The following is a 413,393-nucleotide window of genomic DNA, read 5'->3' as shown; positions in this document are numbered from 1 at the left end:
ACGCCCGGTTACATTCCGAACCCGGAAGCTAAGCCTTTCAGCGCCGATGGTACTGCAGGGGGGACCCTGTGGGAGAGTAGGACGCCGCCGAACAACCCGCCCTTTTAGCTCAGTCGGTAGAGCGTCTCCATGGTAAGGAGAAGGTCAACGGTTCGATTCCGTTAAAGGGCTCTGACTTGAAAAAGGCCCCCGCCTCATGGCGGGGGCCTTTTTTGCGTTCTGGTCTGACCTGCGGCGCGACAGCCCATGAGGTCGTGCGGGAGGGCACGGCCGCTGCCTGGGTGCACGGGCGGGAGGACGGGGCAGCCGCTCTTTACCGGCGTCCCGCTCGCCCGGAAGGGGAAGGGCTCAGGAACCCTCGCGCTGCTGGGGGACCCGGAAGGCGAGGATCGCCATGTCGTCCGAGGCCGGTTCGGCGGCGAAGCGCTCGACCGCGCGCAGGACCCGGGAGGCAACGGCGCCCGCCGTGAGGCCGGTGCAGGTGGTGAGGACCTCGGCGAGGCCGTCGTCACCGAGCATCCGGGTGCCCTCACGGCGTTCGGTGACGCCGTCCGTGACGCAGAGCAGGACGTCACCCGGTTCCAGCGTCAGGGTCTGCTCGTAGAGATCGAGGTCGTCGATCACGCCGAGCAGCGGCTGCGGCTCCGCCGCCGCGGTGACCTCGCCGTCCGGGCGCAGGCGCAGCGGCAGGGGGTGGCCCGCGCAGACGACCTTCATCAGGGCGCCGCCGTCGGGCTGGGGGTGGAGTTCCCCGTAGAGGAGGGTGAGGAAGCGGCTCCGTGCGCCCTCGTCGAGGATGGCCGCGTTGAGCCGCTCCAGCACCGCGGGCCCGCCGAGGCCTTCGCGGGCCAGGAGGCGCAGGGCGTGGCGGGCGAGGCCGGTCACCGCCGCCGCCTCGGGGCCCGTACCGCAGACGTCTCCGATGGCGAAGCCGTACGCGCCGTCGCGGATCGGGAAGACGTCGTAGAAGTCGCCGCCCACCTCGTTGCCCTCGCCGGCGGCGCGGTAGATCACCTCGACCTCCATGCCGGGGATGGCAGGGGAGCCGGGCGGCAGCAGGCTGCGCTGGAGGGAACGGCTGATGGCGGTGCGCTCGGAGTAGAGGCGGGCGTTGTCGAGGGCGAGGGCGGCCCTGCGGGAGAGGTCGTCGGCGAGTTCGAGGATCTCCTGGCGGAAGTGCTCCCCGGTGGGCTTGCCGAGGGTCAGCATGCCGATCACCCGGTTGCGGGCGAGGAGCGGCAGGACGACGGTCTCTCCGCCGACGGCGGCGGTCGCCGCAGGCCAGGGGCGGGCACCGGCCTCACGGACCGGCTCGGGCGGGCTGACGCGGGAGAGCAGCGCCTTCAGGCCGTCGATGCGCTCCTCGTCCTCGTGCAGGACGTAGGCGAGGTACGGGTCCGAGGCCGGATCGGCGATGGTGTAGACGGCGCACCAGGTGGCGAGCGTCGGGACGGTCATCTGGGCCATGAGGGCCAGGGTCTGGTCCCGGTCGAGGGTGCCGGCGAGCAGGTCGGAGGCCTCGACGAGGAAGGAGAGCGAGCCGCGGCGCAGCCGTTCCAGCTCGCCGAGGCGGGCGGACTCGACGGCGAGGGCGATGCGGTCGGCGGCGAATTGGAGGCGCAGGGCCTCTTCGTTGGTGTACCGGCCGGGGCCCTCCGCCGCGACGCCGAGGGAGCCGGTGAGGCGGCCCTCGACCTTGAGGGGGACGGTGACGACGGAGCGCATGCCGGTGGACTCCAGCAGCGGTACGGCTCCGGGCACCACGGCGAGGTCGTCGTGGACGGCGGGCAGGCGGGCCGAGCCGTAGCGGCTCGTGCCGGCCTCGACGGGGACGCGGGCGAAGCGCTGGCGGGTGGAGGGCAGGCCCGTGGTGGCGCGCACCTCGAGCTCGGTCTCGTCGTCCGTGGCCAGCAGCAGGAAGGCGGCGTCGGCGTCGAGCATGTCACGGGCCCGTTCGACGGTGCGCTGGAGCAGTCCGTCGAGGTCGTCGGGGGCCGGGGAGCCGATGAAGACCTCGAAGGGGTCGGCGGGGCGGGGGTCGCCGTGCTGGCCGTCGGAGGAGGGGACGCGTACGGGGGTCTGGAGCAGGGCGCGCTCGTCGTCGTGCACGAGGAGGCAGACGATGGAGGGCTCGCCGTGGGCGTCGCGGACCCGCAGGTGGGAGGCGTAGACGGGGATGACACGGCCGTCGGCGCCGCGGATGCCGTAGCTGCCCTCCCAGCGGGACAGGCGCAGGGCCTCGGCGACGCCGGTGCCGGTGCCGGGGGTCTGGGGCCAGGCGGCGATCTCGGCGAGGGGACGGCCGACGGCCTTCTCGGCGGGGTAGCCGAAGATGTGCTCGGCGTCCTCGTTCCAGGCGGAGATGGCGTCGGTGGCGTCGATCTGGAGCACGGCGACGCGGACCCGGCTGTCGGTCAGGGGCAGGAACTGGTCCGGTACGACGGGGCCCGCGGAGCGGGTACCGACCGGCCGGTCCGGGAGGTCGAGGCGGAACCACACGTGTTTGTGGGTGGCGGTGTACTCGACGCCCCAGCGGGTGGCCAGGGCGGCGCACAGCATCAGCCCGCGGCCGCTCTCGCGGTCGGGATCGGCGTACGGGCGCTCGCCGGGGTGCCGCAGCGGCAGCTCGCGCTCGGGGTAGCGGTCGCCGACCTCGACGCGTACGCCGCCCTCGGCGCGCAGGCACAGGACCTCGGCCCTGGTTCCGGCGTGGACCACGGCATTGGTCACGAGCTCGCTGGTCAGCACGACCGCGTCGTCGACGATGTCCGCGAAGCCCCAGCCCTGCAGGGTGTCGCGCACGAACGCGCGGGCGGCGGCGACCGACCGCCCTTGAGGGTCGAAACTGGCAGCCGCCCGTGCCGTGATCACAAGTCTCCTTCGACGCGGTGGGACATCGGATGCCAGGTTACTTACCTTCGCGGGTGCCAGGAGCCGTCGTACGGGATTCCACCCGGAGGGTGCGGCGGGTGTGCGATGGTGCCGAAGTGTTATCGCCGGGTTCGGCCAGGGTGAAACACTGGGCAGGCTTGGAGAGCCGGCTCTTGGACGGTCGGCGTCCGGTGGAACAGCGGTCGACCCTTTCGGGAGGGACACGGTGGAGTCTGGCGCAGCGGTGCGGCGTACGGGAACGCGCCCCAAGGGGGGACGGGCCCGGCGGAACGGGACGACGGAAGTCGATACCGCCGCTCTGAACCGCCTGCTCACGGCCCTGGTGTCGATGCGGGACGGGAATTTCCGCAAGCGGCTGACGGTGTCCGGCGAGGGCGTGATGGCGGAGATCGCCGCCGTCTACAACGAGGTCGCCGACCGCAATCTGCACTTGACCGGGGAGCTGTCCCGGGTCCGGCGGACGGTGGGCCGCGAGGGCAAGCTGAGCGAGCGGCTGGAGACGGGGGCCTGCGAGGGCTCCTGGGCGGCCGCGATCGACGCGTCGAACCAGCTGGTGGACGATCTGGCCCGGCCGGTGTCCGAAGTGGGCCGGGTGCTGTCGGCGGTGGCCGAGGGTGACCTGGACCAGCGGATGGACCTGCGGACGCAGACGTCGGACGGGGTGGGGCATCCGCTGCGCGGAGAGTTCCTGAAGGTCGGGCGTACGGTCAACAACCTGGTCGACCAGCTGTCGGCGTTCACCGACGAGGTGACGCGGGTGGCGCTGGAGGTCGGTACGGAGGGCAAGCTGGGCGGTCAGGCCCAGGTGCGGGGGATGTCCGGTTCCTGGAAGGACCTGACCGACTCCGTCAACACGATGGCGTACCGGCTCACCGCGCAGGTGCGTGACATCGCCCTCGTGACGACGGCGGTCGCCAAGGGCGATTTGTCGCGCAAGGTCACGGTGCACGTGGCCGGCGAGATGCTCCAGCTGAAGAACACCGTGAACACCATGGTGGACCAGCTGTCCTCGTTCTCCTCCGAGGTGACGCGGGTCGCCCGGGAGGTGGGTACGGAGGGCGAGCTGGGCGGCCAGGCGAAGGTGCCCGGGGTCGCCGGCGTGTGGAAGGACCTGACGGACTCCGTCAACACGATGGCGGGGAACCTGACCGCGCAGGTGCGGGGGATCGCGCAGGTGACGACGGCCGTCGCGAACGGCGACCTGTCGCAGAAGGTGCGGGTCAGCGCGCGCGGCGAGGTCGCGCAGCTGGCCGAAACGATCAATCAGATGACGGAGACCCTGCGGACCTTCGCGGACGAGGTCACGCGCGTGGCCAGTGAGGTCGGCGCGAAGGGCCTCCTCGGCGGGCAGGCGCAGGTGCCGGGGGCGGCCGGCACGTGGAAGGACCTCACCGACTCGGTGAACACGGTCTTCCGCAACCTCACCACGCAGGTGCGGGACATCGCCCAGGTGACGACCGCCGTGGCCAACGGCGACCTGTCGCAGAAGGTCACGGTCGACGTGGCCGGGGAGATGCTGGAGTTGAAGAACACCGTCAACACGATGGTGGACCAGCTCCAGTCGTTCGGTGCCGAAGTGACGCGCGTGGCCCGAGAGGTCGGCGTCGAGGGTGAGCTGGGCGGGCAGGCGCAGGTGCCGGGCGCGGCCGGGACCTGGAAGGACCTCACCGACTCGGTGAACACCGCCTTCCGCAACCTCACCGGACAGGTGCGCAACATCGCCCAGGTGACCACGGCGGTCGCCAACGGCGACCTGTCCCAGAAGGTCACGGTGGACGTCTCGGGCGAGATGCTCCAGCTGAAGAACACCGTGAACACGATGGTGGACCAGCTGTCCTCCTTCGCCGACCAGGTCACGCGGATGGCGCGGGACGTGGGCACGGAGGGCAGGCTCGGCGGCCAGGCCCGGGTCGAGGGGGTCTCCGGCACCTGGAAGGAGCTCACCGACTCGGTCAACTTCATGGCCGGGAACCTGACCTCGCAGGTGCGCCAGATCGCCCAGGTGACGACGGCGGTGGCGCGCGGCGACCTGTCGCAGAAGATCGACGTGGACGCCCGGGGCGAGATCCTGGAGCTGAAGAACACCATCAACACGATGGTCGACCAGCTCTCCGCCTTCGCGGAGCAGGTGACCCGGGTGGCCCGGGACGTGGGTACGGAGGGGCGCCTGGGCGGCCAGGCGCAGGTGCCCGGCGTGGCCGGGGTGTGGCGTGACCTGACGGACTCCGTCAACGGCATGGCCGGGAACCTGACCTCGCAGGTCCGCAACATCGCGCAGGTCGCGACGGCGGTGGCGCGCGGCGACCTGTCACAGAAGATCGACGTGGACGCCCGGGGCGAGATCCTGGAGCTGAAGAACACCCTGAACACGATGGTCGACCAGCTGTCGAACTTCGCCGAGCAGGTGACGCGGGTGGCCCGCGAGGTGGGCACCGAGGGCATCCTGGGCGGTCAGGCCGAGGTCAAGGGCGTCTCGGGCACCTGGAAGGACCTCACCCAGTCCGTCAACTTCATGGCGAACAACCTGACCTCGCAGGTGCGCAACATCGCCGAGGTGACCACCGCCGTCGCCATGGGCGACCTCTCCAAGAAGATCACGGTCGACGCCAAGGGCGAGATCCTGGAGCTGGTCACCACGGTCAACACGATGGTGGACCAGCTGTCGTCGTTCGCGGAGCAGGTGACGCGGGTGGCGCGCGAGGTGGGTACCGAGGGCATCCTCGGCGGCCAGGCGCGGGTGCGCGGCGTCACCGGCATCTGGAAGGACCTCAGCGACAACGTCAACACCATGGCCGGGAACCTGACGGCGCAGGTGCGCGGGATCGCGCAGGTGTCGGCGGCCGTCGCCAACGGCGATCTGACCAAGAAGGTCACCGTCGAGGCGCGCGGCGAGGTCGCGCAGCTCGCGGACACCGTCAACACGATGGTGAAGACCCTGTCCTCCTTCGCGGACGAGGTCACGCGGGTGGCGCGTGAGGTGGGTACGGAGGGCCGCCTGGGCGGCCAGGCGCACGTCCCCGGGGTCTCCGGGACGTGGAAGGACCTCACCGACTCGGTGAACTTCATGGCGTCCAACCTCACCGGGCAGGTGCGGCAGATCGCCATGGTCACGACCGCCATCGCCAAGGGCGACATGACCAAGAAGATCGACATCGATGCCCGGGGGGAGATCCTGGAGCTGAAGACGACCATCAACACGATGGTCGACCAGCTGTCCTCCTTCGCCGACCAGGTGACGCGGGTGGCGCGCGAGGTGGGTACCGAGGGCATCCTCGGCGGCCAGGCGCGGGTGCGGGACGTGGACGGCACCTGGCGGGACCTCACCGAGTCCGTGAACGAGATGGCCGGCAACCTCACCCGGCAGGTGCGCGCGATCGCGGCCGTGGCCACCGCGGTCACCCGGGGCGACCTGAGCCTGAAGGTCGACGTGGACGCGGCGGGCGAGATCCAGGTGCTCCAGGACAACATCAACACGATGATCGTGAACCTGCGCGACACCACCCTGGCCAACAAGGAGCAGGACTGGCTCAAGGGCAATCTCGCCCGGATCTCGGCCCTGATGCAGGGCCGCCGGGACCTGGACGACGTGGCCTCGCTGATCATGAGCGAGCTGACTCCGGTGGTCTCCGCGCAGCACGGGGCGTTCTTCCTCGCCGTACCGGCGGGCGGGACCAGCGAGATCGGGACGGACGGCGGCGCGGAGGGCTCGTACGAGCTGCGGATGCGCGGGAGTTACGCGTACGCGGGCGCCCAGATGCCCATCTCCTTCCGTCCGGGCGAGGGACTGATCGGCACGGTCGCCGAGGAGAAGCGGACGATCCTCGTCGAGAACACCCCGCCCGGCTACCTGAAGATCTCCTCGGGGCTGGGCGAGGCGCCGCCGGCGCACGTGATCGTGCTGCCGGTGCTGTTCGAGGGGAAGGTGCTCGGCGTCATCGAGCTGGCGTCGTTCACGGGGTTCACGCAGATCCAGAAGGACTTCCTGAGCCAGATCGCCGAGATGATCGGTACGAGCGTCAACACCATCTCCGTGAACTCCAAGACGGAGATGCTGCTCAAGCAGTCGCAGGAGATGACCGAGCAGCTGCGCGAGCGCTCCGACGAACTGGAGAACCGGCAGAAGGCCCTCCAGGCCGCCAACGCGGAACTGGAGGAGAAGGCCGAGCTGCTGGCCCAGCAGAACCGGGACATCGAGGTGAAGAACACCGAGATCGAGGAGGCCCGGCAGGTGCTGGAGGAGCGGGCCGAGCAGCTGGCGGTCTCGATGCGGTACAAGAGCGAGTTCCTCGCGAACATGTCGCACGAGCTGCGCACCCCGCTCAACTCGCTGCTGATCCTGGCGAAGCTGCTCGCCGACAACGCGGACGAGAACCTCTCGCCGAAGCAGGTGGAGTTCGCGGAGACCATCCACGGCGCGGGCTCGGACCTGCTCCAGCTGATCAACGACATCCTCGACCTGTCGAAGGTCGAGGCGGGGAAGATGGACGTCTCGCCGACGCGGATCGCGCTGGTCCAGCTCGTGGACTACGTGGAGGCCACGTTCCGGCCGCTGACCGCGGAGAAGGGACTGGACTTCTCGGTACGGGTCTCCCCGGAGCTGCCCGCGACGCTGCACACCGACGAGCAGCGGCTGCTCCAGGTGTTGCGCAACCTGCTGTCGAACGCGGTGAAGTTCACCGACAACGGGGCGGTGGAGCTGGTGATCCGGCCCGCCGGGTCGGACGTGCCGACGGCCATCCGGGAGCAGCTGCTGGAGGCGGGGTCGCTGCGCGACGCGGACGCCGACCTGATCGCCTTCTCCGTGACCGACACGGGGATCGGGATCGCGGCGAGCAAGATGCTGGTGATCTTCGAGGCGTTCAAGCAGGCCGACGGCACCACCAGCCGCAAGTACGGCGGTACGGGCCTGGGGCTGTCGATCAGCCGGGAGATCGCCCGGCTGCTGGGCGGGGAGATCCACGCGGCCAGCGAGCCCGGGCGGGGGTCGACCTTCACGCTGTACCTGCCGCTGCACCCGAGCGAGCTGCCGCCGCAGGGGTACGCCCCGCCGACGCCCGGCGGGGCGCGCGGGGAGTACCGCAGGGCGGCGGAGGAGGAGCCGTTCGCCGCGCAGCCGCTGCCGGCGGCTCTGCCGGCGCCGCTGGGCGCGGCTCAGCCGCAGCAGGCGCTGCCGGTGGCGGAGGCGGCCGCTCCGGGTTCGTCGGCGCTGTTCCGGCGCAGGCGCAAGCCGCTGACGGGCCCGGCGCCGCGCACCGAGGTGCCGGGGCAGCCCGAGGGTGCCGCCTGGGACGTGGAGGAGCCGCTGCCGGTGGCGCCCCGTACGTACGACTTCCACGGTGAGCGGGTGCTGATCGTGGACGACGACGTGCGGAACGTCTTCGCGCTGACGAGCGTGCTGGAGCAGCACGGGCTGGCGGTGCTGTACGCGGAGAACGGCCGGGAGGGCATCGAGGTCCTGGAGCAGCACGACGACGTGGCGGTGGTGCTGATGGACATCATGATGCCGGAGATGGACGGGTACGCGACGACCTCGGCGATCCGGCGGATGCCGCAGTTCGCGGGGCTGCCGATCATCGCGCTGACGGCCAAGGCGATGAAGGGGGACCGGGAGAAGGCCATCGACTCCGGGGCTTCCGACTACGTCACGAAGCCGGTCGAGCCCGACTACCTGCTGACGGTCATGGAACAGCACATGCGCGGAAACTGATCGGAGTGCGGGGCGCGGGGGGAGGCCGGGAGGGGAACCTTTGGGCCTCTCCTCACGTTTCCGCTACGTGCACAGTGACATCTTGGTGACAGGGTGTGGCGATCTCGGGACTGGGGCTACGATGACCGGCACAAGGACGGACGGCGCAAGGATGCCGTCCTCTGGGGCGGGGCCCGGCGCGCACGCCGGCGCCAGGAGCCGGGGAGGCCCCATGCCGGGGCGAGGAGGACAGGGCATGGTGCAGAAGGCCAAGATCCTCCTGGTCGACGACCGGCCGGAGAATCTGCTGGCGCTGGAGGCCATCCTCTCCGCGCTCGATCAGACACTGGTCCGGGCGTCGTCGGGGGAGGAAGCGCTCAAAGCGCTGCTGACGGACGATTTCGCGGTCATCCTGCTGGATGTCCAGATGCCGGGCATGGACGGGTTCGAAACGGCCGCGCACATCAAGCGGCGCGAACGGACCCGGGACATCCCGATCATCTTCCTCACCGCGATCAACCACGGTCCGCACCACACCTTCCGCGGTTACGCGGCGGGGGCGGTGGACTACATCTCCAAGCCGTTCGACCCGTGGGTGCTGCGCGCCAAGGTGTCCGTGTTCGTGGAGCTCTACACCAAGAACTGCCAGCTGCGGGAGCAGGCGGCCCTGCTCCGTCTCCAGCTGGAGGGCGGCGGCACGAACGGCGACGGCGGCAGGGAGACGGCCGGGCTGCTGGCCGAGCTCTCCGCGCGGCTGGCGGCGGTCGAGGAACAGGCCGAGGCGCTGACCAAGCAGCTCGGCGAGGATTCGGCGGACGCCGGGGTGGTGGCGACGGCCGCCCACCTGGAGCGGAAGCTGACCGGGCTGCGGCGGGCGCTGGACGCGCTGGAGCCCGGAGCCAGTGGCGGAGCGGCGGTCCTGCCCGCGCAGGGCTGAGGCGCCGGGCCGCCCGCCGCCGCCCCGCCGCCCGGTGGTGAAACGGCCCGCCGGAAAGCCCCGCTGGGTGTCCGTCAGTTCTGTCGCGGAGTCAGAGCGCCCGCGGGCGGGGCGACACGAACGGGTGAAGGGGTGGGCACGCGTGTCCACCGGCGTGCGCCCGGGTAACCTCGGGCCCATGGCCTCACGTACGTCCGGCAAGGGTTCCCAGAGCACGGCGGGCACCGCGAAGGGCCGCACCGGCCGTACGACGGAGCCGGCCAAGAAGGCGGCCCCGCGTAAGCCCCCCGCGAAGAAGGCCGCCGCGGCCAGGCGTCCCCCGGCGAAGAAGGCCGCCGCCAAGCCGGCGCCGACGCCGACCGGGGGAGTGGTGCGGCTGGTCCGCTGGTGCTGGCTCGCGGTCGCGCACGCGGTCGGCGGGCTCTTCCGCGGGCTCGGCCGGGGGGCCAGGAACCTGGATCCGGCCCACCGCAAGGACGGGGTGGCGCTGCTGCTGCTCGCCCTCGCGCTGATCGTCGCCGCCGGAACCTGGTCGAGTCCGAGCGGGCCCGTCGGTGACCTGGTCACGATGCTGGTCACCGGAGCCTTCGGGCGGCTGGACCTGCTGGTGCCGATCCTGCTGGGGGTCATGGCGGTACGCCTCATCCGCCACCCCGAGCAGACCGACGCCAACGGGCGCATCGGGATCGGCCTGTCCGCCCTCGTCATCGGCGTCCTCGGGCTGGTCCACATCGCCTGCGGGGCGCCCGGCCGGGACGAGGGCACCACCGCCATGCAGAACGCGGGCGGGCTGATCGGCTGGGGTGCCTCCAAGCCGCTGATCTTCACCATGGGGGCGCCGCTGGCCGTGCCCATGCTGGTGCTGCTGACGGTCTTCGGGCTGCTGGTGGTCACCGCCACCCCCGTCGCCGCGATCCCGCAGCGGCTGCGCCGCCTGGGGATCCGGCTGGGGGTCGTCCAGCCCAACGAGTACGACGAGGGGTACGGGGAGCACGAGGCCGCCGGGCGGCCCGACCGGCAGGACCGCCATGACCCGGGACAGTGGCAGGCCCGCGCCGGCGGCACCGGTGGCGGGGTGGACGAGGCCGAGGAAGCGGCCCTGGCGCGGCGGCGCCGGCCCCGGCGGAGCGCCGCGCGGCCGGGCGAGCGGGAGCCGGACGCCGTCGACGTGGCCGCGGCGGCCGCGGCCGCGCTCGACGGGGTGGTCTACGGAGGGCTGCCGCCGAACCCGCTGGTCGCCGATCTCACCCAGGGCATCGCCGCCCGGGGGGAGGGGGCGGAGGTCACCGCTCCGGTGCCGCCCGCCCGGGAGGAGCGGCCCGTCCCCGCTTCCGCTCCCGCCGCGGCTGCGGCTGCGGCTCCGGCGGACGACTCCGACTCGCCGCACGAGCGCACCGCGGCGGCGTCCGGGACGCTGGCGGTGCCGGACCTGACGAAGACGCCGCCGGCGGCCCAGCCGCTGCCGCCGCGCGCCGAACAGCTCCAGCTGCGCGGGGACATCACGTACGCGCTGCCCTCGCTGGACCTGCTGGAGAAGGGCGGGCCCGGCAAGACCCGCAGCGCCGCCAACGACACGGTGGTGGCCGCGCTGACGAACGTGTTCACCGAGTTCAAGGTGGACGCGCAGGTGACCGGCTTCACCCGGGGCCCGACGGTCACGCGCTACGAGGTGACGCTCGGCGCCGCGGTGAAGGTCGAGCGGATCACGGCGCTGGCGAAGAACATCGCCTACGCCGTGGCCTCCCCGGACGTACGGATCATCAGCCCGATCCCGGGCAAGTCGGCCGTGGGCATCGAGATCCCGAACACCGACCGCGAGATGGTCAACCTGGGCGACGTCCTGCGGCTCGCGGACGCCGCGGAGGACGACCACCCCATGCTGGTCGCGCTCGGCAAGGACGTCGAGGGCGGCTACGTGATGGCCAACCTCGCGAAGATGCCGCACGTGCTGGTCGCGGGCGCCACCGGCTCCGGCAAGTCCTCCTGCATCAACTGCCTGATCACCTCGATCATGGTGCGGGCCACCCCGGAGGACGTCCGGATGGTCCTGGTCGACCCGAAGCGGGTGGAGCTGACGGCGTACGAGGGCATCCCGCACCTGATCACGCCGATCATCACCAACCCCAAGCGGGCCGCGGAGGCCCTCCAGTGGGTCGTGCGCGAGATGGACCTGCGCTACGACGACCTGGCCGCCTTCGGCTACCGGCACATCGACGACTTCAACCAGGCCATCCGGGACGGCAAGATCAAGCTGCCGCCGGGCAGCGAGCGGGAGCTCAGCCCCTACCCGTACCTGCTGGTGATCGTCGACGAGCTCGCGGACCTGATGATGGTGGCCCCGCGCGACGTAGAGGACTCGATCGTCCGCATCACCCAGCTGGCCCGTGCGGCGGGCATCCACCTGGTGCTCGCCACCCAGCGGCCCTCGGTGGACGTGGTGACCGGTCTGATCAAGGCGAACGTGCCCTCGCGGCTGGCCTTCGCGACCTCCTCCCTCGCGGACAGCCGGGTCATCCTGGACCAGCCCGGCGCGGAGAAGCTGATCGGCAAGGGTGACGGACTGTTCCTGCCGATGGGCGCGAACAAGCCGGTCCGCCTCCAGGGCGCCTTCGTCACCGAGGACGAGATCGCCGGGATCGTCCAGCACTGCAAGGACCAGATGGCGCCCGTCTTCCGGGACGACGTCACGGTGGGGCAGAAGCAGAAGAAGGAGATCGACGAGGAGATCGGCGACGACCTGGACCTGCTGTGCCAGGCGGCGGAGCTGGTGGTCTCCACCCAGTTCGGCTCCACCTCGATGCTCCAGCGCAAGCTGCGGGTGGGCTTCGCCAAGGCGGGGCGGCTCATGGACCTGATGGAGTCCCGGGGGGTCGTCGGGCCGAGCGAGGGTTCCAAGGCGCGCGACGTGCTGGTCAAGCCCGACGAGCTCGACGGGGTGCTCGCCGTCATCCGCGGCGAGGAGGCCCCGTAGGACACCGGGAGTCGCAGGGGGCTTCCCGAGCCCCCCGGGGACCCCGCTGTCGGGGGGCTCGTGGGCGGTCCGGTAGAACGGGGGTCCGGCCGTCTCACCCGACCGAATGGGATCGTGGCCGTATCGTCACCGGATCCGACGGCAACCGTTTCCCCTGGGCGTGCGTCAAGTTGAGGGAGGCACAGGCGGCCGGTTTCCGTCGCCATTCGGATGGCGTAGGAAGGGGCCCCTCCGGTTGCCCCACCCTTTCGTCACCCCCCTAGACTGGACATCCAGCAGGTGGCTACACGCTCGAAAGGCGCCCTTGTGTCCATCGGCAAATCCAACTCCCCCGAAGAAGAGCGGACTTCGGCCGACGTCCGGTCCGAGGACCGGTCCGAGGACCGCATCGTCGAGCGCTCCGTCGAAGAGCCGTCCATCGGGACGGCCCTGAAGAAGGCCCGGATCGCCGCCGGGCTCACCGTCGACGAGGTCAGTTCCACCACCCGCGTGCGCATCCCGATCGTGCACGCGATCGAGGAGGACGACTTCACGCGGTGCGGCGGCGACGTGTACGCCCGCGGCCACATCCGTACGCTCGCCCGCGCCGTCCACCTCGATCCGGTACCCCTGGTCGACAGGTACGACGCGGCCCACGGCGGCCGGCCGGCACCCACCCCCGCCGCGCCCATGTTCGAAGCCGAGCGGATCCGCCCCGAGCGGCAGCGGCCCAACTGGACCGCCGCCATGGTCGCCGCCATCGTCGCGGTCATCGGCTTCGTGGGCTTCACCGCCTTCGGCGGCGGCGACGAGTCGGCCAAGCGGCCGCTGGCGGAAGGTTCCGCCTCCCCGAAGCCCGCGCCCAAGCAGTCCGCGGGCAAGCAGCCGGCCGCCCCGACCCCCCAGGCCACCACGCCCAAGCCGGAGGACAGCGCCATCGCCGTCGCTCCGAAGGGCGTCGTCACCGTCGTCCTGACGGCCGACGTCGGCGAGAGCTGGATCTCCGCGAAGGACAGCACCGGCCGGCTCCTCTTCGACGGCACCCTCACGCAGGGCGAGTCGAAGACCTTCACGGACAAGGAGTCCGTCGACCTCGTCCTCGGTGACGCCGGAGCCGTCAAGCTGTTCGTGAACGGCAAGGAGATCAAGGAGAGGTTCGAGTCGGGTCAGGTCGAACGTCTCACCTACACCAAGGACGATCCGCGCCAGGGGCAGGCCCAGGCGGGCTGACCAGCACGGAAGGCGAAATTCCAGATCCCCGGGATCCCGCGCGGCGGCCGCCGCCGGCCCCGGGGATCTTGTCGTGGGGGGACGTGGGCGGGGGTCGGCGCCGGGACGAAGTAGTCTTGAGTCCATGCCCGAACGCCGTACCGTCGCCCTTGTCACTCTTGGCTGCGCCCGTAACGAGGTGGACTCGGAGGAGCTCGCAGGCCGCTTGGCGGCGGATGGCTGGGAGCTCGTCGAGGACGCCGCCGACGCGGACGTAGCCGTCGTCAACACCTGCGGCTTCGTCGAAGCCGCCAAGAAGGACTCCGTAGACGCCCTGCTGGAAGCCAACGATCTCAAGGATCACGGCAAGACCCAGGCCGTCGTCGCCGTCGGCTGCATGGCCGAGCGCTACGGCAAGGAACTCGCCGAAGCGCTTCCCGAGGCCGACGGAGTCCTCGGCTTCGACGACTACGCCGACATCTCCAACCGTCTCCAGACCATCCTCAGCGGTGGCAGCGTCGAGGCGCACACCCCGCGCGACCGGCGCCAGCTGCTGCCGATCAGCCCGGCCGAGCGCCAGAGCGCCGACGTGGCGCTGCCCGGCCACGCGCAGGCGGCCCCCGAGGAGCCCGCGCCGGCCCCCGCCGACCTGCCGGACGGGCTCGCGCCCGCCTCCGGGCCGCGCGCGCCGCTGCGCCGCCGCCTGGACAAGAGCCCGGTCGCCTCCGTGAAGCTCGCCTCCGGCTGTGACCGCCGCTGTTCCTTCTGCGCCATTCCGTCCTTCCGCGGCTCCTTCATCTCGCGCCGCCCCAGCGATGTGCTGGGCGAGACGCGCTGGCTCGCGGAGCAGGGCGTCAAGGAGATCATGCTGGTCTCCGAGAACAACACCTCGTACGGCAAGGACCTGGGCGACATCCGCCTGCTGGAGACCCTGCTGCCCGAGCTGGCCGCCGTCGACGGCATCGAGCGCGTCCGCGTCAGCTACCTCCAGCCCGCCGAGATGCGGCCCGGACTGATCGACGTCCTCACCTCGACCCCCAAGGTCGTGCCGTACTTCGACCTGTCCTTCCAGCACTCGGCCCCCGACGTGCTGCGCGCCATGCGCCGCTTCGGCGACACCGACCGCTTCCTGGAGCTGCTGGACACCATCCGTTCCAAGGCCCCGCAGGCCGGCGTGCGGTCCAACTTCATCGTCGGCTTCCCCGGTGAGAAGGAGTCGGACTTCGCCGAGCTGGAGCGTTTCCTCACGCACGCGCGGCTCGACGCCATCGGCGTCTTCGGCTACTCCGACGAGGACGGCACCGAGGCCGCCGGCTACGACGGCAAGCTGGACGAGGACACCATCGCCGAGCGGCTCGCGCACATGCAGCGGCTCGCCGAGGAGCTGACCTCGCAGCGCGCGGAGGAGCGGATCGGCGAGACCCTCGAGGTGCTCGTGGAGACGGTCGTCCCGCTCGACGAGGCGGAGGACGGCGAGGGCGCCTACGGGCGTGCCGCGCACCAGGCCCCCGAGACCGACGGGCAGGTCGTCTTCACCGACGGCGCGGGCCTGGTCCCCGGGCGCATCGTCACCGCCAAGGTGGTCGGGACCCTGGGCGTCGACCTCGTCGCCGAGCCCCTGGGCGTGGAACTCGAGGAGGCGGCCGGATGACCGGAGTCCCGGCATCGGCGGCGGGCGGGACCGGCCGTCGGCCCACGCCCGGCACGAAGCTCGGGACTGCGGCCGTCAACCAGGCCAGCCTGTGGAACATCGCCAACATCCTGACGATGATCCGGCTCGTCCTCGTGCCGGGATTCGTCCTGCTGCTGCTCGCCGACGGGGGCTACGACCCCGTCTGGCGGGTGCTGGCCTGGGCGGCCTTCGCCGTCGCCATGATCACGGACATCTTCGACGGGCACCTGGCGAGGACGTACAACCTGGTCACGGACTTCGGGAAGATCGCCGACCCCATCGCCGACAAGGCGATCATGGGGTCGGCGCTCGTGTGTCTCTCGTGGCTGGGTGAGCTGCCCTGGTGGGTGACCGGGGTGATCCTCGGGCGCGAGCTCGGCATCACGCTCATGCGGTTCTGGGTGATCCGGTACGGGGTGATCCCGGCGAGCCGGGGCGGCAAGCTGAAGACCCTGGCCCAGGGCACGGCGGTGGGCATGTACGTCCTCGCGCTGACCGGGCCGCTCGCGACCCTGCGGTTCTGGGTGATGGCCGTCGCCGTGGTGCTGACCGTCGTCACCGGTTTGGATTACATCCGGCAGGCCGTGGTGCTGCGCCGGGCGGGTCTGGCGGCGGAGCGGACCGCGAAGTGACACACGGGGCGGGGGAGGCGCCGGAGGCCGCGGAACCGGCGGAAGGCGCCGGGGGAGCGGCGGCGGTGGCCGAAGACGTGCTGCGGCTGCTTGCGGAGAGTGACCAGACCCTGGCGGTCGCGGAGTCGCTGACCGGCGGGATGGTGGCTTCGGCGCTGACGGCGGTGCCGGGGGCCTCGCGCGCCTTCCGCGGCTCGGTGACGGCGTACGCCACGGAACTGAAGCACCGCGTCCTCGGGGTGGACGCGGAGCTGCTCGCGGCCGAAGGCGCGGTGAACGCGCAGGTCGCGGAGGAGATGGCCGCCGGAGTGCGGCGGGTGCTGGGTGCCTCGTGGGGGATCGCGACGACCGGAGTGGCCGGACCCGACCCCCAGGACGGGCAGCCGGTGGGCACCGTTTTCATCGCCGTGGCGGGCCCGGCGGGCAGGAAAACGGTCCGGCTGCGGTTGAACGGCTCCCGTGCGGAAATCCGTAGGGAGAGCGCACGGACAGTGCTCGAACTCCTCTCGAGCGAACTCCGCGAGAATCCGCGGGGGCAGGATACGGAACAGAACGGGGGGATTTGATGTTTGCAGCCCTGAGTGAACACGACATCGCTCCCCGCACGGCCGCGGCGCGAGGCGGTACGGTGGGGCGTGAAGGTTACGGCTACACGGTCAGAGGAGGGAGCCACCGATGATTCTGCTCCGTCGCCTGCTGGGTGACGTGCTGCGTCGGCAGCGCCAGCGCCAGGGCCGTACTCTGCGCGAAGTCTCCTCGTCCGCCCGAGTTTCGCTCGGCTATCTCTCCGAGGTGGAGCGGGGGCAGAAGGAGGCATCCTCCGAGCTGCTCTCCGCGATCTGCGACGCGCTGGACGTACGGATGTCCGAGCTGATGCGCGAAGTCAGTGACGAGCTGTCGCTGGCGGAGCTTGCGCAGTCGGCCGCCGCAAGCGAACCGGTGTCGGCACCGGTGCGCCCGATGCTCAATTCGGTCTCCGTGGCCTCGGTCACGGGCGGGCCGGAGCGGGTGACCATCAAGGCACCCGTGGAAGCGGTGAACGTCGTAGCCGCTTGAGCGTGCCGTTGGTACGTGTGCGTGGCGGGAGCCCCGGATGGTGCGTCGAGCACCGGCCGGGGCTCTTTGCCGTTCCGGGGGTGCGCGGGTCCCCGGAGCCCTTGGGAGTCCTTGCGGGGCTGCGGGCGGGCGTTCTGGGTGCGGGCGGGGGGAGGGTGCGGGAGGATGGGCCCGTCGGGGAACTGCCCCCTGGGAGGTGGCCGTGCGGCGGTTGCTGCGCATACCTGTCCCGGTGCTCCTCGCCCTGGTGGTGGCGGCGCTGTGGTGGTGGGCCGTACTGAGGCTCGCGCTGTCGCCGGCCGAGGCGGGCCCGGTGGAGGGCGCGATGGCGGTCGGGGGCTGGGGCCTGGGGCTGCTGCCGGTGCACTGCGTGCCCGCACCCGTGCGCGGGGCCGGCCGGGCGCGGTCCGGGGCGGGCGCTACCAGGGCATCGACACCCCGCCGTTCGGGCGCAGGATCTGGCCCGTCATGAAGGACGAGGCGTCGCAGGCGAGGTAGAGCACGGCCTGGGCGACGTCCTCCGGTTCCCCGACCCGGCGCAGCGGCGAGATGCGGGCCATGGCGGTCTCGGTCCGCCGCTGCGCCTCGGGGCCGTGGCGGCCGGTCATGGGGGTGCGGATCCAGCCCGGGGCGACGGCGTTGACGCGGATCCCGTGCGGGCCGCATTCGGTGGCCAGAGTCCGGGTCAGCTGCACCACGGCGGCCTTGGCGGCGCTGTAGCAGAGCAGGCCCGGCCGGGCGGCGTCCACGGCGCCGGAGGCCATGGTGACGACCGACCCGGGGCGGCCGGCGGAGATCATGGCGCGGACGGCCTCCTGGCAGGTGCGCAGCACTCCCTTGAAGTTGACGTCCAGGATCCGGTCGAGGTCCTCGTCGGTGGTCTCCAGGACGCTGCTGGTGTGCATGACCCCGGCGATGGCGGCGACGACGTCGAGCGGCCCGGCGGCGGCGACGGCGGTGCGCAGGGCGGCCCGGTCGGTCACGTCGAGGGGGTGGACGGTGGCGGCGCCCCCGTCCTCGGAGATCAGGGAGGCGGTCCCGGTGAGGCCCCGCTCGTCGCGGTCGGCGCAGTGGACGGCGGCTCCGGCCCGGGCGAGGAGGAGGGCGGTGGCGCGGCCTATGCCGCTGGCGGCTCCCGTGACGAGCGCGGTGCGGCCGGTGAGGTCGTACGGGTCGGTCGGTGTGGGCATGCCAGGACGGTACGAGCGTATCTGACGGACCGTCAACGGCCGGGGCGCTCCGGAACCGGTCCGCTCTGGCAGCCCGGGCACCAGTACGTGGGCCGGCCGTCCTGCGGGGCCTCGCGCACCGGGGTGCCGCAGCGCAGGCAGGGGCGGCGGGCGCGTCCGTAGACGAAGAGCTCCCGGCCGGGGCGGCGGATGCCGGTGGTGTTGCGGGAGCCTCCGTGGCCGGCGTTGGCCGCCAGGAGGCGCTGGGCGGCGGCCGCGATGCGGGGGAGGGTGGTTTCGGGGTCGGGGAGCGCGCCTACCGGGGTCCAGGGCGTGACCTGGGCCAGGAAGCAGAGCTCGCACTTGTAGATGTTGCCGATGCCCGCCAGGTTGCGCTGGTCGAGCAGGGCCTCGCCGAGGGGGCGGCCGGGGTCCGCGAGGAGGTTGGCGGCGGCCCGGGTTCGGTCCCAGTCGGGGCCGAGCAGGTCGGGGCCCAGGTGGCCCACGGCACGGGCCTCGTCGGCGGTGCGCAGCAGTTCCAGTACGGGGAGCCGGTAGCCGACCGCGGTGGCGTCGGCGGTGGCCAGTACGGCCCGGATCTCGAAGGCGGGTCCGCCGCGCCACTTCTCGCCGGGGCCGAAGAGGTTCCAGGTGCCGTCCATCCCGAGGTGGCTGTGGAGGGTGAGGCCGCCTTCGAGGCGGGCGAGGAGGTGCTTGCCCCGCGGGGTGACGCCGAGGGTGGTGCGCCCGGTGAGGTCGGCGGTGGCGAAGCGGGGCACGCGCAGGTCGGCGTGGGTGAGGGGCTTGCCCGCGAGGGCGGCGTGCAGACGGGCCGCCGCGCGGTGGACGCTGTCTCCTTCGGGCATGGGGCCATTGTCGGGCCTGGGAACGCGCGGAACCCCCCGGGCGGGGTCGCCGCGCGGGGGGTCCGGGCATCAGGAGGCGGGAGGGCCCGGTGGGCCGCCCGTCACTTCCAGGTGAGGCTCTTCTGCGGCGGGCTGCTCAGGTTGTTGTACGGGTTGCCCCAGTACTCGGCGCCGGAGACCTTGGCCGCGGCCGGCGCCAGGGCGATCACGCAGTTGGTCTGCGACTGGCCGTTGGTGAAGCCCTTCGGCAGCGAGTTGTCCTTGCACTTGTCGAACTTGCCGATGACCGAGACGCCCTGCGCCTCGCTGCCGTCGCCGAGCAGGCCCTTGATGTGGCCGACCGAGGAGTACGAGAGGTCCGTCGTGCCGGTGTTCTTGACCGTGTAGCGGATGTAGTAGGGCACCAGGCCCTTGGCCTTGTCGCCGAGCTTGAGCGGCTCCAGGTCGGCCGGGTCGCCCTGCTCGATCGAGGCGACGGTGAGGGCGAGCTGGCCGCCCTTGTTGCTGCCGTAGCTGAACGGCACGGTGGCCGTCTCGCCGATCTTGAAGGTCTGGCCGGACTTCGCCACGGCGCCGCCGCCGGAACCGCCCGGGGCCGGTGAAGCGCTCGCCGAGCCGTCGTAACCGGCCGCCGGGGAGCTGGGCGCCGCCGGGGCGCTCGGCTGGGCCGACGAGCCGGCGGACGGTGCGGCCGGAGCCGCCGGGATCTCCTCGTCGCCGTCCTGGCAGCCGGTCAGGACGAGGGCTCCGGCCACGGCGAGGCCGGCCGCGGCGAGGGTGCTTCTGCGCATGGTGTTGGTGCTCACTGTCTGGTCCCCCATGGATGCGCACCGCCGAGCGCGGTGCCTGTGAGCACCCTTGATAAGCCACGGATAAGCGGCTGGGCCAGCTCAGAGGCCCTTGCGGAGCGGCTGGCAGCCGTTTCGTGACATGCCCAAGACATACGTGTCCGGGCCGAGACCGGACCGCCGCCTCAGCTGCGCAGCCGCAGCCCCCTCGGGGTGGCGTGGAAACCGGCCGCCTCCAGGGCCGGGCCCAGCGGGGAGGTCAGCGCCGCCGCCGCGTTGATCCGCTCCACCGTCAGCGCCGGCAGGGTGCCCGCGCGCGAGCCCGCGACCAGCGCCTCCGTGGCCGCCGCCAGCCGCGGATCCCCGGGATCCGGCCACGCCAGCAGAGTCTTGCCGCCGCGCTCCAGGTACAGGGTCAGCTCGCCGTCGACCAGGACCACCAGGGACCCCGCCTTGCGGCCCGGCTTGTGCGTGGCGCCCGCCGGAGGCTCGGGCCACGGCAGGGCCGCCCCGTACGCGTTCGCCGGATCGGCGGCGGCCAGCACCACCGCCGCCAGCGGGGGAGGGTTCTTCTCGGCCGCGCGGAGCCGGTCCACCGCGCCGTCCATCGCGAACTGGGCCGCGCCCAGCCCCTCCACCACGTACCCCCGGCGGGCCTGGCCGCTGTCCTCGAACGCCGACAGCACCCGGTAGACCGCGCTGAAGCCGCCCTCGACGCCCTCCGCCGCCACGGCCCCCCGGGTCACCACCCCGTGCCGGTCCAGCAGCGTGCGCGCCAGGGCGTGGGCACGGTGGGTCGGGTCCGGGGCCGGCGCGGGCAGCAGGGACCAGCGGCCCGAGACCGTGGGCGGGCCCGTACGGGACACCGTGGCGCCCAGGCTGCCGTACCGGCCGCGCGGCACCGTACGCCGGGCCCGGTGCGCGGTCGCCCCCGCCGTGCGGCCCGAGCCCAGCAGGGAACGCAGGGGGGCCAGGGTGTCGTTCGTCAGCCGGCCCGACCAGGCCAGGTCCCAGAGCACCTCGGACAGCTCCAGGTCGGAGGCCTCCGGGTGGCGGGCGCGGACCGACTGGGTGATCTGGCGGAAGAACAGGCCGTACCCGCCCGAGAGGCTCTCCAGCACCGCCTGGTGCAGCGGCCCCAGCTCCAGCGGATGCGGCTCGGGGAGCAGCAGCGGAGCGGACTCCGCCAGGTACAGGGAGACCCAGCCGTCCTTGCCCGGCAGGGCCCCCGCACCCGCCCACACCACCTCCCCGGTGGTGGTCAGCTCGTCCAGCAGCGTCGGCGAATACCCCGCCACCCGCGAGGGCAGGACCAGCCGCTCCAGCGCCGAGGCCGGCACCGGTGCCCCCTGGAGCTGCTCCACGGCCCGGGCCAGGCCGTCGATCCCGCGCAGGGCCCCGCCCAGGTGCTGCCACTGGGGCAGGAACGTGGCCAGGGAGGCCGGCGGGACCGGCTCCAGCTCATGGCGCAGCGCGGCCAGCGAACGCCGCCGCAGCCTGCGCAGCACCGTCGCGTCGCACCACTCCTGGCCGATGCCCGCCGGATGGAACTCGCCCTGGACCACCCGGCCCGCCGCGGCGAGCCGGTGCAGGGCGCCCTCGGTCACCGCCGCGCCCAGGCCCAGCCGGGCGGCCACCGCGGCCGTGGTGAAGGGCCCGTGGGTGCGCGCGTACCGGGCCAGGAGATCGCCCAGCGGATCCTTGACGGGCTCGGTGAAGGCCTCCGGCACCCCGACCGGCAGGGCCGTGCCCAGCGCGTCCCGCAGCCGGCCCGCGTCCTCGATCGCCGCCCAGTGCTCCGCGCCGCCGATCCGCACCCGGATGGCCCGCCGGGCCGCCTCCAGCGCCCGTGGCCAGGCGGGCTCCGCCCCGCGCGCGGCCAGCTCGGCATCCGTCAGCGGGCCCAGCAGCCGCAGCAGGTCCGCCACCGACTCGGCGTCCTTGGCGCGCCGGTCCTCCGTCAGCCACTGGAGCTCCCGCTCCAGCTCCTCCAGGACCTCCGCGTCGAGCAGCTCCCGCAGCTCCGCCTGGCCCAGCAGCTCCGCCAGCAGCCGCGAGTCCAGCGAGAGCGCCGCCGCCCGCCGCTCGGCCAGCGGCGAGTCGCCCTCGTACAGGAACTGGGCGACGTAACCGAACAGGAGCGAGCGGGCGAACGGCGAGGGCTCGGGAGTGGTGACCTCGACCAGGCGGACCCGGCGGGCCTCGATGTCCCCCATCAGTTCGGCCAGGCCCGGTACGTCGAACACGTCCTGGAGGCATTCGCGTACGGCTTCCAGCACGATCGGGAAGGAGCCGAACTCCGAGGCCACCTGGAGCAGTTGGGAGGCGCGCTGGCGCTGCTGCCACAGCGGGGTGCGCTTGCCGGGACTGCGGCGGGGCAGCAGCAGGGCACGCGCCGCGCACTCGCGGAACCGGGAGGCGAACAGGGCCGAGCCGCCCACCTGTTCGGTGACGATCCCGGAGACCTCGGCCCGGTCGAAGGTGACGTCGGCCGCGCCCAGCGGGGCCTGTTCGTCATCGAACTCGAAGGGCGCCGGCCGGGCCGGGTCGTGGTCCAGCAGGTCCATGGAGAGCAGGTCGGCATCGGGCAGGCGCAGCACGATCCCGTCGTCGGCGTGCATCACTTGGGCGTCCATGCCGTACTTCTCCGCGAGGCGGGCACCCAGCGCCAGCGCCCACGGGGCGTGCACCTGGGCGCCGAAGGGGGAGTGGACGACGACCCGCCAGTCGCCGAGCTCGTCCCGGAACCGTTCCACCAGGATGGTCCGGTCGTCCGGCACGTGCCCGCAGGCCTCCCGCTGCTCCGCCAGGTACGCCAGCACATTGCCCGCGGCCCAGCCGTCCAGGCCGGCCGCCAGCAGCCGCAGCCGGGCGTCCTCGTCGGAGAGCGCGCCGAGCTCCCGCAGGAACGCGCCCACCGCACGCCCCAGTTCGAGGGGCCGGCCCAGCTGGTCGCCCTTCCAGAACGGCAGCCGGCCCGGCACCCCGGGGGCGGGCGTGACCAGGACCCGGTCGCGGGTGATGTCCTCGATCCGCCAGGAGGTGGTGCCCAGGGTGAACACGTCGCCCACGCGGGACTCGTAGACCATCTCCTCGTCCAGCTCGCCGACCCGGCCCCCGCCCTTCTTCGGGTCGGCGCCCGCGAGGAACACCCCGAACAGGCCCCGGTCCGGGATCGTGCCGCCGGAGGTCACCGCGAGGCGCTGCGCGCCGGGCCGGCCGGTGATCGTCCCCGCCACCCGGTCCCACACCACCCGGGGCCTCAGCTCCGCGAACGCGTCCGAGGGATAACGGCCCGCCAGCATGTCCAGCACCGACGTGAACGCCGACTCGGGCAGCGCCGCGAAGGGCGCCGCCCGCCGCACCAGCGCGAGCAGCTCGTCCAGCTGCCAGGTGTCCATCGCGGTCATCGCCACCAGCTGCTGGGCGAGCACGTCCAGCGGGTTGGAGGGGATCCGCAGCGACTCGATCGCCCCGGTCCGCATCCGCTCGGTCACCACGGCGGCCTGGACCAGGTCGCCCCGGTACTTCGGGAAGACCACACCGGTGGAGACCGCGCCCACCTGGTGCCCGGCGCGGCCCACGCGCTGGAGCCCCGACGCCACCGACGGCGGCGACTCCACCTGCACCACCAGGTCCACGGCGCCCATGTCGATGCCCAGCTCCAGGCTGGAGGTGGCCACCACGGCGGGCAGCCGCCCCGCCTTCAGGTCCTCCTCGACCAGCGCACGCTGCTCCTTGGACACCGAACCGTGGTGGGCGCGGGCCAGCAGCGGAGGGGCACCCAGGGCCGCACCCGACTGGGCCATGACCTCGGCCGGGGGCGGCGCACCCTCGGCGAGTGGCGTGCCCGTCGCGCGCTCGTGGGCGATCTCGTTGAGCCGGTTGCACAGGCGCTCCGCGAGACGGCGCGAGTTGGCGAACACGATCGTCGAGCGGTGGGCCTGCACCAGGTCCGCGATCCGCTCCTCCACATGGGGCCAGATCGACGGCTTGTCGCCGCCCTCCCGGCCCTCGGTCGCCGGGGAGCCCCCCAGCTCCCCCATGTCCTCGACCGGGACGACCACCGACAGGTCGAACTCCTTCGTGGACGGCGGCTGCACGATCTCCACCCTGCCCCGCGGCGCGAGGTAACGGGCCACCTCCTCCACGGGCCGGACCGTCGCCGACAGCCCGATCCGGCGGGCCGGACGGGGCAGCAGCTCGTCCAGCCGCTCCAGGGACAGCGCCAGGTGGGCGCCGCGCTTGGTCCCGGCGACCGCGTGCACCTCGTCCAGGATCACCGTCTCCACCCCCGCCAGCGCCTCCCGCGCCGCCGAGGTCAGCATCAGGAACAGCGACTCCGGAGTGGTGATCAGGATGTCCGGCGGCCGGGTCGCCAGCGCCCGTCGCTCGGCGGCCGGGGTGTCCCCCGAGCGGATCCCCACCCGGATGTCCGGCTCCGGCAGGCCGAGGCGGGCCGACTCCTGCCGGATCCCCGTCAGCGGGCTGCGCAGATTGCGCTCCACGTCGACCGCCAGGGCCTTCAGCGGGGACACGTACAGCACCCGGCAGCGCTTGCGCGCCTCGGCGGGAGGCGGCTGCGAGGCGAGCCGGTCCAGGGCGGCGAGGAAGGCGGCCAGGGTCTTGCCGGAACCGGTCGGCGCCACGACCAGGACGTCCGAACCCTCCCCGATGGCCCGCCACGCGCCCTCCTGGGCGGCCGTGGGCGTACGGAAGGCCCCCGTGAACCACGAGCGGGTCGCGGGGGAGAACGAGTCGAGCGCAGCGCCTGCCATGCCCCCATCGTGCACCCCGCCACTGACAGGGCGGCCGACCTGGGCAAACGCGCCGCCGGAGCGGCGCGCAGAATGAGGGCATGGGGACGGACGGCGGACGCGGGGAATGGGCACGGCACTGGCGGTACGAGGAACTGCCCGGGCTGGACCTGCTGCGCGCCCACTACGTACGCCACACCTTCCCGCGCCACGCCCACGAGGGCTACGTCATCGCCGCCGTCACCGGCGGCGTCGAGGAGATCGGTCTGCCCGGCGGCACCGTACGGGCCGGGCCGGGCAGCGTCGTGCTGATCAACCCGGAGGTCGCGCACACCGCCCGCGCCGGGGTCCCCGAGGGCTGGGCGTACGCCACCCTCTACGCCCCCCGGGACCTGATCGCCGAGGTCGCCGCCGAGATCGCCACCCCGCGCGGCACCCCCGGCTTCACCGCCGACACGGTCGCCGACGCGCAGGGCGCGCGGGCCGTCAGCGAGGTGCACCGGGCCGCCGAGGCGGGGAACGCGCTGGCCGCCGACACCCTGCTGCGGGGCGTGGTGGCCCGGATGCTCAGCCGGTACGCCGGCCCGCTGCCCGCCCGCACGGTCCGCGGCGCGGGCGCCGCCGACGCCGAACGGGCCCGGGCCGTACTGGAGGAGCGGATGGCGGGGCCGCCCTCGCTGGAGCAGCTCGCGGCCGGGCTCGGGACCAGCCCCTTCGCCCTGCTGCGCGCCTTCCGGGAGCGGTACGGGATGCCCCCGCACACCTGGCTGACCGACGCCCGGGTCCGCAGGGCGCGCCGGCTGCTCGACGCGGGGGTCCCGCCCGCGGAGGCGGCCGTCACCGTCGGCTTCACCGACCAGCCGCACCTGAACCGGCACTTCACCCGGATCGTCGGCGTCCCGCCGGGCGCCTACCGGCGGGAGCGGGCCGGTTAGGCCCCCGCCCCACGGCAACGGCAACGGCAACGGGGGCACCGCGCCGCCGCCGGGGCCGGGCCGGCGCGCGCAAGAACGTACAAGACCCGCCCGCACCGCCCCGCGTACGTTCGCGGCGTGGGAGAACAACGAATGGTGATGCGGGAGGCCCCCCGGGGGGCCCTCGACGGCAGGCCGCGCGCCGCCGTCGTGCGGGATTCGCTCGGGGTCGGCGTGGCCGTCGGGCTGTCGGGGTTCGCGTTCGGGGTGACGGCGGCCGGGGCCGGGATCAGCGTGCTCCAGGCCTGTGTGCTGAGCCTGCTCGTCTTCACCGGCGCCTCGCAGTTCGCGCTGGTCGGAGCCCTCGCGGCGGGCGGGAACCCGTTCACCGCCGCCGCCGGGGCCTTCTTCCTCGGCACCCGCAACGCCTTCTACGGGCTGCGGCTGTCCCAGCTGCTCGCGCTGCCGAGGGCCGTACGGCCCCTCGCCGCGCACTGGGTGATCGACGAGACCACCGCCGTGGCCCTGGCACAGCCCGACCGCCGGTCGGCCCGGCTCGGCTTCACCGTGACCGGGCTCGCCCTGTACCTGCTGTGGAACCTCACCACCCTGCTGGGCGCGCTCGGCGCCGAGGCCATCGGGGACACCGCCGCGTGGGGGCTGGACGCCGCCGGACCCGCCGTGTTCCTCGCCCTGCTCGCGCCGATGCTGAAGAGCGCCACCGAGCGTGCCGTCGCCGCCCTCGCCCTGGTGCTGGGGCTGGGCTTCCTGCCGGTGCTGCCCGCCGGAGTGCCCGTACTGATCGCCGCGCTGGCCGCGCCCGCGGTGCTGTGGCTGAAGGGCTGCCGATCGCCGAAGGGAGGGCACTCGTGAACGTCTGGATCGCCATCGGGCTCACCGTCGCCGGATGCTACGCCGTCAAGCTCGCCGGACTGCTCGTGCCCGCGGGCGCCCTGGAGCGGCCCGTCGTACGGAGGCTCTCCGCCCTGCTGCCCGTCGCGCTGCTCGCCGCGCTCACCGCCCAGCAGACCTTCAGCATCGGCCACACGCTGGTCCTCGACGCCCGGGCCGCCGGGCTCGCCGCCGCCGGGGCAGCGCTGCTGCTGCGGGCCCCGTTCCTGGTGGTCGTCGGCGCGGCGGTCGTGGTCACCGCGGGCGTCCGGGCCCTGGGAGGCTGACCCCGCCGGCCTCGTCGGGAGCCTCCGGCGGCCGCCCGTACGCCCGCAGCGTCAGCAGGGCCTCCAGGGTCGCGATCGGCCGCCGCTCCAGCGAGCTGCCCGGCGCCCAGGCCCGGCGGCGGACCGGCCAGCCTCCGTCGGGCTGCTGCTCCGCCGCGAGGAAGTCCAGCGAGCGCCGCATCTCCTCGTCGGTGAACCAGCCCCGGGCCAGCGACTCCGGCCGCCGCGCGTAGTCGTACGGGAACAGCTGCTCGCCCGGTGCCCCGCCGGGCACGGCCGGGTACTCCGCGCGCCGGTCCGGTTCGAGCACCACCAGCCGCCGCTCGCGCACCAGCCGGCCCAGCCGGTCGGCGGCCGCCGCGGCGCGGGCCCGGTCGGGGGCGCCGTCGAGGAAGGCCACCGCGCCGCGGACCTCGTACGGGTGAGGGCGGCGCAGCGTCTCGACCCGCTCCCAGCAGAAGTCCGTGGCCCGGAAGAGCCAGGCGTGCCAGATCCGGTTGCGGTGCAGCACCCCGACGACGGGGCCCGTGGTCAGCAGCGACCCCGGCGGGTCGTCGCACACCGGGTGGTAAGGGGCGGCCGGATAGTCGCGCGGGCCCGGGACGACCAGCGGGAGCGCGCCCTCCGGGGTCGATACCCGGGTCAGGTGGCGGCAGAGCCGCTCGACGCGCTGCCCGGCGCACCGGCCGAGGGCGTCGAGGATCCGCAGGGCGTACGCGGTGTGCAGGGGCTGGCTCAGCGGGCCGCGCAGGTCGGGGTCGAGCGCGTGCCCGTAGCCCCCGTCCTCGCCGAGGTAGGAGCCGAGCGCGGCGTCCACCGCGTCGGGATCCCCGCCGAGGAAGTGGAACGCGAACCGCCGCTGCTCCAGCACCCGGGCCGTCAGCCAGACGAACCGCTCGGCGCGGGCCAGCGGGGTGGACGCGGCGGGAGGGGTGGAGGGGGCCGAGGGGGCGGCCGGGCCCGGTGGGGCCGGCGCGGAAGCTTCGTCTCCAGGCATGCGTGACACCGTAGGGCGCGCGCACCGGGGCGCAGGGGGCAACGGGGCCGGTGCACTCTCCGGGGCGGGATACTGGAGGCATGCGGTTGACGATTTTCTGGGAGCGGATGGCCGAGCACTTCGGCGCGGCCTACGCGGATTCCTTCGCGCGGGACCACGTGATGGCCGAACTGGGCGGACGCACCGTCCACCAGGCGCTGGACGCCGGCTGGGAGGCCAAGGACGTGTGGCGCGCGGTGTGTTCCGCGATGGACGTGCCGGCCTCGCTGCGCTGACGCGCCGCCCGGTCCGCCCCCGCGCGGGGGGCCGGGGCCCGCGCGGGACCGACGGGCGCGCACGGCGGGCCGGATGGCTTCGTGGTCAGGGCCGACGGTGGGACAGACTGGACGCGTGGCAGCGAAAGACGAGACGACCGGCCGGCCCGAAGCCCCGCAGGACGCGGGGCTTCGGGCCGGCCCCGCGGCCCCGGCGGGGCCGCCCTTCCCGGGGCGCGGCGACGCGGACGGCGGCCCCGGGAACCCTCCGCCCGGTACGGCCCCGACGGCCGGGGCGGGCGACGGGGCCGGGGACCCACCCGGCACCGCCGTGGCGGGCGCGGACGCGGACGCGCGGATGCCGCGCTGGCTGCCGCGCGCCGTGGTCCTCGTACTGGCCCTCGTCGCCTGCTTCCAGCTCGGCAGCTGGGCCTTCCACCAGCTGACCGGGCTGCTCGTCAACATCCTGATCGCGTTCTTCCTCGCGCTCGCGATCGAACCGGCCGTGGCCAGGATGGCGGCCCGCGGCATGCGCCGCGGGCTCGCCACCTTCCTGGTGTTCCTGGCCGTCTTCGCCTTCGCCGCCGGATTCCTCGCGCTGCTCGGCTCCATGCTCGCCGGGCAGATCATCGAGATGGTCGAGGGCTTCCCGCGCTACCTCGACTCGGTGATCGACTCGATCAACCGGACCTTCCGCACCGAACTGTCCCGGCTGGAGATCCAGGACAGCCTGCTGCGTTCCGAATGGCTCCGGAAGTACGTGCAGAACAGCGCCAGCGGGGTGCTCGACGTGTCCGCCACCGTGCTGGGCGGGCTCTTCAGGCTGCTGACGGTCTTCCTGTTCTCCTTCTACTTCGCCGCCGACGGGCCCCGGCTGCGGCGCGCGCTGTGCTCCGTACTGCCGCCCGCCAAGCAGCGCGAGGTGCTGCGCGCCTGGGAGATCGCCGTGGTGAAGACGGGCGGCTACCTGTACTCGCGCGGACTGATGGCGCTGGTCTCCGGCATCGCGCACTACGTGCTCTTCGCGGTGCTCGACGTGCCGTACGCGCCCGCGCTCGCCGTGTGGGTGGGGCTGGTCTCCCAGTTCATCCCCACCATCGGCACCTATCTGGCGGGCGCGCTGCCGATGCTGATCGCCTTCGCCGTCAATCCGTGGTTCGCCCTGTACGTCCTCGGGTTCGTGGTGGTCTACCAGCAGTTCGAGAACTACGTGCTCCAGCCGAAGCTGACCTCCAAGACGGTGGACATCCACCCCGCCGTGGCCTTCGGGTCGGTCATCGCGGGCACCGCCCTGCTGGGGGCGGTCGGGGCGCTCGTCGCGATCCCGGCCGTCGCCACCCTGCAGGCCTTCCTCGGCGCGTACGTGAAGCGGTACGAGCTGACGGGCGCGGCGTCCGGCGGGGCTACTTCTCTCCGTCGCCGCCGAGTACGGCTGCGAGGACTTCGGTGACGGTCGCCTCGGCGGCGGCCTTGTCCAGGCCGGCGCCGCTGAGCGGGCCTTCGCCGTTCTCCAGCTCCAGGAGCGCGAGCAGGACGTGCTCGGTGCCGACGTAGCCGTGGCCCAGGCGCAGGGCCTCGCGGAAGGTGAGCTCCAGGGCCTTCTTGGCGTTCGCGTCGAAGGGGACGAGCTCGGGGACGTCCTGCTCCGCCGGGGGGAGCGAGGCGGTCGCGGCGGCGCGCAGGGCTTCCGGGGTGACGCCGCGGGAGGTGAGGACGTGGCCGGCCAGGCCTTCGGGTTCGGCGAGCAGCCCGAGCAGCAGGTGCTCGGTGCGGATCTCGGTGTTGCCGGCGGCGCGGGCCTCGTTCTGTGCGGACATGACGACGTTGCGGGCGCGGGGGGTGAAGCGGCCGAAGCCCGCGTTCGGGTCGAGGCCCGGGTCGCCGTCCTTGTCCGCCTTGGGGACGAAGCGCTTCTGCGCGGCCTGGCGGGTGACGCCCATGCTGCGGCCGATGTCGGTCCAGGAGGCGCCGGAGCGGCGAGCCTGGTCGACGAAGTGGCCGATGAGGTGGTCGGCCACGTCGCCGAGGTGTTCGGCGGCGACGACGGCGTCGCTGAGCTGGTCGAGGGTGTCGGAGTGGACCTTCTTGATGGCCTCGATCAGGTCGTCGAGGCGTACCGGGTTGGTCATGCGAACGGGTTCCACCGAAGGGTTCGTCATGGTGCAACCCTAGGTTGACAGTGGGGGAGTGTCAACCAGAGGTTGTCACTCCGGCGGCGCGCGGAGGTGTGGCCGGAACGCGTGGGGCCGACGTATAGGGCTGCGATGTGAGGGGTGCGTAGATCTGGCGCCCATGAGCGTGGACACGAGTGACACCCGTACGGGCCGGGCCGCGAAGGCGCCCGGTCGCCCCCGTCCGGCCCTCCCGAGCTCGCTGGCGGGACGGGCCCCCGCGCCCGCGGCGCCCGCCCGGGTCACCGCCCTGCACAGCGGCGGGGTCGCGGCGGCCGCACTGCTGGCGCTCGTCGGCATCGGGGCGGTCCTGCGAGAGCCGGTGCTGATCCCGCCGATCGCGGCGAGCGCGGCGATCGTCTACGGGGTACCCGCGCTGCCGCTGGCGCAGCCGCGCAGTGTCGTCGCCGGGCACCTGCTGTGCGCGGCGGTGGGCTACCTGGGGCTGGCCCTGCTGGGGGACGCGCCGTGGGTGGCGGCGCTGGCGGCCGGGCTGGCGGTGGGGGTCATGACCCTGGCCCGGACCCCGCATTCGCCGGCGGTGGCGACCACCGTGGTGGTGGTGCTCCAGGCGCCGGATCCGGTGGTGTTCGTACCGCTGCTCGCGGGGGCGGCGATGCTGCTGGTGCTGGCCGGGATGGCGGCCTCGCGCGCGCGGCGGGGGGCGGTGCGGTACCCCGTGTACTGGTGGTGAGCGGGGCGGGGGCGGAGGGGGCTGGGACGGGTCCCCTCCGCGGTGCCGGACCGTCAGGCGTCAGGCGGCAGGCGGCAGGCGGCGGGCCGGCCCTGACCCGTGAGCAGGCCCGTCCGTCGGGGGCACCGCAGAGTGCCGGCCGTTCCGGTGGATCCGGACCTCAACGGGGAAGGCCCTCTTGTGAGTTGCGGTCCTCGGGTTTGAGAATGCGCATGACAACCGAAGGATCTTCGGTCGCATCCGTCACCTGAGGGGACCCCCACATGAACAAGCCTCTCGCCGCCGTCGCGCTCTCCTTACTCCTGACCGGAGTGGCAGCGGCCCCGGCCATGGCCTCGGCCACCGACACCGCGCCCGCCGTCGCGGTCACCTACGCGGGCACGGTCGCGCTCAGCAACTGCTCCGGCTCCGTCGTCCGCGCCCCCGGCTCCCGGCCCGACGACCCCGCGCTCGTCCTGTCCAACGGCCACTGCCTGGAAACGGGCTTCCCGGCGCCCGGCGAGGTCCTCGTGAACCGGGCGTCCAGCCGTACGTTCTCCCTGCTCAACGCCGCCGGCTCGAAGGTCGCGACGCTGCGCGCCAGCAAGATCGCGTACGGGACGATGACGGACACGGACGTCTCGCTCTACCAGCTGACCAAGACGTACGCGCAGATCCAGAGCCAGTACGGGATCGGCGCGCTCACCCTCAACGACGCCCACCCGGTGCAGGGTTCGTCCATCAAGGTCGTCTCCGGCTACTGGAAGCGCACCTACAGCTGCGACGTCGACGGGTTCGCGTACCGCCTCAAGGAGGGCGCCTGGACCTGGAAGGACTCGGTCCGCTACACCTCGTCCTGCAACACCATCGGCGGCACCTCGGGCTCCCCGGTCATCGACACGACCACCGGCAAGGTCGTCGCCGTCAACAACACGGGCAACGAGGACGGCCAGCGCTGCACGGACAACAACCCGTGCGAGGTGGACGAGAGCGGCAACGTCACGGTCCGCCAGGGCATCAACTACGCCCAGCAGACCTACACCCTCGTCCCCTGCATCGGCCCCGGCAACCAGATCGACCTGAACCGCCCCGGCTGCGCCGTCCCGAAGCCGTAACCCCACCCGGCACCCGTCCCCCGAGCCCCGGCCGCCCCACGGCGCCGGGGCTCGGTCCGTGCCGGGGCGCGGGCGCCCCGGTCCGCGACGCGATGCGGCACGCACGGCCGGGGTGGGCGACCGGAGCGCTATGGTGACGCGCGGTGGCCGGTCGGAACGCTCAGTCACCCCGCACCGCCGGCCGGGGTGGGGCGTGGCCGGCTTGACAGGGAAATCGAACATCCATTCTGATGGGTTATCCACAGCCCGGACGGGCGTGGGAGCGCATTGTCAGTGGCAGGCGTTAGCGTCAATGGCGTGAAGCGATCGACTCAAGCAAACCGGGTGGAACCCATGGCAGGCACCGACCGCGAGAAGGCTCTCGACGCCGCGCTCGCACAGATTGAACGGCAATTCGGCAAGGGTGCGGTCATGCGCCTCGGCGACAAGCCGAACGACCCCATCGAGGTCATCCCCACCGGGTCGACCGCGCTGGACATCGCCCTCGGCGTCGGCGGTCTGCCGCGCGGCCGTGTGGTCGAGATCTACGGCCCGGAGTCCTCCGGTAAGACGACCCTGACCCTGCACGCCGTGGCCAACGCGCAGAAGGCCGGCGGCACCGTGGCCTTCGTGGACGCCGAGCACGCGCTCGACCCCGAGTACGCCCGGGCCCTGGGCGTGGACACCGACAACCTCATCCTGTCGCAGCCGGACACCGGTGAGCAGGCGCTCGAGATCGTCGACATGCTGGTCCGCTCCGGCGCGCTCGACCTGATCGTCATCGACTCCGTCGCGGCGCTCGTACCGCGCGCGGAGATCGAGGGCGAGATGGGCGACTCCCACGTGGGCCTCCAGGCCCGCCTGATGAGCCAGGCGCTCCGCAAGATCACCGGTGCGCTGAACCAGTCCAAGACCACCGCGATCTTCATCAACCAGCTCCGCGAGAAGATCGGCGTGATGTTCGGCTCGCCGGAGACCACGACCGGTGGCCGCGCGCTGAAGTTCTACGCCTCCGTGCGCATCGACATCCGCCGCATCGAGACCCTGAAGGACGGTACGGAGGCGGTCGGCAACCGCACCCGCTGCAAGGTCGTCAAGAACAAGGTCGCGCCCCCCTTCAAGCAGGCCGAGTTCGACATCCTCTACGGCCAGGGCATCAGCCGCGAGGGCGGCCTGATCGACATGGGCGTGGAGCACGGCTTCATCCGCAAGGCCGGCGCCTGGTACACGTACGAGGGTGACCAGCTGGGCCAGGGCAAGGAGAACGCCCGCAACTTCCTGAAGGACAACCCCGACCTCGCCAACGAGATCGAGCGGAAGATCAAGGAGAAGCTCGGCGTGGGGGTCCGCAAGGACAGCGAGACCGTCGAGCCCGCCGCCGCGCCGGCGGCCGACGCCGCCGTGCCCGCCCCGGCGTCGAAGGCCAAGCCGGCGGCCAAGGCCGCCGTGGCCAAGAGCTGACCGTGCGGGAAGAGCAGGAGAGGGGCGGCAGGGCGAGGGGTGGCCGTGAGGGCCGCCAGGAACTGCCGCCCCAGAGTCCCGAGGAGCAGGCGCGGGCGATCTGCCTGCGCCTGCTCACCGGGATGCCGCGCACCCGGCGGCAGCTCGAGGAGGCCCTGGCGAAACGGGGCATCCCCGAGGAGGTGTCGCAGGAGGTCCTCTCCCGGTACGAGGAAGTGGGCCTGATCGACGACGCCGCCTTCGCCGGGGCCTGGGTGGAATCCCGGCACCGCGGCCGGGGCCTGGCCCGGCGGGCGCTCGCGCAGGAGCTGCGGACCAAGGGGGTGCACACCACCCTCGTCCAGGAAGCGCTGGAGCAGCTCGACTCCGAGCAGGAGGAGCGGACCGCCCGGGAACTCGTCGAGCGCAAGCTCCGCGGCACCAGGGGGCTGGAGCGGGACAAGCGGCTCCGGCGCCTCGCCGGGATGCTCGCCCGCAAGGGGTACCCGGAGGGCATGGCCCTGCGGGTGGTCCGGCGCGCGCTGGAGGCCGAGGCCGAGCGCGGGGACGCCGACGAGCCGGAGTACCCCGGGCACTGAGCCCTGGTCCGGCGGCGGGCGCCGGGGCGGCGGACCGGGGGTGGGGGTAGCCCCCCGGCGAGGACGCCGGGGCGCTCCAGTGCCGGGAAACCGGCGCGCGGCCAGAGTTGACCGCATGATGCTGCGTTACGCCCTTCAGACCCTCCGGGACCGCAAGGCCGGCTTCCTCGGAGCCTTCGTCGCGCTCCTGTGCGCGGCGGCCCTGATCACCGCCTGCGGCACCCTCCTGGAGACCGGACTCCGCGGCCGGATCGCCCCCGAGCGCTACGCGGGCACCCCGGTGGTCGTCTCCGCCGACCAGAACGTCCACCAGACGACGGTCAAGGAGAAGAAGGGCAAGACCAAGACGAAGCACAAGGCCAAGCCCGTCGCCGAGCGGGCCTGGCTCCCGGCCTCCACCGTGGAGACCGTACGTTCCGTCCCGGGCGTCGAGCAGGCCGTGCCCGAGCTGACCTTCCAGGCCGTCCCGATCGTCGACGCGCCCGGCGGCACGGCGAAGCCCTCGTACGGACACGCCTGGACCTCCGCCGTCCTCACCCCCTTCACCCTCGCCGAAGGCCACGCCCCCCGCGGCGGTGACGAGGTCGTCGTCGACCGCGCACTGGCCGCCCGGGCGGGACTCGGCGCCGGAGCCCGGCTGACCGTACAGGCCACCGGCGAGCCCAAGACGTACACCGTCAGCGGCATCGCCCGGACCGCCCACGGCGGCCCCGGACGGCAGACCTCGCTGTTCTTCGGCGACGCCGAGGCCGAGCGGCTCGCCGCCCGCGCCGGACAGGTCAGCGCCATCGGCGTGCTGCCCCGGCCCGGAGTGGACGCCGCGGCGCTCGCCGGCCGCGTCGCGAAGGCCCTGGCCGGCACCCCTCAGGGCGCCACCGCACAGGTGGCCGCCGGCGACGACCGCGGTCCGGTCGAGTTCCTCGACGCCGCCGGAGCGCGGATCAAGCTGGTCTCCATGGGCGGGGCCATGGGCGGCACCTCGCTGCTCGTCGCGATCCTCGTGGTCGTCGGCACCTTCGCCCTCTCCGTGCAGCAGCGCTACCGCGAACTGGCCCTGCTGCGCGCCATCGCCGCCAGCCCCAAGCAGCTGCGCCGCATGATCGGCCGCGAAGCGCTGCTCGTCGGCCTGGCCGCCGGAATCACCGGCTCCGTCGCCGGACTGCCCCTGGCCGCCTGGCTGCACGGCCGCTTCGTCGCCACCGGCGTGGTCCCGGCCACCCTGGAGCGCACCGCCGGGATCTTCCCGATGTTCGCCGCCGTCGGAGCGAGCCTGCTCGGAGCCTGGGCCGCCGCGCGCATCACCGGGCGGCGGATCGCCCGGATCCGCCCCGCCGAGGCGCTGGCCGAAGCCGCCGTCGAGCGCGGACGCCCCGCCTGGATCCGGATCGCGGCCGGACTGCTCCTGCTGGCCGGCGGGGCGGTGCTGGTCGTCGTCCTCGGCTCACTGCGCACCGAGCCGGCCTCCACCCCGGTGACCTTCCTCGCCGTGGTCGTGCTGGCCGGCGCGGTGTCGCTGCTCGGCCCGCTGCTGGTCCGGCTCGCGACCGCGCTGCTCGCCGGACCGCTGCGGCTGGCCGGTCCCGGCGGCCGCCTGGCCGCCGCGAACCTGCGCGGCAACGCCACCCGCATGGCCTCCGCCGTCACCCCGCTCACCCTGCTGATCGGCATGACCTGCACCGTGCTCTTCGTCACCCCGACCCTCGGCGACGCGGCCCGCGCCCAGGCCCGCGACGGGATCCGGGCCCAGTGGGTCCTCACCCCGCAGGGCCCCGGAGTGAGCGCCGGCGCCGCCGAGCGGATCCGCCGTACGCCGGGCGTCACGGCGGCCACCGAGATCGTGCACACCTCGGTACGGGTCGGCCTGACCAAGTACGCGGCCCAGGGCGTCACCCCGGCCGGCCTCACCCGCACCTGGGACCCGCAGGTCACCCGGGGCAGCCTGGACGGCTTCGGCCCGGGCGGCGTCGCCGTCAGCGAACTCGCCGCCGACCAGCTGGGGCTGAAGCCCGGCAGCCCGCTGAAGCTGACCCTGGGCGACGGGACCCCGGTGACGCTGGCGGTGGCCGCCGTGTACGCGCGGGGGCTGGGCTTCGGAGACCTGACGCTGCCGCACGGCCTGCTCGCCGCGCACGTCGACAACCCCCTCGCCACCGCCGTGCTCGTCGCGGCCGAACCGGCCGTCGGACGGGAACAGCTGGCCGCCCCGGGCGTGTCGGTGCTGTCCGCGTCCGAGGCCGACGCGGCGAGGGCGCAGCGGCAGGCCGCCGGAGCCGAGATCAGCCTGCTGGCCATGGGCCTGGTGCTGGCCTTCACCGCCATCGCGGTGGTCAACACCCTGGCGATGTCCACCGCCGAGCGGTTCCGGGAGTTCGCGATGCTGCGCCTGGCCGGGGCGAAGCGGCGGCAGGTACTGCGGATGCTCCGTACGGAGACCCTGGCCGTCCTGCTGATCGGAGCGGTGCTGGGATCGGGGATCTCCCTGGCCGTACTGACCGCGTTCAGCGTGGGCATGACGGGGTCCGCGGCGCCGGCGGTGCTGCCGCTGGTGTACGCGGTGGTGGTCGGCGCGGCCGCGCTGCTGGCACTGACCGCCACCGCCCTCCCGGGCCGGGCCGCGCTCCGGCGCCGCCCGGTGGAGGTGGCCACCTCCAAGGCGTAGCCGGGGCCCGGTCGCGGCCTGCCCCTCCCTCGCCGGACGGAACCGGCGCAGGAGGGGCAGGGGCACGTCAGGAAGGGGCGGTGGTGGGCAAGCCGGCGGCGCGCCACGCCTGGAAGCCGCCCGTGAGGTCCGTCGCGCGGCGCAGGCCCAGCCCGTGGAGGGAAGCGGCGGCCAGCGAGGACGCGTAGCCCTCGTTGCAGACCACCACCACCCGCAGGTCGTGGGAGTCGGCCTGCGGCAGGCGGTGGGAACCCTGGGGGTCGAGGCGCCACTCCAGCTCGTTGCGCTCCACGACCACCGCGCCCGGGATCAGCCCGTCCCGCTCGCGCAGCGCCTGGTAGCGGATGTCCACCAGCAGGGCGTCACCGGCCCGCCATGCCTCGTAGGCCTCCCGCGGGCCGAGGCGGGTGTACGTCGCGCGGACCCGCTCCAGCAGCTCGTCGACGCCGGGTGGCGGCACGGCGGCGCTCACTGCCAGTCCGCCGGGCGCTCGACGTGCTCCAGGCGCAGCACCGGACCGCTGCGGCCGTACCGGCGGATCAGCGGCAGCGGCGGATAGTAGGCGTGGACGGAGACCGCGTGCTCCGAGGGCGACTCGTTGAGCACCTCGTGGACGTGGTGCTCTCCGAAGGCCCGCCCGCTGACCGCGCCGAGGCTGCGGCTGCGGTCCACACCGGGGGACAGCTCCAGGCTCCGCCAGCCCTCCGAGGGCAGACGCACCGCCAGGGAGCGCTCGGTGAGCCGCCCCCGCGCGGTGGCGAACGCGCCCCGGGACTCGGCGTGGTCGTGCCAGCCGGTGCCGGTGCCCGGCGGCCAGCCGATCAGCCAGGCCTCACTGCCGCCCGGCCCGTCGAGCCGGATCCAGGTCCGGCCCTCCGGGTCGAGGGGGAGCGAGCCGACGATCGCGGGGTCGGCGGCGGTGCGCAGGGCGAAGTCGAGCAGTTCCGCCGCCGTCGGGGCCGCGGAGCGGGCAGGGGCGTGCGTGGGCAGGGGCGAAGGCATGGGTGGTGACCGTCCTGGGGTTCGCGAAGGTGCGCGCGCCGGCCGGCAGGGCACGGGGGCGCGCGGAGGGCAGGCGAATCAGCAGGAGGGGCGACACACGCAGCCCGCGTAGCGGAGCAGGTCCATATGGACCCTCCGCCACAGGCGTACGTCGTTGCCGGTCATGGCGGCGAGTGAACCACGCGCCCCCGCGACCGGTCAATCGATCACAGGGGCGGGTGTGGCGGGAGCGCCCGCCGGGGCTCCCGCCCGGACGGCGTCGGCCGCCTCGTACAGCTCGGCCGGCCGGACCCCCGCGAAGGTGGCCGCCAGGTGCCCGTCGGGCCGTACCAGCAGCACGGTGTGGGCCGGAGCCCCCGGGTAGCCGTCGGCGACCAGCAGGTCGGCCGGGACCGGCAGGGCGCTCACCGCCGCCGCGAGACGGGGCATCACCCCGGCGCCCAGCCAGTGCCGCCGGTCCCACACCCCGGTGCCCGGGGCGACCAGCAGCACCAGCAGCCGGCCCCGCCCCAGCAGGTCGCGCAGCGGGACGGTGGCTCCGTCGGGCGCGGTCACCGGTACGTTCGCCACCGGCCCGCCCGGCTCCGTCGCCGTCGGGACCTCCCGGACGGCCACGGGCGGGGCGTACACGGGCTGCGCGCCCAGCGGCCCCCGTCCCAGGTGCCCGTCCGTCAGCAGGGCCTCGGCGGACCGCCCGGTCCCCGGCAGCAGGGTGCGCAGCCCGCCACCGCCGCGCAGTACGGGCACGGCCTGGTCGGCGGCGCGCAGCCGGGCGGCCACCGCGGTGCGCCGTTCGCCCTCGTAGCTGTCGAGCAGGGCCTCGGAGGCCCCCTGGTGCCAGGCCAGGGCCAGTTTCCAGGCGAGGTTCTCCGCGTCGCGCAGCCCCTCCTCGACGCCCTGGGTGCCGACCGCGCCCAGCAGGTGGGCGGCGTCCCCGACGAGGAAGGCCCGGCCGTCGCGCCAGCGCAGGGCGAGGCGGTGGTGGAGCGTGTGCACCCCGGTGTCGATGAGGTCGTACGGAGGAGTCGTGCCGCCGCACCACAGGGCCAGCGTGTTCCGGATGAGGGTGACGAGGGCGTCCGGGGTGACGAGCTCCCCGCGCGCGGGCAGCAGCCAGTCGAGCCGCCACACCCCGTCGGGCAGCGGCCGGGCGGTGATCTCCTCCGGCCCGGACGGCGGGCTGCGGTGCAGCAACGCTTCGCCCGGCCAGGGCAGTTCGGCGCGCAGGGCGGCCACGGCGTGCCGCTCGACGGCGGTCCGGCCCGGGAAGCGGATGCCGAGCAGCTTGCGCACCGTGGAGCGGGCCCCGTCGCAGCCGACGAGGTGGCTGCCGCGCCACCAGGTGGTCTCGGCACCCCGGGTGCGCGCGGTGACCCCGTGGCCGTCCTGCTCGACGGAGTCCAGCTTGGCGCCGGTGACCAGCTGGACCAGGGGGTGCGCCGTGGCGGCGTCGCGCAGGCCGCGCACGAGGGCGTGCTGCGGCAGGTGCAGGGGGGCGCCCGGGCCCTGGAAGGTGATCCGGCGGGACTCCTGACGCCGCCTGATGGTGCGCCAGCCCGCGTACGGCGCGCCCTCGTCGCGCAGGGTCGTACAGCCCAGCCGGTGGGCCATGGCCGCGGTGTCGGCGTGCAGGACGACGCTGCGGGCGGGCCGGGGCTCCTCCTTGCCGGGCCCCTCGTCGAGCAGGACGCTGGGCACGCCGTGGCCGGCGAGGGCGAGGGACAGGGACAGCCCGACGGGCCCCGCGCCGACGACGATCACCGGGTCCATGATGCGGCTCCCGATGTCCGGTATGTGATCACAGAACGTATGCAACCCACTGGAAGTTCCGGCGTCAAGTGACACCGGGGGGCTGGAGTCGGTGAGGGGCCCGGCCGTCCGGAGGAATGCGGGAGCGAGGTGTCGGGTCCGAGTGGCCGTCGGTACCGAACAGGCGTGTGGTGTGGCGGATGTCATCCGCCACACCACACGCCTCGAAATCTCCTGACGGGTTGCCGCTCCGTTCCCGAGGAGCGGCAACTCAACGCCCCGTAAGGGCAGCCCTGGTCAGGGCGCCTTGCCCACGCCGGGCGCGCCGCCCGCGTCGACCTCGGCCACGTCGGCCTCGACCACGGCTCCGGTGCCCTTCTTCGACTGCCGCAGTCGCCTCTCCATCTGGGAGGCCAGGGTGGTCAGGGCGAAGTTCACCGCGATGTAGATCACCGCGATGACGATCATGGTCGCGATGGTGTTGCTGTAGTTGGCGGAGATCTGGCGGTTCATCGACATCAGGTCGGCGAAGCCGAGGACCGCGCCGCCGAGCGCCGTGTCCTTGAGGATCACCACGAGCTGGCTGACCAGGGCCGGCAGCATCGCCGTGACGGCCTGCGGGATGAGCACGTGGACCATGGTCTGGCCCTTGCGCATGCCGATGGCCTTGGCCGCGTCCGTCTGACCGCGCGGGAGGGACAGGATTCCGGCCCGGACGATCTCGGCGATGACCGAGGCGTTGTACAGGACGAGACCGGTGACCACCGCGTACAGCGGGCGCAGGTCCGAGCTGACGGTGCCGAGCAGCACGTACAGGGCGGAACTGAAGATCATCAGCATCAGTACCGGGATGGCGCGGAAGAACTCCACGACCGTGCCCACCGGGATGCGCACCCACGCGTGGTCCGAAAGCCTGGCGATGCCGAAGAGCGCGCCGAGCGGCAGCGCGATCACCATGGCGATCAGACCGGCCTTGAGGGTCTCACCGAGGCCCGGCAGCAGGAACGTCGTCCAGATCTGGCTGTCGTTGACGAACGGAGTCCACTTGTCGGCCTCGAGCTGGTTCTTCTCGGCCATGCGGTCGAGGATCCACCACAGGGCCAGCCCGACGAGCACCGCGAAGACGCCGGTGTAGATCCAGTTGCGGACCTTGGCCTTGGGGCCGGGGGTGTCGTACAGAACGGAGCTCATCGCTTGACCGCCACTCGCTTGGCCACCCAGCCCAGCAGCAGGCCGGTGGGCAGGGTCAGCAGGACGAAGCCGAGAGCGAAGACCGCGAAGACCGCGAAGAGCGCCTGCGCCTCGTTCTCCAGCATTTCCTTCATCAGCAGGGCCGCCTCGGCCACGCCGATGGTCGCCGCCACCGTGGTGTTCTTGGTGAGGGCGATCAGTACGTTCGTGAGCGGTGCGACGACCGCCCGGAAGGCCTGGGGGAGCACGATCAGGGTGAGCACCTGGAAGAAGCTCAGCCCCAGCGCGCGGGCCGCCTCGGCCTGGCCGACCGGCACGGTGTTGATGCCCGAGCGCAGCGCCTCGCAGACGAAGGTGCCGGTGTAGGCGATGAGGCCCAGGACCGCCAGACGGAAGCCGACCTCCTTGGAGGTCCCGCCGGCGAGGGTGATGCCCAAGGTCTGGTCCAGGCCCAGCGAACAGCCGAGGATCAGCAAGGTCAGCGGCGTGTTGCGGACGGTGTTGACGTACGCCGTCCCGAAGCTCCGCATCAGCGGGACGGGACTGACCCGCATCCCGGCCAGCATCAGGCCCCAGATCAGGGAACCTATAGCCGAGTAGAGGGTGAGCTGTACCGTCACCCAGAAGGCTCCGAGCACGTCGTACTGCCCGGAATTAAGAAAGTCGAACACGTTGCCCTGCGCTCTCCCCAGGATGGTCGGTGAGGCGAGCCGCCGCCCGCGGCGGGCGGGCGGCGGCTCCCCTCACCGATGGATCAGCTGCCTTCGGTGATCTGCGGGGCCGGATCGGCCTTGTAGCCGGCGGGGCCGAGGTTCGCGTCCACCGCCTTCTGCCAGGAGCCGTCCTCGACCATCTTCCTGAGCGCGGCGTTCACCTTGGACTGGAGGTCCTTGTCGCCCTTCTTCAGGCCGATGCCGTACGGCTCGTCGCTGAGCTTCAGGCCGGCCAGCTTGAACTTGCCCTTGTTCTTCTCCTGCGCGGCGTAGCCGGCCAGGATCGAGCCGTCCGTGGTGAGCGCGTCCACGGCCTTGTTCTCCAGGCCGGTCAGGCACTCGGAGTAGCCCGGGTATTCCTTCAGGTCGGCCTCGGGGGCCAGCTTGGTCTTGACGTTCTGCGCGGAAGTGGAGCCGGCGACCGAGCACAGCTTCTTGCTGTTCAGGTCCTCGGCCTTGGTGATCGAGGTCTCGTCGGCGCGGACCAGCAGGTCCTGGTGGGCGAGGAAGTACGGGCCCGCGAAGTCGACCTTCGCCTTGCGCTTCTCGTTGATCGTGTAGGTGGCGACCACGAGCTTGACGTCACCGTTCGAGATCAGGTTCTCGCGCTCGGCGCTGACGGCCTGCTTGAACTGGATCTGGTCCGGCTGGTAGCCGAGCTCCTTGGCCACGTACGTGGCGACGTCGACGTCGAAGCCCTCGAACTTGCCGTCCGGGGTCTTCAGGCCGAGGCCCGGCTGGTCGAACTTGATGCCGATGACGATCTTGTCCGACTTGGTGCCGCCGGAGGCGCCCGCGTCGCTCGCGGTGTCCTTGCTTCCGCCGCCACAGGCGGTCGCCGTCAGGGCGAGAACGGCGGCCGTGGCCACGGCCGCGCCGGCCTTCAGAACCTTCATGGTGAACTTCCCTCGGGTGAGACGTTGTTGAACGACGAGCTGGACACGTCGTGGGCGACGGCGACTGCCGTCGGTCGGATCACTACCAGACGCGGGCGTCAGTGGTGCAGGATCTTCGACAGGAAGTCCTTGGCGCGGTCGCTCCGCGGGTTGCTGAAGAACTGCTCCGGAGTGGCCTCTTCGACGATCTTCCCGTCCGCCATGAAGACGACCCGGTCGGCCGCCGAACGGGCGAAGCCCATCTCGTGCGTGACGACCACCATCGTCATGCCCTCGCGGGCGAGCTGCTGCATGACCTCCAGCACCTCGTTGATCATCTCCGGGTCCAGCGCCGAGGTGGGCTCGTCGAAGAGCATCACCTTCGGGTCCATCGCCAGCGCCCGGGCGATCGCCACGCGCTGCTGCTGACCACCGGACAGCTGCGCCGGGTACTTGTCGGCCTGTGCGCCGACACCCACCCGGTCCAGCAGCGCCTTCGCCTTCTCCAGGGCCGTCGCCTGGTCCGCCTTGCGGACCTTGAGCTGACCCAGCATCACGTTCTGCAGCACCGTCTTGTGCGCGAACAGGTTGAAGGACTGGAAGACCATGCCCACGTCGGCGCGCAGCCGGGCCAGTTCCCTGCCCTCCGCCGGAAGCGGCTTCCCGTCCAGCGTGATGCTGCCCGAGTCGATCGTCTCCAGCCGGTTGATGGTCCGGCACAGCGTCGACTTGCCCGAGCCCGAGGGCCCGATCACCACGACGACCTCACCGCGGGCAATGCTCAGATCGATGTCCTGAAGCACGTGCAGCGCGCCGAAGTGCTTGTTGACGTTGCTCAGTACGACCAGGCCGTCCGCGGCACCGGCCGCATCCTGCACGTCCTTGGTCACTGATACTCCGCTCATCGGCTTCTTGCTCCGTCCTCCGTCGGTTGGGAGGACAGTAGTGACGAGGCGCGCACACCGTCACCACATCTGAGGGAGAATTGAGCATAACGAAACGGACTCGCATCGATACGCTCCGTACGCTGTACCCACGAAGGACGCGATGTACTCGTACCGGGTGCATAACGGAAGACTCGCCGGACCGGAACCCTCTTGACGTGGGACTCTCCCATGGGCGTGGATGCATGGTGACCATGTGTACGGAAGCTGAAGCGGAAGAAGCGGGAAGGGGGACCCCATGAGGCTGCTGCTCGTCGAGGACGACGACCACGTCGCCGCCGCCCTGTCCGCGATCCTCGCCCGGCACGGCTTCCAGGTGACCCACGCCCGCAACGGCGAGGAGGCCCTCCAGGCGCTCCTGCCGGCCGGGGCCAAGCCCTTCGGCGTGGTCCTCCTCGACCTGGGTCTGCCCGACCAGGACGGCTACGAGGTCTGCGGCAAGATCCGCAAGCGCACCTCCGTCCCGGTCATCATGGTGACCGCCCGCGGTGACGTGCGCTCGCGCATCCACGGCCTGAACATGGGCGCCGACGACTACGTGGTCAAGCCGTACGACACCGGGGAGCTCCTCGCCCGCATCCACGCCGTCGCCCGGCGCACCGGCGGCCCCGAGGAGGCCTCCGCCACCCCCGAGAGCGCCCCCGGCACGGTCCGCCTCGGCACGGTCGCCGTCGAGCTGCCCACCCGCCGCGTCACCGTGAACGGGACCGACGTACCGCTGACCCGCAAGGAGTTCGACCTGCTGGCCCTGCTCGCGCAGCGGCCCGGCGTGGTCTTCCGCCGCGAGCAGATCATCAGCGAGGTGTGGCGCACCAGCTGGGAGGGCACCGGCCGCACCCTCGAGGTGCACGTCGCCTCGCTGCGCTCCAAGCTGGGCATGCCCGCGCTCATCGAGACCGTCCGCGGGGTGGGCTACCGGCTCGTCACCCCGGCCGCGCCCTAGCGGTCCGCCGTGCGCACCCGGCTCCTCCCGCTCCTGGTCGTCCTGATGGCGGGCGTGCTGATCGCGCTCGGCCTGCCGCTCGCCGTCAGCCTGGCCGCCGCCCAGCAGCAGCGGGTGGTCGTCGACCGGATCGACGACAGCGCCCGCTTCGCCGCCCTCGCCCAGTTCGTCATCGACGCCGAGGGGTCCGGGGCCACCGGCGCCCAGGAGCGCCGCGAGACGCTCCAGCTCGAACTCGCCCGCTACCAGGAGCTGTACCGCATCCGCGTCGGCATCTTCTACCGCGACGACAACGCCATGGCCCGCGCCCCCGGCTGGTGGCAGCTGCCCGAGTCCGGGGAGGGCCGGCTGGCCTTCAAGGAGGCCCTCGCCGGGCGGCGCAGCCACGACCCCGGCCAGGTCTGGCCCTGGCAGACCAGCGGCAAACTCCTCGTCATCTCCCCGGTCGTCCTCGACGGTGACGTGGTCGCCGTCGTCGCCACCGAGTCCCCCACCGACCAGATGCGCGCCCGGATCCTGCGCGGCTGGCTGATCATCGCCGCCGGGCTGGCCGCCGCCATGCTCGTCGCCTTCGGCGCCGCCCTCCGCCTGACCAGCTGGGTGCTCAAGCCCGTACGGATCCTGGACGCGGCCGCCCACGGCATCGCCACCGGACGGATGAACTCCCGCGTCGCCGCCGCGAGCGGCCCGCCGGAACTCAGACGCCTGGCGCGATCGTTCAACGAGATGGCGGACAACGTCGAAGAGGTACTGGAGCAGCAGCGGGCGTTCGTCGCGGACGCCTCCCACCAGCTGCGCAATCCGCTCGCCGCACTGCTCCTGCGCATCGAGCTCCTCGCCCTCGAACTCCCCGAGGGCAACGAGGAGATCGCCTCCGTGCGCACCGAGGGCAAACGCCTCGCCCAGGTCCTCGACGACCTGCTGGACCTGGCCCTCGCCGAGCACGCCTCCGCCGAGATCAGCCTCACCGACATCGGCGGGCTCGCCGCCGAGCGGGTCGCGGCCTGGCGGCCCTACGCCGAGGAGAAGGGCGTACGGCTCACCGAGACGGGACCCTCCGCCGTCACCGGCTGGGCCGACCCCATCGCCCTGTCCAGCGCGCTCGACGCCGTCATCGACAACGCCCTGAAGTTCACCCCCGCCGGGGAGGAGGTCGAGGTGTCCGTCTCCGCCGAGGGGCGCAGCGCGCTCGTCGTCGTCGCCGACCGGGGGCCCGGCCTGACCGAGGAGGAACTGCAGCGCGTCGGCGACCGCTTCTGGCGCAGTGGCCGCCACCAGAACGTGAAGGGCTCCGGGCTGGGCCTGTCCATCTCCCGCGCCCTGCTCGCCTCGGGCGGCGGATCCCTCTCCTACGAGACGAACCCGCCGCACGGGCTGCGCGTGACGGTCGCCGTCCCGCGCACCGACCCCCACGGCGCCTAGAGGCCCCGGGGCTCCTACAGCCAGGGCAGCACGGTGCGGGCCGGTGCGGACACGGCGTACGTCTCGTCCACCGCCCGCAGCTCGAAGACGGCCGCCGGCTCCCCGCCCGCCCGGCCGACGGAGGGCAGGTGGAGGGCGGCCGCGCAGGTGCCGGCCAGGAAGCGGCGGGTGCCGTCGGGGAGGAGGCGGTGGAGCTCGTACTGCCGGACGGGCCCGGCCGCCCGGTCCCAGCGCAGGCGGAGCTCGGCACGCCCGTCGCCCTGCCGGGCCACGGCCTCCACCCTCAGGTGGGCGGGCGGGGCCGGCCGCCGCCGCGCGGTGGTGTCGCGTACCGTCAGGGCCCCGAGCCGCCAGGACACCGGGGTCTTCCCGGGCGCGGTGATCCGTACGGCGAGGGCGTACGCGGTCCTCCCGGCCAGGCGCGCGAGGGGCACGCGGGAGCTCCGCCAGCCCTGGCCCGTCCCCGCCGTCCCGGCGGCCAGCCAGGTGTACGGCACGGGCGCCCCCGGCCCGGACGGCTCTCGGACGGCGACCCCGAGCTCGACCGCCACCGGTCCCGCACCGCTCGAGTGGACCAGCTCCGCGACGGCCGAGCCGGTGAGCGGCAGCCGCGTCGCGTGCAGGCCGACGGCGGCCGGCGCGGTCAGCGGGCCCGCCACCAGCAGGCTGGAACCCCCGCGCCAGGCGTCCGCGAAGTCCAGGGTCACCGAGGGCCGCGCCCCGGCGGTGTCCACCACCCAGCGCCGTCCCGGAAGGCGGTCCTGGAGCGCGAGGTGGTTCCAGGGCTCCTCGGAGGTGACCGCGCCCTCCTCGTACCAGCGCAGCCCGTGGCCGGTGTTGAAGGAGCAGCCGAAGGGGAGCCCGGCGACGGTGGAGCGGTCCGCGGCGAAGGTGGCCGGGGCCCGCCAGCCGGATTCCGGCGCGGGCCGGGCCGGGTCCAGGGACTCGCCCGTCCAGAACCGGTCGTCGGCGCGGTGGAAGGCGCCCGGGGAGCGGTCCGTGAGGTGGTTGCGGGTCCACTCCGGCCGGTACAGGCCGAGGCTGACCACATGGCTCCGGTCGCGGGGGACGATCGCGTCCCAACGGACTTCGGAGTCCCAGCCGTTGGACTCCACGTCGACCGCCGCCCACAGCTCGTACCGGCTGCGGCCGAGCCGGCCGGCGCGGACGCCGGACTCGGCGAGCGCGCGCGGCGTCCAGCGGAAGTCCACGAACATCGTGTCCGCGACCCGGCCCGACCGGTCCTCGAAGAACTCCTCGTTCAGGGCGTTGAGCGCGCCCTGCCAGCCGACCCTGCCGGTGCTGTTCATGGCGTCGTACCAGGTGATGCGCAGCCCGTGCGGCGCGCCCGCCGCCCGCAGCGCCCGCAGGAACTCCCGCATCCGGGTGGCGAGGGCGCTGTCGCCGCCGTCCGTCTCGGCGTTGACGAACCAGCCGTCGAAGCCGTACGCCCGCGCCACCCGCACCAGCTGCTCCGCCATCGGGAACCGGCCGTCCGCCTCCCGCCGCACCAGGTCCCGCGTCCACTGGAGGTCGCCGCCGTAGGGGACGGGCGGCAGGAAGACGTTGCCCAGCACCCGGACGCCGTTGCGGTGGGCGGCGTCGACGACGGGCGCGTTCGGGGCCAGCACGATGCCCTCGCCGGCGGAGCCGCCCCAGAACACCAGTTCGTCGAGGTAGGCCCAGTGCGTCAGCGCGTAGGAGTCGGCGGTCGCCGAACCCTGGGAGGGGTTGCGGGACGTCGGCCCGAACGAGACCAGTGCCGAGATCCGCGCCTGGCCGGCCCGGGCGCCGCGGTGCGCCGGCACCGGGGTGAAGCGCGGGGCGAGCGGCACGGTCGCGGTGTTGTGGGCCAGGTCCGGGTCCGACTCCGGGGTCCAGCCGCTGAGCGAGCGCCACACGACGCCCGGCTCGGGGGTGCCGGGGGGCAGGGAGTCCGGGAACCAGTAGGAGGCGTACGGGGCCAGGCCCGGCGCGGCGCTGTCCGGTGCGGCGCTGCCCGAGGCGGCGTTCTCCCGTACGGCCGGGGCGGCCGACGCCGGGGCGGGCGCCCCGAGGAGCACCGCTCCGGCGCCGGTGGCGCTCGCGGCCAGGACGGCGCGTCTGGTCGGCGGTAAGGGGGCGGTGGCACCGGACTCGGACATGGGAGCTCCTCACGGGACGGCTCGGGCGGGGGCGGGGAGGGATCTGGTGACGGGTCCGGGGCGGAGACCGGGGTGGGGGCAGGGGGCAGGGGTTGGGGCTGGGGTCCGCGTCGGGAGTCCTCAGGCGTCCGCGACGCGCACCGTTTCGGTGATGCCCCGGGCCTCGAGGTGGGCCGGGTCCGCCGCGCGGTCCGCGAGGACCACCGCCGGGCGCAGGCCCCGGGCCGTCAGCGCCGCCCAGGCCTCGAAGAACGTGCCGCCCGGCGCGCAGGCCGCCCGGCCCGGCGCCTCGTCCAGGACGAGCGCGGTGGAGCGTACCGCCGGCCGGTGCCCGCGGCCCCGCCACGCTCCGGCGATCTCGGCCACGGCGGCCCCGGCGGGCTTGGTACGGCGGTCGTTGGTGAGCAGGCCGAGGCCGTACTCGAGCTCCGGGAAGTCCGCGAGCTCCCGGGACACGTCGTGCGAGCACCACCAGGTCACCCCCCACAGCCCGGGGCAGTCCAGGGCCGCCGCCAGCGTGGCCCGGGTGAACCGCGCGGCGTGCTCCGGCGGGACCAGCGGCGCGGGCGCCCCGACCTCCTGGAGCCACACCGGGCGCAGCGGGTCCGCGGCCCAGGCCTTCGACAGCTCGATCAGGTACGCGGCATGGTGCTCGGTCGCCGTGCCGGTGCGGCCGTGCAGCTGCGCGGTGCCGTTGAACACCCACGAGTGCACGACGGTGGCCGCGCCGAGCCGGGCCGCCTGGGCCGGGGTGAAGGGGTGCCCGTCCTGGTACCAGGCCGCGTCGTACGCGGCGTGCACGTGCGGCCGCCCCGGTGCTCCCCGCTCGCAGGCGGCGAGCATCCGCTCCAGCCACCGGCCGGCCTGCTCGGGGGTGATGAGGTCGGGGTCGGGGTGCGGGGGGCCGGAGAACTGGTTGACCTCGTTGCCCACCGTCATGCCGAGGAAGTTCGGCCGGTCCGCGAGGGCGGCGGCCAGCGTGCGCAGGTACTCCTCCTGAGCCGCGACCACCTCCGGATCGGTGAAGATGTTCCGCCGGTGCCAGGTCCGGGTCCACGCGGGCAGGAAGTCGAAGCTCGACAGGTGCCCCTGCAAGCCGTCCACGGCGACGTCGAGCCCGCGGGCGGCGGCCGCGTCGGCGAGGGCGACGAGCTGCTCGACGGCACGCGGCCGGATCAGCGTGCGGTTGGGCTGGAAGAGCGGCCACAGCGGGAACACGCGTACGTGGTCCAGGCCGAGGGCGGCGATCGAGTCGAGGTCGGCCCCGGCCTCGCCGGGGTCGAAGTCCAGCCAGTGGTGGAACCAGCCGCGTGCCGGGGTGTAGTTGGCGCCGAAGCGCAGGGTGCGGGGGGAGGCGCGGTGCATGGAGGGTCCCGGAGTTTTGGGGAATGCGCCGGACGCCCCCAACCTGCCGGGGCGCGCGGGACGGAGTCAACAGCGCCTTCGCGGCCGGGCGGCCTGATTTCGACGGGGCGCCGCTAAGGCGCTTAAGGCGGGCCGCCGCTTATGCGCTCAAGGCGGGGCGGCGGAAGGGCTGTGGTCGGGCCGTGGAAGCCCCGGGCCCCTGCGGTCATGCGGTTCCGGGGATTCCCTCCCGCGCCTCGCCGGTAAGACCCGCGGGAATGCCGGCCGTGGAAGCGCCCCGCGAACAGGCGATGATTGTGCATCAAAATACCGCGCCTGTATGGCAGTTGCCGTGGGCGGCCGCGCCTTTGCAAGGGGCGGACCTTCCGGGGCGGGATCGCGTACGGTCCGCCCATCGAAGTCCACGTCACCGAGGGATGAGGCAGGCATGGCCCGCAGACCCACCATCAAGGACATCGCCCACCGGGCCGGAGTGTCCGAGACCGCCGTGTCCTTCGCCCTCAACGGCAGGCCGGGCGTCTCCGAGGACACCCGCTCCCGGGTCCGCCGGGTCGCCGAGGAACTGGGCTGGCAACCCCACCACGCCGCCCGCGCCCTGTCCGGCGAGCGCTGCGGCGCCATCGGGCTGGTCCTGGCCCGGCCCGCGCACACCCTCGGCGTCGAGTCGTTCTTCCTCCAGCTCGTCTCCGGCATACAGGAAGTGCTCTCGGCCGGCCGGACGGCCCTGCTCTTCCAGGTGGTGGAGGACATCGACGCCGAATGCGCGGTCCACCGCCGCTGGTGGGCCGAACGGCGCGTGGACGGCGTCCTCGTCGTCGACCCCCGTACGCGGGACCCGCGCCCGGAACTCCTGGCCGGGCTGGGGCTGCCGGCCGTGTTCGTCGGCGGAACGGGCGAACCGGTGCCGGCCCGGCCGGCGCGGGCCGGGTCCGCGGAGTCGCCGGAGCCGTCGCCTTCGCCGTCGCCGGAGCCGTCCCCGGCGCCGCCGCCGCTGTCGTCCGTATGGGCCGACGACACCCGCGCCATGGCCGCGGTACTCGAGCACCTCCACGGCCTCGGGCACCGCCGGATCGCGCACATCGCCGGCCTGCCCGGCCTCGCCCATACGGCCCGCCGCATCGCCTCGCTGCGCGACGGGGCCCGCCGGCTCGGGCTGCCCGGCGGCCAGGTGCGTTCGGTGACCACCGACTACTCCGACTCCGAGGGCGCCGCCGCCACCCGCCGGGTCCTCGCCGAGCCGGAGCCGCCCACGGCCCTGGTCTACGACAACGACGTGATGGCGGTGGCCGGCAGGGCGGTTGCCGCCGAGCTGGGCATCCCCGTACCGGACCGCCTCTCCATCGTCGCCTGGGACGACTCGGCGCTGTGCCGGGTGACCCACCCCCGGCTGACCGCGCTGGTCCGCGACACCGCCGGATTCGGCCGGCTCGCGGCCGAGGAGCTCCTCGCCCTCCTCGCCGGAGGCCCGCCCCGGGCCCGGGAGAGCGAGCTGCCCAGGCTGGAGCCCCGGGAGAGTACGGCTCCGCCGCCGGCCGCATACTGAAATCCGACCCCTTCGCAGGAGCGCCCCGTGACCACCCCCACCTCAGCCCTCTCCATGCCGCGCGCGGTCGCGGCGGCCGCCGTCGCCGGCCCGACCGTCGCGATCGACATCGGCGGTACGAAGATCGCCGGGGCGCTGGTCCACCCCGACGGCGCGATGACCGCGGTCACCCGGCGGCCGACCCCGCGCGGGACGGACGCCGAGGGGGTGATGGCGGCGGTCGCGGAGGTCGTCGCCGAACTGGCGCGGGCCCCCCTGTGGGCGCGGGCCGTCCGCTGCGGCATCGGGAGCGCGGGCCCGGTGGACACCTCGCGGGGCACCGTGAGCCCGGTCAACATCGGGGCCTGGCGCGATTTCCCCGTCCAGGAGCGGGTCGCCGCCGAGCTGAGCGCGCGGGGGGCCCGGATCCCGGCCGTCCTGGCCGGCGACGGCGTGGCCATGACGGCCGCCGAGCACTGGCTGGGCGCCGCCCGGGGACACGCCAACGCCCTGTGCATGGTGGTCTCCACCGGGGTCGGGGGCGGCCTGATCCTGAACAACCAGCTCCACCCCGGACCCACGGGCAACGCTGGTCACATCGGCCACATCAGCGTCGCGTTCGACGGCGAGCGGTGCGCCTGCGGAGGCCACGGCTGCGTGGAATCCCTCGCCTCCGGGACCGCCATCGCCCGCTGGGCCCTCGCCCAGGGCTGGACCGGCCCCGACCCCACGGCGGCGGGCGTCGCCGCCTCCGCGGCGGCCGGCGATCCGGTGGCGCTGGCCGCCTTCGACCGGGCCGGGCGGGCCCTGGCCGCGGCCATCGCGGCCACCGCCACCCTCGTCGAGACCGACATCGCGGTCATCGGCGGCGGGGTCGCCGCCAGCGGGGACACCCTCTTCGCGCCGATCCGGCGGCACCTGGCCTCGTACGCGGCCCTGTCCTTCGTCCGGGACCTCCAGGTCGTCCCCGCCACCCTCGGCACCCACGCCGGACTGATCGGCGCGGCCGCCGCCGCGATGATGCTGCTGCCTACGGCTTGACCGAGCGGTAGTACCGCCCGGCGCCCTCGTGCAGGTCGAGCGGGTCCGTGTAGATCGCCGTACGCAGGTCCACCAGCTGCGCGGCGTGCACCTGGTGCCCGATCCGGTCGCGGCTCAGGATCACCGTCCGGGTGAACCGCTCCGTCAGCTCCGCACCGGTGTCCTCCCGGGTGACCAGCAGGTTCGGCACGGCCAGCGTGGCCACCGCCGAGGTGTTGCGGGCCCGGGCGTACGCGTCCTGGGGCATCACCGCCGCGCGGTAGTACCGGGCCGGGCTGCCGGTGTCCTGGAGCTGCTCGACCAGGTCGCCCAGCTGCACGAGCCGGATGTCGAAGCGCTCCGACAGCTCGCGCACGGCGTTGGTCGGGAGTCCGCCCGACCAGAAGAAGGCGTCGATCCGCCCCGCCTCGAGCTCGGCGGGCATGGTGTCGATGCCGATCCCGACGGCGGTCACGTCCTTCTTCGGGTTGAGCTTGGCCGCCGTCAGCAGCCGTTCCGACACCAGCCGGACCCCGGAGCCGTCCTGGCCGACCGCGACCCTCTTGCCCCGCAGGTCACGGGCCGACTGCACCGGCGAACCCGCCGGCACCACCAGCTGGACGTAGTCGTCGTAGAGCCGCGCGCAGCCGCGCAGCCGGTCGGCGCCCGGCTTCCCGTCCGCCCGGTACTTGGCGACCGCGTCCGCCGTGGCCACCGTGAAGTCCGCCTGCCCGGCGGCCACCCGCTGGAGGTTCTGCTGCGACCCCTCGCTGGTCTGCAGCCGGACCTTCACCGCGGGCATGTCCTGCCCGAGGGCCTCCTCCAGCAGCAGCCCGTAACGGTGGTAGACGCCGTTGCGCACCCCCGTGCTGAAGGTCAGCTCGCCCTTGAGCTCCGGTTCCCAGAAGGGCCTGGGCCACCACAGCAGCCCGCCGAGCACGACCAGCACGGCGACGAGGCCCAGCAGGAGGCGGCGCCGGCTGATGCGGGGAGGTACGAGGGGCATGCCGGGATCCTCGCACCCCCTCCGCCGTCCTGTCACGGCCGACCGGGCGACGTCGGCCCGGGTCGGCGCCGCGGGCCCCGGGTCCGCCCCGGCGCCGTCGCCGCCGGCGTGGCCGACGCGGCGGCTCCGGCCGGCCCGCACCGGCGTGGGTGCCCGCTACAGGGGCGTCCCCCCCGGGCCCGGGCCGGCCAAGCCGTACCCCGGCGGCTCCGGCCGGCCCGCACCGCCGCCGATGCCGGCTCCCGGGGCGGCTCGCGCCCCTACCCCCGGCCGGCCCGCGCCGCCGCGGGTGCCGGCTCCGAGGTCAGCCCCGGCCCGCGGCGGCCGGCAGGGCGGTGCGCAGGCGGGCCAGGAGGCGGCGGGCCGCCGGGCCGGACGGGCCGTCCGTGCGCCAGGCCAGCGCGACCCGGCCGCTCAGTTCCGGGTCGCTGAGCCGCAGCGCCCGCACCCCGGGGCCGGCCGCCGATTCCGCTCCGCGGGGGACCACCGCCACCCCGAGCCCCCTCGCGGCCAGCCGGGCCAGCACCGTCGGCGCGGCCGCCTCGAAGTCCACACGGGCGGTGAAACCGGCCTCCGCGCAGGCCCGTTCCAGCACCCCGCGCAGCCCCGTCCCGGGCGGCAGGGCGATCAGTGCCCGCCCCCGCAGCTCCGCCAGGGCGACGCGGCCGTCGACGGCGGACCGTACGAGGGGGTCGTCGGCCCGGACCACCGCGACGAGCGGCTCGTCCAGCACCGCCCGCGCCGTTATCCCCGGCGGCGGCTCCCCGGCCAGCCCGACCACCGCCAGGTCCAGTTCCCCGCGCCGCAGCGCCCCCAGCATCCGCTCCGAGGTGTCCTCGGTGAGCGAGATCTCCACCTGGGGGTGCGCTTCGTGGAAGTCGCCCAGCAGTCCCACCACGTCGAAGGCGTCCACCGCCGCCGAGGCCGCCCCCGGGATGAGGCCCAGCGCCACGCGTCCCCGCAGGAGCCCCGAGAACTCGTCGGCCGTCCGCCGGATCCCCTCCACCGCTGCCAGCGCGGCCCGCGCGTAGGCCAGTACCGCAACGCCCGCCTCCGTCGGAGTGACCCGCCTCCCCGAGCGGTCCAGCAGCCGCTGCCCCAGCTCCCGCTCCAGCTGCTTGACCTGCGCGCTCACCCCGGGCTGGGACACGTGCAGCCGCTCCGCGGCGCGGGTGAAGCCGCCCTCGTCCGCCACCGCCACGAAGTACCGCAGCTGAGCCAGTTCCATAACCGCGCATTCTAGAGCGGCCAGAAACCAAGCCCACGACTTATGGCCGCATGCCCGGCGGGGCCGGATCGGCCCACCGCCACCACAGCGCCGCCGGAGGGCATCGCCCGCGGGGGCCGGAGGGCTCTCCGGTACCGCCTACCCTTGTTGCATGACCAGCAGCGGCGACCGGAGCACGGCAGTGGTGGACCCCAAGGGAACTTACGAGGTGCGCACCTACGGGTGCCAGATGAACGTGCACGACTCCGAGCGGCTCTCCGGTCTGCTGGAGGACGCGGGCTACGTCCGCGCGCCCGAGGGTTCCGACGGTGACGCCGACGTCGTCGTCTTCAACACCTGCGCCGTCCGCGAGAACGCCGACAACAAGCTGTACGGCAACCTCGGCCGGCTCGCCCCGATGAAGACGAAGCGCCCCGGCATGCAGATCGCCGTCGGCGGCTGCCTCGCCCAGAAGGACCGCGACACCATCGTCAAGAAGGCCCCCTGGGTCGACGTGGTCTTCGGTACGCACAACATCGGCAAGCTGCCCGTCCTCCTGGAGCGCGCCCGCGTCCAGGAGGAGGCCCAGATCGAGATCGCCGAGTCGCTGGAGGCCTTCCCCTCCACGCTCCCGACCCGCCGCGAGTCCGCGTACGCCGCCTGGGTCTCGATCTCCGTCGGCTGCAACAACACCTGCACCTTCTGCATCGTTCCGGCGCTGCGCGGCAAGGAGGAGGACCGCCGTCCCGGCGACATCCTCGCCGAGGTGGAGGCCCTGGTCGCCGAGGGCGTCTCCGAGATCACCCTGCTCGGCCAGAACGTCAACGCCTACGGCTCCGACCTGGGCGACCGCGAGGCCTTCTCCAAGCTGCTGCGCGCCTGCGGCCGGATCGAGGGGCTGGAGCGGGTCCGCTTCACCTCCCCGCACCCGCGCGACTTCACCGACGACGTGATCGCCGCCATGGCCGAGACCCCGAACGTGATGCCGCAGCTCCACATGCCGCTGCAGTCGGGTTCGGACCCGATCCTCAAGGCGATGCGCCGGTCGTACCGGCAGGAGCGATTCCTCGGCATCATCGAGAAGGTCCGCGCCGCGATCCCGCACGCCGCGATCTCCACCGACATCATCGTGGGCTTCCCCGGCGAGACGGAGGAGGACTTCCAGCAGACGATGCACGTCGTGCGCGAGGCCCGCTTCGCCAACGCCTTCACCTTCCAGTACTCCAAGCGTCCCGGGACCCCCGCCGCCGACATGGAGGGGCAGATCCCCAAGGAGGTCGTCCAGGACCGCTACATGCGCCTGGTCGCCCTCCAGGAGGAGATCTCCTGGGAGGAGAACAAGAAGCAGGTCGGCCGCACGCTCGAGGTGATGGTCGCCGAGGGCGAGGGCCGCAAGGACGGCGCCACCGCCCGCCTGTCCGGCCGCGCCCCCGACAACCGCCTGGTGCACTTCACCAAGCCCGACGAGGACGTCCGCCCCGGCGACGTGGTGACCGTGGAGATCACCTACGCCGCCCCGCACCACCTGCTCGCCGAGGGCCCGACGCGGGCGGTGCGCCGCACCCGCGCCGGCGACGCCTGGGAGAAGCGCAACGCGGCCCCGGCCCAGCCGGCGGGCGTCATGCTGGGCATCCCGGCCATCGGCGTCCCGGCCCCGCTGCCGGTGGCCACCTCGGGCTGCGCGATCGACTGACCACGCGCCACCGGGGACGGCTAGGCTGCGGATCATGCTCGTAGCCGCCGCCGTCTGCCTCGCCCCGCCGCTCCTCGTGCCGGAGGTCGCCGCGGGCGCCGCCGCCGAACTCGACGCCGCCCGCACCGCCTGCTCCGACGCGCTGGCCGTGCTCGCCGCCGCGCGGCCCGACCTGCTCGTCGTGGTCGGAGCCGCCGGGGCCGACTCCGCGGGGGCCTACCCCCCGGGATCCCGGGGCGGCTTCCGCGGCTTCGGCGTCGACACGGAGGTCCGGCTCGGGGACCGTCCCGAGGGCCCTCCCGGGGACGACGGGGCCGGGCGCCCGCTTCCCGCCCCACTGGCCGTCGGTGCCTGGCTGCTGGGCCGCGCCCGCTGGGGCGCCGCCCCCGTCGAGGGGCTCGCGGTGGACGGGACGCTGGCCACCGGGGACTGCCTGCGGGCCGGCCGGGAGACCGCCGCGCGGGCCGGACGGGTCGCGCTGCTCGTCATGGGCGACGGCAGCGCCTGCCGGACCCTGAAGGCGCCCGGCTACCTGGACGAGCGGGCCGCCGCCTTCGACGCCGCCGCCGGGCGCGCCCTGGGCGCCGCCGACACCGCCGCGCTCGCCGCGCTGGACCCCGCGCTCGCCGCCGAGCTGCTGGCGGCCGGCCGCGCGCCCTGGCAGGTGCTCGCGGGGGCCGCGGCCGGCGCGGGCCTGGACGGCCGGCTGCTGTACGAGGACGCCCCCTACGGGGTCGGCTACTTCGTGGCCGCCTGGTCCTAGCCGGGCCAGGAGGTTTCCGTACGCGCGTACGACGGAGGGGCGCGGGATCAGCCGATCCCGCGCCCCTCGCGGTACCGCGTCAGGAGGCGGCCGGCGGCGTCGGCCCGCCGGGGGTGTCCTTGTGCGCGATCTTGCCCAGGGCGTCCTTCGCCTTGTCCGCGCCGGTCGTGATCCTGGCGCTGTACTTGCCGTGGGTCTTGGAGTCCACGACCCTGGCGACCTTGTCCAGGCCCTCGCCGATCTTGCCCTCGTGCTGCTGCGCGAGGTCACCGACCTTCTCCTTCGCGGGAGCGAGTTTGGCCTTCAGATTGTCCATGAACCCCATGGGGCACCTTCCAGTGGCGTGACTAGGTACGGGCGCCCTCGCCGGACTCGCTGTCCGCGGCAGCCTCCGCCGACTGCTGCTTGGGGATCTCCACGGCCTCCGCCGCGGGGGCCCCGGCCACCGCAGTCCCGGTTTCCTCGGCCTTCCCGGCCTCCTCGGCCGGCTCGGTCTCCGCCTCCAGCGCCTCCGCCGTTCCGGCCTCGGTGGCGGCCTGATCGGCCACTACCTCTTCCTTGCGGCGAAAAATCCGGTCAAAAACGCCCATGTCTACTCCCATAACGTTACTCGTGCGGGTGAAGTTCCGCCCTGGCCGGACCGGCCTCCACCAGATGCGCGCCAGGCGCACGCCGGGCCGGAACCTCTTCAGGGCAACGACCCCGCCCGCACCTCGTCACCTCACCCGATCGGGTACATGCCGCGGGGTTTGCGAGACTGTTCCGGTGAGCAACGCAGCCCCCGCCCCGCGGGTCATCGCCGTCGTCGGACCCACCGCGGCCGGAAAGTCCGACCTGGGCGTCGCCCTGGCCCGCCACTTCGACGGCGAGGTCGTCAACGCCGACTCCATGCAGCTGTACCGGGGGATGGACATCGGCACCGCCAAGCTGACGCCCGAGGAACGCGGCGGCGTCCCGCACCACCTCCTCGACGTCTGGGACGTCACCGAGACCGCCAGCGTCGCCGAGTACCAGCGCCTGGCCCGCGCGGAGATCGACGCGCTGCTCGCCCAGGGCCGCACCCCCGTCCTCGTCGGCGGATCCGGCCTGTACGTGCGCGGCGCGCTCGACGCCATGGAGTTCCCCGGCACCGACCCCGAGGTAAGGGCCCGCCTGGAGGCGGAGGCCACCCTGCGCGGCCCCGGCGCCCTCCACGCCCGCCTCGCCGCCGCCGACCCGGCGGCGGCCGCCGCGATCCTGCCCAGCAACACCCGCCGCATCGTCCGGGCCCTCGAGGTCATCGAGATCACCGGCAAGCCCTTCACCGCCAACCTGCCCGGCCACGAATCCGTCTACGACACCGTCCAGATCGGCGTCGACGTGGCCCGCCCCGAGCTCGACGAGCGGATCGCGCTGCGCGTGGACCGCATGTGGGAGGCCGGACTGGTCGACGAGGTCCGGGCCCTGGAGGCCCGGGGACTGCGCGAGGGCGTCACCGCCTCCCGCGCGCTGGGCTACCAGCAGGTACTGGCCGCCCTCGCCGGGGAGTGCACCGAGGACGAGGCGAGGGCCGAGACCGTACGCGCCACCAAGCGCTTCGCCCGCCGCCAGGACTCCTGGTTCCGCCGTGATCCCCGCGTGCACTGGCTCAGCGGAGCCGCCGCCGACCGGGCGGAACTCCCCGGGCTCGCGCAGTCGTTGGTCGAACGAGCGGTCACAGCCTGATCACGTGATTGCATCGGGAAGCCCCGTGTGCCCGTCGCGGGCCCGGGTCCGTGCCATCATCAAACTTCTGAACAGTGGCGTACGAAGTCCGAGTGGGGAGGGCGCGTGGCTATGGAGGCCGGCCCTCGTGACACGGGGCGGGACGACACCGGGCGGGAAGCGGACCCGATGCTCCGCGGCGGGTCCGGCGAGCCGGGCGCGTCCGCCGGCACCGGCGTACCGGACGCCCCGGCGGGCTCCGGCGGACCCGGCACCCCGGTCGGCGCCGACTCCGCCACCGATGGTCTCGGCCTGCCCGCCGAACCGGCCCGTCTGAGCCCCGACGGCCCCGACGCCCCGGAGCCGGGCACGGAGGCGGCCGGCCCCGCCTTCGAGGTCGAGCTGCGACCGCAGCGCCGCCTGCGCATCTGGCAGATCGCCCCCATCGTGATGCTGGCCGCCGCCGGCTCCCTGATGTTCGCCTTCCCCCTCGCCTTCGAGTTCGGGGACGGCGGAGCCGTCGTCGCCATGCTCGGCTTCCTCATCAGCTGCTGCGCGGGCGGCTGGGGCATGATGGCCGCGCGCCGCGTCGGCTACACCTGGCCCGGGCTGCCGCCTCGCGGCAGCGGCCGCCGCCCCGACTGGCGCATGGCCGCGCTGTACGCGCTGGTCGCACTGGCCGTCGTAGCACTCGCCGTGTACCGGGTGGCCCGGCTGCGCTGACCGGCGCGGACCGGCGGCGTCACCCCACCGGCGACGGCCCGGCCGCATGCCGGTACCGCAGGCCGCGGCGGTGACCCGCTCGGTACCATGGGCGCGTGACGCACACCAGCCTCCCCTTCCTCAAGGGCCACGGGACCGAGAACGACTTCGTGATCGTCCCGGACCCGGACAACGCCATCGAGCTGCCCGCCACCGCCGTCGCCGCCCTGTGCGACCGCCGGGCCGGCATCGGGGCCGACGGTGTGCTGCACGTGGTGCGCTCCGCCGCCCACCCCGAGGCCGCGCACATGGCCGGCGAGGCCGAGTGGTTCATGGACTACCGCAACAGCGACGGCTCCATCGCCGAGATGTGCGGCAACGGCGTCCGCGTCTTCGCCCGCTACCTCCAGCACGCCGGCCACGTCGAGCCGGGCGACCTCGCCATCGCCACCCGCGGCGGCGTCAAGCGGGTCCACCTCGACAAGACCGGCGACGTCACCGTCTCCATGGGCCGCGCGCTGCTCCCCGAGGGCGAGGTCACCGTCTCCGTCGGCGAACGCTCCTGGCCGGCGCGCAACGTGAACATGGGGAACCCGCACGCCGTCGCGTTCGTTGAAAGCCTCGACCACGCCGGCACGCTGTACAGCCCCCCGCCGTTCAGCCCCGCCTCCGCCTACCCCACCGGGGTCAACGTCGAGTTCGTCGTCGACCGCGGCCCCCGGCACGTCGCCATGCGCGTCCACGAGCGCGGCTCCGGCGAGACCCGCTCCTGCGGCACCGGCGCCTGCGCCGTCGCCGTGGCCGCCATCCGGCGCGACGGAGCCGACCCCGCCGAGACCGGCCGGCCCGTCTCGTACACCGTCGACCTCCCCGGCGGCACCCTCGTCATCACCGAACACCCCGACGGCAGCGTCGACATGACTGGACCGGCCGTCATCGTGGCCTCCGGCGAGTTCGAAGCGGCCTGGCTGACGGAAACGGCCTTCGCCTGAAGATTCCCTCTCATGGGTGATCCGTTTCACGCTGAGCAAGAGGTGGACTGCGCCACGTGGTGGGGTCGGTAACATCAGGCACCGGCCCTGAGGGCTCACCCCATGCCCGCCACCGCCGGTCGAAGCCGCCGGAGGTGCCCATGAGTGCAGAGGCCACGAACCCAGAAGCACACGCCGAGATCCGCCCTGAGCCGCGCAGACGAGGCCGGAGCCGGCTCGATCTGCGCCGCCTGGGCCGCGCGGCCCTGCTCGGACCCACGTCCCGCGACCGCCTGCCGGACGCCATCGGGCACGTAGCAGAAGCCCACCGCGCCCACCATCCGGACGCCGACCTGTCCATCCTGCGGAAGGCCTATGTGCTCGCCGAGCACTCCCACCGCGGCCAGATGCGCAAGAGCGGCGAGCCCTACATCACACACCCCCTCGCCGTCACCCTCATCCTCGCCGAACTCGGCGCCGAGACCACCACCCTGACGGCCTCCCTCCTCCACGACACCGTCGAGGACACCGATGTGACCCTCGAACAGGTCCGGGCCGAGTTCGGCGACGAGGTCTGCTTCATCGTCGACGGCGTCACCAAGGTCGAGAAGATCGACTACGGGGCCGCCGCCGAACCGGAGACCTTCCGCAAGATGCTCGTGGCCACCGGCAACGACGTCCGCGTGATGTCCATCAAACTCGCCGACCGGCTCCACAACATGCGCACCCTCGGCGTGATGCGCCCCGAGAAACAGGCACGCATCGCCAAAGTCACCCGCGACGTCCTGATCCCCCTCGCCGAACGCCTCGGCGTCCAGGCCCTCAAGACCGAGCTGGAAGACCTCGTCTTCGCCATCCTCCACCCCGACGAGTACGAGAACACCCGCGCCCTCATCGCCGCCCACGCCGGCGAGGACGACCCCCTCGCCGCCATCGCCGAATCCGTACGCACCGTCCTGCGCGACGCCGGCATCGCCGCCGAGGTCCAGGTACGGCCGCGGCACTTCGTCTCCGTCCACCGCATCTCCCGGCAGCGCGGCGAACTGCGCGGCTCCGACCTCGGCCGCATCCTCGTCCTCGTCGCCGAGAACGCCGACTGCTACGGGGTGCTCGGCGAACTCCACACCTGCTTCACCCCGGTGGTCTCGGAGTTCAAGGACTTCATCGCCGTCCCGAAGTTCAACCTCTACCAGTCACTGCACACCGCCGTCGCCGTCCCCGAGGGGTACGTCGCCGAAGTCATCGTCCGCACCCGCCAGATGCACCGCGTCGCCGAAGCCGGCGTCATCGCCCTCGGCAACCCCTACGCCACCGGTGGCGAGGCCGCCGACTGCGACGAGGAACGCGTCGACCCCACCCGCCCCGGCTGGCTCTCCCGGCTCCTCGACTGGCAGCAGTCCGCACCCGACCCCGACACCTTCTGGAGCGTGCTGCGCGCCGAACTGGCCCAGGACCGGGAGATCACCGTCTTCCGCGCCGACGGGGGCACGCTGGGCCTGCCCGCCGGGGCCAGCTGTATCGACGCCGCCTACGCGCAGCACGGCGAGGCGGCCCACGGCTGTATCGGCGCCCGCGTCAACGGGCGCCTCACCTCACTCTCCTCGCCGCTCTCCGACGGCGACACCGTCCAGCTGCTCCTCGCGCAGGACGCCTCCTCCGGGCCCGCCCCCGACTGGCTGGAGCACGCCAGGACCCCGGCCGCCCGGATCGCCATCAGCAGCTGGCTCCAGGCCCACCCCGACGGCCCCGGACCCGCCACCGCCGCGCCCCGCGCGCCGCTGTCGGTGCCCGGGCTGCGCGGCGGCGGGGGCAACGCCGTCGCCGACCTGCCCGACGCGCACGTCCGCCTCGCCGGATGCTGCACCCCCGTACCGCCCGACGCGGTCGCCGGGTTCGTCGTACGCGGCGGCGCCGTCACGGTCCACCGCGTCCACTGCCCGGCCGTGGCCCAGATGCGCGCCCTGGGCCGCACCTCGGTCGCCGTGCACTGGCGGGCCACCGCGGACTGCCGGGTCACGCTGAACGCCGAATCGTTCGGGCGCCCGCACCTTTTGGCCGACCTGACCGAGGCCATCGCCCGGCTGGGGGTCGAGGTGGTCTCCGCCACCGTGGAACCGCCCGTGGAACAGCGGGTCCGGCACAGCTACACGCTGCAACTGCCCGACGCGGCGGTACTGCCCGCGCTGATGCGGGCGATGCGGGACGTGCCCGGCGTGTACGACGTGAGCCGGGTGTAGGGCCCGCTCGGCGGGAGGAGAGGGGAGGGGCGGGGGCCCAGGGGGCTGGGGAAGGCTTCGGGGGAAGACCGGGGGAGGAGCGGGGGCGTCGGGGGTTCGGGGGGCGTGGGGGGCGTAGGCGTACCGGGGCGCGTCAGGGGTGGTTCCCGCCCTCGGTGGGGGCTCGTGGAGACGTACGTGCGCGGGAAGTGCCGCACAAGGGTGTACGCAGTCCTGTGCCCGGCTCCGGCGCCTCGTTCGGGTGGAGTCGTCGCGCGCCGCTCGCGGGCCCGCGACACGCGCTGGTAAGCGGTGGTGGATGCAGCTCACCTCCCCGCGCCTGCGCGCCTCCCTGCTCGCCGCGGCCTCCCTCACCCTCGTCGCCGCCGTGCTGCCCCCGCCGAAACCGCTGGGCATCGGCGACCGGCTCTTCCCCGAGCTGGGCAACCCCGGCTACGACGTCCTCTCCTACGACCTGTCCTTCACGTACGAGGACAACCGCAGCCCCCTCGACGCGATCACCGCCATCGAAGCCCGCACCCTGGAACCGCTGGAGCGGATCAACCTCGACTTCACGCACGGAACCGTCTCCTCCGCCGAGGTCAACGGCCAGCCCGCGCGCTTCGAGTCCGCCGGGGAGGACCTCGTACTGACCCCCGCGCACCCGGTCCCGGCGAGCGCCCCGCTGCGCATCACCGTCCGGCACACCAGCGACCCGCGCGGCAGGGCCTCCGACGGGGGGTGGGTCACCACCGAGGACGGCCTCGCCATGGCCAACCAGGCGGACGCCGCCCACCGGGTCTTCCCCTGCAACGACCACCCCGCGGACAAGGCCTACTACACCTTCCGGATCACCGCCCCGCACGGCTACACGGCCGTCGCCAACGGGCTGCCCGGCGCCCTCCCCGCCGCCCGCGCGGGCGGCGCCACCGAGTGGACGTACAGGACCGTGCACCCGATGGCCACCGAGCTGGCCCAGGTCTCCGTCGGCCGCTCCGCCGTCGTCCACCGCACCGGACCGCACGGCCTGCCGCTGCGCGACGTGGTGCCCGCCGCGGACCGCGAGCGGCTGGAGCCCTGGCTGGCGAAGACCGCCGGGCAGGTGGCGTGGATGGAGGAGCGCGTGGGCCGCTACCCCTTCGAGAACTACGGGGTGCTCATCGCCCGGGCGAAGACCGGCTTCGAGCTGGAGACCCAGACGCTCTCGCTCTTCGAGCACGGCCTGTTCGCAGGGGAGGCGGCCGGCTACCCGGAGTGGTACGTGGAGTCCATCATGGTCCACGAGCTCGCCCACCAGTGGTTCGGCGACAGCGTGACCCCGCGCACCTGGTCCGACCTGTGGCTCAACGAGGGGCACGCCACCTGGTACGAGGCCCTGTACGCCGACGGGCTCGGCAAGTACCCCCTGGAGCGGCGGATGCGCGAGGCCTACCAGCGCTCCGACCAGTGGCGGGCCCAGGGCGGCCCCCCGGCCGCCCCGAAGGCGGCCCCGCCCGGCGAGAAGATCGGCCTCTTCCGCCCCGTCGTCTACGACGGGGCCGCGCTGATCCTCTACGCCCTGCGCCAGGAGATCGGCGCCGCGGCCTTCGACCGGGTCGAGCGGCGCTGGGTGGCGGAGCACAAGGACGGGATCGCGGGCACGGATGACTTCGTACGGCTGGCCTCGCAGGAGGCCGGACGCGACCTCACGGCCTTCCTGCGGCCGTGGCTGTACGGGGAGACCACCCCGGCGATGCCCGGACACCCGGAGTGGGGCGGCCCGGCGTCCTCCAAGGCCGCACCGGCGTCCCCCAAGGCCGCCCCCGCCTCCTCCCCGGCCGCACCGGCCGGGGCCGCGGGGAAGCCGTAGCGGCGGGAAAAACGGTATGACGGGCGGGGAACGGGCATGACACCATCGACGAGTCCGACCGGGAACCCGGCGGAATCCCGCTCCGGGAACCGCCGCGGGGAATCACCGGGCCGGACCACGCGTTGGAAGTGACAGTGTTATGTCACGCACAGCGGTACCTTTGGCCCTGGCTGAACCGGCCGGGCGCCGGAACCGGCCGGCGCGACACCATCGAATCGACGTAAGGATCCAATGACCTCCTCTTCTTCCCCTTCCCAGGACCCGCGGGACGCGCAGAACGTGCGGGACTCGCAGAGCTTCACCGAGAGCCTTCGGGCCGATGCCCTGATGGAAGAGGACGTCGCCTGGAGCTACGAGATCGACGGCGAGCGGGACGGCGACCAGTTCGACCGCTCCGAGCGCGCGGCCCTGCGCCGCGTGGCCGGTCTCTCGACCGAACTCGAGGACGTCACCGAGGTCGAGTACCGCCAGCTCCGCCTGGAGCGCGTGGTCCTCGTCGGTGTCTGGACCTCCGGCACGGTCAGCGACGCCGAGAACTCCCTCGCGGAGCTCGCGGCCCTCGCCGAGACGGCGGGCGCCCTCGTACTCGACGGTGTGATGCAGCGGCGCGACAAGCCCGACCCGGCCACCTTCATCGGTTCCGGCAAGGCCCGCGAGCTGCGCGACATCGTGCTCGAGAGCGGGGCCGACACCGTCGTCTGCGACGGCGAGCTCAGCCCCGGCCAGCTCATCGCGCTCGAGGACGTGGTCAAGGTCAAGGTCGTCGACCGGACCGCCCTCATCCTCGACATCTTCGCCCAGCACGCCAAGTCCCGAGAGGGCAAGGCGCAGGTCGCACTCGCGCAGATGCAGTACATGCTGCCGCGACTGCGCGGCTGGGGTCAGTCGCTCTCCCGGCAGATGGGTGGCGGCGGCGGTGGCGGCATGGCCACCCGAGGCCCCGGTGAGACCAAGATCGAAACCGACCGGCGCCGCATCCGCGAGAAGATGGCGAAGATGCGCCGGGAGATCGCCGAGATGAAGACCGGCCGGGACATCAAGCGGCAGGAACGCCGCCGCAACAAGGTCCCCTCGGTCGCCATCGCCGGCTACACCAACGCGGGCAAGTCCTCGCTCCTCAACCGCCTCACGGGCGCGGGCGTACTGGTGGAGAACGCACTGTTCGCCACCCTCGACCCGACCGTGCGCCGGGCCGAAACCCCCTCCGGCCGCGTCTACACCCTGGCCGACACCGTGGGCTTCGTCCGGCACCTGCCCCACCACCTCGTCGAGGCGTTCCGCTCCACGATGGAGGAGGTCGGCGACTCCGACCTCATCCTGCACATCGTGGACGGCTCGCACCCGGCACCGGAGGAGCAGCTGGCGGCGGTGCGCGAGGTCATCCGCGAGGTCGGCGCGGTCGACGTGCCCGAGATCGTGGTGATCAACAAGGCGGACGCCGCCGACCCGCTCGTCCTCCAGCGGCTGCTGCGCATCGAGCGGCACTCCATCGCCGTCTCGGCCCGCACCGGCCAGGGCATCGAGGAACTCCTCGCGCTCATCGACGCCGAGCTGCCCAGGCCGGCGGTCGAGGTGGAGGCACTCGTGCCGTACACCCGCGGCGCGCTGGTCGCCCGGGCGCACGCCGAGGGCGAGGTGATCTCCGAGGAACACACCCCGGAGGGGACCCTGCTCAAGGCGCGGGTCCACGCGGAACTGGCGGCGGAACTGACGCCGTACGTGCCCGCCAAGCAGTAAGGGCACGACACGCCCGCAATGACGGAGGGCCCCCGCACGAGCGGGGGCCCTCCGTCATGTGCGGACGGGGTCCGCTCCGCTCCGCGCGGGCTCCTACTTGAACTTGGCGCTCACCGCGTCGTAGATGCCCTTGGCCTCCGGGCCCAGCTTCGGACCGGCCAGCCAGCCGGCCTTGGCCGGACCGATCGAGGTGTTCGACACCAGCGCCGGCTTGCCGTCGGCACCCGTCGCGACCCAGCCGCCCCCGGAGGAACCGCCCGTCATCGTGCAGCCGATGCGGTACATCACCGGGTCCGCCTGCCGCAGCGCCAGCCGGCCCGGCTTGTCCGCGCACTGGAACGCCTTCTGCCCGTCGAACGGAGCCGCCGCCGGGTAGCCCGTCGCCGTCACGCCCGCGATCTTCCCCACCGCCGGCGCGTTGAACTCCACCGGCAGCGCCGTACCGACCGTCTCCTCCAGCGACTTGCCGCCGCCCTTCTCCGGCGTCACGTGCAGCACCGCGAAGTCGTACGGGGCACCCGCGCCACCCGTCGGACCGCCGGTCGCGATCCACTGGTCCGAGGTCTGCGCCCAGTCGCTCCACCACACGCCGTACGGGGCCACCTGCTCGCGCGGCGCGCCCTTGAGCGCCGCCGCCGGCTTGCCCGCGTTGTTGTAGGAGGGGACGAAGGCGATGTTGCGGTACCAGCCGCCGGCCTTGCCCGCGTGCACGCAATGGCCCGCCGTCCAGACCATGTTGGACTTGCCCGGGCGGGCCGGGTCCTTCACCACGGTCGCCGAGCAGACCATCGAGCCCTCGGGACCGTCGAAGAAGACCTTGCCGGACGCCGGAACGCTCGTGTGGTACGGCGCGGCGGCCGGCTTGGCGGCCACCGGAGCCGGGGTCGGGTCGGTGACGCCCTGGTCCTTGCCGGCGTCCGGGTCGACGGACGGGCGCTGCGGCTGCTCCGCGTCACGCATCCGGTCCGGATCCCAGAGACCGTCGATGATCGGGTTGACGTAGTCGCCCGCCTCGCGGAGCCAGTCCTCCTTCTTCCAGTTCTTCCACGCGCCCCCCTTCCACTTCTCCAGGTCGAAGCCGTGCTGCTTGAGCTTGTCCTTGAGCTCGTCCGGGATCTTGAGCCCGTCCGCCGTGCCGGACGGCAGGCTCGCAGCCACGGTCGGCTTGGCGTCGGAGCCGGCCTCACCGTCGCCGGGTCCGCAGGCCGAGGCGGTCAGCGCGAGCGCGGCCGCACTGAGGAGCGCGGTGACCGGTCGGTTCGGTCGCATGTCGTGAGTCCCCCTGGAGTTTCGAGGTGTTGAGACGGAGTCGATCGAGGTGGATCGCAGACCCCCCACTATGCCGCCGAGGCCTAGGACGGCGGTCCCCGGGTCGGTGGTTCCTGCCGCGACGCCGTGGCGTCAGGCGTCGGGCGTCGGGGCCGCAAGGATCTTCGGGCGGACCGTGATCCGAAGCCGTCATCGTCGTTGGTACGTACGGGGGATGGTGCAGCAGCGCGCGTGTTCGACGCGCGATCCGAAGACCAGCCTGCGGGAGGACCGACAGTCGTGGCCGTGACCGAGCCGACCGCAGCCGCGGCACAGATGCCCCCGCAGGCCTCAACCGCCCCTGCACCGCCGACCCCCGCGCCCGTGGCGACGCGGGCCGCGCGGCAGGTGCCGGCGCAGGGTGGGAGGGGATCCGCCTCGGCGGAGGGCATCCTGCGCAGGCAGTCGCTGCGGGAGTCCGCCGCCCGGACCTACGCCCGTTCCCTGCCCATCGTCCCCGTGCGCGCCCGGGGGCTGACGATCGAGGGCGCGGACGGGCGGCGCTACCTCGACTGCCTCTCCGGCGCGGGGACCCTCGCCCTCGGCCACAACCACCCCGTCGTCCTCGAAGCCATCCGGGGAGTCCTCGACTCGGGGGCTCCGCTGCACGTCCTCGACCTGGCCACCCCGGTCAAGGACGCCTTCACCACCGAGCTCTTCGAGAACCTTCCGCCCGCTCTGGCCGCCGACGCCCGCGTCCAGTTCTGCGGGCCCGCCGGGACCGACGCCGTCGAAGCCGCCCTGAAACTGGTCCGCTCGGCCACCGGACGCACCGGGCTGCTCACCTTCACCGGCGCGTACCACGGTATGACCGCCGGGGCGCTGGAGGCGTCGGGCGGTGCCGGCGACGTACGGGTGACCCGGCTGCCCTACCCGCAGGACCACCGCTGCCCGTTCGGGGTCGGCGGGGCCGAGGGCGCGCGGCTCGGCGCCCGCTGGACCGAGAGCCTGCTCGACGACCCCAAGGGCGGGGTACCGGCGCCCGCCGCCATGATCGTCGAGCCCGTGCAGGGCGAGGGCGGGGTCCACCCGGCCCCCGACGCCTGGCTGCGCAGGATGCGGGAGATCACCGCCGCCCGGGGCATCCCGCTGATCGCGGACGAGGTGCAGACCGGGGTGGGCCGTACCGGCGCCTTCTGGGGCGTCGACCACGCCGGGGTGGTCCCCGACGTGATGGTCCTGTCCAAGGCGATCGGCGGCAGCCTGCCCCTGGCCGTGATCGTCTACCGGGCCGAACTGGACGTCTGGGCCCCGGGAGCCCACGCCGGAACGTTCCGCGGGAACCAGCTCGCCATGGCCGCGGGCACCGCGACCCTCGCTTACGTCCGCCGCAACGGGCTGGCCGAGCGTGCGGCCGTCCTGGGCGAGCGGATGCTGACGGCCCTGCGCGGCCTGGCGGCGGACCAGCCCTGCATCGGCGACGTCCGGGGCCGCGGCCTGATGATCGGCGTCGAACTCGTCGACCCCGAAACCGGCGCCGCCGCACCCGCCCTCGCCGCCGCCGTTCGGGAGGAGTGCCTCGGCCGCGGCCTGATCGTCGAACTCGGGGGCCGCCACTCCAGCGTCGTCCGTCTGCTGCCGCCGCTGACCCTGACCGACGAACAGGCAGCAGCCGTCCTGGACCGGCTGGCCGACTCCATCCCCGCCGCCGCCCGCCGGCCCCACTGACCGTACGCGAAGGACCCCCGATGCCCGACCCCTCCACCACCCCCCGCCCCGCCCCCCTCCCGCCGGCCTCGACCGCGCCGCCGAGCGACCCGACCCCCGGCTCCCTCCCGCCCACTCCGGCCGCGGCGGCGGGCGGCGCGGCCCTCTCGGCCCCCGGCCCGACCGCCACTCCCTCGGCCGCCGGCACGCTCCCGCCCGGCTCGGCGAACCCGGCTGCGGCGGGTGGCCCGGCCCCCTCGGCCCCCGGCCTCGCCCCGGCTCCCACCCCCCTCCCGCCGACCCCGGCTGCGGTGCCGGGCGGCGCGGCCCCCGGCACGCTCCCGTCGGGCTCGACGCACCCGGCTACGGCATCTCCGGCTGCGGAGCGGCAGCCGGCCGATCCCGGACGGTCCCGGGCCGGAGCGGTGCCCGCGTCCTCGCCCGGACTCCAGGCGGCGCAGGCCACACCCGCCCCCTCGGCCCCCGCCCCCCTCCCGCCCACCCCGGTCCACCCGGCAGAGGCGGGCCTGCCGCCTGCCCCCGGCCCGGCGCAGGCGGCCTACGCTGTCGGCGCCCCCGCAGCCGCGGCTGCTCCGGGCCACCCGGCGCCCGGCCCCGTTCACCATCCCGCTCCGGCTCAGGCGGCACCGCCCGACCACCCCGGCCCTACCCCGGCGCAGCCCCTGGCCGCCCCCGGCCACACCGGCCCGGCGGCCGCGCCCCGCCCGGCGCAGCCCGAGGCGCCCGCCGCCACGCAGGCGCCGACGGGCCCCCACCCGGACTCCGCACCGCCCCAGCGGCCGGCGGCACCCCCGGCGGCGGAGCCGGAGCCGGCCGACCCCGGACGGCACCGGGCCGGAGCGGTGCCCGCGCCCTCACCCGGACTCCAGGCGGCGCCGGCCACCCCCGCCCACCCCCCGGCGGGCACCGTGCCCCGGCAGAAGGACGGCACCCTCCGCCCCCGTGTGGGCGGCCCCGGACCCGCCGGCCCCGACCCGGCGGCGCTGCCCGACCTGCTGGACCACCCCGACCCGGCCACGGCCGCCGAATCCGCGACGGTGGAGAACCTGCTGCGATGCTGGGTACGCGAGAGCGGCATCGGCCGCCCCGACGGGCCCGTCGGAACCCTGCTCCGCATCCCCCTCCCCGCGTCCGCGGCCGCCCTGCTCGTGCCCGTCCGGTACTGGTCCCCGACGGGCTGGCACCGCTTCGGCCCCGCCCGCCTCGAAGGCGCCCCGGCCCACGCCCCGGCCGTGGACGCCGTCACCCTCGCCGCCCTGCTCGCCCGGCAGGGCGACGGCCGCAGCGGCACCGACCTCGTCGGCCGGGTCGCCGACTCGGTCCGCCGCACCGCCGAGTTCATCGCCGACCGGCGCCGGCGCCCCACCGGCCCGGCCCCCGTCGCGGGGCACCTCTTCCTCTCCGCCGAACAGTCCCTCCTCCTCGGCCACCCCCTCCAACCGGACCCCAAGAGCCGCGAAGGACTCTCCGAAACCGAAGTACGCCTCTACTCACCCGAACTCCACGGCTCCTTCCCCCTGCACTGGATCGCGGTCGCGCCCGAGGCCCTCGCCACCGACTCCTCATGGACCGAACGCGGCCGCCCGGTCTCCGCCGCCCAGCTCCTCACGCGGCTCGCCCCCGGACTCCCGCTGCCCCCCGGCGCCACCGCCCTTCCCCTGCACCCCTGGCAGGCCCGCGACCTCCTCCACCGCCCCGCCGTCACCGCCCTCCGCGACGCGGGACTCATCACCGACCTGGGCCCGCACGGCGCCCCCTGGTACCCCACTTCCTCCGTCCGCACCGTCCACCGCCCCGGCGCCCCGGCGATGCTCAAGCTCTCCCTCGGCCTGCGCATCACCAATAGCCGCCGCGAGAACCTCCGCAAGGAACTCCACCGCGGCGTCGAAGTCCACCGGCTGCTGCGCACCGGCCTCGCCGAGCAGTGGCAGACCGCCCACCCCGGCTTCGACATCGTGCGCGACCCCGCCTGGGTCGCCGTCGACGCCCTGGACGGCACCCCCGTCCGGGGATTCGACGCCGTACTGCGCCACAACCCCTTCCACTCCGACGACGACGCCGTCTGCGTCGCCGCACTGACCTCCCCGCGCCCATGGCCCGGCCGGACTACGATGCGCTCCCGCCTCGCCGACACCCTCTCCCGGCTCGCCCTCACCACCGGCCGCCCCGTCTCCGCCGTCGCCACCGAGTGGTTCCTGCGCTACCTCGACCACGTCGTCCTGCCGGTCCTCGCCTTCGACGCACTCGCCGGCATCGCCCTCGAAGCGCACCAGCAGAACACCCTGGTCCTCCTCGACCGGGCGGGCTGGCCCATCGGCGGCCGCTTCCGCGACAACCAGGGCTACTACTTCCGCGACTCCCGGCGCGCCGAACTGGAACGACGCCTCCCCGGCATCGGCGGCGCCAGCGACACCTTCGTCCCGGACGCCGTCGCCGACGAACGCTTCGCCTACTACCTCGGCATCAACAACGTGATCGGCCTCATCGGCGCCTTCGGATCCCAACGGCTCGCCGACGAGCGCGTGCTCCTCGCCGCCTTCCGCCGCTTCCTCGGCAAGGCCTCCCGTCTCGGACCGGTCCCCGCGCAGCTGCTCGACTCACCCACCCTCCGCTGCAAGGCGAACCTGCTCACCCGCCTGGGCGGCCTCGACGAGCTCGTGGGCCCCGTCGACAGCCAGTCCGTCTACGTCACCATGACCAACCCCCTCCACGACTGACGCGCTCCCACCCACACCGAGAAGAGCCCCCATGCCTCCCACGGACACCACGACGAGCACCCTCGGCGGCCCCGCCTCCCACGAGGTCACCGCGCACCGCTTCACCGTCGGACTGCTGCCGCTGCTCGCCGAGGCGGACCTCCTCGAATCACCAGCGTGCTGGGGCGTGGCCGCGACACCGGCCGGAGCCTTCCGCCTCGAACCCGTACGGCCGGGCCGGGACCTGGAACTGCTCACCGGGTGGATGAACGACCCCGAGGTGGCCGCCTACTGGGAGCTGAGCGGATCCGCCGCCGTGACCGCGTCGCACCTGCGCGCCCAGCTCGACGGCGACGGCCACAGCATTCCCTGCCTCGGCCTCCTCGACGGCAGCCCCATGAGCTACTGGGAGATCTACCGGGCCGACCTGGACCCGGTTTCCTTCTACTACCCGGCGCTCTCCCACGACACGGGTATCCACCTGCTCATCGGAGACGGCACGAACCGGGGCAGGGGCCTGGGCACCATGCTGCTGCGCGCGGTCACCGAGCTCGTCTTCGACAACCGCCCCCGCTGCACACGCGTCATCGCGGAACCGGACATTCGCAACACCCCCTCCGTTTCAGCCTTCATGAACGCCGGTTTCCGCTATTCCACGGAAATCGACCTCCCCGAGAAGCGAGCCGCCCTGATGATCCGTGAGCGGGCGCTGCGCAATCTGCTCTGATCGGCGCCCCGGTCATACGGTCATACGTCCTCCCGGATATCGGGCTCATCCTGCTCATGCCCTTTGTCCAGGCTCAGTTCGCGTCTTCGGTTTTCACAGCTCTCATCTCCAGAACTTCACGGCCCGCAGCAAGGTTCCCGATATTCGAGGAGTCCCGTGCCGAATTTCCCCGCAGCCCCCGGCTCCTTCGAAGACGACGTTCCCCCCTCGCCACAACATCCGTGCACGCCGCCCGCACTCAACCGGCCCACCTGGGACCTCGCGGCGCGCCGGCTACTGGCCAAGATGCTCGGCGAGTTCGCGTACGAGGAGATCATCAGCCCCGTCCCGGCCCCCTCGACGGCCGGTGACGCCTGGACCCTCACCCTCGACGACGGCAGCGGCCTGGGCTTTCGCGCCCGCCGCCGCGCGTATGGAAGCTGGCACGTCCGCCCGGACACGATCACGCTGACGCCGCCGGGCCCCGCGGCGGAGCCCCCGCTCGCGTTCGGGGACCCGTACGGCTTCCTCGTCCGGGCCCGCACCCTGCTGCGGCTCGACGGGCCGACCCTCGGCCACCTGATCCACGAGCTCAGTTCCATCCTCGCCGCCGACGCCCGGCTCGACCACCACGCGCTCACCGCGGACGTCCTCGCCGACCTGGACTACGCGGCGCTCGAAGGCCACCAGACCGGCCACCCCTGGCTCGTCCTCAACAAGGGCCGGGTCGGATGGTCCGCCTCGGACGCCGCCGCCTGGGCCCCCGAGGCGCGCACCCGGCAGCGGCTGCCGTGGCTCGCGGCCCACACCTCCCTGGCGGAGTACCGGGGCACCGCCGGACTCGAGGATCCGGCGCGGCTCTACGCGGCCGAGCTGGACCCGGTCACCCGGGCGGCGTTCGACCGGATCCTGCGCGACCGGGGCCTCGACCCGCTCCGCTACCTCTACCTGCCCGTCCACCCCTGGCAGTGGGACGAGGTCGTCCTCCCCCTCTTCGCCCCCGACCTCGCCTCCGGCGCCCTGGTGCCGCTCCCCGCCGACCCCGACGACAGGATCCCGCAGCAGTCGATCCGCACCTTCCTCAACCTCACCCGCCCCGACCGTCACAGCGTCAAACTCCCGCTGTCGGTCTTCAACACCACCGTCTGGCGCGGCCTGCCCAGCGACCTCAGCCTGGCCGCGCCCGCCGTGACCGCCTGGATCCACTCGATCCGCGACTCCGACGCCTTCCTGCGCGACGAATGCCGGGTCGTCCTGCTCGGCGAGGTCGCCTCGGTCACCGTCCGCCACCCCGTGTACGACCGGCTCCCCGAGGTCCCCTACCAGTACAAGGAGCTCCTCGGAGCGATCTGGCGCGAGCCGCTGGCCGGCCGGCTCGACCCGGGAGAGCGGGCCCGCACCCTTGCCTGCCTCCTCCACGTCGATCCGCGCGGCCGCTCCTTCACCGCCGAGCTCGTCGCCCGCTCGGGCCTCACCCCCGAAGCCTGGCTGCGCCGGCTCTTCGCCGCCCTGCTGCCGCCGCTGCTGCACTTCCTCTACCGCTACGGCACCGTGTTCTCCCCGCACGGCGAGAACACCGTCGTGATCTTCGACGAACAGGACGTCCCGGTCCGCCTCGCGGTCAAGGACTTCGTGGACGACGTCGCCATCAGCGGTACGCCCCTGCCGGAGCACGCGTCCATGCCCGACGAGGTCCGGGCGGCGCTGCTCACGGAGCCGCCCGGCTTCCTCACCCAGTTCATCCACTCCGGACTGTTCGTCGGCGTCTTCCGCTACCTGTCCGCCCTGTGCGAGGACCGGCTCGACGTGCCCGAGATCCGGTTCTGGGCCCTCGTGCGGGCGGAGGTCCTCCGCTACCAGGACCGATTCCCCGAGGACAAGGACCGCCACCGCCTCTTCGACCTGCTGACGGAACGGATCGACCGGCTCTGCCTCAACCGCAACCGGCTCCACGCGGACGGCTACCGCGACCGGCCGGACCGCCCGGGCGCCGTCGTCCACGGAACCGTCCCCAACCCCCTGCACGGACCCTGAAGAGTGATCGATGCGGTCGCTGTCGGTGGCGCCCCGTAGGGTTGGCAGTGCTATGACGAAGCCCTCCCTCCCCGACCTGCTGCACGCCGCCGTCTCCGCCGTCGGCGGTACGGAGCGGCCCGGCCAGGTGGCCATGGCCGAAGCCGTCGCCGAAGCGATCGACGACAACTCCCACCGGCTGATCCAGGCCGGCACCGGCACCGGCAAGTCCCTCGGCTACCTGGTGCCGGCCCTCGCGCACGGCGAGCGCGTGGTCGTCGCCACGGCGACGCTCGCCCTCCAGCGCCAGCTCGTCGAGCGCGACCTGCCGCGCACGGTCGAGGCGCTGCATCCGCAGCTGCGCCGACGGCCCCAGTTCGCCATGCTCAAGGGCCGGTCGAACTACCTGTGCCTGCACCGCCTGCACGAGGGGGCTCCGCAGGACGAGGAGGAGGGCCTCTTCGACCAGTTCGAGGCGGCCACCGCGACCAGCAAGCTGGGCAAGGACCTGCTGCGCCTGCGCGACTGGGCGGACGAGACCGAGACGGGCGACCGCGACGACCTCACCCCCGGCGTCTCCGACAAGGCCTGGAGCCAGATCTCCGTCTCCTCCCGCGAGTGCCTGGGCGCCACGAAGTGCGCGTACGGTGCGGAGTGCTTCGCGGAAGCGGCCCGGGAGCGCGCCAAGCTCGCGGACGTGGTCGTCACCAACCACGCGCTGCTCGCCATCGACGCCATCGAGGGCGCCCCCGTGCTGCCGCAGCACGAGGTGCTGATCGTGGACGAGGCGCACGAGCTGGTGTCCCGCGTCACCGGCGTCGCCACCGGCGAACTCACCCCCGGCCAGGTCAACCGGGCCGTGAAGCGGGCCGCGAAGCTGGTCGACGAGAAGACCGCGGACGCCCTGCAGACCGCTTCGGAAGCCTTCGAGCGGGTGATGGAGCTGGCGCTGCCCGGTCGCCTGGAGGAGATTCCCGAAGACCTCGGCTATGCGCTGATGTCCCTGCGTGACTCCGCACGCAACGTGATCTCCGCGATCGGCGCCACCCGCGACAAGTCCGTCCACGACGAGGACGCCGTCCGCAAGCAGGCCCTCGCCGCCGTGGAGAACGTCCACACCGTGGCGGAGCGGATCACGAACGGCTCCGAGTACGACGTCGTCTGGTACGAGCGCCACGACCGTTTCGGCGCCACCCTCCGGGTCGCCCCGCTCTCGGTGTCCGGGCTGCTCCGCGAGAAGCTCTTCGAGGACCGCTCGGTGGTCCTCACCTCCGCCACCCTCAAGCTGGGCGGCGACTTCAACGGGGTCGCGGCCTCGCTCGGCCTCTCCCCGGAAGGCGTCGAGGGCGACGGGGTGCCGGTGTGGCGGGGGCTGGACGTCGGGTCCCCGTTCGACTACCCCAAGCAGGGCATCCTCTACGTCGCGAAGCACCTGGCGACGCCGGGCCGCGAGGGCACCCGCGGCGACATGATGGACGAGCTGGCGGAGCTGATCGAGGCGGCGGGAGGCCGCACCCTGGGCCTGTTCTCGTCCATGCGCGGCGCCAAGGCGGCCGCGGAGGAACTGCGCGGACGGCTCGACAACCCGATCCTGCTCCAGGGCGAGGAGACGCTGGGCGAGCTGATCAAGACCTTCGCGGCGGACTCGCGGACCTGCCTCTTCGGGACGCTCTCGCTGTGGCAGGGCGTGGACGTGCCCGGCCCCAGCTGCCAGCTGGTGATCATGGACAGGATTCCCTTCCCCCGCCCCGACGACCCGCTGATGAGCGCGCGGCAGAAGTCGGTGGAGGAGAACGGCGGGAACGGCTTCATGGCGGTCGCCGCCACGCACGCCGCCCTGCTCATGGCCCAGGGCGCGGGCCGGCTCGTACGGGCCTCCGGCGACCGGGGCGTCGTCGCCGTCCTGGACCCCCGCCTGGCCACGGCCCGGTACGGGAGCTTCCTGCGGGCCTCGCTGCCCGACTTCTGGTACACCACGGACCGCAACCAGGTCCGCCGCTCCCTGGCCGCCATCGACGCGAGCGCGAAGGCCGACGGCAAGTAGGGCCGCAGGGGCCGCGGCCCACGGCGCCGTGACGGCCCACGAGGAGGGCGCCGGCGCCGGGGAGCGCGTGCCCCGGGCATGCAACAGCTCCGGGACCGGCGCAGTGGGTCCCGGAGCTGGCTGAGGGGCGACGGGTCGGACTCAGACCCGGCGCAGTACGGCGACGACCTTGCCGAGGATGGTGGCCTCGTCGCCGGGGATCGGCTGGTAGGCGGAGTTGTGCGGGAGCAGCCACACGTGACCGTCCTCCCGCTTGAAGCGCTTGACGGTGGCCTCGCCGTCCAGCATCGCGGCGACGATGTCGCCGTTCTCCGCGACGGGCTGACGACGGACGGTGACCCAGTCGCCGTCGCAGATCGCGGCCTCGATCATCGAATCGCCGACGACCTTGAGGACGAACAGTTCGCCGTCGCCGACGAGCTGGCGGGGGAGCGGGAACACGTCCTCGACGGATTCCTCGGCCAGGATCGGGCCACCGGCGGCGATCCGGCCCACCAGGGGAACGTAGGAGGCCGCGGGCTTGCCGGTGGTGTCCGTGGGCTGCGAGCTGGGCTGGTCGGAGCCGCGCACCTCGTAGGCGCGGGGCCGGTGCGGGTCACGCCGCAGGAAGCCCTTGCGCTCCAGGGCCATCAGCTGGTGTGCCACGGAGGAGGTGCTGGAGAGGCCGACCGCCTGGCCGATCTCGCGCATCGACGGCGGGTAGCCGCGACGCTGCACCGAGTCCCGGATGACCTCGATCACCCTCCGCTGCCGGTCCGTGAGTCCGGAGCTGTCGGCGCGGATGCCTGGAGGCCGCCCTGGCAGGGAGCGCGCGGGGCGTACGGCCTCCGCCTCCTGGTTCTGACTTGCGTCATTCATGGCATGCACCGGCTCGAGTCGGCTCTGGGAGCGGTTCTGGGCAGTGATGGTGGCACTGTCTGCGGTGGTGGTCACGTCGTCGGCCCCTCTCGAAATGTTCTCCCTAGCTGGACAACGGTAGTTGCTTTCGAAAGGTTGCGCCAAACACACGTTCGAGTGAAAAATCGCGGATCGTCCACCTGGGTTAGATCGGCGGGTGTATGGGTGACCGGACCTGTGGATCGGGGCTGCTCACCGGCGTGGGTGACCGGTCCGGAGGCCGGCCGGGAGGGGTGTGGCCGGCCGGTCGGGCCGAACGCGGGTTCGGCTCCGCGTCCGCTCCTTACGGTACCCTTCCCGGTTGGATCGGCTGCGCCCGGGCGGGGCCCGGCGGTGTGCCCATTGTGGCACCGGGAGCCCCCGTATCCGGCCGTCGGGCACCGCGACACGCGGAGTGGGGTAAATCCGGCCCAACCCAAGATCTAGTGGTTGGATGGGCGCGGCCACCCAGAAGTTGTGGTCCCCGGTCCGCTGAGGCCCCCGGGATCGCATATGCTTGTGGCTGCTTCACGAGCCCCCGGCGGAGACTCGCTCTCCGTCGTCGACGGGCTCCGTGGGGTGATTCGATCGTGCCAAGAGGAGGGTGAGGGAACCATGCACTGCCCCTTCTGTAGGCACCCCGACAGCCGCGTCGTCGACAGCCGCACCACCGACGACGGAACGTCGATCCGCCGGCGCCGTCAGTGCCCCGACTGCTCCCGTCGCTTCACGACGGTGGAGACGGCCTCGCTGATGGTGATCAAGCGCAGCGGGGTCACCGAACCCTTCAGCCGTACCAAGGTCATCTCCGGCGTGCGCAAGGCGTGCCAGGGACGGCCGGTCACCGAGGACGCCCTCGCCAAGCTCGGCCAGCGGGTCGAGGAGGCGGTGCGCGCCACCGGGAGCGCCGAGCTGACCACCCACGACGTGGGTCTGGCCATACTCGGCCCGTTGCAGGAGCTCGACCTCGTCGCGTACCTGCGGTTCGCATCCGTTTACAGAGCGTTCGACACCCTTGAAGACTTCGAGACCGCCATCGCGGAACTCCGCGAGCCGCGGCCTCACCCCCATGAGTGCGAGCCCGGAGGGACCCCCCCGGTCGTCCCCGTGCCCGCCTCCGCCGCCGACTGACCGCTCGGCCGCAGCGCAGCGCGGTCCGGCCCGTCGGCACGGCGAGATTCGTAGATAGAAGACACACAGCACTGTGCCGCGGAATATCGCTGGCACTTTAGGGCGTTTTTGCCCGCATATGGGAGGCAGGCGGCATGACAGAGACGGCGAGCAGCTCGGCACGTGGTTCCCGCGCCAAGGGGACCAAGGCCGCCAAGGGCGGCCTGCGGATCGAGCGCATCCACACCACCCCCGGCGTGCACCCCTACGACGAGGTGAACTGGGAGCTCCGTGACGTCGTCATGACGAACTGGCGCGACGGCTCGGTCAACTTCGAGCAGCGCGGCGTCGAGTTCCCCGACTTCTGGTCGGTGAACGCGGTCAACATCGTCACCAGCAAGTACTTCCGCGGGGCCGTCGGCACCCCGCAGCGCGAGACCGGTCTGAAGCAGCTCATCGACCGCATCGTGAAGACGTACACGAAGGCCGGCGAGGACTACGACTACTTCGCGTCCCCCGCCGACGCGGAGATCTTCGAGCACGAGCTGACCTACGCCCTCCTGCACCAGATCTTCAGCTTCAACTCGCCGGTGTGGTTCAACGTCGGCACGCCCCAGCCGCAGCAGGTCTCCGCCTGCTTCATCCTGGCCGTCGACGACTCCATGGAGTCGATCCTCGACTGGTACAAGGAAGAGGGCATGATCTTCAAGGGCGGCTCCGGCGCCGGCCTGAACCTCTCCCGCATCCGCTCCTCCAAGGAGCTCCTCTCCTCCGGCGGCAACGCCTCCGGCCCGGTCTCCTTCATGCGAGGCGCCGACGCCTCCGCCGGAACGATCAAGTCGGGCGGCGCCACCCGCCGCGCGGCCAAGATGGTCGTCCTGGACGTGGACCACCCGGACGTCGAGGACTTCATCGCCACCAAGGTGAAGGAGGAGGAGAAGATCCGCGCCCTGCGCGACGCGGGCTTCGACATGGACCTGGGCGGCGACGACATCACGTCCGTCCAGTACCAGAACGCCAACAACTCCGTCCGAGTGAACGACGAGTTCATGACGGCCGTCGAGAACGGCACCAAGTTCGGCCTGCGCGCCCGCATGACCGGCGAGGTCATCGAGGAGGTCGACGCCAAGGCGCTCTTCCGCAAGCTGGCCGAGGCCGCCTGGGCCTGCGCCGACCCGGGCATCCAGTACGACGGTGTGATCAACAACTGGCACACCTGCCCCGAGTCCGGCCGCATCACCGCCTCGAACCCGTGCAGCGAGTACATGCACCTGGACAACACGTCCTGCAACCTCGCCTCGCTCAACCTGATGAAGTTCCTGAACGACGACGGCAAGGGCAACCAGTCCTTCGACGCCGAGCGCTTCGCCAAGGTCGTCGAGCTCGTCATCACCGCGATGGACATCTCCATCTGCTTCGCCGACTTCCCGACCCAGAAGATCGGCGAGAACACCCGCGCCTTCCGCCAGCTCGGCATCGGCTACGCCAACCTCGGCGCCCTGCTGATGGCGACCGGCCACGCCTACGACTCGGACGGCGGCCGCACCCTCGCCGCGTCGATCACCTCGCTGATGACCGGTACCGCGTACAAGCGCTCCGCCGAGCTGGCCGCCATCGTCGGCCCGTACGACGGCTACGCCCGCAACGCCGACTCGCACAAGCGCGTCATGAAGCAGCACGCCGACGCCAACGCCGTCGCGCCGCGCACCGAGGACCTGGACAACGCGATCTGGGCCGCGGCGACCGAGGCCTGGCAGGACGTCCTGCGCCTGGGCGAGAAGAACGGCTTCCGCAACGCCCAGGCCTCCGTCCTCGCGCCGACCGGCACCATCGGTCTCGCGATGTCCTGCGACACCACCGGTGTCGAGCCGGACCTGGCCCTGGTCAAGTTCAAGAAGCTCGTCGGCGGCGGCTCGATGCAGATCGTCAACGGCACCGTGCCGCAGGCCCTGCGCCGCCTCGGCTACGCGGAAGAGCAGATCGAGGTGATCGTCTCCCACATCGCCGAGCACGGCAATGTCGTCGACGCGCCCGCCCTCAAGCCCGAGCACTACGAGGTCTTCGACTGCGCCATGGGCGAGCGTTCCATCTCCCCGATGGGCCACGTCCGCATGATGGCCGCGATCCAGCCCTGGATCTCCGGCGCGATCTCGAAGACGGTCAACATGCCGGAGTCGGCGACCGTCGAGGAGATCGAGGAGATCTACTTCGAGGCGTGGAAGCTGGGCGTCAAGGCGCTCGCGATCTACCGCGACAACTGCAAGGTCGGCCAGCCCCTCTCCGCCAAGAAGAAGGAGGAGGAGAAGGCCGAGATCACCGAGAAGGCCGAGGAGACCATCCGCACGGCGGTCGAGAAGGTCATCGAGTACCGCCCGGTCCGCAAGCGCCTCCCCAAGGGCCGTCCCGGGATCACCACCTCCTTCACGGTCGGTGGCGCCGAGGGCTACATGACCGCGAACTCCTACCCGGACGACGGTCTGGGCGAGGTCTTCCTGAAGATGTCGAAGCAGGGTTCCACCCTCGCGGGCATGATGGACGCCTTCTCGATCGCCGTCTCCGTCGGTCTGCAGTACGGCGTCCCGCTGGAGACGTACGTCGCGAAGTTCACGAACATGCGCTTCGAGCCGGCCGGTATGACGGACGACCCGGACGTGCGCATGGCCCAGTCCATCGTCGACTACATCTTCCGTCGCGTGGCCCTGGACTTCCTGCCCTTCGAGACCCGCTCGGCGCTCGGCATCCACTCCGCCGAGGAGCGCCAGCGCCACCTCGACACCGGCTCCTACGAGCCGCTCGAGGACGAGGAGCTCGACACCGAGTCCCTCGCCCAGTCGGCGCCGCTCGCGTCGGTCCCGACCGCTTCCGCCCCGAAGCCGGCCGCGACCGTCCCGGTCCCGGCCCCCAAGACGGCGCACAGCAACGCCGAACTGGTCGAGATGCAGCTCGGCGTCTCCGCCGACGCCCCGCTCTGCTTCTCCTGCGGTACGAAGATGCAGCGCGCCGGCTCCTGCTACATCTGCGAGGGCTGCGGTTCCACCAGCGGCTGCAGCTGAAGAAGCGCGGAATCGGTTCCGGTTCCGTGATCGGACACCCCCGCCCAGGTCGTTGACCCGCGGGTGAGAGAGGGAGCCGCCCCCCGGGCGGCTCCCTCTCCGCCGTTCCCGGCCCGCGGCGACGACGGCAGCGGCGTGGCCGGCACCGTCAGTGCGGGATCGCGCGGGAAGGACGGGTGACCAGGTCCTCGCGGAACTCCGCGATCCTGGAGTGGACCTGGCGCATCAGGTGGGTGTCCTCGATGCGGTCCAGGTAGAGGCAGCGGTCGGCCAGCCCGCGCAGCTCGAAGGCGAAGCACAGGGACATCAGCGGGTTCACGAAGAGCTCGCTGCCCCGGGTGCGTTCGGTGAACCGCACGTCGCCGAAGGAGCCGCGCACGGCCGCCGCGATCGAACCCGCCACGATGCTCGGACGGTCCGGCGTGTGGTCCTGGGCGTGCGCCACCGCGTCCAGGAAGAGCGCGCCCTCCCGCGTGGCCCGGGGTATCGAGAACGCGCCGAGGTAGGCCCCGTCCCGCTCCAGCGCCGCGATGTTCTCCAGGACCAGGGCGTGGCTGACCCCGTGGTACGCGTCCACCCCGAAGCCGACCGACACCACGAGCCGTTCCGGTACGTCGTCCAGCGCGGCCAGCGCCGCCACGCTGGTCAGGTCCTCCTCGGGCGTCCCCAGGCCGGCCTCGTCGCCCCGCATCAGGATGTCGGTGCCCCCGTCGATCAGCACCACCGCGTCGATCCGGTGGAGGTCGATCAGCGCCCGGTAGGCGGCGCGCAGCGGCTGCACCCCGACCTGGGGGAAGGCGTACACCGTCGAGGGATAACGGTGCAGCCGGAGCCACCGCGCGAGGGTCCGTTCCGGGAAGTAGGCCAGGTGGGGCGCGGACTCCGGGGTGACGGCGGCCAGGTCGGGAGCCGTCCAGTCCTCGGCGGGCAGGCCGGCCAGGGTGCTGAAGGAGAGGTTGGCCAGGTGCACTTCCTTGCCCTGGTGCAGCAGCGAGAGCGCGATGGGCAGGCCCGAGTAGATGTCGAAGCCACCTCCGGCGCCGGCGACGAGGATCCGCCGCGCCGTGGCGAGACGGTCGAAGAGGGGGTTGGTGTGCAGGGCGGTCATGGTGATCATTGTGCGGGGCCCGGGTCTGCGCGGGCACGGGGATTTCGGCGGGGGAGCGGGGAGCCATGTGGAGCGGGGACGAACTGGACCTGGACGCGTACCTGGAGCGGATCGGGCTCGGGGCGGGGACGGGGCGGGCGGCGCGGGAACTCCGGCCGGACCTCGAGACGTTGTACGAGGTACACCGGGCCCACACCGCCGCCATCCCCTTCGAGAGCCTGGACGTCCTGCTCGGCCGCCCCGTCGCGCTGGAGGTCGAGGCCATCGAGGACAAGCTCGTACGCGCCCGCAGGGGTGGCTACTGCTACGAGCAGAACTCGCTGCTGGCCGCCGCCCTGGAGAGGATCGGCTACGAGGTCTCCGGGCGCGGCGCCCGCAACCGCACCCGGGGCGATTCCGTCCCGGCGGTGACGCACGCGATGCTCGTCGTCACCGTCGAGGGCGAACCGTGGCTCTGCGACGCCGGGTTCGGCTACATGGGCCCGCGCGAGCCCGTCCCGCTCGCGCGGCCCGGCAGGGAGGTTCGCCAGGGCCCGTGGGCGTACGCCGTCCACGAGGAGGAGGACGGCGTCCTCGTGCTCCGCACCCGCCGCGGTGAGGAGTGGCGCGACCTGTACGCCTTCTCCCCGCAGCGGTACCACCCCGTCGACTACGTCGTGCTGAACCATTACAGCTCCACCCACCCCCGCTCCGCCTTCCTGGGCAAGACCCTCGTGCAGCTCCCGGGCGACACCGTGCGCACGACGCTCGTGGACCACGAGCTCATGCGTCTGCACCCCGACGGGCGGACCGAGCGGGAGGCCGTGGGCTCCGATCGTCTGCTCGCTCTCCTCGGCCGGGAGTTCGGGCTTCGGCTGCCCGAGCGGGATGCGGCGGAACTGGTACGGATCCACCGCTCCGGGGACTGACCGGGGCCGCGCCCGGCCCGTACGATGGCGCGGTGCTGGTCAAGTGGATTCGCTGCACGGTGACGGACCGACGCGGGTTCGAGCGCGGGCAGCGCAAGTGGGCGGGGCTGCCCGGCGAACCCGGTTTCCGGGGGCAGGGCGGCGGCTGGAGCAGAGGCCGGCAGGGGGTCGCGCATGTCTTCGCGTTCTGGGAGAGCCGGTCCTTCTACGACTCCTTCATGGCCCGCTCGCACGACAGACTGGCGGCCTCGCAGAACGGCACCTACACCGACGCGAGGGTCACGCTCTTCGACCACCGCTTCGACGTGAAGACGGGCTTCGAGCCGCGCTTCAGCGACGCCGACGTGGTCCGCGTCGCCCACACCCGGGTACGGGAAGGGCGCGTGGACCACTTCGCGCTGATGCAGGAGAAGGTGTGGAACCCGGCCATGGCGGGATCGCCTGGCATGATCCGGGGCCTGTTCGGGGAGGCGCCCGGCCGGGAGTTCCTGGTGCTGTCGATGTGGCGGGCGGCGGCGGAACACGGCAAGTACCGGCAGGAGAGGGTGGAGCGGCTGTCGCTGCGCGCCCAGACCGAAGCGGACGTCGAAGCGCTCACCGGGGACGTGGTCGACCTCGAATCCAGCTGGACGGTATGACCGTAGGACAACCGTCATCCCCGTCCGGCGTGCCCGGGTCACCCCCGCCCCGGAGGCCGAATAGGGTCGGGGGATGGTTCGACCACGGCGCATCGTCCTTGTCCGGCACGGGGAATCGGAGGGAAACGTCGATGACACGGTGTACGAGCGGGAGCCCGACCACGCGCTGCGGCTGACCCGAGCCGGCCGCGAGCAGGCCGCGGCGGCGGGGGCGCGGCTGCGCGAGCTCTTCGGGGAGGAGACCATCAGCGCGTACGTCTCCCCCTACCGCCGGACCCTGCAGACCTTTCGCGAGCTGCGGCTGGACCCGGCGCGGGTACGCATGCGCGAGGAGCCCCGGCTGCGCGAGCAGGACTGGGGGAACTGGCAGGACCGCGACGACGTCAAGCTCCAGAAGGCGTACCGGGACGCGTACGGCCACTTCTTCTACCGCTTCGCGCAGGGCGAGTCGGGCGCCGACGTCTACGACCGCGTCGGCTCCTTCCTGGAGAGCCTCTACCGCAGCTTCGAGGCACCGGACCATCCCGAGAACGTCCTGCTGGTCACCCACGGGCTGACCATGCGGCTCTTCTGCATGCGCTGGTTCCACTGGTCGGTGGCCGAGTTCGAAGCCCTCTCGAACCCGGGCAACGGAGAATTCCGCGTCCTGCAGCTCGGACCCGACGGCCGGTACCGGCTGGACCGCCCGTTTGAGCGGTGGACCACACCCGAGCCTTATGACCTGGACGGCTAAAGTGACGCGCGATGACCGCTGACTCCACTCCCGAGACGCGCTACGCACGCGCCATGTCCAGCCTCCGAGGGCTGGCGCTGGGGGACGCCCTGGGCTCCCAGTACTTCGTTCCCGTCAACTATCCGCTGCTCAAGCGGCGCGAGCTGCCCGCCGGCAGCGAGCCGTGGCAGTGGACCGACGACACCGAGATGGCCTGCTCGGTGGTGGCCGTGCTGGCCAGGCACGGGCGCATCGACCAGGACGCGCTGGCTGCCTCCTTCGCCGGCCACCACGACTTCGACCGCGGTTACGGGCCCGCCGTGAACCGGATGCTGCGCCTCGTCCGGGAGGGTGAGGACTGGCGCACGCTGGCCGCCGAGCTCTTCAACGGGCAGGGCTCCTGGGGCAACGGCGCCGCCATGCGGATCGCCCCGCTCGGGGCCTGGTACGCGGACGACCCCGAGCAGGCCACGCACCAGGCGGAGATCTCCGCCTACACCACCCACCAGCACCGCGAGGCGGTGTGCGGGGCGATGGCGGTCGCCGCCGCGGCCGCGCTGGCGGCGTCCCCGGCCGGCGTGCCGACCGCCGAGGACCTGCTGGACGGGGTGATCGCGCTCGTGCCGCGCAGTGCCGTGGGCGCGGGGGTGCGCAGGGCGCGGGACATGCTGGACTACGGCGACGCGACCACGGTGGCCGCGGTACTGGGCTGCGGGCGGCGCACGAGCGCCCACGACACGGTGCCCTTCGCGCTGTGGTCGGCGGCCCGGGCGCTGGACGACTACGAGCGGGCGTTCTGGACCACCGCCCAGGTGGGCGGCGACGTCGACACCACCTGCGCGATCGTCGGCGGGGTGCTGGGAGGGCGCGGGGACGCGGTGCTGCCGCAGGCGTGGCTGGACCGGACCGAGGCCCTCCCGGCGTGGCTGCCGGCCCTGCCCGGGTGACGCTCCCCGGCCCGTGAGCCGCCCCGCGGCTCGCGCTGCGCGCGGTTCTTCGCGAATGCGATCACGTGCAGGGCGGCCCGTTCCGCGAGGTGGTCCGGAACGGGCCGGGCGGGGCGGCGCCAGAGGTGATCCGTGAGCTGTTCAACGCGGAATCATGCCAGGGACGTGCGTTCCGACGCCAGGGGCGCCATGCTCACCAAGGTGAGTGCGGTGATGCTCAGGGACCGCGCCAGGGTGTGCGGGAGCGAAGGACCCGACGCCGAGATCGCGGAGGCGGGCCGGCGGGCCAGCGGGCCAGCGGTGCCGGTGCTCCGCGCGCGAACCGCGGCCGAGCTCCGCGGCCGCCTCCGTACGGGCTCGGCGACACCCGCGCACGAGCCCGCGCGGGCAGCTCGCGAAGCCGGCGGAGGAGCCCGGGGCGCAGCCGGGTACGCGCGCCACGCCGACCCGCGGACGCCCCCGGACACCGCTTGCCCCGGGCCGGGGTGTGCAGGCGGCGCGGGGCGGCGTAACCTTGCTGGCGCCATGCCGTACGAAGCACCCACCCACACCGTCGAGCGCTCCCTCCGTGCAACCACCGGCGCCAGGGTCATCGCCGGGGTCGACGAGGTCGGACGAGGGGCCTGGGCCGGCCCCGTCACCGTCTGCGCGGCGATCACCGGCCTGCGCCGGCCGCCCGAGGGCCTCACCGACTCCAAACTGCTCACCCCGAAGCGGCGCGACGTGCTGCTCGAGGTCCTGGAGGACTGGGTCACCGCACACGCCCTCGGCCACGCCTCCCCGGAAGAGATCGACGAACTCGGCATGACGGCGGCCCTGCGGCTCGCGGCGGTGCGCGCGCTGGAGGCGCTCCCGGTCCGGCCCGACGCGGTGATACTCGACGGCAAGCACGACTACCTCGGCCCGCCCTGGCGGGTCCGTACGGTCATCAAGGGCGACCAGTCCTGCGTCGCCGTGGCCGCGGCCTCGGTGATCGCCAAGGTCCGGCGCGACCGGATGATGGCCGAACTCGGCGTACCGGGCGACGGAATCGAGGACTTCGCCTTCGCCGCCAACGCCGGCTACCCCTCGCCCGTGCACCGGGCCGCATTGGAGGTGCGCGGGCCCACCGCGTACCACCGGCTCTCGTGGTCCTACCTCGACGCGCTGCCCCAGTGGCGGCACTTGAAGAAGGTGCGCCGCAGCGAGGAAGCGATGGAACTGGAAAACGGAGGCCAACTCGGCTTCGATTTCTGATCGCACCCACGTGCCACCGACCGGTACGTTTCGTACCGGTGTTTGATAGATATCAACTCCCGCCTCTCACCCCCGCCATCGAGGAGCCTCAGATTCACGAGAGTGCCCAGGGTCCCCGCGTCACGCCGGCCGCGAGCCGCACCGCGCAGACCCCCCGCCCTGTACCTGGTCCGCGTCCCGTAGCCGTTCCCCGGCCCGGGCGCCCCGGTCCCTCTCCCGCGGCGGCGAGCCCCGCGGGTGTCGCCCCCCGGCCCGGTCCGCCCGCGCCGCGCGCGGCACAGGCCACCCCCGGACCCGTTCCCGCAGCCTCCGCCGCGCCGTCCGTCTCGGCGGCGGTTCCGCAGGTCCAGCTGATCCCGGCCTCCGCCGAGGGTGCGCTGGACGCGGCCGAGGAGGCCGTGGACCTGCTGCTCGACACCGGGCGCGCGCCCGGCGAGATCCTGGTGATCACCACCGGCGACCCGCACCCGTGGGCCGCCCACGAGCTGTCCTTCGGCGAGGCCTCCTACTGGGCCCAGCACGACGCCGGGGACGACGTCTTCTACGCGGACGCGGCGCACGTGCAGCGCGCCTCCGGCCGCCCCGTCGTGGTCTTCGCGGCCAACGGCGGACCGGCCGGGGCGACTTCCACCGCGCTGCCGGTGGCGCTCGCCCGGGCGGGTGCGCTGCTGATCGTGTGCGGCGACGTCGCGCAGATCAACTCCGTGCTGAGCGCGAGCGTCTGACGCTCCGTATCCCGTACGGGCGAGGGGCGGGGCGGGCCGCGGGCCGGCCCCGCTGAAGGCCGCCCCCGGCCGGCCGGTGCCGGCGGTGCCGACGGTTTCCGGGGCGCCGCCGCGCCGGAGCCCGCCGGCGCGGGCCTCAGCGCGCGGCGGTCCGGCGCAGGGCCTCCGCGGCGCCGCCCACGGTGCTCAGGGTGAGCGGTGCGGGATCGGTGGTCACGGAGCCCAGCGGCTCCGGACGCGAGTCCGAGCCGGGCCGCCGCCCGCCCCGGCCGTCCCCCAGCACCTGCCAGCCGCCGCGGGTCAGCGTGATGTACGCGCCGCAGCGCAGCCCGTGCAGCGTGCAGGCGTCACGCAGCCCCCACATCCAGGCGCCGTCCTCCTCGGTCCAGCGCTCGTCACCCTCACGGCAGTACATCAGCACCGCCGTCCGGACCGGGGTCCGTCGCCGCAGGTCGTGCGGGATGATCCGGCGCAGCCGCGAGAGCAGCGCGTTGCGGTACTCCCAGCCGTCCGCCGAAACGGACTTCTGCACGAACGAGGCGCTCGCGACGAGCTCTTCCTCGGGGCCCAGCACGGCAATGACGGCCGTGGCCGGAACCGGGCTGTGGCGGGAGTGCAGCCCGCTGACCACCTCGCGCGGATTGCGCAGCAGGGGAACCCCCGCCGCCGTCCACTCGGAGGGCTCGAGCAGTCTGCCGTGCCGGCTCGTGCCACCGGCCGCCGCTGCCAGTGACGTGGTCGAGGACGGGGCGAATCCGAAGGTCACGGTCCTCCCTTCGGGTACACGCCCGCGTACGGGCACGGCTGAGGTGTGGGCGCGCCGCGGCGCGGCCCAGGAGAGTGCCGACGAGCCGAGCGGGAGCACTCCGATTCTCGCGCGGCCCGCGAGGATGGGGCAATGAGCATTTGCGGCCGCGGACCGGAATTCGCCGGTATGCCGCTCATATCCTTGCCCCGCCACACCGGAGATGACGCATTCCGCTACGGCTGGAGGGCGAGCACCAGCGGAAACACCCCTTCGACCCCTGCCCGCCGCAGCAGCCGGGCGGCCACCGCGAGGGTCCATCCGCTCTCCGCGCGATCGTCGACGAGGAGCACCGGACCCTGGACCCCGGCAAGGCTGGCCGCCAGGGCTGGCGGGACGGTCAACGCCTGGTGGAGCGCCCGGACCCGCTGGGCGCTGTTCGAGGACGGCAGCCCGAACTCCGGTGCCTGATCCGTGTATTCCAGGGATCCCAGCAGCGGGAGCCGCCCCACCTCGGCGATGCGCGCGGCCAGGGAACCGACCAGCTGGGGGCGGCTGCGCGAAGGCAGCGCCACCACGCCCACGGGCCGGGCCGGGGCGTCGGCCGCCCCCGAGGCCCAACCGCCGGGCCCCCGGGCCCAGTCGGCGAGCACGGCCACCACGGCCTGTACGACATCGTCCGGAACGGGCTGATCGGCCGCCTGCGGGGCCAGCATGGGGCGCAGCCGGTTGCCCCAGCCGATGTCGGACAGCCTGCCCAGGGCGCGGCCGGTAGAGGACTGCTCCCCGGCCGGGATCCGCCCCTTGAGGTCCACGCCCACCGCCGCGAGGCCGGTCGGCCACATCCTGCGCGGTTCCAGTTCCACGCCGGGACGGCCCAGTTCGCCCCGGGCGGTGTCCAGCGCGGCACCGGAGACCTCCGCTGTGAAGCGGGCGCCGGCACAGTTGTCGCAGCGGCCGCAGGGAACGGCCTCCTCGTCGTCGAGCTGGCGGCGCAGGAACTCCATCCGGCACGCGGTGGTCGCCACGTAGTCCCGCATCGCCTGCTGCTCCGCGGCCCGCTGCCTGGCCACCCAGGCGTAGCGCTCGGCGTCGTAGGCCCAGGGCTCACCGGTGGCGGTCCAGCCGCCCTTGACGCGGTGGACGGCGCCGTCGACGTCGAGCACCTTGAGCATCGTCTCCAGCCGGGTGCGGCGCAGGTCGACCAGCGGCTCCAGAGCGGGCAGTGACAGCGGACGGCCCGCCTGCGCCAGCACGTCCAGGGTGCGGCGGACCTGCTCCTCCGGAGGGAAGGCCACCGACGCGAAGTACTGCCAGATCGCCTCGTCCTCCCGGCCCGGCAGCAGCAGGACCTCGGCGTGCTCGACACCGCGGCCCGCGCGGCCGACCTGCTGGTAGTAGGCGATGGGGGAGGAGGGCGAGCCCAGGTGCACCACGAAGCCCAGATCGGGCTTGTCGAAGCCCATCCCCAGGGCGGACGTCGCCACCAGGGCCTTGACCCGGTTGGCCTGGAGGTCGCTCTCCGCCTGCTCGCGGTCGGCGTTCTCGGTCTTGCCGGTGTACGAGGAGACCGTGTGCCCGCGGTGGCGCAGGTAGGCGGTGACCTCCTCGGCGGCGGCCACCGTCAGGGTGTAGACGATTCCGGAACCCGGCAGCTCGGCCAGGTGGTCGGCGAGCCAGGCCAGCCGGTGGGCCGCGTCGGGCAGCGTCAGGACGGCCAGGCTCAGGCTCTCGCGGTCCAGCGGGCCGCGCAGCACCAGCGCGTCCGTGCCGGCGCCGGTACCCAGCTGCTCCGCGACGTCGGCCGTCACCCGGGCGTTGGCGGTCGCGGTCGTCGCCAGCACGGGAACGCCCGGCGGGAGATCGGCGAGCATCGTGCGCAGCCGGCGGTAGTCGGGACGGAAGTCGTGGCCCCAGTCGGAGATGCAGTGCGCCTCGTCGACCACGAGCAGCCCCGTGGCCGCCGCCAGCTTGGGGAGCACCTGGTCGCGGAAGTCGGGATTGTTGAGCCGCTCCGGGCTGACCAGCAGGACGTCGACCTCGCCCGCCGCCACCTCGGCCTGGATGCCCTCCCACTCCTCGGGGTTGGCGGAGTTGATGGTGCGCGCGTGGATACCGGCCCGGGCGGCGGCCTCGACCTGATTGCGCATCAGCGCGAGCAGCGGGGAGACGATGACCGTCGGACCGGCTCCGGCGGCCCGCAGCAGGGAGGTGGCCACGAAGTAGACCGCGGACTTGCCCCAGCCCGTGCGCTGCACGACCAGGGCCCGCCGCTTGTGCGCGACGAGGGCCTCGATCGCCCGCCACTGGTCCTCGCGCAGCCGTGCGGTGCCCGTGGGGTCGCCCACGAGGCGGGCGAGTACGGAATCGGCCGAGGACCTCAGGTCTGCGTTCATGCCCCCATGCAACCCGATGCCTCTGACATCGCGCCAATGCGGCCCCGCACCTGTGGATGTTCAAGACCGGACGAGTTATCCACAGGGGTTTCCGGTCCGGGCCGGGCACGGGACCGTCGACGCATGACGACGAACAGCGAATCACCCAGCCCGTCCGGACGGCCCTCCCTCAGTCCTTCCGGAGCCCCCTCCGAATCCCAGATCACCCTGCGCAGCCCGGCGGAACTGGCCGACGCGCTGCCCTACATGCTCGGCTTCCACCCCACCGACTCCCTCGTCATGGTCACCGTGCACGGCGAGAACGGACGCTTCGGCGGCCGGCTCCGCGTGGGCATCCCCCTCGCCCCCGCGGAATGGGAGGACACCGCCCGGCAGGTCGCCGAATGCCTGATCCGCGGCAGCGAACGGCGCGGCGACAAGCCCGACGGCATCGTGGTCTTCCTCTGCCAGGACCCCAGGGACGGCGAGAGCGGGCAGCGGGTCATGACCCGGCTGCGGCCGCTCGCCCAGCGGCTGCGGATCGCCTGCGGCGCCCTCGACGTACCGGTCCTGGAGGCCCTGTGCCTCTCCGCCGGCCGCTACTGGTCCTACACCTGCGGCGACGACGGATGCTGCCCGGCCGAGGGAAACCCGCTGGCCCCGCCCGGCACCTCGGTGATGGCCGCCGCGGCCACCTTCGCGGGGCTCCAGGTCCGGGGCTCCCTCAAGGAAATCGAAAGCCGGCTGACCCCGCTCGGCGGGACCTGGGCCGTCGAGCAGGAGGAAGCCCTGGAGCGGGCCGCCACCGCCCTCGTGCCGAGGATCCTCGACGGGGCGACCAGGGAGGAGGTCGGCGCGGAGACCCTCGCCCTGGCCCGGACCCTGATGCGGCGCCTGACCCTCGCACCGCCCGTGGAGGGCGGCCCCCGCGCCGACGACTGGGACGACGCGCTGCTCGGCCACGACGAGGCCGCCGCCGTGATCCTCGGGCTCCAGGACCGGGAGATCCGCGACATCGCCGCCGAGTGGATGGAGGACGAGGAGGCCGCCCCCGCCCTGAGGCTGTGGCGGGCCCTCGCCCGGCGCTGCGTCGGGGCCTACGGGGAACACGCGGCCGCCCCGCTGACCCTGGCCGGCTGGGTCTCGTGGTCCACCGGTGACGAGCCGACCGCCCGGATCGCCTTCGGGCTGGCCCTGCGCGCCGACGCCGAGTACCGCTTCGCCCAGCTGCTCCACCACGCCTGCAACGAGGGCATCGACCCCGAGGGCCTGCGGGAGTGCCTGCGCGAGGAGCGCAGGCGCCGCGAACCGGGCCGCAGGAGGCGGGCCGCGGCCACCCGCCCGCCCGGCCGCCGCACCGGGCGGCACCGCCGCGCCTCCCGCCGCCCCGAGGGGAGCGGGCAGTGAGCCCCCGCCAGGTCCGTGCGGGGGCCCGACGGCGGCCGGCCGGCACGGCCCCGCCCCGGAATCGCCCCGCCAGGCGCGCGCAGCCGCCACCCGGGCCCGTGACCAGGGTGGGGGTGGGGACGTTCAGGTGGAGGGTGGTGGGGGCCCGGCCGCGCCGCCGCCCCGCAGAACCGGCCGGAGCGCAGACAAGGCGGCACATGGCTCCCTCCGTACCCCGCAGCGGCCCGCCCGGGCCCCCTCCCACTCCGGCGCCCCGTCCACCCGAACCGGCGCCCGGCCACCCGCCGGAGCGCTCGGCCGGTCTCCCGCCGGGGGCCGTCGGGTCGGCGTGGCAGCCCTCGGGGCAGCCGTCCGGCGCGGGCGCGGGCCCGCTCGGGCAGGGGCGAGACGGCGGAGCCGGGTTGCCCGGACAGGCGTCTGCTGGTGGCGGTGGCGGCGGTGCCGCCGGGCGCAGGGCCGAGTTGCCTCCGGTGCACGGGGCGGTCGTCTGCGTCGCCGCCCCCTGCCTGGCCATCTCGCCCGAGCACGGCCAGCTGACCGGGCGGGGCACCGACGGGATCTACCGCTCCGGGCGCCGGCTGCTGTCCCGCTGCGTGCTGCGCGTCGCCGGGCGGGACCCGGTCGCCCTCCACGGCCGCAGCCTCGGCGCCGACCGGGCCGCCTTCACCGCCACCGTCCGCACCGGAGTCGAACCCGGACCGGACCCCGACATCGGGGTGGAACGGGTCCGCCACGCCGACGGCACCGAGCGCATCACCGTGCGCAGCTTCGCCGCCCGCCCCCTGCGCCTGCCCGTCGAGGTCTCCCTCGGCACCGACCTGGCCGACCTGGCCGCGGTGGCCGCGGGGCGCGCCGGGCCGGAGCTTCCCGCCGCGGTGCACGCGGCGGGACTGCGGTGGGGCAGCGGGGACGCCGTGGCCGTCACCACCGCCGAACCGGCCCCCGACGACGCCCTCGCCTCGGCCGGGCTCCTGCGCTGGGAACTCGAACTGGGCCCCGGCGAATCCCGCACCATCGAGCTGCGGACCACCCCCGACCGGCTCACGCGGGTCCCCGCAGGGCAGGTGGCGAACCCGCTGGCCGCAGCCCGCGCCGAGGGGGACGACCCGAGGGCCGACGCCTGGTTCCGCACCAGCGTCGAGGACCTCCGGGCCCTGCTCCTGCGGGACCCCGCGGCACCCGGCGACGCCTTCGCCGCGGCAGGAGTGCCGTGGCGGCTCGGGCTCGCCCCGGCGGAGTCGCTGTGGGCCGCGCGGATGGCACTGCCGCTCGGCACCGGACTGGCGGCCGCCACGCTGCGGACGCTGGCCCGCGCCCAGACCGGGGGACGGGGCCCGGACGCGGGGAAGATCCCGGGTCCCTTGCGGGCCGCCGGGCCGCAGCTGCCGCCCGGGTGCACCGGGACCGAAGCCACCCTCGGCTTTCCGGCGGTGCTCGCGGAGGCCCGGCGCTGGGGCCTGCCCGAGGAGGACGTGGCCCGGCTGCTGCCCGTCGCGGAGCGCTGCCTGGACTGGCTGCGCGGGGCGCTCGGGGAGGACGGCTTCCTGGCCGATCCCGATCCGGGGCCGCGGCGCTGCGAGACCCAGGCCCACGCCCATCGGGCCGCGCTCCTCGGCGCCGATCTGCTGGACGGGTGCGGGCGCGGCGGAGCGGGGGAGTGGCGGGAGTGGGCGGCCGCGCTGCGGGAGCGGTTCCGGGACCGGTTCTGGATCGACGGCCCGGACGGGGGCCGCCCCGCCGCCGCCCTGCACCCCGACGGCCGGCCGCTGCCCCGGCTCACCGGAGCCGCCGCGCACCTGCTGGACCCGGGCCTGCTCGGCGGGGGCCGGCTCGCCCCCGGGCTGCTGGACGTCGTCCGTACCGAACAGCTCGCCCGGCTGCTCGGAGCCCCCGCCATGGACTCGGGGTGGGGGCTGCGGAGCATGGCCACCAGGGAGCCGGGGCACAACCCCTTCGGCCACCGGTCCGGAGCGGTCCGGGCGCACGAGAGCGCCCTCGCGGTGGCCGGGCTGGCCCAGGCGGGCTTCGAGAAGGAGACCGCCGGGCTGCTGCGGGGCCTGCTCGACGCGGCCGAGGCCTTCGGATACCGGCTGCCGGAGATGTACGCCGCCGAGCAGCGCACGGCGGGCAGTGCCCCGTTGCCGCATCCCGCGGCCTGCCGGCCGGCCGCGGTGGCCGCCGCCGCCGGGATCCACGCGCTCACCGCCCTCGCCGGCATCCGCCCCGACGCCCCGGCGGGCACCGTCGCCGTGGCCCCCCGGGCGGGCGCCCCGCTCGGCGCCCTGCGCCTCTCCGGCCTGCGGGTGGCGGGGGAGGCCTTCACCGTCCGGGTCAGCCGCCTCGGCGTCGGCATGGTGGAGGAGGCCGCCGATGGCCTGCAACTGGGAGGCTGAGACGAAGGCCGGGAGGCGGTCCCGCGCGGTGGGGAGGATCCGGTCCGCGCTCCGGATCACCGCCCTCGGGATCACCAAAGGACTGTTTATCGTCAAGCAGACGACTATGATCGCGGCATGTCTCCCTACGACCCGTCGGCCTTTCCGCCCTTCGCCGTCACCGTCGACCTGGTCGTGCTCACCGTGCGGCGCCACGCGCTCTGCGCGCTGGTCGTCCGACGGGGTGAGCAGCCGTTCCAAGGGCGCTGGGCGCTGCCCGGCGGCTTCGTGCGCGGGGACGAGGACCTGGCCGGTGCCGCGGCCAGGGAACTCTCCGAGGAGACCGGGCTGTGCGCGCACGACCCGGCCGCACCCGGCATGGGCAACGGCGCGCACCTCGAGCAGCTCGCCACCTACGGGGACCCGCAGCGCGACCCCCGGATGCGGGTGGTCAGCGTGGCGCACCTGGTCCTCGCCCCCGACCTGCCCGCCCCGAGGGCCGGCGGCGACGCCAACAGCGCCCGCTGGGCTCCCGTCGACGAACTCCTGGAAGGCCCGGACCGGGCCTCCGCCGGGCTCGCCTTCGACCACGCCACGATCCTCGCCGACGGCGTCGAGCGGGCCCGCTCGAAGATCGAGTACTCCTCCCTGGCCACCGCCTTCTGCCCGCCCGAGTTCACCGTGGGTGAGCTGCGGAGGGTGTACGAGGCCGTGTGGGGCGTGGCGCTCGACCCGCGCAACTTCCACCGCAAGGTCACCGGGACCCCCGGGTTCCTGGTGCCCGCCGGGGGGACGACGACCCGTCAGGGCGGACGGCCCGCCCAGCTCTTCAGGGCCGGCGGCGCGACCTTGCTCAACCCGCCCATGCTGCGCCCCGAGGTCTGACCAGCCGGAGCCGCGCCGACGGCGCCCTCCGCCGTCCGGGGGCCTGCCTGCGGCCATATCTGCACGGACCCGGGGCGGTTGCGCACAAAATCGGACATATCGCGTTATCTTGCTTGCGGTACCCACGCTGCCGCAGAGCGGTCTCACACCCCGCGAGAGAAGCGATGCTCCAGGCCATCGGACTTACCAGCACACCCCGTCGAGATCTCCCGCCCCTCGTGGACGACCTCACCTTCGAGGCCCGCCCGGGGTGCGTGACCGCCCTGCTCGGAGAGCCGGGTTCGGGCAAGACCACCGCACTGCGGCTCATGCTCGAACTCGAACCGGGCCGCGGCGTCACCTACTTCCGCGGCCGCCCGCTGCACCGGATCCCGCATCCGGCCCGTGAGGTCGGGGTCCTCCTCGGCGACGTCCCCGGACACCCGTCGCGGACGGTCCGCGGTCAGCTGCGGATGCTCTGCGCCGCCGTCGGCGTCCCGGCCTCCCGGGCCGACACCATGATGGAGGTCGTCGGCATCGGCGGCCTGCGCGACCAGCGGCTCGGCTCCCTCTCGGCCGGCATGGACCGCCGGGTCGGGCTGGCCGCGGCCATGCTCGCCGATCCCTGCACCCTGATCCTCGACGAGCCCACGGCGGGGCTGGCCCCCCGGGACCGGGCCTGGCTGTACGGCCTGCTGCGCGGCCACGCCTCCCTGGGCGGAGCCGTGCTCTTCACCACGGGCGACGCGAAGGAGGCCGCCCGCAGCGCGGACCGGGTCGTCTCCATCGCCGCGGGCCGGCTCGTCGCCGACCAGGACGCCGCGGACTTCGCGCGCACCAGGCTGCGGCCCCGCGTCGCCGTGCGCACCCCGCACGCCGCCCGGCTGGCCGACGTACTGGGCCGGGAGGCCAGGGCCGCGCACCGGGTGGTCGAGATCGTCGAGGAGAGCGGCAGCCGGCTCTCGGTGTACGGGAGCAACTGCGCCGAGGTGGGCGAGGCCGCGTTCCGTCACGGCGTACTGGTCCACCAGCTCGCCGACGAGACCGGCGACACCGGAGCGCCCGTCCCGCCCGTGCCGCAGGCCCGCACCGGAGCCGGCTCCGGCGCCCGGGTGGAAGCCCGCGCGGAGGCACGGGTGGAAGCCGCCGCCCAGGTCCGCACCGGACCGGGCGTTGCCGGGGCCGGCGGTGGCGCGGGCCTCCACCGCGAACCCGGCGCCGCCGGTGCGGGCCCCGCCGGAGGGGCCCGCACCGAACCGCCCGCCGAAACCCCGCCCGCACCCGGCCCCGCCGCCCCCGCCCACGCGTCCGCCGGGCGTGCGCGGGCCCTCGCCGGGCACGCCCGGCACGCCCGCTCCGACCGTCCCGCGCGCCCGGCCCCGCCGGTGCGCCGAGTGGGCGGCCCGCTGCGACCGCTGCGCTACGAGCTGCGCCGCGTCTTCGGCACCGCCACCCCCTTCCTCACGGCCGCCCTGGTCGTCGCCGTCTCCGCCGCCACCGCCCTCGTGCTGGCCCGCACCGGCCACACCCCGCTCCACCGGATCCTCGCCGCCTGGCCGCGGCCGTTCCCGCTGCCCCCGGCCGCGCTCGGCGCCGGACTGCTGGGCGCCCTGGCCTTCGGCGAGGAGTACCGCTACCCCGCCCTCGCGGCCGACCGCGGCACCGTGCCGCGCCGCTTGGGGCTGCTCACGGCCAAGCTCGGGGTGTGCGCCGCCCTCGCCCTCCTGCTGGGAGCCCTCGTGGTCACCGCCGACGCCGCGGCGCTGCGCCTCGTCTTCGGCGCGGCACCGCTGCGGGTACCGGCCGACTGGCCCGCCGCCGCAGCGAGTTGGGCCGGGCTGCTGGTCGGCTGCGCCTGGGCCGGGGTGCTCGCCTCCGGGGCCTTCCGGTCCTCCCTCGCGGGCATGGCCGCCGTGATCGCCGTACCGGTGGCGGTCGTGCCGCTGGTGCGCAGAGCCCTGGAGGGGCAGTCCGCGTACCCGGCGGGCGGGGTGGCCTCCCGGCTGCGGGCCCTGGCCTCCGCACCCTGGCCCGCGGAGGCGGACCGCTTCGTGCTGGGGGCCCTTCGGGTGATGGCCCAACCCGTCGGCACGGCGCTGGTGTTGTCGCTGATGGTCCTGTTGTGCGCCTATGGGTTCACAGGACTGCGCGCACGAGTCCGTTGGTGATCGTTGTGATGCGGGAGGCGACTGCCGGGTGACCGGTGAAGACCGCTTCGCACGAAGTCACGCGAAGCGGACCGCAACTCCCCGCAAAAGGTCCGGTTCCTTACGATAAGTCGTCAATTGCGTAGGTGGCACCGATCACCCTTTCGTGTGCTTTTCACCAAAGACCTCAAGGGTCATGGAGGCACGGCCGACAAAGGATTCGTGAGTACCCTTGCGCACACCATGATGACCGCCGCCCGCCATGCCGACACCGGCCTCGCCGGCCCGGGCGATCTCGACCGCTACCCCTACGCGGAGGCCGCCGGCTCCGACCGGGTGGGGCCACCCCACTGGGACGGCGGCGACGTCGAGTTGAGCCGCGTCGGCCGCCGCGCGGCCGGCAGCCGCGGCCGCGGGCTCCACGGCCAACTCGTCCAGCAGCTCGGCCAGATGATCGTCTCCGGCGACCTCGGCGCGGACCGGCCCCTGGTGCCCGAGGAGATCGGCCAGCGCTTCGAGGTCTCCCGCACCGTCGTCCGCGAATCACTGCGCGTCCTGGAGGCCAAGGGCCTCGTCAGCGCCCGGCCCAACGTGGGCACCCGGGTCCGGCCGGTCGCCGACTGGAACCTCCTCGACCCCGACATCATCGAGTGGCGCGCCTTCGGTCCCCAGCGCGACGACCAGCGCCGCGAGCTCAACGAGCTCCGCTGGACGATCGAGCCGCTGGCCGCCCGCCTCGCCGCCGGCCACGACCGCCCCGACGTCCAGCAGCGCCTCTCCGACATGGTCGAGATCATGGGCCACGCCCTCGGGCAGGGAGACGCGATCACCTTCGCGCGCGCCGACAACGAGTTCCACTCGCTCCTGATCCAGATCGCGGGCAACCGCATGCTGGAGCACCTCTCGGGCATCGTCTCCGCCGCCCTCCAGGTCTCCGGCAACCCCGTCACCTCCTGCGACCGCCCCAGCGAAACCTGCGTGGCGCACCACGCGCGCATGGTCGAGGCCCTGGCCTCCGGCGACAGCGTGGGTGCGGAGAACGCCATGCGCCAGCTCCTGACGGTGCACCCGGAGGTAGAGCGCGTGGTCCCCGCACCGCGCGAGCACTGACGCTCCGACGCACGGGGGCGTGGGAGCGCACCACCGGTCGCCGGGTCCTTCGGGCCCGGCGACATCGGCGTGCGGGCCTCCCCGCGCGGCGGCCCCCGGCCGGGCCGTACGGCCGCGCGACCGGCACGGGTGCGTACGCCGTGTGACGCAAGCCACGGAGAGGCGCACTCGGGACACGAAGATTGGGCGTAACGCTCCGCGACGTCACGCGATGAACTAAGAGGTGATGGCCGACGGAGGGAAGACAGCAGCCCTTGGGGATGCTGTGCAGCTCCCCGGCCCCTGCCCGCGCCCCCGGCCCATCCCCAGTCGGTGGTCGTCGGCTCCGGTCCAGCACCACGCCGGGGTCGGAAGCCGTTCCCATCGTTCCGAGAGGTTGTTCGTGTCGGCCAGCACATCCCGTACGCTCCCGCCGGAGATCGCCGATTCCGAGTCTGTGATGGCGCTCATCGAGCGGGGCAAGGCCGAGGGGCAGATCGCCGGCGATGACGTGCGTCGGGCCTTCGAGGCTGACCAGATTCCAGCGACCCAGTGGAAGAATGTTCTGCGCAGCCTCAACCAGATCCTCGAGGAAGAGGGTGTGACGCTGATGGTCAGTGCCGCGGAGTCGCCCAAGCGCACCCCCCGCAAGAGCGTCGCGGCGAAGACTCCCGCGAAGCGGACGACGACGAAGACCGTCGCGGCCAAGACGGCGGCCGCCCCGGCAGCGGCCGACGCCGTCGCGGAGCCGGGGACGACGGACCCCGGCACCGCCGACGCGCTCGCCGGGGAGCCCGCGCCCGAGCCCGCCGCGAAGAAGACGGCGGCGAAGAAGACCGCCGCCAAGAAGGCCACCGCCAAGAAGACCGCCGCGAAGAAGACGGCGGCGAAGAAGACGGCCGCCAAGAAGACCGCCGACGAGGGCGAAGAGGAGGCCCTGGAAGAGGGCCCCGAGGCCGTGAAGGCGGAGGCAGAGGAAGAGGACGAGGGCGGCGAGAACAAGGGCTTCGTCATCTCCGACGACGAGGACGACGCCCCCGCCCAGCAGGTCGTCGTGGCCGGTGCCACCGCCGACCCCGTCAAGGACTACCTCAAGCAGATCGGCAAGGTCCCCCTCCTCAACGCCGAGCAGGAGGTCGAGCTCGCCAAGCGGATCGAGGCGGGCCTGTTCGCCGAGGACAAGCTGGCGAACTCCGACAAGCTGGCCCCCAAGCTCAAGCGCGAGCTGGAGATCATCGCCGAGGACGGCCGCCGCGCCAAGAACCACCTGCTGGAGGCCAACCTCCGCCTCGTCGTCTCCCTGGCCAAGCGCTACACCGGCCGCGGCATGCTCTTCCTCGACCTGATCCAGGAAGGCAACCTGGGCCTCATCCGCGCGGTCGAGAAGTTCGACTACACCAAGGGCTACAAGTTCTCCACGTACGCCACCTGGTGGATCCGGCAGGCGATCACCCGCGCCATGGCCGACCAGGCCCGCACCATCCGCATCCCGGTGCACATGGTCGAAGTGATCAACAAGCTCGCCCGCGTGCAGCGCCAGATGCTCCAGGACCTGGGCCGCGAGCCCACCCCGGAGGAGCTCGCCAAGGAACTCGACATGACCCCCGAGAAGGTCATCGAGGTCCAGAAGTACGGCCGTGAGCCGATCTCCCTGCACACCCCGCTCGGCGAGGACGGCGACAGCGAGTTCGGTGACCTCATCGAGGACTCCGAGGCGGTCGTCCCGGCCGACGCCGTGAGCTTCACGCTCCTGCAGGAGCAGCTCCACTCGGTCCTCGACACGCTGAGCGAGCGCGAGGCCGGCGTGGTCTCGATGCGCTTCGGACTGACCGACGGGCAGCCCAAGACCCTCGACGAGATCGGCAAGGTCTACGGGGTCACCCGCGAGCGCATCCGCCAGATCGAGTCGAAGACGATGTCGAAGCTGCGCCACCCTTCGCGTTCGCAGGTGCTGCGCGACTACCTGGACTGAGCCGGGCCGGGGGCCGCGGGCGGGCGCGGCCCCGGGCTAGGCCGGGTCCCGAGCTGCCCTCGAGCGGGCTTCGGCGTGCCCTCGACAGCTCCGGCGGGCCTCCGGCACCGCCCCGGGCAGCAGGTGCGCATGTTCCCGGGTCATCCCACTCTGGGTGTATTCGAGCACACTCAGAGTCAGGAGGCCTCATGCGTCGTCCCTTCGCCCGTGTCCTGGTGGGCGCCCTGACCCTCGTGGCGGGAGCGGCCGCGGCGCCGCTGGCCCAGGCGCCCAGGGTGGCCGCGGACAGCATCGTCATAGGCGGGAGCCCGGTGCGGGTCGCCGACAGTCCGTGGGTGGTGGCCCTCGCCAGCCGTGACCGGTTCGGGGGTATCCGCGACGGGCAGTTCTGCGGGGGTGTCGTCGTGGCACCCACCACGGTGGTGACGGCGGCGCACTGCCTGGGCCGGCAGGTGCTGGGCGGGCCCGTCGAATCCGTCACCGACTTCCGCGTGATCACCGGGCGTACGGAGCTCCGCGCGCCCGAGGGCCGCGAGATCGCGGTACTGGGGGCCCGGGTGAACCCGGCCTACGACCCCGGGACCAACGCCGGGGACCTGGCCGTCCTGGAGCTGGCCGAAGCGGTGCCGGCGGACCACGTCCTCCCCATGGCCGGCGCCGGCCACCCCGCCTACGGAGCGGGCACCGAGGCGGCCGTGTACGGGTGGGGAGACACCAGCGGCTTCGGCGACTACGCGTACGGCCTGCGGGCGGCGCGGGTCACGGTACTGGCGGACGACGTCTGCCGCCGGGCGTACCCGGGGGACTCGGACGGGCGCTACCAGGAGGACTCCATGGTGTGCGCGGGCGACCGCTCCGGCGGGAAGGACGCCTGCCAGGGTGACAGCGGCGGGCCGCTGGTGGCCCAGGGGCGGCTCATCGGGCTGGTGTCCTGGGGCCGGGGCTGCGGGCGCGCGGACAGTCCGGGGGTGTACACCCGGATCGCCCCGTTGGTCGGCTTCGTGAGCGGCCCGCAGGGGGACGTACGGCCGCGCGAGCTCTGAGGACACCGCCCGTGGCCGCGGAGGGGCTCCAGGTGGTCCGTACGGCCCGTGAAGGGGTACGCGGGCCGGAAGCGGCGGGGTCCGGGCGGCCCCGGACATGAGGACGGGCGGCCATCCCTGGGTCTCAGAGATGCCGCCCGTCGACCGGCCTGGCCGGTCCTGGCTCGTCGGATGCGAGGTTCAGGCTTGTGTCAGCGGTCCTCGTCGGCCGCGCTGGCGGCGGCCGGAGCGGGCGTAAGCCGCTCGGTCTCATCCTGTATTTCCGCGGCGATCTTCTTGAGTTCCGGCTCGAACTTACGCCCGTGGTGGGCGCAGAAGAGCAGTTCACCACCGCTCAGGAGGACGACGCGCAGATATGCCTGGGCGCCGCAACGGTCGCATCGGTCAGCGGCCGTCAGCGGGGTCGCGGGTGTCAGAACAGTAGTCACGTCGCCTCTTCTCTAGCTCGACGAGCTGTCGTACCAGGGTCAACATCCAACCAGGCCGAAAACGTTCCCGCTCGCGGCTTTTCCTCGAAACTTCCTTCCGAAGCTGGCCGGCTGCTGCCGGTTGGCGGCGAAGGAGCCGTATTGCGTTGCTTTACGGTTTCGCGTTGTCAGTCGTTCGCTTGTAGCAGTTCTCGTCCTCCCGGCGTGAGTGCCGGTTGTGCATGAGGACGTGCCCGAACCCTAAATGGTTCATGCGTCGAAGGGAACGTGATGTTTGCTTCACCCCCACGGGGGATCGAACATCCGTGCGGATCTGCACTACGCTGTGGGAGCCACGAGGGTGGCGTTGCATCGGCTCTACCAGGCCTCGGTACCCTTCGAGCGGCGACCGAGCCATCCCTGCGCCCGACCGGGCCAGAAAAGAAATTCAGCGAGGAGCGAACTGCGTGACCGCCGACACGTCCGTGCCTTCCAGCGCGCTGCTGTCCGGAGCAGACCGGGACGGCTCCAACTACACCGCGCGGCACCTGCTCGTCCTCGAAGGCCTCGAGGCCGTCCGCAAGCGCCCCGGTATGTATATCGGCTCCACCGACAGCCGAGGCCTGATGCACTGCCTCTGGGAGATCATCGACAATTCCGTCGACGAGGCCCTGGGCGGCTACTGCGACCACATCGAGGTGATCCTCCACGACGACGCCTCCGTCGAGGTCCGCGACAACGGCCGCGGCATCCCGGTCGACGTAGAGCCCAAGACCGGCCTGTCCGGGGTCGAGGTCGTCATGACCAAGCTGCACGCCGGCGGCAAGTTCGGCGGGGGATCGTACGCGGCCTCCGGCGGTCTGCACGGCGTCGGCGCCTCCGTGGTCAACGCCCTGTCGTCCCGCCTGGACGTCGAGGTCGACCGGGGCAGCTCCACCCACGCCATCAGCTTCCGCCGCGGCGTCCCCGGCGTCTTCGCGGACCAGGACCCCGACAGCGCCTTCGACCCCGCGAGCGGGCTGCGCAAGGTCAAGCGGATCCCCAAGGGCAGGACGGGCACCCGGGTCCGCTACTGGGCCGACCGCCAGATCTTCCTCAAGGACGCCCGGCTCTCCCTGGAGACCCTTTACCAGCGCGCCCGCCAGACCGCCTTCCTCGTGCCTGGCCTGACCATCCTCGTCCGCGACGAGCGGGGCCTCGACGGCGCGGGCAAGACCGAGGAGACCTTCCGCTTCGACGGGGGCATCAGCGAGTTCTGCGACTACCTCGCCCCGGACAAGGCCGTCTGCGACGTCCTGCGCCTGACCGGCTCGGGCACCTTCAAGGAGACCGTCCCGGTCCTCGACGACCGCGGCCACATGACCCCCACCGAGGTCACCCGCGAGCTCGGCGTGGACATCGCCCTGCGCTGGGGCACGGGGTACGAGACCGGCGTCAAGTCCTTCGTGAACATCATCGCCACCCCCAAGGGCGGCACCCATGTCTCCGGATTCGAGCGCTCGGTCACCAAGACGGTGAACGAGGTGCTGCGCTCCGCGAAGCTGCTGCGCGTCGCCGAGGACGACGTGGTCAAGGACGACGCCATGGAGGGCATGACGGCGGTCGTCACCGTCCGGCTCGCCGAGCCGCAGTTCGAGGGCCAGACCAAGGAGGTGCTCGGCACCTCCGCGGCCACCCGGATCGTGGCCGCCGTCGTCGCCAAGGAGCTCAAGGCCTTCCTGACCTCCACCAAGCGCGACGACAAGCAGCAGGCCCGCGCCGTGATGGAGAAGATCGTCGCGGCCGCCCGGACCAGGATCGCGGCCCGCCAGCACAAGGAGGCGCAGCGCCGCAAGACCGCGCTGGAGTCCTCCTCGCTGCCCGCCAAGCTGGCCGACTGCCGCAGCGACGACGTGGAGCGCAGCGAGCTCTTCATCGTCGAGGGCGATTCCGCGCTCGGTACGGCCAAGCTCGCGCGGAACTCCGAGTTCCAGGCGCTGCTGCCGATCCGGGGCAAGATCCTCAACGTCCAGAAGTCCTCGGTCTCGGACATGCTCAAGAACGCCGAGTGCGGAGCGATCATCCAGGTCATAGGAGCCGGCTCCGGCCGCACCTTCGACATCGACGCCGCCCGCTACGGGAAGATCGTCCTCCTCGTCGACGCCGACGTGGACGGCGCGCACATCCGATGCCTGCTGCTCACGCTCTTCCAGCGGTACATGCGCCCGATGGTCGAGGCGGGCCGGGTCTTCGCGGCCGTGCCGCCGCTGCACCGGATCGAGCTCGTCCAGCCCAAGAAGGGCCAGGACAAGTACGTCTACACGTATTCGGACAACGAGCTGCGCCAGACCCTGCTGGAGTACCAGCGCAAGAACATCCGGTACAAGGACGCCATCCAGCGCTACAAGGGCCTCGGCGAGATGGACGCGGACCAGCTGGCGGAGACCACCATGGACCCCCGCCACCGCACCCTGCGGCGCATCAACATCGGCGACCTGGACTCCGCCGAGCAGGTCTTCGACCTGCTCATGGGCAATGAGGTGGCCCCGCGCAAGGAGTTCATCACCGGCTCCGCGGCGACCTTGGACCGCTCGCGCATCGACGCCTGACCCGCGCGCGGTACCGGCCGGTGGCGGCCGGTACCGCGGATGCGGAAACTTCGTTCCGGCACACCGGTGCCGCTCGCTCCATCACCTGAAGGGGTGAAGAGCGCCGGTACATCAGTCCGGAAACCGACCAACCGGCACATCCTTGTGGGCACGCGGCCAATGCGGCAGCGGACAAGGAGAGTTCGGTGGACAAGCACGAAGGCCGTGATGCCGGAACGGTCCGGCTGGACGACCCCTGGTACGACGCGCTGGCCGTGGGCTGGGGCGAGGGATCGGACACGGTCCCGGCCCAGGTCGCCCCGCCTCCCGGAGGCCGGGCCGGGCCCGGCGCGTCCGACATCTACCTGGAAGTGCAGCGCAGCGCCGCCTTCCAGGAGGTCCGCGGCCGCTACCGCGGGTTCGTCGTCCCCGCGACCGCCGGCTTCTTCCTCTGGTACGTCGCCTACGTGGTCGCCGCCACCGCGGCACCCGGGTTCATGGCCCGGCCCGTGGCCGGCGCGGTCAACGTGGCCCTGCTGGCCGGCCTCGGACAGTTCCTCAGCACCTTCCTGCTGACCTGGGCCTACGCCCGGCACGCGCGGCTGCGCCGCGACCGGGCGGCGCTCGACCTGCGCTGGACCGTCTTCGAGCAGGAACGCGTACAGGAACGCGCACAGGGACGGGGCCAGGAGCGCGCACAGGGACGGGCGCCCGCCCGCGAGCAGCAGCACGGGCAGCCGCGGACGGCGACCGGCCCCGGGGAGGACGCGTGACCACCGAGCACCAGACGCTCGCGCTGATCCTCTTCAGCGCCTTCATCGCGGTCACCCTCGGCATCACGACCTGGGTCAGCCGCAACCGGCACGGTTCGGCCGAGGAGTTCTACGCGGGCGGGCGGCTCTTCTCACCGCTGGAGAACGGTTTCGCCATCGCCGGCGACTACATGTCGGCCGCCTCCTTCCTCGGGATCTCCGGGCTGATCGCCCTCTTCGGCTACGACGGCCTGCTCTACTCCGTCGGCTTCCTCGTCGCCTGGCTGGTGGTCCTGTTCCTGGTCGCCGAACTGGTCCGCAACTGCGGGCGGTTCACCCTCGCCGACGTGGTCGCCGCGCGGATGAGCGAGCGGCCCGTCCGGATCGCCGCCGGAACCTCCTCGGTGGTCGTCTCGGTGCTGTACCTGGTCGCGCAGATGGTCGGGGCGGGCACCCTGGTGGGCCTGCTGCTCTCGGACGCGGGCCCCGCCGCCCGGACCCTCACCGTGATCGGCGTGGGCGCGCTGATGGTGGTCTACGTGACCTTCGGCGGGATGCGTGCCACCACCTGGATCCAGATCGTCAAGGCGGTGCTGCTGATGGGCGGGGCCCTCGCCCTGACCGTGCTCGTCCTGCTCCGCTTCCACGGGAACGTCGACCAGCTCCTGACCGGCGCCGCGGAGCGCAGCGGGCACGGGGCCCGCTTCCTGAGTCCCGGCCTGAAGTACGGAGGGGACTGGACCGCCCGGATCGACTTCATGAGCCTCGGTCTCGCCCTGGTCCTGGGCACCGCCGGGCTGCCCCACATCCTGTCGCGCTTCTACACCGTGCCGACCGCGCGGGCCGCCCGCCGGTCGGTGGTGTGGGCGATCGCGCTGATCGGCGGCTTCTACCTGATGACCGTCGTCCTCGGATTCGGGGCGGCCGCGCTGGTGGGCCCCGACGAGGTGCGGGCCTCGAACGCCTCCGGGAACACGGCCGTACCGCTGCTGGCGGCCTTCCTCGGCGGGGGCGCCGAGTCCACCGGGGGCGCGGTCCTGTTCGCGATCGTGTCGGCCATCGCCTTCGCGACCATCCTCGCCGTGGTCGCCGGGATCACCCTGGCCTCGTCGGCCTCCGTCGCGCACGATCTGTACGCCTCCCTCAGGCGCCGCCACGCCAGGCAGCGCAGCGAGGTGGCCGTGGCCCGGGTCGCGGCCGTGGGGATCGGGGCGGTGGCCATCGCCCTGGGGCTGCTGGCGCAGGACCTGAACGTGGCCTTCCTGGTGGGGCTGGCCTTCGCCGTGGCGGCCTCCGCCAACCTGCCGGTGCTGCTGTACTCGCTGTTCTGGCGGGGCTTCACCACACGGGGGGCGGTCTGGTCGGTGTACGGCGGGCTGGTTCCGGCGGTGCTGCTGGTCGTCCTGTCACCCGTCGTCTCCGGGAGCCCCGAGTCCCTCTTCCCGGGGGTGGACTTCCAGTACTTCCCGCTGCAGAACCCGGGGATCGTCTCGATCCCGCTCGGTTTCCTGGCCGGCTGGCTGGGCACCGTCACCTCGGCGGAGGAGGCGGACGAGCGCAAGCACGCCGAGACGGAGGTCCGCTCCCTGACCGGGGCCGGTGCGGTGTGAGCCGCCCGGTTCCTAAGCGGTGTCCGACGGGCGCCAGGCGTAGCGGTGTTCGGGGCGGCCGGTCTCGCCGTAGCGCAGGGCCAGGGTGACGCGGCCGGCGCGGTCCAGCAGCTTCAGGTAGCGCTGCGCGGTCTGCCGGCTGACGCCGGCGCGGTCGGCGATCTGCTGGGTGGACAGGGGGCCTTCGGCGGCGCGCAGCACCTGGCGGACCAGCTCCGCGGTGGTGGGGGAGTGGCCCTTGGGCAGCTCGTTCGGGGTGTCGGCCGCGGCGAGGGCGCCGAAGATCCGGTCGACCTCCGCCTGTTCGGCCTCGCCGCCGCCGGAGAGGGAGCGGCGCAGGGAGGCGTAGGCCTCCAGCTTGGCGCGCAGGCCGGCGTAGGTGAACGGCTTGACCAGGTACTGGAGGGCGCCGAGCCGCATGGCCGCCTGGACGGTGGCCAGGTCCCGGGCGGCCGTGACCATGATCACGTCGGTGTGGTGGCCCAGCTGGCGCAGGCGGCGCACCAGGTCGAGGCCGTTCCCGTCCGGGAGGTAGTGGTCGAGGAGGACCAGGTCCACCGGGCGGGCGGTGAGGAAGCCGAGGGCCTCGGCCGCCGAATGGACCTCGCCGGACACCTGGAATCCGGGAACCTTCGCCACGTACGCCGCGTTGATCCTGGCAACACGCATGTCGTCGTCGACGACCAATACGTGGATCGGGGTCTCGTTCATCGCAGGGCCTCCGGGAGTACGACGGAGAACTCCGCCCCTCCGTCCGCTGCTTCACCGGCCCGGGCGCTGCCGCCCTGCCGCTCCGCGAGGCGGCGTACGAGGGCCAGACCCAGCCCGCGCTCGCGGTGGGCCTTGGGCTGCTTGGTCGACCAGCCCTCGGTGAAGACGTCCTCGCGCCGGCCGGCGGGGATCCCGGGACCGCTGTCGCGCACCCGCAGGACGGCGGTGCGTCCCTCCGCGCGGATGTCGACCTCGACCAGGGGCGAGGCCGAGCCGGCGGCCGCGTCCATGGCGTTGTCCACGAGATTGCCGAGGATCGTGACGAGGCCGCCCGGGTCCACCAGGCGGTCGGGGAGGAGGGCGGCCGGGGAGAGGCGCAGCGTGACGCCGCGCTCGGCGGCGACGGTGGCCTTGCCCACCAGCAGGGCGGCGAGCAGGGGGTCGTGGACCTTCTCGGTGACCTGCTCGGCCGTGGTCCGGTGCACGCCGACGACCTCGGTGACGAAGGCGACGGCTTCCTCGTGCAGTTCCAGTTCGAGCAGGCCGAGCAGGGTGTGGAGACGGTTGGCGTGCTCGTGGTCCTGTGCGCGCAGGGCGTCGATGAGGCCTTTGGTGGAGTCCAGTTCGCGGCCCAGGCGCTCCACCTCGGTGCGGTCGCGGAGGGTGGCGACGGCTCCGCCGTCCGCGGTGGGCATGCGGTTGGCGACCAGGACCCGCGGGCCCTGGACGGTCAGCAGGTCACGGCCGGTGACCCGGCCGGTCAGGACGTCGCTGGTGCGGCCCGTGCCCAGCACCTCGTCCAGGGGCCGGCCGGCGAGGGTGTCCGCGCTGTCCTCGGGGAGTCCCAGCAGCCGGGCGGCCTCGTCGTTGACGAGGCGGACCCGGCCGTCCGGATCGAGGGCGATCACCCCTTCTCGGATGGAGTGCAGCATGGCCTCGCGCTCTGCGAGGAGGCCCGCGATATCGGAGAAGGCCAGGTCGCGGGTCTGCCGCTGGATCCGGCGCGAGAGCAGGTAGGCGGCCAGCGCACCGGCGGCCAGGGCGCCGCCCGCATGGGCGAGCAGTCCGGGGATGGCACCGAGCAGCCGGTCGCGGACGCTGTCGTAGGCGATGCCGACGGAGACGGCGCCGACGACCTCCCCGTCGGCGGCGACCAGGGGGACCTTGCCCCGGGCGGAGCGGCCCAGGGTGCCCTCGTCGATCTCCATCACCTCGTGGCCCGCGAGGGCGTCGCCGGGGTCGGTGGAAACGGGCCGTCCGATGCGGTCGGGGCTCGGGTGCGAGCGGCGGATGCCGTCGAGGTCGATGACGACGACGTACTCGGCCCCGGTCGCCCGGCGAATCCGCTCGGCGGCGGACTGCACGGGGCTGTCCGCGGAGGGCCGCGACCGCAGGAGGTCGGCGGCCAGGGACGGGTCCGCCGCCGCGCTCTGGGCGATGGCCAGGGCCCGCCGCATCGCCTGGTCGTCCAGCTGGCCGCTCAGCGGGGCCAGGAAGAGACCGGTCGCCAGGACGGCGACGCCCGCCGCGATCGCCAGCTGCGTCAGCAGGATCTGTGAGACGGCCCGTCTGGGCAGCCCGAGGCGCCGAGAGCCCGTGGGGAGGAACCGCATGACTAGCACCGTAGGCGGGCAGGAGAGGAAGCGGAATTTCCCCCGTCTATGAGAAGGCCCACCCGCAGGCGGTGCGTCGCGACCGCCCGGCCGGGCCCGGCCGGCCGGATGGCGGCCGTTCCGGACGGCGCCCTGGGGGCGCGGCGGGTATCAGGGCAGCGGGCGGGGAGGCCGGGGGCCCGTGTAGTGGCCGCTCGGGCGCATGCGCAGGGGGCGTTCCTGGTACTCCTCCAGCGCGTGCGCGATCCAGCCCGACGTCCGGGCGACCGCGAAGACCGTCTCGCCCGCCTCGGCGGTCATCCCGCAGGACACCGTCAGTACCGCCAGCGCCAGGTCCACATTGGCGTGCAGCCCGTGCCGGGCCGTCACCGCCGCCACGTCACGTGCCGCGCCGAGTGCCGGGGCGGCCTGCGGGAGCGCCTCCAGGCGCGCGAACAGGGCGCGGGCCCTCGGGTCCTCGCCCCGGTAGAGCCGGTGGCCGAGCCCGGGCACCCGGCGACCCGCGCGCAGGTGCTCCGCCACCACCGGCGCGGCACCGCCCCGCTCCAGCACCTCCGCCAGCATCCGGTGCGCGAGCCGCCCGGCCGCCCCGTGCAGGGGACCCTCCAGCGCGCCGAGCCCGGCCGAGACGACCGCGTACGGATGGGCCCGCGCCGAGGCGGCCACCCGTACCGCCAGGGTGGAGGCGGCCAGGTCGTGGTCGGCCAGCAGGGCCAGGGCCAGGTCCAGGGTGCCGACTGCCGCGGGGTCCGGCTCCCGCCCGGTCAGGCGGGGCCACAGGGCCCGGGCGAGCGGCCCGTCGGCGTCCCCGCCGGCCTCCCGGGGTGACGGCCCGGGCAGGGCGCCGACCAGCGTCGGGATCAGGCAGCGCGCGGAGCCCAGTACCGCCTCCTCGGACAGGTCGAAGCGCAGCGGGTCCACCACCGCCGCGGCGGCGACCGCGACCCGCAGCCGGTCGAGGGGCCCGCTGTGCTCGGGCAGCGCGGCCACCGCCCGCCGGGCGGCGGCGAGCGCCTCCGGGGGAGCGGTGAACCGGGCGCCCCGCGGCAGGGCGCCCGTCCAGAGCCATTCGGCGACCTCCTCGAAGGCGTACGCGGAGGCCAGTTCCACGGCGTCGACGCCCCGGAAGAAGTACCGGTCGTCCTCGATGAGGGTGAGCGAGGTGCGCACGGAGAGCTCCCCGGCGGGGACCGCGGCCTCCCGCCGGCTGCGCCTCGCCAGGGCCTCCACCTCACGGGCGTCGAAGGTGCTGCCCCGCCCGACCGCGTCGCGGCGGCTGCCGAGCTGGCCGCGGCTGACGTACGCGTACACGGTCGCGGGCTTCACCCCGAGGAGCTGCGCGGCCTCGCGGGTGGTCAGCCGTCTCTCGGTACCGGTCTCGCGGGGCCGGTCGTCGCCGTGGTCGTCGCTCATGACACACAGCCTACATATATTGATTCAATCAATATTGACATCGATTGAGTCAAGGACGGATGGTCGATCCATGAACACCACCGTCGAAGTACCCCGCGGTCTCGCGGGAGTCGTGGTCACCGAGACCCAGCTCGGTGACGTCCGGGGCCGTGAGGGCTTCTACCACTACCGCCAGTACTCGGCCGTCGAACTCGCCGCGAGCCGCACCTTCGAGGACGTGTGGCACCTGATGTTCCGCGGCACGCTCCCCGCGGACCTCGCCGAGCGGGACGCCTTCGCCGCCGAGACCGCCACGCTGCGGCACCTGCCCGTCGAGGTGCGGGACGCCCTCCCGGCCCTCGCCCGTGCCACCGCCCCCTCCGGGCCGCTCTCCGGACTGCGCACCGCGCTCTCGCTGCTCGGCGCCCGCTCCGGCTTCCGGCCGGTCTACGACCTCGACCCCGGCCGCCGGGCCGCCGACGCCCTCGCCGCCTGCGCCGCCGTGCCCACCCTGCTCACCGCCCTGCACCGGCTGGGCCGGGGCCTGGAGCCGGTCGGACCGCGCGACGACCTCCCGTACGCCGCCAACTACCTGTGGATGCTGACCGGCACGGAACCCGACCCGGTCCGCGCCCGCGCCGTCGAGCGGTACCTGATCTCCACCGTCGACCACGGCTTCAACGCCTCCACCTTCACCGCCCGCGTCATCGCCTCCACCGGTGCCGACGTCGCGGCCTGCCTCACCGGGGCGATCGGCGCGCTCTCCGGCCCCCTGCACGGCGGCGCGCCGAGCCGGGCCCTGGACACCCTGGACGCCATCGGCACGGTGGAGCGCATCGGCCCCTGGATCCGGGAGCGGGTGCTGGCCGGGGACCGGATCATGGGCTTCGGCCACCCCGTGTACCGCACCGAGGACCCGCGTTCGCGGATGCTGCGGGAGATCGCCCGGCAGTTCGGCGGGCCGCTCGTGGACTTCGCCGTCGAGGTCGAGCGGCAGGTGGAGGAGATCCTCGCCGAGCTCAAGCCGGGCCGTGAGCTGCACACCAACGTGGAGTTCTACGCGGGCGTGGTCATGGAGCTGTGCGGGCTGCCGCGCGAGATGTTCACCCCGACCTTCTGCGCGGCGAGGGTGATCGGCTGGAGCGCCAACCTCCTGGAGCAGGCCGCCGACTCGAAGATCATCCGCCCGGCCGCGCACTACACCGGCCCGACCCCGCCGCAGCCGGTACCCGTGCCCGCCTGAGGCCGGCCCCGGCTGGCTACGATCGTCCGGATGAACAGCGTCCAGCCCATTCCCGTCGTGGTCCTCGCCGGATTCCTCGGTTCCGGCAAGACCACCGTCCTCAACCACCTCCTCGCCAACCGGGGCGGCACCCGGATCGGCGTCGTCGTCAACGACTTCGGCTCGATCGAGATCGACGCGATGTCGGTGGCCGGACAGGTCGGCGACTCGATGGTCTCCCTCGGCGGCGGCTGCCTGTGCTGTGCGGTCGACGGCAGCGAACTGGACGCGTACCTGGACAAGCTCGCCGCGCCCGTCCACCGGATCGACGTGATCGTCATCGAGGCCAGCGGGCTCGCCGAGCCCCAGGAGATGATCCGGATGCTGATCGCCAACGAGAACCCGGCGATCCGCTACGGCGGTCTGGTGCAGGTCGTCGACGCGGCGGAGTTCGACCGGACCCGGGCCGCGCACCCCGAGACCGATCGTCACCTCGCCGTCGCCGACCTGGTGGTGCTCAACAAGACCGACCGGGTGGACCCCGCCGAACGTTCCCGGATCGAGGGGGAACTCGCCGCGCTCTGCGCCCCGGGGACGCCCGTGGTCGGCGCCGACCACGGGCGCATCGACCCGGAGATGCTGTTCGACCGCCGCCCCTGGGCCGAGACGCGCGGGCAGCTCTCCTTCGAGGACCTGATCGCGGAGGCGGCCCAGGACCACGACGGGGGCGCCCACGCCGGGCACGCGCACGCCCGCTACGAGGGCGTCGAGTTCACCTCCGACCAGGCCCTCTCCCCGCGCCGGCTCATCGACTTCCTCGACCGGCGCCCGGCCGGCCTCTACCGGATCAAGGGGTTCGTCTGGTTCGGCGTGCCCGGCCACGAGGAACGGTACGAGGTCCACGCGGTCGGCCGCTTCCTGCGGTTCGGCCCCGGCCCCTGGGGACGGGGGGAACCGCGCCGCACGCAGCTCGTCCTGATCGGCGCCGGCATCGACGGGCCGGGCCTGCTGCGCGAGCTGGAGGCCTGCCGCGAACCGGCCCCGCACGAGGTCCGCCCCGAGAGCATGTGGGCGGTCCTGCGCTACGTCCCCCGGCCGGCGCCGGCCGAGCCCTCGGACCCCTTCGCGCCGGAGGACGCCCATGGGCCGGAGGATACGCTCGGCTCCGAGGGCCCGCTCGCGCCGGACTTCGCACAGGAGCCGTGAGCCCAGGCCTCAGGCCCGGCGCTCAGGCCACCTCGACGCCGTACTCCCGCAGCAGGTCCGCGAGGCCGCCCCGGTAGCCCTTGCCGCCGATGACGAACTTCCAGTCGCCGTTGGGGCGGCGCCGGAAGGAGCCCAGCACCAGGGCCGTCTCGCCCGCCCGGCCGTCGGAGACCTCCAGCCGGTCGATCTCCGCACCCGTCGCGTCCAGCAGCCGGATCCGGGCGTCGGTGAAGCCGGCCAGGTCGGCGTCCGGATTCACCTGGGGGTCGACCGCGGCGACCAGGACCAGTCGGTCGGCGCGCGGCGGGAGGGCGTCGAAGCCGACCTCGACGGCCGCCTTGTCCGGGGCGGAGTGCGGGCGCGAGCGCACCGAACCGTCCGGGGTCCCGGGGTTGTTGAAGAAGACGAAGTGGTCCTCGCTCAGCACCCGGCCGCCCTCGCAGACCAGCGCGCACACGTCCAGTGCCACGCCGCCCGACCAGGTCATGCCCAGCAGGTTGCGGTCGGCGGGGACGGGAGGCAGCTCGGCCCCGGCGGCCGGCCCGGCCGCGGTGGGCGTGGCGGCCGGGCCTCCGGCGCCGGCCTCCGGCGAGGAACCGGCGCTCCGCTGCGCCGGGACGGAGCCGCCGCCGAGGCGCCCCCGCAGGCCGTACCGGTGCAGCAGCTCCACCAGGTCCGCGCCGGGAACCAACTCCAGCGGCTTGCCGTTGGCAAAGGTGTACGACCCGGGTCCGAAGGACGAGGTGGTGACCAGCACCCCCTTGTTCGCCCCCGCGTCCTGGACCGTGCCGTACAGGTCCCGTACCGCCGTCGGCGGCACGGTGTTGCGGTAGCGCTTGACCTGCACCACGATCCGCCCGCCCCGGATCGGGGCCGGGTCCAGCGCCTCGACGTCCACACCGCCGTCGCCGGACCGCTGTGTGGTCACCGCCTCCATGCCCATCGCCCGGAAGAGTTCGGCGACCAGGTTCTCGAAGGCGATCGGGTCCATCTGGAAGAGGTCGGGTTCCTCCTCGCCGCCCCCGGTGTGCCCGCCGTGGCTGACGACGCCCCCGCCGACCTCGTCCGGCCGGCGGCCCGCCCGGACGGCCGTCAGCTGGTCCGGCCGCGCCGACAGCTGCCCCCGCAGCCCCTCGGTCAGGCAGTCCACCGCGCTCACCTGCTCCAGCCGCAGCCCGGAGAAGGCCGTACGCGCCGCCTGCACGGCCGCCAGTACGATCTGGGCCTCCCGGCCCGTCACCGGATCGTGGTCGTCCACGAAGCCGTTGACCACCACCGAGTCCAGGGCGCCGAACTCGTCCGCCGCGTACAGCTCGCGCGGTACCAGCAGCAGGCACTGGGCGAGCACGTCCCGGTACAGCGCCCGGCGCTGCGTGGCCGGACGGGCCGTCTCCCTGTCCTGGTCCGTGCTCGGCACGTACCGCACGGACTTCACCTCCGGCACCACCTCGTACCGGGGCAGCTCCCAGTCCAGTACGAGCTGGCGCGCCGCGGGGTCGTACGCCGCCGACACCTGGCGGGGCAGCTCGCCGGGCCAGGCGGTCGAGGCGTACAGGGCCGCGGAGAAGTACTCCACCACCGCGTCGGGCTCTCCCGCGCGCAGGGCGCCGGCCAGATCGGTGAGGCCGTCGTTGTGCCGGCGGATACCGTCGAGCTGCTCCGCCGCCCACCGGTCGTACTGCTCCCGGTACGCCGCCAGCCGGCGCAGGCGGTCCTGTTCGGCGGCGTGCGCGGCCTGCCAGGCCCGCGTGTACCGGTCGTGGGCCTCCCGCTCCGCCTGGGCCCGGCCGCGCGAGCCGAGGGTCCAGCCGCCGCCCTGCTGCTGGAACTGCGCCAGCTGCGGCATGGGCACGGGGTGCGCGAGGGCACCGGGGTCGAAGGGCTGGAGCTGCTCGGCCCGCACCAGGGAGGCCATCCGGAACGCCGGTGCCCGGCAGCCCGAGGCCAGCAGCCCCCGCAGCACCTCCACCCGCGCGTCCAACTGCTCGGTACGACGCCGCGCCTCGGCCTCGCGGTGCTGCCGGTAGGCGGCCTGCTGCTCGCGCCGGTCCCGGGCCGCCTCACGCTCGTACGCCCGCTGCCGGCGCTCCGCCTCGCGCATCTGGATCAGCTGCGTCTGCTGCTGCTGTCGCTGGGCCTCGGCCCAGACCCCGATCATCCCGCTGGACCGACGACTCATCGGCTCTGCTCTCCCCCCACCCGCGTGTACCGGGAAAACAGTAGTGGGCGGGAGGGGCGGGCGGCCCGGCGAACGCCGACGTCCACCCGCTCCGCCCGCCCCTGTCACACGGCTACAGCGCGGCCCCCGCCAGCGACCCGACGTCGGCCGGAAGCGCCGTCCCCGAGCCGTCGCGTCGCGGGTCCGGGGCCGGCAGGGCGGCCGGGGAGCCGTTCTTCGAGGCCGCCCGGACCGGGGCGTTGCCCGCCCAGGCCAGCGTCAGCGTGTCCTCGCCCTTCAGGAACCGCTGGCAGCGCACGCCGCCGGTGGCCCGGCCCTTGCGCGGGTACTGGTCGAAGGGGGTCACCTTGCCGGAGCGCACCGAGTCGTCCAGCGTGCCGTGCGAGCCCGCCACGGTGAACACCAGGGCGTCCCGGGCCGGGTCCACCGCCGAGAAGTGGATCACCTTGGCGTTCTCCGAGAGCTTGATGCCCGCCATACCGCCCGCCGGGCGGCCCTGGGGGCGCACCTGGCCCGCCGGGTAGCGCAGCAGCTGGGCGTCGTCGGTGATGAAGACCAGGTCCTCCTCACCCGTGCGCAGCTCGACCGCGCCGACGACGCGGTCGCCCTCCTTGAGGGTGATCACCTCCAGCTCGTCCTTGTTCGCCGGGTAGTCGGGCACGACCCGCTTGACCACGCCCTGTTCGGTGCCCAGGGCCAGGCCCTGCGAGGACTCGTCGAGCGAGAGCAGGCAGACCACCGTCTCGTCGGCCTCCAGCCCGGAGAGGAACTCCGCGACCGGGGCGCCGCCCGCCAGGTTCGGCGCGGCGTGCGTGTCCGGCAGCTGCGGCAGGTCGATCACCGAGAGCCGCAGCAGCCGCCCGTACGAGGTGACCACGCCCACCTCGGCCCGGGCGGTCGCCGCGACCTGCGACACGATCACGTCGTGCTTGGCCCGGGGCCCGCCCTCCTGCTCGGGAAGCGGCTCGCCCGTCACGGTGCGCGCCAGCAGGCCCGTCGAGGACAGCAGCACCCGGCACGGGTCGTCCGCGACCTCCAGCGGAACCGTGCCGACCGCCGTGGCCGCCGACTCCAGCAGGACCGTACGGCGCTCGGTGCCGAACTTCTTCGCCACCGCTGCCAGTTCGCTGGAGACCAGCTTGCGCAGCTCGCTGTCGGACTCCAGGATCCCGGTCAGCTCGTCGATCTCGCCGGTCAGCCGGTCGCGCTCGGACTCCAGCTCGATCCGGTCGAACTTGGTGAGCCGGCGCAGCGGGGTGTCCAGGATGTACTGGGTCTGGATCTCGCTGAGCGAGAACCGCTCCATCAGCCGGGCCTTGGCCTGCGCCGAGTTCTCGCTGTCCCGGATGAGCCGGATGACCTCGTCGATGTCGATGAGCGCGACCAGCAGGCCCTCGACCAGGTGCAGGCGGTCGCGGCGCTTGGTGCGGCGGAACTCGCTGCGCCGCCGGACGACCTCGAAGCGGTGGTCGAGGTAGACCTCGAGCAGCTCCTTGAGGCCGAGCGTCAGCGGCTGGCCGTCCACCAGCGCCACGTTGTTGATGCCGAAGGACTCCTCCATCGGCGTCAGCTTGTAGAGCTGCTCCAGCACCGCCTCCGGGTGGAAGCCGTTCTTGATCTCGATGACCAGGCGCAGGCCGTGCGAGCGGTCCGTGAGGTCCTTGACGTCGGCGATCCCCTGGAGCTTCTTCGAGCCGACCAGGTCCTTGATCTTCGCGATGACCTTCTCGGGGCCCACGCTGAAGGGCAGTTCGGTGACGACCAGGCCCTTGCGGCGCGCCGTCACGTTCTCCACGGCCACCGTCGCGCGGATCTTGAACGTGCCGCGGCCGTTCTCGTACGCGTCCTTGATCCCGGACAGTCCCACGATCCGGCCGCCCGTGGGCAGGTCCGGGCCCGGCACGAAGCGCATGAGCGCCTCCAGGTCCGCCTGCGGGTGGCGGATCAGGTGGCGGGCGGCCGCGATGACCTCGCCCAGATTGTGCGGGGGCATGTTCGTGGCCATGCCGACCGCGATCCCGGACGCGCCGTTGACCAGCAGGTTCGGGTAGGCGGCGGGCAGCGCGACGGGCTCGCGCTCCTGACCGTCATAGTTGGCGGTGAAGTCGACCGTGTCCTCGTCGATCGACTCCGTCATCAGCGACGTGGCGTCGGCCATCCGGCACTCGGTGTAACGCATCGCGGCCGGCGGGTCGTCGTTTCCGAGCGAGCCGAAGTTGCCGTGGCCGTCGACCAGCGGCAGCCGCATCGAGAAGGGCTGGGCCATGCGCACGAGGGCGTCGTAGATCGACGCGTCGCCGTGCGGGTGCAGCTTGCCCATCACCTCGCCGACGACGCGGGCGCACTTCACGTACCCCCGGTCGGGCCGCAGGCCCATCTCGTTCATCTGGTAGACGATGCGCCGGTGCACCGGCTTCATCCCGTCCCGCGCGTCCGGCAGGGCGCGGGAGTAGATCACGGAGTAGGCGTACTCAAGGAAGGAGCCCTGCATCTCATCGACGACGTCGATGTCGAGGATCCTCTCCTCGAAGTCCTCCGGCGGCGGGGTCTTCGTGCTGCGGCGGGCCATCGCTGCGCGGCTCCTTAACCAAGGTTCGGGTGTACTGGGTGGATCTGGCGGGGTTGACGCGGACCATTGTGGCCCGACGCACCGACAACGCGGACTCCGACCCCGGGGGTCCCCCCTTACGGAGTCGGGGGAGTGACCCGGGAACTTCTCCGGCCGTCGGTGCGCTTGCATACAGTGGCAGGTCTGACAGAAATCTCTGCATCGCGATCGAAGGGACCACATGCCCATGGGTCACACGGCCACAGCTCAGGCCGGCTCCGGCAGCCTGACAGCGACCGAGCACCGGCTGGCCAACGGCCTGCGCGTGGTGCTGTCCGAGGACCACCTCACTCCGGTCGCCGCCGTCTGCCTCTGGTACGACGTCGGCTCGCGCCATGAAGTCAAGGGGCGGACCGGTCTGGCTCACCTCTTCGAGCACCTGATGTTCCAGGGTTCGGCGAGCGTACCGGGCAACGGCCACTTCGAGCTCGTCCAGGGCGCCGGCGGCTCCCTGAACGGCACCACCAGCTTCGAGCGCACCAATTACTTCGAGACGATGCCGGCGCACCAGCTGGAACTCGCCCTGTGGCTGGAGGCGGACCGCATGGGCTCGCTGCTGGCCGCCCTGGACGAGGAGTCCATGGAGAACCAGCGCGACGTCGTCAAGAACGAGCGCCGCCAGCGCTACGACAACGTTCCGTACGGCACCGCGTTCGAGAAGCTGACCGCCCTCGCCTACCCGGAGGGCCACCCGTACCACCACACCCCGATCGGCTCGATGGCCGACCTGGACGCCGCCTCCCTGGAGGACGCGCGCGACTTCTTCCGTACGTACTACGCGCCCAACAACGCCGTGCTGTCGGTCGTGGGCGACATCGACCCCGAGCGGACCCTCGCCTGGATCGAGAAGTACTTCGGCACCATCCCGGCGCACGACGGCAAGCAGCCGCCGCGCGACGGCACGCTCCCCGAGATCATGGGCGGGCAGCTGCGCGAGGAGATCGTCGAGGAGGTCCCGGCGCGCGCGCTGATGGCCGCCTACCGCCTGCCGCACGACGGCACCCGCGAGTGCGACGCCGCCGACGTGGCACTGACCGTGCTGGGCGGCGGCGAGTCCTCCCGCCTGCACAACCGCCTGGTACGCCGCGACCAGACGGCCGTCGCGGCCGGCTTCGGCATGCTGCGCCTGGCCGGCGCGCCCTCGCTGGGCTGGCTGGACGTCAAGACCTCCAGCGGCGTCGAGGTGCCCGCCATCGAGGCGGCCGTGGACGAGGAGCTCGCGCGGTTCGCCGCCGAGGGCCCGACGGCCGAGGAGATGGAGCGGGCGCAGGCGCAGCTGGAGCGCGAGTGGCTGGACCGGCTGAGCACGGTGGCCGGACGGGCCGACGAACTGTGCCGCTTCGCGGTGCTGTTCGGCGACCCGCAGCTGGCCCTGACCGCCGTCCAGCGGGTGCTGGACGTCACCGCCGAGGAGGTGCAGGCCGTGGCCGCGGCCCGGCTGCGCCCCGACAACCGCGCGGTACTGGTCTACGAGCCGCTGGCCGGCGCCGAGGCCCACGAGACCGAGCAGCACGACGAGAACGAGGGGGCGGAGCAGTGAGCGACACCGCAGCCGTCACGATGACCTTCCACCCGCGGCCGCAGGCCGGCGAGGCGAAGCCGTGGGCCTTCCCGGCCCCCGAGCGTTCCACGCTCCCCAACGGCCTGACCCTGCTGCGCTGCCACCGCCCCGGCCAGCAGGTGGTGGCGGTCGAGGTCAACCTCGCGGCCCCACTGGACGCCGAGCCCGAGGGTCTCGACGGGGTGGCCACCATCATGGCCCGCGCCCTGTCGGAGGGCACAGACAAGCACTCCGCCGAGGAGTTCGCCGCCGAGCTGGAGCGCTGCGGCGCCACGCTCGACGCCCACGCCGACCACCCCGGCCTGCGGGTCTCCCTGGAGGTCCCGGCCTCCCGGCTGCCCAAGGCGCTCGCGCTGCTCGCCGAGGCCCTGAGCGCGCCCGCCTTCGCCGACAGCGAGGTCGACCGACTGGTGCGCAACCGGCTCGACGAGATCCCGCACGAGCTGGCCAACCCGCAGCGCCGCGCCGCCAAGGAGCTCTCCAAGGAGCTGTTCCCCGCGACGCTGCGCATGTCCCGCCCGCGCCAGGGCACCGAGGAGACGGTCGCGCGGATCGACGCCGGGGCCGTACGCGCCTTCTACGAGGCGCACGTACGCCCCTCCACCACCACCGCGGTGGTGGTCGGCGACCTGACCGGCATCGACCTGGACGCCCTGCTGGCGGACACCCTGGGTACGTGGACGGGCGACACGGCCGCGCCCCGCCCCGTCCCGCCGGTGACGGCCGACGACCGGGGCCGCGTGGTCATCGTGGACCGGCCGGGTGCCGTCCAGACGCAGTTGCTGATCGGCCGGATCGGCCCGGACCGGCACGACATCGTCTGGGCCCCGCAGGTGCTCGGCACCTACTGCCTCGGCGGCACCCTCACCTCCCGCCTGGACAAGGTGCTGCGCGAGGAGAAGGGCTACACGTACGGCGTGCGGGCCTTCGGGCAGGTCCTGCGTTCGACCGCCGACGGCAAGGGCGCCTCGATGCTCGCCATCAGCGGTTCGGTGGACACCCCCAACACGGGTCCCGCGCTGGAGGACCTCTGGAAGGTGCTGCGCACCCTCGCGGAGGGCGGACTGACCGACGCCGAGCGGGACGTGGCGGTGCAGAACCTGGTGGGCGTGGCCCCGCTGAAGTTCGAGACGGCCGCTTCGGTCGCCGGCACGCTCGCCGACCAGGTGGAGCAGGAGCTGCCGGACGACTACCAGGCGCGGCTGTACGCGCGGCTGGCCGAAACCGGTACGGCGGAAGCCACTTCGGCCGTGGTGAGCGCCTTCCCGGTGGACCGTCTGGTCACCATCCTGGTGGGCGACGCCGCGCAGATCGAGGAGCCCGTCCTGGCCCTCGGGATCGGCGAGGTCACCGTCGTCTCCAACTGAGCGGCGCACCGTCTGAGACGGGCCGGCAACCGGCCCCGTTTCCAGGGGGCTTCGGCGGAACATCCGCCGAAGCCCCCTTTGTCCGTTTGGTGGAGTGGCTGCGTGTATGCGGTGTGGCGTACGCAACAAAAGCGCTCGTCTGTTTGGCGATTGACTGACGATCCGCCTAGCGTCGGCCGTGCTGTTCGTCAGTTCGTACCCGCCGCACCCGCGGCACCGGACAGCGATCGCCGAGTCCCCGTCAGGCGCGAGCCTGGGGAGCCGGGGACCCACATGCGTCCCTGGGGTGAATCGGACCCCCTCGCAAGAGGAGGCCCGTAGGAGACCTTCCTGCTCCGAACCCGTCAGCTAACCCGGTAGGCGAGAGGGAAGGAAAGGATCACCCCCTTCATGGCGTTTGGCAGTCGTGCCGCCGGTTCTGGTAAGCACCGTGGTTCCAGCCGTCTGAGCCGCAAGACCGCCGGCTACGCCGGCATCGCCGCCCTCGCCACCACGGGCGTGGTCGGCACCCTGGCCGCTCCGGCCTTCGCGGCGGACAACAGCGGCGCTCCGTCCATGGAGGACACCGGTCAGAACTCGATCGTCGTCGCCGACGGTCTCCAGGACGACATCGAGGTCCAGGCCGAGTCCCAGCAGCGTGCCGCCGAGGCCGTCGCCGCCCAGGCGCAGGCCGAGGCCGAGGCGAAGCAGCGGGCCGCCGAGGCCAAGCGTGCCGCCGAGGCCGCCGAGGCCAAGGCCAAGGCCGAGCGTGAGGCCGCCGAGGCCAAGGCCAAGGAGGAGGAGCGCAAGCGCTCCAACGCCTTCGTGGCCCCGGTCAGCGCCTCCGTCACCACCCAGTACGGCGCGGGCGGCGGCATGTGGTCCTCCGGCAGCCACACGGGCATCGACTTCGCCGTCGGCCAGGGCACCTCCGTGCACGCCGTTGGCGCGGGCACCGTCGTCGAGGCCGGCTGGGGTGGCGCGTACGGCAACAACGTCGTCATCCGCCACAACGACGGCACCTACACCCAGTACGGGCACATGTCCTCGCTGAACGTCTCCGTCGGCGAGCAGGTCGGCGCCGGAACGGTCATCGGCCTGTCGGGCAACACCGGCAACTCCAGCGGCGCGCACCTGCACTTCGAGGCCCGCACGGGCGCCTCGTACGGCTCGGACATCAACCCGCTGACGTACCTGCGCAACCGCGGCGTCGGCATCTGACCCTCAGTACGCGTCACGTTTCACGTTTCACGCTTCAACGAAGAAGGCCCCGGCTCCCAGAGCCGGGGCCTTCTTCGTTCCGGATTTCCGTACTTTCCTCGGAAAATATCGCGTGTTGCAATAGAGTCGCAGCACGGCCACGATAAACCGAACCGAAACCCAGCGGAGGTCCGGCCTTGCGTATTCCGGCGCACGCGGTGTGCACAGCGATTCGCGACGATATCGTCTCCGGATTCTTCGGGCCGGGCGGCCGGCTGACCGAGGAGGTGCTCGCCCGCCGCTACGGGGTCTCGCGCGTCCCGGTCCGCGAGGCGCTGCGGACCCTGGAGTCCGAGGGCTTCGTCGTCACCCGGAGGCACGCCGGAGCCTGTGTGGCCGAGCCGACCGAGCAGGAGGCCGCCGACCTGCTGGAGCTGCGGATGCTGCTGGAGCCGCTCGCCGCCTCCCGGGCCGCCCGCCGGCGCACCGACGGCCACCTGAAGGTGCTGCGGGGGCTGGTCAGGCTGGGCCGGGAGAGGGCCGGACGGGCCCAGGGGGAGGACCTGCGCGCCCTGGGGAGCTGGTTCCACGAGACGCTGGCCCAGGCCTCGGCCAGCCCGGGGCTGATCGCCCTGCTGACGCAGACCCGGCACAAGATTGCCTGGATGTACGTGGTGCAGGCCCCCGCGCAGCCCGTGGAGTGCTGGGCGGAGCACGGCGCGATCGTGGACGCGGTCGCGCGCGGGGACGCGGAGCGGGCCAGGGCCCTGACCGCGCTGCACGCGCAGCGGGCGGCCGAGGCGCACCGGCCGAGGGTGAGGAATCCGCAACCTGCCGTAAACACGGCGAGCGCTCCGCATTAACACGTCTCGTATACAACGGAGGAATATCCGAGCGGGCCGGGTTTCCCTCGATTTCCCGTCCGGCATTACCGTGCCCTGCTCCGGTTCCCCTGCGCGGAATTCGGAATTTACCGGAGGTGCAGAAAGGGCCCCTGCTCTTCCGCCGTCCCGCTCTTCCGTCCGCCCGTCGCCCGTCGCCCGTCGTCCGGGCGGCGCCGGAAAGCGCGGAAGCCGCGGTCCCCGGGGTGGTGGGTGGGGACCGCGGCTTCCGGCGTACCGGACCCGAAGGGGTCAGACGGTCTCGGGGAGCTCCTCGAGACCCTCGGCGACCAGCTTCGCGAGGCGGTCGAGCGCGACGTCAGCGCCCTCGGCGTCGGAAGCCAGGACGATCTCCTCGCCGCCCTGGGCGCCCAGGCCCAGGACCGCCAGCATCGACGCGGCGTTGACGGGGTCGCCGCCCGCCTTCGCGATGGTCACCGGGACGCCGGAGGCGGTCGTCGCCCGGACGAAGATCGAGGCGGGACGAGCGTGCAGGCCCTCGGCCCAACCGACGTTGACGCGGCGCTCTGCCATGGTGATGCCCTTCAGGTTCTTGCGGTTGTCTAGACCAGTCTCTCACGCCGTCCGGAATGCTCGGGCCCGCCCTTCGGCCCGGATCCACCGCCGTTCGACCCTCCCCAGCTTGCACTGGTTCGCCCCGGTCTGCCGCATTCGCCGCGCCCTCGCCAAACGGCCCGCCCACCGCACCCGTACACCAGCCCGGGCCGCCCCTTAAGGTGACCCCATGACCACCGCGTCGGACCCCTCGTACCCGGCCCACTGGGAAGCGGACGTCGTGCTGCGCGACGGCGGCACCGCCCGGATCCGCCCCATCACCACCGAGGACGCGGGCCGCCTGGTCAGCTTCTACGAGCAGGTCTCGGACGAGTCGAAGTACTACCGCTTCTTCGCCCCCTACCCCCGCCTCTCGGACCGCGACGTCCGCCGCTTCACGCACCACGACTACGTGGACCGGGTCGGCCTGGCCGCGACCATCGGCGGGGAGTTCATCGGCACCGTCCGCTTCGACCGCATCGGCCCCGACGGACGGCCCGCCTCCGCCCCCGCGGACGAGGCCGAGGTCGCCTTCCTCGTCCAGGACGCCCACCAGGGCCGCGGGGTCGCCTCCGCCCTCCTGGAGCACATCGGCGCGGTGGCCCGGGAGCGGGGCATCCGCCGGTTCGCGGCCGAGGTGCTCCCCGCCAACACCAAAATGATCAAGGTGTTCACGGACGTCGGCTACCAGCAGAAGCGCAGCTTCGAGGACGGCTCCGTCCACCTCACCCTCGACCTCGAACCCACCGCCGAGTCCCTCGCCGTCCAGCGCGCCCGCGAACAGCGCGCCGAGGCCCGCTCCGTGCAGCGGCTCCTCGCCCCCGGCTCCGTCGCGGTGATCGGAGTCAGCCGCTCCGGCGCGGGCGTGGGCGCCACCGCCCTGCGCAACCTGCGCGACGGCGGCTTCCGCGGACACCTCTACGCCGTCAACGAAGCCCGCGCCCCCGGTATGGAGGGGGACCTCCTGGAAGGCGTACGCGCCTACCGCGGCCTCGCCGACATCGGAGCCCCCGTCGACCTCGCCGTGATCGCCGTCCCCGCCGCACGCGTCCCCGACGCCGTCGCCGCCTGCGGGGAGCACGGGGTGCAGGGGCTGGTGGTCCTGTCCGCCGGGTACGGCGAGAGCGGCCCGGCCGGACTCGCCCGCCAGCGAGAACTGGTGCGGCAGGTCCGCTCGTACGGGATGCGCCTCATCGGGCCCAACGCCTTCGGGGTGATCAACACGGCCCCGGAGGTGGAGCTGAACGCCTCGCTCGCCCCGGTCCCCGCCGGCGCGCGCGGCAGGATCGGCCTGTTCACCCAGTCCGGAGCCATCGGCATCGCCCTGCTGTCGGCCCTGCTGCGGCGCGGAGAGGGACTGTCGTCCTTCGTGTCGGCCGGGAACCGGGCCGACGTCTCCGGTAACGACATCCTCCAGTACTGGTACGAGGACGAGGCCACCGACGTGGCCCTCATGTACCTGGAGACCCTCGGCAACCCCCGCAAGTTCACCCGCCTCGCCCGCCGCACGGCCGCCGCCAAGCCGGTGGTCGTCGCCCGCGGCGGCCGCCACACCCCCGCCGGACACGTCGTCCCCGGCACCCGGCTCCCCGAGGCCACCGTCTCCGAGCTGCTCCGCCAGGCCGGCGTCATCCGCGTCGACACCGTCACCGAGCTGGTCGACGTCGGCCTGCTGCTGGCCGGCCAGCCCCTGCCGGCCGGACCCAGGGTGGCGATCCTCGGCAACTCCGAGTCCCTCGGCGTGCTCACCTACGACGCCTGTCTGACCGAGGGGCTGCGCCCGCTGCCCCCGCTGGACCTGACGACCGCCGCCGGTCCCGCCGACTTCCGTACGGCCCTGTGCGCCGCCCTCGCCTCCGAGGACTGCGACGCCGTCGTCGTCACCGCCATCCCGTCCGTGAGCGACCGCGAGCTGGCCGACGACCTCGCGCGGGCACTGCGGCAGGCCGTCGCCGAGGTCCCGGGCAAGCCCGTGGCCGTCGTGCACGTGGAACTCGGCGACCTCGTCGAAGCCCTGTCCGCCGCCGGCGACACGTCCCGCGCCGAGCCCCCCGCGGCGCCGTTCCCGCCCGCCGTGCCCGCGGCCGGCGAGCCGGCGGTCGGGGGTCCCGCGGCCGCCGGCGACGGGCCCGGCGGTGACGAACCCGGACTCGAAGGCGCCGGCCGCATCCCCGCCTACCCCGCCGCCGAGCGCGCCGTGAAGGCCGTCGCCGAAGCCGTGCGGTACGCCCGCTGGCGCCGGGACAACGCCCGGACCGGGCAGGTCCCCGAGTACGAGGACATCGACGAGGCCGGCGCCGCCGCCCGGCTCGCCACCTTGCTGGCCGGCGTCGAAGAGGGGACCGCGCTGACCCTGGACGAGGACGGCGCCCGCGAGCTGCTCGGCCGCTACGGCATCCGGGTCCTGCCCACCCTCCCCGCCCCCAGCCCCGACGCCGCCGTCCGCGCGGCCCGGGTCCTCGGCTACCCGGTCGCCCTCAAGACCACCGCCCCGCACCTGCGCCACCGCGCCGACCTGGGCGGCGTACGCCTCGACCTCACCACCGAGGCCGAGCTCAGGCGCTCGTACGAGGAGCTCACCGACGCCCTCGGCAAGCCGGCCGAGCTCCAGCCCGTGGTGCAGACGATGGCTCCGCGCGGGGTGGACACCGTCGTCCGCGCCACCGTCGACCCCGCCGCCGGAGCCGTCCTGTCCTTCGGGCTCGCCGGAGTCGCCTCCGAGCTGCTCGGCGACACCGGGCACGGCCTGATCCCCGCCACCGACCGGGACGCGGCCGCCCTGATCCGCTCCATCCGCACCGCGCCGCTGCTCTTCGGCTGGCGCGGCAGCGACCCCGTCGACACCCCCGCCCTGGAGGAACTGCTGCTGCGGCTGTCCCGGCTGGTGGACGACCACCCCGAGGTCACCGGGGTCTCGCTGGAGCCGGTCGTCGTGGCCACCGAGGGGCTCTCCGTGCTCAGCGCCACCGTCCGCGTGGCCCACCCGCCCGCGCGGACCGACCTCGGGCCCCGCACCCTGCCGAGCTACTGAGCGCACGGCAGGCAGGGGCAGCCCGTAGGGGCCTTAGGATGGACCTCATGGCGAAATCCGGTACGACGACCCAGGGGCTGCGCGCGGCCATCGAGCGCAGCGGCTACTACCCGGCCCTCGTGGCCGAGGCGGTGGAGGCCGCCGTGGGCGGCGAGCCGATCTCGTCGTACCTGGTCCACCAGGAGACCACCTTCGACTCCAACGAGGTGCGCCGGCACGTCACCGTGCTGGTCCTGACCGGCAACCGGTTCATCGTCAGCCACACCGACGAGCAGGCCGCCGACGCCGGGTCGCCGTCCCCGTACGCGACCACCTCCACCGAGTCGGTCAAGCTCTCCAGCATCTCCTCCGTGGTGCTCAGCCGCGTCGTGGCCAACCCGGAGTCGTACACGCCCGGCCAGCTGCCCCGCGAGGTCGTCCTGACCATCGGCTGGGGCGCGGTCTCGCGCATCGACCTGGAGCCCGCCGCCTGCGGCGACCCGAACTGCGACTCCGATCACGGCTACACCGGCAACTCCACCGCCGACGACCTCAGCCTGCGCGTCAGCGAGGCCGGCGACGGCCCCGAGACGGTCCGCCAGGCGCTGGTCTTCGCGCAGGCGCTCAGCGAGGCGACGGCGGCGACCTCCGGTCCCGCCCGCTGATGTCGTACTCCGTGCCCTCGAACTGGCAGGACGAACCGGAACTGCTCGACCTCGCGGGCGCCCCGGTCCCGCAGTACGGCTCCGGCTCCCTCGCCGACCTGCTGCCCACCCTCGCCTCCGGCCAGGGCGTACCCGGCCTCACCGCCGGGATCACCGAGCTGGCCCCGGCCGACCGGAACTGCGTGTTCCTGGTCGACGGCATGGGCTGGGAGCAGATCAGGGCGCACCCGGGCGAGGCCCCGTTCCTCACCTCCCTGCTCGCGAGCTCGCGCGGCGGCACGGGCCTGCCGATCACGTCCGGTTTCCCGGCGACGACCGCCACCTCCCTGGCCTCCGTCGGCACCGGCCTGCCGCCCGCCCGGCACGGCCTGCCCGGCTACGCCGTGCGCAACCCGGCCTCCGGCCAGCTGATGAACCAGCTCCGCTGGCAGCCCTGGACCCCGCCCAAGGCCTGGCAGCCGTACCCGACCGTCTTCCAGCTCGCGGACGCGGCCGGGGTGCACACCGCGCAGGTGTCCGCGCCGCACTTCCAGACCACCCCGCTCACCCAGGTCGCGCTCAGCGGCGGCACCTTCCACGGCCGGATGACCGGCGAGGAACGCATGGACCTCGCGGCGATCCAGCTCGCGGAGGGCGAGCGCTCGCTCGTGTACACGTACTTCAGCGAACTCGACGGGGCCGGCCACCGGCACGGCGTCGACTCCGACGCCTGGCGCGGCCAGCTCATGTACGTCGACCGGCTCGTGCAGCGCCTCGCGGAGCAGCTGCCGCCGCGCTCCGCCCTGTACGTCACCTCGGACCACGGCATGGTCGACGTCCCCTTCGACGAGGACTCCCGGATCGACTTCGACGAGGACTGGGAGCTGGGCGCGGGCGTGGCCCTGCTCGGCGGCGAGGGCCGGGCCCGGCACGTCTACGCGGTGCCGGGCGCGGAGGCCGACGTACTGACCGTGTGGCGCGAGGTGCTCGGGGACCGCTTCTGGGTCGCGAGCCGCGAAGAGGCCCTGGAACTGGGCTGGTTCGGGACGCCGGGCGAATGCGACGAGCGGGTCCTCGGGCGGATCGGCGACGTGATCGCCGCGGCCCAGGCCGACGCCGCGATCACCGCCTCCCGCAACGAGCCCAACGAGTCGGCGCTCACCGGCATGCACGGCTCCATGACCCCGGCCGAGCAGCTGGTCCCGCTGCTCGAAGTCCGCACCTGACCGACCCTGTTCGTCCTTCTCCCGCGCTGACCCGAAAGGTCCCGTACTTCCCATGCCCGAGCTGGTGTTCTTCTCCGGAACGATGGACTGCGGAAAGAGCACGCTGGCGCTCCAGATCGCCCACAACCGCGACGCTCGCGGTCTGCAGGGCGTGATCTTCACCCGGGACGACCGGGCGGGGGAGGGCAAGCTGTCCTCCCGCCTGGGACTGGTGACGGAGGCGGTGGAGGCGCCGGAGGGCATGGACCTGTACGCGTACGTGGTCGCCCAGCTCTCCAAGGGCGGCAAGGCGGACTACGTGATCGTGGACGAGGCCCAGTTCCTCGCGCCCGAGCAGATCGACCAGTTGGCGCGCATCGTGGACGACCTCGGCATGGACGTCTTCGCCTTCGGCATCACGACGGACTTCCGGACGAAGCTCTTTCCCGGCTCCCAGCGCCTGATCGAGCTGGCGGACCGCCTGGAGCAGCTCCAGGTCGAGGCCCTGTGCTGGTGCGGCGCCCGCGCCACGCACAACGCCCGGACGGTGGGCGGGGAGATGGTGGTCGAGGGCGCCCAGGTGGTGGTCGGGGACGTGAACCGCCCGGCGGAGGAGATCGGCTACGAGGTCCTCTGCCGCCGTCACCACCGCAGGCGCATGACCTCGGCCGCGGCCCACGCCGGCGCCCTCTCCCCGGACGTCCTCCCGGTCAACCACGCTTGAGAGGGCGGGCCCGAACGCGGCGGGCGCGGGGGAGACGCCGTCGACTTGGGTCAGCCCGCCCGCACCTGGCGGGTACACGCGGCGGGCAACCAGGGCCGGAACCGGGCACGGTGACGGGAAGTAGTCTAAAAAAGTATCCCAGTTCGGCCGTCCCGCCAGCCACACTGATCCCATGACCCGTCGCGACTTCGACGAACTGCCGGGCCCTGATCGGCAACCACAGGCAGTTCAGCCGGGCTACGGCTCGGCCTACCCGACGCCACGGCCCGGATCGGGGCCCGCGCCGGGCAATCCCTACGCGCAACCGCCGGTGCAGGCGGCGGACTTCGTACGCCCGCCCCGCCGCGGTCCGCGGGGCAGGACCGGCGTGCTGGTGGCGGCCCTGGCCGCGGCCCTGCTAGCCCTCGGCGGCGGCTCGTACATCCTCCTGCGCGACGGCTCCGGTGATGCCGGGGACGGCGCCGCCGCCCCCGCCGCTCCCGCCGCGTCCGCGTCCGTGGACCAGGGAGACGGGCAGGGTCCCGGCGGCCCCCCGTTCGTCTTCGACCCCAACGCCGGGATTCAGCCGGGCGAGGGCCGGGTCTGGCTGGTTTCGAACCGGACCGAACTGGCCGGCTCCGGTGCCTCGCAGCACGGCCCCTGGCGCGTGGGGGACGCCGTGATCAAGGCGATGTACAAGGAGGTCACCGCCTACACCGCGACCGACGGCAAGGAGAAGTGGAGGCTTCCCCTCGCCACGCCGCTGTGCGGGATCCCGGAGAGTCCCGCCCCGAACGGGAAGATCGTCGTCGGGGTCCGGGAGAAGGACAGTGCGACCTCCCAGTGCACCCACCTCCAGCAGGTCGACCTCGCCACGGGCCAGGCGGGCTGGAAGGTGGAGATACCGAAGGAGAAGATCTCCGACCAGGCTCCGGAGTTGCGGCTGGCCATCTCAGGGGACACCGTCGCGGTGGCGCGTGCCGCGGTCGTGAGCGGTTTCTCGGTCACCGACGGGCACAAACTCTTCGGTACGCCGAGCAGCGGCTGCGTCCCCACGACGGTCGGCGGCGGCGCCGCCAGGCTGTTGCTCGTACGCGACTGCTTCGGCCAGAGCTCGGCCGACCGGCAGTCGGTGATCGAGGAGATCGACCCGGCGACTGGCGCTGCCAAGTGGAGCCACCAGTACGCGAAGGGCTCGAACCTCGGCCAGATCCTGTCCGTTGACCCGCTCGTCGTCAGCACCTACAACACGCAGGAGAAGGTCTGGAACATCACGGCCTTCGCCGCCGACGGCAAGGTCCGCTCGCAGACCAATGCCGCCTTCGGGGTCAGCAAGCGGTGCAACGGCTGGGGCAGCGGCAGCGGCGACCTGCACGACTGCAACGCGGCGGTGGCCGACGCGGACACCCTCTACATCGCGGGCGGCACACCCGACGCCAAGTACCCGCTGCACGTCGACAAGCCCGACGAGGTGATCGCGGTCGACCTCAACACCGGCCAGGTGAAGTGGCGCACGACGGGCCCCGACGGCCGCGTCATGTTCCCGCTGGCCATCGAGGAGGGGAAGGTCGTCGTCTACGTGGACACGGACAAGGGCCTGTCCGCGGCGATGGCGGCCATCCCGACGGGCGGAGGCCGGCCCCAGATATTCCTGCAGAGCCCGAAGAACGCCAAGGGGCCCGAATCCGCCTTCTACATCTCCAGCGTCCGGCTGGCCTGGGTCGAGGGACGCGTCTTCCTGCTCAACGGGTCCGTACGCAGCCCGGAGCCGAAGAAGGTGGACCACTCCCTGCTGTCCTTCGGGAAGTAGGTCGCGGGACCCCGGCGGGAAGGGTGGCCGGATCCGCGCCCTCCCCGCCCCCGAAGCGTGACGAGCGGCGGCCACCGCCCTATTGTTGCGCGCCATGTGGCCAGGACAGCAGACGCCCGATGGGGACCAGAGCAGGCAGAACCCGGGGCAGAACCCTTACCGGCAGCCGGTTCCCGGACAGCAGGGCGCCCAGACCGGCCCCTACGGACCCGGCGTATTCGGCCAACCTTGGCAGGGCGCCCCGCCCGGTACGCACCAGCAGCACCCGTCCGGCGCGCCGACTCCGCCTCCCGGACCGGCGCCGCGTTCCGCGCCCCGGCGTAAGGCCGCCGTGGCGATATCGGTGACGGTGGCTGCGGGGGTGGCCGTCGCGGTGACCGCCGCGGTCCTCTTCCGGGACGGCGACAGGGCGGACGGCGCCGGGGGGCCGGCTTCCTCCGCACCCGCCTCCGGTTCCCCGTCCGGCTCCGTGTCCCCGGGCGCCCCGGGCACCGTGAAGCCGACGGTCAAGGGCTGGAAGGTCGTGGTGAATCCGGCGCACGGCACCGCCTTCGACGTACCGCCGGACTGGGAGGTCCTGGAGCCGCAGATCTTCAGCGGCTTCACGGACGACAAGGACCCCGACAAGCCGGTGATCGGGCACACCGCGCCCGCCTTCTTCAAGAAGAAGTGGTGCAGTCTGGATGCCAACGGCGACGGCTACGTCAACGACATCGCGCTCGCGTCCACCGGTACCAAGGGCGCCGACGGCGCGAAGACCACCGACGAGGTCGCCGAGAAGACGGCGACGGCCTGGGCGTACTCCGCGTTCGCATCCCCGGACAAGGAGGTCGTCAAGTGGGACAAGCCGGTGGCGTACACAACCAAGGCCGGGATCAAGGGGAGTTACGTGAAGGCCCGCACCGAGGGCGCCAAGAAGGACCACAAGTGCGCGGGGGACGGCTGGGCGATCGCCTTCGGCTTCAAGAACTCCAAGGGCGACTTCGTCGCCTGGGACTTCTACGGCCGGTCGGGCGTCCAGGGGGCCGTCCGCGACGACCTGGTCATGCGCATCCTCAGCACGGTCCGCCTCTCCGGCGACCCGGTCCCGGACCCCCTCCGCAAAGAGACCTCCCCTCCGCCTCCGTGAGCCTGGAGGCAACCCCGGCGCTGGACCCCTCCGCACGTGTGGTGGAGTGCCTGTCGCGGGCACGGCAAGGTCGACTACGTGGTCGCGGAGTGCTGGATGTGGTCCGCCGGCAGGAGATGGCGGACCTGGCGCTGGGGAGCCGGGGCTGCTGACGGCTCATCGACCAGCGACTTCAAGCCTGCGGACGCTCACTGTCCGGAGGAGGGCATCTCGCAGAGTCACGGGCGGACCGGACGCGGATGTCCTACCGTGGGCGGCGCGTGCCGATGTGGGCCGTGCAGCGCCGAAAGCCGTGGGACGGGGGACGTGTAGTGCCGATCGGATTCGTCGATCGCGTGGAGCACATGGAGGAACTGCGCGCGGTCCTGGCCGGGCTCACGGAGGGCCGGGGCGGTCAGGCGGTCGTCTTCGACGGCGTGTCGGGAATAGGCAAGTCCGCGCTGCTGAGGGCGTTCGAGGCCGAGGCGGTCGTGTCGCCGGGCCCCGCGAGGTGCCGCATCGTGTCCGCCAGGTGTCAGCCCGGCATCGGGCCGGACCTGATGTACGGGCCGGTGCTCGATCTGCTCCTCCGGCTCGGTGAGGACCAGGAGCCCCGGCGGCGCGGTGTCTTCAGGAGGATGCTCGGCGCCACCGGGCAGGGGATGGTCCGCTCGGCGCCGGAGGTGCTGTCGGCGATCGTTCCCGGGCTCGGCGCGGTGTTCACGCTGGGCCGGGAGATCACCGAGGCTTCGCTTGACTCCGGATCGATGCCCTTCGACAGCCTGTTGCCCTTCCGGCACGCGGCGGCGCTCAGGATCGTCGACGGTCTGCTGGAGGTGGTCAGGCAGGGCCCGCCCACCGCGCTCGTGATCGACGACGTCCAGCACATCGACGAGAGCAGCCAGTTCGTCCTCGACCAGCTGATGCGCAGACTGCCGCAGGAGCAGCTCGCCATCGTGCTCGGTCACACCAGTGATGGAGCGTACGCGGACGGCCGGGAGTCCAAGGTCGAGGCGCTGCTGCACCGCTGGGCCACCGAAGGGCTGTTGCGCCGCAGGACGATGAGGGGGCTGCCGCAGGACGCGATCGCCGAACTCGTCGCACAGCGGCATCCGGCGGCTCCGCCCGCCCTCTCTCACCGGCTGGCGGAGCTGACGGGCGGCCATGCCATCTTCGTGACGCTCTGCCTGGACGAGTGGAGCCCCGACCACGGGGCCCATGTGGCCCTGCCGCCCACCCTGGCGCGGGTGGTGGAGGAGCGGCTGCGCACGCTGACCGAGCAGGACCGTGTCCTGCTCGCCACCGGCGCCGCCCAAGGAGAGGTGTTCCTGTCCGGCACGGTCGCGGCGGTCACGGGTGTGGCGCACGACGTGGTGATGGAGCGGCTCCGGCTGATCGCGCGCGACCACCGCCTGATCGTCCCCGAGGCGCCTCCCGCGTGGGCGCGCTGGGAAGCGGCGGACTGCTACCGCTTCGAGCACCGCGCGCTGTGGAAGGTCGTCTACGGACAGCAGAGCGCCGAGCAGATGCGCTCGCGGCACGCACGGATCGCGGTGGCGCTCGGCCAGACGGGGCCGGAGACCACGTCGATGGAGCGGCGGCTGGAGATCGCGCGCCATCTGAGGGAGGGCGGCCCCGCCTGTCTCGCGGCGTCGGCCGACGCCCATTTGGCACTCGCGCGCGACGCGGCCACGGAAGGGCTGTCCTTCGCCGAGGCCGAGCGGCACTGTGAAGAGGTGATCAGGGCCACCCGGGAGCTGCCCGCGGCCGCCGAGGGCCGGGACCGGCGCTTCGTACAGGCGGTCGAGCTGCTGCTCTCGCTGACCGAGGTGCGCTGGCGCGGGCAGAGCCGGCCCGCGGGCGGACCGGACATCGACGGTCTGGCGGCTGAGGCGGAGGAGGCGGCGGCCCGGTGCGGGGAGCCGGAACTGGCCGTCCGCGCGACGCTGCTGCGCGGCAAGACACTGCTCGCCACGCAGGGACTCGGCCCCTCACTGGTGAAGCTGGCCGCGGCCGTGGAGCTGGCCGAGGAGCACGGGGACCCCGTCGCCCTCTTCGTCGCCCGTGTCGAGTACGGCCGCCAGGTCTCCAAGCGCAGGCTGGCCGACGGCCTGGCACAGCTCCGGGAAGCGGAACGCATGTACGCCTCGGACCCGCGCCTGGGCGGCAGCGGTGAGCCGGTCCTGCAGCACGCCCGCAACCTGGGGGAGATGCAGCTCGGGATCACCCTCTTCGACAGCGGGCACCTGACCGAGGCGCTGACGAGGCTCACCCGGTGTGTCGCGCGATTGCGCGACGAGCCGTTGCGGGCGGAGCTGCCCATGGCGCTCAACTACCTCGCTCAGGTGCACGTGGGCCTCGGCGACTACGGGAAGGCGGAGGAGACCCTGCGAGAAGCCCTCGATTTCGAGGCGGACCGTGGCGGTGACAGCGCCTGGCACGCGTACAACGCGGCGCTCCTGGCCCGTATCGTCTCGCAGCGTTCCGAGAACCCGGACGAGAGCCGCCGGCTGATCACCGAGGCCTGGGCGGAAACCGAGCGGACGTGGCTGGCCAATCTGGTCCCCATCGTGCGGAACCTCTACGCGGAAGTGCTGCTCGACCACGCGGGCGAGTACGGGGAGGAGCTCGACGGCGCGGAACGGCTGGCGGTCGCCACGTGTGTCGAGACGCGGCGCAGCGGCATGGTGCGCAGCGAGATCGCCGCGCACTCGCTGCGCAGCCGGATCCTGGTGCGCAAGGGCGACGTGGAGGGAGCCGAGCAGCACGCGCGGGAGGCCCTGCGCATCCTGGACGAGGTCGGGGACATGCCCGCCCTGCGGACGGAGGAGGTCCTCTACCACTCGGCGCTCGTCCTCGCGGCACGCGGATCCGAGGACGAGGCGCGGACACTGCTCGGCCGTGCACGCGGCGAGGTCCTGCGCAAGGCTAACCTGATCACCGATCAGGTGATGCGGGAACGCTTCCTGGCAGGCGTACCGCTCAACCGTGCCATTCTCGGAGACGGCGAGGCCGGTCGGTGACGCGCGAAGCACTCATGCCGGTGGAAGCACTTATGCCGGTGGGCTTTCGGATCCCCGAGCTCGCGGCGGTGAAGGTCTCCGAGACCCCCAAGACCTGGGCCGAGTACCGGCCCCGGTGACGCCCGGCGCGCGTCCCGGGCCGGCTTCCGCCGTCAGAAGCGGCCAGGGGAGGCCGGGCCGACGATGCTGAACACGGCGCCGTCGCGGTCCCGCAGGGTGCGTTCGTCGGGGTAGGCGGCGGAGTCCCCGGCGGGGACGGTGCTGCCGCCCAGCTCGGTGGCCGCCTCCACGGCGGCGTCGAGGTCGGGGACCCGGAAGTGGACGCGCCAGCGCGGCCTCAGGTGCGGGTCGGGGGCCTCCGCGAGCGTTCCGCCGTGCAGCCGGGCCACGGTCCGGCCCGCGCGGCGGAGCAGGATGCGGTCGTCCTCCTCGACGTAGGCGACCTCGCAGCAGTTCCCGTGGTCGCAGGCCCACTCCAGGACCTCGCCGTAGAAGATGGCCGCGTCGAAGGCGTTCCTGGTGTGCAGTTCCAGCCAGGCCGGCGCCGCGTCGCCGCCCATACCCCAGTCGGGGATGGCCTCGCCCTGCCAGATGCCGAAGACCGCCCCGTCGCGGTCGGAGGCGAGCGCCGCCCGGCCGGTGCCGAAGGACAGGGGGCCGACGGCCACCGTTCCGCTGCGCTCCCGGATGCGTGCCGCCGTGACGTCCGCGTCGTCCACCGCGAAGTACGGGGTCCAGGCGACGGGAATGCTGAGGGTGGGGGGCAGGGCGCCGAGACCGGCCACCGGGACCCCGGTGGCGAAGCCGACGGTGAAGGCCTCGCCGAGGTGGGCGGGCCCGAATTCCCATCCGAGGACCGCGCTGTAGAACTCCTTCGCCGCACCGAGGTCGCGGGCCATGAGGCTGACCCAGCAGGGTGCGCCGAACGTTTCGTGACTCGATGTCGACACGGTGAACCCCATCCGCCGGTGCGCCCCCGGAAGCCCTTCCACAGTACTCGCGGGCGGCTTCCCGGGGCGTCGCGTAGCCGTGCGGGCGCGCTCCGTCAGGTCGGGGCACGCCCGCCACATCCTCGTACCGGGCCGCGGCGGACCCACGGCGACACGCCGTCACGCCTCCGGGGCGAGGCCGTCGGCCACCAGGCCGGCCAGGACCGCCCGGCCCAGGGTGTCGACCGCGGAGCGGGGGCGGACCATCACCGTGAACTCCTTCACCCGGCCCGCGTCGTCGAACTGGAGCAGGTCGATGCCGTGGATCTGCTTGCCCTCCACCAGCGCCCGGAAGGGCAGGATCACCGACGGGGCCTCCTCGCCGTCCGTGCAGGTCTCGGCCGAGCCCTCCAGCCGCCCCAGGTAGCGCAGGTCGTCGAAGGTGCGCAGCAGGACGCCGAAGAGGCCCAGCACGGCGGCCTTGCCCTCGAACGGTTTGAACTTCACCGGGCTGTAGAACCGGATGTCCTCCGCGAACAGGTCGTCCAGCGCGGTGAGGTCGCGCTTCTCCACGGCGGCGCGGAAGCGTTCGGCGGTTTCCATGGCCCCTCCTCCGATCGGTGATTACTCAACGAGGCGAGTAGTCATATTCTTGAGTATGGTGCCGGTAGGGGCACCGAAAGGGAAGAGGGATACCGGCCATGGCCTTGCGGCACGCGGTACTGGCGGCACTGCTCGACGGCGAGTACAGCGGCTACCAGCTGGCGAAGGCGTTCGACATCAGCGTCGCGAACTTCTGGCACGCCCTGCCCCAGCAGCTCTACGCCGAACTGGCGCGGCTGGAGGCGGACGGGCTGGTCGCGGGCCGGGAGGTGGTGCAGGAGTCCCGGCCCAACAAGCGGCTGTTCCGCGTCACCGACGCCGGGCGGGCCGAGCTGGAGCGGTTCGCCGGGGCCCCCTCCAAGCCCTCCTCGATCCGCGACGACCTCCTGGTGAAGGTCCAGAGCGCCGACCGCATCGGCACCGCCCCGGTCATCGAGCAGCTGGAGCAGCGGGCCACCGCCGCCGAGGCCAAGATCGAGCTGCTGCGCACGCTGCTGCGCACCATGCGCGGCGGGATGGACGAGGACGCGTACCTGCTCCGGGGAGAGCGGATCGGCGGGTACCTGACGTGCCTGCGGGGGGTGGCCTTCGAGGAGGGCCACCGGGACTGGTGCCTGCGTACGGCGGACGTGCTCAGGCGGAGGGAGGGGATCAACCGTGCGGAGGACTGAGTACCTGCGCTACGTCGCCCTGGGCGACAGCCAGACCGAGGGGCTCGGGGACGGTGACGACACCACGGGCCTGCGGGGCTTCGCCGACCGGCTCGCCGGGCACCTCGCGGCAGCCGCTCCCGGGCTGCTGTACGCGAACCTCGCGGTCCGGGGCCGGCTCGCCGGGCAGGTCCGCGCGGAACAGCTCGCGCCCGCCCTCGCGCTGCGGCCGGACGTCGCCACCGTCGTCGCCGGGGTCAACGACCTGCTCCGGCCGCGCTTCGACGCCGCGGAGGTGGCCGGGGAGCTGGAGGAGGTGTTCGCCGCGCTGACGGCCGCCGGCGCCCGGGTGGCCACCGTGACCTTCCCGGACGTGGCGCGCATAGCACCCCTGGCCAGGCCGCTGGGCCCCAGGGTGACCCAGCTCAACACCCGCATCCGCGCCGCCGCCGGCCGCCACGGGGTGGTGGTCGCCGAGACCGGCCGGGCGGCCGTCGCCACCGATCCGCGCCTGTGGACCGTCGACCGGCTCCACGCCAGCCCCCTCGGCCACGCCCGTATCGCCGCCGCCCTCGCCGAGGCCCTGGAGCTGCCCGGCAGCGGCGGGGCCTGGAAGGAGCCGCTGCCGCCCCGGCCGCCCCGCTCCGGCGCCCGGGCCGTCGCCGCCGAGGCGGCCTGGGTAGCCGGGTTCCTCGGCCCCTGGCTGGGCCGCCGGCTGCGCGGCACCTCCTCCGGCGACGGCCGCGGCGCGAAGCGCCCGCAGCTGCTGCCCGTCAGGACCGCCTAGGGAGCAGCCGTCCGCACCAGGGCGAAGACAGCCCCCTCCGGGTCCGCGACCATGGCCAGCCTGCCCGTGATCCGGTCCCGCGGCGGTGCGACGACGCGGCCGCCCAGCTCGGTCACCCGGGCGGCGGCCGCGTCGGGGTCGGCCACCTCGAAGTACGTCATCCAGTGCGGCCCCCGGTCGTGCGGAAGCGCGCGGCCGACCCCGTGGACGGCGGCGACCGGACGGCCGCCCAGGCGCAGCGTCAGGTAGTCGAAGTCGGCCGAGAGGTCCGGGTGCCGCTCGGCGTCGTGGCCGAAGACGTGCTCGTAGAACTTGCCGACCGTCGAGGTGTCCTGGGTGACCAGCTCGTTCCACACGGGGGTGCCGGGCGCCCCCGCCCGCCGGGTCCCGGGGAGCCCGTCGGTCTGCCAGATCCCGAAGATCGCGCCCAGCGGGTCGGAGCAGATCGCCATCCGTCCCGCGGCCCCGGCGTCCAGCGGGCCCACCGCCACCGTGCCGCCGCAGGACCGGATGGACTCGGCGGTGCAGTCGGCGTCGTCCGTGGCGAAGTACGTCGTCCACGCCACCGGAAGATGGCGGTCCGGCGGCATCTCGCCGATCCCGGCGACCTCCTCGCCGTCGAGGAAGGCCCGGACGCACGGGCCGAACTGGGTGGGGCCGGGCTCGTACTCCCAGCCGAACAGGTCGGCGTAGAAGTGCTCCGTGCTCCCGAGGCCGTGCACCATCAGACTCACCCAGCACGGTGTGCCGGATGTGCGCCGCGAAGCTCCCGATGCCTCCGTCATGTCAGCCGTCTCCTGCCGTCGTGTCCCTGGTCCCCGCAGATGCTTCCACTCCGCGGCATCCGGCGCGCCCCGACCGGCCGCACGACCGGGGCCCGGAACAGAGATGACCGAATCACTGCGGCCCGTCGGTGTCCGGCTTGTTACACGGGTTCGAGGACCGGGAGGAAGATGGGCCCATGACTGCGATTCTCTCGGCCTCCGAACTGAAGAGCGAGCTGGCCGCGCCCCGGCCGCCGGTGCTCCTGGACGTCCGCTGGCAGCTGGGCGGCCCCGACCAGCGTCCCGCCTACGAAGCAGGGCACATCCCCGGTGCCGTCTACGTCGACCTCGACCGCGAACTGGCAGGTCCGCCGGGGGCGGGCGGCCGCCACCCGCTCCCGGACCCGGAGGACTTCGGCGCCGCGATGCGCCGGGTCGGCGTACGCGCCGACGCGCCGGTGGTCGTGTACGACGGCGGTCTGGGCTGGGCGGCCGCCCGCGCCTGGTGGCTGCTGCGCTGGACGGGGCACCCGAACGTGCGCGTGCTTGACGGGGGCCTGGCCGCGTGGACGGCGGTCGGCGGTGCCCTGACCGCCGAGGCGGTGACACCGGCCGAGGGCGATTTCAAGCCAACCCCGGGGGCGTTCGGACTGCTGGAGGCCGACGACGCGGCCACGCTGGCCCGCACGGGCCTGCTGCTGGACGCCCGTGCGGGGGAGCGCTACCGCGGCGAGGTCGAGCCGATCGACCGGGTCGGCGGGCACATTCCGGGCGCGGTGTCGGCCCCGACCACGGAGAACGTCGGCCCGGACGGCCGGTTCCTGCCGGCCGGGGAGCTCCGCGCCCGGTTCGCGGCGCTCGGCGTGGCGGGGGACACCGCGGTCGGCGTGTACTGCGGTTCGGGGGTTTCCGGGGCGCACGAGGTCCTCGCGCTGGAGGTGGCCGGCATCGCGGCGAGCCTGTACGCGGGCAGCTGGTCGCAGTGGTCCTGGGACCCGGCGCGGCCCGTGGCCACCGGCCCCAACCCCTGACGGTTCCGCGGCCGGTGACGCCCCCGCGGGGGTGCCACCGGCCGGGCTACTCCTGCTTCTTGCGCCGGGTCCCGAAGACGATCTCGTCCCAGCTGGGCACGGCCGCCCGGCGCCCCGGCCGGACCCCGTCGGCCTCGGCCTGCCGGTCGGTGGTGCCGGTCAGCCGCTCGCGGTGGCCCGCCACCGTGCGCGGCATCAGCACGTCCGCGTACGCCGCACCGGCGCCGGCGGACGCCGCCGCGGCGGGCGGCTCCTCGGCCTCCGGCTCCTCGGCGGACGTCTCCGCACGGTCCGGGACCACCAGGTCGCCCCGGAAGCTCGGGACCGCCTCCAGCAGGCTGGTCAGGGTGTCCCGTTCCTCCTCGGGCTCCGGCGCGGGCGGCGGGGAGGGCCGGTTCTCGGGCCGTTCCAGCTGCCGGTCGAGCGCGCGGTCCAGCGGCCGGTCGCGAGGCAGCCGGGCGATCCTCGGCACGAAGGGGAAGCTCGGCTCCGGGGTGGAGGGCAGGTCGTCGGCCTCGCCGATCAGGGAGCGGGCCTCGTCGTCCACCGCCACGACGAGCCGGCGCGGCGGGTCGTACGACCAGCTCGCCGAGTGCGGTTCGCCCGCCACCCGGTAGACCAGCAGCACCTCCCAGGTGCCGTCGTCGCGGCGCCAGGAGTCCCACAGGACGGAGTCCTTGTCGGCCCCGCGCAGCGTGAGGCGCTCCTGCACGGCCTCGCCGAGCTGCGGGCCGGTGTTCTCGCCGGGGCGGCGTACGGGGGTCTTGCGGGCCCGCTCGGCCATGAAGGCGCGCTCGGCCAGTACCGGACCCTCGAAGCGGCGTACCCGGTCGACCGGGATGCCCGCGAGCTGCGCGACCTCCTCCGCGGAGGCACCGGCCCGTATGCGGGCCTGGATGTCGCGGGGGCGGAGGTGGCTCTCCACCTCGATCTCGATCTGGTTCAGGCGCGCGCGGTCATTGCGCACGGCAGCCCGCAGCCGCTCGTCGATCGGAAGCGTGTACTCCGTGCTGTCCGCAGCCTTGAGCACCAGTCGTGTTCCGTCATTCGAGACGGCCACGACACGCAGTTCGGGCATGGGGACCTCCCGGGTGGTGCCTGCCGACGTCACGTGCGTCGCTGCTTCCGCTAGTCGAGTGTGGCCTGCCCGGGTGCAGCCTGCCACAACCTTGCCGAGTTAAACCGGCGTGTCGGGCATGCGCCCTTGATCGACGTTATGGCACGGTTACCTGTTGGGCACGCACAGTGACCGAGTGGTTACTGTGCGCAGCAGGAGCCCGTGCGATACCGCGGCATCACCGGTCTTGAGCGCCGCTTCTCCATCAGCCGGCCCCCTCTCCCGGGTCCGGACATCCGCGAGGAAGGACGGCCCCAGGGCTCGCCACAGTACTCCATTCGGGCCACCCGGGTGGACCGCCGCGCCGCCGAACTTGTCCCGGGCGGCGGGAGCCGGCCTGCCCGGAATCGGTTCCGCGGCCGGGTCCACCTGCGGACGCGGTCGTTTTCGGGTGTCCCGCTTCACACGATCCGCATGAACGGAACGGACCGCTTCGCTCGGGGCGCCGAGGAGCGGTCCCCCCGGCGCCCCCTGAGCGGGGGTCAGTCCCCGAGGACCCGCCTCAGGTAGTCGTTGCCGAACAGCCGGTCCGGGTCCAGCCGGTCCCGCAGCGCGGTGAACTCGGCGAAGCGCGGGTAGGCCGCGGCGAGGTACTCCGCGTCCCGGGTGTGCACCTTGCCCCAGTGCGGCCGTCCCCCGTGGGCGGTGAAGATCCGCTCGGCGGCGGTGAAGTAGGCCTGGTACGGGGTGCCCCGGTACATGTGCACCGCGATGTACGCCGTGTCCCGCCCGGACGCGGTGGACAGCGCGATGTCGTCCGCCGGGGCCGTGCGCACCTCCACCGGGAAGCTGATCCGCAGCGGGGAGCGTTCGACCATCGCCTTGAGCTCCCGCAGCGCCTCCACCGCCCGCTCGCGCGGAAGTGCGTACTCCATCTCCACGAACCGCACCCGGCGCGGGCTGGTGAACACCTTGTACGGGATGTCCGTGTAGGTCCGCGCCGACAGGGCGCGGCTGGCGACGCGGGCGATCGAGGGGATCGTCGCCGGGACGGCGCGGCCCAGGGAGTTGACGGCCTGGAAGAGGCCGTTGGAGAGCAGCTCGTCCTCGATCCAGGCGCTGACCGCACCGGGCGGGGCGGCGGGGCCCTGGCTGCGGTTGTTGCGCTTGGTGTTGCAGTTGCCGGTGTGCGGGAACCAGTAGAACTCGAAGTGCTCGTTCTCCGCGACGTGCTGGTCGAACTCGGAGGCCACCCGCTCGAAGCGCATGGGCTCCTCACGGGCGGTCAGGAGGAAGAGCGGCTCCACCGCGAAGGTGAGCGAGGTGACGATGCCCAGGGCGCCGATGCCGATCCGGGCCGCGGCGAAGACCTCGGGGTTCTCCTTCTCGGAGCAGGCCATCAGCCGGCCGTCCGCCGTCACCAGCTCCAGCGCGCGGATCTGGGCGGCGATGGAGGCCGAGTCACGGCCGGTGCCGTGGGTGCCGGTGCTGGTGGCGCCGGAGACGGTCTGCTCCATGATGTCGCCCATATTGGTGAGCGAGAGGCCCTGCCGGGCCAGGTCCCGGTTCAGGTCCTTGAGGGCGGTGCCCGCCGCCACGGTGACGGTGCCGGCCGCCCGGTCGACCGACAGGATCCCGTTGAGCGCCTGCGGCCGTACGAGCACCCCGTCGGTCGCGGCCGCCGCGGTGAAGGAGTGGCCGGTGCCGACCGCCTTCACCCGCAGCCCCTCCCCGGCGGCCCGGCGGACCGCCTCCTGGAGCTCGCCGACCGAGGCCGGAGTCACCACGCGCGCGGGCGTGGAGCGGACGTTGCCCGCCCAGTTACGCCACGCGGCCGGTGCGTTCTTCGCTGCTGCTGTCCCCGACGTCGCCATCGCTGACTGGCTCCTCCCCTTGCGCCGGCCTCGTCAGCCGGCGGTATCCCGCGAACGCAACCGCCGCCGCGGCCACTCCCGAGGAGATCGAGACCACGAACCCGCGCTGGGCTCCGGCCGCGTCGATCACCAGACCGGTCGCCGAGGAGCCGACCGCCACCCCGACCGCCAGGCCGGTGCTGATCCAGGTCATGCCCTCGGTGAGCTTCGCGCGTGGTACGTGCGCTTCGATCAGGGCCATCGTGGTGATCATCGTGGGAGCGATGGCGAGGCCCGAGACGAAGAGCGCCACGGCCAGAAACGGAAGGTTCCCGGCCAGTAGGAGGGGGATCATACTCACGGCCATCGCACAGATGCCCAGTACCCAACGGCGTTCGGCCTTGCCCTTGAGGTGGAGCAGGCCGAAGACGATTCCGGCGATACAGGACCCCGCCGCCCAGATCGCCAGGATGAAGCTGGCGGACGACTTGCTGCCCTGCTCGTCGGCGAAGGCCAGCGTGGACACGTCGATGGACCCGAAGATCGCGCCCGTCGCCACGAAGGTGGCCGTCAGCACCTGCAGTCCCGGGGACCGCAGGGCCGAGGCGCGTCCGGTGTCCGGGGCGCGCGGATGCGGGGCCGGTTCCGTGGAGCGCTGCGCGGTGAGCAGCCAGACGCCGACGAGCAGGCAGCCGGCCGCGATCACCGGTCCGGCCTCGGGGAACCAGGTGGTGGACAGGCCGATGGCGAGGATCGGACCGAAGATGAAGCAGACCTCGTCGATCACGGACTCGAATGAGTACGCGGTGTGCAGGTCGCGCGGGGAGTCGCGGTAGAGCTCGGTCCACCGGGCCCGGACCATCGAGCCGACGCTCGGTACGCAGCCGGCGACGGCGGCGCACACGAAGAGCGTCCAGTCGGGCAGGCCGTACGCCGCCGCCAGCACCAGTCCGGTGACGGCGGCGACGGAGACCGCGGTCGCGGGGCGCAGCACCCGGCGCTGCCCGTACTGGTCCACCAGCCGGGAGACCAGGGGGCCGACGAAGGCGGCGGCGAGGGCCAGGGTGCCGGTGAGGGCGCTGGCCATGGCGTAGCGGCCGGTCATCTCCGAGATCATCGTGAGGATGCCGACGCCCACCATGGATATCGGCAGGCGGCCTATGAGGCCGGCGGCGCTGAACCCCTTGGTGCCGGGGGCCGCGAAGATCGCGCGGTAGGGACTGGGCAAGGTCGCTCCGTAAGGGACGTCATCGGCCCATACAGGTTAGGACCGCCGGCAAGGCGCCCGCATGGGGAAAAATCAGCGCTTCGGCTTAGGGTTACCTTACCTACGCCGCGTCCGGGATGCGGACCGGCCGGTTCTCCCCGGCGGAACCCGGGTGGCAGGATTCGAGGCATGTCAGACCAGCTCCGTGCACCCGCCGCGCCGGTGGCCGAAGGCCTCGCCGCCCCCTACGACGCCCTGCTGCTGCTCTCCTTCGGCGGCCCCGAGGGACCCGACGACGTCGTGCCGTTCCTGGAGAACGTCACGCGCGGCCGCGGCATCCCGCGCGAGCGGCTCAAGGAGGTCGGGCAGCACTACTTCGGCTTCGGCGGGGTCAGCCCGATCAACGCGCAGAACCGCGAACTGCTGGACGCCCTGCGCAAGGACTTCGCCGAGCACGGACTGGACCTGCCCGTCTACTGGGGCAACCGGAACTGGGCCCCGTACCTGACCGACGTGATGCGGGAGATGGTCCGCGACGGGCGCCGCCGCATCGCCGTCCTCGCCACCAGCGCCTACGCCTCCTACTCGGGCTGCCGCCAGTACCGCGAGAACCTCGCTGACGCGCTCGCCACCCTGGCGGAAGAGGGCCTGGAGCTGCCGCGCGTGGACAAGCTGCGGCACTACTTCAACCACCCCGGCTTCGTGGAGCCCATGATCGACGGGGTGCTGGCCTCGCTCGCGGCCCTGCCCGCTGAGGTCCGGGACGGGGCGCACCTGGCCTTCACCACCCACTCCATCCCGAACGCCGCGGCCGACACCTCCGGCCCGGTCGAGGACCACACCGAGGACGGCGGGGGCGGGGCCTACGTCAAGCAGCACCTCGACGTGGCCCGCGTCATCGCGGACGCCGTCGCGGTCGAGACGGGCACCGCGCACCCCTGGCGGCTCGTCTACCAGTCCCGCAGCGGCGCCCCGCACATCCCCTGGCTGGAGCCGGACATCTGCGACCACCTGGAGGCCCTGCACGCCGAGGGCGCGCCCGCCGTGGTCATGGTCCCGATCGGCTTCGTCTCCGACCACATGGAGGTCCTGTACGACCTCGACACCGAGGCCACGGCCAAGGCCGCCGAGCTGGCCCTGCCGGCCCGGCGCTCCGCGACCGTCGGCGCCGACCCCCGCTTCGCCGCAGCGGTACGGGAGCTGGTGCTGGAGCGCGCGGCCCGCGAGCGCGGGGAGCGCCCGCAGGAGTGCTGGGTGGGCACCCTGGGCCAGAGCCACGACCTGTGCGCGGTGGGCTGCTGCCCGGCCCGCGCGCCCCGGCCGGCGGCCGCCGGCGCGGACAGCCCGTACGCGTAGGGGGAGAGCATGATCCCGGAAGAGCTGAAGACCGAACTGCTGGACGTGGCCCTGGAGGCCGCCCGTCGGGCCGGGGAGCTGCTGCGCGACGGCCGGCCGGCCGATCTGGCGGTGGCCGCGACCAAGAGCAGCCCGATCGACGTGGTGACCGAGATGGACATCGCCGCCGAGAAGCTGATCACAGGCGTCCTCGCCGAACGGCGGCCCGCGGACGGGCTGCTGGGCGAGGAGGGCGCCGACAGCCCCGGCACGAGCGGGGTGCGCTGGATCGTCGACCCGCTGGACGGCACCGTCAACTACCTCTACGGGCTCCCGAGCTGGGGCGTGTCCATCGCGGCCGAGTACCGGGGCGAGACGGTGGTCGGCGTCGTGGCGGCGCCGATGCGCGGGGAGACGTACCACGCGGTGCTGGGCGGTGGGGCCTGGTCGGGCACCGCCCCGCTGGCCTGCCGGCCGGCGGCGCCCCTGGACCAGGCGCTGATCGGCACCGGCTTCGCGTACGTCCAGACGCGGCGGGCCCACCAGGCCGAGGTGGCCGCGCGGATCATCCCGCTGGTGCGGGACATCCGGCGCGGCGGTTCGGCGGCGCTCGACCTGTGCGACGTCGCGGCCGGACGCCTCGACGGCTACTGGGAGCGCGGGCTGAACCCCTGGGACCTCGCGGCGGGCGAACTGATCGCCCGTGAGGCGGGCGCGCGGACCGGCGGGCGGGCTTCGGAACCGGCCTCCGGGGAACTGGCGCTGGCAGCCTCCCCGGCGGTCTTCGCGTCGCTCCAGCCGCTGCTGGAGGAAGCCGGAGCCTGGCACGACTGAGGTCACCCCCGGAGCCGGCCCGGCACGACCGGGGGCACAGCGGCAGCACCGGGCCCCGGCCGCCGAGAGGCGGCCGGGGCCCGGTGGGTGCGCCGTGAGCCCGGAGGTGGCTTCGGGTCAGGCGGCCGAGACCGGCACGCCGTGTTCCGCGGCGAGCCGCTGGAGGTCTTCCAGTTCGGCCTGCTCCACATCCGCGAGGTAGTCGTCGCCCGTCTCACGGGCCTTGCTGAGGTCCGACTGCGTGGCCTTGATGCGCTGCAGGAGACCCGCGGTGAATGCGTCCATGGTGGGTGCGCCCCCTCTGCGTGGGTCGGCGGCGGGAGAGCGCGAAGCAGTCCGCCGCGTCAGGGTGTGGTTGGGGTGTGCTCTCGTCCTCCCCGGCACCCTGGGCGCAGAAACCTCGTGAGGCGAGGGAATCCTCACTTCCGCCCCGTGCACCCGCCTCCGGAGGGCCCCAGGGGCGCCTTACAGCCGGTTTACGGCCGAAACCGGCAGGATGGAGGCGCAACAGACGTGTGCCCGGTGGGGCTCGAAGGAAGGAAACGACGTGCGCGTACTCGTCGTCGAGGACGAGCAGCTGCTCGCCGATGCGGTGGCCACGGGCCTGCGCCGGGAGGCCATGGCCGTGGACGTCGTGTACGACGGCGCCGCGGCGCTGGAGCGCGTCGGGGTGAACGACTACGACGTGGTCGTGCTCGACCGGGACCTTCCGCTGGTGCACGGCGACGACGTCTGCCGGAAGATCATCGAGCTCGGCATGCCCACCCGCGTGCTCATGCTCACCGCCTCCGGTGACGTCAGCGACCGCGTCCAGGGCCTGGAGCTGGGGGCCGACGACTACCTGCCCAAGCCCTTCGCCTTCACCGAGCTGACCGCCCGCGTGCGCGCCCTCGGGCGGCGCACCACCGTCGCGCTGCCGCCCGTACTGGAGCGGGCCGGCATCAAGCTGGACCCGAACCGCCGCGAGGTGTTCCGTGAGGGCCGCGAGGTGCAGCTGGCGCCGAAGGAGTTCGCGGTGCTGGAGGTGCTCATGCGCAGCGAGGGGACCGTGGTCTCCGCCGAGCAGCTGCTGGAGAAGGCCTGGGACGAGAACACGGACCCGTTCACCAACGTGGTCCGGGTGACCGTCATGACCCTGCGCCGCAAGCTCGGGGAGCCGCCCGTCATCGTGACGGTGCCCGGTTCCGGATACCGGATCTGACCCGGTGGCCTCGACCCCGTCACCGCCCCCGGCGCCACCGAAACCGACCTGGGACCCCGGCGAGCCCGAGGGTCCTTTCCCTTGGCTGAGGCCGACCATCCGGATAAGGCTGACGCTGCTGTACGGCGGCATGTTCCTGATCGCCGGGATCCTGCTGCTGTCGATCATCTACCTGCTGGCCGCCCAGGCCCTGAGGGAGGGCAACGCGCTCCCCTTCAAGATCGTCGGCGGCCAGAAGGTCGAGGTGTCCAGCACCACCTGCTCCGGCGTGGGCATCGACCAGTCGATCGACCAGTTCAACGCCGCGATCGCGCAGTGCATCCTCGAGCAGCGCAGGCACGCCCTGGACGACCTGCTCAGCCGGTCCCTGATGGCCCTGCTGGGCCTCAGCGTCATCGCCTTCGCCTTCGGCTACGCGATGGCCGGCCGGGTGCTCTCGCCGCTGGGCAAGGTCACCCGTACCGCCCGCCGGGTGGTGGGGTCCGACCTGACCCGCCGGATCGAGCTGGACGGGCCGGACGACGAGCTGAAGGAGCTCGCCGACACCTTCGACGAGATGCTCGACCGCCTGGAGCGGGCCTTCACGGCCCAGCAGCGCTTCGTGGCCAACGCCTCGCACGAGCTGCGGACCCCGCTGGCGATCAACCGGACGCTGCTGGAGGTCCACCTCTCGGATCCCGGAGCCCCGGTGGAGCTCCAGCAGCTGGGCAAGACGCTGCTGGCCACCAACGAGCGCAGCGAGCAGCTGGTCGAGGGCCTCCTGCTGCTGGCGCGCAGCGAGAACCAGATCGTGGAGCGCAAGCCGGTCGACCTCGCCGAGGTCGCCTCGCGCGCCCTCGACCAGGCCCGCGGCGAGGCGATCGCCAAGGGCGTGGAGATCCGCGGTCACCGGGCGCTGGCCGTGGTGCAGGGCAACGGCGTGCTGCTGGAGCGGATCGCCCTGAACCTGGTGCAGAACGCCGTCCGGTACAACGTGCCGGACGGCTGGGTGGAGGTCACGACCGAGGCCCAGCCCGGCCAGGCGGTGCTCGTCGTCTCGAACACGGGTCCCGTTGTTCCCGCGTACGAGGTGGACAGCCTCTTCGAGCCCTTCAGACGGCTGCGTACGGAACGAACGGGCAGTGACAAGGGTGTGGGCCTCGGTCTGTCGATCGCGCGCTCCGTGGCGCGCGCACACGGCGGCCGCATCCACGCGACCCCCCGCGAGGGCGGTGGCCTGGTGATGCGTGTCACGTTGCCCCTTTGAACCACCCGGGTTCTGTTCGCCCTGGGCGCAACGGAACGGCGGCCTCCACGGGGCGGTTCCTGTGTGATCGATCACAGTGCCGAGTGTCGGGTCATGCGCGTTGTGTGACCCCAAGCTGGCCGGAAAGCCCGGGAAGTCCGGGTTTCCGGCCCCCCGGATGGCGGGAAATACACGGGGTGGCGTTCGTGCAGGACGGCCCCCCGACCGTGTACGGTCCCGCTCGACATCCCGGCCACGGAGTCCTTCGGGTGCGCGGCCGGGTGTCGATTGAGTAACAGACCTTGATGTGAGGCAAAATCTCCGCCTCAGGTCGGGCACAAGTCCGGCCTCTCGCGCGTTACGTGCGCTGAGACACCGCTAAATCCCAGAGGGGGAGAGCGAAAAAATGGCAACGGACTACGACACTCCGCGCAAGACCGACGACGACGTCGACAACGACAGCATCGAAGAACTCAAGGCCCGGCGCAGTGACAAGGTCACGTCGAGCGTCGACATCGAGGACTTCGACGGCGCCGAGAGCCTGGAGCTCCCGGGGGCCGACCTCTCCAACGAGGAGCTGGCCGTCCGGGTGCTGCCCAAGCAGGCCGACGAGTTCACCTGCATGAGCTGCTTCCTGGTGCACCACCGCAGCCAGCTGGCGCGCGAGAAGAACGGCCAGCCGATCTGCCGCGACTGCGACTGAGGACGGCCGTGACCGGCTCGACGCCCTTCCGGAAGCGACGCTTCCGGAAATCTGGCGATCCGGAGGCGCAGGCGCGCGCGGTGACCACGGGCCCGGAAACGGGTTCCGCGGACGCCGGCGGCCGGGCCCCCGGGACGACTGCGGTGCCGTCCGGCACCGCCGCGGCGGTGCCGTCGGCCGCAGTGGCGGACGAGGAGTCCCGGGGCAGGCCCGGGACGCGTCGGATGCAAGCCGTCAAGAACGGTGTGCGCAAGGGCGGCGAGAGCGCGAAGGCCGCCGCCCTGTACATCACCGACCTGATCATCGAGAACGCCCCGCGCGTTCCGGTGCGGGACCTCGCCGCCCTGCGGGCGCATTTCCCGGACCTCGGTCCCGAGGAGCTGGCCGACAAGCTGGTCGCCGGGGCCGCCAACGCGACCTCCACCGTGGGCGCGGGCATCGGCGCCGCGGCCATGCTGCCCGTCCCGCCCGCGATGCCGGCGGAGCTGGCCGCGGAGATCACCGGGGTCGCGGCGATCGAGCTGAAGCTCATCGCCGAGCTGCACGAGGTCTACGGGCAGCGCCCGCCGGGCGGCCTGAAGGACCGCAGCCTCGCCTACCTGACCTCCTGGACCCAGGAGCGCGGGATCGACCTGACCAAGCCGACCACGCTGAACGCGGCGCTCGGCGGGCAGATGAAGCGCGAACTGCGCCAGCAGATCATGAAGCGGATGATCCGCAACCTGCCGAACCTCATGCCGTTCATGGTCGGCGCGGCCGTCGGAGCCGTTATGAACCGCCGGGACACCAGGAAACTCGCCGAGAAGGTCCGTGGGGACCTCCGCGCCCGCGCCGTGCCCTGGGACGCCCTCCCCGCCCTGCCGCCCCTGGAGCGCCCCTCCGGGACCCTTCCCGAGGCCACCAGGGCCGCACTCGAGGGCCGCCGCCCGGACCCCGAGGGCTGAGCCGCACCGCCCCGGCCCGGTCAGGCGGCCGCGGCTGCGGTCTTCGCCGCGCGTACGGCCGCCGCGAGGGCCCGGGGCTCGCGCGTGGAGAGGTACACGTACGGCGTCGGGTCCGCCGGGTCGGTGACCTCGATCCGGACTGCCGTGGGGACGTAGCCGCGCAGCAGCATGAAGGCCCGGGTGTCGGCCTTGTACGTGCGCCAGGCGCGGGCCTCCTCGCCCTCCAGCACCTCGGGCTCGCCCAGGGCCGTCACCGGGATCCGGGCGTCGCCGGCGGCGAGGGCGCCGTTCACCACGCGCACGCGCGCGGAACCGTACGAGCTCACCAGCATCCCCGCCGCCGCGCCGCCGCCGACCAGGCCCGCCAGCGACGGCAGGGCGCCGAGCGGCAGGAGCATCAGCGCGCACGCCAGACCGGTCAGCGCGGCGATGGCCCACCAGGAGCGGGGGGCGGAGAGGCGTTCGTCGTGGTGCGCGGGAGAGAGCTGCATGGGACCAAGCCTCCCACGGGGCGACCGGTGGGTAGCCGCGCGGGTAAGGTCAGCGGCTGTGAGTGGACGAGACACAGCGTTGACACCTCCGGCCGATGCCTCCGCACCGGTCCGGCACCCCGATGCCCCCGCGCCCGGGGAGCTCCTCGGCGCGCACTACGCCCACTGCTTCGGCTGCGGCGGGGGCCAGCCGCACGGGCTCCATCTGGAGGCCCGCGCGGGTGAGGGCGTGCGCGTCTCCGCCGAGTTCACCGTCAAGCCCGCCCACCAGGGCGCACCCGGTCTCGCCCACGGCGGCGTACTGGCCACCGCGCTCGACGAGACGCTGGGCTCCCTGAACTGGCTGCTGCGCGTCATAGCGGTGACCGGCCGGCTGGAGACCGACTTCGTACGGCCCGTGCCCGTGGGCACCGTGCTGTACCTGGAGGCCGAGGTCACCGCCGTCGCCGGCCGGAAGATCTACTCCACGGCCGTGGGGCGGATAGGCGGGGCGGACGGCCCCGTCGCCGTCCGCGCCGACGCGCTCTTCATCGAGGTGAAGGTCGACCACTTCATCGACAACGGTCGGCCCGAGGAGATCCGGGCGGCGATGTCCGACCCGGACCAGGTCAGGCGCGCACGCGCCTTCGAGGTGAACCCCTGATGTCCCAGAACAACCGCGCACCCCGTCATGAGGTCGACGTGCTGATCCGCCGCGTCGACCCGGAGGTGCCCCTTCCCGCCTACGGACACCCCGGCGACGCCGGCTGCGACCTGGTGACCACCGTGGCCGCCGAGCTGGAGCCGGGGGAGCGGGCCGTACTGCCCACGGGCGTCTCCATCGCCCTGCCCGACGGGTACGCGGCCTTCGTGCACCCGCGCTCGGGCCTGGCAGCTCGCTGCGGGCTCGCGCTCGTGAATGCCCCGGGGACGGTGGATGCCGGGTACCGTGGGGAGATCAAGGTGATCGTGGTCAATCTCGACCCGCGCGAGAGCGTCCGGTTCGAGCGCTTCGACCGCATTGCCCAGCTGGTTGTCCAGCGGGTCGAGAAGGTGCGCTTCCACGAGGTGGCGGAGCTTCCCGGCTCGGCCCGGGCCGACGGGGGGTTCGGCTCCACCGGCGGTCATGCGGCCGTGGCCGGATCCGGGGCTGGTCAGCAGCAGGGTGGGAATGGCTACGCTTCGGTCGTATCCGACCGGGAAGGACAGTGACGTGTTCGGACGTCGCAAGAAGAACGACTCCGCCAAGGACGGCGGCGCGGCCGAGCAGGTCGTGAACGGCGTGGCTGCCGACGAGGGGAACGGCGACGAGTCCGCCGCCCCGCGCAGGCTCAACCTGCCCCCGGCCCCGCGGCCCGACGGCCCGTGGGACGTCTCCGAGGTGCCCGGCAACCCGGCGGACGGCCGGGTCGACCTGGGCGGCATCCTCGTACCCGGTGTCGAGGGCATGGAGCTGCGCGTCGAGGTCGCGGGTGACGCGATCGTGGCCGCCACCGTCGTCCTGAACGACAGCGCCGTGCAGCTGCAGGCCTTCGCCGCCCCCAAGAAGGAGGGCATCTGGGGCGAGGTCCGCGACGAGATCGCCTCGGGCATCACGCAGCAGGGCGGCATCATCGACGAGGTCGACGGCCCGCTGGGCTGGGAGCTGCGCGCGCAGGTCCCCGTACCGCTGCCCGACGGCCAGACCGGCGCCCAGCTCGTGCGTTTCGTCGGCGTCGACGGCCCGCGCTGGTTCCTGCGCGGCGTCATCTCCGGCCAGGGCGCGGTGCGCCCCGAGTCGGCCGGGGTGCTGGAACAGATCTTCCGGGAGACCGTCGTCGTCCGCGGCGACGGCCCGATGGCCCCGCGCGACCCGATCGTCCTGAAGCTGCCGAACGACGCCCAGATGGTGCCGGACGGCGTGCAGACGGCCGAGGAGCAGGACGGTTCGCGCTTCTCCGGCGGCATGGGCCAGCTGGAGCGCGGCCCGGAGATCACCGAGGTCCGCTGACCCCGGTCCCGGACCAGGGCGTTTTCCGGCCCGCGGGCCCCGTTCCCCCAGGGGGCGGGGTCCGCGGGCCTTCGCGTGCCCGTGACCCGCGGGGCCGCGTCAGGAACGCGTCAGAGATGTCCGGCGGACGCCCTTTCGGTACGTGAACAGCGGGAACGTCCCCGAGAATGAGCGCATGGCACGCGGCAGACTCAGGATCCACCTCGGTGCGGCGCCCGGTGTGGGCAAGACGTACGCCATGCTCGCGGAAGGCCACCGCCGGGTCGAGCGGGGCACGGACTGCGTCGTCGGCTTCGTCGAGCACCACGGGCGGCCGCGCACCGAGGCGATGCTGCACGGGCTCGAACAGGTGCCCAGGCGGGAGCTGTCCCACCGGGGAGCGGCCTTCACCGAGATGGACGTGGACGCGGTGCTCGCCCGCCGTCCCGCCGTGGCCCTGGTGGACGAGCTCGCGCACACCAACGTCCCCGGCTCGCGCAATGGGAAGCGCTGGCAGGACGTGGAGGAACTGCTGCGCGCCGGGATCGACGTGGTGACCACCGTCAACATCCAGCACCTGGAATCCCTCGGGGACGTGGTGGAGACGATCACCGGGGTGCGCCAGCGCGAGACCGTGCCGGACGAGGTGGTGCGGCGGGCCGACCAGATCGAGCTGGTCGACATGTCCCCGCAGGCGCTGCGCCGGCGGATGGCGCACGGCAACATCTACCAGCCGGACAAGGTCGACGCGGCCCTCTCCAACTACTTCCGGCCGGGCAACCTCACCGCGCTGCGCGAGCTGGCCCTGCTGTGGGTCGCCGACCGGACCGACGAGCACCTCCAGCGGTACCGGGGCGAGCACGGGATCCGTTCGACCTGGCAGGCCCGCGAGCGGATCGTGGTGGGCCTCACCGGGGGGCCCGAGGGCCGTACGCTCATCCGCCGGGCCGCACGGATCGCCGCCAAGGGCTCCGGCAGCGAGGTCCTCGCCGTCTACATCGCCCGCAGCGACGGGCTGACCTCGGCCTCGCCCAAGGAACTCACGGTGCAGCGGACCCTGGTCGAGGACCTTGGAGGAACGTTTCACCATGTGATCGGCGACAACGTCCCCGAGGCGCTCCTCGCCTTCGCCCGCGGAGTCAACGCCACCCAGATCGTGCTGGGCTCCAGCCGGCGCAAGCCCTGGCAGTACGTCCTGGGGCCCGGGGTGGGCGCCACCGTGGCCCGCGACTCGGGGCCCGACCTCGACGTGCACATCGTCACCCACGAGGAGGTGGCCCGCGGGCGGGGCCTGCCCGTGGCCCGCTCGGCGGCCCGGCTCGGGCGGCCGCGGATCGTGGCCGGCTGGGTGGCCGGCGTGGTCCTCCCCGCACTGCTCTGCGCCCTGCTGACCAACATCGACGCCGATCCCGGCCTCGCCAACGACATGCTCCTCTTCCTGGCGCTCACGGTCGCGGCCGCGCTGCTGGGCGGCCTGTGGCCGGCGCTGGCCTCGGCGGCCTTCGGCTCCCTGCTGCTGAACTACTTCTTCGCCCCGCCCCTGCACCGGTTCACCGTCTCCGACCCCAAGAACATCACGGCCATCGCGGTGTTCTTCGGCGTCGCCGTCTCGGTGGCCTCGGTGGTGGACCTCGCCGCCCGGCGCACGCACCAGGCCGCGCGGCTGCGGGCCGAGTCCGAGATCCTGTCCACCCTCGCCGGGAGCGTGCTGCGCGGCGAGACCGCCCTCGACGCGCTGCTGGAGCGGGTGCGCGAGACCTTCGCGATGGAGTCGGTGGCCCTGCTGGAACGGGCCGGCGAGGTGGAGCCCTGGACCCCGGCCGGCAGCGTCGGCCCCTGCCCGGCGGCCCGGCCCGAGGACGCCGACGTCGACATGCCGATCGGCGACCACATGGCCCTCGCCCTGTCCGGGCGGGTGCTGCCCGCCGAGGACCGCCGGGTGCTCGGCGCCTTCGCCGCCCAGGCGGCCGTGGTGCTGGACCGCCAGCGGCTCGTCGGGGAGGCCGAGGGGGCCCGGCGGCTGGCGGAGGGCAACCGGATCCGGACCGCGCTGCTCGCCGCCGTCAGCCACGACCTGCGTACGCCCCTGGCGTCCATCAAGGCCTCCGTCAGCTCCCTGCGCTCCGACGACGTGGACTGGTCCGAGGAGGACCGCGCCGAGCTGCTGGCCGGCATCGAGGGGGGCGCCGACCGGCTCCACCACCTGGTGGGCAACCTGCTGGACATGTCCCGGCTCCAGACCGGCACCGTGACACCCCTGATCCGGGAGGTCGACCTCGACGAGGTGGTCCCGATGGCACTGGGCGGCGTACCGGAGGACAGCGTGCTGCTCGACGTGCCGGAGACCCTGCCCATGGTGGCGGTGGACCCGGGGCTGCTGGAGCGGAGCGTGGCCAACGTGGTGGAGAACGCCGTCAAGTACAGCCCCCCGGGCCGGCGGGTCCTGGTCGCCGCCAGCTTCCTCGGCGACCGGGTCGAGCTCCGCGTCGTCGACCGCGGCCCCGGGGTCCCCGACGAGGCCAAGGACCGCATATTCGCCCCGTTCCAGCGCCACGGGGACGCCCCGCGCGGCGCCGGCGTGGGCCTGGGGCTCGCGGTCGCCCGGGGCTTCGCCGAGGCCATGGACGGCACCCTCGCCGCCGAGGACACCCCCGGCGGCGGACTCACGATGGTGCTCACCCTGCGCGCGGTGCCGCGCGGCGGCCCGCCCGCCCCGGCCGGAACCGGGGACGTGCCCCGCGGGGCACGTCCCGCCGCGCAGGAACCGACCGGAGCCGGGGACCTCCCCGGCCGACAGAAAGCAGGTCCCCGATGACCCGGGTGCTCGTGGTGGACGACGAACCGCAGATCGTCCGGGCCCTCGCCATCAACCTCAAGGCGCGCAAGTACGAGGTCGACGCGGCCGCCGACGGGGCCGGCGCCCTGGAGCTCGCGGCCGCCCGCCACCCCGACGTGGTCGTCCTCGACCTCGGCCTGCCCGACATGGACGGGGTCGAGGTGATCAAGGGGCTGCGCGGCTGGACGCGGGTGCCGATCCTGGTGCTCTCCGCCCGGCACAGCTCCGACGAGAAGGTCGAGGCCCTCGACGCCGGAGCCGACGACTACGTCACCAAGCCCTTCGGCATGGACGAGCTGCTGGCCCGGCTGCGCGCCGCCGTCCGCCGGGCCGAGCCGTCCCCCGGGACGGGCGGGGACGAGGTGGTCGTCGCGACCGAGGGCTTCACGGTGGACCTCGCCGCCAAGAAGGCGGTGCGCGAGGGGCGCGACGTACGCCTCACCCCCACCGAGTGGCACCTGCTGGAAGTGCTCGTGCGCAACCGCGGGAAGCTCGTCAGCCAGAAGCAGCTCCTCCAGGAGGTCTGGGGGCCCACCTACGGGACGGAGACCAACTACCTGCGGGTCTACATGGCCCAGCTGCGCCGCAAGCTGGAGGCGGACCCCTCCCGCCCGCGGCACTTCGTCACCGAACCGGGCATGGGGTACCGCTTCGAGGAATAGCGCGGGGCTTCGAGACGCGGCGGGGGCGCCGGTAGGCTTCCCGTATGAGTGCTGAACCGCGTCCCGAGAAGCCCGCGAAACCGGCCAGGCCGGCGGGCCGGTTCCGCCGGATGATAGAGCGGCTCTCCACCTCCCAGGAGGAGCTGCATTCGGCGGAACTGCAGGAGGACGCAGAAGCCGCGGGGTGCACGCGGATCTGCGACTGCCACGACCGCCAGATAGTGAAGGTGACCGGCACGCTGCGCACGGTCACCCTCCGCCCGCGCGCGGGCGTCCCCGCCCTGGAGGCCGAACTGTTCGACGGCTCGGCCGCGCTGGACGTGGTCTGGCTCGGGCGTCGCTCGATCGTGGGAATCGAGCCCGGCCGGCGCATGATCGCCTCGGGCCGGATCTCGATGAGCCACGGCCGCCGGGTGCTCTTCAACCCGAAGTACGAACTCCGACCGCTCGGACAGGAGCACTGACCGGTGACGTCACTCGACAAACCGACCACGCCGGACCCGGGCGCCGTGCCCTCCGACGACCAGAAGGCGGTCACCCAGGCCGCGCTCTTCGACGCCTTCGGCGGCGTCCGCGGCACCGTGGAGACGATGCTCCCCGGCCTGCTCTTCGTGATGATCTACACGATCAACAAGGACGTGAAGATGTCCGCCATCGCGGCGGGCGTCGTCGCGGTGCTGCTGGTCGTCGTCCGGCTGCTGCGCAAGGACACCGTCAAGCACGCCTTCAGCGGTGTCTTCGGCGTGGGCGTCGGCGTGGCCTTCGCCCTCTTCACGGGCAGCGCCAAGGGCTTCTACCTGCCCGGCATGATCTACGGGGTCGGCCTGGGCCTGGCGTTCACGGTCTCGGCGCTGGTGGGGTTCCCGCTGCTGGGGGTGATCCTGGGGCCGGTCTTCAAGGAGAACCTCTCCTGGCGCACCCGCAACCCCGGGCGCAAGAAGGCGTACACCAAGGCCAGCCTGGCCTGGGGACTCATCTTCCTGGCGAAGTACGCGATCCTCTTCCCGCTGTACTGGTGGGGTGACGAGACGCAGCTGGGCTGGGTGCTGATCGCGCTGAAGCTCCCGCCCATGGTGCTGGCCGTGTACTTCACCTGGGTCTTCCTGGCGAAGGCGCCGCCGCCGATCGACGTGATCGCCGAGTACGAGGCCGAGGAGCTGGCCGCCCGGCAGAAGCGGGCCTGAGCCGCGGCACGCGGGAGGGGCGGGGCGGCCATCCGGTCACCCCGCCCCTCCCGCGTGCGCCTCTGCCGTCCGGGCCCGGGCGGCAGAGGGTCTCCTACACGCTCAGTGCCGGGCCTGGAGGAGGTCCTCCAGCTGCTCCTCGCGGGCCTGCGCGGCCACGAAGAGGAGCTCGTCGCCCGGCTCCAGGGTCTCCTCGCCGTGCGGGGTGAGCACGCGGTTGCCGCGGATGATGGTGACCAGAGAGGTGTCCTCGGGCCAGCTGATCTCGCTGATCTGGGTGCCCGCGACCGAGGAGTCGGGCGGCAGGGTCAGCTCCACGAGGTTGGCGTCGCCGTGGCTGAAGCGCAGCAGCCGCACCAGGTCGCCGACGCTGACGGCTTCCTCGACCAGGGCCGACATCAGACGCGGCGTGGAGACGGCGACGTCGACGCCCCAGGACTCGTTGAAGAGCCACTCGTTCTTCGGGTTGTTCACGCGGGCCACCACGCGCGGGACCCCGTACTCGGTCTTCGCGAGCAGGGACACGACCAGGTTGACCTTGTCGTCGCCCGTCGCGGCGATGACCACGTTGCAGCGCTGCAGCGCCGCCTCGTCGAGCGAGGTGATCTCGCAGGCGTCGGCGAGCAGCCACTCCGCCTGCGGCACCCGCTCCACCGAGATGGCGGTCGGCGCCTTGTCCACGAGGAGCACCTCGTGGCCGTTCTCCAGCAGCTCTCCCGCGATGGAGCGGCCCACGGCCCCGGCTCCGGCGATCGCGACCCTCATGCGTGTGCCTCCTCGGGACCCTCGGCGAAGGCCGCCTCGACCTTGTCGATCTCGTCCGTGCGCATCATCACGTGGACGAGGTCGCCCTCCTGGAGGACGGTCTGCGAGGTCGGCAGCGTGGCCTCGCCCAGGCGGGTGAGGAACGCCACGCGGACGCCGGTCTCGTCCTGCAGCTTGCTGACCTTGTGCCCGATCCATGCCGGGGAGGTGTGCACCTCGGCGAGCTGCACGCCGCCGCTCGGGTCGCGCCACAGCGGCTCCGCGCCCGAGGGGAGCAGCCGGCGCAGCATCTGGTCGGCGGTCCACCGTACGGTCGCGACGGTGGGGATGCCGAGACGCTGGTACACCTCGGCGCGCTTGGGGTCGTAGATGCGGGCGGCGACGTTCTCCACACCGAACATCTCGCGGGCGACGCGCGCGGCGATGATGTTGGAATTGTCACCACTGCTGACGGCGGCGAAGGCGCCCGCCTCCTCGATCCCGGCCTCGCGGAGCGTGTCCTGATCGAAGCCGACACCGGTGACGCGGCGGCCGCCGAAGGAGGCCCCGAGCCGGCGGAATGCGGTGGGGTCCTGGTCGACCACGGCGACCGTATGACCCTGCTGTTCCAGGGTCTGCGCGAGGGCGGAGCCCACTCTTCCGCAGCCCATAATGACGATGTGCACGGCCGTCCTTCCGGCTGACAGCGGCTCGCTGGTTTCCAGCCTCATTGCATGCTCTGGCTAATCAGGGTCTCAGACCATGGCCCAAGCTACACACGGGCGGTCACCAGTGTGACCATTTGGGGTCCGACAGGTGCTTCATTGGCGGCGCATTGGTGCGGATCGGGGGCAGGGGGTTCGTCAGCCACATTTCGAACGCTTACGATCCTCTGCGTGTCCAAACTGACCGACGTGCCCAAACGGATCCTGATCGGCCGGGCGCTGCGCAGCGACCGCCTCGGGGAGACGCTCCTCCCCAAGCGGATCGCCCTTCCCGTGTTCGCATCCGACCCCCTCTCCTCGGTGGCATATGCCCCCGGCGAGGTGCTGCTGGTCCTGTCCATCGCGGGTGTGTCGGCGTACCACTTCAGCCCCTGGATCGCGCTCGCGGTCGTCGTGCTGATGTTCACGGTGGTCGCCTCCTACCGGCAGAACGTCCACGCCTACCCCAGCGGCGGCGGCGACTACGAGGTGGCCAACACCAACCTCGGACCCGCGGCGGGCCTCACCGTGGCGAGCGCCCTGCTCGTCGACTACGTCCTCACCGTCGCCGTATCCATTTCCTCCGGCGTGGAGAATCTCGGCTCCGCCGTCCATTTCGTCATCGAGCACAAGGTGCTCTCGGCGATCGTCATGATTCTGCTGCTCACGCTGATGAATCTGCGCGGTGTGAAGGAATCCGGGAAGCTCTTCGCCATCCCGACGTACGTGTTCGTCGGCGCCGTGTTCGCGATGATCGCCTGGGGCGTGTGGCGCGGCCTCGTGCAGGGCGAGACGATGGAGGCCCCGACCGCCGGCCTGGAGATCAAGGCCGAGCACCAGGGGCTGGCCGGATTCGCGCTGGTCTTCCTGCTGCTGCGGGCCTTCTCCTCGGGCTGTGCCGCCCTGACCGGTGTCGAGGCGATCAGCAACGGCGTACCCGCCTTCCGCAAGCCCAAGAGCAAGAACGCCGCCGCCACCCTCGCCCTCATGGGCGCCCTGGCCGTCACCATGTTCTGCGGGATCATCGGCCTGGCCATGGTCACCGGCGTGAAGATGGCCGAGGCCCCCGCGACCAACCTGCTGGACAACGGCGTACCGGTCGGCGACGGATTCGTCCAGCACCCGGTGATCTCCCAGGTCGCCGAGGCCGTCTTCGGCAGCGGAAGCTTCCTCTTCATCCTGCTCGCCGCGGCCACCGCGCTCGTCCTGTTCCTGGCCGCGAACACCGCCTACAACGGCTTCCCGCTGCTCGGCTCGATCCTCGCCCAGGACCGCTACCTGCCGCGCCAGCTGCACACCCGTGGCGACCGGCTCGCCTTCTCCAACGGCATCGTGCTGCTCGCCGGCGCCGCCATACTGCTGGTGTGGCTCTATGACGCCGACTCCACCAAGCTGATCCAGCTCTACATCGTCGGCGTGTTCGTCTCCTTCACGCTGAGCCAGATCGGCATGGTCCGGCACTGGAACCGCCACCTGAAGAACGAGCGCGACCAGGCCGCCCGCCGCCGGATGATCCGCTCGCGGGCGATCAACACCTTCGGCGCCTTCTTCACCGGCATGGTGCTGGTCGTCGTCCTCGCCACCAAGTTCACCCACGGGGCCTGGGTCGCCCTGCTGGGCATGCTGATCTTCTACGGCACCATGACCGCGATCCGGAAGCACTACGACCGGGTCTCCGCCGAGATCGCCGCCGACGACGGCCCCAGCGACGACAGCGTGCGCCCCTCCCGGGTCCACTCGATCGTCCTGGTCTCCAAGGTCCACAAGCCGACCCTGCGCGCCCTGGCCTTCGCCAAGCTGACCCGCTCGGACACCCTGGAGGCGCTCAGCATCAGCGTCGACCCGACCGAGACCAAGGCCCTGCGGGCCGAGTGGGAGCGGCGCGGGATCAACGTCCCGCTGAAGATCCTCGACTCGCCCTACCGCGAGATCACCCGCCCGGTGGTCGAGTACGTCAAGGGGCTGCGCAGCGAGAACCCGCGCGACGCGGTCAGCGTCTACATCCCCGAGTACGTCGTCGGGCGCTGGTACGAGCACCTGCTGCACAACCAGAGCGCGCTGCGGCTCAAGGGCCGGCTGCTGTTCACGCCCGGTGTGATGGTCACCTCGGTGCCCTACCAGCTGGAGTCCTCGGAGCTCGCCAAGCGGCGGGCGAAGAAGCGCCAGGAGTGGAACGCCCCGGGCGCGGTGCGCCGAGGCCCGGTCGACACCCCGAGGCCGCGTCCGAAGGAACCGGCGAAGTAGCGTCGGAGCGGCGGCGGAGCGGCTGCGTCGGAGCGGTCGCGAAGCCGGTGGTGAAGTGGCCGCGATGGCGCCGCGGACCGGTGGCGGACCGGTGGCGAACGGCCGGAGGAGATCCACGTAAACTGGTGGGTCGGTCCTCCGGCCGTTTCCTTTCTTCGATCCACTTCCTTGGAGCCTCCTCACCATGACCGAGCAGAACGAGAAGCAGTCACTGGTCGGGGAGGAGTACGAGGTCGAGGTCGGCCCCGTCGCGCACGGCGGCCACTGCATCGCCCGTACGGCGGACGGCCGCGTCCTGTTCGTCCGCCACACCCTGCCCGGCGAGAAGGTCGTCGCCCGTGTGACGGAGGGCGAGGCGGACTCCCGCTTCCTCCGCGCCGACGCGGTCAAGGTCCTGACCGCCTCCAAGGACCGGGTCGAGGCCCCCTGCCCGTACGCCGGCCCCGGCAAGTGCGGCGGCTGCGACTGGCAGCACGCCAAGCCGGGCGCCCAGCGCCGGCTCAAGGGCGAGGTCGTCGCCGAGCAGCTGAAGCGGCTCGCCGGGCTCACCCCCGAGGAGGCCGGCTGGGACGGCACCGTCATGCCCGCCGAGGGCGACAAGCTGCCGGCCGGCCAGGTGCCGCAGTGGCGCACCCGCGTCCAGTACGCGATCGACGAGACCGGCCGGGCCGGCCTGCGCAAGCACCGCTCGCACGACATCGAGCCGGTCGACCACTGCATGATCGCCGCCGTGGGCGTCTCGGAACTCGGCATCGAGAAGCAGGACTGGCCCCAGATGGCCACCGTCGAGGCCATCGCCGCCTCCGGCTCGAACGACCGCCAGGTCGTGCTCACCCCCCGCCCCGGCGGCCGCCTCCCGCTCGTCGAGCTGGACAAGCCGGTCTCCGTCCTGCGCGTGGAGGAGAAGGACGGCGGGGTGCACCGCGTCCACGGCCGCCCCTTCGTCCGCGAGCGCGCGGACGGCCGTACGTACCGCGTCGGCATGGGCGGCTTCTGGCAGGTCCACCCCCAGGCCGCCGACACCCTGATCAAGGCCGTCATGCAGGGCCTGATGCCGCGCAAGGGCGAGATGGCCCTCGACCTCTACTGCGGCGTCGGCATCTTCGCGGGCGCGCTCGCGGAGCGCCTCGGCGAGACGGGGGCCGTCCTCGGCATCGAGTCGGGCAAGCGCGCGGTGGAGGACGCCCGCCACAACCTGGCGGACTTCCCCCGGGTCCGCATCGAACAGGGCAAGGTCGACACGGCCCTCCCGAAGACCGGCATCACCGAATGCGACCTGGTCGTCCTGGACCCGCCCCGCGCGGGCGCGGGCAAGCAGACGGTCCGCCACATCGCGAGCCTCTCGGCCCGCCGCATCGCCTACGTGGCCTGCGACCCGGCGGCCCTGGCACGCGACCTGGGCTACTTCCGCGAAGCGGGCTACAAGGTCCGCACGCTGCGCGCCTTCGACCTCTTCCCGATGACGCACCACGTGGAGTGCGTGGCGATCCTGGAGCCGGCGAAGTAACAGGCGTTGACCTGGGGATCTGCAGTCCTGGCATCTCGCTCGACCTGTTTTCCGCTATCCAGCAGGTCGAGCGAGCGAGTGCTTGCTAGACGTGGGGTGACCTGCACGCTTATTGGGAAGTGGCGCTCCAGCCGGTGGCAGTGACCGCGTGGCCATGGGGATCTCGACGCTCAGGTGACGCTCTTCCTGGCTAAGTGTCAGTCGAAAGCGGGTGCCTGGGGTTCGTCGAGGTGCCTCGCGATCCGGCGACGTCCGATCCGGCGTATTCCTCAAGCAGCCGAGCCTTAGGGTCGTCATCCGCTGGCACTTGCACGGTCAGCCGACAGCTTTCCCATTCAAGGGGGTGCCGGGATTTCGGTTGCAGAACTTGCCGGGACCAGTGATGTGGCGGTGAGCGGGCGCGGCCTCGCGCCGGGCCCAGCAGCGGAAGTGGTCGTTCACCTGGAGGGAGACTGAAACTATGCGTTTCCCGCCCAAGTGGGTCGGCGCGTAGCTACAGTGCCTGCTGTGCGTGGTGAATCGACGGAGTCATCCGTGAACATGCCGGATGGCGGGCTCGTCCGCAGGGTAAAGGCACTGGCCTGCACTGCGCCACTTCAGGCTCTGGAGGACAACAAGGGCAGCCTGGGGCGCGTCGACGCACGCCCGTACCACATGGTGGAGCTTGCCCTGCACACCATTGACCAGGTCGCGATGGCCATGGACTTCGACAGAGGGGCGGAGCACGCCAAGGTCATCGAACAGGTCAGCCACTTTGCTGCTGTCCAGGTACCGGAGCAGCGGGGGCACGAGCATCGAGCCGTAGCCGAGTGGGTGCTCCACAAACTCATCAACATCGGCACCCTCGACCGAGGGTTCACCTGGACGTACGGACGGTTGGATGGCGAAGGTGCCTACAGCCGCTACGACTTCGACTTCAAACTGCTCGTGGAGCACTCGACCTCCGACGGGCAGGTGTACTTACGGGTTACAGATGAAGCCATCAACGTTCTGGTGGGTGCGCTTGACACGGATGTGGAGTCAGCGCAGGTAGCCGCCGAGTACAAGCTTGAACACCTCATCACCCGCGGCCGGTTGGAAGACGCGAAACTCGCTGCGGAGCAGGCAAGATACCGGACCGTTCAGTACGGGGAGTACCTGCGGCAGTACCTGGACGCGACCCGGCGGGATGTGCGGACAGTCGACTGGGAACAGCAGGTGCCCACCCTGCTGGAGGAGGCACTGGAGCACATCGAGGCGAGGTACCGGCACGAGAGCGCCATCCTGACCAACATCACCGAACACCGTGACGGGGCGCGTGATGCGCGGAAGAAGCAGCAAGCAGCTGGGCTTGTTGACATTGTTCGGGACTGCATCCACCGGCACATGCAGCTGCAGACCAGATTGCAGGGCGCCGGAGCGCTGTTCCGGGAGGAGCAGGACCGTCAGCAATTCTCCGGTCCTCCCCAACGTGCGGCGGTCGATGTCTTCAACCAGCTGCTGGTGCCGCTCCTTGGTATGCCTGTCGGTGCCGCCATGGCGCCGGTGACCGACTTCTTCCGATTCGGCGTGGCGCCTGCACCGCCAGCGGTGACCTCCTTGAACACACTTGTGGGTCGACTGCTGACCGTGCGTTCGGATGACAGTGTGTACGCCGGAGCCGTGCCCGTAGCCGATGTGAGACGAGACGGGGACACCCCGCGGTTCAGCGAAGCGGACCAGCGCATCGCGGGGAAGCTCTTTGACCTGGCGGTGGACCAGACCCGGCCTTTGAGCACCCTGCTGCGCGAGGCGCGTAGTTACGGACCGATGGTCGAGCGGCTTGTGTTGCACGATGCCGTACACGCGTTCAGTCCCGCTCTCAGTGAAGCGATGCTCCGCGGCGACAACAGTGTGTTGATCGCGGTTCCGGTGGTCGGTGAACTCGACGGACCTTCGGTGGGTGGCGATGAACTTCTGGTCTCCCGGGTGCGCTTGGAGGCGCCGGGGGACGAGTGGGACGACGACGGTTCGCGAGACGAGGAGTTTGACGAGTGACGTCGGCCATCACGATGGATGACGCCGAGGACGCCGCAAAGCTCATCGCCTTCGGCATGCGTCCGCGGCAGCGGCCCGCCAAAGATCGGGCCTACCGGGACCTGGTGGTCCGGTACCGAACCGAGAGCGACTTCCAGGGCTTGGTGGAACGTACGGCTCGGGGCCTCGGGCTCAAGATTCTAGGTGCCACCGAGGACATCGGTATGGCCTTGGCGGCGCTGCCGAACTCGGTTTTCGAGACGAAGATCGAGGACTACGTGCGGGTTGCCAGACAGCGTGGCGAGGGGGAGAGACTGCTGCACGGCATCATTCATCTCGCGGTTGCTGCCCTGGCGTTTCCGCGCCCTGACGATCTGGCCAACGATGGTTACACGGGGCGTGTCAGCGCCGAAGCCGTCGACACGGCCGTACGCGACACTTGCGACCGGCTGCGTGAGAAGGCCGCTGCCTCGGAGGCCGGCGGGGACACCCCCGCCGACTCGCCTGAGCTGGAGAAGGTGTGGACCGCGTACGCCCGTCGGCCTGAAGCGGCATTGACCAAGGACGGCAGGCTGGCGATGAATTCGACGAAGGGCATGATTGCCAGAGCCCTTAACTTCCTCACCGAGCAGGGGTTTCTGGCGGTCGTGGGTGCGGGACAGGACGGCTGGTACCGGACGACGCCGCGCTACCAACTTCAGGTCCGTGAACTGGCGGCGACCAGCGCGTTCGAGGAACTGCTTGCTCTCGGAGTCGTACCGATGTCCTCACATGGCACCTTGCGGGCGGCCCCGCAGAACGCCTTGGATCGGACCACGGACAGAGCGACACTGGATGCGGCGGACGAGGGACTGTTCCATGTATGAGCTGTCCCGCGTCCTGCTGCGAGGTGTAGGGCCACAGGCCGCTCGATACGAGAATGTCCTGCTCGACTTCAGCGGGGTCGGCGCCCCAGTGGACAATAGTCGGCAGGGGAACATCTTCGACGAAGAAGAGCCACCACGCCGTGCCTCGCCGGCGAGTGTGCTTTTCCTGGAGAACGGCGGGGGCAAGTCGGTACTGATCAAGCTCATATTCTCCGTTGTGCTCCCTGGGCGCCGAAACGCCGTGGGCACCCGCAACCCTCACGCGTTGGAAGGCTTCGTACGACGCGGAGATGTGGCGCACGTTGTCTTGGAATGGACCCATGCAGCCAGCGGCAAGCGGCTGGTAACCGGAAAGGTGAGCCAGTGGAAGGACCGTCGGACATCCGACGAGTCCGATCTGGTCGAGCGCTGGTACCACTTCCGCCCGGGACACACGCTCGACCTGGAGACCCTTCCGGTCGAGGAGAACGGCAACTACCTCGGCCTCGCCGAGTACTGCGAGCGGCTCAGGCTCGCCGACATCGAAGAACCCGCACTCGGTTATCGCAACTTCCAGCTCCATGGAGAGTGGACGGATCGGCTCATGGCCTTGGGCCTAGATCCTGAGCTTTTCCGTTACCAGCGGGCGATGAACAACGACGAGGGCGAGGCGGCCGACGCCTTCTCACTCGGCAGCGACCAGGCGTTCGTCAATTTCCTCCTTAGTGCCGTACTGCCGCTCCAGCCGGCCCGAGACCTCGCCGAGGTGCTGGGCACGTACGCCGACAAACTAGCGGACCGCGGCCTCATGGAACTGGAGAAGACGTTCGTCGAGGAAGTCCTGGCGGTATTGGCGCCCCTGGGCGCGGCCCGAGAGATGCGAACCGCTGCCGATGCGAAACAGATGGGCACGCGGCTGGCCTTGGACCATTTCATCCATCAGATCCGGGGGCGTGCAACGCAGGAGAAGCAGGCGCTCGCGGACCGGGACCAGGCTGTCGTACAGCTGGAGGATGAGGTCCGCAGGGCGCAGGACAGATACCAGCACACCGTCACTGTCGCCGCCGAACTATCCAGACTGCTCGCTAAATTGAAGCTGGAGGCGGCAGAACGGAACCATAGCGCGGCTCAGCAGGAGTGGGAGAAGGCCGGAGCGATCGAGAAGGGTTGGCAGGCCGTCCCTGCTGTGCTCCGGGACATGGAAGCCGTGGCCGTCGCCCAGCGGCTACGGACACGTATCACCGTATCGGAGGTAGCGGCCCGACCCGCGCTCGCCACTCGCAACGAGGCCTCGCGTGTGCTGTCGCAAGCGTTGCGCAGCATGGTGAGCAACTTGACAGATGAGGCGGACCGACTCGGAGAGCACGCAACTGTGTGCGACGGGGAAGCCCAAAGCGCCCAGCGAGAACACGACTCGGCTGTCGCGGCGGCAGCGGAGGAGGAAGCGAAGGCTGGCCTCCTGGATGGCCGTGTCACCGAGGTGCGGGAGGAGATCGCGGCCGCGGTGCGGGAGGGGCTGGTGCCCGACGGGTTGACGGTTACGGATGCCGCTGCCCAGGCCCAGTCCACAGCCACCGCTCACCGTGAGCGAGTAGTCGAAGGCGAGCGAAGGGTGGAGCGTCTGGAGCGTGAGTACCAGCACGCAGAAGAGGAGCACGAGACAGCTCGCAGCCAACTGGCCGGAGCCGACCACGCACACGACATCGCGCGCCGCGAGCAGCAGGCCGCCGCCGAGTCCATGCGACGGCTTGCCGAGGATCTCCAGTACGCAGGTCTCTACGGCGGTGAGGCGGGTGAACTCGACATCGAGGCAGCAGGGCTCGCGGACCGATTGGCTCGGACGCAGCGGGATGCCGAGACCGCTCGAATCGACGTCCGCATCGCCATGGCGGCCGACGAGCGCGCACTCACCGCATTGGAGACGAATGACCTGCTGCCTTCGTCGCTTGAGGCAGTGCGAATCTGTGATCTGTTGCACGAGCGGCGGGTCCCCGCCTGCACGGGGTGGGAGTACCTAGCCTCCATCCCCGATGTGGAGCGCCGCGCAGAACTCGCCCGGCGCCATCCCCAGTTGGTAACGGGTGTGCTCTGCAACGATGCCGACGAGCTCGAGCTCGCCGCTGAGATCATCGGATCCGAGGGTGTCATGGTGACCGGCTTCCTCGCTCTGGGAACGACGACCGCGCTCCATGAGGAGGGCGGTCTGGCCCTGGGATCCTCCTTTGTCGTACGGTCCCACCCTGCGCTGTATGACGAGCGTGCCGGTCAATCGGAACGTCTCGAGCTGACAGTCCGACGGGATGACCACCAGCGGCAACTGGTGGAACTGGACGAGACGCTACGCACCCATGGGCTGTTTGCGGCCCGGCTCGCGCAGTGGCGGGATACATACCCACCGGGGCGCCTCGCCGCGCTGCACGACGCGATGGTGACCGCAGAGGAGAAGGTCCTTTCCGCCCGTGGGATGGCAGCGGCCGCGAAGGACCTCAGGGAGGGAGTGGCCCAGCAGTTGCGGGCCGCACGCGGCGAGCTTTTCGATCTGAAGGAAGACCAGTCGCGTCTGGACCGCCGTGTCGAAGTGCTACGGGCGCTGGTCCGTTCGACGGCACGCATCGCGGGCTGGCAAGGTGAAGCGCTGCACATGCGTGGTGCGGCCCGCGAACACCGACAGATCGCAGCCGATGCCCGCGTCAGGGCCGAGATTGCCCGACAGGCCGCGGCCGACGCCCGGCGCACCGTCGACGTGCTGTGGGGCACGGTAGCCCGTACCGAGGAGGAACTGGCTGCTCTGCCCATCCGGGAATTCGAATCCGACGCGACCGAGCAGCTCACTATGCCGGAACAGCCGATGGAAGTGCTGCGCCGCCTCTATCGCGCGGCCGCCGATGAATACGACCGAGTGGCGGTGGGCGCAAGTCTCAAGGCTGACCTTGACCAAGCCGAACGGGAGGAACGGGCCGCCGGGAAAGCGCTGGCCTCTTTCAGTGAGTGCGAGCGAGTTATGGCGCGGGAACTGCTCCAGGGCTCCGACGGGGTGGACACCGCCGCTTTGAATGCCGGCCGAGCACGCGCTCAGCGACAAGTGGTTTCCGCGCGTGCCCAACTGGACGCGTTGTACGAGGTCGTGGTGCGGTGCCGGACCACGCTGCATGCAATCAGCGAAGCCCCCTCCGACGCGGGACCCGTCGATCTGTCGCCGTTCGGGCCACCGCGTGATGCCGCACATGGCGAACGACTTGTTGCGGCGGCGGAGCATGCACGGGATGAAGGCGCTGCGCTCGTCGGCGAGCTGCGACATCTTCTGGAGAAGCTGGTACAGGAGCAGGCTGATGCGCGACAGACGGCGCGGTCTTTCAAGACTCTGGTCGATCTCTTCGGGGATCCCTCCGAGAGGCAGGGCGAGCTGTTCGGGACGATCCCGGCATTTGAAGGTGATGCGGCCACCGCTCGTGAGCGTCACGACCTGTTCCTCGCTGAGCATCACAAGGCCCAACGAGCCGCGGCAGAGGCGGAGGCGCACGAGCGCACGCTCGCCGATCGACTCGCTGCACTTGCGGCGGACTCCCGGTTCGAGGAACTGCAGTCTCCAAGCCGCCGCGTCATGCTCAGCACGCCGCGGGACGAACTGCCCGTTCGTGCCGGGACATGGGCGACGGACCTACGGCCCCGATTGCGGACGCTGGAAATCGACCTCGATTCAATCGGCCGGCACCGTAAGCAGATCGTGCTTCAGTTCGTCCAGCAAGTCCGAGACGCGCTCCGTACCCTGAAGCGCGCGCAGAGACTGTCCCAACTGCCGGAAGGACTCGGCAGCTGGTCTGGTCAGCAGTTCTTGCAAATCGGATTTCCTGAGGTCACCGACGAGGTTCTCGCGGAACTGTTGGGCCGGGTCGTCGAGGACGCCGCGGTGGAAGGACAATCCCGCCGGGGGAACAGGGATGCCCGCCAACTTGTTTTGAAGGGCGTTGAGGCCGCGGTCGCGCCCAAAGGCTTCCGCGTGACCGTGCTCAAGCCGGACATCGGGCTTGCCGTGGAGCGGGTCCGGGTGGCGCAGACCAAGGACATCTTCTCCGGGGGACAGATCCTCACGGCCGCCATTGTTCTGTACTGCACGATGGCCGCGCTCCGAGCCAACGATCGGGGACAGGTGCGCCGCCAGTACTCCGGGGTGCTCTTCCTGGACAACCCGATCGGTCGGGCCTCAGCCCTCTATCTGCTCCGCCTCCAGCAAGCGGTGGCCAAGGCGCTCGGGGTCCAGCTGATCTACACCACAGGCCTGTACGACAAGGCTGCCTTGGACGTCTTCCCTCTCGTCATCAGGATGCGAAACGACGCTGACCTCAGGGCACGGCGGCGGTACCTCTCGGTGGCGGACCGGTCCCTGGGCCGGCAGATCGCCTCCCTCCGGGACGGAGCGGGGGGCGATATCACAGCCGTCCGCTATTTCCAGCGTCCGACCAACGAAGCGGCGGTCGAGTGAAGCCGGGATTGGAGCGCTTGTCCGAAGAGCTGCTGGAGAGCCTGTATCGGTGGGCCGAGTCGAGAAGGTGGAACGGCTATCAAGCGAAGCAGGTCCGAGGGCCGGAGCTGCTCGAAGCTCTTCGAACCGCCTATCGGGCAGGGCCTGACAGCGACCCGGAGGAGGAGATACTCCGCCGGTGTCTGGCTCTCCTCGCCTCCTCCGGACGCGTCCAGCTCATGCGCGAGAAGGCGGGCGAGCCGCCGGGGGTCCACCTGCTACCCGTACGCGCGGCGCCGGAATCCAAAGGGAGGCGACGGACGCTTCATCACCCCTCACTCCATGCGCTGATCAAGGAACAGCGGAAGGCCACCCCTAGGCAGGAGGTGGCTTACACGGCCATCAGTAACTGGCTGCACGCGTTGCGTGGTCCGGTGCTGAAGGTGCCGTTGCGGGAACGTGCCCTGGAGATTTTTGGGAAGCGTGAGTACTTCGCGGAGTTCCCGGAGCCCGAGAAGTGCCTGGACCATAAGGGGTTTGGTGGTCCATTGTTCGAGAAGCGTGCTGACTTCTATAAGTTGATCTGGGCCTTTCCGACCGACCCGCCTCTTCTCAACGCCCGTTTCTCCAAATTCAGTCCGGGCGATCAGAGTACGTCGCTGAGCAGCGGTGACATCCTGCTCGTCGTCGAGAACTCGGCCACGTACACGTCGCTCGTACGTCGGCTGCGCGAGCTTGAGCACCAGCACAGCATTGGCTGTGTGGCTTGGGGAGTCGGCCGCTCCTTCACAGCCTCGGTGCGCAGCATCACGACCCACCATGGCGCCGCAGGACACGCCAGAGCGCGATTCAGCGAGATCCGCTACTTCGGCGACCTCGATGTCAGCGGTCTGGAGATCCCACTCAAGGCGAGGGAAGCAGCCATCGGCCTGGGCATGCAGCTGGTTCCCACGCGCGTGCTCTACCGGGACCTGATCACGGAGGGCGTTCCTCTCCCAGGCAAGGAGCGCAGTCGTACGCGTGAGGAGGCGGAGACCTTGGTGAATTGGCTAGGCGAAAGCCATCACTTCGAACCGGTAGTTGACGTTCTTGTGAAGGGGGAGCGATGGGCGCAGGAAGGCGTGGGGCTGCGTCATCTGAGCTCCACAGACGACTGGCTGGCGGACATGCAATGACTGTGGGGAGCCCGAGTGAGCAATGAGACGGCCGCGCCCCGGGCACGTATTTCTGAGCCGGGGAGGGGGCCGGGGCGCGCACTGGGCGTTGTACCGCCGCGCAACCCGCGCTTCTGGGGACGACAACACCACTTGGCGGTGCTAGACCGGCGCGTGGACCAGGCTCCTTGGGGGACAACTGTCCTCGTCGGCCCGTTCGGTGTCGGCAAGAGCCACATCGCCGCTGAATGGGCGCACCTCAACGCCTCACGGTTCGGATCCGTGCACTGGATCAGCGCCTGGAACGGCAGGATGGCCCGTGAGGAACCGGAGGCGGAGACAGAGAGCGCCCCGAATGCCAACAAGAAGCCCGCACTGGTGGTGCTCGACGGCCTGCGCAGCTGGGCCGACTATGACCGATTTCAGAGAGGCGATACAGCCGGGCATGTACTGATTACGTCCTCCAGTCCGGCGGCCGAGTGGGCTGGGTGGGCGGAGGTTGTGCCTGTCGGCCCCTGGGACAGGCAGGAGGCGATCGACTATCTCCGTACGAACATCGGCTCGCTCGGCACCGAGGATGCCGGGCGAATCGCGGCCGCCCTCGGCAACCTCCCCTTGGCGCTCGCCTACGCGGAGGCGTGGCTTAAGCGCGGCTGCACAGTGGATGGTTTTCTGAAAGCGCTGCGTGACCACCCGCGGGCCGTCCTCGGTGGAGCCGGCCCTGACCACTACCCCGGATCGCTCATCGCCAATATCGAAGAGGCGCGCAGCTCCCTGGCGTCTTTGGACCGATGGACGGTCCGCCTGCTGGACGCGGCGGCCTTGCTCGGCCCCACCCCCCTGCCGGCCCGCTCCATCAGGACGTGCCCGTTGTACCGTCCCGACGATGACACGCTCAGTACGGAGATCGCTCTTCACCCAGCCGAGCTGAGCAAGGCATTTCCCGTCCTGGGAAAGTGCGGCCTGAGCACGTTTGATGACGCTCTTCTGCTTGTCAGCCCGGTGTACTGCACGATCGTGCGCGGGCTCCTTGCACAGGAAGAGAAGCGCCAAGCTGCCCGCTGGGCCGATGTACTGCTGGTGGCCTTGGACCCTCGTGACTCTGTTCCGGACCGCGCGAGGGAGCGATGGCAGCTCGTGCTGCCTTCCTTCCTCGCCTGCCATCCCCACGAGGTCGTCACTCGTGAGGCCTTGACCGTGATGGCCGCGGCGTACGACCACATGTCCGATCTGGGACGCTGGCAGGCGGTCCTGGCGCGGGGCGAGGTGCTGTACCGGCGCGGGGTAGAGCTGTTTACTCAGGATGATGCGGCTGTGCTGGGCGTTGGTGATGTCCTCCTGCGCGCATACACGTCCGCGCACCGTCATGCCGATGCGGTGAAACTGGGGGCGGTGCTGCGGGAGTGCCGCATCTCGGTGCGGGGACCCATGGGGATCGACGCGTTGAGGTGCACCTCGGCCGTGGTCATCCCGCTGGGAAGCTGCGGACACGTCGTGGACGCTCTGGAGCTTGCTCAGGAGACTCTCATGGCACAGACCACCCAGCTCGGTGCCGATCACCGGGACACCTTGCTTACGAAGAGCCGTCGTGCCGTTGTCGAACGTATCGCGGGGCGTTGGCGGGACGCTGTGGCGACGGGCGAAGAGGTGCTCGAAGCCCAGCAGCACGTCCTGGGGCGGGTGCATTCTGACGTCCTTTCCACCGCCCACGAACTGGCCTGCGCCTACCACGAGTCAGGAGTGCACACTAGAGATGCACTTGATCTCTTCGCCGAGACACTTCTCTTGCAAGAGGGAGTGTTCGGTGAAGACCACCCCGCTACGGCTCGCACGGCGGCGGGCTTGGAACTGGTGCACTTCGAGGCGTACGGGACATTCCAGAGTATCGAGCGCTCCTGGGCCGTGTTGGAACGACTCAGGCAGGAGTTCGGAGTAGGGGACAAGGATGTGTACCGGCTCACGCAGGCTTGCCAGGTGATGGGAATGAGCGTGTGAAGGAACCCCCGCCGAAACGGGGCGCACCGTGGAGTGGCTTGCCCAGGTCGTATGAGGTGATCCCGGACTAGGCCACATACAGCGGCAGCTCCACGACACCCTGGGTCAGGCCCGTGCAGCTCGTCCGGTGACTCCGGCAGCCAGGGGTGGAACTTCTTCCGGTGCCGCGCGAGGTCCGCGTTTTTTGCAGTCGGCCGTCACACCACTCTGGAACCTGCCTCCGCGACCGGGCCTTCCGCCGGACGCCCTCCGCGTGCAGATCCGGCGTGACGCGCACGCCGTGAGCAGGAGGCAGCGCCGCCATCCTGCCTGGCTCGACGCCCCGTTCGCCGACGCCGCCCAACTCACCGCACTGGCCTCCGTGTTGGCGGAACTGGGCGGACTGGGCCCGTTGCGGCCGGTCACCGGCCCCGACCGCCCCGCTTCACATCAGGCGGCTTCCCTGGCACAGGCCCGGACAAGCGGGAACGGCCTCGGCATACGGGTTGCCGTGCCCAGGGAGTGGGACGGCGCCGCCGCCCTCGCCGTACGCGGTCTCCTGGCACAGGCGGATCCGGCCGTCGAGACGGACCTCCTGCTCGACCTGGGCGCCGTCCTGGCCGACCGGGCTGAGGCCGCGAAGGAGGCCCTGCGCGCCCTCGACGCCCTGATGCCGCTGACGGCGTGGCGCACCGCCGCCGTCCTCAGCGGCGCGTTCCCAGAGGTGACCGCCGGCAAGCTGGAGCACGGCCTGCGCGCCGAACCCCGGGCGGACTGGCACGCCTGGCGCGAGCTGTCGGACAGCAACCGCGGGTACGTGTCCTGGTTGAGCTACGGCGACTACGGCATCCAGCCCGTCCGGGCCCTCGCCCGCGAGGCGTCCGCCGGTCGCGGCGGCCCGCCCTGGGGAACGCTCCGCTACACCACCGAGGAGTCGTTCGTCCTCGCCAAGGTCCTCGCCCGCGGCGAGGATCGCACCACGGTCAACCGGGCGGCAGCCCGGCAGCTCACCGAGCTGCCGGAATTCCGGGGCGCGGCGGCCGGCGCGGGGGAGAGCTGGCTGCGGGACTGCCGGGACGGGCGGGGTGCGTCCGGGACGGGCAACGCGACGGTCTGGCTCCGTGTGGGAAACGTCCAGCACATGTCGTACGTCGTCCGCTGCCTGCGCACATGACCCGGGCTTACCGCCCCCGTCCGTGCGGGAGCGGTCAGGCGAAGAGCGGATCCAGCATCGCCTCCCCCGCCGGCACCCGCCAGGCCGGCAGCCGCACCGTCCGGGCCACTGGCGCGGGTTTCGCCCCCCGCCCGCCGGACGGCAGCCCGATCAGCAGGTCACCGCGCGCCTGGACGAGCCGCAGATGGCGGGCGGGATCCTGCTCGGGCAGGGGGCCCGTGTCGATGAGCACCGCCGTGTTCTCCCCGTCCACCGTGAACAGCAGGTCCACCGTGTGCCCGCCGATCACCGCCGCGCGTTCCAGGTCGGTGATGCCGCGGGTACCGAGATACTCCTGGAGCCGGTCGGCGAGCTCCTCGCGGAATCCGGGCGCCGCCGGGGGACCGGCGACCGTGTCCTGGTCTGCGGAGGCCCCCGCGCGCAGCACGGTCGAGCGTTCCGCGAGCAGGGAGGGCAGCCCCGCCTGCCCCTGCCAGAAGCGATGGCTCCCCACCGTGATCAGCTGCGACTTGGCCCGGGTGACCGCGACGTTCCAGAGGTTGACCTGGCTCGCCACCCAGTGCGTCGTCTTCGGCGGGGTGTTGTCCGTGGCCACCGGGCTCAGGACCATGACGTCGCGCTGACCGCCCTGGAAGGCGTGCACCGTACCGACCCGGACCCGGTCGTCACCGGCCCACACCGGGGCCAGCGCCTCCTTCTGCGCGCGGAAGGGCGTCACCACCCCGACCGTGGCGTCCTCGGGCAGCCGTGCCAGCAGCTCGTCCACCGTCCGCCGCACCTGGTCCGCCTCGGCCCGGTTGCGCCAGGACCGGCCGCCGCTGCCGGCCGCGGACTCGCCGTACGGCACGTCCACCCAGCCGAGCACCGGAGGCGGATCGGCCGCCCCCGCCGGATCGACCGGCGGGACCTGCCTGCGGACATCGGTGAGGACCTGCAACTGGCCCGCGTAGCAGTAGCCGTTGACCACGTCCGCGATCTGCGGATGGCACCGGTAGTGCTCGTCGAGCAGCAGCGCCGCCTCACCGTGCTGCGCCGCCGCGTGGTACGAGGCGTACACGTGGTAGGCCAGCCGGTGGTCCTCCAACTGCGCGGCGGTCAGGCCGGCCCGCACTCGGGCCTGCCGCTCCTGCTCCGGGCTGATCCCGGGAATGTGGCCGAGCTGCATGGGGTCGCCGATGACCAGCGCCCGCTTCGCCCGGAACAGCAGTGGCAGCACCGAGGGGATCGAGCACTGGCTCGCCTCGTCGATCACCACGAGGTCGAAGAGCTTCGGGGCGAGTTCGAGCTGGCGCACCGAGTGCGTACTGATGGCCCAGGCCCTCAGGTGCGCCATCAGATTGCGCTGGCTCTTCTGGAATCCCGAGCGCCGACGCAGCGCCTGGAGCCGCTGGTTCATCAGGGACCGGCCCCGCGCCATGCCCTCGGCCGCCACGGCCTGCGCCAGCTCCCCCGACACCGCGGAGGACGCCGCGGCGCTGTCCAGCCGGGCCTGCTTCAGCGCCTCTTCGTCCCAGGCCAGATGCGCCGGTACGAGCTCCCGCAGGGCCCGCTCCACCGCCACGGCCTCCGCGAGGCCGAGCAGCAGCTCGGGCGGGGCAGGGCGCTCCGCGGCCCAGGACGGCCACGAAGCCTCGGATCCGCCGCCGGACGAACCCGCGAGGGCTGTGAGGGCCCGCCCGCGGCGCCACCTGCCGAAGGTCAGCCATCCGGCTCCGGCGGCCCTCCGGGCGCGCTCCTCCCAGCGGGCGAGCGCGGCCGGCTCCTCCGCCGACCAGGCGCCCTCCAGCAGCCGGACGGGCAGCGCGAGCCCGTCCGCCCGCCGGGCCCGCTCGCGGACCAGCTCCAGCAGGCGCGCCTCCTCGCCGATCCGCCCTGCCGCCTCCGCCCGGAGCGCAGCCGTACGCGCGTGACGGTTGCGCAGCTCACCGGCCACGGTCGCGGCACCCCGGGCCGGGGCCGCTGCCGGCCGGGCCAGCAGTCCGGCCAGCTTCTCGGCCTCCCGTTCCCGGGCTTCCACGTTCCCGGTCCGCATGAGCAGGCCGGGCGAGATCTCGTCGCAGCGCTCGGCCACCACGTTGACGGCCTCGTTGTTCGTGGACGCGACCAGTACGGACTGCCCGGCGGCGACGGCGGTCGCGACCACCGCCGTGACCACCTCGCTCTTGCCGGTACCGGGCGGGCCGGTCGCGACGGTGAGCCGGCGGGTCATCGCCGAGGAGATCACCTGCTCCTGGCTCTCGTTGCACGGGCCGGGGGAAACCACCCTCACGGCCGCCCCGTCACGATCCGTCCCGTCACCGCGGTCGCCGCCACCGGTCAGGAGGGCTTCCAGCGCGGTACCCGCCATCTGTCCGGGACGCGTGGACATCTGGAGCAGGTTGTCGACCAGGCCCTCGGTCGCGACCCGCTCCATGCCGGAAGGCGCGAGCAGCACGGCGGCGTTGTGGGCGCCGGGCCGCAGCGAGTCCATCACGGACCGCTCGCTGAGCGAGGACAGGTCGAGGGGCTCCAGCTCCGGAACGCCGAGCTCGGTCAGGAGCTCCCGTACCGCCTTGACCATCTGGCTGCCGTTGCCCTCCTGCCAGCTCGGCTGCCAGCGGGCCAGCAGCTCGCCGGCCTCGTCGTCGGACAGCAGCTCGGTGATCACGCCGGTGTGCAGGGACGGGACCCCGCTCGGACGCAGCAGGTCGCGGCCGTTCTCGTCCGGGGTCAGCTCCATCGGCTGGACCAGCAGCGGCGCGATCCGCACCGCGGCCCGCCGGCGGCCGTCCCCGCCGCGTTCGGGAAGGGTGATCGCGGGATACCCGTACCAGAACTCCTGGAGCCCGGCCCCGTCGGCTTGCGCACCCGTGCTCTTCGGCTCGGGCAGCTGCCCGGGGGCGGGGAAGGAGTGCCCGAGCCCGGACTGGATCGACTCCGGGCCCTGGCCCAGCAGGAAGTACGCGCGGCCCCGGCCGCTGTCGCGGTCGGGCAGCATGCCGGACGCCACCTGGGCGCCGAGGCAGTGCGCGTAGTACCGCAGGAGCCGCTGCGGGTCGACGCCCTCTCCGGCGTCCTGGGCGACCAGCTGCCGCGCCTTCAGCAGGGCGGGGGAGACCGCGGACCGGGCGGCGGCCCGGTCCGCGTCGCGCGGCGCGTCGGGAAGACGGACCGGACGGGCGACCGAGCGGGCGAAGGGCAGTGAACGGGTGGCCCGGATCGTGGACTTGGTCGGACGCTGTTCTTCGGGGACGCCCTTGATCACCATTTGTGCGGTCAGGTACTCGAAGAGGTCGTCCGGGGTGATCCAGCCGCCCTCCTTGATCCGCCCGCTCCGCAGGCCTTCCACGATCTCCCCGGTGAACCGGGAGGTACCGAGGGAAGACCCCTTCGGCGCCATGGCGGACGCGGCCTGGAGAGCGTCGGAGGCGGTGATGAAGTACACGCCGGTCGGGCGCAGCAGCGTACTGGGCGCGGGCCGGTCACCGGTGTCCGTGTCCCCGCCGCCCTTGGCTGTCCACCCCTGCACGACGGACCCGCTGGAGCAGCAGTCCAGCAGCACCAGCTTGGACGCGGCCCGGCAGGACGTGAGCATCCGCTCCAGGAACTCGGCCGGGACGGCCGTGCCCGGCAGGTCGTCCGGGTCGGCGTCCCGGGTCAGGAAGTACAGCTGCCCGTCGGCCTCGCAGAACTGGCCGTGTCCGCTGAAGTAGAGCAGCGCCGTCTCGCTGGACTGCCGGTCCTCCAGGAACTGCTCGACGGCGTACAGCATTTCGGCGCGGGTCGGCTCGGCGACCATCGCGCAGTCGTTGTACATGCCGATCTCGGTGCTCTCCAGCACCGCCCGCATGTAGTGCAGGTCGGCCCGGACGGGCGGCAGGTCGTGGTAGTGCTCGCTGTCGTACGTGGATACGCCGATGAGCATGGCGTACCGGTCGTTGCCGCTCACTGCGCGCCCGGCCCCGCCTCGCCGCCGTCCGCGGCCTCGTCACGGGTGTCGGACGCACCGTCGGCGAGGAACCTGTCGATCAGCTCGCTGTCGGCCCGGGCCTCCTTGCCGGACACGCTCAGCGTCGCACCGTCCGCCCGGGTGATGACGATGGTCCGCTGGGGTACGCGGGCCAGCCAGACCTGGATGCTCGCCGCGACGAGGGAGCCCCCGCTGAAGACCAGCCCGACCAGGTCCGTGACCGGGCCACCCTTGTCGGACTCGTCCTCGGGCCGAGGGCGCGGGATGTCGAGCGCGGCCCGCGGATCGGCCTCGGCGAGGGCGGCGAGCAGCTCGCGCGCTTCGCGCCGGGCGCGCAGCGGGTCCTCGTCGACGATGGCGATGCGGTGGCCGGCGGCGGCCGGGTCAGTGGTGGTACTCACGTTCTTCGTCCCCCTGCGTCTTCCCCGTGCGGCTGACACACGGACGGGCGAGCGTACCGAAGACGCCTGGCAGTGAACTCGCCAGTTTCCGGAAAATGCCTGGTCATTGGCCTGAAACCGCCAGCCAGCTCCACCCATCTGGTGCCACCGGGGTACCCCGACGTGCGGTGTCGCCGCCCGGCCGGATTCCGTGTCAGGTCGCGAGGAACCGACTCGGTGCCCCGTGTCAGGAGACACGCGGTTCTTCGCGGGCGCGGCTTTCCGTTCCGCCTGCTCCAGGCGGTAGACCACGTCGAGCGGGGAGTCGACCGCAGGCACAGGGGGAGGCATGTCGTCATGCGACCGGGGCAACGATCGGAGACGGAGAATCCAGCCGCTTCCTGCGCCCTCTCGGAGTCCGGCAGAGGTGTTCAGGGGCCATGGCGGTGATCGCTCCGAGCCGTCCGGCGGCCGTTTTCAGCCGAGTGCCTTCGTCACTGTCTGCGATCACGGCTGATGCGCGAGAATGGCCGGCGATGACCGCCACCATCAGCACCCCGCAGCCTCGACCGGACGGGTACGGGCCCTTCGCCCATCTCACCGTCCAGAACACGGCTCTGTACCGTCACGTGATGCGGGTGTTCGTCACGGCCAAGGAGCGGTTCGCGGTGCACCTGCGGCCCGAGGACGTGCACGCCGCCCTGCCGGGCGAGGTGCGGACCGCCGACCTGGATGCCGTGGTGAAGGCGCTGGACAGTCTCGTCGGCTGGGGGAATCTGCGCGCCGATCCCGATACCGCGCGGGTCACCGCCGTCGAGGACTTCTACCGGAAGCGGTTCATCTACCAGCTCACCCGCGCCGGAGAGGCCGCCGAGGAAGCCCTCGGCGTCTACGACGAAGCGCTCGGGCGGCGTGGCGCCCTGCAAGCCGTCGCCCTGCACGACATCGTCACCCAGCTGCGGGCCCTGCTCGTGCTGGCAGCCGAGGAACGGCCGGATCAGGCCAAAACCCACCTGGCGCTTGACACGCTGGCGAGCCGGTTCACCGCTCTTGCCGACAACGCCCGCGCCTTCATGGGGTCCCTGCAACGGACCATCGACCTCCACGACGTCGAGGAAGAAGTCTTCCTCGCCTACAAGGACCGGCTCATCCAGTACCTGGAGAGGTTCATCCAGGACCTGATCACCCTCGGCGGGCGCATCGCCCGGCTCATCCTGGAACTGGAGGAGGGCGGCGGCATCGGGCCGCTGCTGCGGGCTGCCGCACGGCGTGAGGCCGCCGACGCGTCGCCGGAGGAGGCGGGGCAGGCGGAGCGGGAGGCGTACGAGCGGTGGGCGGGGCGCTGGTCCGGGCTCGCCGCGTGGTTCATCAGCCGGGACGGCCGGGAGTCGCAGGCCCGGCTGCTGCGCGGGCGGGCCCTCGGCGCGATCCCGCAGCTCCTGGCCGTCGTACGGTCGCTGAACGAGCGCAGGGCCGGCCGCTCCGACCGGTCCGCCGACTTCCGTACCCTCGCCCGGTGGTTCGCCGAGGCCCCCGACGACGACTCCCGGCACCGGCTGTGGCGCACCGCCTTCGGGCTCTACCCCGCGCGGCACCTCACCGTCGACGCCGAGACCCTGGCCGCCCGCACGGCCCGTCCGGTTCCCGCCGCGACGCCGTGGTCGGAGGCCGAGCCGCTGCGGATCAGCCCCCAGCTGCGCCGTACGGGCAGTTACGAGCGGCGTGGCAAGCCCCGCAAGGTCGAGGACCGGGAGGAGCCGCGCCGCAGGCTCGCCGAGGTGGCCGCCAAGCAGGCCGCCGAGACCGCGGCGGCCCGCGCCCGGCTCGTCACCGGCGGGATCACCCGGCTCTCGGGGCTCGGCGAACTGGATCCCGTGTCCTTCGGGCTCTTCCTCCAGCTGCTGGGCGACGCGCTGGCCACCTGGCGGCCGGGCATGCGGCACACCGTGGCGACCAGCAACGACGGCTCCATGGAGATCCGGCTCAGCGCGCTCGCCGACGGCGGAACCGCGGAGATACGGACCCCTGAGGGTGTCTTCCGCGGTCCCGACCACCTCATCGAGATCCTCGACCTGACGGACGGAGGCGGCGACCGATGAGCACTCCGCTCGCAGAGGTGCTCGACGGACAGCACGCCGCAGACCTCCGCAAGGCGGCCCGCGCCCTGCTCAAGCAGCCCCTCCTGCTCGCCCGCGGCCGGTACGCCGACGAGTTCCGCCTCGTCCGCCGGCACGCCTCCGAGCTCCGCGAATGGTTCGACCGCAACACCGGCTGGGCCCTCCAGACGGATGCCGAGGCCGCCCGCCTGCGCAAGATCCCCGGCGTCCTCACCGACCCCACCCACCCCGCGCGCGAGGCCACCCGCGCCGCCACCCCCTTCACCCGCCGACGCTACGTGCTGCTGTGCCTGGCGCTGGCCGCCCTCGAACGCGGCGAGGGGCAGATCGCCCTCGGCCGCCTCGCCGACCAGGTCGTCCTCGACGCCGCCGACCCCCACCTCGCCCGGGCGGGCATCCAGTTCACCCTGGACCGCCGCGACGAGCGGCTCGACCTCGCCGCCGTCGTACGGCTCCTGCTCAGCCTCGGAGTGCTGCGACGCGTCGCCGGTGACGAGGAGGCGTACGTCAGCGGAGCCGGCGATGTTCTCTACGACGTGGAACGCAGGGTGCTGGCGGGCCTGCTCGCGGCCCGCCGCGGCCCCTCCACCGTGCACGCCGAGACCTTCGGGGACAGGCTGGCCGAACTCGTCGCCGAAACCGCCCTGGACAGCGACGAACTGCGCTTCCGCGCGATGCGGCGCTCGCTGACGCGCAGACTGTTGGACGATCCGGTGCTCTACTACGACGAGCTGAGCGACGCCGAACTCGGTTATCTCACCCGGCAGCGAGGCTTTCTCACCTCCCGCATCACCGAGCTGACCGGACTCGTTCCCGAGGTGCGGGCCGAGGGCATCGCCATGGTGGACCCGGACGACGATCTCACCGACGTCCGGATGCCCGAGCAGGGAACCCACGGCCATGTCACGCTGCTGCTCGCCGAGCACCTGGCCGCGGCGGGAGGCCCGGTCACCGCCGATCAGCTGGCGCTCCGGGTCCGGGAACTCGCCGCCGAGCACGGCGGGTTCTGGGCCAAGTCCGCGCGGGAGCCGGGCATGGAGGCCGAACTCGTCGAGCAGGCCGTCGCCCGGCTCGCCGCCCTCGGCCTGGTCTCCCGCACCGCCCACGGCGTGGCGCCGCGTCCCGCCCTCGCCCGGTACGCGGTCGGCGCGACCGTACTCCTTGAACCGGGCACCGCACGTATGCCCGCGCAGCGAAAGGCCCGCACGCCGTGACCCGCCTCCCCGACCCGCTGCGCTCCCGCTGGCAGCCCCTGCGCATCGGACTCGTCGACCTCTTCCACTACGACGTGGAGGAATTCCACTTCCGGGACGGGCGCCTGCTCCTGCGCGGGAACAACGGCACCGGCAAGTCCAAGGTGCTCGCCCTGACCCTGCCGTTCCTCCTCGACGGGGACCTCGGCTCCCGCCGCGTAGAACCCGACGGCGACCCGGGCAAGAGGATGGAGTGGAACCTCCTCCTCGGCGGCGAGCACCCGCACTCCGAGCGGCTCGGCTACACCTGGATCGAGTTCGGCAGGCTCGACGAGGTCAGCGGCGAAAGGCACTTCCGTACGCTGCTCTGCGGGCTCAAGGCCGTCAGCGGGCGGGGCATCGCCCGGCACTGGTACGCGCTCACCCGCCAGCGTGTCGCCCACGGCCCGGAGGCATCCGCCGAGGGGTCCCTCAGCCTGCTCGACGCCACGGGCACCGCTCTGTCCCGGGACCGGCTCGCGGAGGCCGTCGCCGGGCACGGCATGGTGTACGACCAGGCCAAGACTTACCGCAGGGCCGTCGACGAGGCCCTCTTCGCACTGGGCGAGCAGCGTTACGGCGCCCTGGTCGACCTGCTCATCCAGCTCCGCCAGCCCCAGCTGTCCAAGCGCCCCAACGAGGCCGCACTCTCCCGCGCCCTCACCGAGGCCCTGCCGCCGATGGATCAGGCGGTCATCGCCGATGTGGCCGAGGCCTTCCGCTCTCTGGACGAGGAGAAGGAGGAACTGGCCGCCGCGTCCGCCGCCGAACGGGCCGCCTCCGCCTTCCTGGAGCACTACCGGCGCTACGCCCGTATCGCCACCCGTAGGCGCGCCCGCCTCCCGCGCGGTGAACATTCCCGCTACGAGCACCTCCAGCGGGACCTCGCCGAAGCGCAGGCCCAGCAGACCCGGGCCGAGGAGGAGCGGGCGGAGGCAGAGCAGCGGATCGCCGCTCTGGAAGAGACCCAAGCACGTCTGCGGGCCCAGGACAGCGCCCTGCGCGAGGGCCCCGAGATGCGCAACGCCCGGGAGCTGGAACAGGCGGCGACAGCGGTCGAGCGGACCGCCCACGCCCTGGTCCGGGCCCGCGACGACCGGGATCAGGCCGCAGGTCTGCACACCCGGGCGCTCGGGCGGCTCGGCGCCGCCGAGAACCGGCTGGACGCTGCCGGCCGGCGGGCCGAGGAGACCCTCCGCCAGGCGCAGGAGGTGGCCGGCGCCGCGCGGATCGACCTGCCCGCGGACGACCGGCTGCCCGAGCCCGAACTGCGGCGCGCGGCCCAAGAGTCGACGGACCGCGGCCAGCGCGTGCTCGCCCACGCGGAGGGCCTCTTGGCGGAGGCCGAGCACGCGGTCGAGGGGCGGCGCCGGGCCGCCGTCCGGCTCGACGAGGCGGACACCGACCTGGACCAGACGACGGCGGCACTCGGCCGGGCGGAGGAGGCCGCGGCCCGCGCCGGGCAGGCCCTGCTGGACGACGTACGGGAACACGCACGCACCTGGACCGAACTGGCCTGTCCCGACCCGGCGGGCCTGCTCGACGAGCTCCAGGAGTGGACGCGGCACCTCGACGGGCCCTACCCGGCCCGCGTACACGCGGCGCGCGCCCACAGCGCAGCCTCGGTGCGGCTGGCCGACCGGGCGGCCGGAGCCGCACGCCGGACATCGGAGCTGACGGAGCGCACCGGCCGGGTCCGCGCGGAGCTGACCGCGCTGGAGGCAGGCGGCCGCCGCACCCCCCAGCCCCCGCCCACCCGCACGCCGGGCCTGCGCGAGCAGCTTCCGGGGGCCCCGCTGTGGCGGCTGGTGGACTTCGACGGCGGCCTCCCGGACCGGGAGCGCGCCGGGCTGGAGGCGGCACTGGAAGCGTCCGGGCTGCTCGACGCCTGGATCCTGCCCGACGGCTCGGCCCTGACCGCGGACGGGCACGACGTACTCCTCTCCCCGGCGGCCGGCCCGGTGGCGGGGCCCTCGCTCGGCGGGCTGCTGCGCCCGGCCGTGGACGGCGGCGACGTGCGGGCCTCGGCGGTGGGCGAGGACACGGTGGTGCGGCTGCTCGCCGCCATCGGTGCGGGAGGGGACAGCGGGGCCGCCACCTGGGCGGCGACCGACGGGCGGTTCCGGGTCGGTGCGCTCACCGGCCGCTGGGCCAAGCCCGCCGCCGAATACGTCGGCGAGGGCGCCCGGGAGGCGGCCCGGCGGGCCCGTATCGCGGACCTGAGCGCCGAACTCGACTGGCTTCAGGAGGAGTTGGACGCCACCCTGGCGGATGCGGAGGAGGTGGCCGCGCGTCGCCGTACCCTCGACGGTGAGCTGGCCGCCGTACCCGACGAGAGCCCCCTCACCCGCGCGCATGCCCAGGTGACGGCCGCCGCCGAGGCGGTACGCAGGACCCGGCTGCGGCGCGAGGAACGCGCCGTCGACCTCACCGAGGCGGCCGGGCGGGCAGAGCGGGCCGTGGCCGACCTCGCCGGGACGACGGCCGAACTGGGCCTGCCCGCCGACCGGGAAGGCCTGACCGCCGTACGCCGGGCGCACGGCTCCCTCGCCGTGGCCCTGGCCGCCCTCTGGCCGGCGCTGCGTGAACGCGCCGAGGCGACCCGCCAGGCCGAGGAGGAACGCGCCGAGGCCGTACGGGCGGGCGAGCGGACCGCCGAACTCGCCCTGAGGGCCGAAGAAGCCGGGCGGGAGGCGGCGGCGGCGGACGAGCGGCACACCACACTGCGCTCCACCGTCGGCGCGGCCGTAGCCGAACTTCAGCAACGGCTCACCGAAACGGCCGAAGCCCTGCGCGCCTGCGAGGCCGACCAGAAGGCCACCCGGCAGCGCCATGCCGAGGCCGACCGGGAGGCGAGCAAGGCCGAAGGCCACATCGAGCGGCTCGGGAAGAACCTCGCGGAAGCGGCGCGGACGCGCGCCGAAGCCATCGCGGGGCTGCAACGGTTCACCACCACCGGACTGATCGCGGTCGCCCTGCCCGACCTCCAGGTGCCCGGCGCCGGCGACGGCCCCTGGGCGGCAACGCCCGCCATCGCGCTGGCCCGTGCCATCGAAGCGGGTCTGTCGTCGGCCGATGACTCGGACGGTGCGTGGGAGCGCGTACAGCGCCGTCTGAGCGAGGAACTCAAGACCCTCCAGGACACACTGTCCCGGCACGGCCACACCGCCTCCGCCCGCATGGTGGAGGACGGCATGGTCGTCGACATCGTCTACCAGGGCCGCGAACGGGCCGTCCCCGAACTCGCCGAGGCGCTCGCCGCCGAAGTCGGTGAGCTGACCCGCATCCTGTCCGCCCACGAACGGGAGATCCTCGAAACCCACCTGATCACCGAGGTCGCGGGCACCCTCCAGGAGCTCATCGGGGCCGCCGAGCGTCAGGTGCGTGACATGAACGCCGAGCTGGAGGACCGCCCCACCTCCACGGGCATGAAACTGCGGCTCGTCTGGCGGGCGTCCCGCAAGGCGCCCTCCGGACTCGCCCAGGCCCGAGAGCGCCTGCGCCAGTCCGCCGACGCCTGGACGGCGGAGGACCGTGCCGCCGTCGGCGAGTTCCTCCAGGCCCAGATCGCCCGGCAGCAGACCGACGACACCTCCGGCAGCTGGCTCGAATACCTCACAGCCGCGCTCGACTACCGGTCCTGGCACGAATTCGGAGTCGAGCGGCACCAGCACGGCCGCTGGGTCCCGGCCACCGGCCCGGCCTCGGGCGGCGAGCGAGTCCTCGCCGTGTCCGTGCCGCTGTTCGCCGCGGCCTCCTCGCACTACGCGAGCGCGGGCAGTCCGTACGCGCCCCGCCTGGTCACCCTCGACGAGGCGTTCGCGGGCGTCGACGACGACTCGCGGGCCAAGTGCCTGGGTCTCCTCCAGGCCTTCGACCTGGACGTCGTCATGACCAGCGAGCGCGAATGGGCCTGCTATCCCCAAGTCCCCGGCATCGCCATCGCCCAGCTGTCACGGATCGACGAGGTGGCGGCGGTACTCGTCACCCGCTGGGAATGGGACGGCACGCGGCGATTCCGCCGCGAGGACCCGGTGCGGCCGCCGGATCTCGTGGACGCGGCGGCGGAGGCGTCCGGGCCGGAGCCGCTGTGGAGCTGACGCCGGCCGCCGCGCCCGTCGACCACGCCAGGCTGCGCCGCCTGCTGGGAGACCCCGGCCTGTCATGGTTGGTCGACCGTGCGCGCCGGCGCCTGGAGCGGGAACAGCCTCTCACCGGTCCGGTTTCCCTCGGCGCGCCCACCGCGTCCCAGAGGGCGTCGGCCGAGCGGCTCCTTGGCCGCTCTCCCGGCAGCGGGCGTTCCCTGAGCGTCCGGCTCGACGAGGTGGACGCCGTCCTGCGCCGCAGCGGTATCAGCCCCGGCGGCCTGGCCCCGGCGGTGGTGGTCCTCACCGGGCCGATCGTCCTCCTCGGCCCGGCCCGTGAGGCGCGGGAGCGGGCCTGGCAGGAGGCGTACGCCCCGATCGACGCGCTCGCGGACCGGGTTCCGGCGCTCGCCGCCTGGGCGGCCCGGCTCCGGGGCGACGGCCTCGTACGGCGCCTCGCCGGCAGTCCCGCCGCAGCGCGTGCCCTCCTCGGCCAGGCCGCCGTCGCCCTCGGCTCCCTTCCCGTGGACCCGCCCTCGTCGCTCCCCGCCTTCGCGGCCCGGCGGCTCGGCAGTGCCCACGCCCTGGACGACGGCGCACCGTTGGCGACGATCACCCTGTCGGGCATCCGGGCGCTGACGGGATTCCCCGACGGGACGGGTGCCGCATGGCGTCGGGAGGCGTGGGCGTCGGCGGGTCTCCTGCGCGACGAGTTGTCCTCGACGGTCCTCACCCTGAACCTGAGGGGCACGCCCGCGCTGGACTGGATGGCCGACGCGGGCGAACCGTCCGTGCTGACCCTGCGTCAGCTGATCCGCAGGCCGCCCGCCCCGCCCGCCCCGCCCGCCCCGGCCGTTCGGATTTGCGAGAACCCGGCGGTACTCGCTGCGGCCGCTGAAGCGTACGGCCCGCACTCCGCGCCACTGGTGTGTCTGCAGGGGCAGCCGTCCGCTGCCGCTCTCGTCCTCCTGCGCCACCTGCACGAAGGCGGGGCGGCGCTCCACTACCACGGAGACTTCGACTGGGGCGGCCTGCGCATCGCCTCGGCCCTGCTGCGCCGCGTTCCGTGGCGGCCGTGGCGTTACACGGCAGCCGACTACCGCGCCGCAGCGATGGCGGGTCCTGACCGCCTGCCGCCACTCGCCGGACCGCCGGCCGAGGCTCCCTGGGAACCGGCTCTGCGGGAGGCCCTCTTGGAGCTGGGAGTCCGCGTCGAGGAGGAGACGGTACTCGACGTGCTGCTCTCCGACCTCGCGTGAGGGCAGTGGGGCCGAGAACGCCCGCGGGCGGCGGACGCCGACCTGGGGTCGGGGTACGCCGCCTCGGGGCGGACCGGCTCGGGGTTACCTCGGGTCGCGGTTGAACTTTGACGTCGACCAGCGGTAGCCGAGCACCGTGAGGGCCAGGCACCAGGCGAGGGCGAGCCAGCCGTTGTTGCCGATCTCGCTGCCGAGCAGCAGTCCGCGCAGGGTTTCGATGGCCGGGGTGAACGGCTGGTACTCGGCGACCGGCTGGAACCAGCCCGGCATGGCGTCGACCGGGACGAAGGCGCTGGACAGGAGGGGCAGGAGGATCATCGGCAGGGCGTTGTTGCTGGCGGCCTCGGCGTTCGGGCTGATCAGACCCATGCCGACCGCGATCCAGGTGAGGGCCAGGGCGAAGGCGGCGAGCAGCCCGAACGCCGCGAGCCACTCCAGGGCGGTGGCGTCGGTGGACCGGAAGCCGATGGCCGCGGCGACGGCGCCGACGAGGACCACGCTCGCGATCGCTTGCAGCACGCTGCCGACGACGTGTCCGACGAGCACCGAGCCGCGGTGGATCGCCATGGTGCGGAAGCGGGCGATGATGCCCTCGGTCATGTCGTTGGAGACGGACACCGCTGTCCCCACCACGGTGCCGCCGATGGTCATCAGCAGGATGCCGGGGACGAGGTACGCGATGTACTCGGAGCGGTCCGCGCCGCCGCCGCCGATGCCCGCACTCATGACGTCGCCGAAGACGTAGACGAAGAGCAGCAGCAGCATGACCGGTGTGAGCAGCAGGTTCAGCGTCAGGGACGGGTAGCGCCGGGCGTGCAGGAGGTTGCGGCGCAGCATGGTGGACGAGTCGCGCACGGCGAGGGAGAGGGAGCTCATCGGCCGGATTCCTTCGGCTGGTCGGGAACGCGGGTGCCGCCGGTCAGGGCGAAGAACACGTCGTCGAGGTCGGGGGTGTGCACGGTCAGTTCGTCGGCCTCGACGCCGGCCGCGTCCAGCCAGTCGAGGATGGAGCGCAGCTCGCGCTGGCTGCCGCCGCTGGGGATCTGCAGGGCGAGGGATTCGTCGTCCGGAGTGGCTCCCCGCAGGGCGAGGGCGGCGGACCGGTACGCGGCCGGGTCGGTGAAGCGCAGGCGGACGTGCCCGCCGGGGACGAGCCGCTTGAGCTCCTCGGCGGTGCCCTCGGCGGCGATCTTCCCGTCGTTGAGGACCGCGATGCGGTCGGCGAGTTCGTCCGCCTCCTCCAGGTACTGCGTGGTGAGGAAGACGGTGACGCCGCCGTTGACGAGTTCGCGGATGATGCGCCACATGTTGTGGCGGGAGCGCGGGTCGAGGCCGGTGGTCGGCTCGTCGAGGAAGATGATCCTGGGCCCGCCGACCAGCGTCATGGCGATGTCCAGGCGGCGCTTCATGCCGCCGGAGTAGGTGGAGGCGGGCTTCTTGGCGGCGTCGGTGAGGTCGAAGCGCTCCAGCAGCTCGGCGGCGAGGCGCTTGCCCTCGCCGCGGGAGAGGTGGTGCAGGTCCGCCATGAGGAGCATGTTCTCCTCGCCGGTGATCAGCCCGTCGACGGCGGAGAACTGCCCGGTGACGCCGATCGCCGCGCGTACCGCCTGCGGGTCGGTGGCCAGGTCGTGGCCGGCGATGCGGATGTCGCCGGAGCCGGCGCCGGGGGAGACGAGGGTGGAGAGGATCTTGACGGCCGTGGTCTTGCCGGCGCCGTTCGGGCCGAGCAGGGCGAAGACGGTGCCTGCCGGGATGTGGAGGTCGATCCCGTCGAGGACGAGCTTGTCGCCGTAGGACTTTCGCAGGTTCGAGGCCCGGACGGCGGCGGGCGGCTCCTGGCCGTGGTGTCGATTAGTCGTGGACATGACAGAACTCGGCATGTGGTCCTCCCTTTCGGAGGCTGGAGTGACGGGGGACGGGCCGGTGCTCAGCCCCGGGCGCGCACGATGTCGACGTTGCCGTGCCGGGTGCGGACGAGGACCCTGACGGTGTCCTCGGCCTCTCCCGGGGCCTGCGACGCGGTGAGCGCGTTGCGCACCTGGCCGACGCCCGCGTTGATGTCGAGCCAGGCCGCCGTACCCTCGCGGACGCCGACCTCGACGGCGCCGTACGAGGTCTCCAGCTGGACGGTGCCACGGGCCACGTCCCCCACGCGCAGGGTGCCGTGGGCGGTGGTCGCGGTGACCGAGTCCTCGGCGCGCTGGATCGCGATGTCGCCGTTCGCGCCGCTCACCCGCAGCTCCCCGGTCGCGGCGCCCACGGTCGTGGTGCCGTGCGAGTTCTTCAGGACCGCGGGGCCGTCGAGCAGGCCGATGCGCAGACTGCCGGAGCTGGTGGTGATCTCGGCCGCGCCCTCGACCCGGTCCACGGTGATCGAGCCGTGCGACGCGGTCAGGTGGAGCGGGCCGGTCGCGTCGAGGCGGACGTCGCCGGACGAGGTCTTCACGCGGACCTCGCCGAGCCGGCCCTCGCCGAGCACCTGGGTCCAGGCGCCGGTCATGTCGATGTCCGAGCCCGTGGGCAGTGCGACCGTCACGTCGACGATGCCGGTGCGGCCGAACATGTTCGACTTGGGCGTCCTGACGGTCAGTGCGCCGCCGGCGTACGTGACCTCCGTCTGGGCGGCCGTCCGCACGTCCAGGTCCTTCTTCGGGTCGCGGGGCCGTACGTCGACGACGGTGTCGGGGCGGTCGTCGCCGGCCGTGAACTGGATGGAACCGGCCTCCACGCGTGCGGTGACCGAGATCGGTTCGGGAGTGTCGAAAGAAGGCATGGCTGTCCCGTCCTCTTGGGTCTTCGGGTCGTCCCCACTGGTGGGACGTGGTGTGGGTGAAGTCGTGCGGGTGGGGAGGGGGGCGAAGTCAGCGCACCCAGCCCGTGAAGTTCTGTCCGATGGTCCGGGCCTTCTCCGCCGGCCTGGGCTGGGCGCCGCCGCCACCTCCGCCGACCGCGGTCGACACGGCCCGGACCAGCCACGCGTTGACCGACAGGCCCTCGCGGCTCGCGGCCTCCTCGGCGCGCGCCTTGAGGTGGGCCGGCAGGCGCAGGTTGACGCGGGCGGTGCCGCCCTCGTCGCCGTCGGCCGGGGCCTCGGCCCTGAACGCTTCGACGGGCGCGGCCGGCTCCGCGGGGGCGCCGCGGTCGGCGGGCGGCAGCGACACCACGAAGTCGGGGTTCAGCCCGCGCAGCCGTACGTCGACCGATCCGGGGGCGATGTCACGGGTGATCTCGTCCATCGCGGCGGAGAGCACGTGGAGCATGGTCAGCCGGGTCGCCGACTCCAGGGGAGCGGTGAGCCGCTCGGCCAGCTCGCGGGCGTCTTCGCCGCCGGCTTCGGCGGCCACCGCGAGCTCGCGGCGAAGGGTGTCGACATACGGCGTGAGGTCCATGACGTCATCATGGCATCACTTTGGTGCCACGCGCAAGCCTTGGTGGTGCCATAGGGCGATGCGGGCGCGAGGGGGTCGCTCTGACCTGCGGAAATGTATGTCTGATGTGCTGAGCGGTGGTGGTGTCACGCGAGCCGGGGCCTGCGGGATGGCGTTGTGTGGCGCCGGGTGGTGCCAAATGGTGCCACCTGGTGCCATGGGTCGGCGCGGCCAGGACGCCGTCAGCGCCGCTACCCCGAGACCCGGAACCGGAGCCGGCAGATCACCGCATCGGTGTCCCGGCGTACGGCGTGGGCGAGGACCGCGCCCCGCTGGTTCTGCAGGAGCCGCTGCCAGAGGCGGGCGGGTTCGGTCTCCGGGATGAGGACGGTGACCTGGGTGCCGGGCCGGGACCGGGAGAGGGCGTTGACGTATGCGGACACCGGCCTGCCCAGCGAGCGGGTCGGGGAGGCGATGTCGATGAGCTCGACGCCGGGGTTCCACAGCTCCCAGTCACGCCGCAGCGCTTCGGCCGCGGCCCGGTCCTCGGACGCCGGGTGCGTGACCGTGACGGCGCGTACCTCGTCGCCGAGGGAGCGGGCGGCGGTGAGCGCCTGACAGGTCAGTCGGGACAGGCCCGAGACCGGAACGACGACCAGCGAGCGCGTGCGGCGCGGCGGCTGCGGGATGCGTCCGATTTCCAGGCGGGCGCCGATGCCGTCGTAGGCGCGGCGGACCCGCCCCATGGCCCACACCAGCAACGGCAGCGCGAGGACGATCAGCCAGGCGCCCTCGGTGAATTTGGTGGCGGTCACCACGACCGCGGAAACGCCGGTCAGCAGCGCGCCGAAGCCGTTGAGCGCGGCCTTCGTCCCCCACCCCCGCGGCTGCTCCGCGTACCAGTGCCGCACCATGCCCACCTGGCAGATGGTGAAGCCGGCGAACACGCCGATGGCGAACAGCGGGACCAGGGCGTTGGTGTCGCCGCCGGACAGGACCAGCAGGACGGCGGAGACGAGCGCCAGCCAGACCACACCGTGCCGGTGGACCTGCCGGTCCGCCTTCAGCGCGAAGACGTGCGGCAGGTGGTTGTCACGGGCCAGCAGGCTCATCAGCACCGGGAGCCCGCCGAAGGAGGTGTTCGCGGCGAGCGCCAGCAGCGTCATGGTGGCGAACTGGACGACGTAGAAAGCGGCGTTGTGGCCGAAGGAGGCGTCCGCCAGCTGGGCCAGGACGGTGACCCCCTCGACCGGCTGGAGGTGGAAGCGGCCGATCAGCACCGACAGGCCGATCAGCATGACGCCGAGCAGGGCGCCCAGGGCCACCTCGGTGCGCTGGGCGCGGCGGACGGCCGGGGCGCGGAAGGAGGGCACGGCGTTCGCGACCGCCTCGACGCCCGTGAGGGCGGAGCAGCCGGCGGCGAACGCCTTCAGGAGCAGCAGGGCGCCAACGGCGGTGGCGCCCTCGCCGAGCGCGCCGGCGTGCCCGGCGGCGGACGCGGTGCTGACCGGGGCGTCCCGGAACAGTCCCGCGGCGATCATCGTCAGGACGGCGCCGACGAACAGGGCGGTGGGCACCAGGAACGCCTTGGCGGAGTCCACGACCCCACGCAGGTTCACGGCCGTGACCAGGGCCAGGACGCACAGGCAGATCCACACCCGCTCGCCGTACAGCTCGGGGAAGGCCGAGGTCAGCGCGGCGACACCGGCGGTGACGGAGACGGCCACGTTGAGCACGTAGTCGAGGATCAGCGACGCCGCCGCCACGAGGCTCGTCCGCCGCCCGAGGTGCCGCTTGGCGACGGCGTAGGAGCCGCCGCCGTCCGGGAAGGCCGCGATGACCTGGCGGTACGAGGCCACCAGTACGGCCAGCAGGGCCGCGAGGGCCACGGTGACGGGCAGGGTGAGGCCCAGGCCGTGGGCTCCGGCCGCGGCCAGGACCAGCACGACCGACTCCGGGCCGTAGGCCACCGAGGCCATGGCGTCCAGGGACAGCCCGGCCAGGCCTTGGGTGGCGGTGAGGCGGTGCCGGTCGGCGGCCTGTCCGCCGGTATCGGGGGGCTCCGCCGCGGTGTCGCCCGCCGCGTCGGGCTCGTGGGTGTGCGTGGCCATGGTGCCGTTCCTCCGAGTGGACGAAGTGAGGACAGCGTCCATGCGGCGCCCCCGGGCCACCAGCGCCCTTGACGGCCTCCATGCGCGTACGGGGCGACTGTTCACGCGCTCCATACGCGAGGCCCGTCCTCAGGGCGTCCGGGAGGTGGTCAGGGCCTGGGTGAGGCGGGCGGAGTCGGTGCGCTGGCGGGGGGTCAGTGTGGCGTAGAGGGGTGCCCGCATCTCGTCGGTGCGCCGCTCGGCGTGCCGCATGAGGGGGGAGCTGGTCCGCGGTCGCGGCGGGAGGGCGCTGCAGGCCGTAGCGGGTTGCCCGTTCGACGCCAGGTTGACGACCGCGGCCGTACGGGCGCTCAGCCCGGACAGGCGCACCGCCGCCAGGTGGCAGGCGCCGCGGTGTTCCCGCAGGACGTGTACGCGCCGCGCGGCAGCGCCCGCCGGGTCGTCGGCGGGGCAGGGCCGCGCGCGCCAGCCGCTGTGTCAGGTGGTTGAAGTGCTCCACGCCGACGTCGGCCGGGGTGTGGGCGCGGCCCCGCGTCCGGACGGCCTCGTCGTCACCGCGGCGGACGGGGCGGGCGAAGGGCCCGTCGCCCTGCGGGAGCCGGCCACGCACGATCTGGCCGTCCCGCCGCCGTCCACGGACTGCGGGCAGGCCATCCCGGGCGCCTGCCGACAGGCCGTTTTCACGCCCACGCCCACGCCCCGCTACGCGACCGCGGACATCGCCGCCCAGCCGGCCCTGGCGCGGGCCGGGCTCGCCACCGCGCTCGTCCCCCGGACGGCCATTGACCCGTCCGCGCCCGGTATCCGCGCGGTGGCCGTCGCGGACGTCCCGATCCTGCGCCTCCTGTTCGCCGCAACGCGTCGCACGGGGACCGCGAACCCGACGACCACGGCCGTCGTCTTCGCGCTCCGGACCGCCGCGCGAGAGGTCCGTGCCGCCCGTCTGTCGGCCGACTGATGTGACGTCACGAGCCGTCTGGGCCAGGCTGGTTGGCGGTGCGACGTCGCGGTTCCCCGGAGCCGGCACCGGTCGCGGGGGAGTCGGCGGGGTGGCGGCGGGGTGGCCTTGAGGGGGTGTGAACGGGACCTTCCCGTTCCCCTAGTTTGGCTGGATGTCGCCCCCACGGCATCCGGTCACAGGAGGCCGTGATTCCGATTGATTCCGGCCAATCGCGAGATGATCAATCAGCTTTCGGTCATGGTGCCCCGGCAGTCACACGCCTTGTGTCCTGACCCTTTTCTGTCAGCGGCAGACAGGTAGGGTGATCACGCCGCCGGGCCCGGCGGTGACGGGGGGAGAGACATTGGGCGAGCCACTCAGATTCGGAATTCTCGGACCACTCATGGTGATGGCGGGAGAACGGACGGTTCAGGTAGGAGGTGCCCGGCAACGCACGATTCTGGCCCTTCTGCTCCTGAGTCCAGGGCGAATCGTTCCGGTTGACACCCTCGTGGACGTGGTCTGGAACGGTCGTCCGCCAGCCACCGCCCGGACCCAGGTCGCCATCGTGATCGCGGCCCTGCGCAAGGCCATCAAGAGCGAGGGTGTGGCCGAGGACGTCATCGTCACGTCGCACCCCGGTTACCTGCTGCGCCTCGACGGCCACGTGCTCGACACCGTCACCTTCACCGAGCTCGTCGCCGAGGCCGAGAAGGCGGTACGGACCCACCGCCCGGCCGACGCGGCGCGCTGCTACGCCGAGGCGCTCGCGCTGTGGCGCGGACCCGCGCTCGCCGGGGTCACCGGTCAGCTCGTCGAGGACGAGGCGGCCCGCTGGGAAGAGGTGCGGATCAACGCCTACGAGGCGATGACGGGCGTGCTGCTGGAACTGGGGCGCCATCAGCTGCTGCTGCCCGAACTGGCCGCCGCCGTAAGGGAACACCCGCTGCGCGAACGCACCCGGTACCACCTGATCCTCGCCCAGTACCGTTCCGGACGGCGGGCCGAGGCGATGGAGAGCTTCCGCGAGGCGCGCCGCCAGTTCATCGACGAGCTCGGCATGGACCCCGGCCCCGAACTCCAGGAGCTGCACGACGCGATCCTGCGGGACGACCCGTCGCTGGCCTTCGAGTCGCTGGATGCTGCGGCCGACGCCGCCGACGCCTTAGCCGCACGCGGGCGCGTCGTTCCCTCCGAACTGCCGCCCGACGTACCGGGGTTCGCTGGACGGGGCGCCGAATTCACCGCTCTTGACTCGCTGGTGGACGGCCAGGGCGAGGGCAGCCGCGCATCCACCGTCGGGCTGATCACCGGCGTCGCGGGAGTGGGCAAGACCGGCCTCGCGGTCCGCTGGGCGCACCGTGTTACCGAACAGTACCCGGACGGGCGGCTCTTCGCGGACCTCCGCGGCTATGACGAGCACCACGCACCGACCACCGCCGGGGACATACTGAGCCGCTTCCTGCGCTCGCTCGGCGTGGACAGCGACGACGTGCCCAACGGCCTGGAGGACCGGATCGCGCTCTACCGCAGCGTGCTCGCGGAACGCCGGGTTCTGATCGTGCTGGACAACGTGCGCACCTTCGCGCAGATCCGCCCGCTGCTGCCCGGCAGCGGCGGCAGCACCGTGCTCGTCACCAGCCGGGAGCAGCTGGAGCAGCTGGTGACCTGGCCGCAGCGGGGCCGCGTGCACCTGGGCGTGCTGCCCGAGGGCGACGCGGTCGAGCTGCTCGGCCGGATCGTCGGCGAGGGCCGGATACAGGCCGCTCCCGAGGACGCCGCGCGCCTGGTCGAGCTGTGCGACCGGCTGCCGCTGGCGCTGCGCATCGCCGCGGCCCGGCTGGCGTCGAAGCCGCACTGGACGGTGCGCCACCTGGTGACCCGGCTCAGCGACGGGCGCCGCCGGCTGGACGAGCTCAGCCAGGGCGAGTCCCAGGTCCGGGCCAGCTTCGAGCTGAGCTACCGGTACCTGCACAAGGACGCGGCCCGGCTGTACCGGCTCCTCGGGCTGCTCGGCGTACCCGACTTCACCGCGTGGGTGGGTGCCGCGCTGCTGGACGGGGACGTCCTGGACGCGGAGCGGCTGATAGAGCACCTGGTGGACGCGCAGTTCCTGGAGGTCGTCGGCGTCGACGCCACCGGACAGCTGCGCTACCGCTTCCAGAACCTGATGCGGCTGTACGCGGAGGAGCTGGCCCGGGAGGAGGAGAGCGAGGAGGAGCGGCTGGCGGCGTGCGACCGGGTGTTCCGGACGTGCCTGACCATCGCGGAAGAGGCGCACCGGCGCGAAAGGGGCAGCGGCGGCATCGCGGACTGCGAGACGCCGCGCCGGGAGATCGACTCCGTGCTGCTGGAGGAGCTGCTGGTGGCTCCGCTGGAGTGGTTCGAGGCCGAACGGCTCTCCCTGGTCACCGTCGTCGAGCAGACGGCCGCCCTGGGCATGGACGACCTGGCGTGGGGCCTGGTCATCGCCATGGAGGTGCTCTTCTCGTCGCGCAACTACCTGGAGGACTGGCGCCATTGCAGCGAACACGCCCTCCGGGCGGCGCGCGGCGCGGGCAACCTGCGCGGACAGGCGGCCATGGAGCGCAAGCTGGGCCTGGTCGAACTGCGGCTCCGCAGACTGGCCGAGTCGACCGCGCGGCAGGAGGCCGCGCTCGCGCTCTACACGGAGGCCGGCGACTCGCTCGGGCGCGCGCTGGTGCTGAGCGGCCTCGCGTTCATCGACCGGATCCGGGGAGAACTCGATCAGGGCATGGAGCGGCTGCGGGAGGCACTGCCCGTGTTCCGGGAGGCGGGCGACCGGTACTCCGAGGCGTACGCGTTGCAGAACATGGCGCAGTTCGCCCTCGACCAGGGGCGGCCCGAGGCCGCCGCCGATCTCAGCCGCGAGGCGCTGAGCGTGTGCGAGAGCAGCAAGGGCGACGAGCACGGCCTCGCGCTGGCCGTGCACCGCCTCGCCAGCGCGCACCTCGCACTGGGGCAGCTGGAGGAGGCCGAGGGAGAATTCACCCGGGTCGTGGAGATCGTGCGCGGGAGGTCCGATCTGCTCGGCCTCGCCCACGCGCTCCTGGGACTCGCCGAGACCCGGCTCCAGACCGGCGCCGCGGAGGCGGCCGAGCGGACCTTCCTGGAGGCCCTGGACGCGGCCCGGCGGACCCGGAGCCCGATGATCGAGGGCCAGATCAGGCTCGCGCTGGGCCGGGCGTACGGCGAGCGGGGCGACGGCGACGCGGGCCGGGCGCACCTCGCCGAATCGCTCGCCATCTTCCAGCGCATCGGCTCCCCGCCCTGGGAGGGGAAGGCGGCCGCCGCTCTGGAACGGCTGCGGGAGGTGTCGCGGAAGGCGTAACCGGTCAATAACCCGGCGATAAAGCGGCTCCCTAGCGTCATCGCAGACGAGAAAACTGCCGAGCTGTGGAGTCTGCGATGTCACGTACGACCGGCGCGCCCTCTTTCGCCGTGATCCCCGGCGCCCAGGTGCACGAAGTCCTGGACGGCCGTGCGCCCGAGGTGGTCGGATTGATCGAATCCGCATATCGGGTGCACGGCGAGGGCGGCACGGTCAATCCGCCGTCCTATTTCCTGCGTTTTCCCGACCGGCCCACGTCGCGGATCATCGCGCTGCCGGCTTCGATCGGGGGAGCGGCCCCGGTCGACGGAGTGAAGTGGATTTCCAGCTTCCCCGAAAATGTGGCGGCCGGAATTCCGCGTGCCTCCGCCGTGCTGATCCTCAACGATCCCGAGACCGGATATCCGCTCGCCTGCCTGGAATCCTCGATCATCAGCGCGGCCCGCACCGCCGCCTCCGCCGCGCTGGCGGCCGACCGGCTCAGCCCGGCGGGCCGCCGGCCGCGCCGGATCGGCTTCTTCGGCGTCGGCCTGATCGCCCGCTTCATCCACCAGTACCTGGCGGGCACGGGCTGGGAGTTCGACGAGATCGGCGTGCACGACCTGTCCGCCGAGCACGCCGACGGCTTCGCCGGCTACCTGACCCGCTCCGGGGAGCAGGGCCCCGTCACCGTCCACGACAGCGCCGAGAAGCTGATCCGCGGCAGCGACCTGGTGGTCTTCGCGACCGTCGCCGGCACCCCGCACGTGACCGAGCCCGACTGGTTCGGCCACAACCCGCTGGTGCTGCACGTCTCGCTGCGCGACCTGTCGCCCGAGGTGATCCTCTCCGGCTTCAACGTCGTCGACGACATCGAGCACTGCCTCAAGGCGGACACCTCCCCCCACCTGGCCGAACAGCTCACCGGCAGCCGCGGCTTCGTCGACGGCACCCTCTACGACGTGCTGTCCGGACAGCTTCCCGTCCCCGAGGACAAGCCCGTCTTCTTCTCGCCCTTCGGGCTGGGCGTCCTCGACCTCGCGGTCGGCCGGCACGTCTACGACGCCCTGTGCGAGCGCGGTGACCTGTCGGTCGTGGAGGACTTCTTCCACGAGATGCGCCGCTACGGCTGAGCCCCGTACCCCCCCACCTTGGCGCCGTCCGCACGGCGCGAACCGGCCGTCCGCACGGCCCCGAGCCATCCGAGGAAAGTGATTCAGTGACCACACTGCTCGACACCGCCACTCGGGCGCCGGCCGCACCCGGCCGGCGCCCCCTCCCCGTCCGGGTCGAGGAGACCGTCCTGGACCCGCACCCCCCGATCGAGCTGTACGAGGCCCTGCGGGCGCGGTTCGGGGAGGACGTGTTCCTCCTGGAGTCGCTGGAGAGCCCCGAGTTCGACGGGAACTCCGCCGTCGTCGGCTTCGGCCGCCTCGCCGAGCTGCGCATCCGCGCCGGGCGGATCTCCGCCGCCGGCGTGCCGGCCGTACTGGCCGAGCTGTCCCGCGTCGCCGACGGACTGGGTCTGGCCGCCGGCCCCGGCGGCGACCGGATCTTCGAACGCCCCGGCCAGGTGTGGGACGTCCTGCGGGCGGTGCAGGCCCGCTTCGACGTCGACAGCCCCCGCCCCGAGTACGCCTTCGGCTTCCTCGCCACCATCGGCTACGGCGCCGCCTGGTACATGGAGGACCTGCCCGTCCGGGAGCACACCGACGAGGGGGCGCCCGACCTGGTCCTGACCCTGTTCCAGGACACCGTCTGGTACGACCTGGACGCCGGCACGGCCGTCCGCCTCGCGGCCCGCAGCGAGGCCTTCGGCCCGGACGGCGGCCCCGCCGCCCGTACCGACCTGGCCGGCATCGTCGAGCGGCTGACCGCCGGGATGGCCGAGCCCGCAGGGCGCGTCCCGGCCGCCCCCGCGCCCCGCGCCGTCCGCGACAGCACCGACGAGGGAGCCTTCCTCGCCAACGTGGAACGCTGCCTGCGGCACATCGGCGTCGGCGACATCTACCAGATCCAGATCGGCCACCGCATCGAGGTCGACACGGACCTGACCCCGCTCGACGTCTACCGGCGGCTGCGCGGACGCAACCCGTCCCCGTACATGTACCTCGTCCCCCGGGACGGCTCCACGCTGATCGGCGCCAGCCCCGAGGTGCTCTTCCGCACCGAGGGCGACCGCATCGTGATGCGCCCCATCGCCGGCACCACCCCGCGCAGCGGCGACCCCGCCGTGGACGGGCCGCGCGTCGAGGCCCTGCTCGCCAGCGAGAAGGAGCAGGCCGAGCACGTGATGCTGGTCGACCTGTGCCGCAACGACATCGGCCGGGTCTGCCTGCCCACCACACTCGAAGCCACCCAGCTGATGACGGTCGAGACCTTCAGCCACGTCTTCCACCTGGTCTCCACCGTCGAGGGGAGCCTCGCCCCCGGTGAGGACACCTGGTCCTCGCTGGCCGCGACCTTCCCGGCCGGGACGGTCACCGGCGCCCCCAAGATCCGCGCCATGGAGATCATCTCCGAACTGGAGTGCGAACCGCGCGACATGTACGCCGGTGCCGTCGGCCTGGTCGACCTGCGCGGCTGGTCCCGCCTCGCACTGTGCATCCGTACGGTCACCCACGACGGAACGGCCTACTCCACCCAGAGCTGCGCCGGCATCGTCGCCGACTCCTCGCCCGCCGCCGAGTGGCGCGAGACCCTGCACAAGATGGGAGCGGCCTACTGGGCGCTCACCGGTGAGGAGCTGCTTCCGTGAAGGTCCTGCTCGTCGACGCCTACGACAGCTTCACCCACATCATCGACCAGTACCTGCGCACCCTCGGCGCGGACACCGAGGTCGTCCGCTCCCGCACGGAGAGCCCCGACGCGCTCGCCGCCCGGCTGCCGGACGCGGTGGTCCTCGGCCCCGGGCCGGGCCACCCCGCCGAGTCGGGGCACGTCGAGCTGGTGCACCGCTTCGCCGGACGGGTGCCCCTGCTGGGCATCTGCCTGGGCCACCAGGCCATCGGCCTGGCGTACGGGGGCCGCGTACAGGTGGCCGAACGGCTCAAGCACGGCAAGACCAGCGAGGTCGCCCACGACGGAGCCGGCGTCTTCGCGGGGCTCGGCGCGACCATGACCGCCACCCGCTACCACTCCCTGATCGTCGCCGAACCCATGCCGCAGGAGCTGCTCGCCACCGCGCACGCCGTCGACGACGGCTACGTGATGGGCCTGCGCCACCGCACCCTCGCCGTGGAAGGGGTGCAGTTCCACCCCGAGTCCATCACCACGGTCGGCGGCATGCGCCTCCTGCGCAACTTCCTCACCACCGCACGGACCCGGCCCGCGGACACCCTCGCCGGGTGACGAAGGAGCAACGAAGGAGCGATCTCGTGGAACACGTGGATTCCTGGCGGGCCCGGCCCGCAGCACAACAGCCCGGATGGCCCGACCCCGCCGCGCTGGCGGAGGTACGGGCACGACTGCGCGACACCGTCCCGCTCGTGGTCGCCGCCGAGTGCGAGCAGCTCAAGTACCGGCTCGGCGCCGTCGCCCGGGGCGAGGCCTTCCTGCTCCAGGGCGGGGACTGCGCCGAGACCTTCGCGGACGTCCGCGAGGACTCGGTGCGCCGCAAGGTGCAGACCCTGCTCCAGATGGCGCTCGTCCTCCAGTACGCCGCCTCCGTGCCGGTCGTCAAGATCGGCCGGATGGCGGGCCAGTACGCCAAACCCCGCTCCAAGCCCACCGAGACCCGCGGCGGGCTGACCCTGCCCGCCTACCGGGGCGACGCCGTCAACGGCTTCCCCTTCGAGGAGGCCGAACGCACCCCCGATCCGGACCGCCTGCTGCGGATGCACCAGGCCGCTTCCGGCACGCTGAACCTCGTACGGGCCTTCACCACCGGCGGCTACGCCGACCTGCGCCAGGCGCACGCCTGGAACCAGGACTTCGTGGCCCGCTCGCCCGTCGGGGAGCGCTACACGGCGCTCGCCACCCAGATCGACCAGGCCCTCAACTTCATGCGGGCCTGCGGGGCGGACGAACGCATCCAGCACGCCGTGGAGTTCTACGTCAGCCACGAGGGCCTGCTGCTGGAGTACGAGGAACCGCTGGTCCGCGAGGACCCGGCGACCGGCCGGCTCTACGCGACCAGCGGGCACATGCTCTGGATCGGGGAACGCACCCGGGACCTGGACGGCGCGCACGTGGAGTTCTTCTCGCGGATCGCCAACCCGGTCGCGGTCAAACTCGGCCCCACCACGGAATCCGACACGGTGCTGCGGCTGATCGACCGGCTCGACCCGGAGCGCGAGCCGGGCCGGCTCACCTTCGTCGTCCGGATGGGCGCCGGACAGGTCCGCGACCGGCTGCCCGAGCTGGTGGAGAAGACGGCCGCGGAGGGCGCGCCCGTGGCCTGGGTGAGCGATCCCATGCACGGCAACACCTTCGAGGCGCCGTCCGGCCTCAAGACCCGCCGCTTCGACGACATCGTCGACGAGGTGAAGGGCTTCTTCGAGGTCCACCGCGAGCTCGGGACGCATCCCGGCGGCGTGCACCTGGAATTCACCGGGGGCGACGTCACCGAATGCGTGGGCGGCGGTGAGGAAGTGAGCCTCGACGGACTGAGCGAGCGCTACGAGTCCACCTGCGACCCGCGCCTGAACCGCACCCAGTCGCTGGACTTGGCATTCCTGGTCGCCGAGATGTACCGGGAACGCTGAATTCCGCTTATCGCCGTTATCGCCGGGCGCCCCCGAGGGCGCCCCGATGGCCGCTCAAGCGGCCCGCGAGCGGAGGTCAAGAGGGGTCCCAAGGGTTTTTTATCGCCCTAGGGGCCCCTCCTGACCTGCGGGTATATCGTCCTTATCGGAATGGCGCGGCCCCGGAAGACGGAGCGATATCAGCTCGAAGCCGCTCCTTCCTAGTGTTCTTCTCACCGGAACAAAGCGAAGCTCAAGCGGTACTCAACGGGGAGAAGGACAGAGATGCAGAACACGTGGCGCACCCAGGTCAAGCGCATCGCCGTCGCGATCATCGCGGCGGTGGCGATCGCGGGCGGGGTGCAGATCGCGAACGAGGGAGCCGCGGGCGGCGGCAGCAGCGTGACGGCCGACGCCACCACCCCGCAGGCCCCGGCCTCGGCCCAGACGCCGTCGCCGTCCTTCTCCAAGGACATCGACGAGTGGGGCTGAGCCGCCACATCCGACGACCCCGAGGGGGAACCAAGTGACCACCGCCAGACCAGAACCCGGCCGCGGGGCGCGCAGCTGGCCCGCCCTGCTGGAAGCCCTGCTCGCCGGCCGTGACCTGGCCCCCGCCGACACGGCCTGGGCCATGGACCGGGTGATGAGCGGCGAGGCCACCGACGCGCAGCTCGCCGGCTTCCTCGTCGCCCTGCGCGGCAAGGGGGAGACGGTCGGCGAACTGGAGGGCCTGGTGCGGGCCATGCTCCACCACGCGGTGCCCCTCGACGTCCCCGGCGCCACGGTCGACGTGGTCGGTACGGGCGGCGACGGGGCCCGTACGGTCAACATCTCGACCATGTCCGCGATCGTCGCGGCCGGCGCCGGCGCCCGCATCGTCAAGCACGGCAACAGGGCGTCGAGTTCGGCCTCGGGATCCGCGGACGTGCTGGAGGCCCTGGGCGTGCGGCTGCGCCTGGAACCGGCGAGGGTGGCCGCCCTCGTGGACGAAGCGGGGATCACCTTCTGCTTCGCCCCGGACTTCCACCCGTCCATGCGGCACGCCGCCGCCGTCCGCAGGCAGCTGGCGATCCCCACCGTCTTCAACGCGCTCGGGCCGCTGACCAACCCGGCCCGTCCGACCGCCCAGGCGGTCGGCGTGGCCGACGCGCGGCTGCTGCCGCTGATCGCGGGCGTACTGGCCCGCCGGGGCGCCGGCGCCCTGGTGTTCCGCGGGGACGACGGCCTCGACGAACTCAGCGTCACCACCACGTCCACCGTGCTGAGCGTCGAGGGGGGAAGGGTCCGGGAGGAATCCTTCGACCCCCGCGACGCGGGCATCGCGCCCGCCCCGGTCGACGCGCTGCGCGGCGGGGACGCCGGGCACAACGCGGCCGTGGCCCGGCGGCTGTTCGCCGGCGGGGAGCGCGGGCCGGTCCGTGACGCGGTGCTGCTCTCGGCGGCCGCCGCGCTCGCCGCGGCCGAGCCGTCCAGGGGCCGTACGGTCACCGAGCGGCTGCGCGAGGGGGTCGCCGCGGCGGCCGCCTCCCTGGACACGGGGGCCGCGGAGGCGGTCCTGGAGCGCTGGGTGCGGGCGGCTGCCGGACACGCCGAGGCACCGCTCGCCGCCGCCGGGCGGTGAGCGGTACGCACGGTACGGAGCGCGGACGCGCCGCGGTGCGGCCGGGCCGGTCCCCGGGAGGGGGACGGCCCGGCCGCACCGGCGGCGGTCACGGGTCCGGGATCACAGGACGGCCGCCTTCGCCGGCAGCCGTACCGGCTCGTGGACCAGCGGCCCCTCGGCCCCGTCGTCGGCCTCCTTGCCCCGGGGTACGCCCCGTCGGATCCAGGACAGCGCCGGCGAGGTGATCGCCGTGGTGAGCAGGGCCATGAGCACCAGCATCGTGAACAGCTCCGGCCCGATCACCCCGAGCTCCAGGCCCAGGTTCAGCACCACCAGCTCGGTCAGGCCGCGGCAGTTCATCAGCGCCCCGATCGACATGGCGTCCCGCCAGGACTGGCCGGTGGCGCGGGCGGCCGTGGTGCTGCCGCCCCACTTGCCGAGGAAGGCGACGACCATGACGGCCAGGACCCACAGCCACATCATCGGATCGGCGGCGAGCAGCCCGACATCGGTCTTCAGGCCCGTGTTGACGAAGAACAGGGGCAGCAGGATCGGGATGGTGAAGGCCCGCAGCCGCGCCGCGCACAGCTCGATCACCCGCGAGCCGCGCGGGGTGATCACCCCGAAGACGAAGGCGCCGAACAGGGCGTGCACGCCGATCTTGTCGGTGGTGAAGGCGGACAGGCACAGCCCGCTGAAGAGCACCACCAGGACCACGGAGTCCACCGTGCGGGCCGCCCGTACGGCCCACTTGGCGAGCAGCGGCCGGACGGCGTAGATCATGAAGGCCAGGAACAGGGCCGCCAGGGCCGCCGTGGTGGCCGCCTCGACCGGGGAACTGCTGGTGCTGACGGCGACGACCGCGGCGAGCAGGCACCAGGCGGTGACGTCGTCCACGGCCGCGCAGGCCATGGCCAGGGCGCCGATCCGGGTGTTGTAGAGCCCCCGGTCGGTCAGGATCCGGGCGAGCACGGGGAAGGCCGTGATGCTCATGGACACGGCGATGAACAGGACGAACGCGAGCTCGCTGACCCCCTTCGGCGCCATCGTGTCGTACATCAGCAGGGCCAGCCCCGAACCGAGGAGCAGGGGGAGCGCGATGCTCGCCTGGCTGACGGCGATGGCCGTACGGCTGTGCCCGCGCAGGGCCGAGAGGTTCAGTTCCAGGCCCACCAGGAACATGAACGCCAGCAGACCGATGTTTCCGAACGCCCCGGTGAACGGCAGGACCGTCCCGGGGAACAGCCATGTCTGGGCGTCGGGCCACAGCCAGCCGAGCAGCGAGGGACCCAGCAGGATGCCCACGGCGATCTCACCGACCACCGGCGGCTGACCCAGGCGGCGGAAGAGCATCGCGCCGGCCTTGCACGCGAGGATGACGGCGGGGATCGCTATCAGCAGATCGGGCAGCGGGTCACGGGCGGACACGGGCGGTTCCCTCCGCGGCCGAAGGGGCGACGCGCGGGGCGGGCACCGCCGGCGGGGGCGGCGCCGCGGCGGGTGGGCCCGGGACGGCGGTGGCGTCGGTCCAGCGCGCGTACCGGCGCTTCCCGTACAGCAGGGGCTCCTCCTCCTCGCGCAGCGTGACGCGGCTGATCCGGACGAACACGGCGGTGTGGTCGCCGAACTCGGCGGTCTGGGTGACCTCCCCGTCGGCGATGGCGTGCGAGGCCTCCGCGAGGTGCGGGCCGCCGGCCCCCAGCGGCAGCCGCCACTCGACGCGCTCGAAGCGGCCCGGGGAACCCGAGGCGAACAGGTCCGACACCGGGCGCGCGTTCTCGTGGAGCAGGTTGACCGCCACGTGCCCCGTCTCCAGGACGGCCTGCACGGTCGGGCTCTCGGTGCGCAGGCACAGCACCACCGTGGGCGGGGAGAGGGCGACGCTGGCGAGGGAGCTGCACGTCATGCCGCGCGGCTCGGAATCCGTACCGATCGTGGTGATCACCGAGACGCCGGAGGGGAAGGCCGACATCAGGGGCCTGATGTCGGCTTCGGCGGCGCCGTCGGACACGGCGGCGCGGGCGGCGGGGGACGGCTGCGAGGTGGCTGTCATGAGTGGTGACTCTCCTGGGGGCTGGGCCCGGGCCGGGCCTGGGGCCGGCGCAGGGGGTGCGGCGCGGGCCCGGAAGCCGGGGGGAGGAGCCGGCTCCGGGCCTGCGCACCGGAAGGGAGGGGACGCGTACTAGCCGTGCAGCTTGCGCAGGTAGTCGTACGTGCTGGGGAGGGTGTCGAGGAGGTGGTCCTGCTCCTGCTTGACCTTGCCGAACATGGCCTCGGCGCCGGCCACGGAATCGGGCTTGTGCGCGAGGATCGGCAGCGGGGCGTCCGGCTCCAGGCCGAGGCCGGCGAAGACGCAGTAGTAGCTGCCGTTGGTCCAGAAGTTACGGAACTCCGCCTCGAAGTTGCCGTAGTACGTGGACTCGTCCGCGATCGGCGAATTGATCGGCAGGCCGGCCTTGTAGGCGGAGATCTTCTCCTGGATGTTCTGGGGGAGCGTCAGCTCCTTGTTGGCCCGCCAGAACGGCGTGTCGTTGCGCGGCGCGTAGTAGAAGTGCGCCTGGATGAAGTCGCGGGTGTCGTCGAACATCACCTCGATCTCGCGGTTGAAGCTGTTCGCCAGTTCCGGGTTGAAGGTGCGGTCCGGGAAGTGCTTGGCGAGCTGGTAGATGGCCGCGGTGATGAAGTAGATGCCGGTCGATTCCAGCGGCTCCAGGAAGGCGGAGGAGAGACCGATGCTCACCACGTTGTTCACCCAGGCGCGGCGGTTGCGGCCGACCCGGAACTTCACGTGGTTGAACTTCGTCGTCTCCGGGTCCAGGCCCCACAGGGCGCTGAATTCCTTGGTCGCCTCCTCCTTCGTCGTGAACTTGCTGGAATAGACGTAGCCGGAGCCGAAACGGCCCAGCATCGGTATCTTCCAGGTCCAGCCGGAGGACATCGCGATGGCGGAGGTGTACGGCTCGATGCCGTTCGCCTCGTCGTCGTGCGGCACCGCGGTGGCGACGGCGCTGTCGCACAGCAGGTGGTCGCTCATGTCGATGAACGGCTCCGCCATGGCCTGGTTGATGAGCAGGCCGCGGAAGCCGGAGCAGTCCACGAACAGGTCGGCGTCCAGCACCCGGCCGCCCTTGGTGTGCAGGGCCTTGACGAACCCGCGCTCGTCCTTCTCGGCGTGCGTCATCTCGTCCTGGACGTGGTTGACGCCCTGCTTGCCGGTGGCGAAGCGGCGCAGGAAGTCGGCGACCAGGGCGGCGTCGAAGTGCCAGGCGTAGCGGGTTGACGGGGTGCCGTCGAGCCACTTCGGGGACTTCTTCGCGTCCATCACCGGGGGTTCGCGGAAGCACGCGTAGTCGAACGGCTCCTCGGTCTGGCCCTCCAGCTTCCGCTTGGCCCAGTAGTGCGACATCGGGACGTTGTCGCTGTCGGGCAGGATGCCGAACGGGTGGTAGAAGTGGTCCGGGCCGCCGTTCTCCAGCTCGCGGGCGTCGGGCTGGCCCTGGCCGCCGGTACGCCAGTTCACGAACCGCACCGCCATCTTGAAGCTGGCGTTGCACTCCCGCATCCACTCCTCCTCGGCGATGCCGAGGTAGTCGAAGAGGACCTTGTGGAGGTTGGGGACGGTGGCCTCGCCGACACCGATCCGCGGAATCGCCGGCGCCTCCAGGACGGTGATGTCCACGGTGCCCTGGAGCGCCTTCCCGAGATAGGCGGCGGTCATCCAGCCGGCGGTACCGCCGCCCAGGATGACGACTTTCTGAATGCGCGAGTCGGTGCCGGTCATGTAGGGACTCTCTCTTCCGTCTGCATGGGGAGTTCCGTTGTGCGATGGGAAGAGATTCCGGCCGCCGACTATGCGCCACCTATAACCGGTCGTATGGCATCGGTATAGCGGATTGGCCGAATCTCGGTCCCGTTGTATCCGCACCCCGCAACTCCCAGCAGAGGATGGCTGCATCAGATGCCGTACGACGAAGGGACGAAGGGAATCCTCTCAACTGTGGGAGGAACGCCGCTCATCGAACTGGAGCGTTTGCTGCCGGGCCTCGGCTCGCGGGTGTTCGCCAAGGTGGAGCGGTTCAATCCCGGAGGAAGTATCAAGGACCGCTCGGCACTCTCCATGGTGCTGGCGCGCATCAGGTCGGGGGAACTCGTCCCCGGCAAATCCACGGTGGTCGAGTCGAGTTCGGGCAATCTCGCGATCGGGCTCGCCCAGATCTGCGGCTATTTCGGCCTGCGCTTCATCTGCGTGGTGGACGCCCGCACGACCCGGCAGAACGTGGCGATCCTGCGCGCCTACGGGGCCGAGGTCGAGATCGTCGTCGACCCCGACCCGGCCACCGGCGAGCTGCTGCCCGCCCGGCTGCGACGCGTCGCCGACCTGGTCGCCGGGATCCCCGACGCCTACTGGCCCGACCAGTACTCCAACCCGCTCAACCCGATCGCCCACCAGACCACGATGCGCGAGATCGCCGAGGCCCTCGACGGCCGCGTCGACCAGCTCATCGTGGCCGCGGGCACCAGCGGAACCCTGGGCGGCTGCGCCGAGTACATCCGCCGGCACGGCATGAACACCACCGTCAACGCGGTCGACGCGATCGGCAGCGTGCTCTTCGCCCCGCCCGAGCGCGTCACCCGGCTGATCCCGGGCCACGGCGCCTCGGTCGTGCCCCGGCTGCTGCGCCCCTCGGACGCGGACCGGGTGATCCACGTCGGCGACCTCGACTGCGTCGTGGGCTGCCGCCGGCTCGTCCGCCACGAGGCGGTCCTCGCCGGAGGCTCCTCGGGGGCCGTGGTGGCCGCCCTGGAGCGGATCGCCCCGGACATCATCCCGGGCTCCAACGTGGTGCTCGTCCTGCCCGACGGCGGCGACCGCTACCTGGAGACGATCTACGACGACGCCTGGGTACACCGCCAGTTCGGCGAGGTCTCGCACCTGTGGAAGGACCCGCGGCCCGCGGTCACCCCCCACCTCGTGGATATAGGCCACCGATAGCGGCCGCTCCCACCATCGATCCATCGCCCCCCTCGCACGATCCCCACCCAACGGAGGAATTCGGATGACCACCCAGATCCCCACCCTCGACGCCGAGCGCAAGGAGCAGATCAAGGAGATCGTCTGCGACATCCTCGAGCTCGACCTCGACGAGGTGACCGAGACCAGCCTCTTCAAGGAGGAGCACGACGCCGACTCCCTGCGCACCATCGAGATCCTCGCCTCGCTGGAGCGGGTCTTCGGCATCACGCTGGAGCAGGCCGAGCTCAGCCGCATGGTCAACCTCGTCGGCGTGTACGCCGTGATCGCGGAGGCCGAGGGCAAGTGACCACCGAGACGGCCGCGACGGGGCGGCGACCCGCCGCCCGGCACCGGGTGGTGATCACGGGTCTCGGTGTCGTGACGAGCATCGGCACGGGCGTCGACGCCTTCGCCGAGGGCCTGCGGGCCGGACGCAGCGGGGCGAAGCCCATCAGCGCGTTCGACACCACCGGCTTCGCCCATTCCAACGCGTGCGAGATCACCGACTTCGAGCCGGAGGCCTGGCTGCGCGAGCTGCCGGCCGACGAGCTCGGCCGGGCCGCCCAGTTCGCGGTCGCCGGGGCCCGCATGGCGGTGGCCGACGGCGGGCTCACCGAGGCCGACGTCCGGGCCAGGCGCTCCCTGGTCTCCGTCGGCACCACCGACGGCGAGTCCCGCGACCTGGACCACCTCACCGGGCTCCAGGTCGCCCACGGAGAGGACACCCTCGACCCGGTGGCCGCCCGGCGCGTCTGGCCGGGCCGGCTCTCCGCCGGCATCGTCCGCGAACTGGGCCTGGAGGACGTCGAGACGGTCACCGTCCCGACCGCCTGCGCCGCCGGGAACTACGCCGTCGGCTACGGCTACGACGCCATCAGCTCCGGCGACGTGGAAATGGCCCTGTGCGGCGGGGCCGACGCCCTGTGCCGCAAGACCTTCACCGGCTTCTACCGGCTCGGCACCATCGCCCCCGACGTGTGCCGGCCCTTCGACGCCGACCGGCAGGGCATCCTCACCGGCGAGGGCGCCGGCATCCTGCTCATGGAGTCCCTGGAATCCGCCCTCGCCCGCGGCGCGCGGATCTACGCCGAGGTGCTCGGGTACGGGCTGTCGTGCGACGCCAGCCACCCGGTCGCCCCCGACCGGGACTCGATCGCCCGCTGCATCACCGCCGCGCACGCCAACGCCGGGATCACCCCCGGCGACGTGGACTTCATCTCCGCGCACGGCACGGGCACCAAGGCCAACGACGTCACCGAGGTCGGAGCGATCCGCCAGGTGTTCGGCGAGGACCTGCCCCGCACCGTCTCCATCAAGTCGATGATCGGCCACACCATGGGCGCCGCCAGCGCCCTGGCCTCGGCGGCCTGCGCCCTCGCCCTGCGCGAGGGGTTCATCCCGCCGACCATCAACCACCGCACCACGGACCCCGAGTGCGGCGTGGACTGCGTACCGAACGAGGCGGTCGAGGCCGACCTCAAGGTCGTGCAGAACAACGGACTCGCCTTCGGCGGCAACAACGCCGTACTGGTCCTCGGCCACTGGGAAGACGAGAGGAGCGCCGTCGCATGAGCACGGCAGCGGAAACCCGCGAGCGGCAGCTCGTCATCTCCGGCTGGGCGGTGACCTCCCCGTACGGGCTGGGCCGGCAGGCCTTCGCAGGCGGCCTCCTCGCGCGGACGGCGGCCACCGCCCCCGTCGACACCGCGACGTGGCCCGTCCCGTACGAGGACGCGGGCCTGATCCCCGGCTTCGACATCAAGGAGGTGCTCGGCCGCAAGGGCACCCGTTCCATGGACCGCGCCACCGGGATCGCCGTCGTCACCGTCGGGGAGCTCCTGGAGGACTTCGGGCGGGGCCTGGCCGCCGACCCGGAGAAGACCGGACTGGTCCTCGGCACCTCCGGCAGCGTCCAGTCCATCATGGACTTCACCAAGGACGCCCTGACGGGGGACAAGCCCTACCTCGTCGACCCGGCCCGGTTCCCGAACACGGTGATGAACTGCCCGACCGGCCAGAGCGCCATCCGGCACACCCTCAAGGGCCCCAACGTCACCGTCTCCGGCGGCTCCGCCACGGGCCTGCTCGCCCTGAACTACGCCTCCCGGCTGCTGCGCGGCGGCCACGCCAACGCGCTGCTGGCCGGGGCGGCCGAGGAGTTCTCCGTCCAGCGGGCCCGGCTGGAGCGGGTCGCCGACCACGGCGGGGCCCAGCCCGATCCGCTCGGCGAGGGCGCCGCGCTGTTCCTGCTGGAGAGCGGGGCCGCCGCCCGCGACGGGGGCCGCCAGGTGCTCGCCACCGTGCTCGGCTCGCGCTTCCGGGCCTTCCCGGAGAGCGGGCGGGCCGGCTCCGCGCTGGCCCGCTGCGTGGCGGAGGTGCTCGCCGACGCGGGCTCCGCCCCCGAGGACGTCGCCCTGGTGGCGCCGGGCACCCCGCCCGGGCTGCTCGGCAAGCAGGAGGAGTCGGCGCTCGAGGCCGTCGCCGGCGAGCGGATCACCGTGCGCGAGCTGGTCGGCGACGCCACAGCCGCGTCGGCCGCCTTCCAGCTGGCCGCCGTCCTCGCCCACGCCGGCGCCGAACCCGCCCTGGTCGACCGGCTCGCCCTGGTCACCGCCATCGACCGGGACGGCACCGTCGGAGCCACCCTGCTGCGGCTCGGCTGAACCCGCCGGGGGCGCACCCCGAAGCCCCCGGCCCCCCGCACCCACACGCACCCGCGTCCCGAAGAGAAAGGCATCTATCCATGTCCGAGACACCGAGGCCGGTAGCCCTCGTCACCGGCGGCTCCCGCGGCATCGGCCGGGCCGTGGTGGAGATCCTGGCGCGGGACGGCCACGACGTGGCGTTCTGCTACCAGTCCAACGAAGAGGCCGCCCGGCTCGCCGCGAAGTCCGCCGAGGCGCTGGGGGCGCGGGTGCTCGCACGCCAGGTGGACGTCACGGACCGCGACCGGGTCCGGGCCTTCACCGCGGAGGCCGAGGCGGAGCTCGGCCCGGTGGAGGTGCTGGTCACCGCCGCCGGCATCGTCCGCGACGGCCACCTGGCGATGATGAAGGACGAGGACTGGGACGCGGTGGTCCGCACCAACCTCGACGGCACCTTCAACTTCGCCAAGGCGCTGGCCTTCCCGATGATGAAGCGCCGGCGCGGCACCATCATCACCCTGTCCTCGGTCGCCGCGGCCGGCAACGCCACCCAGAGCAACTACTCGGCCACCAAGGCCGGGATCATCGGCTTCACCAAGGCCCTGGCCAAGGAATCCGGCCGCAGCGGCCTGCGGGCCAACGCAGTGGCCCCCGGCTTCATCTCCACCGACATGGTCGGCGGCCTGTCCGAGAAGCACGCGAAGGAGATGACGGCCCGCATCCCGCTGGGCCGCTTCGGGGAGCCGCACGAGGTCGCCGAGCTGGTGTCCTTCCTCGCCTCCGACCGCGCCTCCTACATCACCGGACAGGTCTTCCACATCGACGGCGGTCTGGTCGTCTGACCCGCCCGACCACCGGGACCAGCCTGATTCACAGAGGAGTTCGACATGGCCGGCCGTGCCGCCAAACCGCCCCGGTTCTACTTCAACCTGCGCAGCCCCTACAACTTCTTCGCCCTGCACGACATCGAGCGCCGGCACCCCGGGCTCCTCGACCGGGTCGAATGGCGCCCCTTCTGGGAGCCGGACGAGACCAGCGCCCGGCTGCTGGACGAGGCGGGCGGGCAGTTCCCGTACACGCCGATGAGCCGGGCCAAGCAGTTCTACATCCTGCGCGACGTACGCCGGCTCGCCGCCGACCGGGGCCTGCCGCTGACCTGGCCGGCCGACCGCACCCCCTGGTGGGAGCCGGCGCACCTGACCTGGTTCCTCGCGGACGACGCGGGCCTGGGCCGGGAGTGGGTGGCGCGCGCCGGGCGGGCCCGCTGGCTGGAGGGCCGCGACATCTGCGATCCGGCGACCGTCGTCGAACTGGCCGCGGAGACCGGCCTGGACGCGGCCGCGGTGGCCGCCGCCACCGAGGACGCCGGGCTGCGCGCCCGCGGGGCGGCCGCGCTGATGGACGTGCACCGCGACGGGGTCTTCGGGGTCCCGTACCTCATCCACGGCAGCGAGCCGTACTGGGGCCTGGACCGGGTGGACGCCTTCGCCGCCTCCTTCACGGAGGCCGCCGCCGGGACGTCCGCCGCCCCGGCCGCTCCCGCCGAGAAGGAGCTCGCGGCCGTCGGAGCCGGCCGCACCACGGACATGAGCCACGCGGGAGGCTGCGGATGAGCGCCACCACCGTGGAGGCACTGCCGCTGACCGCGATCCAGCAGTCGATGTGGACGGCCTACCGGGTCTCGCCCGAGGCCTCCGCCTACAACATCGTCATGCCGCTGCGGCTGCGCGGCCGCGTCGACCCCGCCGCCATGGACGCCGCCGTCACCGCCGTCGGCGCCCGCCAGGAACTGCTGCGCTCGGTCTTCACCGAGAGCGCCGCCGGGGTGCGCCGCACCGTCAGCGAACGGCCCCTGGTCCGCATGGAGTTCCAGGACCTCGACGGAGCCGACGAGGCCGCGCTGCACCGCGCCGCCGAGGAGGCCGGGGCCCGCCCCTTCCGGCTGGAGTCCGGAGCCTTCCGGGTGGTGCTGCTGCGCCGCTCCGACGAGGACTGGGCCCTGGTCACCTCCGCCCACCACATCGTCAGCGACTTCACCTCCCGCTGGCTGCTCGTCCGCGACGTCCTCGACGCCTACGCGGGCCTCGCGGCCGGCACCGAGCCCGCCTGGCGGCCCGTCCCCGGCTCGTACGCCGGACACGCGGCCGAGGAGCTGCGCTACACCGCCTCCGAGGCGGGGCAGCGGGCCGCCGCGCTGTGGCACGAGTCGGTGGCCGGCGCCGCCGCCGCCGAACTGCCCCTGGACCGGCCCCGGCCCGCCCTGCGCTCGTACCGGGGCGCAACAGTCGTACGCGAACTCCCCGAGGACACCGCGGGCGCCCTGCCCGGCGCGGCCTCGGCCGCCGGGGTCACGCCCTTCGCGTACCTGCTCTCCGTCTTCCAGGCCCTCACCCACCGCTGGACCGGCCAGGACGCCTTCGTCCTCGGCGTCCCGGCCACCAGCCGGATGGGCCGCGCCATGCGCGACGTCATCGGCTGCTTCCTCAACACCATGCCGGTCCGGGCCGACTTCGACGAGCGCTCCACCTTCCGCAGCGCGGCCGCCCAGGCCGGCGAACGGGTCATGCGCGGCGTGGTCAACGTCCGCTACCCCTGCGCCCTGGCCTTCCCCCGCGCCACGGTCTTCCGCACCGCGCTGTTCCTGGTCCAGATGGACCGCATGGAGCCGCCGGTCCCCAACGTGCCGCCCGGCGCGAGCGAGGGACCGTCCGTCCCGTACGCGGGCCTGGACATCGCCCTGATCGACGTCCCGCAGCAGGAAGGACAGCTGGACCTGCTGCTGCGCATCGAGCAGACCCCCGACGGGATCACGGCCGTCTTCTCGTACGACACGGACGTGCTGGACCGCGAGACGGTCGAGCGGTTCGCCGACGGCTACGAGCGGATGCTCGCGGCCGCCGTCAAGGACCCGGACACCCCCGTCGCCGACGTGGAACTGGCCGGCGCGAGCGAACTGGAGGCCCTGCTGGCCCTGGGCACCGCCGCCGGCGGCGGCCTCGACGGCTTCGGCGGCTTCGACGAGTTCGAGTCCTTCGAGAACGCCTGGGAGCACCGGTGAGCCCGAAGACCGCCGTCATCGGCGCCGGACTGGGCGGGCTGACCGCCGCCGCCGCGCTCCACGCCCGAGGCCTGGACGTCACCGTCTACGAGCGCGGCACCGCCCTGCGCGAGCAGGGCGTCGGCATGCACCTGGGCCCCAACGGCACCCGGCTGCTGGAGCGCCTGGGACTCGGCCCGCGCCTGGCCGAACTGGCCGTCCGCCCCGAGGCCCTGGAGGTCCGGGCCTTCCACAACGGCGCCCAGGTGGCCGTACAGGAGATGGGCGAGGCCTGGGAGCGGCAGTTCCGCGCCCCCTACCTCACCGTCCACCGCGGCGACCTGCACCGGATGCTGGCCGCCCTGGTGCCGGCGGAACGGGTGCGCACCGGCAAGGAACTGGTCCGGTACGAGGAGCGCCCCGACGGGGTGCTGCTGGAGTTCGCGGACGGCACCACCGACCGGGCCGACGTACTGGTGGGAGCCGACGGGGTGCACTCGACGGTGCGCCGCGCGCTCGCCGGCGACGACGCCCCCGTGTACTCCGGCAACAGCGCCCTGCGCGGACTGGTCGACGCCGCGGACGTGCCCGCGCTCGACCCCGCCCGGATGTACATGTTCGCCGGCCCCGGGGCGCGGGTGCTGTGCTACCCGGTGTCCGGGGGCCGGCAGTTCACCTACGTGGTGGTGGTGCCGGCGCCCGAGGGCGACGCCGAGTCCTGGACCAGCGCCGGCGACCGCACCGACCTGGACGCCGTACTGGCCGGCTGGGCACCGCAGGTCCGCCAACTGGCCGCCGCGGCGGGCGAGGTGCGCCGCTGGGCCCTGTACGACCGGGCGCCGCTGGAACGCTGGAGCACCGCCCGCACCACCCTGCTCGGCGACGCCGCGCACCCGATGCTCCCGCACCACGGCCAGGGCGCCAACCAGGCCGTCGAGGACGCCGTCGCCCTCGCCGTCTGCCTCGCGGAGGCGGACGCGGACGCGCGGGCCGTCAGCGCCGCCCTGGAGCGCTACGAAGCGGCCCGCCGCCCCCACACCACCCGGGTGCAGCTCGGCTCCCGCGAGGGCGGCAAGCCGCAGGGCAAGCCGGACGGGGACGTCAGGGGCGCGGCCGCCGACGTCAGCTGGATCCTCGACCACGACGCGGAGGCAGCCCTGCGCACCCCGGCGAGCAGCCGGGCGGCCTGAACCCGCCCGCCCCGCCCCACGGGCCCCCGACGCCATCCGGCGCCGGGGGCCCGTCCGCGTTCCGGCACGTATATGCGCCCGATAGGGCATCGATAGCGCCCTCTTCAAGGATGGCCGCATCTGATCACGCGAAGGGAAAAGCGATGAGCGAACAGCAGAACGCACCCCGGCACGACGGGCAGTCCGACACCCGCTACCGCGTCGTCCTCAACGACGAGGAGCAGTACTCGATCTGGTGGGCCGGCCGCGAACTCCCCGCCGGATGGAAGGCCGAGGGCACCGAGGGCACCCGCGAGGAATGCCTCGCCCGGATCAGCGAGGTGTGGACCGACCTGCGCCCCGCCAGCCTGCGCCGCCGGATGTCCGCCGCCTCCGCGGTCTGACCGCACCAGGTCCGGGCCCGTCCGGTCCGCCAAGGCCTCGGGCACGGCCGACGCCACCCGATCCCGATGAAGGAGAGAACGTGAACGACCGTACGCAGTCGGGATCCACCCCCGGCCGTCTGCTGCTGCCCGCCCTGTTCAGGGCCCAGGCCGCCCGCACCCCCGAGGCCCCCGCCGTCCTCGGCGCCGACGGAGCCGTCGTCGACTACGCCGGCCTGGACCGGCTCGCCGGCCGCTACGCCGCGGCCCTGCGCGCCGGGGGAGTGGCCCCCGGCGACTTCGTCGGCGTCTGCCTGCCGCGCGGCCCCGAGCTGATCGCCGCGCTGCTCGGCGTCTGGTTCGCCGGGGCCGCGTACGTCCCGCTCGACCCGCACTACCCCGAGGCCAGGCTCGCCCTGGTACTGGAGGACGCCGGCGCGGCCGTCGTCCTCGCCGGACACGGCACCGCCGCCCGGCTGCCCGCCGGCACCACCGTCCTGGACGTCGCCGACGCGCCGGAGCACGTACCGGCCGGGGAGGCCGCCGCCTTCCCGCTCGCCCCCGACACCGCCGGGCCCGCGTACATCCTGCACACCTCCGGCTCCACCGGCCGCCCCAAGGGCGTCGTGGTCCCGCACGGCGGCATCGCCAACCGGGTGCGCTGGCTGGCCCACCGCCACAAGCTGGGCCCCGCCGACCGCTTCCTGCTCAAGACCACCATCGGCTTCGACGCCGCCGGCCTGGAACTCTTCTCCCCGCTGATCAGCGGGGGAGCCGTCGCCGTCGCCCCCGAGGACGCCGAGCGCGACCCCGCCGCCCTGCTGCGTGCCGTCGCCGAGCACGGGGTCACCGTCCTCCAGGGCGTGCCCTCCGTGTACCGGCGCCTGGCCGAGCAGTCCGGATGGGAGGACGCCGGCGCCCTGCGGCTGATCTTCAGCGCGGGCGAGCCGCTGCACGCCGAACTCTGCCGGGCGCTCGCCGAGCTGGCGCCGCGCGCCGAGATCTGGAACACGTACGGCCCCACCGAGGCCTCCGTCGACGTCACCGAGCACCGCTGGGACCCCGCCCAGCAGACCGGCGCCGTCCCCATCGGCCGGCCCATCGCCCACATGCGGGCCCTCGTCCTGGACCCCGCCGGCCGGCCCGTCCCCGTCGGCGTCCCCGGCGAACTGCACGCCGGCGGCCTCGGCCTCGCCCTCGGCTACCAGGGCCGCCCCGACCAGACCGCCGAGCGCTTCGTGCCCGACCCGTACGGCCCGCCCGGCGAACGGCTCTACCGCACCGGCGACCGCGTCCGCTGGCTGGCCGACGGCACCCTGGAGTACCTGGGCCGCCTCGACCACCAGGTCAAGGTCAACGGCGTCCGCATCGAGACCGGCGAGGTCGAGGCCGCCCTCGCCGCCCACCCCTGGGTACGCGCGGCCGTCGCCGCCGCCGTCCCCGACGGCTCCGGCGGACACCGGCTCGTCGCCTGGGTCCAGTCCCGGGGCGAGCGGCTGCGCCCCGAGGAACTGCGCACCTTCCTGCGCCGCTCCCTGCCCGACCCGCTGGTCCCGTCCGTCTACGTGCCCGTCGCCGAGTTCACGCTCACCGCCAACGGCAAGATCGACCGCTCCGCGCTGCCCGAGCCGGCCTCCGCGGCCGCCTCCGCCGCCGAGGGCGCGCACGTCCCCGTGCGCACCCCCGCCGAGCGGGTCGTCGCCGAGCAGTGGTCCGCACTCCTCGGGATCCCCGCCGAGCAGATCGGCGCCACCAACGACTTCTTCCAGCTCGGCGGCGCCTCCCTGCTCCTCAGCAGGCTCGCCGAGGCCCTGTCGGCCGCCGCCGGCACCCGCGTCCCGCTGCGCGCCCTGTTCACCGCCACCACCGTGGAGGCCCAGGCCGCCCTGCTCGCCGACGCCCCGGCCCTGACCGCCGCCGGGCCCGAGGCCGACGAGACCGTCCGGCCCGTGCCGCGCCCCGACGGGGGCCTGCCCCTGTCGCCCGGCCAGCAGGGCATGTGGCTGATGGACCGGATGCGGCCCGGCAGCGCCGAGTGGAACGCGCCCGTCTTCATCACCCTGCCGCCCGCCTACGCCGACGACACCGTCACCGCCGCCCTGACCGCACTCGCCGAACGCCACGAGATCCTGCGCACCCGCTACGTGCTGCGCGGCGCCGAGCCCGTCCAGATCGCCGACGCCGACGCCCGCGTCGAGCTGCGCACCACCCGCGCCGAGACCGCCGAGGCCCGGGCCGCCCTGATCGAGGACGAGTTCACCCGCCCCTTCGACCTGGAGAACGGCCCCGTCTGGCGTGCGCTCAGCCTGCGCGGCACGGACTCCCTGCACCTCGTGCTGTCCCTCCACCACATCGCCTGCGACGGCTGGTCCTCCGTCGTCCTCGAACGGGACCTGCTGGCCCTCGCCGAGGCCGCGCACCACGGCACCGCCGCCGTCCTCCCCCCGCTGCCCGTGCAGTACGCCGACCACGCCGCCCACCAGCGGCGCCGGCTGGCCGGGTCCGCCGCCGACGGGGAACTCGCCCACTGGAAGCGGGCCCTGGACGGCATCCTGCCCGTCGACCTGCCCGCCGACCGGCCCCGGCCCGCCGTCCGCGACGGCCTCGGCGCCGCCCACGTGTTCACCGTCCCCGCCGGGCTGGCCGAGCGGGCCGCCGCCCTCGGGCGCGGCCACGGCGCCACCCTCCAGCAGACCCTGCTGACCGTGTTCGGGACCCTGGTGGCCCGGCTCACCGGGCAGTGGGACGTGCCGGTGGGGGTGCCCGTCGCCGGACGCGAGCGGCCCGAGGTCGCCGACGTCGTCGGCTTCTTCCTCAACACCCTGGTGATGCGCTGCGACGCCCCCGCCGACGCCACCTTCACCGAGGCGCTGGTCCGGGTGCGCGACACCGCCCGCGCCGCCTTCGCCCACCAGGACCTGCCCTTCGACCGGCTCGTCGGCGAGCTGGACGAGGCCCGCGACCCCGGCCGCACCCCGCTCTACCAGGTCATGTTCGACCTGCACGAGGAGGGCCGCACCGGCACCGCCACCGCCGAGGACGACCTCGCCGCCTTCCGCGGCGCCTGGCGCTCCGCCCGGACCGACCTCACCTTCGTCGTGCAGCGGCAGGCCGACGGCTCCCTGCTCGGCATGGTCGAGTACGCCACCTCCCTCTTCGACGCCGTCACCGTCGAACGGTTCGCGGCCGGCTGGGTCCGGCTCCTGGAGTCCGTCACCGCCGACCCCGGGGTCCGCCTCGGCCGGGCCGACCTGCTCCCGGCCGCCCTGCGCGCGGAGATCCTGGCGCTCGGCCCCGGCGCCCCGGAGCCCGGCGCGGAGCGGGCCGGCGAGGACGCCGTGCACACCGCGATCGCGGCCGTCGCCCGCCGCTCCCCGGACGGGACCGCCGTCGTCTGCGGCGGCGAGAGCTGGAGCTACGCCCGGCTGGAGCGCCGCGCCGAGGCCTTCGGGCAGCGGCTGCGGGAGCTGGGCGCCGGCCCCGAGAGCACCGTCGCCGTCATGCTCGGCCGCACCCCCGACCTGATCGCCGCCCACCTCGGCATCTGGAAGGCCGGCGCCGCTTACGTACCGCTCGACCCGGCGGCCCCCGACGAGCGCCTCGCCTACGTCCTGCGGGACGCCGGCGCCACCCTGCTGGTCTCCGACCTGGCCGGCGCCACCCGGCTGCGCGGCCACCACGACGGGCCCTGGCTGGCGGTGGACACCGACGAACGCCTCGCCGCCCTGGGCTCCGTCGGGCCCGGCGGAGCCGCCGCGGCCGGCGACCCCGCGTCCGCCGCCGGCGGCCCCGGCACGGGGAGGCGTACCGAGGGCCCGGGCGAGCACCTGACCGAGGGCATGCTGTCCTGGCCCGCCACCCCGCCGGAGCCCCCGGCCGATCCCGCCCGGCTGGCGTACGTCATGTACACCTCCGGCTCCACCGGCCGCCCCAAGGGCGTCGCCGTCGAGCACCGCACCCTGCTGGCCATGCTCCGCGCCTCGCAGGCCCACCTGGACTTCGGCCAGGGCCCCGACGACGCCTGGCTCGCCCTGGCCCAGCCCACCTTCGACATCTCCTGCACCGAACTGCTGATGCCGCTCGTCGCCGGCGGCCGGGTCGTCCTGGCCCGGGAACGCGACCTCGCCGACCACGCCGCGCAGCTGCGGCTCATGGAGGAGCACGGCGTCAGCCACCTCCAGGTCGCCCCGCCGCACTGGCAGATGCTCATCGACGCGGGGCTCGGCCGGCGCCCGCTCGTCGGCCAGACCGGCGGCGAGCCCTGCCCGCCCGCCCTGGCCCGGGAGCTGTCGAGGCGCCTGCTGCGGTTCGTCAACGAGTACGGGCTCACCGAGACCACCATCGCCGCCACCCGCTGGGACGCCCACGACACCGCCACCGCCGTCCCCGTCGGCCGCGCCTACCCGCACGTCACCGCCCGCGTCCTCGACGAGTACCTGGAGCCCGTCCCGTACGGCACCACCGGCGAACTCTGCGTCGGCGGAACCGGACTGGCCCGCGGCTACCACGGCCGGCCCGGCCTGACCGCCGCCTCCTTCGTCCCCGACCCGTACGGAGCCCCCGGCGCCCGCCTCTACCGCACCGGAGACCGGGCCCGGATGGCGGCCGACGGCACCATCGAGTTCGCCGGCCGCTCCGACGGCCAGGCCAAGATCCGCGGCCGCCGCGTGGAGACCGGAGAGGTGCAGGGCGTCCTCGCCGAGCACCCCGGCGTCTCCCAGTGCGCCGTTGTCGTGCACGGCACCGGCTCCACCGCCGCCCTCGTCGGCTACTGGGTCCCCAGGGGCGCCAACCCGCCCGCGGACTCCGCGCTCCTCGACCACTGCGCCCGCCGCCTGCCGGACTACATGGTCCCCGCGCTGCTGGTACCCGTACCGCGGATCCCGCTCACCCGGCACAACAAGGTCGACACCGCGGCCCTGCCCGCCCCCGACCTCGCCGCCGCCCTCTCCGACGAGCCGTACACCGCGCCCGAGGGCCCGGTGGAGGAGATCGTCGCCGAGATCTGGGCCGAGGTCCTCGCGGGGGAGGACGGCACCACCCGTCGGATCGGCGCCCGCCAGGGCTTCTTCCGGATCGGCGGGAACTCCGTCCTCGCCGCCCGCGTCATCGCCCGACTCCACGAGGAGTTCGACGTCGAGATGCCGCTGCGCGCCGTCTTCGAGCACCCGACCGTCGCCGGTCTGGCCGCCGCCGTCGAGGAAGCCGTACGCCTCGAGATCGAGACGCTCAACCACGCCGAACTCGCCATCGCCCACAGGGAGTACCAGCCGTGACCGCACCCACCGCACCCACGCAGGACGAGCTGCGCGCGGAGCTGCTGCGCAGGCGGCTCGCCGGCCGCGCGGGCCGCGCCGCGGGCGTCCCGGCCCGCACCGGGATCCCGCGCGCCGACCGCGACGCGCCGCTGGCGCTCTCCGCCGGCCAGCGCCAGCTGTGGTTCCTGCACCAGCTCGACCCGGACAGCCCCGAGTACCTCCTGCCGCTCGCCCACCGGCTGCGCGGCACCCTCGACCAGAGCGCCCTGCGCCGCTCCTTCGACGCCCTGGCCGCCCGTCACGAGATCCTGCGCACCCGCTACGTCCTCGACGGTGCCGAGCCGCGCCAGGTCATCGACCCCGCCGGCCCCGTCGACTACGCCGTCACCGAGCTGGCCGGGGTGCCGGAGGCCGGCCGCGACGCCGCCGCGGCCGCCTTCGTCCGGGACCGCGCCACCGAGGTGTTCGACCTGGCCACCGAGGCCCCGCTGCGGGTCCGGCTGCTGCGCCTGGCCGCCGACGACCATGTCCTGGTCGTCGTCATGCACCACATCGCCTGCGACGCGCTGACCCGGCCGCTGCTCCTCGCCGACCTGGCCGCCTGCTACCGGGCCGCGGGCACCGTCACCGGCCGGCTCGACGGCGTCCTGCCCGAACCGCCCGTCCAGTACGCCGACTACGCCGCCTGGATGAACGCCCGCCAGAGCGGCCCCGCCGCCGAGGCCGCCCTCGACTGGTGGCGCGGACGGCTCGCCGGGACCGAACCGCTGGGCCTGCCCACCGACCGGCCCCGCCCCTCCGTGCGCGGCTGGGCCGGCGCCGTCGCCGAGTTCGACGTGCCCGCCGCCACCGCCACCCGGCTGCGCACCCTCGCCGAACAGGAGGGCGCCACCCTCTTCATGGTCCTGCTCAGCGCCTACCAGGCACTGCTCGGCCGCTACACCGGCAAGCAGGACGTCAGCGTCGGCACCGCCGTCTCCGGCCGCACCCGCCCCGAACTCCAGCAGATGGCCGGCTACGCCTACAACAGCCTCGTGCTGCGCGGCCGCTGGGAGGGCGACCCCACCTTCCGCGAGCTGCTCGCCGGCAACCGCACCGCCGTCCTGGACGCCTTCGACCACCAGGACACCCCCTTCGACCGGATCGCCGACCTGCTGGAGCCCGAGCGCGACCTGTCCACCACCCCGCTCTTCCAGGTGATGTTCGACCTGGCCTCCGGCCAGGGCTCCGACAGCCCCGAGCTGCCCGGCCTCACGGTCGGCCCCGTCGCCGCCAGCGGCCGGATCGCCCGCTTCGACCTCACCATGCACCTCGCCGAGCGCCCCGACGGCTCCCTGCACGGCGCCCTGGAGTACGCCACCGACCTGTTCGAGGCCGCCACCGCCGAGCGGATCACCGGCCACTACGCCGCGTTCCTCGACGCCGTCGCCGAGCACCCCGGCGCCCCCCTGTCCACCCTGGAGTTCATCGGCGACGCCGAGCGCGCCCTGCTGCTCGACGGCCCGGCCGAGCCGGTCGGCGCCCCCGTCGACGCCGCCGGTCTGCGGCCCGTGTTCGAGACCATCGCCGCGCAGATCGCCCGCACCCCCGGCGCGGTCGCCGTCCGGCACGCCTCCGGCGAGCTCCCGTACGCCGAACTCGACGCCCGCGCCGACCGGTTCGCGCGCCGGCTGGTCCAGCTCGGCGTACGCCCCGACGACACCGTCGGCGTCCTCCTGGACCGCGGCCCCGACCTCGTCGCCGCGCTCCTCGGCGTCTGGCGGGCCGCCGCCGCCTACGTGCCGGTCGACCCCGGCTACCCCGACGAGCGCATCGCCTTCATGCTCGGCGACACCGGCACCCGTCTCGTCGTCACCCAGGCCCGGCACGCGGACCGGTTCGACGGCCCGGACCTGGTGATCGTCGACGACCCGGCCGAGCGGACCGCGCTCGCCACCGCCGACGCCGAACTGCCCGCCGCGTACGACATCGACCAGCTGGCCTACGTCATCTACACCTCCGGCTCCACCGGCAGGCCCAAGGGCGTCCTCATCGGCCACCGCGGCCTGGCCAACTACCTCACCTGGACCGCGGGCGCCTACGCCTCGGCCGGCACCGGCGGCGCGCCCCTGTTCTCCTCCGTCGCCTTCGACCTCGGCGTCCCCGACCTGTACGCCCCCCTGATGACCGGGCAGAGCGTGCACCTGCTGCCCCAGGACTTCGACACCGCCGACCTCGGCGCACTGCTCGCGGACGGGGGACCGTACGCCTTCATCAAGCTCACCCCCGGCCACCTCGACCTGCTCTCCCAGCAGCTGGACGCCGCGCAGGTCCACGACCTGGCCGGACTGGTCATCGCCGCCGGAGACTCCTTCACCCACCGTCTCGCCGAGCGCTGGGCCGCCGCCGCGGGACCCGGCGGCACCCGCCTCGCCGCCGAATACGGCCCCACCGAGATCACCGTCGGCAACTCCGCCCACTTCCTCGCCGCCTACAGCGCCCCCCGCGGCCCCGTCACCACCGAGCTCGTCTCCATCGGCCGGGCCATCCCGAACACCACCATGTACGTCCTCGACGAGCGGCTGCGCCCGCTGCCCGTCGGCGTCCCCGGCGAGGTGTGGATCGGCGGCACCGGCCTGGCCCGCGGCTACGCCGGCCGTCCCGACCTGACCGCCGAGCGCTTCCTGCCCGACCCGCACGGAGCCCCCGGCGCCCGCATCTACCGCACCGGCGACCTCGCCCGGGTCCTGCCCGACGGCAGCCTCGACTTCGTCGCCCGCATCGACCACCAGGTCAAACTGCGCGGCTACCGCATCGAACTCGGCGAGATCGAGACCGCCCTCACCGCCCAGGAGGCGATCGGGGAGGCCGTCGCCCTCGTCCGCGAGGACGCCCCCGGCGACAAGCAGCTCGTCGCCTACGTCGTCCCCGCCGCCGGCGCCGACGAGGCCGCCCTCGCCCCCGCCGCCCTCAAGGAGGCGCTGGCCGAGGCCCTGCCCGCCTACATGATCCCCTCCGCCTACCTGCGCCTGGACGCCCTCCCGCTGACCGCCAACGGCAAGCTCGACCGGCGCGCCCTGCCCGCCCCCGGCCGCGAGGCCACCGCCGTCGGCGAGCACGTCGAGGCCCGCGACGCCGCCGAGGCCTCCATCGCCGCGGTCTGGGCCCAGGTGCTCGGCCTGGAGAAGGTCGGCGTCCACGACAACTACTTCGACCTCGGCGGCGACTCCATACGCGCCGTCTCCCTCGTCGGCGCCCTGCGCGAGGCCGGCTGGGAGACCAGCGTCCGCGACGTCTTCGAGCACCGCACCGTCGCCAGGCTGCGCGCCGCGCTCGGCGACCAGGCAGGCGACGGCTCCGCCGAGCGCGCGCACGGGCCCGTCGCTCCTTTTGCCCTGATCTCCGAAGAGGACCGGCGCACCCTGCCCGCCGGCGTCACCGACGCCTACCCGGTCTCCCGGATCCAGGCGGGCATGCTCGTCGAGATGCACGGCCGCAGCGGCGAGAACCGTTACCACAACATCACCTCCTTCCGGATCCGCGACGCCCTGCCCTTCGACCCCGAGGTCTTCCGGCGCGCCGCCGGCCTGATCGTCGAACGCCACGAGGTGATGCGGACCTCCTTCGCCATGACGGGCTACAGCGAGCCCCTCCAGCTGGTCCACGACGCCGCGGCGGTATCGATGCCCTGCCTCTTCGAGGACCTGCGCCACCTGCCGCGCGAGGAACGCGAGTCCACCCTGTGGTCCTTCGCCGACCGGGACCGCGAGGAGCTGTTCGACCTCACCGCCGCCCCCCTCATGCGGATGGCCGTGCACCTCGTCGACGACGAGAGCTGGTGGCTCTCCATCACCGAATGCCACCCCGTCATCGAGGGCTGGAGCTACCACTCCCAGCTGATGGAGATGCTCCGCGCCTACCACGCGATGCGCGCCGGGGGCGAGCCCGAACCGGCACCGCCCGTACCGGCCGTGCGCTACGCCGACTTCATCGCCGGCGAGCTGCGGTCCCTGGCCGGCGCCGAGGACCGCGACTACTGGCGCGAGCTCGTCGACGGCCACGAGAAGTTCACCATCCCCACCGGCTGGGCCGGCGACCCGCACGGCATCGACGAGCGCTACCGCGTCGACATCGCGCTGGCCGAGGCCGAGCCGGGCCTGCGCGCCCTCGCCTCGGCCGCGCAGGTCCCGTACAAGAGCGTGCTGCACGCCGCGCACAGCAAGGTCCTGTCGATGCTGACCCGCGCCGGGGCCTTCCGCGGCGGCATGGTCGCCGACGCCCGCCCCGAGGAGGCGGGCGCCGAACGGGTCTCCGGCATGTACCTCAACTCCGTGCCCTTCCCGTACCGCAAGGGCGCCGCGACCTGGGGCGAGCTGGCCCAGGAGGTGTTCGCCCGCGAGGTGTCCCTGTGGCCGCACCGCCGCTACCCGATGCCCGCCATGCGCGTGGCCGGCGGCGAGAGCCACCTGATCGACGTGCTCTTCCACTACCTCGACTTCCACCAGGTCGACGTGGAGCTCATCGACATCATGGCCAGCCGCGACGACAGCCCCAACGAGTTCCCCCTCGTCGTCGGCACCCCGGTACGCGGCCACCTGTCGATCGCCTCCCGTACGCGGACCCTCGCCAAGGCCAACGCCGAGCGGCTCGCCGGGCTCTACAAGGCCGTCCTCACCGAGATGGCCCGCACCGGCGCCGACGGCGACGCCACCGGAGGCTTCCCCAGCGCCTACGAGAAGGCCCGCCTCGCCGCGCCGCCCCTGCCGCACCCCGAGACCCCGGCCGACGTCCTCGCCGGCTTCGAGGCGCAGGCCGCCCGTACCCCGTGGGCCACCGCCCTCACCGGCGCGGGCACCCCCGGAACCTCGTACGCGGAGCTCGACGAGCGGGCCAACCGGATCGCCCGCAGGCTGCGCGCCCTCGGCGTCGGCCCCGAGAGCCGGGTCGCCGTCCTGCTGGACCGCGGGCCCGAGCTGGTGGCCGCGCTGCTCGGCGTGTGGAAGGCCGGCGCCGCCCAGCTGCCGGTCGACCCCTGCACCCCGGACGCCCGGATCGCCGGGCTCGGCTTCGACCTGGCCCTCACGCAGGCCGCGTACACCGGGCGCTTCGCCGGGATCCTCCCCGAGGGGCGGGTCCTGGCCGCCGAGGAGGTCTCCGACGAGGGCGACGGCGGCCCGCTGGGCCTGGACCCGGACCCGGACCGGCTCGCCTACGTGCTGCACACCTCCGGCTCCACCGGCACCCCCAAGGGCGTCGAGGTCACGCACCGCGCCCTCGCCCACTACCTCGACTGGGCCGTACGCGCCTACGCGGAGGCGGGCACCGGCGGCGCCCCCTGGTTCACCTCGGTCGGCTTCGACCTGGGCATGCCGGCCCTGTACGCGCCGCTGATGACCGGGCAGCCGGTCCGCCTGCTGCCGCAGGACTGGCAGCCGGGGGAGTTCGGGCGGCTGCTGCTGGCCGGGGCGCCGTACTCCTTCGTCGGCCTGACCCCGGGCCACCTCCAGCTGCTGGAGGGGCAGTTGAGCGACGCCGAGCTCGGCGGGCTCGCCGGGATCGCCGTCTGCGCCGGCGACGCCTACCCGACCGCGCAGGCCGAGCGGGTCCACTCCCGGATCGCCGCGGCCGGCGGGCGGATGCTCCTGGGCGCCGAGTACGGCCCCACCGAGACCACCGTCGCCGCGACCTTCGGGTACGTGCGCCCCGGCGGCCACCTCAAGGGCGGCGCCCGCACCCTCGTCCCGCTGGGCTCCAACCTGCCCGGCGTGCTGCTGCGGATCCTCGACGAGCGGCTGCGGCCGGTGCCCGACGGGATCACCGGTGAGATCTGGCTCGGCGGCGAGGGGCTGGCCCGGGGGTACGCCGGACAGCCCGCCCTGACCGCCGAATCGTTCCTGCCGGACCCGTACGGACTCCCCGGCACCCGGCTCTACCGCACCGGCGACCTGGCCCGCATCCTGCCCGGCGGGGTGCTGGAGTTCACCGGCCGCGCCGACGAGCAGGTCAAGATCCGCGGCCACCGCGTCGAGCCGGGCGAGGCCGAAGCGGCACTGACCGCGGACCCCGCCGTCCGCGAGGCACTCGTCGCCCCCGTGGACGCCGCCGACGGCGGCAAGCGGCTCGCCGCCTGGGTGGTCCCCGCGGACGGGGCCCGCGTGGAGGTCCCCGCCCTCCGCGACCGGCTGCGCACCGTCCTGCCCGCCGCGGTCATCCCGGCCACCGTCACCGTCGTCGCACAGCTCCCCCTGACCGCGAACGGCAAGCGCGACAAGGGCGCGCTGGCCTCGCGCCGGGCCACCGCGACCCCCCTGCCCCACACCGCCCCCCGCACCGACCTGGAGAAGGTGCTCGCCGAGGTCTGGTGCGAGGTCCTCGGCCTCGAACAGGTCGGCGTGCACGACGACTTCCGTGACCTCGGCGGCGACTCGCTGCTGGTGGCACCGCTGCTCGTCACCGCCCGCCGGCACGGACTGGCCCTCGACCTGGCCACCGCGCTCCGCAACCACACGGTCTCCCAGACCGCCGCCGCGCTCGAAGCCGCCGCCCGCCAGGACGGCGCCGACCACCCCCGGAAGGGCTGATCCGATGGACCGCCACACCACCGACCGGCAGGGCCGACGCCCCGCCCGCCACCTGATCTCCATCGACGACCTCACCGACCGGGACCTGCGGCGGATCGTCTCCCGGGGCGCCGAGTTCTCGGCCGGCGCCGCCACCGGTTCCGACGCCCTCGAAGGGCTCGTCGCCGGCGTCTACTTCGCCAAGACCTCCACCCGCACCCGCACCGCCTTCTCCTCCGGGGCACTGCGCGTGGGTGCCCGCATCGTCGCCTACGGCCCCGGCGACCTCCAGCTGAACACCGGGGAGTCCGTCGAGGACACCGGCCGCGTCCTCTCCGGGATGCTCGACGTCCTCGTCGCCCGCACCGCGGGCCCCGAGGCCGAGCTGCGCGGCTGGGCCTCCCAGGACCGGATGGCCGTCATCAACGCGATGAGCGCCGAGGAACACCCCACGCAGGCCCTCACCGACCTCACCACCCTGCTGCGCCACTTCGGCCGGATCGAGGGACTGCGCGTCCTGTACGTCGGCGAGGGGAACAACACCGCCGCCGCCCTGGCCCTGGCCCTCACCCGCTTCCCGGGCGTCCACTTCGAGCTGCGCACCCCGCCCGGCTACGGGCTGCTGCCCTCCATCACGCGGCGGGCCCTGGCCCAGGCCGGGCGCACGGGCGCGGTACTCGTGGAGCGGCACGACATGGACGCGCTGCCCGAGGACTTCGACGCGGTCTACACGACGCGCTGGCAGACCACGGGCACCGAGAAGCCGGACGCGAACTGGCGGGAGATCTTCGCCCCGTTCCAGGTCACCACCCGTCTGTGGGACGGCAGCCCGCGGGCCGTCTTCATGCACGACCTGCCCGCCCACCGGGGCGAGGAGGTCACCGCCGAGGTGCTGGACGGGCCGATGAGCATCGCCTTCGCCCAGGCCGCCAACAAGATGCACAGCGCGATGGCGGTGCTGGAGTACACCCACTCCGGCCCGGAGCCGGGCGCCGACGAGCTCGCCGGGCCGCGTCCCGCACTGGCCGTACGGTGACGCCGCCGCCGAAGACGGCGACGGACCCGGCGGTCCTCCAGTGGCACCTGGCCGACGAGGCCGGGAGCACCCCCGGGGCCGAGACGGAGGCCGGGACCGCAGCCGAGGCCGCGAAGGTCGAGGCCGGGGTCAAGGCCGCCGGGGCCGGGGCCGGGGCCGGAGCCGGAGCCGGAGCCGGAGCCGAGACCGGGGCCGAGGACGCGCCGGGCGCGCCGAAGGACGTACCACTTCGCCGCAACCGGGACTTCACCCTCCTCTGGGGCGGCGCCGGACTGTCGCTCCTCGCCGGCCGGGCCACCGCGGTCGCCTACCCGCTCACCGTGCTGTGGCTCACCGGCTCGCCCGGCGACGCCGGCCTGGTCGGCACCGCCCTCCTCCTCCCGCAGCTCCTCGTCCAGCTCCCCGGCGGCGCCCTCGTCGACCGCTGGGACCGGCGCCGGATCATGCTCGGCGCCGGCCTCGGCCAGGCCCTGGTCGCCGGAGCGGTGGCGGCGCTGCTGCTCACCGGACACGTCTGGCTGTGGGCGCTGCTCGCCGCCGCCTTCGTGGAAGGCACCCTCGGCGTCCTGCACCAGCTCGCCGAGCGGGCCGCGGTCCCGGCCGTCGTCCCCGCCGCACAGCTGCCCGCCGCCCTCACCGGGAACGAGGCACGGACCCGCGGCGCGGCCATCGCCGGCCAGCCCCTCGGCAGCGGCCTGGTCGCCCTCGGCGCCTCCCTCCCCTACGTGGCGGCACTCGTCGGCCAGCTCGCCTCGCTGGCCCTGCTGTTCGGGGTCCGGGGCAAGCTCCAGAGCGAGCGCACCGGACCGCGTCCCGACCTGGTCGCGGACGTCAAGGAAGGCCTCCTCTGGATGTGGCGCCAGCACTTCCTGCGCGCCGTCATGGCCGCCGTGGCCGTCTCGAACCTGCTCTTCCAGGGCCTCAACCTGGCGGTCATGACCGGGATCCAGGAGAACCACGGCTCACAGTTCCAGATCGGTCTCGTCCTCTCCCTGAGCGGAGCCGGCGGTCTCGTCGGAGCCATCAGCGGCGGCTGGTGGGCCACCCGGTTCTCCCTGCGGACCCTGGTCCTCGGCGGACTGGCCGTCTGGACCGCCCTCATGGTGCCCGTCGCGTTCCTGCGCGACCCGTTCGCCCTGGGCGCCCTGTTCGCGGCCAGCGGCTACGTCGGCGGCGTCTTCAACGTCGCCGGCGGGGTCTTCATGGTCCGCGTCGCCCCCGACCGGATGCGGGGGAGGGCGAACTCCCTCGCCATGCTGGTGGGCGGCGGAGCCATGGCCGCCGGACCCGTCGCCGCCGGCTTCGCCCTCGAGGCGTACGGGCCCACCCCCACGGTCCTCGGACTCAGCGCCGCCATGGGCCTCACCGCGCTCGCCGCGCTGCTCTCGCCCGCCCTGCGCCGCAACCCGCTCGACGCGTAGCACCGCCCGCCCGCACCTCGTCCCGCAGCCCGCGCGGACCCCTGCCCAGGGGGTCCGCGCGGGCTGCGTTCCCGGGGCCCGCGCGGACGTACGGGACGTATAGAGCGGCCATAGCGGGCCACGGAAAAGTACAGGTCATCGCAGTCCCCCGAATGCCCGTCCGCATCCGCGCCAGACCCTGAAGGAGCACGCCCATGCCGCTCAACTCCATGGACCGGAGGAGCGTCCTGCGGACCGCCCTCGGCGTTGCCGGGGCCGCCGCCACCGTCGGAATCGTCGGTGCGACGCCGGCCGCCGCCCACGGCCGCCGCCGCCCGGAGCTGCCCAAGGTCGAGGGCCTCGTCGGCGACCGCTGGGCGAGCGAGTTCTGGTACGACTACGACGAAATGTCGTACTACAACCCCTCCGCGGAGATGAAGGCCGCGGTCGGGGCGATCACCGCCCCCTTCGGCGGGTTCACCAAGTCGTACGACGCCTGGGTCGCCACCCGCCAGGGCGGCCGCTACCCGCGCAGCTGGATGGAGATCATCCAGCCGAACCGCGCCCACTTCGAGCTCCTCTCCCGCGAGCAGCGGAAGGTCTACGACAAGTGGTACGGCCGTGACCCCAAGGGCCTCGTCTTCGCCTTCCAGGAGTTCGGCCAGGGCACGCTCTTCGACCCGCGCCGCCCCGCCGGCAACAAGGTCCACATGATGAACTACACGCCGCCCACCCCCACCCAGGCCTACCACCGCTGGCACGCCTACCTGCAGTCCTTCCAGCTGCTGAACATCGACCGCCGCTTCTGGGCGCACATCAACCGCCTCACCGGCATGGCCTGGGAGCTCCAGTCGATCGGCAAGCCGGTCAACGACGCCAACGACAACAAGCACCTGCCCAAGCACGTGGTCAACAAGGTCACCGCCAAGTGGCTGTGCCGCTCCGACGCCAAGGTCACCTCGGCCTTCGACGTGTGGCCCTACCCGGCCGACATGGGCAAGTGACCGCTCGCCGGGGCCCGTCCGCCGGACGGGCCCCGGACCCCCCCACATCCCGTAAGACTCAGGAGGAATGGCACACCATGCGACACACGACCGGATCCGCACCCCGAATCGGAGTCTGGATGGTCGGCGCGCGAGGCTCGGTCGCCACGGCCGCCATCGCCGGCGCCGCCGCCATCGTGGCGGGTGCCGCCTCCCCCGTCGGGTGCGTCACCGAAACTCGCCCTTTCGCGGACGCGCCCCTCCCGGCTCTCGCCGACCTGGTGTTCGGCGGCCACGACGTCGTCGGCACCCCGCTGTCGGCGAGGGCCGCACAGCTCGTGGACGCGGGAGTCCTGCCCGCGTCCGTCCTCAGGGCGCTGGACACCCCGCTGGCCGCCGCCGAGCTGGAAATCCGCGACGGATCCCCCCGCCCGGGGGAGTCCCAGGCCCGGACCGCCGCCCGCCTCGCCGAGGACATGGCCGCCTTCCGCGACCGGCACGCCCTGGAACAGGTCGTCGTGGTCAACGTCTCCTCCACGGAGCCGCTGCCCGACCCCGACCCGGCCTTCCTGGACCTCGCCGCCCTCGAAGCGGGCCTCGCCGCCGGATCGGTGACCCTGCCCGCAAGCTCCCTCTACGCCTACGCCGCCTTCACCGCGGGCTTCTCCTACGTCAACTTCACCCCCTCGGCGGGCGCCGCCCTGCCCGCCCTGGAGGAACTGGCCCGGCTGCGCCGCGTCCCGCACGCGGGCCGCGACGGCAAGACCGGTGAGACGCTCGTCAAGAGCGCCCTCGCGCCCATGTTCACCCAGCGCGCGCTGCGCCTGCGCTCCTGGTCCGGCACCAACCTGCTCGGCGGCGGCGACGGGGCGACCCTCGCCGACCCGGCGGCGGCCCGCTCCAAGACCGAGTCGAAGCAGCGCAGCCTCGAGGAGACCGTCGGCCACGCCGTCCAGGGCCAGGTCCACATCGACAACGTGCCCGAGATGGGCGAGTGGAAGACCGCCTGGGACCACATCTCCTTCGAAGGGTTCCTCGGCGTCCGGATGACCATGCAGTTCACCTGGCAGGGCTGCGACTCGGCGCTGGCCGCCCCGCTGGTCCTCGACCTCGTACGGCTGACCGCGCTGGCCGGCCGCCGCGGCGAGTCCGGGGCGCTGCCCGCCCTCGGCTTCTTCTTCAAGGACCCGGCCGGCTCCACCGAGCACAACCTCACCCTCCAGTACGAGACCCTGCGCGCCTGGGCCGCCGGCGTCCCCGCCGACGCCCCGGCCCAGCCGGATCCGCTGACCGGAGCCCGGCCGTGACCCCGGCAGCGGGCCCGGCCGTGAGCCCCGCCGCGATGGCCGCCGCGGCCGGGCGGCCGCTCCGCCCCGCATCCACCGCCCCCACCGGACCGCTGCGCCTGCCGCCCTTCCCCGGGCGGGCCTTCCGCGCCCGGCGCACCCTGCGCGCCTACGCCGAGCTGCTGCGGGCACCCGCCGCGATCACCGTCCCCGGCGACGTCCTCGCCGGGGCGCTGGCCGCCGGACGCGGTACCGGCCCCCGCACCCTGGGCCTGGCCGGCTCCTCCGTCTGCCTCTACTGGGCGGGCATGGCCCTCAACGACTGGGCCGACCGGGAGACCGACGCCGTCGAGCGGCCCGAACGGCCCCTGCCCTCCGGCCGGATCACCCCCGGCGCCGCCCTCGCCACGGCCGCCGCGCTGACCGCCGCCGGCCTGGGCGCCGCCGCCCTCGCCGGCGGGCCCCGCACCGTCCTCACCCGGACCCTGCCCCTGGCCGCCGCCGTGTGGGCCTACGACCTCGGGGCCAAGAACACCCCGCTCGGCCCGGCCGTGATGGCCGCCGCCCGGGCCCTCGACGTCCTGCACGGCACCGGCCCCGGCCCGGCCCGCCCGGCCCTGACCGCCGCGGCCGCCGTCGCGGGCCACACCCTGGCCCTGACCCGGCTCAGCCGCCACGAGGTCGCCGGCGCCCCGCCCCACGAGGCCGCCCTGACCGCGCTGGCCTCGGCCGCCGCGGCCGCGGGCACCCTCACCCGTGCCACCGGACCCGTACAGGGCGCCGCCCTCGCCCTCTACGGGGCCGGCTACGGACCCGCCCTCGCCCGGGCCGTCCGCCGGCCCGCCGCCCCCGAGGTGCGCCGGGCCGTCGGCGCCGGCATCCACGCCCTCCTGCCCCTCCAGGCCGCCCTGGCCGCCCGGGCCGGAGCGCCCCGGCTCGCCGTCACCCTCGCCGCCGCCCTGCCCGTGGTGCGCCGCCTCGCCCGGAAGGTCTCCCCGACATGAGCGCGGCCACCGCGCTCCGGTTCTCGTACGGCACCAACGGCCTCGCCGACCACCGCCTCGGCGACGCCCTGCGCCTGCTCGCCGACCTCGGCTACGAGGGCGTCGCCCTGACCCTGGACCACCAGCACCTGGACCCGTACGCCCCGGACCTCACCGCCCGCGTCGACGGGGTCCGCCGCGCCCTGGACGCCACCGGCCTGGCCGTCGTCGTGGAGACCGGCGCCCGCTACCTCCTCGACCCGCGCCGCAAGCACCGCCCCACGCTGCTGTCCGCCGAGCCCGAGGGCCGCCGGCTCCGCCTCGACCTGCTGCGCCGCGCCATCGGCATCGGCGCGGAACTGGGCGCCGGAGCCGTGCACTTCTGGAGCGGCACCGCCGACCCGGGCACCACCGGCGAACAGGCCTGGCGGCGGCTGGTCGACGGCTGCGCCGAGACCGTGGGCCACGCCGAGGCCGCCGGGATCGACCTGGCCTTCGAACCGGAGCCGGGCATGCTCGTCGCCGACCTCACCGGCTACCGCAGACTGCTGGCCGACCTGGGCCGGCCGGACCGCTTCCGGCTCACCCTGGACCTCGGCCACTGCCGCTGCCTGGAGCCCTGGCCCGTCGCCGACTGCGTGGCCCTGGCCGCCGACCGCCTCGCCCACGTCCAGATCGAGGACATGCGCCGGGGCACGCACGAACACCTCCCCTTCGGCGAGGGGGAGATCGACTTCCCGCCCGTCCTCGGCGCCCTCGCCGACGCCGGCTACCGGGGGCTCGTCTCCGTCGAACTCCCGCGCCACAGCCACGCCGGAGCGGAGACGGCCCGCCACAGCATCGCCTTCCTGCACGCCGCCGCCGGCCGGCGCCCGCCGCGCCAGACCCCACAGAAGGAGGCCGTACCGGTATGACCGCCCCCACCCTCGCCCCGCCCGCCGCCCCCCTCGCGGACAGCGCCGTGCACGACGCGCTGACCCTGCGCACCCTCCGGGAGTCCCTGCGCTCCGTCCTCGACCAGGAACACCGCACCCGGCTCACCGCCGCCGCGGACGCCGTGGCCGCCGAAGGCCCCGCCGCCCTCGACCGCCGCTTCCCCGCCGCCGGACGCGAATACGGCCGCGGCCCCCTGCCCGGCTGGGCCGACTGGGCCGTGGAGGACGCCATACGCACCGTCCTGCTGCTGGCCCTGACCCGGTACGGCACCACCGGCGCCGCCCTCGCCGCGGAAGCCGCCGACCGGTACGCGCACGGCGACGCCGCCGAACGCCGCGGCGTCCTGCGCGCCCTGCCGTTCCTGCCCGTCGGCGACCGCGCCGTGCACCTCACCGACGACGCCGTGCGCACCAACGACAACCGGCTCATCGCCGCCGCCCTCGGCCCCTACGCCCGGGCCCACCTCGACCAGTACCGCTGGCGCCAGGCCGTCCTGAAGTGCCTGTTCGCCGGGATCCCGCTGGCCAGGGTGGCCGGCCTGCACGAACGCCGCGACGCCGAACTCGCCCGGATGGCCCACGGTTTCGCCGCCGAGCGGCGCGCCGCCGACCGCACCGTACCGGCCGACCTGTGGTCCCTGGTGCCGTGACCCGCTAGGGCCTGGGCCCGCCGGGCGCCGCACCGGCGACCCACGACAACTGACGTACCACCGACCCCGACCGGAGCCCCGACCATGCGCATCTTCGACCCGCACATCCACATGACGTCCCGCACCACGGACGACTACCGAGCGATGCACGCCGCCGGCGTGCGCGCGCTGGTCGAGCCCGCGTTCTGGCTGGGCCAGCCCCGGACCTCCCCCGCCAGCTTCACCGACTACTTCGACGCGCTCCTAGGCTGGGAGCCGTACCGCGCCGCCCAGTTCGGCATCAGCCACCACTGCACCATCGGCCTCAACCCCAAGGAGGCGAACGATCCGCGCTGCACCCCCGTCCTGGACCTGCTGCCCCGCTACCTCGCCAAGGACGGGGTCGTCGCCGTCGGCGAGATCGGCTACGACACCGTCACCGAGGCCGAGGACCACGCCTTCGCCGTCCAGCTCGCCCTCGCCGTCGAGTTCGCACTGCCGGCGCTCGTCCACACCCCGCACCGCGACAAGGCCGGCGGCACCGGCCGCTCCCTCGCCGTGATCCGCGAATCGGGCATCGACCCCGGCTTCGTCGTCCTCGACCACCTCAACGAGGTCACCGTCCGCGAGGTCCGCGACTCCGGCTGCTGGATGGGCTTCTCCATCTACCCCGACACCAAGATGACCCCCGACCGCATGGTCGCCATCCTCAAGGAGCACGGCACCGAGCGGATCCTCGTCAACTCCGCCGCCGACTGGGGCCACAGCGACCCGCTGCTCACCCGGGCCACCGCCGAGGCCATGCTCGCCGCGGGCTTCGACGAGGACGACGTCGACCGCGTGCTGTGGCGCAACCCGGTGGCCTTCTACGCCCAGTCCGGCCGGCTCGGCCTCGACGGATACACGGACGTACAGGCCGCTGGCCTCTACGCGGGCAACTCCATCGCCCGCGGCGGAAACTGATCAGGGAAGAAGGAACGCCTGATGCGCTTCCGCCACCCGGACGGCTCCGCCGTCCACCTCTCCTACTGCACCAACGTCCACCCCGCCGAAACCCTGGAAGGGATCACCGCCCAGCTCGACACGTACGCCGAACCGGTCCGCCGGGCCACCGGCGAGCCCGTCGTCGGCCTCGGCCTGTGGCTGCCGGTCGACGCCGCCGCCGCCCTCGCCGCCGACCCGGCCGCCGTCACCCGGCTGCGCGGGGAGCTCACCGCCCGCGGACTGGAGACGGTGACCCTCAACGGCTTCCCCTACCGGGGCTTCCACGCCCCCGTGGTCAAGCGGGCCGTGTACTACCCGGACTGGTCCGAGCCAGCCCGGCTCGACTACACGCTGAACCTCGCCCGGATCCTCGCGGGACTGCTGCCCGACGACGCCGAGCGCGGCTCGGTCTCCACCTTGCCGCTGGCGTGGCGCACGGCCTGGTCCCGCACCCGGACGGCCGCCGCCGCCCGCCACCTCGACGCGCTCGCCGCCGGCCTCGCCCGGATCGAGGCGGAGACCGGCCGCACCGTGCGCGTCGCCGTGGAGCCCGAGCCGGGCTGCGTGGCGGAGACCACCGAGCAGGCCATCGAGGTGCTGTCCGACGTCGACCACGACCGGATCGGGCTGTGCCTGGACGCCTGCCACCTCGCCGTCGCACACGAGGACCCCGACACCGCCGTCGGCCGGCTGCTGGCGGCCGGCCTCCAGGTGGTCAAGCTCCAGGCCTCCAGCGCCCTGGAGGCCGCCGACCCGCAGGACCCGCGGGTACGGGACGCCCTGGCCGCCTTCGCCGAGCCGCGCTTCCTGCACCAGACCCGCGAGGCCGGTCCCGACGGCACCGGACTCCACGGCTCCGACGACCTCGGGCCCGCGCTCGCCGGAGCCCTGCCCGGCAAGGCGCCCTGGCGCATCCACTACCACGTGCCGCTGCACGAGGAGCCGGCCCCGCCGCTGACCTCCACCAGCCCGGTGCTGCGGGACACCCTGCGGACCCTGTTCGGCGGGGACCACGCCGTCACCGACCACGTCGAGGTGGAGACCTACACCTGGTCCGTGCTGCCCGAGGACGCGCGGCCCGTCGGCGAGGCCGGCCTCGTCCGGGGCATCGCCGCCGAACTCGCCTGGACGGCGCGGGAGCTGACCGCGCTCGGCCTGACCCCGACCGCACCCGCCGCGCAGAAGGAGCCCGGCTCATGACCCCCTCCGTCCGGCGGAAGAAAACCGCCGTCCTGTGCACCGTCGGCCTCACCCCCCGGCTGCTGCCCCACATGCCGAACGTCCGGGCCATCGGCGAGCAGGGCTTCACCGCCCCGCTCGACACGGTGTTCCCCGCCGTCACCGCGACCGTCCAGGCCACCCTCACCACCGGCACCCTGCCCCGGGAGCACGGCGCCGTCGGCAACGGCTGGTACTTCCGCGACCACGGCGAAGTGATGATGTGGCGCCAGCACAACGCCCTCGTCCGGGGCGAGAAGGTCTGGCAGGCCGCCCGCCGCCACGACCCGGACCACACCACCGCCTACCTGTGCTGGTGGTGGGCGATGGGCGCGGACGTGGACACCGTGCTGACCCCGCGGCCCGTCTACCACTACGACGGCCGCAAGGCACCGGACTGCTACACCGTCCCCGCCGCCCTGCGCGACGAACTGACGGCCGCTCAGGGCGAGTTCCCCCTGTTCAACTACTGGGGGCCGACCGCCTCGCTCACCTCCACCCGGTGGATCGCCGGCGCCGCCCGGCACGTCGCGGACACCCGCGACCCCGACCTGTCCTTCATCTACGTCCCGCACCTGGACTACGACCTCCAGCGGTTCGGCCCCGACAGCCCCGAGGCCGTCCGGGCCGCCCGCGAGGCCGACGCCGCCCTCGGCCCGCTCCTGGCCGACCTGCGCGACCGCGGCACCACCGTCGTCGCCCTCAGCGAGTACGGCATCTCACCGGTCAGCCGGCCCGTGGACATCAACCGCGCGCTGCGCCGCGAGGGACTCCTGTCGGTCTACACCCAGCGGGGGATGGAGTACCTCGACCCGTACACCTCGCGGGCGTTCGCCGTCGCCGACCACCAGGCCGCCCACGTCTACGTGCCCGACCCGGCCGACGTCCCGCGCGTGCGCGACGTACTGAAGTCCCTGGACGGGGTCGACGAGATCTGGGACCGCACCCAGCAGGCCGACTACGGCATCGACCACCCCAACGCGGGCGAGCTCGTCGCCGTGTCGGAACCCGACGCCTGGTTCACGTACTACTACTGGCTCGACGACCAGCGGGCCCCGGACTTCGCGCGCGGCGTCGAGATCCACCGCAAACCCGGCTACGACCCGGCCGAGCTGTTCTTCGACCCCGCCGATCCGGCGGCCAAGGCCAAGGCGGCCCTCGCCGTGCTGAAGAAGAAGGCGGGGATGCGCGCACCGCTCCAGGTGGTGCCGCTCGACCCGGGCTGCGTCCGCGGCAGCCACGGACGGCTGCCCGGCGACGACCGCGACGCGCCCGTGCTGCTCTGCTCGGACCCGTCCCAGGAACGGCCCCGCTACCACGCCACCGAGGTGAAGGACCTGCTCCTGCGCCTCGGCGGACTGACCTGACAACGCCCTCAAGGGGGAGAGGAGGACCCGATGACGAGCCAGACCCCGACCGCCGTGCGCGGCCGCGTCGACCACACCGCCACCACCGGTGTGCTGCCCGTGCCCGGACCGGCCGCACGGGAGGCCGCGAGACTGCGCGCCACGGGCGAGGCGCACGTGTGGTGGTGGCCGCTCGAGGACCGCGTGGACCAGGACGAGTTCGACCTGCTCGACGAGGTCGAGCAGGTACGCGCCCGCCGCTACCGGGCCGAGAAGGACGCCGCCGCCTTCGTCCGCACCCGGGCCGGCGCCCGGCGTGCGATCGGCGCACTGCTGGGGGTGGACGCCCGTACGGTGGCGCTCGGCCGCCGCGTCTGCCCCGGCTGCGGCGACCTGGAGCACGGCCCGCCGGCCGTCGCGAGCCCCGCCGTCGGACTCGCGGTGAGCCTGACCCGCACGAGCGGCTGCGGAGTGCTGGCCCTGCACGCGGGGGACTGGATCGGGGTGGACGTCGAGGCGCTGCGGCCCGTGGAGTCCGGCTCCCTGGCCAATGTGGTGCTCGCGCCCGCCGAGCACGCCTACATCCTGTCGCTGCCCGCCGGGCCGGAGCGCACCGCCGCCTTCCACCGGGTGTGGACCCGCAAGGAGGCCGTGCTCAAGGGGGTCGGGCTGGGTCTGCTCGGCATCGACCTCAACGCCCTGGACGTCAGCCCCGGCAGGCCGGGGCCGGTGGAGGTGGAGCACGGCTACCAGGGCGAGGTCAGCAGCTGGCAGATCGACGACCTCGACCTGGACGGCAACTGGTCGGCCTCCCTGGCCCGCCCCGTCGACGGCTCCCCCCTCGGCCCGGTCCACCGCCACCGCCCGTCCTGACCCCCGGCCGGTCCCCGGGGCCCGCCTCCGCCGGGCAGGACCCCTGCCGGGGTCCCGCCTCCGCCGGGCAGGACCCCTGCCGGGGTCCCGCCTCCACCGGCCCCTGTTCCCCCGCCGGGCTCCTGCCTCCGCCGGTTCCGGCTTCCTGCCGGGCCCCGGCCCGGCAGGGCACCGGCGTCCACCACCAGGCTCCGGGCCCGGATCCCTCCCCCGTGGGGTCCGGTCCCGGTCCGGCCGACCTCCCCGCACGGAGGACCGACTTCATCCGGAGCTCCCCATGGCCCAGTCCACCGCCCCCGCGCCCCCCGCGCCCGCCGCCCCTGCCCCCGCCCGGACCGGGCCCCCGCACACCCCCGCCCCCGGGGCCGCGGCGGTGTCCGGCGGGCTCCTCGCCGCCGCCCTGCTGCTGTGCGCGGGTCCCCTCGCCGGCGGCGCCGTCCAGGAGTTCCTGGACCGCATGGCCGGCGTCTTCGCCCTGGTCGCGCTCACCGGCTCCGTGATGCTCGGCCTCGCCACCGTCTTCCGTGACGTACTCGGCCCCGCCCAGCGGCAGTTCGCCCAGCTCCTGCACCGCGCGGCCGGCCTGGCCGGCGTCGGCTTCCTGCTCGTCCACATCGGCGTCAAGGTCGCCGCGCGGAAGGTCGACGCGGTCGACGCCGTACTCGGCTGGGGGAGCGGGGACCTCCTGGTCGACCTCGGCACCCTGGCCGCCCAGCTCTTCGTACTGGCCCTGCTCACCGGCCTGTGGCGGGGCGTCTTCGCCACCCGCCGCTGGATCCGCCCGTTCCGCGTCCTGCACGGGCTCGCGTACGCCGGCTGGGCCGCCGGCCTCGTGCACGGACTCGGCGCCGGCCGCACCCCCGCCGGCTGGGTCGTCGCCTGCTACGCCCTCTGCGGCGTCGCCACCCTCGCCGCCCTGGCCCACCGCCTCACCCGCGGCCGCCGTACCGCCCCCACCCGCTGACCGTCCGCCCGACACCCACCGAACCAGCCCCGGACCGCATGGTTCCGGCCGGATGACACCACCCCGGCCGAAACCGTGCGGCCGGGGCCTTCTCGCGTAGAGGGAATATAGGTCCGCCCCCAAGGATCGGCGTGTTGCATCCGCCGACTTGGGCGGATGGGGCTGCTGGCATACCCCCCTCAAACGCATGGGAAGGACTGGTCGCGCATGCGGACCCAGACGAACAGCCTCCGTGGGCAGAGCAGCACCGGATCCCCCGGGTTCGCGCTGCGCCTGGACGGGGTCGTGAAGGAGTACGGAAAGAGCGGGCGCGGCGTGCGCGCCCTGGACGGAGTCTCGGTCGGCATCGAGCGCGGCTCGTTCACGGCCGTCATGGGACCCTCCGGTTCCGGCAAGTCGACCTTCCTGCACTGCGCGGCCGGCCTGGACAAGCCGTCCAGCGGCAAGGCCTACATCGGCGACACCGAGCTCGGCGGGATGAACGAGACCCAGCTGACGAAGCTGCGCCGCCAGCGCATCGGCTTCGTCTTCCAGGCCTTCAACCTCATCCCGGCGCTGTCGGTGCGCCAGAACGTCGAGCTGCCGCTGCGCCTGGCCGGCGAGCGCCTCGACCCGGCGTGGCTGGAGGAGATCCTGACCCGTGTGGGCCTGGGCGGCCGGGCCACCCACCGGCCCGCCGAACTCTCCGGCGGCCAGCAGCAGCGCGTGGCGATCGCCCGCGCCCTGATCACCCGCCCCGACGTCATCTTCGGTGACGAGCCGACCGGCGCCCTCGACACGGTGACCGCCAAGGAGATCCTCTCCCTGCTGCGCTCCTGCGTCGACGAGACCGGCCAGACCGTCGTCATGGTCACCCACGACCCGGTCGCCGCCTCCTACGCCGACACCGTCCTCTTCCTCGCCGACGGCCGCATCGCCGACCAGATGCACACCCCCACCGCCGACCGCGTCGCCGACCGCATGACACACCTGGGAGCGTGGGCCTGATGCTGCGCTATGCCCTGCAGACCCTGCGCGCCCGCAAGGGCGGCTTCATCGGGGCCTTCCTCGCCCTCTTCTGCGCGGCCGCGCTCGTCACGGCCTGCGGCATCCTCCTGGAGACGGGTCTGAGAGGAGAGATCGGCACCGAGCGCTACGCCGGCGCCCCGGTGATCGTCGGCGGTGACCAGAACGTCCACCAGGTCACCGTCAAGAAGAAGGGGGACAAGACCAAGACCAAGGAGAAGGAGAAGCCGCTCGGCGAGCGGGTCTGGCTGCCCGCCGACACCGCGACCGCCCTCGGCTCGCTGCCCGGGGTCCAGGCCGCGCTGCCCGAGATCACCTTCCCGGCGTACGCGGTCAGCCCCAAGGGGCAGGTCGTCCCGGGTGTCGACGGCAAGCCCTCCTACGGCCACGCCTGGACCTCCGCCGCCCTGACCCCCTTCACGCTGTCCGAGGGCGCCGCCCCGGCCGGCGCCGACGAGGTCGTCGTCGACCGCGAACTGGCCCGCCGGGCCGGCATCAAGCCCGGCACCGAGCTGACCGTCCAGGCCACCGGCTCGCCGCGCACGTACCGCGTGAGCGGTATCGCGGCCCCCGCCGGAGGCGACCTGGAACAGCAGACCTCGCTGTTCTTCTCGGACGCCGAGGCCGAGCGGCTGTCGGGCCGCGCCGGACAGGTCGCGGTGGTCGGCGTGCTGGCGAAGCCCGGCGTGTCCACCGCGGACCTCGCCGCGCAGGTGAAGAAGGCGCTCGACGGCACCACCGCGCAGGTCGTCACCGGCGGCGAGCGCGGCCCGGTCGAGTTCCTCGACGCGGCCAAGGCCCGGATCAAGCTGGTCTCCATGGGCGGTGCCATCGGCGGCACCTCGCTGCTCGTCGCGATCCTCGTGGTCGTCGGCACCTTCGCCCTCTCCATCCAGCAGCGCTACCGCGAACTGGCCCTGCTGCGCGCCATCGCGGCGACGCCCAAGCAGGTCCGCCAGCTCATTGGCCGCGAGGCTCTGATCGTCGGCGCCCTCGCCGGGGTGCTCGGTTCGGTCACCGGCCTGCCCATCGCCTACTGGCTGCACGGCAAGTTCGTCGGCTTCAAGGCGATCCCCGACACCCTCGAAGTCACCTTCAGCGTCTTCCCGTTCTTCGCGGCGATCGGCGCGGCCCTGCTGGGCGCCTGGGCGGCCGCGAGGATCTCGGCCCGCCGCACCGCCCGCATCCGCCCCGCCGAGGCCCTGTCCGAGGCGGCCATGGAGCAGCGGAACTTCGCCTGGGGCCGGCTCGGTGCCGGCGCCGCGTTCCTGGCGGGCGGCGTCGTCCTGCTCGCGGTGCTGTCGGCGCTGCGCAGCGAGCCCGCCTCCACTCCGGTGACCTTCCTGTCGGTCGTCGTCCTCGCGGTGGCGGTGTCGCTGCTCGGGCCGCTGATCGCCCGGATCGCGGTCGCGGTCCTCGGGATCCCGCTCAGGGCCTCCCGGGTCGGCGGCTACCTGGCCACCGCCAACGCCCGCGCCAACACCAAGCGGCTGTCCGCGGCGGTCACCCCGCTGGCGCTGCTGATCGGCATGGCCTGCACGGTGTTCTTCGTGCAGACCACCATGGGCGCTGCGGCCACCGCCCAGGCCAAGGCCGGCAACAAGGCCGACTGGGTCGTCGGCTCCGCCGGTCCCGGGGTGCCCGCGCAGGCCGCGGACAGCCTCCGCCGGGTCCCCGGCGTGTCGGCGGTGACCGAGGTCGTACGCACCTCCGTGCGCGTCGGCCTGGAGAAGTACCCGGCGCAGGGCGTGTCCACCGAGGGCCTGACCCGCACCTGGGACCCGGGCGTCAGCGCCGGCAGCCTGGACGGGTTCGGCGCGCGGTCGGTCGCCCTCAGCGACGTCGCGGCCGACAACCTGGGCAAGAAGCCGGGGGACACGCTGAAGCTGACCCTCGGCGACGGCACCGAGACCGAGCTGACCGTCGCGGCCGTCTACGACCGCGGACTGGGCTTCGGCGACCTGACGATGTCCCACGAGCTGGTCGTCAAGCACGTCGACAATCCGCTGGCCTCCTCGCTGCTGGTCAAGACCGGGGGCGAGGGCAAGCCCGGCCGGGCCGAGCTGCAGAAGGCCGTCGGGGCCCTGCCCGGCGTCGGCGTCCTCGACCGCGACCAGGTGGATGACCTGCAGGCGGAGGTCCAGCAGTCCAACGCCGAGGTCAACTACGTGGCGATGGGCCTGATCATCGCCTTCACCGCGATCGCCGTGGTCAACACCCTGGCCATGTCGGTCTCCGACCGGATCCGCGAGTTCGCCCTGCTCCAGCTCGTCGGCACCACGCGCCGGCAGGTGATGGGCATGCTCCGGATCGAGTCCGCCCTGGTGGTCCTCATCTCCGCCGTGCTCGGCACGGGCATCGCCTTCGCGGTGCTCACCGCCTTCAGCATCGGGATGACGGGCTCCGCGTCCCCGTCCATCGACCCCTGGATGTACCTCGGGGTGCTGGGCTTCGCCGCGGTGCTCACCGTCCTGGCCACGCTGGTCCCGGGCCGCCTCGCCCTGACGGGCCGCCCCGCGGACGTCATCGGCTCGCGCCAGTAACGGGCGCGACGGCCGGAGGGCCGGCCCCCACCAGGGGGCCGGCCCTCCGGCCGTCGGTGCGTGCGGTGCGGGCCTCAGTTGAGCACCGCCCCGCCGCCCTTGCGGTCCACTCGGCTGCGCCGGTGGTCGAGGTGCGCGTAGACCCGGTGCAGCCAGCGGTCCTGGCCGTCGTAACGAGGGGTGAAGGAGGTCCTGCCGTGCACGGCGAGCCGGTTGTCCACCACCGCGAGGTCGCCGACCCGCAGCGCGAGGGCCGACATCGTCCGCATGAGCGCCTCGCGCAGCTCCGCCATGGCGGCCGCGGCCTCGTCGTCCAGCGGGTGCGTCGCGGCGAAGTCCACCAGGATGTTCGGGTCCTCGGGGTCCCCGACCAGGAGGGGATGCGCCGGAGTGACGGAATTCAGATCGCCGAAGGACGGCGGCGGCTCGGTGAGGAACCGGGGCGACGCCAGTACGGCGGCCGTGTGCTCGGAAAGCAGCGGAAGCGCCCGCCGGATCGAGGACGTGCACAGTTTCGCATCGCCCGTCGAGTCCTCGCGCACGCACAGCAGCCCCACGTAGTCGGGCTTGTTGTCATGGAAGGCGTTCTCGACGTGGAGTTCCAGCAGAACCGATCCTGCATTGCTCTGGGAATTCTCGCTCCCCGGCACCGGCACGACGTTCTGCACCAGGGCTCCGGTCTTCTCGCTGCGATAGGCGATGACCTCGCCGAGCTGCAGCATGGCCGCCGTCACCAGGGCCGACGCGACGGCCGGCACCCGCTCCACCGAACCGGGCACGCTCGGCGTCTCCGGCAGCGGGTGGTTCGCCACCACCGGCACGTTGCGCAGCAGCAGCACCGCGTCCGGGCCCGCGTCGTGACGGAAGCGGCGCAGCTCGGAGAGGATCCGGCGGGGCAGCATCGCCGAGGCGTCCCGGACGGCGTCCAGCCAGGCGGGCTCGTCGATCAGCGCCGGGCCGGACTCCAGCACCCGGGTCGCCAAGGCGATCAGCTCGTCGCGCTCGGCTTCCGTGAGGGTCACGGCGTCCGGCGTCGTACCGGTCGCGGGAAGGGTAAGGGTGTGCTCTCGCGTCCTTGGCATGAAGAATTCCTCGGGGTAGATGAGCCTTGACCCGAGTCAGTTTCCGGACGTGCCCTATCACATTCCTATGGAAAACACTCCCGAACGGCCGGCGGAAATAGGTATAGGCGGGACGTAGTTGCCCACCGAATGCTTATGGAGCGGCTTTGCCCGGCACATCGGCCGGCCCGCCGCGGTTCACGCACTGTTCGACGGGGGAGAAGAGAGGAGGATTTCATGGCATTAAGGGAAGAGGACTCCGCCCACGGCGCGGCGATGGCCGCGGCCGGCGCCCTCGGCGCCCAGGGGGAGGCCCACGTCTGGTGGTGGCGTCCGCCGGAGAACACCGATCCGGCCGATCTGCCGCTGCTGGACACCGAGGAGTTCCGGCGGGCGCTGTCCCTCCCCGCGGAACGCGACGCCGCGGCCTTCGTCCGCTCCCGCGCCGCCGCCCGCCGGGCACTCGGGGCACTGTTCGCCCTCGAACCCCGGGACATCGCCCTCGGCCGGGACGACTGTCCCGGCTGCGGCGACGCCAGCCACGGTCCGCCCCGGCTCGTCGTCCCGCCGGTGCCGCTCGCCCTCAGCATGAGCCGGACCAACGGCTGCGGGGTCTTCGTGCTCGGCGCCGGTGCCGCGATCGGCATCGACGCCGAGGCGCTGCGCCCCGTACGCGGCTCGGCGACCACCGATCCGGACCTGACCCCCGCCGAGCGGGCCCACCTGGCCGCCCTGCCGCCGGGCCCCGGGCGGGACGCGGCCTTCCACCGCATCTGGACCCGGAAGGAGGCCGTGGTCAAGGCCACCGGCCTCGGCCTGTCCGGCGTCGAACTGGGCCTGCTCGAAACCCATCCCGCCCGCTCCGGCCCGGTCCGGGTCACCCACACCCACCGCGGCCGGACCACCGCCTGGACCGTCGAGGACCTCGAGGTCTTCGAGGGCGTCGCGGTGGCACTGGCCCGGCCGGCGGGACCCGCCGCGCACGGCCCGGTCCACCACCACACCGACCGCCCGAACACCCCCTGAACCCGCCACGCTCCACGTCCCCGCCCGACCGCCCCGGTACCGTCTCAGCGAAAGGCCCGCAGCGCCATGACCATCGAGTCCTTCCTTCCCGTGGACGAGCTGATCGCCACCCGTTCCCTCCCCGGCCGGCCCGCCTCCCAGGCCGCCCCCGGCGCCGCGCACTTCGACGCGTCCGGAGAACTGCTGGGCCTGACCTCCCAGGACCTGGACGCGTACTTCGCGCGGATCGCGGAGGCCGTGGAACAGGACGACCCGGGCCCGGCCGCGCGCGGCGGCTGGGAGGAGCGGGAGCGGCTGCGCTTCTCCACCTGGGTCCGCCGGGTCTACGAACACCCGCTGTCCCCGGTCGTGTTCGCGCTCCCCGTCACCCGGCTCATCCGGGAGGTCCAGCTGGGCCAGGCGGCCGAACTGGCGTTCCGCATCGACGTGGGCCGCGCCCGGGCGAAGGCCGCGAAGCCGTCCGCCGAGGTGCGGGCCACGGCCGCCGTCGCGTCCGCCTGGGCCATCGTGGCCGACGCCTTCGCCCAGTCCCCGCGCCCGCCGCGCGAGCGGGTCGTCGGCGACGTGTGGACCATCGTGCGGGAGACCATCGAACCGGCCCTGCGGCCGGCCGGCACCTTCCAGCCGCGCTCCCACAGTTCCTGGTGAGCGCCCGGCCGGTGCCCGGCCCGCACGCTCACCGCACCGCGGAGGGGAAGGCGTCCCGCGTGGTCAGCGAGGCCGCCAGCAGCCGCACCAGGTCGTTGCACCGGTACAGCGGCCTGCCCTGGGCGTCCAGCCCGGACAGCTCCATCAGGGCGCGGTCCACCAGGGCGTCCAGGGCCGACTCCGCCTCCTCCTCCGCCGAGCCCAGCACCAGTGCCGCGTACTGGGCGGAGAAGGGCTCCCCGTCCCAGTCGGCGAGTCCTGTCAGCGCGGCCAGCTCGGCGCCGCCCACCCGGCGCACGCAGTGCACCAGCGCCTCGCGCACGCTCACGTCCCCGTACGCCAGCTCGCCCAGCCGGCCGTCCGGATCGGCGAGCCGGGCCGCCAGCCGGGCCACCGGCCAGTGCGGCCGCGCCGCGAGCCGGGCCCCGGTCACGGAGAGGGCCAGCGGCAGCCCGGCGCAGTACGCCACCAGGTCGTCGGCCGCGTCCGGGTCCGCCTCCAGCCGGTCCCGGCCGACCAGCGAGGCCAGCAGTTCCAGCGCCTCCTCGTCGTCGACCGGGGTCAGCGCGATGGTGTCCGCGCCCGCCACCCGGGCCAGCCGGGCCTGACTGGTGATCAGCACCGCCGCCTCGGGACCGCCCGGCAGCAGCGGGGCCACCTGCCGGTCGCCGACCGCGCCGTCCAGCACCAGCAGCAGCCGGGCGCCCGAGGTCCGGGTCCGGTACAGCCGCACCAGCTCCTCCAGGTCCTGCGCGGCCGCGGCCGGCGGGGGCTCCCCGAGGGCGCGCAGCAGCCGCACCAGCACCTCGGCGGGCTCCTTGGGGGCGCCGTCCGGGTGGCACAGCTCCACGTACAGCTGCCCGTCGGGGAACCGTACGGCGCAGTCCTGGGCCGCGCGCACCGCGAGCGCGGTCTTGCCCACCCCGGCCATGCCGGTGATCAGCAGCCGGCGCGGGCGGCCGTCCTCACGGGTGAGCCGCTCGCGCAGCGCGGCCAGTTCGGTCCGGCGGCCGGTGAACTCCCCGTAGGGCGCCGGCAGCGTCGACGGCGCGGCCCGCCCCGCGGGCCCGGCGGCCGGAGCGGCGTCGCCGGCGGGGGCGGCGGGGGCGGCCGAGGCCAGGCCCAGGCCGCCGCCGAGCACCGCCTGGTAGGTGGAGCCCAGGGCCTCGCCGGGGTCCACCCCCAGCTGGTCGGCGAGGACCGCGCGCCCCTCGTAGTAGGTGTGCAGGGCGTCGGCCTGCCGCCCGCAGCGGTACAGGGCCGTCATCAGCTGGGCACGCAGGCGTTCCCGTACGGGGTGCTCGGCGACCAGCCCGGTCAGCTCGGCGGTCACCTGCTCGTGCCGGCCGACGGCCAGGTCGGCCTCGATCCGGCTTTCGAGCGCGATCATCCGGGCCTCTTCCAGCGGGGGCAGCTCCGTCTCGATCATCTGCTCCGTCGCGTTGGCCAGCGCGGTGCCCCGCCACAGGTCCAGCGCGTCGCGCAGCAGTGCCCCGGCCTCCTCGAACCGCCGCTCGGCGAGGGCCTCGCGGCCCAGCCGGTCGAGCCGGGTGAATTCGGTCAGGTCGATCCACGCGCCGGGCGCCCGCAGCACGTAGCCGGGCTGGCGCCGGACGATCTCGATCTCCTCGCCGAGGTGCTTGCGCAGCCTCGACATGTACGTGTAGATCTGCGCGCTCGCCGTCGCCGGCGGGTCCCACCCCCACAGGAGCGCGCTGAGCCGGGCATCGGAGACCACGCGTCCCTCGGACAGCAGCAGCGCGGCGAGCACCGTGTGCACCTTCGAACCGGAGAGCGGGATCGTAGCGCCGCCTCCCCGTTTGGCCTCGATCGGCCCGAGCAGCCGGAAGTCCATGCGGCACCCCCTTCTGGTGTGAGCGTCCGTTCTGGATTCCAGAAGCTATGCGGGGGCCTTATTGGCGGGTTATCGCTCGCCGTGCGCCTCCGGGAGCGCGCCGATATCCGCAGGTCAGGGCGGGCCGCCGGATCAGACGGGCAGGCCCGTCGGTTCCTTGACGCGCTTCATGATGATCTGGGAGTTGACCTCGGTCACCCCGGACAGCGCCGTCAGCCGCTCGATCCACAGCCGTTCGTACGCGCGCAGGTCCGCGACCGCGATGCGCAGCAGGCAGCCCGGACTGCCGAACAGGCGGTACGCCTCGACGACGTCGGGGATGTCCTGCAGCGCCGACTCGAAGGCCTCGACGGCGTCGCGGTCCCGGCGGACCTCCACCGACACCAGCACCTCGAACCCGCGGCCCACCGCGTCGGGGTCGATCACCGCGCGGTACCCCTGGATCACCCCGTCCTGCTCCAGCTGCCGCACCCGGCGCATACAGGGGGAGGGGGTCAGGCCCACCCGCTGGGCCAGCTCCTGGTTGCTGAGCCGGCCATCGCGCTGGAGCTCGCGCAAGATTTCACGATCAATCGCGTCCATGGCGCAATTATCGCTCGCCTTTCGTTACAGGTGAGCTCGAACGCGCAATCGCATTGCGCGTAGATCTCACTATCATTGCCCTCTCCAGAAAATCTGTACGAACTCCGGCCGGGGGTCGGTCCACACGTGAGGGAAGGGTGGCCATGGGGCGCATCGTCGTCATCAGCACCGGCGGGACGATAGCCAGCCGGTGGAAGGGCTCCGGCTTCGCCGCCGAAGCGGACGGCCGCGAGGTCATGGCCACCGCACCGCTGCCCGAGGGCGTCACCGTCGACGTCGTCGACCTGTTCAGCGTCAACAGCCCCCGCCTCACCACCGCCCACCAGCTCACCCTGCTGCGCACCGTCCACGAGGTCCTCGCCGACCCCGGCGTCGACGGCGTCGTCGTCACCCACGGCACCGACACCCTCGAGGAGTCGGCCTTCCTCGTCGACCTCCACCACCACGACGCGCGCAGCGTCGTCTTCACCGGCTCGCAGCTCCCCATGGGCTCCGCCGACGGCGACGGCCCCGGCAACCTCTACGACGCCCTCCTCACCGCCGCGACCACGCGCGGTCTGGGCGTCCTGATCACCTTCGCCGGCCGGGTGCACGCCGCCCGCGGCACCGTGAAGACCCAGGCCGTGGCCCTCGACGCCTTCGCCGACCCCTCGAAGGAGCTGCTCGGCAAGATCGGCTTCGGCAAGGTCGCCGTGCTGCGCCGGCCCGAGCGCCCGGCCGCCCTCGCCCTGCCCGCCATGCCGGAACTGCCGCCGCGCGTGGACATGGTGATGCACCACGCCGACGCCGACCCGCTGCTGCTGAACGCCGCCGTCGAAGCGGGCGCCCAGGGCATCGTCCTCATCGGCACCGGCGCGGGCAACGCCACCCCCGAGATCGTCGACGCCGTACGGGCCGCCGTGGCCCGGGGCGTCCTCGTCGCCCTGACCACGCGGGTCGCGGCAGGGCCCGTCACCGAGATCTACACGCACGGCGGTGCCGTCGACCTCGTCGCCGCTGGCGCCGTCCCGACCGGCACCCTTCGTGCCGGCCAGGCCCGGATCGCGGTCCTGGCCGCGCTGCTGTCCGCCACCGACCCGGCCGAGCGGACGCGGACCCTGCGCGCGGCCCTCGGCACGCCGGACCCGGTGCTCGTCGACGCGTAGGGTTCCGCCGCCGCACCGCTCCCGGGCCCCATAGGATCCCTGCAACGGACACGACGTCGCGGGGGGACGCAGACATGGAGCCCGGGATCATCGGCATCCGACTGGCCTCGGCGGCCATCGGCCCGCTCGTCAAGAAGCTCTTCGTCACCGAAGGCCCCGGGGCGGGCCTCGTCGACAAGCCGGTCCGGATCTCCGGATACGTCTCCTTCACCGGCGAGAAGCGCTCCCTGACGGAGTCCGATCTGCGCACGCTGGCCGCCAAGCTGGTCCGTCAGGCCCTGCGCACGGGCGAACGCCCCATCGCCGCCGACGAACAGCACGCGGTGGCCGACGCGCTGGCCGCCACCCTGCACGCCCTCGGCGACCTCACCCTCAGCGACGTGGACGGGGTCCGCCTCGGGGCCGCCGACTTCGCCCGGGAACTGCGCCGCGCCGCCGGCCGCCCCGAACGGGAACTGAGCGCGGACGGCACGTACTTCTACGAACGCCTCCTCGAAGCCGCCTGCCTGCACATCCTGCACTTCTTCACGCAGCGCTCCACCTTCGTCGCCCGCGCCCTGGTGGCGCAGACCCGGGGCATCGCGGAACTGACCGCCAAGGTGGACGAACTGATCCGCCGCGACCCGCTGCCCGGGGCTCAGGACGCGGCGTTCGAGGAGGAGTACCTGCCGTACGTGGCGCGCAGGCACGCGAAGCTCACCATCTACGGAATCGACCTGGGCAACTCCCCGACCCGGTGGCCACTGGACGCGGCGTACCTGAGCCTGGAGGTGACGGCGCGGCCGGGGATGCGGATGGTTGCGGCGAGCGACCTGGACTCCGATGCCGAAGCCGGCGCGCCCTCGGGCGTGTTCGCCATCGACGGCCCCGTCGACCCCGACCGGGCCGAGTGGATCCTCCGAGCGATCGGCGAGGGCCCGGACCGCGCCGACCGGGCCCTGGCCGGCAGCCGCCGGGTCCTGCTGCGCGGCGAGGCCGGCTCCGGCAAGACCACCCTCGTGCAGCGGCTGGCCGTGTCCGCCGCCCGCCAGGACCTCCCGCCGCAGATGGCGTACCTGGAGGACCGCATCCCCTTCGTGCTGCCCCTGCGCACGCTGACCCGCCACGGCGAACGGCTCCCCGAACCCCGGGAGTTCCTCACCGCCGCCGGCTGCCCGCTCGGCGGGAGCCAGCCCGACGGCTGGGCCCACCGCGTCCTGGCCTCCGGTCGCGGCCTGGTCCTGATCGACGGCATCGACGAGGTCCCCGACCGCGAGCGCGAACGCGCGCGCACCTGGCTGCGGGACCTGATGGACCTGTACGACGGCGACAACCGCTGGCTCGTCACCTCCCGCCCCTCCGCCGTCGGCACGGACTGGCTCGCCGAGGACGGCTTCACCGAGCTGACGCTCTCCGCGATGGGCCCCGCCGAGATCGCCACCTTCATCAGGCGCTGGCACGCGGCCGCCCGCCAGGGCACGGACCAGGACGAGGAACTGGAGGCGTACGAGGCCCAGCTCCTCACAGCCGTCCGCCTCAAGCCCGACCTCGGCCGCCTCGCCACCAACCCCCTCATGTGCGGCCTGATCTGCGCCCTCCACCGCGACCGGCGCGGCTACCTCCCGCACGGCCGCAAGGACCTGTACGAGGCCGCGCTGTCCATGCTGCTGAGCCGGCGCGACCGCGAGCGCGACCTGCGGGTCCCGGACCTCCGCGAGGAGCCGCAGCTCGACCTGCTCCAGCGGCTCGCGTACTGGCTGATCAAGAACGGCCGCACCGAGATGGACCGTTCACGGGCCGAGGACATCATCGCCCGCGCCCTGCCCGCCGTCCCGGAGGCGGCGGCCCTGGGGGAGGCGCCCGCCGTCTTCGAACACTTCCTCCAGCGCAGCGGCCTGCTCCGCGAACCGGCCCCCGGCACGGTCGACTTCGTCCACCGCACCTTCCAGGACTTCCTCGGCGCCCGCGCCGCCGTCGAGGACGGCGACTTCGGCCTGCTGACCGCTCGCGCCGCCGACGACCAGTGGGAGGACGTCATCCGGATGGCGGTCGCGCTCGCCCGGCCCGCCGAACGCGTGACGGTCTTCCGCGACCTGCTCGCCGTGGGCGACGGCGCCACCGACCGGCGCACCAAGGCCCGCGTCTACCTCCTGGCCGCGGCCTGCCTGGAACACGCGACCACGCTCGCTCCCGGGACCCGCGCGGAGGTGGAGGCGCGCACGGCCACCCTCATCCCGCCGCGCGACGAGAAAGAAGCCCGCGCCCTGGCCGAGGCCGGCCCGCTGGTCCTGGGCCTCCTCCCCGGCCCGGCGGAGCTCGACCGACCGGACGCGTACTACGTGGTGGTCGCCGCCTCGCACGTCGCGTCGGACGCCGCGGTCCCCTTTCTAGCGCAGTTCGCCGGACACCCCTCCCTGATGGTGCGTTCCCAGCTCATGTGGGCCTGGTCCCGGTTCGGCGGAGCCGACTACGCGGACCAGGTCATCGCGCACCTGGACCCGGCCGACCTCCTGTACACCGTCCGGTCGGACGAGCACGTCCGCCACCTGGACCGCCTGGGCCTCACGGTGCACGGTCTCGACATCAGGGGCGGGGTGTCCCCGGAAGCCCTGGCCGAGTTCCTGAGCCGCCGCAGCCCCACGCACATCGCGCTCCAGGGCGCGACCGTGTCGGATCTGGACTTCCTGGCGGGGCAGTCAGCCCTGAGGTCGCTCAGCGTCGTCGGCTGCCGGGACCTGACGGACCTGTCCGCGCTCGGCGGTCTGCCGGTCCAGGATCTCGCCCTCCTCGACGTCCGGCCGGATCTCGAACCGCACGCCGTCCCGGCGGCCCTCGGCCTCGACAGCCTCCAGGTGTCGGCTTCGGCGTTCGACGTCCTGCCGGCGGACACGGCCCTGCCGGACCTCACCCGCCTGACGGTCGACTGCCGGAACGGGGAGAGGGGCCTGCGGGCGGCCGTCCGCCGCATTCCCGAGCTCTTTCCCCGGCTTGAGGCATGCACGTTCCGCGGGGACGTCACCGCGGAGGGCGACCTCGACCTCGCGCCCCTGGCCGGGCTGTCCGGCTTGAGGGAGGTCACCGTCTCGACGGACCGGGACCGCGTCCGCGGCGCGGAGCGGCTGCCGGGGCCCGTACTTCTGGAGTGCAGGGGCAAGACCCCGTCGCTCCTGTCCGTGTACCGGCACGGCCTCGGCCGGTGACGCGGCGGCGGCCCCGGCCCGGCCTCAACCGCCCGCGAACACCCCCAGGATGCGGTCCGCCGCCGACGTCGCCGTGACGGAGCCCTCCCGGACGGCCGCCTCCAGGGCGGGAGCCAGCTCCCGCACCGCGGGATCGGCCCGCAGCCGCTCCAGCAGGGCCTCGCGGACCATCGACCAGGTCCACTCCACCTGCTGCGCGGCCCGCTTCGCAGCCAGCCGGCCGCCCGTCTCCAGGACGGTCCGGTGCTGCTCCAGGCGGTTCCACACCTCGTCCAGGCCCGCCGACTCCCGCGCGCTGCACGTCAGCACCGGCGGGGTCCACGCGGCGTCCGCCGGGTGCATCAGGCGCAGCGCGCCCGACAGTTCCCGGGCGGCGGCCTTCGCGTCGCGCTCGTGCGGGCCGTCCGCCTTGTTCACCGCGAGGACGTCGGCCAGCTCCAGGACGCCCTTCTTGATGCCCTGCAACTGGTCGCCCGTACGGGCCAGGGACAGCAGCAGGAAGGAGTCCACCATGCCGGCCACCGTGGTCTCCGACTGGCCGACGCCGACCGTCTCCACGAGGACCACGTCGTAGCCCGCCGCCTCCATGACGATCATCGACTCGCGCGTGGCCCTGGCCACCCCGCCCAGCGTCCCCGCCGACGGGGACGGCCGGACGAAGGCCGCCGGGTCGACCGCGAGCCGCTCCATCCGGGTCTTGTCACCCAGGATGGAGCCGCCCGTACGGGTCGAGGACGGGTCGACCGCGAGGACGGCCACCCGGTGCCCGAGGCCCGTCAGCATCGAGCCGAACGCGTCGATGAAGGTGGACTTGCCCACCCCCGGCACCCCGCTGATGCCGATCCGGCGCGCCCTGCCCGTGTGGGGCAGCAGCTCCGTCAGCAGCCGCTGCGCCAGGACGCGGTGGTCCGCCCGGGTGGACTCGACGAGGGTGATGGCACGCGCGACGTGCGCGCGCTTCCCGTCGAGCACGCCCTTCGCGTACACCTCGATGTCGATCTTCGGGGGCATACCCGGCGCCGCCTACAGCCCGTGGCCCAGATCCGCGGCCAGCCGCGTCACCAGGTCGTGGGCCGCGTCCGGGATGACCGTCCCCGGCGGGAAGACCGCCGTCGCGCCCATCTCCAGCAGCGTCGGGACATCGGCCGGCGGGATCACCCCGCCGACCACGATCATGATGTCCTCGCGCCCCTCCTCCGCCAGCTGCTCGCGCAGCGCCGGGACGAGGGTCAGGTGGCCGGCCGCCAGCGACGAGACGCCCACCACGTGGACGTCCGCCTCGACGGCCTGACGGGCCACCTCCGCCGGGGTCTGGAACAGCGGGCCGACGTCCACGTCGAAGCCCAGGTCGGCGAAGGCCGTCGCGATCACCTTCTGGCCGCGGTCGTGGCCGTCCTGGCCCATCTTCGCGACCAGGATGCGCGGACGGCGGCCCTCCGCCTCCTCGAACCGGTCGACGAGCGCACGGGTGCGCTCCACGGACGGGGACTCGCCTGCTTCGGTGCGGTACACACCCGAGATCGTACGGATCTGGCTCGCGTGCCGCCCGTACACCTTCTCGAGTGCGTCCGAGATCTCACCGACGGTCGCCTTCGCCCGCGCCGCGTCCACCGCCAGCGCGAGCAGGTTGCCCTCCAGGCCCTGGCCGGCGCCGCGCTCGGCGGCGTTCGTCAGCGCGCGCAGGGCGTCCTGCGTACGCGCCTCGTCGCGCTCCTCGCGCAGCCGCCGCAGCTTGGCGATCTGCTGCGCGCGCACCGAGGAGTTGTCGACGACGAGGACGTCGATCTGCTCGTCGTTCTCCACCCGGTACTTGTTCACGCCGATCACCGGCTGGCGGCCGGAGTCGATCCGCGCCTGCGTACGGGCGGCGGCCTCCTCCACGCGCAGCTTCGGGATGCCCGCGTCGATGGCCTGCGCCATCCCGCCGGCCGCCTCCACCTCCTGGATGTGCTGCCAGGCCCGGCGCGCCAGGTCGTACGTCAGCTTCTCCACGTACGCGCTGCCGCCCCACGGGTCGATCGACCGGCAGGTCCCCGACTCCTGCTGGAGCAGCAGCTGGGTGTTGCGGGCGATGCGCGCCGAGAAGTCCGTCGGCAGCGCCAGGGCCTCGTCGAGGGCGTTGGTGTGCAGCGACTGGGTGTGCCCCTGGGTCGCCGCCATCGCCTCGATGCACGTACGCGTCACGTTGTTGAAGACGTCCTGCGCGGTCAGCGACCAGCCGGAGGTCTGCGAATGCGTGCGCAGCGACAGCGACTTGGCGTTCTTCGGGTCGAACTGCCGGACCAGCTTCGCCCACAGCAGGCGAGCGGCGCGCAGCTTCGCGACCTCCATGAAGAAGTTCATGCCGATCGCCCAGAAGAACGACAGGCGCGGCGCGAACGCGTCCACGTCCAGGCCGGCGCCCTGGCCCGCGCGCAGGTACTCCACCCCGTCCGCGAGGGTGTACGCCAGCTCCAGGTCGGCCGTGGCCCCCGCCTCCTGGATGTGGTACCCGGAGATCGAGATGGAGTTGTAGCGCGGCATCTTCTGCGAGGTGAAGGAGAAGATGTCCGAGATGATCCGCATCGAGGGCTTCGGCGGATAGATGTAGGTGTTGCGGACCATGAACTCCTTGAGGATGTCGTTCTGGATGGTCCCGGCGAGCTTGTCGGGGGAGACGCCCTGCTCCTCCGCCGCCACGATGTAGAGCGCGAGGACCGGCAGCACGGCGCCGTTCATCGTCATCGACACCGACATCTTGTCGAGGGGGATCCCGTCGAACAGCTGCCGCATGTCGTAGATCGAGTCGATCGCCACGCCCGCCATGCCGACGTCGCCCGTCACGCGCGGGTGGTCGCTGTCGTAACCCCGGTGCGTCGGCAGGTCGAAGGCGACCGACAGGCCCTTCTGCCCGGACGCCAGGTTGCGCCGGTAGAAGGCGTTGGACTCCTCGGCCGTGGAGAAACCGGCGTACTGCCGGATCGTCCAGGGCTGGTTCACGTACATCGTCGGGTACGGCCCGCGCAGGTACGGGGCCATGCCCGGGTACGTGCCCAGGAAGTCCAGGCCCTCCAGGTCGCGCCCGGTGTACAGCGGCTGCACGCCGATGCCCTCCGGGGTCTCCCACAGCAGGTCGCCGGCGGCGGCCCCGGTGGACTCCTTCACCGCCGCCCGCCACTGGTCCTCGGAGGCACCGCGCGGGGCCGCGCCGAGGGCGAGCTCGGAGAAATCGGGGATGCTGCTCACTGCGCGACTCCCATCCGGTCGAGTACGGAGGACAGCACGGCGACCGCGTCGCAGCCGGCGAAGACGTACTCGTCCACGGCGCCGGCCGAGGTGCCGGGCCTGCCCGCGAGGAACACGGTCGTCGCGCCGGCCCCGCGCAGGGCGGCGGCCACCGCCCCGGCCTGCTCCTCGTACAGCGCGTCGCTGGAGCACAGCACCGCCACGCCGTCCGCGCCGCTCGCCGCGTACGCCTCGGCGGCGCCTGCCGCGTCCACGGACACCGGGTCGTGCACCGGCTCGATGCCGCCCGCCTGGAAGAGGTTCGAGGCGAACGTGGCGCGCGCGGTGTGCGCGGACGCCGGGCCCAGCGCGGCGAGGAAGATCCGCGGCCGGGCGCCGGTGGCCTCCAGGTGCGCGTCGCTGCGGGCGCGCAGCGCCTCGTACGCCTCGTCGCGCCGCACCCGGGGCAGACCGCCGGACGGCACCGTCGGCAGGGGCTCGCGCACCAGGGGCTTCTCCGACAGCAGCGGGAACTCGCTGACGCCGGTGACGGGCTCGCGGCGGGTGGCCAGCTTCTTGGAGCGTGCCGCCCAGGTGGCCGCGAGGCGCTCGGCGACCAGCCCGGAACGCAACGCGGCGGCCTGTCCGCCCGCCCGCTCGACGGTCTGGAAGAACTCCCAGGCGGCGTGGGCGAGTTCCTCGGTGAGCTGCTCCACGTAGTACGACCCGCCCGCCGGGTCGATCACCCGGGCCAGGTGCGATTCCTCCAGCAGGACGGTCGAGGTGTTGCGGGCGATGCGGCGCGCGAAGGCGTCGGGCAGGCCCAGCTCGCTGTCGAAGGGGAGCACGGTGACGGAGTCCGCGCCGCCCACTCCGGCCGCCATGCAGGCGACGGTGGTCCGCAGCATGTTCACCCACGGGTCGCGGCGGGTCATCATCACCGGCGAGGTGACGGCGTGCTGCCGCTGGGCGCCCGCTCCGGGAGTGCCGCAGGCCTCGGCGATCCGGGCCCACAGCCGCCGGGCGGCACGGAGCTTGGCGATGGTCAGGAACTGGTCGGCGGTCGCGGAATAGCGGAACTCCAGCTGCCCGAAGGCGGCTTCGGAGCTCAGTCCGGCCTCCGTCAGGGCGCGGAGGTACGCCACGCCGGTGGCCAGGGACAGCCCCAGCTCCTCGGCGGCCGAGCCGCCCGCCTCGTGGTAGGGCAGGGCGTCGACGGTCAGCGCGCGCACGCCCGCCCAGGAAGCCGCCGCCTCACGGGCGATCTCGGCGGCGGGGGCCGGGTCCAGGGCCTCGCCGGTGCGGGCCTCGTGGCCCAGCGGATCGATGCCGAGCGAGGCGCGGGCGGCGTCCGGGGCGGTGCCGCGCTCCGCGAACAGGGCGAGCAACGCCCTTGCGGCGTCGGCGTATTCGGCGCCCGCGTCCAGGGCGACCGGGGCGAGGTCGAGGTAGACCCCGTCCAGGGCCCGGCCCAGACCCTCCACCGGGATGCCGTGGTGGCCGACGGGCAGCCACAGGGAGGTCGTGCCGTTCTCGAGGTCGGCGAGGGCCGCCTCGTTGACCCGTACCGGATCACTGCCCGCGATGCGCTGGCGCACGTCCCAGCCCGAGGTGCTGTTGCCCTCGGGAGTACCGCCCCGTACGAAGGGCGCGAACCCCGGGAACCCGGTGTCGGGACAGTCCGCGTCGGGGCGCGCCGTGTACAGCGGGCGGGTGATGAGCCCGTCCTCGAGCGTGGTGGACAGTGCTGCTTCCGCTGCCTCGCCGGTTACTTCCTTGCCCGACTTGCGCAGTACGCCCTCGACGAGGCGTTGCCACTGCTCATGTGTCGCGTCAGGAAATTCGGCGGCCAGGGAGAGCCCGTCGTCAGGCAGGACCGTCATGGCTCGAATGCTAGGGGGGCCTACTCGGCGGTACCAGAACCATCGGATGTGATCTCGCCCTCTCAGATGAGCCCGCCCAGGCCGTGCGGCGTGCGGCCCGGCCCGCCACCGTGCCGCACGATCCAGCCTCGCCGGCGTGTGGGGCGCGGGGTCTGGGGCGGAGCCCCGGGAAACGCTGGAAGGGCGGATAGGGGACGGCCCCGCGCAGCGGCGGCCTCCGCACCCCCACCGGCCGCGGTCATGGCGGGCGCGTTGCGGGGCCATGAATTCCAGCCAGCCGTTTCCGGCCGCCCGGCACGGAGAAACCCCAGGTCAGCGCGGCTCACCGGCCGGCCCCCGAGCCCTCCGGCGGGGATTGACCCACCGCGGGGCCCCTGACACGCTCCGAGCCATGACCGCGAACGACCACCTCGCTCCGCGGCTCCACACCCCCGGCTCCCGTACCGCGCCGGGCACGTGTCCGGGCCGCTGTCCGGCCCGCACCGGCGCCTGACACTCCAGGCTGCCCCGTACTCCGCCGCCCTGCCGGCCCCGCCCCGCTCCGCCGTGCCCGAAGGCCCGGAGTCGTTCCGGCGGTGCCGGACCCCTGGACGTGCCGCCCCGCCCTCCGGCGACCCCCTTCCCCCCGCGCCCCGCTTCCCAGGGCGCCACCGGCAGCTCCCTGCGGACAGAGCCGGCACCCGCCGGTGTCCGCTCCGCCCGCCCACCCGACACCCGCCACACCTCCGAGGAGTCCCCGTGCCCACCGCAACCACCCCCACCCCCACCCCCACCGTCACCCGCCTCGGCGGCCGCCTCGGCGCCGAGATCGGCGGCGTGCGCCTCGGCGGCGAGCTCGCCGCCACCACCGTCGCCGAGATCCGCGCCGCCCTCCTCACCCACAAGGTCGTCTTCTTCCGCGGCCAGGACCACCTCGACGAGGCCGGCCACGAGGCTTTCGCCCGGCTGCTCGGCACGCCCGTCGCACACCCCACCGTCCCCTCCGCCGACGGCCGCTACGCCCTCGGCATCGACTCCCACCACGGGGCCCGCGCCAACCAGTGGCACACCGACGTCACCTTCGTCCCGGCCTACCCCGCCTTCTCCGTCCTGCGCGCCGTCACCGTCCCCCCGTACGGCGGCAACACCCTCTGGGCCAACACCGCCACCGCCTACGCCCACCTACCCGAGCCGCTGCGCGCCCTCGCCGACGGCCTGCGCGCCCTCCACTCCAACGAGTACGACTACGCCGCCCTGCGGCCGGACGGCCTTCCCGAGGCCCTCGCCCAGTACCGCGAGGTGTTCACCTCGACGGCCTTCCTCACCGAACACCCGGTGGTCCGGGTCCACCCCGAGACCGGCGAACGCACCCTGCTCCTCGGCAACTTCGTCCAGCGGATCCAGGGGCTCACCGGCCGCGACAGCCGCGCCCTCCTCGACCTCTTCCAGGCCCACGTCGAGAGCCCCGAGAACACCGTCCGCTGGCAGTGGCGGACCGGCGACGTCGCCATCTGGGACAACCGCGCCACCCAGCACTACGGCGTCGACGACTCCGACGACCACGAGCGCGTCCTGCGCCGCGTCACCGTCGACGGCGACGTCCCGGTCGGCCCCGACGGGGTGCCCTCCCGCCTGATCAGCCCGGAAGCCGTCCCGGAGCCCTCGTTCGGCATCGCCTCCGGCGCCTCCACCACCGCCACCGCCGCCTCCATCGCCACCGCCTGACCGCCAGAACGGAGCACCCCGTGCCGCCCAGACTGCTCGCCCTCACCGGCAGCCCCTCCGCCCACTCCCGTACCGACGTCGTCGCCGACCACGTGCTGTGGCGCCTGTCGCACGCCGGCTTCGAGACCGCCCGCCTCCCCGTACGCACCCTCCCCGCCGCCGACCTGCTCTCGGCCCGGCGCGGCGAGCCGGAGATCCGCCGCGCCCTGGAGGCCGTCGCCGCGGCCGACGGCCTGGTCATCGCGACCCCGGTCTACAAGGCCTCGTACACGGGCCTCCTCAAGGCCTTCCTCGACCTGCTCCCGCAGGACGGCCTGGCCGGGAAGACGGTCCTGCCCCTCGCCACCGGCGGCAGCCTCGCCCACGTACTGACCCTCGACTACGCCCTGCGCCCGGTCCTCGCCGCCCTCGGCGCCCGGCACGTCACCGCCGGGCGGTTCGTCCTGGACTCCTCCGTCGAACGGGGAGCCGGCCCGGACCGGCTGCGGCCCGAGGCGGAGCTGGACCTCTTCCAGGCCGTCGACGAGTTCGCCGGCGCCCTGCGCGGCCACACCGCCGAAGCCGCCGCCCTCACCGCCACCCCGTAACCAGCAGCCCCGTCACCCAAGGACCCCGCCATGCCCGCAGCACCCGCCACGACCACCCGCTCCCGGCGCCAGTTCCTCACCCTGCTCGGCATCTCGGCGGCGGCGGTGAGCTGCGGCACGGCCACCGCCACCGGAGGCGGCCGCCGCTCCGGCGGCCAGGTCACCACCCTCAAGTACCAGGGCAACGTCGGCGCCGTCACGCTCCCCGAGCTGGCCGCCGACCTCGGCTACCTGGAGGGCCTCACGCTGGAGTGGGTCGGCAACACCATCAGCGGCCCCCAGGACATCCAGTCCGCCGCCACCGGCCAGATCCACTTCGGCGGCGCCTTCAACGGCGCCATCGTCAAACTCGCCGCGAGCAAGGCCCCGATCACCTCCGTCATCTCCTACTACGGCGTCGACCAGGACGCTTACAGCGGCTACTACGTCCTGGAGGACAGCCCGGTCCGCTCCGCCCGCGACCTGTTCGGCAAGAAGGTCGGCATGAACACCCTGGGCGCGCACTCCCAGGCGCTCCTCGACATCTACCTGAGCCGCAACGGCGTCTCCCAGGCCGAGGCCGCCAAGGTGGAGGCCCTGGTCGTGCCGCCCGTGAACACCGAGCAGGTGCTGCGCCAGAAGCAGATCGAGGTGGGCGTGCTCAGCGGCGTGCTGCGCGACAAGGCCCTGGCGGCGGGCGGGATCAGGCCGCTGTTCAGCGACTACGACCTGCTCGGCCGGTTCAGCGCCGGCTCGTACGTGATGACCCGGCGGTTCGTGAAGGAGAACCCGGACACGGTCCGCACCTTCGTCACCGGGGTCGGCAAGGCCATCGAGTGGTCGCGCACCACACCGCGCGAGGAGGTCATCGCCCGCCAGACCGAGATCGTCCGCAGGCGCGGCCGCAACGAGGACACCTCGACGCTCCGGTTCTGGCGCTCCTACGGGGTGGCGGGGCCTTACGGCCGCATCGAGGACGGGGAGTTCCAGCTCTGGCTGGACTGGCTCGGCAAGCGCGGCGAGATCAAGCCCGGCGGGCTCAAGGCGGCCGGCCTCTACACCAACGAGTTCAACGGCCTCGGGAAGGGCTGAACCGGCATGACGAAGATCGTGTTCGACGCGGTGACCAAGAAGTTCCCGGTCAAGGGCGGCGCGGGCGAGTTCACCGCCCTGGACGGCATCGACCTGGAGATCGGCGCGGGGGAGTTCCTGGTCGTCGTCGGCCCCAGCGGCTGCGGCAAGTCCACCCTGCTGGACCTCCTCGGCGGGCTCACCCGCCCCACCTCCGGACGCATCCTGCTCGACGGCGAGCCCGTCACCGGGCCCGGCCTGGACCGGGGCATCGTCTTCCAGCAGTACGCCCTGCTGCCCTGGCGCACCGCGCTCGGCAACGTCGAGTTCGGTCTGGAGGCGACCGGCGTCCCGCGCCGGCTGCGCAAGGACCGCGCCCGCGAGTTCCTCGACCTGGTCGGCCTCGCCGGCTTCGAGGACCGGCACCCGCACGAGCTCTCCGGCGGCATGCGCCAGCGGGTCGCGATCGCCCGCTCGCTGGCGTACGACCCGGACGTGCTGCTGATGGACGAGCCCTTCGCCGCGCTGGACGCGCAGACCCGCGAGTCCCTCCAGGACGAGCTGCGGCGCATCTGGCTGCGCACCGGCAAGACGGTCGTCTTCATCACGCACGGCATCGAGGAGGCCGTGTACCTCGGGCAGCGGGTGGCCGTCATCACCTCCCGCCCGGGCCGCGTCAAGGAGGTGGTCCCCGTCTCCCTCGGCGACCGGCTCGCCGGGGCGACGGGCGAGGACCTGCGCTCCAGCCCGGAGTTCGCCCGCTACCGCCACGAGATCTGGGGCCTGCTCCACGACGAGGTGGCCCGCGCCCGGCAACTGGAGAAGGAGGAAGCCGCCGTATGAGCACCGACACCCCCGCCCCGGCCCGTCCCGAGCCGGAGGTACGAGGACCCGCGCGCCCGGCACCGGCCCCGCCGGCCCCCACCCCCACGGCCCCCGCGCCGGACGGGCTCCCGGCCGTCCCCGCCCCGCCCGCGGCCGCCCGCCGTCCGGCCCGGGCCGCGGCCGTCCTGCGGTGGCTGCGGGCCGGCCTGCTCCGCTCGGCGGCCGTCCTCGCCCTGCTCGCGCTGTGGGAGGCCGCGCCCCGGCTCGGCCTGGTCGACGCCACCTTCCTGCCCCCGGTCAGCGAGGTGGCCCGGGCCTGGTGGGAGCTGCTCGGCGACGGGCAGCTGGGCGAGCACGTCCGGGCCAGCCTCACCCGCGCGTTCGGCGGCTTCGTCATCGCCGTCGCGGTGGCGGTCCCGCTCGGGCTGCTGATCGGCTGGTACCGGCCCGTCGCCGCCTTCCTCGGCCCGCTGCTGGAGATCTTCCGCAACACGGCGGCCCTCGCGCTGCTGCCCGTCTTCGTCCTGCTCCTCGGCATCGGGGAGACCTCGAAGGTGTCGATCGTCGTCTACGCCTGCGTCTGGCCCGTCCTGCTGAACACCATCAGCGCCGTCCGCAACGCCGACCCCACCCTGGTCCGGCTCGCCCGGTCGATGGACCTGTCGACGCCCCGCCTCTTCCAGAAGGTGATCCTCCCGGCCTCCGTACCGGCGGTCTTCACGGGCATCCGGCTGGCGGGAGCGGTCTCGATCCTGGTCCTGGTGGCCGCCGAGATGATCGGCGCCAAGGCGGGGCTCGGATACCTGGTCAACGCCTCGCAGTTCAACTTCGCCATTCCGCAGATGTACGCGGGGATCGTCACGATCTCGGCGATCGGCGTCGCCTTCAACCAGCTCCTGGTCACGGTCGAACGCCGCCTCAGCCTCTGGCGCGTCCCCGCCTGACGCGCCGAGCCGCCCCGCCCCCGCCCCTTCGCCCGACCCAGGGAACAGACATGCCCGCAGCCCGCACCCTCCACCTCAACGCCTTCCTGATGAACTCCGGCCATCACGACGCCGCCTGGCGGCACCCGGCCGGCAGCCCCGAGCGCATCACCGACCCGCGCTACTTCCAGGAGCTGGCCCGCACCGCCGAGCGCGGACGGCTGGACTCGGTCTTCTTCGCGGACGGCCTCGCCCTCTGGGGCAAGGCCCGGCACAACGCCCTCGGCGGCTTCGAGCCGATCACCCTGCTCGCCGCCATCGCCGCCGTTACCGAGCACATCGGCCTGATCGCCACCGCCTCCACGACCTTCCACGAGCCCTACCACCTCGCCCGCACGTTCGCTTCCCTCGACCACATCAGCGGCGGCCGCGCCGGATGGAACATCGTCACCTCCGGCACCGTCGACGAGGCCCGCAACTTCAACCGCGAGGAGCACCTGGAGCACGGCCTGCGCTACGACCGCGCCCGCGAGTTCCTCGACGTCGCCACCAAGCTCTGGGACAGCTGGGAGGACGACGCGATCGTCCTCGACAAGGAGCGCGGCGTCTACGCCGACACCGACAAGCTGCATCCGGCCGCGCACCGCGGCGAGCACTTCTCCGTCGCGGGCCCGCTCAACGTGCCCCGCTCCCCGCAGGGTCACCCGCTGCTCGTGCAGGCCGGCTCGTCCGAGTCCGGGAAGGAGTTCGCGGCCCGGTACGCCGAGGCCGTCTTCACCGCCCAGCAGACCCTCGCCGACGGCCAGACCTTCTACAAGGACCTCAAGTCCCGCCTGGCCCGCTACGGCCGTACCGAGGACGAACTGCTGGTCCTGCCGGGCATCGCCCCCGTCATCGGCTCCACCGAGGCCGAGGCGAAGGCACTGGAGCAGGAGCTCACCGACCTCCAGGTCCCCGAGTACGGGCTCGCCCAGCTGTCCGGGATGCTCGGCACCGACCTCACCGGCGCCGACCTCGACGGCCCGCTGCCCGGACTCCCCGAGGAGCGGGAGATCAACGGGAACAAGAGCCGTTTCACGCTCGTCGCCGAGATCGCCCGCCGCGACGGTCTCACCCTGCGCGAGCTGATCGCCCGCCTGGGCGCCGGCCGCGGCCACCGGGTGTTCGCCGGCACCCCCGAGCAGATCGCGGACCAGCTGGAGGAGTGGTTCACCCGGGGCGCCGCCGACGGCTTCAACATCATGGCGCCCGTCCTGCCCACCGGCCTCACCGACTTCGTGGACCACGTCGTGCCGGTCCTCCAGGCCCGCGGCCTCTTCCGCACCGAGTACACGGGGAGCACCCTGCGCGAGCACTACGGTCTGCCGCGCCCCGCCAACCGCCACACCCGGCAGGGGGACGGGAACGCGGCCCGGGCGGCCCTCAGGCCGGGAGCGAGTTGCGGTGGGAGCGCCGCCGGGCCGCGCTGAGCAGGGCCTGGATCTGGGCACCCGCCTGGTCGACGTCGTCGAGGACGGAGGGGAAGGGCAGTCGCACGTCGCGGTGGCCGGCGCGCTCCTCCAGGCGCAGGGTGATCCCGTACCGGTCCAGGGCGAGCGGCAGCGCGCGCACGACGGCGGCCGAGGGCCGCGGCCGTACCAGCCGCAGCAGCAGGGTCACCAGCTCGGGGTGGTCGTCGAGGAGGTGGGTGAGCATGCCCGCCTCGTACGGGGCGAGCGGGTCGGGCCACGCCCCGTCCAGTTCCTCCAGGCCGATGTACGAGGTCCCGCGCGCGGTCTCCAGCACCGCCCGGCCGTACTCCACGCAGGTGGTGGTCCCGGGGGCGGAGTCCTCGTCGGCCCAGGGCGTCAGCAGGTGGCCCAGGACGGTGACGCGGGCGCGCACCCGGTCGCGTACGGGCGTCGGGGCGATGTCGGTGAACTCCAGCCGGATGGCGGGGAGTCCGGTGCCCGGCTGCGGGGCGGGGTGCCCGGCCAGGGGTGCGGCGGGGTGCAGGTGCAGCCGTCCGAGCACGTCCCCGCCGTCCAGGTTGCGGACCTCGTGGCGCACCCCGTCGACGACCACCGTCATCGAGTGGGCGGCGGCCAGGACGGAGCGGACCAGCTCGGCCTCGGTGGGCCGGGCGGCGGAGGTGGCGGCGGGGGCACCGGGCAGGCGCATGCGGATCTCTCCCTCATCGGAGATTGACTTAGGTATGCCTAACCTAACTCATCGGTGAGGCGGGGAGTACCCCGCGCCCCAGCCGGGCGAGCGTCTCGGCGATCCGCACGGTAGAGAAGCCCAGCGTGTGCCGCTGGAACTGGTAGACCTCCGGGGAGAGCGGGCTGAGCAGGGCGTCCACGCTCACGTCGGGGTCGTCGGCACCGGCCTCCACCAGCAGGCCCCGCACGTGTGCGCGCCAGTGCCGGTACGCGCCGCCCGTGAACCGGGCCGGACCCGGGCCGATGCCCAGGGCCAGCGGCAGGTGGCGCTCCAGGTGTTCCAGGGCCGCGGAGTAGAAGGCCGCCAGCCGCTGCGCCGGAGGAGCGCCGGGCCCCAGCGGCGGCGGGCCGAACGCGAGCCGCCCGCCGAGGATCCGCTCGTGCTCCTCCAGGAGGGCGCCGGCCACGGAGGCGGGATCGGGGAAGCGGCGGTAGAGGGTGGCCCGTCCGACCCCCGCTGCCTTGGCTATGTGGTCCATCGTCACGCTGCGCGGATCCCGCTCGGTGAACAACTGCTCGGCGGCTGCGAGGATCTGGGCGCGGTTGCGGATCGCGTCCTCGCGCAGCGGGGGCCGCCCGGCGGCCGTGATGTCGCGTAGCGTGCGGACCTCGTCGCCATTGGCCATGGCGGCGACCCTACGTGCTCCGTGTCGGTGTTGGGCTGAACGGGTGAAACGCGAGAGGATGGGTGGATGCACATGAAGCGCGCGGCCGAGGCGGCCCGGTGAGCAGGTACGACGTCACCGACGAGCAGTGGGAGGGGCTCGCGCAGGTGGTACCCCTGCGCAGCCGCAACGAGTGGCCCTCCCGGGTGGACCACCGCACCATCCCCAAGGCTCCCGGACCGGCCGCGGCGGAACAGCGGCGCTTCGTGGTGATCCGGGTCCAGATCTTCGCCGACGCGCGGGAGGTGGCGGAGTACCTGATCGCGCAGATCCCCGTACTGCTGGACCTCACCGGCGCGGACAGCGAAGTGGCCAAGCGGATCCTCGACTTCAGCAGCGGCGTGGTCTTCGGCCTCGGCAGCGGCATGCACCGCGTCGACCGCAACGTCTTCCTGCTGGCGCCGGTCGGCACCGAGGTGGAGGGGATCGCGGCGGCGGCCGTCCCCCGATCGTAGGAAGGTCGCGGCGGCGGAACGGTTCGGCGGTCACCCGGCCCGCCCGGCGGACCGTACCGTCCGGCCATGGACGCCACCCTGGACACGACGAGGCCCGGTGCACCCGCCGCCGCCCCGACCGGTACGCCCGCCGCCGCCCCGACCGGTACGCCCCCGAGCGACGAGACCGCTGACAGCCCGTTACGCCCGCACCCCGCCCGCGGCACCCGCTCCGGCACGCCGCCGCGCCCCGCCGGAGCCACCGCCTCCGGCGGCGCTCCCGCCGACGCCGGCCCACCCCGCCCGGCCGTCACGCAGCTGCGGCTGTCCGCCTTCGGGACGCACCGGGCGGCCGTGTTCCCGCTGGGCCCCGTGACCCTCTTCACCGGCCCCAGCGGCAGCGGCAAGTCCCAGGCCCTGGCCGCCTACCGGGCGCTGGCCCAGCTCGCCTCCGGAACCACCCTGAGCGAGGCCTTCCCCGACCCGCGGGCCCGGGTGCCCGAACGGGCCCGGCCCGGCCCCGGCGGGCGGCGCGGCTTCCACCTCGGCTGCACGGTCGACGGCCCGACCGGCCCCGTCCGCCTCGACCTCGCCGTCCAGGCCGAGCCCGTGCTGCGCATCGCCGGCGAACGGCTCTCCCAGGACGGCCGGATCCTCCTCACCACCGCCCTGCGCGACCCGCGCCGCCGCACCGTCGAGGCCGCCTGGTTCACCGGCGGAACCGTCGGCGTGACCCGAGCGCAGCTGCCCGACGACCGGCTCGGGACCGGCCTGCTGCCGCTGCGCGTCGCCGGGTCCACGGCCGGGCAGCGGCGGGTGCTGGCCGCCGCCGAGCAGGTGGTGGTCGCCCTGCGGGCGGTCTTCCCCTGCGATCCGCGTCCCGGCCGGATGCGGGCGCCCGTCCCGCCCGGGGAGGGCCGGCTGCGCACCGACTGCGGCAACCTGGCCGACGTACTGCGCCGGACCCGCCACGAATGCGGCACCCGCCACGCGCTGCTCGCCGCGGCGGCGCGGGCCGGATGCGCCGGACCGGTGGCCGGGCTCGACGTACGGGCCGCCCCCGACGGCACCGGCCTCGTCGCCGCCGTACTGGACCGGGGCCCCGCCCTCCCCGCCACCGGCCTGGACCGCCTCGGTGCGGGGGAGCTGCGCTTCCTGGCGCTGGCTCTCGTCCTGCTCACCGGACCCGGCGTGCTGGCCGTGGACCCGGCCGCCGAACTGCTCTCCGCCCGCCAGGCCCTCACCGTCCTCGCCGACGGCCTCGACCGGGGACTGGACCGCCGGCAGGCCGCCGAACTGCTGCGCCTGGCCCTGCTGTCCGGCGGTCGCGGGCACATCCGGCTGGTGGCGGCGGTCGGCGAGGACACCGCGGGAACCGGACGGGGACTCCCGGGCGTCTCAGTGGTAGACCTGTCCCCATGAACGACGCCGCACCCACGGACGACGGGCCCGCTCACCAGCAAGGCGAACGCCTTTACCAACTCCAGCGACGGCTGGCCGATTTCGCGGCCGCCCGGAACTGGGCCCCGTACCACACGCCCAAGAACCTGGCCGTGGCGCTGAGCGTGGAGGCCGCCGAACTGGTCGAGATCTTCCAGTGGCTGACGCCGGAACAGTCGGCGGCGGTCATGGAAGAGCCCGAAAGCGCACACAGAGTGGCCGACGAGGTCGCCGACGTGATGGCGTATCTGCTGCAGTTCTGTGAGGTTCTCGGGGTGGATGTGCTGGATGCGCTGGCCGCGAAGATCGAGAGGAACGAACACCGCTTCCCGGTAACCGGGACTTCGACACCAGATTGTCACTCTTCGGAGTGATGGCGTCGTCCACAACCATGTTTGTGTCCACAGATTTCCGAATACCCCTGGCTTTACTGGCTCGCTGGCTTCACTCTGGGTAGTGAAGCATGAGGGGATGTCGTGCGGACGGGGGACGGCATATGGATGCGGTACGGCTCATCGCGGCCGGCCGGCACGCGCTGGCACGGAGCGGGGCGGCATGGGGCATCGTGGGTGAGGCCTGGCAGGCCCAGGCGCTCGCGCAGGGCATCGGGAGCTGGCTGGCCGTCAGCGGGCCGGCCGAGCTGAGGGCGGAGGCGCGGGGACTGGGGGAAGCCGGCGGCAGGGGCTGCGGGGTCGTGGACCGGGCGGCCCTGCTCGGTGAGGGGAGACCGCCCGAACAGCCCCCGAGAGCGGCGCAGCTGAGCGGAGTGGCCGACGTACGGCAGACGCTGCTCGGGCTCCAGGAGCTGCTCGGCGAGGTCGGCATAGCCCTGGTCGGGGTCGCCTGCGCGACGGACGAGGAGGGCCTGTACTGGCAGTGCATAGAGTCGATCGACGCGGCGGACGAGTCCAGCGACCGGGTACGGGCACTGCTGCGCCGGATGACGTTCGTGCCGGAGCGGGGTCCGGCTTCGGGAGTCGGCTGAGCCGGGAGTGAGCGGCAGGAGCCGCGCCGCCGGAAGGGGGCCGCGGCTGAGGGTCCCGGCGCGGGCGACGGGACCCCCGCGCGGTCAGCGGGACCGGTCCGAGCGGAGCTCGCCCTCGTACGCGCGGGTACCGGGAGCCGCCGGGGGAGTACGGTCCGCGGAGTGCTGGAGGTCGGCGTCGAGCTGCGAGAGGTCGGCGTTCAGCGCCGCCATCAGCTCCTCCATCTGCTGCAACAGGCCCTTCGGCGCCCCGCCCCGGGCGGGCGCCTCGGGCTCCTGGCGTGCGTCGTCGCGTGCTGCCTGTCCGGTCTGTCCTGGATGCTCTGGCACGGACTCGTGGGACATGGCGGCCTCCTCGGCCCTGGCCCTTCCGGTGCGGAAGGGGGCGGTGGACGCATCGGCGGGAGGCCGCCGGCGCGCGGGCCGGGCGGTCCGGCTCCGTCCGAGCCAACGATCTCCATCGCCGCTGGTCACTGGCGGGGCGGGGGGCGGGTCTCCCGATTGACGCGGATTCACCCGGCAGGGGTGGTCGGGGCAGGATGGGGAGCATGGATCTCCGCGTTTTCACCGAACCGCAGCAGGGCGCCAGTTACGACACGCTCCTGACCGTCGCCAAGGCCACCGAGGACCTGGGCTTCGACGCGTTCTTCCGCTCGGACCACTACCTGAGGATGGGCTCCGCCGACGGCCTGCCGGGCCCCACCGACGCCTGGATCACCCTCGCGGGCCTGGCCCGCGAGACGAAGCGGATCCGGCTGGGCACGCTGATGACGGCCGGTACCTTCCGGCTGCCCGGCGTCCTCGCGATCCAGGTGGCGCAGGTCGACCAGATGTCCGGCGGCCGGGTGGAACTGGGCCTGGGCGCGGGCTGGTTCGAGGAGGAGCACAAGGCGTACGGGATCCCCTTCCCGGCGGAGCGGATGGCACGGCTGGAGGAGCAGCTGGCCATCGTCACCGGGCTGTGGGCGACCGAGCCCGGCGCCACCTTCGACTACCGGGGTGTCCACTACCAGGTGGAGAACTCCCCGGCGCTCCCCAAGCCCGCCCAGGCCAAGGTGCCCGTCCTCATCGGCGGGCACGGCGCGCGGCGCACCCCGCGCCTCGCCGCCCGGTACGCCGACGAGTTCAACATGCCGTTCGCCTCGGTGGAGGACAGCCGCAGGCAGTTCGCCCGGGTCCGGGAGGCAGCCGCCGAGGCCGGGCGCAAGGCGGACGAACTCGTCTACTCCAACGCCCTGGTGGTGTGCGTCGGCAAGGACGACGCCGAGGTGGCCCGCCGGGCCGCCGCCATCGGACGCGAGGTGGACGAGCTCAAGGCCAACGGCCTGGCCGGCTCCCCGGACGAGGTGGTGGAGAAGCTCGGCACCTACTCCGCCATCGGCTCCTCGCGCGCCTACCTCCAGCTCCTCGACCTCGACGACCTGGACCACCTGGAGCTGATCTCCGCCCGGGTGCTGCCCCAGCTCGGATAGGGGACCGTGGAACCATGCCCCGTGCGACCGGCCCGCTCGCCGAAGCCCTGGCCCGCAGGGTCGTGCTCCTGGACGGCGGGCTGAGCAACCAGCTCGCCGACCAGGGCTGCGACCTGTCCGGGGGGATGTGGACGGGCCGGGTGCTCGCCGAGCGCCCCGACCAGGTGGCGGCCGCCCACACGGCGTACGTCCGGGCCGGGGCCGAGGTGCTGATCACCGCGAGCTACCAGGTCGGGCAGGACCCCGCCCTGCTGGAGCGGAGCGTGCGGGTGGCCGGCGGCGCGGCGCGGGCCGCCGGCCACGAGGTCTGGGTGGCCGCCTCGGTGGGCCCTTACGGGGCGGTCCTGGCGGACGGCTCCGAGTACCGCGGACGGTACGGGCTGGGCGTGGGGGAGCTGGCCGCCTTCCACCGGCCCCGGATCGGGGCGTTGCTGGCGGCGGGCCCGGACGTGCTGGCGCTGGAGACCGTCCCGGACGCCATGGAGGCCGAGGCCCTGCTGCGGGTGCTGGCGGGGACGGGGGCCCGTGCCTGGCTCAGCTACACCGTCGCGGGCGGCCGCACCCGGGCCGGCCAGCCCCTCGCGGAGGCCTTCGCCCTGGCGGCTGCCGCGCCCGAGGTGATCGCGGTCGGCGTCAACTGCTGTGATCCGGCCGATGTGCTGCCCGCCCTGGAGGCCGCCGCGTCCGTCACCGCGAAGCCGCTGGTGGCCTACCCGAACGACGGCTCCGTCTGGGACGCGGCGGCCGGCAGCTGGAACGCCCCCGCCACTCCGGCCCCCTGGCCGGTCCGGGCCTGGCGCGCGGCCGGAGCGCGCCTCATCGGCGGCTGCTGCCGCATCGGCCCGGACGGCATCGCCGCCCTCGGCGCCCAGCCGGCCTGACCGGGACCGGGTTCCGGGAGCCGGGCTCCGGGACCCGTGACGCGGCCAGGCAAGGGCCTGCGGCCGACTGTCACTCGATCGGGTGAACGCCCTTTCTGGTCGGCTGCCGCTGGGATAGGCAGGAGAGATGAAGCGCACCAGCAGGACGGGCGCCGCCGCCAGGCGCCGCATCACCCGCTCCAGGGCGTGCGGGGAGAAGAAGCAGTTCGCGAACGAGGCCGCGGCGGAACGGGCCGCGAGTGAGATGAACCGGATCCAGCCGTGGCAGCACGAGCGGATCGCCTACCTGTGCCCGTACAGCGGCAGCGAACCGCACTGGCACATCGGCCGCCCGCTCAACATTCCCAAGCAGCGCTGAACGCACGACGCCCCATGGAGGTGCTCGCAGGACGGTGGCCGAATCACCTCAGGGGGTGGTCCGGCCGCCGCACCTCGGCCGGACCCGGTCGTTGTGCAGGGTCCGACACCCCCTACGGGCGAGAGGAACCCCCATGGGACGCAGGAAGCCCAACAAGCCGGGGCGCAGCCGCCAGGCGCAGTACACGCTCCAGCAGTTGCAGCCCCCCGGCTACGACGAGTGGCTCAGGGTCGACCCGAAGTCCGCCGAAGCCGCCGACGACCCACGCCTGTCCCCGGACGCCGTCGGCCTCGTACGCCGCCTCGGGCGCCTGCGCGCCTTCTACCCGGGCCGCATCCCCGTCCAGGCCGTGCACCTCGACGTCGCCATCGACGAGGGCACCGTCCTGCTGCGCCAGGGCGACACGGTCGCGCCGCTGCCGGTCGGCGTGGCCGCGGAGATGCTCGGCGCCGACCCGGCCGGCGACCAGGTCCGCAGGAGCCTGCACGAACTGCACGCCCACGGCGGCGTCCTCGTGGACACCGGCACGGAGGCGACACTCCTGCGGATCGTCGCCCAGCGCCCCGAACGCCCCGGCGATCCCTGGGTGTTCGCCGACTCCCCGGAGGAGACGCTCGTCCCGAAGGTCTGCGTCCCCGCGTACCCCGGTGACATCAGCCTCGACGAGTTCGCCGCCCTGGCCTTCATCAGGTCCCGCATGGCCGAGGGCACCGAGGCCGACCCGGAGGAGTTCGCCCGGCACGAAGGCGTCGGAACCGTCGAGCGGGCCCGCGAACTCTTCGGGGCCGTCGCCGAGCTCGCCGGGGTCAAGGGATGCTCCGCCTGCCCGTCCGGTCACATCTGCACGCGTGATCCCGGCCCGTCCGACGACTGATCCCCGGAAATCCGTTCGCCCCGGCGATGCCGCCCAGGTCATGCTGGAGCGCATGTTCCTGACGATCAGCACCACCGGCACGACGGAGAATCCGGCCACTGACCTGGGATTCCTGCTGCACAAGCATCCCGGGAAGGCGCAGGCGTTCTCCACCTCGCACGGCACCGCCCACGTGTTCTACCCCGAGGCCACGGCCGAGCGGTGCACGGTCGCGCTGCTGCTCGAGGTGGACCCCGTCGCGCTCGTGCGGCGCGGTCAGGGCAAGGGGTCGGGCGGAACGCCCGACGCCGCCCTCGCCCAGTACGTCAACGACCGCCCGTACGCCGCCTCCTCGCTCCTCGCCGTGGCGCTGAGCGCGGTCTTCCGCACCGCCCTCAAGGGCCAGTGCGCCCTGCGGCCCGACCTGCCCGGGCACCCGCTCCCGCTGCGGATCGAGGTCCCGGTGCTGCCCGCCCGGGGCGGCCCGGAGCTGGTGCGCCGCCTGTTCGGGCCGCTGGGCTGGGAGCGGGTGGAGACCGGCCCGGTCGTGCTGGACGAGCGGTTCCCGGAGTGGGGCGACAGCCGCTACGTGCGGCTCGTGCTGGAGGGCCGGCTGCGGCTGGAGGACGCCCTGCGCCAGCTGTACGTACTGCTGCCGGTGCTCGACGACGCCAAGCACTACTGGATCGCCCCCGACGAGGTCGACAAGCTGCTGCGCGTCGGGGACGGCTGGCTGCCCGCGCACCCCGAGCACGCGCTCATCACCGCCCGCTACCTGGCCCGCCACAAGCGCCTCACGCAGGAGGCCATGGAGCGCCTGGAGCTGGCCCGGCTGGCCGAGGCCGACGGGAGCGAGGCCGAGGAGCTCGACAACGCCGTCGACGACAGCCCCGTCGACGACACCGCGGACGCCGCCGCGGACACGGCCGACGGGACTCCGGACGCGCTGGAGCGGTCCGTGCCGCTCGCCGTGCGACGGCGTGACGCGATCCTCGGCGCGCTGCGCGAGGCCGGCGCCCAGCGGGTGCTCGACCTCGGCTGCGGCCAGGGACAGCTGGTGCAGGCCCTGCTCAAGGACCCGGCGTACACCGAGATCGTCGGCGTCGACGTGTCGGTGCGGGCGTTGACGACGGCCGCCCGGCGGCTGCGGCTGGAGCGGATGGGGGAGCGCCAGAGCTCCCGGGTCCGGCTGCTCCAGGGCTCGCTCGCCTACACCGACAAGCGGCTGGCCGGCTATGACGCGGCCGTGCTGAGCGAGGTGATCGAGCACGTGGACCTGCCCCGGCTGCCGGCGCTGGAGCACGCCGTCTTCGCCGCGGCCCGGCCCCGCACGGTCCTCGTCACCACCCCGAACGCCGAGTACAACGTGCGCTGGGAGTCCCTGCCCGCCGGACACGTCCGCCACCGGGACCACCGCTTCGAGTGGACCCGCGAGGAGTTCCGCGCCTGGGCCGGCCGCGTCGCCGTCCGGTACGGCTACAGCGTCGTCCACGTGCCCGTCGGCGACGAGGACCCCGAGGTGGGGGCGCCGACCCAGATGGCCGTCTTCACCACCGCCACCGAGAGCCCGAAGGAGGCCGAGGCAGCATGAGCACCACCACCGAGCGCGCGGGCCACCGCGTACTTCCCGTCACCGACCTGTCCCTCGTCGTCCTCATCGGCGCCACCGGATCGGGCAAGTCCACCTTCGCCCGCAAGCACTTCAAGCCCACCGAGATCCTCTCCTCCGACCACTGCCGGGGCCTGGTCGCCGACGACGAGAACGACCAGAGCGCCAGCAAGGACGCCTTCGAGGTCCTCCACCACATCGCCGGCAAGCGGCTGGCCGCCGGCCGCCTCACCGTCGTGGACGCCACCAGCGTCCAGCGGGAGTCCCGCCGCGAGCTGGTCCGCCTGGCCCGCGAGCACGACGTCCTGCCCATCGCGATCGTCCTCGACATGCCCGAGGCGGTCTGCGCCGAGCGCAACGCCGCCCGGCCCGACCGGGCGGGACTGCCACGCCGGGTCATCCAGCGGCACCGCTCCGAGCTGCGCCGCTCCCTGCGCGGCCTGGAGCGCGAGGGTTTCCGCAAGGTGCACGTCCTGCGCACCGTGGAGGAGGCCGACTCCGCCGAAGTGGTGCTGGAGAAGCGCTTCAACGACCTCACGCACCTCACCGGCCCCTTCGACATCATCGGTGACGTCCACGGCTGCTCCTCCGAGCTGGAGACCCTGCTCGCCGAGCTCGGCTACGAGGACGGCGTCCACCCCGCGGGCCGCACCGCGGTCTTCGTCGGCGACCTCGTCGACCGGGGCCCCGACAGCCCCGGCGTGCTGCGCCGGGTGATGGGCATGGTCAGCTCCGGCAACGCCCTGTGCGTGCCCGGGAACCACGAGAACAAGCTCGGCCGTTACCTCAAGGGCTCCAAGGTCCAGCAGACCCACGGCCTCGCCGAGACCGTCGAGCAGCTCTCCCGCGAGAGCGAGGAGTTCGTGCAGGAGGTCAGGGAGTTCATCGCCGGTCTGGTCAGCCACTACGTCCTCGACGGCGGCAGGCTCGTCGTCTGCCACGCGGGGCTGCCCGAGAAGTACCACGGCCGTACCTCCGGCCGGGTCCGCGCGCACGCCCTCTACGGGGAGACCACCGGCGAGACCGACGAGTTCGGCCTGCCCGTGCGCTACCCGTGGGCCGAGGACTACCGGGGCAAGGCGGTCGTGGTCTACGGCCACACCCCCGTCCCGGACACGGCCTGGATCAACAACACCATCTGCCTCGACACCGGCGCCGTCTTCGGCGGCCGGATGACCGCCCTGCGCTGGCCCGAGCGCGAACTGGTCGACGTACCGGCCGAGAAGGTCTGGTACGAGCCGGTCAAGCCGCTCGCCGCCGAGGTGCCCGCAGGCCACGAGGGGCGCCCGCTCGACCTCTCCGACGTCCACGGCCGCCGGGTCGTGGAGACCCGCCACCTGGGCAACATCGGCGTCCGCGAGGAGAACGCGGCCGCGGCCCTGGAGGTCATGAGCCGCTTCGCGGTGGACCCCCGGCTGGTGCCGTACCTGCCGCCGACCATGGCGCCGACGGCCGCCTCCCAGGAGGAGGACCGTGCCGGCGGGCCCTTCCTGGAGCACCCCGCCGAGGCATTCGCCCAGTACCGGGCCGACGGCATCGGCCGGGTGGTGTGCGAGGAGAAGCACATGGGGTCCCGCGCCACCGTCCTGCTCTGCCGGGACGCGGACGTGGCCCGCGAGCGGTTCGGGGTCGAGGACGGCTCCACCGGGTCCCTCTACACCCGTACCGGCCGGCCCTTCTTCCCGGACCGGCAGGTCACCGAGGAGTTCCTCGCCCGGCTGCGTGCCGCGGTCGACGGGGCGGGGCTGTGGGAGGAGCTCGGCACCGGCTGGCTGCTCCTCGACGGTGAACTGCTGCCCTGGTCCCTGAAGTCCACCGGCCTGCTGCGCAACCAGTACGCGGCCGTGGGCGCCGCCTCCCGTACCGTCCTCCCGGCGGCCGTCGCCGCCCTGGAGGCGGCCGCGGCCAGGGGCGTGGACACCGGGGCGCTGCTGGAGCGCCAGCGCGGGCGGGCCGCCGACGCCGCCGCCTTCACCGAGGCGTACCGGCGCTACTGCTGGACCACCGACGGGCTGGACGGCGTACGGTTCGCGCCGTTCCAGCTGCTCGCGGCGGCGGGCCGGTCCCTGGCGGCCGTACCGCACGACGAGCAGCTGGCCTGGCTGGACCGGCTCGCGGACGCCGACGAGCGGACCGGCGGCCCGCTGCTGCGCCGGACCCGCCGCGTGTACGTGGACACCGGCGACGAGGAGTCCGTCCGTGCGGGCACCGACTGGTGGCTGCGGCTCACGGCCGAGGGCGGCGAGGGCATGGTCGTCAAACCGCTCCGGGCGTACGCCCGGGACGGGAAGGGCCGGCTGGTCCAGCCCGGGCTGAAGGTCCGCGGGCGCGAGTACCTGAGGATCATCTACGGTCCGGAGTACGCCCGTCCCGGCCGGCTGGAGCCGCTGCGCCACCGGTTCCTCGGACACAAGCGCTCGCTCGCCCTGCGCGAGTACGCGCTCGGTCTGGAGGCGCTGGACCGGCTGGCGGCGGGGGAGCCGTTGTGGCGGGTCCACGAGCCGGTGTTCGCGGTGCTCGCGCTGGAGTCGGAGCCGGTCGACCCCCGGCTGTGAGCGGCGTCCGTAAAGGCGCGGCGTAAAGGGAGGGCCCCCGTACGGCCGCGAATTAGGTCGTATGGGGGAACTTTCCCCTCCAAGCCCCGGGAAAGCGCCGGCGGGATCGTTCATCCAGGGCAGCGGAGTGTCCGCGACCCAGGAAGGACGGAACGTCACTTATGAAGATGACCGCGCGCGGAAGCATTGCGGCGCTCATGACCTGTATGGCCGCGGCCGGCGCGGCCTCCCCGGCCGTGGCCGACTCGGTCCCGGTGGGTGTCCCGCTGGAGGCGGTGGAGACCACGCTGGGACTGCCCGCCCCGCACCTGGCGACGGGGGTCCCGGTGCCGCTCGTCGGCGCCCCGGAGGCACCCCGGTTCCACCGGGGTGACCTGCTGCCGACCCCCTTGCTCCCGGTGGTGCCGATCGCCGCCGACCTCGGGGCCACCCGTCTCACGTCCCCGGTTCCCAACCTGATGGGCGAGCAGAAGACGGACGGCGAGGGGTTCCTCGAGTCGTCGGACAGCACCCTGCTCACCCGCACTCCCGGCGCGAACGTCCGTGCCCCGCTGACGATGCCGGACGCGAGCAATTCGGGGATCCCGAACCTGGCCGTCCCGGACCTGGGCCTGTCGGCCCCGGACGTCGTCGGCACCCCGACGGCACTTCTCGGCCTGCGCTGAGCCGGGAAAGCCGACGCGAGGTCAGAAGGCCGCCCGGTCTGGGAACGTGTACGGCATGGGATTCCACGTCGACTCCGAGACCGGGCGGCTTCGCCGCGTCATCCTCCACCGGCCCGACCTGGAGCTGAAGCGGCTCACACCAAGCAACAAGGACGCCCTGCTCTTCGATGACGTGCTGTGGGTGCGCCGGGCCCGCCAGGAGCACGACGGCTTCGCGGACGTGCTCCGCGACCGGGGGGTGTCCGTCCACCTCTTCGGCGACCTCCTGCGGGAGGTCCTCGACGTCACCGAGGCACGGCACCTCGTACTGGACCGGGTCTTCGACGAGAAGGAGTACGGGCCGCTCGCCACGGACCACCTGCGCGCGGTCTTCGACGGGCTGCCGTCGGACGCCCTCGCGGAGGCGCTGGTCGGCGGCATGACCAAGCGGGAGTTCCTGGAGCGGCACGCCGAGCCGGTCTCGGTGCGCTTCCACGCCCTGGAGATGGACGGCTTCCTGCTCGGGCCGCTGCCGAACCACCTCTTCACCCGTGACACCTCCGCCTGGATCTACGACGGGGTGTCCATCAACGCCATGCGCTGGCCCGCACGCCAGCGCGAGACCGTGCATTTCGAGGCGATCTACCGGCACCATCCGCTCTTCACCGGATCCGGCCCCTTCCACTACTGGTCGCAGGGCCAGCCGGACTACCCCTCCACGATCGAGGGCGGGGACGTCCTGGTCATCGGCAACGGCGCGGTACTGATCGGGATGAGCGAACGCACCACCCCGCAGGCGGTGGAGATGCTGGCCCGCGGCCTGTTCGCGGCCGGCTCGGCGAAGGTCATCGTGGCCCTCGACATGCCCAAGCGGAGGGCCTTCATGCACTTGGACACGGTGATGACGATGGTCGACGCAGATACGTTCACTCAGTACGCCGGCCTCGGCATGCTGCGCTCGTACACGATCCGGCCGGGCGAGGGGGCGAGCGACCTCCGGGTCAGCGACCACCCGCCGGAGCACATGCACCGGGCCATCGCCTCCGCCCTCGGCCTGGACGGCGTGCGGGTGCTCACGGCCACGCAGGACGTGCACTCGGCGGAGCGCGAGCAGTGGGACGACGGGTGCAACGTCCTGGCCGTGGAGCCGGGAGTGGTCGTCGCCTACGAGCGGAACGTCACCACCAACACGCACCTGCGCAAGGAGGGGATCGAGGTGATCGAGATCCCCGGCAGCGAGCTGGGGCGGGGCCGCGGCGGCCCGCGCTGCATGAGCTGCCCCGTCGAGCGGGACCCCGTGTGACATGATCCACCCGTCCTGTATATCAATGCGGAGTATCGTATAGACTTCCAGCATCCCCTGTCAGTGCCACCCAGGAGCGTCCCCATGGCCACCGACCTCTTCGGTCGCAGTTTCCTCAAGGAGCTCGACTTCACCGCCGCCGAGTTCCGCGGCCTGGTCGAGCTCGCCGCCGAACTGAAGGCGGCCAAGAAGGCGGGGACCGAGCAGCGCCTCCTCCAGGGGAAGAACCTCGCGCTGATCTTCGAGAAGACCTCCACGCGCACCCGCTGCGCCTTCGAGGTCGCCGCCGCGGACCAGGGCGCCCACACCGTCTACCTCGACCCCTCGGGCTCCCAGATCGGCCACAAGGAGTCCGTCCGGGACACGGCACGGGTGCTCGGCCGGATGTTCGACGGCATCGAGTACCGGGGCGACAGCCAGCAGGCCGTCGAGGAACTGGCCGCCCACTCCGGCGTGCCCGTCTTCAACGGTCTCACGGACGACTGGCACCCGACCCAGATGCTCGCCGACGTCCTCACCATGACCGAGCACAGTGCCAAGCCGCTGGAACGGATCTCCTTCGCCTACCTCGGCGACGCCCGCTTCAACATGGGCAACTCCTACCTGGTGACCGGCGCCCTGCTGGGCATGGACGTACGCGTCGTCGCGCCGAAGGCGTACTGGCCGGCCGAGGCCGTCGTGGCGCGGGCCCGGGAGCTCGCCGCGGTCAGCGGGGCCCGGATCACCCTGACCGAGGAGGTCGCGGAGGGCGTGGCGCAGGCCGACTTCGTGGCCACGGACGTCTGGGTCTCGATGGGCGAGCCCAAGGAGGTCTGGGACGAGCGGATCGAGGCGCTGGCCCCGTACGCCGTGACCATGGACGTGCTGCGGGCGACCGGCAACCCGGACGTGAGGTTCCTGCACTGCCTGCCCGCCTACCACGACCTGGGCACGAAGGTGGCCCGGGAGGTCCACGAACGGCACGGGCTGGACTCGCTGGAGGTGACGGACGAGGTGTTCGAGTCCGAGCACTCCGTCGTCTTCGACGAGGCGGAGAACCGGCTGCACACCATCAAGGCCGTGCTCGTCGCGACGCTGGCCGAGCCCGCCGCATAGTCATGCGTGCCGCCCGGCCGGGCACGCGTGCGCCCCGCCCGGGCGGCACCGCGCGCCCTTCTGTCGCGTTTCTCTGACGGTGGTCACCGATCGGTGATAACTTCGATCGTGTGAGCCCCTTCACCGGTTCCACTCCAGCGACCGAACGGTGGCGCCACCTGCGGGTGACCCGGCAGGACGGCGTGGCCACCGTCACCCTCGACCGCCCCGAGAAGCTGAACGCGCTCACCTTCGGCGCCTACGCCGACCTGCGCGATCTGCTCGCCGAACTGTCCCGCACCCGTTCCGTACGCGCCCTCGTCCTCGCCGGTGAGGGCCGCGGCTTCTGCTCCGGCGGGGACGTGGACGAGATCATCGGCGCGACCCTCGCCATGGACACCGCCGAGCTCCTCGACTTCAACCGGATGACCGGCCAGGTGGTCCGCGCGATCCGCGAATGCCCCTTCCCGGTCATCGCCGCCGTGCACGGGGTGGCCGCCGGCGCCGGCGCCGTGCTCGCCCTCGCCGCCGACTTCCGGATCGCCGACCCCTCCGCCCGCTTCGCCTTCCTCTTCACCCGCGTCGGCCTCTCCGGCGGCGACATGGGCGCCGCGTACCTGCTGCCCCGCGTCGTCGGCCTCGGCCACGCCACCCGGCTGCTGATGCTCGGAGAGCCCGTACGCGCCACCGAGGCCGAGCGGATCGGCCTGCTCAGCGAACTGGTCGACGAGGGCAAGGCCGACGCCCGCGCCGCCGAACTGGCCGCCCGCCTCGCCGCCGGACCCGCCCTCGCCCACGCCCAGACCAAGGCCCTGCTCACCGCCGAACTGGACATGCCCCTGGCCGCCTCGGTGGAACTGGACGCCAACACCCAGGCCCTGCTGATGAACGGCCAGGACTACGCGGAGTTCCACGCCGCCTTCACCGCGAAGCGGCCCCCGGAGTGGAAGGGCAGGTAGCCACATGTCCGCGAGCGCCATGAGGGTGGCCGTCGTCGGCGGCGGACCGGGCGGACTGTACGCCGCCGCGCTGCTGGCCCGCCGGGGGCACACCGTGGAGGTCTGGGAACGCAACGCCCCCGACGACACCTTCGGATTCGGCGTGGTCCTCTCCGACGAGACCCTCGGCGGCATCGAACGGGCCGACACCGTCGTCCACGCAGCCCTCGGCGCCGAGTTCGTGCGCTGGGACGACGTGGACGTCGTGCACCGGGGCCGCCTGCTGACCTCCGGCGGCCACGGCTTCGCCGCCCTCGGCCGCCGCCGGCTGCTGGAGATCCTGCACGAACGCTGCGCCGGCCTCGGCGTCCGGCTCCGCTTCCGCGCCGAGGCCCCCGACGCCTTCGAACTGGCCCGCTCCCACGACCTGGTGGTCGCGGCGGACGGGGTGCACAGCGCGACCCGCGCACGCGGCGCCGCCCACTTCCGGCCCACCGAGACCCCCGGACGCTGCCGGTACATCTGGCTCGCCGCCGACTTCGCCTTCGACTCCTTCCGCTTCGAGATCGCCGAGACCGAGCACGGGGTCATGCAGCTGCACGGCTACCCGTACGCCCGCCCCTCGTCCGACCGGCCCGCGTCGGGGCCCGCCGGGTCACCGGGCCCGTCCGGTGCCTCGACCGTGATCGTGGAGATGCGGGAGGAGGTGTGGCGGGCCGCCGGCCTCGACCTGTGCGACGAGGACGAATCGGCGTCCCGCTGCGCCAAGACCTTCGCCGAGGCCCTGCGCGGCCGGCCGCTGCACGGCAACCGCTCGGCGTGGACCCGCTTCCGCACCGTCGTCAACGAGCACTGGTCGCACGGCAACGTGGTGCTGCTCGGCGACGCGGCGCACACCGCCCACTTCTCCATCGGCTCCGGCACCAAGCTCGCCGTCGAGGACGCCCTCGCCCTCGCCGAAGCCCTGGACCGCGGGCCCGACGTCCCCTCGGCCCTCGCCGCCTACGAGGAGGAACGGCGCCCGGCCGTGGCCAGCACCCAGCGCGCCGCCGCCGCCAGCATGCGCTGGTTCGAGGACCTCGCCGGATACGTGGACCAGCCCGCCCGGCAGTTCGCCTTCAACCTGCTCACCCGCAGCCGCCGCGTCACCCACGACAACCTGCGGCTGCGCGACGAACGCTTCACCCGGGCGGTGGAACGCGACTTCGGCTGCCCCGAGAACGCGGACGGCACGGGAACCCCGCCCATGTTCACCCCGTTCACCCTGCGGGGACTCACCCTGCGCAACCGCGTCGTGGTCTCGCCGATGGACATGTACTCGGCCCGGGAGGGCGTGCCCGGCGACTTCCACCTCGTCCACCTGGGCGGGCGGGCCCTCGGCGGCGCGGGGCTCGTCATGACGGAGATGGTGTGCGTCAGCGCCGAAGGCCGGATCACCCCCGGCTGCGCCGGCCTGTGGACGGCGGAGCAGGCGGCCGCCTGGAAACGGATCGCCGACTTCGTCCACGCCTCCGCGCCCGGTACGGCCCTCGGCGTCCAGCTCGGCCACTCCGGCCGCAAGGGCTCCACCCGCCTGATGTGGGAAGGCATGGACGAACCGCTCCCGGACGGCAACTGGCCCCTGGTCGCCGCCTCCGCGCTGCCCTACCGGCCCGGGGTCTCCGCCGTCCCGCGCGCCCTGGAGGCCGCCGACCTCGCGGCGATCCGCTCCGACTTCGCGGCGGCCGCCGTCCGCGCCGCCGAATGCGGCTTCGACCTGCTGGAACTGCACTGCGCGCACGGCTACCTGCTGTCCGGGTTCCTCTCCCCGCTCACCAACCGCCGCGACGACGCCTACGGCGGCCCCCTGGAGAACCGGCTCCGGTTCCCCCTGGAGGTCTTCGACGCGGTCCGCGAGGTCTGGCCCGAGGACCGCCCCATGACGGTCCGGCTCTCGGCCACCGACTGGGCCCCGGGCGGCATCACGCCCGAGGACGCCGAACGGATCGCGGCGGCCTTCGCCGCCCACGGCGCCGACGCCGTCGACGTCTCCACCGGACAGGTCGTCGCCGACGAGGCCCCCGAGTACGGGCGCTCCTACCAGACCCCCTACGCCGACCGGATCCGCAACGCGCTCGGCGTCCCCGTCATCGCCGTCGGCGCGATCTCCTCCTGGGATGACGTCAACTCGCTGCTGCTGGCCGGCCGCGCCGACCTGTGCGCGCTCGGCCGCCCCCACCTGTACGACCCGCACTGGACCCTGCACGCGGCCGCCGAACAGGGGTACGCGGGCCCCGGCGCGCCCTGGCCCGCCCCGTACCGGGCCGGCAGCCGCAGGCCCCCGACCGGCAAGGGGTAGATCAGAGCGCCTCCAGCACGACGCGGTCCTCGACCGGCGTGTAGCCGAGGCGCTGGTAGATGCCGTTGCTGGTGGGGTTGGCCAGGTCGGTGAAGAGCAGCACGTGATCGGCGCCGGCCGCGTACGCGGCGCCGCTCGCGGAGTGCGTGACCCCGGCGGCGTAGCCGCGGCCCCGCGCGGCGGGCGGGGTGTACACCGGCCCGATCCGCGAGGCGCCGGCGATCGGGCGGGAGAAGCCGGCCACCGACACGGGGACGCCCCGGTGCTCCCAGAGCAGGCAGCCGCCGTAGGAGATCCGGTCGCGCAGGGCGGCCTCGGAGGGCGTGCCCGGCGCGTCGCACTCCCGGTGGAACGCCGTGAGCCACTCCACCAGCAGCGGCAGGTCCGCCTCGGCGGCGGGCCGGCCGCGGCCCTCGGGGACCGGGTCCGGGGCGCGGAGCCCCTCCAGCCGGTACAGCCGCTGCTCCTCGGCGACGCGGGCCGGCGCTCCCCACACCCCGGCCAGCGCCGAGGCGTCGGACCGGCGGGCGTTCAGGGCCGCGGCGCCGCGGAGCAGCGGCTCCGACGCGAAGGCGGAGCCCAGCTCCCGGACCGCCTCCACGGGCAGCGCCCCGAGCAGCAGCGGGAAGGGCGGGGTGCACACCAGGGCCCCGGCGACGGCTCCGTCCGCCGCGGTCCACCAGCCGAAGACGGGGTCGGCTGAGCCGAAGGCGTGCGGGCCCCGCCGCACCAGGGCATCGGTGACGGTCAGCAGGCTGGTGTTGACGACGGGCTGCGCGGCGACGGCCGGGCACGCGGCGGCCAGATAGGCCGCCAGATCAGTGCTGAAGGTCCATGTCATGCCCCATCGTGGCGGCCCGGGGGAGCCGGCCGCACCGGGATTTCCGGTGCCGGGGGCCGGGGCCGGCGCCGGGGACCGGGGGCCGGGGGCCGGCCGGGGGCCGGGGGCCGGGGGCGGCGCCGGTGTCGGCGGCCGGCAGCGCGCGCGGGGCCGGTGGGTGCGCGCTCCCCCGCGTGGGGGAGACGATCCCCCCGCACGGGGGAGGAGCGGGGCCCGGGCCGCTGGGATCTTGGGAGTGCGAGCAGCCGCCGGCCGGCGGCGGCCACGGGCCGAGGAGGAACCATGAGCGGGACGCACCCCATCCGGGCGGAGTACGGCCGGGTCACCGGACCGGCGCGGCTACGGATGCACGAAGCGGGCGCCCGTGTCGCGCAGCCGGGCGTGGAGTTCGGCGAAGACCGCCGCGGCGCGGTCGCCGGGCCAGTCCGCCGGGAGCAGCTCCCGCGGCAGCCCGGGGTCGGCGTAGGGCAGTCGCCGCCAGGAGTCCAGGGCGGCCAGGTAGGCCCGGTAGGCGGCCTCGGGAGTGGGCTCGGGGCCCGTCTGGAGGGCCCGCAGGACCGGTTCGTGCCGGTCGAGGAACTCCTCGTGCTGCTTGGCCAGGGCCGTCAGGTCCCACCAGCGGCCCACCGCCTCGGCGGTCGGGGCGAAACCGAGATGCGTGCCGCGGAAGAGTTCCACGTATCCGGTCAGGTGCAGCCGCTCGAGGGTGTGCCCCGTCTCCTCGGCCAGCTGGGCGGGCGCGATCCACACGCCCGGGGCCACCGCCCCGAAGCCCAGCCGGGCCAGGCGCGAGCGCAGCAGGTGCCGCTTGTGCCGCTCCTGCTCCGGGACGGAGAAGACGGCGACCAGCCACTCCTGGGACACCGGCACGGCTCCGTAGATCCGCCGGTCCCCGTCCTCCAGCAGCAGCCGGGCCTCCTCGGAGAGCTCGTATCCGGCCGAGCCGTCCGCGGCCTTCGCGGGCACCAGGAAGCCGCGCCGCTTCAGCCGGGACACCGAGGAGCGGACGGAGGGCGCGTCGACCCCCGCCGCGCCCAGCAGGCGGACCAGCGCCGATACCGGGACGGCCCCTTCGAAGGACCGCCCGTAGGCTCCGTAGAACGTGACGATCAAAGATCGCGGAGTGTGCTGCTCGACCACGGGTTCACTCTAGATCGCGCAGCCGGAACCGCTGAAGTTTGCCGGTCGGGGTCCGCGGCAGCGCCGGCAGGAAGACGAAGGAGCGCGGGCACTTGTGCGGGGCGAGCTCCCCCTTCATGAAGGTCCGGAGGGCTTCCTCCGTCAGCACCGCGCCGTCGCGCGGCACGGTGTAGGCCACCACGACCTGCCCGCGCCGCTCGTCCGGACGGCCGATGACCGCGGCCTCCGCGACGTCCGGATGGCGCAGCAGGGCCTCTTCCACCTCGGGGCCCGCGATGTTGTAGCCCGAGGAGATGATCATGTCGTCGGCGCGGGCGACGTAGCGGAAGTAGCCGTCGGGGTCGCGGACGTAGGTGTCGCCGGTCAGGTTCCAGCCGTCCCGGACGTACTCGCCCTGGCGGGGGTCGGCGAGATAGCGGCAGCCGACCGGTCCGCGCACCGCCAGCAGCCCCGGCTCGTTGTCCGCGACGGGCCGCCCGGAGGGGTCCACCACCCGGGCCTCCCAGCCGGGGACCACCCGGCCGGTGGTACCGGGGCGGATGTCCTCGTCGGCGGCGGAGATGAAGATGTGCAGCAGTTCGGTGGCCCCGATGCCGTTGATGATCCGCAGCCCGGTGCGCTCGTACCAGGCCTGCCAGGTCGCGGCGGGCAGGTTCTCGCCGGCCGAGACGCAGCGGCGCAGCGCGGACAGGTCGTAGGCGCCCGTGTCGTAGGGGCCCAGGGTGTCCAGCATCGACCGGTACGCGGTGGGCGCGGTGAACAGCACCGTGACCCGGTGCTCGGCGAGCGCCGGCAGCAGCGTCCGGGGCGTGGCCCGCTCCAGCAGCAGCGCGCAGGCGCCGGCGCGCAGCGGGAAGACGACCAGCCCGCCGAGGCCGAAGGTGAAACCGAGCGGCGGACTGCCGGCGAACACGTCGTCGGGGCGGGGCCGCAGGACGTTGCGGGAGAAGGTGTCGGCGACGGCGAGGAGGTCGCGGTGGAAGTGCATGCAGCCCTTGGGACGCCCGGTGGTCCCGGAGGTGAAGGCGATCAGCGCGACGTCGTCGGCGGAGGTGTCGACGGCGGGGTAGGGCGCGGAGTGCGCCTCGGCGAGCCGCAGCAGGTCGTCTGCGCCCGTGCCGCCGTACGGGGTGATCCGCAGTCCGGGTACCCGGGCCCGGGCGAGGTCGTCGAGGGCGCTCACATGGCACAGGGCGTGCCGTACCTGGGCCATGGAGCACACCGTGGCCAGTTCCTGGGCGCGCTGCTGGGCCAGGACGGTGACGGCCACCGCGCCCGCCTTCATCACGGCCAGCCAGCAGGCCGCGAGCCAGGGGCCGGTGGGCCCGCGCAGCAGCACCCGGTTGCCGGGGACGACGCCGAGGTCGATGGTGAGGACGTGGGCGAGGGCGTCGACGCGCTCACGGAGTTCCCCGTACGACCACACCCCGCCGGCGCCGTCGCGGAAGGCGGGCCGGTCCGCCCCGAAGCGCTCGACGGTGGCGTCGAGCAGTTCGGCGCCGCAGTTCAGCCGGTCCGGGTAGGCCAGTTCGGGCAGCTCGAACAGGAGCTGCGGCCAGTCGTGGGCGGGCGGCAGGTGGTCGCGGGCAAAGGTGTCGGCGTGAGCGGATGGCTTGAGCTCCAAGGCGGTTACGCCCCCTTGCGACGTCCGGATTTTTGGGGTGGAGCCGGCCGTGCGAATGCCTTCCGAGCGTATCGTGATGGTGACGGCAGTCAACAGGACGCGATAAGAGTGTCGACAGGACTTGGGGGCATGCGGATGGCCGGCTTCGCGCTCGCGGCGGAACAAGAGGAATGGTGCGGCCGGTTGCGCGCCCTGGCGCGCGACCGGCTCAGGCCGCTCGCCGAGAAGGGCGAGCCCGGACGGGTGAACCGGCCCCTGCTGGCCGAGCTGGGAGAACTGGGCCTGCTGGAGCGGGTCTTCGCCTCGGGTGCGCTGGAGCTGTGCCTGCTGCGGGAATCCCTCGCCTACGGGTGCACGGAGGCGGAGACGGCCCTGGCCCTCCAGGGGCTCGGGGCCCACCCGGTGCTCCGGTCGGGCAGCACGGCCCAGCGGGAACGGTGGCTGCCGGGGGTCCGGGCGGGACGGCACGTGGCGGCCTTCGCGCTGAGCGAGCCCGGAGCCGGCTCCGACGCCGCGGCCCTCGCCCTGGCGGCGGCCCCGGACGGGCCGGGCTGGCGGCTGACGGGGACCAAGTGCTGGATCTCCAACGCTCCCGAGGCCGACTTCTACACCGTCTTCGCCCGTACGGGCGAAGCCCCCGGAGCGAAGGGCATCACGGCCTTCCTGGTCCCCGCCGACCGCCCGGGGCTGACGGGGGAGGCCCTGGAGATGCTCTCCCCGCACCCGATCGGCTCGCTCGCCTTCGACGGCGTACCGGTCGGCCGCGAGGACGTACTCGGCGAGCCCGGTCAGGGGTTCCGCGTCGCGATGCAGACCCTGAACCTCTTCCGGCCCAGCGTGGGCGCCTTCGCGGTCGGCATGGCGCGGGCCGCCCTCGACGCGACGCTGGCCCACACGGCGGGCCGGACCGCCTTCGGCGGGGTGCTCGCCGACCTCCAGGCGGTGGCGCACCGGGTGGCGGAGATGGCCACCCGCACCGAGGCCGCCCGGCTGCTGGTGTACGCGGCGGCCGGGGCGTACGACAGCGGCGCGCCGGACGTCCCCGGCCGCGTCGCCATGGCCAAGCTCCTCGCGACCGAGACGGCCCAGTACGTGGTGGACCACGCCGTACAGCTGCACGGCGCGGCCGCCCTGCGCCGGGGCCACCTGCTGGAGCACCTCTACCGCGAGGTGCGCGCGCCCAGGATCTACGAGGGGGCGAGCGAGGTGCAGCGCACCATCATCGCCAAGGAGCTCTACCGGGGGGTGGCGGCGCGATGAGCCCCGAGCGCCTCAACCCGCCGGAGCTGTCCCCGGCCACCGGCTTCTCCCACGCCGTGTCGGCCACCGGGTCGCGGATCGTCTTCCTGGCCGGCCAGACCGCGCTGGACGGCTCCGGGAAGGTGGTCGGGCAGACCCTGCCGGAGCAGTTCGAGCGCGCCCTGGCCAACCTGCTGGCCGCCCTCGCGGCGGCCGGCGGCGTCCCGTCCGACCTGGCCCGGGTGACGGTGTACGCCGTGGACGTGGAGGCGTACCGCGCGCACGCCGCCGAACTGGGCCGCGTCTGGCGCCGCCTCGCGGGCCGTGACTACCCGGCGATGGCGGTGGTCGGGGTGGTCCGCCTCTGGGACACCGAGGCCCAGCTGGAACTGGACGGGATCGCGGTGCTCCCGTAAGCGCGCCGCCCGCCGCCCGCGCCGCCCGCCGCCCGCGCCTCCGGCCGGCGGCCGGGTTGCCCGCCGGAGGCGCGGGCGCCCGCGGCGGGGGTCAGGGGCGGCCGGTGACGTGGCCGCCGTCCACGCGCAGCGCGTGGCCGGTGACGAACTCGGCTCCCGCCAGGTACAGCACCGCCTCGGAGATCTCGGAAACCTCGCCGATCCGGTTCAACAGAGCGAGCCCGCCGAAGGAGTCCACCTCGGTACCAGCGTGCAGCGGCGTGCGGATCACCCCCGGCGCGACGAGGTTGACGCGGATGCCGTCCGCCGCCAGCTCGGCGGCCAGGCTCGTCGTCAGCGCGTGCACACCGGCCTTGCTGACGATCGGGGCGGAGCAGGGGAAGCCTGCGACCGCGTGGTCCACCAGCACGGTGCCGATGTTGACGATGCTGCCGCCCCGGCCCTGGGCGCGCAGGGCCCGCACCACGGCCTGGGTGGTGAGGTACGTGCCCTTGAGGTTGCCGGTGAGGAACCCGTCGAGCTGCTCCTCGGTGACCTCGGTGAAGGGCGTGGAGGCGAAGGTGCCGGCGTTGTTGACCAGGACGTCGACGCGGCCGAAGCGCTCCAGCGCGGTGCGCACGAGCAGCTCGCCGGTCTCCTTCGCCGCGATGTCGCCCGCCGCCCACGCGGTGCGCTCGGGCTGTCCCAGTCCGGCCGCGGCCTTGGCGAGGCGGTCGCGGTCGCGGCCGCCCAGGACCACGTTGGCCCCGTCGGCGAGGAAGGCCCGGGCGATGTCCAGGCCGATACCGCTGGAGGATCCGGTGATCAGGGCGGTGCGGCGGGTCGTGGTGTCGGTCATGTCCGTGGTGCCTTTCGGTCGGCTCGGTGGAGACACCAGAAACGTATGAGCCGTCAATCGATAACACCACGACGGAAATTGGAGCATGGGATAATCCAGCGTTATGGATGTGGACCTGCGGGACCTGGAACTCCTCGACGCCACCGCCGAGACGGGCTCGTTGACCGCGGCCGCCGAGCGGCTCTACGTCAGCCAGCCCGCCCTGAGCCAGCGGCTGACCCGGCTGGAGGACCGGCTGGGAATGCGGCTGTTCGACCGGCGGGGCCGCCGCCTGGTGCCCAACGCGGCCGGCCGCCGGATGCTCGTCACCGCCCGCCGCATCCTGGGCGAGCTGGAGTCGGCCACCCGCGACCTGCGGGACATCCGCGACGGCCGCGAACGGCGGGTGCGCTTCGCCGCCCAGTGCAGCACCACCTTCCCCTGGCTGCCGCCCGTACTGCGGGCCTTCCGGGAACGGGAGCCGGACATCGAGGTGAGGATCGGGACCGTCCCCGACGACGCCCCCATCCCGGCCCTGCTCGAGGACGAGATCGACGTGGCGCTCATCACCAAGCCGGACGCGCGGATGGACCGGGTGACCCTGACCCGGCTCTTCGAGGACGAGATGGTGGCGGTGGTGCCCGACGGTCACCCCTGGGCGGGGCTCCCGCACCTGACCGCCCGTGACTTCGACGGCGCGGACCTCGTCCTCTACGACGTCTACGACCAGAGGCGCATGCCCGCCGAGCCGCTGCCGATCCCCGCCGGGGCCCAGCCCGGCCGGGTCACCACCATGCCGGTGGTGACCGATCTGGTGGTCGAGATGGTGGCGGGCGGCCAGGGGGCGGCGGTGCTGCCGAACTGGGTGGCCGCCCCGTACGCGTCCTCGCACGGCCTGGCCCTGGTCCGGATCGGCGAACGGCCGCTGACCCGGACCTGGTTCTGCGCCACCCGGCCGGGTCCCCACCCGCCGCACCTGGAGAGCTTCGTGGAGGAACTCCTGACCCGCCTCAGGGCTCCCGGGCCATGACCGGCGGGCGTCCGGCACGGAGGCGATGACCGGCGCCGGTCCGGCAAGGCCGTCCGTACGGGGCTCAGCGGGCGTCCAGCAGGGCGCCCGTCCATTCCTCGATGCCCGCCACCGTGCGCGGCAGGGCGCCCGGCATCAGGCGGGCGCCGTCGGCCGTGATGACCGGGTCGTCCTCGATGCGCACCTGATGCCCCGCGGTTCGGCCGGGAGCGTCTCGTCGTCCGGCTGGAGGTAGAGCCCGGGTTCCGCCGTGAGGACCTGGCCCTCCTCCAGCACCCCGTCGAGGTACGTCGCGGCCCGCGCCTTCGCGCAGGTCGAGCCCGGCATGTGCCCGCTGCCGCACAGGGCGTACCGCCGGTACAAGTCGCCCTCCGGGTCCTTGAGGATCCCCCACTCCGCGAGACCCTCCGCGATGACCCGCATCCCGGCCCGGTGGAGGCCCCGGAAGCCGGCTCCCGGCCGCAGTGCGGCGATGCCGGCGTCCTGGGCGGCGAGCGCCAGCTCGTAGACCTGCCGCTGCATGGGGGAGAACCGGCCCGACAGCGGGAGGGTGCGGGTGATGTCGGCCGTGTGGAGGGTGCCGGTCTCCACGTCCGCGTCCAGCAGCAGCAGTTCGTCGCGGGCCGGGGACCCGAGGGTGTCCAGGCGGGCGCAGCGGACGCCGGTCAGCCGCTCGGCCTCCGCCAGGTCCGGGCGGCGTCCCACCCAGAACTCGCCGTAGCGGCGGTCCCGGTAGAACTCCTCGTCGCCGTGGGCCCCGGGGCGAGCGGGGGGCGCAGGTACAGGACCGCCTCGTGGCCCTGCGGTCCGGCCGGCTCCAGCACCAGGACGCGGCCCGCCTGGTCCTCGCCCGTCAGCCGACGGTGTGGCCGCCCAGTTCTCCGCCATGAAGCAGGACAACTCCGCTGAAACCGGGAGGTCGTGGCTGCCGGCGCTCAGGGGGCAGGGGGCGTCGGTCGCGGGGACCCCCTCAAGAAGTACTGAACTGGTGTGCGCCTAGGTCTTGCCAGTGCAATTTCACATTACTATGTTACAGCTCACACCGCGGCACGTTAATCCCCGTCAAACGCCGTGTGACGCAGGGCAGTTCGCACCTTTCCCCCACCTCCCTCCCAACAGGAGTCATCGGTGTTCCAGCACAGAGCTGTGCGTACGTCTCTCCTCTCCGCCGCCGTGGCGGTCACCCTCCTCGCCACCGCCGGCCAGGCCTCGGTCCAGGCCGCCGCCCCGGCCGCCCCGGCCGCACCGGCCACCACCTTCTCCGCCGGAGCGCGGGGTGCGACCGCCACGGCGCCCAACCCCTTCGACGAGGTCGACCGGCTGGCCGACGCCAAGCCGCTCACCCCGGCGCCCGCCCCGGCCCCCGGCGGCAAGGCCGTCACCGACGGCCGGGTCCCGGGCGCCGCCCCGGCCGTGGAGGCCCCGGGCTCCACCGCGAGCGCCGAACGCGCGGAGAAGAGCCGTGAGTCCGCCCTGACCGCGCCGACCGCGAAGAGCGTCGCCGCGGGCGTCCCCTGCACCCTCGACGGGATCAAGAACCTCACCCCGGAGCAGTTCGCCGACTTCCTCGCCGACCAGGCCGTCACCGCCGACGGCTGTCTGCGCGGGCTGATCTGGACCTGGGACGCCCGCCTGGCGCCCGTCATGTCCGACGCCCACGTGCAGGCCGTCGCCCGCCGCATATCCAGCCTGGCCGCCGCCCACGACGGCCGTAACTCCTCGCACCTGGAGGAGATGTTCACCTACCTGCACGCCGTCGCCTACCACGACTTCTCCCGTGACGAGATCGACGTCACCGACGCCCCCACCGTCGCCGCGATCCGCCAGGCCATCGACGCCTTCGGCAACGCCGCGCGGACCTTCGACGTCACCCCCTCCAACGCCCGCACCCTGCGCGAGGCCCTGTACTCCGCCGGACCGGGCCTGCGCCACCACCAGCTCGGCCTGGTCAAGAAGGTCCTGGCCACCATGGACCCGGCGCACCCGGCCACCCACCTCGACGCCGGCTGGGCGGGCGCCGTCCTCGCCGCCCTGTCCACCAACTACCTGGGCGTCTACCCGGGCAACCAGGACACGGCCTTCCACGCGGCGGTCGCGGGGGACGCCTCGTACCGCGCCGCCTTCAAGGCCTTCGCCGGCTACACCCACCTGAAGGGCACCGGCAACGCCTGGGTGGCGCGCGACGCCCTCAGCGAGTACGCGCGCTTCGGCCAGGTCGAGGGGCTGCGGGACCAGGTCGTCGCCGACCTCGGCACCATGCTGGAGCCCGCCAAGTCCGGCCTCGGCACTGAGGCCTGGGCGAAGATCGTCTCCTGGCTCAACTTCTACGAGGCCTGCAAGCCGTACGGGGTGTGCAAGGAGGACATCGAGAAGCAGATCTTCCCGTACACCTACACGTACGACAACGGCGCCATCAAGGTCCGCACCGGCCTCGACAAGACCACCGTCGACCAGCTGTACTACGCGAGCAAGCAGGTCAAGACCCAGTTCCACCGCGTGCTCGGCACGGACCAGCCGCTCGCCGGCGACCCGAACAGCACCCTCAACATCGTGCTCTACGGCTCCCGCGCCGACTACGAGAACTACCACCCGATCCTGACGGGCTACGACACCAACAACGGCGGCATCTACATCGAGAACGGCGCCACCTTCTACACCTACCAGCGCCGCGTCCCGCAGGACTCCTCCCTGACCCTCGAGGAGCTCTTCCGCCACGAGTACACGCACTACCTCAACGGCCGCTTCGCCGTCCCCGGCTTCTTCGGCCAGGGCCCCTGGTACGAGGGCGACCGCACCACCGCCATGGACGAGGGCACCGCCGAGTTCTTCGACGGCGCCACCCGCGACAACGGCATCGCCGTCCGCAAGTCCCTGGTCAAGAGCATCATCAACGACACCGCCGGCGGCGGCCCCCGCATGACCGTCGAGCAGCTGCTGAACGCCACCTACGACGGCGACGGCTTCCGCTTCTACAGCTACGCGGGCACCTTCTTCGAGTTCCTGTGGACCGAGAAGCCCTCGCTGCTGCGCGAGATGTACCGCCACCTGCGGGCCAACGACGTCGCCGGCTACGACGCGTGGCGCCACCGCCTGGGCGCGGACACCTACCTCCAGCGCGACTACGACCGCTTCCTGGACGCCCAGATCGCCAAGGTGGACCAGCTCTTCGTGCCGAACACCACCTTCACGCCGAACGAGCGGCTGCGCGACGCGGCCCTCTCCTCGGTGAAGTCCTCCTTCGCGGCCGCCACCTACAACACCCCGGACTGCGTGGAGAACGGCGACCCCGGCAAGCGCCGCTTCACCTGCACGGGCCGGATCACCGCGAACCTGAAGAACTGGCGCAGCGAGGACCAGAACTTCAAGGACATGTCCGAGACGGTCGACTACTTCATCCTCGACCGGGCGGGGGCGGCGTCCAACAACCTGGCCGACATGAACTGCTCCTTCGGCCCGCTGGAGATCTGGAGCAACAAGACGGCGGCCACCGCCTCCTACAGCTGCGAAGGCCCGCTCCGCAGCTGACACACGTCCGGCCGGCCCCGCACCTGACGGGGGGCGGGGCCGGCCGGGCACACCACCCTAGGCACCCTCAAAAGAATGTGACATATTACTGACCATGGACGTCGTGATCATTGGCGCCGGCGTCGTCGGAGCCGCGTGCGCGTACTACGCGACCCGCTCCGGTCTCTCCGTGGCGGTGGTGGACCGGGGGCCCGTCGCCGGCGGCACCACCGGCGCCGGGGAGGGCAACCTGCTCGTCTCCGACAAGGAGCCGGGCCCCGAGCTCGACCTCGCCCTCCTCTCGACGGAGCTCTGGCGCGACCTCCGCGCCGGACTCCCCCGAGCGGTCGAGTACGAACCCAAGGGCGGCCTGGTCGTCGCCCCCGACCCGGCGACCCTCAAGGCCCTGCGCGTCTTCGCCGAAGGCCAGCGCGCCGCGGGGGTCATCGCCGACGAGGTGGGACCGGACGCCCTCCACGACCTGGAGCCCCACCTGGCCCCGGACCTGGCGGGCGGCTTCCACTACCCCCAGGACGCCCAGGTCCAGCCCGCCCAGGCGGCCGCCCACCTCCTGGCCGCCTCGGGCGCCACCCTGTACCTGGGCGAAGAGGTCACCGGACTCCTGGTGGAGTCCGGGAGGGTCCAGGGGGTGCGCACCTCCCGGCGCACCCTCAGGGCGCCGGCCGTGGTCAACGCGGCGGGCACCTGGGCCGGTGCCCTCGCCTCCCTGGCCGGCACGACCCTCCCCGTCCGTCCCCGCCGGGGCTTCGTACTGGTCACCGAACCCCTGCCCCGCGTGGTCCGCCACAAGGTCTACGCGGCCGACTACATCGCAGACGTGGCCAGCGACTCGGCGGCCCTCCAGTCCTCGGCCGTGGTGGAGGGCACCCCCTCCGGCCCGGTCCTCATCGGTGCCACCCGCGAACGCGTCGGCTTCGACCGCACCCTTTCCGCCGAGGCCCTGCGCCGCCTGGCCTCCCAAGCGGCGGCCCTGTTCCCCGTACTCGCGGACGTCAAGGTGATCCGTACCTACCACGGCTTCCGCCCCTATCTCCCGGACCACCTCCCGGCCATCGGCCCCGACCCCCGGGTGCCGGGGCTCCTCCACGCCTGCGGCCACGAGGGCGCGGGCATCGGCCTGGCCCCGGCCACGGGCCTCCTGATCGCCGCCGCCCTCACCGGCACCGAACCCCGCCTCCCCCTCGCCCCCTTCCGCCCGGACCGCTTCCCGCGGACGCCGGAGCCGCCGGGGGCGGGGTGGGACGCCGTCCGGGACTGACCCGGCACGCACCCGGCGCGCCGTCCGGTCGCGGCGGTGTCCCGACCGGGCGGCGGCCATCGAAGGCCGCCCCGTACGACACCCCGCCCCGGCGCCGCCCCGGCCCGCCCCCAGCCCCCGCAGCCCCGCCCCACCCGCCCGGCCAGGGCGACCGCACCCCGAGGAGACCCTGATGCGCAGCCCCCGCGAGCTGGTGGGCGGCAGCCCGGCGGCCGCCCACCCGATCAGCTTCGACGGCCGCGAACTCCCGGCCCAGGAGGGCCAGTCCATCGCCGCCGTCCTGTGGTCCGCCGGGATCCTCGCGTGGCGCACCACCCGTGAGGGCGGCGCCCCCCGCGGGGCCTTCTGCGGGATCGGCGCCTGCTACGACTGTCTCGTCACCGTCAACGGCCGCCCCAACCAGCGGGCCTGCCTCGTCCCCGCCCGTCCCGGAGACACCGTCACCACCCAGGAGGGCACCGGCCATGCCGACCTCGCCGTCTGACCGCGCCACCCCCGCCGGCGCGGGGGCAGCCGCCGACCTCGCCGACCTCGCCGACCTCGCCGTCATCGGCGCCGGCCCCGCCGGGCTGGCCGCCGCCGTCACCGCGGCCCGCCTCGGCTTGCGCGTCGTCCTCCTCGACGCCGCCGACCGCCCCGGCGGCCAGTACTACCGCCACCCCGCCCCCGCCCTCGGCGCAGCCCGCCCCCAGGCCCTGCACCACGGCTGGCGGGCCTTCGCCACCCGCGAAGCCGCCCTGCGCGCCCACGAGGCGGCGGGCCGCGTCACCTACCTCCCCGGGCACCACGTCTGGACGGTGGTCCCCGCACCCGCCGGCACCTGGACCCTGCACGCGGTGGCCGGCCACGGTCCCGACGAGGCGCCCGCGACCCGGCACGCCCGCCACGTCCTCCTCGCCACCGGCGCCTACGAACGGCAGCTGCCCTTCCCCGGCTGGACGCTGCCCGGGGTCGTCGGCGCCGGCGGAGCGCAGGCCATGCTCAAGAACAACCTCGTCCTGCCCGGCCGCCGCGTCGTCGTCGCCGGATCGGGCCCCCTCCTCCTCGCCGTGGCCGGCTCCCTCGCCGCCGCCGGAGCCGCCGTGCCCGCCGTCGTCGAGGCCGCCTCCTACACCGCGTACGCCCCCCGGACCCCGGCCCTGCTGCGCAACCCCGCCAAACTCGCCGAAGGCGCCACGTACGGCCGCGCCCTGCTGCGCCACGGCATCCGTCTGCTGACCCGGCACGCCGTCACCGAGGCGCACGGCACCGGCCGGGTCGAGGCGGTCACCGTCACCCGGCTCGACGAGGACTGGCGCCCCCTGCCCGGCACCGCCCGCCGGATCCCCTGCGACGCCCTCGCGGTGGGCCACGGCCTGGTTCCGCAGCTGGAGCTGGCCACCGGACTCGGCTGCGCCACCCGCCGCTGCCCCGACGGCACGGCCGCCCTGGAGCTGGACGCGGCGCAGCGCACTTCCGTCCCCGGCGTCTGGTCGGCGGGCGAGACGGGGGGCATCGGCGGCGCCGAACTGGCGCTCGCCGAAGGGGAGATCGCCGCCCACGCGATCGCCGGACGGCCCGTTCCGGCCGCCCTGGTCCGCCGTCGCGCCCGGCTGCGCGCCTTCGCCGACGCCATGGCCGCCGCCCACCGCCCCGGCCCCGGCTGGACCGGCTGGCTGCGCGAGGAGACCGACGTGTGCCGTTGCGAGGAGGTCCCGGCGGGCCGGATCCGCGAGGCCGCCCGGGACCTGGGCGCGCGGGACGCCCGTACGGTCAAACTGCTCACCCGGGCCGGTATGGGCTGGTGCCAGGGCCGGATGTGCGGTCCGGCCGTGGCCGCCCTGGCGGGGGAGTCCCCCGCACCGGACCGGCGCCCGCTGTCCTGCCCGGTTCCGCTGCGCCACCTGGCCGGCCTGGAGCGGACGGCCCCGCAAGACGCCCCCCCGGGCGGGCCCACGTCGGACGGGTCCGCGTCGGACGGGTCCCCCTCGGACGGCTCTCCCTCGGGCGGGCCTCCTCCTAGCGGCCAACTTCCCGCCCCCGGCCGCTGATCGGTCCCCCCGGACCCTTGTGGCCACCTCACACCCGCTAGTAAAATGTCACACACCACACTAGGGAGCCCCCTCATGAACCACGCGCCCACCCCCGCGCCCCGCCCCGACACCCGCACCCGCCCCTGGCACGGCATCATGGTCGCCACCGCCCTGCCCCTGCGCGCCGACCTCACCGTCGACTACGACGCCTACGCAGAACACGTCGCCTGGCTCATCGCCAACGGCTGCGACGGCGTCGTCCCCAACGGCTCCCTCGGCGAGTACCAGACCCTCACCGACGAGGAGCGCGCCCGCGTCGTCCGCACCGCAGTCGAGGCCGCCGGCGACGGTGCCCGCGTCATGCCCGGCGTGGCCGCGTACGGCAGCGCCGAGGCCCGCCGCTGGGCCGACCAGGCCGCCGAGGCCGGAGCGGGCTCCGTCCTGCTCCTGCCCCCCAACGCCTTCCGCGCCGACGAGGAGACCGTACGCGCCCACTACGCGGAGGTCGCCGGCTCGGGCCTGCCGGTGGTCGCGTACAACAACCCGTACGACACCAAGGTGGACCTGACGCCCTCCCTCCTCGCCCGCCTGCACGCCGACGGCAGCATCGTCGCCGTCAAGGAGTTCAGCGGCGACGTCCGCCGGGCCTACGAGATCGCCGAACTCGCCCCCGGCCTCGACCTGCTCATCGGCGCCGACGACGTCCTGCTCGAACTGGCCCTCGCGGGCGCCGTCGGCTGGATCGCCGGCTACCCCAACGCCCTGCCGCAGTCCTGCGCCACCCTGTACCGGGCCGCCGTCGCCGGCGACCTCGCCACCGCCCTGCCGCTCTACAAGTCGCTGCACTCCCTGCTCCGCTGGGACTCCAAGACCGAGTTCGTCCAGGCCATCAAGCTCTCCATGGACCTCGCCGGACGCCCCGGCGGCGCCACCCGCCCGCCCCGCTTCCCGCTCACCGGGGAGACCGAGGCCGCCGTGCGCGCCGCCACCGAGAAGGCCCTGGCCGAAGGACTCAACTAGGTCCCCCGGAGGGGACGACGGAGGGAACCGGAATGCGCACGCGCCACATCTACCACGCGGTGGACTCCCACACCGAGGGCATGCCCACCCGGGTGATCACCGGGGGAGTCGGGGTGATCCCCGGCGCCACCATGGCCGACAAGCGGCTCCACTTCATGGAGCACATGGACCACGTCCGTACCCTGCTCATGTACGAGCCGCGCGGCCACGCGGCGATGAGCGGCGCCCTCCTCCAGCCCCCCACCCGGCCCGACGCCGACTTCGGCGTGCTCTACATCGAGGTGTCGGGCCTGCTGCCCATGTGCGGGCACGGCACGATCGGGGTGGCGACGGTCCTGGTCGAGACCGGCATGGTCCCGGCCGTCGAGCCGGTCACCACGGTCCGGCTCGACACCCCGGCCGGACTGGTGAGCGTCGACGTACGCGTCGAGGACGGTGCCGCCACCGCCGTCACCCTCACCAACGTCCCCTCCTTCTGCGTGGGCCTGGACCTGAAGGCCGAGGTCCCCGGCTTCGGCACGGTCACCTACGACCTCGCCTACGGCGGCAACTTCTACGCCTTCGTCGAACTCGACGCCCTCGGGCTCCCCTTCGACCGGGCCCGCAAGGACGACCTGATCGCGGCCGGGCTCGCGGTCATGGACGCGGTCAACGCGGGCCCCGACCGCCCCGTGCACCCCGAGAACCCCTCCATCGCCGGGGTCAAGCACGTCTACCTCGCCGCCCCCGGCTCCGACGCCCGCCGCTCCCGGCACGCCATGGCCATCCACCCCGGCTGGTTCGACCGCTCGCCCTGCGGTACGGGGACCAGCGCGCGCATGGCCCAGCTGCACGCCCGGGGGCTGCTGCCGCTCGGCACGGACTTCGTCAACGAGTCCTTCATCGGCACCGAGTTCACGGGCCGGCTCGTCGGCGGGACCACGGTCGGCGGACACCCGGCCGTGGTCCCCACCGTCACCGGCCGGGCCTGGATCACCGGCACCGCCCAGTACTTCCTCGACCCGACCGACCCCTTCCCCGGAGGGTTCCTGCTGTGACCGCCGTCCGCACCACCGACTACCACACGGCGGGGGAGCCCTTCCGCATCGCCGACACCGCCGCCGACGGGATGCCCCCCGTCCCGGGGGACACCGTCGCCGAGCGCTGCGCCACGGCCATCGGCCCCGGAGGCTCCGGGACCGCGCCGCGCCGGGGCCCGCTGGACGACGTACGGCGGATGCTCGTACAGGAACCGCGCGGGCACGCCGGGATGTACGGCGGGTTCGTCGTGCCCCCGGACGACGACGGGGCCCACCTCGGGGTGCTCTTCTGGCACAAGGACGGCTACTCCACCGCGTGCGGCCACGGCACCATGGCGCTCGGCGCCTGGGCCGTGGACACCGGGCGGGTCGCCGCCCCCGACGACGGGGACGCCCAGGTGCGCATCGACGTACCGTCGGGCCGGGTCACGGCCACCGTCCACCGGGCGCAGGGCCGCACCACCGGGGTCACCTTCCGCAACGTCCCGGCCCGGGTCGCCGCCCGCAAGGTCCCGGTCGCCACCACCCTCGGCATCGCGGAGGTGGATATCGCGCACGCCGGGGCCTGCTACGCCTCCGTCGCCGCACGCGACCTCGGCCTGGAGGTCACCCGGGCCGCGCTGCCGTCCCTGGTGCGCGCCGGGCGGGAGATCCGCGCCGCGCTGGCCACCCACCCCGCGGCCTGGCACCCGGGCGGGCCGCTGCTGTCGGGCGTCTACGGGGTGATCCTCCACGAGGAGCTGCCCGACACCCCCTTCGGGCCGCACCAGCGCAACGTCACCGTCTTCGCCGACGGGCAGACCGACCGCTCGCCCTGCGGCTCCGGCACCTCCGCCCGGCTCGCGCTGCTGGCGGAGGACGGCCGGCTCGGGGCGGGGGAGGACCTGCTGCACGAGTCGGTGACCGGCACCGTCTTCACCGGGAGGATCCTGGGGGACGGGGTCACCGAGGTCACCGGTACGGCCTACCGCACCGGCGAGCACCTCTTCACCGCCGACCCGTACGACGCCCTCGGCGCGGGCTTCCTGCTGTGACGCCCCCGCCCGCCCCGGCCGGGGGCGCCGGAGCCCCGCTCCGGCAGTTCGGCGCCGGGGATATGGCCCGCCTGCTCACCCCGGCGGCCGCCGTCGACGCCCTGGCCGGTGCCCTGCGCGCCGGTCTGGATCCGGAGGCCTGCCCGCAGCGCACCGGCGTCCCCGTCCCGGCGGGGGAGCTGCTGCTGATGCCGGCGGCCACGGGCTCGTACGCCGGGGTGAAGATCGCCGGGGTCGCGCCCGCCAACCCCGCGCGGGGGCTGCCCCGGATCACCGGCAGCTACCTCCTCCTGGACGGCCCGACCCTGTCCCCGCTGGCCCTGCTCGACGGCGCGGCCCTGACCGCCCTGCGCACCCCGGCGGTGTCCGCGCTCGCCCTGCGCCATCTGGCCCCGGAGGGGCGGCCGCTGCGGCTGCTGCTCTTCGGCTCCGGCCCGCAGGCGTACGGCCACCTCGAAGCGGTGCTCGCCGTCCGGGAGCTGGCCGGGGCGGTGGTCGTAGCCCGGGGCGCGGAGGGCGCCGCCCGGCTGGCCGCGCACGCCCGGTCCCTCGGGGTCGCGGCCCGCACCGGTACGGGCACCGCCGAGGAGGTGGCCGGAGCCGATCTGATCCTGTGCTGCACGACCGCCCGGGAGCCGCTGTTCGACGGACGGCTGGTCGCCCCGGGAGCGGTGGTCGTCGCCGTCGGCTCGCACGAGCCGGACGCCCGGGAGACGGACACCGCCCTCGTGCGACGCGCGGCGGTGTACGTCGAGTCGCGCGCGGCGGCGCTGCGCGAGGCGGGGGACCTGCTGGTGCCGGAGGCCGAGGGGGCGATCGGGCCCGGTCATATCAGCGGTACCCTCGCCGACCTGGTGAGGGGCCGCGATCCGCTGACGGGGCGGCCGAGTTGTCCCCAGCTCTTCAAGAGCGTGGGCATGGCCTGGGAGGATCTGGCGGTGGCGGTGGCGATCTACCGGGCGGCGACCGGGGACAGCGGCGAAACGTGACATTGTACGCTGTTCCCCTGCCCGTCGCTGGTGTGCGGGGTCTCGGAGGAAGAGCAATGGGTGACCTGAAGCAGCACAGTCTCATCAAGGCGCAGGAGCGGCTCCGCGACCAGGTCGGCCATGCCCTCCGGGCCGCCCTGATAGCGGGCGAACTGCGCCCCGGCAGCGTGTACTCGGCGCCCGGCCTGGCCGCCGAGCTCGGCGTCTCCGCCACCCCGGTCCGCGAGGCCATGCTCGACCTGGCCCGTGAGGGCCTGGTGGAGCCGGTCCGCAACAAGGGCTTCCGGATCACCGAGGTCAGCGAGCGCGACCTGGACCAGTACACCGAACTGCGCACGATGATCGAGGTCCCGACCATCGGCAAGATCACCAAGGTCGCCACGGCCGAGCAGCTGGAGGCCCTGCGCCCCGTCGCGGAGGAGATCGTCAGCAGCGCCCGCGAGCACAACCTCATCGGCTACCTGGAGGCCGACCGCCGCTTCCACCTCGGCCTGCTCGCCCTCGCGGGCAACGAGCGCCTGGTCGAGACCGTAGGCGACCTGCGCAAGCGGTCCCGGCTGTACGGCCTCACGGGCCTGGACGAGGCCGGCAAGCTGGTCTCCTCCGCCGAGGAGCACATCGAGCTGCTCGACCTGATGCTCTCCGGCGACGCGGAGGCCGCCGAGGCCTGCATGCAGCGCCACCTCGGTCACGTCCGCTCACTCTGGGCCCAGGGCCGCGACGAACCCGTGGGCCGCACACCGGGCGTGCTCGGCTCGGGCGTCTGAGCCGGGGCCGGCCCCGGCGTCCGACGCGGCATCCCAGGCGATCCGACCCCGCGTCACGCAGGGGCTGAACACGTACGGCCCCAGGGCCCGGACCTTCGGGTCCGGGCCCAACTCGCGTTCACCCAACGGGTTTTGGACACGGCTGGATAACGGCGGCGACAACCCCTTGTCAGTGCAATTTCACATTACTATGTTACCGGTCACACCCTAAAGCGCGGCCCTTCCCTGGAGTGACCCATGACCAAGCGCACCCAGCTCACCCTCGCCACCGCCCTGGTGGCGACGCTCGTACTCGGCGCCTCGGGCTGCTCCGGCACCAAGAAGGGCCCCGCGGCCGGCGGCGCGTCCAACCCGGCCACCGCCAACGAGGGGAAGGTCCTCGGCGGCACCCCGGTCAAGGGCGGCACCCTCACCGTCCTGTCCAACCAGGACTTCTCCCACCTCGACCCCGCCCGCAACTGGGTCATGCCGACCATCGACTTCGGGACCCGGCTGCTCTACCGCACGCTCGTCACCTTCAAGGCCGAGCCCGGCAAGGCGGGGAGCGAACTGGTCCCCGACCTCGCCACCGACCTCGGCACCCCCTCCAACGGGGGCCGCACCTGGACCTTCACCCTCAAGGAAGGCGTCAAGTACGAGGACGGCAGCCCCATCAAGGCCCAGGACATCAAGTACAACGTCGAACGCTCCTTCGCCCCCGACCTCACCGGCGGCCCCGACTACGCGGCCCAGTACCTGGCCGGCACCGAGGGCTACAAGGGCCCCCTCCAGGGCCAGCACCTCGACTCCGTGAAGACCCCCGACGACCGGACGATCGTGTTCGAACTCAAGCGCCCGGTCGCCGAGTTCTCCGCCACCGCCACCCTGCCGACCTTCGCGCCCGTCCCCCAGGCCCAGGAGAAGGGCACCCAGTACGACGCCCGCCCCTTCTCCTCCGGCCCCTACAAGATCGAGACGTACGACCGCGACAAGAAGCTCGTGCTCGTCCGCAACGAGCACTGGGATCCGAAGACCGACACCGTCCGCAAGGCCTACCCCGACAAGTTCGTGGTGGTCATGGGCCTCAAGGGCGGTCAGATCGACGACCGGATCATCGCCGGCGAGGGCGCCGACGCCTCCGCCGTCCAGTACTCCGACATGCGCCCCGAAAGCGCCCCCAAGGTACTGCCCAAGCCGGACGTCAAGGCGCGCCTGCTCGCCGAGTCCCAGGGCTGTACCGAGATGCTCCACCTGAACAACTCCCGCGCCCCCTTCAACGACCCCAAGGTCCGCGAGGCCATGCAGTACGCGATCGACAAGGAGGCCGTCATCACCGCGAGCGGCGGCCCCGCCCTCAACGAGACGGCCACCGCCTACCTGCCCCCGGCCCTGTCCGGCGGCAAGCAGGCCGACACCCTCAAGATCGCCCCGTCCGGCGACCCCGCCAAGGCGAAGGAACTCCTCAAGACCGCCGGCAAGGAGAGCCTGAAGGTCTCCCTGGCCGTCTCCACCGGCGACAAGGGCAAGGCCGAGGCCATCCAGCAGGGCCTGTCCCGCGCCGGCGTCGAGGTCGTCATCGACACCGTCGACCCGGGCGCCTACTACGACGTCATCGGCGACCTCTCCACCACGCCCGACATGACCCTCACCGGCTGGTGCCCCGACTACCCCTCCGGCTCCACCTGGATCCCCTTCGTCTTCGACGGACGCACCATCAAGGACAAGGGCAACCAGGGCAACTACAGCCAGTTCCGCGACGAGGCCGTCATGAAGCGGATCGACGAGATCAACGCCATGGCCGACGCCAAGCAGGCCAACCAGGCCTGGATCGACCTAGACGCGGAGATCATGAAGAAGTCCCCGTCCGTCCCCGTCATGCTCAAGCGCAAGCCGCTGCTCGTCGGCCCCAACATCGCCGGCGCCTACGGCCACCCCGTCTGGACCGGCACCATCGACTACGCGACCGTCGGCCTCAAGGACCCCTCGAAGAGCCAGGGCTGAGGCGGCCAGGGACCCACAGCGCCATGACCACCACCGCACCGGCGTCCGGAGCCCCGGCCCCCGACGCCCCACCGCCCGGAGCACCGGCCAAGGACCTCCCCCCGGGCAGCAGCCCCTGGCAGCTCGCCCGGCGGGAACTGGGCCGCCGCCCCGCCGTCCGCGTCAGCGCCGCCGTCGTCCTCCTCTTCGTCCTGATGGCCGCCACCGCCCCCTGGCTGGGAGCGCTCGGCGGCTGGTCCCCCGAGGAGTTCGACAAGAGCGCCGTCGACCCCTACCTCGGCGGCCTCCCGCTCGGCTCCCTCGGCGGGATCAGCCCCGAGCACTGGCTCGGCGTCGAACCCGTCACCGGACGCGACCTGTTCGCCCGCGTCGTCCACGGCGCCCAGGTCTCCCTGCTCATCGCCTTCGCGGCCACCGCCATCGTCGTCCTCGCCGGAACCGCCGCCGGCATCGCGGCCGGCTACTTCGGCGGCCGCACCGACGCCGTCCTGTCCCGGCTGATGGACCTCACCATGTCCTTCCCCTCGCTGATCTTCATGATCGCGATGCTGTCGGTGGCCAAGGACGTCAACCGCATCGCCTTGATGACCGCCGTCATCGGGCTCTTCGGCTGGCCCGGAGTCGCCCGCGTCGTCCGGGGCCAGACCCTCTCCCTCAAACACCGCGAGTACGTCGACGCCGCCCGCGTCGGCGGATCGAGCGCCTGGCGCATCCTGACCCGCGACATCCTCCCGGGCGTCGCCGCCCCCGTCATCGCCTACACCACCCTGCTCATCCCCGGCATGATCAGCACCGAGGCCGCGCTCAGCTACCTCGGCGTCGGGGTCCGCCCGCCCACCCCGTCCTGGGGCCAGATGATCGCCGAGTCCGTGGCCTTCTACGAGACCGACCCGATGTACTTCGTCATCCCGAGCGTCTTCCTCTTCCTCGCGGTCCTCGCCTTCACCCTCCTCGGCGACGCCCTGCGCGACGTCCTCGACCCGAGGGGCGGCCGCAGTTGATCCTCTACCTCCTGCGCCGCCTCGTCGCCCTGGCCGGCGTGCTCCTCGCCATCGCGGCCGTCACCTTCCTCATCTTCTACGTCCTGCCCTCCGACCCGGCCGCCGCCGCCTGCGGCAAGACGTGCAGCGCCGAACGACTGGCCGACGTACGCGCCCACCTGGGCCTCGACCAGCCCCTGTGGCGGCAGTTCGCCGACTTCCTCACCGGCATCTTCACCGGCCGCACCCTCGGCTCCGGCCAGTACGCCGTCCAGTGCGACTTCCCCTGCCTGGGCTACTCGTACGAGAACTCCCTGCCGGTCTGGGACCTGCTGATGGACCGGCTCCCGGTCTCCGCCTCCCTCGCCGTCGGCGCCGCCGCGCTCTGGCTCCTGCTGGGCCTCGGCGCCGGCGTGACCGCCGCCCTGCGCAAGGACACCGCCACCGACAAGGCCCTGATGGTCGGCGCGGTCGCCGCGGCCTCCCTGCCCGTCTACTTCACCTCCGTCATGCTCATCTACGGGGTCATCCGCACCGCCGGACTGCTGCCCTACCCCAGCTACCAGCCCTTCACCGACGACCCACTCGGCTGGGCCGCGAACCTGCTGCTGCCCTGGACCGCGCTCGCCCTGCTCTACGCCGCCATGTACGCCCGCCAGAGCCGCGGCTCGATGATCGAGGCGATGGCCGAGCCGTACATCCGCACCGCCCGCGCCAAGGGCATGCCCGAGCGCACGGTCGTCGTCAAACACGGGCTGCGCTCCGGCATGACCCCGATCCTCACCATCTTCGGCATGGACCTCGGCGGCCTGCTCGCCGGAGCCGTCATCACCGAGTCCATCTTCGGGCTCCCCGGCGTCGGCAGGCTCTTCTACGGAGCCCTCGTCAGCTCCGACCAGCCCGTGGTCCTCGGCGTCACCCTGCTCGCCGCCTTCTTCATCGTCGTCGCGAACCTCGCCGTCGACCTCCTGTACGCCGTCATCGACCCGAGGGTGAGGTACTGATGACCACCCCGCTGCTCGAAGTGCGCGACCTGTGCGTCACGTTCACCACCCCGCGCGGCACCGTACGCGCCGTCGACTCGCTCGGCTTCACCGTCGAGGCGGGCCGCACCCTCGGCATCGTCGGAGAATCCGGATCGGGGAAGTCCGTCACCTCCCTCGCCGTCATGGGCCTGCACCGCACCGGCGCCGAGGTCAGCGGCTCCGTCACCCTCGCCGGGCAGGAGCTCACCGGCCTGCCCGAGAAGGAACTGGCCAAGGTGCGCGGCCGCAGGATGGCCATGATCTTCCAGGACCCGCTGTCCAGCCTGCACCCCTACTACACCGTCGGCGAGCAGATCGCCGAGCACTTCCGCGTGCACTTCAAGGCCGGACGGGCCGCCGCCCGCAAACGCGCCGTCGACATGCTCGGCGAGGTGGGCATCCCCGAACCGGCCCGCCGGGCGGGGGAGTACCCGCACCAGTTCTCCGGCGGCATGCGCCAGCGCGCGATGATCGCCATGGCCCTCGCCTGCGAACCCGACCTGCTCATCGCCGACGAGCCCACCACCGCCCTCGACGTCACCGTCCAGGCGCAGATCCTCGAACTGATCGCCCGCCTCCAGGAGGAACGCGGCCTCGGCGTCGTGATGATCACGCACGACCTGGGCGTGGTGGCCCGCGTCGCCCACGAGGTGCTGGTCATGTACGGCGGCCGGGCCGCGGAACAGGCCCCCGCGGACGCCCTGTTCGCCGACCCCGCCCACCCCTACACCCGGGGCCTGCTCGACTCCCTGCCCCGCCTCGACAGCGCCGACGACGTCCCGCTGCCCTCCATCCCCGGCTCCCCGCCGTCGCTGCTCAACCGCACCCCGGGCTGCGCCTTCGCTCCCCGCTGCCCCCGGGCCGCCGCCGGCCCGCCGCAGGAGCGCGAGCGCTGCGCGGCCGAGCTGCCCGAGCTGCTCCCGTACGGGTCCCCGGCCCGGACGGCCGCCTGCCACTTCGCGGGCTCCGCCCCCGCCCCCACCCCGGAGGTGTCCCGATGACCGCCCCGGCCGCCCGCCAGGACCGGGCCGCACGGCCGGACGACCCGGCCGGGCCCCTGCTCTCCGTACGGGACCTGACCATGACCTTCCCCGGCAAGCGCTCGCTGACCGGGCGCCGGGCGGCACCCGTACGGGCCGTCGACGGGATCTCCTTCGACCTGGAGGCGGGCCGCACCCTCGGCCTCGTCGGCGAGTCCGGCTGCGGCAAGTCCACCACCGGCCGGATGCTGGTGCGGCTGCTGGAACCCACCTCCGGCAGCGTCTCCTTCGACGGCCGGGACATCAGCCACCTCTCCCAGGGCGAGCTGAGGCCCCTGCGCAGGAACATCCAGATGGTCTTCCAGGACCCCCACTCCTCCCTCAACCCCCGCCAGACGGTGGCCCGGATCATCTCCGACCCGCTGATGGTGCAGGGCTGGAGCGCGGCGGACGCCCGCCGCCGGGCCGCCGAGCTGATGGAGCTGACCGGGCTGATCCCCGAGCACATCGACCGCTACCCGCACGAGTTCTCCGGCGGCCAGGCCCAGCGCATCGGCATCGCCCGCTCGCTCGCCACCAGCCCCCGGCTGGTCATCGCCGACGAACCGGTCTCCGCCCTCGACGTCTCCGTCCAGGCGCAGATCGTCAACCTGATGGAACGGCTGCGCGCCGAACTGGGCCTGGCCTACGTGTTCATCGCGCACGACCTGTCGGTCGTCAAGCGGGTCAGCGACCGGGTGGCGGTCATGTACCTCGGCCGGATCGTCGAGATCGGGGACAAGAAGTCCCTCTACGAGAACCCGCAGCACCCCTACACCCGGGCGCTGCTGTCCGCCGTACCGCTGCCCGACCCGGCGGCGGAGCGGCGGCGTGAGCGGATCGTGCTGCTCGGCGACCCGCCGAGCCCGGCCGCCCCGCCCCCGGGATGCACCTTCCATCCGCGCTGCCCCCTGGCGCAGGAGATCTGCCGCACCGAGCGGCCGACGCTGCGGCTCGTCGCCTCGCGCGAGGTGGCGTGCCACCTGGCGTAGGCGGCGGGGTCCCGGGTGACCGACGGGACCGCGGGAGGGGGAGGGGCCCCGGGGACGACGAAGTCCCCGGGGCCCCGCGCCGTTCGCGCCGCTCAGCCGGCCGGGCCCAGCTCGCGGCGGAAGAACTCCAGCTCCAGCGCCATGATCTTCTCCCGTGCCCCGCCCGGGGTCATGTGCGTGACGCCGGGCAGCGCCAGCAGCTGGTGCGGGCGCCCGGCGTCGGTGAGGGCCCTGGACAGGCGCAGGGTGTGGGAGGGGTGGACGTTGTCGTCGGCCAGGCCGGTGACGAGCAGCAGCGGCCGGACCAGCGCGGGCGCGTCGGGGATCAGGGAGTCACGCTCGTACACCCGCGGGTTCTCCCGCGGGAGTCCGAGGTAGCGCTCGGTGTACGCGGTGTCGTAGTGCCGGAAGTCGGTCGGCGCGGCCCCGGCGGCCGCCGCGTGGAAGACGTCCGGGCGGCGCAGCACGGCCATGGCCGCCAGGTAGCCGCCGTACGACCAGCCGCGCACCCCGACCCGGCCGAGGTCGAGGTCGCGGTGGCGCTCGCCGAGCGCCCGCAGCGCCGCGACCTGGTCCTCGAGGGTGACCTCGGAGAAGCCCCGGTACATGGCGTGGGTGAAGGCGGGCGAGACGTACGGGGTACCCCGGTTGTCGACGGTGACCACGGCGAAGCCCTGGTCGGCCCACCACTGGCGGTGTTGCCAGCGGCGCGGCTCGGCGCACACGTCCTGGAAGCCGGGTCCGCCGTAACCGTCCACCAGGACGGGCAGCTTCCGGCCGGGGACATGGCCGCGGGGCAGCACGAGCGCGCTCGGGACCCCGTGTTCGGTGACCCGCTCCAGGACCGGTTCCACCCGGTACGGCAGCGGCGCGGACAGATCGGCGGGGCTGGACTCCCGGCCGTCGGGGGTGCGTACGGTGCGCCGGATCCCCCCGGCGCCGGCGCCGGTGAGCAGCAGCGCCCCGGAGGCCGCGGCGGACACGGAGTGCACCCCGGGACCGTCGGCGAGCGGGGTCAGCGCACCGCTGTCGGGGTCCAGCAGCAGCACCTGCTGCTCGGCGGGGTCGCGCTGCCCGGCCTCGATCAGCAGCAGGCCTTGGTGCAGGCCGGCCACCCGGCGGACCTGTATCCCGTCACCGGTGAGCGGCTTGCCGTCGACGGCGAGGGCGCGCGCGGCCCCGCCGGGGGTGTCGGTGGCGGTGAGCATCCGGCCGTCGGGCAGCCGGGCCGGGGTGCCGGGCACGAGCGGGTCCACCCACTGGGGGTGCGTGGTCCGGGAGAGTTCGGTGGTGCGGCCGGTGGCCGGGTCGGCGCTCAGCAGCAGCACGTTGCGCTGGAGCCGGTCCTGGACGGTCAGCAGGATCTCCGTCCCGGAGTCCCAGCCCGCGTCGGAGACGTAGGGGAAGGCCTCGGCGTCCCAGTCGAGCCGGACCCGGCCGCCGTCCGGGCCGAGCACCCAGAGCTGCACGTCGGCGTTGGGGCCGCCCGCCTCGGGGTACGCGAAGTCCTCGGCCGGGAGCTCCGGGTGCGCCGGGTCGGTGAAGTGGCGGCGCTGGAGGGCGCTCTCGTCGACGCGGGCGGCGAGCAGGGTGACCCCGTCGGGGGACCACCAGTGGCCCCGGGTACGCCCGAGTTCCTCGGCGGCGGCGAACTCCGCGACGCCCCAGCGGGCTCCGTCGGCGGGGCTGGCGCGGCCGCCCGGGTGGACGTACAGGGCGTCGTCCGTGACGTACGCGATGCGGGAGCCGTCGGTGTTGGGGCGGGGGTCCAGGGCGGGGCCGGCGGTGGGGACCGGCGAGGGCGTGCCGGTGCCGTCGCAGGTGACCTCGTACAGCTTTCCGTAGAGCGGGAAGACGGCGTGGCGGCCGTCGCCGGTGAGGGCGTACGAGCCGATCCCGGCGGCGACGAGCCGGGTGCGCTCGCGCAGCCGGCGCTCGGCGACGGGGAGCGGGCCGGGCTCGGGGGAGAGCGCGCGCGGGTCGGCGAGCCGGGTTTCGGTGCCGGTGGCGGTGTCGAGGATCCAGAGGCTCTCCAGGGGGTCGGTGGGGCCCGTGGAGCGCAGGAACCAGAGGAGGCGGCCGTCGTCGCCGAAGGAGAACGCCCGGGGGGAGCCGTACGTGAACCGGGCCGTGTCGGCGGAGAGCCTGAGGAAGTCATCCATGATCCCCATTGTGGCATGTACAATGTCACATGGTATAGGCCGTTCGAGTGGTGGACCTCCGTCTCCGGGCTTAGCGTCGACTGGTGGACCCGAACGCACTGCCGAGCGACAACGGGACCGACGGCAAGCTCCGCGGGAGCGGAAACGGGCTGGCCCTGTTCGTCATTGCCTCGTGCCAGCTCATGGTCGTGCTCGACATCACCGTCGTGAACATCGCGCTACCACACATCCAGACCGCCCTCGATTTCTCGACCGAGAGCCTCTCCTGGGTGGTCAACGCCTACACCCTCACCTTCGGAGGCCTGCTCCTGCTGGGCGGCCGCACCGGCGACATCCTCGGCAGGAAGCGCGTCTTCGTCTTCGGAGTGCTGCTCTTCGGCCTGGCCTCCCTCCTCGGCGGACTCGCCCAGAACGCCGGCCAGCTGATGGCGGCCCGGGCCCTCCAGGGTGTCGGCGCGGCCGTCGCCTCCCCGACCTCGCTCGCCCTGATCACCACCACCTTCCGCGAAGGCCCGGCACGCAACCGGGCCTTCGGCGTGTTCGCCGCCGTATCCGCCGGCGGCGGTGTGATCGGGCTCGTGGCGGGCGGGGTGCTGGTCCAGTGGCTCGACTGGCGCTGGGTGCTCTTCGTCAACGTCCCGATCGCGCTGCTGATCGCCTTCCTGGCCGCCCGGGTCCTGCGCGAGTCCGCGCGCCACGCCGGGCACTTCGACCTCCCCGGCGCGCTGCTGGGCACCTGCGGCATGGTCAGCCTCGTCTACGGCTTCATCCGCGCCTCCCAGGAGGGCTGGCGCGACGGGCTCACCCTCGGCTCCTTCGCCGCCGCCGTGGTCCTGCTGGCCCTGTTCCTCCTCAACGAGCGGCGCTCGCCCCAGCCGATCACCCCGCTGCACATGTTCGCCGACCGCAACCGCGCGGGAACCTACGGGATCATGCTCTTCCTCGCCTGCGCGATCTTCGGCATGTTCTTCTTCCTGACCCTGTTCGTGCAGAACGTCCTCGGCTTCAGCCCGCTGCGGGCCGGACTCGCCTTCCTGCCCGTCAGCGTCACGGTCGCGCTGGCGGCCGGATTCGCCTCCCAGCTGCTGCCCAAGTACGGGCCCAAGCCCTTCATGGTCGCCGGCGCGCTGTGCTGCGCGACGGGACTGGGCTGGCTGACGCTCAGCGACGTCCACTCCACCTACCCGGGCAGCATCCTCGGCCCGCTCCTGGTGTTCGCCACTGGCATGGGGCTGCAGTTCGTCTCGCTGACGCTGATGGCCCTGTCCGGCGTCCCCGACCGCGAGTCCGGCGCGGCCTCCGGGCTGCTCAACTCGATGCAGCAGGTCGGCGGGTCACTGGGGCTGTCGATCCTGGTCACCGTCTTCGGAACGGCCAGCCGCAACGAGGCGAAGGAGCAGGTGCCGGCCTTCCTCGGCACCGCGAGCCCGGAACAGAAGGCCTTCTTCACGCGCACCGGGCAGCTCCCCCGCCCCTGGGCCGACCAGGTGCTCACCTCGGGCGTGACCGCGGCCTTCGTGGCGGCGTCCCTCTTCACGCTCGCCGGCGCCGTCATCGCGCTCCTCGCGATCCAGGTGCGGCCCTCGGACCTGGAACACCTCCAGGGCAACCACACCCCGGCTCCCGTCCCGGACGAGCGGGGCAGGTAGGCTCGGCGGTTCATCGCAAAACCGGGGGGAATTTCCGATGTTCCGATCGACCGTGCGCGGCGCCGCCGCGGCAGCCCTGACCGTCGCCCTGGCGGCCTTCACCGTCTCCTGCGGGAGCGAGCCCGAGCCGAAGGCCGCCTCGGCCCCGCCGCCCTCGGCGTCCGCCACCGCATCGCCCGCCACCTCCGCCGCCGCGTCCCCGACGCCCGGCGCCTCTGGCGGTACGGGCGCCCCCGCGTCACCCGCGTCACCGGCCGCGACGCCCACCGCCCGGCCCACGGCCCCGGCCTCCGCGAGCGGCCTGCCCTCCGCACCGCCCGAACGCGTCCGGGACGCCTTCGCCGGACTCCAGGCGACCCTGGGCGACTCCTGCACCCCCGGCAACTGCGCGTACTTCCTCGGCCGCGTCCACGACGAACTCCACCGCCTGGACCGGGCGATGAAGGCCGACCCGAAGGGCCCCGGCCACTTCCCCGAGCCGATCGCCCTGATCGCGAAGCTCGACGGGCAACTCGGCGGTGACCGCGGCTTCGAGAACCTGAAGAAGCACCAGAGCGCGCTGACCACCACCCGGGACGAGATCAACACCTGGATGCAGGACCACCCCGACGACTACCGCTGACCGGCCCCTCCCGCTGCCGCGGCGCCGCGCGCAGCCGGGCCCCGTCGGCCCGGACGACCTTCCGCAGGGCCGGCCGGGAGCCGTCCGCGACGCGCGGGGGCCGGCGTACGTACGGGGAAACCGGGTCGGAATCTCCTCTTCCAGAGGCCCGTGACGACCGCGGGCCCGCTAAACCTCCACGCGGCGGATCCGGCAGCGAGCCGGTCCCTCCGCCCGCAGGGTGATCCCGGCGCTCACCGGGATCTCCTGGTCCACGGCCTCGAACTCGTAGGCGCGCAGCAGCATCGCCAGCGCGATCACCGACTCCAGCATCGAGAAGTGCTGCCCGATGCAGGCGCGCGGGCCGCCGCCGAAGGGGAACCACGCGTAGCGGTGCCGGCCGGCCTCGGCCTCCGGCGTGAAGCGGTCGGGGTCGAAACGCTCCGGGTCGCTCCAGTACCGGGGGTGGCGGTGCGTCACCCAGGGGGCCAGGATCACATCGGCGCCGGCCGGGACGGCATGGCCCTCGATCTCGGTGGCGGCGACCGCCTTGCGGCCGATCACCGGGGCCGCCGGGTACAGCCGCATCGCCTCCTTGAGCACCTGCGTGAGGTAGGGGAGCCGCTCCAGGTCCGAGGCCTGCGGCGCACGCCCGCCGCCCAGCACGCCGCGGACCTCCTCCCGGGCCCGGGCCTGCTCCTCGGGGTGCCGTCCGAGCAGGTGCAGGGCGAAGGCCAGCGAGGTCGCCGTCGTCTCGTGCCCTGCGAGCAGGAAGACGAGTACCTGGTCCCGCAGTTCGGCGGCGTCGAAGGTGCCGTCGTCCGCGCTCCGCGCACCGGCGAGCAGCGTCAGCAGGTCCTCGCCCGCCGGCTGCCCGGAGGCGTCCCCCCGCCGCCGGGCGATGATCCCGTCGCAGACGGCGTACAGCTCGTCCAGCGCGGCGGCCGCCCGCCGGTTGCCCGGGGTCGGCCAGGTGCGCGGGAGGTTGGCGGGGGAGTAGCCGCGGCGCAGCACGTACTCCGTGATGACCGGGAAGCACCGGTGCACGACGTCCACGGTGGCGTCGACGTCCGCGCCGAACAGGATCCGGGACACGGCGCGCAGGGCCAGGTGCATCATCTCGGCGGAGACGTCGACGATCCCGTCCCGGGCCTGCGTCCACGCGGCCAGGGTGTCCTCGGTCTCGGCGGCGACGGCCCCGGCGTAGCCGTCGACCCGCTTGCGGGTGAACAGCGGCTGCACCAGCCGGCGCTGGCGCAGGTAGTCCGTGTCCTGGCTGGTCAGCAGGCCGTTGCCGAAGGAGTCCCGGACCTCCTGGTAGAAGGCGTTGTCCTTGCGGAAGTTGGCCGCCTCGGAGGCCAGCACCCGCTGGGCGCCCTCTGCGGAGAACACGCAGTACAGCTCGGCGCGCAGCCCGGGCGGGCCGGCGCTGATCCGTACGACGTCCCCGTGCCGCTGCCGGGCCCGCTCGTATGTCCCGAGGGAATCCGTCTTCAGGTCGAAGAGCGACCCGAGCAACGGCACCCCCTCCAGCCCGGGAACCCCGGCCCCGCCCGTCCGCACCACCATGCCCGCCCCCGCCTCTCGTCACCGTCCCGGGGGATTCTGCCCGCCGCACCGCCCCGGGGGCGAGGCCCCATCAGCCATCCGGCCGAATCCCGCCCCCGCCACCGGTGAAGCCGTCGGCCCGCCGCTCCACCGGCCCACGCGTGTGGAGTCGAATCCTATCTAACTAGGCCAATTCGCCATTTACGGGACGGTGTTGGTGCTAGGCTCCGGGGCCATGCCCTCAGTGACAGCGGTACGCCCGAGGAACCCCCAGAAGCCCCGGCTTCCCGCGACTCTGCGCCGTGCAAGCCGGCCTGATGACGCTTTCGTCGAGGACGCGATGATCCGCGGCGTGGCATACAACGGCGACGTTCTCGCCGGTCACACCCTGGAGCTAGTGGAGGTTGAGCAGTCCCGCCTCGAAGGGGTGCGGTTCACCGGGGCGTGCATGAGGCAGGCGGTGTTCTCCGACACGGTTTTCCAGACCTGCGACTTCGCGACGCTGCGCGCTCAGGACGTGTCCCTCGTACGGGCCGAGGTAACGGCCGGCCGTCTGACCGGGGCGTCCTGGTCGCAGTCGCATTTCAACGACGTACGGTTCGAGGGGGACCGAGCGGACCTGTCGCTGTGGCGGCATTCGAAGTTCAAGTCGGTGACTTTCGAGGGCTGCAACCTGACGCAGGCGGACTTCCAGTTCGCCGAACTGCGGGATGCGCTGTTCTCGCACTGCGATCTGACCGGCGCCCAGTTCGGCAACGTGCAGGTGCAGCGGGTGCGGTTCGAGGACTGCACGATGGCGGACGTGGGTGGGGCGGCTTTCCTGAGGGGTGCCGCCGTGCAGGGGCCCGGAGCACTGGATCTCGCCCTGGCCCTTGCACGGGACGCCGGGATCAGGCTGGAGCTGTAGCCGATCAGGCCGCCGGGGTCAGGTCCCAGTGCGCGAATTCCTGCCCCGAGATCGACGCGGCGACGCGGTCCATGTCGTAGTCGTCGGTGAAGTCGCGCAGCTCCTGAACGAGCGCCTGCCCGTACGGGGTGAAGTAGCCGATCTTGTCCAGCAGGCCGTCCGTGCACACGCGCAGCGAGACGCGGAACTTGTCCACCAGCTCCGTCTCGCCGCGGAGGGCCTGCATGAACATCAGTGGCGGAGCGACCACGGCAGAATGGAACGCCTTGTCGAGCGGGCGCATCCGTCCGACCTTGACGGCGGAGAGGACGCGGTACTTGTCTTCCTCCAGAACCTTCCTCGGCAGGGTGTAGAGCCGGTAGGCCATGTCCGCGAGGAACACGTTCAGGTGGACCGTCTCGTGCACGAGGGAATCGGCGAAGTCGTGCACCCTCCAGTCGGGGCCGGGGCTCATGCTAATGAGCCCCGGCAAATGGGACGAGGTGCCGCCACCCTTGTTCCGCGACGTGAACAGGACGACGTCGGTGACGACCAGGTCCACCAGGGCGCCGAGGTCCGCATACAGGCCGCGGGTGTGGACGACAGCGGACTTGAAGTCGCGGCCCCAGGCGATCCGGTCATCCTCGGCGGTGGCCTCCAAGCCCTCCAGGACGTTCTCGAAGGTCTTGTTGTTGACGAGGTTGCGGCCCCATGCGTCTTCCTTGAAGGAGATCCGGATTCCCTGGGCCGGCGGTGTGATGGGGCGCATGCCCGTCATCATCCGGCGGTAAGCGGCGGGGAGGCCGCCAGGCGTGGGGTACTCGCCTTCCAGAGCACCTGCGAGGCGGGTGATGGTTTCGCGGGCATGGTGGATGTTGAGGAAGCGCACGGGTTGCTCCTGTCGGGTGCGAGAGTGGGAACGTGCCCCGGGCGAATTGCGCTCGCCCGGGGCACGCCGTGTTTGAGGTGCGCTCGGCAGTTACTCGGCCGGGGCAGCTTCGGTCCAACCGCCCATCATCGAGACGTTGTCCTCGCTTCGGAAGGCGGCGATCTTGTCGCGGATGGAGTCGGCCTGCTTGTCGTTGGTCTCGGTCGCGGTGACCTCGGTCTGTTGGGTCATGACGAATACTCCTGGTCGCTGTGCGGCCCGGCCGGTCTTCCGCCGGGGAGTCTGTGGGTTCAGCGGGTTTCGGCAGGGCGGGGAACGTCGGGAGCGACGATCCATTCGATGCCGCCACCTTCGGGGCGCAGGAAGATCGCGCTCGGCATGTACCGGCCCGTGTCGGGGTCCTCATACGGCCCGACGAACTGGATCACGGCCTCGCGGTCACGTTCCGGGTCGTAGACACGAGCGCCCTCGCGCAGCCATTCGGGGAGGTGCTGGTGCGACGACGGGCGAGGCGCTTCGATCACTTCTCGCCCTGCCGGATGTCGAAGTCCGCGCGGCGCATGAAGCGCTCCCAGCCGCCGGCGGCCCGCTGGCGGAGGCTGAGACTCGGTGCTCCGGGCTGCGGCTGGGGTGGAACAAGGACGCGTCCGCTGACGCCGGGCGTAGCGCGAGGAAGGGGTCTGGCCATGGCATTGCTCCTCTCGGAGAGGGAACTGTCCGAAGCGTCAACGGGCTTTCCCCGTAAGGGGCCTGTTCGTTTCCGCGTCTTGAAGGTACGGCCGCAGCGGAGGCGGTAGGACTGACTGGCAGTACGTGTTGGGGGACGGAGCGTCGTCGGGGAGCTGGGCATGGCGGGTACACCACCCGCACGGGGACGTGCGGTCACGGGAGCGGTTGCGGGGTTCGTGCTGAGGCTGGCGCGGGAGTCCGTCCCACGTACGCAGGCAGCCATGGCGGAGGCCCTGAGCGTGGACTTGGGGACCCTGCAGGGATGGGAGTCAGGACGGCGTCCGCTGGCGAACATGAAGGCCGGGGCGCTGCTGAATCTGCGGCGTCGGCTCGGGGCGCTCGGCGCGGACGCCGAGGTGGTGGGGCTGCTCGATCCGGCGATGGACGCCGACCAGATCATCGGGGTAGGCCTGGTCAGGGCTGCGGAGACGGAGCTGCATCCGCTGGCGTCGTGGGTGCACACCAGGGACACCGCGCACATGGTGGCGTGGGCCTTGACCGGTGTTTCACCCCCGTCCCTGGCGGGTCGGATCCCGGCTCCCAGGCGGGGGCCCTCGGCATTGGCACCGTTGCTCGCTCCCGGGGAGAGGGGGCAGTTCTTCGAGCACCTGAGGGAGACGGCGGGGGACGGGCGGGGCACTGCTGCACCGGCAGGCGCTGTACCTGGCTTCGTACGACAGGGGGCCGGAGGCAGTCTCGTGGACGGCGCAAGCCCTTCATGCACGGCGGGGGGTCCTGGCGCGGCGGGGATGGTCGGAGCACTGGGCGGAGGCCCGTTCCACTGCCACGGCGCTGGCCCGGCTGGGTGACCCGCAGCCGCTGCTCGACTTCATCGAGCGGTCGCTGGCCGGGGACGATGCCGCCGAGGCTGCGAACCTGAACTACTGGGCGTACTGGCTCGGTGGGGTTCGGCTTCAGCAGGCTGACGACGGGTTCATGCGGGACCGGGACCTGACCGGCTGGGATCCGCTGACGTTGCTGCGGGGGCTGACGTACGGGCTGCACTACGCCCCGGGGTACGTCGACCTGTACGCGCACACGCTGTGGGCCCTGCTGACCGCGCACCCGTGGCTCCCGCAGGCAGCGGGGCTGCTGGTGCGGGATCTGGAGGAGCGTACCGGGCGTCTGCTGGACGGGCACGGGGTCTCCGAAAGGTCCCGGCGTGAACTGAGCAAGGTGCATTACGTTTTGCGTGATCGCACCTGAGAGTGGAGGGCACCCCATGGCAGACGAGACGGCGGACGCGAAGGGCACGGCGGCGTTCATCTTCGAGATGGGCGTCATGAAGCAGGCCAAGCGGACGGGGTGGTGGTTCACCGGCAACAACAACCCCGAGTCGATCGCCGAGCACTCGTTCAGGGTCGGGATCATCGGCGCGGTGCTGGCCATGATGGAGGGCGTCGACCCGGCCAGGGTCGCGTTGATGTGTCTCTTCCACGACACGCAGGAGACCCGGATCGGGGACATCCCTCACATCGGCCGCCGGTACATCGACGCCGCCCCCAACGTGGACGTCACCGCGGACCAGGTCCGGCGGGCCCATCCTGCCGTCCGGGCCGGCGTGCTGAGGGTCGTCGAGGAGTGCGAGGCCAACGACAGCCACGAGGCGATCGTGGCGAAGGACGCGGACAAGCTGGAGTGTCTGGTGCAGGCGGTGGAGTACCGGGCGCAAGGCAACACCCTCGTTCAGGACTGGATCGACACCTCGCTGGCCGGCCTCAAGACCGCGTCGGCCCGGGAACTGGCGGAGGCAGCGCTGACGATGTCGCCATTGCAGTGGCGGAACAAGTACCTGGGCTGACCCCCGGGCCGGGAAGCGGTGAAGCCCCCGTCGGCCGGTCGTGAACCGGCCGACGGGGGCTTCGAGCCCTGCCCTGTCTGGGACGAGCGTTCCGGCTTCTCAGATGTCCCGGAAGATCTCGATCTGGGCGCCGACCGAGTTGAGGCGCTCGGCGAGCTCCTCGTAGCCGCGGTTGATGACGTACACGTTGCGCAGGACCGAGGTGCCCTCGGCCGCCATCATCGCGAGGAGGACGACCACCGCGGGGCGGAGGGCCGGGGGGCACATCATCTCGGCCGCGCGCCAGCGGGTGGGGCCCTCGACCAGGACGCGGTGGGGGTCCAGGAGCTGGAGCCTGCCGCCGAGGCGGTTCAGGTCGGTCAGGTAGATGGCCCGGTTGTCATACACCCAGTCGTGGATCAGGGTCTTGCCCTGGGCGGCCGCGGCGATGGCGGCGAAGAACGGGACGTTGTCGATGTTCAGCCCGGGGAAGGGCATCGGGTGGATCTTGTCGATCGGGGCTTCGAGCTTGGAGGGGCGGACCGTGAGGTCGACCAGGCGGGTGCGGCCGTTGTCGGCGACGTACTCGGCCGAGCGGTCGTGGTCGAGGCCCATCTCCTCCAGGACCGCGAGCTCGATCTCCATGAACTCGATCGGGACGCGGCGGATGGTGAGTTCGGATTCCGTCACCACGGCGGCGGCCAGGAGGCTCATCGCCTCGACCGGGTCCTCGGAGGGCGAGTAGTCCACGTCGACGTCGATGGCGGGTACGCCGTGGACGGTCAGGGTGGTGGTGCCGATGCCCTCGACCTCGACGCCCAGGGCCTCCAGGAAGAAGCACAGGTCCTGGACCATGTAGTTGGAGGAGGCGTTGCGGATGACGGTGACGCCGTCGTGGCGGGCCGCGGCCAGCAGGGCGTTCTCGGTGACCGTGTCCCCGCGTTCGGTCAGGACGATGGGGCGGCCCGGGGAGACCCCCGGCTCGACCTTCGCGTGGTAGATGCCCTCGGTGGCGGTGATGTCCAGGCCGAAGCGGCGCAGGGCGATCATGTGGGGCTCGATGGTGCGGGTGCCGAGGTCGCAGCCGCCGGCGTACGGCAGGCGGAACTGGTCCGTGCGGTGCAGGAGCGGGCCCAGGAACATGATGATGCTGCGGGTGCGGCGGGCCGCGTCCGCGTCGATGGCGTCCATGTCGAGCTGCGCCGGCGGGACGATCTCCAGGTCCACGCCGTCGTTGATCCAGCGGGTGCGGACACCGATGGAGTTGAGGACCTCGAGGAGCCGGTACACCTCTTCGATGCGGGCCACCCGCCGCAGGACGGTGCGTCCCTTGTTGAGCAGGGAGGCGCACAGCAGCGCCACGCACGCGTTCTTGCTCGTCTTGACGTCGATGGAGCCGGAGAGGCGGCGTCCGCCGACGACGCGCAGGTGCATCGGGCCGGCGTAGCCCAGGGAGACGATTTCGCTGTCGAGCGCTTCACCGATTCGGGCGATCATCTCAAGGCTGATGTTCTGGTTGCCGCGCTCGATGCGGTTCACCGCACTCTGGCTGGTGCCGAGGGCGTCGGCGAGCTGACTCTGTGTCCAGCCCCGGTGCTGCCGGGCGTCACGGATGAGCTTGCCGATGCGTACGAGGTAGTCGTCTGCCATGGATGCACCGTATCTCAGATATGAGATGTGGTTCGCGTGGGGTGCGGCGGACGGGTGCAATCGGTCCGTCAGATACCACTTCCGGCCCAACCCCGCTTGCGTCACCCGGACTCCACAGCCGACCGCCCCTCGCCGCTCCGGCGTCGCACTTGGTCCATGTCGTAGGTGTAGGTTTCCCCTTTTCTCTGGTCGAGTCGGGCCAATAGCTCGAAACCGTCCTGGGATGCGGCCGATCGCGTCATCCGGCCAGGTGCGTCCTGCGGACCTGTGAAGGGGGCCTCCGTGCTCACCGGCAGGCTTCGTCTCACCGTCATCGCCGCACTCGCCTCTCTGATGACCGGGGGCGCTTCGGCTGCGACGACAGCTGCGTCCGTCTGGGTCGGTGATGTGCCGCCAGACACCGCGGTGCCGGGTGTCGCGCCATCCGGCTCCGGCGCGTCCGCGGTCCACCGGGACGGCGCCGGCCGGGTGATGGACATGGACACGGCCGACGAATCGGGTGCGTCCCGGCACGGTGCGCCTCACCGCGGTCCAGGTCCTTCTGCCGGCGCAGGGCATCGACGCCTCGGCTCGCCCGCCGTACGCGATGGCGCCCTCCCTGGACGCCGAAAGGGTTCGGCGAGTGCGACCCGCGGGCGCGGGTGTCGGTGAAGGTCCGCATCGACGGCGGCCTCGACCCATCGATATCGGCTGGTTGGCCTCCGCGACCGCGGCCGACGCCGCCAGCCGCATCGGCATCCGTACGCCAGGTGCTGTTCACCGTCGCACGGGCCTGACCGTCCGGCACCGTCGCGACGCGCCGGCCTCGCCCGGCGTCGAAGAAGTCCAGGTCGAAGGCGCTGGGTGGGATCACCGTACGCCCGTAACGCGCCCCCGGCCTCTCGCCGGTCGGACAGGCCGCGGCGGCCGCTCAGCCTCCGGTGACAAGGCTCAACCCACATGGCGGGAGATCATCCGGGCGTGCCGGAGCGGCCGCCCGGTGGACGGCTCCGGCGGGCCGCGAGGTGTGCACCTCGTCCCCGCCCCCGGACATGTACTAGAGTTATCTCGACATCGAGATATCTGCCGAAGGCGTTCCGCAGCCGCCCCCGCTGATAAGGGTTACCTAACTTAGCCTGACCTTAGCGGATTGGCCACAGGGCGTGGCGGCAGGATGCGGTTATACGCGCGAAATCATGCATGAAGGAGACTGTCGTGTCGGCGAACAGCTTCGACGCCCGCAGCACGCTGCAGGTGGGCGACGAGTCGTACGAGATCTTCCGGCTGGACAAGGTTGAGGGCGCCGCCCGCCTTCCCTACAGCCTGAAGGTCCTGCTGGAGAACCTGCTCCGCACGGAGGACGGCGCGAACATCACCGCCGACCACATCCGGGCGCTCGGCGGCTGGGACTCCCAGGCGCAGCCCAGCCAGGAGATCCAGTTCACGCCGGCCCGCGTGATCATGCAGGACTTCACCGGCGTTCCCTGTGTCGTGGACCTCGCCACCATGCGTGAGGCCGTGAAGGAGCTCGGCGGCGACCCGTCCAAGATCAACCCGCTGGCCCCGGCCGAGCTGGTCATCGACCACTCCGTCATCGCCGACAAGTTCGGCACCAAGGACGCGTTCTCCCAGAACGTGGAGCTGGAGTACGGCCGCAACAAGGAGCGCTACCAGTTCCTGCGCTGGGGCCAGACCGCCTTCGACGAGTTCAAGGTCGTCCCCCCGGGCACCGGCATCGTCCACCAGGTCAACATCGAGCACCTGGCCCGCACGGTCATGGTCCGGAACGGCCAGGCGTACCCCGACACCCTCGTCGGCACCGACTCGCACACCACCATGGTCAACGGCCTGGGCGTGCTGGGCTGGGGCGTCGGCGGCATCGAGGCCGAGGCCGCGATGCTGGGCCAGCCGGTCTCCATGCTGATCCCGCGCGTCGTGGGCTTCAAGCTGACCGGCGAGCTGCCGACCGGCACCACCGCCACCGACCTGGTGCTCACCATCACCGAGATGCTGCGCAAGCACGGCGTCGTCGGCAAGTTCGTCGAGTTCTACGGTGAGGGCGTCGCCGCCACCTCGCTCGCGAACCGCGCCACCATCGGCAACATGTCGCCGGAGTTCGGCTCGACCGCCGCGATCTTCCCGATCGACGACGAGACGCTGAAGTACCTGCGCCTGACGGGCCGCGACGCCCAGCAGGTCGCGCTGGTCGAGGCGTACGCCAAGGAGCAGGGCCTGTGGCTGGACCCGGCCGCCGAGCCGGACTTCTCCGAGAAGCTGGAGCTCGACCTCTCCACGGTCGTCCCCTCCATCGCCGGCCCGAAGCGCCCGCAGGACCGCATCGTCCTCGCCAACGCCTCGCAGCAGTTCGCCCAGGACGTGCGCAACTACGTCGACGACGTGGACGAGGCGGGCAAGGAGTCCTTCCCGGCCTCCGACGCCCCGGCGAACCACCCGAACGGCGCCCCGTCCAAGCCCACCCTGGTCACCCTGGCCGACGGCTCCTCCTTCGAGATCGACCACGGCGCCGTCACCGTCGCCGCGATCACCTCCTGCACCAACACCTCGAACCCCTACGTCATGGTCGCCGCGGCGCTCGTGGCCAAGAAGGCGGTCGAGAAGGGCCTGACCCGCAAGCCGTGGGTCAAGACCACCCTGGCCCCCGGCTCGAAGGTCGTCACCGACTACTTCGACAAGGCCGGCCTGACCCCGTACCTCGACAAGATGGGCTTCAACCTCGTCGGGTACGGCTGCACCACCTGCATCGGCAACTCCGGTCCGCTGGACGAGGAGATCTCGAAGGCGATCAACGAGCACGACCTCGCGGTCACCTCGGTCCTCTCGGGCAACCGCAACTTCGAGGGCCGCATCAACCCCGACGTCAAGATGAACTACCTGGCCTCCCCGCCGCTGGTCGTCGCGTACGCCATCGCGGGCTCCATGAAGGTGGACATCACCAAGGACGCCATCGGCACCGACACCGAGGGCAAGCCGGTCTTCCTCCAGGACATCTGGCCCTCCGAGGCCGAGGTCAACGACGTCGTGGCGAACGCCATCGGCGAGGACATGTTTAACAAGTCCTACCAGGACGTCTTCGCGGGCGACGCCCAGTGGCAGGCGCTGTCGATCCCGACCGGCAACACCTTCGAGTGGGACCCGCAGTCCACCTATGTGCGCAAGCCCCCCTACTTCGAGGGCATGACGATGGAGACCACCCCGGTCTCCGACATCACCGGCGCCCGCGTGCTGGCGAAGCTGGGCGACTCGGTCACCACCGACCACATCTCCCCGGCCGGTGCGATCAAGGCCGACACCCCGGCCGGCAAGTACCTCACGGAGCACGGCGTCGAGCGCCGCGACTTCAACTCGTACGGTTCCCGCCGCGGCAACCACGAGGTCATGATCCGCGGTACGTTCGCCAACATCCGCCTGCGCAACCAGATCGCGCCGGGCACCGAGGGCGGCTTCACCCGCGACTTCACCGTCGAGGGCGCGCCGGTCTCCTTCATCTACGACGCCTCGCAGAACTACCAGGCCGCCGGCATCCCGCTGGTCATCCTGGCGGGCAAGGAGTACGGCTCCGGCTCGTCCCGCGACTGGGCGGCCAAGGGCACCGCGCTGCTCGGCGTCAAGGCCGTCATCGCCGAGTCCTACGAGCGCATCCACCGCTCCAACCTGATCGGCATGGGCGTCCTGCCCCTGCAGTTCCCCGAGGGCGCCAACGCGGCCTCCCTGGGCCTCACCGGCGAGGAGACCTTCTCCTTCACCGGTGTGGAGGAGCTGAACAACGGCACCACCCCGCGCACGGTCAAGGTCACCACCGACACCGGTGTCTCCTTCGACGCGGTCGTCCGCATCGACACGCCGGGTGAGGCCGACTACTACCGCAACGGCGGCATCATGCAGTACGTCCTGCGGAACCTGATCCGCGGCTAAGGGCGCGCCAGGCGGAGCGATCCGCCGTCTGTCGGCACCATAGGGCCGTACCCCCGTTAAGGGGGTGCGGCCCTTCCGCTTTTCGCGGCGGCGGTCCCAGGTGACGGACAGGTCTCAACTCGGAAAAGCCGGGAACGATCCTTGTGCACGATCTTGCTGAGCCGAGCGGAAGTGGACTATACCTGTGCCCGTCCGGGCCGCCGTGCGATCAGCGGCTCCGGGCCGGGGGAAGCCGGGGTGCCCGCGGTGAGGCCCGCCTTGTGGTAACTGCCGCGATTTCCGGCCTCCTTCACACTTCTGACGAAGGCGAGGACATGAGCATGGGATCCACTGGTGAGGGCCTCGGCCGCCGTGATCTGATCAAGCGTTCCGCGGCGCTCGGACTGATCGGCGTGCCGACGATGAGCTTCCTGTCCGCCTGTGCCTCCGGTGGTGAGGGCACCACGAAGGGCCCCGACAAGGGGGTCGTGTCCAAGGAGAACCCCTTCGGCGTCGCCAAGGGCGGCAAGCTCGACGTGGTCGTCTTCAAGGGCGGCTTCGGCGACGACTACGCGAAGGCCTGGGAGGCCGCCTTCGACAAGAAGTGGGGCACCACCAGCTCCCACGTCAGCACCCAGGAGATCGCGGCCAAGCTCCAGCCCCGCTTCAACGGCGGCACCCCGCCGGACGTCGTCGACGACTCCGGCGCCCAGCAGATCAAGATCGACGTCCTCGCGAAGGGCGGCCAGCTCGCCGACCTCAGCGTCGTGCTCGACGCGCCCTCGCTCGACGACCCCGGCAAGAAGGTCCGCGACACGCTCATCCCCGGCACCGTCGAACAGGGCACACAGGGGGGCAAGTTCGTCGCCCTCTACTACGTCTACACCGTCTACGGCTTCTGGTACTCGGGCAAGCTCTTCAAGGAGAAGGGCTGGACCGAGCCCAAGACATGGGACGAATTCCTGGCCGTCTGCGCCAAGGCCAAGGAGGCCGGCATCGGCGGCCTGGCCCACCAGGGAAAGTTCCCGTACTACATCAATGTCGTCATCATGGACCTGATCGCCAAGAAGGGCGGTCTGGAGGCCATGAAGGCCATCGACAACCTGGCGCCGAACGCCTTCGAGGGCAACCCCGCCGCCCTGGCCGCCGTCGAGGCGGTCTACGAGGTGGTCGAGAAGGGCTACCTCATGCCCGGCACCAACGGCCTGACCCACACCGAGTCCCAGACCGCCTGGAACCAGTACAAGGCGGCCTTCATCCCCTCCGGCTCCTGGCTGGAGAACGAGCAGCTCAAGCAGACCCCCGACGACTTCGACATGAAGTTCCTGCCGGTCCCGGTCCTCGCCGACAGCAAGCTCCCCTTCGAATCCATCCGGGCCGGCGCCGGCGAACCCTTCATCGTCCCGGAGAAGGCCGCCAACAAGCCGGGCGGCCTGGAGTTCCTGCGTTCGATGCTGTCACGCGAATGGTCCACCCTCTTCGCCCAGCAGGCCAACTCGCTCACCGTCGTCAAGGAAGGGGTCGACCCGGCCGTCAAGCTCCGCCCGGGCACCGCCTCGGCCGTCTCCGCCGTCAAGGCGGCGGGCCCGAACACCTTCAACTACCTCTACCCCGACTGGTACAGCGAGATGGACGCCGAGATCCAGAACGCGTCCAATGAGCTGATGACCCAGCGGATCCAGCCCAAGGAGTGGATCAAGCGGGCCCAGGCTGCGGTAGACAAGGCTGCCAAGGACCCCAACGCCAAGAACAACCGCCGCAGCTGACCACACGTCCACCGGCAGCGTCATCAGGGACGGACACCATGAGCCACGTAGCCCGGCGCGGAGGAAGGACCGGCTTCATCGCCGGCTTCCTCCTCCTGCCGCTCGCGCTGTACCTGACCTTCGTCATCTGGCCGTACGTTCAGACGTTCGGATATTCCTTCACCAACTGGTCGGGCCAGTCGCCGACGTTCGACTTCGTCGGCCTGGAGAACTACTCCGCCCTGATGAGGGACGAGGTCTTCCGCATCGCCCTCTGGCACAACCTGCTGCTCCTGGTGTTCGTCCCGGTGATCACCATCCTGCTCGCCCTCTTCTTCGCCTTCATGGTGAACGCGGGAGGGCGCGGCGGGGCCGGCGGGGTGCGGGGCGTCCGCGGATCGGCCTTCTACAAGATCGTCTACTTCTTCCCGCAGGTCCTCTCCCTCGCCATCCTCGCGGTGCTCTTCGGGGCGGTGTACCGCAGCGACGAGGGCGGTCTGCTCAACGGGTTCCTCATCCGGGCCGGCCTGGCCGATCCGGCCCACCCCGTCGAATGGCTCAACGACCCCGACCTCGTCCTGTGGTGCCTGCTGCTCGTGGTGGTCTGGCACGGCGTCGGCTTCTACCTCGTCCTCTTCTCGGCGGCCATGCAGTCCGTGCCGAAGGACATCTACGAGGCCGCGCTGCTGGACGGCGCCGGCCGCGCCCAGACCTTCTTCAGGGTCACCCTGCCCCTGCTGTGGGACTCCGTGCAGACCTCCGCGGTCTACCTGGGCATCGCGGCGATGGACATGTTCGTCCTGGTGTCGACCATGACCTCGGCCCAGTTCGGCGGCGGACCCGATCACCACAGCGAGGTCATGGCCACCGTACTGATGCGCAACTTCCTGTACTTCGGCAAGAGCGGCTACGCCTGCGCCATGGGCGTGGTCATGCTCGTCCTGACCATGATCCTCTCCATCGTCACGCTGCGCGCCACCCGCCGCGAGCGCATCGAGTTCTGAGCGGGAGACACGATGACCACAGTGATCAAGGCGCCGGGCGAGCCCTCGGCGGAGCGGTCCGGCGCTGCCGGCGGCCGGGGCGGGGACGGCGGCCGACGCCGCTCCGACGGCATGGCGCTCAACGTCTTCTCGCACGGCTTCCTCGCCGTCTGGGCGGTGCTGATCGTGCTGCCGCTGGTCTGGCTGGCCCTCGGATCGTTCAAGACCGACACGCAGATCGGCGCCTCGGCCCTCAGCTGGCCCTCCAACTGGCACTTCGACGCCTTCGGCCGCGCCTGGGACAAGGGCATCGGAGGCTACTTCGGTCACACCCTGATCGTGATGGCCTTCTCGGTCCCGCTGACCATGCTGCTCGGCTCCATGGCCGCGTACGTACTGGCCCGCTACCCCTTCCGGGGGAACCGGATCATCTACTACTTCTTCGTCAGCGGGGCGATGTTCCCCGTCTTCCTGGCGCTCGTACCGCTGTTCTTCATGGTCAAGCGCCTGGACATGCTCAACACGTACCAGGGGCTGGTCCTGGTCTACATCGCCTACTCGATGCCCTTCACCGTCTTCTTCATGCACTCCTTCTTCCGGACCCTGCCGACGGCGGTGCACGAGGCGGCCGTGATCGACGGGGCCTCCGACACCCGGATCTTCTTCCAGGTGATGCTGCCGATGGCCAAGCCCGGCCTGATCAGCGTGGGGATATTCAATGTCCTCGGCCAGTGGAACCAGTACATCCTGCCGTCGGTCCTGATGCAGCCGCAGAGCGGATCGGACCCCGAGCGCTACATGCTCACCCAGGGGCTGATCCAGCTCCAGTACCAGATGGGCTACGAGACGGACCTGCCGGTGCTGTTCGCCGGCGTGACCATCGCGATGATCCCGATGCTGGTGGTCTACCTGTCCTTCCAGCGCCAGATCCAGGCCGGCCTGACCTCGGCGACGCTGAAGTAGCGGTCCGGCCGGCGCGGACCGTCGTACGGGCGGCCGGCGCGCGCGGGGCGGCGGGGAACGCCACGGGGTGCGCCGGGGGCACGGATGACGTATGTCTGACAGGAGAGACAGCGCTTCGGCGACCGTGGCACGATCTTCGCGGCCCTTGTTCATACTTTCCGGCTATGTGTCCGGTTCGCTCCGTCTCAGGGTCTTGACGGCGGAGTGGCCAAAGGCTCGACTTAAGGTTCACAAGTTGGAGAGACGCCGGGGTCTCGGAGCGCGTAGCCGCGACACCGGCCGGGGGGCGGCGGATTTCCGCCGCTAATGGGCAGGAGTGGATGAGTCGTGCAGACTCCCGGATCGCAGTCCTCGCTGCACCGCGCGAACCTGGAACGAGTCGTGCGGGCCGTGCGCCTCGCCGGTTCGCTGACCCAGGCGGAGATCGCCCGCACCACCGGACTGTCGGCGGCCACGGTCTCCAACATCGTCCGCGAGCTCAAGGAGAGCGGGACCGTCGAGGTCACCGACACCTCGGCCGGCGGACGCCGGGCCCGCAGCGTCTCGCTCAGCGGCGACGCCGGCATCGTGATCGGCGTGGACTTCGGCCATACCCACCTGCGGGTGGCCGTGGGCAACCTGGCGCACCAGGTGCTGGCCGAGGAGGCCGAACCGCTGGACGTGGACGCCTCCTGGGTCGACGGCTTCGACCGGGCGGAAACCCTGGTCGGGCGCCTGGTCGAAGGCATCGGCGTGGCCCGCGACAAGGTCATCGGCGTGGGGCTCGGCGTACCGGGCCCCATCGACGTGGAGTCCGGCACGCTGGGCTCGACCGCGATCCTGCCGGGCTGGGCCGGGATCAACCCGCGCCAGGAGCTCTCGCAGCGCCTGGGCGTACCGGTCTACGTGGACAACGACGCGAACCTCGGCGCGCTGGGGGAGCTGGTCTGGGGGAGCGGCCGCGGGGTCCGCGACCTGGCGTACATCAAGGTCGCGAGCGGTGTGGGCGCGGGCCTGGTGATCAACGGGCAGATCTACCGGGGACCCGGCGGCACCGCCGGGGAGATCGGGCACATCACGCTGGACGAATCCGGCCCCGTCTGCCGCTGCGGCAACCGCGGCTGCCTGGAGACCTTCGCCGCCGCGCGCTACGTGCTGCCGCTGCTCCAGGGCACACACGGGCCCGAGCTGACGATGGAGAAGGTGGTCGAGCTTGCCCGGGGCGGGGACCCGGGCTGCCGCCGGGTGGTCACCGACGTGGGCCGCCACATCGGCAGCGGCGTGGCCAGCCTCTGCAACCTCCTGAACCCGAGCCGGGTGGTACTGGGCGGTTCGCTGGCGGAGGCCGGTGAACTGGTGCTTTCGCCGATACGCGAGTCCGTGGGGCGGTACGCGATCCCCAGCGCGGCCCGTCAGCTGTCGGTGCTCACGGGCTCGTTGGGCGGCCGGGCGGAGGTGCTCGGCGCACTCGCTCTCGTACTCAGCGAGATGGGCGATTCGACGCTTTTGGCGGAAAATGGCATTGGGGTGCGAGCTCCCGCCGTCATGTCTTCAGTTAGATAACGGATGGCACCGTTGTCATCTCGTTAAGGATTCACTCCTTGACGACAAACTTGCGGCCGGGGTTGACTCACATCCACCTCGGCCGCAGCGTTGCGGCCTCGTCAGGGAGGTTCAACGAATGAACACGCGTATGCGCAGAGCCGCCGTAGCCGTCGCCGCGGGTGCCATGGCCGTTTCGCTGGCCGCATGTGGCAGTGCCAAGGAAGCGGGCGGCGAGAAGAAGCCCTCCGGCTCCGCCGCCGGTGACGCCATCAAGGTCGGTCTGCTCCTGCCGGAGAACCAGACCGCGCGCTACGAGAAGTTCGACAAGCCGCTGATCGAGAAGAAGGTCGCCGATCTCACCGGCGGCAAGGCCGAGGTGGTCTACGCCAACGCCAAGCAGGACGCGACCACGCAGAACTCGCAGGTCGACACGATGATCACCAACAAGGTGAACGTCCTGATCATCGACGCGGTCGACGCCAAGGCCATCGCGGGCTCGGTCAAGAAGGCCAAGGACGCCGGCATCCCGGTCGTCGCCTACGACCGCCTGGCGGAGGGCCCGATCGACGCCTACACCTCCTTCGACAACGAAGAGGTCGGCAAGGTCCAGGGCAAGGCCCTGCTGGAGGCCCTGGGCGACAAGGCCAAGGACGGCCAGGTCGTCATGATGAACGGCTCCGTCACCGACCCGAACGCCGCGCTGTTCAAGAAGGGCGCCCACTCCGTCCTCGACGGCAAGGTGAACATCGGCAAGGAGTACGACACCAAGGAGTGGAAGCCGGAGAACGCCAACACCAACATGGCGGGCGCGCTCACCGCGCTCGGCAAGGACAAGGTGATCGGCGTCTACTCGGCCAACGACGGCATGGCCGGCGGCATCATCACCGCCCTCAAGGCCGCCGGTCTGTCCCCCCTCCCGCCGGTCACCGGCCAGGACGCCGAACTGGCCGGCGTCCAGCGGATCGTGGCGGGCGAGCAGTTCATGAGCGTCTACAAGCCGTACGCCCCCGAGGCCGCGGCCGCCGCCGAGATGGCCGTCGCCCTCGCCAAGGGCGAGAAGATCGACGGCATCATCAACAACAAGGTCGACAGCCCGACCTCCAAGGGCGTCCCGTCCGTGCTGATCCCGGTCGTCTCGCTCACCAAGGCCAACATCAAGGACACCGTCGTCAAGGACGGCGTCTACACGGTCGAGGAGATCTGCACCGACAAGTTCGCGGCCGCCTGCGCCGCCATCGGCCTCAAGTAAGGCCCCCGTCGCCGCCCCCGCGCGGCGGCCCACCCGCCCTGCCCGGTGCCCCGCACCTCATACCCCGCCACCCGCGGGGCGCCGGGCAGAAACGCTTCACCTTTCGCTTGTCGCAATCCCCCATCCGCCCCGCTCCTGCTCTTTTGCACGACATCCCCGCCGGTCAGGCGGCGAAGGAGATGGTTCATGTGTCCGCTGCGCCCGTGCTGGCGTTGCGAGGGGTCTCGAAGCGGTTCGGCGCCGTCCAGGCCCTGACCGACGTAGAACTCGAGATCCACTCCGGTGAGGTGGTCGCCCTGGTCGGCGACAACGGCGCCGGCAAGTCCACGCTGGTCAAGACGATCGCCGGCGTGCACCCCATCGATGACGGAGTCATCGAGTGGGAGGGCCGCCCGGTCTCCATCAACAAGCCCCACGACGCCCAGAACCTCGGCATCGCGACCGTCTACCAGGACCTCGCGCTGTGCGACAACATCGACGTCGTCGGCAACCTCTTCCTCGGGCGCGAGCTCAAGCGCTTCGGCGTCCTCGACGAGGTGGAGATGGAGCGCCGCGCCCGCGAGCTCCTGACCACCCTGTCCATCCGGATCCCCAGTGTCCGGATCCCCATCGCCTCGCTCTCCGGCGGCCAGCGCCAGACCGTGGCGATCGCCCGCTCCATGCTGGGCGAGCCCCGGCTCGTCATCCTCGACGAGCCCACCGCCGCCCTCGGCGTCGAGCAGACCGCACAGGTGCTCGACCTCGTGGAGCGGCTGCGCGAGCGCGGCCACGCCGTCATCCTCATCAGCCACAACATGGCCGACGTGAAGGCCGTCGCCGACAAGGTGGCGGTGCTGCGGCTGGGCCGCAACAACGGCGTCTTCAACGTCGCCGACACCTCGCAGGAAGAGATCATCTCCGCCATCACCGGGGCCACGGACAACGCCGTGACCCGCCGGGCGGCCCGCACCGGGGAGGCCCGCAAGTGAGCACCGAACACCACACCTCGGCGGAAGAGGTGGCCAAGCTGGCCAACCCCGCCGCCCCGGCGGACGCCATTCCCGTGGTGGACCCGCGCCTGCTCGTGCGCGAGCAGGGGCTGTCCGGCTACCTGAGCGAGTTCGGCCGCAAGATGAAGGCCGGCGACCTGGGCTCCATCCCGGTCGTCCTCGGCCTGATCATCATCTGGGGCATCTTCCAGGGGCTGAACTCGAACTTCCTCTCCCCGGAGAACCTCTCCAACATCGCGATCACCATGGTCGCCACCGGCATGATGGCCGTCGGCATCATCTTCGTCCTGCTGCTCGGCGAGATCGACCTCTCGGTCGGCTCCGTCAGCGGCGTCTCGGGCGCGATCGTGGCCGTCCTCGCCGTCACCCACGGGATCAACGAGTGGCTCGCGATCCTCGCCGCCGTCGCCGGCGGCGCCCTGATCGGTGCCGTCCACGGCTTCTTCTTCGCCAAGATCGGGGCGCCCGCCTTCGCGGTCACCCTGTCCGGCCTGCTGTTCTGGTCCGGCGCGATGCTCCAGATCCTGGGCAGCAACGGCACCGTCAACCTCGACTCCGAGGGCGTGGTCGGGCAGCTCACCACGTACTACTTCTCGGACGTGGCCGCCGGCTACGGCCTCGCGGCGCTCGCCACGGTGGCGTACTTCCTCGCCACCTTCTTCGACAACCGCCGCCGGGAGGCCGCCGGGGTCCCCTCGCGGCCCCTGAGCGAGATCCTGCTGCGCACCGGCCTGCTGGCCCTGTTCACGTTCGGCCCCGCCGTCGTGTTCAACCAGTACAAGGGCCTGCCGCTGGCCCTGGTGCTCTTCGTGGTCGCCCTGGTCGGCACGGACTTCGTCCTGCGCCGCACCACCTTCGGCCGCAACGTCTTCGCCCTCGGCGGCAGCGTCGAGGCCTCCCGCCGCGCCGGCATCAACGTCAACGGGATCCGCATCGCGGTCTTCGCGATCGCGGGCACCTTCGCGGCCATCGGCGGCCTCTTCTGGGCCTCCAAGATCGCGGCGGCCAACCAGAGCGCCGGCGCCGGCGACCTCCTGATGAACGTCATCGCGGCGGCCGTCATCGGCGGAACCAGCCTCTTCGGCGGCCGCGGCCGGACCTGGAACGCCCTCCTCGGTGTGATGGTCATCACCAGCATCCAGTACGGTCTGGCCCTGGAGGGCATCGCGACCCCGATCCAGTACATGATCACCGGTGCCGTCCTGCTGGCCACGGTGGTCATCGACTCGGTGACCCGCAAGACCCAGAAGACGGCCGGCCGCGCCTGACCGCGCGACCTGGGCCGATCCCGGGCGGTAAGACCCGTCACAGTGCCCGGTGCCACTCCGTGTGGCACCGGGCACCCGTGCGTGCGCGCATGCGTACGGATGTGCAGGTATACACCCGTTCGGGAGGTGTGGTGCCGCTGCGGGGCGCACAGGTATGACAAAGGCGTGGCCCGCCAGGCACCGCCCGATGACCGGCTCCGCGAGCGGAACATTAGACTCGACAGACCAGCAAGCAACTGCAAGGAGGCACGGGTGCTGCTGACCCGCATCAAGGGACCGCGCGATCTGGACCGGCTCAGCCAGGAGGAGCTGGTTCAGCTCGCCGCCGAGATCAGGTCCTTCCTCGTCGACGCCGTCTCCAAGACCGGCGGGCACCTCGGCCCCAACCTCGGCGTGGTCGAACTGACGATCGCCCTGCACCGGGTCTTCGAATCGCCCAAGGACAAGGTCCTCTTCGACACCGGCCACCAGGCCTACGTCCACAAGCTGCTCACCGGCCGCCAGGACTTCGGGAACCTGCGCGCCAAGGGCGGCCTGTCCGGCTACCCCTCGCGCGCCGAGTCCGACCACGACGTGATCGAGAACTCCCACGCCTCCACGGTGCTGGGCTGGGCCGACGGCCTCGCCAAGGCCAACGAGGTGCTCGGCCGCGAGGACCACCACGTCGCCGCCGTCATCGGCGACGGCGCGCTGACCGGCGGCATGGCCTGGGAGGCGCTGAACAACATCGCCGCCGCCAAGGACCGCCCGCTCGTCATCGTCGTCAACGACAACGAGCGCTCGTACGGCCCCACCATCGGCGGCCTCGCCAACCACCTGGCCACCCTGCGCACCACGGACGGCTACGAGCGCTTCCTGGCCCGCGGCAAGGAAATCCTGGAGCGCACCCCGGTCGTCGGGAAGCCGCTCTTCGAGACCCTGCACGGCGCCAAGAAGGGCCTCAAGGACTTCATCGCCCCGCAGGGCATGTTCGAGGACCTGGGCCTGAAGTACATCGGCCCCATCGACGGCCACGACATGGAGGCCCTGGAGTCCGCCCTCCAGCGCGCCAAGCGCTTCAGCGGCCCGGTCATCGTCCACTGCCTCACCCAGAAGGGACGCGGCTACACCCCGGCCCTGGAGCACGAGGCGGACCGTTTCCACGCGGTCGGCGTGATCCACCCCGACACCGGGCTGCCGGTCAAGACCGCCGCCGCCAGCTGGACCTCCGTCTTCGCCGACGAGATGGTCAAGCTCGGCCACGAGCGCGAGGACATCGTCGGCATCACCGCCGCCATGCTCCACCCGGTCGGCCTCAACAAGTTCGCCGAGGCCTTCCCGGACCGCATCTACGACGTCGGCATCGCCGAGCAGCACGGCGCCACCTCGGCCGCCGGGCTCGCCACCGGCGGCGTCCACCCCGTCTTCGCGGTGTACGCCACCTTCCTCAACCGCGCCTTCGACCAGGTCCTCATGGACGTGGCCCTGCACAAGTGCGGGGTCACCTTCGTGCTGGACCGCGCCGGGGTCACCGGTGACGACGGCGCCTCCCACAACGGCATGTGGGACATGTCCATCCTCCAGGTCGTCCCGGGCCTGCGCCTGGCCGCTCCGCGCGACGCCGAGCAGCTGCGCGCCCAGCTGCGGGAGGCCGTCGAGGTCAAGGACGCCCCGACGGTCGTGCGCTACTCCAAGGGCGTCGTCGGCCCGGCCGTCCCCGCCGTCGGCCGCATCGGCGGCATGGACGTCCTGCGCGCCCCGGCCCCCGAGGTCACCCGGCCGGACGTACTCCTCGTCTCCGTCGGCGCCCTCGCCCCGATGTGCCTGGAGATCGCCGGCCTGCTGGACAAGCAGGGCATCTCCTCGACCGTGGTCGACCCCCGCTGGGTCAAGCCCGTGGACGAGGCCCTGGCCCCGCTCGCGGACCGCCACCGGGTCGTCGTCACCGTCGAGGACAACGGCCGCACCGGCGGTGTGGGCGCGGCCGTCTCCCAGGCCCTGCGCGACGCGGGGGTCGACGTGCCGCTGCGCGACTTCGGCATCCCGCAGCGCTTCCTCGACCACGCGCTGCGCAAGGAGATCATGGCCGAGATCGGCCTGACCGCCCCGGACATCGCCCGCCAGGTCACCGGTCTGGTCGCCAAGCTGGACGGGCGCTACGAGAACGAGCCCGCCGCCCTCGACTAGCCGGACGGGCCCGACGGGCCGGACCGCGCGGTTGCACGTCACGGGCCGGGAGATCACCCTTGAGGGGTGGGCCTCCCGGCCCGTTCGCGTACTTCTTGGGAGGTGCGTAGGTGAGCACGGATCAGAACAGCCCGTTCCGCACCAAGACGGTGGAACAGTCCATCCGTGACACGGAGGAGCCGGAGCACGCGCTCCGCAAATCGCTCTCCGCCTGGGACCTGACGGTCTTCGGTGTCGGCGTCATCATCGGCACCGGCATCTTCGTCCTCACGGGAATCGCGGCCCGGAACAACGCCGGACCCGCCACCGCCCTCGCCTTCGTGGCCGCGGGCGTCGTCTGCGCCCTCGCAGCGCTCTGCTACGCGGAGTTCGCGTCCACCGTCCCGGTGGCCGGCTCGGCGTACACCTTCGCGTACGCCTCGATCGGCGAGCTGCCCGCCTGGATCATCGGCTGGGACCTGGTGCTCGAATTCGCGCTCGGCACCGCCGTCGTGGCGGTCGGCTGGTCCGGATACGTACGCCACCTCATGCACACGAACCTCGGCTGGGACATGCCCGTCGCGCTGTCCGGGCCCGACGAGGGCGGAACCTTCGACCTGCTGGCCTTCCTCCTCGTCCTGGTGCTGACCGCGGTCCTCGTCGTCGGGACGAAGCTGTCGGCCCGCATCACCGCGGTCGTCGTCGCCATCAAGGTCACCGTGGTGATGCTGGTCATCATCGCGGGCCTGTTCTTCATCAAGGCCGACAACTACTCCCCGTTCATCCCGCCCGCCGAGCCACAGGCCGGCGGAGCCGGCTGGCACGCGCCACTGGTCCAGCTGCTGTTCGGCTACGAACCCACCAACTTCGGCGTCATGGGCATCTTCACCGCGGCCTCCCTCGTCTTCTTCGCCTTCATCGGCTTCGACGTCGTGGCCACCGCGGCCGAGGAGACCAAGAACCCGCAACGGGACATGCCGCGCGGCATCCTGGGCTCGCTGCTGATCTGCACGGTGCTGTACGTCGCGGTGACGGTCGTGGTCACCGGCATGCAGTACTACCGGGAGATGTCGCCGACCGCCCCGCTCGCCGACGCCTTCAAGGCCGTCGACCAGCCCTTCTTCTCCGGGGCCATCAGCCTCGGGGCGTCCGTCGGCCTCATCACGGTGTGCATGATCCTGCTGCTGGGCCAGACCCGCGTGTTCTTCGCGATGAGCCGTGACGGACTGCTGCCGCGGGTCTTCTCCGTCACGCACCCGAAGTACCGCACCCCCTACCGGGCCACCCTGCTGCTCGGCGTGCTCATCGCCGTCGTCGCCGGGTTCACCAGCCTCGAGAAGCTCGCGGAACTGGTCAACATCGGCACCCTGTTCGCCTTCGTCATCGTGGCGCTCGGCGTGATCATCCTGCGCAGGACCCGCCCCGACCTGCACCGGGCCTTCCGCACCCCGTGGGTGCCGTTGATCCCGATCCTGTCGATGGCGGCCTCGCTCTGGCTGATGCTCAACCTGCCGGCCGAGACCTGGCTGCGCTTCGGGATCTGGATGGCGGTCGGCGTCGTCGTCTACTTCCTGTACGGCAGGCGCAAGAGCCGCCTGGCCCAGGCCGGCCAGGACGCGGAGTACTAGGAGGCGCGGCGGTTCACCGGGAACCCGCCGACGGGGACGGCCCGGGCGCCGGAGACTTGGCGCCCGGGCCGCCCTTGGCGGGGGAGTCCTTCGCCGAGGCGGGGACCTTCTGGTCGGTGCGCAGGGCCTCCCACAGCTGGGAGGCCTGCTCCTGTGCGACGACGACCCGGTTGCGGTCCACCTTGTCGTAGGACACCGGCAGCATGATGGTCTCCATGGTGGACGGGTCCACGCCCTTCATGCTCTGCGCGAAGTCGGACAGCGCGGTGAGCGAGGCCAGATCGGAGTCGGTGGTCAGCGACTTGGTGCCGGCGTCGGCCAGCTTGTAGAGCCGCGCCGGATTGCCGAAGGCGTCCTGCTTCTTGATCTCGGACAGCATCGCGATCATGAACTGCTGCTGGAGCCCTATGCGTCCGAGGTCGCTGCCGTCCCCGTAGCCGTAGCGGGTCCGTACGAACTTCAGCGCGTCGGTGCCGTTCAGCCGGTGCGTGCCCGCGTCCAGCTTGAGGCCGCCCTTCGCACCGGTCATGGGCTGGTCGAGGGTGACGGTGACCCCGCCGAGGGCGTCCACCAGCCCCTTGAAGCCGGCGAAGTCCACCTCGACGAAGTGGTCCACGCGGATCCCGGACAGCTGCTCCACCGTCTTGACCACGCAGGCCGGACCGCCCAGCGTGTAGACGGAGTTGAACATGACCCGGCCGGCCTCGGGAACGGTCTTGCCGTCCTTGTCCTTGCACTCGGGCCGGGTGATCAGGGTGTCGCGCGGGATGCTCACGGCGGTGGCCCTGGCCCGGCCCTCGGGTATGTGCACCAGCATGGCGGTGTCGGAGCGGGCCCCGCTCACGTCGCCGTGGTCCAGTTCGCCGTTGGCGCCGGCCCGCGAGTCGGAGCCGAGGACCAGGACGTTCTGCGCGTTCCCGGCCGACTTGGGCGGCCGGTTGTCCGTGCCGATGGCCTGGTCCAGGTCGACGCTGTCGATGTTCCCGTTGAGGTGGTCGTAGACCCACCAGCCGGACCCCGCCGCGCCGAGGACCACGACGGCCGCCGTCCAGGCGAGCCCCCGCCGGATCCGTGCGGCGCGCGAGCGGGGCGGTGTCGTGGTGGCGGTGGAGTCTGAAGTCATGCCCGGGGACCGGTCCTTCCGAACGGGTGGCGGGAGATCCGGTGGGGATCTCGGGGGGATCTCGCGGGCTACAACATAGACGCAGGAGGCCGCCCCGGGCCCCCGGGGTATCCTGATTCTGTTCGAATGGTGAAGCGGAAGGGTTGCTGCGGTTCATGGCGACGCGATCCCGACGCGCTCCGAACAGGTCCCCCGAGCGGCCCTCCCCCGGAGCGGGCCGAGTCCCCGCGGGCGACTGGAACACCGTGGCGCTGGGCCCCCTGACCGGCCGTTGGCTCCTCGCCGGCAAGGACGGCCGGCTCACCGCCTACGCGCGCGCCGAGAGCGGCCTGCTCCGCTGGACCGAACGCGCCCCCGGCGGACCCGGCTGGAGCGGCCCCGACCTCTTCCCCGCCGACGGGCTGACCGACCTCACGGTGGGCCAGGGACCCGACGGGTACGCCCATTTCGCGGGCCGGCGCCGCACCAGGACCGGGGACGCCGAGACGGTCACCTACCACCACGCGGTGCAGTACCAGACCGGCCGCCCGATGGGGCCCTGGCATTCCCTCGGCACCCTCTACCAGCGGCCCGAGATGCACCACCGCGGAGGCCCCCCGACGCTGGCGGTGGACGCCCAGGGCACGCCCCACGTCTTCGTCCGCAACGCCGGGCGCGGCGTCCACGTCAAACGCCAGGACAGGAAGGGCGGCTGGCGGGACTGGGAAGACCTCCGCGGCAGCAAGTTCTTCGAGGGCACCGGCGCCGACTCCACCCCCGAGGGCAGGATCTGGCTGGCCGCGCCCGGCGAGAGGGGACTCTCCCGCTGGGCCCAGTCGGGGCCCGGCGGCCCGCTGGAGCGGGGCGAGGACATCCCGTACCTCGCGCAGGACGGTTCGGTGCGCACGCTGGAGACGGCTCCGGGCCGCGTCACCCACTTCTGGCACGCCGCCGACGGGAGCGGGGTGTTCGCCTGCCGGGACGGCGCCGGGGTGCTGGCGCTGGGCGGCGGGCCGGCGGCCGGGGCGGTGGCCGCCGTGCGCGCGGTGGTCGACGGCCACGACTGCACGGTGCTGGCCTACCGGGCAGTCAACGGGCGCACCGCCCTGGCGGGGTACCCCACGGAACACGAGGCCGCCGGACTCTGGTGGACCGAGATCGGCGAGGAGTGCCTGGGCTCCCCGGCCCTCGCCGTCGACGCCCGGGGGATGGTCGTCATCGCCTGTATCGGTGCCCGGGGCGAACTGCTGGTCAACCGGCAGAAGGACAGCTCCGGCCTGTCACTGGGCCGCTGGCAGCGGTTCTGACGGCTCGGGGCGCCGCCGCCCCTGGGGCGGGATCCTCGGCAGGTTGTGCCGGTCCACCGCCAGCGCCGATATCCGGTGCAGGAAGTCCACCGAGCGCCCGGCCGTGTCCGGGGTGATCCAGGCGTCGTCGATGTCGCACAGCTCCACCCGCACGGGGGAGCCGGCCAGCACGATGGGCAGGGTGTAGGCGATGGTGGACGCGAAGGTGAGCACGGTCCGGGCGATGGGCTCGGTCAGCGCGGTCAGTTCGAGCGGCAGCTCGGGATGGACGATCTCCATGCCGGTGAGCGCGGCGATCCGCTCCAGCTTGGGGCCGCTCTCCCTGCGGTGCGCGAAGTAGCGTCCGGCCGCCCGGTGGTGCGCGATCCAGCCGACCGCTTCGATGTACCGGTCCTCGTCGACGACGCCGGTCTCCACCAGGGAGCTGCCCGCCAGGTCGGCCCCGGACCGCACCCGCACCGGGCCGAAGGCCGCCCGGCTCCAGGCGTAGTCGTTGGGCCGCACCTCGGTGCCGGGCGGTGCGGTGACCGGCATGCAGGTGAAGAAGGTGGCCCGTTCCAGGTCCCCGCGGGCCAGCCAGCGGTTCACCGGGCCGCCCTTGGCGGAGGGCTTGAGCTCGCCCTGGTGCCAGCGGGTCAGCTGCCGGCCGCAGGTGAGCAGGCTGACCAGCTCGGTGGTGGCGGTGCCGTCGTCGACGACGACCACCTCACGGGCCTTGGAGCGGGGCAGCAGCAGCTGGATCGTACGGGAGAAGAGGTCCCCGATGACCAGGCGCCGGGCGGCCGCGACCGCCCGGCCGAGACGGACCAGCTCCCCCGCGCGTCCCAGGTAGCCGGCGCGCACCTCGTAGCGCCGCCAGACCACCTTGGACTGCGAGGCGAACCGGCACAGCCGGCGGACCTGCGCACGCGAGCGCGGGTCCGTCGGCTGGAGGACGGCGATGGTGAGGGACGCTGCCTCGCCCGGGTGGACGTACGCCCACTCCAGGACGTTCAGTAGTTGAGCCGGGCTCTCCACCAGGGCGAGGGTGTCGCTCATGCCGAGGCCGTCACCCCCTCGGCGGCGAGGGTGCCCTGGACGCGGCGCAGCTTCTTCATGGGGCCCAGTTCCGAGGCGTAGACGCGCTTGACGCCGTCACCGAGGGCGGTCTCGATGGTGCGGATGTCGCGGACCAGCCGGGCGAGGCCGCCGGGCTCCACGGAGGCCGCCTGGTCGGAGCCCCACATGGCGCGGTCGAGGGTGATGTGCCGCTCGACGGCGCAGGCGCCGAGGGCGACGGCGGCCAGGGTGGTCTGCAGGCCGGTCTCGTGGCCGGAGTAGCCGATCGGGACGTTGGGGTATTCCTCCTGGAGCGTGTTGATCACGCGCAGGTTGAGTTCCTCGGCCTTGGCCGGGTACGTCGAAGTGGCGTGCAGCAGGACGACGTTGGCGCTGCCCAGCACCTCCACCGCGTGCCGGATCTGCTGGGGGGTGGACATGCCGGTGGACAGGATGACCGTCTTGCCGGTCGCGCGCAGGGCGAGGAGCAGCTCGTCGTCGGTCAGGGAGGCGGAGGCCACCTTGTGGGCCGGTACGCCGAACTTCTCCAGGAAGGTCACGGCCTCGGTGTCCCACGGGGAGGCGAACCAGTCGATGCCCCGGGCGGCGCAGTGCTCGCCGATGGCACGGTACTCGTCCTCTCCGAACTCGACGCGGTGGCGGTAGTCGATGTAGGTCATCCGCCCCCAGGGGGTGTCCCGCTCGATGTCCCACTGGTCGCGCGGGGTGCATATCTCGGGGGTGCGCTTCTGGAACTTCACCGCGTCACAGCCCGCGTCGGCGGCCGCGTCGATCAGCGCGAGGGCGTTCGCGAGCTCACCGTTGTGGTTGATCCCGATCTCACCGATCACATAGGTGGGCCGGCCGGGGCCGACCTCCTTGTTCCCGATGCGGCGGATCCGGTTGCTGTGCACCACTGTTCAGAGTTCCTTTCCGGGGTACTGCGAGGGGTCCGGCGACGACGGGGCCGCCGGAGTCTGCTGCGGGTCGAGGAGGGGGGCCAGCGCCCGTGCCCGGCCGAGGTCGCCGGGCTCGTCGATCTCGATGGCCCGCTCCGGGGCCGTGGGGACGAGCTGGGTCCGGCCGAAGAAGCGGTGGCCGTGCCGGCGGAAGCCGTCGGCGCGCATGGCGTAGACGGCGCCCGACTCCAGGTACTCGGGGGTGCGGTCCTGGCGGCGCAGGCGTACGGAGCTGTCGTGGTTGACCCCGTGCGCGTGGTGGCCCGGGCCGGCCCCCTCGGGGCCGGTGCCCCACAGGAAGCCGTGGAAGGGCACCGCGGTGAAGGCGGAGTCGGCGCCGTCGCGGACCACGGCCAGGACCGTCCCGTCGACCTCCTCCGGGGTGGTGAAGGGGCTGGTGCACTGGACGAAGACGAGGACGTCCACGGGTTCCCCGTGCCGCTCCTCCAGTACGTCCAGCGCGTGCAGCAGCGCGGACTCGCTGGAGGCCAGGTCGGAGCCCAGCTCGGCGGGGCGGTCGACGACCTCGGCGCCGGCCTCGCGGGCGGCCCGGGCGATGGCCGCGTCGTCCGTGGAGACCACGACCCGGGTCACGTGGGCCGCGCCCCGGCAGGCGAGGACCGCGCGGGCGACGAGCGGGACCCCGCCGACCTCGGCGGTGTTCTTCCCGGGGATGCCCTTGGAGCCGCCCCGGGCGGGTATGACGGCGGTGACGTTCACGAGGCTTCCCCCTGGGGTGCCGACGACGGGGGCGCTCATACGCCGCCCCACTGCTGGATCTTCGGGGCCACGCGCTGGACCCCGAACTGGTAGGCCACCTTCAGCACGCGGCGGGAGGTGCGCCGCATGGGGCCGCTCGGGCGCCCCGCGGCGGCGCCCGCGCCGGGGGAGCCGTCCGGGTTCAGGCCCCGGCGGCGCAGCAGCGTCCCCACGTATTCGGGTGCGCTGCCGGCCGTGTAGTACGGGGATATCGGCGGCAGCGGGACACCGCGCAGCTGTTCGATGCGGTGGCGCAGTTCCCCGTACGGATTCACCGCGCGGATGCCCTGGTCGGCCGTCCAGGATTCGTCCGCGAGCGGGGCGTCGCCCTCGTCTATCGCGGTCCAGTCGGTGACGCAGCCGGAACCGGTGAAATAGTGGTTTCCGTGGACTTCCCGAACGCCGAGGTCGCTGAGGATGGCGGTCGGCATTCCGCGGTGCATCGATTCCAGCGCGGCGGTGGAACTGACCGTCACCAGCAGGTCGGTACGGTCGAGGGTGTCCGACATGTTTCCGTACACGAAATGCAGATTGGGCGGCAGCGGCTCGTCCAGCTGTTCCGCGAGGACCTGGTAGTGGAAGGCCTCCACGTGGGTGGTCGCCTCACCTGGCCTGCTGCGTAGTTTGACCAGTACGTCGCGCCCCGGGCGCAGTCGCGCGTGGGATATGGCGCGGCGCAGCATGTAGAGCCGGCCGTTGCGGTCGGCGGGCACCGAGGGCTGGACGGCGAAGCAGACCGTATAGGGATGGGTGGCGTGGGTCCGGCTCGGGTCGTACGGTCTCTGGTCGAGAAAGGGGAGCGCCGTCTGCACGATGCAGGAAACGGGAATTCCGAGGGGTGCGTACACCTCGGTGAAACGGCGCCGGTCGAAAGGGCTGTTGGCGAGGACGATGTCGGCGCCGGCGCGCAGCAGGAGCCCGTCGGCCATCTTCTCGTAGACGACGCCGACGTATCCGGTCATCACGATCGGCCGCCGGGGCGCTCCCGCGAACCGGTGGGCGAGCGCGTGCAGGGCCGCGTGCGTGGCGCCGCCCACCGTGCCCAGGATGATCAGATCCGCTCCGTCGAGTTCCGGCGCCGCCGCGAAACCGGCGAGCGTGGCCTCGGTGATCGAGGCGGGGGTGATGCCGACCTCCGCCAGCTGGCGCGCGGTCGGGGTGCTGCGGCCGCGCAGCATGTGGGCGTGCACCTCGCTGCCCGGTGCCAGGCCCACCGCCAGCCCCGCGCCCCATTTCCAGCGGGTGTCGGAGTCTGCGAGCACGTGGATGCGCACTTGGTGATTCCCGGGTCGGTCGGCGGAGCCCAACTGCCGTCGGCGTACCCGCGGCCGAGCGCGGGCAGGGGCGGGACTGCCGCCGGGCCCGATAGACCCTACATGCTCACCTCAGCCTTACGTGTCACGAAAAGGCTTCGACCGCCGAGGGAGTTGTACGTCACACCCGGGCGTTCCGGCGGCCTCTCCGGGCGCTCCTATCATGATGTCCGGTCCGTCCGTGCGGCTTCGGCGGAGGTGTGTGGGCAATGGGGAGAAGGTGAGTGCTTCCGGTGGTTACCCTTTCGGTGATCGTCGCGATGTGTGACGTCCGGGAGTTCTGCCGGACGGCGCTCAAGTCGCTGGCGCTCAATGCCCGGGAGGATTTCGAGTTCATCGTCGTGGACGACGGATCCGTTGACGGGACGTCAGAGATCCTGCGGGAAATGGTGCCGGGGATTCCCGGTGCCGTACTGATCCGGAACGAACGGAATCTGGGGATATCGGCCACCCGCAACATAGGCCTCGCAGCCGCCCGCGGACGCTTCTTCACCTTCCTCGACGGCGACGACTGGTACGCCCCGGGATATCTGGCGCAACTGGTCGGCTGGATGAGCCAGGCCGGCGTCGATTTCCTGCGCACCGGCCATGTCCGTGTCTACGGCAGAAAGCGGAAGATCGTCATGGCGCCCCTCGCGCCGAGGGCCCTTCCACTGAATCCCGCCGATTACATCGGCCCGGTCGACGCCTCGACCTTCATGGACTACCCGCAGTCCTGGGCCGGTATCTACGACCGCGAGCGCCTCCTGGAGGCCGGCGCGCTGTTCTTCGACGAGAGCCTGCGCACCGCCGAGGACCGCCCCTGGTTCTACAAACTGCACCTGCGGACGCGTTCCTTCGGAGTCGTCGACCTCCACGGCATCTTCTACCGCCGCGATGTGGCCACTTCCCTGACGAAGGTCCCCGACGAGCGGCAGCTCGACTTCCTTCCGGCCTTCCGCCTCATATTCGAGGAGCTCGCGGGACATCCGCGCGGATATGAACTCTCCTTCAAGGCGATGCGAACCCTCTGCGCGCTCATCGTCATTCACATGGACCGCGCCGAGTCGTACGAGGAACTCACCCGCGGCCTGCTGATGGAGCGGGCCGCGCAGATCCTCTTCGACCTCCCGCAGGACGTCCTCGAGGGGACGCTGGAAGGAATGGACTCCACACGCGTGAAGAAGCTCAGAGCACTGATGTCCCGTCACCTGGGCGCCGCCGCCCGATGACCCGGATATTCGCCGCCTCCACCCTCTACGGCGCGATGACGGTGGCCGCCGCCGTCGACGCCGGCCAGCTCGGCCACGACGACCGCGAGCGCATCCTGCTCGTGTGCAACAACGTCGACATCCCCGAAGTCGCGACGCCCCTGCACCAGATGCCGGGCGCCGCCGCCGTGCTCGCGCGCTTCCACCGCGTCGTCTACTGGAACGACCTCATCTACCCGTTCCACCCGGCGCTCTGGTCCCCCCGGGACGAGGACGCCCCGCTGTGGCGCACCATCATGGCGGAGAAGATCGGCATCCGGCCGGGCCCCCTGGAACTCGTCGTCGAATCGATCCAGGTCAAGCCCGCCCAGACCCTCTGCAAGATCTTCTCGGACGCCACGCTCGCCGTCTACGCCGACGGGCTCATGAGCTACGGCCCCACGCGCAACGACCTGCCCCGGAGCATCCACGGCCGCATCGAACGGGTGCTCTACCTCGACCTGGTCCCCACCCTGCTGCCCATGCTCCTCACCGAGTACGGGACCCCCTCGCAGCCGGTGCACACCGCCGCCGTCCTCAAGCTGATGGCGGAGGTCACCCACGAATGCCGGCCGATCCTCGACCGGGTGATCCCGCCGCAGCTCGCCCGGACCGGCCCGGAGAGCGCCGTCCTGCTCGGCCAGTACCTCTCCCCCCTCGGCATCCTCACCGAGGAGGAAGAGGAGGAGCTGCACCTGCGCATGTTCCGGCACGCACTGCGGCTCGGCCACACCTCGATCGTCTTCAAACCCCACCCCAGCGCCCCCTCCAGCCTCGCCGACACCCTCGGCGAGGCGGCCCGCGCGGCCGGGGTCCCCTTCCTGCTGCTCGACGTACCGGTCCTCGCCGAGACCGTCTTCGAGTACCTGCGCCCCCGCCAGGTCATCGGCTGCTTCTCCACCGGCCTGTTCACCGCCCGCGCCCTGTACGGGATCCCCGTCGCCCAGATCGGCGCGCTCGAGGTGATCCGCCGGATGCGCCCGTACGCCAACAGCAACCGCATCCCCGCCACCCTCACCCACGCCCTGCTGCCCGACCTGGACGCCCCGGCCGGCCCGCCGGCCGACCGGGTGCTGGACGTCGGCTACATCCGGGGCGAGGTCACCCCGTACGTCCAGGCCGTCGGCTACTGCATGCAGCCCAAGCGGTACGCCTTCCTGCGCCCGGTGGCCGAGGAGTACGTGGCCGCCGCCGTCGACCAGTGGGAGGGCCGGCCCGAGCTGTCCATGCACTTCAACGAGCGGACCCGGACCCGCCTGGACCTGCCCGGCCCGCGCACCTGGAAGTGGCGGCGCGGCAAGGGCTGGACCTTCCTCGCCGCCAGGGAGCGGGCCGACGACGACGCGCCCTTCACCGACATCACCCTCAGCGGCTTCGCCTCCCTCGTCGAGGCGAAGGACGACCGGGGCGTCCTGGAGGTCGGCGCGCGGCTGCTCGCCGAGCACGAGAACCTCGACCTGCTCATCGGCATGGCCCAGGCCCACATCCGCCGCAAGGAGACCGACCAGGCCAGGCGGCGGATCGAGCGGGCCATCCAGATCTCCGCGGACAGCGGGCGCGCCCTGGTCTGGCTGCGGATCGCCGAGACCGCCGCGAAACTGGGCAAGCCCGGCGACGACCTGCGCCGCGAGGCGGCCCGGCGGGCGCTGACCCTGAATCCGGACTCGCCGGCCGCCCAGCGCCTGGTCAAATCCGGTCGGCTCGGCCGCAGGTGACACGCGAACGGCCCCGCCCGCACCAGGTGCGGACGGGGCCGTTCTGCGTACCGCGGGGTGTTACGCCGGGACGCTGGCGACACCGGGGGCGAGGAACTTCTTGCCGTTCACCCGCTCGGAGACGCCCTCACGGTCGAGGTACGGGGTGATGCCGCCCAGGTGGAAGGGCCAGCCCGCACCGGTGATGAGGCAGAGGTCGATGTCCTGGGCCTCGGCCACGACACCCTCCTCCAGCATCAGGCCGATCTCCTGCGCCACCGCGTCCAGGACGCGGTCGCGGACCTGCTCCTCCGTCAGGACGGAGTCGCCCTGCACCAGGAGGGCGGCGACCTCGGGGTCCAGCTCCGGCTTCCCGGAGTCGTAGACGTAGAAGCCGCGCTTGCCGGCCTCGACCACGCGCTTGAGGTTCGGCGAGACGGTGAAGCGCTCCGGGAAGGCGCGGTTCAGGGTCTCGGAGACGTGCAGACCGATCGCCGGGCCGACGAGCTCCAGCAGCACCAGCGGGGACATCGGCAGGCCGAGCGGCTCGATGGCCTTCTCGGCGGTGACGACCGGGGTGCCCTCGTCGATGACGTTCTGGATCTCGCCCATGAAGCGGGTGAGGATGCGGTTCACGACGAACGCCGGGGCGTCCTTGGTGAGGACCGCGGTCTTCTTCAGCTTCTTGGCGACACCGAAGGCCGTGGCCAGCGAGGCATCGTCCGTCTGCTCGCCGCGGACGATCTCGAGCAGCGGGAGGATCGCGACCGGGTTGAAGAAGTGGAAGCCGACCACGCGCTCCGGGTGCTGGAGCTTGGAGGCCATCTCCGAGACCGACAGCGAGGAGGTGTTGGTGGCGAGGATCGCGTGCGCCGGGGCGACCGCCTCGACCTCCGCGAACACCTTCTGCTTGACGGACATCTCCTCGAACACGGCCTCGATGATGAAGTCCGCGTCCGCGAAGCCCTCGGCCTTGTCCAGGACACCGGTCACCAGGGCGGTCAGGCGGTTGGCCTTGTCCTGGTTGATGCGGCCCTTGCCGAGGAGCTTCTGGATCTCGGCGTGGACGTAGCCCACACCCTTGTCCACGCGCTCCTGGTCGATGTCGGTGAGGACCACCGGCACCTCCAGGCGGCGCAGGAACAGCAGCGCCAGCTGCGAGGCCATCAGGCCCGCGCCGACGACGCCGACCTTGGTCACCGGGCGCGCCAGCGACTTGTCCGGGGCGCCGGCCGGGCGCTTGCCGCGCTTCTGGACCAGGTTGAAGGCGTAGATGCCCGAGCGCAGCTCGCCGCCCATGATGAGGTCGGCCAGGGCCGTGTCCTCGGCGTCGAAGCCGGCCTGGAGGTCGCCGTCCTTGGCCGCGGCGATGATGTCCAGCGCGCGGTAGGCGGCGGGAGCGGCGCCGTGCACCTTGGAGTCCGCGATGAAGCGGCCCTTGGCGACGGCCGCGTCCCAGGCCTCGCCGCGGTCGACCTCGGCCCGTACGACCTCGGTCTCGCCCTTGAGGACCTTCGCGGTCCACAGCAGGGACTGCTCCAGGAAGTCCGCGCCCTCGAAGATCGCGTCGGCGATGCCGAGCTCGAAGACCTGCTTGCCCTTGAGCTGGCGGTTCTGGTTCAGCGAGTTCTCGATGATGACCGAGACCGCGCGCTCCGCGCCGATCAGGTTCGGGAGGATGGCGCAGCCGCCCCAGCCCGGAACCAGGCCGAGGAAGACCTCGGGCAGGGAGAAGGCCGGGATGGCCTTCGAGACGGTGCGGTAGGAGCAGTGCAGGCCGACCTCGACACCGCCGCCCATCGCCGCGCCGTTGTAGTACGCGAAGGTGGGGACGGCCAGCGCGGAGAGGCGCTTGAAGACGTCGTGGCCGCCCTTGCCGATGGCGAGCGCGTCGTCGTGCTTCTTCAGCAGCTCGACGCCCTTGAGGTCGGCGCCGACGGCGAAGATGAACGGCTTGCCGGTGATGCCCGCGCCGACGATGGAGCCGGCGGTGGCCTCCTGCTCGACCTGGTCGATCGCCGCGTTCAGGTTGGCGAGGGACTGCGGGCCGAAGGTGGTCGGCTTGGTGTGGTCGAAGCCGTTGTCCAGCGTGATGAGCGCGAAGCGCCCGGCGCCGAACGGCAGGTCCAGGTGGCGGACGTGCGCGGACGTGACGACCTCGTCCGGGAACAGCTCGGCCGCACCCTTCAGGAGCTCAGCGGTGGTGCTCACTTGGCGTCTCCCTCGGCGGTGAAGTGCGGGTTCTCCCAGATGACCGTGGCGCCCATGCCGAAGCCGACGCACATGGTGGTCAGGCCGTAGCGGACGTGCGGCTGCTCCTCGAACTGGCGGGCCAGCTGCGTCATCAGGCGGACGCCGGAGGAGGCCAGCGGGTGGCCGAACGCGATGGCGCCGCCGTACTGGTTCACCCGGGCGTCGTCGTCGGCGATGCCGTAGTGCTCCAGGAAGGCCAGCACCTGCACGGCGAAGGCCTCGTTGATCTCGAACAGGCCGATGTCCTCGATGGACAGGCCGGCCTGGGCGAGGGCCTTCTCGGTGGCCGGGATCGGGCCGTAACCCATGACCTCCGGCTCGACGCCCGCGAAGGAGTACGAGACCAGGCGCATCTTGACCGGGAGGTTGTTCTCCCGGGCGAAGTCCTCGGACGCGATGATCGCGGCGGTGGCACCGTCGTTGAGACCGGCGGCGTTGCCCGCGGTGACCCGGCCGTGCGTACGGAACGGGGTCTTCAGGCCGGCCAGGTTCTCCAGGGTGGTGCCCGGGCGCATCGGCTCGTCGGAGGTGACCAGGCCCCAGCCCGTCTCGCCCGCGGCCTCGTTGGTGTTGCGCACCGAGATCGGGACCAGGTCCTGCTGGATCTTGCCGTCGGCGTACGCCTTGGCGGCCTTCTCCTGCGAGCGCACGGCGTACTGGTCGGCGCGGAGCTTGGTGATCGTCGGGTACCGGTCGTGCAGGTTCTCGGCGGTCATGCCCATGAACAGGGCGGACTCGTCGACCAGCTTCTCGGAGACGAAGCGCGGGTTCGGGTCCACGCCCTCGCCCATGGGGTGGCGGCCCATGTGCTCGACACCGCCGGCGAGGGCGACGTCGTACGCACCGAAGGCCACGCCGCCCGCGACCGCGGTCACGGCGGTCAGCGCGCCGGCGCACATGCGGTCGATGGAGTAGCCCGGGACGGACTGCGGCAGGCCCGCGAGGATGCCGGCCGTGCGGCCCAGCGTCAGGCCCTGGTCGCCGATCTGCGTGGTCGCGGCGATGGCGACCTCGTCGATCTTCTTGGGGTCCAGGTCCGGGTTGCGGCGCAGCAGCTCCCGGATCGCCTTCACGACGAGGTCGTCGGCGCGGGTCTCGTGGTAGATGCCCTTCGGGCCCGCCTTGCCGAACGGGGTGCGGACGCCGTCGACGAAGACGACGTCCCTGACGGTACGAGGCACGTTGGCTCTCCTCCAGGTACGGGATGGCGCTGCTGCGCGGGGGCGGCCCGGCCGGTGTGGCTGAGCGCCCGCTCACCCGGCCCATGCTACTTGCGGGTAACCAATGTGCACACCCCCTCCCCGAGGAGCGGCGAAGGTCACACTCCGCCGGCGCCGGCCGGAGCGGCGGCAGACTCCCGCACAGCGGGAGGAACGCGCGCAGGCCCCCGGCTCGGGAGCCGGGGGCCTGCACGGGGTTCGGCGGCTCAGGCGGTCGCGGCCAGGGCCGTGACCAGGCCCGGGGTCACCTGCTCGATCTGCCAGGGGCGGGCGCCGTGGCCGGCCAGGGCCTGCGCCACCGCGTCCGCGTCGAGCGGCTTGGGCGGCTCCCAGCACACCCGGCGCACCGTGTCCGGGGTGATCAGGTTCTCCTGCGGCAGGTTCAGCCGCTCGGCCAGGGCCGAGACGGCCGCACGGGCCGCCGACAGCCTGGCCGCGGCGACCGGGTCCTTGTCCGCCCAGGAACGCGGCGGGGGCGGGCCCGAGGGGGACGCGCCCGGCTGCGGCAGCTCGCTCTCGGGCAGGGCCCTCGCCCGCTCCACGGCGGCCATCCACTGGTCCAGCTGGCGCCGGCCCATCCGCTGGCCGTACCCGGGCAGGGCCGACAGGGCGTGCACGTTCACGGGCAGGGCCAGGGCCGCCTCCACGATCGCGGCGTCGCCCAGTACCTTGCCGGGGGAAACGTCCCGGCGCTGCGCGATGCGGTCGCGGGACTCCCACAGCTCCCGTACGACCGCCATCTGCCGGCGGCGGCGCACCTTGTGCATGCCGGAGGTGCGGCGCCAGGGGTCCTTGCGGGGCGGGGCGGGCGGGGCCGAGGCGATGGCGTCGAACTCCTGGCGGGCCCACTCCAGCTTGCCCTGCCGGTCCAGTTCCTTCTCCAGCGCGTCCCGCAGGTCCACCAGCAGCTCCACGTCGAGCGCGGCGTAGCGCAGCCACGGCTCGGGGAGCGGGCGGGTGGACCAGTCGACGGCGGAGTGCCCCTTCTCCAGGGCGTAGCCGAGCACGCTCTCGACCATGGCGCCGAGTCCGACCCGGGGGAAGCCGGCGAGGCGGCCGGCCAGCTCCGTGTCGAAGAGGGAGGCGGGCACCATGCCTATTTCACGCAGGCACGGCAGGTCCTGGGTGGCGGCGTGCAGGATCCACTCGGTCCCGGAGAGGGCCTCGCCCAGCGCGGACAGGTCCGGGCAGCCGACCGGGTCGATCAGCGCGGAGCCCGCGCCCTCGCGGCGCAGCTGCACGAGGTAGGCGCGCTGGCCGTACCGGTAGCCGGAGGCGCGCTCGGCGTCCACGGCCACGGGCCCGGTGCCGGAGGCGAAGGCCGCGACGACGCGGGCGAGGGCCTCGGCGTCGGCGACGACCGGCGGGATGCCCTCACGGGGCTCGAGCAAGGGAATCGGCGTCGGCTGCCCATCGGACGGAACCTCGGCGTCCGGGGGGCCGCCCCCGGTGGTGGTGCGCAGGTGTGCTGCGGTCTCTTGGGCGTCGGTCACCGGTAAAGGGTATCCGTGTATGGGACGCGCCCGTCGCCGGAACGTTCCGTCGACGGGCGCGCGGGGAAGAAAGGCGGCCGGTTCCCGGGGTCTCCTGGCGGTACGCCCGGGAACCTCGGGACGGGATCAGTGGATGATCCCCGTCCGCAGCGCGACGGCGACCATCCCGGCCCGGTCGCCGGTGCCCAGCTTGCGGGCGATCCGGGCGAGGTGGGACTTGACGGTCAGGGCGGACAGGCCCATCGAGACGCCGATGGCCTTGTTGGACTGGCCCTCCGCGACGAGGCGCAGGACCTCGACCTCGCGGCCGGAGAGCTCTCGGTAGCCGCCCGGGTGGCTCGGGGCACCCGGGGGGCGGCGGTGCATACGGGCGGCGGCGGCGCCGATGGGGGCGGCGCCGGGCCGGGTGGGGAGCCCGATGTTGGTCCGCGTACCCGTGACGACGTAGCCCTTCACTCCGCCCGCGAGGGCGTTGCGCACGGCACCGATGTCATCGGCGGCGGACAGGGCCAGGCCGTTCGGCCAGCCGGCGGCGCGGGTCTCGGAGAGCAGGGTGAGACCGGAACCGTCGGGCAGGTGTACGTCGGCCACGCAGATGTCGCGCGGGCTGCCGACGCGGGGGCGGGCCTCCGCGATGGACGAAGCCTCGATCACGTCACGGACTCCGAGGGCCCACAGATGGCGGGTCACGGTGGAACGGACGCGCGGGTCGGCCACGACGACCATGGCCGTCGGCTTGTTCGGGCGGTAGGCGACCAGGCTTGCGGGCTGCTCGAGAAGAACGGACACCTAGGCCTCCTGGGGGAGTGGCGGGACGGCCGGCTTGGGGAAGGAAGCCGGTTCGCACCGTGCGGATGGTCACTGAATCCTTCGGCACGTCACCCACCCGGCTTTAGGGAATGATCACGATTTGGTGAGTAACAATTCGGGCAATTCGGACGCACGATCGATCATAGGGCGATCAGAAGGTCGCCCGGCGAACGCACTTCTGACACACCGTTACGACATCGAGCGGTCGTTCCCGTGCGCGCGCGGGGCCGGACGGCCCCCTCGGGGCGGCCGGCTACGGGTGGTGCGGACCGCGCCGCTGTGGCAGTGACACCACGCCCGTGACGTTGTCCGTCGGCCCCATCGGAGGCAGCCCCGCGATCTGGCACAGCAGCTCGCACCACGCCGCCAGGTGCGCGGTCGTGTCCGGCACCCCGCCCACCCCCTCGCGCGGCGTCCACGAGGCCCTGATCTCGATCTGGGTGGCCGGACGCCGCTCCGCGAGCCCGCCGAAGTAGTGCGAGGCCGCCATCGTCACGGTGCCGCTCGCCTCCCCGTACGCCAGCCCGCGCGCCTCCAGCGCCCCCGTCAGCCAGGACCAGCACACCTCCGGCAGCAGCGGGTCCGCCGCCATCTCCGGTTCCAGCTCGGCCCGTACCAGCGTCACCAGCCGGAAGGTGCCCTGCCAGGCGTCGTGCCCCGCCGGATCGTGGAGCAGGATCAGCCGGCCGTCGGCGAGGTCGTCCTCGCCCTCCACCACCGCCGCCTCCAGCGCGTAGGCGTACGGCGCCAGCCGCTGGGGCGGCTTCGTCGGCTCGATCTCGATCCCGGACCGCAGCCGCGCCTTGCGCAAGCCGTCGACCGCCCGCCGGAACGGGAGCGGGACGGAACTCTCCTTCGCGCTGTCCGTACCCTCGGCGCCATCTGAAAATCGTCCCTGAGCCGCAGCCATGCCGGGAAGACTAGGCGGAACGAGCGCCCGTACGGCGCAGGGACACCCGCGCCGGGCCGGGCACTTCTTCATACGTGCGAAGATTCGGGTCGTGAGTGCCAACGACCGCCCCCAGGGCCCGCCGAGCCAGACGTACGATTCCGCCTTCCTGAAGGCGTGCCGGCGGGAGCCGGTGCCGCACACCCCGGTGTGGTTCATGAGGCAGGCCGGCCGCTCACTCCCCGAGTACCGCAAGGTGCGCGAGGGCACGGCCATGCTGGAGTCCTGCATGCGCCCCGACCTGGTCACCGAGATCACCATGCAGCCCGTGCGGCGCCACGGCGTCGACGCGGCGATCTTCTTCTCCGACATCGTGGTGCCGCTGAAGGCCATCGGCGTCGACCTCGACATCAAGCCGGGCGTCGGCCCGGTCGTCGCCCGGCCGATCCGCCGCCGCGAGGACCTCGCACAGCTGCGCGACCTCACCCCGGAGGACGTCCCGTACGTCACCGAGGCGATCGGCATGCTCACGGGTGAACTGGGCGGCACGCCGTTGATCGGCTTCGCCGGCGCGCCTTTCACCCTCGCGAGCTACCTCGTCGAGGGCGGCCCCTCCAAGAACCACGAGCACACCAAGGCCCTGATGTACGGGGAGCCGGAGCTGTGGGCCGAGCTGCTCGACCGCCTCGCCGAGATCACCTCCGCCTTCCTGAAGGTCCAGATCGAGGCCGGCGCCTCCGCGGTCCAGCTCTTCGACTCCTGGGTCGGCGCCCTCGCCCCGGCGGACTACCGCCGCTCGGTCATGCCCGCCTCCGCGAAGGTCCTGGACTCCGTCGCCCCGTACGGCGTCCCGCGCATCCACTTCGGCGTGGGCACGGGTGAGCTGCTCGGCCTGATGGGCGAGGCGGGCGCGGACGTCATGGGCGTCGACTACCGGGTCGCGCTGGACGAGGCCGTCCGTCGCGTCGGCCCCGGCAAGGCGCTCCAGGGCAACCTGGACCCCGCCGTCCTCTTCTCCACCCCCGAGGCCGTCCAGGCCAAGGCGGACGAGGTGCTGGCCGCCGCGGCCGGCCTGGAGGGCCACGTCTTCAACCTCGGCCACGGCGTCCTGCCGACCACCGACCCGGACGCGCTGACCCGCCTGGTGGACTACGTCCACACCAGGACGGCCCGCTGATCCCCGCCGCCCGCCCGGGCGGCCCCCCACGCGCCGCGGGACACCGTCCCGCGGCGCGTCGGCGTTCGGGGCCCCGCAGTCCTAAACGGCCGAGCGGACCGCTGAGACGGCCTTGCGGGCGGCGACCAGCACCGGGTCCCAGACCGGGGAGAACGGCGGGGCGTACCCCAGGTCCAGGGAGACCACCTGCTCCACCGTCATCCCCGCCGTCAGGGCGACCGCGGCGATGTCCACCCGCTTCGCGGAGCCGGCACCGCCGACGATCTGGACACCGAGCAGGCGGCCCGTACGCCGCTCCGCCAGCATCTTGACCGTCATCTCCTGCGCGCCCGGGTAGTAGCCCGCCGTGTTCGTCGAGCGGATGGCGGCCGTCACGAAGCGCAGGCCCGCCTCCCGGGCGTCCTTCTCCCGCAGCCCCGTACGGGCGATCTCCAGGTCGCAGACCTTGCTGACCGCCGTGCCGACCACGCCGGGGAAGGTGGCGTAGCCGCCGCCCACGCCCGAGCCGATCACCTGTCCGTGCTTGTTGGCGTGGGTGCCCAGCGGGATGTGCCGCATGCGGCCCGCCACCAGGTCCAGCACCTCCACGCAGTCACCGCCGGCCCAGATGTCCTCGTGGCCCCGCACCCGCATCGACAGGTCCGTCAGCAGGCCCCCCGACTCGCCCAGCGGCAGCCCGGCCGCGCGGGCCAGGGCCGTACGGGGCTCCACGCCGAGGCCGAGCACGACCACGTCCGCCGGGTACTCCCGCCCGTCCGCGGTGGCCACCGAGCGGGCCCGGCCCTCCTCGTCGGCGAGGATCTTCACCACCTCGGCGTCGGCGACCGTCACGATGCCCATGGCGTTCATCGCCGCGTGCACCAGGCCGCCCATGTCCGGGTCCAGGGTGGACATGGGCTGCGGGCCCCGGTGCAGGACGGTGACCTCGTACCCCCGGTTCACCAGGGCCTCGGCCATCTCCACGCCGATGTAGCCCGCTCCGACCACGACCGCCCGGCGGCCCTCCGTACGCTCCAGGGTGTCCGCCAGGCGCTGCCCGTCGTCCAGTGACTGGATGCCGTGCACCCCGTGCGCGCCGATCCCCGGCAGCTTCGGCCGGACCGGGCGGGCGCCCGTGGCCAGGACCAGCTTGTCGTAGCCCGTCCAGGACTCGGCGCCGCTCTCCAGGTCCCGCGAGCGCACCCGGCGGCCCGGCACGTCGAGCTCCACGACCTCCGTCCGGGTGCGCAGGTCGATGCCCCGGGCACGGTGCTCCCGCGGGGTGCGGGCGATCAGGTCGTCCCGCTCGCCGACCAGTCCGCCGACCCAGTACGGGATCCCGCACGCGGAGTACGAGGTGAAGTGCCCGCGCTCGAACGCGATGATCTCCAGCTCCGCCGGGCCCTTCAGCCGCCGGGCCTGTGACGCGGCGGACATCCCCGCCGCGTCACCGCCGACCACCACCAGTCGTTCCACCGCCATCGTCCGCCCCGCCTCCGCGCCGTCGCCTGCGTGTACGGGGACACGCTACGGGCGGACCCGGCGTCAGTCCTGGAGATCCGCTCCAGTCCGTTCCGGGGCACCGGCGCCCCCGGCGGCCGGCTCCGCCGCGGCGGGCGCGGCCTGACGGGGCACCAGGGTCCGCTTGAGGCCCGTCCTCGGCTTCGCCGGGCGGAAGCGGCGGTACGCCCTGAACCCGAGGGCCAGCAGCCCGGCGGCGATCACGAAGGGCAGGACCGCCGCCACCGCGAGGGCCAGGTAGCGCACGAGCGTGACGAACACGTCCCAGCCGCCGCTCAGGGCATCGCCCAGACCCGGCTCCTCTTCCTCCCGGGGCTTCTCCGGCCCGGCGGCGGGCTCCGAGACCGACACCGTGATCGTGCCCAGCGAGGTCTGGTCCTTCAGCGCGTTCTGCTGGGCCAGCAGCGATTCCAGGTCGGACTGGCGCCGGCTCAGCTCGCCCTCCAGCATCACCACGTCGCTCAGCGCCGAGGCCTTCTCCATCATCTCCCGCACCCGGGCCACGCTCGCCTGCTGCGACTTGACCCGGCTGTCGACGTCGGCGACCTTCTCGGTCACGTCCTGCGCCTCGACCTTCCGGTTCAGCAGCTTCCCGCTGCCCTCCAGCGCGCCGATCACCGCGTCGAAGCGTTCACCCGGCACCCGCAGGGTCAGCGTCGAGGTCAGCCGGCCGTCGCGGCCGCGCTCGGTGGACTCGTTCCCGACGTACCCGCCCGCGCCCTCGGCCGCCGTGCGCGCCGTGGCGAGGGCCTTCTGCGGCTCGGCCGTCTCGATGGTCAGCGTCCCCGTACGGATGACGTGCGGGCGCAGCGGCGCCTGCGACCCGGTCTTGGAGTCCTGGGCCGCCGCCGGGGGAGCGGCGGCCCCGGCCCCCGGCTTGCCCGGGGCGGCCGCGCCCTCCCGGGGGCCGGCGACCGCCGCCCGGTCGGAGGCGGCGCTTCCGCCGCCGTCGGCCCCGCAGCCCGTGAGCACGAGGGCAGCCGCGAGCGGGAGGCCGGCCAGCATCGCGGCGCGGCGGTGTCTGTGGAGCGTGTGCATCGTCAGTACCCCCGGGGATCGGCTGATGTCCCCGGTTCGACGTCCGGCGGCCCCCGCCGGGTTGCGCCCGCGAGGTTCCGGCCCGGTTCCGATGCGGTCACGTTCAGGCCTCACCGGCCGGTCTGAGACGATGTGTTCATGCACGAAGCGGACACACGTACGGACCGGCCGGGCCCCTCGCGGCACGCCGTCGTCATCGGCGGTGGCATCTCCGGCCTCGCCGCCGCCCACCGGCTGCTCTCCGACGGAGTCCGCGTCACCCTCCTGGAGGCCGGCCCGCGCCTCGGCGGCAAGCTGTACGCCGGAGAACTCGCGGGGCACCCCGTCGACCTCGGTGCCGAATCCGTGCTCGCCCGCCGTCCCGAGGCGCTGGAACTGGCCCGCGCCGTCGGCCTCGGCGACGCCCTCCAGGCCCCGGCCACGACCACCGCCCGGCTGTGGACCCGGGGCACGCTGCGGGAGATGCCGCGCGGGCACGTGATGGGCGTCCCGGGCGACACGGCCGCGCTCGCCGCCTCCGGCGTGCTGTCCGCAGAGGGCCTCGCCCGCATCGCCGCCGACAGCGGGCTGCCGCCCACCGAGGTCGGCGAGGACGTGGCCGTCGGCGAGTACGTCGCCGCCCGGATGGGCCGCGAGGTCGTCGACCGGCTGGTCGAACCGCTGCTCGGCGGGGTCTACGCCGGCGACGCGTACCGCATCTCCCTGCGCGCCGCCGTCCCCGCCCTCTACGAGGCCGTCCGCACCCACCGCACGCTGACCGAGAGCGTCCGCGCCCTCCAGAGCGGGGCCGCGGCCCGCGCGGCCGCCGAGCGGACCACCGTCATCGGCGCGGCCGCCGCCGGCGCCTTCTTCGCCGGGATCTCCGGCGGCATCGGCCGGCTGCCGCTCGCCGTCGCCGAAGCCTGCCGGGCCGCCGGGGCGCGGATCCTGACCGGCACCCCGGTGCGCGGCCTCACCCGTACGCCCACGGGCTGGCGGGTCACCGCCGACGGCGAGGCCGTCGACGCCGACGCCGTGGTCCTCGCCACCCCGGCCGGACCCGCCGCCGGGCTGCTCGCCGGCCTCGCCCCGGCGGCGGCCGCCGGGCTGCGCGAGGTCGAGTACGCCTCCATGGCCCTGGTCACCATGGCCTTCCGGCGCTCCGACCTGCCCGCCGCGATCACCGACGGGAACGCCAGCGGGTTCCTCGTACCGCCCGTGGACGGCCGCACGATCAAGGCGTCCACCTTCTCGAGCAACAAGTGGGCCTGGGCCGGGGCCGATCCCGGGCTGTTCCTGCTGCGCACCTCCATCGGCCGCCACGGCGACGAGGGCGACCTCGAAAGGGAGGACTCCGAGCTGGTCGACGTCTCCCTCGGCGACCTCGGCGAGGCCGTCGGGCTGGCCGCCCGGCCGGTGGCCGCCACCGTCACCCGCTGGGACGGCGGACTGCCCCAGTACCCGGTCGGCCACCTCGCCCGGGTCGAGCGGATCCGGTCCGCCGTGGCCGGGCTGCCGGGTCTCGCGGTCTGCGGGGCCCTGTACGACGGGGTCGGCATCCCGGCCTGCGTCGCGAGCGCCGGGAAGGCGGCCGACGCGGTGTCCGCCGCTTTGGCCACCCCTGGGACAGACCACTGATCAGCACACGGGACAATGGACACATGACTGCACCAGAGAAGATTCCCAACGCGGGGAAGAAGGCGAAGGACCTCAACGAGGTCATCCGCTACACCCTGTGGTCCGTCTTCAAGCTGAAGGACGTCCTGCCCGAGGACCGCACCGGCTTCGCCGACGAGGTCCAGGAGCTGTTCGATCAGCTGGCCGCCAAGGACATCACCGTCCGCGGCACCTACGACGTCTCCGGCCTGCGCGCCGACGCGGACATCATGATCTGGTGGCACGCCGAGACCTCGGACGAGCTGCAGACCGCCTACAACCTGTTCCGCCGCACCAAGCTGGGCCGCGCGCTGGAGCCGGTGTGGTCGAACATGGCCCTGCACCGCCCGGCCGAGTTCAACAAGTCGCACATCCCGGCCTTCCTGGCCGACGAGGTCGCCCGCGACTACGTCAGCGTCTACCCCTTCGTGCGCAGCTACGACTGGTACCTGCTGCCCGACGAGGACCGCCGCCGCATGCTCGCCGACCACGGCAAGATGGCCCGCGGCTACCCGGACGTGCGCGCCAACACCGTCGCCTCGTTCTCGCTGGGCGACTACGAGTGGCTGCTGGCCTTCGAGGCCGACGAGCTCTACCGCATCGTCGACCTCATGCGCCACCTGCGTGCCTCCGAGGCCCGGATGCACGTCCGCGAGGAGGTGCCCTTCTACACCGGGCGCCGCAAGTCCGTCGCCGACCTGGTGGCCGGGCTCGCCTGATACCTCCCCTGGGGGGAAGGACCGGAGGGACACCCGTGACACAAGGGTGGTCTCCGGGGATCGGGAGGCCCTGCCCCCGAATCGACGCAGCCGGAGACCCCGCCCGGAAGTTCAGACGACCGGCGGCAGCAGCGCCCTGGAGGTGCTCGCCGCCCCGTCGTCCAGCGACACCGGTGCGGGCTCCGGATGCGGCGCACACGTGACGCGCCACCCCGGGGTGGCGCCCGTCAGCAGATACCGCTCCACGTGCCGGTCCACGCACGCGTTGCGTCCGCCGGCCACCCCGTGGGTGCCCGCCCCGCGCTCCGTGACCAGCGCGGCCCGCGTCCCGAGCCGCCCCTGCAGTGCCAGCGCGCCCCGGTGGGGCGTGGCCCCGTCCCGCTCCGCCGCGACGATCAGCGTGCCGGGCAGGCGGCCCGGTTCCGCCCCGACCTCGACGGGCCGCTGCCGGCGGGATACCGGCCAGGAGGCGCACGGCAGGTTCAGGAAGGCGTTGGCCCAGGTCTCGAAGGGGGCGCGGCGGGCCAGTTCGGTGTTGTCGCGGTCCCAGGTCTCCCAGTCGGCGGGCCAGGGGGCGTCGTTGCACAGCACCGCCGTGTAGACGGCCGTCGCGTTGGCCGCCTCGCGCGCCGTTCGCGGATCGCGGGCCGCCTGCCGCACGAGCGGGGCCGGGTCCCCGCGCAGGAAGGCGGCGAGGGCCGCGGCCCGGTCCGGCCACACGTCGTCGTAGTACGCGGCCTGGAGGTACGCGGCGTGCAGCTCGCCCGTCCCGACCAGCCCGCCCGCCGGGGTGCGGGCCACGGCCGCGCGGACCTTCTCGTAGCTGCCCTGCACGGCCCGCGCCGTGGTGCCGAGCCCGTACGTCGCGTGGTGACGGGCCGCCCAGGCGCGGAAGTCGGCCCAGCGGCGCTCGAAGCCCGGGGCCTGGGCGAGGTTGTTGAGGTACCAGATGCCGCGCGGGTCGGGGTCGACCGCCGAGTCGAAGACCATGCGGCGCACGCGCTCCGGGTGGCGGGTGGCGTAGACGGCCCCGAGGTAGGTGCCGTACGAGGCCCCCGTGAAGGTCAGCCGCCGCTCGCCGAGCGCGGCCCGGAGCACGTCGAGGTCGCGGGCGTTGTTCAGGGTCGTGTAGTGCGCGAGCGCGGAGCCGGCGTGCCGGGCGCAGCCCTCGGCGTAGGCCCGGGCGGCGGCCAGCCGTTCCCGCTTGTGGGCGGCGGACGGCTCGGCCGGGACCTGGGTCGGCCCCTGCGGCCACTCGGCCGGGTCCTGGCAGGCCAGCGGGGTGGAGCGGCCGACTCCGCGCGGGGCGTAGCCGACGAGGTCGTAGGCGGCCGCGATGCGCCTCCACGCGGGGCGGTCGGCGAGCAGCGGGAAGTACATCCCGGAGGCGCCCGGTCCGCCGGGGTTGTGGACGAGGGCGCCCTGCCGGGCGGCGCCGCCGCGGCCGCTCGCCGGGACCCGGCTGACGGTGAGCGAGATCTGCGGGCCGTCGGGGCGGGCGTAGTCGAGCGGCACCCGCAGGGTGGCGCACCGCACGGGATCGGGCAGTTCCTCGACGGCGGGACACGGCCGGAACTCCAGCCGCCCGCTCCCGGCCCGGGGCGGGGGCACGGGCCGGGTCCCCGGCGCCGGAGCCCCCACCGCCCCGGTGGGCCCGCCCGCCGGCCGCAGCGCGGCGGCAGCGGCCGCCCGCCGGGCGACGAGCTCCGCTCCGGCGTCCTCGGCGGCGGTGCTTCCGCCCCCGGGCCCGTCCCCGGTGCCGGCCCCGCTCGCCCGGGCCGGCGCGGGGGCGCACAGGGCGAGGCAGAGCGCCGCGGCGGCGGCCCCCTGCCGTAGGCGCGGCGTCGTCCGGTACGTCCGCATGGCGGCCCCTTCATCTCATCGTCCGGTCCGATGAGATGCCAGGACCGCGCGCCCGTACAGGCACACCGCCGGAACGCCGCGCCGGGTACGCCCTCTTGCCGTAGACCTCACGGCGTGTCGCGCCCCGGCGCCGCCCGCCGCTCCGGGTCCCGTACCGCGCGCGGTCCCCGGCCGGCCGAATCCGCCCCGTCCGCCGGGAGGGCCGGCGAAGCCCGCGCCACCACCGGCACGGCGGCCCACCGCATCGGCCGAAGACCGCCGGTGATGCTCGGTCAGGAACTGCTGGAGCAGCTCGAACCGGAGGAACCGCCGCAGCTCGAACCGCTGGAGCAGCTCGAACCCGAACCGCCGGAGCAACTCGAACCGGACCCACCCGAACCACCGGAACACCCGTGGCCCGAGCCGCCGGAACAGCCGCTCACCGAGGCTCCGCAGCCGCCCGCCCCGGAGGAACCGCCACCGCCGTCGCTCATCGCGCACCAGAGCACCGGAAGCGGCTCCGCCCATGCCCCGGACGTGCCCGCCGAACCGGTCCCGCGCCCGCGGGACTGCGCCGCCGCCAGCCGGGTACCGCGGGCCGCCGGCACCAGCTGCCCGCGCAGGTACGGATCCGGCAGGCCCCGCAGCCCGAACAGCGCCGTCCGCACCCAGGGCGCCGGATCGGCCGCGTACCGCTCCCGGAAGGCGGCCAGGGCCCGCCGCCCCGCCGGGGTGATCCGCCGCCCGGCCCGCCGCGCGCACACCAGGCCCGCCACGATGCCGCCCAGCAGGGCCGGGAGCACGGCGAGGGCGAACGGAACCCCGGGTTCCGGGTCCGCCGGCAGGAAGATGAAGGTGAGCGGCAGCGACAACGGCAGCATCACCAGGCACACCACCGCCTGGGCCAGCCCCCGGCGCCGCACCCCGCGCCCCGCGCCGGGGGCCGAGAGCAGCCCGCGCGCCGCCAGCGCGTCCCCGGTCTCCTGGACGGCCGGCTCGCACATGGCGGCGTACCGCACCTGGTAGAGCCACCCCGACGGCGCCCGGGACAGCGCCAGCAGCACGGCCCGCTCGACGGGGTCCGCGCCCCGCGCCCCGGGCCGCGCCTGCACGATGCCGGGGCCGCCGACGACCAGCCGGCCGTCCCCGAGCAGCGAGACGAGCGCGGTGTCGACCACCGTCCCGGGGCCGCCCGCGAGGAACGCCGCCTCGGACAGGTCGTGCACGGCGGGCGCGGGTCCGGGCACCGGCGGCCGGGAGCGGCGCAGGGCGCGCAGCAGCAGGAGGGTGGAGACGGTCACGGCCGCCCAGACGGCGACGGCCAGGGTGTTCACGGCGACGCCTTTCCCACGAGGGCGCGCGCCCAGCGGGTGAAGCGGCCCGGCGGCCGCACCCCCGCCCGCTCCCGCCACCAGTCGGCGAGCCGCCCGCGCGCGGCCGGGTCGGCCGGCAGCTCCCGCACGAGCAGGTGCTCGGCGAAGTCCAGCGCGTCCCGGCGGTATCCGGCCGTCATCGGGCGGCTGCGGGCGTACCGCAGGAAGGCCGTGCGGTACGCGGCGGGACCGCCCAGGATGCCGGGCAGCTCCGGGGCCACCTTCGCGACCACCGAGGCCCGCTTGGCGGCGAGCGCCCGCGCCTGCACGCGGACCCGCTGCCGGTCGAAACCCTCGGGTACGGGTGTCCCGGCGACCAGCGCCGACAGCAGGGCCGCCTGCCCGAGCGCCAGCCGGGTCCGCGCGGTCTCACCGGCCGTGCCCGCCGCGTCCTCGCGGAGGGTGACCCGCTCGCGCAGGGCGCCGGGGGGCCCGCCCGCGTCCACCACCGCGCGGATCCGGCCCAGTTCGGCGGCCAGCTCCGCCTCGGGCGGGAAGTCGTCGTCCCGCTCCAGCAGGACGCCGGGCGGGTCCACCCGCTCGCGCAGCCGGGCCAGGACGTCGAGGACCACGGGCGGCACGGGGTGGGCGTGGGTGTCGTGCCAGACGCCGTCGCGCTCCACGCCCCCGGCGACGTGCACGTACGCCAGCGCCTCCAGCGGGATCCCGTCCAGCACGGCGGCGGGGTCCTCGCCGCGGTTGACGCGGTTGGTGTGCAGATTGGCCACGTCGACGAGCAGCCGTACGCCGGTCCGCTCGACCAGCTCGGTCAGGAACCGGCCCTCCGTCAGCTCCTCCCCGGGCCAGGTGATCAGCGCGGCGATGTTCTCCAGGGCCAGCGGCACGGGCAGCGCGTCCTGCGCGATCCGGACGTTCTCGCAGAGCACGTCCAGCGCGTCCCGGGTCCGGGGCACGGGCAGCAGGTGCCCGGCCTCCAGCAGCGGCGAGGAGGTCCGTACGAAGGCGATGTGCTCGGTGACCAGCGGCGACCCCAGGGCCACCGCCCGCTCCCCGAGCGCCGCCAGCTTCGCCGGGTCGGGACGGTCTGCCCCGCCGAGGCCCAGCGAGACCCCGTGCGGCACGACGCGGACCCCCCGCTCGCGCAACCGCACCAGGGACTCGGGCAGGTGGCCCGGGCAGACGTTCTCCGCCACCACCTCGACCCAGTCCAGGCCGTCCAGCCGCTCGACCGCGTCCGCGATCTCCGGCCGCCAGCCGATGCCCACCCCCAGGCGTTCCATGGGCTTCATGTCCCCCTCGCCCCCTTCACGGACCGTGTGCCGAAGTGATGACCTCCCACGGGCACGCCCAACCACGGGGAGGGGACGTTCAGAGCAACATTTGAGGTTCCCGCCGCTTCAGGGCGGGTTCAGGGCGGGTTCACAGCCGGGCGCGCAGGGCCGGGTGGTCCGAGACCACCGTGCAGGAGCCCGGGGCGATCTCCGTGAAGCCGGCGTCCCGGACCACCGGCAGGCCGCTCCCGCTCAGCCGCGCCCACCGCTCGCGCGGGGCGGTGCGTACCGCCAGCCGGAAGCCGGAGGCCTGCCACAGGGCCCGCTCGGCCGAGGTCAGCTCCCACCAGGCCAGCTGCGCCCCGTGCCCGGCCTGCGCCATCGCCTTGCCCGCCGACATGTCGAGGTCCGGGTTCAGCCACAGCACCGGGACGCCCGGCTCGGCCGGACCGGCCGGCCCGGGGTCGTCCAGGTCGGTGCCCGACACCTGGAGCTTGGCCAGCTCCTTGGGCCAGCCGTCCAGCGGCACCGGCGGGAAGACGCGGACCTCGGACGCCTCCCCCTCCACGGTGACCCCCGGCAGGGTCCCCGCCTTGCGCCACTCCGCCCCGCGCGCCCGCCGGACCACCTTGCGGATCCGCGCGTCCTGCCAGTCGCGCACCGCCCCGGCCCACTCGCCCTCGCCGTGCGACCGCTCGTCCGCCAGCAGGACCAGCACCGCACGGGCCGCGGTCTCCAGCGCGTCGGTCCGCGCCGGCGGGTCGGTCTTCTCGATCCGCACCACCAGCGGCAGGACGAACTGCGGGGCCTCGTCGCGCGGGGCGTGCTCGCGCCGGAAGGGGCTGTCCGCGCCGACCGCGGGTACGTCTGTGGTCTCGTTCGGGTGCTGGCTGCTCATCCCGCCAAGGATGCCAGGCTCCGCCTTCAGGAGGATGTCCCGGGTGGCCGGCGCGGGTGAGGATCGGGTCCATGAAGAGCGACCTTTTCGCGAGCGAGAACCTCGCCCAGCCCGCCACCGCGCCCGGGATGACCCTGCAGAACGCCAAGTCCGTCAAGTACGCCGTCAACGGGGAGATGCTGGCCCGGCAGGGCTCGATGGTCGCCTTCCGCGGGAACCTCCAGTTCGAGCGCCGGGGCCAGGGCGTCGGCGGCATGCTCAAGCGGGCCGTCACCGGAGAGGGCCTCGCGCTGATGTCCGTACGCGGCCAGGGCGAGGCGTGGTTCGCCCACCAGGCCGGCAACTGCTTCGTCATCGACCTCGAGCCCGGCGACGCCCTGACCGTCAACGGGCGCAACGTCCTGTGCTTCGACGCGACGCTCTCCTACGAGATCAGGATGGTGAAGGGCGCCGGCATGACCGGCGGCGGCCTCTTCAACAGCGTCTTCACCGGCACCGGCAAGCTCGCCGTCGTCTGCGACGGCAACCCGATCGTCATCCCGGTCACCGCGCAGTCGCCGGTGTACGTGGACACGGACGCGGTGGTCGGCTGGAGCGCGGCGCTGGAGGCCGGGCTGCACCGCTCCCAGTCGGTCGGCTCCATGATCCGCGGCGGCTCGGGCGAGGCCGTCCAGCTGAAGCTGAGCGGCGAGGGCTTCGTCATCGTCCGGCCCAGCGAGCTCACCGAGACGGCGGCCGCCCACTGAGGCTCACCGACGTCGGCCGCCGCTACGGCAGGCGGCGGCCCTGGGTGCTGCGCGGGATCACGGCGGAGCTGCCGGCCGGTTCCCTCGTCCGCGTCGAAGGCGGCAACGGCGGCGGCAAGTCCACCCTGCTGCGCGTCATCGCCGGCATCGACGCGCCGACCGAGGGGCGCGTCGAGGGGCGTCCGTCCCGCACCGCCTACGTCCCCGAACGCTTCCCGGCGGCCCTGCCGCTTACGGCGGGCGCCTACCTGACCCACCTGGGCCGGGTACACGGCCTGACGGCCGCCGAGGCCGCCCGGCGCGCCGCCGGGGCCCTGGAGCGGTTCGGCGCCGCCCGCCACGCCCGCACCCTGATGGCCGAACTGTCCAAGGGCACCAGCCAGAAGGTGGCCGTCGCCCAGGCGCTGCTCGCCGGTCCGGCGCTGCTCGTCCTCGACGAGGCCTGGACCGGGCTGGACGCCGCCGCCCGGGCGGAACTGGACCGGGCCGTCACCGAACGCACCGCCACCGGGGGCACGGTGGTCTTCGTCGACCACGACCCCGCCCGGCTCGCCGGCCTGCCCGACGCCCGCTACCGGCTCCGCGGCGGCACGCTGGCGCCCGCCGCCCCGCCCGCCCCGGCCCGCGCACCCGCCGTACGGATCCACGCGGCCGGCCCGCCCGGCGCCGCCCCGCCCGCGGGCCTGGCCGCCGTACCCGCCCCCGACGGCGGCGTCCTGCTGACGGTGGACGCCGCCCGCTCCGACGCCGTGCTGCGCGAGCTGCTCACCGCGCTCCCGCCCTGGCACATCCGCGCCGTGGAGGAACTCCCGTGACCGTGACCGCCCTGCTGCGCTACCAGGGCGCCCTGCTGCTGCGCTCCCAGCGCTGGATCGCCCCCTCCGTCCTGTACGCGGCGTTCCTCGCGGCCGGCATCCGCTCCGGCGACCCGGCACCGGACGCCCTCGGATACGCGGCGGCCGGCCTGGTGCCGGTGAGCGCCTGGCTGGTCCGGATCTGCGTCACCGCCGAACCTCCGGCGGCCCGGGCCGTCTCCGCCGCCGCGGCCGGTCCGGTACGGGTGCACGCGGCGGCCCTGCTGACGGCGCTGGCCGGGGCGCTGCTCGCGGGGGCGGCGGGTGCGGCCCTCGCCCTGGTGCTCGGCGACCTCGGGCAGCGGCCCCCGGCCGCGACGGCCCTCGCCGGGGCGATGGCGGCGGCGGGGTGCGCCCTGACGGGGGCGGCCGTGGGCGCGGTGTGCGGCAGGCCGCTGCTGCGGGCACGGGGCCTGGGGGTGCTCGCCGGGGGCGTGGGCTCGGTGCTGGCCTGGGTCGCGCCCTTCTCCCCGGCCCGCCGCGCGGTGTCCGCGCTGGTGGAGGCCGCCCGTGCGGACGCCGTTCCGCTGCCGCTGGGCGCGCTGGCGGGGGCGCTGCTGCTGGCGGGGGCGGCGGGGGCGGTGGCCTGCCTCGTCAGTACGCGGCGGAGCTGACGGGGCCGGACCGCGCGGGCCGTGCGGGACGTGCGGGACGCGCCGGGCGGCAAGGCAGCTCAGGCCGCCCGCGCCACCCGGGCCGCGCACGCCGCGCACGCCACCCACGCCGAAACGTTACTTCCCCATCAGCTCCGACACCTTCACGAAGCGGAATCCCCTCTTTCGCAGCTCGGGGACGATCTTCTGGATCGCCTGCTCGGTCACCGGTGCCGCGCTGCGCGTGCAGTGCATGACCACCACCGAGCCGGGCCTGACCCCGGCCAGCACCTGCTCCGCCACCGCGTCGGGGTCCTTCGCGAAGGCGTCCCCGCTGACCACGTCCCACTGCACCGCGGTGACCCCGGCGGGGGACAGCGCCCGCAGCGCCCGGTCGTCGTAGCAGCCGCCGGGGAAGCGGAAGTAAGGGACGGTGTTGACCGCGCCCGCCTTCCGGAACGCCGCGAAGGCCCGGTCCACGTCGGCCCGCGCCGCCTCGCCGTCCAGCGCGGGCAGTCCGTAGCAGGGGGAGGTGAAGGCGTGGTGGCTGTACGAGTGGTTGGCGATCTCGAAGTTCTGGTCCGTGCCGATGGACTTGGCCTGGTCGGGGTACTCCTCCGCCCAGCGGCCCGTCATGAAGACCGTCGAGGGCACCTTCAGCCGGCGCAGGGTCGCGATCAGGTCCGGGTTGTCGAACCGTTCCCCCGAGGCGGCGCGCGGTCCCTGGTCGGAGGTCATGTCGGCGTCGAAGGTGAGCGCGACCGTCTTCTCGGAGTGCTGCCGGGCCCGTTCGAAGACGGGGGTCAGACCGTTCGGGCCGGGGGGCAGGACCGGGACCCGGGCGGGCGCGCCGGGCAGCGCGGAGGCGGAGGCGGGGGCGGAGGGGGAGGCCTGGGCGGACGCGGAGGCGGGGCCGGAGGCCGCGGGACTGGCCAGTCGTGCCTGCCCGGCGCCCTGCGGGGTGCCCGGGGCGCCGCCCCCGCATCCCGCGAGGGCGGCACCGAGCACGGCCGCGGCCGCTACTTTGCGTACAGAAAGGGTCACGTACGCAAAATATATGACTATGTGGCAAGTAGCCGTTCGCGGCACTCCTGGACGTCGAAGTCACCCGGCGGGTACTGCGGGCCGATCGCCTGCAGATGCTCCAGCAGCAGTTTCGCGACCGCCCAGTTGCGGTACCACTTGCGGTCCGCGGGGACCACGTACCAGGGCGCCGCGGTGGAGCAGCGCTCCAGCGCCAGCTCGTACGCCTGTCGGTACGCGGGCCACGCCGCGCGGTCGTCGACGTCCCCCGGGCTGAACTTCCAGTGCTTGTCGGGATTGTCGAGCCGCTCCAGGAGCCGCGCGCGCTGCTCCTCGTAGCCGATGTGGAGGAAGACCTTGACCAGGGTCACGCCGTCGTCGGCGAGGGCCTCCTCGAAGCGGTTGATCTGCGCGTAGCGGCCCTCCAGCCGCTCGCGCGGCACCAGCTCGCGTACCCGCGCGACGAGGACGTCCTCGTAGTGCGAGCGGTCGAAGATGCCGATCTCGCCCGGCAGGGGGAGGGCCTTCTCGATCCGCCAGAGGAAGGAATGGGCGCGCTCCTCCTCCGTGGGGGCCTTGAAGGCCCTGACCCGGCAGCCGGAGGGGTTGAGGTGACCGATCACGTGCTTGACGGTGCCGCCCTTGCCGCTGGTGTCCATGCCCTGGAGGACCAGCAGGACCCGGCGGCGGTCACCGGCGGTGCTGGCCGCGTAGAGCCGCTCCTGGAGGGAGGCCAGCGGTTCGGCCAGGCGGGCGGTGGCCGCGAGGGCGGCCGCCTTGTCCGACGGGCCGCCCGGGGTCGCGGAGGGGTCCAGGGCGGCGAGGGCGACCCGCTCCCCGGGCGCCACCCGCAGCAGGGGCGCGAGCGCCCGGCCCTCCTCCCCGCGCGCTCCGTCGGCCTTCCGGGCGTTTCCGCGCTCCCGTGCGCCCGCCGCCTTCCGGGCGTCCCCGGACTCCGGCGCGTCCCCGGCCTTCCGGGCGCCCCTGCCGCTCTTCTCCTGCTCGGCCACCGCTGTCCACCCCGATCCGGTCGGTTCCGTACGATCGTGCGGCACGCCGGACGTAAGCGCGAGACGGCCGGGGCGGGAACGCGGGTCACCGCCAGGGGCCGGTCACCGCGAAGGTGGTGCCCGGCGCGTAGGCGTTGACGAACATCGTCCGCCGGTCGGGGGAGAAGGTCACCCCCGCGAACTCCCCCCACTCCGGCGCACCCAGCGCGCCGATGTCGTCGGCGTTGCGGGCCACCGGATAGACCTCACCGCCCGGGGTCACGCCGAAGAGGTACTGGTCGCCGCCGCCGTCCTCGCACACCATCAGCCCGCCGTCGGGCGCCAGGCAGATGTTGTCGGGGGAGTCCCCGGGCAGGGAGGCGGCCGCCGCCGGGCCGAAGAGCACCTCCAGCCGGAGCCTGCCGCGCAGCGGGTCGTGGAACCAGACCTGGCCGTGGTGGTCGGCGGCGGCCCCCTCGCCGCTGCGGGCGTAGCTGGAGACGAAGTACACCCCGTCGCCTCCCCAGTAGCAGCCCTCCAGCTTCTGCGCGTGGGTGATCCCGCGCGGGCCGAAGTCCTGGAGGCGGACCGGTGTCCCGGCCGCCGAGGGGTCCGGTACCGGGACCCACTCCACGGGGAACTCCGCCCCCGGCTCGTCCACCGCCGACAGGTCCGCGACCCCGGGCACCCGCAGGGCTTCCAGGACGCCGCCGGCGCGCAGGGAGCCGGGGCCGCCGAGCGGCAGCGCCGGGAGGAAGCGGTAGAAGAGCCCGAAGGGCCGCACGAAGGCGTCCTCGGTCTCGTAGACCACCCCCCGGTACGGGTCCACGGCGACGGCCTCGTGCGCGAAGCGGCCCAGCGCGGTCAGCGGGACGGCGCCGAGCCGGTGCGGGTCGGCGGGGTCCACCTCGAAGACGTACCCGTGGTCCCGGGCGTACCCCGACTCCCCGGCCCGCTCCTCGGTCTCCTCGCAGCTCAGCCAGGTGTTCCAGGGTGTGCGCCCGCCCGCGCAGTTGACGGCGGTCCCGGCGAGCCCGACCCGTTCGGCGCGCAGCCGCCCCGCCGGGTCCAGCTCCAGCACCGTGCAGCCGCCCAGCGCCGCGGGGTCGTACGTGAGCCCGGCCGCGGCGGGGACGCGCAGCGCGGCGGTGGCGCGGTTCTCGTGGTTGCGGACCAGGCGCAGCCGGCCGCGGCCCGCGCCGAAGGCGGCCATGCCGTCGCAGTTGCCCGGCACCGTGCCCCCGCCCGAGCGCAGCGGGTCCCCGGCGCGTGAGAGCACCCGGTACGAGAACCCGGCGGGCAGGTCCAGCAGCCCGGCCGGGTCGGGCAGCAGCGGCCCGTACCCCCGGGCGGAGGCGCGGGCGCCGCCCGTGGCGAAGAGCGCTCCGAGGGCCCCGCTGAAGGCGACCGCGCCGGCGGCGAGCAGGCTGCGTCGGGTGACGGACATCGGCGACTCCGCGGTGGGCGGCTGGGGAAGTGACCGGCCCGTGGTACCACGGCGCACCGCGGCGGGGACCTCGACGCGTGCGCCGGACGCGGCCCGTCACCCCACCGGGCCCCGGCGGCGTGCGCGGAGGCCCGGCGGCGGTGGGCGGGATCAGACGAGCTTGGCGCTCAGGGTGATCGTCGTACCCGTCAGGGCCTGGCTGACGGGGCAGTTCTTCTTGGCGTCCTCGGCGGCGGCGACGAAGGCGTCGTCGTCGAGGCCGGGGACCTCGCCCTCGACCGTGAGGTGGATGCCGGTGATGCCCTGCCCGGGCACGAAGGTGACCGCGGCCGAGGTGGTCAGCTTCGCCGGCGGGTTGCCGGCCTTGGCCAGGCCGTTGGAGAAGGCCATGTTGAAGCAGCTGGAGTGCGCCGCGGCGATCAGCTCTTCGGGGCTGGTCCGTCCGTTCGCCGCCTCGTCGGTCCGCGCGGGCCAGGAGACGGGGTAGCTGCCGAGGCCGGAGGAGTCGAGGGTGACGACGCCCTTGCCCTCGAACAGGTCGCCTTCCCAGACGGCGTGTGCGTTACGTGTGGCAGCCATGGTGATCCCTTCGCAGAAGTGGAAGCGGCCGGGCCGCGAGAAGCGACCCGGCCGTGCCAAACCTACTGCGACACCAGGGGTTTCGCGTCGCGTGCGAGCGCGGTGAGCCGCGATATGGCTCGGAAGTACTTCTTCCGGTAACCGCCGTTGAGCATGTCCTCGCTGAACAGCCTGTCGAAGGGCACCCCGGAGGCCAGGACCGGGACCTCGCGGTCGTACAGCCGGTCGGCCAGCACCACCAGGCGCAGCGCCGTCGACTGGTCCGGCACCGGCACGACGTCCGTCAGGCAGACCGCGGCGATCCCGTCGGTCAGCGCCCCGTAGCGGCTCGGGTGGACCTTCGCCAGGTGCTCCAGCAGGCCCGGGAAGTCGTCGAGGCTCGCGCCCGGGGTCGCGTACGCGGCCTTCGTGACCTGCTCGTCGGAGAAGGGCGCCGGGGCCTCGGGCAGGCCGCGGTGGCGGTAGTCCTGGCCGTCGATGCGCAGCGGCCGGAAGTGGGCGGACAGCCCCTGGATCTCGCGCAGGAAGTCGGCGGCGGCGAAGCGGCCCTCGCCGAGCTTGCCGGGGAGCGTGTTGGAGGTGGCGGCCAGCGCCACGCCCTGCTCCACCAGGCGGCTGAGCAGCGAGGACACCAGCACGGTGTCGCCCGGGTCGTCCAGCTCGAATTCGTCGATGCACAGCAGCCGGTGACCGCCCAGGGTCTGGACGGTCTGCTGGAAGCCGAGCGCGCCGACCAGGTTGGTGAGCTCCACGAAGGTGCCGAAGGCCTTGAGGGCGGGCTCGGCCGGGGTGGCGTGCCAGAGGGAGGCGAGCAGGTGGGTCTTGCCGACGCCGTAGCCGCCGTCGAGGTAGACCCCGCGCGGTCCGGCGGCGGGGGCCGGGGCCTTCTTCTGGAACCACCTGCGCCTGCCGGCGCCGCTGGCGTGCGCGCCGCCCAGGCCGGCGGCGAAGCCGCTCAGCACGGTGACGGCCTCGGACTGGCTCGGCTGGGCCGGGTCCGGGTCGTACGTGTCGAAGCGCACCGAGTCGAAGCGCGGCGGCGGCACCATCTCGGCCACCAGCCGTTCGGCCGGCACGCGCGGCTCGCGGGCGCACAGGGCGAGGGGCCCCGCGTCGGCTATCGGGGGCCGCCCGGAGGCATGACCGGAGGTGGAGAGTGATGTTGACACAGCTCTTAACTCTACGGGGCGTGTCACACTGCACCGATGCGACGCCTGTTCCCTGTGACCGATCAGACATCCGCCCCGTCCGGGGCCACGGCCGACCGCGAGTGGTCGCTCGACGAGCTGGCGGAAGCGTACGCCTATCCGGACCTCGCCCCCGGCGCGCACTGGCTGCGGGCCAACATGGTCTCCACCCTCGACGGCGCCGCGCAGCACGACGGCCGCTCGCAGCCCATCTCCGGCGAGACCGACATGCGCGTCTTCGGCACCCTGCGGGCCCTGGCCGACGTCATCGTCGTAGGGGCGGAAACGGTTCGCCAGGAGGGCTACCGCCCGGCCCGGGCCCGGGAGGCCTTCGCGGCGCGCCGCACGGCCGCCGGGCAGGGGCCCGCGCCCGTCATCGCCGTGGTCACGGCGAGCCTGGACCTGGACTTCGGCCTGCCCCTGTTCACCTCCCCCCTGGTCCCCACCCTGGTGGTCACCGGCGCCGGCGCCCCCTCCGACCGGGTGGCGGAGGCGACCGCGGCCGGCGCCGAGGTCGTGGTGGCGGGCGAGGGCGCCGCGGTGGACCCGGAGCGGGCGGTGGGCGAGCTGGCCGCGCGCGGGCTGCGCCGCCAGCTCACCGAGGGCGGACCCCGGCTGCTGGGCCAGTTCGTGGCCGCCGACGTGCTGGACGAGCTGTGCCTGACGATCTCCCCGACGCTCACGGCGGGTGACGCCCAGCGGATCTCCGGCGGGCCCTCCGTCGCCGTTCCGCACCGGCTCGCGCCCGCCTGCGTACTGGAAGAGGCCGGGTTCCTCTTCACCAGTTACCGTCGGATCTGACAAGAGCGGAATTTCTCGTTCCGCTTAGCTTCCGACGGGCACATACCTGGGCACACATACCTGCGAGGCTCCGCGCGCCAGCGGGGCAGGATGGTTTTTGCAGGGGCCGGCCGACCGGTCTCGGCCATGAAGGAGAGGGCGTCCGTGTTCACGAGCGTATTGATGATCGAGCAGCCGCTGACCCCGGTGGACGTGGACTTCGTCACCACTCTGCACGGAGACGACCCGGTCTCCTTCTTCGTCCTCATGCAACCCAGGGGCGACCAGGACCGACTGCTGCGGGCCATCGACGACGTGGCGCTCGGCGAGCTGCCCGAAGCCCTCCGTGAGGCAGACGTACCCGAGGGCGAGGCCGCCCTCGGCCCCGCCGCACAGGCGCTCGAACACTCACTCGCCGCCCTGCGGGCCAAGGGTGCCGAGGCCGTCGGCCAGATCGTCGAGGACCACCCCCTCGACAAACTGAAGGCCGTGGTGGACGAGACCAACGCCGACGAGGTGATCGTCCTGACCGCCCCGCACCTGGTCGAGGAGTTCTTCCACCGCGACTGGGCCTCCCGCGCCCGGCACAAGGTGGAGGTTCCGGTGCTCAAGCTCTTCGCCCACAACGAATAGGCTGGGGCGGACACACCCCGGCGGGCAGCGCGTCCCGCACTCGATCCTGGAGCGACCTGAATGAAGCCCGGCCTGCCGACCGCGATGGAACGGCCCCACTTCATCGGCATCGGCGGCGCCGGCATGTCCGGCATCGCGAAGATCCTCGCCCAGCGCGGCGCGCGGGTGGCCGGCAGCGACTCCCGTGACTCCGAGACCGCCCAGGCGCTGCGCGCCCACGGGGCCACGGTCCACGTCGGGCACGCCGCCGGCCACCTCGCCGCCGACGCCACCTGCGTCGTCGTCTCCAGCGCGATCCGCGCCGACAACCCCGAGCTGGCCCGCGCCGCCGAGCTCGGCATCCCGGTCGTGCACCGCTCCGACGCCCTCGCCTCCGTCATGGACGGCCTGCGCCCGATCGCCGTCGCCGGTACCCACGGCAAGACCACCACCACCTCGATGCTGGCGGTCTCCCTCTCGGCGCTCGGCCTCGACCCCTCCTACGCCATCGGCGGCGACCTGGACGCCCCCGGCTCCAACGCCCACCACGGCGAGGGCGAGGTCTTCGTGGCCGAGGCGGACGAGAGCGACCGCAGCTTCCACAAGTACACCCCGCAGGTCGCGATCATCCTCAACGCGGAGCTCGACCACCACGCGAACTACGCGTCGATGGAGGAGATCTACGAGTCCTTCGAGACCTTCGTCGGCAAGATCGTCCCCGGTGGCACCCTGGTCGTCGCCCACGGCCAGGACGGCGCCGCCGAGATCGCCCGCCGCGTCGCCGGCCGCGACGGCCTGAACGTCGTCACCTACGGCGAGGACGAGGACGCCGACGTCCGCATCACCAAGATCACCCCGCGGGGTCTGACCAGCGAGGTCACCGTCCTCCTCGACGGCCGCCCGCTCACCTTCACGGTCTCCGTGCCCGGCCGCCACTACGCGCACAACGCCGTCGCGGCCCTCGCCGCCGGCGTCGCCCTCGGCATCCCCGCGCACAACCTGGCCTCGGCCCTCGGCAAGTACACCGGCGTCAAGCGCCGCCTCCAGCTCAAGGGCGAAGCGGCCGGCGTCCAGGTCATCGACTCCTACGCGCACCACCCCACGGAGATGACCGCCGACCTGGAGGCCATCCGCGGCGCCGCCGGGGACTCCCGCATCCTGGTCGTCTTCCAGCCCCACCTCTTCTCCCGCACCCAGGAACTGGGCAAGGAGATGGGCCAGGCCCTCGCCCTCGCCGACGCCTCCGTCGTCCTCGACATCTACCCAGCCCGCGAGGACCCGATCCCCGGCATCACCAGCGAACTGATCATCTCCGCCGCCCGCACCGCCGGCGCCGACGTCGCCGCCGAGCACGACAAGGACGCCGTCGCCGACGTCATCGCGGGAATGGCCAAGCCCGGCGATCTCGTTCTCACCATGGGCGCGGGCGACGTCACGGATCTGGGCCCCCGGATCCTGGAAACCATCGCCCGCCTGTCGAACTGAGGGAGCGGGAGAGTCATGGCGTACGAGGTCCAGAAGACGGACGAGCAGTGGCAGGCGGAGCTGACCCCGTCGGAGTACCAGGTGCTGCGCCTCGCCGGCACCGAGCCCGCCTTCCGCGGCGAGTACACCGACACCAAGACGGAAGGCGTCTACTCCTGCCGCGGCTGCGGCGCCGAGCTCTTCCGTTCCTCGGAGAAGTTCGAGTCGCACTGCGGCTGGCCGTCCTTCTACGACCCGAAGGACAGCGAGGCGGTGGAGCTCAAGGCCGACACCTCCCACGGCATGGTCCGCACCGAGGTCCTCTGCGCGAAGTGCGGCTCCCACCTCGGCCACGTCTTCGAGGGCGAGGGCTACCCCACCCCGACGGACCAGCGGTACTGCATCAACAGCATCTCCCTGCGGCTCACCCCCGCACAGAGCTGAGGTAGTCCTCCAGGGTCCGCCGCGGGGTCCAGCCCTGGGAGCGGGCCCTGGCCAGGTCCAGGACCACCGGATGCGCCAGCTGGTCCACCGCGTAGCGGCTGAGGGCCGGCTCCGTGCCGGTGAGGCGGGCCAGCGACTGCGCCGCCCCGGCCGCCGCGCCGGCCGCCCGGAGCGGCAGGTGCCGGACGCGGGCGCGGACGCCGTGGGCGCGCAGCACCGCGGCGACCGCCGCGTCCCGCCCGTACGGGGCCGCGTCCGCCACGTTGTACGCGCCCGGGGCCCAGCCGGGCGCCGCCAGGCAGGCGTCCGCCAGGTTCTCCACCGCCGTCAGGCTCAGCCGCACGTCCGGGCCCGGCAGCAGCAGGGTCCCGGCGCGGACCCGGGAGAGCAGCCGGGGCAGGAGCTGGGTGTCGCCCGGGCCGTACACCGCCCTCGGGCGCAGGACCACCGCGCCCGCCTCCAGCGCCAGGGCCTCGCCCGCCGCCTTCGTACGGCCGTACGCGTTCAGGTGGTGCGCGCGGGGATGGTCCTCCGTGACACGGCGACGGTCCCGCCGCGGGTCGTAGACGCTCGCGCTGCTCACCCACACCACCGGCCGCCCGGCCGCCGCGCGCAGCAGCCGCGCGGTGCCCTCGACGTTGACGGCGCGCATGGCGGCCTCCGCCCGCGAGCCCGGAGCCGGATCCCCCACCGCCGCCGCGCAGTGCACCACCACGTCCACGCCCGACAGGTCCGGCACGGCGGACGCCGCGTCCCAGAACCGGTGCTCGCCCAGCGGGCCCGGACCGCGGCCCAGACAGACCACGGCGGCCCCGGCCGCGGCCGCCGCCCGGGCCACGTGCCCGCCGCAGAAGCCGCTCGCCCCCGTCACCCCGATCCTCATGAGCCCGCCCTCAGCCGCAGCACCCGCCACCCCGGCAGGGCCGCCCGCCGGTCCACCCGGGAACGCGTCACCACCGGCCGGTACGGTGCCAGCGCCGCCAGGACGTCGCCCAGCAGGACGGTCGCCAGCCGGGCCCCCGGGCACACGTGCGGCCCCGCCCCGAACACCAGCCGCGCCGTCCCCGCCCCCGCCGGATCCCGCCCGTCCGGGTCGCGCCGGTGCGCCTCCGCCGCGTGCCGGGCCACCAGCAGCAGCCGGTCCCCGCCCCGCACCGGACAGCCCCCGACCGTCCCCGCCCCGGCCGCGACCCGGGGCAGCACCGGCGAGGCCGCCGTGACCCGCAGCAGCTCCTCCGCCAGCCGGGGCCGCAGCTCCGCGTCCGCGGCCTGCCCCCACAGCCCGGCGTCCGCGCACCAGGCGACGGCCCGGGGCACCGCCGCCACGGTGGTGTTCACCGCGGCCACCGCCACCATCGCGTCCAGGGCGTCCCCGCCGCCCAGCAGCCCCCGCAGGCGCTCCGCCGCCCGGGCCGCCGCCGCCCCCGCGCCGGGCCTCGGCGGGCCCGGCAGGTGGCTGCGCACCGAGGCCGACGCGGCTCGCGCGGCCGCCTCCGCGAGATCCCGCGGCGCGGCCGGGCTGTCCAGCAGGGCCGCCGCCACCGTGCCGGCCAGCTCCCGCGCCAGCGCCACCACGTCCACCTCCGCACCCCGGCCCAGCGGCGCCGGAGCCCGTACCAGCAGCGGTCGCCACACCGCGCGCAGCTCCTCCACCCCGGCCGCGCCGAGGCCCTCCGCGAGCGAGCGCCGGCCGGCCCGGTGCCCGCCGCCCTCCTGGTCGAACAGCACCCCGCCGTCCCCGCGCAGCGCCTCCCGCGCGGCCCCGCCCGTGGTGCCCGCCGCCGTCCGGTCCAGCGGGATCCGGGTCAGCGCCTCCCGGTAGGCGCCGGCGTCGTGCACCAGCACCGTGCCCCCGAGCCGGCGCACGGCCCGCCCGCGCGTGGCGGCGAGCAGCCCGAAGAGCAGCGGGTGGCTGCGCAGGTAGACCCGGCGGTCGCGCCGGCGCGCCCGTGCCTGGGCGGTGGTGGTCATCGGACGTGGACCTCTTCCGTGTCGGTGGGCCGGTAGCGCCGGTCCCAGTACCAGAGCAGGGTGCGCCGCGCACCCCAGGAGCGCAGCCGCCGCAGGCTGTTCTCCACCACCAGGTGCTCGGCGCGCACGACCCGCGCGCTGTGCTCGCGGGCCCGGTTGAGCAGGGTGACGTCCTCCGAGCCCTCCTCCAGCCGCTCGCGCGGCGCCCCGCCGCAGCGCACGTACAGCTCGGCGGTGATGCCGAGGTTGTGGCCGTGACACAGCACGTACGGGGCCAGGTAGCGCGGGCCGCGGTGCGCGGGGCGCACCCGCCCGTACAGCGCGGTCAGCCGCACCAGCGCCGGCAGCAGCCGGGACTCGGCGAAGTCCGGCCGCTCGTCCCGGCGCGGCACGCTCCGCCCGCACAGCACCTCCGCCCCCCGGCCGAACTCCGCCCGGGCGACGGCCGTCCAGTCCCGGGCGGGCAGACAGTCCGCGTCCGTACGCAGCAACAGGCGCGCCCCGCCGCGTACGGCGTGCCGGAAGCCGGTGTCGGCGGCGGTCCCCGCCCCCGGCTCGGGCTCGTGGACCAGCTCGACGGGGAAGGGCGCCGACCGGGCGAACTCCCGGACGGTCCGGGCCGTCCCGTCGGTGGAGGCGTTGTCCACCACCACCAGGCGGAAGCCGGTGTCGTGCTGCGCGGCCAGCGCCGCCAGGGTCGCCCCGATCGAGCCCGCCTCGTTGTACGCGGGGATCACCACCCACAGGCTCACAACCCCGTCCCCGCGGCCGTCACCAGCCGGGCCGCCAGCGCCGACACCGCCGCCCGGTCCGGTTTGCGCGAGCGCCCCGACAGCGGGATCCGCGCGAACAGCAGCGCGTCCGGCCGGGCGGTCCCCATCCGCCGCAGCGGCTCGGACAGCGCGGCGCGCAGGGCCGGTTCGGGGACGCCGGGCCGCGGCTGGACCACCGCCACCAGGCGCTCGTCCCCGTCGCCCGCCGGGACCCCGACGAGGACGCCCAGCTCCACTCCCGGCACGTGCAGGCCCGGCTCGTACAGGCCCGGGTAGATGTTCTCCGCCCTGCGCAGCACCATGTCCTTGCAGCGGCCCCCCAGTACGATCCGCCCGGCGCCGTCCAGGGCCGCCCGGTCCCCCGTGGCCACCCACGGATCGGGGGCCTCCCCCAGGTAGCGGTCCCGGGCCGCGGGCCCGGCCAGCAGCAGCTGGCCGTCCGCGTCCACGGCGGTCCGCACCCCGGGCAGCGGGGCGCCCACCAGGTCCCCGGCCCCCTCGAAGGCGGCCTTCTCCCGGGACTCCACCGCCGCGGCGGGGAACAGCTCGGTCAGCGCGTACACCCCCCACGCCTGCTCCGCGCCCGCCTCCCGGACCCGGCCCAGCAGCTCGGCGCTCGCCGGAGCCGAACCCGTCCACACCCGGCCCCCGAACCGGGCCCCCGCGCCGAGCGCGTCCCGCAGCTGGGGCGGGGTCAGATAGGTGTCCCGGGGCCGGAGCCGGTCCAGCTGCCGGGCCAGCGTCGCGGGGGAGCGGGCCGGCAGCGCGACCGGCGCCCCGTGCGCCAGCGACGGCACCAGCACGAAGAAGGTGCCACCCAGCACGGGCTCTCCCCGGTCGCCCCCGGTGGCGAACAGCGCGGACACCGTCTCCATCCCGGCGGCCAGCCCCGCCCGGGTGTGCACCACGGCCCGGGGCCGCGAGGTGGTCCCGGAGGTGAACACGATCACCGCGTCCGCGTTTTCGTCGTATCCGCCGTCCCCGGCCGGCACCCCCGCCCGGGGCGCCCCCCGTTCCAGGGCGGGCGCGCACCCCGGCAGCCGCGGCCCCACCGTGGTCACCGGCCCCAGCGAGGCCAGCTCCGGCAGCTCCAGCGCCGCCCGCCGGGCCAGCGGCCGGGCCCACCCGGCCACCGCCTGCGCGGGCGCGTCGGCCAGCACCAGCGCGGGCCGCGCCAGCCGGAGCCGGGCCCGCAGCACCTCCGCCCCGGCACCGGGGTCCAGCACCGCGCCGCGCAGCCCGAGCCGCCACAGCGCGAGCAGCACCGCCAGCGCGCGCGGCCCCGGCCGCACGGCGACGCCGACGGTGTCCCCGGCGCGCAGTCCGCGCGCGTGCAGCGCGGCGGCGAAGTCGTCGGCCAGTGCGGCGATCTCGCCCCGGGTGGCGCGGACGCGGGTGCCGCCGGAACGGGTCGCGGAGAGCACGGCGGGCTGCTCGGGGCGGGCCCGCAGCGCGTGTTCGAGTCGGTCCAGCATCAGCGGGGGTCGTCCGTTCCGTGCGTGCCGCTGCCCTGGTCGAGGTACCAGCGGGCGGTCCCGGCGAGGCCGTACCCGCGCAGCCGGCGCGTGGAGTTCTCCACGACCATGCCCCGGCAGCGGGAGATCCGGTCGGTGTGGCGGCGTACCGCGTTCAGGAAGAGCCGGTCCGTCGGCGAGGGGCGCCGCGGCATCCCTCCCACGGCCAGGTACAGCTCGGCGGTGATCGCCATGTTGTTCCCCGCGTGCATCCGGTACGGCGCCCGGAAACCGTGCCGCCGGGCGTGCCCGGGCCGCAGCCGCCCGAACAGCGCCGCCAGCGCGACCAGCCCCGCGAAACCGGCCCGGCCCAGCGGGCCGTGCTCGTCGCGCCGGGCCGTGACCCGCCCGCACACCAGACCCGGCCGGGCCAGCAGCGCGGCCCGGGCCGCGCCCGTCCACCCTGGCCGGGGCAGGCAGTCCGCGTCCGTGCGCGCCAGCAGCGTGGCGCCGCGCCCGATCGCGTACCGGAAACCGGTGTCCACCGCCGAGCCGACCCCCTTCTCCGGCTCCTCGATCACCTCCACCGGGAAGGGCGCCCCCGCCGCGAACTCCCGGGCGATCCGGCCCGTGCCGTCCGCCGAGGCGTTGTCCACGACCAGCAGGGTGAAGTCCCGGTCCCGCTGCGCGGCCAGCGCCCGCAGGGTCTGGCCGAGCCGCGCCGCCTCCTCGTGCGCGGGCACCACCACCCACATGCGGGTGCTCACGACTTCTCCCAGACCATCGTCATGATGCTGATCCCGCCGCCCAGCCCGACGAACAGCACCCGCTCCCCGGCCGCCAGCCCCGGGAAGACCCGCTCCAGCTGCACCCCGATGCTCGCGCTCGCCACGTTCCCCAGCTCGGGCACCGTGACCACCAGCTTCCCCGCGGGCACCCCGGTCAGCTCCGCGAACCGCTCCAGGTACGGCACCGTCACCTGGTGCACCAGCACCTTCGCGAAGCCGTCCCAGTCCATGCCCGTGCGGTGCAGCGTCCGGTCGATGACCGCGGTCCCCACCTTCTCGAACACCCCGCGCAGCTCGTGTCCGTCCCCCTGGAAATAGGTGTACGCGTCCCCGCGCGGGTGCCGTGATCCGCCGCCCGGGATGCCCCCGACCTCCCAGTGCTCCGAATGCGTCTCACTGTCCACGTCCAGGATCCCGCCGCGCCCCACCTCCTCCAGGAGGACGGCCGCGCCCGCGTCGCCGAAGGTGTATCCCGCGAAGGCGCCGCGGAACTCGGCGAGGTCGGCGGGGTCCTTCCGCACCGCCCGGCTCGGGGTCTCCCCGGTGACCACCAGCGCCCGCCGGGCCCGCCCGGCGAGGATCGCGCTGCGGGCGAGGTCGATCCCGTTGACGAAGCTGTTGCAGGCGTTGGTCACGTCCACCGCGTGCGCCCTGGAGCCCAGTTCGGCCTGCACGATGTGCGCGGTCGCCGGCTCGACCAGGTCCCGCGAGGCGGAGGCGAAGACCAGGAGGTCCACGTCGAGCGGCGAGAGCCCGGCCGAGTCCAGCACCCGGCGGGCCGCGCCCACCGCGAGCGTGGAGGCGTACACCCCCGGGGCCGCGACCCGGCGCGACACGATCCCGGTGGCCTGCGTCAGGAGCCGCGCGGGCAGCGCGAGACCGCTGCGCCGGGACACCTCCCGCTGGAGCTCGTCGGACGACACGGCGTCCTCGGGCAGCAGGCTGGCGACGGCGGTTATGCCGACGCGCGGGCGCGGATCACAAGACTGTATGGACATGCCTCCACGATGACGACCCGGCCGCGCCGGGACCTGAGTACGGATGCTCAGTTCCCCTGTGGGGGCGCTGAGTAGGACCCCCGCCGTTCACCTCAGGGCAGGCGCGGCGGGGGCCCAGCCGCTCGGGCGGCCCCGTCCCGGGCGCCCCGCGCCCGGGGCGGATCAGTGCGCGCGTGCCGCTGTGAGGTCAACTGGCGTGACACCAGGGTCTGTTGTGCGGGGTGCGAGGGGACGTACCGTACCGGCAGCGGAGCGCACGGCACGCCCCTTGACGTCCCCGCCATCCGTCCGGCCCCTGTCGCAGTGCGCGCGGAGGCCTCGCGGATGCCGGGGCCGTTCGGGAGCTGCCGTCCACGGGGCCTTCCGTTCGTCCGCTGTACGGCCCGACGTCAGACAAGGATCCCCGTCCGGTACCCCGGGACCGCTGTCCTTGGGGCGCCCCTCGATGCCCCCTCACCCCCTAGAGGTCGTCACCCATGGCTGAACTCGACCGACGCAGGTTCCTCCAGATCGCCGGCGGCACCGCGGCCGCCGCGATGCTCAGCGAGAGCATCGCGCGCGCCGCCGCCATTTCCGCGCAGGGCGGCACCGGCACGATCCAGGACATCGAGCACATCGTCGTCCTCATGCAGGAGAACCGTTCCTTCGACCACTACTTCGGCGCGATGAAGGGGGTCCGGGGCTTCGGCGACCCGCGGCCGGTCCTCCAGGACAACGGCAAACCGGTCTTCCACCAGTCCGACGGCGCGAAGGACGTCCTGCCCTTCAACCCGCAGGTGGAAGACCTCGGGATGCAGTTCCTCACCGGCCTGGACCACGACTGGGCGGGCGGCCACCAGGCCTACAACAACGGCAAGTACGACAAGTGGGTCCCGGCGAAGACCGCCACCACCATGTCGTACATGACCCGGAAGGACATCCCCTTCCACTACGCCCTCGCCGACGCGTTCACCGTGTGCGACGCCTACCACTGCTCCTTCATCGGCGCCACCGACCCCAACCGCTACTACATGTGGACGGGCCACACGGGCAACGACGGCCTGGGCGGCGGCCCGGTCCTCGGCAACCAGGAGGCCGGGTACGGCTGGAAGACCTACCCCGAGCGCCTGGAGACCGCCGGAATCTCGTGGAAGGTCTACCAGGACATCGGCGACGGCCTGAACGCCGCGGGCCACTGGGGCTGGATCAACGACGCCTTCCGCGGCAACTACGGCGACAACTCGCTGCTGTACTTCAACACCTACCGCAATGCCCAGCCCGGCAGCGCCCTGTACGAGAAGGCCCGCACCGGCACGAACGTCAAGGCGGGCGACGGCTACTTCGACCGGCTGCGCGCGGACGTGCTGAACGGCAAACTGCCCCAGGTGTCCTGGATCGCCGCCCCCGAGGCGTTCAGCGAGCACTCGAACTGGCCGACGAACTTCGGCGCCTGGTACATCTCGCAGGTCCTCGACGCGCTGACGGCGAACCCGGCGGTGTGGGCGAAGACCGCCCTCTTCATCACCTACGACGAGAACGACGGCTTCTTCGACCACGTGGTCCCGCCGTACCCGCCGGCCTCCTCGGCCTGGGGCCTGTCCACGGCCGACGTCACCCGCGACCTCTACCCCGGTGGCGGCGGCTACGCGGCCGGCCCCTACGGACTCGGCCCGCGCGTCCCGATGATCGTGGTCTCCCCGTGGAGCAAGGGCGGCTACGTCTGCTCCGAGACCTTCGACCACACGTCGGTGATCCGCTTCATGGAGAAGCGCTTCGGGGTGCACGAGCCCAACATCTCCCCGTGGCGCCGCGCGGTCTGCGGCGACCTGACCTCCGCCTTCGACTTCACCCTGGCGGACGCTGCACCCGCCGCGCTGCCGTCGACGGCCGGGTACGTCCCGCCGGACAAGAACCGCCACCCGTCCTACTACCCGACCCCGCCGGCGTCGGGCACCCTGCCGAAGCAGGAGGCCGGCTCCAAGCCCGCCCGCGCGCTCGGCTACAGCCCGTACGTGGACGGCTCCCGCACCGTCTCCACCGGCAAGTTCACGCTCACCTTCTCCTCCGGTCCCAAGCTCGGCGCCCACTTCCACAGCACCTCGGGCAACCGCACGGACGGCCCCTGGCCCTACACGGTCGAGGCGGGCAAGACCCTCTCCGACACCTGGTCCACCAGCAGCTCCACCGGCAACAGGATCGACCTCACGGTCTGGGGCCCCAACGGCTTCCTGCGCACCTGGAAGGGCCCGGCGAAGAAGGCCGGCCCCGAGGTCACCGCCCGCCACGTGGACGCCACCGGCAACCTGGCCCTGACCCTGGTCAACGGGGGCACCGCCGCGGTGAACCTCACGGTGACCAACGCCTACGGCGGTGCCCCGCAGACCTTCAAGGTCAACCCGGGCGCCACCGTCTCCCACACCGTCGACCTGCGCGCCTCGGGCCGCTGGTACGACGTCTCCGTGGTCTCGGACGCCGACACCACCTTCCTGCGCCGCTTCGCGGGGCACGTGGAGACGGGGGCCCCGAGCGTCTCGGACCCGGCGATCAAGACCGTCTGACACGTGCCCCCTCCGGGCGGACCGGCCCGGGTTCCGCGCTCGCGAAGTCAACGCCCGCGTCGATTTCGCGAACGCGTCCCGGCCGGCCGGCCCGGCCGCGGGCGGTGGTGTGACCGTGGGCCGGATGGGCAGTACCTACGGCGTCGGTTTCCACCCGCGCGTCACCGAGGGAGAACGCATGGCCATCGCCCATCGCCGGATCGGCACCGGACCCGTCCGTGTCATCGTGCTGCACGACTGGTTCGGTACCTCCGCCAACTGGGGCTCCGTGCTCGACTACCTGGACCCGCGGGGGTTCTCGTACGTCTTCCTCGACTACCGGGGCTACGGAGAGCGCCGGGACGTGTCCGGCCGCTACAGCGTCCCCGAGATCGCCGACGACGTCCTCGCCCTCGCCGACCAGCTGGGCTGGGACACCTTCTCCCTGATCGGCCACTCCATGGGCGCCAAGGCCGCCCAGCAGGTCCTGGCCCGCGCCCCCGAGCGCGTCGAGAAGCTCATCGGGCTCACCCCGGTCCCCGCCGGGCCGTACGCGATGGACGACGCGACCCACGCCCTCTTCCACGGGGCCGCCGAGGACCCCGACAAGCGCCGCACCATCCTGGACCTCGTGACCGGCCACCGGGCGAGCCGCCACTGGCTGGAGCGCATGGTCGCCCACTCCCTCGCCGTCTCCCGCCCCGAGGCCTTCGCCGGCTACTTCGCCGACTGGCAGCCGCGCGACCTGTCCGCCGCGGTCAAGGGCAGCACCGTGCCGGTGCTCGTCCTGGTGGGGGAGTACGACCTCGCCCTGACCGCCGAGGTCATGCGGGGAACCTTCCAGGCCTCGTTCCCGAACTGCAGGGTCGTGACGATCGCCGGCGCCGGCCACTATCCGCCGCAGGAGACCCCCGTGGCCTTCGTCACGGAGGTGGAGGCCTTCCTGCGCGGCTGACCCCGGGTCCGTCCGGCGGAAAAGCCCGTAGGGGGTACGAGGCGAACCTCGTACCCCCTACGGGACCAACAGGGTGAGTGACGGGACTTGAACCCGCGGCCACCTGGACCACAACCAGGTGCTCTACCAACTGAGCTACACCCACCACGAAGGGTGGTGACCACCCGTTCGTCGTGCACGCACAGCATAGCCGATCCCACGGGTGGTCCCGCGACCGGTCATCCGGCAGCCCGGCCGCCGGCGGGCGTCCCGGCCGTCCTGCGCGCGGCGCGGGCGACCGCCGCGACGGCCAGGGCGCGGATCACCGGGTGCGGACGCGACCCGTCCCCGGCGAGCTCCGGCTGGAAGAGGGCGGCGAGGAAGAAGGGGTGCCCGGGCAGCTCCGCCATCCGCACCCGCCCCTCCCCGTCGTGCCCGGACATGCGCAGTCCGTGCGCGGCGAGCACCGGCAGGTGGCGGGCCGAGGGCCCGTAATGGCAGTGGTAGCGCTCCGTCGACCGCTCCGCCCCGAGTGCCGACTCGGCCAGGGAGCCGGGCTCGGCATGGACGAGCTCCTCGTGCCCGGCCAGCGAACAGGTCAGCGGGGCGATCAGCGGGTCGTCCGCCCCGGGGTCGTTCTCGGCGTGCGCGGCCCCCTCCAGCCCGCAGACGTGGCGGGCGTACTCCAGCAGCGCGTGCTGGAAGCCTCCGCACGTCCCGAGGAAGGGGATGCCCTCCTCCCGGGCGACCCGGATCGCCGCCAGCGCCCCGGCCTCGCTCGCGTAGGGGCTGCCCGGCAGCACCCACACGGCGTCGAACCCGGACAGGGTCCCCGCCGCGGCCTCCGCCGCGGCCACCGGGGTCGGGATCCAGTAGGCGTCCAGCACCAGCCCCTCGCGGGAGGCCAGCGCGTCGAGCAGGAGCGGGAGCCGGGTGTGGGACTCCACGTGCGGGGAGCGGTCGCCGACGAGGGCGATCCGGGCGACGGCCGAGCCGTACGCGGTCTGCGCGGTGGTCATGCCGATCATCCTGCGACCCCGTACCGCTCCGGCGCCAACGACCTTTCCTGCACGGCCGATAAGCGCTACTGATGGGCGGCGCTGGGGGGCGGCGGCGCTGATGGGCGGTGCTGAGGTGAGGCTGATGAGCGGCTGACGGGCGGCTGACGGGCGGCTGAGGGGCGGTGCCATCCTGCGGGCATGGATCCGCACCTGCTCCGCACCTTCACCGCCGTCGCCCGCCTCGCCTCCTTCTCCGCCGCCGCGCGCGAACTCGGCTACACCCAGTCCGCCGTCTCCCAGCACATCGCCGCGCTGGAGGGCGACCTGCGCACCGAGCTGCTCACCCGGCGGCCCGTCGCCCCCACCCCGGCCGGGGCGCGGCTGCTGGAGCACGCCCGGCCGCTGCTGCTGCGGCTCGACGCGGCCCGCGCCGACGTACTGCGGCTGGCCGCCGCCCCGCCGGGCCGGATCGCCCTCGCGGTCTCCCCGCTCGCCGCCGCCGGCCCCCGGCTGCTCGCCGCCCTGCCCGCCACGGGCGTCACCCTGCGCGTCCTGCCCCCCGCCCGGGTGCCCGCCGCCGTCGCCGCCGGGGACTGTGACCTCGGGCTCGTCGACGGCCTCGCCGCCCCGAGCGACCCGCTGCGGCTGCCCGACGTGGCCCCGCTGCGGGTCACCGGCGTCGGCGAGGAGGAGCTCGCGGTGCTCTTCCCCGCCGGGCACCCCTTCACCGTGCGGCACTCCGTCCGGCTCGACGACCTCGCCGACGCGCGCTGGCTCGACGCGCCGGACGTGGGGCTGCCGCTCACCGCCGGACGCGGCGGCCTGCGCTACGACGGCACCGACCTGCACGCCCTGTGCGCTCTCGCCGCCGCCGGGCACGGCCTCGTACTGCTGCCGCGCCCGCTCGCCGAATCCGCCCGCGCGGGGGTCGCCGTACCGCTCGCCGCACCCCGCCTCGCGCACCGTACCGAGCTGCTCGCGCCCGCCGGCCTGTCCGGGGCGGCCGCCGCGCTCGCCGCACAGCTGACGGCGGGATCCCCGGTCTGACCGCCGCACCGGCTCCCGACCCGGCCCGTGACGGGGGTCAGGGGCGCTTGTGGCGGGCGTAATGGCGGGCCACGCGCGCGCGGTTGCCGCAGGCGGACGCCACGCACCAGCGGCGTCGCGGATGAGCCGGCAGGAAGAGCAGGACGCAGTCCTCCGCCTCGCAGGCGCGGACCGACGTCACGCGGGGATCGGTCAGGAGCTCCGCGACCGCCTCGGCAAGCTCCGCCGCCAGCCGCCGCGCGGGGCCGGGCGGCCGCTGCGGGGTGGCCGTGATGCCGGCTTCCTCGGTCCAGGTCAGCTCCCGGTGGGAGGGAGCCGCGGACAGGGCGCCGTTCAGCGTGCGAAGCGCATCGGCCGGGGGCCGCCCACCCCGCAGGGCGGCGTCGAGGGCCGCCCGCGCGGCCTCCCGTACGGCCAGTACGGCGGCCACCTCGGCCGCGCCGGTCACCCCGACCGGCGTCAGCCTCCCGGCCTGCTCGGCCAGCCACGCGCCGAGGCCCGCGGGACCGGCGACGAGGTCGCCCTCGGCGGTGCGGGTGTTGAGGAGGTCCAGGGCCAGGGGCTCGCCGGTAAGCGGAAAGGTCACCTTCACATGGCTAATGGTAACTGAAGCGCTTGACCCATTAGCTCGGGGTCGGCAAAGCTAATGCCACCACGCACCCAGGAGGCATGTGATGACCGCTCACCGCACCATCCCGTCCGTCCGGCACCGCACCGTCGACGTGGAGGGCGTGCGCGTCGCCTACCGCGAGAGCGGCCCCGCCGACGGCCCCGTGCTCCTCCTGCTGCACGGCTTCCCGACCGCTTCGCACCAGTTCGCCCGCCTGATGGACGCCCTCGGCGACATCCCGTACCGCCTGATCGCCCCGGACTACCCCGGCTTCGGCCGGACCGAGGCGCCGGAGGGGTTCACGTACAGCTTCGACCGGCTCGCCGACGTCGTGGAGGGCTTCACCGACGCCCTGCGCCTCGACCGCTTCGCCCTGTACGTCTTCGACTTCGGCGCCCCGGTCGGACTACGGCTCGCCACGCGACGCCCCGAACGGGTCACCGGGCTGATCGTGCAGAACGGCAACGCGTACGAGGAGGGCCTGTCGGACGCCGCCCGCGAGTTCACCGCTCTCCGGCGGGAGGTCCCGGCCGACGAAGAGCGGGTACGGGCACTGTTCACCCTGGAGGGCACCCGCTTCCAGTACGAGACCGGCGTCGCCGACACCGGCCTGCTCTCCCCGGACAGCTGGACCCTGGACGTGCACTACCTGAACCTGCCGGGGCGGACCGACGCCCAGGCCGACCTCGCCTTCGACTACGCCTCCAACTTCGCGCACTACCCGGCCTGGCAGGCCTGGCTGCGGTCGGCGCGGGTGCCGGTGCTGGTCGTCTGGGGCGCTGGGGACCCCTTCTTCACCCCGGCCGGGGCGAAGGCGTACCTGCGGGACGCCCCGGACGCGGACGTCCACGTCTTCGAGGGCGCGGGCCACTTCGCGCTGGAAACCCACCTCCCGGAAATCGCCTCCCTGATCTCCAGGTTCCTCACCGCTCTCCCGTAGCCGACCCTCCGCAGGACCGGGCCGCGCCCGTCGAGCACCGGGCGGCGGCCCCCGAGCTCCCCGGCGGCGTCACGGCCCCAGCACCACCGCCGACTCGCCCGGTACGTGGATCCGCCCGTCCGGACCCGGATGCTCCACCGGCTCCCAGGAGGCCAGCACCCGCACTCCGTTGCGGCCCAGCGCCACCGTCACCGACTCCGTCGACAGGTTCACCACCACCCGTACCTCGCCGCGCCGGAAGGTCAGCCAGCGGCGGTCCTCGTCGTACGCCACCCGGACCGCCGCGAGGTCCGGGTCGCGCAGGTCCGGGTGGGTGCGGCGCAGCCGGATCAGGGTCCGGTACCACTCCAGCAGCCAGGCGTGCGACTCCCGCTCCGGTTCGGCCCAGTCCAGGCAGGACCGGTCACGGGTCGCCGGGTCCTGCGGGTCCGGGATCTCCTCCGCCTTCCAGCCGTGCGACGCGAACTCCCGCCGCCGGCCGCTGCGCACCGCCTCGGCGAGCTCCGGGTCGGGATGGTCGGTGAAGTACTGCCACGGGGTGCCGGCCCCCCACTCCTCGCCCATGAACAGCATCGGTACGAAGGGCCCGGTCAGCGCCAGCGCCGCCGCGCACGCCAGCAGCCCGGGGGAGCAGGAGGCGGACAGCCGGTCGCCCAGCGCCCGGTTGCCGACCTGGTCGTGGGTCTGGGTGTAGCCGACGAAGCGGTGCGCGGGGGTGCGGCGGCGGTCCACGGGCCGGCCGTGGGTGCGGCCGCGGAAGGAGGACCAGGTGCCGTCGTGGAAGAACGCCCGCGTCAGGGTCTTGGCGAGGGCGCCGAGCGGGGCCTCGGCGAAGTCGGCGTAGTAGCCCTGCGATTCGCCCGTCAGGGCACAGTGCAGCGCGTGGTGGAAGTCGTCGTTCCACTGCGCGTGCATGCCCAGGCCCCCGGCGGAACGCGGCGTCGTCAGCCGGGGGTCGCACTGGTCGGACTCGGCGATCAGGAACAGCGGGCGCGTGGTCTCCGCCGCCAGCCGGTCCACGGCCGCCGCCAGCTCCTCCAGGAAGTGCAGCGCCCGCCCGTCGGCCAGCGCGTGCACCGCGTCCAGCCTCAGGCCGTCGATCCGGTAGTCCCGCAGCCAGGCCAGCGCGCTCCCGATCAGGTACGAGCGGACCTCGTCGGAGCCGGGCGCGTCCAGGTTCACGGCCGCGCCCCAGGGCGTGTGGTGCGTGTCGGTGAAGTACGGTCCGAAGGCGGGGAGATGGTTTCCGGAGGGGCCCAGGTGGTTCAGGACCACGTCCAGCACCACCCCCAGCCCGGCGGCGTGCGCGGCCTCCACGAAGGCCGCCAGTCCCGCCGGGCCCCCGTACGGCTCGTGCACCGCCCACGGCGCGACCCCGTCGTACCCCCAGCCGTGCCGGCCCGGGAAGGGGCACACCGGCATCAGCTCCACGTGCGTGACGCCCAGCCCGGCCAGGTACCCCAGGCGGGCGGCCGCCGCCTCGAAGGTGCCCTCCGGGGTGAAGGTGCCGATGTGCAGCTCGTACAGGACCGCGTCCTGGAGCGGGACGCGCGGCGGCGGCACCCGGGGCGCGAGGGCCGTCAGGTCGACCACCGCCGACAGACCCTCCGTACCGTCGGGCAGCCGGCGCCCGCGCGGATCGGGCCGGACCACCGGATCGTCGCCGAGGCGGAACCCGTACCGGTCGCCGTCGGCCGCCGGGGCATCGGCGACCCACCAGCCGGAGCGGCCGGGGGCCGGGTCGGGGCCCATCTCGTAGGTGGTGTCGTTGAGTCGCATGGCGACCCGACCTGTCAGCGGTGCCCACACCTCGAACTGCACGGACGGTCCCCTCGTCTCCGGCGGTGTCCAGCATGCGTATCCTGCCCGTATCGTGCCCATCATTCCGGGCCCGGCGGGGGAGTTCTGGACACCCCGCACCCGACGGGCCGACAATCACCCTGTGACGTCGAGTTTCGAGTTCCCCGCCTATCCGGCCCCCCGGCTCTCCGATGCGGAGCGCGACCGGGCGCTGGGCCAGCTCAGGGAGGGTGCGGCCCTCGGCAGGCTGTCGCACGACACCTTCCTGCGCCGCATGGAACTCGCGCTGGCCGCCCGTCGCTCCGAGGACCTCGCCGTCCTCCTCGCCGACCTCCAGACGCGGGAGGGGGCGGGCGGCGCCGCGAGCCCGTGGACCAGCCGGCTGTTCGGCTGGGTGGGCCGGGCCTCGGCCGTGTCCGCCGGGGTGCGCCGGGCCTGGCAGGTGGAGCGCCTGCCCGCGCTGCTGTTCCCCCACCCGGCCGCCGGCCCGCTGCGGATCGGCCGCGACCCGGGCAACGGGCTGCGGCTCAGCCACGACACGGTCTCGCGGGCGCACGCGGAGCTGAGCATGCGGCGGGACGGGACGTGGCTGCTGCGCGACCTCGGCTCGACCAACGGCACCACCGTCAACGGGCGCCGGGTGACGGGTGCGGCCGTGGTGCGGCCGGGGGACCAGGTGGGATTCGGACGGATCAGCTTCCGGCTCTCGGAGAACTGAGGGCCGGGGCGGGCCGGGCCTGGGCCGGGGCGGGGGGACGCAACCGGTGCGGCCGGTGCCGGTGCCGGTGCCGTCGCCGTCCTTTTCCCAGCCCACCCTTTGACGGGGCGCCAGGGCCCGGCAGTATGCCCTCCATGGACCACACCGGCCTCGTGCGCCCCGCCCGCCCCGAAGACCTTCCGCGTCTCACCGAGCTCATCCACGAGCACGTCGCGTACGAGAAGTCCGCACCCCGGCCCGCGGACCTCGGCGAGCGCCTCGGTCCCCGGCTGTTCGCCGAGGACGCCCAGCTGTGGGTGCTGCTCGCCGAGACCCCCGGGGGCACGGTGGCCGGATACGCCGCCTGCTCGGAGGAGTTCGCGTTCTGGGACGCCCGCCACTACCTCCACATGGACTGCCTCTACCTCGCCGAGGAGGCCAGGGGCCACGGCCTCGGGGCGGCCCTGATGGCGGGCGTGGCCGGTCTCGCCCGACGCCTCGGCCTCGAACACGTCGAGTGGCAGACCCCCGACTGGAACGAGGGCGCGATCCGCTTCTACGACCGCCTCGGCGCCACGGGCCGCCCCAAGCGGCGCTACGCCTGGCCGGTCTGAAGACACCCGTACGCGGCCAGGACCGTCCGCGACTGGTGCTCCACCTGCGTGGCCACCGGCACCCAACGGGCCTGGAAGCGGGCGGAGAACTCCTCGCACCACCCCGTCACCAGGCGGTCCAGGGCGGGCGCCGACGGATGGGCCTGGGACCGCAGGACGCGCAGCAGCATCGCGGCGGCGCGCAGCGAGAGCCGCCGCCCGAAGGCGTCGATGCTGCCGAGGGAGGCCGTGGTGGCCTCGGCGGGGGCCCCGGGAGCCGTCCACTCGGCGGTGACCTGCGGGATCAGCCCGAGCGTCCAGTCCACCGCCCGCAGCAGGGCGGCCGCGCCCGGCCCGGCGGCCGCGACCCCCTCCCGCAGCCCGGCCACCCGCGCGGCCTCACCGGTCAGCCGCTCCGCCAGCATGCGCAGGGCGGCCCGGGGGTCCGGGTGCGGAGCCGGGTCGTCCACGATGAGGGAGGCCCACATGGGGACTTCGACGATCGCGGTGGTCCCGTGGTGGCACCAGGTACTGAGCCGGGTGTCCTCGCTCCCGGCCTGCGGCATCACGAAGATCCCGGGCCCGGGCGTGCCCCAGCCGTTGGCGTCGGAGGCCCGGGTCTCCACCGGGATCCGCAGCTCGGCCGCCGACTTCCCGAAGGGCTCGGCGAGCCCCGGTACGTCACGCGTCAGCTGGACCCAGGACCCGCCGAGGTCCGTACCGTGCAGGGATACCTGCAGGACCGGGCGCAGCCGGTCCAGGAGCGCGGTCAGGGTGCGGGTCTCGGGCGGGAGCCGGTCCGGGGGGAGTAAGGACGGGGCCCACTCGGGCTGTTCCGGGCCGGGCGGCCGGTAGAAGTTGCGGTGGTAGTCCAGCAGCGAGTACGGGCGGGGCGTGCGGTGCAGGTCGGCGCCGTCGGGGTCGGCGCAGAGCAGGAAGTGCCAGCCGGCCCCGCCGCCCCCGGCCCGGATCACCCGCCGGGCGAGGTCCAGCGCGGTCGCCCCGCCGACGGGCTCGTTGGCATGGGCCCCGGCGACGACGAGCACCTCCCGGGGCCCGCCGCTCTGCCCGTCGACGGAGAGCAGCCACAGCGGCCTGCCGCCCCGGGAGACACCGGCCTGCCGCATCCGCACCCGGCCGGGGTGCTCGTCCGCCAGTGCCCGGCCGGCCAGGGCGAGTTCGTGCGGGGTGGGGTAGCGCATGTCACGGAGGAGGGTCACATGTGATGCCATGCCCGCCACACCGGCCGGCTACTGCTCCGCGGGGACCGAACGTACGTGTGCCCGGCAGGGCCCCGTGGCCGGGGCCGTGCGAACCCCGTCCGTTTCCGGCGGACCCGGGGGTCAGCCCCACTTCTGGCCGTCCGACCGGTCGCAGGGCAGGGCGCGCAGCCCCGCGGGGCTGTCGTCCAGACACTGGCCGGTGGTCCGGCTCTTGACCTCGACCGACGCGTCGGGCCATGTCGTGACGGTCCACCGCTGCGACGGGGCCTTGTCGCAGGAGCGGGCGTCGAGTCCGCCGTCGCCGCTGTCCAGGCAGGCGCCCGTGGCGTGGTTCCTCAGGGTGCTGGTGCCGTCGGGCAGCGGGTGGACGGTCCAGCGCTGATAGCTCATGCCGTTGGGCGGGAAGGAGCGCAGGCCCTGGTCGAGGCTGTGGTCCAGGCAGCTGCCCGTGGAGCGGTTGACGAAGATCCGCGTCATGTCGTTCCTCGGCGGCGCGGGCGCCCCGCCCGCCGCACGCGGCTGCGAGGGCGGCGCCCCGGGCGCCAGGAGGAGCAGGCAGAGCGTGGTGCCGAGCACCAGACCGGCCAGGGCGCCGACGGCCGCCCACGCCCAGCGCCCGCGCCACCACGGGGAGGAGGCCGGGGGCGGCGGCGGAGGCGCCGGCTGGCTGCGGTCCGCCGCCTCCCACAGGGCCCGGTACTCCGCCGGGTCGGCGCCCAGGGCCCGGCACAGGTCCCGGACGGTGCTCCACGGCGGGATGGTGCTGCCGCGTAAGTAGCGGGACAGCGAGGAGTCGCTGATCCTCACCTCCGACTCCAGGGAGCGCAGCGTCCGTCCGGAGCGTTGCTGCAGCGCCCTCAGTGCCCCGCCCAGTTGTTGCGCCGGGCTGCGCCCGCCGACGTCCACCATGCTCGCCCCTGTCCCGGGATGGTCATGTCCCAGCAGGTCAGAAGGGTAGGGATCCCGACTTGCCCGAAGCAAACGGGACAGCGTTGCGGGGCCTCGCCGGACCGCCGCAGACTCTGCATCAGCCGGCTCCCAGTCGAGTGAGCGGCGATCCCACCACCTGCGCCGTACCGGCGTTTTTCCCCTGCCAGAAATCGGAGGACGGGCATGTCCGTCAATCTCACCCGCCGCGTGGCCATGGCCGCGTTGACCACCCTCCTGTCCCTGGGCTCCCTCGCGCTGACCGCGCCGCCGGCCCCGGCGGCCGGCTCCTCGGCCGAGGCCGTCCAGGCGGCTCCCCGCATCACCCGCTCGGAGGTCCTCGCCCGGGCCAGGACGTGGCTGACCGCCAACAACGGCCGCCCGGTCCCCTACAGCCAGACCAAGTACTGGAAGGACGGCTACCGGCAGGACTGCTCCGGCTACGTCTCCATGGCCCTCGGTCTGCGCAAGCCCGGCCCCAACACCGTCTCCCTCAAGAACGACGGCTTCACCCGCCGCATCGCCATGAAGGACCTCGCCCCCGGCGACCTGGTCATCAAGGCCAACAGCAACAGCGCCGACAACCGCCACGTCGTCATCTTCGACGGCTGGGCCAACAGCGCGCACACCGTCTACAAGTCCTACGAGCAGGCCGGCGGCGTCGGAACGCGCTGGAAGAAGCACTCCTACGGCGTGAACGGCCGCGACGGCTACCACGCCTACCGCCCCGTCAACATCGTCGGCTGACCCCACCCAGGAGCGACATGAACACCCGTACGACCATCCTGGCGGGCATCCTGCTCGCCACCACCCTGGCGACCACCACCGCCGAGGCCGGCACGCTCGACACCGTCCAGACCTTCCGCAACGCGGCGACGTCGGCCTGCCTCGACGACAGCGACGCCGGTGTCCGCACCTACACGTGCCTGGGCAACGACCACCAGAAGTGGAACGTCCACCAGTGGGCGGACGGCACCCGCGAGCTCCGGAACCGCAAGACCGGTCTCTGCCTCACCGACCACCCGCGCGGTACCGCCTCGGCGCAGCCGTGCGACAAGGCCAAGGACGAGAGCTGGTTCGTCCACCGCTACCCGGACGGCGCCGTCGAGTTCAAGAACCAGGCGACCGGCCTGTGCCTGGACGACAGCCACCAGTTCCACCTGCGCACCTTCCCGTGCGGCACCCACGCCCAGAGGAGCCCCTACCAGACCTGGCACTGACGGTCCCCGGGCCCGGCCCCACCCGGGGGCCGGGCCCGCACCGGCAGGACTCCGGTCCCGGCTTCCCCCGGCGGAAGGCAGGGTGAGGCCGGGGAAAGCCGGGGGAGGCAGGGTGAGGCCGGGGAAAGCCGGGGGAGGCCGGGGGAAAGCCCCACCCCGCGGCCTCCGGCCAGCAGGATCGCCCGTACCGCCGCATACGGAAATGCTGGGCACACCACCGATTCCCCGCATTTCCGTAGGAGTTCCCCCATGCCCAGGCAGACCCGGCGCAGGACCCTCGTACGAGCGGCGGCCGCGGCCGTCATGGCCATCGGCGCCCTGGCCCCGGCCGCGGCCGCCACCGCCCGCCCGGACCCCGTCCAGCAGGGGCTCAACGCCCTGGTGGCCGACGACGGCGTGCCCGCCGCCCTGGCGAGCGTCAAGGACCGCGACGGGCGCACCCGTACGTACACCGCGGGCGCCAGGGACGGTCAGGTGCGCATCGGCAGCAACACCAAGACGTTCACCGCCGTGGTCGTGCTGCAACTGGTCGGCGAGGGCAGGATCGGCCTCGACGACAAGGTCGAGACCCACCTCCCGGACCTCGTGCGCGGCGAAGGGATCGACGGGCGCCGCATCACGGTCCGCGAGCTCCTCCAGCACACCAGCGGACTGCCCGACTACGAGGCCGACGTCACCGACGACATCCTCGGCCGCCGCTACCTCGAACCCCGCGACGTCCTCGACATCGCCTTCCGGCACAAGGCCGTCTTCGCGCCGGGAACCAGCTGGGCGTACAGCAACACGAACTACGTACTGGCCGGCCTCATCGTCCAGAAGATCACCGGCCGCCCCCTCGGCGAGGAGATCGACAAGCGGATCGTCCGGCCCCTCGGCCTGCGCCACACCTACTTCCCCACCGCAGGCGACACGACCATCCGGGAACCCCACCCCAAGGGCTACCACCAGGACGCGCCCGGCGCGCCCCTGCGCGACGTCACGGAGATCGATCCCTCCGCGTCCTGGGCCGCCGGCCAGATGATCTCCACCAACGCCGATCTCAACCGGTTCCTCACCGCGCTCCTGGAGGGCCGCCTCCTGCGGCCCGCCCAGCTCGCCCAGATGCGCACCACCGTCCCCCTCGGTGACACGGGCGCCGGCTACGGGCTGGGCCTGATGAGCAGGCCGCTGTCGTGCGGCGGCGTCTACTGGGGCCACGGCGGCGACATCGCCGGCTACGAGACCCGTGGGGGAGTCACCGACGACGGCCGCGCCGCCGCTGTCGCGGTGACCACCGACCCGGTCGACGGAGCGGTCACCAAGCACGTCGAGAAGCTCGTGGACACGGCCCTCTGCCGGAGCGCCTGAGGGCCGTCCCGTCGTCCCCGGCGGGCGGCCCCCGGCTTCCCCCGGTACGCCTACTCGCGCACCAGCACCGCCACCGGTACCCCCTCCAGCAGCTCCGCCAGCGCCACCCGCCCCCCGTACTCGGCGCCGGCCGGCCCGCCCCGCCGTCCGCCGACCCGCGCCCACCGCCCCTCGGGCAGCTCCAGGGTGGTTCCGCGCCAGCCGCCCGCGGCCGCCAGGCGGTGGGAGAGGCGGGTGGCCACCGCGACGAGCCCGGCCGGACGGGCGAAGGCCACGCAGTGCTCGGCGGCCGGACCCCGGGCCGGCAGGGGGGCGTAGCCGGTGAACAGCCCGGGCCGGTCGCGGCGCAGCCGCAGCAGCGCCGCCGTCAGCGCGAGCTTCTCCCGGGCGACGTCCGGCGGGGCGGCGCCGGCGTCCAGAGCGGCCAGCGCCTTCCGGGGGAACTCGACGGGACGGCGGTTGTCCGGGTCGACCAGCGCCCTGTACTCGTACTCGGAGCCTTGGTACACCTCCGGCACCCCCGGCATCGCCAGGTGCAGCAGGGTCATCCCCAGCAGGTTGGCCCGGGCCGCCTCCGCCAGTTCCGGCGGCAGCTCCACCGCCTCCCGGGGCACCAGATCCGCGATGCCCGCCTCGTACTCCTCGTCGGGGTCGGTCCAGGAGGTGTGCACCCCCGCCTCCCGCGCGGCCTTCAGCAGGGCGGCCGCCAGCCGGGACTCCCGTTCGGGCGCCTCCCCCAGCCCGAGCGCGCTCTGCCGGGCCACCCACGCCAGCTGCGGGTCCGCCCCGGGCGGCCCGCCCGGCACCCCCATCGCCTCCGGGGCCTGCGACAGCACCGAGATCCGCGCCCGTACGTCCGCGCTGCGCTTCGTGTCGTGCGTGGACAGCACCGTCCCGGAGGCGGGCCAGTCCCGTTCGAGGTCCGCGCAGTACGCGTGGAACCCGGCGACGGACACCGCCGGGTCCCCCGGCTCCCCGCCGACCTCGGTGGCCGACAGCAGCGGCGCCCACCGGTAGAAGGCCCGGTCCTCCAGGGACTTGGCCCGCAAGGCCGCCGAGGTCTGGGCGAAGCGCGCCGCGAAGGCGGGATCCCGCAGCAGCAGCTCCCGCACGCCCTCCACCGCCGCGGCCCCCGCCCGCGCTGCGGCCCGCTCCAGGGTCGCCGCCGACGGCCCCGGCCCGCCCGGGTACGTCCGGTACACCGGCGAGGCCAGCAGCAACTCGCGCACGCCGGCCGCCAGTTCCGGGCCGGCCCACCGCTCCAGCGTCGCCAGCTCGGCGGCCAGATCGACGGTCAGCACCTCCCGCGCGGCCTCCGAGGCGGTCTCCTCCCACGAAGCCGGTCCCCCGGCGGCCTCCCCGTACGAGCACGCCAGCCGGCGCACCCCTACCGGGTCGGTGAACACCCCGTCCACCCGGTGCAGCGCGTCGTACCCGGTGGTCCCGGCCACCGGCCAGGACGCGGGCAGCCGTTCCGCGCGGGCCAGGATCTTCTCCACGACGATCCAGCAGCCGTCCCCGACCGCGGCCCGCAGCCGCCGCAGGTACTGCTCCGGATCCGCCAGCCCGTCCACGTGGTCGATCCGCAGGCCGGCCACCACCCCCTCCCGCACCAGCTGCAGCACCTTCCCGTGGCCGGCGGCGAACACCGCGGGGTCCTCCACCCGCACCCCGATCAGGTCGGAGATCGTGAAGAACCGCCGGTAGTTCAGGGCCGTCCGCGCCTCGCGCCACCAGGCGGCCCGGTACCACTGCGCGTCCAGCAGCTCCCGGAGCGGCAGCGCGGCCGTTCCCGCGCGCAGGGGCAGCTCCAGCCCGCCCCCGTACCGCAGCAGCTCCTCCCCGCCTTCCCCGGCCACCACCTCGCAGCCCTCGTCCGGTCCGCCCAGCACCGGCAGCAGGACCTGCCCCCCGCCGCCCTCCCAGTCGATGTCGAACCACCGCGCGTACGGCGACCCCGGCCCCTCCCGCAACACCTCCCACAGGGGCCGGTTGAGCCGCAACGGCACGGGCACCGCCATGTGGTTCGGCACGATGTCCAGCACCAGCCCCAGTCCGTGGGCCCGCCCCGCCGCCGCGAGCGCGCGCAGCCCCCGCTCGCCGCCCAGCTCGGCCCGGACCCGCGCGTGGTCGACGACGTCGTACCCGTGCTCCGAGCCCGGCACCGCCTCCAGCACGGGGGACAGGTGCAGGTGCGACACGCCGAGCGAGGCGAGATACGGCACGGCCGCCTCGGCCGCCGCGAACGTGAAGCGCGGGTTCAGCTGGAGACGGTAGGTCGACGCCGGAACGACCGGTGTCTGAACGTCGGATTCCGATCGGCTGCTTGAATACCCCAGGGTCATGAGAACGTACGTACCCAGCCCGGGCGATTCCGTGCCATGACCCAATGCATCCGGGTGACTCCAGCGCGTTAGTGTCGATCAAGTGGTTGGAACCGTCAGCACCTATCGACACGTCATCGCCCTGACCGGGCCCCTGCTCCCTCTCGTCTCCTTCTTCGCCCGACTGCCCGTCGCGATGTCCCAGTTCGGGAGCGTCCTGCTGGTCGCCGGGACCAGCGGCTCGCTCACCACCGCCGGAATCGTCGGCGGCACCCTCTCGGCCGGCCAGGTGGTCTGCGGGCCCGTCCTCGGCCGGCTCGCCGACCGCCACGGACAGCGGCCCGTCGTCCTCACCGCCGCCGCCGTCAACGCCCTCGCCACCGCCGCGCTCGTCGCCGGCGCCCTCGGCGGGCTCGCGACCGCCCCCCTCGCCGCGATCGGTGCCGTCACCGGGGCCTCCGTACCGCTGGTCGGGCCGCTCGCCCGCACCCGCTCCGTCGCGCTCGCGCACCGCGCCCGCGCCGACGAGAAGGTGGTCGGTGCCGTGCACTCGCTGGAGGGCACCCTCGACGAGGTCTCCTTCGTGCTCGGCCCGGCCCTCGTGGGCCTCGCCGCGCTCGTCGCGCACCCCGCCGTCGCCCTCGGCGGCGCCGCCGCGCTCGTGGCCGTCTTCGGCACCGCGTACGCCCTGCACCCGACCGCCGCCGTTACGGCGGGCAGCCCCGCCCCGCGGCGCACCGGCGGCGCCCGGCCGGTCCGTCAGCCCCGCGTGGTGCACGCCGTACGCGGCTCACTCGCCCTCCAGGGCGCCATGTTCGGCGCGTGCCAGGCGGGCATCGCCTCGCTCACCGCCGCGCTGGGCGTCCCGGGCCAGGCCGGGCTGGTTTACGCCGCCATGGGTGTCGTCAGCGCCGCCGTCGGTCTCGCGCTCGGTGCGCTGCCCGCCCGCTTCGGGCTGAGGCTGCGCTGGCGGGTGGCCACCGGCGCCGCGCTGCTCCTCTCGGTGCCGCTGCTGTTCACCGAGACCCTCTGGCCGCTGTACGCGGTCGTCACCGTCCTCGGGGCCGCCTACGCCCCGCACCTGATCACCGCGTTCGCGCTCACCGAGCGCGTCGTGGAGCCGGCCCGGCTCGCCGAGTCGATGGCCTTCGCCGCCAGCTCCCTGGTGGCCGGGCAGGCCGTCGCGCTCGCCGTCTCCGGGCGGCTCGCCGAGTCGTACGGGCCCGCCGGGGCCTTCGCCGTGGCGGTGGGCGCGGCCGCGCTCTGCCTGGTCATCGCCCTCGTGACCCGGGTGCCGTCCACCCGGCCCCCCGCGGCGGTCCTCGCCGCGGCCCGGCGCACCGCCTCGCCCGGAGGCACCGCCGCCGGCTACGCCGGCCGCTGAAGCACCACCAGGCACCGCCCCGTCAGGGCCACCCGGTCCCCGGCCGCGTACTGCGGCCCGGTGCCGGGTGGCAGCACCTCCGCCCGCGCCGTGTCCACGACCAGCCGCCAGTGCGCGCCGTGCCCGGCCGGAACGGTGAAGTCCTGCGGTTCGGCGCCCGCGTTGAACATCAGCAGGAACGAGTCGTCGGTGATCCGCTCCCCCCGCGTGCCGGGCTCGGAGATCGCCTCCCCGTTCAGGAACACGGTCAGTGCCCGCGCGTGCTGCGCCTGCCAGTCCCGCGCCCGCATCTCCTCGCCGTGCGGGGTGAACCAGGCGATGTCGGAGAGTTCGTCGTGCGTGCCCTCCACCGGCCGGCCGTGGAAGAACCGGCGCCGCCGGAACACCGGGTGGTCGCGCCGCAGCCAGACCATGCGGCGGGTGAACTCCAGCAGGGCGGGCGGTGGTTTGCCGGGCTCGGGCCAGGTCACCCAGGACAGCTCGTTGTCCTGGCAGTAGGCGTTGTTGTTGCCTTCCTGGGAGCGCCCGAACTCGTCTCCGTGGCTGAGCATCGGCACGCCCTGCGACAGCATCAGGGTGGCGGTGAAGTTGCGCATCTGCCGCTCGCGCAGCTCCTGGACCTCCTTGTCCTCGGTGGGCCCCTCGACCCCGCAGTTCCACGACCGGTTGTGCGTCTCGCCGTCCCGGTTGCCCTCCCGGTTGGCCTCGTTGTGCTTCTCGTTGTACGAGACCAGGTCGCGCAGGGTGAAACCGTCGTGGCAGGTGGTGAAGTTGATGGAGGCCAGCGGCCGTCGCCCGTCGTCCTGGTAGAGGTCGGATGAGCCCGTCAGCCGCCCCGCGAACTCCGCGAGCGTACGCGGCTGCCCGCGCCACAAGTCCCGCACGGTGTCCCGGTACTTGCCGTTCCACTCGGTCCACAGGGGCGGGAAGTTCCCCACCTGGTAGCCGCCCTCGCCCAGGTCCCAGGGCTCCGCGATCAGCTTCACCTGGCTGACCACCGGGTCCTGCTGCACCAGGTCGAAGAACGAGGACAGCCGGTCCACCTCGTGGAACTGCCGGGCCAGCGTGGCCGCGAGGTCGAAGCGGAAGCCGTCCACGTGCATCTCGGTCACCCAGTACCGCAGCGAGTCCATGATCAGCTGGAGCACGTGCGGGGAGCGCATCAGCAGCGAGTTCCCGGTCCCCGTGGTGTCCGTGTAGTGCCGGGGATCGTCCGCGAGCCGGTAGTACGAGGCGTTGTCCAGGCCGCGGAAGGACAGCGTCGGACCCAGGTGGTTGCCCTCGGCCGTGTGGTTGTAGACCACGTCCAGGATCACCTCGATCCCGGCCTCGTGCAGCGCCCGCACCGCCGACTTGAACTCCAGCACCTGCTGGCCCCGGTCCCCGGAGGCGTAGCCGTTGTGCGGGGCGAAGAAGCCGATGGTGTTGTAGCCCCAGTAGTTGCTCAGCCCGTCGTTCACCAGGCGGTGGTCGTTGACGAACTGGTGCACGGGCATCAGCTCCAGCGCCGTCACCCCCAGCTTCGCCAGGTGCCCGATCACCGCCGGGTGCGCCAGCGCCCCATACGTGCCCCGCAGCTCCTCGGGCAGATCCGGGTGACGCATGGTCAGGCCCTTCACATGGGCCTCGTACAGCACGGTGTGGTGGTACTCGTGGCGCGGCGGCCGGTCGTTGGCCCAGTCGAAGTACGGGTTCACCACCACCGAACTCATCGTGTGCGGCGCCGAGTCCATGTCGTTGCGGGAGTCGGGCCGGCCGAAGTGGTAGCCGTAGACCTCCTCGCCCCAGGACACCTGCCCGCTGATGGCCCGCGCGTACGGGTCCAGCAGCAGCTTCGCCGCGTTGCAGCGGTTCCCGCGCTCGGGCTCGTACGGCCCGTGCACCCGGAACCCGTACCGCTGGCCGGGCATGATCCCCGGCAGGTAGGCGTGACGGACGAAGGCGTCCGTCTCGCGCAGCTCGACGGCGGTCTCCGAGCCGTCGTCGTGCAGCAGGCACAGCTCGATGCGGCGGGCGACCTCCGAGTACACCGCGAAGTTGGTGCCCGCGCCGTCGTACGTGGCGCCCAGCGGATACGCCTGTCCCGGCCAGACTTGCATGGCTAACGACTCTTCCCGTCCTGGTCCGGCTCGATCCGGCGTGCATCACGTCTCTGCCAGATCTTCCCCGAAAGAGGCTCTCCACGCGTGGACTTGGAATGCTGCCGATGGGTGAACCGGAGAGCTGATAGGCGGGTCAACCGACTGTCCGGGCATCACATAATGGGTCAACGGACAGCCGGACCAGGGGACCTGAGGTCCCGGGGGACGGCTTCGGGCTGCGTCGGGCCGCGTGCGCGGAGTACCCTTCCGTGATCACTGGAGACGGGCGTCCAGACGCAGAAGGCGGTGCACGGGTGAGCTCGGGAGGTCTGGAGCTGCCCCCTGGTGACAGCGGTCACGAGGGTGGCCCGGTGGACGCGGCGGGCGGTACGTCCGCCGGTGTGCCGGGTGCGGCGGCGGCCGGGGCGGCGGTGTCGCTGGCCCCGCAGGAGGCCGGGGACGCGCGGGCCGGGGCCGAGCTCGACTGGGGCGCGGACGCGTGGAGCGAGGTCCGTACGCGGGCCCAGCGCGCGGGCCGCGCGTACATCTGGCTGAACCTCATCGAGCAGCGGCTGCGCTCGGTGGTCGGCGCCGTGCTGCGGCCCGTCTACGAGCCGGTGCACGGCGGGGACGACTGGGTGGTCGCCGCCGCGGGACCCGCCGGGCAGGAATGGGTGCAGCGGGCCGTGGCCGTGCGCGAGGTCAGCAGGCGCAAGGGCTACCTGCTGGACCCGGCCGACGACAACGTGCTGAGCTTCCTGACGCTGCCGCAGCTGCGCGAGCTGATGGTCCAGCACTGGCCCTGCTTCGAGCCGTACTTCGACGACCGGCGCGAGATCGAGCTGGCCCTCGACGAGCTGGAGGTCACCCGCAACGTGGTCTCCCGCAACCGGGCGCTGTCGCGGGCGGTGCTGGAGCAGGCGGAACGCGCCTCGGCGCGGCTGCTGGAAGTGCTCGGCGCCGGCTCGGGCAGCCCCTCGGCGGACCGGCTGCCGATCGACGCCGTCGAGGACCTGGTCGGCGACCGGTACGCGGACGTCATCTCGGTCCACCCCGACCGGGTGCGGCTCCAGCGGCAGCTCCCGGCGGAGGACCTCTTCGGGGGCGCTCGGCGGCTCGACGCCATCGGCATAGGCCTCAACCTGCTGGTGCAGAACTTCTCGGGCCGCCGGCTGGTGCGGCTCTCGGAGGCCGGCTGCCGGGTGCGGCTGCTGTTCCTGAACCCGGCGAGCAGCGCGGTCAAGCGGCGCGAGCGCGAGCTGGGGCTGCGCAAGGGCGAGCTGAGCCGGTCGGTGGAGATGAACATCCTGCACGTGCGCAGGGTGCGGGCGGGGCTCAAGGACCCGTCGCGCTTCGACATCCACGTCTTCGACGAGACCCCGCGCTTCACGGCCTACCTGGTGGAGGGCCAGTCCTCGGGGATCGCGGTGGTCCAGTCGTACCTGCGGCGGGCCCGGGGGATGGAGGCGCCGGTGCTGGTGCTGCGCGGGGGCGGCAGGGGGGTGCCGAAGGACGCCGACCACGGGCTGTTCCAGACGTACCGGGAGGAGTTCGAGTCGGTGTGGGAGGACTCGCGGCCGGTGTCCTGACCCGGGCGGGCCCACCGGCCGCTCTCCCCGTTCCCGTCCGGCTTCCGGCGGCTTTCCGGGCCGGCTTCCGGGGCCGGCTTCCGGGGCCGGCCGTACCAGGCCCGGTGCGGGGCGGTCCCGGGGGGTGGCCCGGCCCGGTGTCAGTGCCGCGTGGCAGGCTGAAACGCGTTGACCTGGAACACGGGGGAGGGGCGCGTCATGGAGGCGTGGCACGGGGGAGCGCTGGTCGGGTTCGACCTGGAGACGACCGGTACGGAGCCGGGGGAGTCCCGGATCGTGACGGCCGCGTTGGTCGAGGTGCGGGACGGTGAGGTGCGTGCCAGGCGCGGCTGGCTCGCGGATCCGGGGATACCGATCCCGGAGCAGGCCGCGGCCATCCACGGGATCAGTACGGAGCGGGCCGTCGCCGAGGGCCGCCCGGTGCGGGAGGTCGCCGAGGAGGTGGCGGCCGCCCTGGTGGATCACTGGCGCGGCGGAGCCGTGGTCGTCGCGTACAACGCGGCCTTCGACCTGACCCTGCTCTCGGCGGAGCTGGCCCGGCACGGGCTGCCCTCGCTCGCCGACCGGCTGGGCGGGGCCGAGACCGGCCCGGTGGTGGACCCGCTGACGATAGACCGGGCCGTGGACCGCTTCCGGCGCGGCAAGCGGACGCTGGAGGCGGTGTGCGGGGTGTACGGGGTCACCCTCGACGCCGCGCACGACGCGGGGGCCGACGCGCTGGCGGCGGTACAGGTGGCCCGCGCGATAGCCGCCCGCCACCCGCAGGTGGCCGCGCTCAGCCCGGCCGAGCTGCACGACCGGCAGGGCGGCTGGCACGCCCGCTGGGCCCGCGACTTCCAGTCCTACCTGCGCCGCCAGGGCAGCCCGGACGCGGTGATCGACACGGCATGGCCGCTGCGGGGGCCGGTCCCGGCCCCGGCCTGAGCCTCACCGGGGCGGGGTGTCCCGGTACTCGACGTGGATGTCCCGGAAGCGGGGGTCGCAGTGCACGCTGCGGCAGTAGTGCCCGTGGCGGTAGCCGGGGAAGGCGGTGGTGTGTCCGGGGCCGTGGCGGGCCACCTCGTGGAAGACGCCGGCCGCCTGACGGAACACCGTGGCGCTGCCCGTCATGAAGAGCGTCTCGGCGTGGACGCTCTGGTGGAAGCGGTCGCGGTTGTCCGCGCGGTGCGCCGCGGCGTGGTCCACGTCGCCCGGCTCCGGAAGCAGCACCTCCACGGTCTGCGGGCGGCCGGGACCCGGCCGGCCCCGCAGCTCCTTCCAGCGCGAGGGCGCCAGCTGGAGCGAGTGGTGCGCCAGGACCAGGTCCAGCCGCCGCGAGCCCGCCGGGGCGGCCCCGCCGCGCAGGGGCAGGTGGACCAGCGAACGCGGTGAGGAGGCGGCGAGGGTCCACAACCCCGCCATGAGCACGGCGGCGTCCTGGTCGACGTACGCGTTCAGATACCAGCTGTCGTCGAGGAGTTCGGCGCACGCCGGCGGCCGGGCGGGGCGGACCACCTTGACGGTCCCCGTCCCGTGGCGGACGTGGTGGACGGTGAGGCGTAGCTTCGTTCGATCGGGCACGGGTGCCATTGTCCCGGGTGGGGGCGGTACGCGCCGGGGCGTTTCTCCTGGCGGCGTGGGGCGGCGTCGGGCGGCGTCGTTCTGGGGCCGGTCAGGGAGCCTCGGCGGCGGCCCTCGACCACGGGGTGTCCGCTCCGCCTCCCCTCATCAGCCAGTCGCCTGCCTTGGACACCGCGAACCGAGCCCCGGAGCCGTTCTCGGCCCGGAACTCCCAGCTGCCTTCGAGGAACGCCCCGAGAGTCCATCGGCTGTCGTCTCCCGTCTCCCTCGCCGTCGCCGCCCCAAGGGCAACGGGCATCCGCCACACGATCGCCGCAGTAACCGCACGGGGCCGTAGAGACGCTGCATGATGGCCGAATGACACCGGCTCCCCCTGGTGCAACGCCGCCGGGAAGGGCCTGGTGCCCGCCGGGGGTGATGATCACCGGGCTAGAAGGAGTGCCAGCGGGCTTCCGTGTCGCCGTCGCGCAGGGAGGCCACGCGGCGGCGGAACTCGGCCAGGGCATTGGGGTTGGACGGCGCGTGCTGGGCGACCCAGGCACAGCTCGCCGTCTCGCGGGCGCCGCGCAGGACGGCGCAGCCCTCCCACTCCCGTACGTCCCATCCGTACGCGGCCGTGAAGGCCTCGTAGGAGGCGGCGGGCAGCCCGTAGCGGTCGCGGGACAGGGCCATCACCACCAGGTCGTGTTCCCGCAGGTCCGCCGAGACGGTCTCCAGGTCCACCAGGACCGGCCCGTCCGGGCCCACGTGGACGTTGCGGGGCAGGGCGTCGCCGTGGATGGGGCCGGGCGGCAGGTGCGGGGCGAGTGCGGCGACCTCGCCCGCGTAGGCGTCGCGCCGGGCGCGCAGGTACGCCGCGTCCTCGGGGCCGACGGCCGCGCCGGCCAGCCGGAGCCACCGCTCGACCCCGCCCAGCAGGTCCCGCGCGGGCAGGGAGAAGGAGGGCGCGGGCAGCGCGTGCAGCGGCCGCAGCAGGGCCGCGAGGTCCTCGGGGCCCGCCGGGCGGACCGGTTCCGGGAGCCGGTGCCACAGGGTCAGCGGGTGCCCGCCCACCAGCCGGGGCTTCGGTTCCGCTGCCCGGACCGCCGGGATCCCGGCGTCGGCGAGCCAGCCCGCGACGGCCAGCTCCCGTTCGGCCCGCTCCAGCAGTCCCGCCTCGCGGCCCACCTTGACCACGAGGCCGCCGGCCGCGAAGACGGCGTTCTCGCCGAAGGCGAGCAGCTCCGGGCGGTCCGCCCCCGCGCCCGTCAGTCCCGCCTCCGCCAGTACGTCCCTGGCCCGCGCCTCGTCCATGCGTTCGTCTCGTCCTTCGCCGGGTCGTCGTGATCACCGTGGATCGCCCCAGTCTCGCATTCCGCGCCCTGGAGCCCCGGCGGGAGACGGAACGAGCCATCAGACCGATTTTCGGACAGGAGGATCCGGGTGGCTGCCATCTGATTGCACGAGACGTCTCGTCTCGTTAAGCTCGCTGCATGACCTCAGCCAAGCCCGCACACATCGCCATGTTCTCCATCGCCGCCGCCGGGCACGTGAACCCCAGCATCGAAGTCATCCGGGAACTCGTCGCCAGGGGCCACCGCGTCAGCTACGCCATCCCCGCCTCCTTCGCCGACAAGGTCGCGGAGACCGGCGCCACCCCGGTGGTCTGGAAGTCCACCCTGCCCACGGAGGACGAGCCCGAGGCCTGGGGCACCGAACTCATCGACAACATCGAGCCCTTCCTGAACGACGCCGTCCAGGCGCTCCCGCAGCTCGCGGACGCCTTCGAGGGCGACGAACCCGACCTCGTCCTCCACGACATCACCGCCTACCCGGCGCCCGTCCTCGCCCGCCGCTGGGGCGTCCCCGCGATCTCCCTCTCCCCGAACCTCGTCGCCTGGACCGGCTACGAGGAGGAGGTCGCCGCCCCCATGACCGCCGGACTGCGAGCCTCCGAGCGCGGGCGGGCGTACTACGCCCGATTCCGGGCCTGGCTCGACGAGAACGGCATCGACGCGGACCCGGACCACTTCGTCGGCCGCCCGTCCCGCAGCATCGTCCTGATCCCCCGCGCCCTCCAGCCGCACGCCGACCGGGTCGACGAGACCGTCCACACCTTCGTCGGCGCCTGCCAGGGCGACCGCAGCGCAATCCAGGGCACCTGGGAACGGCCCGCCTCCGCCGAGGGCAAGAAGGTGCTCCTGGTCTCCCTCGGCTCCACCTTCACGAAGCAGCCCGCCTTCTACCGCGCCTGCGCCGAGGCCTTCGCGGACCTCCCCGACTGGCACGTCGTCCTTCAGATCGGAAAGTTCACCGACGAGGCCGAACTGGGGGAGATCCCCGCCAACGTCGAGGTCCACCGCTGGGTTCCGCAGCTGGACATCCTGCGCCAGGCCGACGCCTTCATCACCCACGCCGGTGCCGGCGGCAGCCAGGAAGGCCTCGCCACCGCGACCCCGATGGTGGCCGTGCCCCAGGCCGTCGACCAGTTCGGCAACGCCGACATGCTGGCCGCCCTCGGCGTGGCCCGGCGCCTCCCCATGGAGGAGGCGAACGCCACCACCCTGCGCGAGGCCGTCCTCGGCCTGCTCGCCGACCCCGAAGTCGCCGTCCGTGCGGAGGCCGTCCGCGCCGGCATGGCCTCCGAGGGCGGTACCCGGCAGGCCGCCGACCTCATCGAGGCGGCGCTGTCACAGGCACGCCCTAGTGTTCGGCCATGACGAAGAAGGCGAGTCCGAAGAGCACGAAGAAGTACGCCGCCCTCCTGCGCGGCATCAACGTCGGCGGGAACAAGAAGGTCCCGATGGCCGAGCTGCGCTCCCTGCTGGAGGGCCTCGGCCACGACGACGTGCGCACGTACCTGCAGAGCGGCAACGCCGTCTTCAGCGGCGCGCCGACCGATCCCGCCGTCCTCGCCCGGGACCTGGAAGCGGCCATCGAGGCCCACTTCGGGTTCCGGGTGCCCTGCCTGGTCGTCGACGGCGACCACCTGGCGGCCGTCGCCGCGGCCTGCCCCTTCCCGGCCGCCGAACTGGAGGGCAGACAGCTCCACGCCACCTTCTTCTCCGAGCAGCCCGGCCCGGAGCGCTTCGCCGCGCTCGACGCCGCCGCGTACCTCCCCGAGGAGTACCGCCTGGGGGACCGCGTCCTCTACCTCTACGCGCCCGAGGGCCTCGGCCGCTCCCGACTGGCCGAGGCCCTCAGCCGGCCCGCCGTCGTCAAGGGCCTGGACGTCACCACCCGCAACTGGAACACCGTCGTCAAGCTCGTGGAGCTGACCCGCCCCTGAAGCCCCGCGCCCCGAAGCCCTCGGGAACCAGCTGCCGGGGGGATCCGGCACGGCCCGACCGCGGCCGCGCGCGACCGGTGTGCCAGGCTCTGGGCATGCGTTACATCATCATCGGCGCCGGCGCGGTCGGCGCGACCATCGGCGGACGCCTCGCGGAATCGGGCCGGGAGGTCGTCCTCGTCGCCCGCGGCGCGCACGCCGAGGCGCTGAAGGAGGACGGGCTGCGGCTCACCACCGCCGACGGCACGCGCCTCCACCGGCTGCCCGTGGTCACCGGCCCGGCGGACCTGGGCGAACTGCGCCCGGACGACGTACTGCTGCTGACGGTGAAGACCCAGGACGCCATCGCCGCCCTCGACGCGTGGGGCGACGCGGAGGTCGCCGGCGGCGGCACGGCGGCGCAGCGGCTCCCGCTGCTGTGCGCACAGAACGGCGTCGAGAGCGAACGGCTCGCCCTGCGCAGGTTCTCCCGGGTCTACGGGGTCTGCGTCTGGCTGCCCGCGACCTTCCTGGAGCCCGGCGTCGTCTCGGCCCTCTGCGCCCCCTTCACCGGCATCCTGCACCTCGGGAGGGCGGCCGGCGGATCGGACGCGCGGATCAGGGCCGTCGCCGCCGACCTCGCCGGGGCGGGCTTCGAGGCGCCGGTCGTCGAGGACGTGATGCGGTGGAAGTACGCGAAGCTGCTCGGGAACCTGGGCAACGCGATCCAGGCGACCACCGGCCCCGAGCCGGACCCGGCCAAGGCGGCCCTGCTGCTTCGGGCGATCCGCGAGGGCAAGGCCGCCTTCGACGCGGCGGGCATCGGCTACGCCACCGAAGCCGAACAGTCGGCCGCCCGCGACGGCAAGGCCGACCCGCCGGCGGGCGTGCGCGGCGGCTCCTCCTGGCAGAGCCTGGCCCGAGGCACCGGCTCGGTCGAGGCCGACTACCTCAACGGCGAGATCTCCCTGCTGGGCCGCCTCCACGGGGTGTCCACCCCGGTCAACGACGTCCTGCGCCACGCGGCGAACATCTTCGCCCGCGAGGGCCTTCCCCCGGGCGCGATGTCCATCGCCGACCTGACCTCCCTGGCAGACGAGGCCGCCGCCCGCGGCTGACGGGGCGGCCGCCGCCAACGCCCACTCGAAGCGGACCGGAAAGCCGGCCGGCGTCTCGGAGGCCATCTCCTCCGGGTTCCGTTCCGCCCAGACGTGGTCGAGGCCGGGCTCGCCCAGGGCGACCCGGCGCGCGATCAGGCGACCTGTCAGCGGTCGCCCGTGTGCGGGCGGACGGGAGGCGGCAGTGGCAGGCGCCAGTCGCCCAGTCTCGTGAGGAGGAACTGGCGGGCGAGGGAACGTATGTCGTCCCACACGGGATCTGCCGCCAGGGCCTTGTCCCAGAGGCCGGCGCGGCCGCCGGCATCGATCTCGCCGAGGCGACGCCCGATGGCCCGAAGGTTGTGCAGATCCTCGGGCTTGAAGACTCCGCGCTCCGCGAGTCCTTCCGAGACGCGGCAGAGTAGCTCCACCTCTTCGACGACGCCCTTCGTGTCCTCCTCACGCTCGCCCAGCCAGGCGAGTTGATCCTGGGTGTCGGCTGCCAGGAGGGTCATGAAGCGGATCGTCCAGATGCGCAGGCGTTCGTCGCCGAGATCGTTCACACGTGCAGGATCTCACCCGGCTTCCGCGACCGTGCTCGATGCCACGGAGGGAGGGCAGTGGCCGGGGCGGTGCCCCGTGGAGGCACTACTAGGCGGTGAGCGCCGCGAGCGGGGCTCGGCGGCCGGCCGCCGTGTCGTAGCGGTGCAGCAGGAGGCTGGCCAGTTCCGGGGTGGCGCCCAGGACGCCGGCGACCACGTCCGCGCCCGCCGCCGCGGCGCCCGCCGTGATGCGGTCCGGGAGGAAACCCGGGGCGATGACGTACGGGGCCACCGCCACGCGGCGGACGCCCTCCGCGCGCAGGGCGCGTACGGCGTCCTCGGTGCGGGGAAGGGCAGCGGAGGCGAACGCAGGCCGCACGGCGCACCAACCGGTGTGCCGCCACTCCCGCGCGATTTCAGCGATCACTGCGATCGCCTCCGGGTCCGTGGATCCGGCGGACGCGAGGACGACGCCGGTCGTCGCGCGGTCCGCCGGGGTGAGGCCGAGGCCGGCCTCGGCGAGGCGGCGCTCGAGGGAGGCCACCAGGAGGGGGTGCGGGCCCAGGACGTCCGCGACCCGGACCGAGAGGCCGGGCAGGCGCGTGGCGGACTCCGCCAGGACCGCCGGGACGTCGGCCTTCGCGTGGAAGGCGCGGGTCAGCAGCAGCGGCAGGGCCACGACCTCGCGTACCCCCGACAGGTACAGGGAGGCCAGGGAGCGGGAGACGGCCGGCCCGTTGAAGTCGAGGAAGGCCGTCTCCACCCGGAGCCCCGGCCGCAGCGACCGGACCCGCCCGACGAGGGCGTGCACGGTCGCCGCGTGCCGCGGATCGCGGCTGCCGTGGGCTATCACCAGAAGTGCGCGGGACATGGGACCGGGGCTCAGCTCTTGACCAGCAGGCCGCGGCTGCGCAGCACCCACCGCTCGACCGGGCTGAAGATCAGCAGGTCGATGGCGATGCCGACGACCAGGATCAGGATGATCGCGAGGAACACGCCCGGCAGGTCGATGTTGTTGCGGCCGTTCTCCAGGAGCTGGCCGAGGCCCAGGCCGAGGTCGGGGGAGCTGGCGATGATCTCGGCGGCCATCAGGGAGCGCCAGGAGAAGGCCCAGCCCTGCTTGAGGCCGGCGACGTAGCCCGGCAGTGCCGCCGGCATGACCACGTGCCAGGCGCCGCGCAGGCCGGTGGCGCCCAGGGTCCGGCCGGCCCGCAGGAACAGCGGGGGGACCTGGTCGATGCCGGAGACCAGGCCGTTGGCGATCGACGGGACCGCGCCGAGCAGGATCACCGTGTACATCATGGCGTCGTTCAGCCCGAACCAGAGCACCGCCGGGGGCACCCACGCCACCGACGGCAGGGACTGCAGGCCCTGGAGGATCGGGCCGATCGCGGCGCGGACGAACTTCACCCGGGCGACCAGCAGACCGAGCGGGGTGCCGATGGCCAGCGCGAGGAGGAAGCCGAGCAGGCCGCGGGAGACGGAGGTCCAGATGACGTCGAGGAGCGTGCCCTTGAGCCACATGTCGGACAGGCTGTCCCAGACGGCGGACAGGGCGGGGAGTTTGGTCTCCTCGGTGACCTTCGCCGCGACGAGGACCTGCCAGACCAGCAGCACCAGGGCGACGGCGACGACCGGCGGCAGGACCTTCTTGGTGAGGATCTCGCGCAGCGGGGTGCGGTGGGTCTGGACCGCGTCGAGGGCGTCGAGTCCGGCCTCCAGGCCGGCCAGGTCGTCGCGGGTGCCCCGGACGGCCCCGGCCTTAGGGGTGGTGTCAGTGCTGGCCATGGCGGCGGATCTCCCCACGCAGGTGTTCGGTGATCTCGAGGGACAGTTCCGCGACGTCCGCGTCCTCGATGCGGCGCGGCTGCGGGATGTCGACGGTCCACTCCTTCGCGACCCGGCCGGGGCGGGAGGAGAGGAGGACGACGCGCTGGGCGAGGCGGACGGCCTCGCGGACGTTGTGGGTGACGAAGAGGACCGACAGGCCGGTCTCCTCCCAGATGCGGGTGAGCTCGCCGTGCAGGACGTCGCGGGTGATGGCGTCGAGGGCCGCGAACGGCTCGTCCATCAGCAGCAGCCGGCTGTCCTGGGCGAGGGCGCGGGCCAGGGCGACGCGCTGGCGCATGCCGCCGGAGAGCTCGTGGACGCGCTTGCCGTACGCGCCGCCGAGGCGGACCAGCTCCAGCAGCCGCTCGGCCTCGGGCTTGCGGTCGGCCTTGGCCACCCCCCGCAGCCGCAGGGCCAGTTCGATGTTCTTGCCGGCGGTGAGCCAGGGGAAGAGGGCGTGCTCCTGGAACATCAGGGCCGGACGTCCGAGGGTCTCGATCGACCCCGCGGACGGCTTGTCCAGACCCGCGACCAGGTTCAGCAGGGTGGACTTTCCGCACCCCGAGGCCCCCAGGAGGGTGACGAACTCTCCGGGAGCGACATCGAGGCTGATGTCGTCCAGGACGAGCTGCGATCCGGCCGGGCCGGAGAAGGACTTCGAGACGTGCTCGATGCGGGTGGCGTGCGTCTGCTCCGCTACCGCGCCCTCGGCAGCCTTGGCGAGAGTGGTGGCCATGGTCGTCACCTCCTGGGGTTGCTGGACTACGGATTTACTTGGAGCCGAGACCGGCGTCGGGGACCTCGGGCTTGCCGGCGGCCTTCAGGACCTTGTTCAGGAGCGTCAGGTCGTAGATGCCGGCCAGGTCGGGCTTCTCGAGGAGCTTGGCCTTGACCGCCCAGTCCGACTCCGTCTTCAGCGTGTTCGCCAGCGGGTCGTCGGTGACGAGGATGCTCTGCCACGCCGGGTCGAGGACCTTCGCCTCGAGCTCCTTGCCGCTGTCCGCCTTCAGCCGGGCGTTGGCGGAGGCCTTCGCCTTCTCCGGGTTGGCGTTGATCCACTCGTTGGTCTTCACCGTGCCCCTGAGCACGGCCTCGACCACGTCCGGGTGCTCCTTGAGGAACTTCTGCGACACGATCACGTTCGTGATCACGAACTTCTTGTCGGGCCACAGGGAGGTCTCCTCGAGGAGGACGGAACCCCCGTCGGAGACGAGCTTGGAAGCGGTCGGCTCCGGCACCCAGGCGCCGTCGATGGAGCCCTGCTTGAAGGCGTCCGGGGTGACCTTGTTGTCCGTGCGGACGACGGAGACGTCGCCCTTGCCGGACTCGGGGTCGACCGACCAGCCCTTCTCCGCGATCCAGTTGAGGAACGCGACGTCCTGCGTGTTCCCCTTCTGGGGGGTGGCGATCCGCTTGCCCTTGAGGTCGTCCAGGGTCTTGATCCTGTCCGGGTTCACGACCAGCTTCACGCCGCCCGAGGCGGAGCCGGAGATGATCCGCAGGTTCTGCCCCTTGGACTTCACGTAGCCGTTGATGGCCGGCGAGGGGCCGATGAAACCGATGTCGAGAGAGCCGCCGTTGAGGGCTTCGATCTCGGACGGACCGGCGTTGAAGGACTGCGGCTTGACCTTGGTGCCGTTCAGTTCCTTCTCGATCAGGCCTTCCTGGAGGCCGACCAGGGCGGTCGCGTGGGTCAGGTTCGGGAAGTACCCGATGCGGACTTCGGAGGCGGAGAGCTTCGGGCCGCCGCCGGCGGCGGTGCCGGACGCCTTCGGGTCCGTCGTCTCGGCCTGCGAACCGTAGCCGCAGGAGGCGAGCGCGCCGATCAGGAGGGGCAGGGCCGCCGCGGCGACGACGCCGCGGCGCAGGGTCTTACGGGTGGAACCGGTGGCAGGCACGGGAGGACGTCCTCTCGATGCGCCGTCTCTGGGTTACGGCGCATGTCTTCGTCTGTGAGGGAAGGGCGGGCTGGGATCGTGCGGAGTGAGGGCGCGACGGCGGGACGCCGACGGCGGTGCGGTCATCGCACACATCGCGCCACTCCTCCCTGGCCGCTGCCGAGGACGCCGCTGCCCACGCGGCCGCCCTCCTTCGCGAAGGTGGAGTAGATGTCGCCGAACATGATCTAGAAGTCCCACCCTTCCTCGTCCGCCTGCACGGTCTCGGCCTTGGCGGCGAAGGCCTCGCCCGCCATGCCCGCCGCCAGGGTCGTTCCGTCGGCCGGGTCGATCAGCAGGAAGGACCCGGTGCGGCGCGAGTCGGCGTACGCGTCGAGCGCGAGCGGCTCGGCGGTACGGACGACGACCCGGCCGATGTCGTTGGCCACGAGCTGCCCCGGGTCCGGGTGCTGGGACAGGTCGTCGAGGGTCAGCCGGGAGGGGATCTCCTTGACGATCGCCTTGACCGTGCGCGTCGTGTGCTTGAGCAGCACCCGGGCGCCCACGGCCAGCGGCTGGTCGGCCACGTGGCAGACCGTCGCGACCACGTCCTGGGTGGTGGCGGGGGCGCTCGCGGACGGTGCGATCAGGTCACCGCGCGAGATGTCGATGTCGTCCTTGAGGCGCAGGGTCACCGACTGCGGGGACCAGGCGATGTCCACGGACCCGCCGAGGGCGTCGATGCCTTCGATGACCGAGGTGCGGCCGGAGGGCAGCACGGTGACGGCCTCGCCGACGCGCAGGACGCCGGAGGCGATCTGGCCCGCGTAGCCGCGGTAGTCGGGGTGCTCGGCGGTCTGCGGCCGGATCACGTACTGCACCGGGAAACGCGCCGGGCAGGCCGTGAGGTCGTGGCTGACGGGGACGGTCTCCAGGTGCTCCAGCACCGTCGGGCCGCCGTACCAGTCCATGTTCGCCGAGGGTTCCACCACGTTGTCGCCGGCCAGGGCCGAGATCGGGATGGCGGTGATCTCCGGGACGCCCAGCTCCGAGGCGTACGCGGTGAACTCCTCGGCGATCTTCGCGAAGACCGTCTCCTGGTAGTCGACGAGGTCCATCTTGTTGACGGCGAGGACGACGTGGGGGACGCGCAGGAGGGCGGCGACGGCGGCGTGGCGGCGGGTCTGCTCGATGACGCCGTTGCGGGCGTCGACGAGGACCACGGCGAGGTCGGCGGTGGAGGCGCCGGTGACCATGTTCCGGGTGTACTGCACGTGCCCGGGGGTGTCGGCGAGGATGAACCGGCGGCGGGCGGTGGCGAAGTAGCGGTAGGCCACGTCGATGGTGATGCCCTGTTCCCGCTCGGCCCGCAGGCCGTCGGTGAGCAGCGCCAGGTCGGGGGCGTCCTGGCCCCGGTCGGCGGAGACCCGCTCCACGGCCTCCAGCTGGTCCTCCAGGACCGACTTGGAGTCGTGCAGCAGGCGGCCCACCAGGGTGGACTTGCCGTCGTCGACGGAACCCGCGGTGGCGAAGCGCAGCAGCGTCGTGGCGCTGAGCTGCTCGGTGGTGGTCGTCATGGTTAGAAGTACCCTTCGCGCTTGCGGTCTTCCATCGCGGCCTCGGACAGCTTGTCGTCGGCGCGGGTCGCGCCCCGCTCGGTGAGCCGGGACACGGC

At 73.2% G+C, this 413,393-nt stretch carries 327 protein-coding genes, 2 tRNA genes, 1 rRNA gene, 6 pseudogenes and 1 riboswitch; of the genes and pseudogenes, 215 read left to right on the top strand and 121 right to left on the bottom strand.

The genetic code is table 11. The features are described from left to right. Nucleotides 1-93, top strand: a 5S ribosomal RNA gene (gene rrf / locus ACZ51S_RS20130); the annotation flags it as partial. Between the two features lie 5 nt (nucleotides 94-98). Continuing rightward, a tRNA-Thr gene (locus tag ACZ51S_RS20125) sits at nucleotides 99-171 on the top strand. A 177-nt stretch (nucleotides 172-348) separates the two neighbouring features. Here the strand turns inward: ACZ51S_RS20125 and ACZ51S_RS20120 are convergent. Continuing rightward, the gene (locus ACZ51S_RS20120) at nucleotides 349-2,871 is read right to left on the bottom strand and encodes a SpoIIE family protein phosphatase (RefSeq protein ID WP_468480177.1); all 2,523 of its coding nucleotides are present in this window, start codon (nucleotides 2,869-2,871) and stop codon (nucleotides 349-351) included. 226 nt (nucleotides 2,872-3,097) lie between these two features. Between ACZ51S_RS20120 and ACZ51S_RS20115 the strand changes: the two genes are divergently transcribed. The 8 genes from ACZ51S_RS20115 to ACZ51S_RS20080 all read left to right on the top strand — a co-directional run bounded on the left by ACZ51S_RS20115 (nucleotide 3,098) and on the right by ACZ51S_RS20080 (nucleotide 17,034). Then, nucleotides 3,098-8,599 (top strand): HAMP domain-containing protein, encoded by a 5,502-nt coding sequence (locus ACZ51S_RS20115; RefSeq protein WP_468802858.1) that lies wholly within the window; start codon nucleotides 3,098-3,100, stop codon nucleotides 8,597-8,599. Nucleotides 8,600-8,834: 235 nt separating this feature from the next. Next, nucleotides 8,835-9,515, top strand: coding sequence for a response regulator (locus tag ACZ51S_RS20110; protein WP_125818620.1), 681 nt, complete (start codon nucleotides 8,835-8,837; stop codon nucleotides 9,513-9,515). A 178-nt stretch (nucleotides 9,516-9,693) separates the two neighbouring features. Beyond that, nucleotides 9,694-12,486, top strand: coding sequence for an FtsK/SpoIIIE family DNA translocase (locus tag ACZ51S_RS20105; protein ID WP_468479722.1), 2,793 nt, complete (start codon nucleotides 9,694-9,696; stop codon nucleotides 12,484-12,486). Nucleotides 12,487-12,792: 306 nt separating this feature from the next. Then, complete coding sequence (locus ACZ51S_RS20100) at nucleotides 12,793-13,695, top strand: helix-turn-helix domain-containing protein (protein WP_388938150.1); 903 nt, start codon at nucleotides 12,793-12,795, stop codon at nucleotides 13,693-13,695. Nucleotides 13,696-13,819: 124 nt separating this feature from the next. Next, nucleotides 13,820-15,325 (top strand): 30S ribosomal protein S12 methylthiotransferase RimO, encoded by a 1,506-nt coding sequence (gene rimO / locus ACZ51S_RS20095; RefSeq protein ID WP_468479723.1) that lies wholly within the window; start codon nucleotides 13,820-13,822, stop codon nucleotides 15,323-15,325. After that, nucleotides 15,322-15,978 carry a CDP-diacylglycerol--glycerol-3-phosphate 3-phosphatidyltransferase gene (pgsA, locus tag ACZ51S_RS20090; protein WP_388938153.1) on the top strand — a complete coding sequence of 219 codons (657 nt, stop codon included), beginning with the start codon at nucleotides 15,322-15,324 and terminating at the stop codon, nucleotides 15,976-15,978. Before rimO ends, pgsA begins: the two co-directional genes overlap by 4 nt. Before the next feature lie 65 nt (nucleotides 15,979-16,043). Beyond that, nucleotides 16,044-16,544 carry a CinA family protein gene (locus tag ACZ51S_RS20085; protein WP_468479724.1) on the top strand — a complete coding sequence of 167 codons (501 nt, stop codon included), beginning with the start codon at nucleotides 16,044-16,046 and terminating at the stop codon, nucleotides 16,542-16,544. Nucleotides 16,545-16,653: 109 nt separating this feature from the next. Next, the gene (locus ACZ51S_RS20080) at nucleotides 16,654-17,034 is read left to right on the top strand and encodes a helix-turn-helix domain-containing protein (RefSeq protein ID WP_112451800.1); all 381 of its coding nucleotides are present in this window, start codon (nucleotides 16,654-16,656) and stop codon (nucleotides 17,032-17,034) included. A 419-nt stretch (nucleotides 17,035-17,453) separates the two neighbouring features. On the opposite strand, the gene ACZ51S_RS20075 is transcribed toward ACZ51S_RS20080, so the two are convergent. The 4 genes from ACZ51S_RS20075 to ACZ51S_RS20060 form a co-directional block, all read right to left on the bottom strand. Then, the gene (locus tag ACZ51S_RS20075; RefSeq protein WP_468802857.1) at nucleotides 17,454-18,224 is read right to left on the bottom strand and encodes an SDR family NAD(P)-dependent oxidoreductase; all 771 of its coding nucleotides are present in this window, start codon (nucleotides 18,222-18,224) and stop codon (nucleotides 17,454-17,456) included. Between the two features lie 32 nt (nucleotides 18,225-18,256). After that, nucleotides 18,257-19,069 (bottom strand): Fpg/Nei family DNA glycosylase, encoded by an 813-nt coding sequence (locus ACZ51S_RS20070; RefSeq protein WP_468479725.1) that lies wholly within the window; start codon nucleotides 19,067-19,069, stop codon nucleotides 18,257-18,259. 101 nt (nucleotides 19,070-19,170) lie between these two features. Beyond that, nucleotides 19,171-19,875, bottom strand: coding sequence for a hypothetical protein (locus ACZ51S_RS20065; RefSeq protein WP_468961586.1), 705 nt, complete (start codon nucleotides 19,873-19,875; stop codon nucleotides 19,171-19,173). A gap of 167 nt (nucleotides 19,876-20,042) precedes the next feature. Further along, complete coding sequence (locus ACZ51S_RS20060) at nucleotides 20,043-24,635, bottom strand: ATP-dependent helicase (RefSeq protein ID WP_468961584.1); 4,593 nt, start codon at nucleotides 24,633-24,635, stop codon at nucleotides 20,043-20,045. Nucleotides 24,636-24,715: 80 nt separating this feature from the next. On the opposite strand from ACZ51S_RS20060, the gene ACZ51S_RS20055 reads away from it, so the two are divergent. From ACZ51S_RS20055 to ACZ51S_RS20045, 3 genes are all read left to right on the top strand, one after another. Next, the gene (locus ACZ51S_RS20055) at nucleotides 24,716-25,549 is read left to right on the top strand and encodes an AraC family transcriptional regulator (RefSeq protein ID WP_468802854.1); all 834 of its coding nucleotides are present in this window, start codon (nucleotides 24,716-24,718) and stop codon (nucleotides 25,547-25,549) included. A gap of 132 nt (nucleotides 25,550-25,681) precedes the next feature. After that, nucleotides 25,682-26,401 carry an AzlC family ABC transporter permease gene (locus tag ACZ51S_RS20050; protein ID WP_468479729.1) on the top strand — a complete coding sequence of 240 codons (720 nt, stop codon included), beginning with the start codon at nucleotides 25,682-25,684 and terminating at the stop codon, nucleotides 26,399-26,401. Next, on the top strand, nucleotides 26,398-26,706 hold the full coding sequence (locus ACZ51S_RS20045; protein WP_468961582.1) for an AzlD domain-containing protein: 309 nt from the start codon (nucleotides 26,398-26,400) through the stop codon (nucleotides 26,704-26,706). The genes ACZ51S_RS20050 and ACZ51S_RS20045 overlap by 4 nt, the downstream gene beginning before the upstream one ends. Here the strand turns inward: ACZ51S_RS20045 and ACZ51S_RS20040 are convergent. Then, nucleotides 26,675-27,703: a hypothetical protein gene (locus tag ACZ51S_RS20040; protein WP_468961581.1), complete on the bottom strand. Its 1,029-nt coding sequence runs from the start codon at nucleotides 27,701-27,703 to the stop codon at nucleotides 26,675-26,677. The two genes, ACZ51S_RS20045 and ACZ51S_RS20040, sit on opposite strands and share 32 nt — an antisense overlap. A gap of 80 nt (nucleotides 27,704-27,783) precedes the next feature. On the opposite strand from ACZ51S_RS20040, the gene ACZ51S_RS20035 reads away from it, so the two are divergent. Further along, entirely contained in the window at nucleotides 27,784-27,978 is a 195-nt protein-coding gene (locus ACZ51S_RS20035; RefSeq protein WP_388938171.1) for a DUF3046 domain-containing protein, read from the top strand. Between the two features lie 337 nt (nucleotides 27,979-28,315). After that, the gene (locus tag ACZ51S_RS20030) at nucleotides 28,316-29,407 is read left to right on the top strand and encodes an AI-2E family transporter (RefSeq protein ID WP_388938648.1); all 1,092 of its coding nucleotides are present in this window, start codon (nucleotides 28,316-28,318) and stop codon (nucleotides 29,405-29,407) included. Here ACZ51S_RS20030 and ACZ51S_RS20025 read toward each other — a convergent pair. Continuing rightward, nucleotides 29,361-30,116: a Clp protease N-terminal domain-containing protein gene (locus ACZ51S_RS20025; RefSeq protein ID WP_468480083.1), complete on the bottom strand. Its 756-nt coding sequence runs from the start codon at nucleotides 30,114-30,116 to the stop codon at nucleotides 29,361-29,363. The genes ACZ51S_RS20030 and ACZ51S_RS20025 overlap by 47 nt on opposite strands. Before the next feature lie 133 nt (nucleotides 30,117-30,249). On the opposite strand from ACZ51S_RS20025, the gene ACZ51S_RS20020 reads away from it, so the two are divergent. From ACZ51S_RS20020 to ACZ51S_RS20000, 5 genes and pseudogenes are all read left to right on the top strand, one after another. Then, entirely contained in the window at nucleotides 30,250-30,822 is a 573-nt protein-coding gene (locus ACZ51S_RS20020; RefSeq protein WP_468885654.1) for an HPP family protein, read from the top strand. A 263-nt stretch (nucleotides 30,823-31,085) separates the two neighbouring features. Then, complete coding sequence (locus ACZ51S_RS20015; protein ID WP_468480085.1) at nucleotides 31,086-31,916, top strand: S1 family peptidase; 831 nt, start codon at nucleotides 31,086-31,088, stop codon at nucleotides 31,914-31,916. 333 nt (nucleotides 31,917-32,249) lie between these two features. Beyond that, nucleotides 32,250-33,356 carry a recombinase RecA gene (recA, locus tag ACZ51S_RS20010; RefSeq protein WP_468480086.1) on the top strand — a complete coding sequence of 369 codons (1,107 nt, stop codon included), beginning with the start codon at nucleotides 32,250-32,252 and terminating at the stop codon, nucleotides 33,354-33,356. Continuing rightward, nucleotides 33,275-33,934, top strand: a pseudogene (gene recX, locus ACZ51S_RS20005) (recombination regulator RecX); the annotation flags it as partial. The gene recA and the pseudogene recX, both read left to right, overlap by 82 nt. A gap of 115 nt (nucleotides 33,935-34,049) precedes the next feature. Beyond that, nucleotides 34,050-36,593 (top strand): FtsX-like permease family protein, encoded by a 2,544-nt coding sequence (locus tag ACZ51S_RS20000; RefSeq protein ID WP_468961579.1) that lies wholly within the window; start codon nucleotides 34,050-34,052, stop codon nucleotides 36,591-36,593. A 67-nt stretch (nucleotides 36,594-36,660) separates the two neighbouring features. On the opposite strand, the gene ACZ51S_RS19995 is transcribed toward ACZ51S_RS20000, so the two are convergent. The 8 genes from ACZ51S_RS19995 to ACZ51S_RS19960 form a co-directional block, all read right to left on the bottom strand. Next, a complete protein-coding gene (locus ACZ51S_RS19995; protein ID WP_388938184.1) occupies nucleotides 36,661-37,065 on the bottom strand; it encodes a rhodanese-like domain-containing protein in 405 nt (134 codons plus the stop codon). Continuing rightward, nucleotides 37,062-37,595 carry a cupin domain-containing protein gene (locus ACZ51S_RS19990; protein ID WP_468480088.1) on the bottom strand — a complete coding sequence of 178 codons (534 nt, stop codon included), beginning with the start codon at nucleotides 37,593-37,595 and terminating at the stop codon, nucleotides 37,062-37,064. The genes ACZ51S_RS19995 and ACZ51S_RS19990 overlap by 4 nt, the downstream gene beginning before the upstream one ends. Before the next feature lie 78 nt (nucleotides 37,596-37,673). Further along, nucleotides 37,674-37,760 (bottom strand): putative leader peptide, encoded by an 87-nt coding sequence (locus ACZ51S_RS19985; protein ID WP_311318651.1) that lies wholly within the window; start codon nucleotides 37,758-37,760, stop codon nucleotides 37,674-37,676. A 33-nt stretch (nucleotides 37,761-37,793) separates the two neighbouring features. Then, a complete protein-coding gene (locus ACZ51S_RS19980) occupies nucleotides 37,794-39,365 on the bottom strand; it encodes an FAD-dependent monooxygenase (protein ID WP_468480089.1) in 1,572 nt (523 codons plus the stop codon). Between the two features lie 276 nt (nucleotides 39,366-39,641). Continuing rightward, on the bottom strand, nucleotides 39,642-40,535 hold the full coding sequence (locus ACZ51S_RS19975) for an amino acid ABC transporter permease (protein WP_388938190.1): 894 nt from the start codon (nucleotides 40,533-40,535) through the stop codon (nucleotides 39,642-39,644). Beyond that, entirely contained in the window at nucleotides 40,532-41,206 is a 675-nt protein-coding gene (locus ACZ51S_RS19970) for an amino acid ABC transporter permease (protein ID WP_388938193.1), read from the bottom strand. Before ACZ51S_RS19970 ends, ACZ51S_RS19975 begins: the two co-directional genes overlap by 4 nt. A gap of 83 nt (nucleotides 41,207-41,289) precedes the next feature. Then, a complete protein-coding gene (locus ACZ51S_RS19965; protein ID WP_468478892.1) occupies nucleotides 41,290-42,144 on the bottom strand; it encodes a glutamate ABC transporter substrate-binding protein in 855 nt (284 codons plus the stop codon). Between the two features lie 98 nt (nucleotides 42,145-42,242). Continuing rightward, a complete protein-coding gene (locus ACZ51S_RS19960) occupies nucleotides 42,243-43,028 on the bottom strand; it encodes an amino acid ABC transporter ATP-binding protein (protein ID WP_388938198.1) in 786 nt (261 codons plus the stop codon). A gap of 277 nt (nucleotides 43,029-43,305) precedes the next feature. On the opposite strand from ACZ51S_RS19960, the gene ACZ51S_RS19955 reads away from it, so the two are divergent. Together ACZ51S_RS19955 and ACZ51S_RS19950 are read left to right on the top strand one after the other, a co-directional pair. Beyond that, on the top strand, nucleotides 43,306-44,010 hold the full coding sequence (locus ACZ51S_RS19955) for a response regulator transcription factor (protein WP_468478891.1): 705 nt from the start codon (nucleotides 43,306-43,308) through the stop codon (nucleotides 44,008-44,010). Between the two features lie 9 nt (nucleotides 44,011-44,019). After that, nucleotides 44,020-45,432, top strand: a complete 1,413-nt coding sequence (locus ACZ51S_RS19950; RefSeq protein WP_468478890.1) for a sensor histidine kinase — start codon at nucleotides 44,020-44,022, stop codon at nucleotides 45,430-45,432. A gap of 14 nt (nucleotides 45,433-45,446) precedes the next feature. On the opposite strand, the gene ACZ51S_RS19945 is transcribed toward ACZ51S_RS19950, so the two are convergent. After that, nucleotides 45,447-47,576 carry an endo-beta-N-acetylglucosaminidase gene (locus ACZ51S_RS19945; protein ID WP_468478889.1) on the bottom strand — a complete coding sequence of 710 codons (2,130 nt, stop codon included), beginning with the start codon at nucleotides 47,574-47,576 and terminating at the stop codon, nucleotides 45,447-45,449. A gap of 120 nt (nucleotides 47,577-47,696) precedes the next feature. After that, entirely contained in the window at nucleotides 47,697-48,941 is a 1,245-nt protein-coding gene (locus tag ACZ51S_RS19940; protein ID WP_468478888.1) for a glycoside hydrolase 5 family protein, read from the bottom strand. 427 nt (nucleotides 48,942-49,368) lie between these two features. On the opposite strand from ACZ51S_RS19940, the gene ACZ51S_RS19935 reads away from it, so the two are divergent. Further along, the gene (locus tag ACZ51S_RS19935) at nucleotides 49,369-50,484 is read left to right on the top strand and encodes a LacI family DNA-binding transcriptional regulator (protein ID WP_468885662.1); all 1,116 of its coding nucleotides are present in this window, start codon (nucleotides 49,369-49,371) and stop codon (nucleotides 50,482-50,484) included. Between the two features lie 54 nt (nucleotides 50,485-50,538). Beyond that, nucleotides 50,539-51,504 (top strand): ROK family protein, encoded by a 966-nt coding sequence (locus tag ACZ51S_RS19930; protein ID WP_468802864.1) that lies wholly within the window; start codon nucleotides 50,539-50,541, stop codon nucleotides 51,502-51,504. Here the strand turns inward: ACZ51S_RS19930 and ACZ51S_RS19925 are convergent. Further along, on the bottom strand, nucleotides 51,494-52,489 hold the full coding sequence (locus tag ACZ51S_RS19925; RefSeq protein ID WP_468478886.1) for a TAXI family TRAP transporter solute-binding subunit: 996 nt from the start codon (nucleotides 52,487-52,489) through the stop codon (nucleotides 51,494-51,496). The genes ACZ51S_RS19930 and ACZ51S_RS19925 overlap by 11 nt on opposite strands. A gap of 304 nt (nucleotides 52,490-52,793) precedes the next feature. After that, the gene (locus ACZ51S_RS19920) at nucleotides 52,794-53,717 is read right to left on the bottom strand and encodes a LysR family transcriptional regulator (RefSeq protein WP_468478885.1); all 924 of its coding nucleotides are present in this window, start codon (nucleotides 53,715-53,717) and stop codon (nucleotides 52,794-52,796) included. A gap of 151 nt (nucleotides 53,718-53,868) precedes the next feature. Here ACZ51S_RS19920 and miaB point away from each other — a divergent pair, with 151 nt between their 5' ends. After that, complete coding sequence (gene miaB, locus ACZ51S_RS19915; protein ID WP_468478884.1) at nucleotides 53,869-55,389, top strand: tRNA (N6-isopentenyl adenosine(37)-C2)-methylthiotransferase MiaB; 1,521 nt, start codon at nucleotides 53,869-53,871, stop codon at nucleotides 55,387-55,389. 34 nt (nucleotides 55,390-55,423) lie between these two features. After that, entirely contained in the window at nucleotides 55,424-56,152 is a 729-nt protein-coding gene (locus ACZ51S_RS19910) for a class III extradiol ring-cleavage dioxygenase family protein (RefSeq protein ID WP_468802847.1), read from the top strand. Nucleotides 56,153-56,231: 79 nt separating this feature from the next. Here ACZ51S_RS19910 and ACZ51S_RS19905 read toward each other — a convergent pair whose 3' ends face one another. Then, nucleotides 56,232-56,477 carry an antitoxin gene (locus tag ACZ51S_RS19905; RefSeq protein ID WP_388938219.1) on the bottom strand — a complete coding sequence of 82 codons (246 nt, stop codon included), beginning with the start codon at nucleotides 56,475-56,477 and terminating at the stop codon, nucleotides 56,232-56,234. A gap of 22 nt (nucleotides 56,478-56,499) precedes the next feature. Continuing rightward, nucleotides 56,500-56,700 carry a gliding motility protein gene (locus ACZ51S_RS19900; RefSeq protein WP_468478882.1) on the bottom strand — a complete coding sequence of 67 codons (201 nt, stop codon included), beginning with the start codon at nucleotides 56,698-56,700 and terminating at the stop codon, nucleotides 56,500-56,502. A gap of 217 nt (nucleotides 56,701-56,917) precedes the next feature. On the opposite strand from ACZ51S_RS19900, the gene miaA reads away from it, so the two are divergent. From miaA to hflX, 6 genes are all read left to right on the top strand, one after another. Next, complete coding sequence (miaA, locus tag ACZ51S_RS19895) at nucleotides 56,918-57,856, top strand: tRNA (adenosine(37)-N6)-dimethylallyltransferase MiaA (protein WP_388938223.1); 939 nt, start codon at nucleotides 56,918-56,920, stop codon at nucleotides 57,854-57,856. Nucleotides 57,857-57,967: 111 nt separating this feature from the next. After that, a complete protein-coding gene (locus ACZ51S_RS19890; protein WP_468478895.1) occupies nucleotides 57,968-58,558 on the top strand; it encodes a hypothetical protein in 591 nt (196 codons plus the stop codon). 95 nt (nucleotides 58,559-58,653) lie between these two features. Further along, nucleotides 58,654-59,529: a diaminopimelate epimerase gene (gene dapF / locus ACZ51S_RS19885; RefSeq protein WP_468802846.1), complete on the top strand. Its 876-nt coding sequence runs from the start codon at nucleotides 58,654-58,656 to the stop codon at nucleotides 59,527-59,529. A 140-nt stretch (nucleotides 59,530-59,669) separates the two neighbouring features. Further along, entirely contained in the window at nucleotides 59,670-61,745 is a 2,076-nt protein-coding gene (locus ACZ51S_RS19880; RefSeq protein WP_468802845.1) for a RelA/SpoT family protein, read from the top strand. Between the two features lie 298 nt (nucleotides 61,746-62,043). Beyond that, nucleotides 62,044-63,573 (top strand): M1 family metallopeptidase, encoded by a 1,530-nt coding sequence (locus tag ACZ51S_RS19875; RefSeq protein WP_468478878.1) that lies wholly within the window; start codon nucleotides 62,044-62,046, stop codon nucleotides 63,571-63,573. A gap of 231 nt (nucleotides 63,574-63,804) precedes the next feature. Next, nucleotides 63,805-65,310, top strand: a complete 1,506-nt coding sequence (gene hflX / locus ACZ51S_RS19870) for a GTPase HflX (protein ID WP_468478877.1) — start codon at nucleotides 63,805-63,807, stop codon at nucleotides 65,308-65,310. 93 nt (nucleotides 65,311-65,403) lie between these two features. Here hflX and ACZ51S_RS19865 read toward each other — a convergent pair whose 3' ends face one another. Beyond that, nucleotides 65,404-66,579: a trypsin-like serine peptidase gene (locus tag ACZ51S_RS19865; protein WP_468478876.1), complete on the bottom strand. Its 1,176-nt coding sequence runs from the start codon at nucleotides 66,577-66,579 to the stop codon at nucleotides 65,404-65,406. A gap of 315 nt (nucleotides 66,580-66,894) precedes the next feature. Here ACZ51S_RS19865 and ACZ51S_RS19860 point away from each other — a divergent pair, with 315 nt between their 5' ends. The 5 genes from ACZ51S_RS19860 to ACZ51S_RS19840 all read left to right on the top strand — a co-directional run bounded on the left by ACZ51S_RS19860 (nucleotide 66,895) and on the right by ACZ51S_RS19840 (nucleotide 75,745). Next, nucleotides 66,895-68,286: a diaminobutyrate--2-oxoglutarate transaminase family protein gene (locus ACZ51S_RS19860; RefSeq protein WP_468478894.1), complete on the top strand. Its 1,392-nt coding sequence runs from the start codon at nucleotides 66,895-66,897 to the stop codon at nucleotides 68,284-68,286. An 842-nt stretch (nucleotides 68,287-69,128) separates the two neighbouring features. Beyond that, entirely contained in the window at nucleotides 69,129-71,003 is a 1,875-nt protein-coding gene (locus tag ACZ51S_RS19855) for an IucA/IucC family protein (RefSeq protein ID WP_468802863.1), read from the top strand. Nucleotides 71,004-71,034: 31 nt separating this feature from the next. Continuing rightward, a complete protein-coding gene (locus tag ACZ51S_RS19850) occupies nucleotides 71,035-71,709 on the top strand; it encodes a GNAT family N-acetyltransferase (RefSeq protein WP_468478875.1) in 675 nt (224 codons plus the stop codon). Nucleotides 71,710-71,865: 156 nt separating this feature from the next. Further along, nucleotides 71,866-73,722 (top strand): IucA/IucC family protein, encoded by a 1,857-nt coding sequence (locus ACZ51S_RS19845; RefSeq protein ID WP_468961575.1) that lies wholly within the window; start codon nucleotides 71,866-71,868, stop codon nucleotides 73,720-73,722. A 52-nt stretch (nucleotides 73,723-73,774) separates the two neighbouring features. Continuing rightward, complete coding sequence (locus tag ACZ51S_RS19840; protein ID WP_468802842.1) at nucleotides 73,775-75,745, top strand: ATP-dependent DNA helicase; 1,971 nt, start codon at nucleotides 73,775-73,777, stop codon at nucleotides 75,743-75,745. 141 nt (nucleotides 75,746-75,886) lie between these two features. On the opposite strand, the gene lexA is transcribed toward ACZ51S_RS19840, so the two are convergent. After that, on the bottom strand, nucleotides 75,887-76,678 hold the full coding sequence (gene lexA, locus ACZ51S_RS19835; RefSeq protein ID WP_467892883.1) for a transcriptional repressor LexA: 792 nt from the start codon (nucleotides 76,676-76,678) through the stop codon (nucleotides 75,887-75,889). A gap of 558 nt (nucleotides 76,679-77,236) precedes the next feature. Here lexA and nrdR point away from each other — a divergent pair. Both nrdR and ACZ51S_RS19825 read left to right on the top strand, forming a co-directional pair. Then, nucleotides 77,237-77,752, top strand: a complete 516-nt coding sequence (nrdR, locus tag ACZ51S_RS19830; protein WP_388938244.1) for a transcriptional regulator NrdR — start codon at nucleotides 77,237-77,239, stop codon at nucleotides 77,750-77,752. A 134-nt stretch (nucleotides 77,753-77,886) separates the two neighbouring features. After that, nucleotides 77,887-80,784, top strand: a complete 2,898-nt coding sequence (locus tag ACZ51S_RS19825; protein WP_468478871.1) for a vitamin B12-dependent ribonucleotide reductase — start codon at nucleotides 77,887-77,889, stop codon at nucleotides 80,782-80,784. A 148-nt stretch (nucleotides 80,785-80,932) separates the two neighbouring features. Here the strand turns inward: ACZ51S_RS19825 and ACZ51S_RS19820 are convergent, their stop codons facing one another. Then, nucleotides 80,933-81,892 carry a DUF1152 domain-containing protein gene (locus ACZ51S_RS19820; RefSeq protein WP_468802841.1) on the bottom strand — a complete coding sequence of 320 codons (960 nt, stop codon included), beginning with the start codon at nucleotides 81,890-81,892 and terminating at the stop codon, nucleotides 80,933-80,935. Between the two features lie 65 nt (nucleotides 81,893-81,957). On the opposite strand from ACZ51S_RS19820, the gene ACZ51S_RS19815 reads away from it, so the two are divergent. The 6 genes from ACZ51S_RS19815 (at nucleotide 81,958) to ACZ51S_RS19790 (ending at nucleotide 87,058) form a co-directional block, all read left to right on the top strand. Next, nucleotides 81,958-82,800 carry an arylamine N-acetyltransferase family protein gene (locus ACZ51S_RS19815; protein WP_468478869.1) on the top strand — a complete coding sequence of 281 codons (843 nt, stop codon included), beginning with the start codon at nucleotides 81,958-81,960 and terminating at the stop codon, nucleotides 82,798-82,800. 32 nt (nucleotides 82,801-82,832) lie between these two features. After that, the gene (locus ACZ51S_RS19810) at nucleotides 82,833-83,438 is read left to right on the top strand and encodes a YdbC family protein (RefSeq protein ID WP_468478868.1); all 606 of its coding nucleotides are present in this window, start codon (nucleotides 82,833-82,835) and stop codon (nucleotides 83,436-83,438) included. A gap of 73 nt (nucleotides 83,439-83,511) precedes the next feature. Continuing rightward, a complete protein-coding gene (locus ACZ51S_RS19805; protein ID WP_468478867.1) occupies nucleotides 83,512-84,171 on the top strand; it encodes a histidine phosphatase family protein in 660 nt (219 codons plus the stop codon). 11 nt (nucleotides 84,172-84,182) lie between these two features. Continuing rightward, the gene (locus ACZ51S_RS19800) at nucleotides 84,183-85,097 is read left to right on the top strand and encodes an ADP-ribosylglycohydrolase family protein (protein ID WP_468478866.1); all 915 of its coding nucleotides are present in this window, start codon (nucleotides 84,183-84,185) and stop codon (nucleotides 85,095-85,097) included. A gap of 525 nt (nucleotides 85,098-85,622) precedes the next feature. Continuing rightward, on the top strand, nucleotides 85,623-86,333 hold the full coding sequence (locus ACZ51S_RS19795; RefSeq protein WP_468802840.1) for a ribonuclease HII: 711 nt from the start codon (nucleotides 85,623-85,625) through the stop codon (nucleotides 86,331-86,333). A gap of 38 nt (nucleotides 86,334-86,371) precedes the next feature. Continuing rightward, a complete protein-coding gene (locus ACZ51S_RS19790; RefSeq protein WP_468802839.1) occupies nucleotides 86,372-87,058 on the top strand; it encodes a hypothetical protein in 687 nt (228 codons plus the stop codon). A gap of 136 nt (nucleotides 87,059-87,194) precedes the next feature. On the opposite strand, the gene ACZ51S_RS19785 is transcribed toward ACZ51S_RS19790, so the two are convergent. Further along, on the bottom strand, nucleotides 87,195-87,824 hold the full coding sequence (locus ACZ51S_RS19785; RefSeq protein WP_388938264.1) for a hypothetical protein: 630 nt from the start codon (nucleotides 87,822-87,824) through the stop codon (nucleotides 87,195-87,197). 215 nt (nucleotides 87,825-88,039) lie between these two features. After that, on the bottom strand, nucleotides 88,040-90,199 hold the full coding sequence (locus ACZ51S_RS19780; RefSeq protein ID WP_468802838.1) for a RecQ family ATP-dependent DNA helicase: 2,160 nt from the start codon (nucleotides 90,197-90,199) through the stop codon (nucleotides 88,040-88,042). A 123-nt stretch (nucleotides 90,200-90,322) separates the two neighbouring features. On the opposite strand from ACZ51S_RS19780, the gene ACZ51S_RS19775 reads away from it, so the two are divergent. From ACZ51S_RS19775 to ACZ51S_RS19745, 7 genes are all read left to right on the top strand, one after another. Next, nucleotides 90,323-91,585, top strand: coding sequence for a DUF4192 domain-containing protein (locus ACZ51S_RS19775; protein WP_468478863.1), 1,263 nt, complete (start codon nucleotides 90,323-90,325; stop codon nucleotides 91,583-91,585). A 197-nt stretch (nucleotides 91,586-91,782) separates the two neighbouring features. After that, nucleotides 91,783-93,978 (top strand): glycogen debranching N-terminal domain-containing protein, encoded by a 2,196-nt coding sequence (locus ACZ51S_RS19770; RefSeq protein WP_468802837.1) that lies wholly within the window; start codon nucleotides 91,783-91,785, stop codon nucleotides 93,976-93,978. A 117-nt stretch (nucleotides 93,979-94,095) separates the two neighbouring features. Next, nucleotides 94,096-94,842, top strand: coding sequence for an NUDIX hydrolase (locus tag ACZ51S_RS19765; protein ID WP_468961572.1), 747 nt, complete (start codon nucleotides 94,096-94,098; stop codon nucleotides 94,840-94,842). Between the two features lie 164 nt (nucleotides 94,843-95,006). Next, nucleotides 95,007-96,989: an ATP-binding cassette domain-containing protein gene (locus tag ACZ51S_RS19760; protein WP_468802836.1), complete on the top strand. Its 1,983-nt coding sequence runs from the start codon at nucleotides 95,007-95,009 to the stop codon at nucleotides 96,987-96,989. 147 nt (nucleotides 96,990-97,136) lie between these two features. Next, complete coding sequence (locus ACZ51S_RS19755; RefSeq protein ID WP_468475263.1) at nucleotides 97,137-98,078, top strand: FadR/GntR family transcriptional regulator; 942 nt, start codon at nucleotides 97,137-97,139, stop codon at nucleotides 98,076-98,078. A 382-nt stretch (nucleotides 98,079-98,460) separates the two neighbouring features. After that, the gene (locus tag ACZ51S_RS19750; RefSeq protein ID WP_468802835.1) at nucleotides 98,461-100,029 is read left to right on the top strand and encodes an RNA polymerase sigma factor; all 1,569 of its coding nucleotides are present in this window, start codon (nucleotides 98,461-98,463) and stop codon (nucleotides 100,027-100,029) included. A gap of 188 nt (nucleotides 100,030-100,217) precedes the next feature. Further along, on the top strand, nucleotides 100,218-101,072 hold the full coding sequence (locus ACZ51S_RS19745) for a serine protease (RefSeq protein WP_468802834.1): 855 nt from the start codon (nucleotides 100,218-100,220) through the stop codon (nucleotides 101,070-101,072). Between the two features lie 191 nt (nucleotides 101,073-101,263). Here ACZ51S_RS19745 and ACZ51S_RS19740 read toward each other — a convergent pair whose 3' ends face one another. Continuing rightward, a complete protein-coding gene (locus tag ACZ51S_RS19740) occupies nucleotides 101,264-101,500 on the bottom strand; it encodes a DUF7455 domain-containing protein (RefSeq protein WP_468802833.1) in 237 nt (78 codons plus the stop codon). A 446-nt stretch (nucleotides 101,501-101,946) separates the two neighbouring features. On the opposite strand from ACZ51S_RS19740, the gene ACZ51S_RS19735 reads away from it, so the two are divergent. The 3 genes from ACZ51S_RS19735 (at nucleotide 101,947) to ACZ51S_RS19725 (ending at nucleotide 106,408) form a co-directional block, all read left to right on the top strand. Next, nucleotides 101,947-104,067 carry a DNA gyrase/topoisomerase IV subunit B gene (locus tag ACZ51S_RS19735; RefSeq protein ID WP_468475266.1) on the top strand — a complete coding sequence of 707 codons (2,121 nt, stop codon included), beginning with the start codon at nucleotides 101,947-101,949 and terminating at the stop codon, nucleotides 104,065-104,067. 185 nt (nucleotides 104,068-104,252) lie between these two features. Further along, nucleotides 104,253-104,819 carry a DUF485 domain-containing protein gene (locus ACZ51S_RS19730; RefSeq protein WP_468802832.1) on the top strand — a complete coding sequence of 189 codons (567 nt, stop codon included), beginning with the start codon at nucleotides 104,253-104,255 and terminating at the stop codon, nucleotides 104,817-104,819. Next, the gene (locus ACZ51S_RS19725; RefSeq protein ID WP_468885692.1) at nucleotides 104,816-106,408 is read left to right on the top strand and encodes a solute symporter family protein; all 1,593 of its coding nucleotides are present in this window, start codon (nucleotides 104,816-104,818) and stop codon (nucleotides 106,406-106,408) included. The genes ACZ51S_RS19730 and ACZ51S_RS19725 overlap by 4 nt, the downstream gene beginning before the upstream one ends. A 12-nt stretch (nucleotides 106,409-106,420) precedes the next feature. Here ACZ51S_RS19725 and ACZ51S_RS19720 read toward each other — a convergent pair whose 3' ends face one another. The 3 genes from ACZ51S_RS19720 to ACZ51S_RS19710 all read right to left on the bottom strand — a co-directional run bounded on the left by ACZ51S_RS19720 (nucleotide 106,421) and on the right by ACZ51S_RS19710 (nucleotide 110,145). Then, complete coding sequence (locus ACZ51S_RS19720; protein WP_468475269.1) at nucleotides 106,421-107,119, bottom strand: DUF7342 family protein; 699 nt, start codon at nucleotides 107,117-107,119, stop codon at nucleotides 106,421-106,423. Beyond that, nucleotides 107,116-108,732 (bottom strand): ATP-binding protein, encoded by a 1,617-nt coding sequence (locus ACZ51S_RS19715; RefSeq protein WP_468475270.1) that lies wholly within the window; start codon nucleotides 108,730-108,732, stop codon nucleotides 107,116-107,118. Before ACZ51S_RS19715 ends, ACZ51S_RS19720 begins: the two co-directional genes overlap by 4 nt. Nucleotides 108,733-108,882: 150 nt before the next feature. Next, the gene (locus tag ACZ51S_RS19710) at nucleotides 108,883-110,145 is read right to left on the bottom strand and encodes a citrate synthase (protein WP_468802830.1); all 1,263 of its coding nucleotides are present in this window, start codon (nucleotides 110,143-110,145) and stop codon (nucleotides 108,883-108,885) included. 70 nt (nucleotides 110,146-110,215) lie between these two features. Between ACZ51S_RS19710 and ACZ51S_RS19705 the strand changes: the two genes are divergently transcribed. Then, nucleotides 110,216-111,367, top strand: a complete 1,152-nt coding sequence (locus ACZ51S_RS19705) for a citrate synthase/methylcitrate synthase (RefSeq protein ID WP_468802829.1) — start codon at nucleotides 110,216-110,218, stop codon at nucleotides 111,365-111,367. Between the two features lie 30 nt (nucleotides 111,368-111,397). Beyond that, nucleotides 111,398-112,552, top strand: a complete 1,155-nt coding sequence (locus ACZ51S_RS19700) for a CobW family GTP-binding protein (RefSeq protein ID WP_468802828.1) — start codon at nucleotides 111,398-111,400, stop codon at nucleotides 112,550-112,552. A 22-nt stretch (nucleotides 112,553-112,574) separates the two neighbouring features. Here the strand turns inward: ACZ51S_RS19700 and ACZ51S_RS19695 are convergent, their stop codons facing one another. Both ACZ51S_RS19695 and ACZ51S_RS19690 read right to left on the bottom strand, forming a co-directional pair. Continuing rightward, nucleotides 112,575-114,731: a restriction endonuclease gene (locus ACZ51S_RS19695; RefSeq protein ID WP_468475274.1), complete on the bottom strand. Its 2,157-nt coding sequence runs from the start codon at nucleotides 114,729-114,731 to the stop codon at nucleotides 112,575-112,577. Nucleotides 114,732-114,843: 112 nt separating this feature from the next. Next, the gene (locus tag ACZ51S_RS19690; protein WP_468475275.1) at nucleotides 114,844-117,300 is read right to left on the bottom strand and encodes a DNA gyrase/topoisomerase IV subunit A; all 2,457 of its coding nucleotides are present in this window, start codon (nucleotides 117,298-117,300) and stop codon (nucleotides 114,844-114,846) included. Between the two features lie 226 nt (nucleotides 117,301-117,526). Between ACZ51S_RS19690 and ACZ51S_RS19685 the strand changes: the two genes are divergently transcribed. The 4 genes from ACZ51S_RS19685 to ACZ51S_RS19670 all read left to right on the top strand — a co-directional run bounded on the left by ACZ51S_RS19685 (nucleotide 117,527) and on the right by ACZ51S_RS19670 (nucleotide 122,309). Then, complete coding sequence (locus ACZ51S_RS19685) at nucleotides 117,527-118,879, top strand: M16 family metallopeptidase (RefSeq protein WP_468475276.1); 1,353 nt, start codon at nucleotides 117,527-117,529, stop codon at nucleotides 118,877-118,879. 20 nt (nucleotides 118,880-118,899) lie between these two features. Next, nucleotides 118,900-120,267 carry a M16 family metallopeptidase gene (locus tag ACZ51S_RS19680; RefSeq protein ID WP_388938657.1) on the top strand — a complete coding sequence of 456 codons (1,368 nt, stop codon included), beginning with the start codon at nucleotides 118,900-118,902 and terminating at the stop codon, nucleotides 120,265-120,267. Between the two features lie 218 nt (nucleotides 120,268-120,485). After that, nucleotides 120,486-120,645, top strand: a riboswitch (cyclic di-AMP (ydaO/yuaA leader). Nucleotides 120,646-120,657: 12 nt separating this feature from the next. After that, nucleotides 120,658-121,467: a M23 family metallopeptidase gene (locus tag ACZ51S_RS19675; RefSeq protein ID WP_468475277.1), complete on the top strand. Its 810-nt coding sequence runs from the start codon at nucleotides 120,658-120,660 to the stop codon at nucleotides 121,465-121,467. A gap of 176 nt (nucleotides 121,468-121,643) precedes the next feature. Beyond that, complete coding sequence (locus ACZ51S_RS19670) at nucleotides 121,644-122,309, top strand: GntR family transcriptional regulator (RefSeq protein WP_468475278.1); 666 nt, start codon at nucleotides 121,644-121,646, stop codon at nucleotides 122,307-122,309. 270 nt (nucleotides 122,310-122,579) lie between these two features. Here ACZ51S_RS19670 and ACZ51S_RS19665 read toward each other — a convergent pair whose 3' ends face one another. Further along, nucleotides 122,580-122,861 (bottom strand): HPr family phosphocarrier protein, encoded by a 282-nt coding sequence (locus tag ACZ51S_RS19665; RefSeq protein ID WP_361598842.1) that lies wholly within the window; start codon nucleotides 122,859-122,861, stop codon nucleotides 122,580-122,582. Between the two features lie 211 nt (nucleotides 122,862-123,072). Here ACZ51S_RS19665 and ACZ51S_RS19660 point away from each other — a divergent pair, with 211 nt between their 5' ends. The 8 genes from ACZ51S_RS19660 to ACZ51S_RS19625 all read left to right on the top strand — a co-directional run bounded on the left by ACZ51S_RS19660 (nucleotide 123,073) and on the right by ACZ51S_RS19625 (nucleotide 134,504). Further along, nucleotides 123,073-125,913: a bifunctional acetate--CoA ligase family protein/GNAT family N-acetyltransferase gene (locus ACZ51S_RS19660; protein ID WP_468961566.1), complete on the top strand. Its 2,841-nt coding sequence runs from the start codon at nucleotides 123,073-123,075 to the stop codon at nucleotides 125,911-125,913. 47 nt (nucleotides 125,914-125,960) lie between these two features. Then, a complete protein-coding gene (locus ACZ51S_RS19655) occupies nucleotides 125,961-126,557 on the top strand; it encodes a DUF5998 family protein (RefSeq protein WP_388938311.1) in 597 nt (198 codons plus the stop codon). Continuing rightward, complete coding sequence (locus tag ACZ51S_RS19650; protein ID WP_468802826.1) at nucleotides 126,557-127,762, top strand: alkaline phosphatase family protein; 1,206 nt, start codon at nucleotides 126,557-126,559, stop codon at nucleotides 127,760-127,762. The genes ACZ51S_RS19655 and ACZ51S_RS19650 overlap by 1 nt, the downstream gene beginning before the upstream one ends. Before the next feature lie 52 nt (nucleotides 127,763-127,814). Beyond that, nucleotides 127,815-128,465 (top strand): thymidine kinase, encoded by a 651-nt coding sequence (locus tag ACZ51S_RS19645; protein WP_468475281.1) that lies wholly within the window; start codon nucleotides 127,815-127,817, stop codon nucleotides 128,463-128,465. 172 nt (nucleotides 128,466-128,637) lie between these two features. After that, complete coding sequence (locus tag ACZ51S_RS19640) at nucleotides 128,638-130,254, top strand: outer membrane protein assembly factor BamB family protein (RefSeq protein ID WP_468961563.1); 1,617 nt, start codon at nucleotides 128,638-128,640, stop codon at nucleotides 130,252-130,254. A 343-nt stretch (nucleotides 130,255-130,597) separates the two neighbouring features. After that, on the top strand, nucleotides 130,598-131,383 hold the full coding sequence (locus ACZ51S_RS19635; protein WP_468802824.1) for a DUF8017 domain-containing protein: 786 nt from the start codon (nucleotides 130,598-130,600) through the stop codon (nucleotides 131,381-131,383). Nucleotides 131,384-131,694: 311 nt separating this feature from the next. Then, nucleotides 131,695-134,385, top strand: coding sequence for an AAA family ATPase (locus ACZ51S_RS19630; protein WP_468885710.1), 2,691 nt, complete (start codon nucleotides 131,695-131,697; stop codon nucleotides 134,383-134,385). Continuing rightward, the gene (locus tag ACZ51S_RS19625; protein WP_468961561.1) at nucleotides 134,382-134,504 is read left to right on the top strand and encodes a hypothetical protein; all 123 of its coding nucleotides are present in this window, start codon (nucleotides 134,382-134,384) and stop codon (nucleotides 134,502-134,504) included. The genes ACZ51S_RS19630 and ACZ51S_RS19625 overlap by 4 nt, the downstream gene beginning before the upstream one ends. A gap of 33 nt (nucleotides 134,505-134,537) precedes the next feature. Here the strand turns inward: ACZ51S_RS19625 and ACZ51S_RS19620 are convergent, their stop codons facing one another. Together ACZ51S_RS19620 and ACZ51S_RS19615 are read right to left on the bottom strand one after the other, a co-directional pair. After that, entirely contained in the window at nucleotides 134,538-135,284 is a 747-nt protein-coding gene (locus ACZ51S_RS19620) for a VOC family protein (protein ID WP_388938659.1), read from the bottom strand. Nucleotides 135,285-135,494: 210 nt separating this feature from the next. After that, complete coding sequence (locus ACZ51S_RS19615) at nucleotides 135,495-135,917, bottom strand: nuclear transport factor 2 family protein (RefSeq protein WP_468475285.1); 423 nt, start codon at nucleotides 135,915-135,917, stop codon at nucleotides 135,495-135,497. A 98-nt stretch (nucleotides 135,918-136,015) separates the two neighbouring features. Here ACZ51S_RS19615 and ACZ51S_RS19610 point away from each other — a divergent pair, with 98 nt between their 5' ends. Then, nucleotides 136,016-136,588: a PadR family transcriptional regulator gene (locus tag ACZ51S_RS19610; protein ID WP_468802821.1), complete on the top strand. Its 573-nt coding sequence runs from the start codon at nucleotides 136,016-136,018 to the stop codon at nucleotides 136,586-136,588. Then, on the top strand, nucleotides 136,575-137,354 hold the full coding sequence (locus ACZ51S_RS19605; RefSeq protein ID WP_468475287.1) for an SGNH/GDSL hydrolase family protein: 780 nt from the start codon (nucleotides 136,575-136,577) through the stop codon (nucleotides 137,352-137,354). The genes ACZ51S_RS19610 and ACZ51S_RS19605 overlap by 14 nt, the downstream gene beginning before the upstream one ends. Here the strand turns inward: ACZ51S_RS19605 and ACZ51S_RS19600 are convergent. Further along, complete coding sequence (locus ACZ51S_RS19600) at nucleotides 137,351-138,139, bottom strand: VOC family protein (RefSeq protein ID WP_468802819.1); 789 nt, start codon at nucleotides 138,137-138,139, stop codon at nucleotides 137,351-137,353. The two genes, ACZ51S_RS19605 and ACZ51S_RS19600, sit on opposite strands and share 4 nt — an antisense overlap. 176 nt (nucleotides 138,140-138,315) lie before the next feature. On the opposite strand from ACZ51S_RS19600, the gene ACZ51S_RS19595 reads away from it, so the two are divergent. Beyond that, nucleotides 138,316-139,149, top strand: coding sequence for a sulfurtransferase (locus ACZ51S_RS19595; protein WP_468961558.1), 834 nt, complete (start codon nucleotides 138,316-138,318; stop codon nucleotides 139,147-139,149). A 46-nt stretch (nucleotides 139,150-139,195) separates the two neighbouring features. Here the strand turns inward: ACZ51S_RS19595 and sepH are convergent, their stop codons facing one another. The 3 genes from sepH to ACZ51S_RS19580 form a co-directional block, all read right to left on the bottom strand. After that, nucleotides 139,196-140,260, bottom strand: coding sequence for a septation protein SepH (gene sepH / locus ACZ51S_RS19590; protein ID WP_468475289.1), 1,065 nt, complete (start codon nucleotides 140,258-140,260; stop codon nucleotides 139,196-139,198). 488 nt (nucleotides 140,261-140,748) lie between these two features. Then, complete coding sequence (locus tag ACZ51S_RS19585; protein WP_468475290.1) at nucleotides 140,749-142,080, bottom strand: D-arabinono-1,4-lactone oxidase; 1,332 nt, start codon at nucleotides 142,078-142,080, stop codon at nucleotides 140,749-140,751. Then, on the bottom strand, nucleotides 142,028-143,287 hold the full coding sequence (locus ACZ51S_RS19580) for an MFS transporter (RefSeq protein WP_468475291.1): 1,260 nt from the start codon (nucleotides 143,285-143,287) through the stop codon (nucleotides 142,028-142,030). Before ACZ51S_RS19580 ends, ACZ51S_RS19585 begins: the two co-directional genes overlap by 53 nt. Before the next feature lie 168 nt (nucleotides 143,288-143,455). Between ACZ51S_RS19580 and ACZ51S_RS19575 the strand changes: the two genes are divergently transcribed. Both ACZ51S_RS19575 and ACZ51S_RS19570 read left to right on the top strand, forming a co-directional pair. Continuing rightward, complete coding sequence (locus ACZ51S_RS19575; RefSeq protein ID WP_468475292.1) at nucleotides 143,456-144,622, top strand: ferrochelatase; 1,167 nt, start codon at nucleotides 143,456-143,458, stop codon at nucleotides 144,620-144,622. 9 nt (nucleotides 144,623-144,631) lie between these two features. Beyond that, nucleotides 144,632-145,435 (top strand): inositol monophosphatase family protein, encoded by an 804-nt coding sequence (locus ACZ51S_RS19570; protein ID WP_468475293.1) that lies wholly within the window; start codon nucleotides 144,632-144,634, stop codon nucleotides 145,433-145,435. Nucleotides 145,436-145,552: 117 nt separating this feature from the next. Here ACZ51S_RS19570 and ACZ51S_RS19565 read toward each other — a convergent pair whose 3' ends face one another. Then, nucleotides 145,553-145,720 (bottom strand): hypothetical protein, encoded by a 168-nt coding sequence (locus ACZ51S_RS19565; RefSeq protein ID WP_164720975.1) that lies wholly within the window; start codon nucleotides 145,718-145,720, stop codon nucleotides 145,553-145,555. 262 nt (nucleotides 145,721-145,982) lie between these two features. On the opposite strand from ACZ51S_RS19565, the gene ACZ51S_RS19560 reads away from it, so the two are divergent. The 4 genes from ACZ51S_RS19560 to ACZ51S_RS19545 all read left to right on the top strand — a co-directional run bounded on the left by ACZ51S_RS19560 (nucleotide 145,983) and on the right by ACZ51S_RS19545 (nucleotide 149,508). Further along, on the top strand, nucleotides 145,983-146,636 hold the full coding sequence (locus ACZ51S_RS19560; protein ID WP_388938348.1) for a response regulator transcription factor: 654 nt from the start codon (nucleotides 145,983-145,985) through the stop codon (nucleotides 146,634-146,636). Between the two features lie 4 nt (nucleotides 146,637-146,640). After that, nucleotides 146,641-147,882: a sensor histidine kinase gene (locus tag ACZ51S_RS19555; protein WP_468961555.1), complete on the top strand. Its 1,242-nt coding sequence runs from the start codon at nucleotides 146,641-146,643 to the stop codon at nucleotides 147,880-147,882. A 385-nt stretch (nucleotides 147,883-148,267) separates the two neighbouring features. Beyond that, complete coding sequence (locus ACZ51S_RS19550) at nucleotides 148,268-148,564, top strand: DUF4193 domain-containing protein (RefSeq protein ID WP_007267048.1); 297 nt, start codon at nucleotides 148,268-148,270, stop codon at nucleotides 148,562-148,564. Nucleotides 148,565-148,572: 8 nt separating this feature from the next. Continuing rightward, nucleotides 148,573-149,508 carry a hypothetical protein gene (locus tag ACZ51S_RS19545; RefSeq protein WP_468961553.1) on the top strand — a complete coding sequence of 312 codons (936 nt, stop codon included), beginning with the start codon at nucleotides 148,573-148,575 and terminating at the stop codon, nucleotides 149,506-149,508. A 20-nt stretch (nucleotides 149,509-149,528) separates the two neighbouring features. Here the strand turns inward: ACZ51S_RS19545 and ACZ51S_RS19540 are convergent, their stop codons facing one another. Next, nucleotides 149,529-149,999 (bottom strand): DUF3093 domain-containing protein, encoded by a 471-nt coding sequence (locus ACZ51S_RS19540; RefSeq protein WP_468961551.1) that lies wholly within the window; start codon nucleotides 149,997-149,999, stop codon nucleotides 149,529-149,531. Nucleotides 150,000-150,057: 58 nt separating this feature from the next. Between ACZ51S_RS19540 and ACZ51S_RS19535 the strand changes: the two genes are divergently transcribed. From ACZ51S_RS19535 to ACZ51S_RS19505, 7 genes are all read left to right on the top strand, one after another. Beyond that, nucleotides 150,058-150,642, top strand: coding sequence for a PaaI family thioesterase (locus tag ACZ51S_RS19535; protein WP_468475297.1), 585 nt, complete (start codon nucleotides 150,058-150,060; stop codon nucleotides 150,640-150,642). After that, the gene (dut, locus tag ACZ51S_RS19530) at nucleotides 150,642-151,190 is read left to right on the top strand and encodes a dUTP diphosphatase (protein ID WP_388938358.1); all 549 of its coding nucleotides are present in this window, start codon (nucleotides 150,642-150,644) and stop codon (nucleotides 151,188-151,190) included. The genes ACZ51S_RS19535 and dut overlap by 1 nt, the downstream gene beginning before the upstream one ends. A gap of 1 nt (nucleotide 151,191) precedes the next feature. Continuing rightward, the gene (locus ACZ51S_RS19525; RefSeq protein ID WP_388938360.1) at nucleotides 151,192-151,968 is read left to right on the top strand and encodes a DUF3710 domain-containing protein; all 777 of its coding nucleotides are present in this window, start codon (nucleotides 151,192-151,194) and stop codon (nucleotides 151,966-151,968) included. 175 nt (nucleotides 151,969-152,143) lie between these two features. Beyond that, the gene (locus ACZ51S_RS19520; protein ID WP_468475298.1) at nucleotides 152,144-154,762 is read left to right on the top strand and encodes a DUF4118 domain-containing protein; all 2,619 of its coding nucleotides are present in this window, start codon (nucleotides 152,144-152,146) and stop codon (nucleotides 154,760-154,762) included. Continuing rightward, entirely contained in the window at nucleotides 154,759-155,445 is a 687-nt protein-coding gene (locus ACZ51S_RS19515) for a response regulator (RefSeq protein WP_468802815.1), read from the top strand. Before ACZ51S_RS19520 ends, ACZ51S_RS19515 begins: the two co-directional genes overlap by 4 nt. 44 nt (nucleotides 155,446-155,489) lie before the next feature. Continuing rightward, a complete protein-coding gene (locus tag ACZ51S_RS19510) occupies nucleotides 155,490-155,909 on the top strand; it encodes an OB-fold nucleic acid binding domain-containing protein (protein ID WP_125816976.1) in 420 nt (139 codons plus the stop codon). Nucleotides 155,910-155,912: 3 nt separating this feature from the next. Then, nucleotides 155,913-156,629 (top strand): DUF3159 domain-containing protein, encoded by a 717-nt coding sequence (locus ACZ51S_RS19505; RefSeq protein WP_388938367.1) that lies wholly within the window; start codon nucleotides 155,913-155,915, stop codon nucleotides 156,627-156,629. A gap of 102 nt (nucleotides 156,630-156,731) precedes the next feature. On the opposite strand, the gene ACZ51S_RS19500 is transcribed toward ACZ51S_RS19505, so the two are convergent. Then, nucleotides 156,732-157,394, bottom strand: a complete 663-nt coding sequence (locus tag ACZ51S_RS19500) for a potassium channel family protein (RefSeq protein ID WP_190186165.1) — start codon at nucleotides 157,392-157,394, stop codon at nucleotides 156,732-156,734. Next, nucleotides 157,391-158,059 carry a potassium channel family protein gene (locus tag ACZ51S_RS19495; protein ID WP_468170890.1) on the bottom strand — a complete coding sequence of 223 codons (669 nt, stop codon included), beginning with the start codon at nucleotides 158,057-158,059 and terminating at the stop codon, nucleotides 157,391-157,393. The genes ACZ51S_RS19500 and ACZ51S_RS19495 overlap by 4 nt, the downstream gene beginning before the upstream one ends. Nucleotides 158,060-158,269: 210 nt before the next feature. On the opposite strand from ACZ51S_RS19495, the gene ACZ51S_RS19490 reads away from it, so the two are divergent. The 8 genes from ACZ51S_RS19490 to ACZ51S_RS19455 all read left to right on the top strand — a co-directional run bounded on the left by ACZ51S_RS19490 (nucleotide 158,270) and on the right by ACZ51S_RS19455 (nucleotide 173,429). Next, nucleotides 158,270-160,321 (top strand): APC family permease, encoded by a 2,052-nt coding sequence (locus tag ACZ51S_RS19490; protein ID WP_468475300.1) that lies wholly within the window; start codon nucleotides 158,270-158,272, stop codon nucleotides 160,319-160,321. 184 nt (nucleotides 160,322-160,505) lie between these two features. Beyond that, nucleotides 160,506-161,828: a class I SAM-dependent RNA methyltransferase gene (locus ACZ51S_RS19485; RefSeq protein ID WP_468961548.1), complete on the top strand. Its 1,323-nt coding sequence runs from the start codon at nucleotides 160,506-160,508 to the stop codon at nucleotides 161,826-161,828. Between the two features lie 540 nt (nucleotides 161,829-162,368). Further along, on the top strand, nucleotides 162,369-163,844 hold the full coding sequence (locus tag ACZ51S_RS19480; protein WP_468961591.1) for a hypothetical protein: 1,476 nt from the start codon (nucleotides 162,369-162,371) through the stop codon (nucleotides 163,842-163,844). Next, entirely contained in the window at nucleotides 163,841-164,689 is an 849-nt protein-coding gene (locus tag ACZ51S_RS19475) for a hypothetical protein (RefSeq protein WP_468961546.1), read from the top strand. The genes ACZ51S_RS19480 and ACZ51S_RS19475 overlap by 4 nt, the downstream gene beginning before the upstream one ends. Beyond that, nucleotides 164,682-169,148 carry a hypothetical protein gene (locus ACZ51S_RS19470; protein ID WP_468961544.1) on the top strand — a complete coding sequence of 1,489 codons (4,467 nt, stop codon included), beginning with the start codon at nucleotides 164,682-164,684 and terminating at the stop codon, nucleotides 169,146-169,148. The genes ACZ51S_RS19475 and ACZ51S_RS19470 overlap by 8 nt, the downstream gene beginning before the upstream one ends. Nucleotides 169,149-169,165: 17 nt before the next feature. Then, nucleotides 169,166-170,302, top strand: coding sequence for a Wadjet anti-phage system protein JetD domain-containing protein (locus ACZ51S_RS19465; RefSeq protein ID WP_468961542.1), 1,137 nt, complete (start codon nucleotides 169,166-169,168; stop codon nucleotides 170,300-170,302). 261 nt (nucleotides 170,303-170,563) lie between these two features. Next, complete coding sequence (locus ACZ51S_RS19460) at nucleotides 170,564-172,276, top strand: tetratricopeptide repeat protein (protein WP_468961540.1); 1,713 nt, start codon at nucleotides 170,564-170,566, stop codon at nucleotides 172,274-172,276. A gap of 127 nt (nucleotides 172,277-172,403) precedes the next feature. Further along, the gene (locus ACZ51S_RS19455) at nucleotides 172,404-173,429 is read left to right on the top strand and encodes a beta family protein (RefSeq protein ID WP_468961538.1); all 1,026 of its coding nucleotides are present in this window, start codon (nucleotides 172,404-172,406) and stop codon (nucleotides 173,427-173,429) included. Between the two features lie 34 nt (nucleotides 173,430-173,463). Here ACZ51S_RS19455 and ACZ51S_RS19450 read toward each other — a convergent pair whose 3' ends face one another. Next, on the bottom strand, nucleotides 173,464-177,357 hold the full coding sequence (locus ACZ51S_RS19450; RefSeq protein WP_468802812.1) for a caspase, EACC1-associated type: 3,894 nt from the start codon (nucleotides 177,355-177,357) through the stop codon (nucleotides 173,464-173,466). Then, nucleotides 177,354-177,779 (bottom strand): effector-associated constant component EACC1, encoded by a 426-nt coding sequence (locus ACZ51S_RS19445; RefSeq protein WP_468475304.1) that lies wholly within the window; start codon nucleotides 177,777-177,779, stop codon nucleotides 177,354-177,356. Before ACZ51S_RS19445 ends, ACZ51S_RS19450 begins: the two co-directional genes overlap by 4 nt. Nucleotides 177,780-178,294: 515 nt before the next feature. On the opposite strand from ACZ51S_RS19445, the gene ACZ51S_RS19440 reads away from it, so the two are divergent. The 4 genes from ACZ51S_RS19440 to ACZ51S_RS19425 are packed head-to-tail and all read left to right on the top strand — an operon-like array spanning nucleotide 178,295 to nucleotide 186,451. Next, nucleotides 178,295-179,857, top strand: a complete 1,563-nt coding sequence (locus tag ACZ51S_RS19440; RefSeq protein WP_468961536.1) for a TIGR02677 family protein — start codon at nucleotides 178,295-178,297, stop codon at nucleotides 179,855-179,857. Continuing rightward, complete coding sequence (locus tag ACZ51S_RS19435; RefSeq protein WP_468475306.1) at nucleotides 179,854-181,089, top strand: TIGR02678 family protein; 1,236 nt, start codon at nucleotides 179,854-179,856, stop codon at nucleotides 181,087-181,089. Before ACZ51S_RS19440 ends, ACZ51S_RS19435 begins: the two co-directional genes overlap by 4 nt. Further along, nucleotides 181,086-185,207, top strand: a complete 4,122-nt coding sequence (locus ACZ51S_RS19430; protein ID WP_468961533.1) for a TIGR02680 family protein — start codon at nucleotides 181,086-181,088, stop codon at nucleotides 185,205-185,207. The genes ACZ51S_RS19435 and ACZ51S_RS19430 overlap by 4 nt, the downstream gene beginning before the upstream one ends. Beyond that, the gene (locus tag ACZ51S_RS19425; RefSeq protein WP_468475308.1) at nucleotides 185,198-186,451 is read left to right on the top strand and encodes a TIGR02679 family protein; all 1,254 of its coding nucleotides are present in this window, start codon (nucleotides 185,198-185,200) and stop codon (nucleotides 186,449-186,451) included. The genes ACZ51S_RS19430 and ACZ51S_RS19425 overlap by 10 nt, the downstream gene beginning before the upstream one ends. Nucleotides 186,452-186,535: 84 nt before the next feature. Here ACZ51S_RS19425 and ACZ51S_RS19420 read toward each other — a convergent pair whose 3' ends face one another. The 7 genes and pseudogenes from ACZ51S_RS19420 to ACZ51S_RS19390 all read right to left on the bottom strand — a co-directional run. Continuing rightward, on the bottom strand, nucleotides 186,536-187,327 hold the full coding sequence (locus ACZ51S_RS19420; RefSeq protein ID WP_468475309.1) for an ABC transporter permease: 792 nt from the start codon (nucleotides 187,325-187,327) through the stop codon (nucleotides 186,536-186,538). Continuing rightward, the gene (locus tag ACZ51S_RS19415; RefSeq protein ID WP_468475310.1) at nucleotides 187,324-188,331 is read right to left on the bottom strand and encodes an ATP-binding cassette domain-containing protein; all 1,008 of its coding nucleotides are present in this window, start codon (nucleotides 188,329-188,331) and stop codon (nucleotides 187,324-187,326) included. The genes ACZ51S_RS19420 and ACZ51S_RS19415 overlap by 4 nt, the downstream gene beginning before the upstream one ends. Nucleotides 188,332-188,378: 47 nt before the next feature. Then, a complete protein-coding gene (locus ACZ51S_RS19410; protein WP_468475311.1) occupies nucleotides 188,379-189,224 on the bottom strand; it encodes a DUF4097 family beta strand repeat-containing protein in 846 nt (281 codons plus the stop codon). An 88-nt stretch (nucleotides 189,225-189,312) separates the two neighbouring features. After that, nucleotides 189,313-189,840 (bottom strand): toxin-antitoxin system HicB family antitoxin, encoded by a 528-nt coding sequence (locus tag ACZ51S_RS19405; protein WP_468802810.1) that lies wholly within the window; start codon nucleotides 189,838-189,840, stop codon nucleotides 189,313-189,315. Between the two features lie 230 nt (nucleotides 189,841-190,070). Continuing rightward, nucleotides 190,071-191,930, bottom strand: coding sequence for an APC family permease (locus ACZ51S_RS19400; protein WP_468475313.1), 1,860 nt, complete (start codon nucleotides 191,928-191,930; stop codon nucleotides 190,071-190,073). A gap of 129 nt (nucleotides 191,931-192,059) precedes the next feature. Continuing rightward, nucleotides 192,060-192,182 (bottom strand): hypothetical protein, encoded by a 123-nt coding sequence (locus tag ACZ51S_RS19395; protein ID WP_468802809.1) that lies wholly within the window; start codon nucleotides 192,180-192,182, stop codon nucleotides 192,060-192,062. A 66-nt stretch (nucleotides 192,183-192,248) separates the two neighbouring features. Beyond that, nucleotides 192,249-192,392 (bottom strand): annotated as a pseudogene (locus ACZ51S_RS19390) (helix-turn-helix domain-containing protein); the annotation flags it as partial. A 28-nt stretch (nucleotides 192,393-192,420) separates the two neighbouring features. Between ACZ51S_RS19390 and ACZ51S_RS19385 the strand changes: the two are divergent. From ACZ51S_RS19385 to trpD, 8 genes are all read left to right on the top strand, one after another. Further along, nucleotides 192,421-192,888 (top strand): LysR substrate-binding domain-containing protein, encoded by a 468-nt coding sequence (locus ACZ51S_RS19385; protein ID WP_468802808.1) that lies wholly within the window; start codon nucleotides 192,421-192,423, stop codon nucleotides 192,886-192,888. A gap of 385 nt (nucleotides 192,889-193,273) precedes the next feature. Continuing rightward, complete coding sequence (locus ACZ51S_RS19380; protein ID WP_468802807.1) at nucleotides 193,274-196,222, top strand: AfsR/SARP family transcriptional regulator; 2,949 nt, start codon at nucleotides 193,274-193,276, stop codon at nucleotides 196,220-196,222. A 77-nt stretch (nucleotides 196,223-196,299) separates the two neighbouring features. Continuing rightward, on the top strand, nucleotides 196,300-197,334 hold the full coding sequence (gene sbnB / locus ACZ51S_RS19375) for a 2,3-diaminopropionate biosynthesis protein SbnB (protein ID WP_468475316.1): 1,035 nt from the start codon (nucleotides 196,300-196,302) through the stop codon (nucleotides 197,332-197,334). A gap of 86 nt (nucleotides 197,335-197,420) precedes the next feature. Continuing rightward, entirely contained in the window at nucleotides 197,421-198,959 is a 1,539-nt protein-coding gene (locus tag ACZ51S_RS19370; protein WP_468475317.1) for an anthranilate synthase component I family protein, read from the top strand. Continuing rightward, nucleotides 198,956-199,552, top strand: coding sequence for an anthranilate synthase component II (locus ACZ51S_RS19365; protein WP_468802806.1), 597 nt, complete (start codon nucleotides 198,956-198,958; stop codon nucleotides 199,550-199,552). Before ACZ51S_RS19370 ends, ACZ51S_RS19365 begins: the two co-directional genes overlap by 4 nt. A 26-nt stretch (nucleotides 199,553-199,578) precedes the next feature. Then, nucleotides 199,579-200,907 (top strand): class II 3-deoxy-7-phosphoheptulonate synthase, encoded by a 1,329-nt coding sequence (locus tag ACZ51S_RS19360; RefSeq protein WP_468802805.1) that lies wholly within the window; start codon nucleotides 199,579-199,581, stop codon nucleotides 200,905-200,907. Between the two features lie 264 nt (nucleotides 200,908-201,171). Then, nucleotides 201,172-201,378 carry a hypothetical protein gene (locus ACZ51S_RS19355; protein WP_468802804.1) on the top strand — a complete coding sequence of 69 codons (207 nt, stop codon included), beginning with the start codon at nucleotides 201,172-201,174 and terminating at the stop codon, nucleotides 201,376-201,378. A gap of 34 nt (nucleotides 201,379-201,412) precedes the next feature. Then, entirely contained in the window at nucleotides 201,413-202,510 is a 1,098-nt protein-coding gene (trpD, locus tag ACZ51S_RS19350; protein ID WP_468802803.1) for an anthranilate phosphoribosyltransferase, read from the top strand. 102 nt (nucleotides 202,511-202,612) lie between these two features. On the opposite strand, the gene ACZ51S_RS19345 is transcribed toward trpD, so the two are convergent. The 3 genes from ACZ51S_RS19345 to ACZ51S_RS19335 all read right to left on the bottom strand — a co-directional run bounded on the left by ACZ51S_RS19345 (nucleotide 202,613) and on the right by ACZ51S_RS19335 (nucleotide 206,273). Next, entirely contained in the window at nucleotides 202,613-203,920 is a 1,308-nt protein-coding gene (locus tag ACZ51S_RS19345) for a cation:proton antiporter (protein ID WP_468475322.1), read from the bottom strand. Beyond that, complete coding sequence (locus ACZ51S_RS19340) at nucleotides 203,907-204,545, bottom strand: flavin reductase family protein (protein ID WP_468802802.1); 639 nt, start codon at nucleotides 204,543-204,545, stop codon at nucleotides 203,907-203,909. Before ACZ51S_RS19340 ends, ACZ51S_RS19345 begins: the two co-directional genes overlap by 14 nt. A gap of 129 nt (nucleotides 204,546-204,674) precedes the next feature. Beyond that, nucleotides 204,675-206,273 carry a tryptophan halogenase family protein gene (locus tag ACZ51S_RS19335; protein ID WP_468802801.1) on the bottom strand — a complete coding sequence of 533 codons (1,599 nt, stop codon included), beginning with the start codon at nucleotides 206,271-206,273 and terminating at the stop codon, nucleotides 204,675-204,677. Nucleotides 206,274-206,450: 177 nt separating this feature from the next. Between ACZ51S_RS19335 and sbnA the strand changes: the two genes are divergently transcribed. The 25 genes from sbnA (at nucleotide 206,451) to ACZ51S_RS19210 (ending at nucleotide 242,722) form a co-directional block, all read left to right on the top strand. After that, on the top strand, nucleotides 206,451-207,485 hold the full coding sequence (sbnA, locus tag ACZ51S_RS19330) for a 2,3-diaminopropionate biosynthesis protein SbnA (RefSeq protein ID WP_468475325.1): 1,035 nt from the start codon (nucleotides 206,451-206,453) through the stop codon (nucleotides 207,483-207,485). 64 nt (nucleotides 207,486-207,549) lie between these two features. Continuing rightward, nucleotides 207,550-207,813, top strand: a complete 264-nt coding sequence (locus ACZ51S_RS19325; RefSeq protein ID WP_467894902.1) for an acyl carrier protein — start codon at nucleotides 207,550-207,552, stop codon at nucleotides 207,811-207,813. Beyond that, nucleotides 207,810-209,078: a beta-ketoacyl-[acyl-carrier-protein] synthase family protein gene (locus ACZ51S_RS19320; RefSeq protein ID WP_468475326.1), complete on the top strand. Its 1,269-nt coding sequence runs from the start codon at nucleotides 207,810-207,812 to the stop codon at nucleotides 209,076-209,078. Before ACZ51S_RS19325 ends, ACZ51S_RS19320 begins: the two co-directional genes overlap by 4 nt. After that, entirely contained in the window at nucleotides 209,075-210,169 is a 1,095-nt protein-coding gene (locus ACZ51S_RS19315) for a beta-ketoacyl synthase N-terminal-like domain-containing protein (RefSeq protein ID WP_468802800.1), read from the top strand. Before ACZ51S_RS19320 ends, ACZ51S_RS19315 begins: the two co-directional genes overlap by 4 nt. An 80-nt stretch (nucleotides 210,170-210,249) precedes the next feature. Continuing rightward, complete coding sequence (fabG, locus tag ACZ51S_RS19310) at nucleotides 210,250-210,993, top strand: 3-oxoacyl-[acyl-carrier-protein] reductase (RefSeq protein WP_468475328.1); 744 nt, start codon at nucleotides 210,250-210,252, stop codon at nucleotides 210,991-210,993. 45 nt (nucleotides 210,994-211,038) lie between these two features. Further along, entirely contained in the window at nucleotides 211,039-211,764 is a 726-nt protein-coding gene (locus ACZ51S_RS19305) for a DsbA family protein (protein ID WP_468475329.1), read from the top strand. Beyond that, nucleotides 211,761-213,209 (top strand): condensation domain-containing protein, encoded by a 1,449-nt coding sequence (locus tag ACZ51S_RS19300; RefSeq protein WP_468961528.1) that lies wholly within the window; start codon nucleotides 211,761-211,763, stop codon nucleotides 213,207-213,209. Before ACZ51S_RS19305 ends, ACZ51S_RS19300 begins: the two co-directional genes overlap by 4 nt. After that, on the top strand, nucleotides 213,206-214,378 hold the full coding sequence (locus ACZ51S_RS19295; RefSeq protein WP_468961526.1) for an FAD-dependent monooxygenase: 1,173 nt from the start codon (nucleotides 213,206-213,208) through the stop codon (nucleotides 214,376-214,378). The genes ACZ51S_RS19300 and ACZ51S_RS19295 overlap by 4 nt, the downstream gene beginning before the upstream one ends. Nucleotides 214,379-214,521: 143 nt before the next feature. Further along, the gene (locus ACZ51S_RS19290) at nucleotides 214,522-214,761 is read left to right on the top strand and encodes an MbtH family protein (RefSeq protein ID WP_468165325.1); all 240 of its coding nucleotides are present in this window, start codon (nucleotides 214,522-214,524) and stop codon (nucleotides 214,759-214,761) included. Between the two features lie 80 nt (nucleotides 214,762-214,841). Next, nucleotides 214,842-220,016: an amino acid adenylation domain-containing protein gene (locus ACZ51S_RS19285; protein ID WP_468961525.1), complete on the top strand. Its 5,175-nt coding sequence runs from the start codon at nucleotides 214,842-214,844 to the stop codon at nucleotides 220,014-220,016. After that, entirely contained in the window at nucleotides 220,013-226,558 is a 6,546-nt protein-coding gene (locus ACZ51S_RS19280; protein WP_468961523.1) for an amino acid adenylation domain-containing protein, read from the top strand. Before ACZ51S_RS19285 ends, ACZ51S_RS19280 begins: the two co-directional genes overlap by 4 nt. Before the next feature lie 4 nt (nucleotides 226,559-226,562). Further along, the gene (locus tag ACZ51S_RS19275; RefSeq protein WP_468802795.1) at nucleotides 226,563-227,573 is read left to right on the top strand and encodes an ornithine carbamoyltransferase; all 1,011 of its coding nucleotides are present in this window, start codon (nucleotides 226,563-226,565) and stop codon (nucleotides 227,571-227,573) included. Then, complete coding sequence (locus ACZ51S_RS19270) at nucleotides 227,570-228,994, top strand: MFS transporter (protein WP_468802794.1); 1,425 nt, start codon at nucleotides 227,570-227,572, stop codon at nucleotides 228,992-228,994. Before ACZ51S_RS19275 ends, ACZ51S_RS19270 begins: the two co-directional genes overlap by 4 nt. Before the next feature lie 194 nt (nucleotides 228,995-229,188). Next, nucleotides 229,189-229,977: a Tat pathway signal sequence domain protein gene (locus ACZ51S_RS19265; protein ID WP_468475336.1), complete on the top strand. Its 789-nt coding sequence runs from the start codon at nucleotides 229,189-229,191 to the stop codon at nucleotides 229,975-229,977. Nucleotides 229,978-230,054: 77 nt separating this feature from the next. Beyond that, nucleotides 230,055-231,263: an inositol-3-phosphate synthase gene (locus tag ACZ51S_RS19260; protein ID WP_468802793.1), complete on the top strand. Its 1,209-nt coding sequence runs from the start codon at nucleotides 230,055-230,057 to the stop codon at nucleotides 231,261-231,263. Continuing rightward, complete coding sequence (locus ACZ51S_RS19255; protein ID WP_468802792.1) at nucleotides 231,260-232,246, top strand: SCO3242 family prenyltransferase; 987 nt, start codon at nucleotides 231,260-231,262, stop codon at nucleotides 232,244-232,246. The genes ACZ51S_RS19260 and ACZ51S_RS19255 overlap by 4 nt, the downstream gene beginning before the upstream one ends. Next, nucleotides 232,243-233,139, top strand: coding sequence for a sugar phosphate isomerase/epimerase family protein (locus tag ACZ51S_RS19250; protein WP_468802790.1), 897 nt, complete (start codon nucleotides 232,243-232,245; stop codon nucleotides 233,137-233,139). Before ACZ51S_RS19255 ends, ACZ51S_RS19250 begins: the two co-directional genes overlap by 4 nt. Beyond that, nucleotides 233,136-233,810, top strand: coding sequence for an EboA domain-containing protein (locus tag ACZ51S_RS19245; RefSeq protein ID WP_468961519.1), 675 nt, complete (start codon nucleotides 233,136-233,138; stop codon nucleotides 233,808-233,810). The genes ACZ51S_RS19250 and ACZ51S_RS19245 overlap by 4 nt, the downstream gene beginning before the upstream one ends. An 84-nt stretch (nucleotides 233,811-233,894) precedes the next feature. Further along, entirely contained in the window at nucleotides 233,895-234,752 is an 858-nt protein-coding gene (locus tag ACZ51S_RS19240) for a TatD family hydrolase (RefSeq protein WP_362474144.1), read from the top strand. A gap of 21 nt (nucleotides 234,753-234,773) precedes the next feature. Then, nucleotides 234,774-235,973: a metabolite traffic protein EboE gene (gene eboE, locus ACZ51S_RS19235; RefSeq protein ID WP_468475341.1), complete on the top strand. Its 1,200-nt coding sequence runs from the start codon at nucleotides 234,774-234,776 to the stop codon at nucleotides 235,971-235,973. Continuing rightward, entirely contained in the window at nucleotides 235,970-237,358 is a 1,389-nt protein-coding gene (locus tag ACZ51S_RS19230; RefSeq protein WP_468475342.1) for an alkaline phosphatase family protein, read from the top strand. Before eboE ends, ACZ51S_RS19230 begins: the two co-directional genes overlap by 4 nt. Before the next feature lie 30 nt (nucleotides 237,359-237,388). Next, nucleotides 237,389-238,210 carry a 4'-phosphopantetheinyl transferase superfamily protein gene (locus tag ACZ51S_RS19225; RefSeq protein ID WP_468475343.1) on the top strand — a complete coding sequence of 274 codons (822 nt, stop codon included), beginning with the start codon at nucleotides 237,389-237,391 and terminating at the stop codon, nucleotides 238,208-238,210. A 277-nt stretch (nucleotides 238,211-238,487) separates the two neighbouring features. Beyond that, complete coding sequence (locus ACZ51S_RS19220; protein WP_468802788.1) at nucleotides 238,488-239,174, top strand: hypothetical protein; 687 nt, start codon at nucleotides 238,488-238,490, stop codon at nucleotides 239,172-239,174. A gap of 207 nt (nucleotides 239,175-239,381) precedes the next feature. Further along, nucleotides 239,382-240,161, top strand: a complete 780-nt coding sequence (locus ACZ51S_RS19215; protein WP_468802787.1) for an ABC transporter ATP-binding protein — start codon at nucleotides 239,382-239,384, stop codon at nucleotides 240,159-240,161. After that, the gene (locus ACZ51S_RS19210) at nucleotides 240,161-242,722 is read left to right on the top strand and encodes an FtsX-like permease family protein (protein WP_468475345.1); all 2,562 of its coding nucleotides are present in this window, start codon (nucleotides 240,161-240,163) and stop codon (nucleotides 242,720-242,722) included. The genes ACZ51S_RS19215 and ACZ51S_RS19210 overlap by 1 nt, the downstream gene beginning before the upstream one ends. 74 nt (nucleotides 242,723-242,796) lie before the next feature. On the opposite strand, the gene ACZ51S_RS19205 is transcribed toward ACZ51S_RS19210, so the two are convergent. Next, on the bottom strand, nucleotides 242,797-243,804 hold the full coding sequence (locus tag ACZ51S_RS19205) for a TauD/TfdA family dioxygenase (protein WP_468802786.1): 1,008 nt from the start codon (nucleotides 243,802-243,804) through the stop codon (nucleotides 242,797-242,799). 216 nt (nucleotides 243,805-244,020) lie between these two features. Between ACZ51S_RS19205 and ACZ51S_RS19200 the strand changes: the two genes are divergently transcribed. After that, nucleotides 244,021-244,809, top strand: a complete 789-nt coding sequence (locus ACZ51S_RS19200) for a 4'-phosphopantetheinyl transferase family protein (protein ID WP_468802784.1) — start codon at nucleotides 244,021-244,023, stop codon at nucleotides 244,807-244,809. A 66-nt stretch (nucleotides 244,810-244,875) separates the two neighbouring features. Further along, a complete protein-coding gene (locus tag ACZ51S_RS19195; protein ID WP_468475348.1) occupies nucleotides 244,876-245,457 on the top strand; it encodes a hypothetical protein in 582 nt (193 codons plus the stop codon). 28 nt (nucleotides 245,458-245,485) lie between these two features. Here ACZ51S_RS19195 and ACZ51S_RS19190 read toward each other — a convergent pair whose 3' ends face one another. Together ACZ51S_RS19190 and ACZ51S_RS19185 are read right to left on the bottom strand one after the other, a co-directional pair. Beyond that, on the bottom strand, nucleotides 245,486-247,312 hold the full coding sequence (locus ACZ51S_RS19190; protein WP_468802783.1) for an AfsR/SARP family transcriptional regulator: 1,827 nt from the start codon (nucleotides 247,310-247,312) through the stop codon (nucleotides 245,486-245,488). A 132-nt stretch (nucleotides 247,313-247,444) separates the two neighbouring features. Further along, complete coding sequence (locus ACZ51S_RS19185; RefSeq protein ID WP_468802782.1) at nucleotides 247,445-247,894, bottom strand: Lrp/AsnC family transcriptional regulator; 450 nt, start codon at nucleotides 247,892-247,894, stop codon at nucleotides 247,445-247,447. A 143-nt stretch (nucleotides 247,895-248,037) separates the two neighbouring features. On the opposite strand from ACZ51S_RS19185, the gene ACZ51S_RS19180 reads away from it, so the two are divergent. Both ACZ51S_RS19180 and ACZ51S_RS19175 read left to right on the top strand, forming a co-directional pair. Beyond that, nucleotides 248,038-249,039, top strand: coding sequence for an asparaginase (locus tag ACZ51S_RS19180; protein ID WP_388938407.1), 1,002 nt, complete (start codon nucleotides 248,038-248,040; stop codon nucleotides 249,037-249,039). Nucleotides 249,040-249,113: 74 nt separating this feature from the next. Further along, on the top strand, nucleotides 249,114-252,218 hold the full coding sequence (locus ACZ51S_RS19175; protein WP_468961514.1) for an NACHT domain-containing protein: 3,105 nt from the start codon (nucleotides 249,114-249,116) through the stop codon (nucleotides 252,216-252,218). 24 nt (nucleotides 252,219-252,242) lie between these two features. Here the strand turns inward: ACZ51S_RS19175 and meaB are convergent, their stop codons facing one another. From meaB to ACZ51S_RS19160, 3 genes are read right to left on the bottom strand one after another with little or no spacing between them, the layout of a single operon-like run. Continuing rightward, a complete protein-coding gene (gene meaB, locus ACZ51S_RS19170) occupies nucleotides 252,243-253,229 on the bottom strand; it encodes a methylmalonyl Co-A mutase-associated GTPase MeaB (RefSeq protein ID WP_468802780.1) in 987 nt (328 codons plus the stop codon). Between the two features lie 12 nt (nucleotides 253,230-253,241). Beyond that, a complete protein-coding gene (gene scpA / locus ACZ51S_RS19165) occupies nucleotides 253,242-255,443 on the bottom strand; it encodes a methylmalonyl-CoA mutase (RefSeq protein ID WP_388938413.1) in 2,202 nt (733 codons plus the stop codon). Next, a complete protein-coding gene (locus ACZ51S_RS19160; RefSeq protein ID WP_468802779.1) occupies nucleotides 255,440-257,305 on the bottom strand; it encodes a methylmalonyl-CoA mutase family protein in 1,866 nt (621 codons plus the stop codon). The genes scpA and ACZ51S_RS19160 overlap by 4 nt, the downstream gene beginning before the upstream one ends. Before the next feature lie 738 nt (nucleotides 257,306-258,043). Here ACZ51S_RS19160 and ACZ51S_RS19155 point away from each other — a divergent pair. The 6 genes from ACZ51S_RS19155 to ACZ51S_RS19130 are packed head-to-tail and all read left to right on the top strand — an operon-like array spanning nucleotide 258,044 to nucleotide 263,863. Next, complete coding sequence (locus tag ACZ51S_RS19155) at nucleotides 258,044-259,009, top strand: TauD/TfdA dioxygenase family protein (RefSeq protein WP_468802778.1); 966 nt, start codon at nucleotides 258,044-258,046, stop codon at nucleotides 259,007-259,009. Between the two features lie 20 nt (nucleotides 259,010-259,029). Next, complete coding sequence (gene ssuE / locus ACZ51S_RS19150) at nucleotides 259,030-259,596, top strand: NADPH-dependent FMN reductase (RefSeq protein WP_468475354.1); 567 nt, start codon at nucleotides 259,030-259,032, stop codon at nucleotides 259,594-259,596. 30 nt (nucleotides 259,597-259,626) lie between these two features. Next, nucleotides 259,627-260,667, top strand: a complete 1,041-nt coding sequence (locus tag ACZ51S_RS19145; protein ID WP_468475355.1) for an ABC transporter substrate-binding protein — start codon at nucleotides 259,627-259,629, stop codon at nucleotides 260,665-260,667. Nucleotides 260,668-260,673: 6 nt separating this feature from the next. Then, entirely contained in the window at nucleotides 260,674-261,489 is an 816-nt protein-coding gene (locus ACZ51S_RS19140; protein WP_468475356.1) for an ABC transporter ATP-binding protein, read from the top strand. Continuing rightward, a complete protein-coding gene (locus ACZ51S_RS19135) occupies nucleotides 261,486-262,415 on the top strand; it encodes an ABC transporter permease (RefSeq protein ID WP_468475357.1) in 930 nt (309 codons plus the stop codon). Before ACZ51S_RS19140 ends, ACZ51S_RS19135 begins: the two co-directional genes overlap by 4 nt. A gap of 50 nt (nucleotides 262,416-262,465) precedes the next feature. Next, on the top strand, nucleotides 262,466-263,863 hold the full coding sequence (locus ACZ51S_RS19130) for an LLM class flavin-dependent oxidoreductase (protein ID WP_468802777.1): 1,398 nt from the start codon (nucleotides 262,466-262,468) through the stop codon (nucleotides 263,861-263,863). On the opposite strand, the gene ACZ51S_RS19125 is transcribed toward ACZ51S_RS19130, so the two are convergent. Together ACZ51S_RS19125 and ACZ51S_RS19120 are read right to left on the bottom strand one after the other, a co-directional pair. Further along, complete coding sequence (locus tag ACZ51S_RS19125) at nucleotides 263,817-264,554, bottom strand: DUF2470 domain-containing protein (RefSeq protein ID WP_468802776.1); 738 nt, start codon at nucleotides 264,552-264,554, stop codon at nucleotides 263,817-263,819. The two genes, ACZ51S_RS19130 and ACZ51S_RS19125, sit on opposite strands and share 47 nt — an antisense overlap. Before the next feature lie 43 nt (nucleotides 264,555-264,597). Then, on the bottom strand, nucleotides 264,598-265,221 hold the full coding sequence (locus tag ACZ51S_RS19120; protein WP_468885767.1) for a TetR/AcrR family transcriptional regulator: 624 nt from the start codon (nucleotides 265,219-265,221) through the stop codon (nucleotides 264,598-264,600). Nucleotides 265,222-265,319: 98 nt separating this feature from the next. On the opposite strand from ACZ51S_RS19120, the gene ACZ51S_RS19115 reads away from it, so the two are divergent. The 4 genes from ACZ51S_RS19115 to ACZ51S_RS19100 all read left to right on the top strand — a co-directional run bounded on the left by ACZ51S_RS19115 (nucleotide 265,320) and on the right by ACZ51S_RS19100 (nucleotide 268,119). Then, nucleotides 265,320-265,715 (top strand): cell division protein SepF, encoded by a 396-nt coding sequence (locus ACZ51S_RS19115; protein WP_388938420.1) that lies wholly within the window; start codon nucleotides 265,320-265,322, stop codon nucleotides 265,713-265,715. Nucleotides 265,716-265,781: 66 nt separating this feature from the next. Next, a complete protein-coding gene (locus tag ACZ51S_RS19110) occupies nucleotides 265,782-267,116 on the top strand; it encodes an AAA family ATPase (protein ID WP_468802774.1) in 1,335 nt (444 codons plus the stop codon). Further along, nucleotides 267,113-267,508 carry a nucleotide pyrophosphohydrolase gene (locus tag ACZ51S_RS19105; protein WP_468475362.1) on the top strand — a complete coding sequence of 132 codons (396 nt, stop codon included), beginning with the start codon at nucleotides 267,113-267,115 and terminating at the stop codon, nucleotides 267,506-267,508. The genes ACZ51S_RS19110 and ACZ51S_RS19105 overlap by 4 nt, the downstream gene beginning before the upstream one ends. 122 nt (nucleotides 267,509-267,630) lie before the next feature. Then, nucleotides 267,631-268,119: a DUF6099 family protein gene (locus tag ACZ51S_RS19100; RefSeq protein ID WP_468475363.1), complete on the top strand. Its 489-nt coding sequence runs from the start codon at nucleotides 267,631-267,633 to the stop codon at nucleotides 268,117-268,119. 84 nt (nucleotides 268,120-268,203) lie between these two features. Here the strand turns inward: ACZ51S_RS19100 and ACZ51S_RS19095 are convergent, their stop codons facing one another. After that, nucleotides 268,204-268,464 carry a hypothetical protein gene (locus tag ACZ51S_RS19095; protein WP_468475364.1) on the bottom strand — a complete coding sequence of 87 codons (261 nt, stop codon included), beginning with the start codon at nucleotides 268,462-268,464 and terminating at the stop codon, nucleotides 268,204-268,206. A gap of 203 nt (nucleotides 268,465-268,667) precedes the next feature. Between ACZ51S_RS19095 and ACZ51S_RS19090 the strand changes: the two genes are divergently transcribed. From ACZ51S_RS19090 to ACZ51S_RS19040, 11 genes are all read left to right on the top strand, one after another. Next, nucleotides 268,668-269,591, top strand: a complete 924-nt coding sequence (locus tag ACZ51S_RS19090; RefSeq protein WP_468802773.1) for an LLM class F420-dependent oxidoreductase — start codon at nucleotides 268,668-268,670, stop codon at nucleotides 269,589-269,591. A 14-nt stretch (nucleotides 269,592-269,605) separates the two neighbouring features. Next, nucleotides 269,606-270,472 carry a homocysteine S-methyltransferase gene (gene mmuM / locus ACZ51S_RS19085; protein WP_468802772.1) on the top strand — a complete coding sequence of 289 codons (867 nt, stop codon included), beginning with the start codon at nucleotides 269,606-269,608 and terminating at the stop codon, nucleotides 270,470-270,472. Nucleotides 270,473-270,599: 127 nt separating this feature from the next. Beyond that, on the top strand, nucleotides 270,600-270,830 hold the full coding sequence (locus ACZ51S_RS19080) for a hypothetical protein (RefSeq protein ID WP_388938431.1): 231 nt from the start codon (nucleotides 270,600-270,602) through the stop codon (nucleotides 270,828-270,830). 133 nt (nucleotides 270,831-270,963) lie between these two features. Beyond that, nucleotides 270,964-271,704 (top strand): hypothetical protein, encoded by a 741-nt coding sequence (locus ACZ51S_RS19075; RefSeq protein ID WP_468475367.1) that lies wholly within the window; start codon nucleotides 270,964-270,966, stop codon nucleotides 271,702-271,704. 52 nt (nucleotides 271,705-271,756) lie between these two features. Further along, entirely contained in the window at nucleotides 271,757-273,274 is a 1,518-nt protein-coding gene (locus ACZ51S_RS19070; protein ID WP_468802771.1) for a 3' terminal RNA ribose 2'-O-methyltransferase Hen1, read from the top strand. Then, nucleotides 273,271-275,847: a polynucleotide kinase-phosphatase gene (locus ACZ51S_RS19065; RefSeq protein WP_468802770.1), complete on the top strand. Its 2,577-nt coding sequence runs from the start codon at nucleotides 273,271-273,273 to the stop codon at nucleotides 275,845-275,847. Before ACZ51S_RS19070 ends, ACZ51S_RS19065 begins: the two co-directional genes overlap by 4 nt. A gap of 197 nt (nucleotides 275,848-276,044) precedes the next feature. After that, a complete protein-coding gene (locus tag ACZ51S_RS19060; protein ID WP_468475370.1) occupies nucleotides 276,045-276,512 on the top strand; it encodes a hypothetical protein in 468 nt (155 codons plus the stop codon). 55 nt (nucleotides 276,513-276,567) lie between these two features. Further along, on the top strand, nucleotides 276,568-277,794 hold the full coding sequence (locus ACZ51S_RS19055; protein WP_468475371.1) for an arginine deiminase: 1,227 nt from the start codon (nucleotides 276,568-276,570) through the stop codon (nucleotides 277,792-277,794). An 84-nt stretch (nucleotides 277,795-277,878) separates the two neighbouring features. Next, nucleotides 277,879-278,889 (top strand): ornithine carbamoyltransferase, encoded by a 1,011-nt coding sequence (gene argF, locus ACZ51S_RS19050; RefSeq protein WP_468475372.1) that lies wholly within the window; start codon nucleotides 277,879-277,881, stop codon nucleotides 278,887-278,889. 110 nt (nucleotides 278,890-278,999) lie between these two features. Continuing rightward, nucleotides 279,000-279,827 (top strand): enoyl-CoA hydratase family protein, encoded by an 828-nt coding sequence (locus ACZ51S_RS19045; protein WP_388938443.1) that lies wholly within the window; start codon nucleotides 279,000-279,002, stop codon nucleotides 279,825-279,827. 4 nt (nucleotides 279,828-279,831) lie between these two features. Next, nucleotides 279,832-282,144, top strand: a complete 2,313-nt coding sequence (locus ACZ51S_RS19040; RefSeq protein ID WP_468475373.1) for a bifunctional salicylyl-CoA 5-hydroxylase/oxidoreductase — start codon at nucleotides 279,832-279,834, stop codon at nucleotides 282,142-282,144. Between the two features lies 1 nt (nucleotide 282,145). Here ACZ51S_RS19040 and ACZ51S_RS19035 read toward each other — a convergent pair whose 3' ends face one another. The 3 genes from ACZ51S_RS19035 to ACZ51S_RS19025 all read right to left on the bottom strand — a co-directional run bounded on the left by ACZ51S_RS19035 (nucleotide 282,146) and on the right by ACZ51S_RS19025 (nucleotide 285,749). After that, complete coding sequence (locus ACZ51S_RS19035) at nucleotides 282,146-282,985, bottom strand: GNAT family N-acetyltransferase (RefSeq protein ID WP_468802769.1); 840 nt, start codon at nucleotides 282,983-282,985, stop codon at nucleotides 282,146-282,148. Nucleotides 282,986-283,324: 339 nt separating this feature from the next. Continuing rightward, on the bottom strand, nucleotides 283,325-284,125 hold the full coding sequence (locus tag ACZ51S_RS19030) for a PaaX family transcriptional regulator (RefSeq protein WP_468802767.1): 801 nt from the start codon (nucleotides 284,123-284,125) through the stop codon (nucleotides 283,325-283,327). Between the two features lie 4 nt (nucleotides 284,126-284,129). After that, nucleotides 284,130-285,749 carry an AMP-binding protein gene (locus tag ACZ51S_RS19025; RefSeq protein WP_468475376.1) on the bottom strand — a complete coding sequence of 540 codons (1,620 nt, stop codon included), beginning with the start codon at nucleotides 285,747-285,749 and terminating at the stop codon, nucleotides 284,130-284,132. Nucleotides 285,750-285,884: 135 nt separating this feature from the next. Between ACZ51S_RS19025 and ACZ51S_RS19020 the strand changes: the two genes are divergently transcribed. Both ACZ51S_RS19020 and ACZ51S_RS19015 read left to right on the top strand, forming a co-directional pair. Next, nucleotides 285,885-287,009, top strand: coding sequence for an acyl-CoA dehydrogenase family protein (locus ACZ51S_RS19020; RefSeq protein ID WP_468475421.1), 1,125 nt, complete (start codon nucleotides 285,885-285,887; stop codon nucleotides 287,007-287,009). Beyond that, nucleotides 287,006-287,404, top strand: coding sequence for a RidA family protein (locus ACZ51S_RS19015; protein ID WP_468475377.1), 399 nt, complete (start codon nucleotides 287,006-287,008; stop codon nucleotides 287,402-287,404). The genes ACZ51S_RS19020 and ACZ51S_RS19015 overlap by 4 nt, the downstream gene beginning before the upstream one ends. Nucleotides 287,405-287,495: 91 nt before the next feature. On the opposite strand, the gene ACZ51S_RS19010 is transcribed toward ACZ51S_RS19015, so the two are convergent. Further along, nucleotides 287,496-288,242, bottom strand: a complete 747-nt coding sequence (locus ACZ51S_RS19010; protein WP_468475378.1) for an SDR family NAD(P)-dependent oxidoreductase — start codon at nucleotides 288,240-288,242, stop codon at nucleotides 287,496-287,498. A 103-nt stretch (nucleotides 288,243-288,345) separates the two neighbouring features. Between ACZ51S_RS19010 and ACZ51S_RS19005 the strand changes: the two genes are divergently transcribed. After that, nucleotides 288,346-289,251, top strand: coding sequence for a LysR family transcriptional regulator (locus ACZ51S_RS19005; RefSeq protein WP_468475379.1), 906 nt, complete (start codon nucleotides 288,346-288,348; stop codon nucleotides 289,249-289,251). Nucleotides 289,252-289,315: 64 nt separating this feature from the next. Here ACZ51S_RS19005 and ACZ51S_RS19000 read toward each other — a convergent pair. Continuing rightward, a pseudogene (locus tag ACZ51S_RS19000) lies at nucleotides 289,316-290,123 on the bottom strand (M24 family metallopeptidase); the annotation flags it as partial. A gap of 256 nt (nucleotides 290,124-290,379) precedes the next feature. Here ACZ51S_RS19000 and ACZ51S_RS18995 point away from each other — a divergent pair. The 14 genes from ACZ51S_RS18995 to ACZ51S_RS18930 all read left to right on the top strand — a co-directional run bounded on the left by ACZ51S_RS18995 (nucleotide 290,380) and on the right by ACZ51S_RS18930 (nucleotide 306,871). Then, nucleotides 290,380-292,776: a collagenase gene (locus tag ACZ51S_RS18995; RefSeq protein WP_468802766.1), complete on the top strand. Its 2,397-nt coding sequence runs from the start codon at nucleotides 290,380-290,382 to the stop codon at nucleotides 292,774-292,776. A 94-nt stretch (nucleotides 292,777-292,870) separates the two neighbouring features. Further along, nucleotides 292,871-294,034, top strand: coding sequence for an NAD(P)/FAD-dependent oxidoreductase (locus ACZ51S_RS18990; protein WP_468961509.1), 1,164 nt, complete (start codon nucleotides 292,871-292,873; stop codon nucleotides 294,032-294,034). 172 nt (nucleotides 294,035-294,206) lie between these two features. Further along, nucleotides 294,207-294,518 carry a (2Fe-2S)-binding protein gene (locus ACZ51S_RS18985; RefSeq protein WP_388938466.1) on the top strand — a complete coding sequence of 104 codons (312 nt, stop codon included), beginning with the start codon at nucleotides 294,207-294,209 and terminating at the stop codon, nucleotides 294,516-294,518. After that, nucleotides 294,499-296,064 carry an FAD-dependent oxidoreductase gene (locus ACZ51S_RS18980; protein ID WP_468961508.1) on the top strand — a complete coding sequence of 522 codons (1,566 nt, stop codon included), beginning with the start codon at nucleotides 294,499-294,501 and terminating at the stop codon, nucleotides 296,062-296,064. The genes ACZ51S_RS18985 and ACZ51S_RS18980 overlap by 20 nt, the downstream gene beginning before the upstream one ends. Before the next feature lie 75 nt (nucleotides 296,065-296,139). Continuing rightward, entirely contained in the window at nucleotides 296,140-297,066 is a 927-nt protein-coding gene (locus ACZ51S_RS18975) for a dihydrodipicolinate synthase family protein (protein ID WP_468165208.1), read from the top strand. A 32-nt stretch (nucleotides 297,067-297,098) separates the two neighbouring features. Next, nucleotides 297,099-298,103 (top strand): proline racemase family protein, encoded by a 1,005-nt coding sequence (locus tag ACZ51S_RS18970; protein ID WP_468475383.1) that lies wholly within the window; start codon nucleotides 297,099-297,101, stop codon nucleotides 298,101-298,103. Then, nucleotides 298,100-299,119, top strand: a complete 1,020-nt coding sequence (locus tag ACZ51S_RS18965) for a proline racemase family protein (RefSeq protein ID WP_468475384.1) — start codon at nucleotides 298,100-298,102, stop codon at nucleotides 299,117-299,119. Before ACZ51S_RS18970 ends, ACZ51S_RS18965 begins: the two co-directional genes overlap by 4 nt. 62 nt (nucleotides 299,120-299,181) lie before the next feature. Further along, complete coding sequence (locus ACZ51S_RS18960) at nucleotides 299,182-300,108, top strand: ornithine cyclodeaminase family protein (protein WP_468961506.1); 927 nt, start codon at nucleotides 299,182-299,184, stop codon at nucleotides 300,106-300,108. Nucleotides 300,109-300,164: 56 nt separating this feature from the next. Beyond that, complete coding sequence (locus ACZ51S_RS18955) at nucleotides 300,165-300,875, top strand: GntR family transcriptional regulator (protein WP_468475385.1); 711 nt, start codon at nucleotides 300,165-300,167, stop codon at nucleotides 300,873-300,875. Between the two features lie 237 nt (nucleotides 300,876-301,112). Then, nucleotides 301,113-302,855: an ABC transporter substrate-binding protein gene (locus ACZ51S_RS18950; protein WP_468961504.1), complete on the top strand. Its 1,743-nt coding sequence runs from the start codon at nucleotides 301,113-301,115 to the stop codon at nucleotides 302,853-302,855. A gap of 23 nt (nucleotides 302,856-302,878) precedes the next feature. Then, a complete protein-coding gene (locus ACZ51S_RS18945) occupies nucleotides 302,879-303,856 on the top strand; it encodes an ABC transporter permease (RefSeq protein WP_388938480.1) in 978 nt (325 codons plus the stop codon). Next, on the top strand, nucleotides 303,853-304,839 hold the full coding sequence (locus ACZ51S_RS18940; RefSeq protein ID WP_388938483.1) for an ABC transporter permease: 987 nt from the start codon (nucleotides 303,853-303,855) through the stop codon (nucleotides 304,837-304,839). The genes ACZ51S_RS18945 and ACZ51S_RS18940 overlap by 4 nt, the downstream gene beginning before the upstream one ends. Continuing rightward, on the top strand, nucleotides 304,839-305,861 hold the full coding sequence (locus ACZ51S_RS18935) for an ABC transporter ATP-binding protein (RefSeq protein ID WP_468475388.1): 1,023 nt from the start codon (nucleotides 304,839-304,841) through the stop codon (nucleotides 305,859-305,861). The genes ACZ51S_RS18940 and ACZ51S_RS18935 overlap by 1 nt, the downstream gene beginning before the upstream one ends. Then, nucleotides 305,858-306,871 carry an ABC transporter ATP-binding protein gene (locus ACZ51S_RS18930; protein ID WP_388938487.1) on the top strand — a complete coding sequence of 338 codons (1,014 nt, stop codon included), beginning with the start codon at nucleotides 305,858-305,860 and terminating at the stop codon, nucleotides 306,869-306,871. Before ACZ51S_RS18935 ends, ACZ51S_RS18930 begins: the two co-directional genes overlap by 4 nt. Before the next feature lie 92 nt (nucleotides 306,872-306,963). On the opposite strand, the gene ACZ51S_RS18925 is transcribed toward ACZ51S_RS18930, so the two are convergent. Continuing rightward, nucleotides 306,964-309,033, bottom strand: coding sequence for a S9 family peptidase (locus tag ACZ51S_RS18925; RefSeq protein ID WP_468961502.1), 2,070 nt, complete (start codon nucleotides 309,031-309,033; stop codon nucleotides 306,964-306,966). Between the two features lie 83 nt (nucleotides 309,034-309,116). On the opposite strand from ACZ51S_RS18925, the gene ACZ51S_RS18920 reads away from it, so the two are divergent. Both ACZ51S_RS18920 and ACZ51S_RS18915 read left to right on the top strand, forming a co-directional pair. After that, entirely contained in the window at nucleotides 309,117-310,682 is a 1,566-nt protein-coding gene (locus ACZ51S_RS18920) for an MFS transporter (protein WP_468802759.1), read from the top strand. Nucleotides 310,683-310,719: 37 nt separating this feature from the next. Next, a complete protein-coding gene (locus ACZ51S_RS18915; protein ID WP_468475391.1) occupies nucleotides 310,720-311,304 on the top strand; it encodes a hypothetical protein in 585 nt (194 codons plus the stop codon). A 168-nt stretch (nucleotides 311,305-311,472) separates the two neighbouring features. Here the strand turns inward: ACZ51S_RS18915 and ACZ51S_RS18910 are convergent, their stop codons facing one another. Then, nucleotides 311,473-312,852 (bottom strand): cytochrome P450, encoded by a 1,380-nt coding sequence (locus tag ACZ51S_RS18910; RefSeq protein WP_468475392.1) that lies wholly within the window; start codon nucleotides 312,850-312,852, stop codon nucleotides 311,473-311,475. A 331-nt stretch (nucleotides 312,853-313,183) separates the two neighbouring features. On the opposite strand from ACZ51S_RS18910, the gene ACZ51S_RS18905 reads away from it, so the two are divergent. Next, a complete protein-coding gene (locus tag ACZ51S_RS18905) occupies nucleotides 313,184-313,738 on the top strand; it encodes a pentapeptide repeat-containing protein (protein ID WP_468475393.1) in 555 nt (184 codons plus the stop codon). A gap of 4 nt (nucleotides 313,739-313,742) precedes the next feature. Here ACZ51S_RS18905 and ACZ51S_RS18900 read toward each other — a convergent pair whose 3' ends face one another. The 4 genes from ACZ51S_RS18900 to ACZ51S_RS18885 all read right to left on the bottom strand — a co-directional run bounded on the left by ACZ51S_RS18900 (nucleotide 313,743) and on the right by ACZ51S_RS18885 (nucleotide 315,775). After that, nucleotides 313,743-314,486 (bottom strand): aKG-HExxH-type peptide beta-hydroxylase, encoded by a 744-nt coding sequence (locus tag ACZ51S_RS18900; RefSeq protein WP_468885780.1) that lies wholly within the window; start codon nucleotides 314,484-314,486, stop codon nucleotides 313,743-313,745. A gap of 210 nt (nucleotides 314,487-314,696) precedes the next feature. After that, nucleotides 314,697-314,837, bottom strand: coding sequence for a hypothetical protein (locus ACZ51S_RS18895; RefSeq protein ID WP_468475395.1), 141 nt, complete (start codon nucleotides 314,835-314,837; stop codon nucleotides 314,697-314,699). Nucleotides 314,838-314,896: 59 nt separating this feature from the next. Continuing rightward, a complete protein-coding gene (locus ACZ51S_RS18890) occupies nucleotides 314,897-315,130 on the bottom strand; it encodes a hypothetical protein (RefSeq protein ID WP_468961499.1) in 234 nt (77 codons plus the stop codon). Between the two features lie 474 nt (nucleotides 315,131-315,604). Beyond that, nucleotides 315,605-315,775 carry a hypothetical protein gene (locus ACZ51S_RS18885; protein ID WP_468961497.1) on the bottom strand — a complete coding sequence of 57 codons (171 nt, stop codon included), beginning with the start codon at nucleotides 315,773-315,775 and terminating at the stop codon, nucleotides 315,605-315,607. Nucleotides 315,776-316,271: 496 nt separating this feature from the next. Here ACZ51S_RS18885 and ACZ51S_RS18880 point away from each other — a divergent pair, with 496 nt between their 5' ends. Together ACZ51S_RS18880 and ACZ51S_RS18875 are read left to right on the top strand one after the other, a co-directional pair. Next, nucleotides 316,272-316,541 carry a hypothetical protein gene (locus ACZ51S_RS18880; protein ID WP_468961495.1) on the top strand — a complete coding sequence of 90 codons (270 nt, stop codon included), beginning with the start codon at nucleotides 316,272-316,274 and terminating at the stop codon, nucleotides 316,539-316,541. Nucleotides 316,542-316,557: 16 nt separating this feature from the next. Then, nucleotides 316,558-317,136 (top strand): HD domain-containing protein, encoded by a 579-nt coding sequence (locus ACZ51S_RS18875; protein ID WP_468961493.1) that lies wholly within the window; start codon nucleotides 316,558-316,560, stop codon nucleotides 317,134-317,136. A gap of 99 nt (nucleotides 317,137-317,235) precedes the next feature. Here ACZ51S_RS18875 and ACZ51S_RS18870 read toward each other — a convergent pair whose 3' ends face one another. Beyond that, on the bottom strand, nucleotides 317,236-318,765 hold the full coding sequence (locus ACZ51S_RS18870; protein WP_388938499.1) for a helix-turn-helix domain-containing protein: 1,530 nt from the start codon (nucleotides 318,763-318,765) through the stop codon (nucleotides 317,236-317,238). 1,194 nt (nucleotides 318,766-319,959) lie between these two features. Here ACZ51S_RS18870 and acnA point away from each other — a divergent pair. The 10 genes from acnA (at nucleotide 319,960) to ACZ51S_RS18820 (ending at nucleotide 335,150) form a co-directional block, all read left to right on the top strand. Continuing rightward, on the top strand, nucleotides 319,960-322,677 hold the full coding sequence (acnA, locus tag ACZ51S_RS18865) for an aconitate hydratase AcnA (protein ID WP_388938506.1): 2,718 nt from the start codon (nucleotides 319,960-319,962) through the stop codon (nucleotides 322,675-322,677). Between the two features lie 320 nt (nucleotides 322,678-322,997). Then, nucleotides 322,998-324,422 carry an N-acetylglucosamine/diacetylchitobiose ABC transporter substrate-binding protein gene (gene ngcE, locus ACZ51S_RS18860; RefSeq protein WP_388938664.1) on the top strand — a complete coding sequence of 475 codons (1,425 nt, stop codon included), beginning with the start codon at nucleotides 322,998-323,000 and terminating at the stop codon, nucleotides 324,420-324,422. 38 nt (nucleotides 324,423-324,460) lie between these two features. Beyond that, nucleotides 324,461-325,405, top strand: coding sequence for a carbohydrate ABC transporter permease (locus ACZ51S_RS18855; protein ID WP_388938508.1), 945 nt, complete (start codon nucleotides 324,461-324,463; stop codon nucleotides 325,403-325,405). A 12-nt stretch (nucleotides 325,406-325,417) separates the two neighbouring features. Continuing rightward, the gene (locus ACZ51S_RS18850; RefSeq protein WP_388938511.1) at nucleotides 325,418-326,347 is read left to right on the top strand and encodes a carbohydrate ABC transporter permease; all 930 of its coding nucleotides are present in this window, start codon (nucleotides 325,418-325,420) and stop codon (nucleotides 326,345-326,347) included. Between the two features lie 327 nt (nucleotides 326,348-326,674). Further along, nucleotides 326,675-327,889 carry an ROK family transcriptional regulator gene (locus tag ACZ51S_RS18845; protein ID WP_388938513.1) on the top strand — a complete coding sequence of 405 codons (1,215 nt, stop codon included), beginning with the start codon at nucleotides 326,675-326,677 and terminating at the stop codon, nucleotides 327,887-327,889. A 118-nt stretch (nucleotides 327,890-328,007) separates the two neighbouring features. After that, a complete protein-coding gene (locus tag ACZ51S_RS18840; protein ID WP_468802757.1) occupies nucleotides 328,008-329,120 on the top strand; it encodes a sugar ABC transporter substrate-binding protein in 1,113 nt (370 codons plus the stop codon). A gap of 179 nt (nucleotides 329,121-329,299) precedes the next feature. Beyond that, on the top strand, nucleotides 329,300-330,088 hold the full coding sequence (locus tag ACZ51S_RS18835) for an ATP-binding cassette domain-containing protein (RefSeq protein WP_388938517.1): 789 nt from the start codon (nucleotides 329,300-329,302) through the stop codon (nucleotides 330,086-330,088). 29 nt (nucleotides 330,089-330,117) lie between these two features. Continuing rightward, nucleotides 330,118-331,377 carry a sugar ABC transporter permease gene (locus ACZ51S_RS18830; protein ID WP_388938665.1) on the top strand — a complete coding sequence of 420 codons (1,260 nt, stop codon included), beginning with the start codon at nucleotides 330,118-330,120 and terminating at the stop codon, nucleotides 331,375-331,377. Nucleotides 331,378-331,629: 252 nt separating this feature from the next. After that, on the top strand, nucleotides 331,630-333,543 hold the full coding sequence (gene dxs, locus ACZ51S_RS18825) for a 1-deoxy-D-xylulose-5-phosphate synthase (protein ID WP_468475423.1): 1,914 nt from the start codon (nucleotides 331,630-331,632) through the stop codon (nucleotides 333,541-333,543). 110 nt (nucleotides 333,544-333,653) lie between these two features. Continuing rightward, complete coding sequence (locus tag ACZ51S_RS18820) at nucleotides 333,654-335,150, top strand: amino acid permease (protein ID WP_468475400.1); 1,497 nt, start codon at nucleotides 333,654-333,656, stop codon at nucleotides 335,148-335,150. Between the two features lie 13 nt (nucleotides 335,151-335,163). Here the strand turns inward: ACZ51S_RS18820 and ACZ51S_RS18815 are convergent, their stop codons facing one another. After that, nucleotides 335,164-336,273 (bottom strand): LCP family protein, encoded by a 1,110-nt coding sequence (locus ACZ51S_RS18815; protein ID WP_468961491.1) that lies wholly within the window; start codon nucleotides 336,271-336,273, stop codon nucleotides 335,164-335,166. A gap of 155 nt (nucleotides 336,274-336,428) precedes the next feature. Between ACZ51S_RS18815 and ACZ51S_RS18810 the strand changes: the two genes are divergently transcribed. Further along, the gene (locus tag ACZ51S_RS18810) at nucleotides 336,429-337,559 is read left to right on the top strand and encodes a PLL family lectin (protein ID WP_468961489.1); all 1,131 of its coding nucleotides are present in this window, start codon (nucleotides 336,429-336,431) and stop codon (nucleotides 337,557-337,559) included. Here the strand turns inward: ACZ51S_RS18810 and ACZ51S_RS18805 are convergent. The 4 genes and pseudogenes from ACZ51S_RS18805 to ACZ51S_RS18790 form a co-directional block, all read right to left on the bottom strand. Continuing rightward, a complete protein-coding gene (locus tag ACZ51S_RS18805) occupies nucleotides 337,533-338,597 on the bottom strand; it encodes a hypothetical protein (protein ID WP_388938529.1) in 1,065 nt (354 codons plus the stop codon). The genes ACZ51S_RS18810 and ACZ51S_RS18805 overlap by 27 nt on opposite strands. Then, on the bottom strand, nucleotides 338,594-339,514 hold the full coding sequence (locus ACZ51S_RS18800; protein WP_388938531.1) for an N-acetylneuraminate synthase family protein: 921 nt from the start codon (nucleotides 339,512-339,514) through the stop codon (nucleotides 338,594-338,596). Before ACZ51S_RS18800 ends, ACZ51S_RS18805 begins: the two co-directional genes overlap by 4 nt. Before the next feature lie 33 nt (nucleotides 339,515-339,547). After that, nucleotides 339,548-340,315: pseudogene (locus ACZ51S_RS18795) on the bottom strand (acylneuraminate cytidylyltransferase family protein); the annotation flags it as partial. Further along, the gene (locus tag ACZ51S_RS18790; protein ID WP_468802752.1) at nucleotides 340,312-341,589 is read right to left on the bottom strand and encodes a DUF6716 putative glycosyltransferase; all 1,278 of its coding nucleotides are present in this window, start codon (nucleotides 341,587-341,589) and stop codon (nucleotides 340,312-340,314) included. The gene ACZ51S_RS18790 and the pseudogene ACZ51S_RS18795, both read right to left, overlap by 4 nt. A 287-nt stretch (nucleotides 341,590-341,876) precedes the next feature. Between ACZ51S_RS18790 and ACZ51S_RS18785 the strand changes: the two genes are divergently transcribed. Further along, on the top strand, nucleotides 341,877-342,839 hold the full coding sequence (locus ACZ51S_RS18785) for a glycosyltransferase family 2 protein (protein ID WP_468961486.1): 963 nt from the start codon (nucleotides 341,877-341,879) through the stop codon (nucleotides 342,837-342,839). Then, nucleotides 342,836-344,572, top strand: coding sequence for a polysialyltransferase family glycosyltransferase (locus tag ACZ51S_RS18780; RefSeq protein ID WP_468802749.1), 1,737 nt, complete (start codon nucleotides 342,836-342,838; stop codon nucleotides 344,570-344,572). The genes ACZ51S_RS18785 and ACZ51S_RS18780 overlap by 4 nt, the downstream gene beginning before the upstream one ends. A 60-nt stretch (nucleotides 344,573-344,632) precedes the next feature. On the opposite strand, the gene ACZ51S_RS18775 is transcribed toward ACZ51S_RS18780, so the two are convergent. From ACZ51S_RS18775 to ACZ51S_RS18755, 5 genes are all read right to left on the bottom strand, one after another. Continuing rightward, the gene (locus ACZ51S_RS18775) at nucleotides 344,633-346,762 is read right to left on the bottom strand and encodes a 3-hydroxyacyl-CoA dehydrogenase NAD-binding domain-containing protein (protein ID WP_468475406.1); all 2,130 of its coding nucleotides are present in this window, start codon (nucleotides 346,760-346,762) and stop codon (nucleotides 344,633-344,635) included. Beyond that, nucleotides 346,759-347,985: a thiolase family protein gene (locus tag ACZ51S_RS18770; protein WP_388938543.1), complete on the bottom strand. Its 1,227-nt coding sequence runs from the start codon at nucleotides 347,983-347,985 to the stop codon at nucleotides 346,759-346,761. Before ACZ51S_RS18770 ends, ACZ51S_RS18775 begins: the two co-directional genes overlap by 4 nt. Before the next feature lie 245 nt (nucleotides 347,986-348,230). Continuing rightward, nucleotides 348,231-349,517 carry an HRDC domain-containing protein gene (locus ACZ51S_RS18765; protein ID WP_468961484.1) on the bottom strand — a complete coding sequence of 429 codons (1,287 nt, stop codon included), beginning with the start codon at nucleotides 349,515-349,517 and terminating at the stop codon, nucleotides 348,231-348,233. A gap of 126 nt (nucleotides 349,518-349,643) precedes the next feature. Continuing rightward, nucleotides 349,644-350,306: a helix-turn-helix transcriptional regulator gene (locus ACZ51S_RS18760; protein ID WP_007267191.1), complete on the bottom strand. Its 663-nt coding sequence runs from the start codon at nucleotides 350,304-350,306 to the stop codon at nucleotides 349,644-349,646. A gap of 274 nt (nucleotides 350,307-350,580) precedes the next feature. Beyond that, nucleotides 350,581-351,237 carry a DUF3000 domain-containing protein gene (locus ACZ51S_RS18755; protein ID WP_388938548.1) on the bottom strand — a complete coding sequence of 219 codons (657 nt, stop codon included), beginning with the start codon at nucleotides 351,235-351,237 and terminating at the stop codon, nucleotides 350,581-350,583. A gap of 91 nt (nucleotides 351,238-351,328) precedes the next feature. Here ACZ51S_RS18755 and hemE point away from each other — a divergent pair, with 91 nt between their 5' ends. Further along, complete coding sequence (gene hemE, locus ACZ51S_RS18750; protein WP_388938550.1) at nucleotides 351,329-352,393, top strand: uroporphyrinogen decarboxylase; 1,065 nt, start codon at nucleotides 351,329-351,331, stop codon at nucleotides 352,391-352,393. Nucleotides 352,394-352,474: 81 nt separating this feature from the next. Here the strand turns inward: hemE and ACZ51S_RS18745 are convergent, their stop codons facing one another. Next, nucleotides 352,475-353,854 carry an FAD-dependent oxidoreductase gene (locus ACZ51S_RS18745; RefSeq protein ID WP_468802747.1) on the bottom strand — a complete coding sequence of 460 codons (1,380 nt, stop codon included), beginning with the start codon at nucleotides 353,852-353,854 and terminating at the stop codon, nucleotides 352,475-352,477. Nucleotides 353,855-353,917: 63 nt separating this feature from the next. Then, nucleotides 353,918-354,931 carry a DUF4349 domain-containing protein gene (locus ACZ51S_RS18740; protein ID WP_468802746.1) on the bottom strand — a complete coding sequence of 338 codons (1,014 nt, stop codon included), beginning with the start codon at nucleotides 354,929-354,931 and terminating at the stop codon, nucleotides 353,918-353,920. A 138-nt stretch (nucleotides 354,932-355,069) separates the two neighbouring features. On the opposite strand from ACZ51S_RS18740, the gene hemG reads away from it, so the two are divergent. After that, nucleotides 355,070-356,548 carry a protoporphyrinogen oxidase gene (gene hemG, locus ACZ51S_RS18735; protein WP_468475411.1) on the top strand — a complete coding sequence of 493 codons (1,479 nt, stop codon included), beginning with the start codon at nucleotides 355,070-355,072 and terminating at the stop codon, nucleotides 356,546-356,548. A gap of 23 nt (nucleotides 356,549-356,571) precedes the next feature. Then, nucleotides 356,572-357,285: a hydrogen peroxide-dependent heme synthase gene (gene hemQ / locus ACZ51S_RS18730; protein ID WP_388938559.1), complete on the top strand. Its 714-nt coding sequence runs from the start codon at nucleotides 356,572-356,574 to the stop codon at nucleotides 357,283-357,285. A 111-nt stretch (nucleotides 357,286-357,396) separates the two neighbouring features. On the opposite strand, the gene ACZ51S_RS18725 is transcribed toward hemQ, so the two are convergent. The 4 genes from ACZ51S_RS18725 to ACZ51S_RS18710 form a co-directional block, all read right to left on the bottom strand. Continuing rightward, nucleotides 357,397-359,148 carry an alpha/beta fold hydrolase gene (locus ACZ51S_RS18725; protein ID WP_468961481.1) on the bottom strand — a complete coding sequence of 584 codons (1,752 nt, stop codon included), beginning with the start codon at nucleotides 359,146-359,148 and terminating at the stop codon, nucleotides 357,397-357,399. A 272-nt stretch (nucleotides 359,149-359,420) separates the two neighbouring features. Beyond that, on the bottom strand, nucleotides 359,421-360,461 hold the full coding sequence (locus tag ACZ51S_RS18720) for a TIGR04222 domain-containing membrane protein (RefSeq protein ID WP_468961479.1): 1,041 nt from the start codon (nucleotides 360,459-360,461) through the stop codon (nucleotides 359,421-359,423). Further along, on the bottom strand, nucleotides 360,458-361,750 hold the full coding sequence (locus tag ACZ51S_RS18715) for an MbnB/TglH/ChrH family RiPP precursor modification enzyme (protein WP_468961477.1): 1,293 nt from the start codon (nucleotides 361,748-361,750) through the stop codon (nucleotides 360,458-360,460). The genes ACZ51S_RS18720 and ACZ51S_RS18715 overlap by 4 nt, the downstream gene beginning before the upstream one ends. A gap of 130 nt (nucleotides 361,751-361,880) precedes the next feature. Next, entirely contained in the window at nucleotides 361,881-362,630 is a 750-nt protein-coding gene (locus tag ACZ51S_RS18710; RefSeq protein WP_468475415.1) for an aminoacyl-tRNA hydrolase, read from the bottom strand. Nucleotides 362,631-362,701: 71 nt separating this feature from the next. On the opposite strand from ACZ51S_RS18710, the gene ACZ51S_RS18705 reads away from it, so the two are divergent. From ACZ51S_RS18705 to ACZ51S_RS18695, 3 genes are read left to right on the top strand one after another with little or no spacing between them, the layout of a single operon-like run. Continuing rightward, nucleotides 362,702-363,376, top strand: a complete 675-nt coding sequence (locus ACZ51S_RS18705) for an AIM24 family protein (protein ID WP_468888655.1) — start codon at nucleotides 362,702-362,704, stop codon at nucleotides 363,374-363,376. Continuing rightward, nucleotides 363,373-364,191 (top strand): ABC transporter ATP-binding protein, encoded by an 819-nt coding sequence (locus ACZ51S_RS18700; RefSeq protein ID WP_468961589.1) that lies wholly within the window; start codon nucleotides 363,373-363,375, stop codon nucleotides 364,189-364,191. The genes ACZ51S_RS18705 and ACZ51S_RS18700 overlap by 4 nt, the downstream gene beginning before the upstream one ends. A gap of 2 nt (nucleotides 364,192-364,193) precedes the next feature. Then, the gene (locus ACZ51S_RS18695) at nucleotides 364,194-364,844 is read left to right on the top strand and encodes an ABC transporter (RefSeq protein WP_468475425.1); all 651 of its coding nucleotides are present in this window, start codon (nucleotides 364,194-364,196) and stop codon (nucleotides 364,842-364,844) included. Nucleotides 364,845-364,961: 117 nt separating this feature from the next. On the opposite strand, the gene ACZ51S_RS18690 is transcribed toward ACZ51S_RS18695, so the two are convergent. The 5 genes from ACZ51S_RS18690 to zapE all read right to left on the bottom strand — a co-directional run bounded on the left by ACZ51S_RS18690 (nucleotide 364,962) and on the right by zapE (nucleotide 370,030). Continuing rightward, nucleotides 364,962-365,867: a polysaccharide deacetylase family protein gene (locus ACZ51S_RS18690; protein ID WP_468961475.1), complete on the bottom strand. Its 906-nt coding sequence runs from the start codon at nucleotides 365,865-365,867 to the stop codon at nucleotides 364,962-364,964. Between the two features lie 17 nt (nucleotides 365,868-365,884). Beyond that, nucleotides 365,885-366,703: a PPK2 family polyphosphate kinase gene (locus tag ACZ51S_RS18685; protein ID WP_468961587.1), complete on the bottom strand. Its 819-nt coding sequence runs from the start codon at nucleotides 366,701-366,703 to the stop codon at nucleotides 365,885-365,887. Nucleotides 366,704-366,941: 238 nt separating this feature from the next. After that, nucleotides 366,942-368,282, bottom strand: a complete 1,341-nt coding sequence (locus tag ACZ51S_RS18680) for an alkaline phosphatase PhoX (protein ID WP_468802739.1) — start codon at nucleotides 368,280-368,282, stop codon at nucleotides 366,942-366,944. 150 nt (nucleotides 368,283-368,432) lie between these two features. Next, the gene (locus ACZ51S_RS18675; protein WP_388938575.1) at nucleotides 368,433-368,861 is read right to left on the bottom strand and encodes an OsmC family protein; all 429 of its coding nucleotides are present in this window, start codon (nucleotides 368,859-368,861) and stop codon (nucleotides 368,433-368,435) included. Between the two features lie 62 nt (nucleotides 368,862-368,923). Continuing rightward, complete coding sequence (gene zapE, locus ACZ51S_RS18670; RefSeq protein ID WP_468475419.1) at nucleotides 368,924-370,030, bottom strand: cell division protein ZapE; 1,107 nt, start codon at nucleotides 370,028-370,030, stop codon at nucleotides 368,924-368,926. Between the two features lie 36 nt (nucleotides 370,031-370,066). On the opposite strand from zapE, the gene ACZ51S_RS18665 reads away from it, so the two are divergent. The 4 genes from ACZ51S_RS18665 to msrB all read left to right on the top strand — a co-directional run bounded on the left by ACZ51S_RS18665 (nucleotide 370,067) and on the right by msrB (nucleotide 373,348). Continuing rightward, a complete protein-coding gene (locus ACZ51S_RS18665) occupies nucleotides 370,067-370,849 on the top strand; it encodes a pyrimidine reductase family protein (protein WP_468802737.1) in 783 nt (260 codons plus the stop codon). A gap of 144 nt (nucleotides 370,850-370,993) precedes the next feature. Further along, entirely contained in the window at nucleotides 370,994-371,461 is a 468-nt protein-coding gene (locus ACZ51S_RS18660) for an indole-3-glycerol phosphate synthase (RefSeq protein ID WP_388938582.1), read from the top strand. Between the two features lie 60 nt (nucleotides 371,462-371,521). Continuing rightward, a complete protein-coding gene (murC, locus tag ACZ51S_RS18655) occupies nucleotides 371,522-372,925 on the top strand; it encodes a UDP-N-acetylmuramate--L-alanine ligase (RefSeq protein WP_468479287.1) in 1,404 nt (467 codons plus the stop codon). Nucleotides 372,926-372,940: 15 nt separating this feature from the next. Then, nucleotides 372,941-373,348, top strand: a complete 408-nt coding sequence (gene msrB, locus ACZ51S_RS18650) for a peptide-methionine (R)-S-oxide reductase MsrB (RefSeq protein ID WP_388938586.1) — start codon at nucleotides 372,941-372,943, stop codon at nucleotides 373,346-373,348. On the opposite strand, the gene ACZ51S_RS18645 is transcribed toward msrB, so the two are convergent. From ACZ51S_RS18645 to ACZ51S_RS18620, 6 genes are read right to left on the bottom strand one after another with little or no spacing between them, the layout of a single operon-like run. Next, nucleotides 373,329-374,231 (bottom strand): NAD-dependent epimerase/dehydratase family protein, encoded by a 903-nt coding sequence (locus ACZ51S_RS18645; protein ID WP_468802736.1) that lies wholly within the window; start codon nucleotides 374,229-374,231, stop codon nucleotides 373,329-373,331. The genes msrB and ACZ51S_RS18645 overlap by 20 nt on opposite strands. Beyond that, complete coding sequence (locus ACZ51S_RS18640; RefSeq protein WP_468961472.1) at nucleotides 374,228-375,319, bottom strand: cytochrome P450; 1,092 nt, start codon at nucleotides 375,317-375,319, stop codon at nucleotides 374,228-374,230. Before ACZ51S_RS18640 ends, ACZ51S_RS18645 begins: the two co-directional genes overlap by 4 nt. After that, on the bottom strand, nucleotides 375,316-376,071 hold the full coding sequence (locus ACZ51S_RS18635) for a glycosyltransferase family 2 protein (protein WP_468802734.1): 756 nt from the start codon (nucleotides 376,069-376,071) through the stop codon (nucleotides 375,316-375,318). Before ACZ51S_RS18635 ends, ACZ51S_RS18640 begins: the two co-directional genes overlap by 4 nt. Continuing rightward, nucleotides 376,068-377,567, bottom strand: coding sequence for a class I adenylate-forming enzyme family protein (locus ACZ51S_RS18630; protein ID WP_468961470.1), 1,500 nt, complete (start codon nucleotides 377,565-377,567; stop codon nucleotides 376,068-376,070). Before ACZ51S_RS18630 ends, ACZ51S_RS18635 begins: the two co-directional genes overlap by 4 nt. Beyond that, a complete protein-coding gene (locus ACZ51S_RS18625; protein ID WP_468961468.1) occupies nucleotides 377,567-378,313 on the bottom strand; it encodes a glycosyltransferase family 2 protein in 747 nt (248 codons plus the stop codon). Before ACZ51S_RS18625 ends, ACZ51S_RS18630 begins: the two co-directional genes overlap by 1 nt. Beyond that, entirely contained in the window at nucleotides 378,310-379,332 is a 1,023-nt protein-coding gene (locus ACZ51S_RS18620) for a 3-oxoacyl-ACP synthase III family protein (protein ID WP_468802732.1), read from the bottom strand. The genes ACZ51S_RS18625 and ACZ51S_RS18620 overlap by 4 nt, the downstream gene beginning before the upstream one ends. Before the next feature lie 476 nt (nucleotides 379,333-379,808). On the opposite strand from ACZ51S_RS18620, the gene ACZ51S_RS18615 reads away from it, so the two are divergent. Next, a complete protein-coding gene (locus tag ACZ51S_RS18615; RefSeq protein WP_468479294.1) occupies nucleotides 379,809-381,869 on the top strand; it encodes a phosphocholine-specific phospholipase C in 2,061 nt (686 codons plus the stop codon). Nucleotides 381,870-381,993: 124 nt separating this feature from the next. After that, nucleotides 381,994-382,803, top strand: coding sequence for an alpha/beta fold hydrolase (locus tag ACZ51S_RS18610; RefSeq protein ID WP_468802731.1), 810 nt, complete (start codon nucleotides 381,994-381,996; stop codon nucleotides 382,801-382,803). A 72-nt stretch (nucleotides 382,804-382,875) separates the two neighbouring features. Here the strand turns inward: ACZ51S_RS18610 and ACZ51S_RS18605 are convergent. Continuing rightward, nucleotides 382,876-382,948: transfer RNA gene (locus ACZ51S_RS18605), tRNA-His, on the bottom strand. A 73-nt stretch (nucleotides 382,949-383,021) separates the two neighbouring features. Further along, nucleotides 383,022-383,801: a CTP synthase C-terminal region-related (seleno)protein gene (locus ACZ51S_RS18600; RefSeq protein ID WP_468802729.1), complete on the bottom strand. Its 780-nt coding sequence runs from the start codon at nucleotides 383,799-383,801 to the stop codon at nucleotides 383,022-383,024. 180 nt (nucleotides 383,802-383,981) lie between these two features. Between ACZ51S_RS18600 and ACZ51S_RS18595 the strand changes: the two genes are divergently transcribed. Beyond that, nucleotides 383,982-384,830 (top strand): LysR family transcriptional regulator, encoded by an 849-nt coding sequence (locus ACZ51S_RS18595; RefSeq protein ID WP_468802728.1) that lies wholly within the window; start codon nucleotides 383,982-383,984, stop codon nucleotides 384,828-384,830. Nucleotides 384,831-384,867: 37 nt separating this feature from the next. On the opposite strand, the gene ACZ51S_RS18590 is transcribed toward ACZ51S_RS18595, so the two are convergent. Then, nucleotides 384,868-385,416 (bottom strand): CGNR zinc finger domain-containing protein, encoded by a 549-nt coding sequence (locus ACZ51S_RS18590; RefSeq protein ID WP_468479298.1) that lies wholly within the window; start codon nucleotides 385,414-385,416, stop codon nucleotides 384,868-384,870. Between the two features lie 88 nt (nucleotides 385,417-385,504). On the opposite strand from ACZ51S_RS18590, the gene ACZ51S_RS18585 reads away from it, so the two are divergent. Continuing rightward, nucleotides 385,505-386,380: an alpha/beta fold hydrolase gene (locus tag ACZ51S_RS18585; protein WP_468802727.1), complete on the top strand. Its 876-nt coding sequence runs from the start codon at nucleotides 385,505-385,507 to the stop codon at nucleotides 386,378-386,380. A 69-nt stretch (nucleotides 386,381-386,449) separates the two neighbouring features. On the opposite strand, the gene treZ is transcribed toward ACZ51S_RS18585, so the two are convergent. Further along, nucleotides 386,450-388,201 carry a malto-oligosyltrehalose trehalohydrolase gene (gene treZ, locus ACZ51S_RS18580; protein ID WP_468802726.1) on the bottom strand — a complete coding sequence of 584 codons (1,752 nt, stop codon included), beginning with the start codon at nucleotides 388,199-388,201 and terminating at the stop codon, nucleotides 386,450-386,452. A 121-nt stretch (nucleotides 388,202-388,322) separates the two neighbouring features. On the opposite strand from treZ, the gene ACZ51S_RS18575 reads away from it, so the two are divergent. Then, a complete protein-coding gene (locus ACZ51S_RS18575) occupies nucleotides 388,323-388,898 on the top strand; it encodes an FHA domain-containing protein (protein WP_468479301.1) in 576 nt (191 codons plus the stop codon). 134 nt (nucleotides 388,899-389,032) lie between these two features. Further along, entirely contained in the window at nucleotides 389,033-389,491 is a 459-nt protein-coding gene (locus ACZ51S_RS18570; RefSeq protein WP_468802725.1) for a GNAT family N-acetyltransferase, read from the top strand. On the opposite strand, the gene ACZ51S_RS18565 is transcribed toward ACZ51S_RS18570, so the two are convergent. After that, complete coding sequence (locus ACZ51S_RS18565) at nucleotides 389,473-390,702, bottom strand: M14 family zinc carboxypeptidase (RefSeq protein WP_468479303.1); 1,230 nt, start codon at nucleotides 390,700-390,702, stop codon at nucleotides 389,473-389,475. The two genes, ACZ51S_RS18570 and ACZ51S_RS18565, sit on opposite strands and share 19 nt — an antisense overlap. 111 nt (nucleotides 390,703-390,813) lie before the next feature. After that, a complete protein-coding gene (locus ACZ51S_RS18560; protein WP_468802724.1) occupies nucleotides 390,814-391,602 on the bottom strand; it encodes an RICIN domain-containing protein in 789 nt (262 codons plus the stop codon). A 204-nt stretch (nucleotides 391,603-391,806) separates the two neighbouring features. On the opposite strand from ACZ51S_RS18560, the gene ACZ51S_RS18555 reads away from it, so the two are divergent. The 3 genes from ACZ51S_RS18555 to ACZ51S_RS18545 all read left to right on the top strand — a co-directional run bounded on the left by ACZ51S_RS18555 (nucleotide 391,807) and on the right by ACZ51S_RS18545 (nucleotide 394,187). Then, nucleotides 391,807-392,367 carry a hypothetical protein gene (locus ACZ51S_RS18555; protein ID WP_468479305.1) on the top strand — a complete coding sequence of 187 codons (561 nt, stop codon included), beginning with the start codon at nucleotides 391,807-391,809 and terminating at the stop codon, nucleotides 392,365-392,367. 17 nt (nucleotides 392,368-392,384) lie between these two features. Beyond that, nucleotides 392,385-392,840: an RICIN domain-containing protein gene (locus tag ACZ51S_RS18550; protein WP_468961464.1), complete on the top strand. Its 456-nt coding sequence runs from the start codon at nucleotides 392,385-392,387 to the stop codon at nucleotides 392,838-392,840. Nucleotides 392,841-393,089: 249 nt separating this feature from the next. Further along, entirely contained in the window at nucleotides 393,090-394,187 is a 1,098-nt protein-coding gene (locus tag ACZ51S_RS18545) for a serine hydrolase domain-containing protein (protein WP_468802723.1), read from the top strand. A gap of 50 nt (nucleotides 394,188-394,237) precedes the next feature. Here ACZ51S_RS18545 and treY read toward each other — a convergent pair whose 3' ends face one another. Further along, nucleotides 394,238-396,532, bottom strand: a complete 2,295-nt coding sequence (treY, locus tag ACZ51S_RS18540; protein WP_468479308.1) for a malto-oligosyltrehalose synthase — start codon at nucleotides 396,530-396,532, stop codon at nucleotides 394,238-394,240. Between the two features lie 82 nt (nucleotides 396,533-396,614). Between treY and ACZ51S_RS18535 the strand changes: the two genes are divergently transcribed. Beyond that, on the top strand, nucleotides 396,615-397,895 hold the full coding sequence (locus tag ACZ51S_RS18535; protein ID WP_468802722.1) for an MFS transporter: 1,281 nt from the start codon (nucleotides 396,615-396,617) through the stop codon (nucleotides 397,893-397,895). Here the strand turns inward: ACZ51S_RS18535 and glgX are convergent. After that, a complete protein-coding gene (gene glgX, locus ACZ51S_RS18530; RefSeq protein WP_388938626.1) occupies nucleotides 397,880-399,994 on the bottom strand; it encodes a glycogen debranching protein GlgX in 2,115 nt (704 codons plus the stop codon). The genes ACZ51S_RS18535 and glgX overlap by 16 nt on opposite strands. 296 nt (nucleotides 399,995-400,290) lie before the next feature. Here glgX and ACZ51S_RS18525 point away from each other — a divergent pair, with 296 nt between their 5' ends. Together ACZ51S_RS18525 and ACZ51S_RS18520 are read left to right on the top strand one after the other, a co-directional pair. Continuing rightward, on the top strand, nucleotides 400,291-401,565 hold the full coding sequence (locus tag ACZ51S_RS18525; RefSeq protein ID WP_468479310.1) for an SAV2148 family HEPN domain-containing protein: 1,275 nt from the start codon (nucleotides 400,291-400,293) through the stop codon (nucleotides 401,563-401,565). Between the two features lie 198 nt (nucleotides 401,566-401,763). After that, nucleotides 401,764-402,489, top strand: a complete 726-nt coding sequence (locus tag ACZ51S_RS18520) for an exonuclease domain-containing protein (protein ID WP_468479320.1) — start codon at nucleotides 401,764-401,766, stop codon at nucleotides 402,487-402,489. A gap of 3 nt (nucleotides 402,490-402,492) precedes the next feature. Here ACZ51S_RS18520 and ACZ51S_RS18515 read toward each other — a convergent pair whose 3' ends face one another. The 3 genes from ACZ51S_RS18515 to ACZ51S_RS18505 form a co-directional block, all read right to left on the bottom strand. Then, complete coding sequence (locus tag ACZ51S_RS18515; RefSeq protein ID WP_468802720.1) at nucleotides 402,493-403,134, bottom strand: hypothetical protein; 642 nt, start codon at nucleotides 403,132-403,134, stop codon at nucleotides 402,493-402,495. Nucleotides 403,135-403,216: 82 nt separating this feature from the next. Next, nucleotides 403,217-403,423, bottom strand: a complete 207-nt coding sequence (locus ACZ51S_RS18510) for a hypothetical protein (protein ID WP_468802719.1) — start codon at nucleotides 403,421-403,423, stop codon at nucleotides 403,217-403,219. 131 nt (nucleotides 403,424-403,554) lie between these two features. Continuing rightward, nucleotides 403,555-404,418: a phosphotransferase enzyme family protein gene (locus tag ACZ51S_RS18505; RefSeq protein ID WP_468479313.1), complete on the bottom strand. Its 864-nt coding sequence runs from the start codon at nucleotides 404,416-404,418 to the stop codon at nucleotides 403,555-403,557. A gap of 144 nt (nucleotides 404,419-404,562) precedes the next feature. Here ACZ51S_RS18505 and mgt point away from each other — a divergent pair. From mgt to ACZ51S_RS18490, 3 genes and pseudogenes are all read left to right on the top strand, one after another. After that, nucleotides 404,563-405,824, top strand: a pseudogene (mgt, locus tag ACZ51S_RS18500) (macrolide-inactivating glycosyltransferase). Then, nucleotides 405,821-406,393 (top strand): DUF1697 domain-containing protein, encoded by a 573-nt coding sequence (locus ACZ51S_RS18495; protein WP_468802718.1) that lies wholly within the window; start codon nucleotides 405,821-405,823, stop codon nucleotides 406,391-406,393. Before mgt ends, ACZ51S_RS18495 begins: the two are co-directional and overlap by 4 nt. Nucleotides 406,394-406,488: 95 nt before the next feature. Continuing rightward, a complete protein-coding gene (locus ACZ51S_RS18490) occupies nucleotides 406,489-407,490 on the top strand; it encodes a ketopantoate reductase family protein (protein WP_468802717.1) in 1,002 nt (333 codons plus the stop codon). Nucleotides 407,491-407,636: 146 nt separating this feature from the next. On the opposite strand, the gene ACZ51S_RS18485 is transcribed toward ACZ51S_RS18490, so the two are convergent. The 7 genes and pseudogenes from ACZ51S_RS18485 to ACZ51S_RS18455 form a co-directional block, all read right to left on the bottom strand. Beyond that, nucleotides 407,637-408,032: a hypothetical protein gene (locus ACZ51S_RS18485; RefSeq protein ID WP_468802716.1), complete on the bottom strand. Its 396-nt coding sequence runs from the start codon at nucleotides 408,030-408,032 to the stop codon at nucleotides 407,637-407,639. An 88-nt stretch (nucleotides 408,033-408,120) separates the two neighbouring features. Next, nucleotides 408,121-408,882, bottom strand: coding sequence for a sirohydrochlorin chelatase (locus ACZ51S_RS18480; protein ID WP_468802715.1), 762 nt, complete (start codon nucleotides 408,880-408,882; stop codon nucleotides 408,121-408,123). An 11-nt stretch (nucleotides 408,883-408,893) separates the two neighbouring features. Continuing rightward, the gene (locus ACZ51S_RS18475) at nucleotides 408,894-409,799 is read right to left on the bottom strand and encodes an ABC transporter permease (RefSeq protein WP_388938642.1); all 906 of its coding nucleotides are present in this window, start codon (nucleotides 409,797-409,799) and stop codon (nucleotides 408,894-408,896) included. Then, nucleotides 409,786-410,577, bottom strand: coding sequence for an ABC transporter ATP-binding protein (locus tag ACZ51S_RS18470; RefSeq protein WP_388938643.1), 792 nt, complete (start codon nucleotides 410,575-410,577; stop codon nucleotides 409,786-409,788). Before ACZ51S_RS18470 ends, ACZ51S_RS18475 begins: the two co-directional genes overlap by 14 nt. Before the next feature lie 34 nt (nucleotides 410,578-410,611). Then, on the bottom strand, nucleotides 410,612-411,739 hold the full coding sequence (locus ACZ51S_RS18465; RefSeq protein ID WP_468802714.1) for an aliphatic sulfonate ABC transporter substrate-binding protein: 1,128 nt from the start codon (nucleotides 411,737-411,739) through the stop codon (nucleotides 410,612-410,614). 227 nt (nucleotides 411,740-411,966) lie between these two features. Continuing rightward, entirely contained in the window at nucleotides 411,967-413,295 is a 1,329-nt protein-coding gene (locus ACZ51S_RS18460) for a sulfate adenylyltransferase subunit 1 (protein ID WP_468479319.1), read from the bottom strand. 2 nt (nucleotides 413,296-413,297) lie between these two features. Continuing rightward, a pseudogene (locus ACZ51S_RS18455) lies at nucleotides 413,298-413,393 on the bottom strand (sulfate adenylyltransferase subunit CysD); the annotation flags it as partial.

It is taken from the genome of Streptomyces sp. NPDC034043 (assembly GCF_055575675.1).
Note: the sequence above shows the minus strand (reverse complement) of the source record. Positions and strands in the feature narration are given on the sequence as shown.

Bases quoted from the DNA above. Each gene is read 5' to 3' on its own strand.
- ACZ51S_RS20110 (WP_125818620.1), top strand. From the start codon at position 8,835: ATGGTGCAGAAGGCCAAGATCCTCCTGGTCGACGACCGGCCGGAGAAT.
- ACZ51S_RS20105 (WP_468479722.1), top strand. From the start codon at position 9,694: ATGGCCTCACGTACGTCCGGCAAGGGTTCCCAGAGCACGGCGGGCACC.
- rimO (WP_468479723.1), top strand. From the start codon at position 13,820: ATGCCCGAACGCCGTACCGTCGCCCTTGTCACTCTTGGCTGCGCCCGT.
- pgsA (WP_388938153.1), top strand. From the start codon at position 15,322: ATGACCGGAGTCCCGGCATCGGCGGCGGGCGGGACCGGCCGTCGGCCC.
- ACZ51S_RS20080 (WP_112451800.1), top strand. From the start codon at position 16,654: ATGATTCTGCTCCGTCGCCTGCTGGGTGACGTGCTGCGTCGGCAGCGC.
- ACZ51S_RS20075 (WP_468802857.1), bottom strand. From the start codon at position 18,224: ATGCCCACACCGACCGACCCGTACGACCTCACCGGCCGCACCGCGCTC.
- ACZ51S_RS20070 (WP_468479725.1), bottom strand. From the start codon at position 19,069: ATGCCCGAAGGAGACAGCGTCCACCGCGCGGCGGCCCGTCTGCACGCC.
- ACZ51S_RS20060 (WP_468961584.1), bottom strand. From the start codon at position 24,635: ATGGCAGGCGCTGCGCTCGACTCGTTCTCCCCCGCGACCCGCTCGTGG.
- ACZ51S_RS20055 (WP_468802854.1), top strand. From the start codon at position 24,716: ATGGGGACGGACGGCGGACGCGGGGAATGGGCACGGCACTGGCGGTAC.
- ACZ51S_RS20050 (WP_468479729.1), top strand. From the start codon at position 25,682: ATGGTGATGCGGGAGGCCCCCCGGGGGGCCCTCGACGGCAGGCCGCGC.
- ACZ51S_RS20040 (WP_468961581.1), bottom strand. From the start codon at position 27,703: ATGCCTGGAGACGAAGCTTCCGCGCCGGCCCCACCGGGCCCGGCCGCC.
- ACZ51S_RS20035 (WP_388938171.1), top strand. From the start codon at position 27,784: ATGCGGTTGACGATTTTCTGGGAGCGGATGGCCGAGCACTTCGGCGCG.
- ACZ51S_RS20030 (WP_388938648.1), top strand. From the start codon at position 28,316: ATGCCGCGCTGGCTGCCGCGCGCCGTGGTCCTCGTACTGGCCCTCGTC.
- ACZ51S_RS20025 (WP_468480083.1), bottom strand. From the start codon at position 30,116: ATGACGAACCCTTCGGTGGAACCCGTTCGCATGACCAACCCGGTACGC.
- ACZ51S_RS20020 (WP_468885654.1), top strand. From the start codon at position 30,250: ATGAGCGTGGACACGAGTGACACCCGTACGGGCCGGGCCGCGAAGGCG.
- ACZ51S_RS20015 (WP_468480085.1), top strand. From the start codon at position 31,086: ATGAACAAGCCTCTCGCCGCCGTCGCGCTCTCCTTACTCCTGACCGGA.
- recA (WP_468480086.1), top strand. From the start codon at position 32,250: ATGGCAGGCACCGACCGCGAGAAGGCTCTCGACGCCGCGCTCGCACAG.
- ACZ51S_RS20000 (WP_468961579.1), top strand. From the start codon at position 34,050: ATGATGCTGCGTTACGCCCTTCAGACCCTCCGGGACCGCAAGGCCGGC.
- ACZ51S_RS19990 (WP_468480088.1), bottom strand. From the start codon at position 37,595: ATGCCTTCGCCCCTGCCCACGCACGCCCCTGCCCGCTCCGCGGCCCCG.
- ACZ51S_RS19985 (WP_311318651.1), bottom strand. From the start codon at position 37,760: ATGACCGGCAACGACGTACGCCTGTGGCGGAGGGTCCATATGGACCTG.
- ACZ51S_RS19980 (WP_468480089.1), bottom strand. From the start codon at position 39,365: ATGGACCCGGTGATCGTCGTCGGCGCGGGGCCCGTCGGGCTGTCCCTG.
- ACZ51S_RS19975 (WP_388938190.1), bottom strand. From the start codon at position 40,535: ATGAGCTCCGTTCTGTACGACACCCCCGGCCCCAAGGCCAAGGTCCGC.
- ACZ51S_RS19965 (WP_468478892.1), bottom strand. From the start codon at position 42,144: ATGAAGGTTCTGAAGGCCGGCGCGGCCGTGGCCACGGCCGCCGTTCTC.
- ACZ51S_RS19960 (WP_388938198.1), bottom strand. From the start codon at position 43,028: ATGAGCGGAGTATCAGTGACCAAGGACGTGCAGGATGCGGCCGGTGCC.
- ACZ51S_RS19955 (WP_468478891.1), top strand. From the start codon at position 43,306: ATGAGGCTGCTGCTCGTCGAGGACGACGACCACGTCGCCGCCGCCCTG.
- ACZ51S_RS19945 (WP_468478889.1), bottom strand. From the start codon at position 47,576: ATGTCCGAGTCCGGTGCCACCGCCCCCTTACCGCCGACCAGACGCGCC.
- ACZ51S_RS19940 (WP_468478888.1), bottom strand. From the start codon at position 48,941: ATGCACCGCGCCTCCCCCCGCACCCTGCGCTTCGGCGCCAACTACACC.
- ACZ51S_RS19935 (WP_468885662.1), top strand. From the start codon at position 49,369: ATGGCCCGCAGACCCACCATCAAGGACATCGCCCACCGGGCCGGAGTG.
- ACZ51S_RS19930 (WP_468802864.1), top strand. From the start codon at position 50,539: ATGCCGCGCGCGGTCGCGGCGGCCGCCGTCGCCGGCCCGACCGTCGCG.
- ACZ51S_RS19925 (WP_468478886.1), bottom strand. From the start codon at position 52,489: ATGCCCCTCGTACCTCCCCGCATCAGCCGGCGCCGCCTCCTGCTGGGC.
- ACZ51S_RS19920 (WP_468478885.1), bottom strand. From the start codon at position 53,717: ATGGAACTGGCTCAGCTGCGGTACTTCGTGGCGGTGGCGGACGAGGGC.
- miaB (WP_468478884.1), top strand. From the start codon at position 53,869: ATGACCAGCAGCGGCGACCGGAGCACGGCAGTGGTGGACCCCAAGGGA.
- ACZ51S_RS19910 (WP_468802847.1), top strand. From the start codon at position 55,424: ATGCTCGTAGCCGCCGCCGTCTGCCTCGCCCCGCCGCTCCTCGTGCCG.
- ACZ51S_RS19905 (WP_388938219.1), bottom strand. From the start codon at position 56,477: ATGGGGTTCATGGACAATCTGAAGGCCAAACTCGCTCCCGCGAAGGAG.
- ACZ51S_RS19890 (WP_468478895.1), top strand. From the start codon at position 57,968: ATGGAGGCCGGCCCTCGTGACACGGGGCGGGACGACACCGGGCGGGAA.
- ACZ51S_RS19880 (WP_468802845.1), top strand. From the start codon at position 59,670: ATGAGTGCAGAGGCCACGAACCCAGAAGCACACGCCGAGATCCGCCCT.
- ACZ51S_RS19875 (WP_468478878.1), top strand. From the start codon at position 62,044: ATGCAGCTCACCTCCCCGCGCCTGCGCGCCTCCCTGCTCGCCGCGGCC.
- hflX (WP_468478877.1), top strand. From the start codon at position 63,805: ATGACCTCCTCTTCTTCCCCTTCCCAGGACCCGCGGGACGCGCAGAAC.
- ACZ51S_RS19865 (WP_468478876.1), bottom strand. From the start codon at position 66,579: ATGCGACCGAACCGACCGGTCACCGCGCTCCTCAGTGCGGCCGCGCTC.
- ACZ51S_RS19860 (WP_468478894.1), top strand. From the start codon at position 66,895: ATGCCCCCGCAGGCCTCAACCGCCCCTGCACCGCCGACCCCCGCGCCC.
- ACZ51S_RS19850 (WP_468478875.1), top strand. From the start codon at position 71,035: ATGCCTCCCACGGACACCACGACGAGCACCCTCGGCGGCCCCGCCTCC.
- ACZ51S_RS19840 (WP_468802842.1), top strand. From the start codon at position 73,775: ATGACGAAGCCCTCCCTCCCCGACCTGCTGCACGCCGCCGTCTCCGCC.
- nrdR (WP_388938244.1), top strand. From the start codon at position 77,237: ATGCACTGCCCCTTCTGTAGGCACCCCGACAGCCGCGTCGTCGACAGC.
- ACZ51S_RS19825 (WP_468478871.1), top strand. From the start codon at position 77,887: ATGACAGAGACGGCGAGCAGCTCGGCACGTGGTTCCCGCGCCAAGGGG.
- ACZ51S_RS19820 (WP_468802841.1), bottom strand. From the start codon at position 81,892: ATGACCGCCCTGCACACCAACCCCCTCTTCGACCGTCTCGCCACGGCG.
- ACZ51S_RS19815 (WP_468478869.1), top strand. From the start codon at position 81,958: ATGTGGAGCGGGGACGAACTGGACCTGGACGCGTACCTGGAGCGGATC.
- ACZ51S_RS19805 (WP_468478867.1), top strand. From the start codon at position 83,512: ATGGTTCGACCACGGCGCATCGTCCTTGTCCGGCACGGGGAATCGGAG.
- ACZ51S_RS19800 (WP_468478866.1), top strand. From the start codon at position 84,183: ATGACCGCTGACTCCACTCCCGAGACGCGCTACGCACGCGCCATGTCC.
- ACZ51S_RS19795 (WP_468802840.1), top strand. From the start codon at position 85,623: ATGCCGTACGAAGCACCCACCCACACCGTCGAGCGCTCCCTCCGTGCA.
- ACZ51S_RS19780 (WP_468802838.1), bottom strand. From the start codon at position 90,199: ATGAACGCAGACCTGAGGTCCTCGGCCGATTCCGTACTCGCCCGCCTC.
- ACZ51S_RS19775 (WP_468478863.1), top strand. From the start codon at position 90,323: ATGACGACGAACAGCGAATCACCCAGCCCGTCCGGACGGCCCTCCCTC.
- ACZ51S_RS19770 (WP_468802837.1), top strand. From the start codon at position 91,783: ATGGCTCCCTCCGTACCCCGCAGCGGCCCGCCCGGGCCCCCTCCCACT.
- ACZ51S_RS19765 (WP_468961572.1), top strand. From the start codon at position 94,096: ATGTCTCCCTACGACCCGTCGGCCTTTCCGCCCTTCGCCGTCACCGTC.
- ACZ51S_RS19760 (WP_468802836.1), top strand. From the start codon at position 95,007: ATGCTCCAGGCCATCGGACTTACCAGCACACCCCGTCGAGATCTCCCG.
- ACZ51S_RS19745 (WP_468802834.1), top strand. From the start codon at position 100,218: ATGCGTCGTCCCTTCGCCCGTGTCCTGGTGGGCGCCCTGACCCTCGTG.
- ACZ51S_RS19720 (WP_468475269.1), bottom strand. From the start codon at position 107,119: ATGAACGAGACCCCGATCCACGTATTGGTCGTCGACGACGACATGCGT.
- ACZ51S_RS19715 (WP_468475270.1), bottom strand. From the start codon at position 108,732: ATGCGGTTCCTCCCCACGGGCTCTCGGCGCCTCGGGCTGCCCAGACGG.
- ACZ51S_RS19710 (WP_468802830.1), bottom strand. From the start codon at position 110,145: ATGAGCGACGACCACGGCGACGACCGGCCCCGCGAGACCGGTACCGAG.
- ACZ51S_RS19705 (WP_468802829.1), top strand. From the start codon at position 110,216: ATGAACACCACCGTCGAAGTACCCCGCGGTCTCGCGGGAGTCGTGGTC.
- ACZ51S_RS19700 (WP_468802828.1), top strand. From the start codon at position 111,398: ATGAACAGCGTCCAGCCCATTCCCGTCGTGGTCCTCGCCGGATTCCTC.
- ACZ51S_RS19695 (WP_468475274.1), bottom strand. From the start codon at position 114,731: ATGAGTCGTCGGTCCAGCGGGATGATCGGGGTCTGGGCCGAGGCCCAG.
- ACZ51S_RS19690 (WP_468475275.1), bottom strand. From the start codon at position 117,300: ATGGCCCGCCGCAGCACGAAGACCCCGCCGCCGGAGGACTTCGAGGAG.
- ACZ51S_RS19685 (WP_468475276.1), top strand. From the start codon at position 117,527: ATGGGTCACACGGCCACAGCTCAGGCCGGCTCCGGCAGCCTGACAGCG.
- ACZ51S_RS19680 (WP_388938657.1), top strand. From the start codon at position 118,900: ATGACCTTCCACCCGCGGCCGCAGGCCGGCGAGGCGAAGCCGTGGGCC.
- ACZ51S_RS19675 (WP_468475277.1), top strand. From the start codon at position 120,658: ATGGCGTTTGGCAGTCGTGCCGCCGGTTCTGGTAAGCACCGTGGTTCC.
- ACZ51S_RS19665 (WP_361598842.1), bottom strand. From the start codon at position 122,861: ATGGCAGAGCGCCGCGTCAACGTCGGTTGGGCCGAGGGCCTGCACGCT.
- ACZ51S_RS19660 (WP_468961566.1), top strand. From the start codon at position 123,073: ATGACCACCGCGTCGGACCCCTCGTACCCGGCCCACTGGGAAGCGGAC.
- ACZ51S_RS19655 (WP_388938311.1), top strand. From the start codon at position 125,961: ATGGCGAAATCCGGTACGACGACCCAGGGGCTGCGCGCGGCCATCGAG.
- ACZ51S_RS19650 (WP_468802826.1), top strand. From the start codon at position 126,557: ATGTCGTACTCCGTGCCCTCGAACTGGCAGGACGAACCGGAACTGCTC.
- ACZ51S_RS19645 (WP_468475281.1), top strand. From the start codon at position 127,815: ATGCCCGAGCTGGTGTTCTTCTCCGGAACGATGGACTGCGGAAAGAGC.
- ACZ51S_RS19640 (WP_468961563.1), top strand. From the start codon at position 128,638: ATGACCCGTCGCGACTTCGACGAACTGCCGGGCCCTGATCGGCAACCA.
- ACZ51S_RS19620 (WP_388938659.1), bottom strand. From the start codon at position 135,284: ATGGCCCGCGACCTCGGTGCGGCGAAGGAGTTCTACAGCGCGGTCCTC.
- ACZ51S_RS19615 (WP_468475285.1), bottom strand. From the start codon at position 135,917: ATGGAAACCGCCGAACGCTTCCGCGCCGCCGTGGAGAAGCGCGACCTC.
- ACZ51S_RS19610 (WP_468802821.1), top strand. From the start codon at position 136,016: ATGGCCTTGCGGCACGCGGTACTGGCGGCACTGCTCGACGGCGAGTAC.
- ACZ51S_RS19600 (WP_468802819.1), bottom strand. From the start codon at position 138,139: ATGACGGAGGCATCGGGAGCTTCGCGGCGCACATCCGGCACACCGTGC.
- ACZ51S_RS19595 (WP_468961558.1), top strand. From the start codon at position 138,316: ATGACTGCGATTCTCTCGGCCTCCGAACTGAAGAGCGAGCTGGCCGCG.
- ACZ51S_RS19585 (WP_468475290.1), bottom strand. From the start codon at position 142,080: ATGGCGACGTCGGGGACAGCAGCAGCGAAGAACGCACCGGCCGCGTGG.
- ACZ51S_RS19575 (WP_468475292.1), top strand. From the start codon at position 143,456: ATGTCAGACCAGCTCCGTGCACCCGCCGCGCCGGTGGCCGAAGGCCTC.
- ACZ51S_RS19570 (WP_468475293.1), top strand. From the start codon at position 144,632: ATGATCCCGGAAGAGCTGAAGACCGAACTGCTGGACGTGGCCCTGGAG.
- ACZ51S_RS19565 (WP_164720975.1), bottom strand. From the start codon at position 145,720: ATGGACGCATTCACCGCGGGTCTCCTGCAGCGCATCAAGGCCACGCAG.
- ACZ51S_RS19550 (WP_007267048.1), top strand. From the start codon at position 148,268: ATGGCAACGGACTACGACACTCCGCGCAAGACCGACGACGACGTCGAC.
- ACZ51S_RS19540 (WP_468961551.1), bottom strand. From the start codon at position 149,999: ATGCAGCTCTCTCCCGCGCACCACGACGAACGCCTCTCCGCCCCCCGC.
- dut (WP_388938358.1), top strand. From the start codon at position 150,642: ATGTCCCAGAACAACCGCGCACCCCGTCATGAGGTCGACGTGCTGATC.
- ACZ51S_RS19520 (WP_468475298.1), top strand. From the start codon at position 152,144: ATGGCACGCGGCAGACTCAGGATCCACCTCGGTGCGGCGCCCGGTGTG.
- ACZ51S_RS19515 (WP_468802815.1), top strand. From the start codon at position 154,759: ATGACCCGGGTGCTCGTGGTGGACGACGAACCGCAGATCGTCCGGGCC.
- ACZ51S_RS19510 (WP_125816976.1), top strand. From the start codon at position 155,490: ATGAGTGCTGAACCGCGTCCCGAGAAGCCCGCGAAACCGGCCAGGCCG.
- ACZ51S_RS19500 (WP_190186165.1), bottom strand. From the start codon at position 157,394: ATGAGGGTCGCGATCGCCGGAGCCGGGGCCGTGGGCCGCTCCATCGCG.
- ACZ51S_RS19485 (WP_468961548.1), top strand. From the start codon at position 160,506: ATGACCGAGCAGAACGAGAAGCAGTCACTGGTCGGGGAGGAGTACGAG.
- ACZ51S_RS19480 (WP_468961591.1), top strand. From the start codon at position 162,369: ATGCCGGATGGCGGGCTCGTCCGCAGGGTAAAGGCACTGGCCTGCACT.
- ACZ51S_RS19470 (WP_468961544.1), top strand. From the start codon at position 164,682: ATGTATGAGCTGTCCCGCGTCCTGCTGCGAGGTGTAGGGCCACAGGCC.
- ACZ51S_RS19440 (WP_468961536.1), top strand. From the start codon at position 178,295: ATGACCGCCACCATCAGCACCCCGCAGCCTCGACCGGACGGGTACGGG.
- ACZ51S_RS19435 (WP_468475306.1), top strand. From the start codon at position 179,854: ATGAGCACTCCGCTCGCAGAGGTGCTCGACGGACAGCACGCCGCAGAC.
- ACZ51S_RS19420 (WP_468475309.1), bottom strand. From the start codon at position 187,327: ATGAGCTCCCTCTCCCTCGCCGTGCGCGACTCGTCCACCATGCTGCGC.
- ACZ51S_RS19415 (WP_468475310.1), bottom strand. From the start codon at position 188,331: ATGCCGAGTTCTGTCATGTCCACGACTAATCGACACCACGGCCAGGAG.
- ACZ51S_RS19410 (WP_468475311.1), bottom strand. From the start codon at position 189,224: ATGCCTTCTTTCGACACTCCCGAACCGATCTCGGTCACCGCACGCGTG.
- ACZ51S_RS19405 (WP_468802810.1), bottom strand. From the start codon at position 189,840: ATGGACCTCACGCCGTATGTCGACACCCTTCGCCGCGAGCTCGCGGTG.
- ACZ51S_RS19400 (WP_468475313.1), bottom strand. From the start codon at position 191,930: ATGGCCACGCACACCCACGAGCCCGACGCGGCGGGCGACACCGCGGCG.
- ACZ51S_RS19395 (WP_468802809.1), bottom strand. From the start codon at position 192,182: ATGCGGCACGCCGAGCGGCGCACCGACGAGATGCGGGCACCCCTCTAC.
- ACZ51S_RS19380 (WP_468802807.1), top strand. From the start codon at position 193,274: ATGGTGATGGCGGGAGAACGGACGGTTCAGGTAGGAGGTGCCCGGCAA.
- sbnB (WP_468475316.1), top strand. From the start codon at position 196,300: ATGTCACGTACGACCGGCGCGCCCTCTTTCGCCGTGATCCCCGGCGCC.
- ACZ51S_RS19355 (WP_468802804.1), top strand. From the start codon at position 201,172: ATGCAGAACACGTGGCGCACCCAGGTCAAGCGCATCGCCGTCGCGATC.
- ACZ51S_RS19340 (WP_468802802.1), bottom strand. From the start codon at position 204,545: ATGACAGCCACCTCGCAGCCGTCCCCCGCCGCCCGCGCCGCCGTGTCC.
- ACZ51S_RS19335 (WP_468802801.1), bottom strand. From the start codon at position 206,273: ATGACCGGCACCGACTCGCGCATTCAGAAAGTCGTCATCCTGGGCGGC.
- sbnA (WP_468475325.1), top strand. From the start codon at position 206,451: ATGCCGTACGACGAAGGGACGAAGGGAATCCTCTCAACTGTGGGAGGA.
- ACZ51S_RS19325 (WP_467894902.1), top strand. From the start codon at position 207,550: ATGACCACCCAGATCCCCACCCTCGACGCCGAGCGCAAGGAGCAGATC.
- ACZ51S_RS19315 (WP_468802800.1), top strand. From the start codon at position 209,075: ATGAGCACGGCAGCGGAAACCCGCGAGCGGCAGCTCGTCATCTCCGGC.
- fabG (WP_468475328.1), top strand. From the start codon at position 210,250: ATGTCCGAGACACCGAGGCCGGTAGCCCTCGTCACCGGCGGCTCCCGC.
- ACZ51S_RS19305 (WP_468475329.1), top strand. From the start codon at position 211,039: ATGGCCGGCCGTGCCGCCAAACCGCCCCGGTTCTACTTCAACCTGCGC.
- ACZ51S_RS19300 (WP_468961528.1), top strand. From the start codon at position 211,761: ATGAGCGCCACCACCGTGGAGGCACTGCCGCTGACCGCGATCCAGCAG.
- ACZ51S_RS19290 (WP_468165325.1), top strand. From the start codon at position 214,522: ATGAGCGAACAGCAGAACGCACCCCGGCACGACGGGCAGTCCGACACC.
- ACZ51S_RS19275 (WP_468802795.1), top strand. From the start codon at position 226,563: ATGGACCGCCACACCACCGACCGGCAGGGCCGACGCCCCGCCCGCCAC.
- ACZ51S_RS19265 (WP_468475336.1), top strand. From the start codon at position 229,189: ATGCCGCTCAACTCCATGGACCGGAGGAGCGTCCTGCGGACCGCCCTC.
- ACZ51S_RS19260 (WP_468802793.1), top strand. From the start codon at position 230,055: ATGCGACACACGACCGGATCCGCACCCCGAATCGGAGTCTGGATGGTC.
- ACZ51S_RS19250 (WP_468802790.1), top strand. From the start codon at position 232,243: ATGAGCGCGGCCACCGCGCTCCGGTTCTCGTACGGCACCAACGGCCTC.
- ACZ51S_RS19245 (WP_468961519.1), top strand. From the start codon at position 233,136: ATGACCGCCCCCACCCTCGCCCCGCCCGCCGCCCCCCTCGCGGACAGC.
- ACZ51S_RS19240 (WP_362474144.1), top strand. From the start codon at position 233,895: ATGCGCATCTTCGACCCGCACATCCACATGACGTCCCGCACCACGGAC.
- eboE (WP_468475341.1), top strand. From the start codon at position 234,774: ATGCGCTTCCGCCACCCGGACGGCTCCGCCGTCCACCTCTCCTACTGC.
- ACZ51S_RS19230 (WP_468475342.1), top strand. From the start codon at position 235,970: ATGACCCCCTCCGTCCGGCGGAAGAAAACCGCCGTCCTGTGCACCGTC.
- ACZ51S_RS19225 (WP_468475343.1), top strand. From the start codon at position 237,389: ATGACGAGCCAGACCCCGACCGCCGTGCGCGGCCGCGTCGACCACACC.
- ACZ51S_RS19220 (WP_468802788.1), top strand. From the start codon at position 238,488: ATGGCCCAGTCCACCGCCCCCGCGCCCCCCGCGCCCGCCGCCCCTGCC.
- ACZ51S_RS19215 (WP_468802787.1), top strand. From the start codon at position 239,382: ATGCGGACCCAGACGAACAGCCTCCGTGGGCAGAGCAGCACCGGATCC.
- ACZ51S_RS19210 (WP_468475345.1), top strand. From the start codon at position 240,161: ATGCTGCGCTATGCCCTGCAGACCCTGCGCGCCCGCAAGGGCGGCTTC.
- ACZ51S_RS19205 (WP_468802786.1), bottom strand. From the start codon at position 243,804: ATGCCAAGGACGCGAGAGCACACCCTTACCCTTCCCGCGACCGGTACG.
- ACZ51S_RS19200 (WP_468802784.1), top strand. From the start codon at position 244,021: ATGGCATTAAGGGAAGAGGACTCCGCCCACGGCGCGGCGATGGCCGCG.
- ACZ51S_RS19195 (WP_468475348.1), top strand. From the start codon at position 244,876: ATGACCATCGAGTCCTTCCTTCCCGTGGACGAGCTGATCGCCACCCGT.
- ACZ51S_RS19190 (WP_468802783.1), bottom strand. From the start codon at position 247,312: ATGGACTTCCGGCTGCTCGGGCCGATCGAGGCCAAACGGGGAGGCGGC.
- ACZ51S_RS19185 (WP_468802782.1), bottom strand. From the start codon at position 247,894: ATGGACGCGATTGATCGTGAAATCTTGCGCGAGCTCCAGCGCGATGGC.
- ACZ51S_RS19180 (WP_388938407.1), top strand. From the start codon at position 248,038: ATGGGGCGCATCGTCGTCATCAGCACCGGCGGGACGATAGCCAGCCGG.
- ACZ51S_RS19175 (WP_468961514.1), top strand. From the start codon at position 249,114: ATGGAGCCCGGGATCATCGGCATCCGACTGGCCTCGGCGGCCATCGGC.
- meaB (WP_468802780.1), bottom strand. From the start codon at position 253,229: ATGCCCCCGAAGATCGACATCGAGGTGTACGCGAAGGGCGTGCTCGAC.
- ACZ51S_RS19160 (WP_468802779.1), bottom strand. From the start codon at position 257,305: ATGACGGTCCTGCCTGACGACGGGCTCTCCCTGGCCGCCGAATTTCCT.
- ACZ51S_RS19145 (WP_468475355.1), top strand. From the start codon at position 259,627: ATGCCCGCAGCACCCGCCACGACCACCCGCTCCCGGCGCCAGTTCCTC.
- ACZ51S_RS19140 (WP_468475356.1), top strand. From the start codon at position 260,674: ATGACGAAGATCGTGTTCGACGCGGTGACCAAGAAGTTCCCGGTCAAG.
- ACZ51S_RS19135 (WP_468475357.1), top strand. From the start codon at position 261,486: ATGAGCACCGACACCCCCGCCCCGGCCCGTCCCGAGCCGGAGGTACGA.
- ACZ51S_RS19130 (WP_468802777.1), top strand. From the start codon at position 262,466: ATGCCCGCAGCCCGCACCCTCCACCTCAACGCCTTCCTGATGAACTCC.
- ACZ51S_RS19125 (WP_468802776.1), bottom strand. From the start codon at position 264,554: ATGCGCCTGCCCGGTGCCCCCGCCGCCACCTCCGCCGCCCGGCCCACC.
- ACZ51S_RS19120 (WP_468885767.1), bottom strand. From the start codon at position 265,221: ATGGCCAATGGCGACGAGGTCCGCACGCTACGCGACATCACGGCCGCC.
- ACZ51S_RS19110 (WP_468802774.1), top strand. From the start codon at position 265,782: ATGGACGCCACCCTGGACACGACGAGGCCCGGTGCACCCGCCGCCGCC.
- ACZ51S_RS19105 (WP_468475362.1), top strand. From the start codon at position 267,113: ATGAACGACGCCGCACCCACGGACGACGGGCCCGCTCACCAGCAAGGC.
- ACZ51S_RS19100 (WP_468475363.1), top strand. From the start codon at position 267,631: ATGGATGCGGTACGGCTCATCGCGGCCGGCCGGCACGCGCTGGCACGG.
- ACZ51S_RS19095 (WP_468475364.1), bottom strand. From the start codon at position 268,464: ATGTCCCACGAGTCCGTGCCAGAGCATCCAGGACAGACCGGACAGGCA.
- ACZ51S_RS19090 (WP_468802773.1), top strand. From the start codon at position 268,668: ATGGATCTCCGCGTTTTCACCGAACCGCAGCAGGGCGCCAGTTACGAC.
- mmuM (WP_468802772.1), top strand. From the start codon at position 269,606: ATGCCCCGTGCGACCGGCCCGCTCGCCGAAGCCCTGGCCCGCAGGGTC.
- ACZ51S_RS19080 (WP_388938431.1), top strand. From the start codon at position 270,600: ATGAAGCGCACCAGCAGGACGGGCGCCGCCGCCAGGCGCCGCATCACC.
- ACZ51S_RS19075 (WP_468475367.1), top strand. From the start codon at position 270,964: ATGGGACGCAGGAAGCCCAACAAGCCGGGGCGCAGCCGCCAGGCGCAG.
- ACZ51S_RS19070 (WP_468802771.1), top strand. From the start codon at position 271,757: ATGTTCCTGACGATCAGCACCACCGGCACGACGGAGAATCCGGCCACT.
- ACZ51S_RS19065 (WP_468802770.1), top strand. From the start codon at position 273,271: ATGAGCACCACCACCGAGCGCGCGGGCCACCGCGTACTTCCCGTCACC.
- ACZ51S_RS19060 (WP_468475370.1), top strand. From the start codon at position 276,045: ATGACCTGTATGGCCGCGGCCGGCGCGGCCTCCCCGGCCGTGGCCGAC.
- ACZ51S_RS19055 (WP_468475371.1), top strand. From the start codon at position 276,568: ATGGGATTCCACGTCGACTCCGAGACCGGGCGGCTTCGCCGCGTCATC.
- argF (WP_468475372.1), top strand. From the start codon at position 277,879: ATGGCCACCGACCTCTTCGGTCGCAGTTTCCTCAAGGAGCTCGACTTC.
- ACZ51S_RS19040 (WP_468475373.1), top strand. From the start codon at position 279,832: ATGTCCGCGAGCGCCATGAGGGTGGCCGTCGTCGGCGGCGGACCGGGC.
- ACZ51S_RS19035 (WP_468802769.1), bottom strand. From the start codon at position 282,985: ATGACATGGACCTTCAGCACTGATCTGGCGGCCTATCTGGCCGCCGCG.
- ACZ51S_RS19020 (WP_468475421.1), top strand. From the start codon at position 285,885: ATGGCCGGCTTCGCGCTCGCGGCGGAACAAGAGGAATGGTGCGGCCGG.
- ACZ51S_RS19015 (WP_468475377.1), top strand. From the start codon at position 287,006: ATGAGCCCCGAGCGCCTCAACCCGCCGGAGCTGTCCCCGGCCACCGGC.
- ACZ51S_RS19010 (WP_468475378.1), bottom strand. From the start codon at position 288,242: ATGACCGACACCACGACCCGCCGCACCGCCCTGATCACCGGATCCTCC.
- ACZ51S_RS19005 (WP_468475379.1), top strand. From the start codon at position 288,346: ATGGATGTGGACCTGCGGGACCTGGAACTCCTCGACGCCACCGCCGAG.
- ACZ51S_RS18990 (WP_468961509.1), top strand. From the start codon at position 292,871: ATGGACGTCGTGATCATTGGCGCCGGCGTCGTCGGAGCCGCGTGCGCG.
- ACZ51S_RS18985 (WP_388938466.1), top strand. From the start codon at position 294,207: ATGCGCAGCCCCCGCGAGCTGGTGGGCGGCAGCCCGGCGGCCGCCCAC.
- ACZ51S_RS18980 (WP_468961508.1), top strand. From the start codon at position 294,499: ATGCCGACCTCGCCGTCTGACCGCGCCACCCCCGCCGGCGCGGGGGCA.
- ACZ51S_RS18975 (WP_468165208.1), top strand. From the start codon at position 296,140: ATGAACCACGCGCCCACCCCCGCGCCCCGCCCCGACACCCGCACCCGC.
- ACZ51S_RS18970 (WP_468475383.1), top strand. From the start codon at position 297,099: ATGCGCACGCGCCACATCTACCACGCGGTGGACTCCCACACCGAGGGC.
- ACZ51S_RS18960 (WP_468961506.1), top strand. From the start codon at position 299,182: ATGGCCCGCCTGCTCACCCCGGCGGCCGCCGTCGACGCCCTGGCCGGT.
- ACZ51S_RS18955 (WP_468475385.1), top strand. From the start codon at position 300,165: ATGGGTGACCTGAAGCAGCACAGTCTCATCAAGGCGCAGGAGCGGCTC.
- ACZ51S_RS18950 (WP_468961504.1), top strand. From the start codon at position 301,113: ATGACCAAGCGCACCCAGCTCACCCTCGCCACCGCCCTGGTGGCGACG.
- ACZ51S_RS18945 (WP_388938480.1), top strand. From the start codon at position 302,879: ATGACCACCACCGCACCGGCGTCCGGAGCCCCGGCCCCCGACGCCCCA.
- ACZ51S_RS18935 (WP_468475388.1), top strand. From the start codon at position 304,839: ATGACCACCCCGCTGCTCGAAGTGCGCGACCTGTGCGTCACGTTCACC.
- ACZ51S_RS18930 (WP_388938487.1), top strand. From the start codon at position 305,858: ATGACCGCCCCGGCCGCCCGCCAGGACCGGGCCGCACGGCCGGACGAC.
- ACZ51S_RS18925 (WP_468961502.1), bottom strand. From the start codon at position 309,033: ATGGATGACTTCCTCAGGCTCTCCGCCGACACGGCCCGGTTCACGTAC.
- ACZ51S_RS18915 (WP_468475391.1), top strand. From the start codon at position 310,720: ATGTTCCGATCGACCGTGCGCGGCGCCGCCGCGGCAGCCCTGACCGTC.
- ACZ51S_RS18910 (WP_468475392.1), bottom strand. From the start codon at position 312,852: ATGGTGGTGCGGACGGGCGGGGCCGGGGTTCCCGGGCTGGAGGGGGTG.
- ACZ51S_RS18900 (WP_468885780.1), bottom strand. From the start codon at position 314,486: ATGCGCCCCATCACACCGCCGGCCCAGGGAATCCGGATCTCCTTCAAG.
- ACZ51S_RS18895 (WP_468475395.1), bottom strand. From the start codon at position 314,837: ATGACCCAACAGACCGAGGTCACCGCGACCGAGACCAACGACAAGCAG.
- ACZ51S_RS18885 (WP_468961497.1), bottom strand. From the start codon at position 315,775: ATGCAGCTCCGTCTCCGCAGCCCTGACCAGGCCTACCCCGATGATCTG.
- ACZ51S_RS18880 (WP_468961495.1), top strand. From the start codon at position 316,272: ATGCGGGACCGGGACCTGACCGGCTGGGATCCGCTGACGTTGCTGCGG.
- ACZ51S_RS18875 (WP_468961493.1), top strand. From the start codon at position 316,558: ATGGCAGACGAGACGGCGGACGCGAAGGGCACGGCGGCGTTCATCTTC.
- ACZ51S_RS18870 (WP_388938499.1), bottom strand. From the start codon at position 318,765: ATGGCAGACGACTACCTCGTACGCATCGGCAAGCTCATCCGTGACGCC.
- ngcE (WP_388938664.1), top strand. From the start codon at position 322,998: ATGGGATCCACTGGTGAGGGCCTCGGCCGCCGTGATCTGATCAAGCGT.
- ACZ51S_RS18855 (WP_388938508.1), top strand. From the start codon at position 324,461: ATGAGCCACGTAGCCCGGCGCGGAGGAAGGACCGGCTTCATCGCCGGC.
- ACZ51S_RS18850 (WP_388938511.1), top strand. From the start codon at position 325,418: ATGACCACAGTGATCAAGGCGCCGGGCGAGCCCTCGGCGGAGCGGTCC.
- ACZ51S_RS18840 (WP_468802757.1), top strand. From the start codon at position 328,008: ATGAACACGCGTATGCGCAGAGCCGCCGTAGCCGTCGCCGCGGGTGCC.
- ACZ51S_RS18835 (WP_388938517.1), top strand. From the start codon at position 329,300: ATGGTTCATGTGTCCGCTGCGCCCGTGCTGGCGTTGCGAGGGGTCTCG.
- ACZ51S_RS18815 (WP_468961491.1), bottom strand. From the start codon at position 336,273: ATGACTTCAGACTCCACCGCCACCACGACACCGCCCCGCTCGCGCGCC.
- ACZ51S_RS18810 (WP_468961489.1), top strand. From the start codon at position 336,429: ATGGCGACGCGATCCCGACGCGCTCCGAACAGGTCCCCCGAGCGGCCC.
- ACZ51S_RS18805 (WP_388938529.1), bottom strand. From the start codon at position 338,597: ATGAGCGACACCCTCGCCCTGGTGGAGAGCCCGGCTCAACTACTGAAC.
- ACZ51S_RS18780 (WP_468802749.1), top strand. From the start codon at position 342,836: ATGACCCGGATATTCGCCGCCTCCACCCTCTACGGCGCGATGACGGTG.
- ACZ51S_RS18755 (WP_388938548.1), bottom strand. From the start codon at position 351,237: ATGGCTGCGGCTCAGGGACGATTTTCAGATGGCGCCGAGGGTACGGAC.
- ACZ51S_RS18745 (WP_468802747.1), bottom strand. From the start codon at position 353,854: ATGGCGGTGGAACGACTGGTGGTGGTCGGCGGTGACGCGGCGGGGATG.
- ACZ51S_RS18740 (WP_468802746.1), bottom strand. From the start codon at position 354,931: ATGCACACGCTCCACAGACACCGCCGCGCCGCGATGCTGGCCGGCCTC.
- hemG (WP_468475411.1), top strand. From the start codon at position 355,070: ATGCACGAAGCGGACACACGTACGGACCGGCCGGGCCCCTCGCGGCAC.
- hemQ (WP_388938559.1), top strand. From the start codon at position 356,572: ATGACTGCACCAGAGAAGATTCCCAACGCGGGGAAGAAGGCGAAGGAC.
- ACZ51S_RS18725 (WP_468961481.1), bottom strand. From the start codon at position 359,148: ATGCGGACGTACCGGACGACGCCGCGCCTACGGCAGGGGGCCGCCGCC.
- ACZ51S_RS18715 (WP_468961477.1), bottom strand. From the start codon at position 361,750: ATGAAGCCCATGGAACGCCTGGGGGTGGGCATCGGCTGGCGGCCGGAG.
- ACZ51S_RS18710 (WP_468475415.1), bottom strand. From the start codon at position 362,630: ATGAGCAGCCAGCACCCGAACGAGACCACAGACGTACCCGCGGTCGGC.
- ACZ51S_RS18705 (WP_468888655.1), top strand. From the start codon at position 362,702: ATGAAGAGCGACCTTTTCGCGAGCGAGAACCTCGCCCAGCCCGCCACC.
- ACZ51S_RS18680 (WP_468802739.1), bottom strand. From the start codon at position 368,282: ATGTCCGTCACCCGACGCAGCCTGCTCGCCGCCGGCGCGGTCGCCTTC.
- ACZ51S_RS18675 (WP_388938575.1), bottom strand. From the start codon at position 368,861: ATGGCTGCCACACGTAACGCACACGCCGTCTGGGAAGGCGACCTGTTC.
- ACZ51S_RS18665 (WP_468802737.1), top strand. From the start codon at position 370,067: ATGCGACGCCTGTTCCCTGTGACCGATCAGACATCCGCCCCGTCCGGG.
- murC (WP_468479287.1), top strand. From the start codon at position 371,522: ATGAAGCCCGGCCTGCCGACCGCGATGGAACGGCCCCACTTCATCGGC.
- msrB (WP_388938586.1), top strand. From the start codon at position 372,941: ATGGCGTACGAGGTCCAGAAGACGGACGAGCAGTGGCAGGCGGAGCTG.
- ACZ51S_RS18645 (WP_468802736.1), bottom strand. From the start codon at position 374,231: ATGAGGATCGGGGTGACGGGGGCGAGCGGCTTCTGCGGCGGGCACGTG.
- ACZ51S_RS18640 (WP_468961472.1), bottom strand. From the start codon at position 375,319: ATGACCACCACCGCCCAGGCACGGGCGCGCCGGCGCGACCGCCGGGTC.
- ACZ51S_RS18630 (WP_468961470.1), bottom strand. From the start codon at position 377,567: ATGCTGGACCGACTCGAACACGCGCTGCGGGCCCGCCCCGAGCAGCCC.
- ACZ51S_RS18620 (WP_468802732.1), bottom strand. From the start codon at position 379,332: ATGTCCATACAGTCTTGTGATCCGCGCCCGCGCGTCGGCATAACCGCC.
- ACZ51S_RS18615 (WP_468479294.1), top strand. From the start codon at position 379,809: ATGGCTGAACTCGACCGACGCAGGTTCCTCCAGATCGCCGGCGGCACC.
- ACZ51S_RS18610 (WP_468802731.1), top strand. From the start codon at position 381,994: ATGGGCAGTACCTACGGCGTCGGTTTCCACCCGCGCGTCACCGAGGGA.
- ACZ51S_RS18600 (WP_468802729.1), bottom strand. From the start codon at position 383,801: ATGACCACCGCGCAGACCGCGTACGGCTCGGCCGTCGCCCGGATCGCC.
- ACZ51S_RS18595 (WP_468802728.1), top strand. From the start codon at position 383,982: ATGGATCCGCACCTGCTCCGCACCTTCACCGCCGTCGCCCGCCTCGCC.
- ACZ51S_RS18585 (WP_468802727.1), top strand. From the start codon at position 385,505: ATGACCGCTCACCGCACCATCCCGTCCGTCCGGCACCGCACCGTCGAC.
- ACZ51S_RS18570 (WP_468802725.1), top strand. From the start codon at position 389,033: ATGGACCACACCGGCCTCGTGCGCCCCGCCCGCCCCGAAGACCTTCCG.
- ACZ51S_RS18565 (WP_468479303.1), bottom strand. From the start codon at position 390,702: ATGGCATCACATGTGACCCTCCTCCGTGACATGCGCTACCCCACCCCG.
- ACZ51S_RS18560 (WP_468802724.1), bottom strand. From the start codon at position 391,602: ATGGTGGACGTCGGCGGGCGCAGCCCGGCGCAACAACTGGGCGGGGCA.
- ACZ51S_RS18555 (WP_468479305.1), top strand. From the start codon at position 391,807: ATGTCCGTCAATCTCACCCGCCGCGTGGCCATGGCCGCGTTGACCACC.
- ACZ51S_RS18550 (WP_468961464.1), top strand. From the start codon at position 392,385: ATGAACACCCGTACGACCATCCTGGCGGGCATCCTGCTCGCCACCACC.
- ACZ51S_RS18545 (WP_468802723.1), top strand. From the start codon at position 393,090: ATGCCCAGGCAGACCCGGCGCAGGACCCTCGTACGAGCGGCGGCCGCG.
- treY (WP_468479308.1), bottom strand. From the start codon at position 396,532: ATGACCCTGGGGTATTCAAGCAGCCGATCGGAATCCGACGTTCAGACA.
- glgX (WP_388938626.1), bottom strand. From the start codon at position 399,994: ATGCAAGTCTGGCCGGGACAGGCGTATCCGCTGGGCGCCACGTACGAC.
- ACZ51S_RS18520 (WP_468479320.1), top strand. From the start codon at position 401,764: ATGGAGGCGTGGCACGGGGGAGCGCTGGTCGGGTTCGACCTGGAGACG.
- ACZ51S_RS18515 (WP_468802720.1), bottom strand. From the start codon at position 403,134: ATGGCACCCGTGCCCGATCGAACGAAGCTACGCCTCACCGTCCACCAC.
- ACZ51S_RS18510 (WP_468802719.1), bottom strand. From the start codon at position 403,423: ATGCCCGTTGCCCTTGGGGCGGCGACGGCGAGGGAGACGGGAGACGAC.
- ACZ51S_RS18505 (WP_468479313.1), bottom strand. From the start codon at position 404,418: ATGGACGAGGCGCGGGCCAGGGACGTACTGGCGGAGGCGGGACTGACG.
- ACZ51S_RS18495 (WP_468802718.1), top strand. From the start codon at position 405,821: ATGACGAAGAAGGCGAGTCCGAAGAGCACGAAGAAGTACGCCGCCCTC.
- ACZ51S_RS18490 (WP_468802717.1), top strand. From the start codon at position 406,489: ATGCGTTACATCATCATCGGCGCCGGCGCGGTCGGCGCGACCATCGGC.
- ACZ51S_RS18480 (WP_468802715.1), bottom strand. From the start codon at position 408,882: ATGTCCCGCGCACTTCTGGTGATAGCCCACGGCAGCCGCGATCCGCGG.
- ACZ51S_RS18475 (WP_388938642.1), bottom strand. From the start codon at position 409,799: ATGGCCAGCACTGACACCACCCCTAAGGCCGGGGCCGTCCGGGGCACC.
- ACZ51S_RS18470 (WP_388938643.1), bottom strand. From the start codon at position 410,577: ATGGCCACCACTCTCGCCAAGGCTGCCGAGGGCGCGGTAGCGGAGCAG.
- ACZ51S_RS18460 (WP_468479319.1), bottom strand. From the start codon at position 413,295: ATGACGACCACCACCGAGCAGCTCAGCGCCACGACGCTGCTGCGCTTC.